A 453,900-nucleotide genomic window follows, 5' to 3' on the forward strand; every position below is an offset into this window, starting at 1 on the left:
TGCTCGGCTACCTCGACGTGCTGCGGGACAGCAAGCCCGTCGGCCGTCGCGTCGCCATCCTGGGCGCGGGCGGCATCGGCTTCGACGTCGCGGAGTACCTGAGCCACGAGGGGATCAGCCCCAGCCTCGCGCCGGCGAAGTTCTACGCCGAATGGGGCATCGACGCGCGCTATGCGAACCGCGGCGGGCTCACCCGCCCCCAGCTCGAAACCGCGCCGCGCGAGATCGTGCTGCTGCAGCGCAAGGCGAGCAAGGTCGGAGAGGGCCTGGGCAAGACCACCGGCTGGATCCACCGCACCGCGCTGAAGAACCGCGGCGTGCGGATGATCGCGGGCGTCACCTACCGCCGCATCGATGACGCCGGCCTGCACGTGAGCATCGGCGGCAAGGACGAGGTGCTGGCGGTCGACAACGTGATCCTGTGCACCGGCCAGGAGCCGCAGCGCGAGCTGCAGGCCGCGCTGGTCGAGGCCGGCATGCGGGTGCATCTGATCGGCGGCGCGGACGTGGCCGCCGAGCTCGACGCCAAGCGCGCGATCAAGCAGGGCATCGAGCTGGCGGCCAGGATCGAGAAGGCGGCATCCGCCCCTGCACTGCTCGCCGGCCAGCTCCCCGCCTCTCCCGGCAGCGCCGGCATCCCCCTGCCGCAGTTCGACACCCTGCGCATCGGCCTCGATGGCCAGGTCGCGCTGGTGACGCTGAACCGCCCCGACAAGGCCAACGCGATGAACCTGCAGATGTGGCAGGACCTGCGCGCCGCGATGCAGTGGGTGGATCGCACGCCCGCGGTGCGCGTGGCGGTGCTGCACGGCGCCGGCGCCAACTTCTGCGCCGGCATCGACCTGCAGATGATGATGGGCATCCTGCCCATGGTGAAGGACGCCTGCGAGGCGCGCACGCGCGAGAACCTGCGCAACCTGATCCTCGACCTGCAGGACACGCTCACCAGCCTGGAGCGCTGCCGCAAGCCGGTGCTCGCCGCCATCCACGGCGCCTGCGTGGGCGGCGGCGTGGACCTGGTGGCCTGCGCCGACATGCGCTACTGCGCGGCGGGGACGTATTTCTCGGTCAAGGAGGTCGACCTCGGCATGGTCGCCGACGTCGGCAGCCTGCAGCGCCTGCCACGCCTGATCGGCGAAGGCATGGTGCGCGAGCTCGCCTACACCGGGCGCCGGGTGGACGGCGCGGAGGCCGGGCGGATCGGCCTGGTGAATCGGGTCTTCGACACGCCCGAGGCCCTGATGGAGGGGGTGATGCAGCTCGCGCAAGCCATCGCCGCCAAGTCGCCGCTGGCGATCCGCGGCACCAAGGACATGCTCAACCACGCCCGCGACCACAGCGTCGCCGACGGTCTCGACCGCGTCGCCACCTGGAACGCCGCGATGCTGCTGTCGGAGGACCTGCAGGCGGCGATCCGCGCCGGCCTGACCAAGCAGCCGCCGAAGTTCCGCGACTGAGCGCGGTCTGAGGGCATGGGCGCATGCGCGTTGTGTCCGTGGCGCGCTGCAGGAGCGACGCAAATCGCGATTGCAGCGTCTCCGCCCTCACCCACGCCTCTCACCCACGCCCATCGCAGCCGCGCCGTGCGATCGCGACTCGCGTCGCTCCTACAAAACCGGCGTGCTTGCCGACCGTGCCCCGGGGTGCGCCGCGGAGCATCTCGAGCGGCTCGGTGATGCGCACCCGGGCAAGCGCAGTAGGAGCGACGCAAGTCGCGATTGCGACGTCTCCGCGCTCGCCCACGCCCCTCACCACCGTGCCGTGCGATCGCGACTTGCGTCGCTCCTACAGAACCGGCGCGGTTGCGGAGCGTTTCCTGACGACCGCTCAATTCTTCTTCACGAACTCCGACTTCAGCTTCATCGCGCCAATGCCGTCGATCTTGCAGTCGATGTCGTGGTCGCCCTCGACCAGGCGGATGTTCTTCACCTTGGTGCCGACCTTGACGACCAGGGACGAGCCCTTGACCTTGAGGTCCTTGATCACGGTGACGCTGTCGCCGTCCTGAAGCACGTTTCCGTTGGCGTCCTTCCACACCTTGTGCGCCTCGGTGGCCTCGGCTGCTGCGAGCTTCGGCCATTCGTGGGCGCATTCGGGGCAGACGAAGTTGTCGCCGTCCTCGTAGGTGTATTCGGAATTGCAGGCGGGGCACCTGGGCAGGCTGCTCATTTCGTTTCCTGATGGATTGGACCGCAGGCGGCGCGACGGCCGCCCGGATGGGGAATCATTCGATCGTGATCTTCATCGCCGGCGGACGGATGCCGCGGCGCTTGCGCTCGGCCTGGATCAGTTCGGCGATGTCGGTGTTGTTGTTCTGCAGCGCCCAGGCGTCGGCCGAAAGGCCGGCGTCGTTGAGCGCGTTGAGATCGGTCTGTGGCAGCGCGAGCAGGCGGCGGACCACGTCGATGTGGCCGTTGCGCGCCGCCAGCATCAGCGGCGTGGCCTTGTTGGGCGCGGGTGCATTGACGTCGGCGCCGGCGGCGAGGATGTCCGCGATCAGCTCGTCGCGGCCCTCGAAGGCGGCGTAGTGCAGCGGCGCCCAGCCGTCGTGCGCAACCACGGCGCCGGCCTTGATGAGCGCGCGTGCGGCGTCCTCGTGGCCGCGCAGCACGGCCAGCATCAGCGCGGAGTCGCCCGCCGGGTTGCGGTAGTCGAGGCGGGCGCGGTTCTTCGCCAGCGCCTCCACGGCCGCGGTGTGGCCCTCGCGCGCGGCGAGGATGAGCAAGGTGTTGCCCTGCGCGTCGACGGTATCGGGGTCGAGGCCGCGCTGGATCAGGCTGACGAGTTCCTTCGCGTCGCCCATGCTGGCGGCGGAGAGCGCGTCGTCGAGGGTGGCGGCGAGCGCGGCATGCGAAGCCAGGCCGCCGGCGACGAAGGCCGCGGCGAGAACGAGGCGGCGCAGCCCATGTACCGGAGTGCGGGAGGGCGTGCGGAGATCAGGCAGGTCTTTGTGCATGGCGGAAGAGACGGAAGAAGTTGTCGGTGGTGGCTTGCTCGACCTGCGCCAGCGGGAGCTCGCGCAGGCGGGCGATCTCCTCGGCGACATGCACGACCCAGCCGGGCTCGTTGGTCTTGCCGCGGTGCGGCACCGGGGCGAGATAGGGGGAATCGGTCTCGATCAGCAGGCGCTCGAGCGGCACGCGGCGGGCGACCTCCTTGAGCTCCTTCGCGTTGCGGAAGCTCACGATGCCGGAAAACGAGATGTAGAAGCCGAGCTCGAGCGCGGCCTCGGCCACCTCCCAGCTCTCGGTGAAGCAGTGCATCACTCCGCCGGCCTCGCCGGCCCCCTCCTCGCGCATCAGGCGCAGGGTGTCCGCGGCGGCGTTGCGGGTGTGGACGACCAGCGGCTTGCCCGTCGCACGCGCCGCGCGGATGTGCACCCGAAAGCGCTCACGCTGCCACTCGGGCGCGTCCTTGTGCCAGTGGTAGTCCAGCCCGGTCTCGCCGATCGCCACCACGCGCGGGTGGTCCGCGAGCGCGACGAGGCGGGCGACGTCCGGCTCCTCGCAATCGGCATTGTCCGGATGCACGCCGACCGAGGCCCACAGGTGGGCGTGGCGCTCGGCGAGCTCACGCACACGCGGGAATTCCTCCAGCCGTACGCCGATGCACAGCGCGGTGCCGACGCCGTTGGCCGCCATGGTGGCGAGGATCTCGTCCTCGCGCTCGGCGAGGCCGGGAAAATCGAGATGACAGTGTGAATCGACGAACATCCGGGTCCTGGAATGGTTTGATGAAGTCGGCGTTGTTGAACTCGGCAGCGCGCGACGCGAAGCGGGCCCTGCCCTTGCCGGCGCGCTCAGAGCGTGTGCGTGGGCCGGCTCGAGCCGAGATGGCCGGCGAGCACCTTCTCGATGCGGTCGCGCAGCACCCGACTGGACTCGTCGGGCGAGAACTGCACGCCGATGCCCTGGGTCTTGCCGCCCTGCGCGCCGTCCGGCGTGATCCACACCACGGTGCCCGCGACCGGATGGCGGGTGGCGTCGTCCATGAGCTGCAGCAGCATGAAGACCTCGTCGCCCAGCTTGTAGCTCTTGGGCGTGGGCACGAAGATCCCGCCGTTGGCCAGGAAGGGCATGTAGGCCGCGTAGAGCGCCGACTTGGAGCTGATGTTGAGCGACAGCACGCTCGGGCGGCTGACCGCTGGTCGAACGGCTTGGGTCATCCTCGGGCTCCGGCGACGGCACGGGCGTAGCGCATCAGCATGTCCTCCAGCACCAGCCGCAGGCTCAGCGGATGGCGCGACACCTTGCGGATCTGGGCGACTTCATTGTAGCAGGCGCTCGCCGCGGCCACGCTCATGCGGCTGGCCAGCGCGGCGAGCACGCCCTCCTGCGCGGGGAAGAAGCGCACCCGGCCACCCAGGCGCAGCGCGGCGAGGTCGCTCACCCAGCGCTGCATCCAGTCGGTGAGCTCGGGCAGGCCGAAGCCGGCGGCGAGCGCATCCTTCGAGCGCAGCCAGGCCTCCCACTGCCCGGCCAGGCGCAGCGCGTCGGCGCCTTGCAGGCCGGCGATATCGCGCACGAAGCGCGCGTGCATCGCCGCGCCGCCACCCTGCGCGAGGCGCTCGGCGGCGAGCGGCATGCCGCCGCCCAGCGCCAGCAGCGCACGCGCATCGGCGGCGGCATGCGCGCCCCAGCGCGCCAGCGCAGCTGCGTCGGGACGGCTGAAATGCCACTGCTGGCAGCGGCTGCGGATGGTGGGCAGCAGGATGCGCGGCGCGGAGGACACGAGCACGAAGATGCAGCCCTCTGGTGGCTCCTCAAGCAGCTTGAGCAGCGCGTTGGCGGTGACGCCGTTCATCGCCTCGGCCGGATCGAGCAGCACGACGCGGCGCGAGCCATGGTGGCCGGTGACGGCGAGCGCGCCCTGCAGCGCGCGGACCTGGTCGATGCGGATCTGCGTGGAGGCCGCCTTGCCGGGCGCCTCGCCGTCGCCCTCGCCCTCCGCCGCGGCGGTCTCGGCCTCGGGCACGACTCTGTGGAGGTCGGGGTGGTTGCCCGAGAGCCGCCACAGGCAGGGCTCGCATTGCCCGCAGGCGTGGCCGTCGGCGCCGGGGGCGTCGCACAGCAGGCGCGCCGCCAGCGCCTCGGCGAGCGCGCGCTTGCCCAGGCCTGCGGGGCCGACGAAGAGCAGCGCGTGCGGCAGGCGTTCGCCCAGCTCGACGAGCCGCGTCCACGTCGATTGCAGCCAGGGGTGGATCATGAGAAGAAGCGCTCGCGCACGACGCGCTCGATGTCGGCGCGGATCGCCTCCGGCGAGCGCGCGGCATCGATCACGCAAATGCGCAGCGGCGCCAGGCGGGCGCGTTCGAGGTAGGCGGCGCGCACGCGCTCGAAGAAGTCGCGCTGCTCGCGCTCGAAGCGGTCGGGGTCGACCCCGGTGGAGGCGACGCGCGCGGCGGCGAGCGCCGGATCGAGGTCGAACACCAGGGTGAGGTCGGGCTGCAGGCCGGGATGCACCCAGGCCTCGAGCGCGTCGAACTTGGCGCGGTCGAGCCCGCGCCCCCCCACCTGATAGGCGAAGGTGGCGTCGGAGAAGCGGTCGCACACCACCCAGCGCCCGGCGGCGAGCGCGGGCTCGATGCGCGCGGCGAGGTGCTCGCGGCGCGCGGCGAACATCAGCATGGCCTCGGTCTCGAGGTGCATCGGCTCATGCAGCAGCAGCTCGCGCAGGCGTTCTCCGAGCGCCGTGCCGCCGGGCTCGCGGGTCTGGTCGACGTCGCGGCCTGCGGCCTGCAGCAACGCCACCACGGCGGCGATCTGGCTGCTCTTGCCGGCACCGTCGATGCCTTCGAAGGTGATGAAGCGGCCGCGGGCGGGCGCGGCTGCGCTCGCGGGCACGGCGGAGGGTGCGTTCTCGATCATGTCGGTTTCGGGCAGGCGCGGCGGCATCCGGCTCATCCCCCACCTCCGTTGCGGATGTATTTATCGACGGCGCGATTGTGCGCCGCGAGGTCGCGCGAAAACTCGCTGCTGCCGTCGCCGCGCGCGACGAAATAAAGGAAGTCGCTCTTCTCGGGTTTGAGCGCAGCGCGCAGCGCGGCCTCGCCCGGCATCGCGATCGGCGTCGGCGGCAGGCCGGCACGGGTGTAGGTGTTCCACGGGTGGTCGGCATCGAGATGCGCCCGGCGCAGGCGGCCGTCGAACTCGGGGCCGAGGCCGTAGATCACCGTGGGGTCGGTCTGCAGACGCATGCCGATGCGCAGCCGGTTGGCGAACACCGAGGCGACCAGGGCGCGGTCCTCGGGGCGGCCGGTCTCCTTCTCGACGATCGAGGCGAGGATCAGCGCCTCGTAGGGCGAGGCCAGCGGCGTGGCCGGGTCGCGCTCGGCCCAGGCCTTGTCGAGGCGGGCCTGCATGGCCTCGTGCGCGCGTCGCAGCACGGCGAGCGCGCCCGAGCGCTTGTCGAACAGATAGGTATCGGGGAAGAAGAGGCCCTCGGCGTTCTGCGCGCTCGCGCCGATGCGCGCGAGGATCTCCGCCTCGCCCAGCCCGGCGGTGTCGGCTTCCAGATCCGGATGGGACTCCAGCGCCTGGCGCACCTGGCGGAAGGTCCAGCCCTCGACCAGCAACAGCTCGCCCTGCGTGACGTCGCCGTCGGAGAGCTTGAGGATGAGCTGCCAGGGCGTGATGCCGGCGTGCACCTCGTAGCTGCCGGCCTTGATGCGGGCGTCGCGCTTCGTCAGACGCGCGAGCAGCGCGAGCAGGCGCGCATCCACGCCCACGCCGGCGCGCTCGATGGCGGCGGCGGCCTGGCGCATGCCCATGCCGCGGGCCACGGTGAAATCCACCCGCTCGGCGGCGAGCGCGAGCGGCCGGTGCGCATACCACCAGCCCGTCGCCGCGATCATCGCGGCAAGGATGGCAAGCACGGCGAGCAGCAGGAGCAGGCGGGGGAGAAAACGCTTCATCGGAGGGGGAAGAGCCGGCTAAATCCCTGTCGGCGCGAGGGGCGACCGCCACGGGGAGGGCGCCTATAATACCGCAGCACGTGCCCTCCCCCTCCTGCGGCGCGCCCCCGAATCCCTTCCGAGACTGCCCGAACCGAGACCATGACTGCCTGGACCGAACACCTCGCCCGCATGGGCGCCACGCTCGACGAAACCGCCCGCTCCATCGCCTTCGCCTCGCCCGCCGACGAAGCGCGCGCGACCGAGACCGCCACCATCGCGGTGCCGCTGCTGCACCTGGGCACGATCCGCTCGCAGGGCCCGGACTCCGCCGCCTTCCTGCACAACCTGGTGTCGAACGACGTCAAGCACATGGAAGCCGACACCGCGGCGTGGAACAGCTTCAATTCGCCCAAGGGGCGGATGATCGCCAGCTTCCTGGTGTGGACCGAGGAGGGCGGCCATGCGCTCGCGCTCTCGGCAGACATCCTGCCCGCGTTCCTGAAGAAGTTCTCGATGTACGTGCTGCGCAGCAAGGTCAAGCTCGCCGACGCCAGCGCCGAGGTCGCGCTGATCGGCCTCGCCGGTCCGCAGGCCGTGGCGATCGCGCAGGCGGCAGGCGCCGCGCTGCCCGCCGAGGACATGCGCCAGGCGGTATCGGCCGCGGGCGTGCGCTGCATCCGCCTCGGCGCGCAGCGCCTGGTGCTCGCCGTCGCCACCGACGCCGCCCCGGCGCTGTTCGACGCGCTCGTCGCCGCCGGCGCGCTGCGTGCCGGCACCGCGGCCTGGCAGCTCGGCATGATCCGCGCCGGCCTGGCGCTGGTCACCGCGCCCACCCAGGAAGAGTTCGTCGCCCAGATGCTCAACTACGAGCTCATCGGCGGGGTGGACTTCCACAAGGGCTGCTATCCGGGCCAGGAGATCGTCGCGCGCACCCAGTACCTCGGCAAGCTCAAGAAGCGCACCTACCGCCTCGCCCTGCCCGCCGGCAGCACGGCCGCGCCCGGCACCGACGTCTATGCGCCCGACTTCGGCGAGCAGTCCGCCGGCAAGCTGGTCAACGTCGCACCGACCGCCGACGGTGGCGTCGAGGCGCTCGCGGTGATCCAGTCGAGCAGCGCGGAAGCCGGCGAGATCCGTGTCGGCGCGCCCGACGGGCCGCGCGCAGACCTGCTCGACCTGCCGTATGCGCTCGCCTGACGGGCACCGCGACCGGGCCCGGGGGCCTGGTCGTACTCGCCGAGGCGCGTAGCCATGTGCCTGATCGTCTTCGCCTGGCAGGCGCATCCCGACTATCCGCTGGTGGTCGCGGCCAACCGCGACGAATATCTTGCGCGCCCCGCCGCGCCCGCGCATTGGTGGGTGGACGCACCCGAGCTGCTCGCCGGCCGCGACCTCGAGGCCGGCGGCACCTGGATGGGCCTTACGCGCGGCGGCCGCTTCGCCGCGTTGACCAACTACCGCGACCCCAGCCGCCACATCGCCGGCGCGCCCTCGCGCGGCGCCCTGGTGCGCGAGGCGCTCGAGGATGTCCGCCCGGCGCCCGCCACGCTGCAGGCCGTGCAGGCGAGCGCGGGCAACTACGCCGCCTTCAACCTGCTGGTGGGCGACGCCGACCGGCTCGGCGTGCTCGAGAGCACCACCGGCGGGCTGCGCATGCTGGAGCCGGGATACTACGGCCTGTCCAACCACTTGCTCGACAGCCCCTGGCCCAAGCTGGTGAAGACGCGCGCAGCACTCGCCGGCAAGCTCGAGGCGCTGCCGACGTCAGGCCCGGCCGCGGCGACGGAGGATGCGCTCGTCGCCGGCCTCCTCGGCCTGCTGCGCGACCCCGCGCCCGCGCCCGACCCGCACCTGCCCGCGACCGGCGTAAGCCTGGAGTGGGAGCGCTGGCTGTCGCCCGCCTTCATCCGCGCACCCGGCTACGGCACGCGCTGCAGCAGCGTGGTGCTGCGCGATCGCAAGGGCCGTACCCGCCTCGTCGAATGGACCTGGGACGCCGATGGGGAACTGCGCAGCCGGGTCGAGCACGCGTTCGGCGCCGGCACGACCTGAACGCCGCGCGCAATGCGCTCGCGTGCGCGGCCGCTACACCGGCCGCCGCATCGCGCGGTGGGGAATGCCCGCTTCCATGAAGACCTCGCCCACCGGCTCGAAGCCGTGGCGCAGGTAGAAGTCGAGCGCGTGGGTCTGCGCATTGAGCGCGACTTCGTTCAGCCCGCGCCGCGCCGCCTCGGCGATCAGCGCCTGCAGCACCGCACCGCCCACCCCGGCGCCGCGCGCCTCACGCAGCACCGCCATGCGGCCGATGTGACCGTCGGGCAGCAGGCGCCCGGTGGCGATCACCCGTCCCTCGGCATCGTGCGCGATCGCGTGCCGGCACACCGCGTCGAAGGCGTCACGCTCGATCTCCTCGGGCACGCCCTGCTCCACCACGAAGACCCCGGTACGCACCGGCATCACCCGCGCCTCGGCCTCGTCCCAGCCCACCACCTCGATCCGCACGCCCTTCATTCGACGATCTCCACCACCGTGCCCGCCGGCACGAGCTCGAACAGCTCGATGATGTCGTGGTTGCGCATGCGCACGCAGCCGTGCGAGCGCGCAACGCCCATGGGCTGGTCGTCGCCGGTGCCGTGCAGGTAGATGTAGCGCCGCATGGTGTCGACCTCGCCACCGCGGTTGCGCCCAGGCTCCTCGCCGCACAGCCACAGGATGCGCGACAGGATCCAGTCGCGCCCCGGGTGGGCGGCCGCGAACTCCGCCGTCCACACCTCGCCGGTCGGCCTGCGCCCGCGGAACACCGCACCCGCCGGTGCACCCGCGCCGATGCGCGCACGGATACGGTGGCGGCCGCGCGGCGTGCACAGGCTGCCGCTGCGCTCGCCCGCACCGCGTTCGCCGGTCGACACCGCGTAGCGGCGGATGCAGGCGCCGTCGGCGCCGAAGAGCTCCAGGCACTGCCGACCGAGGTCCACGCGGAGGTGCATTCAGGCCACCAGCGTGCGCCCGCGGCGGGCGGCGAAGAAGCTCGACAACATGCGCCCGCACTCGTCGGCGAGCAGTCCGCCCTCGATGGTGGCGTGATGGTTGAGGCGCGGCTCGGCGAAGAGATCGAGCACGCTGCCGGCGACACCGGTCTTGGGGTCGCGCGCACCGAACACCACGCGCGCGATGCGGGCGTGCATGATCGCACCCGAGCACATCGCGCAGGGCTCCAGGGTGACGTAGAGCTCGCAGCCGGGCAGGCGGTAGTTGCCGAGGTGCGCCGCGGCGTCGCGCAGCGCCATGATCTCGGCGTGCGCGGTAGGGTCGTGGCGCCCGATCGGTTGGTTGAAGCCGCGGCCGACGATCTCGCCCCCGCACACCACCACCGCGCCCACCGGCACCTCGTCCGCGGCCCCGGCCGCGCGCGCCTGCTCGAGCGCAGCGCGCATGTAGTCTTCGTCGTTCATGGTTTTCGCAGATCGGGAACGGGGGCGATTCTAGCCCGAAAGGCCGCGGGCCGAGCCGCACGCGCCGTCGACCTGGCCCGAGCACGCGTGCCGTGCACCCAAGCCCCTCGCCGCGGGAGCGCGAGCCGGCGACGGGCCGCGAGCGGCCGCCCGGCGCCGCCACCGGATCGAAGCCGCGGTCACGATCGAGCGCGAGGCTTGGAGGTCAAGCACGCTGCCTTCGGCTAGAATCCGCCCGTCCTGCCCCCGGCCCGGGGGCGTTCCCGTTTACGGACCCGCGCATGCTTCCCGATCCCGACCTCATCCGCCCCTACGGCCCGCTCGTGCGCCGTATCGAAGCCGAAGCCACCGTCATCGGCGACCAGATCCTCAAGATCGACCACTTCCTCAACCACCGCATCGAACCCAGCTTCATCACCGAGATGGGCCAGGAGCTCGCGAAGCGCCTGGCACGCTTCGAACCCAGCGTGGTGCTCACCGCCGAGGCCAGCGGCATCGCCCCCGGACTGGTGGTCGCCCAGGCCCTCGACGTGCCGCTGGTGTATGCGAAGAAGTACGCGCCCGAGGTCGAATCCCCCGCGATCGCGCGCGTGATCCCCTCGCCCACCAAGGGCGGCGAGACCAAGCTCGTGCTGTCGCAGCGCTACATCGTGCCCACCGACCGCGTCGTCATCGTCGACGATTTCCTCTCCAACGGCCGCACCGCGGTGGCCCTGGTCGAGATGGCGCGCGAGGCCGGCGCCGAGGTGCTGTGCGCGAGCTTCATCGTCGAGAAGCGCTTCAAGCACGGCCACGCCGCCATCGAGGCCCTCGGCGTGCCGGTGTGCACGCTCGCCCAGGTCGAGGCGCTGGAGAACGGCCACGTCCGCCTCACCCAGCCCTGAAGCGACGGTCGTTCGTGGGATATGCACGCGCACGCCGGCCAGCATGCGCATAGACTGCGACGATCACACGAACGGAACCGGCCCATGAGCTCTTTCGACACCCAATTCGAAGCCTTCGCCGAACAGGTGCAGCAGGAGCTGCGCGAAGGCGTGACGAGCTTTCCCACCGTATTCGACCTGTCGGTGCGCGTCCAGAAGCTGGCTGACGCCCCGGAGACCTCCCTCGCGCAGATCGCGGGCGCGGTGCAGACCGAGCCCCTGCTTGCGGCCAAGGTCATCCGCATGGCGAACACGCTGACGCTGAACCCCTACCGCGGCCAGATCACCAGCCTGAGCGATGCGATCCAGCGCATCGGCCTGTCCACGCTGCGCTGCCTCGCCTTCGCGGTCGCCGCCGAGCAGCTCGCGCGCGACCACCGCTCGCGCCAGATGCGCCTGATCGCCAGCGGCCTGTGGATGCACTCGATCGACGTGGCGGCGTGGTCCTGCGCCTTCGCACACCACCTCAAGCGCCCCGACCCCGATGCCGCGATGCTCGCCGGCCTGATGCTCGACATCGGCCAGTTCTACCTGCTTGCGCGCGCGGCGCGCTACCCGGCGCTGGAAGGGGACATGGGCCGCTTCGCCGAGGTGGTCACCACCTGGGACGAGCCGGTGCGCGACGCCGTGCTCGAAGCCCTGGAGATGCCCGAGCGCATCATCACGGCCTGCGCCGCCGACCCCTTCGCCAACACCGAGTGGCCGCCGGCCGAGCTCGGCGACGTGGTCTTCCTCGCCACCCTCGCGGCCGAATCGCCCAACCCCTTCGACACCCTGCTCGGCAGCCGCCAGCGCGGCGAACTGCTCGAAGCGAGCGTGGCGGACGGACTCGATCGCGACGGCTTCGACACCCTGATGTCCGAAGCCCGCGCCAGCCGTCAGGAGCTGATCTCCGCCGCCTGCGGCTGAACACCGCGGCCGGCCGTTCCCGGCGGACGCCCGCCTGCCGGATCCGCTCAGGACTGCGCGCACTCCGCGAGGTGGGAGCGCAAGGCCGCGGCCGACAGCGCCACGGCCTCGCGCGCCTCCGGGATGAGCTTGCCCAGGGTGTAGAAGCCATGCACCACGCCCTCGAAGACACGCAGCGCCACCTCGCCGCCTTCGCTGCGCACGCGCTCGACGAACGCCAGGCAGTCGTCCACCAGCGGATCGCATTCCGCGCAGATCACCTGCATCGGCGGCAGCCCGGCGAGCGAGGCCGCGCGCATCGGCGACGCCCGCCAGTCCTCGGTATCGACGCCGGGCAGGTAGCGCTCGAAGAACCACTGCAGCGACTCACGATCGAGGAAGAAGCCCTCGGCGTAGCGCTCGCGCGAGGGCCGCGCGCTGCGGATCTCGGTGCTCGGGTAGATCAGCAGCAGGAAGGCCGGCTTCACCTCGGCCGCGCGCAGGGCGAGCGCGGTGACGATCGCCAGGTTGCCCCCGGCGCTGTCGCCGGCGAGGGCGATGCGCGCCGGGTCGATGCCGAGCAGGTCGGCGTTGTCGACCGACCAATCGAAGGCCAGGCGCATGTCCTCGGGCGCGGCGGGGAAAGGATGCTCGGGCGCGAGCCGGTACTCCACCGACAGCACCGCGCAACCCGAGCCGTTGGCGAGTTCGCGGCAGGCCACGTCGTAGCTCGCCACGTCGCCGATGCACCAGCCTCCACCGTGCGCGAAGATCACCAGCGGCAGACGGTCGTCCATATGGCTGCCGAAGGGCCGGTACAGGCGGGCGAGCAGCGCCGAGGTGTCGGGGCGCGGGATCGGCACCTCGGCGGTGGAGGCCACCGCCGGCGCCTCGGGCCGGAAGGCGAAGTGCAGCTTCTGCGCCGAATGACGCGCCTGCGCCACCGCGAGTTCGTGGAAGCGGGGGGCGCCGACACGGTAGGCCATGTCGAGCAGGGAACGGGTTTCTTTGGTCAGCGGCATGATCGAGAACGGATTGCGTTTTGCCGGGCCACGCCCGGCCGCGGGCGGAGTCCGCGATTCTACCCGTCGCACCCCACGACGGGCGTGCCCTGCGGAAGGCACGGGATTAGAATTCGTGCAGACAAGGGAGAAGCGTCATCATGAACAAGACCGAGGAAACCGTCCCCGTAGTGGACACCGCCTCCACCCGCAGCAAGAAGCCGCGCACGGCTCCGCGCGCCAAGGACGCGGGCGCCGCGCGCGCGAAGTCCAAGGCCGCCGGCCCCGCACGTCCGATCGCGGCCGGCGACACCGCGCCCGATTTCAGCAGCACGGGCATCGAGGCCTTCGAGATCGAGCAGGCGATCGACGCCGCGCAGGACTCCAAGCTCGTCGCGGTCAAGGACATCCTGGCCCGAGCGGCTGCGGATCCGCAGGCCAAAAGGGAGGACGCGCTCGAGGCCATCCTCGACGGCGCCTCGCCCGACGACATCCACATGCTGCGCCGCGCGCTGATGCGCGCCGACCTGCCGCAGGCGCCGGGCGCCCATCCGGACGACGAGCTCTCGCCCGACTGGCGCAAGGGCGGCTACCCCTACCGCAACCTGATGTCGCGCAAGGCCTACGAAAAGCAGAAGTACCGCCTGCAGGTCGAGTTGCTCAAGCTGCAGGCCTGGGTCAAGGAGACCGGTCAGCGCGTGGTGATCCTTTTCGAGGGCCGTGACGCAGCCGGCAAGGGCGGCACGATCAAGCGCTTCATGGAGCACCTCAACCCGCGCGGCGCGCGCGTGGTGGCGCTGGAGAAGCCCTCCGAGCTCGAGCGCGGCCAATGGTACTTCCAGCGCTACATCCAGCACCTGCCCACCGCCGGCGAGATCGTGCTGTTCGACCGCTCCTGGTACAACCGCGCCGGCGTCGAGCGCGTCATGGGCTTCTGCACGCCCGACGAGTACAACGAATTCATGCGCCAGGTCCCCGAGTTCGAGCGCAACCTGGTGCGCAGCGGCATCCACCTGATCAAGTTCTGGTTCTCGGTGAGCCGCGAGGAGCAGCGTCGCCGCTTCAAGGAGCGCGAGTCGCACCCGCTCAAGCAGTGGAAGCTGTCGCCGATCGACCTCGCCTCGCTCGACAAGTGGGACGAATACACCAAGGCCAAGGAGGCGATGTTCTTCTACACCGACACCGCCGACGCGCCATGGACCGTAGTCAAGTCCGACTGCAAGAAGCGAGCGCGCCTCAACGCGCTGCGCTACGTGCTGCACAAGCTGCCCTATGCCAACAAGGATGTCTCCCTCATCGGCCCGCTCGATCCCTTGCTGGTAGGCCGTGCCAACGTGGTGTACGAGCGCGGCGAGAAGGACGCCGTGGCGCTGCTGTAAGCGTCTGCGGTCCGACGCAGCGCACATTTGCATCCGGGATCGACGGCTGGTGACAAGAGGTAAGCCGTCGTGCGGGCCGCGTCCGTGGCGATCTATCCTGCAGGCACGGGTCGCCGGCGGGATGTTCCTCGCCGGCTGGCCGCCCCCGCGCGCCCCACGGCACAAACGACAAGGGAGAACAAGATGAACATCGGCAAACTTCGCCACAAGGCCACCGCCGGCCTGATCGTCGCCGCGCTCCTCGCCGGCCCGGCCTTCGCCGACAAGCCGGACGGGGCCGGCGGCGGCAAACCCGATCGCGTCCAGGGCGGCAAACCCGATCACGGCGGTCCCCAGGAACGCGGCGACAAGCGCCCCGACAAACGCAGCGAGCAGGGCAATCGGGACGTGCGTGGCGACGAGACGCGCGGGCGCGGTGGAGACCGCGACGGTGGCCAGGCGCGCGGCCGCGAGCAGGACCGCGACCGCGAACATCGCACCGACCGCGCCGGCTCGTCGCCGCGCGTTTCGGCCTACTTCTCCGACCGTCACCGCGAGGTGGTGCGTCAGTATTACGGCGACCGCTTCCGTGCCGGCGACTGCCCACCCGGACTGGCAAAGAAGGGCAACGGCTGCATGCCGCCGGGACAGGCGAAGAAGTGGCGCATCGGCGCGCCGCTGCCGCGCGACGTGGTGTGGTACGACGCGCCGGGCGACATCGTGCTACGCCTCGGCATGCCGCCCGAAGGTCATCGCTTCGTCCGCGTCGCCGCCGACATCCTGCTGATCAGTGTCGGCACCGGGATGGTGGTCGATGCGATCGAGGATCTCAGCCGCCTCTGAGCCCCGGCGCGGATCCGCCACGAGGCGGGTCCGGTGCCTCGCTGCGCGTGCCACGCCCACAAGGCGAACCGATCGCGCATCGCCCGGTCCACCGCTTGCCGTTCCTGCCAGGAGACCGATCATGTCCTTCGCCCGTCTTGCCCGTGCCCTCGCCCCCGCCGTTCTGCTCGCCACCCTCGCCCCCAACGCCGGCGCTGCCGACGATGCGACGACGCGCCTCTACGACCACAGCCTGCGCCGTCTGCACGCCGACGAGTCGGTGCGGCTCGCAGACCGCTACGCCGGCCAGCCCGTGCTGGTGGTCAACACCGCCAGCCACTGCGGCTTCACGCGGCAGTTCCGCGAGCTCGAGGCGGTGCACCAGCGCTACAAGGCGCGCGGGCTCAAGGTCGCCGGCTTTCCGTCCGACGACTTCCGCCAGGAGGCTGCCGACGAGGCCGAGACCGCCGAGGTCTGCTTCCAGAACTTCGGCGTCACCTTCGACATGTACGCGCCGATCCACGTCACCGGCACCGAAGCGCATCCCTTGTTCCGCGAGATCGCACGCCAGTCGGCGGCGCCGGAGTGGAACTTCCACAAGTACGTGATCGACCGCAACGGCCGCGTGGTGGCGGCCTTCGGCAGCCGCACCAAGCCCGACGCCCCCGAGGTGATCGCGGCAATCGAGAAGGCGCTGTGAGCGCCGCGCCCCACCAAGCGCGACAACGAGGCGGCCGCCAGCCGCCCACGGAAAGGGAGAACCCATGAAGGAATACGACCTGATCGCCATCGGCGGCGGCAGCGGTGGCGTCGCCACCGCCCGCCGCGCCGCGGAATACGGTGCGCGCGTGCTGCTGATCGAGGCCGCCCGCCTCGGCGGCACCTGCGTCAACGTCGGTTGCGTGCCCAAGAAGGTGATGTGGTACGCCTCGGGCATCGCGCAGGCGCTGCGCGATGCCCCCGGATACGGCTTCGCGGAGGTCGCCGGGCGCTTCGACTGGGCCACGCTCAAGCAGCGTCGCGATGCCTACGTCGAGCGCCTCAACGGCATCTACGCCGGCATGCTGGACAAGTCCGGCGTCGAGCTGAAGCGCGGCTTCGCACGCTTCTCCGGCCCGCGGGTGGTCGAGGTCGAAGGCGAGCGCTTCACCGCACCCCACATCGTGATCTCCACCGGCGGCCGCCCCGCCCTGCCCGACCTGCCCGGCGCCGAGCTCGGCATCGATTCGGACGGCTTCTTCGCCCTCGAGGCGCAGCCGCGTCGCGTCGCCGTGGTCGGCGCGGGATACATCGCGGTGGAGCTGGCCGGCGTTTTCCACGGCCTGGGCAGCGAGGTCTCCATGCTCGTGCGCGGCGATCGCCTGCTGCGCCCCTTCGACGCCATGCTGCGCGACGAACTCGCCGCGCAGATGCAGGAGGACGGCATCGCGCTTCGCTTCGGCACCCGGGCGCGCGCGCTGCGGCGCCAGGCCGACGGCAGCCTGCTCGTCGACTGCGGCGAGGCCGGCAGCCTCGAGGTGGACGCGCTGGTGTGGGCCACAGGCCGCCAGCCCAACACCGACCGCCTGCAACTCGCCGCGGCCGGCATCGAGGCCGACGCCAAGGGTACGATCCCCACCGACGCGTTCCAGAACACCAACGTGCCCGGCATCTACGCGATCGGCGACATCACCGGCCGCGCCGAGCTCACCCCGGTGGCGATCGCGGCGGGTCGCCGGCTTGCGCTGCGCCTGTTCCGCGGCGGGTCCGACAGCAAGCTGGACTACGAGAACATCCCCACCGTGGTGTTCAGCCACCCGGCCATCGGCACCGTCGGCCTCACCGAGGAAGAGGCGCGCAAGCGCTTCGCCGACGTGAAGGTCTACAGCACGCGCTTCACCGCCATGTACAACGCGCTCACCGAGCACCGTCCGAAGACCTCGATGAAGCTGGTCTGCGTCGGCGCGGACGAGCGCATCGTCGGCGCCCACGTGATCGGCGACGGCGCCGACGAGATGCTGCAGGGCTTCGCGGTGGCGGTGAAGATGGGCGCGCGCAAGGCGGACTTCGACGACACGGTCGCGATCCACCCGACCAGCGCCGAAGAATTCGTCACCATGCGCTAAGGGAGCGAGCGATGCCGATGACTTACGAGCAACACCTGGACGAGGTCGCCACGCTTTTATACGAGCGCTACGACCAGAGCGAAAAGGCGGCCATCAAGCTGGTGATGGCCGCCCAGGAGGACGGGTTCTTCAGCGGGCACGACGACGATCCGTCGATATGCACCCTGGAACGCGCGCAGGCCGATGCCCGCGCGGTCTTCCGCAAGTACGGAAAGGCTTAGGAGCAGCAGCCGTGGCCGCCACCGCCGCCGCAACCGCCGCCACCGGCGACCGCGGCAGCGGGCGCCCCCACCGCAGCCGGAGCGCCGAGCTGGATGGTGAAGTCGATGACGATGTTGCCCGGCTCGCGGGCGACGTAGTGGATGCCGACCTGGTTGCCGTAGCGTTGCTGGATCTGGTTCAGCAGCGGCAGCGGATCGTGGTCGTTGACGAAGCGCATGACCTCGCCGTCCTCGAGCGACTCGAGCGCACCGAAGATGGCGGCATGGCGGAAGCGCTTGGCAACGCCGCGCGCATCGAAGGGGTGAACAGCGTTATCGGACATCTTGGATCTTCCATTGGGGGTCCGGTCTCGAACCTGCGGCCGGAATCGCAGCTCGCGAATCCTAGTACCGCGCGCAGGCGGAATCCTTGAGCAAGGACAAAAACCCCGTGCGCACTGCTAGAGTGAAGATCTTTCCACCGGCATCTTCCGGAGAAGCGAAATGGATTCCCGCCCCGCTCGTCGGCCTTTCCGTCACCTCGGCCGCCTCGCGCTACCGCTCGTCCTCGCCGCCTCGCTGACCCTGTCCGGCTGCGGTTACAACGACTTCCAGCGCCTCGACGAACAGACCCGCGCCGCGTGGTCGGAGGTGCTCAACCAGTACCAGCGCCGCGCCGATCTCATCCCCAACCTGGTCGAGACGGTCAAGGGCGAAGCCGCCTTCGAGCAGGAGACGCTGACCCGCGTGATCGAGGCGCGCGCCCGCGCCACATCGATCCAGGTCACCCCCGGAATGCTCGACGACCCGCAGGCGCTGGAGCGCTTCCAGCAGGCCCAGGGCCAGCTCGGCAGCGCGCTGTCGCGTCTGCTCGCGGTCGCCGAGAACTACCCCGACCTCAAGGCGAACCAGGGCTTCCAGGACCTGCGCGTACAGCTCGAGGGCACCGAGAACCGCGTCACCGTGGCGCGCAACCGCTACATCGACGCCGTCCAGCAATACAACGTGCTGGCGCGCAGCTTCCCGTCCAACCTCACTGCGATGGTGTTCGGCTACCAGCCCAAACCCGGCTTCACGGTGGCCGACGAGGCCGCGATCTCGGCGCCGCCCCGGGTCGACTTCGGTGGCCAGGGCGGACGCTGAGCGATGGCGCAGCAGCTCTGGCGCGCGCTGCTGACGCTCGCCGCACTGTTCGCGACCGGGCTGGCGCTTGCCCAGCCGCTGCAGCCGGTGCCGGCACTGCAGGCGCGTGTGACCGACCTCACCGCAACGCTGTCGGCGGCGCAGGTGCGCGCGCTCGAGGGCAAGCTCGCCGCCTTCGAGGCCGCGCATGGCAGCCAGATCGCCGTGCTGCTCGTGCGCAGCACCACGCCCGAGGATATCGCCGCCTACGCCTTCCGTGTCGCGGATGCCTGGAAGATCGGCCGTCGCGAGGTGGGCGACGGCGTGCTGCTGCTGGTGGCGAAGGACGACCGCAAGGTGCGCATCGAGGTCGCCCGTGCGCTCGAGGGCGCGATCCCCGACCTCGCCGCCCGGCGCATCATCGACGGCGCGATCACGCCGGCCCTCCGCCGTGGCGACTTCGCCGGCGGCATCGACGCCGGTGTGGGAGGCCTGTCCGCGCTGATCCGCGGCGAGAACCTGCCTGCGCCGGAACCCGCCGCACGCGGCGGCGGAGGCGCCGGCATCGAGGACCTCGGCGCCCTGCTTTTCGTCGGCGTGCCGATTCTCGGCGCGGTGCTGGTGGGCATGCTCGGGCGCAAACCCGGGGCCTTCGCGACGGGCGCCGTCACCGGGCTCATCGTGCATCTGCTTACCGCCAGCCTCTTTCTCGCCCTCGTCGGCGGCGTGCTCGCCGTGGTCTTCGTGCTCGCGCTCGGCATCGGCGGCGGCGGTCGCGGCGGTCCGCCGCATCGCGGCGGAGGGCCGGTCATCCGCGGCGGCAGCCTCGGCGGCCTGGGCGGCGGCAGGCTCGGGGGTGGCGGGTTCCGTTCCGGCGGCGGAGGCAGTTTCGGTGGCGGCGGCGCCTCGGGGAGCTGGTGATGGAGACACTGCGCAGGCTCCTGCGCCACCTCTGGCTCGACGCCGACGACGCCCGTCGCGCACTCGGCGAGGCGGCGCTCGACCGCCTGGAAGCGCGTGTTCGCTCAAGCGAGACCGGCCACACCGGGCAGATCTGCCTGTGCGTCGAGGCCAGCCTGCCGCCGAGCTACCTCTGGCGCCACCTCGCGCGCCGCGAGGCGCTCGCGAGCGTAATCCGCGACCGCGCGATCACGCTGTTCGGCAAGCAGCGCGTGTGGGACACCGAGGACAACAACGGCGTGCTGGTCTATCTGCTGCTCGCCGAGCACCGCATCGAGATCGTCGCGGATCGTGCGCTCGCACGCCAGCTCGAACCCGCCGCCTGGCAGGCACTGGTCGATCGCCTCGCCACGCCCTGCCGCGAAGCGCGCTTCGAGGACGCGCTCGCGGCCGCGGTGGATTGCCTGGACCAGCTGCTGCGCGCGGCTTTCCGCGGGGCGGGCGCCACCGGCCTTGCGAGCGGTGGCGGTCTCTCCGACCGCCCGGTGCTGCGCTGAAGCGACCGAAGCTGTTGCAGCGCAGCATCATACGCACCCGTCACGCCGTCGAAGCACCGGATGCGCCGCGGAGCCGCAAGCGAGCTGTGCTATTGTGGAAGCCGGGATGGTGAAGTCGGTGAGGATGTGCCGGCCCGAGAACAACAAGGGACACCGTCCCGAGGGCGCCAAGCCCGGAAAAAGTCAGACAACCGATACGTGCGAGTGGAGAGGAGCCTATGGCCAGCAAACAGGAACAGTTGAACGAACTTCAGAAGAAGAACCTCGAGGCGGCGATGCGCCTGGCCCAGATGTCGATCGAGAACTCGCAGCGCATCATGGAGATCCAGGTCACCACGGCCAAGCGTCTGTTCGAGGAAGGCGTGCAGAACGCCAAGGCCCTCTCGGCCGCGAAGGACCCGCAGGGCGCGATGGAAATGCGCGCGAGCTACGCGCAGCGCACCACCGAAGAGATGCTCGCGTGCGCACGCCAGATTGCCGAGATCACCGCTGCCACCCAGGCCGAGTTCGGCCGGCTGGTGGGGGAGCAGCTGAGCTCGGGCAGCACCGACATGTTCGAAGCCATGCAGAAGATGTTCACCGGCATGCCGATCGCCGATCAGAACGCGCTGGGCGCGATGCAGACCGCGATGGACACCACCCGTGCGGCCTTCGAACAGATGACGCGCGCCTCCACCCAGGCCTTCCAGGCCTTCACCCAGCAGGGTGGCAAGGGTCGTCGCTGAACGCCTCCGCCTCGTGTGGCGGGCCGTTCCCGCTGCGATTGAAAACGGCGCCTTGCGGCGCCGTTTTGTTTGATCCGCATCCCGCAAGAACCCGCAAAGGGCGGCCTCCCCGGCCGTCCTCGCCCCCTCAGCGCCGCAGCTCGATGTCGTCCCAGTCCTCGCCCTCGCCCGCGGGGACCTGCGCACCGGAGGCGGCCCAGCGCGCAGCGGCCGAGTCGTCACTCTCGCGCGCATCGACCCAACGCGCGCCCTGCGGCGTCTCCTCGCACTTCCAGAACGGGGCCCGCGTCTTCAGGTAGTCCATGATGAACTCGCAGGCGGCGAAGGCCTCGCCACGATGCGCGCTCGTCACGCCGACGAAGACGATGCGGTCGGCGGGCTCCAGGCGGCCGTAGCGGTGGATGACGCGCACGGAGAGCAGCGACCAGCGCGCCTTCGCCTGCTCGACGATCTCCTCGAGCGCGCGCTCGGTCATGCCCGGGTAGTGCTCCAGCGTCATCGCGCGCACGCCGCTGCCGTCGTTGGCGTCGCGCACCAGGCCGACGAAGCTCGCCACCGCGCCGACGTCGCGCCGTCCCTCGCCGAGGCGCGCGATCTCGCCCCCGACGTCGAAGTCCTCGTGCTGGACGCTGACCTCGGCGGCGTCCTGCGCTCTCGCTTCCACCATCGTCAGCCTCCGGTCACCGGCGGAAAGAAGGCGACCTCGTCGCCGGCATCGAGCGACGCATCGGCGCCCGCCATCTTCTGGTTGAGCGCCGCGCGCACGTTGCGCCCGGCCGCCAGCGCCTGCCAGCCCTCGCCGCGCGCGGCCAGGTGGCTGCGCAAGGCCCCCACCGTGCCGACGCCGGCGGGCAGGTCCAGCTCCTCGCCGGCGCACCCCACAGCCTCGCGCAGGCTCGCGAAATACAGAATCTTCACCTTGCTCGTCATGTCCGTCTCGTTCCCTTGATTGCCCGTCCGCGTCCGCTCGTCCCCATCCGCGCCTCAGTGCAGCAGGTCGCCGTAGGGCAGGAAGCGCACCGTCTCGCCGCACGCGATCACCGTGCCGGCCGGGATGTCGACCAGGCCGTTGGCCCACACGGTGGACTCGAGCGCCGCCGAGCCCTGGTTGGCGAAGAGTTCCACCCCGCCCTGCGCGTTCATGCGCGCGCGCAGGAACTCACGCCGGCGGTCGGGCCGCGGCCAGTCGAAGTCGGCGCGCAACTGCATCGACGCCGGAGCGACCTCGCTCACTCCCTGGGTGGCGAGCAGGAAGGGCCGCACCATCAACAGGAAGGTCACGAAGCTCGACACCGGGTTGCCCGGCAGACCGATGAAGGCGGCACCATGCACCCGCCCGTAGGCCAGCGGCTTGCCCGGCTTCATCGCGATCTTCCACATGTCCAGGCTGCCCTCGGCCTCGACCGCCGGCTTGACGTGGTCTTCCTCGCCCACCGACACGCCGCCGCTGGTGAGGATGAGATCGTGTCCCTCGGCCGCGCGGCGCAGCACCTCGCGGGTGGCGTCGAGGCGGTCGGGCACGATGCCGAAGTCCTCGACCTCGCAGCCTAGCCCGGCGAGCAGGCCGCGCAGCAGGTACCGGTTGGAGTTGTAGATGCCGCCGGGCGGCAGGGGCTCGCCCGGCATCACCAGCTCGGAGCCGGTCGAGAAGACGGCGACCTTGACGCGCCGATGCACCGGCAGCCGCGCCAGACCCACCGAGGCGGCGAGCGCGACCGCCTGCGGGCTCAGGCGCAGCCCGGCGGGCAGCACGCGCGCGCCGCGGGCGACATCCTCGCCCATGCGACGCACCGCCTCGCCGGCACGCGGCACCGTGTTGACCACCACCTCGTCGCCGGCGTGCTCGCACAGCTCCTGCATCACCACGGTATCCGCGCCGGGGGGCAGCGGCGCGCCGGTGAAGATGCGCGCGGCGGTGCCGGGGGCGAGCTCGTGGCCGACGCTGCCGGCGGGGATGCGCTGGCTCACCGGCAGGCGGGTTCCGGCTACCGGCACGTCGACGGCGCGCAGGGCGTAGCCGTCCATGCCGGAGTTGTCCATCGGCGGCTGGTCGATGGTGGAATGCTGATCGACCGCGAGCACGCGGCCGGCGGCGAACAGGGTGTCCACCTCCTCCACCTCGCGCACCGGGCGGACGAAGCCGAGCAGCTTCTCGTAGGCCTCGTCGAAGGAAAGCATGTCGGGGTTCATCGGTTCTTGAAGTAGTCCAGGATGAAGTCGGCGACCACGGCGGGCTCGTCGAGCGGCAGACGCGGCAGCGGGCAGTCGATCTCGCCGTTGGTGGCGACCGCGACCACGTGCGGGTTCTCGGGCCACAGCGGCGGCTTGCCGTGCGAGGGGCGGTGGATCTCGATCTTGGGTACCGCCGCCGCCTTGTAGCCTTCGATCAGCACCAGGTCGCAGGGTTCGAGCAGGCGCAGCTGCTCGTCCAGCGTGGGCTCGGGGGCGCCGCGCAGCTCGTGCATCAGCACCCAGCGGTCGTTCGACAGCATCAGCACCTGCATCGCGCCGGCCTCGCGGTGGCGCCACGAGTCCTTGCCCGGCTTGTCGAGGTCGAAGCCGTGGTGGGCGTGCTTGATCACCGACACGCGCAGACCGCGCGCGGTGAATTCGGGGATCAGCTTTTCGACCAGGGTGGTCTTGCCGGAGCCGGACCAGCCGGCGAAACCGAAGACTTTCATCGAGACTCGCCCCACGGCGTGATATGAGCAGGGCCGAAGGATACAACAGAGCGCCGCTGCCCACCCTTGACCCAGCTCAGCCGGCTTGCCTTGGTGGCGGCAGGCTCTCGAGGAAGGCGACCGCGTCGGCTTCGGCGCGCGTGCGGCGCATGGGCGGCAGGCTGCGCCAGACGACCTTGCCGTAGGACTTGTCGATCATGCGCGGGTCGCAGATGCACAGCACGCCGCGGTCGCGCTCGCTGCGGATCAGGCGCCCGGCGCCCTGCTTCATGTTGATCACGGTCTTGGGCAGCTGGTGATGCACGAAGGGGCTCAGGCCCTGCTTCTGCATGTGCTCGACGCGCGCCGCCAGCACCGGGTCGTCGGGCGGCGCGAAGGGCAGCTTGTCGATCACCACCAGCGAGAGCGCGTCGCCCGGCACGTCGACGCCCTCCCAGAAGCTCTGGCTCGCCACCAGCACCGCGTTGCCCAGGCGGCGGAAGCGCTCGAGCAGCTCGGTGCGCGAACCCTCGCCCTGCAGCAGCACCGGCAGCGCGTCACCGCTCTGCGCAAGCCCGTCGAGGATCAGCTCGTGGATGCGGCGCATCGCACGCAGCGAGGTGCACAGCACGAAGGCGCGCCCTCTTGCGGCGCGGATCAGCGGCAGCGCGACCTTCGCGACACGCTCGGTGTAGTCGGGCGAGTTGGGCTCGGGCATGCCGGCCGGCGCGTACAGCAGCGCCTGCTCGGCGTAGTCGAAGGGGCTGCCCCACACCGCGGTGAGCGGCGGCGGGTCCATCCAGGCCAGGCCCAGCTCGCGGCAGTAGTGACCGAAGTCGGCCTTGCCCACCGCCAGCGTCGCCGAGGTGAAGATCCACGCGCGCGGGTGGCCTTCGAGCTGGCGCTTGAACACGTCCGACACGTGCAGGGGGGTGGCATTGAGCGCGAGCGACTGGGTGAAGACCTCGACCCAGCGGATCAGCTCCTTGTCTTCGGGCTTGCGCCAGCTCGCCAGGCGTTCGGACATCTCCTCGGTGCGGCGCAGGCAGTTGCCCAGGCCCTCGGAGCGCTCGGCCTGGGTGGCGAGGACCGCGTGGAAGTCGGCGAGCGCCTTCTCCAGCGCCTCGACCATGACGTCGAAGTTCTCGTGCTCGCCGGCCTGCGCGGCGGAGAGCCGCGCGCTCTCCGGCCCGAACACCAGGCGCAGGTCGCGTGCGGCCTTTTCCAGGTTGCGGGTCTGGTCGATCATCGCCACGCAGTCGCGCGCCGCGGCCACGGTCTCGGAGCGCGTATCGCGCGCCAGCTCCAGCACCTGGGCGGTGGACACGCTGTCGCCGAAGAACAGGCTCGCGGTCTCGGGGAGCTGGTGGGCCTCGTCGAAGATCACCGCGTTGCACGCCGGCAGCAGCTCGCCCATGCCCTCGTCGCGCAACATCACGTCGGCGAAGAAGAGGTGGTGATTGACCACCACCACGTCGGCCTCCATCGCGTTGCGCCGCGCCTGCATCACGAAGCACTCGTCCTTGTGCGGGCAGTCCTGGCCGAGGCAGTTGTCGCGTGTCGAGGTCGCGGCGAGCCAGGCCAGCGAGTCCTCGCGCACGTCGGTGCATTCGGCCTTGTCGCCGGTCTGCGTGAGCCTGGCGAAGCGCGTGATCGCGCGCAGGTCTGCGGCGTCCTGCGCGGTGAGGAAGCGGCCGTCGCGCGCGTTGCGCTCGAGGTGGTAGTGGCAGACGTAGTTGGCGCGCCCCTTCAGCAGCGCGATCGTCACCGGCACCTTCAACGCGGCGCGCACGGTGGGCAGGTCGCGGTTGAAGAGCTGGTCCTGCAGCGTCTTGGTGCCGGTGGAGATGATGGCCTTGCCCCCGGCCAGCAGCGCCGGCACCAGGTAGGCGAAGGTCTTGCCGGTGCCGGTGCCGGCCTCCGCCACCAGCACGCGGTTCTCGCGCAGCGCCTCGGCGATCTTCTGCGCCATCTCGATCTGCTGCGGACGGGCACGAAAACCGGGGATCGCGGCGGCGAGCGGGCCGTCGTCGGCGAAGATCGGGGCGGGGTCGGACATGATGCGTCGTGGGCTTCCGGGGCAAGCTGTACATTATCCCAGTTTCGGTGCAACTAGCCTATTCGCTTGCCGCGCCCACGAGGCTCCACGGCCCGCTCGGGCGATCGCGGCACGCCCCGGGTCCGGTCGACGGCAACACCACTGCAACATCTCCAGCCGATAGTCCACAGCCTTTGCCAGCGACAGAACGGCGATCACCCCGAATGGCCCCATGAGGGGACGGACGCCAGCCCACGCATGCGAACTGGCGCCTGCTTTCCCGAAAACGCGCATTCCGGTGGCGTCCCATGCCCTGCGCCGAACGACAGTCGACCTGTCGCTGCGATCCCGTCGCGCGCGCCGGACATCGCGCCTGCGGTCTTCACCAGTGTCCCCGCTCCTGCCGATGCCGACGTATTCCCGCCGCCACACCGCCGCCCTCCGCTCCCTGCCGAACACCCTGCCCACGCTCGCCTGGCTGCTCGCGCTGACCTCTTGCGCCTGGGTGGCGGCGGAGCTGTTCTGGCAACTTGCGGCGCCCGCGCCGGTGGCTGCGGTTGCGCGCCACGAGACCGACGCCCGCAAGGTGGCCGCACGCATCGGCCTGCATGTGGGTCGTGCCGCACCGGTCGCCGACAAGGCCCCGATGCGCGCGGCAGGCCCGGATGCACGCTACACGGTCACCGGCATCGCCACCGGCTTCGGCGCCCTGCCCGGCTTCGCGATCCTGCAGGCCGAGGACGGCTCCAGCCTCAGCCTGAGCCCCGGCCAGGCCCTGCCCGATGGCCGCAGGCTCGTCCGCCTACTGCCCGAGGCCGCCGAATTCGAGCTCGATGGCCGCCGCAGCACGCTCGCCCTGCCCGCGCGCGCCAGCGAGCGCGGCGAGTCCTCCCGCCCACCCACGCCCGTCGCCGATGGCGGGCCCAGACGCGATCCCCGATGACCCGCCTTTCCACCCTCCGACCGCTTCCTCGTTCCTTCCCCGCGCGGGGCCGAGCCGTGTTGCGCAATGCGCTGCGCGCGCTCGCCATTGCCGCGCTCGGCCTCGGCTCGTGCCTCGTGCACGCCGCGGGCGAGCCGGTGGCGCTCAACTTCCAGAACGCCGAGATCGACGCGGTGATCCAGGCGATCGGACGCATCTCGGGGCGCAACTTTCTCATCGATCCACGCGTCAAGGGCAAGATCAACCTCGTCACCAACACCCCCGTGGCCCCGGAGCTGACCTACCAGATCCTGCTGTCGGCGCTGCGCCTGCAGGGCTACGCGGCGATCGAGGAGTCGGGCGTGACCAAGCTCGTGCCCGAGGCCGACGCCAAGCTGCACGGCGTGCCGGTGGTCAGTGGCCGTCCGGGCGCGGGCGCAGCGCGCGGCGACCGCCTGGTGACCCAGGTGTTCGCGCTGCGCCATGAATCCGCGGTGCATATGGTCAACGTGGTGCGCCCGCTGGTCTCGGCCAACAACGCGGTCACCGCCTTCCCCGGCAACAACACCCTGGTGGTCACCGACTACGCCGAGAACCTGCGCCGGCTGGCAACCGTGATCGACTCGATCGACACGCCGCAGGGCGACGTCGCGGTGCTGCAGCTGCAGCACGCGATGGCCAACGACCTTGCCCCGGTGCTCGTCCGCCTGCTCGCCGAGCAGCAGACCGGTGGCCAGAACGCGGGCGGGCTCGCACCGCCGCAGATCGTCGCCGAACCCAACAGCAACAGCCTGCTGGTGCGTGCCGACACGCCGAGCCGCCTGGCCGCGCTGCGCCAGCTCGTCACCGCGCTCGACCGTCCGGGCGCGGGCGGCGACATTCGCGTGGTGTATCTGCGCAACGCCGACGCCGTCCAGGTCGCCGCGACGCTCAATGCCGCGCTCGCCGGGGAGGGCGGCACGAGCGACGCTGCAAGCACGCAGCCGCTGTCGCGCAACAGCGGCGGCGGCAGTGGCTTCGGCACGGACAGTTCCGCCCCGTCCGGAATGGGCGTCGCCAGCGCCCCCCTGCGCGGCACCGGCTCCACCTCCGGCAGCGCAGCAGGCGGTCTTTCCTCCGCCACGCGCGGCGGCATGGTGCAGCCGGACGCGGTGAACAACGCGCTGATCATCACCGCGCCCGACGCCGTCTACCGCAACCTGCGCGCGGTCATCGACCAGCTCGACCGCCGCCGTGCGCAGGTCTACATCGAGGCGCTGATCGCCGAGATCTCCACCGAGCGCGCCGCCGAGTTCGGCTTCCAGTGGGTCGCCGGCGCCTCGGCGGGCGAGGTCGGCGTACTCGGCGCGCAGCTCTTCAACAGCGGCGGCGGCAACCTCGGCCAGCTCATCGCCGGCAGCGCCGACCGGACCAGGCTGACGCTGCCGAACAATGGCCTCAACCTGGTGGTGGGCGGCGGCAAGGTCAACGTGCCCGGCATCGGCGAAGTGCTTAGCCTGGGCGTGCTGGCCCGTTTCCTCGAGAACGAGGTCAGCGCCAACATCCTGTCCACGCCCAACCTCATCACCCTCGACAACGAGGAGGCGCGCATCGTCGTCGGTCGCAACCTGCCCTTCGTCACCGGCCAGTACGCCAACACCGGCGGCGGCACCACGCCCGCCAACCCCTTCCAGACCATCGAGCGCCGCGATGTCGGCCTCACCCTGCACGTCAAGCCGCAGATCTCCGAGGGCGGCGCGATCCGCCTGCAGATCTACCAGGAGGCCTCGGCCGTGGTGGGCAGCGCCGAGAGCGCCGCCGCCGGCAACTCGGTGACCACGAAGCGCTCGATCGAGTCCATGGTGCTGGTCGACGACGGCGCCATCCTCGCCCTCGGCGGACTGGTCGAGGACAGCTACAGCGGCGGCGAGGAGAAGGTGCCGGTGCTCGGCGACCTCCCCTTCGCCGGCAGCCTGTTCCGCTACGACACGCGCAAGCGCGCCAAGACCAACCTGGTGGTGTTCCTGCGCCCGGTGATCCTGCGCGACCGCGAAAGCTACGCCGCGCTCACCGACAGCCGCTACGACTACGTGATCGGCCGCCGCGACCAGCTGCCCTCGGGCGCCAATCTGCTGCGCGACCCGCCGCCGGGCGAGCCGGCGCCGGTGGTCGACCTCGCCTTCCGCCCCTTGCAGCCCGCCGTGACGCCGGCGGCCCCGCGCTGATGGGTTTCGAGCTGCCCTACGGCTTCGCGCGCGACCACGGCGTGCTGGTCGCGGCCCTCGGCGCCGAACACGCCGAGGTGCTGGTGCGCGAGGACGTTCGCCCGCAAGCGCTCGCCGAAGTGCGCCGCAGCCTCGGCCTGCCCCTGCGCCTGCAGCGCGTGCCGCGCGCGCTCTTCGACGCCCGCCTCGCCGAGGCCTACGGCGGCGCCGGCGACAGTGCGGCGGAGATCGTCGCCGACGTCGGTCAGGAGGTCGACCTCGATCGCCTGATGACCGAGCTGCCCGCGGTCGAGGACCTGCTCGACACCCAGGACGACGCGCCGATCATCCGCCTGATCAACGCCTTGCTCACCCAGGCGGTGCGCGACGGCGCCTCGGACGTGCACATCGAGCCCTACGAGCGCGAGTCGGTGGTGCGCCTGCGCCGCGACGGCGTGCTGCGCGACATCGCCCGACCGCGCCGCGGCCTGCACGCGGCGATGGCCTCGCGCATCAAGATCATGGCGCAGCTCGACATCGCCGAGAAACGCCTGCCCCAGGACGGCCGCATCACCCTGCGCCTGGCCGGGCGGGCGGTCGATGTGCGCGTGTCCACCGTACCGACCACCCACGGCGAACGCCTGGTGCTGCGCCTGCTCGACAAGCAGGCCGGGCAGATCGGCCTCGACGGCCTCGGCATGGCGCCCGACACCAGCGCCGTGTTCGCCGACCTGCTCGCCCGGCCGCACGGCATCCTGCTCGTCACCGGCCCCACCGGCTCGGGCAAGACGACCACGCTGTACGCGGCGCTGCAAAGCCTGGATGCCGGCCGCCTCAACATCGTCACGGTCGAGGATCCGGTGGAATTCGATCTGCCCGGGGTCGGCCAGATCCCGGTCAACCCGCGCATCGAGCTCGACTTCGCGCGCGCGCTGCGCGCCATCCTGCGCCAGGACCCGGACGTGATCATGATCGGCGAGATCCGCGACCTCGAGACCGCGCAGATCGCCATCCAGGCCAGCCTCACCGGCCACCTCGTGCTCGCCACCCTGCACACCAACGACAGCGCGGCCGCGCTCACCCGCCTGGTGGACATGGGCATCGAGCCCTTCCTGCTCGCCTCCACACTGCGCGGCGTGCTCGCCCAGCGCCTGGTGCGCAAGCTCTGTCCCGACTGCCGCCAGCCCGCCGCGCCCGCCAGCACGACGCGGGGCTGGGAAGCCGGCCAGTGCGCGCACTGCGGCCACAGCGGCTACCGCGGGCGTGCCGGCATCTACGAGCTGCTGGTGGTCGACGAGGGCCTGCGCCGCCTGATCCACGACGGCGCCGACGAGGACCGCCTGCGCGCCCACGCGCGCGCCGCCGGCATGCACAGCCTGCACGAGGACGGCCTGCGCCACGTCGCCAGCGGGCTGACCAGCGCCGCCGAGCTGCAGCGCGTGATCCGCGCCTGAGCCATTTGTCATGAGCGCCTTCCGCTATCGCGCCTTCGACCTCCAGGGCACGCCGAGCACCGGCGTGATCGAGGCCGACTCGGGCCGCGCCGCACGCAGCGCGCTGCGCGAGCGCGGCCTGCATCCGGTCGAGGTCATCGACCTCGGCCAGCAGGCCCGCGCTGCCGCCGATCGCCCGGGCTGGCTCGCACGCGTGCAGGCGCGCCGCCGCCTGCCGGTGAACGAGCTCGCGCTGCTGTCGCGCCAGTGGGCGACCCTGCTCGCCGCCGGGCTCACGGTCGAGCACGCGCTGTCGGCGCTGATCGAGCAGGCCGAGAGCGAGCGCGTGCACGACACCCTGGCGGCGATCCGCTCCGACGTCGTCTCCGGCCACAGCCTGCGCATCGCGCTCGACCGCCACAGCGGCGCCTTCCCGCCGATCTACCGCGCGGCGATCGCCGCCGGCGAGCAGTCCGGGGAGCTCGCCGCGGTGATGAACCAGCTCGCCGACCACCTCGAACGCGGCGCCGACCTGCAGAGGAAGACGATGCAGGCACTGATCTACCCGGCCCTCGTGGCGATGGTGGCGCTGCTGGTGGTGACCGGGCTGATGGTCTTCGTGGTGCCGCAGGTGGTGGGCGTGTTCGCGCAGAGCAAGCAGGCCCTGCCGCTGCTCACCCGCATCATGATCGGGGTGTCGAACTTCATCCGCGACTGGGGCTGGCTCGCGCTCGCCGCGGGTGCCGCCGCCCTGCTCGGCGCGCTCGCGCTGCTGCGCGACGAGCGCATCCGCCACGCCTTCGACCGCCGCCTGCTCGCGCTGCCGGTGCTCGGCCGCCACCTGCGCAGCCTGGACGCCACCCGCTTCGCGAGCACGCTCGCCATCCTGGTCGGCAGCGGCGTGCCGCTGCTCGCCGCGCTCGACGCCGCCGGCCGCGTGGTGCAGCGCCTGCCGATCCGCGCCGCGGTGCGCGAAGCCGCCGAGCAGGTGCGCGAAGGGCGGCCGCTGGCGCGCGCGCTCGCCGCCGGGCGCGCGTTTCCGCCGATGCTGATCCACATGGTGGCCAACGGCGAAGCCACCGGCCGCATCGACCAGCTGCTCGAGCGTGCCGCGCGCCTGCAGCAGCAGGAACTCGAAACCCGCACCGCCACCCTCACCAGCCTGCTCGAGCCGCTGCTGCTGCTGGTGATGGGGGCGGTGGTGTTGCTGATCGTGCTCGCGGTCATGCAGCCGATCATCGAAATCAACACCCTGATGAGGTAAGTCCATGCTGCAACGCTTCGCCCGCCCTGCCGGCCCCGCCATCCGCACCCATCCCGGCCGCCGCCGCGCCCGCGGCTTCACGCTGATCGAGGTGATGGTCGTGATCGTGATCCTCGGCGTGCTCGCCGCCCTGGTCGTGCCGCGCATCATGAGCCGGCCCGACGAGGCGCGCGTGGTCGCGGCGCGCCAGGACATCGCCTCGCTGATGCAGGCGCTCAAGCTCTACAAGCTCGACAACCGACGCTACCCGAGCACCGAGCAGGGCCTGGGCGCGCTGGTCGCGCGCCCGACCGCGGCGCCCGCGCCCGAGAACTGGAAGGCCTACGTGGAGCGCCTGCCCGCCGACCCCTGGGGCCAGCCCTACCAGTACCTGGCGCCGGGCGTGCACGGCGAGGTCGATGTGTTCAGCTACGGCGCCGACGGCCGCCCGGGCGGCGAAGGCTTCGACGCCGACGTCGGCTCCTGGCAGCCCTGAGCGCCCCGCCCTTCGGCAACGCGAGCCCATGCAGCGCGGCTTCACCCTCGTCGAACTGCTGGTCGTGCTGGTGATCGTCGGCATCGCCGGCGGTGGCATCGCGCTCGCGCTCGACCGCGCCCAGGCCGACGACGGCGAGCACGAGGTCGAACGCCTGCGCCGCGCACTCGAAGGCGCCGCCTATCGCGCCGAGCTGCGCGGCCGCGCGCTCGCGGTGGATTTCCTCCCCGACGGCTATCGCTTCAGTGAGCGCCAGCCCGACGGCGGCTGGAAGCGACTGGAGGCACCGCCGGAGTTCGCCCCGCGTGCCTTTGCCGGCCGCCTGCGCGTGGCCGCCCTGCGCGTGGGCCAGCGCGCGGGGCGGCAGGCGCTGCTGGCGGATTCGGGCGCAACGTCGCTCCCCGGCGCGGTCGCGACCCCCGCGGGGGAGTCGCTCGCCGCCCCGGTCGCGGAAGGTGGGGGCGGGCGGAGGATCGTCTTCGGCACGCGCGCGCCGGCCTTCGAGCTGGAACTGGCCGAAGAGGGCATGCGCTACCGCATCGCCGGCCGCATCGACGGTCGTGTGGAGCGTCGACCGGGCGTGGAGGCCGCACGATGACTCCGGCGCCGAATCGCGGTCGGGCCCGCCCTCGCCACGCCGGACGCACGCGCGGCTTCACGCTGCTCGAGACCCTGGTCGCGCTCGCGATCGTGGCAATCGCACTGGTGTCGGCATTGCGCGCGATGGGCGCGACCGCGCAGTCCACCGCAGCCCTGCGCGAGCACACCCTGGCGAGCTGGGTCGCGCAGAACCGCCTGGCAATGCTCCGTGCCACTGCGGCCTGGCCGGAGATCGGCGAGTACAGCGGCGAAGCCGAGCAGGCGCGCATGAGGATGCGCTGGGAGGAGAAAGTGAGCGGCACGCCCAACGCACTTTTTCGGCGTATCGACGTGCGCGTGCTCGACGCGAGCGGCCGGCGCACCCTCGCCACCCTGAGCGGCTTCGCCGTGCGTCCGCTGCGCTGAACGAGCCGATGCAGCCGTACCGCACTCCCCCCCCTGCCCTCGCCGCTCGTCGCCGCTCCGCGCGCTGTCGGGGCGCCGGCCTGACCCTGATCGAGCTGATGGTGGCGATGGCCTTGCTCGGCGTGATCGGCGTGCTCACCTGGCGCGCCACCAGCCAACTGGTGGATGGGCGAGAGCGCATCGGCGCCGAGCTCGCGCGCTGGCAGGCGGTGATGCACGCGAGCGCACTGATCGAGCGCGAGCTGATGCAGATCGCCCCGCCGGAGCTCGCCGACGGCACCGGCGCGACCGCAGCCGCCACGGGCGCGGCGCTCCCCGCGCTCGAACTCGAGGCCGAACCCGACGGCCACCGCAGCCGGCTCGCGTGGACGGTGGTCGGCGGCGAGCAGGGCTTCGGTCGGGTCGAACTCCTCCATCGGGATGGTCGCCTCGAAGCCCTCGTCTGGCCCGACCGCGAGGCGCGCGGCGAGGCGGTCCGGCTGCCGCTGCTCGACGGCGTCGATGCCCTGCGCTGGCGCTTGCTCGCGGCCGGCCAGCCGCACACGCAGTGGCCCATCGCCGAGAGCCGAAGCCGCCGGCGCGGCCGCGTCGCGCTCGTCACGCCGCTGCCCGAGGCGGTCGAACTCACCCTGGAGCTCGCCGATGTCGGCCCGCTCACCCGCGTTTTCGCGCTGCGCTAGGCGGGCCGCGCAGCGCGGCGCCGCGGTGGTGCTCGCGCTGCTGACGGTCAGCTTCGCCGCCATGCTCGCCGCAGCCGCACTCGCCGATTTCGGCCACGGCCTGGCCATGCTCGGCGGCCGCCACGACCAGGCCCAGGCCTGGCAGCTCGGGCGCGCCGCGGTGGACTGGTCGCGCAACATCCTCGCCGACGATGCGCGCCGCACGTCCACCGATCATTTTGGGGAGATCTGGACCACCGCGATCCCCGTCACCGCGATCGGCAGCGATACCGCCGACGGCAGCGTGGGCGGGGCGATCCACGACCTCTCCGGGCGCTTCAACCTCAACGACCTCGCGCCCAACGGCCGCCCCGACACGCCGGCGATCGCCCGCTTCACCCGCCTGCTCGGTCTGGTGGGGATGGATGACGCGAGCGCGAACGCGACGGCCCGCGCGCTCGCAGCCCACCTGCAGGGCGGGACCGCCGAGCTCGGCACGGCCCCTGCCGCGGCCCCCGGCACGGCCCCCGACGAGCGCAGCGGCGGCGAGACGAACGCGAACGCGGGTGGCGGACGCGCGCTGGTCGAGACACGCGAGCTCGTCCTGCTCGGGCTGGTTCCCGCCGCGGCCTTCGCCACGCTCGAGCCCCACGTCGTCGCCGCGCCGCCCGGGGCGCCGATCAACATCAACACCGCAAGCGCGGAAGTGCTCGCCGCAGTGCTCGACAGCCTGAGCCTGGACGTCGCGCGCAACCTGGTCGCAGCACGCGAGCGTGCCTGGTTCCGCAACCTCGGCGACCTCGAAGGACGCCTGCCCGAAGGTGCTGCCCTGCCCGCCGGCCGCGTGCTCGACGTACGCAGCCGCTACTTCCTCGTCACCATCAGCGCCGCCTACGGCGACGCCTTACTGAACCTGCAGGCCATGCTCGACCGCGAGTCGAACTGGCCCGCCATCCTCTGGTACCACACGCCATGACCACCACCCTGATGCTGCTCGCCGGCGAGCGCTGGCCACAGGACCCGGTCGCCGACTGGGTGCTGCTCGACGCCGCACGCCGGCCGCTCGACCACGGGCGCAGCGATCCGCGCCACTGGCCCGCAGCCGATCGCCACGAGCTCGTCCTCGCCGGCAGCCTCGTGATCCGGCTCGAGCTCGAGCTGCCGCCGGCACCGAAGCGCGAGCAGCCGCAACTGATCCGCTACGCGCTCGAGAGCCATCTCGCGCGCGACCCCGACCTGCAGCATCTCACCGTCAGCGGCCGCGACCCGGCAAGCGCGCGCGTCGGCGTGCTCGTTGTCGCGCGCAGCGAGCTCGCCACCCTGGTCGCGACCTGCAAGGCCCTCGGGCGACCGCTCGACGCGGTACGCAGCGCGCTGCAGCTCGCCCCGCCCGCCTCCGGCGAGTGGACGCTGGCGCTGCTGCCCGGCGCGACCGCGGTGCTGCGAACCGGCCTGCAGGCGGGCATGGCGCTCGACGCCGACAGCACGGACACGCTCGCAGAATGGCTCGCGCTGCAGCTCGACGCGACGCCCGCCGAGGCGCGCCCCACCCGGCTGGAAGTGCGCTCGACCACCGGCACACCCATCCCCGAGACCCCTGCGCTTGCGGCGCGCATCGGGGTGGAGCTGCGCGAGGGTCCGACGCTGGATTGGTGGCGACTGGCGAACGACGCCGCCAACCTGTTGCACGGCGAGTTCGCGCCGGCGCATGGCGGCGACGGCTGGTGGCGGCAGCTGCGCCGGCCGGCGCTGCTCGCCGCGGGCGCGGCAGGCGCGTGGTTGCTGGTGCAGGCGGCACTGGTCGCAATCGATGGCGGCGAGGAGCGCGCGCTGCGCGAACGCGGCGAGCGCCTGGCCGCCGAGGCCCTGCCCGGCCAGCCCCTGCTCGAACCGCGCATGCAACTGCGCCGCGCGCACGAACGCGCACTGCAGGTGCATGGGCAGCTCGCCGCCGGCGACCTCTTGGCCTTGCTCGACGCCGCGCTCGAAGCCGGCGCGCCGCAACCGCAAGCACTGCGCTACGAGGATGGCCGGCTCACGCTGGAGTTGGCCAGTGCGCCGCCCGCCGACCTCCTCGTCCGCCTCGACGCGCGTGGCCTCGCGGCGCGCGCGGAGGGCAGCCGCCTGCTCCTCGCCGCCCGCCCCTGAACGCCGATGACCGCCTCTTCGACCCCCGCCCTCGCTTCCGGCCGATCGCCGGCCCTCTCGCCGATTGCGCGCCTGCGCGCCTGGTATGCCGCATGCGCCCCGCGCGAGCGCCGGATGCTCGTGCTCGCCGTCGCAGTCGTGCTCAGCGGCGCCCTGATCTCCACGGCCGAGCAGCTCGCCGCCGAACGTGAACGGCTCGCACGCAGCTTGCCGGCGGCGCGCCTGGCCTACCTCGGCATGGAACAGGACAGCCTGGGCCTGGCCGCACTGCGCGAGCGCCCCACGCCGACCGCGCCCCCGCTCGCGGCCCTGCCCGACTCGATCCGCGCCGCCGCCAGCGCACGCGGCATCGAGGCCGCGGCGCGGATCGCCGGCGACCGGGTGGAAGTCGGCGGCCGTACCACCCTGCCTGCGCTCGTGGACTGGCTCGCCACCCTGCACGCCGAGCAGCGCCTGCGTCCGACGCGACTGGAGTTGCAAGCCGCCGGTACCGACGGGCTGGCGCGCTTCGACGCCATGTTCGAGGTGGGCGGACAGTGAAGTTCGCCACCGGCGCAGCCATCTTCGCCGCGAGCGTGGTGGCACTGCTCGTCGCAAGCGCGCCCGCGCGGCTGCTCGACGCAGCGCTCGATCATGCCAGCGCAGGGCGCTTCCGCCTGGTGCTGGCCGAGGGCACGCTGTGGAACGGCCAGGGACGTCTCGCAAGCGCGGACAGCAGCGCATCGCTGAGCCCGATCACCCGCCTGCGCTGGGCGTTCGAGCCCTCCGCGCTGGCGGGTGCGCGGCTACGCTGGCAGCTGACCATCGACGGCGGCGCCCCCGCCACGCTGGAGATCGATCCTGGCGGCGTCGCCCTGCAGCGCCTCGCGGTGCAGCTGCCGCCCGCCACCGCGTTCGCCGCAGTTCCCCATGCGATCGCGCGCGCCGGTTGGCGCGGCGTCCTCGAGCTGAACGTTCCCGCGCTCGCCTGCGGCTGGGGCGGACGCTGCGCGGGCACGCTGCAGGCGGAGTGGCGCGCCGGCGGCGTGGACATCCTGCCCGGCCAGGCGCTCGGCGACCATCGCATCGTCGCCGCGATCGCAGCGCCGGTGACGACGCTGGAGATCAGCGCCCTGCGCGGGCGCGCGCTCGCCGTGAATGGCAAGGTGGAACTCTCGGGCGGGCAGCGCCCGCGCGTCGATCTCGATGTCGGCGGCGATCCCCGGCTGCTTGGCCGCCTGGAAGGCATGCTCGCGGAGCTACGCCCGACACGCGATGGCGAGCGCATGCGGATCCGTTTCTGAATCACCCCCCGCCGCACTCCGCCGCGTGCGCGGGATCGCCCTCGTCGAAGCGTAAGAAACCCTTCACGCCCGCGTAATCCGGCGCAGGAAAACTCGTGGCTTTTCCGACCCTGCATCCGGAGTGATGAAGCAATGAAGAAGCCCGATACGCTCGACGACCTTCCGACCAACCTCTCGTCCAACGAGCACTTCCAGTCCGTCGTGGAGCGTGCGGTCAGCCGCCGCGGCTTCCTGAAGAGCGGCCTGGGCCTCTCGGCCGTCACCTTCCTGTCGGGCTCGCTCGCTGCCTGTACCTCGGACGACGACACGCCCGTGGCCGGCACCCCGACCGCCGGGACGCCCCCTGCGCCTGCACCTGCCGCGGGGCCGCTCCTCGGCTTCGCCGCCGTCGCCACATCGAGCGGCGATGCGATCGTCGTCCCCGCGGGCTATTCGGCGCAGATCTTCACTCCCTGGGGATCGCCGCTGTTCAGCGACTCCCCCGCATGGCGAGCGGACGGCACCAACACCGGTGAAGAGCAGGCTCGCCAGGTCGGCGACAACCACGACGGGATGAGCTACTTCCCGATCGACGGATCGAACGAAGGCCTCCTGGTGATGAACCACGAGTACTGCAACTACGAGTATCTGTTCGGCGCCGAATTCATGACGCCGTGGACGGCGGACAAGGTCTCCAAGGCGCTCAACGCGCATGGGGTCTCGGTCCTCCACGTCAAGAAGAACGGCGCGGGGCGCTGGGAAGTCCACATCGGCTCGCCGTACAACCGCCGGATCACCGGCAAGACGCCGATGACGCTGACCGGCCCCGCCGCCGGCGACGCCCTCCTGCGCACCACGGCGGACCCCAGTGGCCTCAACGTCTTGGGAACGCTGAACAACTGCGCCAACGGCAAGACGCTGTGGAACACCTACCTGACCTGCGAAGAGAACTTCAACGGCTATTTCGCCACCGCAGCGAGCCCGGCACCGACGCGCAGCGCGGCCTTCGTCCGCTACGGCATCAGCGCCGGCGGTTCCGGCTACCGCTGGCACGAGCATGAGGACCGCTTCGACTACGCCAAGGAACCCAACGAGGCCAACCGCTTCGGCTGGGTCGTCGAGATCAATCCCTTCGAGCCCGGCTCCACGCCGAAGAAGCGCACCGCGCTCGGCCGCTTCAAGCATGAAAACGCCGAGATGAGGCTCGCCGCAGACAAGCGCGTGGTCGTCTACATGGGCGACGACCAGGCCAACGATTACATCTACAAGTTCGTGTCCGATGGCGTTTTCGACGCAAGCCGTGGGCTTGCAAACGGCAACCTGCTCGACGCTGGCAAGCTGTATGTGGCCAAATTCGACGCCGGCGCGGCCAGCGGCGACTTCATGGGTGTGGGGGAATGGCTGCTGCTCGACAAGGCGGCCAACCCCACGCTGGCGGCAGACGCCCGCTTCGCCACCCAGGCCGAAGTCCTGATCCACGCCCGCCTCGCCGCCGACGCCGTCGGTGCGACGAAGATGGATCGCCCGGAGTGGATCACCACGCATCCGCAAACCGGCGAGGTCTATTGTGCCCTGACCAACAACTCCGGCAGGACCACGACGGACGAGGCGAACCCGCGCGCACAGAACCGCTACGGACAGATCGTGCGCTGGCGCGAGGCCGGCGACGACGCCGCCGCGATGACTTTCGAGTGGGATCTCTTCGTGCTCGCAGGCAACCCGGTGGCTTACCCCGACCGCCAGGACCTGCGCTCCGGTTCCGCGAACGTATCCGCCGACAACACCTTCAACAGCCCCGACGGCATCGGCTTCGACGGCGCGGGCCGGCTGTGGATCCAGACCGACGGAAACTTCTCGAATAGCGGCGACTACGCGGGCCAGGGCAACAACCAGATGCTGGTTGCCGACCCCGAGAGCAAGGAGATCCGCCGCTTCCTGGTCGGACCTTCGGGCTGCGAGATCACCGGCCTTGCATTCTCCCCCGACTACCGGACCATGTTCATCAACGTGCAACATCCCGGCGAGGCCGGTTCGCATCCGCGCGCACCGGACGCGAGCATGCGCGGGAGCCTGTCGATGGACGAGTATCTTGCGCAGAACCCGCTCGCGTTCAGTCAGTGGCCCGAGGCCGGCGGCGGTCGCCCACGCTCGGCGACCGTCGTGATCACGAAGGATGACGGGGGCGTGGTCGGCTCCTGATCCCACGGCGGGACGAACAGGGCGGCGCGAGCGCTCGGGGGACACGCCCGCGCCGCCCTGGTTGTCCAAGGGCCGGACGCGCGCCCAAGCGACGCCCATCGCGGCGGACGGGCGCCGCGCCCCTACTATTCGGTGCGGTGCGGCTCGGCGAGGTAGTCGCGGGTGCGCATCTCGATCAGGCGGCTCACCGTGCGCACGAACTCGTGGGCGTTGTGGCCCTCGGTGTAGAGGTCGTGCGCCTCGACGGCCGCGCTCATGATGAGCTTGACGCGGTGGTCGTAGAGCACGTCGATCAGCCAGGTGAAGCGGCGTGCCTCGGAGGCGTTGCCGACCAGCATCTTGGGCACGTTCGACAGGATCACCGTGTGGTGCTCGCGCGCGATCTCGAGGTAGTCGTTCTGCGAGCGCGGGCCGCCGCACAGGCTGGCGAAGTCGAACCAGATCACCCCCGGGGCCTGGCGCACCACGTCGATGTTGCGCCCGAGGATCTCGACGCTGCCGCCGCGGCCCTCGCTCGCGGCGAGGCGGCGGAAGTCCTCGGCCATCTTGCGCTTGGCCGCGTCGTCGTGCGGCACGAGGTAGATCTCCATCTTCTCGAGCGTGCGCAGGCGATAGTCGGTGCCGTGATCCACCTCGATGACGTCGAAGCGCTGCTTGATCTTCTCGATCGTGGGCAGGAAGTTGATGCGCATCAGGCCGTTGGGATAGAGGCCGTCGGGTGGATAGTTCGAGGTCATCACGAAGATCACGCCGCGGTCGAAGAGCGCGTCGAGGAGCCGCCCCAGGATCATCGCGTCGGCGATGTCGGAGACATGGAACTCGTCGAAGCACAGCAGCCGGGTGTGCTCGGAGATGCGGTCAGCGACCTTCTGCAGCGGATCGGGTGCGTTGTTGAACTTGCGCAGGTCGTTCTGCACCTCCTGCATGAAGGCGTGGAAGTGCACCCGGCGCTTGCGGCGATACGGCACCGAGTCGTAGAAGCAGTCCATCAGGAAGCTCTTGCCGCGCCCCACGCCACCCCAGAAGTAGACGCTGCGCGGCATCTTGGGCTTGTTCAGGAACTGCTTGATGCGGCTGCCCTGGCGCGCCGCCTTGAAGCCGACGAGCTCGGTGTACAGGCCCTGCAGGCGCTGTGCTGCGGCGCGCTGGGCGGGATCGGACTGGTAGCCGCGCGTCTTCAGCAGGGCTTCGTAGGCGTCGATCATCCCGTGCTGGGGAACGTTCAGGATGCGGTGAGGCATAGGAAATCGGTCAGGAGCGTTGATCGGAGGACTGCAGGTTAACGCAAAAAGGGGTGGGCGCAGGGAAGCCCCCGCACCTCACCCCTCACAGCTCACGCCTCGCTCAGAAGTGCAGCGGACGCTTGTCGCAGGCGAGCGCGGCCTCGTGCACCACCTCCGACAGGGTCGGGTGGGCGTGGCAGATGCGCGCCAGGTCTTCCGAGCAGCCGGCGAACTCCATCGCCACCACGGCTTCGGAGATCAGCTCCGAGGCGTTGGCGCCGATGATGTGCACGCCGAGGATGCGGTCGGTAGTGGCGTCGGCCAGCATCTTGACGAAGCCGGTGGAGTCGCCCATGCCGAGCGCGCGGCCGTTGGCCAGGAAGGGGATCTTGCCGACCTTGTAGGCCACGCCGGCGGCCTTCAACTGCTGCTCGGTCTTGCCGACCCAGGCGATCTCGGGGCTGGTGTACAGCACCCAGGGCACGGTGTCGAAGTTGCAGTGGCCGGCCTGGCCCGCCATCAGCTCGGCGACCATGACCGCCTCTTCCATCGCCTTGTGCGCGAGCATCGGGCCGCGCACCACGTCGCCCACCGCCCACACGCCGGGCAGGTTGGTCTTGCAGTGGTCGTCCACCTCGATCTGGCCGCGCTCGTTGAGCTTGAGCCCGACGGCTTCGGCGTTGAGGCCCTGGGTGTTGGGCACGCGGCCGACGGAGACGATCAGGCGGTCGGCTTCGAGCTTCTGCTCGGCGCCGTCCTTGTCCCTGTAGGCGATGCTGACGCCCTTCTTGCCCACCTTGACCTCACCGATGGTGACGCCGAGGTTGAACTTGAGGCCCTGCTTGGTGAAGACCTTCAGCGCTTCCTTGGCCACGTCCTGGTCGGCGAGCGAGAGGAACTCGGGCATGGCTTCGAGCACCGTGACCTCGGCACCGAGGCGACGCCACACCGAGCCCATCTCGAGGCCGATGACGCCGGCGCCGATGACGGCAAGCTTCTTCGGCACCGCGTCGAGGTCGAGCGCGCCGACGTTGTCGCAGACGATCTTGTTGTCGACCGGCACGCCCGGCAGGTGGCGCGGGGCCGAGCCGGTGGCGACGATGACCTGCTTGGCGGTGACGAGCTCTTCGCCGACCTGGACCTGCCAGCCGGCGTCGGCCTTGCCGACGAAGGCGCCGTGGCCGTTGAGCAGGGTGACCTTGTTCTTCTTGAACAGGCCCTTGATGCCGCCGGTGAGCTGGTCGACGATGCCCGACTTGCGGGCGATCATCTTGGGCACGTCGATCTTGGGCGTGCCGACGCTGATGCCCTGGCCTTCGAAGGCGTGGCCGGCTTCCTCGAACAGGTGCGAGGTGTGCAGCAGCGCCTTGGAGGGAATGCAGCCGACGTTCAGGCAGGTGCCGCCGAGGCGCGGCTCGCCCTTCGGGTCGGCGTAGGGATTGGATTCGCAGCAGGCGGTCTTGAAGCCGAGCTGCGCGGCACGGATCGCGGCGACGTAGCCGCCGGGGCCGCCGCCGATGACGAGGACGTCGAATTCTTTGGACATTGGGTTACCCGTGAGGAGTTGAGAGTCAGGAGTCGGGTGCGAACAGGCGCCCTGCGGGCGCCCAGGCAAGGCGAACCGCGAGGCATGGAGCGCTCACCGCTCCTTGCGCCTCGCGCCTCGCACCTTACGTCCGCTCACACATCCAGGATCAGGCGAGCCGGATCTTCCAGCGCTTCCTTCATCGTCACCAGGCCGAGCACCGCCTCGCGACCGTCGATGATGCGGTGGTCGTAGGACATGGCCAGATAGTTGATCGGACGAACCACGACCTGGCCGTTCTCGACCACGGCACGATCCTTGGTGGCGTGGATGCCGAGGATGGCCGACTGCGGCGGGTTGATGATCGGGGTCGACATCATCGAGCCGAACACGCCGCCGTTGGAGATCGAGAAGGTGCCGCCGGAGAGGTCGTCGAGCGAGAGCTTGCCGTCCTTGGCCTTCTGGCCGAACTCGGCGATCTTCAGTTCGATCTCGGCAATCGACATGGTCTCGGCGTTGCGCAGGATCGGCACCACCAGGCCGCGCGGCGAGCCGACCGCGATGCCGATGTCGATGTAGCCGTGGTAGACGATGTCGTTGCCATCGACCGAGGCGTTCAGGATCGGGAACTTCTTCAGCGCGGCCACGGCCGCCTTGACGAAGAAGCCCATGAAACCGAGACGGACACCGTGCGCCTTCTCGAACTTGTCGCCGTACTGCTTGCGCAGGGCCATGACGGGCGCCATGTTGACCTCGTTGAACGTGGTCAGGATGGCGTTCTCGTTCTTCGACTGGATCAGGCGCTCGGCGATGCGGGCACGCAGGCGGGTCATCGGCACGCGCTCTTCAGGACGGTCGCCGGTGAGCTGCACCGCGGCCGACGCCGCGGCTGCGGCGGCCTTGGGCTGGGCGGCGACGGCATCTTCCTTGGTCACGCGACCGCCACGGCCGGAGCCGGCGACGTCGCCGGCGGCGATGCCCTTCTCGTCGAGGATCTTGCGCGCGGCCGGGCTGGCGGCGCCGGCGGCACCGGACGCCGCCGCAGCGGCGGCGGGTGCGGCCGCAGCCGGGGCTGCGGCCGGAGCCGCGGCGGCGGCGGCGGCCTTGGCTTCGGTGTCGATCTGGGCGATCAGCTCACCCGAGGTCACGGTGTCGCCACCCTGCTTGATGATCTTCACCAGAACACCGTCGGCCGGGGCCGGGGTCTCGAGCACGACCTTGTCGGTCTCGATGTCGATCAGGTTCTCGTCGCGCGCGACCGCGTCGCCTTCCTTCTTGTGCCAGGTGACCAGCGTGGCTTCGGAAACCGACTCGGACAGCTGCGGTACTTTGACTTCGATCAGCATGGATTTCTCTCCCTAGGTATTTTTCAGTGCGGGGACTGCGGCGTGGTGTCCTGGATCGGACCGAAGGCGTTTTCGAGGACCGCCTTTTGTTGCGCGTTGTGCTTGGCGTAGTAGCCGACCGCGGGCGAGGCGGCGGCCGGGCGGCTCACCAGCAGCAGACGGCGCTTGGTGCCGAGCACGTTGACCAGGTGCTGGCGCGAGGCGAGCCAGTACCACGCGCCCTGGTTGCGCGGCTCTTCCTGGGCCCAGACGATCTCCTTGGCGTTCGGGAACTGCTCGATCGCCTTGGCGAAGGCCTCGGTCGGGAACGGATAGAGCTGCTCGATGCGGACCAGCGCGGTGTCGGTGATCTTGTTCTCGCGGCGATGGGCGAGGAGCTCGTAATAGATCTTGCCCTGGCACAGAACCACGCGCTTGACCTTCTTGGCGTCGAGCTTCTCGACCTCGGGGATCACCGTCTGGAAGCTGCCGTTGGCCAGTTCCTCGATCGAGGAAATCGCCTCCTTGTGACGCAGCAGCGACTTCGGCGTGATGATGATCAGCGGCTTGCGCACCTTGCGGATCGCCTGGCGGCGCAGCAGGTGGAAGATCTGCGCCGGGGTGGTCGGCACGCAGATCTGCCAGTTGTGCTCGGCAGCGTTGTTCATGTAGCGCTCGAGACGGGCGGACGAGTGCTCGGGGCCCTGGCCCTCGTAGCCGTGCGGCAGCATCAGCGTGAGACCGCACAGGCGACCCCACTTGGCCTCGCCCGAGCTGATGAACTGGTCGAGCACGACCTGGGCGCCGTTCACGAAGTCGCCGAACTGGGCTTCCCAGATGACGAGCTCGTTGGGCTCGGTGGTGGCGTAGCCGTATTCGAAGGCGAGCACGCCCTCCTCCGACAACACCGAGTCGTAGCTCTGGAAGCGGGCCTGGCCGTCCTGGATGTGGTCGAGCGGCTTGTAGATGCCTTCGTCCCAGCGCTCGCGCTTCTGGTCGTGCAGCACGGCGTGGCGATGGAAGAAGGTGCCGCGGCCGACGTCCTCGCCGGAGAGGCGCACGCCGTAACCCTGCGCCAGCAGGCTGGCGTAGGCCAGGTTCTCGCCCATGCCCCAGTCGAAGGGCGCTTCGCCACGCCCCATCGCGGCGCGGTCGTCGATGATCTTCTTGACGCGCGAGTGCAGCGTGAAGTTCGCCGGGATGGTACTCAGGCGCTCGGACAGGCGCTTGATCTCCTGCACCGGCACCGTGGTGTCGCACTCGTCGGTGTAGGGCTGCTTGATGTAGGGCGTCCAGTCCGCGGCGAACTGGCGGTTGTGGCCGGAGAGCACCGGGTTGTAGAGCAGCTGGCCCTTGTCGAGATGCTCGCGGTACTCGGCGATCATCTGGTCGGGCTCCTCGGCCTTCAGGGTGCCCTCGGCGACCAGGCGCTCGGCGTAGAGCTTGCGGGTGCCGGGGTGCTTCTGGATGGTGCGGTACATCAGCGGCTGCGTCACCATCGGCTCGTCCTGCTCGTTGTGGCCGAGCTTGCGGAAGCAGATGATGTCGACCACGACGTCCTTCTTGAACTCCTGGCGGAATTCGACCGCCAGCGCGGTGACCAGGGCCACGGCCTCGGGATCGTCGCCATTGACGTGGAAGATCGGCGCCTCGACCATCTTGAAGATGTCGGTGCAGTAAAGCGAGGAACGGTAGTCGCGCGGGTCGGAGGTGGTGAAGCCGATCTGGTTGTTGACGACCAGGTGCACCGTGCCGCCCGTGCCGTAGCCGCGAGTCTGCGAGAAGTTGAGCATTTCCTGGTTAACGCCCTGGCCGGCCACGGCGGCGTCGCCGTGGATCAGCACCGGCAGCACCTGCTTCTTGTCGGCGTCGCCGCGACGGACCTGGCGGGCATACACCGAGCCCTCGACCACCGGGTTGATGATCTCGAGGTGCGAGGGGTTGAACGCGAGCGTCAGGTGCATCGGGCCGCCCGGGGTCATCACGTCGCTCGAGAAGCCCATGTGGTACTTCACGTCGCCGGCGGTGAGGTCGGCCGCGGCCTTGCCCTCGAACTCCGAGAACAGCATCGAGGGCGACTTGCCCAGGGTGTTGACGAGCACGTTGAGGCGGCCGCGGTGGGCCATGCCGATCACGCTTTCCTGCACACCCAGGCTGCCGGCGACGCGGATCAGTTCGTCCATCGCGACGATGGCCGACTCGCCGCCTTCGAGCGAGAAGCGCTTCTGGCCGACGTAGCGGGTGTGCAGATAGCGCTCCAGGGTCTCGGCCGCGGTGGTGCGCTCGAGGATGCGCTTCTTCATCTCCGCCGAGAACTTCGGCGTACCGCGCAGGCTCTCGAGGCGGCTTTGGATCCAGCGCTTCTGACCGATGTCGGTCATGTACATGTACTCGGCGCCGATCGAGCCGCAGTAGGTCTGGCGCAGCGCCTCGAGGATCTCGCGCAGGGTGGCGCGCTCGGTGCTGAAGCCGTGGAAGGAGCCGACGTTGAAGCTCTTGGAGAGATCGGCTTCGGTGAAGCCGTAATAGGACGGCTCGAGCTCGGCGATCTGCGGGCGCTCGGTGCGCTTGAGCGGATCGAGGTTGGCCCAGCGGTTGCCGAGGAAGCGGTAGGCGTTGATCAGTTGCAGCACGGAGACCTGCTGCTTGTCCTCGCCGGCGGTGACGATGGTGCGCACCGGGCCGCGCTTGGCCATCTGCTCGAAGGCGGCAATGACCGGACCATGCGGCACGTCGCGCGCGGCAGCGCCGACCTGAACCTGCAGCTTGTCGAAATATTCGCGCCACTCGGCGGACACCGAGGCCGGATCGGCGAGGTAGTTTTCGTACTGCTCTTCGATGAACGGCGCGTTCGAGCCGAACAAGTGCGAAGTCTGTTCGAGTTGCTTCATCATGGGATAAGCACCTGTGGTGTTCTGTTGCCCTGTTTTCGGGTGCGGGAGTGCAGCCGACGCGTCGATGCCGATGGAAAAACGGGATGGCCGCGCACGCGCAACCACCCCGTCACCGTCAGTCGCGGCGGATCCTGCAACCCCTCTTCATCGTCTCTTACGGACGCTGCGCGAGCGCCGGCACGTCACGACGCGCGGTGCCGACGTAGAGCTGGCGCGGACGGCCGATCTTGTACTCCGGATCGGTGATCATCTCTTCCCACTGCGTGATCCAGCCCACGGTGCGGGCGAGCGCGAAGATGCAGGTAAACATCGAGGTCGGGATGCCGAGCGCCTTCTGCACGATGCCCGAGTAGAAGTCGACGTTCGGGTAGAGCTTCTTCTCCACGAAGTACGGGTCTTCCAGCGCGATCCTCTCGAGCTCCATCGCCAGCTTGAAGAGTCGGTCGTTCTCGAGGCCGAGTTCGGTCAGCACTTCGTTGCAGACCTTCTGCATCAGCTTCGCGCGCGGGTCGAAATTCTTGTAGACACGGTGACCGAAGCCCATCAGCTTGAAGCTGTCGTTCTTGTCCTTGGCACGCGCGATGTACTCGCCCACGCGAGACACATCCCCGATCTCTTCCAGCATGTTCAGGCAGGCTTCGTTCGCGCCGCCGTGCGCCGGGCCCCACAGGCAGGCGATGCCCGCCGAGATGCAGGCGAAGGGGTTCGCACCCGAGGAGCCGGCGAGGCGGACGGTCGAGGTCGAGGCGTTCTGCTCGTGGTCCGCGTGCAGCGTGAAGATCACGTCGAGCGCACGCACCAGCACCGGGTTCGGCTCGTACTTCTCGCACGGGGTGCCGAACATCATGTGCATGAAGTTCGCGGTGTAGTCGAGGTCGTTGCGCGGGTACATGAAGGGCTCGCCCTTGTTGTACTTGTAGGCCATCGCGACGATCGTCGGCAGCTTGGCGATCAGGCGGTTGATCGACACGCTGCGGTGCTCGGCGTCGGAGAAGTCCATCGCGTCGTGGTAGAAGGCGGAAAGCGCGCCGACCACACCGACCATGACCGCCATCGGATGCGCATCGCGACGGAAGCCAGAGTAGAACTTCGTCATCTGGTCGTGCAGCATCGTGTGGTTCTTGATGGTGTTCTCGAACGTGGTCTTCTGCGAAGCGTTCGGGAGGTCACCGTTCTTCAGGAGGTAGGCGACCTCCAGGAAGTTGCACTTCTCGGCGAGTTGTTCGATCGGGTAGCCGCGGTACAGCAGCTCACCCTTGTCACCGTCGATGAAGGTGATCTTCGACTTGCAACTCGCAGTCGACAGGAAGCCGGAGTCGTAGGTGAAGAGGCCGGTCTTGCCGCCCAGGGTACGGATGTCGATGACGTCCTGGCCGTGGGTGCCGGTCATGACCGGGAATTCGACGGTCTTGCCATCGACGGTAAGGGTTGCAGTGCGTTCAGTGCTCATAGATCGTCCCTTCTACTTGCCGGTTTAACTGCCTTTGGTCTCTTGTAGGACCGATACTGCTGCGTCAGCCCTGACGCAGCAGTCCGATCATCTCCTTCCAGCGGTCGTTCTCGCATGCCTTGCTGCCATTGACCCACGCCCAGATGTCATAGTCGTCGCAGCGCAGCAGGTCGTCCAGATCCGCCAGCTGATCGTCGGTGAGACGATCGAAATGCCGCTCTAGAAAGCGCGTGAACACCAGGTCGAGCTCGAGCAGCGCCCTCCGGCACTGCCAGCGCACGCGCCCCCTGTTGATGGTCATCGACTGAGCCCGCCCTTAGATCGCACGGCGGACCATCATGTCCTTGATCTTGCCGATCGCGCGGGTCGGGTTGAGACCCTTCGGACAGACATCGACGCAGTTCATGATGGAGTGGCAGCGGAACAGGCGATACGGATCCTCGAGGTTGTCGAGGCGCGCACCGGTGTCCTGGTCGCGGGTGTCGGCGAGGAAGCGGTAGGCCGCAAGCAGGCCGGCGGGGCCGACGAACTTGTCGGGGTTCCACCAGAACGACTGGCAGGACGTGGAGCAGCATGCGCACAGGATGCACTCGTAGAGCCCGTTGAGCTCCTCGCGATCCTCCGGCGACTGCAGGCGCTCGCGCTCGGGAGGAGGATCGTTGTTCACCAGGTAGGGCTTGATCGAGTGGTACTGCTTGAAGAACTGGGTCATGTCCACGATCAGGTCGCGGATGACCGGCAGGCCAGGCAGCGGACGCAGCGTGATCGGCTGCTGCAGGCTGTCAACGTCGGTCAGGCAGGCCAGGCCGTTCTTGCCGTTGATGTTCATCGCGTCGGAACCGCACACGCCCTCGCGGCAGGAACGACGGAAGGACATCGAGTCATCCTTGGCGCGCAGGCGGACCAGCGCGTCGAGCAGCTTCTTGTCGGACGGCTCGAGCTCGACCGAGATGTCCTGCATGTAGGGCTTCTCGTCCTTGTCCGGATCGTAGCGGTAGATCTTGAAATGAACGGTACGCTTGCTCATGAATTTTTTCTCCCGGACGCTCAATAGGTACGCTTGGCGAGCGCGATCGGCTCGACGTCGTCGGACAGCGGCTTCAGGTTCACCGGCTTGTAATCGAGGCGATTGCCTTCCGAATACCAGAGGGTGTGCTTGAGCCAGTTGGCGTCGTCGCGGCCGTTGGGGTTCTCGGCGGTGTCGGGCGCGTCGTCGCGGACGTGGGCGCCACGCGACTCCTTGCGGGCCTCGGCCGAGACCATGGTGGCGCGCGCGACCTCGATCAGGTTATCGAGCTCGAGCGCTTCCATGCGGGCGACGTTCCAGACCTTTGACTTGTCCGCGATCTGGGTGCGCTTGGCACGCTCGGCGACCTCGCCGATCTTCTGCACGCCTTCCTTGAGCAGGTTGTCGAAGCGGAACACGCCGGCGTGCTTCTGCATCGTGCGACGCATCTCGAGGCCGACGTCGAACACGCTCTCGCCGTTGGTCTGGCCGTCGAGGCGGGCCAGGCGGGCGAGCGAGACGTCGGCAGCGTCGGCCGGCAGCGGCTTGAGCTTGAGCTGGCCGGACTGGAAGTCCTCGACCACGGTCTCGCCCGCCGACTTGCCGAACACCAGCAGGTCGAGCAGCGAGTTGGTGCCGAGGCGGTTGGCGCCGTGCACCGAGGCGCAGGCGCACTCGCCCGCGGCGTAGAAGCCGGCCACCGGGCTGTTCGGGTTGCCGTCCTTCGGCACCACGACCTGGCCCTTGTAGTTGGTCGGGATGCCGCCCATCTGGTAGTGGCAGGTCGGCACGACCGGGATCGGCGCCTTGATCGGGTCGACGCCGGCGAACTGGATCGCGATCTCGCGGATGCCGGGCAGGCGCTTCATGATAGTGTCGGGCGCAAGGTGCGTGATGTCGAGCAGCACGTGATCCTTGTCGGGACCGCAGCCACGACCTTCGTTGATCTCGGTGGTCATCGCGCGCGAAACCACGTCGCGCGAGGCGAGATCCTTGAGGTTGGGCGCGTAGCGCTCCATGAAGCGCTCGCCCTGGGCGTTGCGCAGGATGCCGCCCTCGCCGCGCACGCCTTCGGTGATGAGCACGCCCGCGCCGGCAACGCCGGTGGGGTGGAACTGCCAGAACTCCATGTCCTCGAGCGGGATGCCGGCACGCGCCGCCATGCCCACGCCGTCGCCGGTGTTGATGAAGGCGTTGGTCGAGGAATAGTAGATGCGGCCGGCACCGCCGGTGGCGAAGATGGTGGCCTTGGCGTGGAAGATCGAGACCTCGCCGGTCTCCATTTCCATCGCGGTGACGCCGAGCACGTCGCCATCGGCGTCGCGGATCAGGTCGAGCGCCATCCATTCGACGAAGAACTGGGTGTTGGCGCGCACGTTGCGCTGGTAGAGCGCGTGCAGCATGGCGTGGCCGGTACGGTCGGCCGCCGCGCAGGAGCGCATCACCGGCGCCTGGCCGTAGTTCATCGAGTGGCCGCCGAACGGACGCTGGTAGATCTTGCCGTTGTCGGTGCGGTCGAAGGGCATGCCGTAGTGCTCGAGCTCGATGACGACCTCGTTGGCCTTCTTGCACATGAACTCGATGGCATCCTGGTCGCCCAGCCAGTCCGACCCCTTGACGGTGTCGTACATGTGCCAGTGCCAGTTGTCCTCGGTCGAGTTGCCCAGCGAGGCGGCGACGCCGCCCTGCGCCGCCACGGTGTGCGAGCGGGTCGGGAACACCTTGGTCAGCACGGCGGTCTTGAGGCCGGCTTCGGAAAGTTGCAGGGCCGCGCGCAGGCCGGCACCGCCGGCGCCCACGATGACCGCATCAAAGGTACGCTTCGCGACGTTCACGCTTAAAGCCTCCACAGGATCTGGGCTGCCCAGCCGGCATAGCCGACGAGCACGAAAATGGTGACCAGGTGCAGCGCGAGGCGCACACCGTTCGGCTTGATGTAGTCCATCCAGAGGTCGCGGATGCCGATCCAGGCGTGATAGAAGACCGACAGGAAGAACAGGAAGCTGAGGAACTTGAACAAGCCGTGCGAGAACAGGCCGGACCATTCCTGGTAGTTGAGCTCGCGCAGGCTGAACGCACAGAGCGCGAAGATGATGGTGTAGGCCGCCATGTAGACGGCAGTGGCGCGTTGCGCGATCCAGTCCTTCAGACCGTAGTGCGCGCCGACGACGATACGCTGTTTCACCATAGGACCACCCCGATGATCAAGGTGAGCGTAAGGCTCACGATCAGAACGATTTTGGAGGACTTGCGTGCTTCCTCGAGCTCCAGACCCTTGTGCAGGTCGAGCAGCAGGAAGCGGATGCCGGCACAGAAGTGATGCAGGTAGGCCCACAGCAGACCGAACAGGACGAGCTTGATGAACCAGTTGTCGACCACCGCGGCGAAGGTCTCGAAGGTCTCCGGAGAGCCGAGGCTGCGATCGAGCAGGTACAACAGGAAAGGCAACATCAGGAAGATGCCGACGCCGCTGATGCGGTGAAGGATCGAGACGATGCCCGGCAACGGCAGCCGGATCTCGTTGAGGGCCAGGTACTTCGGCCTTGGTTTGCGCGCTGTTACTTCTGACATGAAGACTCCCCTCTGCATGTGCGACGACCCCCGTCGCGGACTCCGAAAAAAGACGGAAAATTATAGCGCCGGTCCCGGCCTGCAGCCCATGCGCGCCCCTCAATTCAGCTCATTCAGATAAAAATGTTCCGCCGTCGAATACAGCCCGCGACGCCACTCCACGGGCCGATCGCCATAGGTGTACGTGACACGCTCGACCGACAGCAGCGGCGTGCCTTCCTGGACGCCGAGCGCCTCGGCGGCGCCACGGTCGGCGGCGACCGCGCGGATGCGCTCCTGGGCGCGGATCATGCGCACGCCGAAGCGGGTCTCGAAGAGACTGTAGAGCGAACCGTTCCAGCCCTGCAGGGTCTCGGCGCTGAGTCCCTGGAACACCTCGCCGGGCAGATAGATCTCGTCGATGACGACGGGTCGGGCGGCAAACTTCAACAAGCGGCGGACGATGATGATCGGGGCGCCGGGCTCGATCGCGAGCATGCGCGAAGCCTCCTGCCCGGCCTTCGCACGCCAGCAATCCAGCGGTATGCTCTGCGGAGGCGAGAGGTCACCATCCACCGGCACGAGGCGGAGGAAACGGAAGAGCGCGCGCGGATCGTTGTGAGAGGCCACGAAGGTGCCCTTCCCCTGCTTGCGCACGAGCAGGTTGTCGGCTGCCATCTCGTCGATAGCCTTGCGCACGGTGCCCTGCGACACGTTGAAGCGCGCGGCGAGTTCCTGCTCGCTCGGAATGGCCTGGCCGGGACGCCATTCCCCAGCCTCAAGTGCCTGAAGGATCAGGGCCTTGATCTGGCGATAGAGCGGACTGAAGGTAGGCGACTCCTGCGACATGCGCGCATTGGAGCATAAATTTTCGCAAACGTCTATCTTTGGTCTTGTGTCTTATATAAGATATAAGATGGCATTTGACAGGCATTCAAGCCCGGTCTAGTATGCCGGCGCCCAGCTTGGTCCTCGCGCACGCGGGGGGGCGCCGCGCCAGCTCCCGCGACGATCCCGCCTGCGGGTGCCGCGACGGTGCCGGGCAGGTTTCCAGCACCTTAATACGACCGTCTCACTCGAGGGAGTAATCACATGAGCAAAGCCCCCATGCGCGTCGCTGTCACCGGCGCCGCCGGCCAGATCGGCTACAGCCTGCTGTTCCGCATCGCCAGCGGCGAAATGCTGGGCAAGGACCAGCCCGTCATCCTGCAGCTGCTCGACCTGCCCCAGGCCCAGAAGGCCGTCAAGGGCGTGATGATGGAGCTGGAAGACTGCGCCTTCCCGCTGCTCGCCGGCATGATCGCCACCGACGATCCCAACGTCGCATTCAAGGACGCCGACGTGTGCCTGCTGGTCGGCGCCCGTCCGCGCGGCCCCGGCATGGAGCGTGCCGACCTGCTGACCGCCAACGGCGCCATCTTCACCGTCCAGGGCAAGGCCATCGCCGAGAACGCCAAGGAAGACGTGCGTGTGCTGGTCGTGGGCAACCCCTGCAACACCAACGCCTACATTGCACGCGCCGCTGCCATCAAGGTCGGTCGCACCAACCCGAACAACTACCACGGCATGCTGCGCCTGGACCACAACCGCGCGCTGTCGCAGCTCGCCGCCAAGTCCGGCCGTGAAGTGTCCTCGCTCAAGAAGATGGTCGTGTGGGGCAACCACTCGCCGTCGATGTACGCCGACTACCGCTTCTGCGAGTCGAACGGCGACAGCGTCAAGGCGCTGATCAACGACCACGCCTGGAACAACGACGTGTTCCTGCCCACCGTCGGCAAGCGCGGCGCCGCCATCATCGAGGCCCGCGGCCTGTCGTCGGCTGCTTCGGCCGCCAACGCCGCCATCGACCACGTGCACGACTGGGTACTCGGCTCGAACGACTGGGTCACCATGGGCGTCCCGTCCGACGGCTCCTACGGCATCCCCGAGGGCGTCGTGTTCGGCTTCCCCTGCGAGTGCAAGGGCGGCCAGTTCAAGATCATCCAGGGTCTGGAGATCGACGAGTACTCCAAGGGGAAGATCGCCATCACCCTGAAGGAACTCGAGGACGAGCGCGCGGCCGTGGCCGACATGCTCAAGTAAGACGCGATTGCGGGCGGCCGCGTGCCGCCCTCGCGACAGGCCACGGGGTAGAATCCGTGGCCTTTTTCATTTCCGCGCCGCGCCGGAGCCCCGCGCACTGCCCGCCCTGCGGCCGCCGAACCGCCCCCCCAACCGAGGAGCCCGAAATGTCGCTTCACCCCGCCCAAGTCCTGTTCGCCGGCGAGAAGCCCTTCCCTGCCCTGCCCGCCGTCGACCATTACGCCGGCGCCGAGAAGCTCATGATGAAGGCGCTCAAGCTGCAGCAGGAGCTCGGCCCGGTGTTCGACCTCACCTGCGACTGCGAGGACGGCGCCCAGGCTGGCGCCGAGGCCGAGCATGCGCAGATGGTGGTCGAGGTGGTCAATGGCGCGGAGAACCACTTCGGCCGCGTGGGTGCCCGCATCCACGACGTCACCCATCCGCACTGGCAGCGTGACCTCGAGATCCTCGTCGGCGGCGCCGGCCGGAGGCTGGCCTTCGTGACGATCCCCAAGGTGCGCTCGGCCGCGGATGCCGCGGAACAGATCCGCGGGCTGCGCCGCGTCGAGGCCGCCTGCGGCCTCGAGCGCGCCCTGCCCGTACACGTGCTCATCGAGACCCACGGCGCGCTGCGCGAGGCCTGGGAGATCGCCGCGCTCGACGGCGTGGAGTCGATCGACTTCGGCCTCATGGACTTCGTCTCCGGCCACCACGGCGCCATTCCCGGCAACGCCATGAAGAGCCCCGGCCAGTTCGAGCACCCGCTGGTGGTGCGCGCCAAGGCCGACATCGCCGCCGCCGCGCTCGCCAACGGCGTGGTGCCCTCGCACAACGTCACCACCGAGTTGCAGGACGTCGCCGTGATCCGCAACGACGCCGAGCGCGCCCGGCGCGAGTTCGGCTTCCTGCGCATGTGGAGCATCCACCCCAACCAGATCCTGCCGATCATCGCGGCGATGCAGCCCGACTTCTCCGAGGTCGAGGAAGCCGCGGCGATCCTGTGCGCCGCGCAGGACAATGCCTGGGGCCCGATCCGCCACCAGGGGCGCCTGCACGACCGCGCGTCCTACCGCTACTACTGGGAGCTGCTGCAGCGCGCGCGCAACACCGGCATGGAGTTGCCCGGCGAGACCCGCCAGCGCTTCTTCACTGGCGCGGGACACTGAGCGCGAGAGGCGGCTCGCCCGCGCGCAGGCTCTCCAGCACCTCCAGGAAGCCGCCAAGCGTGGGCACCGGCTCGCCCTCCCGGATCGCCAGCGCAAGACGGAACTGCGCCTCCGGCTCGGCCAGCGCCAGGTAGCGCACGCGCGCGATCCGCACCGACTCGAGCGGCGCCGGCAACACCGCCACGCCCAGCCCGGCGGCCACCAGGCCGATCTGGGTCGTGGCCTCGCGCGCGGTCTGCACGATGCGCGGTTCGAATCCCGCCTGCCGGCACAGCGCACGCAGCACGCCGGGCAAGTCTGTGCCGACGTCGGCCGGGAAGCTGATGAAGTCCTCTCCGGCGAGTTCGGCAAGGTGCACTTGCGCAGCGCCCGCCAGCCGGTGGGCGGCATTCACGACCAGGCGCAGCGGATTGCGCGCGACCTCGCGCAGCACGATCCCCGCCGGCGGCGTCCCTGCCTGCAGGCGCACGAAGCCGACGTCAAGCTCTCCGCTTACCAGGGCCTGGAACTGCTCCGGCGTGAACATCTCCCGCAACTGCAGGCGCACCTGCGGGAAGCGCCGGCGGTAGGCGTTGAGTGCATCGGGGAGGAGGTCCGTGAAGGGCAGCGAGGAGGTGAAGCCGACGCGCAGCTCGCCCAGCTCCCCGCGCGCGGCACGGCGGGCTTCGGCCACGGCCTCTTCCACCCCGTCGAGGATGCGGCGCGCGTGCAGCAGGAAGCGCTCCCCTGCAGTGCTCAGCGCAACCCTGCGCGGGCCGCGCTCGAACAGGCGCACGCCGATCTCCTCTTCCAGGTCGCGGATCTGCATCGACAGCGGCGGCTGACCGATGTGCAGGCGTGTCGCGGCGCGGGTGAAGTTGAGTTCCTCGGCGACGGCGATGAAATAGCGCAGGTGGCGCAGCTCCATCATTCATTTCCATATATGGATCAAGTGTTCAGAATATATTGGACGATGGGTTCGGCGCCATCCTAAGATCGCTGCAGATCCGCTCGGCCTATCGCCACCGCTACGCCATGCCCGCACACTCCGCCGCTCGTCCCGGCCCCTCGCCCGACCAGCTCGAGGCCGGTACGCCCGGCTACCGCCGCGCCAACCTGGCGATGTTCGTCGGCGGCTTCGCGACCTTCGCCATGGTCTATAGCACCCAGCCCCTGCTGCCCCTGCTCGCTGCCGAATTCGGTGTGGGTGCGGCGAGTGCCAGCCTGACGGTGTCGGCCACCACTGCCGGACTCGCGCTGATGCTGATTCCGGCCAGCGTGCTCGCCGACCGCCTCGGCCGCCAGCAGGTCATGAAGGCGGCGCTTGTGATCGCCGCCCTGTTCGCGCTGGCCACCGCCTTTGCGCCCGACTACGGCTCGCTGCTGGTCTTGCGCACACTCCTCGGCGGGGTCATCGCCGGGCTCCCCGCCGCCGCCATGGCCTACATCGGCGAGGAGATCGCCCCCGGCGCGCAGGCACGCGCGATGGGGCTCTACATTGCCGGCAACGCCCTCGGCGGCATGAGCGGACGCTTCGTCGCCGCGCTGCTGACCGACTGGAGCTCCTGGCGGGTCGCGCTCGGGATGATCGGCGTGCTGGGGGCGGTCTCCGCACTGGTGTTCTGGCGCCGCCTGCCGGCCTCGCGCAACTTCCGCGCACGCGCCGCCACGCCGGCGCGGATCTTCGCGGACACTCTGGCGATCTACCGCGATCCCGGCCTGCCCGCGCTCTTCCTGGTCGCCTTCCTCGCCATGGGCGGCTTCGTCGGGCTGTACAACTTTCTCGGCTTCCGCCTGCTCGAGCCGCCCTACGGGCTGGGCCAGAGCGCGATCGGCGCGATCTTCCTGCTCTACCTGGTCGGCACCTGGGCCTCGGCGGCGAGCGGCCGCCTCGCCGAGCGCCGCGGCCGGCGCAAGGTGCTGTGGCCGATGGTCGCGGTGATGGGCGCCGGGCTCGCGCTCACCCTGGCGCGGCCGCTGTGGCTGATCATCGCCGGCGTCGGCGTGTTCACCTTCGGCTTCTTCGCGGCGCACGCCCTCGCCAGCGGCTGGGTGGGCCGGCGCGCCGGCGAACGGCGCGCACTCGCCTCGGCGCTTTATCTGTCGAGCTACTACCTCGGCGCCAGCGTGCTCGGCAGCCTTGCCGGCACGGCCTGGGCCGATTGGCGATGGGCGGGCGTGGCCGCGCTGGTGGGGCTGTGCGTGCTGTTCACCGGAGCCTGCGCGCTGTGGCTGCGGCGACTGCCGGCGCCCGCGGGCGGTACGGACTGAAGGACGCGCAGGCCGCCTCAGCCCGCCTCCACCGACACGGTCCGTCGTTCCCGCCACAAAGGCAGGATCTGCACCGCCAGCACGCAGGCGAAGATCAGCAGGCCGCCGGCCATCTGCTCGGCAGTGAGCGTCTCACCCAGCACGAAGCGGCCGGCCAGCGCGGCGAACAGGGTCTCGCAGCTCAGCACGATGGCGGCGTCGGCCGCCGGGGTGTGGCGTTGCGCCACCACCTGCAGGGTGAAGCCCACGCCCACCGACAGGATGCCGGCGTAGGCGATCGACGGCAGCGCACGCTCGAGCGCGCCTGACGAGACCTCCTCGGTGCCGAAGCCTACCGCCATGCCGAGCCCCCCGACGACGAGGAACTGCAGCATCGCCACCGTCACCGAGGCCCCCTTGCGCGCCGCCACGCGCCCCACCAGCATCACGTGGGCGGCCCAAAACAGCGCGCTCGCGATCACCCACAAGTCGCCCACCGAAAGCGCGGCCAGGCTGCCGCCGCCAAGCAGGTAGGTGCCCGCGACGCAGCCCAGGCTCGCCGGCCACACCGACCAATGCGAGCGCTCGCGCAGCAGCAGCGCGCCGGCGATCGGCACGAGGGGGACGTAGAGCGCGGTGAGGAAACCGGCATTGCTCACCGTGGTGCTCATGATGCCGATCTGCTGAAGCGCCGCGCCGAGGAACAGCACCGCGCCGAGCAGCGCGCAAGCAAGCAGGTCGCGCGCGTCGAGGAAGGTGCCACGACGACCGAGGCGTCGCAGTTCGAGGACGGCGAGCGGCGCCACCATCACCGCACCGAAGAGGAAGCGCGCGCCGGTGAACGTGAACGGCCCGACGTCGCGCATGCCGGTCTGTTGCGCGACGAAGGCGGTGCCCCAGATGAGCGCCGCGACGAGCAGCAAACCGTTGGCCTGCGCGCGCTTCATCTCGTCGCCTCGACGGCGGGCCGGGTGAAAACACGGGAAAGACGAATTGAAACAGTCGACACGGATACTCCCAAGGGCACGGGCGCCATCGATCGAGAGCCGGGGCACCGTCGCGCGCGCGGCAGATCACCCGGCCCGGCAAAAAAGGCGCAAGTGTTACACGCTCGGGGGCGCCCCCGTCAATCCCGACCGCAGCTGCCATCGCGGCAACACCTGAGGTAATCTCGCGGCCATGGAAAATCTCAAAGTCAGTCTGATCGGGGTGCCCACCGACGTCGGCGCAGGCGTGCGCGGCGCGAGCATGGGACCGGAGGCCTTGCGCGTAGCCGGCCTGGGGCGGGCCATCGCCGCCTTCGGCGCCGAGGTGCGCGACTGCGGCAACCTCGCCGGCCCGTCCAACCCGGAGCTGCCGGCGGTAAACGGCTTCCGCCACCTTGCCGAAGTGGCGCAGTGGAACCTCGCGGTCCATCAGGCCGTTTACGCGGAACTGTCCGAAGGTCGCGTACCGATCATGCTCGGCGGCGATCATTGCCTCGCGATCGGCTCGATCAGCGCGGTGGCCCGCCACTGCCGCGAGACCGGCCGCAAGCTGCGCGTGCTGTGGTTCGACGCCCACGCCGACCTCAACACCGCCACCATGACGCCGTCGGGCAACATCCATGGCATGCCGGTCGCCTGCCTGTGCGGCCATGGCCCCGAGATGCTGACCGGCATTGGCGGCGAGATGCCGGCGATCCGGCCCGAGCAGATCCGCCAGATCGGCATCCGCAGCGTGGACGAGGGCGAGAAGCGCTTTCTGCACGATCTCTGCGTCGAAGTCTTCGACATGCGCTACATCGATGAGATCGGCATGCGCGCGACCATGGAGCAGGCGCTCGCCGGCGTGGACCAAGACACGCACCTGCATGTGAGCCTGGACGTGGACTTCCTCGACCCGACGATCGCCCCGGGCGTCGGCACCACGGTGCGCGGCGGACCGACCTACCGCGAGGCCGAGCTGTGCATGGAGATGATCGCCGACACCGGCCAGCTCGCCTCGCTCGACATCGTGGAGCTCAACCCGGCGCTCGACCACTGCAACATGACCGCCGAGCTGGCGGTCGATCTGGTCGAGAGCCTGTTCGGCAAGAGCACGCTGATGCGCATGCACCGCAACTACCGCTGAACGCAGCGGGACACCCGCCGACTCGGCTTGTCACGGTGCTTGTGCGCGACGGCCTTCAAGGCGTCGGCCGGAGAGCGTGGGCCGCCGTGCCGTAACACGATCGGCGCACCGGTCAGATCACTTCAGATTGCCCGAGAGGAACTGCTGCAGGCGTTCGCTGCGCGGACGCACCAGCACCTCCTTGGGGTCGCCCTCCTCCTCGACGCGCCCCTGGTGCACGAAGATCACGTGGTTGGACACCTCGCGCGCGAAGCCCATCTCGTGCGTCACCACCATCATCGTGCGGCCTTCCTCGGCGAGCGAGCGCATCACCTTGAGCACCTCGCCGACGAGTTCGGGGTCGAGCGCCGAGGTCGGCTCGTCGAACAGCAGCACCGCAGGCTCCATCGCCAGCGCGCGCGCGATCGCCACGCGCTGCTGCTGGCCGCCCGACATGTGCGCAGGATAGGCATCGCGGAACTTCCACACCCCCACCCGCTCCAGGTAGCGCTCGGCGCGCTCGCGGGCCGCGGCCTTCGACAGTCCGAGCACATGCACCGGCGCCTCGACGACGTTCTCGAGCACCGTCATGTGGCTCCACAGATTGAAGTGCTGGAACACCATCGACAAGCGCGTGCGGATCTGCTGCAACTGGTGCGCGTCCTTGACCACCAGCTCGCCCTTGCGGTCACGCACCAGCTCGACCTCCTTGCCGCCCACCAGGATGCGCCCGGCGGTCGGGCACTCGAGGAAGTTGATGCAGCGCAGCCACGTGCTCTTGCCGGAGCCGGAGGACCCGATGATGCTGATCACGTCGCCCGAGTTCGCGGTCAGCGAGACGCCCTTGAGCACCTCATGGTCGCCGTAGGATTTGTGCAAGTCTTCGACGCGGACCTGTTCGACGCTGGCCTTGTGGTTCATGTTGTTCTCTTGCATCGGGGCTTGCGCGGCACCCGGCATGTCGCCACGAGCCGCGGCGAACCGCCGCCAGGAATCGGCAGCGTTCGCCGCTTCGGGCTCGCGGCAGGGTTGATCAGGACTGCCTGCCCGCCTCCGCCTTGCGCGGAGCCAGGTGGGCGAGCCAGCGGTGCTCGGCGAGCTTGAACAGCCCCACCAGGGCGAAGGTGAGCGCGAGGTAGATCAGGCCGACGAAGACGAAGGACTCGAAGGGTGCGAAGTGGCGCGAATACACGTTGCGCGCCGCACCGGTGAGGTCCACCAGGGTTACCGCGCTGGCGATCGCCGACCCCTGCAGCATCAGGATCACCTCGTTGCTGTAGCTCGGGATCATGCGCCGTAGCGCCGACGGGATCACGATGCGCTGCAGGGCCTTCAAGCGCGTCATGCCCATCGCCTTGGCGGCCTCGAGCTCCCCGTGCGGCGTGTTGCGCATGCTGCCGGCGAGGATCTCGACGGTGTAGGCACAGGTGTTGAGGCCGAAGGCGAACAGCGCGCAGAAGTAGGGTTCGCGGAACAGCGACCACAGCGGATGCCCGGCCTCCCACGCCGCGCGCATCCATTCCCACTGCGAGGCGCCGTAGTACACCAGCAGCAGCTGCACGAGCATCGGCGTGCCGCGGAAGAAGTAGGTGTAGGCCGCGACCGGGGCCGACACCAGACGGTTGGGCGACAGCCGCATGACCGCGAGCGGGATCGCCACGAAGAAGCCGAACAGCAACGCCAAGCCGGTGAGCTGGACGGTCATCCACAGCCCGCGCCAGAACTCGGGCAAGCTGCCGGTGATGACCTTGAAGTCGAAGAATTCCATGTCCGCCCTCAGACCCGGGTCTCGCGCACGCCGGCACTGTAGCGCCGCGTGAGCACGCCGAGGCCGTAGCTCGACAGCGCGGTCATCGCCAGGTAGAGGACGCAGACCGCAAGATAGAAGGTGAATGGCTGGTGCGTCGAGCGCCCGGCCTGGTCGGCGATCCGCGTCATGTCGGAGAGGCCGATCATGGACACGATCGCCGTGCTCTTGAGCAGCACCAGCCAGTTGTTGCCGATGCCCGGCAGCGCGAAGCGCAGCATCTGCGGGAACAGGATGCGGCGGAACACCTGCAAGGCGCTCATGCCGTAGGCGCGCCCGGCTTCGAGTTGGCCCGCCGAGACGGCCAGGAAGGCGCCACGGAAGGTCTCGGTGAAATAGGCGCCGAAGATCAGTCCGATCGTCAGCACGCCGGCAACGAAGGGATCGATCTCGATGAAGTCCCAGCCGAAGTAGTCGATCACCGCATTGAGCAGCAACTGCCCGCCGTAGAACACGAGGAGCATCATCACCAGATCGGGCACGCCGCGCATCACCGTCGTGTACAGCATCGTCCACAGCCGCAGCGGCAGGAAACCCGACAGTTTGCAGGCAGCCCCGATCAGGCCGGTCGCCAGCGCGAGCAGCACCGACATCAAGGCCACCTTCAGGGTGACCCAGGCGCCGGCGAGCAGGCTGGGGGAGTATTCGATCAGGGCATCCATGGCGCACCGATTCGCAAAGGTAAACGCGCACGCTCCCGGTCCAGGGAGCGTGCGCGCGGCAGGGTAACCGCAGGGGCCGCGCTGGCTTGACCGCAGCCCGGCATGGTCAGTTGCCGTAGATGTCCATCGGGAAGTACTTCTTCTGGATCGCATCGTACTTGCCGTTGGCGCGGATCGCGCCGAGTGCCTGGTTCAGCTTCTCGGTGAGCTCCTTGTCGCGCTTGCGCACCGCGATGCCGATGCCCTCGCCGATCACCGCCTTCTCGTCGGCGTCCTTGCCGAAGAGGCGTTCGCCGGCGACGTCGTAGCCCGCGCCCTCGGGTTTGGTCAGGAAACCGCCGTAGGCCTCGAGGTAATCGGAGAAGGCCGCATCGAGACGTCCGGCGCGCAGGTCGAGGTAGGCCTCGTCCTGCTTGGCGTAACGGATGATCTGCATGCCTTTGCCGTCCCAATACTTGGTGGCGAAGTTGTCCGATACCGTGCCGCGCTGCACGCCGACCTTCTTCCCGGCCAGGGAGGGGAGATCGGGCCGCAGGGTCGAGCCCTTCTTCGCGATCAGGGCCAGCGGCGACGCATAGTACTTCTCGGTGAAATCCACCTTGGCCTTGCGCTCGTCGGTGATCGACATCGAGGCAATGATCGCATCGAACTTGCGCGAGACCAGCGCCGGGATCATGCCGTCCCACTCCTGCTTCACCCAGGTGCACTTGGCCTTCATCTCCTCGCACAAGGCATTGCCGATGTCGATATCGAAACCTTGCAGGCTTCCGTCGGCGGCGATGAGGTTGAAGGGAGGGTAGGCGCCCTCGGACGCCAGGCGGATCTCGTTCCAGTCCTTGGCAAAACCGGCGCCGGCGTGAAGGGCGAGCACCGCGCACAGAAGGGCGTATTTTTTCATCCAGAACTCCTCGATTGTCTTGTTGTAGGTTCTTCCGCGCCGCTGCGGCGGAGCCTCACGCACAGCGACAGATCGACCGGCAGTGCAGAGGGGGCGAATGGTGTCAAAAAACGCCCTCCACCTCAATTGCCGTATTCCACGATCTGTGCCCGTTCCGGGGTCCTCGGGGCGCCACGATCGACACCGCGAGCAAGTTTCCGGCAAGCGTATCACGCCACGCAATCCGACTGGCGCTCGCCCCCGGGCTGGCACCGGCGGCGGCTCTATGGCGTAATGGCGGACCTCGTTCCAACCGACTTTTCCATGCCCTCCTCCGCCCCACTCTCGGTGCTCGACCTCGCACCGGTCGCCGCCGGCAGCACGCCGGCCGATGCGCTGCGCAACACGCGCGAACTCGCCCAGCTCGCCGACCGCTGCGGCTACACCCGCTACTGGCTGGCGGAACACCACAACATGACCGGTATCGCCAGCGCCGCCACCGCGGTGGTGATCGGCCACATCGCCGGCGCCACCCGGCGCATCCGCGTCGGTGCCGGCGGCATCATGCTGCCCAACCACGCACCGCTGGTTATCGCCGAACAGTTCGGCACCCTGGAGTCGCTCTTTCCGGGCCGCATCGACCTCGGTCTCGGGCGTGCGCCGGGCACCGACCAGACCACGGCGCGCGCGCTGCGCCGCAATCTCGCCGGCAGCGACGACCAGTTCCCGCACGACGTGCTCGAGCTGCAGTCGTACTTCCAGCCCGCCAGCCCCGGACAGGCCGTGCGCGCGGTGCCCGGCGAAGGGCTGCAGGTGCCGATCTGGCTGCTCGGCTCCAGCCTCTACGGTGCCGAGCTCGCCGCCCACCTCGGCCTGCCTTTCGCCTTCGCCTCGCACTTCGCACCGCGCTTCCTGTTCCAGGCGGTCGAGATCTATCGGAGCAATTTCCGTCCGTCCGCCCAGCTCGACAAGCCTTGGTTCGCAGTCGCCGCCAACGCGATCGCCGCCGACACCGACGCCGATGCGGAGCGCCTCTTGCGCTCGCTACGGCTGCGCTTCGCGGCGATGGCGCGCGGCGTGCGCGGGCAGTTGCAGGCGCCGGAAGCCTTCATCGAGGCGGACTGGTCACCGGCCGAGCTCGCCTTCGCCGAGCAGTCGCTCGCGTGCTCGGCGGTGGGTGCGCCCGACACGGTTCGCCAGCAGCTCGAGACGCTGATCGAGCGTACCGGCGCGAACGAACTCATCCTCACCGCACAGATCTTCGATCATGGCGCGAGGCTGCGCTCTATGGAACTCGTGGCACAGGCCTGGGGCTTGGCGGTGGAGGAGGCCGCGGCCTGAGCGCACACCTGCTGGGCGGCCACCGACGGAGGTCGAAGGCCGTGCAGGTGCGACGCAAAGCAATAAAGCCGCGGGCCCTTGCGGGGCGCCACGGCTTATTGGATCCGGCACCGGCCCGAGGGCCGGGACGGCAGGTTTAGTGCGGACGCAGGTTGGCCTGGTCGCCTTCGACACCTTCGGCCGCCGGCGTGGCGGGCGCCGCCGGGGCCGGCTCCTCGGGCAGCGGCTCGGGCTTGCGCTCGAGGGCGAGTTCGAGCACGCGGTCGATCCACTTCACCGGCACGATCTCGATCGCGTTCTTGATGTTGTCGGGGATCTCGGCGAGATCCTTGACGTTCTCCTCCGGAATCAGCGCGGTGCGGATGCCACCACGGACGGCGGCGAGCAGCTTCTCCTTGAGGCCGCCGATTGCCAGCACCTCGCCGCGCAGCGTGATCTCGCCGGTCATCGCCACGTCGCAACGCACCGGGATGCCGGTGAGCACCGACACCAGCGCGGTCGAAATCGCGATACCCGCCGACGGACCGTCCTTGGGGATCGCGCCCTCCGGCAGGTGGATGTGCAGATCGCTCTTCTGGTAGAAGTCCGGGTCGATACCGAGCGAACGCGCACGCCGGCGCACCACCGACAGCGCGGCCTGGATGGACTCCTGCATCACCTCGCCGAGCTTGCCGGTGGTCACGACCTTGCCCTTGCCGGGGAGCTGCACTGCCTCGATGGTCAGCAGTTCGCCACCCACCTCGGTCCATGCGAGACCGGTGACCTGGCCGATCTGGTTCTCCTTCTCCGCCATGCCGAAGCTGTACTTGCGCACGCCGAGGAACTTGTCGAGGTTACGGGCGTTGACCACCACCTTGCTCGTGCGGCTCTTGAGCACCAGCTGCTTGACCACCTTGCGGCAGACCTTGGAGATCTCGCGCTCCAGGCTGCGCACGCCGGCCTCGCGGGTGTAGTAACGCACGATGTCGCGCACCGCCTCCTCGGTGACCGAGAGCTCCTCGCGCTTGAGCCCGTTGTTCTTCATCTGCTTGGGCAGAAGGTAACGCTGGGCGATGTTGATCTTCTCGTCCTCGGTGTAACCCGACAGACGGATCACCTCCATGCGGTCGAGCAGCGCAGCCGGGATGTTGAGGGTGTTGGCGGTGGCCACGAACATCACGTCCGACAGGTCGAAATCGACCTCGACGTAGTGGTCCTGGAAGGTGTGGTTCTGCTCCGGGTCGAGCACCTCGAGCAGCGCGGACGACGGATCGCCACGGAAATCCATGCCGAGCTTGTCGACCTCGTCGAGCAGGAACAGCGGGTTCTTGACCCCGACCTTGCTCATGTTCTGCAGGATCTTGCCCGGCATCGAGCCGATATAGGTGCGGCGGTGGCCGCGGATCTCGGCCTCGTCGCGCACGCCACCCAGTGCCATGCGGATGAACTTCCGATTGGTGGCCTTGGCGATCGACTGGCCGAGCGAGGTCTTGCCCACGCCGGGGGGGCCGACCAGGCACAGGATCGGCGCCTTGACCTTGTCCACACGCTGTTGCACGGCAAGGTACTCGAGGATGCGTTCCTTGACGCGCTCGAGGCCGTAGTGGTCCTTGTCGAGCACCTTCTCGGCCTCGCCGAGGTCCTTGCTGACGCGCGACTTCTTCTTCCACGGCAGGCTGATCAGGGTGTCGATGTAGTTGCGCACCACGGTGGCCTCGGCCGACATCGGCGACATCAGGCGCAGCTTCTTGAACTCGGCCTCGGCCTTGGCGAGCGCCTCCTTGGGCATGCCGGCGGCCTTGATCTTCTTGTCCATCTCCTCGAGATCGGCACCCTCCTCGCCCTCCCCGAGCTCCTTCTGGATGGCCTTGACTTGCTCGTTGAGGTAGTACTCGCGCTGGCTCTTCTCCATCTGGCGCTTGACGCGGCCGCGGATGCGCTTTTCGACCTGCAGGATGTCGAGCTCGCCCTCGAGCTGGCCGAGCAGCTTCTCGAGGCGTGCGCCGGTGTCGAACATCTCGAGGACTTCCTGCTTCTGCTCGAGCTTGAGCGGCAGGTGGGCGGCGATGGTGTCGGCGAGGCGCCCGGCCTCCTCGATGCCCGCGAGCGAGCCGAGGATCTCGGGCGGGATCTTCTTGTTGAGCTTAACGTACTGGTCGAACTGGGCGATGATCGCGCGCCGCATGGCCTCCAGTTCGTGGCTCGGCGCCTCGGCGACCGGCACCGGGCGCACGCTGGCGACGAACAGGCTGCGGATGTCCTCGACACGCTCGATGCGCGCGCGCTGCACGCCCTCGACCAGCACCTTGATCGTACCGTCGGGCAGCTTGAGCATCTGCAGGATGTTCGCGATGCAGCCGATATCGTAGAGATCCTCGACCGCGGGCTCGTCCTTGGCGGCGGACTTCTGCGCCACCAGCAGGATGCTCTTGCCGTCTTCCATGGCGCTCTCGAGCGCCTTGATGCTCTTCGGGCGGCCGACGAAGAGCGGGATCACCATGTGCGGGAAGACCACCACGTCGCGCAGGGGCAACAGCGGCAGTTCCATCGCTTCGTTGGGGAGGGCAGCGGGACCCGACATTTTCTAGGTTTCCTCAAGCAAAAGGTCACACCCATATGAGGGCGTGACCCGGAAATTCAAGCGGCCGGCCGGAGCCGGCCTCGCCGGATCAGGCGACGGTAGCGCGCTCAGTTGGCGCCCGACACCTTCTGCTGCTCGGCGTAGATCAGCAAGGGCTTGCCGCCGTCTTCGATGGTCGATTCGTCCACCACCACCTTGGCCACGTTGTCGAGCGTCGGCAGGTCGTACATGATGTCCAGCAGCGCCACCTCGAGGATGGAGCGCAGGCCGCGCGCCCCGGTCTTGCGCTTGATCGCCTTGCGCGCCACGGCATGCAGCGCGTTGGGACGGATCTCGAGCTCGACCCCCTCCATGGAGAACAGCTTCTGGTATTGCTTGACCAGCGCGTTCTTGGGCTCGATGAGGATCTGGATCAGCGCCGCCTCGTCGAGTTCCTGCAGCGTGGCGACCACCGGAAGGCGGCCGATCAGCTCGGGGATGAGGCCGAACTTGATCAGGTCCTCCGGCTCCACCTGGCGGAAGGTGTCGGTGAGGTTCTTGCCTTCCTTGCTCTTGACCTCGGCGCCGAAGCCGATGCCGACCTTCTCGGTGCGGTTGCGGATCACCTTTTCCAGGCCGTCGAAGGCGCCACCGCAGATGAACAGCACGTTGGTGGTGTCGACCTGGATGAAGTCCTGGTTCGGATGCTTGCGCCCGCCCTGCGGCGGAATCGACGCAACCGTGCCTTCGACCAGCTTGAGCAGCGCCTGCTGCACGCCCTCGCCCGACACGTCGCGGGTGATCGACGGGTTGTCGGCCTTGCGCGAGATCTTGTCGATCTCGTCGATGTAGATGATGCCCTGCTGCGCCTTGTCGACGTCGTAGTCGCACTTCTGCAGCAGCTTCTGGACGATGTTCTCGACGTCCTCGCCGACGTAGCCGGCCTCGGTCAGCGTGGTGGCGTCGGCCATCACGAAAGGCACGTCGAGCAGGCGCGCGAGCGTCTGCGCGAGCAGGGTCTTGCCCGAGCCGGTGGGGCCGATCAGCAGGATGTTGCTCTTGGCGAGCTCGACATCGTCCTGGCGCGCATCGAGGTGGCGCAGGCGCTTGTAGTGGTTATACACCGCGACGGCGAGACTGCGCTTGGCCAGCGACTGCCCGATCACGTACTGGTCGAGGATGGAGCAGATCTCGTGCGGGGTGGGCAGTGTGCCCTTGATCCCCTCGCCATCCTCCGCGCCGACGACCTCGTCGCGAATGATGTCGTTGCAGAGCTCGATGCACTCGTCGCAGATGAAGACCGAAGGGCCGGCGATCAGCTTGCGCACCTCGTGCTGGCTCTTGCCGCAGAAGGAGCAGTACAGCAGCTTGTCGCCGCCAGCCTTCTTGTCCGTCATGTGGGGGTTCTCCAGAAATCAGGTGTCGTCGCGGCTGGTGAGCACCTTGTCGACCAGGCCGTACTCGACGGCAGCCGTCGCCGACATGAAGTTGTCGCGATCGGTGTCCTTCTCGATGCGCTCGAGCGCCTGTCCGGTGTGCTTGGACAGCATGTCGTTGAGGCGCGAGCGCAGGTAGAGGATCTCGCGGGCGTGGATCTCGATGTCCGAGGCCTGGCCCTGGAAGCCGCCGAGCGGCTGATGGATCATCACGCGCGAGTTCGGCAGGATGAAGCGCTTGCCCTTCTCGCCCGCCGCCAGCAGGAAGGCGCCCATGCTCGCCGCCTGGCCGATGCACAGCGTGCTGACGTTCGGCTTGATGAACTGCATGGTGTCGTAGATCGCCATGCCGGCGGTCACCGACCCGCCGGGCGAGTTGATGTAGAAGTAGATGTCCTTGTCCGGGTTCTCGGACTCGAGGAACAGCAACTGGGCGACGATCAGGTTGGCGGTGACGTCGTTGACCGGGCCGACGAGGAACACCACCCGCTCCTTCAGTAGGCGCGAATAGATGTCGTAGGCGCGTTCGCCGCGACCACTCTGTTCGACCACCATCGGAACCAGGCCGAGACCGACCGGGTTCCAGTCGCTGCTGTGCTGGGGTGTTCCTTGCATCATTCGTCAGACCCTCTGCGACCTCAGGCCGCGTTGTTGCCCATCAGTTCGTCGAACGCCACGTCCTTGTCGGAAGTGTCGGCCTTCGCGCACACCCACTCGACGACGTTGTCTTCGATGACCACCGCCTCGGCCTGCGCCAGACGTTCCGGTTGAGCGTAATACCAGCGCACGAGTTCCGAGGGATCCTCGTAACTTTGCGCCATTTCCTCGACCAGGGCGCGGATCTGCTCGGGCTTGGCGTGCAGCTCGCTGGTCTTGACCAGCTCGGCCATGATCAGGCCCAGCTTGACGCGGCGCTCGGCCTGGTCCTTGAACCACGACGGATCGACCGGGATGTCCTTGGTCTTGAGGCCGCGCATCTCGAGGTCGCGACGGGCGTTGTCGGCGAGCTGGTTCGACTCGGCCTGCACCAGCGCCTTGGGCACCTCGATCGGGGCGACCTCGATCAGCGCGTCCATCACCTGCTCCTTGAGGCGGGACTGGATGCGGCGCTTGACCTCGCGCTCGAGGTTGCCCTTGACCTCCTCGCGCAGCTTGGCGACGTCGCCGTCGGCCACGCCCAGCGACTTGGCGAAGTCGGTGTCCACCTCGGGCAGCACCGGCTCCTCGACGGCCTTGACGGTGATCTCGAACTGAACCTGCTTGCCTGCCAGATTGGCGGCGTGATAGTCCTCGGGGAAGGTCATGTCGAAGGTCTTGCCCTCGCCGGCCGCGAGGCCGACGACGGCATCCTCGAAGTCCTTGAGCATGGAGCCGGCGCCGACCACGAAGGGGAAGTCCTGCGCCTGGCCGCCATCGAACACCTCGCCACCCATGCGGCCGGTGAAGTCGATCACCACGCGGTCGCCCTGCGCGGCGGCGCGCTCGACCGCCTTGAAGCTGGTGCGCTGCTTGCGCAGGACCTCGATGGTCTTGTCGACCTCGGCGTCACCCACCTCGAGCACCGGGCGCTCGATCTTGCGTCCGGCGAACTCGCCCAGGACCACGTCGGGGTACACCTCGAACACGGCGGTGAATTCCAGCGTACCCTCGGCGGCGCCGTCCTTCGGCTCGATGCTCGGATAGCCGGCGACGCGCAGGTTGTCGGCACGCACCTTCTCCCCGAAAGCCTTCTCGACCGCCGCACCGACGGCTTCGCCGCGGGCCTGGCCGCCGTGGGTCTGGGCGACGATCTTCATCGGCACCTTGCCCGGGCGGAACCCCGGCATCTTCACCGTGCGCGCCATGCGCTTGAGGCGGGCGTCCACCTCTTTCTCGATGTCCGCGAGCGAAACGGAGATGTCGATACGGCGCTCGAGCGCGCTCGGGGTTACCTGGTTCTGCTCCATTGAGTCGATCCTGAGAAGTCTGAAAAACGCTCCCGCCGGGCGCTTGCGGCACACTCGCGGGGACCGGAGGCGCACTTTGCCAGCGTGAGCACATTGAACTGAGTCGGGCATTCTAGCACAGGCGTCGCGCTTGTCCCGTGCCCGGGAAAGGCCCTGTAGCGGGTCGTGACACAGTCCACGCCCGCTCACGAAAAAAGCGCCGCAAGGGGTGGAACTCCCACCCATCATGGGGTTCTCATGTACAGACCCGGTACCCCGTCACGGCGAGCCGGGCACCGCCGAGCAGGCGGATGACGCGATCCTGCTTCACCTTGCGGCAGCCCCTTTCGCGCCGCATTGCGCCCGACGAGGAGACGACCATGTCCATCTTCAACGCCTACCAGGCACGCTTCGAAGCGGCCCGCGAGGAAGAGATGTCCCTGCAGGACTATCTCGAACTCTGCCGCACCGACCGCATGGCCTACGCCACCGCCGCCGAGCGCATGCTCGCGGCCATCGGCGAACCGGAACTGGTCGACACCCGGCTCGATCCTCGCCTGTCGCGGATCTTCTCCAACAAGATCCTCAAGCTCTATCCGGCCTTCCGCGACTTCTACGGCATGGAAGAGGTCATCGAGAACATCGTGTCCTACTTCCGCCACGCCGCCCAGGGCCTGGAAGAGAAGAAGCAGATCCTCTACCTGCTCGGGCCGGTGGGCGGGGGCAAGTCCTCGCTCGCCGAAAAGCTCAAGAGCCTGATCGAGCGCATCCCCTTCTACGCGATCAAGGGCTCGCCGGTGAACGAATCCCCGCTCGGCCTCTTCAACGCCGCCGAGGATGCGCACATCCTCGAGGACGACTTCGGCATCCCGCGCCGCTACCTCGGCGGCATCATGAGCCCGTGGGCGGTCAAGCGCCTGCACGAGTACGGCGGCGACATCACGCGCTTCCGCGTGGTCAAGCTCGGTCCATCGGTGCTGCGCCAGATCGCGGTCGCCAAGACCGAGCCGGGCGACGAGAACAACCAGGACATCTCCTCCCTGGTCGGCAAGATCGACATCCGCAAGCTCGAGCAGTACTCGCAGGACGACCCCGACGCCTACAGCTACTCCGGCGGCCTGTGCCTGGCCAACCGCGGCCTGCTCGAGTTCGTCGAGATGTTCAAGGCGCCGATCAAGGTGCTGCACCCGCTGCTGACCGCAACCCAGGAGGGCAACTACAAGGGCACCGAGGGCTTCGGCGCGATCCCCTTCGACGGCATCGTGATGGCACACTCCAACGAGTCCGAGTGGGTCGCGTTCAAGAACAACCGCAACAACGAGGCCTTCCTCGACCGCATCTACACCGTCAAGGTGCCCTACTGCCTGCGCGTCTCCGACGAAGTGAGGATCTACGAGAAGCTGCTCGTCCACAGCTCGCTCGCCGAGGCGCCGTGCGCACCCGACACGCTCAAGATGATGGCGCAGTTCGCGGTGCTGTCGCGCCTCAAGGAGCCGGAGAACTCGAGCATCTTCTCCAAGATGCGGGTGTACGACGGCGAGAACCTCAAGGACACCGACCCCAAGGCCAAGAGCTACCAGGAGTACCGCGACTACGCCGGGGTGGACGAAGGCATGACCGGGCTGTCGACCCGCTTCGCCTTCAAGGCCTTGTCGAAGATCTTCAACTTCGACCATCGCGAAGTCGCCGCCAACCCGGTGCACCTGATGTACGTGCTCGAGCAGCAGATCGAGGCCGAGCAGTTCCCGCCCGAGACCGAGGCGCGCTATCTCGGCTACATCAAGGAATACCTCGCCCCGCGCTACGCCGAGTTCATCGGCAAGGAGATCCAGACCGCCTATCTCGAGAGCTACTCCGAGTACGGGCAGAACATCTTCGACCGCTACGTGATCTACGCCGACTTCTGGATCCAGGACCAGGAGTTCCGCGACCCGAACACCGGCGAGATCCTCGACCGCGCAGCGCTCAACGAGGAACTGGAGAAGATCGAGAAGCCTGCCGGAATCAGCAACCCGAAGGACTTCCGCAACGAGGTGGTCAACTTCGTGTTGCGCGCGCGCGCAAAGCACGAAGGCCGCAACCCGAGCTGGACCTCGTACGAGAAGCTGCGCGCGGTGATCGAGAAGAAGATGTTCTCCAACACCGAGGATCTGCTGCCGGTGATCAGCTTCAACGCCAAGGCCAGCGCCGACGAGCTGAAGAAGCACCAGGACTTCGTCGACCGCATGATCGACAAGGGCTACACCGAGAAGCAGGTGCGCCTGCTCTGCGAGTGGTACCTGCGCGTGCGCAAGGCGTCCTGATTCGCGAGCCACGGTCCGGCCCGGCCCGCGCCATCGCTGCGCGGAGCCTGGCCGGACGCGGACACCGGGAGGAGACATGGTCCGCATCATCGATCGGCGCTTCGACAGCAAGAACAAGAGCGCGGTGAACCGCCAGCGCTTCATGCGCCGCTTCAAGCAGCAGATCCGCAAGGCGGTATCCGAGGCGATCCACGGCCGCTCCATCCGCGACCTGGAGAACGGCGAGCAGATCTCCATTCCTGCGCGCGATCTCTCCGAGCCCTCTCTGCACCACGGCAAGGGCGGCATCTGGGAGCAGGTCTTCCCCGGCAACGACCAGTTCAGCACCGGCGACCGCATCAAGCGCCCACTCGGTGGCGCTGGCGACGGTGCCGGCAAGGGCAAGGCGAGCCAGGACGGCGAGCACGAGGACGACTTCGTCTTCCAGCTCTCGCGCGAGGAGTTCCTCGACCTCTTCTTCGAGGACCTCGAGCTCCCCCGCCTGATCCGCACCCAGCTAGCCAAGGTCACCGACTACAAGACGCGGCGCGCCGGCTTCACGTCCGATGGCGTGCCCGCGAACATCAACATCGTGCGCTCGATGCGCGGAGCGCTCGGGCGCAGGCTCGCGCTCGGCTCGCCCTGGGCTGCACGCATCCGCGCGCTGCAGCAGGAACTCGACGAAGCGCTCGCGCGCGCCGGCGAAGACAGCGAGGAAGTGCGCGACCTGCGCGAGGAACTCGCCGCGCTGCGCGCGCGCATCGAACGCATCCCCTTCATCGACCGCTTCGACCTGCGCTACAACAACCGCGTCAAGGAGCCCCGCCCCACCACCCAGGCGGTGATGTTCTGCGTGATGGACGTCTCCGGCTCGATGGACGAGGAGCGCAAGTCCATGGCCAAGCGGTTCTTCATGCTGCTCTACCTGTTCCTCACGCGCAGCTACGAGCACATCGAGGTCGTCTTCATCCGTCACCACACCGTGGCCAAGGAAGTCGACGAGGACGAATTCTTCCACTCGCGCGAATCCGGCGGCACCGTGGTCTCCAGCGCGCTCGAGCTGATGCGCAACATCCTGCGCGAGCGTTACGCCAACGGGCAGTGGAACGTCTACGGCGCCCAGGCGTCCGACGGCGACAACTGGGACAACGACTCGCCGGTGTGCGGACGCCTGCTCGGCAAGGAGATCCTGCCCTGGTGCCAGTACTTCGCCTACGTCGAGATCACCGCCGGCGAGCCGCAGAACCTGTGGCGCGAGTACGCCAAGCTCGAGGCCGCGCACGACAACTTCGCGATGCAGCGCATCGAGTCGCCGGCCGACATCTACCCGGTGTTCCGCGAACTGTTCAAGAAGACGATCGCATGAAGACCCCCCGCCCCCGCACGCGCGGCCGCGCCGCCAAGGCTCCGCTCCCCTCCGGCTCGGAATGGACCGTCGAGGCCATCGACCGCTACAACGAGGAGATCGCCCGGGCCGCCGCGCACTACAAGCTCGACACCTACCCGGTGCAGGTCGAGATCATCACCGCCGAGCAGATGATGGACGCCTACGCCTCGGTGGGCATGCCGGTCAACTACCACCACTGGTCCTTCGGCAAGCACTTCCTCGCCACCGAGAAGGGGTACAAGCGCGGGCAGATGGGCCTGGCCTACGAGATCGTGATCAACTCCAACCCCTGCATCGCCTACCTGATGGAGGAGAACACGCTCACCATGCAGGGCCTGGTGATCGCCCACGCCGCCTACGGCCACAACAGCTTCTTCAAGGGCAACTACCTGTTCCGCACCTGGACCAACGCCGACGCCATCATCGACTACCTGCTGTTCGCGCGGAACTACATCACCCAGTGCGAGGAGCGCCACGGCGAGGAAGCCGTCGAGCTGCTGCTCGACTCCTGCCACGCCTTGATGAACCTCGGCGTGGACCGCTACAAGCGCCCGCCCAGGCTCTCGCTCGCCAAGGAGAAGCTGCGCCAGCAAGAGCGCGAGGAGTACCTGCAGAGCCAGGTCAACGACCTGTGGCGCACACTGCCCGCCCACGAACTGCGCACCGATGCCCGCGCCGAGGCGCGCTTCCCGCCCGAGCCCGAGGAGAACCTGCTCTACTTCGTCGAGAAGAACGCCCCGCTGCTCGAGCCCTGGCAGCGCGAGGTGGTGCGCATCGTGCGCAAGATCGCGCAGTACTTCTTCCCGCAGCGCCAGACCCAGGTCATGAACGAAGGCTGGGCCACCTTCTGGCACTACACCCTGCTCAACCACCTCTACGACGAGGGTCTGCTCGCCGACAGCTTCATGCTGGAATTCCTGCAGTCGCACACCAACGTCGTCGCGCAGCCGCCCTACAACAGCCGCTGGTTCGGCGGGATCAACCCCTACGCGCTGGGCTTCGCGATGTGGCGGGACATCCGCCGCATCTGCGAGGACCCCGACGAGGAAGACCGCCGCTGGTTCCCCGAGATCGCCGGCAGCGACTGGCTGGAAACCTTCGATTTCGCGATGCGCAACTTCAAGGACGAGAGCTTCGTCGCGCAATACCTGTCGCCCAAGGTCATGCGCGACTTCCGCCTGTTCGCGGTGCTCGACGACGACCACGAGGACAAGCTCGAGGTCTCCGCGATCCACGACGACGGGGGCTTCCGCAAGCTGCGCGAGATCCTCTCCGACCAGTACAACCTGGGCGCGCGCGAACCCAACGTGCAGGTGTGGAACGTCGACCTGCGCGGCGACCGCTCGCTCACCCTGCGCCACACCCCCTTCCGCCGCCGCCCGCTCGGCGACGGCACCGACGAAGTCATGCGCCACCTTGCCCGCCTGTGGGGCTTCACCGTGCGCCTCGAGCGTGCGGACGACGACGGCAAGGTCGAACTCCTCCACGAGATCCGCGGCGAGACCACCCGCCCCCGCCCGCCCGGCTGAGCGCCTGTCGCCCGAAGCGACCCGAAGGCCACCGCAGGGGCGACGCGGGTCGCGCTCCGGCCGCCAAGATTGCGCCCGCGCGCATTGGGCGCGCGCAGCCGAGGACGTAGAATCCCGACTCCCCCACCGGAGTCCGTCATGTTCAGCCCCCTGCGTCCGATCTACCCCGTCGCCGGCATCCGCGAGATCGAGGACAAACTCATCCCGAACGCCCGCCCGCCGCTGATGGAGCGCGCCGGGCGCGCCGCCGCGCAGGATGCGGTACGGCTGATCATGGATCGCCCCGGGCCGATCCTGATCGCCTGCGGCCCTGGCAACAATGGCGGCGACGGCTTCGTGATGGCGCGCCAGCTCGCCCAGGCCGGGCGCGAGGTGGTGGTCGCGTTCTGCAGCGCGGCCGAGCGTCTGCCGGCCGAGGCGGCCAAGGCGCACGCCGACTACCTCGCCGCCGGCGGCAGCATCGTCTCCGACCTCCCCGCCGCGCCGGCCAACGGCTGGGCCCTTGTGGTCGACGCGCTCTTCGGGATCGGCCTCGGACGCCCGATCGAAGACCGCTACGCGAGCTGGATCCACACCCTCAACGCCCAACCCTGCCCGCGCATGGCGCTCGACGTCCCGAGCGGACTCGACGCCGACACCGGCAGCCCGCTCGGCGCCACCTTCCGCGCCACCCACACCACCACCTTCATCGCCCTCAAACCCGGCCTGCTCACCAACGACGGCCCCGACCACTGCGGCGAGATCAGCGTGCAGCGCATCGAGATCGACGCCCCTGCCTGGCTGCCGGCGCGCGGTTACGCGATCGCATCCTCGCTGTTCCGCCATCTGCTGCAGCCGCGCCCGCGCAACACCCACAAGGGTCTCTACGGCGACGCCGCCATCCTCGGCGGCAACGCCGGCATGGTCGGCGCCGCGCTACTCGCCGGCCGCGCCGCGCTCTGGCTGGGGACGGGAAGGGTCTATGTCGGCCTGCTCGACCCCGCCGGCCCCGCGGTCGACTTCGCCCACCCCGAGCTCATGCTGCGTCGCGCCGAGACCCTGCCCGAGCGCCTCAGCGCGCTCGCCATCGGCCCCGGCCTGGGCACCCAGGGCGCGTCCGCCAACGTGCTCGCCGACGCCCTCGCGCGCCCGATCCCGCTGCTCCTCGACGCCGACGCGCTCAACCTCCTCTCCGCCGATGCGGCGCTGCGCCGGGTGTTGTGCACGCGCGGCGCAGCCACCGTGCTCACCCCCCACCCCGCAGAGGCCGCCCGCCTGCTCGGCAGCGACACCGCAAGCGTGCAGGCCGACCGGCTGCGTGCCGCGCTCGAACTCGCCCGCCGCTACCGTGCCTTGGTCGTGCTCAAGGGCTGTGGCAGCATCGTCGCCACACCCGACGAGCGCTGGTTCATCAACGGCAGCGGCCACTCCGGGATGGCAAGCGCGGGCATGGGAGACGTGCTGAGCGGCCTCGTCACCGGCCTGCTCGCGCAGGGCTGGCCGCCCGAGTCCGCGCTCATCGCCGGCGTACACCTGCACGGTGCCGCAGCCGACCGACTCGCACGCGAAGGCATCGGTCCGGTCGGGTTGAGCGCGAGCGAGACCATCGACGCCGCCCGTGGCGTCTTCAACGGCTGGCTGATCGAGGCGCAGCGCGAGCCGCGCAACACCGGCCCCCATTCCCCGCGGACCGGGCGCTGAGCGCGCCGGTGCTAGAATCGCAGCATCCCGGCGGCGCCACCGGGCGCAGCCACCCGGCGCCTGGCGCGTCTGTGCCTGGCCGCCGCCTCGCCCGGCCCGCCGCCCTTCCCGCCTAACCTTGCAGGTCCTCCCATGCTCTCCGAACAGCTCCGCGTCGAAATCCAGCGCAACATCGCAGCCTCGCTCGCCGAGGACATCGGCACCGGCGACCTCACCGCGCGCCTGATCGCACCGGACACCGAGGCGCGCGGCCGCGTCATCACCCGCGAGGACGCGGTCATCTGCGGCACCGCCTGGTTCGACGCCGCGTTCGCCGCGCTCAGCCCGGCGGCGGTGGTGCACTGGCACGTCAAGGACGGCGACAGCGTCAAGGCGGGGCAGACCCTGTGCGAGATCGCCGCGCGCGCACGCGTGCTGCTGACCGCCGAGCGCACCGCGCTCAACTTCCTGCAGCTGCTCTCGGGCACCGCCACCGTCACCCGCCGCTTCGTCGATGCGGTGGCCGGCACCCGCGCCAAGATCGTCGACACCCGCAAGACCCTGCCGGGCCTGCGCCTGGCGCAGAAGTACGCGGTCGCGATCGGTGGCGGCACCAACCACCGCGTCGGCCTCTACGACGGCATCCTGGTCAAGGAGAACCACATCATCGCGGCCGGCGGCATCCGCGAGGTGGTCGAGCAGGCAAGTGCCATCGCGCCCTCGAACGTGTTCATCGAGGTCGAGGTGGAGACACTGGGGCAACTGCGCGAGGCGCTCGATGCCGGCGTGAAGATGATCCTGCTCGACAACATGACGCTCGAGCAGATGTGCGAGGCGGTGGCTATCAATGCCGGCCGCGCCGAACTCGAGGCCTCGGGTGGCGTGAATCTCGAGCGCGTGCGCGCGATCGCCGAGACCGGCGTCGACCGCATCTCGATCGGCACCCTGACCAAGGACGTACGAGCGCTCGACCTGTCGCTGCGCCACGTCGAGCGCTGAGGGCGCGGGTCCGCCCATGGCCGCCAGCGCCCCCCTGCCCCCTGCCGCGCCCGCCGCTTCCGACCCGCCCGCCCTGCCCGCCTGGCCCATGGTGCCGGCCTGCTACGGCTGGCTCGCGCTCGACGCCCGCGGCGGCTGGCGGCTGCGCGGCGAGATCATCACCCACCCCGGACTGCTCGCCTTCCTAGACGCCCACTACACCGGCGACGCGCACGGCAACTGGGGGGTCGATAACGGCCCGCAGCGCGTCTACGTGGAACTCGCTGCGGCACCGCTGATCCTGCGCCTGCATCCCGACGGCCGCCTGGTCGCCCACACCGGACGCGAGGCGACCACGACCGGACCGGTGCTGGTCGACGCGGACGGTTGCGCCTTCCTCGCCACCGACCTGGGTCCGGCGATGATCGACGACCGCGACCTCGCGCTTTTCGCCGCCGAGCTGCGCCAGCTCGAGGGCACGCCCGCCGGCGACGAGGACCTGCTCGCACTGATCGACGGGCAGTCCGGCCCGACACTGCGCTGGCGCGAGGTCGACGTGGCCTTCTGCGCGCGTGCGGCAATCCCCGGGCGCCTCGGCTTCCAGCCCCACCCGCAAGCCATCGGCACCTGATCCGCAGCGCCGTCTTCCGTCGCCGCAACGACGCCCGCGCTCGGCGCTCGCATCAGACACGGCAGGTGTTGACCCCCACCCGGCTTCACGGCTATGATCCGCGCCCTTGCTCGATGCGGCCGGCGCCACGGCGCAGAACACCGCAGCAGCGAAGCCTTGGTGGTGAAATTGGTAGACACGCTATCTTGAGGGGGTAGTGGCGAAAGCCGTGCGAGTTCGAGTCTCGCCCAAGGCACCAGATTACGGCCCCGCCGACGACGGCGGCGTCCGACGAAGAAAAGCCCGCGAATCGCTCGCGGGCTTTTCTTCGTTTACGTCCCGGCGTCCCCGCCGGCCCGCTCGCCGACGGGGACCCGGCGATCAGGTGCGCTGGGCGATGAAGCGCTTGATCGCGTCGGCGTCGGGCGCCATCACCTCGACGCGCTGCGGCAGCTTCTCGATGCCTTCGAGGTCTGCGGGACGCTCCGGCTCGCGCCCAAGGGCCTCGACGATGGTCTCGGCGAATTTCACCGGCAGCGCGGTCTCCAGCACCAGCACCGGCACGCCCGCAGGTACGTCGGCGGCGCGCTCCCAGGCCACCTTGACGCCGTCGGCGGTGTGGGTGTCGATCATCACGCCGTAGCGCTCGTACACCTTGCGGATGGTCGCCAGGCGATCGGCATGGCTGCTCGCGCCAGACACGAAGCCGAACGCGCCGATGCGGGCGAATTCGTCCGTGCCGGACAGGTCGAAGGCGCGCCCGGCGTCGACCTCGGCCCACAGCGCGGCCACCTTGCTCGGGTCGCGGCCGACCAGGTCGAAGACGAAGCGCTCGAAGTTCGAGGCCTTGGAGATGTCCATCGACGGGCTGGAGGTCACGTGCGTCTCGGCCGCCTTGCGCGGGCGATACACGCCGCTGCGGAAGAACTCGTCGAGCACGTCGTTCTCGTTGGTGGCGAGGATCAGCTTCGCCACCGGCAGGCCCATCTGGCGGGCGATGTGGCCGGCGCAGATGTTGCCGAAGTTGCCCGAGGGCACGCAGAAGGCGACCTGCTCGTCGTTGCTCGTCGTGGCCGCGAAGTAGCCCTTGAAGTAATACACGATCTGCGCCGCGACCCGCGCCCAGTTGATCGAATTCACTGCACCGATCTTGTGCCTGGCCTTGAAGGCGTGATCGTTGGAGACCGCCTTCACGATGTCCTGGGCATCGTCGAACATGCCGGTGACGGCGATGTTGAAGATGTTGTCGTCCTGCAGCGAATACATCTGCGCGCGCTGGAAGGCGCTCATCTTGCCGTGCGGCGACAGCATGAACACACGCACGCCGTGCTTGCCGCGCATCGCGTACTCGGCCGCCGAGCCGGTATCGCCCGAGGTGGCACCGAGGATGTTGATGGTCTCGCCACGCTTCGCGAGCACGTATTCGAAGAGGTTGCCGAGCAGCTGCATGGCCATGTCCTTGAAGGCCAGCGTCGGGCCATTGGACAGCTCGAGCAGGCCGAGGCGGCCGCGGCCGTCGGCATCCTTCTCCAGCCAGTGCACCGGAGTGATGTCGCGCGCGTCGCCGCCCGCGCGCACGTGGCGATAGACCTCGGCGGTGTAGGTCTTGGCGCAGATCGCCTTCAGGTCGACGGCGGGGATGTCGGTGATGAACTTCGACAGGATCGCGAACGCCAGCTCTGCGTAGGACAGGCCGCGCCAGGCGTCGAGCTCGGCGCGCGTCACCTGCGGATAGGTCTCGGGCAGGTAGAGGCCGCCGTCGGGGGCGAGGCCGCCGAGCAGGATGTCGCAGAACTCCGGGTTGGCGGGCTGGCCGGCGTGGCCGCGGGTGGAGAGATACTTCACGTGGGCAGTCCTTCAGGGTGACGTGGTCGGCGCGCGCCGTCCGGCGCAAAGGCTCGATTCTAACGAATTCGGCGGACGAATTCGGCTTGCCGGCACACCCCAACCCCGGCGAGGAGCCCGGACGCCGAACGCGGGAACGACGTCGCGCGCCGCAGCTCCGCACGCGCCCGCGATGTGCAGGACGCCCGAATATGCCGCACGCCCGCGGCCCGCACACCGATACAATCGGACCTTCACATCATGAACGGGAGTCCGCCATGAACCTCGGAAACATCCTCGGCCAGATCCTTCAGCAAGGCATGGGCCAGCAGGGCCGTTCGCGCCTCGACCACGCCATGGGCGCGGGCGGTATCGGAGACGTGCTCAGAGGCATTCTCGGCGGACAGGCGGCGGGCGGCACAGCTGGCAGCGCGGGCGGCGGCCTGGGCGATCTGCTGGGTGGCGTGCTGGGCGGCGGCCGTGGCGGCTCCGCGGCGGGCGGGATGGGAGGCCTGGGCGAGATCTTCGGCGGCGCGCTCGGTGGCGGCCGCAGCACGAGCGGAGGCGGCTTGGGCGATCTGCTCGGCGGCCTGCTCGGAGGCAGCGCCGGGGGCGGCACGGGCACGCGCAGCGGCGGCGGCAACGCCGGCATGGCCATCCTCGCCACCATCGCGATGGCGGCGCTGAAGAACTGGACCGACGGCCGCCGCGCGCAGGCCGCGATGGCACCCGACACGGCGGGCTTCGCCGCCCCCGAACTCGAAACCATGACCGAGCCCGCGACCGCGGAGCTGATCGTGCGCGCGATGATCTCGGCGGCCAAGGCCGACGGCGAAGTGAGCGAGGACGAGATCCAGCGCATCGTCGGCCGCATCGGCGCCGACGGCCTGAGCGAGGAGGAGAAGCAGTTCATGATCGCCGAACTGCGTCGCCCGCTCGACCTCGCCGCGCTCGTCGCCGAGGTGCCCAACGAGATGGTGGCGGTCGAGGTCTATGCCGCCTCGCTGCTCGCGATCGAACTCGACACCCCGGCCGAGGCGGCCTACCTGCGCCAGCTCGCCCAGGCACTGCGCCTGGACGGTGCGACGCTGTCCCGCCTGCACGAGATCACCGGCGCCACCGCGGTCTGAGCGCGGGTATCGGGCCGCACCGCCGCACGCCAAGCTGGCGCGGCGGCGCGACTCGCCTCACTCGCTCTCGAGCCGGAAGCCCAGCTTCAGCGTGACCTGGAAGTGCGCGACCTTGCCGTCGACCACGTGGCCGCGCGTCTCCATCACCTCGAACCAGTCGATGTGGCGGATTGTGCGCGCAGCGGTCTCGATCGCATTGCGGATGGCGGCATCGGTGCTCTCGTGCGAGGTGCCGACGATTTCGACGAGCTTGTAGACGCGATCGGACATCTTGTCCTCCTCTGCGGTGCCGGCCAGCGCCGGATGGCTGTTCAGTCCGCGTCCGGATCCGCGGACCGATCCTCCCCGCGCAACGCCCGCGCAGCCTCGAAGCCGCGCACCGACGCCACATAGCCACGGACGCCGAGCACGGCGATCGCAACCACGATGGCGGTGAAGACGGCGAGCTTGAAGGCCATGCGAAGGCGTCCTGCAGGCAAGGGTTGGGAATCGCGGCATGCGCCTCGCGCGCGCCGCCGTGCTTCAGTCTAGGCGCAAACGCCTGTGGTGTCGCGCATGCCCGGAGCTCCCGCCACCGCCCACGCGCCCTCCCACCTCGCCGTCCACCTCCTCACCCCCCCTGCGCGCGCAGCCACGCCGCACGCTCGCGCCAGCGCGTCGCCTTGTCGCCGGCGAGCCCGGGCGCGCCGGCGATGCGTGCGAGCAGCCCGGCATCGGGCCGGTGCGCGCTCACCGTGTCCCAGTAGTCGGCAAGCGTGAGCCAGGGATTGGGACGCTCGAGCAGCTCGATCGTGTCGCCCGCGGCGATCCTGCCCGGCTGCAGCACGCGGTAGTACCAGCCGGTGATCCCCGCCGCCTCGACGAAACGCGAGGCGCCCTCGACCTGCAGACGCAGGTCGATCTTCCAGCACGGCGAGCGCGTCTGGCTCACCTGCACGCGCGCCGCGCCGATGCGCAGCACGTCGCCGATGCACAGCACGTGCTCGTCCAGCCCGTGCGTGCTGATGTTCTCGCCGAGGAAACCCGCACCCAGCGCGGCTGCGCACTGTGGCCACTCGGCGGCCAGCACCGCGTAGTGCTCGACCGGATAGTGGTGCAGCGCCTTCTCCAGGCCGCCGTGGTGGCGCAGGTCGGCCTGCTCGTCGCCCTCCAGCCCGGTCGGCGTCAGCATGACCGGGCCCGCGGCCGGCGACTTGACGATGCCGCTGCGCTCGCCCTCGATCGACAGCAGGCGCACCTTGCCGACGAAGACCTCATCCACCTTGCTCTTCATGTCCCCCAATCCTCCCTGCCTTCCAGGTCGCAGCAATGGCGACCCGGGATGACGTGAACGCAAGAGGCCGCACCCGGGGGCACGGCCTCGTCTTCGATCACGACTCGAAACTGCGCTCAGAGAGCTTCCATACGCAGCTTCACGACCTTGCCCTGCACTACGGGCAGCGCCTCGATGCGCACGATGGCGGCATTGGCGTTCTTTTCCGCGGTCTGGTGGGTCAGCATGATGATGTCGGTGTGCGCCTCGCCCTCGGCCGCCTGCTTCTGGATCAGCGCCTCGATCGAGATCCCGCTGTCGGCCAGGATGCGGGTGATGTCGGCGAGCACGCCCGGCTTGTCCTCGACCCGCATGCGCAGGTAGTAGGAGGTCACGACCTCCTCGATCGGCAGCACCGGAACGTCGTGCACCTGGTCGGGCTGGAAGGCCAGGTGGGGCACGCGGTGCTCGGGGTCGGAGGTGTGCAGGCGGGTGACGTCGACCAGGTCGGCGATCACCGCCGAAGCGGTGGGCTCGGCGCCCGCGCCCTTGCCGTAGTAGAGCGTCGCGCCGACGGCGTCGCCCTGCACCAGCACCGCATTCATCGCACCCTCGACGTTGGCGATGAGGCGCTTCGCCGGAATCAGCGTGGGGTGCACGCGCAGCTCGACGCCGTTCTCGCGGCGGCGGGCGATGCCGAGCAGCTTGATGCGATAGCCGAGCTGTTCGGCGTAGCCGATGTCCACCGAGTCGAGCTTGCTGATGCCCTCGATGTAGGCCTTGTCGAACTGCATCGGGATGCCGAAGGCGATCGCGCTCATGATCGTCGCCTTGTGCGCGGCGTCGACCCCCTCGACGTCGAAGGTCGGATCGGCCTCGGCGTAGCCGAGCGCCTGCGCTTCCTTGAGCACCTCGGCGAAGGGCAGGCCCTTGTCGCGCATCTCGGACAGGATGAAGTTGGTGGTGCCGTTGATGATGCCGGCCAGCCACTCGATGCGGTTGGCGGTGAGGCCTTCGCGCAGCGCCTTGATGATCGGGATGCCGCCCGCGACCGCGGCCTCGAAGGCCACCATCACGCCCTTCTTCTGCGCCGCGGCGAAGATCTCGTTGCCATGCACCGCGAGCAGCGCCTTGTTGGCGGTGACCACGTGCTTGCCGTTCTCGATCGCCTTCAGCACCAGCTCCCGGGCCACGCCGTAGCCGCCGATCAGCTCGACGACGATGTCGATGCCCGGATCGGTGACCACCGAGAAGGCGTCGTCGGTGAGCTTGACCTCGCCGCCGGTCACCTTGCGCGCGAGCTCGAGGTTCTTGTCGGCCACGGTGACGATGCGGATCGGACGGCCGGCGCGCCGGGTGATCTCCTCGGCGTTGCGTTTGAGGACGGTGTAGGTGCCGCCACCGACGGTACCGATGCCAAGGAGGCCAACGTTGATAGGTTTCATTTTGTCCGTGAGGTGTGAGGTGTCAGGAGGGAGGAGCAGGCGGCGCAGCCGCCTTCCGGTGGCGGCTCAGGTGCCGTGACGCTTGCGGTAGTTCTCGAGGAAGCGGGCGATGCGGCCGATGGCGTCGCGCAGGTCGTCCTCGTGCGGCAGGAAGACCAGGCGGAAGTGGTCGGGATGCGGCCAGTTGAAGCCGGAGCCCTGCACCAGCAGCACACGCTCCTCTTCGAGCAGTTCGGCGATGAAGGCCTGGTCGTCCTCGATCGGATAGACCTTGGGATCCAGGCGCGGGAACATGTACAGCGTGGCCTGCGGCTTCACGCAGCTCACGCCTGGGATCTGGTTGATCAGTTCCCAGGCGAGGTCGCGCTGGCGACGCATGCGCCCACCCTCGGCGACCAGGTCGTCGATGCTCTGGTAGCCGCCGAGCGCGGTCTGGATCGCGTACTGGCCGGGCACGTTGGCGCACAGGCGCATCGAGGCCAGCATGTTGAGGCCCTCGATGTAGTCGTTGGCGCGGCGCTTGTCGCCGCACACCACCATCCAGCCCGCGCGGTAGCCGCAGGAGCGGTAGTTCTTCGACAGACCGTTGAAGATGATCGTCAGCACGTCCTCGGACAGCGCCGCCATCGAGGTGTGCCTGACGCCCTCGTAGAGCACCTTGTCGTAGACCTCGTCGGCGTAGAGGATCAGGTCATGCTCGCGGGCAAGCGCGACGATCTGCTTCAGGGTCTCGTCCGGATACACCGCGCCGGTCGGATTGTTCGGGTTGATGACCACGATCGCGCGCGTGTTGGCGTTGATCTTCGCGCGCATGTCGTCGATGTCCGGCAGCCAGCCCTTGGACTCGTCGCACAGGTAATGCACCGGCTTGCCGCCCGACAGGCTCACCGCAGCGGTCCACAACGGGTAGTCGGGCGCCGGCACCAGCACCTCGTCGCCGGCGTCGAGCAGCGCGTTCATCGCCATTACGATGAGCTCGGACACACCGTTGCCGATGTAGATATCCTCGATGGTGACACCCTTGATGCCCTTCTGCTGGGTGTAGTGCATCACCGCCTTGCGCGCGGAGAAGATGCCCTTGGAGTCCGAGTAGCCCGCCGCGTTGGGCAGGTTGCGGATCATGTCCATCTGGATCTCTTCGGGCGAATCGAAGCCGAACGCGGCGAGGTTGCCGATGTTCAGCTTGATGATCTTGTGCCCCTCGTCCTCCATCTGCTTGGCGCGCACCAGCACCGGGCCGCGGATGTCGTAGCAGACCTCGGCGAGCTTGGCGGACTTGCGGATCGGACGCGGCGCGGCGGCTGCGCCCGCCTCGGCCTTGATCACCGGTTCGGGGGATGCCGCCGCGAGCTCGAGTGTCTTCACCGCTTTCATGCCATTCCTTCCTGAGAGGTGGAAACGCGCGCCGGAGTTTTCCCGCACGCCAAAAGGTTGATATCTTAGCCGCGCTCCCGCACTGCGGCAATTTGCCCGGGCATCGCGGGCAACCGCCGGCGTGCGCCGCATGCCGCGACCAGGAACGGACGATGAAGCTCTACCAGGACAAGCACGCCAACACCAACGTGATAACCGGCTACGGCGACGACCACGTGATGATCGGGAAGACCCGCCACGAGGGCAACGTGCTCGTCAGCGCCGGGCGGATTGTGGGCGATTGGGCCCCGCAGGCCGGTGGCGACCTCGCAGGACTGACGGCCGAGGATCTCGCGCGCGCAGCCGAACTCGGCGCCGAGATCCTCATCGTCGGCACCGGGCGCCGCCAGCGCTTCCCGCAGCCACCGCTGCTGCGCGGGCTGGTCGAGGCGCGCATCGGCTTCGAGTTCATGGACTTCGCCGCCGCCTGCCGCACCTACAACATCCTCGTGGCCGAAGGCCGCGCGGTCGTGCTCGGACTGCTCCACGAACGCTGAGCGGCGCAACGCGGCGGTAACGCCGCCGCAATACGCTCTTCACCCGGGCAGGCGCTTTCGGCTACCCTGAGGCATACGAAGCACGTGCGCCGGTGCGCTCGCCCCGAGCGCGCAGCCCCGCCGCCCCGACGAACAGGAGACCCGATTGAGCGCCCCCCTCGCCCCCGACTTTTCCCTGCCCGCCACCGCCGGCCACACCGTCACCCTCTCCGCGCTGCGCGGCCGCAAGGTGGTGATCTACTTCTACCCCAAGGACAACACCCCCGGCTGCACCAACGAGACGCGCGACTTCGGCGCGCTGCACGCCGAGTTCGCCGCCACCGACTGCGCCGTCTTCGGCATCAGCCGCGACAGCCTCAAGAGCCACGAGAACTTCAAGGCCAAGCTCGAACTGCCCTTCGAACTCGTCTCCGACCCCGAGGAACAGGCCTGCGAGGCCTTCGGCGTCATGAAGCTGAAGAACATGTACGGCAAGCAGGTGCGTGGCATCGAGCGCAGCACCTTCCTCATCGACGCCGCGGGCGCGATCGCGCGCGAATGGCGTGGCGTGAAGGTGCCCGGCCACGCCGAGGAAGTGCTCGCCGCCGCGCGCGCGCTCTGATCCTTGCGGCGCCGGCCGCGCACCGCGAGCCGTCCCGCACGCTCGGCGCCCCGGCGCCGCCTCGCCTCTTCCTGCGGCCGTCCTGCCGCCCTCCCGGATCCACGTCATGTCCGCCCTCCGCAAATCCGCCACCTCCCCGTCCCTCCCCGCGGACGCGGGCGAGCCTGCCATCAAGCGTGTCCGCCGTACCCGCAAGGCCCCGGCAGCGTGCAAGCTCTTCGTGCTCGACACCAACGTGCTGATGCACGACCCGACCAGCCTGTACCGCTTCGAGGAGCACGACCTCTACGTGCCGATCATGACGCTGGAGGAACTCGACAACAACAAGAAGGGCACCAGCGAGGTGGCACGCAACGCCCGCCAGGCCAGCCGCATGCTCGACGAGATCGTATGCGCCTCGGAAGACGGCATTGCCGCGGGCATCGCGCTCGAGGGCCCCTCGCGCGGCCAGGCCACCGGACGCCTGCACCTGCAGACCGAGGCGATCGACATCAAGCTGCCGCCGGCCTTGCCGACCGCGCGCGGCGACAACCAGATCCTCGCGGTGGTGATGTTCCTGGTGGAGAAGCACCCCGGGCGCGAGGTCATCCTGGTGTCGAAGGACATCAACATGCGCATCAAGGCCCGTGCGCTCGGGCTCGCCGCGCAGGACTACTTCAACGACAAGGTGCTCGAGGACAGCGACCTGCTGTACACCGGCACCTGCGAGCTGCCCGCCGACTTCTGGGACAGCCACGCGCGCGGCATGCAGTCGTGGAAGGAAGAAGGCCGCAGCTACTACCGCGTCAGCGGGCCGCTCGCCGCCGAGATGCTGGTGAACGAGTTCGTCTATCAGGACGGCGACAACCCGCTGCAGGCCTGGGTGAAGGAAAAGGAAGGCCGCAGCGCCCTCATCGAGACCCTCACCGACTACAGCCACCACAAGAACAACGTCTGGGGCATCACCGCGCGCAACCGCGAGCAGAACTTCGCGCTCAACCTGCTGATGAACCCCGAGATCGACTTCGTCACCCTGCTCGGCCAGGCCGGCACCGGCAAGACCCTGCTGACGCTCGCCGCCGGGCTCACCCAGGTGCTGGAGTCGAAGCGCTACAGCGAGATCATCATGACCCGCGTCACCGTTCCGGTGGGCGAGGACATCGGCTTCCTGCCCGGCACCGAGGAAGAAAAGATGGCACCCTGGATGGGCGCGCTCGAGGACAACCTCGACGTGCTCAACGGCACCGCCGGCGAGGGCGGCGACTGGGGTCGCGCGGCCACCCGCGACCTCATCCGCAGCCGCATCAAGATCAAGAGCCTGAACTTCATGCGCGGCCGCACTTTCCTCAACAAGTTCCTCATCATCGACGAGGCGCAGAACCTCACGCCCAAGCAGATGAAGACCCTGATCACGCGCGCCGGCCCCGGCACCAAGGTGGTCTGCATGGGCAACATCGCGCAGATCGACACGCCCTACCTCACCGAGGGTTCTTCGGGCCTCACCTTCGTGGTCGACCGCTTCAAGGGCTGGGCCCACTCCGGCCACATCACCCTGCAGCGCGGCGAACGCTCCCGCCTCGCCGACCACGCCGCCGAGGTGCTCTGACGCAGCCCTCGCGGCTCGCCGTTCCCGCGATGCGCGCGCCTATAATGTGTGATTGCTTCGATCCCGGTCCGCCCATGAGCAACGACGCCGCCGACCTGCTGGTGGGAGCCAGCATGGATTTCCTGCGCAACTTCTCCCCCTTCAACCGCATGGAGCCGGGCGCGCTCGCCTCTCTCGCCGAGCGCGCGGTGCTCGCCTTCCATGCCCGTGGCAGCGAGATCCTGACGCCCGAATCGGGTGTGCCGTCGCACTTCTACATCGTCCAGCGCGGCAAGATCCAGGCCCGGCAGACCGGCCAGACCACGGTCACCGAGTACACCAGCCTAACCCTCGGGCCGGGCGAGTGCTTCCCGATCGGCGCCATCTCCGCGCGCCGCCCCTCGACCAACGCCTACGTGGCGGTCGAGGACAGCTTCTGCTTCCAGATCAGCGCCGACGACTTCCTGCATCTGATGCAGATCAGCCCGGTGTTCCACCTCTTCTGCACGCAGTACATCGCCAGCCTGCTCAGCCAGTCGCGCCAGCAGCTGCAGAGCACGTTCGCCCAGCGCGCCGCCGAGCAGCAGACCATGACCACGGCGCTCGGCAAGTTGATCGAGAAGGAGGCGGTCTTCGTCACCCCCGATACGCCGACGCGCAGCGCGCTCGAGCGCATGTCCGAGCTGCATCTCGGCTGCATGGTGGTGGTGGACGCGGAACGCCGCCCGGTCGGCATCCTGACCCAGAGCGACCTGCTGCCGCGCGTGATCCTCGCCGGCTTCGACCTCGCGCGCCCGATCGGCGAGCTGATGACCGCCAATCCGCACCAGCTGCCGGCGAGCGCCTCGGCCTACGACGCGGCCCTGGAGATGGCCACCCACGGCGTGCGCCACCTGCTCGTGGTCGACTCCGACAGCGTGCTGCTGGGCGTGGTCTCCGAGCGCGATCTGTTCTCGCTGCAGCGCATCAGCCTGCGCCAGATCCGCGCCGGCATCGACAACGCCGCCGACATCGAGGCCCTGCAGCGTGCGAGCAAGGACATCCGTCAGCTGGCGCTGAACCTGATCGCCCAGGGCATCGGCGCCGAGCAGCTCACGCAGTTCATCTCGGCGCTCAACGACGCGCTGACGCGCCGCATCATCATCCTGGCGCGTGAACGCCACGAGCTGGTGGGGATCGACTTCGCCTGGCTCGCCTTCGGCTCCGAGGGCCGCCACGAGCAGACCCTGTCCACCGACCAGGACAACGGGATCATCTTCCGCTGCGCCGAGCCGAAGCAACTCAAGGACACGCGCGCCCGCCTGGTCGAGTTCGCGCGCACGGTCAACGAAGACCTCGCGGCCTGCGGCTTCCCGCTGTGCAAAGGCAACATCATGGCGAGCAACCCCGAGCTCTGCCTGACCCTCGACGAGTGGAAGTCGCGCTTCGGCGACTGGATCCGCGAGCCCGACCCGCAGGCCCTGCTCAACGCCTCGATCTTCTTCGACTTCCGCGTGCTCTACGGCAACGAACGCTTCGGCGACCAGCTGCGCAGCGCGCTCAACAAGGGTGCCAAGGGCAACAGCGCCTTCCTGCGCATGATGGCCGCCAACGCCCTCAAGGTCATGCCCCCGCTCGGGCGCATCCGCGACTTCGTGGTGGATGAAGACGGCACCATCGACATGAAGAAATCCGGCGCCCGCCTGTTCGTCGATGTGGCCCGCATCCTCGCCCTGCGCACCGGCGTGGAGTCGAGCAGCACGGTGCAGCGCCTGCGCCAGGGCAGCACCAAGATCGGCGGCATGAGTCCGGAGGAAGTCTCGGCCATCATCGACGGCTTCAACTTCATTCAGTTGCTGCGCCTGCGTTCGCAGCACCTCGAGACCGAGCACGACTCCGCCGAGGACAACCGCATCGACCCCGAATCGCTCAACGAACTCGACCGCCGCATCCTCAAGGAAGCCTTCCGCCAGGCGCGCAAGCTCCAGCTGCGGCTTAAACTCGATTACCAACTATGAGCTGGCTCTCTCGCCTGAAGAACGCCCGCGGCAACCAGCCGCCGCTGAGCGCCGAGGCCGAGCGCGCGCTCGAGGCTTGGCATGCGCTCGCCGAGTCCGCGCACGAACAGCCTCATTTCGAGTCGCGCTACGTGGTGCTCAACACCGAGGCCACCGGCCTCGACCTCGAACGCGACCGCCTGCTCGCGGTCGGCGCCATCGCCGTCGACGGCGGCCTGCTGCACCCGCAGGACGCCTATCACGCGCAGCTCGAGCCCTTGCCCGGCGATGCGCTCGCCGGGCTGCTCGGCTTCGCCCGCAACAGCCCGCTTGTCGTGTTCAACGCCACCTTCAACCGCACGATGCTCGAGCGCGCGTTCTCGAGAATGCTCGGCTTCACGCCGGAGTTCCTCTGGATCGACCTCTATTTCCTGCTGCCCTCGCTGTTTCCCGAGCGGCTGGAACGCCCCGGTCGGCTCGCCGACTGGATGGCCGCCTTCGAGATCGAGACCTTCCAGCGCCACCACGCGCTCGGCGACGCCTGGGCGATCGCGCAACTCTTCCTCGCGGCGCAGTCGCGCGCACTCTCGCTCGCGGTCACCAGTCCGCGCGCGCTTGCCGAGCACGCCCAGGCCTACCGGCAAAAGATCAAGGTCTGAAAGCAGGCCGACAAGAACCGGGACGAATGCGTCCGACAGGCGCAGATTTCCCTTTACACCGGATAGCTCGATGCGTATATTTCCTCGAATGTTTTTCCGGACATCCCTACCTGCCCTGCTCGCCTCCTTCGCGCTCGCCCTTCCCGCCCAAGGCGCGGAGCCGGCCCCGGCGCAGCGCGAGCACGCCTTCCAGGCGTCTTCGGCGTTCGAGGAGTACACCACGGCCGCCGAACAACTGGTCGACGAGGCGCTCTCCTACCTGGGTATCCGCTATCGCTTCGGAGGCACTTCGCCGGCGACCGGCTTCGATTGCAGCGGACTCGTGCTCAACGTGTTCCGTAATGCCGTCGGGCTCGACCTACCGCGGAGCGCGAGCGAGATGGCGAGCCTGGGCGACAAGATCGGCAAGCAGGACCTCAAGCCGGGCGACCTGGTGTTCTTCAACACCATGCGACGCACCTTCTCGCACGTCGGCATCTATCTCGGCGACGGCAAGTTCGTGCATGCCCCCTCGAGCGGCGGCAAGGTTCGCGTCGAGAACATCTCCGCGACGTACTGGGCCAAACGCTTCAACGGCGCCCGCCGGCTGGTCGATGAGGAATCGCTCGGTCTCAGCGCCCAGGTGATGCGCACGCACTGAGCGCCGGCGAGGAACACGCCGAGGAAGAGGCCCCGCATGCCGGGGCCTCTTGCTTTTTCAGCAGGCAGATGACGCCCGCCGGCGCCCACCGGATGCCTTCTCGCAGCGCCGCGGGCATTCGTCGCAGCGCGAACCCATCTGCCGATCGAGCGCCTGCTGCAGCGCGCAGGTGGAGCGCCGGCAGCACACCACCTGCACGCCCTGCTTGCCTGCGGCCTCACGGAAGCGCTGCATGACGTTGTGGCCGAGAAAATCGGTGAACAGGATCACCAGCCCGATCCCGCTCGGCAAGGGCGTGCTGCGGCGCTGGTGCGTCGTGTCGCGGCCGCTGACGTGGGCGGCGATGCGAATGCCGAAGTTGTGCAGAACATCCGGGATGTTGCCGAGGCGGTCGGCACCGACGAGCAGCGCATTCATGGAATCTCCTTGTTGAGAACATTTCTCAACAATAATGAAGTGAATGCGATCCATTTGCAACTGCGAACCTTTATCGTTAGTATCGTCGCACCGCAAACACACCAAGGTTCGCACACCATGAGCAAGAAAGTCCTCATCGCCTCGATCATCGCCGCCTTCGGTCTCACCGGCACCGTCACCGCCGCCGAGCTGAACGTCTACTCCGCCCGCCACTACCAGACAGACGAAGAGCTCTACGGCAATTTCACCAAGCAGACCGGGATCAAGATCAACCGCATCGAGGCGAAGGAAGACGAACTGCTCGAGCGCATCCGCAACGAGGGCGCCAACAGTCCGGCCGACATCTTCGTCACCGTCGATGCCTCGCGCCTGGCGAAGGCCGACGAACTCGGCATCTTCCGGCCGGTGAAGTCCGCCGCGCTCGAGGCCCGCATCCCCGCCCACCTGCGCGCACCGAACTGGTTTTCCTACTCGACCCGCGCACGCGTGATCGTCTACAACCCGGACATGGTCAAGGCCGAGCAGGTGCAGACCTACGAGCAGCTCGCCGACCCCGCGCTCAAGGGCCAGGTGTGCACCCGCTCGGGCAGCCACCCCTACAACCTCTCGCTCGGCGCCGCCATGATCAAGCACAACGGCGCGGAAGCAACCGAGAACTGGGCCCGGGGCATCGTCGCCAACTTCGCACGCGCGCCCAAGGGCGGCGACACCGACCAGATCCGCGCCGTGGCCGCGGGCGAGTGCGGCGTGGCCATCGCCAACAGCTACTACCTCGCCCGCCTGATGAACTCGGACAAGCGCGAAGACCAGGCCGTGGTCGCGAAGATCAAGGCGGTGTGGCCGAACCAGGCGACCTGGGGCACCCACATCAACGTGTCCGGCGCCGGCATGCTCGAGCACGCGCCGAACAAGGAGGCCGCGGTCAAGTTCCTCGAGTATCTCGCCTCGGACCAGGCGCAGGAATACTTCGCCAACGGCAACAACGAATGGCCTGCGGTGCCGAGCGTGAAGGTGGACAACCCCGCGCTGAAGAAGCTCGGCGAGTTCAAGGCCGACACCCTGCCGATCGGCGAGCTCGCCGACACGGTGGCCGAGGCCCAGCGCATCTTCGACCGCGCCGGCTACCGCTGATCCGCAGCCCCTGCGGCGGCCCCCTCGCTGACGGGCTCGCCGCAGGGCGCACCGGCACTCGCCGGCGCCAGCACGACGCGGTTACGCCCGGCGTGCTTGGCCGCGTACAAGGCCTCGTCGGCGCGCGCATAGGCGGCCTCGTAGCCTTCGTCGGCCGCGTCCAGCATGGTCGCACCGATGCTGACCGAATAGTGCAGCGCCCCCGAGTCGACGCTGGCCGGCGAATCCGCCACCACCCTGCGCAGCCGGTCCGCCGCCCGCACCGCGCCGAGCGCGTCGATGCTGGGAAGCAGGACCGCGAACTCCTCCCCGCCCAGGCGTGCGAACACGTCGGCCTCGCGCAACTGCGCGCTCACCGTCGCGGTGAAATGGCGCAGCACCTCGTCACCCGCGGCATGGCCGTGGGTGTCGTTGATGCGCTTGAAGAAGTCGAGGTCCATCAGCAGCAGCGCTGCCGGCGCCTGGTTGCGGCGCACGCGTCCGAGTTCGCCGCGCACGACCTCGACGAAGTGGCGGCGATTCCATAGCCCGGTGAGCGGATCGCTGGTGGCCAGCTGCAGCAGGCTCTCCTCCATCGCCTTGCGCTGCGAGATGTCCTGGTGGATGCCGACCATGCGCAGCGCCTCCCCGCCCTCGCCGCGATCGAGTACACGGCCCGCCGCGAGCACCCAGACCCAGTGCCCGCTCTTGTGCTTGAGCCGGTATTCCGCGCGATAGGCATCCTTGGTGCCGCGCAGGTGCGGCTCGAGCGAGTCGCGGATGTCGTACCAGTCGTCCGGATGCACCAGGGACTCCCAGCTCGATACATTCGCCGGCAGCTCCTCCGCTGCATAGCCGAGCATCCTGCACCACATCGGGCTGAAATTCGCTCGCCCGCTCGGCACGTCCCAGTCCCACAAACCGAGCTCGGCACCTTCGAGTGCGAGCATCAGGCGGCGTTCGCGCTCGGCGATCTGCTCGCGCACCCGGCGCCGCTCGGTGAAGTCCCGGCTGACGCGGATCTCGCCGAGCTGCACGCCGTCGAGGTCGAAATAGGGGGTGCGCAAGGTGTCGAGCAGACGTAGCGTTCCGTCCGCCGCCTCCAGCCACTCCTCGTGGTTCTCTGCGCAGCTCACGGTGTCCTGGCCGGCCCCGGCGAGCGGCAGCCGCCCCGCGAACAGCTCGCCGTCGCTGCGCCCGACCAGGGCCGCCTCGCGGATCCCGTAGGCCTCGGCGAAGGCCTTGTTGCAGCCCAGGTAACGGCCTTCCCGATCGCGGAAGGCGATCAGGTCGGGCACCGAATCGATCAGCCCGCGCAGCAGCGCCCGCTCGGCCGCCAGCGCCCGCTGTGGCGCACGCACGCCGGACACGAACACCGCGCGATAGATCATCGCGAACGCCGCCACCTTGTAGGCGTGCCCGAGCACGTTGTAAAGGTCGGCGACCGCGGCATAACGCGCGAAATGCAGCTCGGCCAGCGCCATCGTCGCCGCGGCGGCGGCCAGCCAGCCAGCGGCGGATTCGCCGTCCGCCAGCGCGCGGCGCGCGAGCAAGATCGCGGCAGCAAGGTGCAGCAGCACGAGCCCACCCTCCAGCACGCTCTTTAACGGGGTTACGCCCTGCCCCTCGATGAAGGTCGCCGGCAAGACCTGCGGGTGCGCAAGGACGAGCCAGCTCCAGCCGAAGGCGACGCCGATCGCAGCGAGGACGGCCCAGGCCGCGGCGGATCCGCCGCCATCGCGCTCCGGCAGCACGGCATGGGCGAGCAGGCCCAGCACACCGAGCAGACGCGCCATCAGCCAGAAGGCGATCGCCTTGTCCGCGCTGTTGGGCGTGAAGAAGGGCGGCATGCCCGGAAAGGACATCAGGTGGGCGAAATCGAGCAGCCCCACCGCGAGGCAGGCTGCGCCGAGCCAGACCAGCCGTGCCCCGCGCGCGCTGCGGCGCAGGTTCCAGCCAAGCGCGAACACCATCCCGGCGACCACGAGCGAGAAGATCTCCAGCCCTGAATGCAGCGGGAGGTAATCGCGCGCATCGGCGAACAGGCGCACCGGCGGCATGAAGACGCTGAGGACGAAGAGTACCCCGAGCAGGCCGGTGGCCTGCAGCGGACGACGGAAGCGGTGCAGCACCGAGGTCGCCAAGATCAACGCGCCTCGGGCACACCGCAGGAGCGTGGTTTGCCCCCCCAGCCGGAAGGCATGGTATGGACGACCCGGGCAGCTTGCCGAGCGCTGCACGGGGCGAAGATTGAAGGACGCGGGGACATCGCGTAATTATGCATGATCGACCCGCGACCGCCGCCGCGGCAGCGCACCCCGCGTGCATTATTTCGCGTCGGCAGGCACCTCGCTCAGCCCTCCCGGCGGCGCACGCGCAGGATCTGGCGCGAAATCCAGAACATCGGCAGCAAGCCCACCGCCACGATGATCAGCGCCGCGGTCGAGGCTTCGGCCAGGCGCTCGTCGGCCGCAAGCGTGTGCGCCTGGGTGGCGAGGGTGTCGAAGTTGAAGGGTCGGATCACCAGCGTGGCGGGCAGCTCCTTCATGACATCGACGAACACCAGCAGGCCGGCGGTGAGCAGGCTACCGCGCAGCATCGGCATGTGCACCCGCCTCAGCGTCGCCCACTTGCCGAAGCCCAGGCTGCGCGAGGCGTCGTCCATGTTGGGGGTGATCTTGCCCAGGCTGGACTCGACCGTCTGCAGCGCCACTGCGAGGAAGCGCGCCAGGTACGCGTAGATCAGCGCGGCGATGCCGCCGGTGAGCAGCAGCCCGGGGTTCGTCCCCCACAACGCCTCCCAGCCCTGGGCCAGCCAGCGATCCACCCGGGTCAGCGGGATCAGCACGCCCACCGCGATCACCGAGCCGGGCACCGCGTAGCCCAGTCCGACGATGCGGTTGAGCACCTGCGGCAGGCGCGAGCGCGCCAAGCGTGCGGCGTAGGCGAGCAGCACTGCGAGCAGCACCGCCACCACCGCGGTGATCGCCGCGAGCACGAAGCTGTTGTGCGCCAGCTCGACGAAGCGCGCGCCGAACTGGGCATCGCCCTCGAGGAAGGCCATGCGCAGCAGCAGCGCCGCCGGCAGCAGGAAGCCGAGCAGCAGCGGCATGAAGCAGGCGAACGCGGCGAGCACACCGAGCGCCAGCGGCAGGCGCAGCCGCACCGGCATCGCCACCTGGCGCGAGGTGTTGTTGAAGCGCGCCCGCCCGCGCGACATGCGCTCCAGTGTCAGCACCAGGACCACGAAGGCGAGCAGCGCGGCCGACAGCTGCGCGGCGGCGATGCGGTCGCCGAGCGAGAACCAGGCGCGATAGATGCCGGTGGTAAAGGTCTGCACGCCGAAGTAGGACACGGTGCCGAAGTCGGCCAGCGTCTCCATCAGCGCCAGCGCGGTGCCGGCCACCACCGCCGGGCGCGCCAGCGGCAGGGAGACGCGGAAGAACGAGCCCCACGGACCCAGCCCGAGCGTGCGCCCGGCCTCGAGCATCCCGCCCGCACGCTCCAGGAAGGCGGTGCGCGCGATCATGTAGACATACGGGTAGAGCACGAACATGAACATCGCCACCGCGCCGCCGACGGTGCGCACGTCGGGGAACCAGTAGTCGCCGCGCCCCCATCCGAAGGTCTCGCGCAGCCAGCCCTGCACCGGGCCGACGAACTGGAGAAAATCGGTATACACGTAGGCCATCACATAGGCCGGCATCGCCAGCGGCAGCACCAGCGCCCACTCCAGGAAGCGCCGCCCGGGAAAGTCCAGCATCGTCGTCAGCCAGGCCGAGGTCACGCCGATCGACGACACCCCCAGGCCGACGCCGATGCATAGCACCACGGTGTTGAACACGAACTCGCCGAGCACCGTGTCGGCCAGGTGCGACCAGGTCGCCCCGGTGTCGCCGGCGAGCACGTTGGAGAACACCGACAGCACCGGCGCCGCGATCAGCGTGGCCACCACAACCGCCAGCACTGTCAGCGAAGAAAACCGAATGCGCATCGCGCCCTGCCCTGCCGTCGAATCCATGCCGTTCCCATGATTGCGCCCCGGCGCCGGAAATCGGCCCCCGCGAACTGAGCGAATTATAATTGATCGCATTTGGAACACCGGGGTGCAATAATTCCCCACGCCCATAGGCCCTCGACGACCGCGATGTCCCACCTCGACCTTTCCCGCATCGACCTCGCCTTCGGCAGCCACCTCGTGGTCCGCCAGCTCTCACTGCAGCTCGAGAAGGGCCGCATCGGCTGCCTGCTCGGGCCTTCCGGCTGCGGCAAGACCACGGTGCTGCGCTGCATCGCCGGCTTCGAACGGCTGGCGGCCGGCGAGATCCGCCTCGACGGCGAGGTCGTCAGCACGCCGCGCCACATGCTGCCGCCCGAGCGCCGGCGCATCGGCATGGTGTTCCAGGACTATGCGCTCTTCCCGCATCTCTCGGTGGCGGACAATATCGGCTTCGGCCTCCGGCGCGACAGCGCCGCCGTGCGCAACGCGCGGGTGGACGAGCTGCTCGCGCTGGTCGGCCTCGCCGGACAGGGCCGCAAGTATCCGCACGAGATGTCCGGCGGCCAGCAGCAGCGCGTCGCGCTCGCGCGTGCACTCGCTCCCAAGCCCAGCCTGCTGCTGCTCGACGAGCCCTTCTCCAATCTCGACGTCGAATTGCGCGAACGCCTGTCGTACGAGGTGCGCGAGATCATCAAGGCCGCCGACACCACCGCGATCCTGGTCACCCACGACCAGCACGAGGCCTTCGCAGTGGCCGACGAGATCGGCATCATGCACGAGGGTCGCATCCAGCAATGGGATACGCCCTACAACCTCTACCACCGCCCGGCCAACCGCTTCGTCGCCGACTTCATCGGCCAGGGTGCCTTCCTGCGCGGCAAGGTGCTCGACGATCACCGCGTGCAGATCGAGCTCGGCGTGCTCGACAGCACGCAGCCGCTGGTGTGCTGCGCCGACTGCGCCGGTTGCGTGCATGGCAGCCCGGTCGACGTGCTGCTGCGCCCAGACGACCTCGTGCACGACGACGCCAGCGCGCTGCGCGCCGAGGTGGTGCATAAGGCTTTCCGCGGCGCAGACATCCTGTACACCCTGCGCCTGGCGGGCGGCGCGCGCGTGCTCTCGCTGGTGCCCAGCCACCACAACCACGCCATCGGCGAGCGCATCGGCATCCGCCTCGACGTCGACCACGTCGTCACCTTCTCCGACGAGCGCGCCGACGAGTGCGCGCCCGCCCATCCCGCAGCGTCTCTGGCATGATCCCCTGGCTGGGCGCGGAGCCGGGCTTCCCCGCCGACGAGCGCGCTTTGCGCGAACCCAACGGGCTGCTCGCCGCCGGTGGCGCGCTCACCCCACCCTGGCTGCTCGCCGCCTACCGCCGCGGCATCTTCCCCTGGTTCAGCGAGGGCGAACCCATCCTGTGGTGGACACCCGACCCTCGCCTGGTGCTCGTGCCCGACGAATTCCACGTCAGCCATTCGCTGCGCAAGACCCTGCGCCGACGGCGCTTCGAGGTCAGGACGGACACCGCCTTCGCCGAGGTGCTGCTGGCCTGCGCCGCGGCGCGCGCCGGCGGCCCGGGCACCTGGATCACCCCCGCGATGCGCGCCGCCTACCAGCGCATGCACGAACTGGGCTGGGCGCACAGTGTCGAATGCTGGCGAGAGGGCCGGCTGGTGGGCGGACTCTACGGCATGGCGATCGGCCGCGTGTTCTTCGGCGAGTCGATGTTCGCGCGCGAGACCGACGCCTCCAAGGTGGCGCTCGCCCATCTCGCGCGGCTGCTCGCCGAACGCGGCTATGGCATGATCGACTGCCAGATGACCACCGCCCACCTGTGCTCGCTCGGGGCACGCGAGGTGCCGAGGGCGCGTTTCACCGCCGCCCTGCGCCAGTGGGCGCACGACGGCCCGGCGCCGCAGCGCTGGGCCGAGCGAACAATGCAGGACTTCGACTGGAACTGACGCAGGACGGCAAGTTGCACGACGGACGCGATGAAATCGGACTATCCCTACGCCCTCATCCAGTTCTACGCCACGGCGCCCTACGCATGCTCCTACCTGGCCGGGCGGAGCGCGCGCTCGCAGGTCGCCACCCCGGGCCATCTCATCGACCCGCAGGTCTATAGCGAACTCGTGCGCCGCGGCTTTCGCCGCAGCGGGGTGTTCACCTACCGCCCCTATTGCGACCACTGCCAGGCCTGCGTGCCGGTGCGCGTGCCGGTCGAGCGCTTCCAGCCCGACCGCAGCCAGCGCAGGACATGGGCTCGACATGCAGATCTGATCCCGATCGAGCGTCCCCTCGAATTCGTCGAGGAGCACTACCAGCTCTACCAGCGCTACCAGACCGCCCGCCACGCCGGCGGCGGCATGGACCTCGACAACCGCGAGCAGTACGCCCATTTCCTGCTGCAGAGCCATGTCGACACCCGCCTGGTGGAGTTCCGCAGCTATGGCAGCCTGCGCATGGTGAGCGTGATCGATCGCCTCACCGACGGCCTGTCGAGCGTCTACACCTTCTACGATCCCGACCAGCCGCGCAGCGCCTTCGGCACTTGGGGCGTGCTCTGGCAGATCGAGGCGTGCAGGGTGCTCGGACTGCCGCACGTGTACCTGGGCTACTGGATCGGCGAGAGCCCGAAGATGGCCTACAAGGCGCGCTTCCGCCCGCTCGAGGCGCTGATCGACGGCGACTGGCAGCCCTTTCCGGGCGATTTCGCCTGATCACGGCGCCCGGCGGTCGGGTCGACTCGCTACAATCTCGCGATGCTCTACGAACTCGCCCGCCCCCTCCTGTTCGCGCTCGACCCCGAGACCGCCCACAACCTCACCCTGCATGGCCTGCACTATGCCGGCAAGCTGCTGCCCGCCGCCGAGCCGGAGCCGGCGAGCGCGGTCGAGGTCATGGGCCTGCGCTTTCCCAACCGCGTCGGCCTCGCCGCCGGGCTCGACAAGAACGGCGAGGCGATCGACGGCCTCGCCCGCCTCGGTTTCGGCTTCCTCGAGATCGGCACGATCACGCCGCGCCCGCAGCCGGGCAACCCCCGCCCGCGCATGTTCCGCCTGCCCGAGGTGCGGGGCATCATCAATCGCATGGGCTTCAACAACCACGGCGTCGACGTCCTGCTCGCGCACGTGCGTGCGGCGAAGTACCGCGGCATCCTCGGCATAAACATCGGCAAGAACTTCGACACCCCGATCGAGCGTGCCGCCGACGACTACCTCGCCTGCCTGGAAAAAGTGTACGCCCTGGCGAGCTACGTCACGGTGAACATCTCCTCGCCCAACACCAAGAACCTGCGCCAGCTGCAGGGCGAATCCGAACTCGACGACCTCCTCGGCCGCCTCAAGGCGGCGCAGACCCGCCTCACCGAGCAACATGGGCGCTACGTCCCGCTCACCCTCAAGATCGCCCCCGACCTCGACGACGCGCAGGTGAGCAACATCGCCGACGCGCTGCGCCGCCACCGCATCGACGGCGTGATCGCCACCAATACCACGATCGCGCGCGACAAGGTGCAGGGCATCGCCCACGGCAACGAACAGGGCGGCCTGTCGGGCGCGCCGGTGTTCGAGGCTTCCACCGCCGTGGTGCGCAAGCTCGCGCACGCGCTCGCCGGCGAGTTGCCGATCATCGCCGCCGGAGGCGTGCTCGAGGGCGCACAGGCGCGCGCCAAGCTCGAGGCCGGCGCCGCTTTGGTTCAGCTCTACAGCGGACTCATCTACCGCGGCCCGGCACTGGTGCGCGAATGCGTGCGCGCCACCGCGGGGTGAGTCCTTCCCCGACCTCTTCCTTCACCCGGCGAGCAGCACGCCGCGCTCGTCCGCAGCGGCGCCCGTGCCGACCTTCCGACCCTCCGAGGAGCCCAAGATGACTCATCGCCGCCAGTTCGTCCTCTCCGCCGCCGCGCTTGCGGTCGCAGCCACCCTGCCCTTCGCCGCCCACGCCGCGGACGCCGCGAAGGTCGGCTTCGTCTATGTGAGCCCGATCGGCGATGCCGGCTGGACCTACCAGCACGACCTCGGTCGCAAGGAGCTCGAGAAGACGCTCGGCGGCAGGATCGAGACGCGCTACGTCGAGAACGTCGCGGAAGGTGCCGATGCCGAGCGCGTGATCCGCGAGTTCGCCGCCAGCGGCAGCAAGATCGTGTTCGCCACCAGCTTCGGCTACATGAACTACGTCGAGCGCGTCGCCCGCCAGTTCCCCAACGTCACCTTCCTGCACGCCACCGGCTACAAGTCGGCGAAGAACTTCGCGCCCTACAACGCGCGCTTCTACGAGGGCCGCTACCTCAACGGCGTGATCGCCGGCAAGATGACCAAGTCCAACGTCCTCGGCTACGTCGGCGCCTTCCCGATCCCCGAGGTGCTGCAGGGCATCAACGCGTTCACCCTGGGCGCGCGCAGCGTGAACCCGAACGTCGAGGTGCGGGTGATCTGGGCCAACAGCTGGTACGACCCGGGCAAGGAGCGCGAGGCGGCGATGACCCTGATCTCGCAGGGCGCCGACATGCTCACCCACCACACCGACTCCACCGCCACCGTCCAGGCCGCGGAAGAAAAGGGCGTGTACGCCTTCGGCTACCACTCCGACATGTCGAAGTACGCGCCCAAGTCCCAGCTCACCGCCACCACCCACCACTGGGGCGAGTTCTACGCCCGCACCGTCGACGCGGTGCTCGGGGGCACGTGGAAGCCGGAGGGCGTGTGGGGTGGCATGAAGGACGGCATGATCCGCCTCGCCCCGCTCAACCCGGCGATTCCGGCCGACGTGCAGGCCATGGTCAAGGAACTCCAGGGCCGCATCACCGCCGGCAGCCTGCATCCCTTCACCGGCCCGGTGCTCGACCAGGCCGGGAAGGAACGCCTCGCCGCCGGTGCGGTGATGGACGATGCCACCCTGGGCAGGATGGACTACTTCGTCCAGGGCGTCGGTTCGCGCCTGCCCACCGCCAAGTAAGCCTGCTTCCCCACCACGTCGGTTCCATCCGGCGACGAGACCGCCCTCGTGCGGAGCGGGCAGCCCCCCGCTCGCTTCACGGCGTGGGCGGGTCGGCGCGATCCGGGCGGTCCGCCCACGCCTCGTCGTCAGCCGGAAGGCCGTTGCGCAGGCAGGCCGAGATCCCGGTGGCGATCGCGTCGGCCATGCGCGCCTGGCGTTCGGGGTCGCGCAGCAACAGTTCCTCGTCGCGGTTTTTCAGGATGCCGGCTTCGAACAGCACTGCCGGCATGCGCGCGTGGCGCAGCACCGCCAGCCCGTCGTAGTGGTGCACGGCATGCTCGCGGTCGGCGTAGCTGCGCCGGCGGCCGTTCTTGTGCGTGGGCTCGAAACCCATGCGCTGCAGGCGGGCGCCGATCGCACGCGCACACAGGATGCTCATGGCCGTATCGGGGTTGTCGCGCGAGACGAAGAGCGAATGCCCGGCGAACTCGTCGTTGTAGTCGAGCGCACGCCCCTCCCAGGTCCACGGGCGCAACTCGACGGCATTGACCGAGTCGTGATGCAGCGAGAGCAGGAAGGCCGCTCCGGCCTCGCCGGCGGCCTGCGGCCGCGCGCGCAGGCTCGCGATGCGGCCGTCGGCGTTGATGGTGCTCACCGCCCAGCCGCGCGCGTGCAGTGCATCGACCACATGCACGGAAAGATCGCGGTTGAACTCGAACTCGCTGCGGCCGCGCGCGCTCGTCGCCCCGGGCGCGTCCAGGGTGTGGCCGACGTCGACAGCCACCGGCCCTGGCCCCTCCCCGCCAGCCAGCGCCCCCCCCGCGATCGCCGCCAGCACGAGCGCAAGCAGCCCGTGGCGCGGCGCACGCCGCCACGCATCCCCGGTCCGTGCGTGCCCCGAGGCCTGCAAAGACCCGCAAAGCGAGCGCCCATGCGGATGGAAAAGTTCCACTCGGGCTACATCTTGATTCAAATCATGGAGAGCGCGGGTGCCCGCCGTGACAATCCGCCCACCATCGGCATTGCCGTGGACAGTTGTACCCCTGACCCACGCGGGCGAACCGAGACCTTCCTGACAAAACGAGACAAGCGATGAGGAGTACTCCATGAGCGGTATTTTCACAAAATCGATGGCGCGGAACATCTTCTACGGGGGGACGACGTTCTTCTTCCTGTTGTTCCTGGCGCTCACCTTCGACACCGAGCGCGAGCTGCCCAACCGGGACAACCGCGCCGCCATCACCCCCGAGGTTGCCGCCGGCAAGCACATCTGGGAAACCCGCAACTGTCTGGGCTGCCACACGCTGCTCGGCGAGGGCGCCTACTTCGCTCCCGAACTCGGCAACGTCTACAAGCGCCGCGGCGGCGACTTCATCAAGGGCTGGATGCAGGCCATGCCCACCGGAGCCCCCGGCCGTCGCCAGATGCCGCAGTTCAACCTCACCGATGAAGAGCTCGACCAGCTGGTGGCCTTCCTGAAGTACACCTCGGAAATCAACACCGCCAACTGGCCGCCCAACATCGAGGGCTGATCGGAACTCTGGAGACCACAAGGGGATATCCATGCAATACAAATCACAAGCGGTCGCCATGCCCTACTTCATCGCGGCGATCGGTCTGTTCGTGGGGCAAATCATCTTCGGCCTGATTCTGGGCCTGCAGTACGTCGTCGGGGACTTCCTGTTCCCGGAGATCCCGTTCAACGTCGCGCGGATGGTTCACACCAACCTGCTGATCGTGTGGCTGCTGTTCGGCTTCATGGGTGCGGCCTACTACCTGATCCCGGAAGAGACCGAGACCGAACTCTTCAGCCCGAAGCTGGCGCTGGCGATGTTCTGGATCTTCCTGGTGGCCGGTGCGCTGACCATCGTGGGCTACCTGCTCGTGCCTTACAGCACGCTGGCGTCCATGACCGGCAACGACATCCTCGCCACCATGGGCCGGGAGTTCCTCGAGCAGCCGCTGTTGACCAAGATCGGCATCGTGATCGTCGCGCTCGCCTTCCTGTTCAACATCACGATGACCGTGCTCAAGGGCCGCAAGACCGTCATCAGCATCGTGCTGCTGCTCGGCTTGTGGGGTCTGGCGATCTTCTTCCTGTTCTCCTTCTACAACCCGGTCAACCTCGTCCGCGACAAATTCTACTGGTGGTGGGTGGTTCACCTCTGGGTGGAAGGCGTGTGGGAACTGATCATGGCCGCGATGCTCGCCTTCGTGCTCATCAAGGTCACCGGTGTAGACCGTGAAGTGATCGAGAAGTGGCTGTACGTCATCATCACCCTGGCGCTCGTGACCGGCATCATCGGTACCGGCCACCACTACTTCTGGATCGGCACGCCGGAATACTGGCAGTGGTGGGGTTCGATCTTCTCCGCGCTGGAGCCGATCCCCTTCTTCGCCATGACCGTCTTCGCGTTCAACATGGTCAACCGTCGTCGTCGCGAGCACCCGAACAAGGCTGCCGTGCTGTGGGCGCTCGGTACCGGCGTGATGGCCTTCCTCGGCGCTGGCGTGTGGGGCTTCCTGCACACCCTGGCTCCGGTGAACTACTTCACCCACGGCTCGCAGATCACCGCCGCGCACGGTCACATGGCGTTCTACGGCGCCTACGTGATGGTCGTGATCACCATGATCAGCTATGCCATGCCGATCCTGCGCGGCCGCGCCGCCAACTCGACCAAGGCGCAAGTGCTGGAGATGTGGGCGTTCTGGCTGATGACCATCGCGATGGTCTTCATCACCCTGTTCCTGACCGCCGCCGGCATCCTGCAGGTCTGGCTGCAGCGCGTGTCCGACACCCCGATGTCCTTCATGGCCACCCAGGATCAGCTGATGCTGTTCTACTGGATGCGCGAATGGGCGGGCGTGATGTTCTTCATCGGCCTGCTGGCCTATCTCGCCAGCTTCTTCGTGAAGGGCGATGCCAAGGGGGTCGTGCACGGCTGAGCCCTGCCGACCGAAATGCGGTAATAAGCCTGGATCATCCAGGGTAAGGGGTTGGGGCGGCGCGAGCCGCCCCTCTTTTTTTGCGTGCCGCGCTCGCAGCATGGAGCGGCCGCTAGAATGTCGGGCTTCGTCCGCGCCCGAACGGCACTCCGCTGCCGCCGGATCCCCCCGGCGCGCGCGTCCCATCGCCTCCGCTCGCTCCCCTCCGCCCGTGCCCAACGCCTCCCTTCTGCCCTCCCCGCCGTCCCACGACGCACCTCCCGTGCTGCACCCGAGCGGCGCCGAGCGCCCCTTCCGCATCGCGATCAACGGCTACGGCCGCATCGGTCGTTGCTACCTGCGTGCCCTGCACGAAGCCGGCCTCGCCGAGCGCTACCGCATCGTCGCGATCAACGAGCCTGCGGACCTCGCCAGCATCGCCTACCTCACCCGCTTCGACTCGACCCATGGCAGGTTTCCGGGGGTGGTGGAGCGCAGCGAGCGCGAGCTGATCGTGGACGGTCATGCGATCCACGTGAGCCACGCGAGGACCCCGGAAGAGGTCGACTGGACCGCGCTGGGGCTCGATCTCGTCGTCGAGTGCTCCGGGCAGTACGGCGGACGCCGCGACTTGCAGCGCTTCATCGCTGCCGGCTGCCCGCGACTCCTGCTGTCGCACCCCGGCAACGGCGCCGAGGATGTGGATGTCACAGTGGTGTTCGGCATCAACGAGGACGAGCTGCGCGGCCCCGGGCGCCTGGTGTCTAACGCGTCGTGCACCACCAACGCCGTGGTCCCGGTGCTCGACTGCCTGCACCGCGAGATCGGCATCGAGCAGGCCCTGCTCACCACACTGCATTCGGCGATGAACGACCAGCCGCTGATCGACGGCTACCACCACGCCGACCTGCGCCGCACGCGCTCGGCGATGCAGTCGATCATCCCGGTGTCGACCGGTCTGGCGCGCGGCGTCGAACGCCTGCTGCCGGCGCTCGCCGGACGCGTCCAGGCGAAGGCGATCCGCGTGCCCACCCACAACGTCTCGGCGATCGACATGGTGCTGAGCTTCGGCCGCGAGGTCTCGGCCGAGGCCGTCAACCGCCTGCTGCGCGAGACCGCCGCCGGGCCGCAGCGTGGCCTGCTCGCGTGCTCCGACGAGGCGCACGCCTCGATCGACTTCAACCACGACCCGCACTCGGCGATCATCGACTGCAGCCAGACGCGCGCAGTCGGAGCGAAGATGCTCAACCTGGTGGTGTGGTTCGACAACGAATGGGGCTTCGCCAGCCGCATGGTCGACGTCACCCGGCGCTGGCTGGCGGCGGCGGGCTGAACACGAACGAATCCCAATTAACCACGATCAAGTTAAACCCGCGCCCTTCTGCCTAGACTGCGCCGCATGAATACCGTCACCACTCCGCCGAGTTCCCTGCCGGCCGGCGGACCGGCACAGGCGCACGGCCCCCGCCTTGCGGGCGACCTCGCGATCTGGTTCTTCATCCTCGCCGAGCTGCTCGCCTTCGGGGTCTTCTTCGCCGCCTACGCCTTCGCGCGCGCCAAAAACATCGAACTCTTCGCCGCCGAGCAGGCCGCACTCAACCGCAACGCGGGCGCGCTCAACACCGTGCTGCTGCTCACTGCGAGCTACTTCGTGGTGCGCGCCGTGCAGGCCGCCGAGGCCCAGGCCTCGCGACAGTGCGCCAACTGGCTGGGCGGCGCGATCCTCACCGGCCTCGGCTTCATCGTCGTCAAGCTGAGCGAGTACGCCGCAGCGTTCGAGCACAACATCAGCCTCTCGAGCAGCACCTTCCACATGTTCTACCTGTCGCTGACCTTCTTCCACTTCATGCATGTGATCCTGGGTCTGGTAATCCTGATCGCGATGTGGAACGGCGCGCGCCAGGGCCGCTACCGCCCGGGCGAGATGAACGGACTGGAGACCGGCGCCGCCTACTGGCACATGGTCGACCTGGTCTGGCTGATCCTCTTCCCGCTCGTCTACGTCATCCACTGAGGAGCCCGCCATGAGCGCACGCATGCACGGAACGCCCCGCGGCTCCACGATCCTGTTCGCCACCCTGATCCTCGCCACCGTCGCCACCTGGGGCATGGGCTCGCTCGGCGTGACCGGCACCTGGGGCGTCGCCATCCTCGCCGCGATCTCGTTCTGGAAGGGCGCGGTGGTCATCCTCGATTTCATGGCGCTGCGCCATGCACCGCTGCTCTGGCGCGCGATCACGATGGGCTGGATCATCGTCGTCTGGGCGCTGATCGCCATCGCCTACATCAAGGGACTCGCCCAATGAAGCCCGATACGCCCAACCTCGACATTCCCTTCTACCAACCCGCCGGCGACGAGGTGGACATCTTCCAGCACGCCTGGAAGAACCGCCTGCCCCTGCTGATCAAGGGCCCCACCGGCTGCGGCAAGACGCGCTTCGTCTCGCACATGGCCGCCCGCCTCGGCCTGCCCCTGTACACCGTGGCCTGCCACGACGACCTCACCGCCTCCGACCTGGTCGGCCGCCACCTGATCGGCGACGGCAAGACGATGTGGTGCGACGGCCCGCTCACCCGCGCGGTACGCGAAGGCGGCATCTGCTACCTCGACGAGGTGGTCGAGGCACGCAAGGACACCACCGTGGTGCTGCACCCGCTCGCCGACGACCGTCGCGTGCTGCCGATCGACCGCACCGGCGAGCTCCTCGAGGCGCCACCCTCCTTCATGCTGGTGGTGTCCTACAACCCCGGCTACCAGAACCTGCTCAAGGGCATGAAGCCTTCGACCCGCCAGCGCTTCGTCAGCCTGCGCTTCGACTTCCCGCGCCCCGAGCAGGAAGAGGCGGTGCTGATCGGCGAGACCGCCTGCGCACCGGACCTGGCCAAGCGCCTGGTTGCCATCGCCAACGCGCTGCGCGCGCTCAAGGACCGCGACCTGGAAGAGGCCGCGAGCACCCGCCTGCTCGTGTATACCGCCCTGCTCGTCAAGGACGGCATGGACCCGGTCGCCGCCAGCCGGGTCGGCATCGTCGAGAGCCTGACCGACGACGCCGACGTCGCCGAGGGACTGATGGAGGTGGTCGCCGCCACCTTCGGCCGCTGAAGGCCGGGACATCGAGATGGAAATCAAGCGCGCCGATCCGCTCCGCCACGTCATGCCCGGCCCGCGCCTGGCGGTCGTCGCCGAGGCGCTGTTCCTGATCAACCTGATGCTCCTGCCCGGGCTGGCATTCCTCGCGCTGATGGTGCTGTGGTACCTGCATCGCGGGCACCCCGATCCGCTGGTGCGCAATCACCTGCGCCAGACCGGGTGGACCTGCATCTGGGGCGGGCTGCTGCTGGTCGTGATCAGCGTCGCGATCTTCCTGCTCGGCGGCTTCGACAATCCGTGGACCTGGGTGATCGGGGTGCTCTATTTCACCTTCGTCCACTCGAGCCTGATCCTGCTCGGCGTGATGGGCCTGTCGCGCGCGATCAACGGCCGCAGCTGGCGCTTCCCGGTGTTCGGACCGCGCGAGCCCTCCTGAGCCGGCCGGTGACCACGATGAACACCGGAGCCCCTGCGCGCAAACCGCAGCGCGTCATCCCGATCGCGACCGCCCCTGCGGGCGATGCGGCCGCCGCCGCGGCGATGCAGCGCCGCCGGCGTGCGTTCCAGGCCGGCTTCTTCGCGCTCTTCGTGCTCGCGCCGGTATTCGATCTCTTCCGCTACGACCTCGACGCCGACCACGCCTGGCTGCTCGGCATGGAATGGCGGCTCGGCCTCGACCCCTTCCTCGCCGGCCAGGCGAGCGCACTCGAGGCGGCCGGGAGCATCATCCTGAATCTCTTCGTGCCCCTGCTCGCGCTCGCCGCGCTGGTCATCGGCGCGGCGTGGAAGTGGGGACGGCTGTACTGCGGCTGGCTGTGCCCGCACTTCTCGGTGGTGGAGTCGATCAACCGGCTGATGGCGCGCGCTTCGGGCAAGGCCTCGGTATGGGACCGCCACCTGCTGCCGGCGTGGAAGCCCGACGGCCGCCCCGCGCGGGTGGACGCGCGCTGGTGGGGCGTCGTCGTGCCGGCGGCGGTGGGCTTCGCCTTCCTGTGGGCGGTGGTGCTGCTCACCTACCTGCTGCCGCCCGCGCAGGTGTACGGCAACCTCTTCGCCGGCGAGCTCACGCGCAACCAGGCGATCTTCCTCACCGCGGCCACGGTGGTGCTGAGCCTCGAGTTCCTCTTCGCACGTCACCTGTTCTGCCGCTTCGTGTGCGCCGTCGGGCTGTTCCAGAGCCTGGCCTGGATGGGCAACCGCGACGCGCTGGTGGTCGGCTTCGAGCGCGAGCGCGCGAGCGATTGCTCGAACTGCCTGCCCGACCGCCAGTCCGCCTGCGACGCCGCCTGCCCGATGCGGCTGCGCCCGCGCAACATCAAGCGCCACATGTTCACCTGCACCCAGTGCCGCCAATGCGTCGACGCCTGCGCGACCACCCAGCACGCCAACCCGCAGGGGCCGCTGCTGTCCTGGGTGGCCGGCGAGGCGGCGCGCCAGAACGAGGCCGGGTTCCGCGCACTCAAGGATCGCTGACGCCATGGAAGAAACCGTAGGCCTGCTCTGGCACCGCCTCATCACCCGCGCCGCCGGCGGACACTTCCCCAAGGCGGCGGTCCGCCTGCGCGACATCGAGAAGACCGCGGGCGTGTTCTTCCGCGCCCTCGGCGGCGACCCCGGCCTGCGCCTGGCGGCCGCCACCACCGACGAGCATGGCGCGCGGCGCAGCCTGCTGCAGCGCATCGCCGGCGCCGACGAACGCGTCGCGCGCGCGCGCATGGACGTGTCCACGCTGCGCCTGCCGCCCGAGCTCGACGTGCTGCCCGAGCGCGGCCTCAACCGCGACCTCTACCTCTGGCTCGCCGCCGTGGCCGCCGCGCCCCCCGCGGAGGATGGCGACGGCCACCCCGCGCTCGGCCCCGTGCCCGACGAGCCGATCGACGAGGCCGCCACCCGCGAGCTGCGCGAGAACCAGGCCGCCACCCTGCGCGCCCTGGCGCGCTGGCCGGGCATCCAGGCACGCTACCGCCGCCTGGTCGACGCGATGATCGCCCAGCGCCCCAGGCTCGACAAGCTGCCGCCCGCCGAGGCCGAACGCGAGAAGCTGATCCGCCTCGCCCTGCACGCCCCCGGCAGCGTCGCCGCCCTGCCCCGCCTGCCCGCCAAGGCGCGCGCCACCCAGCCCGTGCTGCTGTGGCTGAGCGAGTTCCACGCCAGCGCCGCGGGCGGCAGCGGCGGCGCCGGCGCGGGCGGCGAGCTCGGCGAGGCCGGCGCCAGCCGTCCCGGCAAGGACAGCAGCCGCCAGGCCCACCGTGTCGAGCGCCAGGAGAAAATGCCGGAAAAGCACGGCATGATCATCCCCTTCCGCGCCGAGAGCCTGCTGTCGGTGGCGGAGTTCATCAAGGTCCAGCGCAGCACCGACGACGAGCCCGACGACAACGCCGCCGACGCCGCCGCCAACCTCGACCACCTGTCGATCACCCGCGACGGCGAGCGCGTCGCCTCCAAGGTGCGCTTCGACCTCGACCTGCCCTCGGCTGCCGAGGACGACGTCGTGCTCGGCGACGGCATCCCGCTGCCCGAGTGGGACTACCGCAAGAACCTGCTGCTCGAGGACCACGTCCGCCTCGCCGAGCTCACCCCCTCGATCCACGACCCGCGCGCCGCCCCCTGCGCCCTGCCCGAGCACCTGCGCCGCACTGCGCGCCGGCTGCACCGCCAGTTCGCCGCGCTCACTCCGGGCAGACGCTGGCTCAAGGCGCAGGTCGACGGCACCGAGCTCGACCTCGACGCGGTGGTGCGCGCCGCCACCGACCGCGCCACCGGCCACCATCCGTCCGATCAGCTCTACCTCTCGCTCGAGAAGCGCGAGCGCGACCTCGCCTGCCTGGCGCTGGCCGATCTGTCGCTGTCGACCGATTCCTGGGTCTCCTCCGAGGCGCGTGTGATCGACGTCATCCGCGACTCGCTGCTGCTCTTCGGCGAAGCCCTGCTCGCCACCGGCGACAGCTTCGCGCTATGCGGCTTCTCCTCGGTCAAGCGCAGCAACGTGCGCTTCCACCGCCTCAAGGACTTCGACCAGCGCTTCGACGACCGCGCGCGCGGCCGCATCATGGCGATCAAGCCGGGCTACTACACCCGCCTGGGCGCGGCGATCCGCCACGCCACCACGATCCTCGACCGCCAGCGCGCCGCACGCCGCATCCTGCTGATCCTGTCCGACGGCAAACCCAACGACCTCGATCTCTACGACGGCCGCTACGGCATCGAGGACACCCGCGTCGCCGTCGTCGAGGCACGCAACCGCGGTGTGGTGCCGTTCTGCGTTACCATCGACCGCGAAGGCGCAAGCTACCTGCCGCACCTCTTCGGTCCGGCCGGCTACGCGGTGATCCGCCAACCCGACGAGTTGCCCGCACGCCTGCCCATGTTCTATGCCCAGCTCACCCGCTGAAGCCATGCCTCGTAACGCCACCCCGGTCGGGGAAAGACCTGTCCGGATCGATTCCTCCCCCGCCAGCCCGGTCACGGAGATCGACCGCCTGTGCCGGTTGCTCGCGCGCGCGCCGCTTTTCAACGGCCTCGCCTGCGAGGATATCGTCCGCTTCGCGCGTGGTGTGCGCGAGGTACGGGTCGCGCGCGGCGAGATCCTGTTCCATCGCGGCGACCCCTGCCACGGCTTCCACCTCATCCTCGACGGCCAGATCAAGCTCGCCTTCACCTCGGCCGAGGGCAACGAGAAGGTGGTCGACATCCTCTACGCCGGACGCAGCTTCGGCGAGGCGGTGATGTTCATGGAAAAGCCCTACGTCGTGATGGCGCAGGCACTGACCGACGCCACCCTGCTGCACATCGGCAAGCAGATCTTCTTCGAGGAAATGTCGGGCGATCCCTTGTTCTGCCGCAAGATCATCGCCGGCCTGGCCCAGCGACTGCATCTGCTGATGGCCGACGTCGAGAGCTACTCGCTGCGTTCGGGTCGCGACCGCGTGGTGGGCTATCTGCTGCGCGAAGAGGAGCGTGACGGCGACGGGGTGGCCGAAGGCTCGGTGTCGTTGCGCCTGCCCACCAGCAAGGGCACGATCGCCTCGCGGCTCAACCTCACCCAGGAACACTTCTCCCGCATCCTCAGCGAACTCACCAGCGCAGGCCTCATCCAGGTCGAAGGCCGCACCATCCACATCCCCGACATCGGCCGCCTGCGCCGAAGCCTGGGTTGAGGGTCACGCCTTTCAGCGCGTCAAACCCGCACCCACGCTTCCGGAACGTCGCAATCGCGTCTCGCATCGCTCCTGCAGGGCGATCCTTGAGCCGTCGTGAATGTCCGGGCGATGCAAAAGGGGCCCGCAGGCCCCTTTCCTGTTTGTGGGCGCCCCGCAAGCGCTCAACCCTCCTTGCCGTCCACCCGCGCATACCAGAGGTAAGGGGCGTAGCGCCACAGGTAGAGCAGGAAGGCGATCGACCACAGCGTGGCGGCCGCATGCACGCCGCCGAACTGTGCGGCCGGGAAGAAGCCCACGGTCAGCACCCGCACCAGCGCGGCGATCAGCACCAGGGCGTAGGCCGCGGTCTCGATGCGACCGGCGATCAGCATGCGGCCGGTGTGGCCGAGCGCGGTGCGGGTAATCATGCCGATGATCAGGCCGCCGGTCGCGCCGATGGCCAGGGCATGGACTCCGGCCGAGCGCGGCAGCACGCCGAACTGGGTAAGCGCGAGCAGCGCCAGGCCGAGCGGAATCCACAGATAGGCCAGTTGCAGCACCCACAGGATGGGATGGCCGCGCGTCGCCCAAGGGTTCCAGCCGCCTAGCCGCACCGCCTGCAGAACGGCTGCGATCAACGACACCACACCCGCCCAGCCTCCGGCACCCAGCGCCCACAGCAGCAGCGCGATACCGGTGGCGATCGCCGCCGCCCAGTCGACCTTCACGTTGCGCCACTGCTTGACGCCACGTACCGCGTTGAAGATGAACATCGGGATCACGCGGCCGCCGACGATGGTCTCCAGCACCACCACCAGGCCGAGGGCCAGGTGCATGGCGGTCAGCGGATCGGCCTCGATCACGCCGAGCACGGCGAGGTGGAAGAACAGGTTCGCGAGCGCGAGCATCGCGGGCAGCGCACCGACGAAGTAGTTGCGCTTGCTCTTGGCCTTGATCAGCACCTTCAGCAGCATCCCCGCCGCGACCGGAAGGAAGGCCAGATCGACGATGGCCACCCAGGCTCCGCTGCCGAAGGCCATCGCCAGGCGCCCGGCGAGCCACACCGCGGCGAGCACCATGAGCGGCTTGCCCGTCGGGGTGTCGAGCCCGGTCCAGTTGCGCCCTGCGGTGAACAGGAAGCCGATGATCACCGCCACGGCGAAGCCGAAGATCATCTCATGCGAATGCCACCAGATTCCCGGCATGGGCAGGTCGATCGCGCCCGAGTAGGCCACCGCCCAAACCGGCACCGCGATCGCTGCGAACAGTGCGGCGAGCAGGTAGAAGGGACGAAAGGCGAGCGCCCACAGCGAGAAGGTGTCGGGCGGAATGCGTTTGGTGGTGGGTTCGTCGAGGCGGATCAGCGCCATGTTCGGTTCTCTTTTCTGCTGAACGGGTTGAAGGCGGATGAAGCTGCGCACGGCCGCACACCTGCCCGGCCGGGAGGAATCAGTGGCTGGTGCCTTCCTCGCGCGTGATCTTGTTCCATACGTTGTACTTGCCCACAGGCTTTCTCATCGGCAGGCGCTTGACCTCCTCGAGGGTCCGCGCGTCATAGACGATCACCGCGCCATCGTCCTCCCACAGGCTGGCGAGCGCATGGCGGCCATCGCGGGTGAACTCGACGTGGGCGAGCGTCTTGCCCGGCTCACCGGTGATCTCGCGCACCACCTCCAGCGTCTGCTTGTCGATGACCTGCAGGATGTGCTTGGCCTCCGCGCTCATCATCGAATCGACGAACGCATAGCGGCTGCTGGAGTGGCTGCGCAGGAAGAAGCCCGGGCCGCGGGTGGGGATGCGCTTCACCACCTCCCAGGTCTTCATGTCGATCACGGTGACCTCGCCCGCCTTGAGGTTGGTGCTCGCCATCACCGTGCGCGGCCTGGCGCCCGGACCGGCGGCGGGGTCCTGCCATTCCCAGGTGATGCCAGAGCCCAGGTGCGGCATGCCGTCAAGCGGCAGATTGGCGATCTTCTTGCGCACGTCGAGGTTCACCACCTGTCCGACCCCCTCGCGCGAGGCCCCCATCAGCTCGGAATAGTCCTGGGTGAAGAAGAAGTCGTCGAGCACCTCGGCGAGGATGGTGCGGCGCGGGTTGAGGTAACCGGGAATGAAGCTGCCTTCGCGCTGTGTGTAGTCGTGGATGTAGCTGACCGGGATGTCCTCGACCGCCTTGGTGTAGCTGATCTCCCACACCTCGCCGACGTCCTTGAGCGCGGCGATGAAGGACTGGCGCGGCGTGGCGTCGTACACCGCCGACACCCGCGAGCTCTTCTTGCCGTCGCGGTCCATCGCCGGGATGGTCTTGACCAGGTTCAGCTCGCCGTCGAGCAGCACCAGCGTGTTGGGGAGGTAGTTGGCCACCGCGACGTGGGTGCCGTCGGGCGATGCGGCGACGTTGCGGGTGTTGATGCCGGCACGCACCTCGGCCACGACCTTCAGGTTCCACAGGTCGAACTTGGTGATCCAGCCGTCGCGCGAGGCGAAGAACACGTAGCGCCCGTTGGCGGCGAACTTGGGCCCGCCATGCAGCGCGAAGCGCGACTGGAAGCGGTGGATCGGCTCGAGCCTGTCGCCGTCGAGCACGCTGACGTGGTGGTCGCCCGCCTCCACCACCAGGAAGAGGTTGAGCGGGTCGGCGTCGAACACCGGCTTGTCGGAAAGGGTCGCGGTGTCGACATGGACGACGCGCGAGGCGCGGATGTCCTCGTCGGTCCAGCGCGGCTCGGGCACCACCGGGGTGTAGATCCACTCGGTGAGCGCGGCGATCTCGTCCTTGCCCAGCTGCGCGGCGAAGCCGGCCATCTGGGTCGCGGGCCGGCCCTCGGCGATCACCTTGGCAGCCTCGCTCTTGCGCAGGCGGCCCAGGTTGTCGGGCAGCAACGCGGGCCCCATCGCTCCGAGGCGATTGGGCGCATGGCAGGCCGCGCAATGCTGCGCGTAGAGCGCGGGTACGTCGATGGCAGCCGGCGACGCCGCTGCCCCGGACGCGGCCCGAGCGACGGCCTTGTCCGGCGAAGCGGCGGCAGGCAAGACGACCAGTGCACCGGCGAGTGCGAACAGGCCGGTCAGGGTCGAGGCGCGGATCTTCATGCGGAAACCTTGTCGATGCGGGTCCAGGGCGTCGTGACGACGCGCTCGGCGCCGTAGTCTGCCGGATTCACGCCGATCTCCTCGTCGTAGAGGTAGCAGGCCGGGTCCTCCGCCCACGGGTTGCCGGTGACCTGCTCCGCGCGCACGCGCGAGCTGCCGTTGCAGATCTCCAGGTACTTGCACGCGCCGCAGCGCCCCTCCAGCTTGCGCGGATGCTGCTTGAGGCCGGCGAGCAGCGGGTTCGACAGGTCGTTCCAGATCTCGCCGAAGGCGCGCTGGCGCACGTTGCCAAGCGGCACGTGCCACCACATGGTGTCCGGGTGCACGATGCCCAGGTTGTCGATGTTGGCGACGTTCACCCCGCTGGCGTTGCCGCCCCACTGGCGCAGCCTGGCCTCGATGTGGGCGGCCTTGTCGGGGAAGCGGCGCTGCACCCAGTGCAGCAGGAAGGGGCCGTCGGCATCGTTGTTGCCGGTGACGAAGTCCTTGTCGATGCCACGCCGGTGCAGGTCGAGACAGGTCTCGAAAAGCAGCTCCATGGCCTCGCGGGTGGTGCGGTGGCGGGCGTCGCCGGCGCGGTTCTTGTTGCCGCGCCCGGCGTAGTTCAGGTGCGAGAAGTAGAACTTGTCGATGGCCTCGTCCTCGACCAGCTTCAACAGCGCGGGCAGGTCGTGGGCGTTGCCCTCGGTCATCGTGTAGCGCACGCCGACCTTGATGCCGCGCTCGCGGCACAGGCGGATGCCGTGCATCGAGGCCTCGAAGGCGCCCTGCTTGCGGCGGAAGTGGTCGTGCGTGGCGCCGATGCCGTCGAGGCTGACGCCGACGTAGTCGAAGCCGATCTCGTCGATCGCATCAATGTTGGATTCGTCGATCAGGGTGCCGTTGGACGACAGGCCGACGTAGAAGCCCATACCCTTGGCGCGGCGGGCGATGTCGAAGATGTCGGGGCGCAGCAGCGGCTCGCCACCGGACAGGATCAGCACCGGCACGCGTGCGTCCTTGAGGTCGTCCATGACCTTGAAGACTTCCTGTGTGTTCAGCTCGCCGGGGAAATCCTTGTCCGCCGAGATCGAGTAGCAGTGCTCGCAGGTGAGGTTGCAGCGCCGGATCAGGTTCCAGATCACCACCGGACCTGGCGGGTTGCGGCGGGGGCCGGCAGGCGTGGGGTGGTCGAGCTCGCGGATGAATTGGGAGATGCGGAACATGGGAGCCTCCTGAATGCTGGCCATTTCACCCGAGGCGCCCGCGAATGAAAATGATGCGCGTCAAGGGTGCCCGGGGCGGGCGCTCGTGCCGGCCGGAAGAGTCGCTTGCCGGATCAGGCGCCGATGCGCAGGCCCGTCTTTTTCAGGATGCCAGACGAGAACAGCACGTCGCGGTTGCGGCAGGCACCAGGAAACTCCGCCGCGATCAGCGCGGCGATCTCTTCCACGCGCGCGAGCGCGGCCTCGTGGCTGGCGGCGTGCACCATCGCGAACAGGTTGTAGGGCCAGTCGGGCAGATGGCGCGGGCGGCGGTAGCAGTGGGTGACGAAGTCGAGCGCACCGACGCGCTCGCCGACCGCGTCGATCACCGCGGCGTCGATGTCCCACACGCTCATGCCATTGGCGGTGTAGCCGATGGCGTAGTGGTTGGGCACCGCGCCGATGCGGCGAATGCGGCCGTCGGCGAGCATGGCGGCGAGGCGCTCGCGCACGCGGCCCTCGGCCACGCCGAGCGTCTCGGCCAGCGCGGCGTAGGGGCGTGGAACCAGCGGCAGGCCGCCCTGGGTGGCGAGCACGAGGCGGCGGTCGAACTCCGCAAGGGCAGCTTCATCCATGCCGGCACCCGCGGCATCCTGCGCATCCGCCCGCGCGAGGGCTCCGTTCCCGGACATGCCTTGCACCATCAGGCCTCCAGCCTCATCTCGACGAAGTACTCGCGTTCCTTGGGGAACAGATGCACCACCAAGCCGGTAGCGGCCTCGATGCGGCGCGCGCAGTCGGCGATGCCCTCCGGCGTCTCGGTGGCGAGCACGAACCACATGTTGAGCGCGTGCTCGCGGCGGTAGTTGTGCGCGACCTCGGGGAAGGCATTGACCGCCTCCACCGCGCTCGTCCACTGCGCCTCGGGCACCGCGATCGCGGCCAGGCAGAAGGCGCCGCCCATGCGCTCGATCTGGTACATCGGCCCGAAACGGGTCAGCACGCGGTCGTCGAGCAGCGACTGCAGGCGCGCGATCACCTCGTCCTCCGCCAGGCCGAGCAGGACGCCGACCTCGGCAAAGGGGCGCTCGGAGAGCGGGAACTCGCCCTGGATGGCATTGATCAGGCGACGGTCGGTGTCGTCGGGCGCACGCTTCGCGGCCACGCCACGACGGCCGACCGACGCGGCCGGCTGGGCTTCAGACATGGGCGAGATCCTTGGCGTCGAGATAGCGCGCGCCGGTCTGCTTGAAACGCCGGCAACTGAACAGCACCGCGTGCGGATGGCGGTCGAGGCCGAGGCGCGCGGCGAGATCCGCCCGCGCGGCCAGCACCTCCTCGCGCGCGCTGCCGTGGATCATGCAGAACAGGTTGTACGGCCAGCCGGGCAGCACGCGGCGGCGGCGGTAGCACAGCGTGACCGCCGCCTCCTGCGCGAGCCGGCGACCAAGCCCGGAGACCTCGGCGTCGGGGACGTCCCACACGCACATGGCGTTCGCCTCGAGGCCGAGCTCATGGTGGCGCACGACCACGCCGAAGCGGCGGATCAAGCCCTCGTCCACCCAGCGCGCGATGCAGGCGATCACCTCGCCCTCGGTGAGGCCGACGCGCGCCGCCAGCGTGGCGAAGGGCCGCGCCTCAAGCACCAGGCCGCCCTGCAGCGCGCCGATCAGCTTGCGTTCGAGCGCAGGCAACGCGCAGCCGCCGTCGGCGTCGCCCCGTGCGATCGGCTCGTCGCTGCGCGCGTCGGCATGCGGTCGCCGCCCCTCCCCGCCCGCCTTGAGGTCGAAGCCCAGGTCGATGTGGAACTCTTCTTCCAGCGGCAGCACGATGACCGCACAGCCGGTGTCGCGCTCGATGCCGGCGACCACCTCTTCGAGTTGCGCACGCGAGGCCGCGGTGACCACGAACCAGAGGTTGTAGCGATGCTCGCGCTGGTAGTTGTGGTTGATCGCCGGCTCGCGCGTGACGCGCGCGGCGACCTCCTCCAGGCGCTCCGGCGGCGCGGCCAGGGCCGCGAGTGCGCTCGCACCCAGGCGACGCGGGGCGAACACCGCGCCCACCCGGCTCACCAGGCCTTGCGCGCTCAGGTCGCGGTAGGCCGCGATGACGTCTTCCTCGGCGGCGCCCACCGCCTGCGCGATGCGTGCGAAAGGTCGCGGCTCGAGCGGGAAGTCGCGCTGCCACTCGTTGAGCAGGCGGAAGCCGGTGGCGTCGAGCGCCGCGGGCAAGATGGCCTGGCGCGGCATCAGAAGCCCGTGCGCGCGGCGCGCGTGGTGAAGAAGATGCCGCTCGGGCTCGCCGACTCGAAGCCGCCGATCGGCTGCTTGCTGGCGGTGTCGTAGATCACGACCTTGTTGTCGTCGCGCGCCGACAGCCAGATCTCGTGGCCCTTGGAGAGGAACTCCATGTGCAGGATGCCGCGGCCCGGCTGCAGGGTGTCGGTGACCTTGCCGGAGACGGTGTCGATGACCTGCACCCAGCCGTTGTCGGGGAAGGCGAAGTTCACCCAGATCTCGCGCCCGTCGGGGCGCGCCATGGCGAACACCGGCTGGCTCTTCACCTGGATGCGATCGACCTCCTGCCAGGTGGCGGTGTCGACCACCAGCACCTCGTGGCGACCGATGGCGGGCAGGTAGGCCCGATTGCCGGCGATCGACCAGCCGCGCAGGTGGGGCATCTTGAACACCGGCAGGGGCTGCTCGCCACGACCGTAGCCGGAGAGGATCTTGCGGCTGCCCTTGTCGAGGTTCCACAGGTCGATCAGGGCAAGGCCGTCCTCGCCGAACAGGCCGGCGATGTAGTACCGGCCATCGGGCGTGACCAGTGCATCGTAGGGCTGCTTGCCGCCGGCAAAACGCCGGGTCAGCGGATTCTTCGGGTCGGAGAAGTCGGTGATGCGAATCTCGCCCGCCTCGAACAGCGAATAGATGAAGCGCTTGCCCGAGAGGTCGGCGAGGCCCACCACCTTGGAGCGGGTGCCGTCGTCCGTGGTCGCAGGCACATCGGCGACGAGCTCGAGCGTGTTGGCGTCGAAGGCCTTGATGCCGCCCGGTTCGTAGTTCTGCACCACCACCAGGCTGCCGTCGTGCGAGATCGAGCCGCCGATCGCATTGCCCGCCTGGACCTTGCGGCCGACGATCCGGCGCGCCAGCAGATCGACCTTGGTCAGCCCGCCGTCGCGCCCGAACACGAAGGCGTAGCGGCCATCGCGCGAGAAAACCACCGAGGCGTGGGAGAGATCGCCCAGGCCATCCACGGTGGCCAGCACGCTGCGGCCAGTGGTCTCGATCACCTTGACCTTGCCGTCGGCACGCTCGATCACCACGCCGAGGTCGCCGGTGCCGCGCACGGCGACCGGCGGCACGCTCGAACAGGCCGACAGCAGCACGACCATGGCGGAGAGGACCACGCCCCATAGGGCGGGCGGTGCGAGACGAACTTCACGGCAAGACATGGGAGCTCCGGGAACTTGGGGTGGCGGAGGGCCACCGGGAAGACTGCCGTCCGCACTCGCCAACAGGGGCGTGGCACGGGGGCCGTACGACGGACGGCGATGGTTCAGTTGCGCGCGGGGGCCTGCGGCAGGCCGGCATCGGCGGGAAAACCGCGCATCAGCCAATACACGATCCACTCCGCCTCGGCTTCGGAGAGGATGGACTGGAAAGGCGGCATCGGCGTCCCCGGACGGCCACCGACGATGGTGGCCACAAGGCCCTCGGCCGGCTTGTCGGCAAGCGCCTCGGCGGTCAGTGCGGGGCCGAGCCCGCCCTTGAAGGTCAGGCCATGACAGGAACCGCAATCCTGGCGGACGATGTGGACCAGTTCGCGCGCACGCGCCGGAGCGGGCTCGACCGGGACGTGCCCGGAGGCTGCGGCATAAGCGGAGACGAGCGCTGCGCCGAGGAAGACGACGGCGTGGGCGAGGAGTGGCGGAATCTTCATGCTGGCATCCGACGGTAAGGCATCGGTGAAGAGCATGGGGCCTCGACCGGGTCGAAACCTTGACTCGCATCAACCTCGAAGGGCGAGGGGTCTCCGCCGCACCCGCTGCATCCGCTCACGCACCCTTTCCACCTCGACCGCCAGGGCCCACGAGCGAAATCCGTCGGCGAGCCACGCGCGGATCATTCGGCGACGATCACCACGCCGAGCATTTCCGGATGCGGTCCGCAGCGGTACTCGAAGCGCCCGGCCTCCGGGAAGGCGCGCGACCACTTCTCGCCGGGAAAAAAGCGCTCCGACTCCTCGTTACGGCCGATCAGCAGCACCGAATGACTCACCCGCTTTTCGTTATTTACCCAGGTCACGGTGTCGCCACGCTTGATGCGCAACTCCATCGGCGAAAAGGCGTATTTCTCCACCACGACCTGATGTTCGGCGGCTTGCGCCGGAACGGCCGCGGAAAGCCCGATTGCGACCGCGAACAGACTTGCCGGAACGAGTCTGGCGTTCATGGAAATCTCCCGTTTCATGCCCACGCGACCACGCAGTCGCGATGGATCCACCGCAAAGGACAACGGCGGAAGCCCCGGGTTCGCCGGATGCTTCCGCCGTATCGAACACCGCCCAGGAGCACGGGCGGGGTCGGACCGGATTACTGCTTGGCCGCCTTGATGTGGCCGTCGGTGTCGAGGCCGAGCTTGTAGCCGAGCGAAACGTGGTGGAAACGACCGGCCGCGTTGTCGTCGTGGATCGCGAAGCCGAAGTTGTAGGCCTTGCCCGACTCGAGCTTCACGTCACCGTCACCCGCAGCGAGCTTGCGGGTGAACACCACCGACCAGTTGTCGCCGTCCTTCTTGCCTTCGGCGCTGACCAGGGCGTTGCCGCCCTCCATCACGCGCTTGTCGGCGACGTAGCCGTTGTAGCCCTTGTTCTCGCCGCTGCGCCACTGGTAGAGGTCGTAGAACTTGCCCTCGGCAACCGAGCCGCCCTTGACGTACTTGGTCTTGGCATCGTCCGCACCCGGCATGGTGCGCGAATCGGTATGGCAGGTCGCCCAGCAGCCCGCTTGATCGGCGAGTTCGACCTTGCCGCCCGACTCGAGCATGAACGCGATCTTGACCGGGTTCTTGTCGTCCATCTTGGCGGCGCCCGAGGCGGCCGGCTGCTTCCAGGAGAAGCGGATGTAGAGGTTCTCGCCGTCGTGCGCAGCCTGCACCTTCACCGGAATGAAGGCGGCCTTGCCGGGGATCGGGCTAGGCTCGATCTTCTGGCCGCTGGCCATCTTCTTGCCCATGTCGCCCGCCTCGTCGCTGTGGCAGTCGGCACAGGTCTCGCCCTTCTTGAGCGCACGCGCCCCCCCGTGCTCGGTGCCCTTCTGGATCCACTCCAGCGGCGACACGCCGGGGTAGAAGGCGGTGATGTCCTTGCCCTCGACCTTGCCCCAGTCGGGCGCAGCGGCCATCGCGGTACCGGCACCGAATGCCAGGAACGCGCCCACGGCGCCAGCAATCATGGTTTTCTTCATCGTCATTTCCTCACTGTGCTTGGGTTGGGCTTCGATGCAGGACGAGCCTTACATCTCGTCTTCCTCGGTCATGCCTGCCGGCTTGTTATGGGAGATTCCCTTGTGGCAGTCGATGCACGTCATCTTGTCTTCCTTGGCCATCTCGTGCTGCTTGCGTGCGCGCTGCTTCTGGACCTCGGCGTTCATGCTGTCCAGACTATGGCAGTTACGGCATTCAATCGAGTCAACCGCCTTCATCCGCTTCCACTCGTTGCGCGCCAGCTCCAGGCGCTTGGCTTCGAACTTCTCGCGCGTATCGATGGTGCCGACCAGCTTGCCCCACAGCTCCTTGGACGCCTGAACCTTGCGGATCATCTTGTGCGTCCACTGCTTCGGGACGTGGCAGTCCGGGCAGGTGGCGCGTACGCCCGTGCGGTTGCTGTAGTGAATCGTCTGCTTGTACTCCTGGTACACGTTGTCGTACATCTCGTGGCAGGAAATGCAGAACTTCTCGGTGTTCGTGGCTTCCATCGCGGTGTTGAAGCCGCCCCAGAACAGCACGCCCACCACGAATCCGACAGCCAACAGGCCGCCCAGCGACTTAGCGGAAGGACGGCGCAGGCGTGCCCACAGGCCGCCCGGATTTTCTTGTTTGGAGTTGTCGCTGTTTCGATCAGACATGGAACTCTTCCCCTCGATCCCCCGCGCCGGAGGCGCGGGGGTTTTTCAGAGCTTGACCGGAAGATCGATCAATAAACGTCGTGCATCGTGTTGTACACGTTGAACTTGCCGGTCGGCGTGACGATCGCCGGGTCCGTGATCACCTTCTTGACCTTCAGGGTCTTGTCGTCGTAGATCACGATCGCGGACTGGTCGGTCTTGCCGCCCCACAGCGAGATCCACACTTCGTCGCCAGCCTCGTTGTACTCCGGCTGCACGGCGCGGCGGATGGCCTTGCTCTCGGGCAGGCCCGAGTCCTTGGCGACGTTGAGCGCGACCGGCGCCTTCGACAGATCGTTCATGTCGAACACGTACACCGACTCGGCCACTTCACGCTCCGGGTTCATCGGCGCATCGGCCCAGAAGTGCTTCGACTTCGGGTGCGTCTTGACGAACAGGTTGCCGGCGCCCGGCATCTTCAGCTGTTCGACGACCTTCCAGTTGTGCTCCTTGTACTTGGCGAACTTGGGATCGTCGGAAGCGGTCGAGATCAGCGAGACCACGGCATCGCCGAGGTGACCCGTCGACCACACCGGACCGAACTTCGGATGGACGAAGTTGGCGCCACGCCCCGGGTGCGGGATCTTGGCGGTATCGACCAGCGCAGCCAGCTTGCCTTCCTTGGTGTCGACCGCGGCGACCTTGTTGGACGCGTTGGCGGCGACCATGAAATAGCGCTTCGACATGTCCCAGCCGCCATCGTGCAGGAACTTGGCGGACTCGATCGCGATGCTCTTCAGGTTCTTGATGTCGGAGTAATCGACCAGCAGGATCTGGCCGGTTTCCTTGACGTTGACCACCCACTCCGGCTTCGTCATCGAGGCCACGATGGAGGCCACGCGCGGCTCGGGGTGATAGTCGCCATCGACGGTGTTGCCACGGGTCGACACGATCTTCATCGGCTCGAGCGTCTCGCCGTCCATGATCGAGTACTGGGGCGGCCAGTAGGTGCCACCGATCAGGTACTTGTCCTCGTAGCCCTTGAACTTGGAGGTATCGACCGAACGGGCATCCGAACCCAGGCGCACGGTGGCGACCGTGGTGGGCTCTTCGTAGAACATGTCGATGATGGTGGTCAGGCCGTCACGACCGACGGTGTAGACGTAGCGGCCCGAAGCCGACAGGCGGGAGATGTGCACCGCGTAGCCGGTATCGAGGATCTTCCAGATCTTGTGGGTGTCGCCGTCGACCAGCGCGAGCTTGCCCGCGTCGCGCAGCGTGATCGCGAACACGTTCTTCAGGTTGACCTTGTTCATCTGCTTGGTCGGACGGTCCTTGACGGGGACCAGCAGCTTCCAGCTGTCCTTCATGTCCTTGAGCGAGAACTCGGGCGGGATCGGAGGCGTGTTCTGGATGTAACGCGCCATCAGGTTGATCTCTTCCTTGGTCAGGATGTCATCGTAGTTGACCATGCCGCCTTCGGTGCCGTACGAGATGATCTTCTCGAGGCGCTCGGTGCCGAGCTTGAGGGTGCCGCCCTCCAGCTTGGTGCCGTCCGGAGCGGTCTTGGTCCAGTGCGGCTCGAGGTTCTTGCCGGTGGCGCCCTTGCGCAGCACGCCGTGGCAACCTGCGCAGCGCTCGAAGTAGATCTGCTTGCCTTTTTCCATCTCCTCGGCGGTCAGCTTGGGCGCTTCCTGGGCCCAGGCGCTGCTCATCGCGAGGGACAGCACCCCCATGGCAAACGCCGATCCGATCAAACCTTTCTTTTGCATAGCCCTCTCCTTACACGACACGGGATGTGAAACAACATTGCGACGGCAGTATGGTTTTTCCGGGGCAGGCCCATCCTTGATGTGAATTAATTTTCCACACCAGCGCCGAGGATAAAGTTCGGGGACGCCGGAACGACGTCGCCATGCGCACGCCCGCGGATTTCGCGGTGTCCTGGACAAGCGTTTTCCGGCCCCTGGCGGAACCGATTTTTCGCCGCAACGGATTTCCCGAGACCGTGCTGGAGCCCACATCATGCAGGCAGGAACCTTTCGATCGGATGCTTCGCCGGCCGGCGCGGCCAAGCCGCGCTCCCTTCGCGCCAGTCGCGCCGCCCTGCCGCCCCGCGGCACGCCCGAGGGCATCGGCGAGCGGCCGCGATCCACGCGTGCGCAGGGACATGGCAAGGTCCATCTGGTAGGCGCCGGCCCGGGCGACCCCGACCTTCTCACCGTGAAGGCGCTGCGCCTGATCACCGGCGCCGAAGTGGTCGTCTACGACCATCTCGTCGGCGAGGCGGTGGTGGCGCTGATCCCGCCCGCCGCGCGTCGCCTGTACGCGGGCAAGGAAGCCGGCAACCACGCCCTCGCCCAGCACGAGATCAACCGCCTGCTCGTCGAACTCGCACGCGAAGGGCACGACGTGGTGCGACTCAAGGGCGGCGATCCCTTCATCTTCGGGCGCGGCGGCGAAGAGATGCAGGCCCTGCTCGAGGCCGGCGTCGAGTGCGAGATCGTGCCCGGCATCACCGCCGCGGCGGGCGCGGCCTCGGCCACCGGAATCCCGCTCACCCACCGCGAGCACGCGCAGACCCTGGTGTTCGCCACCGGCCACCTCAAGGACGACACCGTCGACCTCGACTGGGCGGCGCTCGCCCGCCCGCGCCAGACCGTGGTGGTCTACATGGGCCTCGGCGCGCTCGAGATCATCTGTACGCAGATGATCTCCCACGGACTGGCGGCGGACACGCCGGCGGCGGTGATCCACGCCGCCACCACACCGCGGCAGTGCGGCGTGCATGCCACGCTCGCGACCCTGCCCGGGGCAGTGCGCGCGGCCGGCATCCGCGCGCCGGCGCTGATCATGATCGGCGAGGTGGTCGCACTCGACCCCGGCGCGCTGCTCGCAGCCGCGGCGACGGCGGGCTGAAACGGCCGCGCCCGGGTAAAATGGCGAATTCGACGCACCCCGGGGAGCAGCCATGGCAGGAGAAAACGAGTTCTTTCGTCCGATCCGGGAGATCGAGCAGCGCCGCGTGGTGAGCTGCAGCGCCGACGACGCGCTGGTCGATATCGTCGGCCGCATGCGCGAGATGAGCATCTCCTGCGTGGTCGTCGTCGACGGCGCGCACCCGACGGCGATCCTGACCGACCGCGACCTGCGCAACAAGGTGATCGCCGCTGGGCGCGACCCGGCGGGGCTCCGGGTGCGCGACGTGATGAGCGCGCCGGTGATCACCATCGGCGAGGACGACGTGCTCTACGAGGCGCTCTACCGCATGTCGCGCCACGGCATCCACCGCCTCGTCGTGGTCGACCGCAAGGGCGCACTCGCCGGCATCGTCACCGTCACCGACCTGCTGCGCCTGCAGGCGCACTCGCCCCACCAGCTCGTGCTCGACATCGAGAAGGCCGAATCGATCGACGCCCTGCGCGAGCTGCATCAGCGCATCCAGCAGCTGATCGTGCATCTCGCCGGCACCGGCATCGCAATCCGCGACACGGTGAAGCTGATCGCCAACCTCAACGACCAGGTCCTGATCCGCCTGATCGACCTGCTGCGCCGCGATCGCTACCCCGATCTCACCACCGACTTCGCCTTCGTGGTGATGGGCAGCGAAGGGCGCGGCGAACAGACGCTATCGACCGACCAGGACAACGCCATCCTTTACGCCGACTCGGTGCAGGGCGAGGCGCTGGCGCGGCTCGAAGCCTTCTCCAACGAACTCATCGACGCCCTGATCTCGATCGGCGTGCCACCCTGCCCCGGCGGCATCATGGCGCGCAACCCCGCCTGGCGGCGCAGTCTGACGGCCTGGAAGCGCGAGCTCACGCAGTGGCTATCGACGCCGACGCCCGACAACGTGATGACCGGCAGCATGTTCATGGACCTGCGCCCGCTCTACGGTCGGCGGGAGCTCGCCGACACCCTGCGCGAACACGCGCTGCACTACATGAGCCACGAGCAGGGCTTCCTCGTGCGGATGGCGCAGAACATGGTCAACTTCGCCCCGCCGCTGGGCTGGTTCGGCCGCATCAAGGTGGAAAAATCCGGCGAGCGCCGCGGCGAGGTCGACCTCAAGAAGGCCGGCATCTTCGCCATCACCGACGGCATCAAGGCGCTGGCGATGGAGGCGCGCCGGCTCGACGGCAGCACCCACGACCGCATGGAGGCGCTGGTCGAGGCCGGCGTGCTCAAGGCCGAACAGGTCGCCGACCTGCGCGCGGCCTTCGACTTCCTGGTGCGGATGCGCCTGCGCGGCCAGGTCGAGGCCTTGCGCGGCGGGCGCACGCCGGGCAACTACATCGCGCTCGACCAGTTGAACGCGATGCAGCAGGGCGAGCTGCGCCTCGCCCTGGAGGGCGTCGCCAGCTTCCAGGCCTTCATCCAGCAGCACTTCAAGCTGCAGCTGCTGCGCAACTGAGCGCGGCCGAGCCACCCACGGGAAGCGGACTCAATCCTCGATCAGCTGGCGATGCACCAGCACCGCCGTCGCGCGCGGCCGCACCGTCCGGCCGCGCGCCTCCAGATAGGCGCGCGTGAACGCGGCGCCGAAGAGCAGGATCAACGAGGAGTAATTCACCCACAGCAGCAGCAGCACCAGCGAGCCCGCCGCCCCGTAAGTGGACGCGGTCGCGGTGGTCGACAGGTAGATCGCGATCAGCGCGCGCCCGAGCGCGAACAGCAGCGCGGTGACGAAGGCGCCCGGCAGCACGTCACGCCAGCCCAGCACAACCTCGGGCAGCACGCGGAAGATGGTGGCGAAGAGCAGCGTCACCACCAGCAGCGCGATCACCCAGTCCAGCCCGATGATCAGCCCCACCGGCACCGGCAGCCAGTCCTGCGCGAAGGCGACGAGCGCGCGAACGAAGATGCTCAGCGACAGCGACACCAGCAGCACGAAGCCGATGCCGAGCACCACCGCGAGCGACAGGAGGCGCGTCTTGAGATGGATGAACACGCCGCTGCGCGTGGGCCGCGGCGCCACTCCCCAGATCGCGTTGAGCGATTCCTGCATCTGGGTGAATACCGTCGTCGCGCCGAACACGATGGCACCGACGCCGGCGATCGTGGGCAGCAGCCCGCTGTGCTGGATGCGGCTGTTGACCACCGCGGTCTGGATCGCAGCCGCCACCTCCGGCCCGATCGCCACCTCGAGCTGCTCGGCGATGCGGCCCTGAGCCGCACTCTCGCCGAGCACCAGGCCCACCAGGCTGACCGCGATGATCACCACCGGCGCCACCGAGAACACGGTGAAGAACGCCAGCGCAGCGGCATGTACGAAGACCTGGGCTTCCAGCCACAGCTTCACGGTGGTCCGGATCACGGCGGACCAGTATTGCAGGATCGACGGTCGGGCTTCGGTCATGGCCGCATGTTAGCGCCATTGCCCTGGAAGCCGCTTCCAGAACGCGCCCCTCAGCTCACTCCCACTCGATTGTCGCCGGCGGCTTGCCCGAGATGTCGTAGACCACCCGGTTGATGCCGCGCACCTCGTTGATGATGCGGTTGCTGACCTTGCCGAGCAGGCTGTGCGGCAGCTCCGCCCAGTGCGCGGTCATGAAGTCCTGCGTCTGCACCGCGCGCAGTGCCACCACGTACTCGTAGGTACGGCCGTCGCCCATCACGCCCACGCTCTTCACCGGCAGGAAGACCGCGAAGGCCTGGCTCGTCTTGTCGTACCAGTCGGCGGCGCGCAGCTCGTCGATGAAGATCGCGTCGGCACGGCGCAGCAGGTCGGCGAAGTCCTGGCGGACCTCGCCGAGGATGCGCACGCCCAGACCCGGGCCCGGGAAGGGGTGGCGATAGACCATGTCGTGCGGCAGGCCGAGGGCCACGCCGAGCTCGCGCACCTCGTCCTTGAAGAGGTCGCGCAGCGGCTCGAGCAGCTTCAGGCCGAGCGTCTCGGGCAGGCCGCCGACGTTGTGATGGCTCTTGATGGTGTGGGCCTTCTTGCTCTTTGCGCCGCCGGACTCGATCACGTCAGGATAGATGGTGCCCTGGGCCAGCCACCTGGCGTTCGGCAATTTCCTGGCTTCGGCCTGGAAGACCTCGACGAACTCGCGGCCGATGATCTTGCGCTTCTGCTCGGGGTCGGTGACGCCCTTCAGGTGTCCCATGAACTGCTCGGTCGCATCGACATGCACGACCTTGGCGTGGAGCCGCCCGGCGAACATCTCCATGACCAGCTTGCCTTCGTTCAGGCGCAGCAGGCCGTGGTCGACGAACACGCAGGTGAGCTGGTCGCCGATCGCGCGGTGGATCAGCGCCGCCGCCACCGAGGAGTCCACGCCGCCCGACAGGCCGAGGATGACCTCCTCGTCACCCACCTGCTCGCGGATCTTCTGCACCGCTTCCTCGATGTAATCGGGCATGTTCCAGTCGTGGCCGCAGCCGCAGATGTCGTGCACGAAGCGCCCGATCATCTCCTTGCCCTTGATCGTGTGCGTGACCTCGGGGTGGAACTGCACGCCGTAGAAGCCGCGCGCCTCGTCGGCCATCGCCGCGATCGGAGTCGATTCGTTGCTGCCGATGATCTTGAAGCCCGGGGGCAGCGCGGTGACCTTGTCGCCGTGGCTCATCCACACGTCGAGCAGGCCGTGGCCTTCGGCGTTGCTGCGGTCCTCGATGCCGGTGAACAGCTTCGAGTGCCCGCGCGCGCGCATCTCCGCATAGCCGAACTCGCGCTTGGCCGAACTCTCGACCTTGCCGCCGAGCTGGCTGGCCATCGTCTGCATGCCGTAGCAGATGCCCAGCACCGGCACGCCAAGCTCGAACACCGCCTGCGGTGCGCGCCAGTCCTCTGCCTCGTAGACCGAGTTGGGCCCGCCGGAGAGGATCACGCCCTGCGCGCCGAAGTTGCGCACGAACTCGTCCGAGACGTCGAAGGGATGCAGCTCGCAGTACACCTGCTGCTCGCGCACGCGGCGCGCGATGAGCTGGGAGACCTGGGAGCCGAAATCGAGGATGAGGATCTTCTGGTGGGCCATGGGGCGGGAATCTCGAACGTCGAAAAAGGAAGGGCGGCCTCGCAGCCGCCCGGATGTCTCGAAGGAGCGCGCTCAGCTGATCTGGTAGTTGGGCGCTTCCTTGGTGATCTGCACGTCGTGCACATGCGATTCGCGCATGCCGGCCGAGCTGATCTGCACGAACTCCGCGCGCGCATGCATGGTCGGGATGTCGGCGCAGCCGAGGTAGCCCATCGAGGCGCGCAGGCCGCCGACGAGCTGATGGATCACCGCCGTGACCGAGCCCTTGTAGGGCACGCGACCCTCGATGCCCTCGGGCACCAACTTGTCGATGTTGCCGGTGTTCTCTTCCTGGAAGTAGCGGTCGGCCGCGCCCTTCTCCATCGCGCCGAGCGAGCCCATGCCGCGGTACGACTTGTAGGAACGGCCCTGGAACAGCACCGTCTCGCCTGGCGCCTCCTCGGTGCCGGCAAACAGTCCACCGAGCATGACCACGTCGGCGCCCGCGGCGATCGCCTTGGCGATGTCGCCCGAGAAGCGGATGCCGCCGTCGGCGATCATCGGCACGCCCGTGCCCAGCAGCGCGTTGGCGACGTTGTCGATCGCGCTGATCTGCGGCACGCCCACGCCGGCGACGATGCGGGTGGTGCAGATCGAGCCCGGACCGATGCCGACCTTGACACCGTCGGCACCGGCATCGACCAGCGCACGCGCGGCGTCGGCGGTGGCGATATTGCCGCCCACCACCTCGATGTGCGGAAAGTGCTTCTTGACCCAGCCGACGCGGTCGAGCACGCCCTGCGAGTGACCGTGGGCGGTGTCGACCACGATCATGTCCACGCCCGCGTCGGCGAGGCGCTCCGCGCGTTCCTCCGTGCCGGCCCCCACGCCGATCGCAGCGGCCACGCGCAAGCGACCATGCTCGTCCTTGGCAGCGAGCGGGTGCTCGGTGGACTTCATCATGTCCTTGACGGTGATGAGACCGCACAGCTCACCGGCATCGTTGAGCACCAGCACGCGCTCGAGGCGGTGCACACGCAGCAGCTCGCGCGCCTCTTCGAGGCTGGCGCCTTCGCGCACGGTGACAAGGCGGTCCTGCGGGGTCATGATTTCGGAGACGAGCTGGTCGAGCTTGGTCTCGAAGCGGGTATCGCGGTTGGTGACGATGCCGACCACCTTGCCGCCTTCGACCACCGGCACGCCGGAGAAGCGGTTCTGGCGTTGCAGTGCGATGACCTCGCCCACCGTCATCGTGGGCGGGATGGTGATCGGATCCTTGAGTATGCCCGACTCGTGGCGCTTGACCTTGAGCACCTCGGCGGCCTGCTGGGCCGGGGTGAGGTTCTTGTGCACCACGCCGATCCCGCCTTCCTGCGCGAGCGCGATCGCGAGACGGCTCTCGGTCACCGTGTCCATGGCGGCCGAGACAAGCGGGACGTTGAGGCGGATGCGGCGCGTGACCTGGCTCTGCAGGCTCACGTCGCGAGGGAGGACCGTGGAGTGGGCGGGAACGAGAAGGACGTCATCGAAGGTCAGCGCCTTCTGGATCACTCGCATGGCTTTTTTCCTTTCGACCAAATCCGTATTATACAGAGCGCTCCTGCACCACGTAAGCGGCTCGCCGCGGAGAATTGTGCCGATGACCCATCCGTTCGCCCCGGTCGCGATCCTCGCCCTGTTGCTGACCGCCCTTCCCGCGGCCGCGCAGGTCTACAGCTGGAAGGACAAGGACGGGCGCATCCACTACGGCGACATGCCTCCCGCAGGCGTCGAGGCCACGGTGATCCGCGGAGCACGACCGGGTGCCGCCGCGCGCAAGGCTGGAGAGACCGCGCCGTCGGCGGACATGCCGCCTGCTGCCACTCCCACCTCCCCGAGTTCGCTCGCCGAGCGCGAACAGGCTTTCCGGGAACGCCGCGCCGCCGCGGCGGAGGCCGAGGCGAAGGCCGCTCGGGAAGCTGAATCGAGAGGCGAGACGGAACGTTTCTGCACGGACGCGCAGCATGAACTCGCCGCCTTGCGTGGCGGCCAGCGCATGGTCCGCTTCAACGTCAAGGGGGAACGCGAGTTCCTCGACGATCGTGCGCGCGCGGAGCAGGCCGAGGCTCTGGAGCGCAAGATCGCAGATCATTGCAGATAGATCCGACCCGCAGGTCGACGCCAGCAGGCTCGCAAGCCCAACGTCGCGCGAGCGGAAATTCCGCTGCACAGGGTCCGCTGCACAGGGTCGCGCCGATCCATCACTCGGCCGCTTCGGCGGGCCCACCCCCCTTTTTCATGACCTTGCCCTCGTCGGCACGCTTCTTTCGCACCGCCTTCGGGTCGGCGATCAGCGGACGATAGATCTCCACCCGGTCGCGGTCGCGCACCTCGGTGTCGAGCTTGACCAGCCTTGCATAGATCCCCAGCTTGTTCGCACGGTCGGGCTGGATCTCCGGATGCTTCTGCAACAGGCCGGAAGCCTCCAGCGCATCGCGCACCGAGGCTCCTTCCGCCAGCCGCACGTGCACCAGCTCCTGGCGCTGCGGCAGCGCGTACACCACTTCCACGTTGATCATCCCGCTCATGCAGCACTCCCCTGCCCGGCCCGATAGACCTGGCCGGCACGCTTGACGAAGGAATCGACGAAAGTGTTCGCGATATGGTTGAACACCGGCCCGAGCACCTTCTCCAGCAGCTTGCTCGCGAACTGGTAGCGCAGCTGGAACTCGACCTTGCACGCGGTCTCGCCGAGCGCGGTGAAGCGCCAGTGTCCGTCGAGATGGGTGAAGGGGCCGTCGGTCAGGCGCAGCTTCATCTCCTGCGGGTAGCGCTTGGCGTTCTCGGTGCTGAAATGCGCCTTGATGCCATGGTAATTGATGTGCAGCGTAGCCGCGGTGATCGTCTCGGTGCGCCCGATCAGATCGACGCCGCCGCACCAGGGCAGAAACAGCGGGTATTCCTCGCAGCGGTCGACGAGCTCGAACATCTGCGCCGGGGTGAATTCGATCAGGACGAGCTTGTTGACTTCGGCCATGGGCAAGTTGGTCGGCGCCACCACCATGACGGAACGGAGGTGCGGCCGAACTGTTAAAATCCGCGATTCTACCGCATACGGACGCGCCGGCTCAGGGCCGCGCCGCCACGGGACGCCGAACCATGAGCATCATCGAAAACCGCAAGGCCCTTCACGACTACTTCATCGAGGAGAAGCACGAAGCCGGCATCGTCCTCGAAGGCTGGGAGGTCAAGGCGATCCGCGCCGGTCGCTCGAACATCAAGGAATCCTACGTGGTGATCCGCGCCGAGGAGATCTTTGTTTTCGGCATGCACATCACCCCGCTCAGCACCGCCTCCAGCCATGTGCGCCACGACCCGACGCGCACGCGCAAACTGCTGCTGCACAAGAAGGAGATCGCCCGCCTGATCGGCAAGGTCGAGCGCGCCGGCTATACGCTGGTGCCGCTCGACCTGCACTACAAGAATGGGCTCGTGAAGCTCGAGATCGGGCTCGCCAAGGGCAAGAAGCTGCACGACAAGCGCGAGGACGAGAAGAAGAAGGACTGGGAGCGCGAGAAGCAGCGCCTCATGCGGGTCAAGGCCTGAGCGCCCTCACAGCAGCGTCACCGCCCCCCCCGCGACCGCCAGCAGCACCAGCCAGGTCAGCACGCCGAAGCTGGTCACCTGCATGGCCACCTCGCTCGCCTCGACGTCCTCGTCGATGCCGAGCAGGCGGTCGACGCCGTGGCGGATCAGCATGGCCGAGGCGCCGAGCGCGACGAGGCCGACGAGCACCACGAACCACGCGCTGCCGAACACCACCGCGAGCGAGGACAGCCACAGTGGCACCGGCGCGATCGCCGCCACCGTGTAGGCATCCTCGAGCCGGCTGCTGCCGTCCTTGGCCATCGAGGCCTGGCGGATCGAGTTCGCCATGATCGGCACGCTGAAGTGTTCGGCGACGAAGAACAGCACGGCCGCGATCAACCAGTTGCCGAAGCCCGCGTCGGGAAACACCCGGGCGCCCACGCCCCCCGATGCCAGCAGGATCATCAGCGGCGGCAGCAGCGACATCGGCAGGACCAGGCGACGGAACAGCCAGTCCATCGGTGGCCGTTCGCGCGCGACCAAGTCCCAGCCATCGCGGCTCGAAACCACCATGCGGGGAAATTGCATGACGTCCATGATTCGGTCTCCTCTTTCGGGGTGGAAATCCGGCCGCCGCCACGATCCACCTGCGCGCGTGGGCCATCGCTCTTTTTACATCACACTTTGATATTAATCCGCAATCGTCGGATTGCAAGGACGATCTCTCGATCGGACTGCCGAAGCGAGGGCGGAAGAAGCTAAAATCCGCGCACGATGAACACTCCACTCGACAAGTCCGAATTCGAGGCCCTCGCCGACTTCCGCTACCAGCTGCGGCGCTTCCTGCGCTTCTCCGAGTTGCTCACCCGGCGCCACGGCATCACCAACCTCCAATACCTGCTGCTGCTCCAGGTCAAGGGCTATCCCGGACGCGAATGGGCCTGCATCGGCGAGCTCGCCGAGCGCCTGCAGGCCCACCAGCATGGTGTGGTGTCGCTGGTTTCGCGTTGCGAGAAACTCGGACTGGTCGAGCGCCGCCCGGGTCGCGAGGATCGGCGCGCGGTCGAGGTGCACCTGACCGCCGAAGGCGAGCGCCTCGCGGCAACGATCGCACTGCACCACCGCGAGGAGGTCAAGCTGCTCGGCGGTGTGTTCCGCGACCTCGCCTCGCAATTGCGCTGAAGCCTTCGGAAGCCCGCTGCAAACGCGCCGGCGGAGCTCAGCCCTCCGGTCCCTGCCCCAAGCCGTTCTCCACCGCGAATACCGCCGCCTGCACCCGGCTGCTCAGGTTGAGCTTGCGCAACATGTTCTGCACGTGGATCTTCACCGTGCTCTCGGCGAGCTCGAGTGCACGGGCGATCTCCTTGTTGCTCTGTCCGCGCGCGATGAAGCGCAGGATTTCGCGTTCGCGCGGCGACAGCTTCTCGAGTTCGGCCGGCTCCGCACCGGCAGCAGGGGCACTCCTCGCCAGCGCTCCCGGCGCAGGCGCGATCGCACCGCCCATCGCCGCTCGGCTGGCGCTGCTGCGCACGCCGCTCAGCAGCTTGCCCATCATCTGGGGCGAAACCACCGATTCGCCCTGCGCGGCCGTCTTGATCGCCGATACCAGGGTTTCGGCCTGGATGTTCTTCAGCAGGTAGCCGCAGGCCCCGGCGCGCAGCGTCTCGATAAGGTCGTCGGCGTCCTCCGAGACCGTCAACATCAGCACACGCGTCTCGGGCACCTCCTCGAGCAGCAGGCGGGCGGCCTCGCGCCCGGAGAGCCCGGGCATGTTGTTGTCGAGCAACACCACGTCGGGTCGCAGCTGCCCGGCGAGGCGGATGCCCTCGCGCCCGTCGCCGGCCTCGCCCACCACCTCGAAGCAGACGTAGCTCTGCAGCAGCGAACGGATGCCGCTGCGGAACAGCGTGTGGTCGTCGACCAGAAGGACACGGATCTTCTCTTCAGCCATCAAGCCAGCACCTCGTTCGTTCTCGGCAGTTCCAGTCGGATCTCGGTGCCCCGCCCGGGCGACGAGCGCACCGCAAAGCGGCCACCGATCCGCATGGCGCGCTCGCGCATGATCTGCAGGCCGATGTGCGCCTCGCTGTCGGACGCGTCACGGTCTTCCGCAAAGCCCACGCCGTCGTCGCGCACCGTCACCGCGAGCCCGTCGCGACCGCGCCGCACACCCACGGAAACGGTGCTTGCACCGGCGTGCTTGCGCACGTTGGAGAGCGCTTCCTGGATGATGTAGAGCACCTGGGTCTCGGCCTCGGGATCGAGCGGTGCGCCGTCGCCCTGCACGTCGAGGTCGGTGGCGATGCCGGTCTGCTCTGCGAGCCGGCGCAGGGCTGCGGCGATGGCGGCATCGAGATCCTGCTGCTCGACCCGGGTGCGGAAGTGCACCAGCAACTCGCGCACATCCTCATAGCTCTCCTGGATACCGCGACGAAGCATCTCCACGGTCGTACTCACGTCCGCGGCGCGGTTCTCGGCGAGCGCGCGTTCCAGCATCTGCACCTGCAGGTTCAGGAAGGCCAGGCCCTGGGCGATCGAGTCGTGCAGTTCGCGCGCGAGCAGGTTGCGCTCTTCGGAGACGGCGAGTTCGCGCTCGCGCGCGTGCAGGCGCTGGTTCTCGATCGCGATGCCGAGCTGCTGTCCGAGAGCCTCGAGCAGCTGGCGATCGGCGTCGCCGATCGCGTCCGGCTGGTCGAAATACAGGTTGAACACGCCGAGCGCGCGCTTGCTGGCCGTGATCGAGGTGGCCGACACCGTACGGAACCCGGCGCGCCGACAGGCGTCGCGCGTCACCGCGAGCGCGGCATTGCGTACATCCAGGGTCAGCGAGAGCCCGCTGCCCTGTGCCGCCTCGCCGCAGACGCATTCGCCGCAGGCCAGCACTTCCTCGCGATCGAGGAAGTCGTCGCCCAGCCCGTCGTGGACGATCATGCACAGGTTTCGCGATTCGAGATCGAGCAGGCGCGCGGAGCTCGCACTCGCACCCATCGTCTTCTGCACCCGCTCGAGGAAGCCCTTGCACAGCGTGTCGACGTCGTTGGGTTCGCGCAGGAAGGCGACGATCTCGTAGAGGATCTCAAGCTCGCGGTTCTTCTCTTCGAGGCTGCGGGTCTTGGCGACGACACGCTCCTCGAGCGTGTCATAGACGTTCTGCAAGTGGGCTGCCATGCGGTTGAAGCCGGCCGAGAGCTCGCCGAACTCGTCCTGCGACAGCACCGGCACGCGGGCATCGAAATCCTCCTGCCCCATGCGCTTGACGCCCTCGTGGAGCTCGAACACGGGGCGGATCACGGTGAGGAAGAAGAAGCGCAGCAGCAGGATGGTGCCGATCACCGCGAGGGCAACCAGGATCACCTGCGAGGTGCGCAGGATGTTGGTGTTGCGCGCATAGCTCTGCTCCATGCGCAGCACGAAATCGTTGATGTCCTCGACGTAGTCGCGGGCGGCGCGGTCGAACTCCAGGCCCCTGCGATGCAGGTTGGCCGGATCCGGGTCCGCGGCGATCGCGAGCAGGATCGGGCGCAGCTGCACGCTCCATTCTTCGGACATCCCGGAGAGCACCTGCTGGATACCGGCTTCGCGCGGCACGAACAAGGGGCGGGACGGATCTCCCCGGCGCAGCACGCCGAGGATGCGGTCGAAGTCGTCGACCCTCGCCCTCAGGTCGCCAGCGAAACCCTGCCGGTCGCTGGTATGCAGATCCGCACGAGCGAGGTGATGCGCCACGCGGTACAAGCGCATCCGCAGGCTGCCGGCATCGTTGATCGCAGCCGCCGCGCCTTCCAGGCGCCACGAGATGAACAGCGTCAGCGCGATCGCGGCAAGTGCCACGAGGAAAAAGCCGAGCAGCATGCCGGTGATCTTGACCGACAGGCCCGAGCCGCGGATGAACATGAGAATCGGTGCTTTCTGGCGCATCCGCGCAAGCTAGGGGCAAAAGGACCGAAAGGCAAGGCCGGCAGCCTCGATGGCTGCCAGCCCTGCCTCTCGCTTCAGCCTCAGGCCAGGCGGCGCTTGGTCCGGACGATCTGGTAGGCGCGCGTCAGGTAGCTGAACGGCGCGGTCAGGATGTGCACCAGGCGGGTGAAGGGGAACACCAGGAACACCGTCATGCCGAAGAAGATGTGGGCACGGAAGATCGGATCGACCTTCGTCATCAGCTCGGGCTGCGGGTTCAGCAGCAGGATGCTCTTGACCCACTCGGCCAGCGCCAGCATCACGGCCGGATCACCCTTGACGGCGTGACCGATCGAGAACGGCACGGTCAGCAGGCCGAGGATCAGCGTGGCCATCAGCCAGGTGATGATGAACACGTCGCTGCGACGGCTGTTGATGCGCACGCGCGGGTTGTACATGCGGCGATACCACAGCATGGAACCACCGACCAGGCACATGATGCCGAAGATCACGCCGGCGATGATCGCGATCCATTGGTGGGCGAGGTCGGAGATCCCCAGGCCAAGCCACAGGCCGTGCGGCAGCACGAGACCGGCGAAATGGCCGAAGAAGATCATGATGACGCCGACGTGGAACAGGTTGCTCGCCAGCATCATGCCTTGCTTGGACAGCAGCTGCGACGAATCGGTCTTCCAGGTGTACTGCTCGTTGTCGTACCGGATCCAGCTGCCGATCACGAACACGGTCAGCGCAATGTAGGGATAGACCCCGAAAAACAGGTTGGTCAGGGACATCGTCTTCTCCTCAGGCGGCCGCGCGGGCCAGCGAGCTGTGGTTTTCGATCACGCGAACGAGCGCCGCATAGGGGCTCTCCGCCTTTTCCAGGTTGGTCGCGAGCACGTTGAACACCTTCACCGCGTCAGTCAGGAACACGCGCGCCTCGGTCTCCCCGAGTTGCGACACGAACTCCATCATCATCGGCAGGTAGTCCGGGATCTCGTGCTCGTCGTGCTGCAGTCCGTAGGACTTGTAGAACTCCGACAGGTCGATCAGCGCCGGACCGCGGTTCTTGTCGTCGCCGAACACATGGTGGGTCAGGTGCAGGCTGTGCTCCGGGGTGAGGTCGAAGGTCTTGACGAAACGGCCTTCGAGCTCGGTCTGGTCCTGAGCGAGCATCCAGTCGATGAAACCGGCGATGCTCCCGTGCTCAGCCTCGGTGAACACCTGGTCGGTGTCCACCGAGCGCACCAGACCCCGCGCACCGCCCTGCTCCGAGACCGCGGCGCGCAGGTCGCCGACGATCTCGCTGCCCGGGTAGTCGAGCAGCATGGCAAGCAGCTTGTAGGTCTGCATGGTTCAATCTCCTCAGTAGCGTTCGCCGGTGACGTCGTGCAGCTCGTCGGCGTGCGGGACCGGCTTGCGCGGCTCCATCGACTCCTTGCGGCGCTCGGGGAACAGCGAGTTCGGCGAGATGCCGACCGACGACGCGCTGCCGAAGCTGAAGCCCGCCTGACCCTGGAAGCCGTGGTAGTCCTCGAGGCGCATCTCTTCCTTGGAGGTCGGAATCACGAAGCGGTCTTCGTAGTTCGCGATCGCCAGGTAGCGATACATCTCCTTGGCCATGTCCTCGGTCATGCCCACCGCCTCCAGCGCGCGCGTGTCGGGCGTGCCCTCGACGTGCACCGAGCGCTGGTAGGAGCGCATCGCGATCATGCGGTTGAGCGCGTCGATGATCGGCTGCTCCTTGCCCGCGGTCATCAGGTTGGCCAGGTACTTGACCGGCAGGCGCATCGCGGAGGCCTTCGGGATAACGCCGTCGGCCTCGGTCGGCAGCGCCTTCTGGTCGATCTGCGACTGCACCGGCGAGAGCGGCGGCACGTACCAGATCATCGGCAGCGTGCGGTACTCGGGGTGCAGCGGGAAGGCGATCTTCCACTGCACGGCCATCTTGTAGATCGGCGACTTCTGCGCGGCGAGGATCCAGTCGTCGGTGATGCCGTCCTTCTTGGCCTGCTCGATCACGGCCGGGTCGAAGGGATCGACGAACATGTCCAGGTGCTCCTGGTACAGGTCCTGGACGTTGTCGGCGCTGGCCGCGGCCGAGATCTTGTCGGCGTCGTACAGGATGATGCCGTTGTAGCGGATGCGGCCGACGCAGGACTCCGAACAGACGGTCGGCATGCCGTTCTCGACGCGCGGGTAGCAGCCCACGCACTTCTCGGCCTTGGACGACTCCCAGTTGAAGAACACCTTCTTGTACGGGCAGCCCGAGATGCACATCCGCCAGCCGCGGCAGCGGTCCTGGTCGGCGAGCACGATGCCGTCTTCCTCGCGCTTGTAGAGCGCGCCGGACGGGCACGAGGCCACGCAAGCCGGGTTGATGCAGTGGTTGCAGATGCGCGGCAGGTACATGTGGAAGGTGTTTTCGAACTGCTTGTACATTTCCTTCTCCATGTTGGAGAAGTTCTTGTCACGAGCACGGGAGGCGAACTCGCCGGCGAGGTCGTCTTCCCAGTTCGGGCCCCAGGTGATCTTGTCCATCTTCTCGCCGGTGATCTGCGACACTGGACGCGCGGTCGGCGCGGCCTCGGACAGCGGCGCGTTCTGCAGACGGGCGTAGTCGTAGGTGAAGGGCTCGTAGTAGTCGTCGATCTCGGGCAGGTTCGGGTTGGAGAAGATCTGCACGATCTTCTTCAGGCGGCCGCCGGCCTTGAGCTCGAGCTTGCCGTTGAGCTTGGTCCAGCCACCCTTCCACTTGTCCTGGTTCTCCCATTCCTTCGGGTAACCGATGCCCGGCTTGGACTCGACGTTGTTGAACCAGGCGTACTCGACGCCCTTGCGGTTGGTCCACACGTTCTTGCAGGTCACCGAGCAGGTGTGGCAACCGATGCACTTGTCGAGGTTGAACACCATCGCGAATTGCGCGCGGATTTTCATTTGTTTCTCCTGAATCTCTGGTCTCGAGTCGGCGCTTACTTCTTGCCGATGCCCACGGGGTTGCGTTGGGCTTCGCGTTCGGGCGTGAGCGGACGCTCCAGCCAGTCGATGTCCTGGTCCTCGATCTTGTGGATCACCACGACTTCGTCACGCTGGCAACCGACGGTGCCGTAGTAGTTGAAGCTGTAAGCCAGTTGCGCATAGCCGCCGACCATGTTGGTGGGCTTGACGATGACGCGGGTGACCGAGTTCAGGATGCCGCCACGCTTGCCGGTCGTGTTCGAGCCGGGCACGTTCACGTTCTTTTCCTGGGCGTGATACATGATCGCCATGCCACGCGGGATGCGCTGCGACACCACCGCACGGGCCACCGTGGCGCCGTTGGCGTTGATCGCCTCGACCCAGTCGTTGTCGCGGATGCCGATGGTCGCGGCCTCTTCCTCGGACAGCCAGACGTACGGGCCGCCGCGGAACAGGTTGAGCATGCGCAGGTTGTCCTGGTAGCTGGAGTGGATGCCCCACTTCGAGTGCGGGGTGATCCACGACAGGGTCAGGTGCGGCTTGTTGCGCACGCTGTCGGGCACCTTCTCGTGGGCCTTGAGGTCGACCGGCGGCTTGTAGGCGCAGAAGCCTTCACCGAAGTCGAGGAACCACTCGTGGTCCTGGTAGAAGTGCGCACGACCGGTCAGGGTACGGAACGGAATGTGCTCGTGGATGTTGGTGTAGCCCGCGGTGTAGGACACGGTCTCCGACTCGATGCCGGACCAGGTGGGCGCGGTGATGATCTTGCGCGGCTGGGCGACGATGTCGCGGAAGGTGATCTTGTCCTCGTGACGGCCGGCGTACAGGTGGTGGTGATCGATGCCGGTCTTCTTCGACAGCGCGCTCCACGACTTGTGCGCCACTTCGCCGTTGGTCTCGGGCGCCATGCGCATGACCGAGTCGCAGACGTAGATGTCTTCCTCGAGCGACGGCATGCCCTTCGAAACACCTTCGACCTGCACCGGGTAGTTGCACTTCTTGAGCTCTTCGTACTCCTGGGTGGTATCCCAGTCGATGCCCTTGACGTTGTTGCCCAACTTCACCATCAGCGGGCCGAGCGCGATGTACTTATTGTAGATCTGAGCGTAGTCGCGCTCGACGAGCTTGAGCATCGGCATGGTCTTGCCCGGGATCGGATCGCACTCGCCGTGCTTCCAGTCCTTGCCCACGCCCATCGGAGTCGCGAGTTCCATCGGCGAGTCGTGCTGCATCGGCAGCGAGACCACGTCCTTGCGGGTGCCGAGGTGCTTGGCGCCGAGCGCGGTGAAGGTCTTCGCCAGGGTGCGGAAGATCTGCCAGTCGGACTTCGACTCCCAGCCCGGAGTCACCGCCTCACCCAGCGGGTGGATGAAGGGGTGCATGTCGGTGGTGTTGAGGTCGTTCTTCTCGTACCAGGTCGCCGTCGGCAGGATGATGTCGGAGTATGCGCCGGTCGAGTTGAGGCGGAAGTTGATGTCCACCATCAGGTCGAGCTTGCCGGTCGGGCCATGCTCGCGCCACTTCACTTCCTTGCAGTTGTTGCCCGCGCCGCCTTCCTGCATCACGCCGTTCTGCGCGCCCAGCAGGTGCTTGAGGAAGTACTCGTGGCCCTTGGCCGACGAGCCGATCAGGTTGGCGCGCCACACGATCAGGTTGCGCGGCCAGTTTTCCTCGGCATCCGGGTCGGCGAAGGACACGTCGAGCGCGCCCGACTTGAGCTGTTCGACCACGTATTTCGACACGCTCGCCTCGTCGGTCGCACCCGCACGCGCGGCTTCTTCGGCGAGTTCGATCGGGTTGCGGTTGAAGTGCGGGGCGGACGGCAGCCAGCCCATGCGCACCGCCTTGACGTTGTAGTCGGCGAGCGAGGAACCCTTGTTGCGGCAGGGACCGGCGGGCGACAGCAGCGAGTCGGCATCCACCGTCTCGTAGCGCCACTGGTCGGTGTGGAAGTACCAGAACGAGGTCGAGTTCATGTGGCGCGGCGGACGCTGCCAGTCGAGCGCGAACGCGATCGGCGCCCAGCCCGCTTGCGGACGCAGCTTTTCCTGGCCCACGTAGTGCGCCCAGCCACCACCGGTCTGACCCACGCAGCCGCACATGTGCAGCAGGTTCATGATCGAGCGGTAGGCGAGGTCGTTGTGGTACCAGTGGTTGATCGCAGCGCCCATGATCACCATGGACTTGCCCTTCGTCTTCGAGGCGTTCTCGGCGAACTCGCGGCCGGTACGCTCGAGGTCGGCGGCCTTCACGCCGGTCTGCTTGGCAGCCCAGGCCGGGGTGTAGGCGACATTGGCGTCGTCGTAGGACGAGGCCACGTTGGCGCCACCCAGGCCGCGGTCGATGCCGTACTGCGCGACCTGCATGTCGAACACCGAGGTCACGAAGGCTTCTTCGCCGCTGGCGAGCTTGAGGCGACGCGCCGGCACGTTGCGGTACAGCAGCTCGGGTTCACCCGGCACGAAGTGCGGGAAGCCCACCGAGACGACCTCGTCCTGGCTGCCGATGCAGGTGAGCTCCGCTTCGGTCTCGGCCTGGTCGGCGCCGGCCTTCTCGAGCAGGTTCCACTTGCCGTCCTCGCCCCAGCGGAAGCCGATCGAGCCGTTGGGCGCGATGAAGCGGCCGCTCTTCTTGTCGAAGACGATGGTCTTCCACTCGGGGTTGTTGGACTCGCCGAGGTTGTTGTCGAAGTCGGAAGCGCGCAGGTTGCGATCCGAAACATAGCCCTCGCCGTGCTTGCGCAGCACGACCTGCATCGGCAGGTCGGTGTACTTGCGCGCGTACTCGGTGAAGTACGGGTCCTGCTTCTCGACGAGGAATTCCTTCAGCGCGACGTGGCCCATGGCCAGGAAGGCGGCGGCGTCGGTGCCCTGCTTGACGGGCATCCACAGGTCGGCGAACTTGACGTACTCGGCGTAGTCCGGCGCCATCGACACGATCTTGGTGCCCTTGTAGCGCACTTCGGTGGCGAAGTGGGCGTCCGGGGTGCGGGTCATCGGCAGGTTGGCGCCGGTGATGATCAGATAGGTCGAGTTGTACCAGTCGGCGGCCTCGGGCACGTCGGTCTGCTCGCCCCAGGTCTGCGGCGACGCGGCCGGCAGGTCGCAATACCAGTCGTAGAACGAGCCGCAGGCACCACCGATCAGCGACAGGTAACGCGCGCCGGCGGCGTACGAGATCATCGACATCGCGGGAATCGGCGAGAAACCGTAGATGCGGTCCGGGCCCCACTTCTTGATCGTGTAGACGTTGGCTGCGGCGACGATCTCGGTGACCTCGTCCCAGCTGGTGCGCACGAAGCCACCCAGGCCGCGCACGTGCACGTACTTCTCGCGCTTGGCGGGATCCTTCTGGATCGCCTCCCAGGCCTCGACCGGGTCGCGTCCGGCCTTGCGCTCGGCGCGGTACAGGTCGAGCAGGCGGCCGCGGATCATCGGGTACTTGATGCGGTGCGGCGAGTACAGGTACCACGAGAACGAGGCACCACGCTGGCAGCCGCGCGGCTCGTGGTTGGGCAGGTCCTCGCGGGTGCGCGGGTAGTCGGTCTGCTGCATCTCGAACGACACCAGGCCGTTCTTGACGAAGATCTTCCAGGAACAGCCGCCGGTGCAGTTCACACCGTGGGTGGAGCGCACCACCTTGTCGTGGCGCCAGCGGTTGCGGTAGGCATCCTCCCAGTTGCGGTCTTCATTGGTGACGATACCGTGTCCGTTCGAGAAGGTCTCCTTGACCTTGTCGAAAAACCTCAGGCGATCGAGAAAATGACTCATGGTTTGCTCCTCTCAAGTCGTCGCTTCGTTCGTCAAGCGCGATCGGTAAAAGTCTGGTTGAAAAAGGGAATCCGTCGGTCGGGCGGGAATCAGGGGTTCTGGATGTACGCGTCCTTGCGCAGGTAGAACCACCAGTTGAGGACCACGCACAGGGCGTAGAACACTGCAAAGCCGTACATCGCGTACTCGGGCGTGCCGGCCTTGATCTGGCCGCCGATCACCACCGGAGCGATGAAGGAGCCGTAGGCCGCCACCGCAGAGGTCCAGCCCAGCACGGGGCCGCGCTCGTCCTTGTCGAACACGAAGCCCACGGTACGGAAGGTCGAGCCGTTGCCGATGCCGGAGGCCGCGAAGAGCAGCACGAACAGCGCCATGAACATGAAGAAGTACTGTTCCGGCGTCGCCGAGTGGTAGGCGAGGAACATCACGTAGCCGGTCACCGCGGAGGCGATCACGAGCACGATCGAGATCCACTGGGTCACGATCGAGCCGCCCAGCTTGTCCGAGATCCAGCCGCCCACCGGTCGGATCAACGCGCCGACGAAGGGGCCGATCCAGGCGAACATCAGCGCGGAGGGCGCGTTCGGGTTCTTCGCATGCACCCAGGCCTGGGTGGCCGGATCGAGCACGTGGGTGTTGCCGAAGATCACCGTGATCGACAGCGGCAGCGCCATCGAGAAACCGATGAAGGAGCCGAAGGTCACCACGTAGAGCGCGGTCATCGACCAGGTGTGCTTGTTGCGGAAGATCGCGAACTGCTTGTCGAGATTGGTCTTCATCTCGCCGCTGGCGGCGAACTTCATGCCGTACAGCGTGCCGAGGATGACCAGCGGCAGCATGATCCACATCCCGCCGCCCGCGAGCACGCCGAGGCCGCTCGGCAGGTAGAGGTAGAGACCGATCGCCGAAACCACCAGGGCGATGCCGTAGAACAGGATGATCTTGCCGAGCGCCGCGCCCGTGGAGCCGATGTTGGGCGACACGGTGAGGAGGTTGTTCATGCCGAACCAGCCGACCACCGCGAGCGGCACCAACAGCAGCAGCCAGACGAAGCCGGCGTTCTGCACGTAGGTCGGCGTGCCGGCGGCGATCTTGCCGATCAGCGTGGCGGAATCCTTGACCAGCGGGATCGCGTCGCCGCCGAGTGCGCCGAACACCCCCATGGTCATCACTGCCGGAATCAGCAGCTGCGAGGTGGTCACGCCGAAGTTGCCCAGGCCGGCGTTGAGGCCGAGCGCGGTGCCCTGCAGGCGCTTGGGGAAGAAGGTGGAGATATTGGCCATCGAGCAGGCGAAGTTGCCGCCGCCCATGCCCGACAGCAGCGCCATGAGCTGGAACACCCACAGCGGCGTCTCCAGACTCTGCAGCGCGATGCCGGTACCCACGGCGGGGATCATCAGCAGCGCGGTGGTCAGCCACACCGTGTTGCGACCGCCGCAGATGCGGATGAAGAAGGAGGCCGGGATGCGCGTGGTGGCACCCGACAGGCCGGCGATCGCGGCGAGCGAGAAGAGCTGGTCGGGGGCGAAGGGGAAGCCCGCGTTGGCCATCTGCACCGTGATGATCCCCCACATCAGCCACACGGCGAAGCCGCACAGCAGGCTGGGGATGGAGATCCACAGGTTGCGGTTGGCGATCCGCGAGCCATTCTCCTTCCAGAAGGCCTCGTCCTCGGGGCGCCAATCGACGAGGTCGACGCTGCTGGTGATCGCCGGGCTCGGCGCCGCGACATTGCTTGCTTGCATGAAACCCACTCCTCGTTGTCTTGCGAATCAGGCCTTGGACGAGTCGACCGCGGTGTCGTGACCGTCGAACATGTCGACACGACGGACTTCCGTCAGGTACATCCAGATCAGGGAAACCCAGGTCACGCCGTAGAGCAGCATGAAGGCGCTCGAGCGCACGCCGGTGAGGTCGACCAGGGCGCCGAACATGATCGGCAACAGGAAGCCGCCCATGCCGCCCACCAGGCCGACGATGCCGGAGACCGCGCCGATCTCCTTGGGGAACTCGTTGGAGATGTACTTGAACACCGAGGCCTTGCCGAAGGCGAAGGCGATGCCGACGATGAAGAGCAGGATCGTAAACACCCACACGTTGAGGTGGATGCTGAAGGTGCGCGGCCCCTCGACGGTCTGCACGGTGAAGTCGGTGTTCGGATAGGAGAGCAGGAACAGGCAGATCCACGACGCCCACATCACCCACCAGGTGACCTTGTGCGCGCCGTAGCGGTCGGACAGCCAGCCGCCCACCGCGCGCAGCACGCCGCCGGGCAGGGAGAAGCAGGCAGCGAGCAGCGCCGCCGCCTGGATGCCCATGCCGAACTCGTTGACGTAGTACTTGGTGAGCCACAGCGACAGGCCGACGTAGCCGCCGAACACGATCGAGTAGTACTGGCAGTACTTCCACACGCGCGGATCCTTGAGCACGCGCAGCTGGTCGCGGAAGGTCACCGAGGAGTGCACCCGGTGCTCGGGGTCGTCGTAGGTGAAGAACCAGAACGCGACCGCGGTGATCAGCATCGCCGCCGCATAGACCTGCGGCACCATCTGCCAGCCGAACATGACCACCAGCGTGGGCGCGACGAACTTGGTGACCGCGGCGCCCGAGTTGCCGGCACCGAACACCCCCATCGCGAAGCCCTGGTTCTGGCGTTCGAACCAGCGCGCGCAGTAGGCGATGCCGACCGAGAAGGAGCCGCCCGCGAAGCCGACAAAGAGGCCGGCGACGAGGAACTGCCAGTATTCGGTCGCATGGCCGATCAGCCAGATCGGCAGCACGGTGCACAGCATCAGCACGAAGAAGACGATGCGGCCGCCGAACTTGTCGGTGAGCATGCCGAGGGGCAGACGGATCAGCGATCCGGTCAGCACCGGGGTAGCCGCCAGCAGGCCGAACTGGGTCTCGTTGAGGGCGAGAACCTCCTTGATCGGGATACCGATCACCGCGAACAGCATCCACACGGCAAAACAGACGGTGAATGCGGTGGTGCTCATGATGAGCACGGACATCTGCTGAAACTTGCGAGTAGCCATTTCCCACTGCGCTCCGGAAAGGTCCGACGGTCACGAATTTTCCGGGGTGAGGATAGGCTCGGGCGGCGCCCCGCACCATTCGCCAAAAGCACGGGATCGGCACTGCCGGCACGACGGCGGACTAGTCCTTAGTGCCTAGCCCGGACGAGCTCAGAGGGGTAGGACCGCCTCGTCGTGCGTCAGCAGGCGGGCGAGCTGCGCACGGTTGCGCACGCGGATGCGACGGCCGCTCACGGTGAGCACGCCCTCCTCGACCAGGCTGCGCAACACCCGCGAGAGCGTCTCGGGCGTGAGGTTGAGCAAGGAGGCGATGGTCTTCTTGGGCGCGGCCAGGACGATGCAACCATCGCTGCGCGCACCGCGCTCGAGCTGTTCGAGCAGATAGCTCGCCACGCGCACCGCCGCCGGGCCGCCGACGGTGCTGCCGATCGCGTCGATCAGGCGCTGGATGCGCGCGCACACCGCGACCAGCATGCGGTTGGAGAGCGAATTGTCCATCGCCACCGCGGCCAGCACGCGCTCGCGCGGAACATGCACCAGCACGACCGCGCCGACCGCCTGCGTCCACGTTCGATAGCGCTCGCCGGTGAACACGCCGATCTCGCCGAACATGCCGCCCGGCTCGAAGAGCTCGACCACCTTGTCCTTGCCCTCGGGCCCGCTGACCATCAGGCGGACCGCGCCGTTGCAGACGAAGAACAGGCCGCTGGGGTGGGAGCCGCGCTCGAACACCGTGGCCGACGAGGACAGGCGGACGAACTCCGCGCCGCGCGCAAGCTCGTCGAGCACCTCGGGCCCGCTGCCGAGCAGGATCGGCATGCGCGCCAAGGCCTCGCGAGGCGAAGCGGCCTTGCGCGCGAGCGCAGGACGCACGCGCGACTCCTCCGCATGAGTCAGGACGATGGTGGACACAGGTCTGTTTTATCCGCCGGCATGGGTCGCGACGGTTCCTCCTCCAGTTCCATCCTAGACCCTGGCACGGCCGCTGACCATTGGCCGATCGACGGAGCGCTACGCCGAAAGGACTACCCTCGCCTCAAGGGGCCCTCGGGAAGCGGCGAACCCGGATGGCGCAGGCACGCCCGGCGACGACCACGCGCGATGTCGCCTGCACGTTCAGGAACTGCAGGAGAGCATGGAGCAGCCGGGGCGATCGCGCGCCCAGTCCGGCCGGCGCGCCGCGAAGCGCTCGCGCCCGGGCTGCTCGTCGTAGGGTCGGCGCAGCACCTCGAGCAGGGCCTCGAGCTCGCTCATGTCCCCACCCTCCGCGGCGTCGATCGCCTGCTGGGCCAGGTAGTTGCGCGGCACGTAGAGCGGATTGACGCGGTTCATCTCCGCCCGTCGCGCCGCGGCCAGCCGACCGTCGCCGAGCACGCGCGCGCCATGCGCTCGCAACCAGGCGAGCAGCTCCGCCTCCACCGCGGCGCGGCGCGTGGGGTCGTAGAAGGCCTCGGCGAGCGGCTCCAGCGTGGGCGCCGCCGGATCGACGTCGGCGAGGCGGCGGAAGAACAGGCTCATGTCCACCTCGCCTGCCGCGAGCAGGCGGTGCAGGCGCTCGAGCAGGCCGTCGTCGCCCTCCTCGCCACCACGCCATTCGGCGAGGCCGAGCTTGGCGCGCATCATGTCGCGATAGCTCGAATCATGGACGTCCGCGTACGCGGCGAGCGCGCGCTCCAGCGGCTCGACCTCGCGCACCACCGGATAGATCGCGTTGGCGAGCTGCCACAGGTTCCAATGCGCGATGAACGGCTGGTTGCCGAAGCGGTAGCGGCGCCCGCCGGCGTCGGTGGTATTGGGCGTCCAGTCGGGGTCGAAGTCGTCGACCCAGCCGTAGGGGCCGTAATCGATGGTGAGGCCGAGGATGGACATGTTGTCGGTGTTCATGACCCCATGCACGAAGCCCACCCGCATCCAGTGCGCGACCAGCACCGCGGTGCGCCGGCAGACCTCGTCGAACCAACGGATGCGCCGCGCCGCCGCATCGGGCTCGGCGGCGAGTTCGGGAAAATCGCGCGCGATCGTGAAGTCGATCAGGCGCTCGAGCAGCGCCTCCTCGCCGCGCGAGGCGAAGATCTCGAAGTTGCCGAAGCGGATGAAGGACGGCGCCACCCGGCACACCACCGCGCCCGGCTCGGGTCGGGGATTGCCGTCGTAGAGCATGTCGCGCACCACGGTCTCGCCGGTTCCCACCAAGCTCAACGCGCGCGTGGTCGGTACGCCCAGGTGGTGCATCGCCTCGCTGCACAGGAACTCGCGCAGCGAGGAGCGCAACACCGCGCGGCCGTCGGCGAAGCGCGAATACGGCGTCGGCCCGGCGCCCTTGAGCTGCAGCTCCCAGCGTTCGCCGCGCGCATTGATCGACTCGCCGAGCGTGATCGCGCGCCCGTCACCGAGCTGCCCCGCCCAGTTGCCGAACTGGTGGCCGCCATAGCAGGCGGCGTAGGGCTCCATGCCGGGCAGCAGGCCGTTCCCGCCGAAGACGCGGGCGAACTCGGCGCTGCGCACGTCGGCCTCCTCCAGGCCCAGGATGTGCGCCACCTCGCGCGACCACGCCAGCAGGCGCGGCGCCCGCACCGGCGTCGGCATCACCCGCGAGTAGCAGGCGCCATGGACCGGACGGACGTGGTTCTCCGCTTCGGGATCGGCGGGCAGCTCGCGCACGAAGCGGTTGTCGAAGCGAAGCGCTCTCATCGGGAAATCCTCGTCATGGTCGGCCCGGCGGGTGCGGGCCAGGGCGCGCTCAGGCGCGGCGCGGGTCGAAGGCGTCGCGCACCACGTCGGCGAACAGGTTGGCGGCGAGCACGAGCACGAACATGAACACGAAGGCCGCCGCCAACGACCACCAGACCATCGGCTCGCGCGCGAGTTCGGCACGCGCCATGTTGATCATGGTGCCGAAGCTGATCGTCGACGGGTCGACGCCGATGCCGACGTAGGACAGCACCGCCTCGGCCAGCACCAGCCCGGAGAAGTCCATCACCAGCGCGATCAGCACGATATGCATCAGGTTGGGCAGGATGTGGCGGCGCAGGATCGCCGGGGTGCACACCCCGAAGGCGCGCGCCGCCTGCACGTACTCGAGCTCGCGCAGCTTGAGCGTCTCGCCGCGCAACAGGCGCGCCAGCCCCGTCCAGCTGGTGATGCCGAGGATGAAGCACAGTGCCAGCAGGCGCGCATCCGAGCGCTCGGCTGCGGTGTCGAACCAGTGCGGATTCGTGTCGATGACGACCTGCATCATCAGCACCGCGGCGGCGATCAACAGCACTCCGGGGATCGCGTTGAGCACGGTGTATACGTACTGCACGGCATCGTCCACCCAGCCGCCAAGGTAACCCGCGGCGATGCCGAGCGCGACCGCGAAGGGCATCATCACCAGCGTCGTCAGGGTGCCGATCACCAGCGCCGTGCGCACGCTCTTGAGCGCCAGGTAGAGCACGTCCTGCCCGACCTTGTCGGTGCCGAGCACGTGGTAGAGCGGCGCCAGCTCCACGCACACCCCCACCACCGCGAGCAGCACCGCCAGCGTCACCAGCGCCGCGCGCCAGGCCAGCACGGTGTGTCCGGCCAGCAAGGCCGCGGCCACCTCGCCCCAGCGCAGCCCGCTGCCGCGCCATACCAGGCTGGCGAGCACGACGAAGGCGAGCAGCCACGCGAGCGCCGCCTGCGCGAGCGCCTTCGCCAGCCGCAGCGCGAGGTCGCCCGCCCGCGCCGGGCCCGGGTCGGCGCCGAGGTGGGCCGCGCCGTGGGCGAGACGCGGATAGTCGCGCACCTGGCCGCCGTCGGCGGTCTCCATCGTCTCGCGCTGGTACAGCGTCCACGCGAAGGGCGCGGAATAGGTCTTCTCGGTGCGCAGGCGCAGCGGCGCGAGCAGGGCGTCGAGCGCCGACAGCACCTCGGTGGAAACGACCGGAGCCGCCGGTGCCGCTCCGCTTGCCGGCCCGCCCCCATCCGCCCCCGCCACGCGCTCCAGCGCCGGCAGCAGCGGCCGGTAGTGCAGGCTGTCGACCAGGCCCACGACGAGGAAGGCCAGCAACACGGTGGCCGCCGCCATCCCGGTCGGTCGCCTCCCCACCTTGCGCCAGGCCGCGCGCAGCGGCGCCTGCGCACGCGCGCGCATGCCCGCCAGCAGCGCCAGCGCGACGAGCAGGAAGAGCAACGCGTCGGTCCACAGCAGCACCGGCTGGAAGCCCAAGATCACGCTCGATGCGCTCATTGCAGCCTCACCCGCGGATCGGCCAGGGTGTAGGACAGGTCGGTGAGGATCAAGCCGACGATGTACAGCACCGAGCCGATGAACACCATCGCCCGCACCACCGCGAAGTCCTGCGCGTTGATCGCGTCGATCGTGTAGCTGCCCAGGCCGGGAATCGCGAAAAAGGACTCCACCAGCAGGCTGCCCATGAAGAGCAGCGGGATCACCACCACCACCCCGGTCAGGATCGGGATCAGCGCATTGCGCAGCACATGGCGGAACAGCACCGCGAGCTCCGACAGCCCCTTCGCGCGCGCGGTGCGCACGTAGTCCTTCGAGATCTCCTCGAGGAAGATCGTGCGGTACCACCGCGCCGAAGAGCCGATGCCGGCCACCACGCTGATCAGCACCGGCAAGACCAGGAAGCGCGCTGCATCCAGCCCGGGCGCGTAGCCCGAGATCGGCACCAATGCCCACAGCTTGGACACCAGCCACTGGCCGCCGATGATGTAGAACAGGCTGGAGATCGACATCATCGCCACGCACAGCACCACGCCCCAGAAATCCAGCCAGGTGGCGCGGAAGAACACCAGCAGCAGCGCGAAGCTGATCGACACCACGAGGCTGAGCACGAAGGTCGGCAGCGCGATCGCCAGCGAGGGCCCCATGCGCTCGCGGATCTCCTGGCCGATGTCGCGGCCGTCGTCGGCGCGGCCGAACTCGAGCGCGAACATGCGCAGCGACTTGTCGAAGAAGAGGGTCTCGGTGAGGCGCGCGCTGCCGCTCGCGGCGTCGTTGATGAACATCGGCTTGTCGTAGCCGCGCTCGACCTTCCAGCGCTCGATGGCCTCGGGCGTGGCGCGCTTGACGCCGATGTGCATGCGCGCCATGTCGTCGGGCGAGTTCACCACGAAGAAGAGCACGAAGGTGAGCAGGTTCACCCCGATCAGGATCGGCACCGCGTAGAGCAGGCGGCGCAGCAGGTAGGCCGGCATCAGCGCCCTCCTCGCGCGCCGGACCCGGCCGCGCCCGGCGCCGCGGTCGCGGTCTCGCGCCGGCGCCAGTGGATCGCCGCCGGCGCCACCAGCGCGGCGAGCAGCGCCGCCACCAGCAGCAGCGGCCAGGTCACCGGCGCGTTCCACTCCGTGCGCGCAGCGGCACGGCGCTCGAGGTCGATGCGCTGGTACTTCATGGTGTTGCGCACCATGGCCCCGGTCTTGCGGTTGAGCACCCAGCCATGCTGCAGCGAATACGACATCGGGTGGAAGGCGAAGATCCACGGCGCGTCGTGCTGCAGCATCGCCACCATGCGGTCGATGATCTGCTGGCGCGCGGGGCCGTCGGGCATGGCCTTCATGCGCTCGAACAGCGCGTCGTATTCCGGGTTCTCGTAGTTGGCCGCGTTCTGGCCGTTGAACTTCACCTTGCCCTGCGGGCCGTGGAGCAGGAAGAGCAGGTTCTCCGGATCGGGGTAGTCTGCGTTCCAGCCGAAGAAGAAGAGCTGCACGTTACCCTGGCGGATCTTGTCCTGGAAGCGGTTGAAGTCGGTCGGCCGCACGACGAACTGCACGCCCAGCGCGCGGAACTTCTTCGCCAGCCAGTCCGAGCGCGCCTTGTCGCCCAGCCCGCCGGGCGTGGTGTCGAGGTGGATCACCAGCGGCTCGCCGGTCTGCGCATCGCGTCCATTTGGCCAGCCGGCCTCGGCGAGCAGGCGGCGCGCCTCGTCGACGCCACGGCGCACGGGACGGCCGTCCGCCTCGCTGCCCTGCCACTCGTACACCACCGGGTTCATCCCCGCCCGTCCCGCGCGCGCGCCGAAGATGCCCGGCGGCAAGGGGCTCATGCCGGGCAGGCCGCGGCCGTTGAGGAAGATCGACACGAACTCCTCCATGTCGAGCGCGATCGAGATCGCCTGGCGCAGCTTGCGCGCGCGCTCCTTCTCCGCCTTCGAGGCACCGCCGCCCACGAGCGGGTCGAGCATGTTGAAGCCGAGGTAGAAGATCGACGGCGACACCGAGGTGAGCAGGCGGATGCCCTTGTCGCGCATGTCGTCCGAGAGCGTCACCTCGCCCTGGCTGGTGAGACTGACGGCCTGGTCGAAGTTGTCCGAAGACACGCCCGAGGCGTCGTAATAGCCTTGCAGGAACTTGTTCCAGTATGGGATGCCCTCGCGCTCGCGCGAGAACACCACCTTGTCGATGAATGGCATGGGCTTGCCGCAGTCGCCGAGCAACCCAGCCTCGGCATCGCCGGACTCGCCCGCGCAGGGATAGGCGTCGCCGCGGTAGTTCGGATTGCGCGCAAGCACCATGCGCGCGTTGGGGTTGTTCTCGACCAGCATGTACGGCCCGGTGCCCACCGGCCACCAGTCCAGCGTCAGGTTGCGCTCGGCCATGCCGGGCTGGGCGAAGAAGCGGTCCACCTCGCGCGGCACCGGGCTGAAGAAGGGCATCGAAAGCCAATACAGGAACTGCGGATAGGCGCCCTGCAGGGTGATGCGCAAGGTGTGGCGGTCCACCACCTCCACGCCGGGCAGCGCGAAGCGGTCGAGATCCAGCCAGCCGGGCGGGTCGTCCTTCGCCGCGGCACCGCTCGCCCTGCCTTCCTTGGTTGCCGCAACCAGCCCGGCCTGCAGCTCCTGGAGCCCGGGCAGATACTCCGCCATGAGCTCGAAGATCGGCGAGTGCAGGCGCGGATGGGCGAGACGCTTGATCTGATAGACGTAGTCGCGCGCCTCGAGCTCGCGCGTGCCGGTCGCGGCGAAGTCGCCGAGACCCCGCACTGCGCGCAGGTCGGCCTCGCCAAGGCCGAGATAGCGCGGGCTGCCATCCTCATCGAGGGCGAAGGCCGGGTGGGGCTGGTACAGGATGCCCGGGCGGATACGCACCTCGACCACGGTACGCACCACCTTGGCCGGGTCGGCGTTCGCGGGCAGCTCGCGGCCGCCAGCGTCGAGCCGGCGCAGGCTCGGCATGGCCTCGGCGGTGGCGGGCTCGAGCACATAGGGGCGCTTCAGGTAGTGGTACTGCAGCGGCGGCTCGACGATCTGGTACAGGAAGCTCGCCTCGTCCTCGCTGTAGGACTGCACCGGATCGAGATGCTTGGGGCGCTCGGTGAAGGCGGTGTACAGGATGTGTTCCCCGCGCTCGGCCACCGGATAGGGGTCGTTCCACACCGGGCCGCAGGCCGCGAGTGCCAGGCAGGCGATCAACAGCGCAGCCGCGGAACGTAACGACGCACCCGCCCTGCGCGGGTGCGCAGGGCGGATCGGGCCGGGGCGGCCGGGGGTCCGGAGAGGGCAGGAGAACCGGCGCACGGGCACGCGGAAGCTTCGATGAAAGCGCGGATTCTGGCAGGTTTCGCACGCGCTTGCGATCTGCACACGGCCTCGGACCCACAGCCGTGACCCGCCCGCCTCGACGAAACATGGCCTGCCCTACCGGCTCCGTCGCCTCCTTCCATCCCCCCGCGCGGGCGAAAGTCCCGTCCGTCGAAGGGTTTTGACGGTTTTTCGCTATAATCCCCGTCTTGTCATTCGGAGTCATTTCTCATGGGCTTTCTCGCCGGCAAACGAATCCTCATCACCGGTCTGCTCAGCAACCGTTCGATTGCCTACGGCATCGCCAAGGCCATGCACCGTGAAGGCGGTGAGCTCGCCTTCACCTACCAGAACGACCGCTTCAAGGACCGCGTCGCCAAGCTGGCGGCCGACTTCGGCAGCAGCCTGATCTTCCCGCTCGACGTTCAGGACGACGCGCAGATCACCGGCCTGTTCGAGCAGCTCGGGCAACACTGGGACGGCCTCGACGCGCTGGTGCATTCGATCGCGTTCGCCCCCGGCGAGGCACTCGAGGGCGATTTCCTCGACGGCCTCACCCGCGAGGCCTTCCGCATCTCGCAGGAGGTCAGCACCTACAGCTTCCCGGCGCTGGTCAAGGCCGCGCGCCCGATGATGCAGGGCCGCAACGCCAGCGTGCTGACCCTGTCCTACCTGGGTGCCGTGCGCACCATGCCCAACTACAACATCATGGGTCTCGCCAAGGCCAGCCTGGAAGCCTCGGTGCGCTACCTCGCCGTCACCCTCGGCCCGGAAGGCATCCGCGCCAACGCGATCTCCGCCGGCCCGATCAAGACGCTCGCGGCCTCGGGCATCGGCAGCTTCGGCAAGCTGCTCGCCTTCAACGAGCACAACGCCCCGCTGCGCCGCAACGTGACCATCGAGGAAGTGGGTAACGCCGCCGCCTTCATGTGCTCGGACCTGGCCAGCGGCATCACCGGCGAGGTCATGTACGTGGATGGCGGCTTCAACACCACCGCGCTCGGCAACGCGCTGCCGCTGCCGCAGTAAGGATATCGCGGCGGACGGCGCTGCGCGGCAGCCGCCGCATCCGCCTGCCGAGCCTCGGCGGACGGCACAAAAAAGCCCGGTTTCGACACCGGGCTTTTTGTTTCCATGCTGCCCTCGCCGCACGGGCGAGTGGCGGAGCATGCGGGGATCCGCTGGGAATCAGCGCGGCTCGACCTGCAGTGCCGTCGGGTTGATCGTGACCTCGTAGCGCTGGCGCAGCTCGCTCAGGAAGGCGCCGAAGTCGCGCCCGGCCAGGAGCTGCTTGTACTGTCCCGTAACCGCGGCGACGCGCGGGTCCGCGTCGCCGATCTGCGCGCGCTCGACCGCCTCGATGCGGTACAGCACGTAGTCGCCCTCGGTCGACTGCACGCCGACGTGCACCGGGAGCGTCTCGGCCGACGCCGAGAACACCGCCTGCATGGCCGCCGCCGGCAGCCCGGGGGCACCACGCTGCAGCTTGCGCGCCTCGCCCCAGCGGGCTGCGGGCTGCTCGCCCCTGCGCAGCGCGGCCAGCATCTCCTCGCCCGCACGGGTGGCCTTCACCCGGCCCTGCTCGATGCGGACGAGTTCGACGATGCGCTCGCGGACCTCGTCGAGCGGCAGCCGGCGCGCCGGCTCGAAGGCCTTGACCCGCGCCGACACCAGGGTGCCGTTGCCGATCTCGATGGCCTCGGTGTTGCGGCTTTTCTGCACCGCCTCGTCGCCGAACAGGGCCGAGATCACGCGCTCGTCGGCGAGCGGCGCCGGGGCGGAGTCGCGGCTGATCCAGTCGGTGGTGGCGGTCTTGAGGCCGAGCGCCTCGGCCGCGGGCTGCAGGCTGTCGGGCTGCTCGTACACCGTGTTGGAGAACTGCTCGGCCAGCTCCGCGAAACGACGACCGGCCTCCTGGGCGCGCAGCTCGGCGAGGATCTCCGCGCGCACGGCCTCGAAGGGCTTGACCGAGGAAGGCTTGATGTCGGTGACCTCGACGATGTGCACGCCGAAGTCGCTGCGCACCGGCTCGCCGATCACGCCTTTCTGCAGACTGAACACCGCGTCCTCGAAGGCGCCGACCATCACGCCGCGGGCGAAGAAACCGAGATCGCCGCCGTTGCCGGCCGAGCCCGGATCCTGCGACTTCTCCTTCGCGAGGGCGGCGAAGCGCGCGGGATCGGCGCGCAGTTGCTCGACGAGCGCTCGCGCCTCGGCCATCACGCGATCGACCTCGGCCTGCTCGGCGCCTTGGTCGAGGGCGAGCAGGATGTGACGAGCCTGGCGCTCCTCGGGCACGCCGAAGCGCTGCGGATTGCCGTCGTAGAAGGCGCGCACCGCGTCGTCCGCGACCTCGACGCCACGCTCGACCGCCGCGCGGTCGAAGACCAGGTATTCGGCCTGCAGCCGCGCCGGGCGCTCGAAGCGCGTCGGGTTGGCCTCGTAGTAGGCGCTGACCTGCGCGTCGTCCACCTTGACGTCGGCCGCCAGGGCCTTCGCCGAGAGGCGGAACTCGCGCACGCTGCGCGACTCCAGCTGGGCGTCGAGGAAGCGCCGTGCCGATGCCTGTGGAACGATGCCGGCGTCGCCGACCGCCGCGACGATCTGCTGCACCCGCACGTCCTGCGCCAGGCGCGCCTCGAAAGTCGCGGGGGTCATGCCCTGGGCACGCAGCAGGGTCTCGTAGCGCTGCAGCGAGAAGCTGCCGTTTTCCTGGAAGGAGGCCACGCCGGCGATGGTCTCCTGCAGCTGTTGCGGCGTCACCACGAGACGGTTCTCGGCGGCGTAGAGTGCGAGCACGCGCTGGTTGATCAGGTTCTCGAGCACGGCTCGCCGCAGTTCGGCCGACTGCAGCAGCGCACGGTCGACCTGGCCCCCGCCGTCCTGCCGCAGGCGGTCCTGCTGCTCGCGCAGGGCCTGGTCGAACTCCCATGCTCCTATGGTGGTGCCGCCGACACGCGCGGCCTCGTTCGCCGAACCCGAGTCGCTGAAGTAGGCGTCCATGCCGAAGAAGGCGAAGGGGACGATCAGGAGCGCCAGGATCACCTGGGCGACGCGTTTATTGTTGCGAACAGCCTCGAACATCTCGTATTCCGTGGAAAGGACAGAAAAATGCAGCCGTGTGGCAGGATCCCGGCGCGAAAAGTTCCGCAGTTTAGCGCATCGGTCCGGCTTCGGGTCCGCGGCATGCCATCCGTCACAGCGCGCAGGGAACGGCGCTCAATATACTGCGCGGATGCGCGCAAGCCCTCTCCCCGCAGTCGTCCTCGCCCTGGCCTATTGGGCGGTCGGCTATCCCGCCCTCCATCTCGCCATCCCACCGGGCTACACCGCCCCCTTCTTTCCACCGGCCGGTATCGCACTCGCCGCGCTGTTCGTGTTCGGACTGCGCCTGTGGCCTGCGGTGTTCGCAGGGTCGGCCCTGGTCCAGCTCGCCACCGCCTGGCCGCTGCTCGGCAGCGCAGGCTGGAATCCGCTCGGTCCGCTCGCCGTCCCGATAGGCGCCACCCTGCAGGCGGTGGTCGGCGTCCTGCTCGCGCGCCGGCTGCTCGCGCCCGGCGACACGCTCGACACGGCCGGCTCGGTGATGCGCTTCCTCGGCATCTGCATGCCGCTGAGCGGGCTGGTGTGCTCGACGATCGGCGTCTCCGCCCTGGTCTGGGCGGCGGTGATCCCGGCATCCGACGCGCTCTTCAACTGGTGGACCTGGTGGACCGGCGACACCCTGGGCATGCTCGTCGCCGCCCCGCTCACCCTGGTGTTCATTGGCCGCCCGGCGCAGGACTGGCGCCAGCGCAGACTCGGCGTCGCGCTGCCGATGTCGATCGCGCTCGTGCTGCTCGCCCTCGCCTACCGGCAGGTGGTGAGCTGGGAGGATTCGCGCGTGCGGGCGCAGTTCGAGCGCGACAGCGTCCATCTCTCCGCCCTGCTGCAGAAGCGCCTCGAAGAACAGGTCGACATGGTGCGTTCGATCGAGCGCCTGCTGCTCGCGAGCGACCAGGTCTCGCGCGCCGATTTCCACGAGTTCGTCGCGCCCTGGATGCGACTGCACCCGGGCACGCGCAGCTTCACCTGGAACCCTTACGTAAGACACGCTGAGCGCGCGGCATTCGAAGAGGGGATCCGGAGCGACTGCCGGGTCGATTACCGCATCCTCGACCGCGATCCCGCCGGACAAACTTCGCCTGCTACCGAGCGTCGCGAGTATTTCCCGGTCACGCACGTCGAGCCCGAAGAGGGCAACCACGCCGTGCTCGGCATGGATCCACTGTCCTTCCCGGTCGCAGGCGAGGCGATCGAACGCGCGCTGGCCACCGGCCAGCCAGCGGCCAGCGCGCGCATGCGCCTGGTGCAGGAGCACGGGGAGCAGCATGCCGTGGTGCTCTATCAAGCCGTTTTCGCCTCCTCGCCGCCTGCACCGGTCCGCGCCCCGCTCGGAGTCGTGTCCGCGGCACTGGGCATGGACGACCTGCTCGCAGCCGTTTCACGCCAGGCTGCGGCGCAGGGCATCGCGGTGCGACTCTCCGACCGCGACGCCGGGCCCGAGTCGGCGCTGCTTGCCGGCGACGATCGCGGACAGGAGTCGGTCTGGCCGGAAGAGATCCTGGCGCGCACCACGAGCATCGATTTCGCCGGTCGTCGATGGGAGCTGCACACCCGCGCCCTGCCCCGCTACATCGAACAGCTGCGCAGCTGGGCAGCGTGGGGCACGATCGCGGTCGGCGTCCTCACCAGCGCAATGCTCGGCGCGCTCCTGCTCATCACCACCGGCAACCGTCGCCGCATCCAGGCGCTGGTCGAACACCGCACCGCCGAGCTCCAGGCCGCGAGCGTACGCTTGCATGAAAACCGCGCCGCACTGATCGACGCCCAGCGCATCGCCCGCCTCGGCAGCTGGGAGACCCTCTGCGCACGCGACGGGCTGCACGCCTCGGACGAGCTCCACCTGCTGCTCGACAGCACGGCAGGCGACCTGAACTCGCTCGCCGACCTGATCGACGCGATCGCCCCCGCCAGCCGCGCGGCCCTGACCGACGCGCTCGAGCGCGCCGCCACGGAGCCGGGCCGGATCATGCTCGACTGCAACACCGACAGCCTGCCGATGCGCACGCTGCAGTTCCGCATCGAGGGCGAGCATGTGGGCGGCCGCCTCCGGCGTATCCGCGGTACCGCGCAGGACGTCACCGCGCTGCGCGAGGCCGAAGCCCGCATCCGCTACCTGGCCCGCTTCGACCCGCTCACCGGGCTGCTCAACCGCAGCGCCTGGCAGGACCACGCCCAGGACGTGCTGCGGCACGCCGCGCGCCATGACGACCGCTGCGCCGTGCTGTTCCTCGACCTCGACGACTTCAAGACGGTCAATGACTCGCTCGGCCACGCCGCCGGCGATCGCCTGCTCGCCCAGGTGGCCTGCCGCCTCGGCGGCTGCGTACGCGCGGAAGACCTGGTCGCCCGCATCGGCGGCGACGAGTTCGTGATCCTGTTGTCGCGCCTCGCGCACGCCGAAGAGCCGGCGCGCGTTGCCGAGCGCGTGCTCGATGCGCTCGCCCGCCCGCTGCAGATCGACAGCCAGCCGCTGCGCGTCGGCGCGAGCATCGGAATCGCCCTCTACCCCGCCGACGGTGGCGAGATCGATACGCTGCTCAAGCACGCCGACACTGCGATGTACGAGGCCAAGGAGTCCGGCCGCAACGCCTACCGCTTCTTCCTGCCCGAGATGACCCAGCGCGTGACCCGCCGACTGCAGACCGAGGCCGAGCTGCGCAAGGCGATCGAGAGCGGCGATCTGCGCCTGCACTACCAGCCCCAGATCGACGCGGCGAGCGGCCGGGTGTACGGCTGCGAGGCCTTGGTGCGGTGGCAACATCCCGAGCGGGGTCTGCTCCCGCCCGACCGCTTCGTCCCTTTCGCCGAACAGAGCGGCCTGATCGTGCCGCTCGGGGAATGGGTGCTGCGCGAAGCCTGCCTGCAGCAGGTGCGCTGGCGCGACGCCGGCCTGCCGCCGCTCGACGTGGCGGTAAACATCTCGGCGCTGCAGTTCCGCCGGCGCGACTTCGTCGCCACGGTGGCGCGCGTGCTGGGCGAGACGGGCGCCGATCCGGCGCGGATCGAGCTGGAGATCACCGAGAGCGCGCTGATGGACGCGACGCCCGAGCTGGTGGCGAGCTTCGACCAGCTCGTGGCGCTCGGACTGACGCTGGCCCTGGATGATTTCGGCACCGGCTACTCCAGCCTGTCCTACCTCAAGCGCCTGCCGCTGCGCCGCCTGAAGATCGACCGCTCCTTCGTCGACGGCCTGCCGGACAATCCGGAAGACGCCGCGATCACCTCGGCCACCCTGTCGCTCGCCCGCGACCTCGGCATGGAGGTGGTCGCCGAGGGCGTGGAAACCGAGGACCAGCGCGGCTACCTCTGCAAGCGGGGTTGCCGCGCGATGCAGGGTTACCTGTTCTCGCGGCCGCTGGGGGTAGAGGAGTTCGGCACATGGTTCGAGGAACAGGCGGCGGCGATCGCATGACGCCGATCGCGCTTCGCCACGGGCCGGCAGGCACGAGACGAAGCGCGATCGGGGCGCGGCTTTGCGCGCCGCGCCTCAGTCGGCGCGCCGGAACACCAGTTGCCCGCCCTCGGCATCCACCCGGATGCAGTCCTTGGCGGCGAAGCGACCTTCGAGGATCGCCTTCGCGAGCGGGTTCTCGATGCGCTCCTGGATCGCCCGCTTCAAGGGCCGTGCGCCAAACACCGGGTCGAAGCCGGCAGTCGCGAGCTCGGCGAGCGCCGCATCGCTGATCTCCATGCCCATTTCCAGCCGCGCCAGGCGCTTCTCGAGGTACTGCAACTGAATCTTCGCGATGCCGGCGATGTGCTTTTCATCCAGCGCGTGGAACACCACCACCTCGTCGATGCGGTTGATGAACTCCGGACGGAAGTAGGTCTTCACTTCCGCCATCACCGCGAGCTTGATCACCCCGTAGTCGTCTCCCGCCATGGCCTGGATCATCTGGCTGCCGAGGTTGGAGGTCATCACGATCACGGTGTTCTTGAAGTCCACCGTGCGGCCCTGGCCGTCCGTCATGCGACCGTCGTCGAGCACCTGCAGCAGCACGTTGAACACGTCCGGATGCGCCTTCTCGACCTCGTCGAAGAGGATCACGCTATAGGGCTTGCGCCGCACCTGCTCGGTCAGGTAGCCGCCTTCCTCGTAGCCGACGTAGCCCGGGGGCGCACCGATCAGGCGCGCCACCGAGTGCTTCTCCATGAACTCGCTCATGTCGATGCGGATCAGGTGTTCCTCGGAATCGAACAGGAAGTTCGCCAGCGTCTTGCACAGCTCGGTCTTGCCCACCCCGGTGGGGCCGAGGAAGAGGAAGGAGCCGTAGGGACGGTTCTCGTCCGACAGGCCCGCGCGCGAGCGCCGGATGGCGTCGGCCACCAGGCGCACCGCCTCGTCCTGGCCGACCACGCGCTCGTGCAGCTTGTCCTCCATCTTCAGGAGCTTCTCGCGCTCGCCCTGCATCATCTTGCTCACCGGGATGCCGGTGGCGCGCGATACGACCTCGGCGATCTCCTCGGCGCCCACCTCGGTGCGCAGCAGCTTGTTGGGCGCGGCATTCTGGCCCGCCTGCTCGGCCATCCTGAGCTGGCCCTCGAGCTGCGGCAGCTTGCCGTACTGCAGCTCGGCGACCTTGTCGAGCTGGCCCTTCCGTTGGTACTCGGCCATCTGCGCGCGCAGCGCGTCGATCTCCTCCTTGATGTGGGCCGAGCCGGCGACCTTGGCCTTCTCCGCCTTCCACACCTCTTCCAGGTCGTTGTACTCGCGCTGCAGCTTGGCGAGCTCGTCCTCGATCAGTTGCAGGCGCTTGAGCGAAGCCTCGTCCTTCTCCTTCTTCACCGCCTCGCGCTCGATCTTGAGCTGGATCATGCGACGGTCGAGCTTGTCCATGACCTCGGGCTTGGAGTCGATCTCCATCTTGATGCGCGCCGCGGCCTCGTCGATCAGGTCGATCGCCTTGTCGGGCAGGAAGCGGTCGGTGATATAGCGGTGCGACAGTTCGGCCGCGGCGACGATGGCCGGGTCGGTGATGTCGACGCCGTGGTGGATCTCGTACTTCTCCTGCAGGCCGCGCAGGATGGCGATGGTCGCCTCGACCGAAGGCTCCTCGACGAGCACCTTCTGGAAGCGGCGCTCGAGCGCCGCGTCCTTCTCGATGTACTTGCGGTATTCGTCGAGCGTGGTGGCGCCGATGCAGTGCAACTCGCCGCGTGCGAGCGCGGGCTTGAGCATGTTGCCGGCATCGATCGCGCCCTCGGCCTTGCCGGCGCCCACCATGGTGTGGAGCTCGTCGATGAACACGATGATGCGCCCCTCTTCCTGGGCGATCTCCTTGAGCACCGCCTTCAGGCGCTCCTCGAACTCGCCGCGGTATTTGGCGCCGGCGAGCAGCGCCGCCATGTCGAGCGAGAGCACGCGCTTGCCCTTGAGCGTCTCGGGCACCTCGTCATTGACGATGCGCTGCGCCAGGCCCTCGACGATCGCGGTCTTGCCCACGCCCGGCTCGCCGATCAGCACCGGGTTGTTCTTGGTGCGGCGCTGCAGGATCTGGATGGCGCGGCGGATCTCGTCGTCACGACCGATCACCGGGTCGAGCTTGCCGCTTCGTGCGCGCTCGGTGAGGTCGAGACAGTACTTCGACAGCGATTCGCGCTGGCCTTCGGCGTCCTGGCTGCCCACGTTGGCGCCGCCGCGCACCGCCTCGATCGCGGCCTCGAGCGCCTTGCGCGCCAGGCCGTTCTCCTTGAGCAGGCGGCCGGCCTCGCCCTTGTCGTCCGCGAGCGCGAGCAGGAACATCTCGCTGGCGATGAACTGGTCGCCGCGTTTCTGCGCTTCACGGTCGGTGACGTTGAGCAGGTTGTTGAGGTCGCGCCCGATGCTGACCTCGCCGCCGTGCCCTTCCACCTTGGGCAGGCGGCCGACGGCCTTGGCGACCGCATTCTTGAGCGGCGGGACATTGACCCCGGCGCGCTGCAGCAGCGACACACTGCCGCCGTCGTCCTGCTCGAGCAGGGCCTGCAGCACGTGCAGCGGCTCGATGAACTGCTGGTCGTTGCCCACGGCGATGCTCTGCGCATCGGCGAGGGCCTGCTGGAACTTGGTGGTGAGCTTGTCGAAACGCATGGAGGTCATCCTCGGGATTCGTTGAACTGAACCCTATGTGGGGCGCATCCGGCGCGCTTCAAGTGCGCGCTCAAAGATGCGGCCGGCTTTGTCCCGGGATGTCGGGGTAACGTACGTAGTCGACCAGGTCCTGGATCTCCTGCGGCGGTGGCTTGGTCAGCAGGCTGACCGCGACGATGGTCGCAAAGCCGAGCGGCACGCCGAACACGCCGGCCGAGATCGGGTTGATTTCGAACCAGGCGTTCGCCATCGCGCCGCCGAAGAAGGGATGGGTACGCACCACGTAGAACACCGTGACCGCCAGCCCGGCCAGCATGCCGGCGACCGCCCCCGGGCGGTTGGCGCGCTTCCAGAAGATGCCCAGCACGAGCGCCGGGAAGAAGGCCGAGCCACCGATCGAGAAGGCCAGGCCGACCATGAAGAGGATGTTGTCCGGCCGCATCGAGGCCACCCAGGCCGCCACCACCGCCACCACCAGCAGCTGCGACTTGGAGATCACCAGGCGCCGGTGCGCGCTCGCCTTGGGGTTGATGACCTTGTAGTAGAGATCGTGCGACAGCGCGTTCGAGATCGTCAGCAAAAGGCCGTCGGCGGTCGACAGCGCGGCGGCCAGCCCCCCGGCCGCGACCAGGCCCGATACCACGTAGGGCAGGCCGGCGATCTCCGGGGTGGCGAGCACGATCACGTCGGTGTTCAGGCGCAGCTCGGCGAGTTGCAGGATGCCGTCGCCGTTGAGGTCCTCGATGCGCACCAGCCCCACCCTGCCCCACGACGCGACCCAGTCGGGCAGGATCGCGATGTTCGAGCCGACCAGATTGTTATAGACCTCCCACTTGGCGAACACCGCGTAGGCCGGCGCGGTGACGTAGAGCAGGAAGATGAAGAACAGCGACCACAGCACCGAGCGCCGCGCCTCCATGACGCCGGGCGTGGTGTAGTAGCGCATCAGGATGTGCGGCAGCGCCGCGGTGCCGACCATCAGCACGAACATCAGGGCGAGGAAGTTGTTGCGCGCGGTGGCGGACTCGCTCGCGGTGGCGCCCGGATGCGCCTCGGCGTGACGCGGCGGCGGGCGGGCGCGCTCGAGCGCCTCGGCGCGCGCGCGCTGCCAGGCCTCGCGGGCCTCGGCCGGCGTGCGCGGCAGGTCGCGCAACGCGCGCTCGGTCAGTGCGATGTCGCGCGCCGGCGCGCTGTCCAGGCGCATGCGGTTGAGCTCGTCGATCATGCGCCGGCGCTCGTCCTCGAGCGAGGCGGGCAGCGCGGCGATCTTGTCGGCGTAGTCGCGCGCGCGCGCGCTGTAGAGATCGCGCACCGCGCGCTCGGTGGGAGCCTCGAGGAGCTCGTCCTCGCGCGCGCTGATCTGCTGCAGCACGGTGCCGTAAACCGCCTGCGGGATCGGAATCCCGGTGAGCTTGTAGGACAGGATCACGACCGGAACCAGGTAGGCGATGATCAGGATCACGTACTGCGCCACCTGGGTCCAGGTCACGGCGCGCATGCCGCCGAGGAAGGAGCACACCAGGATGCCGGCCAGGCCGATGAAGAGCCCGATCTCGAACTCGACGCTGACGAAGCGGCTGGTCACCAGGCCCACGCCGTAGATCTGCGCGACCAGATAGACGAAGCTCGCCAGCACCGCCGCCGCCAGTCCGACCAGGCGCGCGACGTTGCCCTGGTAGCGCGCGCCGAGGAAGTCGGGGATGGTGTATTGGCCGAACTTGCGCAGGTAGGGCGCGAGCAGCAAGGCCACCAGCACGAAGCCGCCGGTCCAGCCGGTCACGAAGGCCAGGCCCTCGAAGCCGCTGAAGTACAAGGTACCGGCCAGACCGATGAAGGACGCGGCGCTCATCCAGTCGGCCGCGGTCGCCATGCCGTTGAACAGCGCCGGCACGCGGCGTCCGGCGACGTAGTACTCGGTGACGTCGGAGGTGCGCGAGAGCACGCCGATGGTGGCGTAGATCGCAATCGTCACGAACAGGAAGACGTGGCCGATGAGCTGCTGCGACAGGCCCAGGCTCTCGCCGATCGCGAGCAGCACGACGAAAAGCGCGAAGCCGAGGGTGTAGATGCCGTAGTAGCGGCGCAGCTGGCGCGCGAAGCCGGGGTTGCGCCTCAAGGGGAATGCTCTCCGCGCGGCCTGCGGCGGCCGGTCATCAGTACTTGACCCGCGCGTAGTAGGTCTTCTCGGCGGCCTCGCGCGCGTCGCGCAGGGTGCGGATGCCCTTCTCGGCGAGCAGCGGGATCAGCTTGAGAAAGACCTCGGCGGTCACGATCGCGTCGCCGAGCGCGGTGTGACGGCCGACGATGGTCAGGCCCAGGCGCTCGGCGATCGCCTCCAGGCGGTGCGACTCCTGGTTGGGATGCACCACTGCCGACAGCAGCAGGGTGTCGATCACCGGATGGTCGAAGCGCAGGCCGGTCTGCTCTTCCTTGAGCTGCAGGAACCGCATGTCGAAGGCGGCGTTGTGCGCGATCAGCACGGTGTCGGCGGCGAAGGCGTGGAAGGCGGGCAGCACCTTGTCGATGGTGGGCTGGCCGCGCAGCATCTCCGAGGTGATGCCATGGATCTTGGCCGACTCGGGGGCGAGCGGACGCTCCGGGTCCACCAGCTGCTCGAAGGATTCCGCGCGCAGCAGCTTGCCGTTGAGGATGCGGGTGGCGCCGACCTGGATGATCTCGTCACCCTGCGAGGGGTTGAGCCCGGTGGTCTCGGTGTCGAACACCGTGTAGCTGAGCTCGGAGAGCAGGCGGTCGTCGAGTTCGTGCGACTTCTCCGACCACGCGAAGAGATCGAAGTCGTAGTACTCGGGACGGCTCTCGCCGCGCAGGTAGGTCTCGGCCTCGGCCTGCTCCTGCGGCGTCGCCGCCGGCAGCAGGATGCGGAAGAAGGCACGGTGGCGCACCTTCTCGCGCTCGAGCCACATCTCGCCGTCGTGGCGGTCGACCACGTCGCGCACGGTGAGCGGGCTGCTCTCGTCCTCGATCTTCATCGGTTCGAGCTCCCAGCTCATCACCGTCTCGGTGCTCATCGCCTGCCCCGACCAGATCAGGTCGAGGTGCACGAGGCGCCCGGCCGCGCTCAGGCGGAAGCGCACCTCGCGCACCTCGAATTCGTCCGACAGCCGGCTGGCGAGGTAGGTGATGGCCTGGATCAGCGAGAAGCTGTCGACCTTCACCCACAGGGATTCATCGACCTCCTCGAGCTTGGTGGGCAGGCCGATGCGGGCCTCGATGCGGCGCTGCGCCGCGGCGATCAGGTCGGCGCCGAGCATCTCCTCGAGCGGCCAGCGCGCCTTCAGCGAGTCGGCGAACTCGTTCGCCGTGTGGTCGAGGCGCTGGCTCATGGCCTGCACCTCGTCGCGCACCACCTTGCGGAAACGCGTGCGCATCTCGTCGGTGAGGTCCTCGAACTCGAGCATGTCGGCCGCCGCGCGCACGTTGGCGAGCGAGGCGCGGTTGCCCTCGGTGAGGTTGTGCAGCATCTGGTCGCGGCGCGACTCGGTCTCGAAGTTCCGCGTGATGTTGTCGAGCATCAGGATGAAACCGGTGAGCGTGCGCTCGGACGTAACCGCTGCCGCGGCGACCTCGGGCGCTGCGGGGGACGCGCCGCCCCCTGCATTGCCAGCGCCGTCGCCCTCCGCTGCCGCATTCTGCTGCACACCGGTCACGCTCCCTGCGGCGACGGCTGTCGACTCCGCCGCCACAAGCGCCGGCGCGGCCAGCGACAGCACCGGCGCCATCTGCACGCGCAGCAGCTGGCCGGCACGGGTGGTGGTGACGAAGTTGGCCTGTGCCTGGGCGGCACCGCGGCGCAGGCGCTGCTGGATGGTGTCGAGCGCGTGCGCGATCAGGTTGCGCTCGAAGACGCCATAGATGGAGCGCCCCAGCCCGATCAGCTCGCCGCCGCCGGCCACGCCGGGCGCGTCCGAGAGCGCGCGGAACTGGGCGCGCGCACGGTTGTTGTAGAGCAGCACGCGGCCGTCGAGGTTGCACACCACCACGCTTTGGGTGAGCTCGGACATCAGCGCGGCGAGGCGGTCCTTCTCGAGCTCGACCGAAGCCTTGGCGCGCCCGATCTGCGCCTCCACGTCCTGCAGCAGCACGTCGCGCTGGCTCGCGAGCTCGTTGGTGGCGACCGCGAGCTGCTGCACCTCGGGCGGCCCCTCGGGGTGCACGCGGAAACCGCGGTTGGCCCCCAACATCAGGCGCAGGTTCTCCGACATGCGCAGCAGGCCCTGGACGTACTGGCGGAAGAGCACGCGCACCACGCCCACCCCGGCAGCGAAGCCCATCGCGGTGAGCAGGGTACCGAGCGTGAGGTGCGGCGACAGCACCTTCAGAAGCAGGTCGCGCGCCTCGCCCTCGGTCTCCACCCAGACGATCAGCGCCGTGAGCAGGAAGGGCCCGGTCATCAGCAGGAACAGCACGACGACCGCGAGAATGAATCGCGCACGTGCCTGCATGATTCAGTGCTCCAGAAGGCTGCGCACCTTGTCCACCAGCTCGCGGGTGGAGAAGGGCTTGGTCATGTAGGCGTCGGCGCCGAGCGCGAGGCCCTTGGCGACCTCGGTGTCGCGGCCCTTGGCGGTCAGCATCAGGATGCGGATTCCCGCCATCTCGGGGTCGGAACGGATCTCCTGGCAGACCTCGAAGCCGCTCTTCTTCGGCATCATCACGTCGAGCAGCACCAGGTCGGGTCGCGAGGCGCGGATCCTGCGCACCGCCTCCTCGCCGTCGTTGGCCACCTCGACCTGGTAGCCCTCGCGCTTCATGAGGAATTCCAGCGAAATGACGATGTTCTGTTCGTCGTCGGCAATCAGTACTTTCTTGTCCATCAGCGTCTCCTCCCCGCCCGATATTCTATGTCATCCCTCGCCCGCCGCCGACTTCAGCGGCAGCTCGAAGGAGAATGTCGCGCCCTCGCCCGGCACCGACTCCAGCCACAGCCGACCGCCGAAGTGCTCGACGATCTGGCGGCTGATCGGCAGCCCCAGGCCGGTACCCTGCGGTCGCGAGCGTTCGTCGCCGCCCTGGCGGAACTTCTCGAACACCACCGGCTGCTGCGCCGGCTCGATCCCCGGCCCGTTGTCCTTCACCGCGACGCGCAGGCGTTCGCCATCGCAGCTCAACGTCACATCCACGCGACCGCTGCCCGTGGGCACGAACTTCGCCGCGTTCGACAGCAGGTTCAGCATCACCTGCAGCAGTCGGTCGTGGTCGGCACGCAGGGTCGGCACCGACTCCGGCAGGTGCAGGTGCAGTTCGGCGCCGCGGTCGCGGAAGAGCTGCAGGGTGGCGTCGCCCGAGTGGCGCACCAGTTCGCACAGGTCGATGTCGGTGTTGTGCCACTCGGCATGGCCGGACTCGATCTTGGCCATGTCGAGCACCTGGTTCACCAGGCGCGACAGGCGCACCGCCTCGGACACGATGATGCCGAGGAAGCGCTGGCGGTCCTCGACGTCGATGTCGGGGTCGTCGAGCATCATCTCGGAGAGCGCTCGGATCGAGGTCAAGGGCGTGCGCAGCTCGTGCGTCACCGAGGACATGAAGTCGTCCTTGAGGCGGTCGAGCTCCTTCAAGCGCTCGTTGGCGGCGCGCAGCTCGGCGGTCGCGGCCTCGAGCGCACGCGACTTCTCCTCGAGCTTGTGCGAGTAGGCGCGCACCTGCGAGGCCTCGTCGAGGATGTCCATGACCTCGCCGAGCCCGAGCGGCTCCGCCTGCACCACGGTCGACACCATCACCCGCGCGGAGGCGCTGCCGATCGCGCCGGCGAGCAGGGTCTCGGCGAAGTGCACCAGCTCGGGGTCGGCCTTGAGCTCGGAGACCTGCTGCAGGCCGTGCGAGCGCGCGTAGGCGCCGAAGGCCTCCTCGGTGCGGCGCTGCCCGAGGAAGCGCGCCACCAGCGGCACCAGCTCGCCGGCCTCGGCGCCGGTGCGCCAGAAGCTCGCCGGCGCCGCCGCGCCGCTCCGGAACACGTCCACAAAGAGCGCGCCCTGGGTCGCCTCCGGCCCGGTCGGCACGCGCAGCATCGATACCGCGACGTAGCAGCCGATGTTGGCGAGCAGGCTCCAGAACAGCGCGTGGCTGATGTTGTCCAGGCCGGTGAGGCCGAAGAGCTGCTCGGGCTTGAGCCATTCCAGGCCGAGCACGCCGTGCTCGAGGAAGCCCGGATCGAGCCAGCCCGACTTGGCGAACGAGGGCAGCAGCAGCGTATAGACCCACACCGCGAAGCCGGCGAGCAGACCGGCGAGCGCGCCCTCGCGGGTGCCGCCGCGCCAGTACATGCCGCCGATCACCACCGGGGCGAACTGCGCCACCGCGGCGAAGCTGATGAGGCCGATGCTGACCAGCGCGTAGGCCTCGCCGGCGAGGCGGAAGTAGAGGTAGCCGAGCAGCAGCAGCACCACGATCGCACCGCGGCGGATGCCCAGCAGCAGACCGGTGAGGTCGCGCTCGCGCGCGAGGTCGAGCCGCCGGCTGCGCAGCAGCATCGGCATCACCAGGTCGTTGCACACCATGGTGGAGAGCGCGATCGCCTCCACGATCACCATGCCGGTCGCCGCCGACAGGCCGCCGATGAAGACGAGCAGCGCGAGCGCGCTCTGCCCGTGCGCGAGCGGCAGGGTCAGCACGAAGGTGTCCGGATCCACGGTGCCGCGGCCGAAATGCAGCAGCCCGCCGATCGCGATCGGGATCACGAAGATGTTGATCGCCAGCAGGTAGGCGGGAAAGACCCAGGTCGCGCGGCGCAGGTGCTGCTCGTTGACGTTCTCGACCACCGCGATCTGGAACTGCCGCGGCAGGAAGATGATGGACAGCATGGCCAGCAGCACGTGAGCGAACCAGCCGCCGTAGCCGAGCCGGCCGGCACCGTCGAAGGCGAGCAGGCGGTGCAGCTCGGGCACGGCGGCGGCGCGCGCGTAGAGGTCGCCAAAGCCGTCGTAGAGCCAGTAGGTGACGTAGATGCCGACCGCCAGGAAGGCGAAAAGTTTGACCACCGACTCGAAGGCGATCGCCGCGACCATGCCCTCGTGGCGCTCGGTGGTGTCGAGGTGGCGGGTGCCGAACAGCACCGTGAAGGCGGCGAGCGCGAGCGCGATGTAGAGCGTGCCGTCCTGCCACCAGCCCGCCTGGCTCTCGATGCGGAACAGCGGGTCGTGCTCGCCCACCAGCAGCGCGTAGCCGCTGGAGATCGCCTTCAGCTGCAACGCGATGTAGGGCACGATGCCGACCACCGCGATCAGCGTGACCAGCCCGCCGAGCAGGTGGCTCTTGCCGTAGCGCGAGGCGACGAAGTCGGCGATCGAGGTGACCCGGTAGCTGCGCGCGATGCGGATCATCTTGAGCACGACCAGCCAGGCCAGGGTCAGGCCCAGCGTGGGCCCGAGATAGGTGGGCAGGAACCACGGCCCGCCCGAGGCGGCGCGGCCGACGCTGCCGAAATAGGTCCACGCGGTGCAATACACCGCGAGCGAAAGACTGAAAACCCAGGGATTGTCGATGACCGAGCGCCCGGCATCCGCGCGCCGGTCGCCGAAGTAGGCCACCGCGAACAGCAGCAGCAGATAGGCGAACGAAGCGCCGACGATCAGCCAGCCCGGGAGCATCCCGACCTCCGCATCAGCGCGCCCCGCGCTCGACGATCCACGCCACGACCAGGATCAGCGCGACCCACACCGAGAACAGATAGACGTGGAGCAGCGGCAACCCGAGAACGGTCTGCGGCCGGTCGAACAGGGACAGTATGGGATAGTTGAGCAACACCAGGCCGGCGATGAACACGGCCACCAGCCGCTGCCCGGCCAGACCCTTGCGCATCCTGTCGCTCCCATGAAACGAGCCACGGCAAACGAAAAGGCGCAGCGCCGCCCTGCTCTTCGTGGCAGGGTCGGCGCGACGCACGATCAGGGGCACGCCTTGCGCGTACCCGGTCTCCCCCCGGCACCGGCTCGCTGGCCGGCTTCCTCCTGTCGTTCAGGAAGGCCGGACGCGGGGCGCCCGGCCGGCACTGCATCAGCCCTTGAGCTGCTCGAGGATATGCGGGTTCTCGAGCGTCGAGGTGTCCTGGGTGACATCCTCGCCCTTGGCGAGCTGGCGCAGCAGGCGGCGCATGATCTTGCCGGAGCGGGTCTTGGGCAGGTTCTCGCCGAAACGGATGTCCTTCGGCTTGGCGATCGGCCCGATCTCGTGACCCACCCAGTTCTGCAGTTCCTTGATCATCTTCGCGGCATCCTCGCCGGTCGGACGCGCGCCCTTGAGCACCACGAAGGCCACGATCGCCTCGCCGGTCAGGTCGTCCGGACGACCGACCACGGCGGCCTCGGCCACCTTCTCGTGCGCGACCAGGGCCGACTCGATTTCCATCGTGCCCATGCGGTGGCCGGAGACGTTCAGCACGTCGTCGATACGACCGGTGATGGTGAAGTAACCGGTCTCGGCGTCACGGATGGCGCCGTCGCCCGCGAGGTAGAGCTTGCCCTTGAAGTCCTCGGGGTAGTAGGTCTTCTTGAAGCGGTCGGGATCGCCCCAGACGTTGCGGATCATCGACGGCCACGGCTTGGTGACGACGAGGATGCCACCCTGACCCCAGGGCACCTCGGTACCGGTCTCGTCCACCACCGCAGCCATGATGCCCGGGAAGGGCAGCGTGCACGAGCCCGGAACCATCGGCGTGGCGCCCGGCATCGGCGTGATCATGTGCGCACCGGTCTCGGTCTGCCAGAAGGTATCGACGATCGGGCAGCGGCCGCCGCCGACGTTCTCGTAGTACCACTCCCAGGCCGCCGGGTTGATCGGCTCGCCGACCGAACCCAGGATGCGCAGCGAGGACAGGTCGTACTGCTTCGGATGCACTGCCGGGTTGTTGTCGGCGGCCTTGATCAGCGAACGGATCGCGGTCGGCGCGGTATAGAAGATGCTGACCTTGTGGTCCTGGATCATCTTCCAGAAGCGGCCGGCGTCCGGGTAGGTCGGCACGCCCTCGAACACGATCTCGGTCGCGCCGCAGGCGAGCGGGCCGTAGGTGATGTAGGTGTGACCCGTGACCCAACCGATGTCGGCGGTGCACCAATAGACGTCGTTCGGCTTGATGTCGAAGGTGTACTTCATCGACAGCACGGCCTGCAGCAGGTAGCCGCCCGAAGAGTGCTGCACGCCTTTCGGCTTGCCGGTGGAACCCGAGGTGTAGAGCACGAACAGCGGATGCTCGGCCTCGACCCACTCCGGCTCGCAGACCTCGGACTGGGTGGCCACCACGTCGTGGAACCAGCTGTCACGGCCGGCGACCATGGCGATGTCGGCACCGGTGCGCTTGACGACGATGACGTTCTTGACGGTATCGCAGCCGCCGAGCGACAGCGCCTCGTCGGCGATCGGCTTGAGCGGCAGCGCCTTACCGCCGCGGAACTGGCCGTCGGAGGTGATCACGGCCACGGCAGCGGCGTCCTCGATGCGATCGCGCAGCGCCTGGGCGGAGAAGCCGCCGAACACGATCGAGTGGGTGGCGCCGATGCGGGCGCAGGCCTGCATCGCGACCACGCCTTCGATCGACATCGGCAGGTAGATGATGACGCGATCGCCCTTCTTGACGCCCATGCCGCGCAGGGCGTTGGCGAACTTGCTGACGCGGGAGAGCAGGTCCTTGTAGGTGATGCGGGTGACTTCGCCGCCGTCTGCTTCGAAGATCAGCGCGACCTTGTCGCCGAGGCCGTTGGCCACGTTGCGGTCGAGGCAGTTGTAGGAGACGTTGAGCTTGCCGTCTGCGAACCACTTGAAGAAGGGCGCATTCGACTGGTCGAGGACCTGGGTGAAGGGCACTTTCCAGTCCAGCAGCTCCTTGGCGCGACGCCCCCAGTAACCCTCGTAGTCGTCCTCGGCTTCCTTGCACAGCGCGCGATAACCGTCCATGCCGGACACCGCTGCGTTCTTGACCATCTCTTCCGAGGGATTGTAAATGCGGACTTGTTGCTCGTTGGACATGCTCACCTCTCCTCAACTGTTCAAATGGTTGAAGCTACCCGTTGCGGGTGGGCTGGTTGAACCCAGCCTATGATCCGCCCGAACGCCGACGCCCCGTGAGGGCCCTCCCCGTCCGGACACTCGGATGCCGTTCGAAACGCCGGCATTAGAGAACAGCTATCTTACACAGGACTTACACCGCCCGGCCAGCGACGGCCGGCGGGGCCGGTGGTAGAATCCGGCGCCACTCCGGGCCTTCCGGTCCGGCCGCGTCATTCTGCCCCCATGTCATTCCGGAGACCAAGCGCCATGACGATCATTCGCCAGGAAGACCTCATCCAGTCGATCGCGGATGCCTTCCAGTACATCAGCTACTACCACCCGCTCGACTACATCCAGGCGCTCGGCGAAGCCTACGCGCGCGAGGAAAGCCCGGCCGCGAAGGACGCGATCGCGCAGATCCTGACCAACTCGCGCATGGCCGCCGAGGGCCACCGCCCGATCTGCCAGGACACCGGCATCGCGGTCGTCTTCCTCAAGGTGGGCATGAACGTGCAGTGGGATGCGAAGATGAGCGTCCAGGAGATGATCGACGAGGGTGTGCGCCGCGCCTACAACCACCCGGACAACAAGCTGCGCGCCTCCGTGCTGCTCGACCCCGCCGGCAAGCGCCAGAACAGCAAGGACAACACCCCGGCGGTGGTGCACTACGAGGTCGTCGCGGGCGACGAGGTCGAGGTCATCTGCGCGGCCAAGGGCGGCGGCTCCGAGAACAAGACCAAGATGGTCATGCTCAACCCCTCCGACTCGATCGTCGACTGGGTGCTCAAGACCGTGCCGACCATGGGCGCCGGCTGGTGTCCGCCGGGCATCCTCGGCATCGGCATCGGCGGCACGCCCGAGAAGGCCATGCTGCTGGCCAAGGAATCGCTGATGGATCCGGTCAACATCCATGAGTTGCGTGCGAAGGCCGCCTCCGGCGCCACGCTCTCCCGCGTCGAGGAGCTGCGCCTCGAGCTCATGGAGAAGGTCAACGCGCTCGGCATCGGCGCCCAGGGCCTGGGCGGCCTCACCACCGTGCTCGACGTCAAGATCATGGACTATCCGACCCACGCCGCCTCGCTGCCGGTCGCGATGATCCCCAACTGCGCCGCCACCCGCCATGTGCACTTCCACCTCGACGGCTCGGGCCCGGCGCATCTGCCCACGCCGAAGCTCGAAGACTGGCCGCAGGTCACCTGGAAGGCCGACACCAACGTCGCTACCCGCGTGAACCTCGACACCCTCACCAAGGAAGAGGTCGCGTCCTGGAAGCCGGGCCAGATCCTGCTGCTCAACGGCAAGATGCTCACCGGCCGCGACGCCGCGCACAAGCGCATCGCCGACATGCTGGAAAAGGGCGAGAAGCTGCCGGTCGACTTCACCAACCGCGTGATCTACTACGTCGGCCCGGTCGACCCGGTGCGCGACGAGGTCGTCGGCCCGGCAGGCCCCACCACCGCGACCCGCATGGACAAGTTCACCCGCATGATGCTGGAGAAGACCGGCCTCATCTCGATGATCGGCAAGTCCGAGCGCGGCCCGGTCGCGATCGAGGCCATCAAGGACAACCAGTCGGCCTATCTGATGGCGGTCGGCGGCGCGGCCTACCTGGTGTCGAAGGCGATCAAGGAAGCCAAGGTCGTCGGCTTCGCCGACCTCGGCATGGAGGCGATCTACGAATTCACCGTGCAGGACATGCCGGTGACGGTCGCAGTCGACGCCAAGGGCACCAGCGTGCACAACACCGGCCCGCAGGAGTGGCAGGCGAAGATCGGCAAGATCCCGGTCGTCGTCGCCTGAACGCCCTCGACGCGCGCCCTGCCCCCGAGCGCTTCCCGGAGCGCCCGCATCGAGGGGCCGGGGCGCGGGTGGAGGACGCAGGGCGCGGGCTCAGGCCCGCGCCTGCCGCCACGCCGAGGGCGGCGACCAGTTCGCCACCCAGGCCGGAATCTCTTCCGCCGGCATCGGCCGCGCGATCCCGTAGCCCTGCGCCACCTCGCAGCCCAGTTGCAGCAAGAGGCTGCCGTGCTCGACCTCCTCGACCCCCTCGGCGATCACCTCGCGCTTGAAGGCATCGGCCAGCCCCATGATCGCCTTCAGGATGGCGAGGTCCTCGGCGTCCTCCACCATCCCGCGCACGAACAGCTGGTCGATCTTGAGACGCGCCGCGGGTAGCCGCTTGAGATAGGCGAGCGAGGAATACCCCGTCCCAAAGTCGTCGAGCGCGAAGGACACGCCGATGCGTGCGCACGCCTCGACGATGCGCGTGACCTGGGCGATGCTCTCCAGCGCGCTCGTCTCCAGCACCTCCAGTTCCAGCGCGCCCGGCCCCAGATCGGGGTGGCGCGCCAGCGCCGCCTGCAGGCGCGGCATGAAATCCGCCGCCTGCAGGTGACGCGCGCCCACGTTCACGCTCACCGGCAGGAACAATCCCGCGTGCTGCCAGGCGGCAACCTGGGCGAGCGCCTGTTCGATCACCCAGTCGCCGATCTCGACCGCGAGCGGGTGGTCCGCCACCACGGGCAGGAAGCCGCCCGGCTCGAGTTCGCCCTGGCGCGGATGCCGCCAGCGGATCAGCGCCTCGGCACCCACCACCGCACCGCTGCGCATGTTCACCTTGGGCTGGTACAGGAGGCGGAACTCGCCCGTGCGCAGCGCGCCACGGATCGCCGCCAGGGTCTGGTGGCGCCCGCGCTGGGAGCGGTCGTGCGCGGTGTCGAAGAGGTGGTAGCGGTTCTTGCCGGCGAGCTTGGCCTGGTACATGGCGAGGTCGGCCTGGCGCAGCAACTGGTCGGCGTCGACCTCCTCCGCCTGCGGGTACAGGGTCAGGCCGATGCTCGCCGAGACCTTCACCTCCTGCCCCGCAAGCTGGACCGCCTGCGAGACCGCGCCGAGCAGGCGGCGCACGAGCAGTTCGCAAGCCTCTACATCGGGCAGGTCGAGCAGCAGGGCGACGAACTCGTCCCCCCCCAGGCGCGAAATGCTGTCGCCCTCGCGCAGCGCCGCCTTCATGCGCGCCGCCACCACCGCGAGCAACTGGTCGCCGGCCTGGTGGCCGAGGGTATCGTTGATGGCCTTGAAGCCGTCGAGATCGATGTAGGCGAGCGCGAGCTGCTGACCGCGCCGGCGCGCCTGCGCCATCCCGCGCTGCATGCGGTCGCTGAGCAGGACGCGGTTGGGCAGCCCGGTGAGCGCGTCGTAATGCGCGATGTATTCCAGGCGCGACTCGTGCTCCTTCTGCTGAGTGATGTCGGTCAGCGTCCCGGAAAGGCCCGCGGGCCGGCCTTGCGCGTCGAACGCGCGCCGCGCGCTCATCTCCAGCCAGCGGAATCCGCCGCCGGCGCAGCGGTAGCGTGCCGCGTGGGTGCAGGACTCGAGCTCGCCTGCAAGCACCTGCTCGATCATCTCGCCGTGCTGGTCGCGATGGTCCGCGTGCACGTGGGCGAGGAAGTGGCGGCCGAGGCTATCCGCGAGCGCGTAGCCGGTGATGTCGGCCCACGCCTTGTTGAGAAAGGTCCAGCGCCCTCGCCCGTCGAGCTGGAAGATCACCTCGCGCACGCTCTCGACCACCGAGCGGTAGCGCGCCTCGCTCGCCTGCAGGCCGTCGTGGGCGCGCTTGCGCTCGATGACCCCGCTGAAGGCGTTGCCCACCAGGGTCATCAGGGTCTTGTCCTCGTCGGTCCAGGTGCGCTCGCTGCGCACCGCGTCGAGCCCGATGACGCCGCGCACCTGGCCGTCCACGACCATCGGCACGCCAAGCACCGAACGGATCGACTGCGCCCCGAGCAGCACGCGGTCGGCCTCGGCCTCGGACGGCAGCGCGGCGACGCTGGGGTAATCGACGATCCCGAGCTGCTTGATCGTGCGCAGGAAGAGCAGCGAGTCGTCGAAGGGCAAGCCCTGCAGCTTGTGGATCTGCGGCTCGACGCCCTCGGCGCACCACTCGTGGGTGTTGTCGAGCAGGGAACCGTCCTCGGACACCTGGAACACGTAGGCGCGATCCGCCTCGGCGAAGCGCCCGAGCTCGCCGAGCGCCCGATGGAGATGAAGGTCGAGCTCGGCCGGCGAGGCGAGGATCAGATCGGACGAGATCCGCCCGACCAGGCGCTCGAAGGCGATCCGTCCGTTCAGCACGCGCTCCGCGCGCTCGCGCGCCAGCTCGGCCGCGACGCGGTCGTCGAAGATCTCCAGCAGGGTGCGTACCGCCGCCTCGTCGTCGAAGGGGCGGCGACGCAGCGCGACGATCAGGCCGAGCACGCCGCCATCGCGATCGAATAGCGGCATGCCGGCGTAGGCCTCGATGCCCATGCGCACGAGTTCGCGGTCGCGCGGAAAGCGCGCATGCACCCCCCGCGGGTAGATGCAGGCGCCCAGCCCGATCGTGCCATCGCAGGGGGAGTCGGCAAGGGCATAGCGGAACGGCCCGATCGCTGCGCCCTCGCCCCAGCCCGCGCGCACCTCGATGTGCGCGCCGTCCGCGCACAGCTGGCCGACGAAGGCGATGTCCAGATCGAGCGCCTCGACGATGTGCCGGCACACGGCCTCGTAGAAGCCCTCGCCCGACAGCCGCGCGTAGCGCGCCGCGAGCGCATCGAGCGCGAGGTCGCCGCGCTTGCGCTCGGTGATGTCGTAGCAATAGCCGATGTAGCCGACGAAGGCGCCGTCCGCGTCGCGGCGCGGATTGCCCTCGTCCGAAATCCAGCGGTAGCCGCCCGCGGCGTGGCGCAGGCGGTATTCCATGCGGAAGGACTCGCGGCGGGCGAAGGCTCGTTGCCAGGCGTCGAGGCAGCCCTCCAGGTCGTCCGCATGCACGTCGGCCACCCAGCCCGTGCCTTGCGATTGTTCCAGCGTGCGGCCGGTGAACTGCAGCCAGGTGTCGTTGAAATAGTTGCATCCGCCGTCCGCGTCCGAGGTCCAGATCAGCGCCGACTTGCTGTTGGCGAGCTCGCGGAAATGGCGTTCGCTCTCCTCCAGGGCGCGACGTGCGGCCTTGCGGTCCTGCTCGGTGCGCAGCGCGATGATCATGCTCGCGCAGGTGACCAGCATCGGCTCCAGCTCGACGATCAGGGCGTGGTCGTAACCCTGCGCCGCGTTCGCCAGGCCGACCATGCCGATCAGCTGCCCGCCGTGGAACAAGGGCAGGCCGAGAAAGGCGCGCAGCTCGGGGTGGCCGGGCGGCACCCCTGCGCCGCGGGGATCGCCCGCGGGCGCATTGCAGATCACCGGCGTGGCGGTTCTCACCACCGAACCGAACAAGGTGTCGAGGTTGTGGAACTCGAAACCGCCGGTGCGCATGCGTTCGAACAGGGCGCGCGACTCGGGACTCCAGGAGATGTCGCTGAGTCCGTGCATGCGCAGGAAGGACTCGCCGGCCTCGTCGTGCAGCACTTCGCCGATGAAGCCGTACTCGCTGCCGGTCAAGGCCACCAGCTGGTCGAGCATCGCGGAGAAGGTGTCGGCGGACGAACGCCCCACGAGCATGCCGCGCTGCAGCGTGGACAGCACCGACAGCATCTGCGCCTGGCGCGCCACGCGACGCTCGAGGTCGGCGAGCGCGACGGATGCGGGCGGTGGCGCCGGCGGCACATCCCCATGTCCTGCCCGGGCGGGCACCTCCACCGACGACTCGATCCTCAAGCCCGACATCCGATCCCCTCGAATCCGCATGCACGACAAGCGCGCATGTTAGCGGGAAGCTCTTTCCAGCGGCATGACTGCAACGCCCGGATGCATAAAAAAGGGCGCCGACCCTCGCGGTCGACGCCCTCGATACGACAGCGTGCCGAAGCGGCGTTCAGCGCTTGCCGTGTGCGGCGAGCTTGAGCCAGGTGTCGACCACGGTGTCCGGGTTCAGCGAGATGGTCTGGATGCCCTCGTCCATCAGCCACTCGGCCAGGTCGGGGTGGTCCGACGGCCCCTGGCCGCAGATGCCCACGTACTTGCCGAGCTTGTTGGCCGCCTGGATGGACATCGACAGCAGCTGCTTGACCGCCGGATCGCGCTCGTCGAAGGAATGCGCCACCAGCCCCGAGTCGCGGTCCAGGCCCAGGGTGAGCTGGGTGAGGTCGTTCGAGCCGATCGAGTAGCCGTCGAAGTACTGCAGGAACTGCTCGGCCAGGATGGCGTTGGACGGGATCTCGCACATCATGATCAGCTTGAGGTCGTTCGCGCCGCGCTTGAGACCGTGCTCGGCGAGCAGGTCCACCACCCCTGCGGCCTCCTCGAGGTTGCGCACGAAGGGGATCATGATCTGCACGTTGGTGAGGCCGAGCTCGTTGCGCACCTTCTTCATCGCGGCGACTTCCATCTCGAAGCAGTCGCGGAAGCTGTGCGCGATGTAGCGCGAGGCGCCACGGAAGCCGAGCATCGGATTCTCTTCCTCCGGCTCGTAGATCTCGCCGCCGAGCAGCTTGCGATACTCGTTCGACTTGAAGTCGGACATGCGCACGATCACCGGCTTCGGATAGAAGGCCGCGGCGATGGTGGCCACGCCCTCGACCAGCTTCTCGATGAAGAACTGCTTGGGCGTCGCATAGCCGCGCGAGCGGCGGGTGATCTCGTCGCGCAGGCTGGCCGGCACCTGACCGATGTCGAGGATGGCCTTGGGGTGGATGCCGATCATGTTGTTGATGACGAACTCCAGGCGCGCCAGGCCGACGCCGCCGTTGGGGATCTGCGCGAACTCGAAGGCGAGCTCGGGGTTGCCCACGTTCATCATGATCTTCACCGGAATCTCGGGCAGGTTGCCCATGTCGGTGGTGATGACCTCGAACTCCAGCTTGCCGCGATACACGTAGCCGGTGTCGCCTTCGGCGCAGGACACGGTGACGGATTCGCCTTCGTGCAGCACGTCGGTGGCGTTGCCGCAGCCGACGATGGCCGGGATGCCCAGCTCGCGCGCGATGATCGCGGCGTGGCAGGTGCGGCCGCCGCGGTTGGTGACGATCGCGCTGGCGCGCTTCATCACCGGCTCCCAGTTGGGGTCGGTCATGTCGGTGACGAGGATGTCGCCGGCCTGCACGCGGTTCATCTCGGAGGCGTCGCCGACGATGCGGACCGTGCCGGCACCGATCTTCTGGCCGATCGCGCGGCCGTGGGTGAGGGCCTTGCCGTACTGCTTGAGGCGGTACTTCTCCATCACCAGGCCGGAATCCTGGCTCTTCACCGTCTCGGGACGCGCCTGCAGGATGTAGAGCTTGCCATCGACGCCGTCCTTGCCCCACTCGATGTCCATCGGGCGGCCGTAGTGCTTCTCGATGATCACCGCGTAGCGGGCGAGCTCGAGCACGTCCTCGTCGGTCAGCGAGAAGCGGTTGCGATCGGCCTCGGGCACATCGACCGTGCGCACCGACTTGCCGGCGACGGCCTTGTCGGTAAACACCATCTTGATGAGCTTGGAGCCGAGGTTGCGGCGGATGATCGCCGGCTTGTCGAGCGCGAGCGTAGGCTTATGGACGTAGAACTCGTCCGGGTTCACCGCGCCCTGCACCACGGTCTCGCCCAGGCCATAGGAGGCGGTGATGAACACCACCTGATCGAAGCCCGATTCGGTGTCGATCGAGAACATCACGCCCGAGGCGCCCGAATCGGAACGCACCATGCGTTGCACGCCGGCCGACAGCGCGACGTCGGCGTGGGCGAAGTTCTTGTGCACGCGGTAGGCGATCGCGCGGTCGTTGTACAGCGACGCGAACACTTCCTTCATCGCATGCAGGATGTTCTCGTAGCCGTGGATGTTGAGGAAGGTTTCCTGCTGGCCGGCGAAGGAGGCATCCGGCAGGTCCTCGGCGGTCGCCGAAGAGCGCACCGCGAAGCTGCCCTCGCCCTCGGCGGTGATCGCATCGTAGGCGGTCTTGATCTCGGCCTCGAGCTTGGCCGGGAAGGGCAGGTCCACGATCCACTGGCGGATCTGCGCGCCAGTCTTGGCCAGGGCATCGACGTCATCCACGTCGAGCGCGTCAAGCGCGGCGTTGATGCGGTCGGCCAGGCCGTCGTGGGCGAGGAACTCGCGATAGGCTTCGGCGGTGGTGGCGAAGCCGCCCGGGACACGGACGCTGGAAGGCAGCTGGCTGATCATCTCGCCGAGCGAGGCGTTCTTGCCGCCGACCTTCTCGACGTCGGACATGCGCAGTTCGTTGAAAGGGATCACGTAGCGTGTCATGGGTGGCTTCCGCAAATGTTGGGGAAAAAGCAAAATATCGCGAACGGCAGTGTACGATTTTTTGTGCTGTGCCGCATCACAGGGTTTGCCCCAATACACGCCCCGCACCCCTGGTCGGGGCCGCAAGGTCCGAAATCATGAACGACATCGCCCGCCGCACCGTCTTCTTCGTCTCCGACGGCACCGGCATTACCGCCGAAACCCTTGGCCACAGCCTGTTGGCGCAGTTTCCCGAGGCGCGCTTCCGCCAGGTGCGCGCCCCTTTCATCGACGACATCGACAAGGCGATCGACTGCGCGACGCAGATCCGCGAGGCTGCGGCCGAGGACGGCGTGCGCCCGATCGTATTCAGCACGCTGGTCAATCAGGCCACCGTTGACGCACTGCACAAATCCGACGCGCTCTTCCTGGACCTCTTCGAGCGCTTCATCGGCCCGCTCGAAGCCGAGCTCGGCCAGCGCTCCACCCATGCCGTGGGCCGCTTCCATGGCATCGCCGACAGCCTCAACTACAAGTACCGCATCGAGGCGATCAACTTCGCCATGGCACACGACGACGGCATCTCGAGCGAGGGCGAGCTCGCCGAGGCCGACGTGATCCTGGTCGGCGTGTCGCGCTCGGGCAAGACCCCCACCAGCCTCTACCTGGCGATGCAGTTCGGCGTCAAGGCGGCCAACTACCCGCTGATCCCCGAGGACTTCGAGCGCAACAAGCTTCCCGGCGAGCTGCACAAGTACCGCACCAAGCTCTTCGGCCTCACCATCGCCCCCGAGCGCCTGTCGCAGATCCGCCAGGAACGCCGCCCCAACAGCCGCTACGCCGCGCTGGAGAACTGCCGCTACGAGATCGACGCCGCGCACAAGCTGATGCGCCGCGAGAACATCCGCTGCCTCGACTCGACCACCAAGTCGATCGAGGAGATCTCCGCCACCATCCTGCAGACCATCCGGGGTCGACCGCCCCGGTTTCTGAGCGCGCGCCGGGCGCTTCGACCGGCGTTTTCCCGCGGCATTGGTAGAATACGCGGCCATGCGTGCCGCCCAAGCCGGCACCCCGAACAGCGCAACAGGAACCCGACATGAAAAGAACGCGCCTCAAGCGCCGCGGCGGTCTCGGCCGCACTGCCGAACAACTCGTCTGGCTCGCCGGCGGGCTGGCCCAGTCCGGCAGCCGGATCGAGGACCACTACTGGGAGATGCAGCTCGCCAGGCTGATCGACGAGACCCTGACCGAAAACGACGAGGAAGTGCTCAACGCCGCGCTCGACCACCTCTACAGCGCCGACGCGCGCGCCTACGACGAGCTCGCCGACAACATCGAGTCGCGCGCCGAATGCGCCGCCGGCAGCCTCGCCGAGCACGACGTCGTGCTGATCGCCGCGCCGGTGCTGGCCTGGTCGCGCTACCGCATCCCCGCCGCCAACATCCCGCCCGCAGTGCTCGCCAACCTGCGCGTGCACCTGCAGGCCCACGTGCTCGCCAAGGGGGCCAAGCTGTCGGTGGCCGACTTCCTCTTCAGCCCCGACCAGCTGCCCCAGGGCTACTGCGCCACCGCGGAGTTCGCCAAGGTGATCTGCGGTGCGGCGGCCGACAACCTCGATCTGCACATCGACACCGATGGCATGCCGGAGACCGCGCAGTTCCTCTCCGACACCCGCTACCTGCTCGCCGCGGTGGCCGTGCCGCGCGGCGCCGCGCTGTTCCGCTGGCAGGAGCCGGACGGCACCCGCGACGGCGCGCTCGAGCAGTGGCGCGCCCAGGGTGGCGCCTGCCTGACCCCGCTGCTGCCCGGCTGCGCGGTCGACCTCGTGCTGCCCGACTCCTACTTCGCCGCCAGCCGCGCCGCCGACAAGGACAGCCGGCCCTACTCGGTGCGCGCCTCGGTCGCCTTCCTCGCCACCACGCTGGAAACACCTGCCGCCAACCTGCGCGCGGTGGTCGCGCCGTTCTGGGAGCGCACTCTCGAGGAATACCGCATCGGCTTCACCGTGCGCGGCCGCGACGAGGTCGTGCACGGGGTGGTGTGGCCGCTGTTGGGGGCCGAGGACGAGACCACCGACTGCGTCGCGCAGATCGAAACCGTATTGCGCGAATCCGGTCTCACCGACGTCGTGGCGCTCGAGCACCACTTCCCGCTCGAGTACTGCGACGATTGCGGCGCCCCGCTCTACCCCTCGCCCGAGGGCGAGGTCGTGCATGCCGAGATGCCCGAGGAACAGGGCGTGCAGGCGCCGCGCCACCTCCACTGATCCCGCACGAGGTTCCCATGGCCCGCGAAGTCGACAAACCCGACGCCGAATGGCGCCGCCAGCTCTCCGACCTGCAGTACCGCGTCACCCGCGAGAAAGGCACCGAACGTGCCTTCACCGGCGAATACTGGGACGTCTGGGACAAGGGCGCCTACAACTGCGTGTGCTGCGGTGCCCCGCTCTTCCGCTCCGAGCACAAGTTCGACGCCGGCTGCGGCTGGCCGAGCTTCTGGACCGCAGCCGAGCCCGACAACGTCGAGACCGCGGTAGACCGCAGCCACTTCATGGTCCGCACCGAGGTCCTTTGCCACCAGTGCGGCGCACACCTCGGCCACGTCTTCGAGGACGGCCCGCAGCCCACCGGGCTGCGCTACTGCATCAACTCGGCGTCGGTGCGCCTGGAGAAGGAGTCGGACTGAAGATCGCGACTCGCGTCGCTCCCACAAAACCCGCACAGCTCCGCAGCCCCCCGGAGGAGCAACACAAGTCGCGATCGAGGCCCCCCGTGGGAGCGACGCAAGTCGCGATCGAGACCCCCAGACCGCCCCGTAGGAGCGACGCAAGTCGCGATTGCCAGTTCAGCGCGCCCGAAACGAAAAAACCCGCGCCAGCCTCTCGGCCGCGCGGGTTTTTCTTGCGACGAGGACGACGCTTACACGCGTTCCCACACCGTGGTGATGCCCTGGCCGCCGCCGATGCACATGGTGGCGACGCCATAGCGGCCGTTGGTGCGGATCAGCTCGTGCAGCAGCTTGGTGATGATCACCGAGCCGGTCGCGCCGACAGGGTGGCCGAGCGAGATCGCGCCGCCGTTCGGGTTGACCTTGGCGGTGTCGAGGCCGAGACCGCGGTTCACCGTGATCGACTGCGCGGCGAAGGCTTCGTTGGACTCGATCACGTCGATCTGGTCGAGCTTCAGGCCGGCACGCTGCAGCGCGAGCTTGGTGGCGGGGATCGGACCTTCGCCCATCACGTCGTTGGGCACGCCGGCGATCGCGTAGGACACCAGGCGCGCGATCGGCTTGTGGCCGCCCGCAGCCGCCTTGGCGGCATCGGCCAGCACCAGGAAGGCGGCGGCGTCGTTGATGCCCGAGGCGTTGCCGGCGGTGACCGAACCATCCTTCTTGAACGCCGGCTTCATCTTGCCCAGCGCTTCCATGGTGGTCATGCGCGGATGCTCGTCGGTGTCGAACACGACGGTGCCCTTGCGGGTCTCGAAGGTGATCGGCACGATCTGGCCCTTGAAGCGGCCCTCGGCGATCGCCGCGGCGGCGCGCTTCTGCGACTCGAGCGCGAAGGCATCCTGCTCTTCACGGGTGATGCCGTGCTTGGTGCACAGGTTTTCGGCGGTGATGCCCATGTGGCCGACGCCGAACGGGTCGGTCAGCACGGCGACCATCGAGTCGATCGCCTTGGTGTCGCCCATGCGCGCACCGCTGCGCAGGGCGGGCAGCAGGTAGGTACCGCGCGACATCACTTCGACGCCGCCGCCGATGGCGAAGTCGGCATCGCCCAGCATGATGGCTTGGGCCGAGCTGACGATGGCCTGCTGCGCCGAGCCGCACAGACGGCTGACCTGGAAGGCGACCGAATCCATCGACATGCCGGCGTTGATCGTGGCCACGCGCGAAACGTAGGCATAGCGGGAATCGGTCGGGATGCAGTGGCCGACGGATGCGAACGAAACCGCCTTCGGGTCCACACCCGCGCGGGCGATCGCTTCCTTGATCACCACCGCGCCGAGATCGGACGGCTCCATGTCCTTCAGCGAGCCACCGAAACCACCCACGGCGGAACGAACAGCGCTCAGAACGACGACTTCACGATTTGCCATAACCCACTCCCTTGTTGAGATTAGACTTGTCACCGCCCCACCCAGCCCGCAGCCGCGAGCAGGAAGAGCAGGAACAGACACACGAACAGAGCCCGCCATAGCAGGCTCACCGTGTTTTGCATGTGATCGACGCCTGCCTCGCTCCCCAGCCCCAGTTCGGGCCGATCCACGATGCCCCCGGCCACATGGACCGGCATGCCGAGCCGCACGCCCAGCGCGCCACCACCACTAGCGATAAGTATAGCCGACGACCTCTCCGGCCACAGCACCGCCTGCGAGCGCCAGCAGTAGATCGCATCCTCGAAATTGCCCATGATGGAAAAAACGATCGCGGTGATCCGCGCAGGCAGCCACTCGATCGCCTCGCGCGCGCGCAGCGCGAAGCCGCCGAAGCCCGCGTCGCCCCCATCCGGGCGCCCCCACTCCTCGGCCAGCAGTCCGGCGAGCCGGTACATCACCGCGCCGCTCGGGCCGGGTAGCAGCACGAACCAGAACATCACGCCGAACAGCCGGCGGTGCGAGACGACCAGCGCCTCCTCGATCGCGAGGCGGGCGATCTCGCTCGCGGAGGCCCCCTCGTGGCGGGTCCCCCGCCAATCCTCGAGCAGGCTGCGCGCGCCCTCGGGCTCGCCGAGGCGAAGCGCCATGTGGATGGCCGAGAAGAAGCGGGTGTCGTGGCGGAAGCCGATGCAGAGGTAGAGCGCCACCACGTTGAACAGGAAGGCCAGCGCGGGATGCATCTCCCACAGCAGCCAGAAGGCGAGCGCGCTCGCGAACCCGGCGGCGGGAACCAGCAGGAGCCACGCGAGCCGTCCCTGCGCCGCCGAGCCGCCCTCGAAGCGCCCTCGCATTCCGCAGACCACGCCGCGCACCCCGCGCACCGTCCACCCGCGCGCCGGCAGCGGACGCAACTGTTCGAGGACGAGCGCAAGGATCAAGGAAAAGAAGGTCATTCAGGCAGGACGTCGCGGGCCGAAAAGGCCCCGGGCACAGAGCCGAGTCATCGGTGCGGCAAGATATCACAAAGGCAAGCGCGCGCCGCCTGCCGGAAACCCTTGGCCGCGCTCAGCCTTCCTCGTTCAGCAGGCGATACAGCGACATCAGGATCCCCGCGGTCGCACCCCAGATGAAATAGCCGTGCCAGGGCATGGCGTGGAAGCGTCGCATCCGCCCCTCGTGCAGGATGCTGTGCTCCTGATGGTTGCGCGGATCGAGGAAGTGCGCGAGCGGCACCTCGAAGGCCTCCGCGACCTCGAAGGCGTCGAGCGTGAGTTCGAGCGGCGGATGCACCACGCCGACCACCGGGGTCACCCTGAAGCCGGTACCGGTGAAGTAGTCGGGCAGCGCGCCGATCAGCTCGACGTGACGGCGGGCGAGCCCGATCTCCTCTTCCGTCTCGCGCAGCGCGGCATGCACCGGCGAGGGGTCGTCGTCCTCGAGGCGGCCGCCGGGAAAGCTGATCTCGCCCGGATGATGGTGCAGGTGGTCGGTGCGCCGGGTGAGCAGCACCGACGGCACCTCGTCGCGCACCACGAGCGGCACCAGCACCGCCGCCGGCTTGGGCGGGCGCGAGCGCGCGAGGTCGCGGCCGTCGCCGTTGAACCCGCCGTCCCGGTGCGGGCCCGCGGCCAGCCGGCGGCGGATCTGTTCCAGAGGGGGAAGACCATGCGGTCCGCTAGCAGGATTCACGCGACGCCTCAGTAACGTTTCTTGAGCAGCAGGCGGTCGCCCTCGCGCCGCCAGTCCATTCGATTGAGGAAACTCATGCCGAGCAGCACCACGGGCAGGTCTGTCTCGTGCACCGCCGCATCGACCCCGAGCATGCGCACGCCGCCGAGCTCCACCGCGTCCAGCCTCACCTTCCAGATCGTCGCCAGCCCGTTCGCGGTCGCGCTCTGGCCCATCGTGCCGGCGCGGTAGTCGATGCCGAGCCGCAGCGCATCGCTGCGCCCCATCGCCACCAGGGTGGCGCCGGTGTCGACCAGGGCATTGACCGCCACGCCGTTGATGCGCGCGCCGGTAAAGAAGTGCCCGCCCCCGTCGGCCTGCAGACTGATCTCGCTCGCCGCGGTTCCCGCGCTGCTCGCCACCTGCTCGCCCAGGCGCGCGACGAAGACACGGCCGTCGTGCTCTAGCGTGGCCGCCTCGCTCGTCGCCGCCCGCAGCACGATGCCCTCGCGCGTGCGTGCGCCCACCTTCACGGTCTGCGGCGCGCCGCCATCGACCACCAGCACCGCCCGGCCCGCGAACAGCCCGGCCACCGCCACGTCGGCAGCGTACGCCGCCCCCGCGCCCAAGCCCGCCGCGATGGCCAGCACGCCGACCGAAGCCGCCTTCCATCCGTCCATCCCGTCCTTCCTCCGCATCGCGCCGATCTCCCTCCCCGTTGCCGATCCGCCAAGCGGGCCCGCCCGCGCTGCGCACCGCCCGCCGATCATCCTCCGAGCCCCCGCCGTTCGTCCACCCGCGACGGCGGCATTCTGCGTGGCGCCATAGAATCCGTCACGAACACCCCGGCGGCAAAGTCCGACAATGCAATCGAGACTGTGCACCATCCGACACGGAGCCCCCCTTGAAACACGCCTCCCGCACCCGCGGCTTCACGCTGATCGAACTGATGATCGTGGTCGCCATCATCGGCATCCTCGCCTCGATCGCCCTGCCCGCCTACTCCGACTACATCCGCCGCTCGAAGATCGTCGAGGCGACCTCGGTGCTGTCCGACCTGCGCGTGCGCATGGAGCAGTTCTACCAGGACAACCGCAGCTACGTGTCGACCGGCACCACCTGCGGCGTCGCCATGCCCACACAGCAGTTCTTCACGATGAGTTGCACCGGCACCAGCACCACCTACACGCTGACCGCGACCGGCAAGTCCGGCACGGACGTGGCAGGGTTCACGTACACGCTGAACCAGCAAAACGTCCGCGCGACAACCGGCGGCAGCTTCGGCACCAGCACGACCTGCTGGGTCGGCAAGAGGGGAGGCGGCTGTCTATGAGGACGCCGATCCAGCGCGGTTTCGGCCTGGTCGAGGCCATGGTGACGATCGCAGTCTTAGCGATCCTGCTCGCGGTCGCCGTACCCAGCTTCCAGCAGATGATCGTCAACGGCCGCACCCGCACCATCGCCGAATCCTTCCGCGCCGGTGTGGATCTGGCCCGTACCGAGGCGATGCGGCGCAATCTGCCGGTCGGGTTCGCCGTCGTCTCCGCCGTCACCGGCTGCAGCGCCGACACCACCGGCACGAACTGGGTGGTCTTCTTGGGCACGACCTGCAACAACGACGCGACGGTGGTGCAAAGGTTCGTCGCCGGGGGTAGTGAGGCGGGCGTCACGGTCAGCACCTCGAGGGGCACGCTCATCTTCAACGGGATCGGCATGAGTGTGGGCGGAGCCACGGCCACCATCGACTTCGGCAACAATCTCCCCTCCGCACAACGACGTACGCTCCGCCTGGGCGTCAGCGCGGGCGGCCAGACCCGCCTGTGCGAGCCCGGCATCACCGCCAGCGGCGACCCGCGTGCCTGTTGAGGAGGCCAGCCATGAAGCGCACCGTGAGACTCCCCATCCAGCCCGGCCGCTCCAAGGCCTGCGCGGGCAGCCGTCCGCAGCGCGGCGCCAGCCTGCTCGAGGTGCTGATCGCCCTGCTGATCTTCTCCTTCGGCGTGCTCGGCATCGTCGGCCTGCAAGCCAGCATGAACATCCGCAGCACCGAGGCCCGTCAGCGCGCCGAGGCAGCGCTGCTGGCCGACGAGATCATCGGTCGCATGTGGCTGGCGCCTGCGATCAGGCGTGAGGATTTTGTCTATCGGTCCGACGCCGACTGCACTGCGACCGCGACGACACCGCCAGACATCCTGTCGTCCTGGTTGAACAAGCTGCGGGCGACCATCCCCGGCGCCCAGGTGGTCATCGGCCACGACGAGACCACTGGCGAGACCCGGCTCACCATCTGCTGGCCGCGCCCGCAGACCAACGAATGGAGCAACCATGTCGTCCGCGCCCGCATCAATTCGAACAACTGAAGCCGCGCGGCCGGCACCCGGGCGCGCAAGCGCCGGCAGATGGCGCCGCGCTCCGCGGCTACGCACGCGCGGCATTGGCCTGGTCGAGCTGATGGTCGGCATGACCATCGGCCTGATCGCGCTGCTCGTCATGGTGCAAACCTTCTCGGCAAGCAATGCACACAAGGCCAACACGGTCAGCGGCGCCGACGCGACGACGGCCGGCCAGGTGGCCATGACGCTGCTGGAACGCGATCTGCTGAACGCGGGCGCCGGCTTGATCGGCACGGGCTGCAGAACGATCAAGTATCTCAAGCCCGGCACCAGCGGAGCACAGGAGATGAATGGCATGCCGGTCACGATCGTGGCGGATCCGAGCGCGCCGAGCGCCCTGGCCTCGCGCAGCGATCGCATCACGATCCGCTACGCGAGTTCGGGAGAGGCCTCGATCGCCAAGGCCACCCTCACCGAATCCATGCCCAGCCCCTCGTCCACAATGTTCGCGAACATCGGGATGGGGTTTTCCGAGGACGATCTGATCGTGCTCAACGACGCGGAAGGCCACTGCGCGATCCAGCAGCTCACCCAGGACCCCGGCTCGGTCGGGCGCGGAGGCGGTGCATGGCGGTTCCAGATCAACCCGAGCAGTCCGTATAACGATCCGGGCGACTCGGCCGGCCTGTTCCCCTCCGACGGTTACCAGTCGGGGACCGGCACGATCCGCTCGCTCGGCCCGGGCGGCATCGCCGAGACGGTCTATCGCCTGCAGTCGCGCGGCAGCAGCACCGCGCCACCCGACACCGACCTGGCAACCTCGCGCGCCGACATGGCGAGCACCACGGCCGCGCAGACGCTCGTGCGCGACGTCGTCGCCCTGCGGGCCCAGTACGGCTGGTGGAACAGGACGACCAACACCGTGAGCTTCAGTTCGACGATCCCCACCGGAGCCGGGGCGGCGGACCTGGTCGCCGTGCGCGTGGGCATTCTGGTGCGCGCGAGCCAGCGCGACGCCAGCTACACCGCGCCCGAGACCTTCAGCTTCTTCGAATACGACACGCCGGTCCAGATCACCCTGGGCAGCGCGGAGCGCAACTACCGTTATCGGAGCTACGAAACCGTGGTTCCGTTGAGGAATGCCTTATGGAACCGCGAGTGATGCACGGTGAACGCCGCCAGCGCGGCGCCGCGCTTTTCATGGCGCTGATCATGCTCGTGGCGATGAGCATCGCCGCGGTCTCGCTCGTGCGCAGCGTAGACACCACGGTCACGATCGCCGGCAACCTCGCCTTCCAGCAGGCGGCACTGCAGGCCTCCGACTTCGGCGTCGAAGCCGCCGCGCACGACCTCGACACCAAGCCGCGCGAGAGCCAGTGGAAGGTCGGCGGGACCTGTCGGCTGACGAGCGCCGAACCCACGGTCTCGAACTATTTCCCGACCATGTTCGCCACGGCGAGCACGATGGGCAGCCCGACCATCGGTGGGCGCAGCTACACGATTCCGGGGGTCCCCACGCTCGACTGGGACAAGGTCGCCTGCATCGAAGACTCCCGGATCCCCGATGGATACCGGGTGCAGTACGTGATCGACCGCCTGTGCACCGGCACGCTGCCGATCGCCAACCGCGCCGAATCCTGCGTTTCGGACAACCCCGAGGAAGGCGGATCCCGCCGTGCCGGTTCGCCACGCATCACCGGCGCCTCGTCGATCCGTTACCGGCTGACCGTCCGCGTCACCGGCCCGAACAATGCGCAGTCCTTCGTGCAGGTCGTGCTGCGCGACTGATGGACTCCTCGCCCTTAACCGGAGAACGCGTCGTGAACAACGCACACCCCGCCTTCCGGCCGATTGCCCGGCACACCCGCCTCGCGCTGCTCGCAGCCGGCCTGCTCGCCGCCCAGATTGGCTTCGCCGCCCAGACCGAGATTTCCGAGGTCCCTCCCGAATCGAAGATCACGGTGCCGGCGAACGTGATGTTCACGCTCGACGACTCCGGCTCGATGTACTGGGAGAGCATCCCCGATTCACATGGTAATCGGGACGGCATCTATCTCTTTCCGCGCCCGGCGAACGTCTACGATTGGCGCACCGGCGCCACCGACTATCCGGCCAACCCGGTCTCCACGGATCTGGACGACCCCAATGCGCGCTTCTATCGTTCGTACGCCGGAAACCCCCTGTATTACAACCCGGAAAAGACCTACAAGCCCTGGAGCAACAGCGACGGCAGCCTGTGGCCGAACGCGGAGCCGACCCGGGCCTGGCTGAATCCGGGTCATCCGAACAGGGACGACTACACCCTGGACCTCACGCAGAACCTGCTCTGGCGGCCTCCGCCAGCGGACAACTCCACCGTTGCAGAGGCCACGATCTATCCTGCGACCTATTTCGCCTACACGGGCCCGGCCCCTCTCGTGCGCACCGACACGACCACGACGAACACGCCCGGCAACTTCACCCGGGTACAGATCGGCCTCACCACCTTACCCCCCCGCAGTCCCAAGCGTACCGACTGTGCCGGCGACCCCTGCACCTCCGCGGAGGAAATCAAGAACTTCGCCAACTGGTTCTCCTACCATCGCTCGCGCCATCTCGCCGCACGCGCGGCAATCGGCAAGGCCTTCTCCGAACAGAAGGACAATCTGCGCGTCGGCTACGCGACGATCAACCGGACCACCGAGACGAACATCGACGGCGTCACCACCAGGCGGATCGTGCGTGGCCTGCGGCTACTCAAGGACGAGGAGGCCACGGACAAGCGCTGGCGCACCCAGTTCTTCGACTGGCTCTACAAGGACCCGATGCAGCGCTTCTTGACCACGCCGCTGCGCACCGCGATGGACGATGTCGGCAACTACTTCACGAGCGCGCCGCCCTGGCGTGCGAAGGTCGAGGACTCTACCAGCGCGGCCTTGAGCTGCCAGCGCAGCCACCACATCCTGATGACCGACGGCTACTACGACAACACCGGAGACAGCGCACGCACCTCCATCTCGGGATCGAACATCGACAACCTCGAAGGCGACGAACACACCAGCGAGGACGGCACCAGGAGCTATAGCTACCTGCCGGCCGCCCCGTACAAGGACGACTACACCAATACCCTCGCCGACGTGGCGATGTACTACTGGAAGACCGACCTGCGCCCGGGCCTCGCCAACGGCATTCCCGACGACGATCGGAACCCGGCCTTCTGGCAGCATCTCTCCACCTACACCATCGGCTTCGGCATCACCGGCATGCTCTCGGAAAGCGACATCGTCGCGCTGTTCGCGGGCCGCCTGAACTCGGTGTCCTGGCTGAACCCGACCACCGTCGGCAACGACCGGGCAAAGGGCGACGACCTCGTCCACGCGGCACTCAATGGCCGCGGAGAGTTCTTCCGCGCCGACGATCCGGAGCTCTTCGCCCAGCGCCTGAGCAAGGTGCTCGAATCGCTCGCCAACAATCCGAGCGGCGCCGCGGCCGCGGCCGTGACCAAGCCCTACATCGATATCGCGAACAATTTCACCTACGAGACCAGCTACAGGGCTGCGCAGCGGATGGGCGACATCAAGGCCTACAAGTTGCACCTGGAAACCGGGCAGCCCGACCGTAACCAACCGGCCTGGACAAAGCCCTGCCCGACCGATGCGAGCAGGACCTGCGCCAAAGGGGTCGCCGAGATGCTCGAGGCGCGCACCCCGGACTCGCGCCAGATCGCCACCTTCAACGGCAGCAGCGGAGTGGACTTCACCAGCAGCGGCCTCGGCACCACGCTCCTCGGTCAGCTCCAGTCCCCGGCAGGGGCTGGCAATGGCGCACAGGTGCTCGCCTACCTGCGCGGCGACCGCAGCCAGGAGTCGACGAGCTTGCGTCGCCGGCTGCAGCTCCTCGGTCCGATCATCCACAGCGAACCGGTCCTGGTGCGCGAGCCTGACCGCTCCTATACCGACGCCGGCTACGTGAGCTTCCGCTCGAGCACCACGGGACGCACCCGCATGCTTTACGTCGGCGCCAACGACGGCATGATGCATGCATTCGACGCCTCCACGGGCGTGGAGAAGTGGGCCTACGTCCCGAAGGCCGTGTTTCCGCGGCTGCCCGGACTGGCCTCGCCCAGCGGACTGTTCGAGGCCACGGTTGACGGCTATCTCACGGAGGGCGATGTGGATTTCGGCTTCACCGGGGGAACGCGGGGCTCCGCCGACTGGCGCACCTTGCTGGTGGGTGGCCTTGGCCGTGGCGGCAAGGGTTTCTATGCACTCGACATCACCTCCCCCGAAGTGACCGAGTCCAGCCCGCTCACGGCGAAGGTGCTGTGGGAATTCAGCGGCGACGCCGATCTCGGCCTCGCCTTCTCGCGGCCGATCATCGTCAAGCACGAGGTAGTCACGACCGACAACCGGGGTAACGAGACGCGCTCGGGCCAGGGGTGGGTCGTGCTCGTCAGCTCGGGCTACAACAACTCGAGTGGCGACGGCAGAGGCTACCTGTATGTTCTCAACGCCAAGACCGGTGCGCTCATCAAGAAGCTCTCCACGGGCGTCGGCAGCGCCAGCGACCCGAGCGGGCTCGGCCAGCTCAGCGCCTGGGTGCACAACGCCGACGTCAATAATGGCGTGCAGTGGGTCTACGGTGGGGACCTGAAGGGGAACCTGTGGCGCTTCGACCTGAGCGCAACCAACCCCGACGCCTGGTCGACAAGCAAACTTGCGGTCCTCACCGACGCCAGCGGCAACGTCCAGCCCATCACCGCGGCGCCCGAACTCACCCGCGTCAAGGCCGGCAACGATTTCCGCAACCTGGTCGTGGTGGGCACGGGGCGCTACCTTGGAGAGAAGGACGTCCCCGGTACCACGGTCTCCGCGGCCGACGCGGCCCAGGTCCAGACGTTCTACGTCATCGAAGATCGCATCGACCGCGGCGGCAGCACCGTCGTGCGCGCAGACCTGACGCCTCGGACCCTCGCCGCGGAGACCGACGGCACGCGCACCCTGTCCGATGCAGCGGACATCAACTGGTCTGCGAAGCGCGGGTGGAGGGTGGATCTGAACATCAGCGGCGAACGTGCCACGACCGATCCTGCGATCGCCCACACCACGGTCGCATTCACGACCAACGTCCCGAGCGCGTCCGATCCATGCGTGCCGGGCGGGACGAGCTATCTGTTCCAGTTCGACCTCGCAACCGGGATGGCTCCGATCGGTACAAACGCCCTTCCCTACGTGGGCAAGCGCCTGCGGCCCGGTCTGGCGAGCCGCGTCGTACTGATCGTGACGCCGAACGGCCAGGTCATCGGCCTGATCCGCAAGACCGACGACAGCAGCGAAGCCGAGCCGATCGTGACTTCGGTGTCCGGGGGCGACATTCGCCGGATATCCTGGCGCGAACTGAACTATCGCTGAGACCGGACACGATCACTGGAAACAAGAAAGGCGCCGACGGCGCCTTTCTCGTTTCGGGAACCACCTAAGAAGTCATCGCGCGGCACGCCCGCGCACGGCCAGCCCGAAGAGACCGATACCGAGAAGCGCCAGCACGCCCGGCTCGGGCACCGGATTTCCGTTTCCGTTGTCGACGACGTTGGCAAACACCGTCAGCTCCAACTCGTAGCTGCCGCGACTGGAGGCGAACCCGACATCCTCATCCGACAGCAAGAGCGAGAACATCATCTCGTGGCTGCCAAGCTCGTCCGCCCTGAAGCTCGCCTTGACATTCCGGCCTGTGCCCTGCGCGAGCCCCTCGAACAATTCGAGGTCCGTCATCGACAGCCCGGAACCGCTCTTGGGATTGAATCCATCCAGATCCAGTCCCGCTCCGCCGAGCAAACCAAGGTTGAAGATGTTCAGATCGAGCGTAAATAAGTCGCCGAGCTCGACCTCGATGTTCCCTGACACAGGTAGCCGCCAAGTCGTCGTGGTCTGGTCTCCTTCGAAGGAGGCGATCGCATGAGGAACGTAGCTGTAAGCGAGCTTATGGGTGAACGATCCAGCCGCGTCGGCCGTACGGGAGCTGAGGGATGAGGTCAAAGAGTCGGCCGAACCCGGCGCCGTCGAACTCAGGTCGGCAACAAGCCCGTACGAAGCCGCGCTGTTTCCGGGCGGCTGCCCGGCTTTCGCGACGAAGGCGTCTCCGGCCGCATCACCCGAGGCGATGGTTCGAGAAAGAGTATCGAAATTGCTCAGCGACGGCGTCGGCGTGCTCACCGAACCGATGACCTGGCGATCGAACAGGGACTCGCCGAAGGACGTCCAGCTGACGCGCACCGCACTCGTCCCCGTCGCGCCACCCGTGACTTGCTGCGAGAGCAGCAAGTTCGAAGCGGAGACCGATGCGGTAATCGAGGTCAGCACGCCCGTCGATGCATCGAACTGCTGGAACGAATTCGGGCCGATCGAGCCGCTGGTCGTTATTGCCGTGCTAACCGCGCCGTCCATCACGGACGAGTCGGTCACTGCATAACTTCTCTCAGCGATATCGTACGTCCGCACGGAAATCATCGGTGCGGCTTGGACAGCCGACATGCCGATCATGGAAAGCACCAGCGCCATCAGGCGGGGTTGAGGATTCATGTGGTTCTCCCGTTCTATTTGAGCAAGCGGGTATTACATGCTTGCCGACGAGCGTTACCAGCAAAAATCAAGCCAGAAGAAATTTTGCTTAATAATCCGTGACTTAAATTATTACCCCCCCCCGAACCCTGGGTAACTGTAAAAAAAACCGACGCAAAGCGAAATCGAGGCCTCATCGATGCCCCAAAATGGGGTCCAGCCAATGGCTGCGAGACGCATGGGTGGTTTTCGTGGTTCGGGCCCGACGACCTGCTCAAGCCCAGGTGTCGACGATGCCGCCCGCCGTGCTGCCGACCGCCGCAGCGGGGGGCCGGGGAATCGCCTGCAGCAGTTGCATCGCGCTCTCGCCCTGGAGGTCGAGCGCCTTGCGCAGGACTTCGACCGAGGCTTCCTGCTGGACCTGCGCGAGCGCATTGTTCGAGGCCAGCGCGGCGATTGCGGTTGCTTCCATGATTTGTTCTCCTGTCGAGCCGGGGCGAGGGCGGTGATGTCGAAGAGCATATCGGCAGGGAGCGGAGGAGCTTGAGCCGCACCGGCGGCAGCGGGTGACGGACCGCCCGCATCGCGACTTGCGCCGCTCCTGCAGCGCGTGCAGGTGTCGGAAATACGCGAACGCAGCGCGCTCGGCATGCGTGAGGACCGCCCCACCCGCGCGGGAAACAACGGCCGAACCCCAGCCGAACCGCGTCCGAAATCGCGCTGCTTCTCGTGGGAGCGACGCAAGTCGCGATTCCCCGCTGCTTCTCGTGGGAGCGACGCAAGTCGCGATTCCCCGCCCGGAACATCGCCTCGTCGCCGTCAACCCGACTCCCCCACAACCCAACCCCCGAACGCACGACGGGCGCCTCGCGGCGCCCGTCGGATTCCTGCCCCGGCGTTCCGCTCAGTCGCGGAAGTTGCCGTACTGCAGCGGAAAATCGGTGATCTGCTTCTTGACCAGCGCGATCGCCTCCTGCAATACGTCGCGCTTGGCGCCGGAGACGCGCACCGCGTCGCCCTGGATCGCAGCCTGCACCTTCATCTTGCTGTCCTTCAAGAGCTTGACGATCTTCTTGGCCAGTTCCTGCTCCACGCCGACCCGCACCTTGACCTCCTGCTTGACCTTGTTGCCGGAGATCTTCTGCACGTCGCCGTAGTCGAGACATCGGACGTCGACGTTCTTCTTGGTCATCTCGGGCAGCAGGATGGTCTTGATCTGCTCGAGCTGGAAGTCGCTGTCGCCGTAGAGGGTCAGCAGCTTCTCGGCGAGCTCGATCTTGGCGCTCGTGCCCTTGAAGTCGTGACGGCCGTCGACCTTGCGGTTGGCCTGCTCGACCGCGTTGCGCAGCGCGGGCTGGTCGACCTCGGACAGGATGTCGAAAGACGGCATGCTCCCCTCCCCCGCTCAGCCGAAGTGGCAGATGTAGTGGTAGGGCTCGCCCGCCACCTCGATGTCGAAGCTGGAGTCGCCCGGCACGTCGAAGGATTCGCCGGCGCCGTAGGTCTTCCAGTCCGCCTGGCCTTTCAGGCGGACGCGGCAGGAGCCGGCCACGCCCTCCATGATCTCGGGCGCGCCGGTGTTGAAGGTGAGCGAGGCCGGCAGGATGACCCCCACGGATTTCTTCGTGCCGTCCGCGAACTGCACGCTGTGGCTGACGCACTTGCCGTCGAAATAGACGTTGGCCTGGGTGGTGACGGCGACGCCGTCGAGCTTGGCGGTAATGCCCATCGCTTGTGTTTTCCTTATTCGATGCCGAGCAGCTTCTGGATGATGCCCTTGGCGATGAAGCCGACGAAGCCCACGCCCAGGCCGAGGAACAGCCACATCATGCCGTAGCGGCCGGCCTTGGATTCCTTGCCCAGGTTCCAGATGATGAAGACCATGAACAGGATCAGGCCGGTCAAGCCGAGTTTGAGGGCGAGGTCCTCGAACTCGACGAAGCTGAGTCCGAGGATGTAGTCGTCGTTGGCCATCGCAAGGGATCCGTTGCGGGTTTAGCCGCGCTTGGCCTTGGCGTTGGCCGCGATGCGCATGCGCAGCGCGTTCAGGCGGATGAAGCCGTGCGCGTCCTTCTGGTTGTAGGCGCCGGCGTCGTCCTCGAAGGTGGCGATCGTCGGGTCGAACAGCGAGTCGGTCTTCGAGTCGCGACCGGTGACGATGACGTTGCCCTTGTAGAGCTTGAGACGTACCCAGCCGTTGACGGTCTGCTGGGTGTGGTCGATGAGCGCCTGGATGGCGCGGCGCTCGGGGCTCCACCAGTAACCGTTGTAGATCATGCTGGCGTAGCGCGGCATGAGGTCGTCCTTGAGGTGGGCGACTTCGCGGTCGAGCGTGATCGATTCGATGGCGCGGTGGGCGCGCAGCAGGATGGTGCCCCCCGGGGTCTCGTAGCAGCCGCGGCTCTTCATGCCGACGTAGCGGTTCTCCACCAGGTCGAGGCGGCCGATGCCGTGCTTGCCGCCGAGCTCGTTGAGCCTGGCGAGCAGCTCGTGCGCCTTCATGCGCTTGCCGTCGATCGCGACCAGATCGCCCTGTTCGAACTCGAGGTCGATGTACTCGGCGGCGTCGGGCGCGGCCTCCGGCGACACCGTCCAGCGCCACATCGACTCCTCGGCCTCGGCGGCGGGGTTCTCGAGGTGGCGGCCCTCGAAGGAGATGTGCAGCAGGTTGGCGTCCATCGAGTAGGGCGAGCCGCCCTGCTTGTGCTTCATCTCGATGGGGATGCCGTGCTTCTCTGCGTAGGCGAGCAGCTTTTCGCGCGACAGCAGGTCCCACTCGCGCCACGGCGCGATGACCTTCACGCCCGGCATCAGCGCGTAGTAGCCGAGCTCGAAGCGGACCTGGTCGTTGCCCTTGCCGGTGGCGCCGTGCGAGACGGCATCGGCGCCGGTGGCGCGCGCGATCTCGATCTGGCGCTTGGCGATCAGCGGACGCGCGATCGAGGTGCCGAGCAGGTATTCGCCTTCGTAGATGGTGTTGGCGCGGAACATCGGGAAGACGAAGTCGCGCACGAACTCCTCGCGCAGGTCGTCGATGAAGATGTTCTCGGGCTGGATACCGAACTGCAGCGCCTTGGCGCGCGCGGGCTCGAGCTCTTCACCCTGGCCGAGGTCGGCGGTGAAGGTGACCACTTCGCACTGGTAGGTGTCCTGCAGCCACTTCAGGATGACCGAAGTGTCCAGCCCGCCCGAGTAGGCGAGCACTACTTTGTTGACGTCGCTCATGCTGTTTTCCTGTTTCCTGCTGTGTTGCCGGCGCGCACGCCCGTGCGTGCCGTGATTGTTCGTTGGATCAGTTCTCGATGCGGCCGAGGACCAGGTATTCCATCAACGCCTTCTGCGCATGCAGTCGGTTCTCGGCCTCGTCCCACACCACGGACTGCGGGCCGTCGATGACTTCGGCGGTGACTTCCTCGCCGCGGTGCGCGGGCAGGCAGTGCATGAAGACGGCCTCCTTGTGCGCGACCGACATCATCTCGGCATCGACGCACCAGTCGGCGAAGGCCTTCATGCGCTCTTCGTTTTCGGCCTCGAAGCCCATCGAGGTCCACACGTCGGTGGTGACCAGGTCGGCGCCGCGGCAGGCGTCCATCGGGTCGGCGAACTGCTCGAAGTTGGCCGTCCCGTACAGGCCGGCGCGCTCGGGCTCGACTTCATAGCCCGGCGGGGTCGACACGTGAACGTTGAAGTCCAGCACTTCGGCGGCCTGCAGCCAGGTGTTGCACATGTTGTTGCTGTCGCCGATCCAGGCCACGGTCTTGCCCTGGATCGAGCCGCGGTGCTCGATGAAGGTGAGGATGTCGGCGAGGATCTGGCAGGGGTGGTACTCGTTGGTGAGGCCGTTGATGATCGGCACGCGCGAGTTGGCGGCGAAGCGCTCGACGATGTCCTGCTCGAAGGTACGGATCATCACCAGGTCGCTCATGCGCGAGATCACCTGGCCGGCGTCCTCCACCGGCTCGCCGCGGCCGAGCTGCGAGTCGCGGGTGTTGAGGTAGATCGCCGAGCCGCCGAGCTGGTGCATGCCGGCCTCGAACGAGAGGCGCGTGCGCGTGCTCGCCTTCTCGAAGATCATCACCAGCGTGCGGTCGAAGAGCGGGTGGTAGGGCTCGTAGCGCTTGAACTTGTCCTTGATCCACTTCGCGCGCGCGAACACGTATTCGTATTCCTCGCGGGTGAAATCCTTGAACTGGAGGTAGTGCTTGATGGGAGAGCTCATACGCAGTCCTCAGCCGTTCGCGAGGAAGTCGCGAATCATCGGCGCCAGCATGGACACCAGGGTCTGCGCGTCGGCGGTGGTGAAGGTGAGCGCCGGCAGCAAGCGCACCACGCGCTCGGAGGTCACCGACAGCAGCAGGCCGTTCTCGGCGGCGCGCGCCATCAGCACGCCGCAGGGGCGGTCGAGTTCGATGCCGATCATGAGGCCGCGACCGCGGATGTCGACCACGCCCGCCTCGCCGGCGAGCGCCTCAGCCATGCCCTTGCGGATCGCCGCGCCGACGGCGACGGCGTTGTCCATGAGCTCGTCCTCGACGATGGCGTCGAAGGTGGCCAGGCCCGCCGCGCAGGCGAGCGGGTTGCCGCCGAAGGTGGAGCCATGGTTGCCCGGCCCGAACAGGCCCTTGGCCAGGCCGCTGGTCACGCAGGCGCCGATCGGCACGCCCGAGGCCAGACCCTTGGCCAGCGTCATCACGTCGGGCCTCGTGCCCGCATGCTGCCAGCCGAACCACTTGCCGGTGCGGCCCATGCCGCACTGGACCTCGTCGCAGATCATCAGCCAGCCCCTGTCGTCGCACAGGGCGCGCAGATCACGCTGGAAGGCCTCGTCGGCGACGTTGACCCCGCCCTCGCCCTGGATCATCTCGAGCATGACCGCGACCACGGTGTGGTTGTGCTCGGCGATCCTGCGGATGGCCTCGATGTCCTTGTAGGGCACGCGGATGAAGCCCTGCACCAGCGGCTCGAAACCGGCCTGGGCCTTGCGGTTGCCGGTGGCCGACAACGTGGCCATGGTGCGGCCGTGGAAGGCGTTCTCCATGACGATGATGTGCGGCAGCTCGATGCCCTTGTTGTGGCCGCACATGCGCGCGAGCTTGATCGCCGCCTCGTTGGCCTCGCAGCCGGAGTTGCAGAAGAACACCTCGTCCATGCCCGCGGCTTCGGCGATGCGGTCGGAGAGCTGCTCCTGCAGCGGGATGCGATACAGGTTGGAGGTGTGCAGGACGCGCTCGGCCTGGTCGGCGATGGCCTTGACCAGGCGGGGGTGCTTGTACCCGAGCGTGTTGACCGCGATGCCGGAGAGGGCATCGAGATATCGCTTGCCTGTCTCGTCGTACAGCCACACGCCCTCGCCGTGCGTGAAGGCCACGGGCAGGCGGGCGTAGGTATTCATGACATGGGACATGGGGGTACCTCGATCGGTGCGAAGCCGGAAAACGCACACGGCGGCAGACGCCGCCGTGCAGGAAATGTGCCGATGTTAAGCCAAAACGGCCGACCCTGTACATAAGCGGGCCGCGCTCCGCGGGACGCCGGACGCCATCCGCGAGCCTAGTCAGCACGACCGGAGCCCCGGCGCCGACAGGTCGCACGAAGCCCTTCGGCAGGATCGCCCGACGCCCGCGCGGCGGAATGGCCGCGGGGGATTTCTGCTAGAATGCCGCCCGTCCTGATTCCGGCGACAAAGAACCGGAACATGCGCATCCCCGAAGCCGCCAAGGCATCACACATGAATCAGAAGATCGAGAACTTCATCATCGTCGGGGTCACGAGGGAGGGGAAGAAATTCCGTCCGAGCGACTGGTCCGATCGCCTGTGCGGCGTGATGTCCGCCTTCGGCGCCGACCATAGGATGACGTATTCGCCCTACGTGCGCCCAGGGTGCACGCTGAAGGGCGACAAGACCGTCCTCGTCGACGCCCGCCTCTACGACGTCGAACCGCTGGCCTACAAGTTCATGGTGAACTTCGCCAACGACAACAACCTCCAGATCGAGTGGATGGGCGACGCGCCGTTCTGAGACGGCGCACTCGTCCCCTCCGCTCCGGAACCGCAAGAGCGACGAAGTCCCGATCCCGGGACCGGGAGTCCGCGCCGAGGGAGTCCGCGCCGAGGCCTTCTTGGCATACGCCCAACAAAAAAGCGACCCTCGGGTCGCTTTCTCGATCTCGGCGCCGAGGCGCCGGCATGCGGCAAGGATCAGGCGGCCATCGCCTTGACGGCGGCCGACAGGCGGCTCTTGTGGCGAGCAGCCTTGTTCTTGTGGATGATCTTCTTGTCGGCGATGCTGTCGATGGTGCTCATCGAGGTGCGAAAGACCGACTGAGCCGCCGCCTTGTCGCCACCCACGATGGCCTTGCGCACGGCCTTGATCGCGGTACGCAGGCGGGAACGAAGGCTGGCGTTGTGGGCGCGGGCCTTGGTCGCCTGACGGGCGCGCTTGCGAGCTTGTGCCGAGTTGGCCATAGATTTGAAGTCCGTATTGGTGGTTCTGGAAAAGTCCGCGATTATAGGGACCGGCTCCGGTGAATGCAAGCGTCTTTTCCCGCACTCCCGCTTATCGAGACACCGGCGGGCGGCTATGATGCGCCCTCCGCATCTTCCGCGCGCCGCCGGCCGGCGCGCGCCTCGACCGAATGAACCTCCTGCGCGCGCTCGCCACCGTCAGCGGCATGACCCTGCTGTCCCGCATCCTGGGCTTCGTCCGCGACCTCGTGATCGCGCGCGCCTTCGGCGCCGGCATGGCGACCGACGCCTTCTTCGTCGCCTTCCGCCTGCCCAACCTGCTGCGCCGCATGTTCGCCGAGGGCGCGTTCTCGCAGGCCTTCGTACCCATCCTCGCCGAGTACAAGAACCGCCAGGGCGAGGCTGCCACCCACACTCTGGTGAGCCGGGTCGCCACCCTGCTCGGGCTGGTGGTGGCGGTGGTCGCGGCGCTCGGCGCGCTCGCCGCACCGCTGATCATCTACGTGTCGGCCCCGGGCTTCTCCGGCGACGCGGGCAAGTTCGCGCTCACCGTCGAGCTCACCCGCATCACCTTCCCCTACATCTTCTTCATGTCGCTGGTGGCGCTCGCGGGTGGCGTGCTCAACACCTGGAGCCGGTTCGCGATCCCGGCCTTCACGCCGGTGCTGCTCAACCTCGCCTTCATCGGCATGGCGCTGTTCGCGGTGCCGTACTTCGACCCCCCGGTGCTGGCGCTGGCGTGGGCGGTGTTCCTCGGCGGCCTGCTGCAGCTCGCGCTGCAGGTGCGGCCGCTGATGAAGATCGGCATGATGCCGCGCTTCGACCTCGACCTCTCCGACCCCGGCGTGCGCCGCGTCATGACGCTGATGGCGCCGGCGATCCTGGGCGTGTCGGTGAGCCAGATCTCGCTGCTGATCAATACCATCTTCGCCTCCTTCCTGGAGAGCGGCAGCGTGTCCTGGCTGTATTACGCGGACCGCCTGATGGAATTTCCCGCCGGCCTGCTCGGCGTGGCGCTCGGCACCATCCTGCTCCCCAGCCTCTCCAAGCTGCACGCCGACGACAAGGCGGAGGAGTTCTCCTCGCTGCTCGACTGGGGCCTGCGCCTGACCCTGATGCTGACCCTGCCCGCCGCGCTCGGCCTGGCGCTGCTGGCGGTGCCGCTGGTGGCGACGCTGTTCAACTACGGCGCCTTCACCCCCGCCGACGTGATGCAGACGCGCAGCGCGCTGGTCGCCTACAGCGTGGGCCTGACCGGGCTGATCCTGGTGAAGGTGCTCGCACCGGGCTTCTACGCCCGCCAGGACATCCGCACACCGGTGAAGATCGCCATCCTGACCCTGGCCGCGACGCAGCTGATGAACCTCGCCTTCGTAATCCCGCTGCGCCACGCCGGCCTGGCGCTGTCGATCGGCCTGGCGTCCTGCCTCAACGCCGCCCTGCTCTACCGTGGTCTGCGCAAGCGTGCGGTGTACATTCCGCAGCCGGGCTGGGGGGCGTTCGCGCTCAAGCTGCTGGCGGCACTGGGCGTCATGGGTGCCGCGCTCTGGTTCGCGAGCGGGCCGGCAAGCCTGTGGACCGGGATCGGCGGTCTCGAGCGCGGCCTGCGCCTGGCCCTGATCGTGCTCGGCGGCGCGGTGGCCTACTTCGCCACCCTGTTCGCCCTGGGCTTCCGCCTGCGCGACTTCCGCCGCCGCGGCGCGGCCTGAGGCGCTGATATCGCGACTGGCGTCGCTCCTGCAGAACGGGCTGCGGAAGCGCTGCGCACATTGTGGGAGCGACGCCAGTCGCGATATCAGCGCTGCGGATTGTGGGAGCGACGCAAGTCGCGATGACAGCGTCGCACATTGTGGGAGCGACGCAAGTCGCGATCGCAGTGCCGAACGAGACACCGCGACGAATTCAAGCCACCGGCGGCAGCGGGATCTCGTCGCTGCGGCGGGCGCCGGCGGTGAAGGCGCGGCAATCCTCGACGAAGCGGCGCAGCGCGGCACCGTGATATTTTCCGCGATGCCAGACGAAGCTGAAGCGCCGGCGCAGGTCGAGCTCGGGCACCTCCACCGCCACCAGGCTGCCGCGCCGGAACGCATCGCGCAGCGCCAGCCGCGACAGGCAACCCAAGCCCAGGCCGCTCTCCACCGCGCGCTTGATGGCCTCGGTATGCTCGAGCTCCAGCCGCGGCACGACCCCGCCCGGGTGCTGCCGCAACGCGCGATCGAAGGTCTCGCGCGTGCCCGAACCACGCTCGCGCAGGATCCACGGCTGGCCGGCGAGCTCGGCCACGCTCGCGCGACCGCGTGCGGCGAGCGCATGCCCCGGCGCGCAGAACACCACGAGCTCGTCCTCGACCCAGGGCTCGACGTGCAGCTCGGCATCCACCACCTGGCCCTCGACCAGACCCAGGTCGATCTCGTGGTGCAGCAGGCGCTCGGCGATGGTCGCGGTGTTGCGCACCTGCAGATGCACCCGGCTCTCGGGGTGGGCCTGGAGGAAATCCGACACGATCAGCGGCAGCAGGTAGTTGCCGATGGTCAGCGTCGCCCCCACGCGCAGCGGGCCGAGGCCCTGCTCGCCGCGCATGCGGCCCTCAAACTCGGCGGCACGGTCGAGCAGCTCCACCGCATGCGGCAGCAGCAGACTGCCCTGCTCGTTCAGGCGCAGGCGCTTGCCGTGGCGGTCGAAGAGCGGCTGCGCGCACTGACTCTCCAGCTCGGCGAGCGCCGCACTCGCCGCCGACTGCGACAACGCGAGGCCCTCGGCAGCGCGCGAGACGTGCTCGGCGCGCGCCACCGCGACGAAGACCTGGATCTGGCGGAGGGTGAACTTCATATCGATAAAGTCGATTAAGGATATGAATATTATCCACCATACAGGTAAGGAGAAGTGCCTAGAATCCGCTCACTCCTCCATCCCGCAGCCTGCAGAGACCCGAAACCATGAGCAGCCTCGCCACCGAACGCGTCCTCAGCGTCCATCACTGGAACGAATCCCTCTTCAGCTTCCGCACCACCCGCGACCCCGGGCTGCGCTTCGAGAACGGCCAGTTCGTGATGATCGGCCTGGACGTCGGCGGCAAGCCGCTGACGCGCGCCTACAGCATCGCCAGCCCCAACTACGAGGAGCACCTCGAGTTCTTCAGCATCAAGGTGCCGGACGGCCCGCTGACCTCGCGCCTGCAACACCTGCGCCCGGGCGACCCGATCGTGGTGAGCAAGAAGCCCACCGGCACCCTGGTGCTGCACGACCTCAACCCGGGCAAACACCTCTACCTGCTCGCCACCGGCACCGGCCTGGCGCCCTTCCTGAGCGTGGTCCAGGACCCGGAGACCTACGAGCGCTTCGAGAAGGTCGTGCTGGTGCATGGTGTGCGTTTCGTCTCCGAACTCGCCTACACCGACTTCATCACCCGCGAGCTGCCGCAGCATGAATACTTCGGCGAGCAGGTGCGCGAGCAGCTGATCTACTATCCGACGGTGACGCGCGAGCCCTTCCGCAACACCGGACGCATCACTCATGTGATCGACTCCGGTCGGCTCTTCGCCGACATTGGCCTGCCGGAGCTCGATCCCGAGCACGACCGCGTAATGATCTGCGGCAGCCAGGCGATGAACAAGGACTGCTGCGACCTGCTCGACGCGCGCGGCTTCAAGATGTCGCCGCGCATCGGCGTGGCGGGCGACTACGTGATCGAGCGCGCGTTCGTGGAGAAGTGAAGCTGTCGTGGAAGGAGTCATCCCGGCATAGTGGATCGACATGCCCGACCCGGGTGTCCTATCATCCAACCTTTGATACAGATCAATTCCAGGGCAAGACGCGCAGATAGGATCCGCCCGTGCCCGCCTTGCCCACCTCCCTTCTCCCCGGCTCAACCTTGCCCCCCGCTCCCCGGCCCCTCGCTCCGGAGCGGAGGAAGTGACCCGCGCCGCCTTCGCGCTGCTGCTGCACACCTCGAGCAGCATCCGCCTGCTCGTGCTCGCGCTGATCGGCCTCGCCGGGCTGGGGTGGTTCGTGGTCGAGGCCGGCACCAGCTCGGCACGCGAGCACCTGCGCTACGCCCGCGACCTGCGCGAGATCCGCCAGGTCGATGCCGAGCTCGGCGCCGCCGCGCTCGCCCGCCGGCTCGGGCTCGCCGAGGACTGGCACGGGGCCGACGCCCACCTGGCGCGGATGGGTGAACTCCTCGAAGACCTCGGCCGCGTTCCCGACTTCCTCACCGGCAGCGAGATGGCGGCCGTGCGCCGCCAGCTCGATCACTACACCGCCCTGCAGATCGACAAGCGCACCGTGATCAGCGCGCTGCGCGTGCTCCTCGACGCGCCGCCGCAGAACGGCGGCGCGGCCGAAGCCGAGGCCGACCGCCTCCTGCGCCAGCTCCTCGCGCTGCAGACCGCACGCGAGGGCGAGCGCCTGGTGGAGAGCTACACCGACGGCTACGTCGCCTCGCAAACCCGCATGAACCGCCACCGCGTGCTGCTGGTGCTCGCCGCGCTCGCGCTCGGCGCCTACCTGCTGCTCACCGCGCTGCGACTGCGCGCGGTCTCGCTCACTGTCAGCAAGGCGCATGCCGACCTGCAGGAACACGCCGCTGCGCTCGGCCGTGCCGAAGCCGAGCTGCGCCTGTACGCCACGGTGTTCACCAACGCCAGCGAGGGCATGCTGATCACCGATGCGCACAGCCGCATCATCGCCGCCAACCCGGCCTTCTCCCGCATCACCGGCTACAGCCCGGCGGAGGTCGCGGGGCGCTCGCCGGCGCTGCTGAACTCCGGGCGGCAGGACGCCGGCTTCTACCGGCGCATGTGGTCCACGCTCGCCAGCCGCGGCAAGTGGCAGGGCGAACTGTGGAACCGCCGCCGCGACGGCTCGATCTATCCCGAGTGGCTGTCGATCACCGCGGTGCCGGGCGAGGGCGAGGGGGCGGACGGACAGCCGTGCAACTACATCGGCATCTTCTCCGACATCACCGAACGCAAGGAGGCCGAAGCGCGCATCCTGCACCTCGCCCACCACGACCCGCTCACCAACCTGCCCAACCGCGCGCTGCTCAACGACCGCCTGAGCCAGAGCCTGCTGCAGGCACGGCGCGACGGCCGCGGCGCCGCGGTGCTGCTGCTCGACCTCGACCGCTTCAAGACGATCAACGACACCCTCGGCCACGAACGCGGGGACAGTCTGCTGCTGGAGATCTGCGCACGCTGCCGGCGCGTGCTGCGCGACACCGACACGCTTGCCCGCCTGAGCGGGGACGAGTTCGTCATCGTGCTGCCCGACGCCACCACCGCCGACGTCAGCGCAGACACCGCGCGCAGGATCCTCGACGCCATCGCCCTACCCTGCCGGCTGGGCGAGCACGAGATCAGCATCACGGCGAGCATCGGCATCGCCCTCTTCCCGCGCGACGGCGGCGACGAATCGACCCTGTTGCGCAACGCCGACGCCGCCATGCATCGCGCCAAGGAGGCCGGACGCAACGGTTTCGAGTTCTACACCGAGGACATGAACACCAGTTCGCTCGGCCGCCTGTTGCTCGAACACCAGCTGCGCGGCGCCGCCGAGCGCGGCGAGCTGCTGCTGCACTACCAGCCCAAGGTGAGCGCCGCCGACGGCCGCCTCGGCGGCTTCGAGGCGCTGCTGCGCTGGCAGCATCCCGAACTCGGCATGGTCGCGCCCGGCCAGTTCATCCCGCTCGCCGAAGAATCGGGCCTGATCGTGCCGATCGGCCAGTGGGTGCTCGAGGAAACCTGCCGCCAACAGCGCGCCTGGCTGGACGCCGGTTTCGACGTGCCGCCGCTCGCGGTGAACCTCTCGGCGCACCAGCTCGCCCAACCCGACATCGTCGCAACCGTGGCGGCGGCCATCGAGTGCCACCGCCTCGCGCCCGGCCTGATCGAGCTCGAGCTCACCGAGACCATGCTGATGCGCGACGTCGATCGCACCATCCGCACCCTCGTGCGCCTGCGCGAGATGGGCGTGCGCCTGGCGATCGACGACTTCGGCACCGGCTACTCCTCGCTCAACTACCTGCGCCAGTTCCCGGTCAATGCGCTGAAGATCGACCGCAGCTTCGTCAGCGACATCGGCAGCGACGGCGCCGAGGGCAAGATCGCCGCAGCCATCGTCGGCATGGCCCACAGCCTGGGGCTGGACGCGGTCGCCGAAGGCGTGGAGAGCGAGGCCCAACGCGCCTTCCTGCAGATGCACGGCTGCCATCAGTTGCAGGGCTTCCTGATCGCCCGCCCGGCGCCTGCGCGCGAAATCGAGCGCTTCCTGAGCCGGCGCGCCTGAATCGCGCGGCTCGGCGGAAACTTGCGCCGGCCCGCCCGCCTCCAAGCCTGCGAAGTCCGCCATGCGGCGGGCCCGCATCCCACCCGCGCACGGAGACCCTCCCCCATGAGCTCGCCCCTGTACGACCTCGAAGTCGACCGCCTCGCCGGCGGCACCACCACGCTCGGCGAATACGCCGGCAAGCTGCTGCTGATCGTCAACACCGCAAGCCAGTGCGGGCTCACCCCGCATTACGCCGGCCTGGAAAAGCTCTATCAGACCTACAAGGACCGCGGCCTGGTGGTGCTCGGCTTTCCGTGCAACCAGTTCGGAGCGCAGGAGCCGGGTAGCGCGGAGGAGATCGGCGCCTTCTGCACCAGGAACTACGGCGTGAGCTTTCCGATGTTCGCCAAGATCGAGGTCAACGGCGACGGCGCACATCCGCTGTACAAGTATCTGAAACAGCACGCGAAAGGCATCCTCGGCACCGAGGCGATCAAGTGGAACTTCACCAAGTTCCTGGTGAGCCGCGACAGCGAGCGCATCGAGCGCTACGCGCCGACCACCACGCCGGAGGAACTGGTGAAGGAGATCGAGGGGATGCTCTAGGCAAGGGAGACGCATGCGCTGGGCCGGATTCGTGCGCCCCAAGGCGGGGGGCGGACGTGGTCCCGCGACAGGATTCAGGGCGTCACAAGCTCGACCGAGGGAAAGTACTGTCGGTACTTGCGCGGATCTCGCGTAAGGATGTTCCAGCCTTCGACCGCGGCATGCGCGCCGATGAAGAAGTCGGCCAGCACGTTGCGCCGCTGGCCGCCGTTTCGACGATAGGCGACGAAGGCCTTGCCCGCGAGAAAGAGCGCCGGCCTGGGGATCTCGACGACTTCAACGCCGAAATCGGTGACCGCCTCATCCAGCGCCTCGACGGTCGAGAAGGTCAAGGAAAGTTCGGCGTAGATGATGGGATTGATCGCAAGTCGATGCACTTGCGACTGCCGACGCAGCATGTCGATCGACCAATCCGCCCAGCGCGGATCGTCTTCCAGCACATCGATCAGCGCATTGGTGTCGACCAGCAGCATCAGTTGTCGCCACGCAGCAAGGCCATCAGGTCATCCGTCCGCCACTTGACGTCGGCCTTGCCGCGCAAGCGCTCGAAGCGATCATCCTCGTCTCGTAGTTCACTGGGGCGCGTCAGGACGACCTCACCCTCGCGATTGATGCGGAACTCGATCGCGCATCCGGGCTCGAGATGCAGCGCGTCGCGGATGTGCTTGGGGATCGTCACCTGCCCCTTGCTCGTCAGTGTGGTGTGCATCTCGATTCTCTCCTTCCTGTATTTCTTACACGTCTTCGCAGCGTAATACCCCAATCGGCTAGCTGCAAGCTCCATGCGTGCCTGCCGCTGCCCACTCGGGTAGACTTCCGCTTTTTCCGCCCCACCGAACACCGCCAACGAGGTACCCGCAGTGGCCCAATACGTCATGTCGATGCTGCGCGTGAGCAAGATCGTTCCGCCCAAGCGCCAGATCATCAAGGACATCTCCCTCTCCTTCTTCCCCGGCGCCAAGATCGGCCTGCTCGGCCTCAATGGCTCGGGCAAGTCCACCGTGCTGCGCATCATGGCCGGCGTGGACAAGGAATACGACGGCGAGGTGCAGTGGCTCGCCGGCCAGCGCATCGGCTACCTGCCGCAGGAGCCCGAGCTCGACCCCGCCAAGACGGTGAAGGAAGAGGTCGAGGCTGCGCTCGGCGAGATCATGGAGGCGCGCCAGAAGCTGGAAGAGGTCTACGCCGCCTATGCCGAGCCCGACGCCGACTTCGACAAGCTCGCCGAGGAACAGGCGAAGTACGAGAACATCCTGTCGACTGCCGGCAGCGACGTCGAGACCCAGATGGAGATCGCCGCCGACGCGCTGCGCCTGCCGCCCTGGGACGCCGTGATCGGCAAGCTCTCCGGCGGCGAGAAGCGCCGCGTCGCGCTGTGCAAGCTGCTGCTGTCCAAGCCCGACATGCTGCTGCTCGACGAACCCACCAACCACCTCGACGCCGAATCGGTCGAGTGGCTGGAGCAGTTCCTCACCCGCTTCCCCGGCACCGTGGTGGCCGTCACCCACGACCGCTACTTCCTCGACAACGCCGCCGAATGGATCCTCGAGCTCGACCGCGGCCACGGCATCCCCTGGAAGGGCAACTACTCGTCCTGGCTGGAGCAGAAGGGCGACCGCCTCGCGCAGGAGGCCAAGCAGGAGGCCGCCCACCAGAAGGCGATGAAGACCGAACTGGAGTGGGCGCGCTCCAACCCCAAGGCGCGCCAAGCCAAGTCGAAGGCCCGCCTGGCCCGCTACGAGGAGATGGCGAGCGTCGAATACCAGCGCCGCAACGAGACCCAGGAGATCTTCATCCCGCCCGGCGAGCGCCTCGGCGACAAGGTCATCGAGTTCCACGGCGTCAGCAAGGCCTTCGGCGACAAGCTGCTGATGGACAACGTCAGCTTCGCCATCCCGCCCGGCGCCATCGTCGGCATCATCGGCCCCAACGGCGCCGGCAAATCGACGCTGTTCAAGATGATCGAGGGCCGCGACAAGCCCGACTCCGGCACGGTCGAGATCGGCGCCACGGTCAAGATCGCCGCGGTCGACCAGACCCGCGAGGGCCTGGCCAACGACAAGACGGTGTTCGACGCCATTTCCGATGGCGCCGACGTGCTCACGGTCGGCCGCTTCGAGATGCCCAGCCGCGCCTACATCGGCCGCTTCAACTTCAAGGGCGGCGACCAGCAGAAGATCGTCGGCAACCTGTCGGGCGGCGAGCGCGGGCGGCTGCACCTCGCCAAGACCCTGATCCAGGGCGGCAACGTGCTGCTGCTCGACGAGCCGTCCAACGACCTCGACGTCGAGACCCTGCGCGCGCTCGAAGACGCATTGCTGGAGTTCGCCGGCTGCGCGCTGGTGATCTCGCACGACCGCTGGTTCCTCGACCGCATCTGCACCCACATCCTGGCGGCCGAGGGCGACTCGCAGTGGTTCTTCTTCGAGGGCAACTACCAGGAATACGAAGAGGACAAGAAGAAGCGCCTGGGCGAGGAAGGCGCCAAGCCCAAGCGCATCCGCTACAAGCCGATCGCGCGCTGACACATCCACCGGACGCGCTGTCCCCGGAGGCCCGCTGCATGCCCTGCAGCGGGCTTTTGCGTTTACGCCTCCCGAGGACCTCGAACAGAGAATCTTATTTGCATATTGACGACACCATTCCCGTTTGTCATTATCCGCTCATCATCAACCCGGAGGATCGATCATGGCGGCAGGCAGAAGGATCCAGTGGCAGCGCGGTCAGGGCATGACCGAGTACATCATCATCGTGGCCCTGATCGCGGTCGCCGCGATCGCCGTGTATCAGTACTTCGGCCAGACGGTGCGCAACCAGACCGCGGCGATCGCCACGGAGATCGCCGGCAAGGACGGCGGCACCGCCAAGAGCGCCGCACAAACCGCGGCCGGCAAGGCTGCGACGGAGGCCAACACCGCCCGCACGCTCGACACCTACACCGGCAACGCGGGCCGCTGAGCCTGTCCGAACCGCCCGCACCGGTTGCCATGGCCGCCACCCCGCGTCCCGGCGTCGCGCAGCGCCCGCAACGAGCCGACCGCCAGCACGGCCAGGCACTCGTCCTCGGTCTCTTCCTCGTCTTTGCCACCCTCGCGGTCCTGCTGCTGATGTTCAACACCGGCAGGGTGGTCGACGAAAAGATGCGCCTCACCAACGCCGCCGACGCCACCGCCTGGAGCGTGGCCACACTCGAGGCGCGCGCGCTCAACTACGACGCCTACACCAATCGAGCGATCGTCGCCAACGAGGTCGCGATCGCGCAGGCGATCAGCCTGATCTCGTGGATGCACTACTTCGAGACGGCGGTCGAAAACGCTCCGAACCTGAACCAGGTCGCCGCGAGCTGGCTGTACAAGCCCGGCGAGTATCCGCGCCTCCTTCAATTGCTCGCCGGGGTCAATGGCACGTCCTATCTGGATGTCGGGAGCGGCGGTTCGCTGCGGGCGATCGTGGAGGGCCTGGATATCGGGCTGGGTACCATCGCCACCGCCCACGACGCGGTCGCGAACGCACTCTCGCTCTCGCAGCGCGTCATGCACGCGAGCCTGGACACGGGCATCGCCCAGGCCGGTTTCGCGAACGACTTCGTGCGTCGGATCGATCCCGAAATGCGAGCGTCGATCAACCCGATCAGCCACGGGTTCCGCAATCTCACCCGCACGATGGCGAAGGACTCCGCGCAAGGCGATGCGCGCCAACGGATCGCCGACGTGACGCTACGCTCGCGCGACGCATTCACCCGCGAGCGCGTCTGGTCGATCCGCGGCTTGAACCTCCCGCCATTGCAACGCAAGGTCGAACTCAAGCGACGCGGCGGCACCGAGCTGATCGGTTACGACGAATGGCGCGCGCTCGACACGCTCGAACACCAGGGCCAGCGGATGAAACGCTGGCGCTGGCGCTGGCGTCGCACGCCGCTCGCCTGGGGCGGTGCCGGCTTTACGGGCGATGAGGGTGCCGATGCCCGGCGTGGCGATCACGGCGACACCTACACGAGCAATCCGATCACGACGCTGAACCGGGCCGAGCCCGCGATCGTCGATGCGGGGGCCGCGCACTTCGGCGGGCTGCCGGAGACACGCGAGCTGCGCGACCTTTCGCCCGCCGCAGAGCACCGCTCCGGCGTGACCGTCCACGTTGCCAAGGCACGGGAAAGACTGCGCGGTTCGGGGGGCATCGGCAGCGTGCAACCGCAGGGAAACCTGCGTGCATTCGAAGCGACCGCGCCGGGCGGCCACCTCGCCGCGATGGCGCGCGCCGAGGTGTTCTTCGAGCGTCCCGCCGCGCGCAGCGACAACAAGACCGAGCGGGCAAGTCTGTACAGCCCCTACTGGCAGGCCAGGCTCGCCGCCGTCACCCCGACGGACCGCGCCTGGGCCGCCGGACGGCAGGACGGGATGGCGCTGCCATGAAGCCCTGCCACCCCCTCCTCCCGGCTGCGCGCGCAGCGCAAGGCGGCCAGTCGACAACCGAGTTCCTCGTGCTCGCGCTGGTCCTGGTCCCGCTCTTCCTGAGCCTGCCGCTGCTCGGCAAGTACCTCGACCTCGCCCATGCGACCGAGCAGGCGGCACGTTACGTGGCCTTCGAGACCTCGATCGTGGGCCCTGCCCGGCAGCCCCCCACGGCCGCAGCCCTGGCCGCGCAGGTCCGCGAGCGCATCTTCTCCACAAGCGGAGCGCCGATCCTCAGCGGTGCCGGCAACGCGTCCGCGACGGAGCATCCGGCCAACCCCTTGTGGATCGATCATCGCGGGGAACACCTGCTCGCCGACCCGGCCAGCCGGATCGGGGTCGATCTCGCGGCGCACGCCAACGCGGCACCGGCCTCCGCGCTGCTCGCCGGCCCGCACGGCCTCGACCTGCCGGCCGGCTCCGAACACACCGGGACGATCCACGTGTCGCCGCGCGACGTTGCCGGCCTGCCCCCCTTCGACACCCTCGGACTGTCGATCCGCCGCCACCAGGTCCTGCTCGGTCACAACTGGTCGGCGGCCGGATCGACCGACTACGCCCGCCGCATCGAAGACGCCGGCCCGCTCGCCTACCCGATCCGGCCGCTGGCGCTGATCGGGAATACGGTCGGGCGCCTCCTGCCGCCGCTGGTGCTCGACAAGGCGATCGAGGTCGGGCGCGTGCACGCCGAGATCCTGCCTTGCGACCGTCTCGAACAAGGGTGCTGACCATGCCCGCACACCCCGCCCCGCGCCTCCCGACTTCGCGCCACACGACTCCTGCCCTCCATCCCCGGCCTCGTCCGGACGGACGTGGTCGCGGCGCGCGCGCAGGCCTGTCGATCGCCTTCGCGCTGCTGGTCGGTTCCCACGCCGAGGCCGCCCTGCCCGAACCCTTGCCGCCCCTCGCCGGAGCCCGTATCACGCCGGTGCTCGACAACGCCCGCGTCCATGGCGTACCGACCCGGATCCGCCGGTTCGAGGCGCGAACCGCGACAGCCAGCGTGCGCGCCTTCTACGAGGGAGCGGTCGAGGGCACGCCCCTGAGCTCGCGCATCGACGGCTGGGAAGTGCTGTCCTGGAAGCACGGCGCGGCCTTGCGCACCTTGCGCCTGCGTCCATGCCGTACGGCGCCGGCCGCCTGCACCGAAGGCACCCTGTCCGAGTCCGATCTCTCGCGCGATCCGGCGCCATCCTCGCCAGCTCCGGGCCGCCCGGCGGACAGCCTGCTCAGCACCGACCTGGAAACGAACGATGCCGGCCGGCATGCACGCATCCTCGTCTGGCATGACGAATCCTCGCCCTCCTGGGCCGCGGCGCGCCTGGTCCGCGAGCTCTCGGCCCAGGGCCTCGCGCTCGAGCGTCGTGCGCCGGTCTCCCGGCCCGGCCTGGAGGGCGTGGGGCTGTGGTTCGGCGCCCGGGGCCGCGAGGCGGTTGCGACCATCGTCCGCCACGGCAGCGGGACCACGGTGACGCTGCAGATGATCGACCACGGCGCACGGAGCGGGCGATGAAGCGGATCCGGCGCCTCCGCGGCCAGGCGATGCATGAATACCTGGTCATCCTCGCCATCGTGCTCGGCGTCTTCGGCCTTCCGGCCTTCGACGGCAAGCCGCTCCTCGTCTTCTTCGCCGAAGCCGTGGCCACCGGCTTCGCGCGTTTTCTCGCCAGCATTTCACTGCCGTTGTGATCCACCCATGCTCAAGAGAGTCCCCCGCAACCTCATCATCCTGGCCGTCGCCTCCCTCTTCGGCCTTGGCGCCGCGTGGCTCGCCGCACGCTACCTGGAGGAGCGCGCCACCGAGATCGAACTGCGCCAGCAAGGGCAGATGGGCCATGCGGTGGTCGCCAAGACGGACCTCGCGGTCGGGACCCCCCTCACCCGCGACCTCGTCGCCGTGCGCGAAGTGCCGGTCGAGTGGCTGCACTCGAGCGCGATCACCCCGGAGCAGTTCGAGCGCGCGGCAGGTGCGGTGCTCGCCCAGCCGGCTCGCGGTGGCGAGCCTCTGGTGTGGTCGCAGCTCGAAGAGCGGCGACCCGCCACCCTCTCCGCGCAGCTCGCCCCGGGTCGGCGCGCCACCACGATTCCGGTCGACGAGACCAGCTCGCTCTCCGGCCTGCTGCGCCCGGGCGACCGCATCGACCTGCTCGCGACCGTGCAGCGCGACCACCATCACCTGACCCTGCCCCTGCTCCAGGGCGTACGCGTGCTCGCGACCGGGAGCCGCACCCGGCCCGGCGAGGACGATGGCGCGGGCGACCTCCTGGGTGGAAGCTTCGGCACCCTGACCCTGGATCTCTCCGAGGAGGAGGCGACCCGGCTCGTCGCCGCACGCGCACTCGCCCGCCTGACCGCGGTGCTCCGCCATCCTCGGGACACAAGAACGGCTCCGCTGCAGCGGACCGACGCGCTCGCGCTGCTCGGCCTCGCACCGCCAGCCCGCGAAGCGGGCGTACCGGTCATCTACGGCGGCATCGAGAACCCCGCGCTCGTCCCCACCCCGTCCCCCCTTACCCGCCCCACCCCGCGCGCCGAGCCTGCCCATGACCCGGACTGACCCGATCTCCCCGCCGGCGCGCCGGCGGGCGCTCCCTCCCCTCGTGTGCGCAATCCTGATCCTGGGCCTGCCCGGCCCGAGCCGCGCCGCTCCGCCCGCAAGCGCCGCGCCGCCGGAACCTGGGCGCGCAGCGCTCGCGGTCGTCCACGAGATCCAGATGTTCGCCGGCGAAACCCGGGTGCTGCCGCAGCGCGACGCGCAGCGCCTCGCCGTCGGCGACGCCAAGGTGCTCTCCGCGGCCGTGCTCGACGACCGCGAGATCCTGTTGATCGCCAACGGCCCGGGCGACACCATGCTGCAGGTGTGGACCCGCTCGGGCCGCAGCCAGCGCATCAAGATCACCGTCCGCCAGACCGACACCGCCCGCATCGCACGCGACCTGCAGGGCTTCCTGCACGACGTCCCGCGGCTGCGCACGCGCACCATCGGCGACAACGTGGTCATCGAGGGCGAGGGCCTGAGCGACGCCGAACGCGACAAGGTCACCGAGCTCGCCAAGCGTTTCCCGCAGCTCATCGACTTCACCAGCCGCGTCGGGCTCGACCGCATGTTCGCCTTCGACGTGCGCTTCGTGGAGATCAGCCGCAGCGGCCTGCGCGACCTCGGCATCGACTGGACCACGCAGGGCAAGCCGCTGCTCGGGATCGGCGTGATCGGCGACCTGTACCACGACAACCGCACCGGGGCGACCGTGACGCGCACGCTCGGCAGCGGCGAACTGAGCTCCGAGGTCGAGATCGAGGCGAACCGCGTCTCGCCCTTCGCCGCCAACGTGGCCCTGGTCGGCAGCTTCTTCGGCCGCCTCAACCTGCTCGCGCAGAAGGGCGACGCGGTCATCCTCGCCTCGCCGCGACTCTCGGCGCGCAACCGCGGCGAAGCGAGCTTCCTCGCCGGCGGTGAAATCCCCGTCCCGGTCGCCTCCGCCACCGGGACGCCGAGCGTGACGTTCAAGGAATACGGCATCCGCCTCAACATCCTCGAACCGGTCGCCGACGCCGCCGGAACGATCCGCGCGCGCATCCGCACCGAAGTCAGCTCGCTCGACCGCAGCGTCGCCGCCCAGGGCGTTCCCGGCCTGCTCTCGCGCCGAACCGAGACCGAGTTCAACCTGCGCAACGGCGAGACCCTGGTGCTCTCCGGGGTGCTGCAGCGCGAACAGCAGAGCGACGAGAATGCGCTCCCGCATTTGGGTGAGCTCCCGGTAATCGGTCGACTGTTCCGGTCCACCCGGTTCAACAGCCGCGAAAGCGAACTCGTGGTCTTCGTCACCCCCTGGCTGCTCGAGCCCGGCGAAGGCCTTCTGGATCCGCGCGCGCAACTGCTCGAACGCCGTGCCGAGCAGGCCCTCGCCCCCGCGCCCGAACCCTCGCCGGCGCTGCGCGAGCCCGCGGATCCCGCGTGGAACGCCCTCTACGGCGGCAACTGACCGGAGCCCTGCATGTTTTTCCGCACCGCACGCAAACCGCCCGAAGACTCGTCCACCACCCTGGCCGCAGCGGCGGATACGCCGGCCGCAACGCCCGCGCCCGTACCCGAGCCTCCGTTCCGCCCGGGCTTCGAACCACTCCCGGCAGCTGCCGAAGCAAACGCGGATTTCACCTGGCGCAAACGCATCCACGAACGCCTGCTCGACACCATCGACCTGCGCCGGCGCGATCTCAACCGCATGTCGGACGACGAGTTGCGCGCCGAGACCACCGCGCTCGTACGCGAGATCATCGCCGCCGAGGCCGCGCTTCCAGGCGGGCTCGACCGCGAACAGCTGTGCAGCGAGGTGCTCGACGAGGCCATCGGCCTCGGACCGCTCGAGACCCTGCTCACCGACGAGTCGGTGAGCGAGATCATGGTCAATCGCTTCGACCAGATCTTCGTCGAACGTGGCGGCCGCATCGCGCCGCACCCCACCACCTTCACCAGCGACCGCGCGGTGCTCGGCGTCATCGAGCGCATCGTCGCGCCGCTCGGCCGCCGCATCGACGAATCCTCGCCGATGGTCGATGCCCGGCTGCGCGACGGCTCGCGGGTCAATGCGATCATCCCGCCGCTCGCCCTCAAGGGCCCGACGCTCACCATCCGCAAGTTCGCGCGTCGGGCGCTCGAGGTCGCTGACCTCGTCCGCATGGGTTCGCTCTCGCACGAGATGGCCGCATTCCTGCGCACCTGCGTCGAGCAGCGGCGCAACATCGTGGTCTCCGGCGGCACCGGCTCGGGCAAGACCACCTTCCTCAACCTGCTGTCGAACTTCATCCCCGACGGCGAACGCATCATCACCATCGAGGACGCCGCCGAGCTGCGCCTGCGCCACAGCCACCTGGTCAGCCTGGAGGCGCGCCCGTCCAACCTGGAAGGACGCGGCGCGATCAGCATCCGCGACCTCGTGCGCAACGCGTTGCGCATGCGCCCCGACCGCATCGTGGTGGGCGAATGCCGCGGCGGCGAGGCGCTCGACATGCTGCAGGCGATGAACACCGGCCACGAGGGCTCGATGACGACCCTGCACGCGAACAGCCCGCGCGATGCGCTCGCCCGCCTCGAGACGCTCGTCCTGATGGCCGGCATGGATCTCCCGCTGGCCGCAATCCGCGAGCAGATCGCCAGCGCGGTGGACATCATCGTCCAGCAGACCCGCTTCGCCTGCGGCGCGCGCCGGCTCACCAGCATCACCGAGCTCACCGGCATGGAGGGCGGACGCATCCAGCTGCAGGAACTCTTCCGCTTCGAGCGCCGCACCGCCGATTCCCCCACCGCCGACCCGAGCGGCGGCCACTTCACTGGCTGCGATGCCGTGCCGGGCTTCTACGACGAACTGCGTCGCCAAGGGGTCGCGCTCGACCTGCACCTGTTCGACCGGAAGCGCTCATGAGTGCCCTGGCTTCGTCACCCGCCGTGCTGCTGGCCACGCTCGCCTTCGGCCTCGCCTCCGCCCTGCTCGCCTGGTCGGCAATGCGCATCGCGGGCAATGCGCTCGCACGCTACCGCGAACGCTTCACCGCCGAGGCCCACCTGCAGCTCGAAGAACTCTTCCTGTTCATGGACCCGGCGCGACTCTTCGTCCTGAACCTCCTCGCGGTCACCGTCGGCGGCATCGGCAGCTGGCTCGCCAGCGGCGAGGTGCTGATCGCACTCGCCAGCGCGGGTGCGCTCGCCCTGCTACCGCGTCTTGCCTTCGGACTGCTGCGCCAGCGCCGGCTCGACCTCATCGAACAGCAGCTGCCCGACGCGCTGCAGGTGATCGCCGGCGGCCTGCGCGCGGGGGTTTCGATGACGGTGGCGCTGCAGCAACTCGTCCGCGAAGGGCGCCCGCCGATCGCCCAGGAGTTCGACCTCACCCTGCGCGAGCACCGCCTCGGCATTCCGCTCGACGAGGCGCTCGACCATCTCGCCGCACGCGTGCGCATGCCCTCGCTGACCCTCGTGATCGCCGCGATGCGGATCGCCAACGAGACCGGCGGCAGCCTGGCCGAAGCGCTCGAACGCGCGGCGCTGACCGTACGCAGCCAGCTCGCGATGGAAGGCAAGATCGGCGCCCTCACCGCACAGGGCAAGCTTCAGGCGGTGGTGGTCGGCATGCTGCCGCTGGCGCTGCTGCTGGTGCTCGACCGCATGGAACCGGAGGCGATGGGCTTCCTGTGGCACTCGCCGCCCGGCTGGGCGACGCTGGCGGTGATCGCCACGCTCGAGGTGCTCGGCGTGCTGCTGATCCGGCGCATCGTGGCGATCGACGTATGAGCTCCGCGCACTTGCTTGTGCTCGACGAACGCACGGTGATCGCGGCGGTGGCCCTGCTCGCCGGTTTCGGCAGCGCCGGCATCGTCGCCGCGCTGGCCCGCAGCGTCAGCGCCGTCCGGCCCGAGGACCGCACCTGGCTCGACACGCCACCGCGCTTCCTGCGCCTGCTGTGGTGGCCCACGCGCTGGATCGCGCACCTGGTCGCACCGCTGCTGCCGGCGCGGCTGCAGGCACGGCTGGCCGTGCGACTGCGCCTTGCCGGACTCGACTACACGCTCTCTCCGGCGCAGCTGCTCGCACACCGGGTCGCCGTCGGGCTGTGCGGGCTGGCCGCCGGCCTCGGGTGTGCCCACGCATGGGCACTTCCTCCGGCGCTTCCCGCGCTGGCGGGCGCCACCGCCGGCACACTGATCGCGTGGTCCTGGCTGGACGATCGCATCCGCTGCCGACGCCGGCTGATGCTCAAGCAGCTCCCCTTCGTGCTCGACCTCATCACCCTGTGCGTCGAGGCCGGCCTCAACCTCACCGGGGCACTCCAGCAGGCGGCCGCGAAAGGCCCTGCCGGACCGCTCGGCGAAGAACTGCACCGCGTGCTGCGCGACGTGCGTGCGGGCAAGTCGCGCGCCGACGCGCTGCGCGGTTTCGCCGACCGCATCGGCGAACCGGCGATCGCGAACCTGGTCTCCACGGTCATTCAGGCCGAGAACATGGGCATGAGCCTGGGCCCGATGCTGCGCGCGCAGGGCGAGCAACGCCGCGCGGAGCGCTTCGCCCGCGCCGAGAAGGCGGCGATGGAAGCGCCCGTGAAGATGCTGCTCCCACTGATCGCCTGCATCTTCCCCTGCACCTTCATCGTGCTCGGCTTTCCGATCGCGGTGAAGTTCATGACCATGGGGCTGTGAGCATGCGCGTCCTTGTCGCCCGCAGCTTCCTGCAACGCGCCCGCGGCCTGCTCGGACGCACGCACCTCGCCGCCGACGAGGCCTTGCTGCTTCGTCCATGCTCGTCGGTCCACACCTTCGGCATGTGCTTCGCCATCGACGTGGTGTTCATCGACCCGCAAGGCGTCGTTGTCGCGGTGCGCGAGGCGCTCGGCCCGTGGCGTTTCGCGCGTTGCCGCGGCGCCGCCGCCGTGCTCGAGATGGCGGCCGGCGCCGCGAGACGGGCGGGACTCGTCCCCGGCACGCATCTCAGGCTGGCTTCCACCTTGTCGGTGGTAGTGCGCGCATGATGAATCCCGCCCATCCGCTGCCGCCGGCGCGGCGGCCTCTTCCACGGCTTCTTCCACGGCCTTGGCGCCACCGCCAGCGGGGCGCCGGCGCGGCCGAGTTCGTCATCGTCGCCCCGGCCCTGCTCGCGCTCACACTGGCGATGCTGCAGACCGGGCTCGCCTTCCATGCCCGCAGCATCGTCAATTACGCCAGCTTCGAGGCCGCACGCGCCGGAAGCATCGCCAACGCCGGACTGGCGAGCATGCGCCTGGCCTTCGCGCGCGCGATGACCCCCTATTACGGCGGCGGTCGCAACCTCGCCGAGCTCGCCGACGCCTTCGCCGCGGCACAGATCGATCTCGTCGCCGCCCTGCGCATCGAGATCGTCTCCCCCACCCGCGAGAGCTTCGACGACTACCACAGCCTGGCGGCCGCGCGCCGCCTGCAGACCACGGCGCGGGTGATTCCGTCCGCGCAGCCGGGCGTGCTCGGCTGCCCGGCGGACCGCGCGAACTGCAACGCCGATCCGGCAAGCAACCGCTCGGGCCAGACACTCGCCGACGCCAACCTGCTCAAGCTGCGCGTCACCTGGGGGCTGCCGCCGGCCAAGCAGGTTCCCCTCGCCGGACGATTCTTCACCTGGGCCCTGCGCATGCTCGATCCGGGCGACGACGACGCCTTCCGCCGCGGCCTGGTGGAGGCCGGCCGCATCCCGATGGTGAGCCAGGTCACGCTGCGCATGCAGTCCGACGCGATCGAGAACGAGGCGATGCGGCCCCGTTCGGCGGGAAGCGCCACCCCCCCAGCCGCCGATTCGACGCCCCTGCCCGGCTGCCCCCCCACGGCCCCTCTGTGCACGCCCGAACCTGCGACCGCGGACACTGCACCCGAGGCGGCGGACCCGACCGGGGAAGACGGTACGCCGGCTGGCGACGGCAGCGGATCCGACGGTGAGCCGGGGCCGGGAACCGACAGCGGCGACGAAACCGAGGACGCGGAGGACGCCGAGGACGCCGAGGACGCGGAGGAGGAACCCGAGTGCTGAACGCTGCCCCCAGGCTTTCATGCGATGCCCCCGCGGCCTTGTACCGCCGGACCACTCCGGCGCGGCGGCAACCGATGCGCAGCTCGTCCGCATGCCTGCAGCCGCCAGCCGGTCGGCTGCACCATGCGATGCGGGCGGGTGCCGCACTGCTGGCGGCGCTCTGTATCACGGCGCTCCCCGGGGTAGCGGCCGAGACCTCGGCGGCGCAATCCGGCGCCGCGGATCACGGCATCCAGCAGAGCGGGTGCGGAATCACGATGAGCTGTGCACCGGACTCTGCGCAGGACGGCCCCTCGGCGCCAGAGCCCCCCGCAGCGGGGCAATGCGTCTCCAACAACGCGGGCAACCCCTGCGGCAGCGCCAGCGGCCCGGCCAGCCAGGGTTCCACCACCGGCCAGGACGTCGGCGCGGGAAACCCGATCGACGTCCTCTCGGGCAACAAGTACCAGCAGGAGGTCGATCTTCCGGCGCTGCCAGGCATCCTCGGCCTCGAGATCGTCCGCCACTACAACAGCCGACGTGCGCGCCCGGGCGACATCGGGGCGCTCGGCAGCGGCTGGAGACTGTCCTACGAAACGCGCCTGAACATCCGCGACGATCGCCTCGAAATCCTCCAGGCCGACGGCGCGCGGGTGATCTTTGCGCGCCGGCCCGGTGAGCCGCAGCGCTGCGCCAGCCGCGACCCCAGCCGCGGCGACATCCTGCTCCGGCACCGCCCCGGCGGCGGCGACGAATATCTCTGGCGCTGGCCCGACGGCCGCAGCCTGCTGTTCGACAGCGCCGGCCACCTGGTGCAGATCCTCGTTGCGAGCGGCGAGTTCGTCTCACTGCGCCACGACGCCGCCGGCCGGCTGCTGCAGGTCACCGACCCGCAGGGCCGCAGCCTGCAAGTTCACTACCACGCTCCCGGCAGCGGCATCGCCCACATCGACAGTCCGCTCGGACGCTTCTCGTATGCGCAGGAACGCGTCGCGCTTCCCGCGCGGACGGACGCAGGCACGCAGCCTGGGCGCTCCGTCCACGCTCCGCAACGCCCGGGCTCCGCCGGCCCGAGCCGCCCCCTGCAGCGCGGCGCTCCCGCCGGAAAGGCCGCTGCACCCGCGGTCACCGCGGCGCGCCTGCTCCGTGTCGACTACCCCGGCGCACCGGCTGCGCAGACCGGCGGAGCCGCCGCGCGCGAATATCACTACGAGGACCCGCGCCATCCGGTCGCGCTCACCGGCATCAGCGTGCTCGCGCGTCAGCCCGCAGGCCCGCCCGTGCCCGAACGCATCGCCAGCTACGCCTACGACCACGCCGGGCGCGGCATCCGCTCGGTGCGTGGCGCGCTGCCGGCAGGCGGTGAAAGCGGCCCCGAGGACGTGCGCCTCGACTATCCCGAACGCGGCCGCAGCGTGCTCACCAACAGCCTCGGCCAGCGCACCACCTACCTTGGCGCGGTGATCGCCGGCCAGCGCCGCCTGCTCGAAGCGCGCGGCCCGGGCTGCGCGCGCTGCGGCCCCACCGACGTCCGCTACCGCTACACGCCCGACGGCCGATTGAGCGCCATCACGACCCTGGACGCCGAGGGCAGGCCGCGCCTTTCCACCCAGCACCGTTTCGACACCCGCGGGCGCCTCGCCGAGACCCTCGGTGCCGATCTCTCCGGCGCCCGGCCGCGCCTGCTCGACCGCACGCGCTACGAATATCCCGACACGCCGGCAACCGCGCTCGCCGACACGGACCGCGCAGCGCAACGCACCGAGCCCGCCGCGACGACGCCTCCGCGCGCGATCATCCGCCCGAGCGTCGTCCCCGGCCGCGAGCACCGCATCGAGCTGCGCTACAACACGACCGGCCAGCCCATCGAACTGCGCGAGTCCGGTTTCAGCCCGATCGACGCGGAAGGCCGGCCGGATCCCGTGCCGATCGAACGCCGCGTCACCTGGCGCTACGCCACGATCAACGGTCGCAGCGTGCTTGCCGAGCTCGACGGCCCGCTCCCCGACGGAGCGGACGCCAGCCCGCTCGACAGCGACCTCGTCCGCCTGCACTGGGACGAACGCGGCAGCTTCATTCGCGCGCTGGAAGGTCCCGGCGGCCAGCGCAGCGAGATCGAATCCGATCCGGCCACCGGCCTGCCGCGGCGGGTGCGCGATGCCGAAGGTCACGAGACCCACTTGCGCCACGACTCCGCCGGCCAGCTGATCCGGTGGCGCAGCCGCAGCCCGGGTGAGGCGGCAGATCGCATCCACGCTGCCGAATACGATGCCCTCGGCCAACTCGTCGAGCTGCGCTCCGGAGAGGATGAAGAGCGCCTGCATCCGCGCTGGCGGCGCGCCTTCGATGCCGCCGGCCGCCTGAAGTGGCACGCCGACGCGCTCGGCATCCTGCGGACCTGGGCCTACGACCACGAGAGCCGCGTCGTCGAGACCGGGCTGCGCAGCGCCAGCCGGCTGCTGCGGCGCCGCTGGCGTTACGACGAGCACGGACGCCTCGCCGCGATCGACGACGACACCGGCTTCACCCGCAGCCTGCGCCACGACGTCGCAGGCCGGCTCGTCGGCCTCCTGGACAGTCACGGTCGCGAGCTGCTGCCGCCCGCGCGCCACCCCGACGGCGGATCCGCGCCGCCAGCACCCCCTGCCCACCCACGCATCCTGAAGGACGACTTCGGACGCCCCGTCCTCGAACGCAGTCCCGACGCCGGAGCGCGCTGGCGCAGTTTCGATGCCGCGGGGCGCCTTGTCGCCATGGGCGACGCCCTCGGCCACCGCGCGCGCTACACCTGGGACCCGCGCGGCCGCATCCTCGCCCAGGAGGTCACCGACGGGCGCAACGGCAGCACCGAGACCACCCGCTGGCGCTACGACGGCTCCCGCCTGCTCGAAGTCGATCACCCCAAGGGGCGCGAACGCTACGAGTACGACCAGCGCGGCTTGCGCAGCGCGCGCATCGTGAGCCTGAAGCGCGACGGCGGCGAGCTCGTCGTGGTCACGCGCTACGAGTACGACGCCGAGGGGCATCTTGTCGCCACCACCCTGCCCGATGGCAGTCGCCTGCGCTACGAGCGCAACGGCCAGGGCCAGGTCGTCGCGCTGAAGCGCCAGCCGGTGGCCACGCCCTGGCTGCGCGCGCTGGCGCGCGAACAGGTCATCGCCAGCGCGTTCCAGCGCGATCTCTTCGGCCTGCGTGGCTTCCGGGCCGGCAACGGCATGCGTACGTTGCACGAGCGCACGCGCACCGGCACCTTGGTCCGCGTCGTTCATCTGCGCGCCGACGAGCGCGGCGCACCGGTCCGTAATGCACGTGCGCTGCTGCCGATCGCACCTGGCCAGCCCCTGGCCACGCGCATCGAACGCTTGTTCGGCATTTCCGCGGCCCACGCCGCGCAAGCAAACACCGATGCGGACGTCACCCAGCCGGTGGAGGCAGCAGATGGCCAAGCCCTCGAAGGTGCACTACCACGCCTGCAGGAGACTGTCGCGTCCGCCGACACCATCCTGCTCGACTACCAGTACGTCTGGGACCCGGAAGGCAACCTCCTGCACGCGCGCCGGCGCGAGCCCGGAGGCCCGCTGCCCTCGACGCGCCGCAGCCAGGCCTACGACCTTCGCAACCAGCTCGTGGCCAGCGTCGAATGGCGGGACGACGGCGACGTGCTGGCCGAAACCGCCGTGTGGCGTTACGCCTACGATCGCCACCAGCGCCGCGTCCTTGCCCAGGAAGGCGTCGTGTCGCAGCAGGAGCTCGCCGGCCACACCCGCCCGACCCACTTCGCACCGGGCAGCCACCGTGCCTTGTCCTCGAGCCCACGCGCAGCGAACGTGCCGGCGCGGGCCGCCGCGAGCCGACCGCACGAGGCCGCCACGCCCGGTCACCACGACGCCAGCGGCCAGCCCGAACGCTTCGGCACGCGCAGCCTGCGATGGGACGCACTCGGCCGCCTGATCGAGGTGCACGCAGGCGATCGCAGCATCGCCCGCTACGCCTACGACCACCGCGGCCTGCGCATCGAGCGCACGCGCTTCGATCCCGCAATGGTCGCGCCCACAACGACCCACACCGTGTACGACGACGCCCGCCAACCCCTCGCAGAGCTCGACGCCGACGGCAGATTGATCCGCCAGTATCTGTGGCTAGCCGACCTGCCCCTCGCCGTGCTCGACACCCCGGCGCGCCCCGACAGCGCAACCGACTCCGCGCGACGCATCCTCGCAGACCTCGGCCGCATCGCGCAAAGCTGGCTCGCCCCGCAGGCCGGCCTCGCCTGGCTGCACACCAACCACCTCGGCGCCCCCGAACTGGCCACCGACGCCGACGGCGAGCCGCTCTGGCGCGCGCGCCACGCCCCCTTCGGTGCCGCGACGGTCACCACCTCGCCCCGGCATCCCGACTTCACCCTCGACCTGCGCCTGCCCGGCCAGGTCTTCGACGCCGAAACCGGCCTGCACTACAACCGCCGCCGTTACTACGCGCCGACCCTGGGCGAATACCTCACCCCCGACCCGCTCGGTACGCCGGACGGGCCGAACCCGTATGCGTATGCGGCGTTCAATCCGCTGCGGAACGTGGATCCGGATGGGCTGGTGCTGTTCGCGTTCGATGGGACGGGGAACAGCGACGACCTCAACGACCCGGCGATGGCGGGCAGCGGATTCAGCAATGTGGTGTATTTCTTTGACGCTTACACTGCCACCAAGCGCTATGTAAGTGGCGTCGGCACCGTGCATCACGACATCGACTACGGCGACATCCGCCCGGAAGACCACGCGACCGGCCATCTGCTGTGGTGGCTGACACCGGGCGATCCGGTCCATGTGAACGACATGGGCGGCAACTACTCGGGGCCGGCACGGATCGGGCGGATGAGCCAATACCTGGACGACGAGGCCGAGCTCTTCAGTGACGACCGGGTAATGGACATCGACATCGTCGGCTTCAGCCGCGGCGCGGCCCAGGCGCGCGAGTTCGCCAACCGGATCGTCGCGAAGACGGTCCGCCATGAGGGCCAGGACTACTACCGCTACACGAACCGCCGCGGAGACTCTGCCTGTCAGGCGGTCGATTTCCGCTTCATGGGGCTCTTCGACACCGTGCTATCGACCAATTTCAGCGGCGAAGCGTATCGCCTCGGGATCCCGGAGGTCTTCGCCCATGTTGCGCAGGCGGTCGCGCTCAACGAGCACCGCTCGGACTCGATCACGGAGTTCGCCTATCGCAACCCGAAGCCGCATCGCATGCACTGGGGCGGCTTTCCGCTCGAGTCGATCGGCGCCAGCAGCGATGCGCCCGGTCGCATCCGCATCGAGAAGGGCTTCGTCGGCGCCCATGCGGACATCGGCGGGGGCTATCCCGACGCCGAGCAAGGCCTCTCGCTGGTTGCACTCAACTGGATGGTGGCGCAAGCACGCGACGCCGGGGTAGAAATGGAGTCGGTGGCCCCCGTTCCCATCCTTAATGTGGTGATCCACGACCAGAGCAATGTGATCGAGATCGGCAACCCGCAACACAGCGTCGTTCCGCGCCCGACCGGGAACGGCGATCTGCCCCGGATCGATTACGTCTTCCCCGAGGACCGCGCGGTCAACGGCGCGGTGGCCGGAGATCGCCAGCGCCGCATGGCGTTCGACAACGGCAGCCTCACCCACGCCGACACCCTGCGCTACATCACCTGGCTCCCGCGCGACGCCACAAGGCGCGGCGACGGCTCCACGCTCGACCCGCGCCGTCTCGGCGACGTCACCGGCACGGTGGATATGGCGAGCTACCTCGCCTGGCTCGGGCAGCCCGAGAACGGCTACACGACGACAAATGGAGGATTCTGATGCGACGACGCTTCCTGATCCGGCTCGCGGTGGCGACCCTCGGCACCGCCCTTATGACGGCCTGTCGCGGGCCCCTGCCGACAGCCCCGCCCGCCCCGCTCACCGAATCCCAGGCGCGCTACCTGGAGAGCCGGCAGCGCATGCTGCAGCGCTTCGGTCGTCCCGGTTTCGAGTTGGTGGTCGATGCGCTGGCCGGACAGGAGTTCCTCGGCGTGGAGTTTTTCCCGGAGTATGCGAATCAATCTTTTTACCGGGCTGGCGGGCAGACCTTGCGATCGCAGGCCAAGCTGATCCTCTCTCAACCCGTCCCCGAACGCGCCCGGATTCTTTGGCGCGACACCTCCGAGCGACGCTTCATCGAGGGGGTCGGCAGTCGATACGCCGGCAACATCCTCGGCGACGAAACCATCGAAGTCGGCTCCCGCATCCCGCAGGAGCTCATCGACGACCTCGAGCGCGACCCGCGCGGCAATCTGCGGCTCAAGTTCCGCATGAGCAAGGATGGCACGCTGTTCGGCTGGGATATCCAGCGCCGGCCGGGCTACGATCCGAACCTGCGCGACCCGCAAGGCCGGGACATCCACTTTCCCGCCGTCCACTCCTTCGCCGGGGGCGATTTCCGTGAGGCCGAAATCGTCAACGGCAAGGTCGTGCGCAAGGGCTGGCACATCGAGCGCCGCACCGGCCGAAAGGTCGAGACGGACTATTGACGCGCGCGCGGTGAAGGCGCACGGGACCGACTGCACCGTCCCGCGCCGGCTTACGCCGCCTGGCGCCGCGCCGCCGCGCGGGTGCTCACCAGGATGCCGCCGACGATCAGCAGGAAGGCGATGCCATGATAGGGGCGCGGCCATTCGCCGATCACCGCGGCGGAGAACACCGCGGCGAAGAGCGGGGTGAGGTTGTAGAAGATGGCCGCGGTGGCCGGGCCGGCCTCGGCCACCGCCACGCCCCAGGAGCGGTAGGCGATGATCGAGGGGCCGACGGCGATATAGACGATGGCCGCGACCAGGCCCCACGACCACTGCGTGGGCCCGGACGGGAACACGACGTCGCCCGCCGCGGCGGCGGCCACCGCCCACAGCACGCCGAAGACGCACTGGGCGACGAGGAACTCGGCCCAGTTCCACTTCGGCCGCGCCTCGCCCGCCATGTGCGCGGGCGGGCGCGCGAGCAGCCAGCTGTAGCCGGTCCAGCCAAGCATGGCGAGCAGCATGAGCAGGTCGCCCTCGACGAACTCGATGCGCGCGATCGCGGCCGGGTCGCCGCGCGACAGCACCAGCGCCACCCCGACCAGGGAGAGCAGCGCGCCGAAGACCTGCACCGGGCGCGGGATGACGCGGTAGAACACGGCGCCGATCAGCATCATCCATACCGGCGCGCTGGAGGCGATCAGGGTGACGTTGAGCGGCGTGCTGGTGCGCAGCGCCATGTATTGCAGCGCGTTGTACGCGCCCACGCCGATCAGCCCGAGCACCGCGAGGTGGGTCCAGCGCGCGCGGATCTGCGCACGTGCCGCCGGCGTGCCGAGCGCGCGCCAGCCGAGCGGCAGCAGCAGCACGAAAGCGAGCATCCAGCGCACCGCGTTGAGCCAGAGCGGGTCCATGCTGCCGATGGCGAGGCGGCCGACGACCGCATTGCCCGCCCACAGCAGGGGCGGCAGGACGAGGAAGAAGACGAGTCGGGGAGTCAGGTGCATTTGGGGGGGTCGATCTTTATTGTTTTGCGGGCAGCGTGGAGGCTGCCCGCACGCGAGGCCGCAACCTTAGCGGTTTTCCGGCAGGCCTGGCCAGTCCGCCGCGCCGAGCGCGAACTTGTAGGCGAAGCCGCTCCAGGACTCGCCCCGGCGCAGCACGTCGATGAAGCCGGCGCGATCGGTGATCCAGCTCCCGCCCACCACGGTGACACCGCGGGCGAACAGCGGATCGGGCAGGCAGCCGGCGCTCGGGCCGATCAGCACGATGCGCCGCGCATTGCGGCAATGCGCGAGCATGTCGTCCACCGTGTGGTTGAGCAGGATGGTGCTGGTCGACAGCACCTTGTTGCAGTCTTCCAGCGCCGCGGCGTCGAGGGTGACGCGGTAGCCGTCGTAGTGGCCGGCATAGTCGGGGTTCAGCTCGATCACGGTGAGCTGCGCGCCGGCAGCGGTGACCTGCTTCAGCAGCGGGGTGAACAACCCCACCATGCCGACGTGGTCGCCCGCCTGCGGGTCGATGCCGCCGATCGAGTCGGTGGCGCGCGGCGGCGCGAAGCCGATGCGCTCCATCACCGTGCGCGACAGCGCGTTGGCCGCGGCGAAGCCGAGCGTGCGGCGGATCTCCGCGTCGCCCCCCGCGCCGGCGGCGGGCGCGGCGAACTCGCGCGCGAGCTGCAGCGCGTCCATGCCGACGATGGTGTGCGGGTCGTCGGAGGCGGCGAGCCGCGGGAGGATGCCGCCGAGCAGCACATAGGAGAGGCCGAGCGCGCCGTCGTCGAGCTCGAGCGCGCAGAACTCGCCGTTCTTCGATGCGGCCGCCTCCGGCGGCGGCAGGTGCAGGGCCAGGGCTCCCGCAGCTACGCGTTCATCATCAATCGTCGTCATCCTCGTCTGGTGGCTCAAAGCCCAGCAGCGCAGCCCGAAACTCATCGGACGTCGCGGCCAGCAGTCGCTTGGTTTTGATGCTCGTCTTGATGGACTTATCGAGCCGGATGAGATTGAGCGCCATGTGGCGCACCAGCGCCAGGTTGTGGGCAATGTGACCGATGCGTCCGCGTGCGTAGTCGTCACCGAACTGAACATCCAGACACCAGTGCAGCCGATTCTCCACTTCCCAATGACTTCTGATCGCCACCGCAATGCGCTCGGCGTCGGCCGGCAGGCTGCTGATGTAGTAGACGCGCTCGGTGCTGGTGCGCTCGCCCACCGTTCGCACGCGCTCGACGACGGCAAAGCTGGCCACGTCCTTCCAGGCCTCGGCCTTGTGGAGCCGATCGGTCGCATCAAAGGCCGTACAGCGTCGCACCTCGATCCGTCCATGGCCGGTGCTCGTGGTTTCATGGGTCGAACTTGGTGTCAGCGGACCGCGCGGATCGATGTCGGCGAACATGATCGAGTCGAGCAGCTTCGGGTGGTTGTCCTTCACGCACAGCACGTAGTGGGCACCTCGCTCACGGATGGCGCGTGCGATCTTGGTCTGCGTGCCCATCGCATCGATGGTGACGATGCAGCCCTCGATGTCGAGCACCTTGAGCAGTTCGGGGATCGCCGTGATCTCGTTGGACTTCTCCGCCGTCGCCGTCTGGCCCAGCACCACGCCCACGTTGGCCGCAAACGCGCTGACCAGATGCAGCGGCGCAGCGGCCGCCTTGCTCGTGGTACGTCGGCTCGACTTGCCATCGATGGCGATGACCTGGTCTTTGCCCACTGCCGGAATGATGCCGCCGACCCAGGTGCGAAAGGCCTGTTCGAACTGTTTCGGATCGAGCAGCGCGAACACGCGCTCGAAGGTGTCGGGCGAGGCCACGCCGTAGTCGAGCCGCAGAAAGCCCCTCAGCCACGGCACTTTGGCGCGCCCCCACTGCGAGATCTCCTCGAAGTCGTCGGCGCCGCTGAGCACCGCGCACACCGCCACGGTGAGCAGTTCGCTCAAGCGGTGCCGCGTCTGTTGCGCATTGCGCCAGTCCTCGAGGCCCTCGAAAACCTCCACCATGTCGGCCAGCTTCCCTATGTCCATCGGTCGCCCAAAAAGACAGGAAGCTACACAAAAACACCGATTGTGAACAGGGGTATGTCAAGTGACTGATCGTGAACGAGTTTTTGAGGTGGTCAACGACGAATGGGTAGCTGCGGCAGCCCTGGGTGCAGGGCGCGCACGCGCGGGATCGGGCAGCCGGCGGTGGCGCGTTCGAGTTCGGCGATCAGGTCGGTGGCGAAGCTCATGATGGACAGCGGCGCAAGGCCGGGCGGTGGGGTCGGGCGAGCCTACCACGACGGCACGCCCCTGCAGGAGCGCCGCAAGGCGCGAATCCGGCCGCGGGAACGAGACGCGCGGGGATTGCCCGAAGGCCGACGTTCGCGGCGTGCGCCGCTCCTACAACCGGTCGCCGCGGTGGCGGCCGGCACGGATGGCAGCGGCAGCCGCCTCGGGTGTGACGGTGGCGGCACGGTTCTCGGGGGTGCGCAGGGCACCGGGGAAATAGTCCGCGGTGAGGTGGCTGGAATGCACCGGCGAGCCACCGCCGGCAGCAAGGGTCGGGGCGTTCGCGCCGGCGCCATCGCCACGCCGCTTGTCCGCGTCGGCCCCACCCGGCTTGTCCGTACCGCCTCCATAGCGCCGCCAGTCGCGCACCCAGTGGATGTCGTCGGCGAGTTCGAGCAGGCCGATGGTCTCGCGGTCGCCGATCAGGATGCCCTGCACGCGCAGGCCGCGCTCGCGGCGGGCGGCCTCGACGCGGGCGGCGAGCGCCGGGGTGGCGCCGAATTCGCCATCGGACGCGATCAGCAGGTCCGCGAGCTGCCAGCCGGCTTCGTCGAGGCGGGCGAGCGCACGCTCGAGCGGGGCGCAGATGTCGGTGCCGCCGCCGAAGCCCTGGCCGAGGAAGCGGGCGAGCCGGCCGACGCCATCGACATCGACGCCGAGCTCCATCTCGACCACCTCGTCGGGCCCGCCGAAGGCATACACCCGGCAGGCGCGGCGCCGGGCGTGAGCGCAGCGCACCGCCTCCAGCACGACCGCCTTGGCCACCGCCTCGGCGCCCCCCTGCATCGAGCCCGAGGTATCCACGCACACCAGCATCGGCCCCTGCTCCAGGCGCCGTGCCGGCGCAGGGCGCTGACTGGGGCGCAGCACCGGCGCCGGGCGCAGGCAGTCCTCCTGCAGGTGGTCGTCGTCCTCGTAGGCGAGCAGCGTGCGCTCGGCGCGGCGCGCATGCCAGACCAAGCGCAGGCGCGGATGGCCGAGCAGCGTCGCCTCGGCCGGCAGCATGCGCGCGATCCGGCCCGAGCGCTGCACGCCGCGCGTTTCGCCGGGCAGGTCGGGCACCCGCACCCGGTGCGAGACGCTGCGCTGTATCTCGGTGTGCTCGACCACGGCGTGCAATGCCCGGCTGGATTCGGCGTCCTCGTCGGTGGGGCAGGCGCGGCCGAGTGCGCGCAGGATGCGGGCGAGCTCGGGCAGGCCCTCGATCAGCGCGCGGATGCGCAGCACCTCGCGCCAGTCCGTGCTGCGCAGCAGGCCGCGCAGCGCATCCCAGCGGGCGTTGTCGAGCAGATCGCCGAGATCCCCGAAGGCGCCGACCAGCTCGTCGATCTCGCCGCAGCGCTCGGCCCAGTCGGCAGCGAAGGAATCGAGCGCCCTCGCCTGCGCCGCGGCCTCGGTATCGCCGCGGTCGCGGTAGTCGACGATCAGGTCGAGGTGGAAGAGCAGGCCTTGCAGCACGGTATCGACCAGCGCGGGCTGGTCTGCACAGTAGGCGGGCAAGCCCAGGCCCCGGAAGACCTCGCGCACGGCCTCCTGCACCTCCGCCTCGGGCCAGGCCGCGCAAGACCCGGGCAGGCCGCCGGCGAGCAGCGCAGCCCGCCAGGCTTCGAGCGCGGCGAGACGGCCCGCGAGTTCGCCGCCGGAGTGGGTCATGCCACCGAGCCACAGCGGACGCGGCAGGCGATCGAGCGGCGCGAGCACGGCTTCGAGCGCCTCGAAGAGCCGGGGGACGGGTGGAGCCTCGGCGGCCCGGGCGCGGTCCGGCGGCAGCGGCGCGGGCGCGCTGTCGGCCGCCGCGGAGGCCGATTGCTGCGCGACGGCGGGCGCCACGCCGGAACCTGCATCGCCGGTCGCCATCACCCCCGCCTCACTCCGGCAGCGGGTCGTGCTCGACCGGCGCGGGCGCCGCGCCTGCCTGCTCCAGCCGCGGCAACGCCTCGAAGCCGGCACGCGCGCTGCGGGCGCGGACCTCGAGCCCGGCCAGTACCGCATCCACCGCGTCCAGCCCGGAACGCGCGCAGGCGACGAAGGCAGGGTCCGCCCACAGCGCCTGGTCCGCCCATGCCTCGAGCGTCGCAAGCTGCGCGCCGAGTTCGCCGCGATACGCCGCGAGGCGCGCGAGCACGCCGTCGAGCTGGGCCGTGCGCGCACCGATGTGCAGGCTGCCATAGCGCCGCATGCGCGCGGCGCTCATGCGCAGCGCCGCCGCCCCGCCCTTGGCGTCGCCGATCGAGCCGGCGAGCTCGCCGGCCTGCGTCGCCACCGGGTCGATCGCCGAGAAGCGCAAGCGCCCACGCTCGTCGTAGTCGAGATCCCGAGCCTCGCGCTCGGTGGCGAGCTGAGCCTCGAAGGCTTCCACCACCCGCGTGATGCGCGGCGGCGACCAGACCTCGCGGATCCCCAGACGCGCCGCCAGCCAGTCCGCCACCGCCAGCCGCGTGGGCTCGTCGGCAGCGACGCAACACGGCGCCAGGCCCAGATCCCACTCGCTCGCCGCCGCCCTGCCCTCGCTCGCCGCGGCCACGCGCAGCAGGTGGGCGAGCTTGACCCAGCGCCGGTCGGATACATACACCCCACGCCCCGCCAGCCAGGCCCGCAGCTCGCCGAGGCGGTCGAGCACCGCCGCAGGCAGTGCGCAAGCGGCGGCAGCCTGCGCCAGCGCCGCGCGGTCGGCCTCGTCGAGCTGCAGTCCGGAAGGCGGCGCGAGTACTTCGGGCGACCCCGGGCGATCCTCCCCGAGCAGCCACCGAAACCCCTCCGCGCTCACCGGTGCCACGGTCAGGCGCAGCAGGAAGCGGTCGAAGAAGGCCTCCGCCACCTCGTCCTCGGGGACCTGGTTGGTCGCCCCCACCACGCTGATCAGCGGACAGCGCAGGCGGCCCGCGCCGTTGTCGAACTCGCGCTCGTTGAGGAGTGTCAGCAGCGCGTTGAGGATCGCGCTGTTGGCCTTGAAGACCTCGTCGATGAAGGCCACCGCCGCATCGGGCAGGAAGCCCGCCACGTGGCGCTCGTAGCGGTCTTCCTCGAGCGCGCGGATCGACAGCGGGCCGAAGAGCTCCTCCGGCACGGTGAAGCGGGTGAGCAGGCGCTCGAAATAGCGCGCATCGCGAAAGGCCAGGTGGATGCGGCGCGCGAGCGCGCTCTTGGCCGTGCCGGGCGGCCCGATCAGCAGCGAGTGTTCGCCCGCGAGCGCGGCGAGCAGGCTCGCGCGCAGCACCTGCCGGCGTTCGACCAGGCCCGCCTCGAGTACGGCGAGCAAGCCGGCGAGCCGCTCGCGCAGCGGCGCGCGCGCACTCGCCATCAGGCGCTGGGGCCGTGCGCCGCGCCGTAGGCGTGGGCCTTGAGGGTCTCGAGGTCGATCACGCGCAGCGCCGCCTCGTGGGTGGCCTCGAGGATCACCGGCGGCGCCACGCCCGCCTCGAGCGCCTCCTTCCAGCGCAGCGCGCACAGGCACCAGCGGTCGCCCGGCTTCAACCCGGCGAAGCGGTACTCCGGTCGCGGCGTCGACAGGTCGTTGCCCGCCCGTCGCGAGAACTCGAGGAAGGCCGCATCGACCTTCACGCAGACGACGTGGCGCCCGAGGTCGTCCTGCCCGGTCTCGCAGCATCCGGTGCGGTAGAAACCGGTCAGGGGGGAGTAGCTGCAGGCGAGCAAGGCTCCGCCCAGCACGTTCTTCGAGGTGTTCATGGTCGGCGATCCGGAAGTCTTTCGTAGCGGCATCGGCGAACGCCCGCGGCGCCCGCGGCCCACCGCGTCCGGATCATTGTAGCGGCCCGTCCCGTGCGCGGAACACCCCCGCCGGGTCGAGGCCCGCACCCTTGAAATTCCTTTCGCATCGCCACGTCAGACTGCCATAATTCTGGTACTTTTAACTTTTCCCTCGAATCGCAGACGCCCATGGCTGGAAAGTCCGACTCCAATTCCGAGTTCATCAGCACAGCCCAGGCAGCACGCCAGCTCGGCCTGTCGCTCGGTGCGGTGCAGCAAATGGTCGAAAGCGGAACGCTGGCAGGCTGGAAGACCGCCGGCGGCCACCGCCGCATCCGCCAGGACTCTGTCGACGCCCTGCTCGCGCATGCGCGCTCGCCCTCGGCACCGATGCGCAGCAACCGTGAGCGCCTGCGCGTGATGGTGGTCGAGGACGACCGACTGCTGCAGAACATCTACCGCGAGACCTTCCTTACCTGGAGCCTGCCGCTCGACGTGCACCTGATGGAGCACGGCCTCGATGCGCTCGTCGAGGTCGGCCGCGAGCCGCCCGACCTGCTCATCGCCGACCTGCGCATCCCGGGCATCGACGGCTTCGAGATGATCCGCCGCCTGCGCGACAACCCCCTGTCGAGCGACATCGCCATCGTCGTGGTGTCCGCGCTCGGTCCCAAGGAGATCGCCGCGGCGGGTGGACTGCCGGAGGACATCACCGTCTATCGCAAGCCCATTCCCTTCCACGAGCTGCACGGCTACGTCCAGGCGATGATCTCGATGCGCCGCCGCGCTCGCCACCCGGGCTGAGCGCCGCCTGCCCCGCGAGCCTGCTCGATGGAGACCCCTCGCGCGATCCGCGGGATGAGCCTGCGCGCCAAGCTGATCGCGATCTTCATCGCGATCAAGGTGGTGCCGCTGGTGCTGCTCGCGGTGTTCGCCTGGAAGGCGGCGCACGATCTGGGCCGGCTCGTCACCGAGCGCGCGATCACCATGTCCGACGTGATGCGCGACACCCAGATGCGCACCGGCCAGACCGCGATCGACGACGCCATCGACGCACTCGACGACCGCTCGCGCGAGGCCATCGAAACGCTCACCACCGCCACCGCGCGCAGCATCGCGCAGTTCCTCCACGAGCGCGACGGCGACATCCGCGCGGCCGCCAGCCTGCCCGCGGACGCGGCTGCCTACCGCAGCTTCGTCGACACCCGTGTGCGCAACATCGAGGAGCACGGGCCCTACGCGCTCGACGCCGAGGGCGAGCGCTGGGTCGAGCGCGACCCGCAGCCGCGCGAGCTCGCGTTGGTGCGCGCGCCGCTGCCCGACAACTCCAACAGCTTCCATTACCGCGCACCCGACACCCACATGCGCGGCACCCCACGCCCGCTCTTCCTCGAGATCACCTTCATCGACCGCGACGGCCACGAGCGCATCAAGGCGCTGAGCGAGACCGGCCGCCAGGTCCTCGACCCCGGCCTGCGCGACATCACCCGGCGCGAAAACACCTTCGTGCGCGCCGAGACCTACTGGCCGGCACTGAAGGCCCTGCGCCCCGGCGAGATCCACGTCTCGCGCGTGATCGGCGCCCAGGTGCGCACGCACTGGATCGGCGACTACACCCCCACTCGCGCGCAAGCCCTCGGCAAACCCTTCGCCCCCGAGGACTCCGGCTACGCCGGACTGGAGAACCCGGTCGGCAAGCGCTTCCGGGGATTGATCCGGTGGGCGGCCCCGGTGCTGCGCCAGGACAGGATCATCGGCTACGTCACGCTGGCGCTCGACCACGCCCACCTGATGGCCTTCACCGACACCCTGCGGCCCACGCCAGAACGCTTCGCCCCGATCGCCGACCCCGCCTCGGGCAACTACGCCTTCATCTGGGACGACGAAGGCCACAACATCTCGCACGCGCGCGACTACTTCATCCACGGCTACGACCCTGCCACCGGCGAGCGCAGCGTGCCCTGGCTCGACCGCGAGCTCTACGAAGCCTGGCGCAGCAGCGGACGGTCCTGGCCGACCTTCTCCGCCGCCCTGACGCCTTATCAGGACCAGCGCCTCACCCGGGAGCCCCACCCCGAATCCACCGCCTCGGGCCTGGTCGCGCTCGACTGCCGCTACCTCGACTTCTCGCCGCAATGCCAGGGCTGGCACGACATGACCGAGCACGGCGGCTCGGGCTCCTTCACCATCCTGTTCTCGGGGCTGCGCAAGCTCACCACGGTTGCCACCATCCCCTACTACACCGGCCAGTACGGCAGGACGCCGCGCGGCTTCGGCTACGTCACCATCGGCGCCAATGTCGACGACTTCCACCGCGCGGCCACCGAATCGGGCCAGCGCATCGGCAAGATGATCGGCGAGGCCGACGCGCTCACCCAGCACGAGCGCGACACCCTGGTCGGCGACATCGCAGACCAGCTGCGCGGGACCACCACCCGCCTGGCCGCCTCCACGCTCGCGATGGTGCTCGCGGTGATCCTGATCGCGATCTGGATGGCCGGACTGCTCTCGCGCCGGATCACCCACGTGGTCGATGGCATCCACCGCTTCGAGCAGGGCGACCTCGACCAGCGCCTGGCCGCCGCGGGCGGCGACGAGCTCGCCGAACTGGCCCGCGCCTTCAACCGCATGGCCGACACCGTGCAACGCTCGATCCGCAGCCTGGAGGATGCCCGCCACACCGCCGAGCAGGCCAACCGCATGAAGAGCGAGTTCCTCGCCAACATGTCGCACGAGCTGCGCACCCCGCTCAACGGCGTGATCGGCTTCGCCGAGCTGCTCAGCATGGAGCTCGAGGACCCCGAGCAGCGCGAGTGCGCGACCACCATCCACGACAGCGCCCGCCACCTGCTCGCGGTGGTCAACGACGTGCTCGACCTCGCCAAGGTCGAGGCCAACCGGCTCACCCTCGTCGCGCAGACGATCGACCTCGTCCCCCTGGTCGCCTCGGTGGCCGCGCTGCACAAGGTGAACGCCGAAGCCAAGGGCGTGGACCTGCGGCTGGATCTGCCCGCCCATCCGTGCATCGTGGACGCGGACCCGGTGCGCCTGCGCCAGATCATCGAGAACCTGCTGTCGAACGCGGTGAAGTTCACCCGCGAAGGCCATATCCTCGTCGGCCTCGCCGCCGCCGCGGACGAGATCTCGATCCGCATCGCCGACACCGGCTGCGGCATCGCTCGCGACGAGCAGGAGCGCGTCTTCGCACCCTTCTACCAGGCCGCATCCTTCCTCAACCGCGGGCACGGCGGCACCGGCCTCGGACTCACCCTGTCGCGTCGGCTCGCCCACCGGATGGGCGGCACGATCGATCTCGACTCCGTCCCCGGCAAGGGATCCACCTTCACCCTGCGCCTCCCGCGCCACTTCACCGCCCCCGCGGGCGGTCCTCAATCATGAACAAGCTCGCCTTCATCATCGACGACAGCGCGGTCAACGTCGCGGTCGCCCGCCTGCTGCTGCGCCGGCTGGGTTGGGTCGTGGAGGATTTCGACAGCGCCATCCCGATGCTCGCGCGCCTCGCCGAGGTGCAGCCCGTCTTCATGCTGCTCGACATCTCCATGCCCGACCTCGGCGGAGAGGAAGCCTGCAGGAGGATCCGCGCCAATGCCGCCTGGAACGGCGTCCGCGTCATCGCCTACACCGCCCACGCGATGGAGACCGAGCGCCAGCGCTACCTCGCGGGCGGCTTCGACGCCGTCATCACCAAGCCGATCACGATCGGCGGGCTGCACGCCGCGGTGGGCCACGCACCGAACGACTGAGCTGCGAGACCGACATGCCCCCCCACACGCCCGAATCCACCTCCCACTTCGACCTCGCCGCCCTGCGCAGCGACATGTCCGAGAGCCGCGCCGCCGTGCGCGTCGTGCTGGAGACCTTCGCCCCCTGGCTGACCGACACCCGCCAGCAGCTGCGCGCGGCCATCGAGAGCGCTGAAGCCGAGCCATTGGGTCGCGTGGCCCACCGCCTGCGCGGCGCCCTCGCGCAGCTGCGCGCCGCGCCGGCGGTGGCCCTGGTGAAGAAGCTCGAGGCGCACTGCAAGGCAAATCCCGAAGCCTGCCTCTCGCGGGACCATGCCTTGCTCGCCGAACTCGACGCCGAACTCGATGCCCTCGCCGCGGAAGTCGCAGCACAGCTCGAAGCGCTGCGGCGGTGAGGAGTACCGATTCCGGACGGGCAGCACCCGGCGCCCCGCGCACAAAAAGCGCTTTCTAATCCGCGCCCCTGCGGCTATAATGCCGCGCTTCACCGGACAGGTGGATGAGTGGTTTAAGTCGCACGCCTGGAAAGCGTGTTTGGGATAATATCCCAACGCGGGTTCGAATCCCGCCCTGTCCGCCAGAACACCTGCAATCAAGCGCCTTTCGGGGCGCTTTTTTGTTGCGCTACACGATTCAACCGTCGTCCCGAAGACCCTCGAGCGGGCATCGCCTGTTCGCGGCGGTGCAGGTTCGCCCGCATACGGCACCGTCGCCTTGCGCGCACCGGGTTGCCGAACTTTCCCCCCTCCCGCTCAGCGCGCCGGGCTGCTGAGCGAGGCGGCGATGAACCCGTCGATCGACGTCATCGCAAGGGCGAAGACCGGATGGACGAGGGACGGTCCCGGCGAAACTCCGGCGCGAGCTGACGCCCCATGTGATCGGCCCCCGATCGCAAGTTCCGCCATCCATGAACCGCTCAGGCGAGCCCTGCCCCCTGGAGGACCGGCTTCCAGCGTTCCTTGGCGATCTTCCTGAAGCCCTTGCCCTTCGGGTGCAACTCGTTCGCCCAATCCTCTTCCGCGAGCGTACCCCGGCTGTCGACGATCCGCAGATGCGCCGGGTCGCCCATCGCGATGCGCCCGAGCATGGCGTGGAACGCATCGATGAGATAGCGCACGCAGTCACGCTGGAGCGCTTCCGGCACGCCCGCGTCGACCAGCGCCGGCTTGAGCCAGCCGGCCTTGCCCGCGACGCCGCGACCATCGGGAATCGCATAGTCATACGAGTGCATCAGGATCAGGCAGTCGAGCGAGGTATGGGTGTAGATCAGGCCGATCAGGCGCCGGTAATGATCGTCCATGCGCTCCAGGAACTGACCGAGCCCGCCGTCCCCGCTGCGGAAGCAGTCGGCAGCCGACTGCGCGCCGCTGCAGTCCAAGGCGAGCAGGGGCCGCATGTCGTTGAACCCCGCGAAGTCGTTGCCGCCACCGCTGATGAACACCGCCGACAGGCTGCTGCCATATCGACGCAGCGCACCGGTGATCCGGTCCTTGTACTTGCCATCGACGTAGTCGAAGGCCTCCGCCCCGTTCATTCCCTGCGCGAGGATGGTGTGCTCCTTCTTCTCGACGATCGGTCCGAGGTAGCTGATCAGGCTGCCTCCGGGAAAGGGATACCAGAACCAGGAATCTCCAATCGCCAGGATGCTCGGCATCACCAGCGCCCGCTGCATCGCGGCTTCATCCCAGTATGCGGCCATGTCGCGCTCCTCTCGAGAAGATCCATCCGTCCTCGCCGGGAAGCAGCTTCGCATATCCCGACCACCATCGACGCCATCCGCTTTCAATCAAGGTGACAGGTGAGCAGATGTCAAGACACGCGGACGGACGTGTCCGAGGGAACACCGCAGCCTTCGAAGCTCCGCTGGATCGTCGAGGGCGCAGCGTTCGACCGGCGCCAGCTAGGTGTTCGACGCACTCGACTCCGCCGCTCCACCCCCCAGCGCCCGATAGAGCTGCACCACCGCCTGCTGCGCACCACGCGTGGCCTGCGCGAGGCCGAGCTCGCTGTCGAAGAGCTGGCGCTCGGCGTCGATGACCTCGAAGTAGCTGGAGATGCCGGCGAGGTAGCGCGCCTTGCTCACGCGCAGGCGCTCGCGATTGGCGTGCACGAGGCGGCGCGTGGCCGCGCGCTGCTCGGTGAGGCGCTCGAAGGCGACGAGCGCGTCCGCGACCTCGCGGAAGGCTTGACGGATCGTCGCCTTGTACTGCTCGACCAGGATGCGCTGCTGCGCCTCGGCCACCTCCACGCCGGCCTGCAGGCGGCCGCCGTCGAAGAGCGGCAGGCCGAGCGTCGGCTGCAGCGACCAGGCGTAGCGGTCGCTGTCGAAGAGCTGGCCCAGGTCGGTGCTGGCGAAGCCGAGCAGGGTGGTGAGCGTGATGCGCGGCAGGAAGGCCTTGCGGGCCGCCTCCACGCTGGCGCCGGCGGCGCGCAGGTTCTGCTCGGCGGCGCGAATATCCGGGCGGCGCTGCAGCAGCTCCGCAGGCAGGCCGGCTTCGAGCCGGGCGGGCGTACGCAGCTCGTCGAGCCGGGCGCTGCGCGCGATCGGGCCGGGGTTGCGGCCGAGCAGGATGGCGAGCGCGTTCTCCGTCTGCGCGATGCGGCGCGCCTGGTCGGCGAGCGCCTGCTCGGATCCAGCCAGCAGGGATTCGGCCTGGCGCACGTCGAGGATGGACGACACCCCCTCGTCGAAGCGCGCGCGCGTCAGCCGCAGCGCCTTGCGCCGACCGTCGAGCGTGCGGCGGGTGATCTCGTGCTGGGCGTCGAGATCGAGCAGGTCCAGGTAGAGCGAGGAGACCTGCGCGACCAGGCTGGTGCGCACACCGTCGGCGAGCGCGGCGCTGGCGAGCACCTCCCGACGCGCGGCCTCGCTGCGGGCGGCGAGGCGGCCCCACAGGTCGATCTCCCAGGCCGGCATCGACAGCCCGACCACGGCGTTCTCCCCGATGCGGTTCGCGCGTGGATCGAAGCCGGGCATGCGCTCGCGTGCCACGGATGCGGCGGCATCGACGCCCGGAAACAGCGCCGCACGCTCGACGCCGTACTGGGCGCGGGCGAGCTCGATGCGCTCGATCGCGATGCGCAGGTCGGCGTTGGCGGCGAGCGCCTCCTCGATCAGCGCGTGCAGTTCGGGCGCGGGCAGGATCTCCCTCCACGGCTGCACGCCCAGGCTCGCGGCGGCCTCCGCCTGCGCCACCTCGGCCTGCCGCGGCCAGCTTGCGGGCACAGGCACGTCCGGCCGCACGAAGGCGGCTGGCTGGCATGCCGCCAGCAGCAGTGCGAGCGCGGGCAGCAGGGCGGACCGCGGGCACCCGGGCAGCGACGCGCGTCTCATCGCCCCGCCTCCGCCTCGTCGCCGCGGATGCGGAAGAAGCTTGCGTACAGCAGCGGCACCACCACCAGGGTGAGTCCGGTGGCGAAGATGAGGCCGAACATGATGGTCACCGCCATGCTGCGGAAGAAGGGATCGACCAGCAGCGGCGCCACCCCCAGCACCGTCGTGACCGCGCCGAGGAAGACCGGGCGTGCCCGGCTGGCCGACGCGTCGAGCAGCGCGAGCAGGCGCGGCTTGCCCTCCCGGATCTCGACGTCGATCTGGTCCACCAGCACGATCGCGTTCTTGATCAGCATGCCGGTGAGGCTCAGGAAGCCGAGGATGGCCATGAACTCGAAGGGCGCCTGGAACAGCAGCAGCCCGATCGCCACCCCCACCACCGCCAGCGGCACGGTGAGCCAGATCACCGCGGTCTGGCGCAGGCCATTGAACATCACGATCACCGCCACCACCATCGCCGCGAAGCCGAAGGGCGCCGCCGCGGCCAGGCCGGCGTTGGCCTCGACCGAGGCCTTGTGCTCGCCGTGCCACTCCAAAACATAGCCTGGCGGCAGCGTGATGGCCTCGATCTGCGGGCGCAGGCGCTCGAACAGCGGCGCGGACAGCTGCCCTGCGGGCGGGTCGCACTGCGCCTTGATGGTCGGGAAGCGGTTCTCGCGCCGGATCAGCGCGTCCTCCCACACCGTGTCGACGCGCTCGACGAACTGGCTCACCGGCACGCACTTGCCGGCGGTCGCACTGAAGACCTGGGCGTTGCCGAGATCCTCGACGCCGCCGCGCTCGTCCGCCGGCGCGCGCGCCAGGATGGGGATCAGACGCTCCTTGTCGCGATACACGCCGATGTTCTGGCCGACGTAGGTGCGCTCGAGCGCGGCGGCGATGTCCGAGGGCAGGACGCCGGCGCGCTGCGCGGCCTCGACCGAGAAGTGCGGGCGCACCACTGGCACCGCCTGGCGCCAGTCGTCCTGGATCGCCACCGCCCCGGGGTCGGCGGCCATGATCGCCTTGGCCTCTTCCGCCAGCCGGCGCAGCATCGCCGGGTCGGGGCCGCGGAAGGCGGCCTCGATCTTCTTGCCGCCGCCGCGGCCGAGCATGAACTTCCACACCTTGACGCTGGCCTGCGGGAAGGCGGCCTCGAGCTCGGGCTGCAGGCGCTCGATGAGGCCGGCGATGTCCTCGAAGCGCTCGACATCGACCAAGAGCTGGCCATAGGCCGGGTTGGGGTCTTCCGGGCTGTAGGTGAGCATGAAGCGCAGCCCGCCCTGGCCGATGAAGCTCGTCACATGGCTCACGCCCGGCGCCGCGCTCACCTTCGCCTCGGCCTCGGCGACCACGGCGGCAGTGGTTCGGATGTCGGTACCCTGCGGCAGCGCCAGGTCGACGACGAACTGCGGCCGCGCCGAATCGGGCATGAATCCCGGTGGCACGTGACCGAAGGCGAGCACGCCGGCGGCGAGCAACCCCAGCAGCACCACGCCGCTCGCCACGCGCCGGGCCAGCACGCCCTGCAGCAGGCGGCGATAGGCGCGCAGCAGGCCACCCTCCCGCGCACCCGCCTCCACCTTCACCTTCAGGAAGGCGGCGCACAGCAGCGGCGTCAGCGTGATCGCGAACAGCCACGACAGCAGCATCGAGTACAGGATCACCCAGAACAGCGAGCCGGCGTACTCCCCCATGTCGGTGGGCGACAGGCCGATCGCGCTGAAGGCGAGGATGCCGACCACGGTGCCGCCGAGCAGCGGCCACACCGTCCCACGCACCACGGCACCCGCAGCCGGGCCCACCGCCTCGCCCTTCTGCATCCGCACCAGGATGCCGTCGGTGACCACGATCGCGTTGTCCACCAGCATGCCGAGCGCGATGATCAGCGCGCCGAGCGAGATGCGCTGCATGGCGATGCCGTCCATCCACATCGCGATCAGCGTGCCGGCCACAGTCAGCACCAGCACCGCGCCGATGATCAGCCCGCTGCGCAGGCCCATGAAGAGCAGCAGCACCACGACCACGATCGCCACTGCCGCCACCAGGTTGTCCACGAAGCCCGCCACCGCGGCGCGCACAGAATCGGACTGGAAGGAGACCACGTTCAGCTCCATGCCCACCGGACGCTGGCCTTCGAGCTCGGCGAGGCGGCGCTTGACCGCGTCGCCCATCTCCACCACGTTGCCGCCGAGCACGTTGGAGATGCCCAGTCCGATCGCCGCCTGGCCGTCATGGCGCATCAGCACCGCGGGCGGGTCGACGTACTCGCGGCGGATCTCGGCCACGTCGCGCAGACGCAGCAGGCCGCTCGCGGCGTCGCCCGCCACCACCAGCTCGCCGAGCGCCGCCACCGAGACCACGCCGTCCGCCGGCTGGATCTGCAGGCGCAGCGGGCCGGCATCGACCGCACCGGCGGGCGCGATCAGGTTCTGCGTGCGCAGCGAGGCGTAGATGCGCTCGAGCGGCACGCCGAGCTGCGCGGCGCGCGCGCTCGAGACCTCGACGTAGATCGCCTCCCTGCGCTCGCCCAGCAGCGCCACCCGCGCCACGCCCGGCACCAGCACCAGCTCGCGGCGCAGCAGGTCGACGTAGTCATAGAGCTGGCGCGGGCTGTAGCCCTCGCCGGTGACCGCGTAGAAGAGCGCGAAGACGTCGCCGAAGTCGCCCTTCACCACCGGCTCGGCCGCACCCGGCGGCAGGGCGCGCGCGGCCTCGGCGATCTTGCCGCGCAGCTTGTCCCACACCTGGTCGAGCTCGGCCTGGGTATGCGAGAAGGCGAGCCTGGCCTCCACCTTCACCAGCGACTCGCCGGCGCGCGACACCGAGACGACCTCCTCCACCTCCTGCATCTGCTGCACCGCGCCCTCGATGCGGTCGGTGATCTCCTCGGCCACCTGCGCCGGCGAGGCACCGGGGTAGGCGGTGACGACCACCGCCTGGCGGATGACGAACTCCGGATCCTCGAAGCGGCCGAGGCGCTCGTAGGCCAGCCAGCCGCCCGCCAGCACCAGCAGCGTGGCCACCCAGGCGACGACGGACTTGCGGATCGTGTACTCGGCGATGTTCATGCGCGGACCCGGGGCTCAGCGGGACTCGAGCGGGCGGACCGCCATGCCTTCGCGCAGCGCGCCGACGCCCGCAGCGACGACGCGCTCGCCGGGCGCGAGCCCGGACTCCACGACGATGTCGGCGCCGACGATGGCGCCGGTACGCACCGGGCGGCGCGCGACCCGCTCGTCGTCGCCGACGACCCACACGCCCGGCCGGCCCTGCGCGTCGGCGGCCACGGCGGCGAGCGGGACGGTGATGGCGGCGTCCGCCGCGGGCGCCCCGCCGGCGTCCGCCGCCGGTTCCAGGCTCACCGCCATCCCCGGCAGCAGGTTGACGCCGGCAGGCACCGAGCGCACCGCGAGCACCACCGCATAGGTCTGCGTCAGCGCGTCGGCCTCGGCGGCGAAGGACTGCAGCTCGAGCCTCAGCACCTGCCCCGGCGCGGCGCGGTCGCCCTCCACGCTGCGCTCGCCCTCGAGAAATGCGACCGCAGCTTGCTGCGGCCGCATGCGGCGCACCAGACGCTCGGGCACATTCACCACGACCTCGAGCGCGCGCAGGTCCTGCAGCTCGGCGATCGGCTGCTTGGCCTGCACATTGGTGAAGGGCTCGATGCGGCGGCGGGTGATCACGCCCTCGAAAGGCGCCTTGATCGCAGTGTCGGCGAGATCGCGCTCGGCGGCGGCGAGGCTGGTGCGCGCGGCTTCGAGGCGGGCGCGGCGGTCGTCGACCTCGGCGCGGGCGACCGCCTGCTCGCTTTCCCACAGGCGCTGATAGCGCGCGAGATCGTTCCGCGCACGCTCGAACTCCGCACGCGCGGCGTCCAGACGCGAGCGGTAGATGCGGTCGTCAAGGCGCGCGACCACCTCCCCAGCCTTCACCCGCCGCCCCTCCTCCAGGCTGAAGGAGTCGACGAAGCCGGGCACGTCGAACGACAACTCGGCGCGCCTGGCTGCACGCACCCGCCCCGGCAGGCGCAAGGCCTCGTCCGCCGTGCGCCGTCCGACGGTGAGAATCGGCGCCGGACGCGTCGCCTCCACCGCCGCAACGGGCGCGGGCCGCTCGCTGCAGGCGGCCAACGACAGGCAAAGCAGCGCGGTAGTCAGCGCGAAAACTGATTTTTGAATGCGCATGAATTTCTTCTGGTCGGATGCGGGCGGTCGGGGCGCGGGTCGCGTGCGCACTGCCGGCGCGGCGCAGCCACCAGACGTGCTCATCGCGCAAGGCCTGTTTACACGACGCGTGCATGCGGGGCACGCACGACGCGGGACCGATCGTCAGTTGGGTCGGTCCAGTATCCGCTTGCGCAGCAGATCGTAGTCGCCGCGATCGATCGCACCCTCGTCGAGCGCGCGCTGCAGGTCGGCCAGCTCCTGCCCCTTCGAGATCGTCGTGGTGCCCTGCACCTTCACATAGGTGTCCCCGCCGCAGCTCGCCAACAGCAGGCAACCGAGGACGGCCAGCAAGGGATAAGCTTTCGTGCGCATGGTTCACTCCACGCTGTCGATCAGGCGTTCGCGCTGGCGCTCGTACTCGCGGTCCGAGAGGGCGCCCGCCTCGCGCGCACGCTTGAGGTCGATGAGCTGCTGGCCGATGGAGACGTCCACCGTAGGCCGTACGACTTCGTGGCCACCGCAACCCGTCAGCGACAAGCCGATCAGCCCGGCGAAGAGGGCAAGCCTGGTATTCATTGAAAGGATCCCATGAGCGTGGCGACAGGCACGACCGAAACCGGCCATGCGGGACGGGCGAAACCGATTTGCGCAGCTTAATCCGGCCCGCATGCCCCATGTCCGCGTTCGTCCCAAAATGGGCCAGGCCGACGCAACAGGCGCCCGCCTGCAGGCACTCGGCTGCGAACATCGCTTCGGCTGGCCGGCCACTGCCTACTTCGCCAGGGGGATCTGCTGGAGCACACGACTGCCGATCGACGCATCCATCGCCAGTTCAAGCTGATACAGCCGCAGCGTCTGGATGGGCGTGATCACCTCACCCGCCTTCCGGATCATGTGGTGGCGGGCGTCCACCCGGGCCTGCTCCAGCGCGAGCGAGCGTGCCAGCGAGGTGCGCGCCGTGGGGTCGTCGATCCAGCCCGCGTCGAGCTGCCTGGCGTACTCGGCAAGCGTGTCGATCTGACGGTCACGCAAGGCGACGATCTCGGCCAGGTAGGCGCGATAGATCGGCCAGAAGCGCTTCGCACCCTGCTCGTCGAGCTTCATGCTGGCGCTGACCTCGATCACGCGGCGCAGGTCCACATCCTGGAACTGCTCGCGGATCAGACCGAGGGTCGCGTCCTCCTCGGGCGTTCCGGCATGCGCACCCAAGGCCAGCCCGGCGCAAAGGACGACGCCGGCAAGGTAACGGGTTGCAGATCGGATCGTCATCGTGCGTCCCCATCCTGGTGACTGTTCATGATGATGCTCGTGGCGACCGCGCCGACTGCGACCCCGATCAACACGCGGCTGAGATCGTCATCGTCGCGACGGTCGTAGCGCTCGTAACGGTCGCGGTAATAGCGGTCCTCGTAACGGTCCCGGATCCGCTCGCGCCGATGCTGCGCGACCGCGCCGGCGACATAGGCCCGTTTCATCTGCCGATGCCGGATCGCATCCTTGGCCGCCAGCGAACGCTCCACCCGCCGCTCGCGTGCGCGTGGCGATTGCGCCTCGGCCGGTTGCGGCCACAGGCCCGCGAGCAGGACCAGGGCGAGGCCCAGCGCGGCGAGTTGCCGGCGCGCGTCGCCGCGCTTGCCGTGACGAAAGTTGAAGGCCGGTTCGCTCATCAGCGGATCTCCTTCACCGCATCGAGGAACAGACGCGCCTCGTCGTTCCTGCACACCGCGTAGATCTCGCCCACCAGCGCGGTGATGCCGTCCTGGTTCAGCGGCCGGCGGGCGAAGTCGATGCCGTCGCGGCCGCTCAGGTAGCCATGGGCCCACATCAGGAAGACGTAGGCACGATCCTGGGCGGCGGCCAGCGCCTGTTCGTCCTTCTCGAGCGCTGGGTCGGCCGCTACGAAAAGATCGATGATGCCACTGCAGCGGGCACGCTCCATCTCGTCGCCCTGTGCGGGTTCGGCCCCCGCGTTCGGCGCGGAAAGGCCTAGGCACAGCGCCAGGCTGCAGACAAACGGACGAATTTTCATGTCAGGTTTCCTTCTAGGGAGACGGCAATCAGGACGGCGCATGCGCAGCCGAGGGCTCAGGGTCGATCGAGGTCCGTCGCCAGGCGCTCGGCGGCGTTCTCCAGCACCTTCTCGGCGGCCGACCAGCGCCCGAACGCCGAGGCGGCGTCGATGCCCGGCCGGCTGCGGGTGGCGACGAAGGCGACGCTGGGCGTGCTGGCCAGCCCCTCGTAGAGTTCGCCGCCGACGGTGACCGAGCCGATGAAGAGCCCCTTCGGGCTCACCATGTTGATGAGGGCGAAGGGCGGCACCATCATCACCATCTGGGCGCCGCTCGTCGGCTCGAGCCCGATGATGCGGAAGCGCACGCTCAGCACGCCCGGCGCGGGCGCGGTGACGAGTTGCCGGGTTCGCGACAGTTTCTCCTTCAGCACCCGCTCGGCGAACGCCGCCACCGCACGCGCCTCGGCGTCGCCGACATCGTGACGCGCCCCCTCTTCACCGATCTGCACGGCCACCGGGGCGACGAAGACCTTCGTGTAGCGGCTCAGCTCGATGCCCGGCTTGACGAACACGAGGGTGTTGGGCTCGTCGGCCTTGACGTCGAGCCGGGGGTAATCCTCCGGTGCGCGCAGCGCCGGAGTGGTGGAACAGGCGCTCAGGTCCAGCATGAGCGCACACGGCAGGGCAAGGCGTAACGTCTTCATCTATCGGATCCGATCGGGAGCATCACACTCGCGTGCAGGAAGCGGCCGTTGAAATAGATGCCGTCGATGCGGCGCGCGACCGCAACCGCGGCGCCGTGCGGCAGGTCGAGGTCGACGATGAACCATGGGCGCTGCGGATCGCCCTCGCGGACCGGTCGGACGCCACGCACCGGGCCGAAACGGCTCATGCGCTTGGTGAGGTTGGCGAGATCCGTTTCCGGACTCAGGCCCGACGGATCAGCTTCAAGTGCGGCCTCCGGCAGCTGGAACTGGATTGGGTCGAAAAGGCGTTGCAGGATAAATCGGGCGCAGGGAAAATCGGCGGCAAACGGCCCATTTCGGGCCGCCGCTCGTCTGGAGACATCGAGATGGACGATTTCGACCGGCGCTTCGAGAAGACCTTCGCGATGGTGGCCTTTGCGAGTAACCGCCACCTGGTCGATCACATGCGACGCATCATCAACTTGCTCGAGGTCGACGCGGAGAGCGCCATGTTGTGGGGCCTGGTCGCGCACCTCAGCGTCGCGCATGCCATGCATCCCGGCGCGCAGCCGGCGGACCTGCTCGCGCCCGACGGCTTCCTGCTCGGCGAGGCACGCCCGGTTCGCCTCGCCGATCTGGTGCAGGTGTCAGGGCTGCCGAAGGAGACCGTGCGGCGCAAGCTGGAAAAGCTGCGCGAGCGCGGCAAGCTCGGACGCACCGAGGACGGGCGCTGGGTGGTGCTGCGGAGCGGCGTCGACGAGACCACCTACGAGTTCACCCGCGAGTCGGTCAAGCGCCTGCTGCAGACCGCGCGCGTGATCGAGGGCATCCTGCAGCACGCGCGCCTGGACTGAACCGGCGCCGACTGCCGGCGGCAGGGGCGGACAGGGTGGCTCGGTCCGGGGGAACGGGGAATCCGTTCAGGTTGCGGCGACGGTCTCGGAGGCAGGGCCGCGAGGCGTTCCCGATGCGCTTGCGCGAGTAATCGTCGCGGCCGGTCGCTCCACGCCCACCTTCGCCTGGCCGAGGCGCAGGGAGAGGCGGCGCCAGTGGCGTTCGGGCAGATGGGCGTACAGCCACAGCTCGGCGGGTCGCCACATCGCCACCCAGGCGAAGATGTTCAGGCTCTCGCGCACCCCGTTCATCAGCTTCCCCGCGTCCTCGGGGATCGCCTGTGCGCAGGCGAGCAGCAGCACCACGCAAAGCAGACCGACCGCGGTCGACACCCGCGCGAAGCGGAAGATGTCGCGGATCTGCAGCGCGTGACGCTGCGCAGCGCGCGCGAAATGCGTGTGCACCCGCGCCGCGATCGCATCGGCGCACGCCGTGTCGGCGTCGGGCACCACAAACCGGATCACTAGCGCCGCACGCTCGTCGGCCGAACGTGCCTGGGTGAGAAGTTCCTCCGCGATGTCCGCCGGCAACGTCCCCCCAAGGGCACCGGCATCCGGAGGGCCCAAGGACCGGATGCTGTCCAGGGAGACACGCAGCTCATGGCAAGCCTTGACCATCGAAGCCCCCTCCCGCACGCGCCCAAGTGCTCACAGCCGGCATGATCGCGCGCGTCGCCGGCGCCCGGGACCGCCTTGCCCCATTTCGGGCCTCCGTGCCACCCCACCCGCCGCATTCGCGCCTTCCGGCGCTGCTGCTTGAATAGACCGCGCGCAGGCGGTCGAATGAAGGGCCCGTGCCAAGCTCAGCCGCAATGGCCGCCCGAGCAGCACCCCCCCGCCGGAATCGGCTGCGCCAGCCCGGCCCAGCGCGCGAGCTCGCTGCGCGTGGGATGGCGGCCGGCCACGGCCAGCTCGCCGTCGACCAGGGCCAGCGGCAGGGCGTCATATCCGGAGCGCTCGACGAAGTCCTCGACAACCGCATTCCGCGCGAACTCGTCCGGCTGCTCGGCAAAGCTGAAGCGCTCGATGTGTGCGCCCTGCCCCATCGCCCACGCCACGTCGGCGGCGAAATCAGCCATCGACTCGTCCGCGACCGCGCCGCTACCACCCTGCGAAAGCTCGAAAATCTGGATGTTTCTCATTTCTTGTCTCCTGTACCCGCCAGCCCGGCGAAGTCGATGGAAAGATCGATCGATTCGGTCACCCACGGCGCCGAAGCACCCAATTTAATCGCGCCCCGGCATCGGTGCCAAGCGGGCGGGCGCACCGTCGCCGCCTCACGAAGCGGCCTCGACAAGGGCTCCCCGGGAACCGCCATGGTGATGGATCTCGATCGTGGAGTGCACGATCTCCTCGTGCTCCGCCAGGCGGGCGCGTACGGCGTCGGGGGTGAGCGCGGCATCGGATGTCACCACCGCGACGGCGCACGAGTAGGCCGCCTTGCCGACGCGCCAGACGTGCAGGTCGGTGATCCGGGTTTCGCCCGCCTCCGGTGCGGATTCGACCGCTTCACGGATCTCGGCCACGACCGGGTGATCCATCTCGCGATCGAGCAGCACCCGGCCCGTCTCGACCAGCAGGCCCTTGGCCCAGACGGCGACCAGCACCGCGCCGACGATGCCCATCACCGGATCCAGCCAGGACCAGCCGTAGATCCAACCGCCAACGAGCGCGACGATGGCCAGCACCGAGGTCGCCGCGTCGGCGATGACGTGGAGGTAGGCCGACTTGAGGTTGAGGTCGTGATGGGGGTGATCGTGGGCATGACCGCGATGCTCGTGACCATGGCCGTGCGAGTGGCCGTGACCGTGGCCGTGGTGGTGATGGTCGTGACCGTGATGGTGCGCCCTGCCCAGGATCAGCGCGCACACGAGGTTGACCGCCAGCCCCAGGATGGCGACCGCGATCGCCTCGCGGTACTGGATGGCTTGCGGCGACACGATGCGCTCGATCGAGCCGACGACCATCATCGCCGCCACGCCGAGCAGGAAGATGGCGCTGGCGAAGCCGCCCAGGATCTCGATCTTCCACGTGCCGAAGGCGAAGCGCCGGTCCTGCGCGTAGCGCCGCGCGGCGGCATAGGCCAGCGCGGAAACACCGATCGCGAAGGCGTGCGAGCTCATGTGCCAGCCATCGGCCAGCAGCGCCATCGAATTGAACCACCAGCCGGCGGTGATCTCGATCACCATCGCCGCGGCGGTGATCCACATCACCACCCGCGTGCTGCGCTCGGCGAGCGCGTTGCCGGTATCGAAGACGTGGTCGTGGGTCCACGCGGACAGGTTCTCGGTGTGCATGGCGGGGCTCACTTCAGATAGGTGCGCAGGACGCCGATCAGTTCGTCGGCGCCCTTGGTGCGCTCGGCATCATCGGTCATCGCCGGATCGGCGATGCGGGTGCGGATGTGCTCCTCGACGACCTCGGCCGATAGGGGGTACGGTATCCGAAGCCGGGGACCGGGGCCACCCGGGTCGTATTCCAATGAGCATGCAACAGCCCGGACGGGCTTGCAGAAAGGGATGACCATGGAGACGAGCGACTTCAGCTTCAGCCTGCACGCCGGCGCGCGCGACGTGGCCGAGGCGATCAACCGGGGCTGCGACTGCCGCAGCCTCGATCCCGAGCGCCTGCGCCGGCAGCTCGAGGCGGAGCCCAGCCTGCTCGGGCTCGCCGCCGAGATCGGCCGCAGCCGGCCGCAGCTCTTCTCCGCGACCGCCGTGTTCATCGCGCCCGCAACCCTGGCGGCCATGGCGGACCTCATCGGCGCGGTCGAATCGGTCCTGACGCTGCCGGCCTGTCAGGCGATCGCGCTCGATCGCGCACCGCCGATCGCCCGCATCGCGCTCGGACCGAAATCGGTGTTCATGGGTTTCGACTTTCACCTGGGCGAAGCCGGCCCGCAGCTCATCGAGATCAACACCAACGCCGGCGGAGCCCTGCTCAACGGGGCACTGGCACGCGCGCAAAAAGCCTGCTGCGAGCAGATCCAGCCCTTCCTGCGCCCGACCGCAGCGCTCGGGACGCTCGACCAGCGCTGGCTGGACGACTTCCTCGCCGACTGGTCGCTGCAGGGGCGAAGCGGCAAGCCCGCCCGCGTCGCCATCGTCGACGAACATCCCACGGGCCAATACCTGTATCCCGAGTTCCTGCTCTTTCGCCAGCTCTTCCGCGGCGCCGGCATCGATGCCGTGATCTGCGACCCGGCCGAGCTGTCGTTCGAGTCGGGCCGCCTGCTGCATGGCGGCGCGCCGATCGACCTGGTTTACAACCGCCTCACCGATTTCTACCTGCAGGCTCCAGCGCTGGCGCCCCTGCGCGCAGCCTACGAGACCGGCGCGGTCGTGCTGACCCCCCACCCGCGTGCGCACGCGCTCTACGCGGACAAGCGCAACCTCACCGTCCTGAGCGATGCCGCACGGCTTGCCGAACTCGGCGTGCCACAGCCCCTTGTCGACCGCCTGCTCGCAGGGGTCCCGCGCACGGTCGAAGTCACCCCGGAACGCGCAGGAGCGTTGTGGGCAGCACGGCGCGGCCTGTTCTTCAAACCCTTCGCCGGTTTCGGCAGTCGTGCGACCTATCGGGGAGACAAGCTCACGCAGCGCGTCTGGCAGGAGATTCTCGCCGGCGGCTACGTCGCGCAAGACCTCGCCCTTCCCTCCGCACGGCGCGTCGCCGTTGATGGCCAACGCAGCGATCTCAAGCTCGATGTCCGCGCGTATGCGTATGCCGGCGCGATCCGCCTGGTCGCTGCGCGGCTGTACAAGGGACAGACGACCAACTTCCGCACGCCGGGCGGCGGCTTTGCGCCGGTATTCGTGGCCACCGCCGGGCGGCTTTCCGGGTGAAAAGAGGCTTGTGTTAATGCCATTAACACCAGCGCTCCTTTCCATTCACAAATTTCCCCTCGGCGTTAACACCCGATATCTATGATCAGGGTGTGGCTTTAGTACCGGACCATCCCCAGCCCGAGCCGATCCCGCGCCACGCGCGCGTCGCCTCCGGCCTCGTCCGGAGAACGCATCAACGCGGAGATCGAGACGTGAACAATCAAGCAAGCGGGCATTCCGCCCCATCGGGTACCCAGGCGCCCCAGCGCCCGGGCGAGTGGCGCAGGTTCCTGCTGCTCGCCTTCGTCGGCCTGCCCATCACCATGGTGCTGGCGATCGCGGCCTACGGATTCGTGGTCTGGTTCCTGCAGATCCTGTTCTTCGGCCCCCCGTCCTGATCCCTCCACGCTGCAACACAGGCCTCGCGGCAGGGCCGCAGGCCCGGGAACCGGACAACAAGCAGGAGCATTGAAATGAAGAATCTACTCAGGTCCTTGCGGGACCTCTTCCTCAAGCCATCGGTTCGGATCGGCCTCGGCGTGCTGGTCACCGGCGGCTTCATCGCCGGCGTGCTGGCCTGGCAAGGCTTCAACACCGCCATGGAAGCCACCAACAAGGAAGAGTTCTGCCTGAGCTGCCACACCATGCACGACAACCTGCTGCCCGAGCTGCAGAAGACGGTGCACTGGAACAACCGCAGCGGCGTGCGCGCGCGCTGCCCGGACTGCCACGTGCCGCACGACTTCACCGACAAGGTGGCGCGCAAGATGCAGGCCAGCCGCGAGGTGCTCGGCCAGCTCCTCGGCACCATCGACACCCGCGAGAAGTTCAAGGAGCACCGCATCGTGCTGGCGCAGCGCGAGTGGAAGCGCTTCGCGGCCAACGGCTCGAAGGAATGCCGTGCCTGCCACGACTACAAGGACATGAACTTCGACAAGATGCGCCCCGCCTCGCAGGTGGCGATGCGCAAGGCCGCCGAGCGCAACCAGAGCTGCGTCGACTGCCACAAGGGCGTCGCCCACCAGTTGCCCGAGATGAAGGGCGCGCGCAACCCGGCCTTCGACACCCTGGTGTCCTCCGCCTCCGGACAGAGCGTGGCTACGGGCAAGGACTACTTCCTGGTGGTGCCGCAGGAACTCTTCGCCGACGAAGGTCTGAGCAAGCGCATCGGCTCGGTCGAGGTCGCCACCCAGGTCAAGGTGCTCGAGACCAAGGGCGACGCGCAGCGGGTCGAGTTCGCGCTGTGGCGCAAGAACAAGGGCTATGGTCGCGTCTGGTACAGCCACTTCGGCCTCAACATCACCAGCGCCACCTTCGACAAGGACGTCGCGCAGGACACGAGCTTCGTGAAGGTGCTCGACACCCGGGAAGACCCGATGACCGGCCTCGAATGGCAGCAGGTCACCGCCACCGCGTGGATGCGCAAGGGCAGCGTGCTCGACAGCGTCGAACCGGTGTGGTCGATCGCCCGCGCCAGCTACAGCAGCAGCTGCAGCGTGTGCCACCGCCAGCCCGACGAAGCGCACTTCGACGCCAACACCTGGCCGGGCCTGTTCGGCGGCATGGTCGGCTTCACCAGCATGGACGACGACACCGCCCGCGTGGTGCTCAAGTACCTCCAGACCCATTCGTCCGATTTCAGCAAGTCGCATGGCGCCGGTTCGCCCGATGCCGCCCTGCAGACCGCGCGTCCCTGATCAGGAGTTGAACACCATGAACTACTCTCGGCGAGGTTTCCTCAAGGCCATGGCGGCGATGTCGGGCAGCGCGCTGGTCGCGCCCGGTCTGCTCACCGCCGCCCCGGCCCTCGCGGCCGGCGAGGCGGCCGCGGTCGGCGACGACATCACCACCTGGAAGATCTCCGGCTCGCACTTCGGCGCCATCCGCGCCAAGGTGGTCGGCGACCGCGTGGTCGATATCCGCCCCTTCGAGCACGACAAGCATCCGACGGAGATGGTCAAGGGCCTGCTCGGCCTGATCTACAGCCCGTCCCGCGTGCGCTACCCGATGGTGCGCCTGGACTGGTACCGCAAGCGCCACCTCAGCGACACCAGCCAGCGCGGCGACAACCGCTTCGTGCGCGTGAGCTGGGACGAGGCGCTCGACCTGTTCTACGAAGAACTCGAGCGCATCCAGAAAAACTACGGCCCGTGGGCGCTGCACACCGGCGGCGTGGGCTGGCGCTCGGTCGGCCAGGTGCATAGCTGCGGCAACCACATGGTGCGCGGCGTCGGCATGCACGGCCGCAGCGTCGGTACCATCGGCGACTACTCGACCGGCGCCGGGCAGATGATCCTGCCCTACGTGCTCGGCTCGACCGAGGTGTACTCGCAAGGTACCTCGTGGGACGTGATCCTCAAGGAGAGCAAGCTCGTCGTGTTCTGGGCCAACGACCCGATCAAGAACCTGCAGGTGGGCTGGAACACCGAGACCCACGAGTCCTACGCCTACTTCGAGCAGCTCAAGGCCAAGGTTGCCGACAAGTCGATCCAGGTGATCTGCATCGATCCGGTCAAGAGCAAGACGCTGAACTACCTCGGCGCTGCCGAGCACCAGTACATCAACCCGATGACCGACGTGGCGCTGATGCTCGCCATCGCGCACACGCTGGTGAAGGAAAACCTGCACGACCAGAAATTCCTCGACACCTACACCCTCGGCTTCGACCAGTTCCTGCCCTACCTCCAAGGCAAGACCGAGGACAAGGTCGAGAAGACGCCCGAGTGGGCGGAGAAGATTTGCGGCGTGCCTTCTGATCGCATCCGCGAGCTCGCCCGCCTGATGGCCAGGCACCGCACCCAGCTCATCTTCGGCTGGGCGGTGCAGCGCCAGCAGCACGGCGAGCAGCCCTACTGGATGGGCGCGGTGCTCGCCGCCATGCTCGGCCAGATCGGCCTGCCCGGCGGCGGCATCAGCTACGCGCACCACTACAGCTCGGTGGGCGTGTCCTCGTCGGGCGCCGCCATGCCCGGCGCCTTCCCGCTCAACCTCGACCCCGGCCGCAAGCCCAGGCACGACAACACCGACTACAAGGGCTACAGCGCGGTGGTGCCGATCGCTCGCGTCATCGACGCCCTGCTCGAGCCGGGCAAGGAGATCGACTTCAACGGCGGCAAGGTCAAGCTGCCGCCCTACAAGATGGCGATCTTCAGCGGCTGCAACCAGTGGCATCGCCAGCCCCAGCGCAACCGCATGAAGGAAGCCTGGCAGAAGCTCGAGACCGTGGTCGCCATCGACTACAACTGGACCGCCACCTGCCGCTTCGCCGACATCGTGCTGCCGGCGTGCACGCCCTTCGAGCGCAACGACCTCGACGGCTACGGCTCGTACAGCAACCGCGGCATCCTCGCGATGCAAAAGCTCATCGACCCGCTCTTCCACTCGCGCCCCGACTTCGAGATCTTCCGCGGCCTCACCCGGCGCTTCAACCGCGACGCCGAATACACCCGCGGCATGGACGAGATGCAGTGGATCGAGAAGATCTACGAGGACTGCCGCAAGGAGAACGGCCTCAAGGACATCGCCATGCCGCCGTTCGCCGAGTTCTGGCAGAAGGGTTACGTGCTGTTCCCCGAGGGCAAGCCCTGGGTGCGCCACGCCGACTTCCGCGACGACGCCGAGGTCAACGCGCTCGGCACGCCGTCGGGCTTCATCGAGATCTTCAGCCGCAAGATCGAGCGCTACGGCTACGCCGACTGCAAGGGCCACCCGGTGTGGATGGAGAAGACCGAGCGCTCGCACGGCGGCCCCGGCTCCGACCGCTTCCCGCTGTGGCTGCAGTCGGTGCACCCGGACAAGCGCCTGCACTCGCAGCTGTGCGAATCCGAGCCGCTGCGCGAGACCTACGCCATCGCCGGCCGCGAGCCGGTGTTCATCGGCCCCGATGACGCCGCCGCGCGCGGCATCGCCCACGGCGACCTGGTGCGGGTGTTCAACGATCGCGGCCAGTTGCTGGCCGGCGCGCACGTGTCCGACAATTTCCCGCGCGGCGTGGTGCGCATCCAGGAAGGCGCCTGGTACGGCCCGACCGGTCCGGAGATCGGCGCGCTCGACACCTACGGCGACCCCAACACGCTGACGCTCGACATCGGCACCTCCAGCCTGGCGCAGGCCACCAGCGCCAACACCTGCCTGGTGCAGATCGAGAAGTTCGTCGGCACCCCGCCGCGGGTGACGTCCTTCGGCGGCCCGATCGAGGTCGATCCGGAAGGCCGGGAGGTGAAGGCGTGATGGACGCGCGATCGCAGGCAGGAACACCCCCGCCCCTCTCGCCCGCGGAATGGCGGTTCGCGAGCACGCAGCGCGCCGGGCTGTACGGCTGGTTCTCCCGGCTGTACGCGCAGGAGGTCACCGACGAGCTGTTCCGCAGCCACTTCGCGGACGGGGGCTTCGCCCCCTTCGCGGGGCTGGCCGAATTGGGCCTCGCCGCCGAGGTGCAGCGCCTCGACGACGCCGTCGCCGCGCTGCGCGCGGAGCAACTGCCACGCCTGGAGCTGGCCGCGGACTTCGCCCAGCTCTTCCTGCTCGACGGCACGACCAGCGCCCTGCCCTACGCCTCGGCCTACGCGGGCAAGGACGCCGCCTCGCCGCTCTACGGCGCGGCGGAGGCGCGCATGCGCGAGTTCCTCACCGCGCGCAAGCTGGCGATCCAGGCCGACTTCCGCGAACCCGCCGACCACCTCGCCGTGGCGCTGGCGGTGATGGCGGAGGTGGCGGAGAAGGACTCGGGGGCCAGCGACCTCCCCACCGCAGCCGCGACCCAGGCGGATTTCCTGCGCACCGCGCTGCTGGACTGGCTGCCGCACTTCGTCGCCCGCTGCCAGCAGGCGCGGCCGCGCTTCGACGTCTACCCGGCGCTGGCGGCCCTGCTGCTCGGGTTCGTGCGTGCGGACATGGCGTTTCTGGGGGATGTGGGCGGGGGTGCGGGGGCAGCCGCAGACTGACGCGCGCGCCCTGCCCCGTCACACCCGACGGTGCGAGCGCACGTCTCGGTGCGCGCCCGCACTCATGCCACGACGACGGTCGTCCGCACTTCGACCCCGAGCGCCCGCTTGATGGCGGCAAAGATCGCCGAGATGTTGCTCATCGTCGGATTGCCCGACGCCGACAGCATCCGGTGCAGGCTTTTCGCGGGCTTGTGGATCTCCTCGGCGAGGGACTCGAAGCCAAGGGTCGCGTTCACAAGGTCTCGCAAAACCAGCTTTGCGGTGTCGGGCTCACCGTTGATGAACAGGGTGATCGCCTCGTCGAGCAGCGCCTGCGCGAACGCGGGGTCGCGCTGCACCCGTGCAGCGACGGTCTGCTTGAAGTCGCGGGTCAGTGCCATGGTCAGGCTCCTTTCTTCATCCGGGCCTTGCGGCGCTTGTAGTCCTCCCACAAGGCCACCGCTTCGTCGATATCGCCCTGCTGGCGCTTCTTGCTCCCGCCACCGAGCAGCACGACGATCTCGAGCCCATCCTTCTCCAGGTAGATGCGGTATCCAGGGCCCCAATCGATCTTGTACTCACCGATGCCCCGAAACCACTCGACGTTCGAGAGGTTGCCCAGCTCCATTCTTGCCGCTGCTACCGTAACCTTCGCGGCCGCGATGGGGTCGAGCGTTGAAAACCAGTCGGCGTAGGGACTGCTGCCATCAGGTAAAACAAGCTCTCTGAGATGGTAGGGCATTGCTTGCCAATGGTAACAGATAAGTTACTTTTAAGGAGAGCGACTTCAGCGAGCGTTCTCGAAGATTTTGCACAGCAGGGTCGGGCTGCCAACAGAATTGCTTAATGCATATTTCGATCGCATTTTACCTGTGGCAGAGGCCGGCGGGAAAACGCTGTTGGCGGGCCTATTCCCGCTCGCGCTGCTGATCCGCGTGATCCAAATGCTGCTGATGGGCGCCTACGCCCACTCGCCGCTGCGCGCGGTGCTCGTCGGCAGCAAGACCACCGACCTGCTGCGCGCAGCGACGATCCCGACGTTGCTGCTGCGCTGATGCTCAGCGCTCGCCACCCTCGCAGCCCTCGCGCAGGCGCCTGGCGGCGAGGCGCAGCACGTCGAGATGCAGCCCGTAGTTCGAGCAGCCCCTGCACATCGCCGTGTGCACCTTCAGCGCCAGGCGCTCGCGCAGGCTCAGCGTGCGCTCGTAGCGTTCGGACATGAGCCGGGTCGCGTCCTTGCAGTTCATCATCTTCATCGGGACTCTCCCTGGAACCAGCGGTTCTCCAGACACTCCCGCAGCCCGAGCCGCGCACGGTGCAGGATCACGAAGCAGTTGTTGGGGGTGATGCCCAGCTCCGCGCAAATCTCGGCGGTCTCGAGCTCCAGCAGCTCGCGCATCGTGTAGACGCGGGCGATGTGCTCGGGAAGCTTGTTCATGCAGAGGTCGAACACTTGCCAGAACGCGTCCTGCTCGAAGGCGGCTTCCGGATCGGACCAGGTCGCGGGGCGATCGTCGGGGTTCCAGTGCCCCCCTTGCTTGAACAGCACGTCGAACTCTTCCAGCCCGGCGTCCAGATCCGAGGACCCGACGAGATCCGAGCTGCAGATCTCACGCGAGGACGCGCGGATGTGGTCGACGATCTTGTTGCGCAGGATCGCGAACATCCAGGTCTTGAAGGCAGACCGCCCGGCAAAGCTCTTTGCGCTCCGCATCGCCGCCATCAGCGCCTCCTGAACCATGTCCTCCGCCGCCCCGCTGTCGCGCAGCTGCATGCGGGCAAAGCGCAGCATGTCGCGCCGGATGGCGCTGATCGACGCGTCGTCCCACGGCGGGGCCGCAGCCTGTGCGCCTGCCTTGCTCATCGCTCGCTCCTGTCGGGTGCAACCCGATCATCGCGCTTCGTCGCTGGATCGGGCGCCGCACAGATCTCGTCGCGCGACACGAAGCGGAACTCCGCAAACCCTGCGCGTGCCCGCTCGCCGGTGTTGTCCGTATCGGACGCCAGGGCAATCCCGCCGAGCTGCGCCGGCAGATCACCGAAGGCGCGCTTGAAGTCTTCCGCCACATCGCGCCGCTCGACGACCCAGGCCCCGGCATCCCCCGCGCCCGAGCGCAGCACGATCATGCGCGTGCGGTCGGTGTAGGCGTTGGGCATCAGGGTGCCGACCGGCTGGCGGTTGTCCCACACGTAGTTGAGCGCCGCGTCCGGCACCTGGTCGCCGTAGATCGAGCGCGCCAGCGCCAGCTTGGCCCGGGTGGCCAAGCCGAGCGCCTCGGGCGCCACCTTGAAGCTCACATACACCCGCGCCGCGTAGTCGTCGCCAGCCTTGGTCCTCATGTCCGCGGTGACGAGCGGCGCATCGACGCGCCACAGCCAGCACAGGTGCGGCGTGGCCTCGAGGTCGACCTCGAGCGGGCGGCCGAGCAAGGCCATGCTGCGCTCGGCCACCGCCTCGATCGCGACCACGCCATTCCAGGTCTTGAGTGTGTACCGCGTGGGCGCGACGCGCGCGTCGAGCTGCTGCACGCGCCAGGGCTCGGGCAGGCCCGAGGCGCCGGCGGGGAAGCGCCCGACCCAGACCGTGGCAGCCTGCGCCACGGTTGCGGAGCACATCAGTGACAGGGCGAGTGCCCAGCGCATGCAGGTATCTGCAGGCATCTGTGTTGTCTCCATCTCAGGCTGCTTGTCCTAAGCGCGTGGCTTGCAGGCTCCGGATGGTGGTCGGATCAGCACGGCACGCCTTCCCGGGAGGAAGAGAGCACGACACCCAACCTGCGCACCACGCCCCACGAACGCTTACAAGAATTGTGTGCGTGCCATACGCATCACCTACCGCGCAAACGTCTCAAGCCGGCGAGTGCGTCTTCAACCAGTCCTTGAGCGCGGCATCCATCCGCGTCTGCCAGCCATCCCCCGTCGCGCGGAACTGCTCCACCACGTCGCGCGACAAGCGGATCGTGATGCGTTCCTTGGTTACAGCGGCCGGCGGCCTGCCGCAGCGGATCGTCGGTTTGGCCGCCTCCCACTCCGCATCCGTATAGGGGATGGCATCCGGATCCGACAACGCAGCGGCCGTGATGGCAGCAACTTCCTCGGCGCTCGGATGCAGGGTTCCCGTCCTAAGCTTCGGCATAGCGTTTGACCTCTCGTTGGTTTGCCTTGCGAAGGCTGATCACCCGCCGGCTATCGGCACGATCCACGAAGACGACGGAATCTGTCCGACATTTTTGTACATGCACGTCCAATTCACCACACCCCGACCTCACTGCGACCACTTCCCCGCCCTTGCCTTCGCCGCGCGTGCAGTGCAAACCCACAAGTCCTGACACCACCCCGCCCGCTACAATCCCCGCACCCCAACCCGCATGCATGACCACCCCGTGACCTCGTCATCCACCTTGCCCCAGCCCGCCGACAGCGCCAGCCCCGCCGCCCTCGACGCCTTCATCGCGCGCTGGCAGCGCGCCGGTGGCAGCGAGCGCGCCAACTACCAGCTCTTCCTCGCCGAGCTGTGCGAACTGCTCGCGCTGCCGCGCCCCGACCCTGCCGGCGAGGACACCCGCGACAACGCCTACGTGTTCGAGCGCCGGGTGCTGATGCGCCAGCCCGACGGCAGCGCCAGCAACGGCTTCATCGACCTCTACCGCCGCGGCGCCTTCGTGCTCGAGGCCAAGCAGTCGGGCAGGACGCTCGACAGCTCGGGCTGGGACAAGGCCATGCTGCGCGCCCACAACCAGGCCGACCAGTACGCCCGCGCGCTCCCCGCCGACGAGGGCCGGCCGCCCTTCATCCTGGTGGTCGACGTCGGCCGCAACATCGAGCTCTACGCCGAGTTCAGCCGCTCGGGCGCCACCTACACGCCCTACCCCGACCCCCGCAGCCACCGCATCCGCCTCGACGACCTGCATCGCGAAGACATCCGCCAGCGCCTGCGCGAGGTCTGGCTCGACCCGCTCGCGCTCGACCCCGCCCGCCGCTCGGCGCGCGTCACGCGCGAGATCGCCGACCGCCTGGCCTCGCTCGCGCGCTCGCTCGAAGCCGCCGGTCACGACCCGCAGCAGGTCGCCGGCTTCCTGATGCGCGCACTGTTCACCATGTTCGCCGAGGACGTCGGCCTGCTGCCGCCGCGCGCCCTCACCGAACTGCTCGAAAGCCTCAAGGGCCAGCCGCACACCTTCGCGCCGATGCTCGAGCACCTGTGGCAGAACATGAACACCGGCGGCTTCTCGCCGATCCTGCGCAACAAGGTGCTGCGCTTCAACGGCGGCCTGTTTGCCGAGGCCAGCGCCATCCCGCTCGACCGCGACCAGCTCGAGCTGCTGCTGAAGGCATCGAAGGCCGACTGGCGCTACGTCGAACCCGCCATCTTCGGCACCCTGCTCGAGCGCGCGCTCGACCCGCGCGAACGCCACAAGCTCGGCGCCCACTACACCCCGCGCGCCTACGTCGAACGCCTGGTGCTGCCCACCGTCATCGAACCGCTGCGCGCGGAATGGCGCGAGGTGCAGGCGGCCGCGCTCACCTACGAGCAGCAGGGCAAGCACAGGGAGGCGGTCGCCGAGATCCGCACTTTCCACCGCCACCTGTGCACCGTGCGCGTGCTCGACCCCGCCTGCGGCAGCGGAAATTTCCTGTATGTGACGCTGGAACACCTCAAGCGCCTCGAAGGCGAGGTGCTCAACCTGCTGCACGACCTCGGCGAATCCCAGGGCCTGCTCGAACTCGAAGGCGTCACCGTCGATCCGCAGCAGTTCCTCGGCCTCGAGATCAACCCGCGCGCCGCCCGCATCGCCGAGATGGTGCTGTGGATCGGCTACCTGCAATGGCACTTCCGCACCCACGGCTCGGTGAACCCGCCCGAGCCGGTGCTGCGCGACTTCCGCAACATCGAGCACCGCGACGCGCTGATCGAGTACGAGCGCGAGGAACCGGTCACCGACGAGGCGGGACGCCCGGTCACGCGCTGGGACGGCGTGAGCTACCGGAAGAGCCCGATCACCGGCGAGGACATCCCGGACGAGACCGCGCAGGTGGTGCAGATACGCTACGTGAACCCGCGCAAGGCGGCGTGGCCGCAGGCGGATTACATCGTGGGGAATCCGCCGTTCATCGGCGCCGCCACCATGCGCCGCGCGCTCGGCGACGGCTATGTGGACGCGGTACGCCGCACCTGGCCCGAGGTGCCGGAATCGGCCGATTTCGTCATGTACTGGTGGCACATCGCCAGCGAGACCGTGCGCGCGGACAAGGCGCGCCGCTTCGGCTTCATCACCACCAACAGCATCAAGCAGACCTTCAACCGCCGCGTCGTGCAGGCGCAGCTCGAGGCGAAGAACCCGCTGTCGCTGGCGTTCGCGATTCCGGATCACCCGTGGGTGGATGCGGCGGACGGGGCGGCGGTGAGGATTGCGATGACGGTGGGGGCGGGGGGTGAGCAGGACGGGCAATTGTCGGAAGTAAAGGACGAACGTGAGACTGACCAAGACGAAATCGACGTAACGCTACAAACACGTAGTGGACGCTTGCATGCGGATCTCCGCAGCGGCGCAAACGTGACCGGTGCAATCTCGCTTCGGTCAAATGTTGGCATCAGTTCGCCGGGGGTAAAGCTCCACGGTGCCGGCTTCATCGTCACGCCCGACGAGGCAAGGTCACTTGGCCTCGGCACAATTGGTGGCATTGAGCACCACATTCGGGCCTATCGGAATGGACGCGACCTCACCGATAGACCCCGCGGAGTAATGGTCATCGATCTCTTCGGCCTCACCGTCGACGAAGTGCGAACCCGATACCCAGCGATTTATCAGTGGGTACTAGAGCGGGTGAAGCCAGAGCGCGATCAGAACAACCGTGCAATCTACCGAGAAAATTGGTGGATCTTTGGTGAGGCTCGAAGGGACTGGCGCGCGATGTCTGCGGGCTTGAAGGCACATGTCGCGACAGTGGAAACAATGAAGCATCGGGTCTTCCAGTTGCTCGACGCCAACATCCTTCCGGACAACAAGGTGGTGAATGTTGCGACCGATGACGCCCTGCTACTCGGCATCCTGGGTAGCAGGCTCCATGTTGCGTGGGCCCTTGCGGCTGGTAGTCGCCTTGGCGTTGGCAACGACTCCGTCTATGTAAAAACCACCTGCTTCGAAACCTTCCCCTTCCCCGACCCCTCGCCCGCGCAAGCCGCCCGCATCCGCGACCTCGCCGAGCAGCTCGACGCTCACCGCAAGCGCCAGCAGGCGCTGCACCCCGAGCTGACCCTCACCGGCATGTACAACGTGCTCGAAAAGCTGCGCGCCGGCGACACGCTCACGCCCAAGGAACGCACGATCCACGAGCAGGGCCTGGTGTCGGTGCTGCGCGAGCTGCACGACGCGCTCGACAGCGCAGTGTTCGAGGCCTACGGCTGGTGCGACCTCGCCGCGTAACTCGTCGGCAAGCCCGGCGCCACCACGCCGCTGCCCGACAAGCCCGAAGCCCAGGCCGCCGCCGAGGAAGAACTGCTGCGCCGCCTCGTCGAACTCAACGCCGTGCGCGCCGCCGAAGAAGCCCGCGGCCACATCCGCTGGCTGCGCCCCGACTACCAGAACCCCGGCGCCACTTCCGCCACTGCCGTCCCAAGCCAGGTCGAAGCCGACTTCGGCCCCGCCGACGAGGCCGAATCCGCTGCAGCCCCCGCCGCCGCCGGCAAGGCGACCTGGCCCAAGAACATGCGCGAACAGGTCGCCGCCGTGCGCAGCGCGCTCGCGCACCAGCCGCTCCCCGCCGAGGCCATCGCCGCCCGCTTCAAGCGCACCCCCCGCGCCGGCGTGCAGGCCGTGCTCGAAGCGCTGGAAGAGCTGGGCATGGTGGCGCACGAGGGCGGCACGTATCGCTTGCAGGGGTGAGTCAATGAGCCGTCTTGTCCGGGAATCTGACAGCACCTATGCTGTCAATATCGTGCCAGTCGTCATCGATACGAATGTCTTCGTCGCAGCTTTGCGATCCGCGGGAGGTGCATCGCGACAGGTGCTGCGCCGGGCCTTGGAAGGCAATTTTCAGCCATTGTTCGGAAACGCACTCTGGCTGGAATACAACGACCTCCTTGGTCGGCCGGTGTGGGGCGATGCAACAACCTTGACCGAACGACAGCGGGTTCTGGCTGCACTTGCACGGCGCGGTCGATGGGTTTCGGTCTATTTCGGGTGGCGCCCGAACCTGCCCGACGAGGGCGACAATCATCTTTTCGAACTTGCACTTGCCGGGAATGCAGCTGCGATCATCACCCACAACGTTCGGGATGTCGGGCGGGGTGAACTAAAGCTGGGCGCGCTGCGCGTGATGACGCCGGCTGAAGCATTGAAGGAGTGGCCATGAGTACGTTGACGATTCGTTTGCCTGATGACACCGCCGCGAGGCTCAAGGCGCTGGCGCGTAGCCGCGGGCAGAGCATGAACAAGCTGATCGAAGAACTCGGCGCGCAGGCGCTGGCCGCATGGGATACGGAGAATCACTTTCGCGCCGTTGCGGCGACGGGTGACGTCCGCGCGGCGCTCGCGGTTCTGGATCGGCTCGATGCTGCGGATCGCAATTAAGGAATAACGGGGACGTACCCCGGTTACGCGCGAACAGGTCGCCGCCGTGCGCAGCACGCTCGCCCACCAGCCGCTCCCCGCCGAGGCCATCGCCACCCGCCTCAAGCGCACGCCCCGCGCCGGCGTGCAGGCGGTGCTCAAAGCGCTGGAAGAGCTCGGCACGGTGTTGCCTGAGGACGGTGCGTATCGGCTGCAGGGCTAAGGTCGCTTGTCGGCGCCTTTATGGCGGTGTTGACGGTGGTGCATACCGGGCGCAGTGGTGCGACGCGCGTGATCAGCTTTCGCCGGGCAAGTCGTGAACAACGCGAGGTATGCGATGAGTGGCTCGAAAACGAATGCGATGAAACGTAAGGCTGTGCTGGAGGCGGTACGCGCCATCCCGCCAGCGCAGGATTTTGTGTGGGACGGCTCGGATGAGGATGACCGTCCCGCCGCTGCAGTCGAGCTGGCCGCAGGAATCGATGCCGCGCGGCGCAAGCGCGGACGGCCTGTCGGATCAGGCACCAAGGAGCAGGTCGCGATCCGCATCGACCACGACATCCTCGAGGCCTTCCGCGCGGGCGGGCCGGGGTGGCAGACGCGAATGAACGACGCCCTGCGCGAGTGGGTCAAGAAACATCCAACGCCGTGAACGGAAAACGGGGACAGACCCCGATTATCCCTCCGGTTGGGCGGCGTCAACCGGACAACAGGCGATCCACAGCGGCGCGATACGCGGCCATGTCTTCGCGCTTCGCCACTGCAAGAACGAGAACGGTCAGCACACCTTCTTCGACCTGGTAAACGAGCCGGTAGCCTTGCTTGCGCAACTTGATCTTGTAGCAGTCACGCAGATCGCCATGAAGCTCAGCCCCTGGCACCCTGGGATGCTCCAGACGCTTCCTCAGCAGTTTCTTGAGCACTTCCTTGACGCTGCCGTCGAGAGCGTTCCATTCGTCGAGGGCGTCGGGCAGGAACTTCAGTCGATAGCGCGGCGGCGGCGATTCAGAGCTGCTCAAGATCGACCTCGATCGCCTCAGCTTTCTTGGCCAGTCGCTGCCGCGCAAGCTCGACCAGGTCGCGGTCTGCCAACTCCTCGATCAGCGCCTCGAACAGCTTCGGCGTCACCATGTAGAAGGCAGGACGATTGTGGTTGAGAACCGCCACGGGCTTTTCCCCGGCCGTACGCAGGACCTGTGCGGGGTTCTTCTTGAACTCGGACATGCTGACCGAGAAATCGGCATAGATCGCATCCACAGCCACCTCCTTTAAAGAGCTACAAATATAGCTCCGTTTATAGCTCAAATAAAGGCGAGAATCGAGAAAAACGGGGGCAGACCCCGATTATCCCTTTAGCCGTCAGCCTTGCTCGCTATGGCTCAGATCAAGGCGAGCATCGGGGACGCCCCCCGCCGAACGACGACGCGTCACGCCTTGACCGCGCTGTCGTCCCGTCGTTCCAGATACGAGGCCAGCGCCTCGAAGAGCCGGTCGGTGCGTCCGCTCTCGTCTACATGTGGGAAAATCGGGGACAGACCACGATTAACCCATCCCGATCAAGCCTTCCCGCCCCTGTGCTCGTCAGGACCACCGCCGATGGGGTGCCGAAATGTGGAATGCCTTGTTCAACCTGTTCGTCGCGGCGGTCGTCGCGCCCGCGGCAGCGCTGATCGTGATCGCCTGGAGCGGAAAGCTCGGCTGGCCGCCGCTGCTGGGTTTGATCGTCGCCGTGGCGGCAGGCCTGGGCATCATCAGCGATCGAATCCGCAAGCCATGAGCCGCTGACCGCGATGCACCGGGGCGGCGTCCCATCGTCCCGCGTGGCTGCACGCACGCGCCGACCCCGCGCAGCACTTGAGAACTTCGCCGCAAACACGTTCAATACCGGCCTTCCGAGGCCGCCCCTCCACGACACGCCGACGCGACCCGCCTCGGCCACCGCCAAGCCTTCCGCGCCCACAAACCGCCGCGAGCATCCATGAGCATCCAGACCGTCCCCACCCGCCCCTTCCCCGGCCAGCGCCCCGGCACCTCCGGCCTGCGCAAGAAGGTCGCCGTCTTCCAGCAGCCGCACTACCTCGAGAACTTCGTGCAGGCGGTGTTCGACACCCTGCCCGGCCACGAAGGCCAGACCCTGGTGCTGGGGGGTGACGGCCGCTTCCACAACCGCGTCGCGGTCTGCACCATCCTGCGCATGGCGGCGGCCAACGGCTTCGCCCGCGTGCTGGTGGGCCGGGGTGGGCTGCTGTCGACGCCGGCGGTGAGCGCGGTGATCCGCGGTCGTGGCGCCTTCGGCGGGCTGATCCTGTCGGCCAGCCACAACCCGGGCGGACCGGAGGGCGACTTCGGCATCAAGTACAACGCCGCCAACGGCGGCCCCGCGCCGGAGAAGCTCACCGAGGCGATCTACGCGCGCAGCACGGAGATTGCCGAGTACCGCATCGAGGACGCGGGCGCGGACATCGACTTCGACACCCTCGGCACGCGCACCCTGGGCGGCATGACCGTGGAGGTGATCGACCCGGTCGCCGACTACGCCGAGCTGATGCAGCAGCTCTTCGACTTCGACGCCATGCGCGCCTGGTTCGCCGCCGGCCACCGCATGCGCTTCGACGCCATGAGCGCGGTGAGCGGGCCGTACGCGCGCGCGATCCTCGAAGGCCAGCTCGGCGCCCCCGCCGGCACCGTGATCAACGGCGAGCCGCTGGAGGATTTCGGCGGCCACCATCCCGACCCCAATCCGGCGCACGCCGCCGAGCTGATGGCGGCGATGTCCGGCCCCGGCGCGCCCGACTTCGGCGCGGCCTCGGACGGCGACGCCGACCGCAACATGATCCTCGGCCGCGACTTCGTGGTCACCCCGTCCGACAGCCTGGCGGTGCTCGCCGAGCACGCCACCCGGGTGCCCGGCTATCGCACCGGGCTGGCCGGCATCGCGCGCTCGATGCCGACCTCGCGCGCCGCCGACAAGGTCGCCGCGGCGCTCGGCATCCCCTGCCACGAGACGCCCACCGGCTGGAAGTTCTTCGGCAACCTGCTCGACGCCGGCCAGGCCACGCTGTGCGGCGAGGAGAGCTACGGCACCGGCTCGAACCACGTGCGCGAAAAGGACGGCCTGTGGGCGGTGCTGTTCTGGCTCAACCTGCTCGCCACCACCGGGCGCTCGGTGGAAGATCTGGTGCGCGCGCACTGGGCGCGCTTCGGCCGCCACTACTACTCGCGCCACGACTGGGAGGGCATCCCCAGCGAGCGCGCCGACGCGCTGATGGCCGAGCTGCGCGCGAGCCTGCCCGCGCTCGCCGGACGCGACTGCGGCGACGGCCTGCGCATCGCCAGCGCCGACGACTTCGCCTACACCGACCCGGTCGACGGCTCGGTCAGCACCCGCCAGGGCGTGCGCCTGCTTTTCGCCGACGGCAGCCGCATCGTGTTCCGCCTGTCGGGCACCGGCACTGAGGGCGCCACGCTGCGCGTGTACCTGGAGCGGTTCGATGCCGACCCGGCCCGCCACGACCAGCCGGTGCAGCAGGCGCTCGGCGCGCTCATCCGCATCGCCGACGAGGTCGCCGGCATCCGCAGGCACAGCGGCATGGAAGGGCCGACGGTGGTGACCTGACGGCTGGCCGGCGCTGCCTCGCACCAGTCTGTTCACAAGGCGCCGCGCAACTTCCGGCACTGTCTGGACGGTGCGACGCGCGGCGCTTCAGCGCGCGGCACCGTCTCAACGACGCCTGCGCCACATCAACGCCGCTGGTGCCGGGCCGCAGGCGGCGCCGGCGGTGGCGAGAAGCGCGGCCGGAAGACGAACAGTTCGCCGCCGTTCGCGTTGGCGGTCCACAGGCTGCCGTCCGCACCGAGCGCGAGCGCGAGGTTTTCTTCCGGCCCGTCTGCGAAGCGCTGCCCGGCGAACAAGGCCCGCCCGTCGGGCGCGAAGCCGTGGAGCGTACCGCTGCACCAGAAGAAGAGGTTGCCTGCGCCATCCATGACCGGATTCGAGCTTGCGCACAGCCCGTCACCGAAGCGCCGGCCGGCATCGCCCGGCCCGAATCCACGCACGTTCAGCGTCCCATCCTGGACGAAGCACACGCGGCCGTCGGGCGCCAGCACCGGCTGCGTGCTCGTCCCGCCGCTCGCCTGCCAGCGCGGCGCGCGCCCGGCGAAGGCCCACACGGTTCCCGTGCCGTCCTCCGCGTCGTAGCCCGAGAAGATCCACTCGCCCGCGCGCATGCCGGCCACCGGCAGGTGATGCCTCCAGCCGGACACGGCTGCGCCGTCGCCGAAGGCGAGGCGCTCGGCCTCGGCGGGGTCGTGCAGATCGATGAGTACCGCGCCCTCGCCGTTCGGGACCGCCACGTATCGGCCATCGATGCTCAGCGCCGGGCTGCCCGGCGTGATCGTCCCCGCATCCTCGTGCAGTCCGAAGAACAGGAAGGGGCGCAACCGCGCGTCGAGGCCGAGCACGCCATCCACGCCGTCCCCGAGCACGAGGTAGAGGCTGCCGTCCTCGCCCACGGTCGGTTTGGTGAAGGGCGCCAGGCGCACCGGCATCTGCGGGGCGAGCTCCGGTAGCACAAAGCGGTGGCGCAAGGCGCCGCGGGCCTCGAGGTCCCAGGCGCGCACGGCATCCTCGGTGACCAGATAGAGCAAGCCCTGCGGGCCGATGACCGGCGCGCGCTGCACGACCCCGCCGCCGATCTCGCTCGACCACAGCAAGGCCCCCATGCCATCGAGCACGACCAGAAAATTGCGCTTGCCCCGCTTTAGCACCGCGATCACCTGATCGCGCCACAGCAGCGGACGCTCTGCGAGCACGCCGGGGCCGGCGTCCTCGCCGACGGCGGGCAAGGGCAGCGCTTGCAGTTCGAAACCGCTCGGGCCGTGCGCCGGGTTGGAATCGCCACGGCCGCTGTGGCCGGCGTCGTGCTGCGGCTGGTGCCAACCCGTCGCAGCCGCGGCCGCCACCGCGTCGGGCGCGTACTGGATGACCAGGCGCGGCGCACTCGAGGCGTGGCGAATCGTGTCCTCCGCCGGCGCCCGGCCGTGCAGCAGGCTGCTCGCCCTGGCGGTGGCGGTGTAGAGCTCGAGCTCCAGGCGACGGGCCGGCGCCGCGGCCGCCTCGGCGACGGCCTCGCACAGGCGGCCGTTGTCGGGGTTCAGGGACACCGGACGGTCGGGTCGCAGGTCGCGCAGCGCGGCGAGCGGACGCGTCTCGCCCACGCGCCGCACCGCCAGCTCGACCACGGCGGCGACCGCCTCGTGCTCGCGCACATATCGCACCTCGCTCGCCACCACGCGCAGCACGCAGCGCCGCATCTGCGCCGCCGACAAGCCGGCGGGCAGGCTGTCGAGGTCGAACGCCAGTCTCACGCCGTTGCCGGGCCGAAGCCAGTAATGCTCACCCCCTGTTGCCGCCTCGGCCGTCGATGCAGGCGGGGGATCGCGCGCCTCGAGGAGGGTCGTGGAAACCGCCGAGCTGCCCGCAAACGCCACGCTCCCCGGTTCCGCCGCAGCCACCGTGCGCTCGGCCGCCGGCAGCATGGCGGGCACCAGCGCGAGCAGCGCCAGGCAGATGTGCAGTGATCGCAGCTTCATCCCGTCCTCCCCTTGCGCATCCCGGCGGCGTCGCGCCTAGGCCGGGAAGTACAGTCGCAGCGCACGGTCCGCCGCGCATTCGTTCTCCGCGGGGTGCAGGTGGACCACCAATGCGCCGGCGCGTAGCGCCTGCACCTGGAAATCCTCGATCTCCGCCGGAACCAGGCGCTGCAGATCCCCGCAGGGCAGCACTGCCCAGCGCTTCGCGGGCGCATCCACCAGGCGCAGCGCGATGGCCTCGACCCGCTCGGCGTCGCCGCCATCCGGTTCGCCGCAACGGTCCAGCCATGCGAAGACGTGCAGACTGCACCCGTCGCTCGCCAGCGCGGCGGCAAGCACCCGCCCGTCGATCAGGTCACCGAGCAGGAAGCTGCGCTCCCAGCGCTGGCCGTCGAACGACCACAGGTCGAAACACTCGCTGCGTTCCTGGTCGGACTCCCGCCCCGGTTCGCAGCCCTCCTCCGCGGCACGCTTCGATCCTGTCCTGCCGAACAGCCACACCCGCCCACCGTGAACCGCCGGCTGGGCGGCGCCGCGCGGACGCTCGCACGGCCCCCCCGCGGGCTGCTCCTTCCAGTCCAGGGCCGGCCCCGCGGCATTTTCGGCAGGCTTCTCGTCCTCGGCAGGCTTCTGCGTCGCCGCCCAGGCGTCGTCGAGCGGCGCGCCGGCGGAGTCGATGCCGCCGAACACCCACAGGCGATCCTCGAACACCGCCACGCCGTGTGCCCGCCGGGCGCACCAGGAGGCCTCGCCGTGATCCCGCCAGCGCGGTTCACGGGCACCGACGTCGAGGCTCCACACCCGGTTTCCGCAGCGCCCCTCCGTGCCGGACATGCCGCCAAAGAGCCACAGGCGACCGCGGAACAAGGCCCCGGGCAAGCGCTCGCAGCCAGGCGGGAAGGCCACGAACGGGCCTGCCCCCTCAGTTGCCACCGCAGTTGCCCCCTCGGTCACCCCCTGCGCACCCACCGGCTCCCAGGGCCCCAACGCATGGTGCGTGCGACACAGCAGCACGCGCGAGCCGCCCCCCCCGGGCAACGCGACGCTCGCGTACAACTTGCCGCCGGCAATTCCGAACAGGCGCAGCGGCACCGCTTGTGCGCTCGTATCGGCGAGGGCGGGCATGGCCAGCCTGCGGCCCTCCCGCGTCGCCAGCACGCAGGGCCAGCGCTGCCAGCCCGGCCGCAAGGCGCGCACGCGCAATCTCGCCTCGTGACGCTCGCCCGCTCCGTCCCAGCCCCGCAGCACGAACTCGGCATCCGCAACCCCCACCACGACGCGCCGCCCCCCTTCGTCCGGGACACCTTCGGCGATGCACAGGCCGTCACGCAGCAAGCTCAGGCCCGCCAGCCCGCAGGTGCGCCAGCGCAGCTCGACGACGTCGCCGGGCAGGTTCACCGCGGCCTGGTCCGGCACGCAGGCAAAGTCGAGCACGCCCGCGGCCGATGCACGCTTGGCGAGCCGCAGCGCAATCGCCGCCGTGGCGGCCGCATCGCCGCTCGCCTGCAGCCCGAGCGCGAGCGCCGCAAGGCCGGGCTGCGCGTCCGAGACCGCGCCCGACAGGACCACCTCGAGGGCGTCGCCGGGCCGCAGCAGGACTTCGCCGCGGCGCAGCAACCATAGCTCGCAGCGCTCCGGCCGCTGCGGCGGCAGCCGCCACTGCGCCACCCAGCCCGCCGGCGCCTGGCAGGTCCAGCGCCGCAGTTGCGCCGCGCTCCGCACCAGGTCGCCCTCCCCGCCGCCGACCCCGCCACGCAGGACGAGCGCCGGCCAGCGCGTGCGCGCAAGCGCCGCGTCGCCGCGGTAGTCGATCCGCAGCGTCAGCCGATTGGCTGCCGAACGCGCGCCGACGACGAAGTCGCCCAGGCTGTCGAGGCGGGCCAGCAGCCCCATGGCGTCGTCCGTCATGCCCGCCTCCGCAGTCGCAGCGCCACCTCGGCGATGCGGCACGCCGGTGGCGAGTCGCGGTCCGAGGTGGCGAGCCGACGCCATGCGCGCAGGCGGTAGCGGCCGGCCTGCGGATGCGCCAGCACCCAGGTCGAGGGCAGGGGCGCCACCGCGGTGCGCAGCAGCACGCGCCCGTCCGGTGCGCTCAGCTCGATGGCGTCGGCGCCGCTCACCGTCCACACGAGCGTGGCGGGCACGCCCCTGGGAAGCTCGAAGCCCTCCGCCGCATCCTGCGCGGCCCCGCCCGCCGACGCGGCGGTCGCAGCTTCGACCACCCCGAAGCCGTCGATCGCCAGCGCGACCGCTTCGAGCCGCAGCCAGCCCTCGGCCAGCGCGAGCCCGGACGGGAAGGCGACGCTGCCGCTCGCCGCGGTGTCGATGATCTCGCGCTCCTCGCGCACGCCCACGCGCGGGTGATGGTTCCACGACCACTGCCCATAGAGGTCCGACGGCCGCGGCATGCGCAGCTCGTCGCGCGCACCCAGCACCGGGCCGGTGAAGAACATCAGCGAACGCGCACGCACGCGCTCGCACGCGCCGGGCGGCCGGAAGCTCGCGCGCGGGAGGACCGCGCTGGTCACCGTGAAACCGCGCTCCGGGTCCATCAGGAGGATGAGCTCGAGCGGGCGCTCGATGCTGACCACGGGCTGGGCCCGGTCGCGCAGCTCGGGCCTTCCCCCGCCGGTGCGCAGGCCCCAGGCCGGGTGGAAATGCCCCGGCTCGTCGGCCAGGAAGAAGCCCGCGAGCCCGTCCCCCGCGCTACCGTCGAAGTCGCCCAGGCGCAGCGGAAACTCGATCGCCCCGACTCCGCCACAGTGGCCTCCACCCTGAACACTCGCCGGGTCGTGGGCAGGTGCGCCATCGAGCTCGAGCCGCAGGCGCGCGCGCAGCAGCGCCAGCGGCCGTCCGACGAGAAGCCCGACAGCGGGGTCGTCGGCGTCGGGCAGGAGTTCGCCCGCCGCCTGCTGCAAGGTGTCGAGCAGGTCGGCGAGACGCGCCCCGCTCGCCCCCTGCCAGCGCAGCAGCTCGCGCACGACTGCACGGACGACCGGATCGGCGCCGCTTTCGGCCAGAGGATCGGCCGGGTCGAGCATGGCCTCGCCCTGCGCCTCCGCTGCCGTGGCGGCGTGCGGACCGCGCGTCGTGACCCAGCGGAAGCCGTCGATCGGGCGGGCGCGTCCACCGACGCCGTGCGCGTCCGCCTTGCCGCGCATCGCCTGCAGGGCCCCGAGCAGATTGCCCGCGCCGTCGAGCACCACGAGCGTGCCACCGACCCGATCGGGAAGGATCCAGCCGCACGGCTCGCCCTCGCCGGGCTCCTCTGTAGCATCGTCCTGCTCCCGCGCGGTTCCGCCCGGCTTGCTGCCCTCGTCGCACCCGCTTGCAGGCCATTCCACCACCAGGCGGGCGGCCTGCACCAGACGCGGCTCGAACAGCGCAGCCCCGCCGGGCCCGCGCAGGCGTGGCGGCAGCAGCACTGGAAGGGCACCTCCGCCCTCGGGCCGCAGCTCCATGAACTGGCCGAAGGCGTCGATCACCCGCAGGCGCTCGATGCGCAGCAGGCCGGCGCGCAGCGGCAGCAGGCTCGCGTTGCGCAGCGGCGAAAGCCATTCTGCAGCCTCGAGCTGTGCGGCATGCGGCGCGGGACGCAGCGGCCCCGCCGGGCCGTCGGCCTCGAGCGGGGGAAGTTCAGGTCGTGCGCAGCGGGCCAGCAGGCCGTCCATCAGGCCGTCGAGGTTCTGCCCGAGGACGTCGATCGCGGCCACCTCCATTCCGGCCTCGACCAGGCGGCGCCGCAGCGCGTCGGCCACGCCGGGGGTCATCAGCGAGGTGCCGGTGAAGACGTGCTCGCGCCCGGGGACCGCGTCGACGCTGCGCTCGAACCCGTCGCCGCGCGCATCGAGCCGCCACCCCGCGAGCGCCTCGGCCCCCTCCCCGGCCCCGGCGAGCTCGCTCCACGACACCCGCCACTGCAGCAGCAGCGGCAGCCAGGGGTTGCCACACCAGCGCGTGCAGGCGATCGCCGCGGGGGCCAGGTCCGCGCTGCCGGGAGCACCGGTTCCGGACCCGCCGGCGGGTGGCGCGTTCGAGGGGCCGGCGTCGGTTGCATCTGCACGGGGAACGACTGTCCCGTCTGCACGCGCGATGCGCATCGCCTCGCGCAGCAGGCCCGCCGCGGGTGCCGGAATGCCACGGCGCTGCAGATCGAGACCCGCCATCGCGCCGATCACGGCCTCATCCTTGGCGGCGGCAGGGCCGCCCTCGGCGAGGCGGGTACTGGTCCGGCAGTGCAGCCGACCATCGGCGCGATGGCGACCGTCGGTGCCATGTCGCCCGGGGTCGGCAAAGGCCGCTCCGGCGAGCAGCAGGACCGGGTCGCGCGGGCGATGGAAGCGCACACCGTCGACCCGTCGCAACTCGTGGCCGGGCAGCAGGCACTCGACCAACGCGCGCACGCGCTCGAGCGGACGCCCGCGCGGCATGCCCTGCGCATCGACCCGCTCGGCGAGGCGCTCGCGTTGCAAGGCGATCCTCGCGCGCAGCACGGACTCCTCGGCGCGCCAGCGCTCGACCGCCTCGGCGTCGCAGTCGAAGCTGGCCAGGCCGCGCTGGTACCAGGCGAGGTAGAACGCCTGCCCGAGGCTGTCCAGCTCGCGCGCGACGGCGTCGGCCGCGCGCTGCTGTCGCTCCAGGGCGGCGAGCGCACGCCGCACGATGCCGGGGATGGCCTTGCGTGCAGGGCGCCCGGCACGCAGCGGGGCCGGCTCGCGCTCGGCGATCTCCCAGCCGGAGGCGCGCGACAGCGGCTGAAAGCGGCGCACATGCAGTTCGTGGGCCAGGCGCTCGGCCCCGCCCGGATGCTCGAGCAGCGGATCCAGGTCGTGCTGCAATGCCTCGAAGTAGGCGGCGTGCTCGGCCGGCACGCCGGGCTGGGCGCCGAGCAGCGCCGCCATGGCCTCGGCGCCGTCCTCGCCCAGGGCCGCGCGGAAGGGGGCATCGCGCGGCGGGCCGCCGTACACCGCTGCCGGGCCGCGCCAGCGCAGCCCGGCGAGGAGGCCATGGCACAGGATCTGCCCCGGCAGGTGGTGCCAGGCCGTGTCGAGCTCGGCCTTGCGCGCCTGCGCCTGGCGCCGCGCCTCGACATACTCGCTCGCGAGCCAGCGCGCCGCGTCGCGCGGCACGGCACCGCGGCGACGCTGTGCGACGCGGCGGGCGTGCGCGCTGGCCTGCAGCGCCCGATCCTCTGCCTCGAGCCCCTCCTCGTGCTTGACCAGGAGTTCATCGAGCCCCGGATACACCCATGCGCAGCCCTCGAAGAAGGCCTTCCATGCATCCCAGTCGCGCGCCGAGCGCGCCTTGTGCAGGCAGACGGCGAGCGGATCCTCGTCCTTGGCGGCGGAGTACCAGCCGAGCACGAGGTAGTGGAGTTCGCCCTCGTGCAGGGCGCACACCTCCCCGTCGTGGAAGCCGAGCACCCCGCGCCCGTGCGGGAAGCTCGCCGCGAACACCGGATCGCCATAGCCGAGCGCGGTGATGCCGGGCTGGCGCACGGGGTGGTGTTCGGACCAGGCCTCGAGCGGCACGCAGCGCCCCAGGTGCACGAGCAACTCGTCCGGCCCGAGTGGCGCCGACGCGTCGGCGACCCTGCGCGGCCACGCACGCCCCGCGCGCACATCGACCAGCGTGTCGCTCTCGACCACCCAGCCCCGGCACGCGGCATCGGCAGCCCCGAAACGCAGCACGAGCCAGCGGTTGGGAATCGCCGGCATGCGCTGCCCGACGGCCTCGCCCTCGCCCGACTCCGGGGCGTGGGTGAGGCCGTCGGGCAGCGACCAGTGCAGATAGACCCCGGGTGCGAGCGCTTGCGGCGTCTCCTGGAAAGGCTCGCGGGCGAGCAGGCTGCCCAGGCAGGGCCCCCCCTCGGCGAGCGCGGAAAAATCGGCCGCGAGATCGATCGCCGCACTCGCCGCGCCCACCGCGAGCGCCTCGACGTTCATCGGTACGAGCAGGAAGGGACGGGAGGGGTCAGCCGACACGCGCGCCTCCGGCAACGATCTGGAAACGGAAGGCCCCCGCCGCCTCGATCATCTGCATCGCAAAGGCGCCGGGGCCGAAGGGCTGCGCGGCGACGACTCCGTCGGGCACGGCGCCGCCAGCGGCGGCAGGTGCTGAGGCGGACGCGGTCGGCGCGACGCCAGGTGCAGACACCGGACGGAGCACACCGGCGAGCGCATCGATGTCGATCACCCCCGGGGCCCCGAGGACATTCGCGCCTGGCTCCGGCACGCCGCGCATCGGCACATCGATCGGGCGCCCGACGAGCGCCGCGCCGGTCTGCGGGTCGCGCCGCGTGCGCGTGAAGCCACTGCCACCGACCGTCGGGCTGAGCCCGAAGTGCAGGCCCTCGCGCGGCTGGCGGATCTCGACCGTGTCCGGCATGCCGTTGAAGAGCGCGAGCATGACGTCGTCGGCCAGCTGCTCGATGCGCAGCGCAGGCAGCTTGTTGCCCCCCTGCCACGCCTCGACCTCCAGGCCGCGCCAGCCTTCGACCACCGCCGAGCGCAGCAGGAAGCCACCGAGCGGCCAGGCCAGGCCGGCAGGCGACGCTGTCGAGGCCTTTTCCGAGGCTTTTGCCGAGGCCGTTGCGCGCCCCTCGCATTCGGCACGCAGGCGCGCGCGCACGCTCGCCGCGGCGCGTCCGGCCTCCCCCGCGGCGCCCACCTCGATGGGCAGGTCGGTCTCCGCGGCGGGATCGCCCACCGTGGGCGACAGGCAGAAGCGCATCACCCGGTTGACCAGAAGATCGCCGCAATCCGCGTTGCCCACGCTGCATGCCCCCTGCACCAGCGCCTGGATCCAGTTCGGGTCGAGGAAGAAGAAGCGCAGGGTCTCCGGCGGCAGCATGTCCTCGTCGGGCACCAGGTTGTGCAGCGGCACGCCGTAGAGCAGCACCAACCGTCCGAGCCAGGCGCTGGCCTCGGCGAGCATGGCCTCGAGTTCGGTCGCCCGCAGCACCGGCGCTGCCGTGGGCGCCGACGCCGCGGGCGCGATGGGGGTCGGCCCCGGCCCGAGGCCGGCACGTCCGGCCCCGACGCCAGCCTCGATCGCCTCTGCGCAAGCCAGCGCAAGCGCCTCGCGCAGCCGCCCGGGCCGCCCGCCATCGTCGGGCTCGCCGCGCACGCCCGCGCAGGGCACGAGGCTGGCCAGGCGGGCGGCGTGGCGCAGCTCGGCGAGCCGCCGCCGCAGGCCCAGCCGCACACGCTCGAGCGCGAGCACGAAGCCGCGGTTCTGCAGTGCGAGCAGGCGACCGAGCTGCCAGGCACCGGCGTAGGCGGTGTCGAACATGCCGCACTCCGGGTCGTAGCGCAGGAGCTCGTCGCTGCAGCGCACCAGCCGCTGCACCAGGCGCGGCTGCGGGTATTCCAGAGGCACGAGCGGACCGCGATACCAGGACACCGTCCGCTCGCCGTGGCGGAGCCGATGATCGAACGCAGCGTAGCCGCGGGCGAGCGCGCCATGCACCAGCGCGGCCGGCATCGGAGCCTCTCCGGGCAGGCGCGCCGGCGCCGATTCGGCCGCCAGGGCCGGCTCGGGCAGTGGCAGGTGGAGCCAGGCGTCGACCCCGGCTGCCGTCCTTTCGGTCCCCGCTCCTTCGCTCCCGGCGCGCTCGCCCGCGATCCGTGCGCGCTCGAAGGCCCCCGCATCGAGCCCGCGCATCCGTGCCTTGAAGTCGCCCTTGCCGACGCACTCGAAACGCCAGCTCGCGAGCACCGCGAGGCGCACGCTGGTGTAGCCGTCGAGGCGGCTGAAGTCGGCGAGCACATCCGCGAAGCCCTCCAGCGAGACCAGGAAGGCATGATGCGCGCCCCCCGCGGCCGGCATGCGATTGCCGATCGCCACCGCATACCAGCCCTGGTCGTGCCCGCGGAAGATCTCCTTGTCGCCGGTGTCGATCAGCCGGGCATGGGCCAGCCAGGGCAGGTCTGCATCCCGGGGTGCGATCGCGGCGAACAGATTCGCCGGCAGGTCCAGCGCCTGGCAGCGCTCGCCAGCGTGGCGGGCCAGCAGCCGCTCGTGGTCGGCCCCCTCCTGGCCGAGTGCGGGGACCCGGATCCGGGCAGGATTCCGGCCCTGCGGGTCGCGCGCGAAGAGCAGGCTGTCCTCCTTGCCGTCCGCACCGCCGCACACCGGCAGCGGACGAGGCGGGACACAGGCTGCCACCGCCCTGCCCTCGCCCTGTTCCACGCCGGCGAGCAACTCGTCCTCGCCGAGCAGCAGCACGGCGAGCCAGGGTCGTGGCGGATCGCCCTGCGGCCCCCCGTCGAGCGTGCGCTCCCAAGGCAGCGTGCGGCGGGTGAACACCACGTGTGGCAGCGCGTCGGCGAAGGCGCCGGCCGCACCCGGCGGTGGATAGGTGGCGTGGATGTCCGCCGGCTCGAGGCGGAAGCGCGGCCCATCGACGCTGAACAACAGTTCGGACGCATAGGGCACCGAGTGCATCGGCAAGGGAACGAGGGGCGCCGCGCGTACCTCCTGATTCATGCGCAGGCGGTAGTCGCCCGCCGCGAGCGCGGGCAGGCAGGCATCGGCGAAGCGGATCTGCCCGGGCCCGACACTTGACGACGGAACGGCGGCGGTCTCTTCCACGACAGCGGAATCTCCCATATCGAGGCGATCAGATCTCGGCGAACATGCGCGGCACGTCCTGGCCGATCCGCGCCATCAGGGGCTCGACGTCGAGGACGTGCTCGGGCGCCGCGGCGAGGATGGGCAGCTCGGCGTCGGCGCTCAGCTTGCGCACGCCGCGGCCGGCGTTGAGGCAGTCCACGATTGCCCTGCGGCGCTCGACCACGACGCCCGCCATGAGGGTGTCGCCCAGCCTCGCCGCGCTCCCGGGCAGGGCCGTCGCCGGGCGGAGCGCACCGACATCGCTGCAGGGATACTCGACCCGATCGTACGCGAAGGTCTCCAGCTCGAGCGCCGGGCCGACCCTTGTGTCCGGATCGACCCGGCCGCGCAGTTCGATGCCCACCGGCGCGCCGTCGATGAGGGCTTTCCCGGACAGGATATCGATGCCGGGCGGGCGCGGACTCCACAGCGCGCTGGGGACACTGACGGTGAGGGGCGCGAGGTCGAGTTCGGCCTGCGCGTCTCCCCGGACGCTGCCATCCGGGTGGAGCGCCTCGAGCGTGAGCTCGATCCGTGAATGAAAGCGCCCCAGGCCCATCGGTTGCACGCCCAGCTGCGGCCAGGTGCCACCCCCGCGCGGGTGCAGCTCGCGGCCGTCGAAGCGCAGCTCGGTCGCCGGCACGCTGCTCTGGCAGCGCAGGTGCAGGCGATGCGCCTGCAGCACCGGGCGCCGGGGCGCGCTGCCCGGGGGCGCGGCGGGCGTATCGAGCAGGCCATCCACGACCGAGATGCGGGTGACGTCGGGGTTGCCGAGGAAGCTGTGCGCAAACGAGCGCTCGGGGTCGTCCGACTCCCAGACCATCGGCGGCGGCAGGCTCTTGGGCGGCCCGAAGCCGACCGTGAAGCTGACCACGTAGAGCGAGATACGCACGCTGCCGGCGAGCGGCGGACCATAGAGCGCGATCGCCGCGCCGAGCTCGATCGACAGGCGGATGCGCACGAACCAGATCTTGATGTTCAGCTGCACGCCCAGCGAGACCGCAACCGCGGCCTCGTAGTGGAGCGGCTTCCACTGCATCAGGAAATCCGCGCGCGCGACCAGCCAGGCGCGGATGCCGCCCGAAGCGTAGACGATCGACAGGCTGCCGCCGGCCATGATCGCCGCGGGACACAGGGCGAAGTAGCACTGCCCGCTGATCGTGACCTGACCGATCTGGCAGTTGAACTCGACCCGCTCCGGTCGCGGGTAATGCGCCGGAACCTGGAAGGATGGATGGTAGCCACCCACCGAGACGACGAAATCACCCGCATGCGGGCCCGCGTACCAGGCGAAGAAGGCGAAACCGCCGCGCAGGCGGAAATCGCGTCGCAGCACGAAGGAGTTCTCGGTGAGCCGGCCCTCGACCGCGACCAGGCCGTCGTCGGGCGCGATCACCACACGCAGTTCCATCTCCACGCAGGCCATGGCAGCCTCGCCGCCCGCCTTGCGCGGCAGTTGCAGGCGGGACAGGCCGAGCACGCCGATCTCCAGGCGGTTGCCGAAGGCGACCGACAGCATCGCCACCGACTCCACGATGCCGAAGGAGGTGAAGCGCACGCCGCCGGCGATCCACATGCTGTCGCGCTCGGGGGCGAGCCAGGTGTCCACCAGCGCGCCGATGCGACGCGGATCCGCATCCTTGCCGAGGTAATCCGGCTCGGCCGCGGCGCGCAGCAAGGGGAAGCTGTGCACCTGCTCGATCGGCGGCAGGGTGAGCCGGCGGTGGATGCCGATGCCCAGGCACAGCCCGGTGACGAAGAAGAAGGGCGGACCGCCGATCTCCTTGTGCAAGGCGGCGAAGGCGAAGAAGGAGTGCGCGCCCTCGATGCGCTCGTAGGAGCCTATCGCGCTCACGCTGAGCACCGGCGTGCTCACGCGCAGGCTGCCGTCCAGACGCAGCGTCTCTCCCGGCGCGCGCGTCAACCCGCCGCTGATCGCGATCGCCCCGGTCTCGAGCCCGAGCATCGCGCCCTCGAGCCGGACGCCGAGGCCGTCCATCGCCGCGTGGGGCCCCTTCAGCAACGCCGCGATCGGGCAATCGACGCCGAAGCCGACCAGCTCGAAGGACAGGCCGCCGATGCGCAGGCCGGCATCGAGGGCGATGGCGAGCCGCGAGGACTCGTAGACCAGCCCGACGCGGCGGAAGCTCAGCGGACCGATGCGCTTGTCGATGCGCTTCCAGAACGCCCTGCCGCGCGCCGGCAGGGGTGCTTCGGGCGCGGGCGATGCGAGTGCGGGGGCGGCTGCGGGGGAAGGCTCGGCGGCCGGGGCCTGTGCGTCGAGGGTATTGCCGGTGTCGTGCCCGAAACCTTCGAGCAGATCGACGCCACCGATGAGCACTCGCCCCGACAGGTTCAGCCCCGCGTGCAGGCTGCGGCCCTCCCCGGCGCGCTCGACGAGGGGCGCGAAGGCGCCCGGCGCGGTCGCCGGCTCGAGGTGCAGCCCGCTGCAGTCCCGGCTCGCATGGAAGACGCCGAGGCGCTCTACCACGATCCCGCCGATCAGCTCCGAGAGGCCCTTGTCACCGATCGGCCGCGGTTCGAGCTCGAGCTCGAAACCCGCCACCAGGCCGCCTTCATCCTCCGCACGCCCGGGGACGGGAAGGAGCTTTGCGACGACGATCCGGGTGTGGCCGACCCCGACGCCCAGGGTGGTGTTCAGCACGACGCAGGGCGTTGCGGTACTGCGATAGGCGAGCTCGACCGCCTCGAAATGGATCGCCGCCAAGCCCCCCCCGCCCAGGGCATCGAGCGCCGCGCCGGGGCCGGCGAAGGCCTCGCCGAGACCGGCGAGCAGGCCGCCCAGGGTATCGGTCTTCTCGCCGCGCAGTGTCCCCGCAAGGCCCGTCAGCCCGCCACCGGTGAGCGTCCCGCGCAACCCAAGTGGACGGCCGCCTACCCTGAGTTCGAGTTCGAGCTCGACCGTCGTCGGCGTGGCCGGCCCGGCATCCTCCGTCGTGCTCACCCCGCGGCTCCGCGGCAAGGCGGATGGATCGCCCTCATCCGACGGCTGCCGGCGTGTCGGCTGCGCCCGCTCCCTGCTCCCCCCCTTCCTCGGCGGTCGGCGCGGGGGGCGCATTCACGTCCTTGGGGTCCTTCTGTTCGGAAGGAGAGGACGGCAACGCGGACACGGCCTTCCAGTAGGTTTCCAGTTCCTCCTGGCAAGCCTCCGGGCATTTCAACACCCGCAAGGACACGCCCTCGACGTCGAACAGCTTCCCCAATTCAGGACTATTGGTCAGCGCCGCGATGAGGCCCCCCTTCTGCTCATCGGAACACTTCAAGGCAATGCTCAGCAACATCGGTCCGCTATCGCGATAATAGAAGGCTGCGCAGTCGAGTTCAGCCCTCTCCATCACATTGGACAAGGGTGTGGAAACCGTCGCGCCCTGGGTGCCGAGATATTCCTTGAGATGTTCGAACTTGACCTTCAGTGGATGGGTGAGACAGACCGAAGTCCCCCCGCCTTGCACCGTCCCCGTTTCGCCGGGGTTATCGATGAGCAGGCTGGCCGGATGACCATCCGTCGCCAGATCGATGCTGGCACGGAAGTGCGTCTTGCCGTCCGCGCCGGCATTGGGCGAGAACAAGCCTTCGCCGATGCCGATCGGGGCCCCGGCAGGTGCTGCGGCGACGGGAACTTGGGAATCGCTTTGCTTGGGAACGGTCTTGGGCATGACGAAGACTCCTGTCGGAATGCATGCGACGAGAAAGCCGAAACACGCGCGACGCCCTTGCCGCGGAGCGTCGGCGCTTTTATTCAGCATAGACGGCCCGACTCGGAGCATCCAGTCGCACTTCTGCGTGCGCTGGACGACGGTGCTTGCTCACGCCTGAAGACTGTATAAAATATCAGCTTCGGAGAAAGGCAAGCATGAACACCGATCAACTCTCCCTGTTTGCAGCACAGGCGTCGTCGGCGTCTCCATCGCTTCCGCAGCGCCGAACGCGCAAGCCACGGGCGGCTCCGCATACGGACGCGGTCATGCCAATGCCGTCCGACGCGCCATCCCTCACCGTCTCCATCGCGCTCGAGCTCCCGCTCGATGCGCCCCATACCGATACCACGCCCACGGCCCTCATGACGAACCCCAGCCTCCCCGACCCCGCCCGGGACGAAGCCCAGGCCCTCTTCACTCCGCCCCAGCCCGGCGTGCCCGCCCTCCGCAGCGACCGTCTGTGGCAGCTCGACGGCTGGACCGCGCGCGTGATCAAGAACGAGGACGACGACGGCTGGGCGGTCGAGATGCTGCAGGACGGCGAGGCCGAGCCGGCGCTGGTGGGCCCATGGACCATGGGGCGCGACAAGAAGAACCCCAAACCGCTCGACCAGTCCGCCTTCAACACCCTGGTCAAGACCGCCGGCGAGGTCCTGCAGCGTCACCGCCAGCAGGCGCACGCGATGCTGCACAAGCGCCTCACGGTGTTCGCGCTCGACGCGCAGTGGGACGTCCGCCTCGACATCACCCCCGACGAGTACGAGCCCTACGCCACGCTGAGCGCCTTCGACGCGCTCGGCGAAGAGGTCGCGCAGGTGCGCGTTCCGCCGGACTTCCGCCTCGGCGTGGCGAGCGCCACCGCCTGGATCACCGGCGGCTTCGCCCGCCCGACACAGGCCACGCGCGGTTTCGAAGGCTGGAGCGAGTGATCAGGCAAGCGCACCTTGCCCGGCTGTTCCCCCCGACGCGGATTGGCCCCGAACCGCCGATCGCGACTTGCACCGCTCCTGCGGGAATCTCGGCAGGCGTAGTGGTCATGTAGGAGCGACGCAAGTCGCGATCGGCGGTGCGAAAGTCGATGAGCGTAGGCAGGCCCGCAGCGGCTGCGATCGCGACTTGCGTCGCTCCTACGGAAAACCGCTGCGCTTCCGGAGCGGCGACGTGGGCGACACAAGTCGCGATCACGGCGCCCGCGCCCGCCTGGCGCACGCACCAGTGCTGCCCTGGCGCAGCTTCCGACGCCACACCCACGCATACACCGCCAGGTTGACGAGCACGACGAAGCCGGCGAGCGCGAACTGCAGCTCGCGGGTGAGCGCGGCGGGATAGATCAGCGGAAGAACATAGTGCTCGATGAAGCCGCCCGCATAGCCGGACTGGCCGGCCAGCACGCGCAGGCGGTTCTCGAGCGGGGTGAGCGGACACAGGCCGCCGCTCGCTTCGATCCATGCGGCCCAGGCGACCGCGGGCAGATGCAGCCAGGGGGCAAGCCGCCAGCGCAGCGCGAGCAGCCCGCCCAGCACGGCGAAGGCGATGAAGCCCAGGTGAAGCAGCAGCACCGCGTCGGCGGCGAGGCGATAGCCCATGGCGCGGCGAGCTCCAGGCCGGGGGATGGAACGGAACGCGGAGGGGAACGCGGAAAGCGGCGCGGAAACGCGGCTCGACCGAGGTCGATAACGCGGCGCGCACGGGTCGCCCCCTGCGCGCCGGGGCACATCCTCAGTCGATGATGGTCTGCGCCTCGCCTTCGCGGCGGGTGTCGATGACGCCGATGCGATACACGGTCTCGCCCGCGGCGGCGAGCTTCGCCTCGGCGGCCTCGGCGTCGGCTGCCGACACGATCACCACCATGCCGATGCCGCAGTTGAACACGCGATACATCTCGTCCTGGTTCACCCCGCCGGCGAACTGCAGCCAGCGGAACATCTGCGGCAGCGCCCAGGTGTCGCCGTCGATGCGCGCGGTCAGCTCCTCGCGCAGGATGCGCGGCACGTTTTCGGTGATGCCGCCGCCGGTGATGTGGGCCATGCCCTTGACCACGCCGGGCATCGCGCGCATGAGCTCGAGCATGGGCTTGACGTAGATGCGGGTGGGTTCCATGACCACGTCGCGGAAGGGACGGCCGTGGAAGGGCGCCATCATGTCGGTGCCGGCGCGCTCGACGATCTTGCGGATCAGCGAGTAGCCGTTGGAGTGCGCGCCGCTCGAGGCCAGGCCGAGCACCACGTCGCCGGGGACGATCCGGCTGCCGTCGATGATGTCGGCCTTCTCGACCACGCCGACCGCGAAGCCGGCGAGGTCGTATTCGCCCTCGGGGTACATGCCGGGCATCTCGGCGGTTTCGCCGCCGATGAGCGCGCAGCCGGCGAGCTCGCAGCCGCGGGCGATGCCCTGGACCACGTCGGCGGCGGTGTCGACGTCGAGCTTGCCGCAGGCGAAGTAGTCGAGGAAGAACAGCGGCTCGGCGCCCTGCACCAGGATGTCGTTCACGCTCATCGCCACCAGGTCCTGGCCGACGGTGTCGTGCTTGTCGAGCTGGAAGGCGAGCTTGAGCTTGGTGCCGACGCCGTCGGTGCCGGACACCAGCACCGGCTCCTTGTACTTCTTCGACAGCTCGAAGAGTGCGCCGAAGCCGCCGATGCCGCCCAGCACCTCGGGGCGCATGGTGCGCTTGGCGAAGGGCTTGATGCGCTCGACAAGCGCGTCGCCGGCTTCGATGTCCACGCCGGCGTCGCGGTAGGAAAGGGAGGGCTGGGGATCCAGCGGTTCGGGATGATGGTCGGCCAAGATCGTTCCTTCGGGCTCGCAGGCTGCCGGGCGTCGCCGCATGCCCGGAGGGACCGAGCTTGAGGCCGCAACGCCAAGTGGCTACATTTACGTGTTCTGCGGGCGGTTTTCGCCCGCGCCAAGCCCGCGATTTTACTTTAAATGAAGCCTCCCCGCGTCGATCGCCTGCAAACCGTCGCCTGGACCGCGACCGGCGCCGCCCTCGTCGCCCTGCTCTGGCTGCTCGGACCCATCCTCACCCCCTTCGTGGTAGGGGCGGTGTTCGCCTACATCTGCGACCCGGCGGTCAACTGGATGGTCGCGCGCCGCGTGCCGCGGGCACTGGCGGTGCTGCTGGTGATCCTCGCGCTCGGCCTGCTGCTGATCGCGCTCGCGCTGATCCTGGTACCGATGGTCTATCGCGAGGGCGTGCTGCTGGTGCGCCGCCTGCCCGAGCTGGTGCAGATGTTCAACCTCAACGTCGCGCCGCTGCTCGAGGCCCGCCTCGGCGTAGACATCAGGCTCAACGCCGAACAGTTCCAGCAGCTGATCGCCGACAACTGGACGAGCGCGCAGGAACTGGTGCCGGCGGTGCTCGCCCACCTCAAGACCGGCGGCATGGCGGTGCTCGGCTTCCTCGCCAACGTGGTGCTGATTCCGCTGGTGATGTTCTACCTGCTGCAGGAGTGGCCGCGCATCCTCGACGAGCTCGAGCGCATCGTGCCGCGCCCCTGGGTCGACGGCACCAAGCGCGTCCTCGGCGACATCGACTCGGTGATGTCCGAGTTCCTGCGCGGCCAGCTCTCGGTGATGCTGCTGCTGGCGGTGTTCTACAGCGCCGGCCTGTGGCTGGCCGGGCTCAACTTCTGGCTGCCGGTGGGCGTGCTCACCGGCCTGCTGGTCTTCATCCCCTACGTCGGCTTCGGCGGCGGGCTGATCCTCGCCATCGTCGCCGCGCTGCTGCAGGCGCAGGGCTGGCCGCCGCTGGCCGGCGTGGCAATCGTGTATGCGCTTGGTCAGGTCGTCGAGAGCTTCGTGCTCACGCCCTACCTGGTGGGCGAACGCATCGGCCTGCACCCGCTCGCGGTGATCTTCGCGCTGATGGCCTTCGGCCAGCTCTTCGGCTTCGTCGGCGTGCTGGTCGCGCTGCCGGTGAGCGCCGCGCTGCTGGTAGGCCTGCGCGAGGTGCGCGAGGCCTGGCTCGCCAGCCCGGTGTATCTCGGCACGCAGCCGCGGCCGATCATCGCGAGCGAGCGCGAGCGCCCATGAAGCAGCTCGTCCTCGACATCCGCCCCGACGCCCCGCCCACGCTCGAGAACTTCGTCGCCGGCGCCAACGCCGAGCTGGTCGCCACCGTCTCGCTGCTCGCCTCGCCCGCCACCGCCGAACAGCTCCCGGCGCGCCACATCTACCTGTGGGGCGCGCCGGGCAGCGGACGCAGCCACCTGCTGCGCGCCGCGGTCGACGCCGCGCGCGCCGCCGGCCGGCCCGCCCACCTGCTCGCCGCCGCGACCGTCGAGGACCACCTGCCCGAGACGCCGGGCGCACTGCTCGCGATCGACGACGCGGACCAGCTCGGCGCCGCCGCGCAGATCGCGCTCTTCAACGCCTTCAACCGCGCCCGCGCGAACGGCCAGTCGCTGCTGCTGTGCGGCCCGGCCGCCCCGCTCGGCCTGGCGCTGCGCGAGGACCTGCGCACCCGCATCGGCCAGAGCCTGATCTACGAGGTGAAGCCGCTCGACGACGACGCGCGCGCGGAGATCCTCACCACCCTGGCGGCGCGGCGCGGCCTGCGCCTGGCCGACGAGGTGGTGGATTTTCTGCTGCGCCACGGCCGCCGCGAGCTCTCCAGCCTGCGCGAGGTGCTGGACGCGCTCGACCGCGCCTCGCTCGAGCACAAGCGCCCGATCACCCTGCCGCTGCTGCGCGACATGATCCAGCAAGGGCTGGAAATCTGACCCCGCGGGGCCGCCGTCCGACGCGCGTCACGCCCTCTTCGAATCCTCATCCAACCGATCCATCTTGCGGAGCCCGATCGTGAATCTCGTCCTCTTCGACCTCGACAACACCCTGCTCGCCGGCGACTCCGACTTCGCCTGGGCGCAGTTCCTCATCGGCAAGGGCGTGCTCGACCGCGAGGTGCAGGAAGCGAAGAACATCGCGTTCTACGAACAGTACAAGGCCGGCACGCTCGACATCTTCGAATTCCTCGACTTCCAGCTCGCCCCCCTCGCCCGCCACCCGCGCGCGCAACTCGACGCCTGGCACTGCGAGTTCATGGCGCAGTCGATCCGTCCGATGATCACCGCCAAGGCGCGCACGCTGGTGCGCGAGCACCTCGACAGCGGCGCCCTGGTCGCGGTGGTCACCGCCACCAACGCCTTCGTCACCGGTCCGATCGTGCGCGAGTTCGGCATCCCGCACGTGGTGGCCACCATCCCCGCACAGCAGGACGGTGCCTTCACCGGCAAGCCGCGCGGCATGCCGGCGTTCAAGGCGGGCAAGATCGAGCGCGTCGACGCCTGGCTGGAGTCGCTCGGCCTGCACATGGGCAGCTTCGAGCACAGCTGGTTCTACAGCGATTCGCACAACGACCTGCCGCTGATGCAGCGCGTCACCGACCCGGTCGCGGTCGACCCCGACGACACCCTGCGCGCCCATGCCGAGGCCGCCGGCTGGCCGGTGATCTCGCTGCGCTGAACTGGTCGTTGATCTCGCTGCGCTGAAGATTCGCGACTTGCGTCGCTCCTACACCACCCCGCACCCGCCGACGCTCATCGCCTCCCGCACCGCCGATCGCGACTTGCGTCGCTCCCACATCGCGGCTCCGAGTGCGCGACGGTTCGCGTGGGAGCGACGCAAGTCGCGATCGCAGCCGCCCCGAAGACGCACCGGTTTCCCGTGGGGGCGACGCAAGTCGCGATCGCCACCGCCCCGAACACGCACCGGTTTCCCGTAGGAGCGACGCAAGTCGCGATCGCAGCCGCCCCGGAAGCGCGCAGCTTTGCCGCAGGCGGGACGCGAGTCGGGAGTGCCATTTTGCCGAATCCCCACCGCTCCCCTCCGCCTTCGCGCAGCGTACGGACGTTTCGATCGGTTATCATTGCGCGCTTATGCAAGCACGACTCCTTTCCCGATGATCCGCAAGCTGCTGCGCAAGGTTTTCAAGCGCCCGGCCACCCCCGCACGCCACGAACCCGCCCTCATTCCCGTCGAACGCCACGGCATCCGCCGCGAGCAGCTGTCGCCGGCCGCGCGCAAGGTATGCGCGGTGCTGCAGGAGAAGGGCTTCAAGGCCTTCGTCGTCGGCGGCGCGGTGCGCGACCTGCTGATCGGCCACCCGCCCAAGGACTACGACGTCGCCACCAGCGCCACACCCGAGGAGGTGCGCGCCGCCTTCCGCCGTTCGCGCATCATCGGCCGGCGCTTCAAGATCGTGCACGTGATGAGCGGGCCGGAGACCATCGAGGTCTCCACCTTCCGCGCCAGCCAGGACGCCGAGAGCGCCGACACCGACGAGCACGGCCGCGTGCTGCGCGACAACGTCTTCGGCAACCAGCAGGAAGACGCCACCCGGCGCGACTTCACGGTCAACGCGCTGTACTACGATCCCGGCACCGAGACCATCGTCGACTACCACCACGGCGTCGCCGACATCCAGCAGAAGACCCTGCGCATGATCGGCGACCCGCGCACGCGCTACCGCGAGGACCCGGTGCGCATGCTGCGCGCGGTGCGCCTGGCGGCCAAGCTCGGGCTGACCATCGACCCCGCAGCGCGCCAGCCGATCCGCGAGATGGGCCCGCTGCTCGAGAACGTGCCGGCGGCGCGGCTCTTCGACGAGATGCTCAAGCTGCTGTTCTCCGGTCACTCGCTGAAGTGCCTGCAGCAGCTGCGCGCTGAAGGCCTGCACCACGGCCTGCTGCCACTGCTGGACGTGATCCTCGAGCAGCCGATGGGCGAGCGCTTCGTCACCCTGGCACTGGAGAACACCGACGAGCGCGTGCGCGAGGACAAGTCCGTTTCGCCCGGCTTCCTGTTCTCCACCCTGCTCTGGCACGAGGTGCTGAAGACCTGGGACAACAAGAAGGCCGCCGGCGACCATAGCCAGCCCGCACTCTTCGAGGCCATGGACGAGGTGCTCGACGCCCAGGCTGGCAAGCTCGCCATCACCCGCCGCATCGCCGGCGACATCAAGGACATCTGGGCGCTGCAGCCGCGCTTCGACAAGCGTGCCGGCAAGGCGCCCTACCGCGTCATCGAGCAGCCGCGCTACCGCGCCGGCTGGGATTTCCTGCGCCTGCGCGCGCAGGCCGGCGAGATCCCGATGGAGATCGTCGACTGGTGGGACGACTTCGCCCACGCGGGCCCCGACCAGCGCGAGGCCCTGCTGCGCCAGGCGCCGCCCGACGCCGCACCCGCGGCGAAGAAGCGCCGCCGGCGCAAGCGCAAGCCGGCCGGCGAGACCCCCGCGGCGGCGGACGCCGCCGTCGTCGATCCGTCCTGAGCGCTCGAGCTTGGTCCGCGCATACGTCGCCTTCGGCGCCAACCTCGGCGACCCGGCCGCCGCGTTCTTCGAAGCCGTGCAGCGCCTCGATGCGCTGCCCGGCACGCGCGTCGTCGCGCGCTCCTCGCTGTACCGCAGCGCCCCGGTGGGCGTGGCCGGCCAGCCCGACTACCTCAACGCGGTGATCGCGCTCGACACCGCGCTCGCGCCGCGCCCGCTGCTGGAGGCCCTGCTCGCGATCGAGCACGACAGCGGCCGCCGCCGCGACTTCCCGATGGCGCCGCGCACGCTGGACCTCGACCTGCTGCTGTACGGCGACGCGGTGATCGACGAGCCCGGCCTGCAGGTGCCCCACCCGCGCATGCACGAGCGCGCCTTCGCGTTGCTGCCGCTGGCCGAGATCGATCCCGCCGCCAGCATTCCCGGCCGCGGCGCGGTCGCGGCGCTGCTGCCCGCGCTCGCCGGCCAGGCGATCGAACGCGTGCCCACCCCCGCCGACAGCGCCCGCCACCCCTGACCCGCTCGCCACCGACCCGCCCTCCGTCCGCCCATGGCCGCCTGGATCCAGTCCGTCAGCTCGATTCCCGTGTGGATGCAGACCGCGCTGCTGCTCACCGCCTCCAACGTGTTCATGACCTTCGCGTGGTACGGCCACCTGAAGAACATGCAGACGAAGGCCTGGTATGTGGCCGCACTGGTGAGCTGGGGGATCGCGCTCTTCGAATACCTGCTGCAGGTGCCCGCCAACCGCATCGGCGCCACCACGCTCAGCCTCGCCCAGCTCAAGATCATGCAGGAGGTGATCACCCTGCTGGTCTTCGTGCCCTTCGTCGTGCTCTACATGAAGCAGCCGCTCAAGCTTGACTACCTGTGGGCCGCCTTGTGTATGCTCGGCGCGGTGTATTTCATCTTCCGCAACTGACGCACGCTCACCGGAAAGGCAGCCCAGCATGCTCGACAAGGCCCGCTACATCGTCGTCGAAGGCCCGATCGGCGCCGGCAAGACCTCCCTCGCCCGCCGTCTGGCCGACCGCCTCCAGGCCGAGGCGGTGTTCGAGCAGGCCGAGCTCAACCCCTTCCTCGGCCGCTTCTACCAGCAGTCCGAGCGCTGGGGCCTGGCGACCCAGCTCTCCTTCCTGTTCCAGCGCATCGACCAGCTCTCCACGCTCGGCCCCATCGAGGGCGAGCGTCGTGTGGTGGCCGACTTCCTGTTCGACAAGGACCACCTCTTCGCCGAGCAGAACCTGTCGCCCGACGAACTCGCGCTCTATCGCCGCGTGCATGACGGCCTGCAGCCCGCCAACGCGCCCCGTCCCGACCTGGTGATCTACCTGCAGGCGCGCCCCGACACCCTGATGGAGCGCATCCGCAAGCGCGGCCTGGATGCCGAGCGCCGCATCACCGAGCTCTACCTCGAGCAGGTGGCCGAGCGCTACACGCGCTATTTCTACCAGTACGACGCCGCACCGCTCTTCATCGTGGATGCCGGAAAGCTCAACCCGGTCGACCGCGACGAGGACTTCGAACTGCTGCTCGAACGCCTGCGCGAGATGCGCAGCTACCGCGAGTTCTTCGGCTACGCGGATTGAGCGCAGTCGGCGGGCGCGCGCCGACGATGGCTGCCCGTGCCCGGCACGGGCCGCGAGGCTTGTGCAATGCACCAGTTTGGCCGACACTGCCGCCTCCCAACAGGAGCGATGAATGAGCTATCTCCAGGACCAGAAGCCCGTCACCCTCTTCGAACTCGGCAAGATGCGCGCCGAAGGGCGCAAGATCGCGATGCTCACCGCCTATGACGCGAGCTTCGCCGCGCTCCTCGGCCGCGCCGGCGTCGATTCCATCCTGATCGGCGACTCGCTCGGCAACGTCCTGCAGGGACAGAAATCCACCCTGCCGGTCACCCTCGAGCAGATGGCCTACCACACCGAATGCGTGGCCCGTGCCGGGGCGCGCCCCTTCGTCGTCACCGACATGCCCTTCGGCAGCTACCACGAGAGCCGCGAGCAGGCCATGCGCAACGCCGCCCGCCTGATGGCCGCCGGGGCGCAGATGGTCAAGCTCGAAGGCGGCGAGTTCATGGCCGAGACCGTGCGCTTCCTCGTCGAGCGCGGCGTGCCGGTGTGCGCGCACATCGGCCTCACCCCGCAGGCGGTGCATCAGCTCGGCGGCTATCGCGTGCAGGGCCGCAGCGAGGAAGGCGCGGCGCGCCTCAAGGCCGACGCGCTCGTGCTCGAGCAGGCCGGCGCCGCACTGATGGTCATGGAAATGGTGCCCGCCACGCTCGCCGGCGAGATCACCGCCAGCCTCTCCAGCATGGCGACGATCGGCATCGGCGCAGGCGCCGCCTGCGACGGCCAGGTGCTGGTGCTGCACGACCTGCTCGGCGTGTTCCCCGGCAAGACGGCGCGCTTCGTGCGCAACTTCATGGAAGGCGCGGCGAGCATCGAGGAAGCGGTTGCGCGCTACGCGGCCGCGGTCAAGGACGGCAGCTTCCCCGCTCCCGAGCACTGTTACTGAGCCCGCGTCGCGCACGCGAGGAACCGCAAATGCAGATCCACGAAAACATCGACAGCCTGCGCGCCGCACGCGCGGGCGCCGGACGCGTCGCCTTCGTGCCCACCATGGGCAACCTCCACGAGGGCCATATCGCCCTGATGCGCCAGGCGCGCGAACACGCCGACTGCGTGATCGCGAGCATCTTCGTCAACCGCCTGCAGTTCGGCGCCGGCGAGGACTTCGACCGCTATCCGCGCACCTTCGCCGCCGACTGCGAGAAACTCGCCGCCGCGGGAGTCGAGCACCTGTTCGCGCCCGACGAGTCGGTCATGTACCCGCAGCCGCAGCGCTACCACGTCGATCCTCCCGCAGAGCAGGTGTCGATCCTGGAGGGCGAGTTCCGCGCCGGCCATTTCCGCGGTGTCGCCACCGTGGTCATGAAGCTCCTCAACATCGTGCGCCCCGAGGTCGCGCTGTTCGGCAAGAAGGACTACCAGCAACTCATGGTGCTGTCGAACATGGTGCGCGAACTGGCGATGCCGATCGAGGTCGTACCGGGTGAGACGGTGCGTGCCGAGGACGGCCTCGCGCTGTCCTCGCGCAACGGCTACCTGAGCGCGGACGAGCGCGCGCGCGCGCCCCTGCTGCATCACCTGCTCGCAGGCATCCGCGCCGCGGTGCGCACCGGCGAGCGCGACTTCGCGCGGCTGCAGGCAGACGCGATGGCCCGCTTGAGCGCAGCAGGATGGGCGCCCGACTACGTCGCCGTGCGCCGCCGCCTCGACCTGCAGCCGCCGGTGCAGGAAGACGACGTGCTCGTTGTGCTCGCCGCGGCGAAACTTGGCCGCACCCGGCTGATCGACAACCTGGAAATCTGAAGCGGGAGGCTGGATCCGGGTTCGCCCGCGCTTGCATCGGCGGACGGATCTGGTTAAAAACCGTAAAACCCGCAAATAAAGGCCCGGCCGCGACCTGCGGCGCGCATTTCAACGAAGAAGGGGGAGTGGAAAGATGATGACGACGGTAAAACAGATCCTCGAGGCGAAAGGCAGCACCTTCCATGCGGTGCGCCCGACCGACTCGGTCTTCGACGCGCTGTCGCTGATGGCGCAGTTCGACATCGGCTGCGTGCTGGTCACCGACAGCGACAAGCTGGTCGGGATCTTCACCGAACGGGACTATGCCCGCAAGGTCGTGCTCAAGGGGCTGGTGTCGCGCGATGTGAAGGTCGGCGACCTGATGACGCCCAACCCTTACACGGTCGGCCTGACGGGCACGGCCGACGACGTGATGGCGACGATGACCGCCAAGCGCTTCCGCCACATCCCGGTGGTCGAGGAAGGCAAGGTGCTCGGCATCGTGACGATCGGCGACATGGTGAAGTCCATCGTCACCCAGCACGAGAAGACCATCAAGCAGCTCGAGAGCTACATCGCCGGCGACCTCGCCGCGGAGTGAGCCGCGCGGCGACATCGCCGCCGAACAAGCAGACGCCGGAGCCGACGGGAGTCGGGTCCGGCGTCGTCGTCTGCGGGATGCGTCGCGGGGCGCGCGGGAAGGCTGCGCCAGCGCGGCCCGGAAGCGCGCTCATCGCGACTTGCGTCGCTCCCACAGAAACCCCTCGGCTTTCGAGCCGCGCCGTGGGCGCGACGCAAGTCGCGATTGCTGTGGTCGAGTTGCGCCGGCGCGGCCCCCCGGCGCATGGATCGCGACTGGCGTCGCGCCTACGAACCCCCTCGGGTTGTCGAGCCGAGCAGACGCCTCGCGGCTCACTCCCCCACCGCCTTGCCGACGATCTCGGCCACGTCCGCCGACAGCCCCGGCGTGGCTAGCACGCGTTCGAGCTGCGGGCGGATGCTGGCCTGCAGCGCAGGCGTGAAACGACGCCAGTTCTCCAGCGCGCGGGCCATGCGGGCGGCGACCTGCGGGTTGCGGGCGTCGAGCGCGATCACCTGCTCGGCCCAGAAGGCGTGGCCGCTGCCGTCGGCGGCGTGGAACTCGCCCGGGTTGGCGCGGAAGAAGGTGCCCAGCAGGGCGTAGACCTTGTTCGGGTTCGACAGGCTGAAGGCGGGGTCGCTGAGGAGCACGCGCACGCGCGCCAGCGCCGGCTCGGCGGCCTCGTCCCAGCGCCAGGCGCCCGCCTGCAAGGCGAACCACTTGTCGAGCACGAGGGCGTCGTCGCGATGGCGGTCGTGGAAGGCCTGCAGCGCGGCGGTGCGCGCCGGGCTCGTGCTGTGCACCAGCGCGGCGAGCGCGCCGAAGCGCTCGGTCATGTTGGTGGCGGCGGCGAAACGCGCCTCGGCCCGCGCCAGGCCCTCGGCCACGCCGGCGGCGGCGAGGTAGCGCAGGGCGAGATTCACCAGCGCGCGACGGCCGGCGTCGCCCGGGTGGTAGCGATATTCACCCGCTACCTGCAGGCGCTCGACCACCTCCAGCCAGTCGGCGGCGAGGGTGGCGCCGAGCGCGCGCATCATGCGCACCAGCGCGCCGCGCAGCGCGGCGGGATCGGCGGGCGACATGCGCTCGAGCAGATAGGCCTCGCCCGGCAGCGCGAGCGCCTGGGCGCGGAAGGCGGGGTCGAGCGCGGCGTCGTTCAACAGGGCGCGGAAGGCGCGGACGAAGGCCTCCGGCACCGTCGCCGCGGGGTCGGCCGCGAGCGCCAGTGCGACGCGCTCGGCGTAGCGCTGCGCGGCGTCCCAGCGGTTGCAGGGGTCTGCGTCGTGCGCCATGCGGAAGGCCAGGCGCGCATCATCCTCGTCGAGTTCGAGGATCACCGGCGCGGAGAAGCCGCGCAGCAGCGAGGGCACCGGCTCGGCGGCGAGGCCGACGAAGCGGAACACCTGCGCCTCCTCGGTCAGCTTCAGTACGCGCGTGGTCGCCCCGGCCTGGGCCTCGCCCTCGAGCCGCAGCGGCAGGTCGCGCCCGTCCGCACCGATGAGGCCCAGCGCGACCGGAATTACCAGCGGCAACTTGACGTGCTGGCCGGGCGTGGCCGGGGTCGATTGCGCCAGGGTCAGCGTGTAGCTGCCGTCGGCCGCGTTCCACTCCCCGCTCGCCTTCACCCGCGGCGTGCCGGCCTGCTCGTACCAGCGCATGAACTGGTCGAGGTCGAAGCCGTTGTTGGCCTCGGACATGACCTCGACGAAGTCGTCGCAGGTCACCGCCTGGCCGTCGAAGTAGCTGAAGTAGAGGTCCATGCCGTTGCGGAAGCCCTCCTGCCCGAGCAGGGTGTGCAGCATGCGGATGACCTCGGCGCCCTTCTCGTAGACCGTGGCGGTGTAGAAGTTGTTGATCTCCTGGTAGCTGTCGGGGCGGATCGGGTGCGCCATCGGCCCACCGTCCTCGGGGAACTGCGCGGCGCGCAGCACGCGCACGTCGTCGATGCGCTTGACCGCGCGCGCCGAGGCCGCCCCCTCGGGGCCGGCCGCGCGCGCCAGCATGTCGGCGGAGAACTGCTGGTCGCGGAAGACGGTGAGGCCTTCCTTCAAGGTGAGCTGAAACCAGTCGCGGCAGGTGACGCGGTTGCCCGTCCAATTGTGGAAGTACTCGTGCGCGACCACGCTCTCGACGTTCTCGTAGTCGAGGTCGGTGGCGGTGTCGGGCTTGGCGAGGATGAACTTGGTGTTGAAGATGTTCAGCCCCTTGTTCTCCATCGCGCCCATGTTGAAGTCGGCCACGGCGACGATCATGAAGCGGTCGAGGTCGAGCTCCAGGCCGAAGGTCTCCTCGTCCCAGCGCATCGAGTGCACCAGCGAATCCATCGCGTGTTCGACGCGGTCGAGGTTGCCCTCCTCCACCCACACCTGCAGCAGCACCTCGCGGCCCGACATCGTCTCGACCTTGCGTTCGAACGCGACCAGCTTCGCCGCGACCAGCGCGAACAGATACGAGGGCTTGCGGAAGGGATCCTCCCACTTGGCGTAGTGGCGCCCACCCGGCAGCAGGCCCGCGTCGACCAGGTTGCCGTTGGAGAGCAGCACCGGGCAGGCCTCGCGGTCGGCTTCGAGCGTGACGGTGTAGCGCGCCATCACGTCGGGACGGTCGGGGAAACAGGTGATGCGGCGGAAGCCCTCGGCCTCGCACTGGGTGAAGAAGCCGCCGTTCGACAGGTAGAGGCCCGAGAGCGTGGTGTTGGCGCGCGGATTCACCCGGGTGACGACCTCGACCACGACGCGATCGCCCGCAGCGTCGATCTCGATGACGCCGCCGTCCTCGCGCAGCGCTTGCGGGGCCTGGCCGTCTACGCTCAGCGACACGCGCTCGAGCGCCTCGCTCCATAGCCGGATCGGGCCGTCGGCGGCGTCGCGCTTGCGCACGCAGGACATTCGGTTGGTGACCAGGGTGGCCTCGGGGTCGAGGCGGAAGTGCAGGTCGACGGTCTCGACCGTCCACGCCAGCGGCCGGTAGTCGGCGCGCTGGATCGTCGGGGCATGTTCGGTTTTCATTATGTTCTCCATCGGCGCCTCGCGGGCGCGGCAAGGGCGCGAGTGTACGCCCTGGCGGGCGAGCCGCACAGGGCGGGCATGCCTGGCGCAAAGCTGCGGTCAGGACCGGTCAGGACCGGTCAGGACGACGGGACCACGGCGCGAGCGGCGCCAGGCTGCCCGCGGCGCGGCTCAGTCGGGCTTGCGGTCGCAGACCAGCACATCGGCCGTCGAACGCGCGAGAACGTGCTTGGTGACGCTGCCGAGCAGCATTTCGCCGAGCAGGCCGTGGCCGCGCTTGCCGATCACGATCAGGTCGCAATCCTGTTCCTGCTCCTGCTCGAGGATCTGTGTCGTGGCCTCGCCGTGGACCACGATGCGGCGCACGCGGTTCTCGTCCACCCGCGCGCGCGCGACCAGCTCGTTCATCTGCGCACCCGCCTCGCGACGCGCGTTGACGCGCAGCGAGGACAGCGCGCTCTCCTCCACGCCGGCATAGCGCAGCTTGCCCTCGAAGGGCACCTCGAAGGCGTGCAGCAACACGAACTCGGCCTGCGGGGCCACGCGCCGCGCGAACTCCAGCGCCTCGAGCGCGCGTGCCGAGAAGTCCACCGGCACGAGCACGCGGCGATAGGGCTCGTGGGCGATCTGCTTGACCACCAGCATCGGGCGCACGGACTTGCGCAGCACGCGCTCGGTGGTGGAGCCGATCAGCAGCTCGCGCATGAAGCCTGCGCCGCGCGCCCCCATCACCAGCAGGTCGGCGTCGATCGCCTCGGCGTGGGCGACGATCTCGCCGAGCACGCCACCCACCGCCAGGTGCAGCTCGGGCGTCACCCCGTGGCGCTTGTGCATCTCGGCGGCGAGCGCTTCGACCTCGCCGCGCACCTCCTCGAGCAGCTTCTCCTGCAGCCCGACGGAGTCGGTGTCGAGCAGCTGGCGCAAGGTGTCGAGCGCGCCGGAATTGACCACGTGCTGCAGCGACACCCGCGCACCGAGCTCGGCCGCGAGCAGGCAGGCACGGACCACGGCATGACGGGCGAGCGCCGAGAGGTCGGTGGGGGCGACGAGGGTGCGGATCGGGTTCATCGTTCGGTCTCCTGGGGCCGGTCGGGCGCGTGCGCCCGCGGGCTCGCCGCGGGCTGCGCGGCGGCCGGATCCTGCGCCGGCGTTGCGGACTGCGTGCCGGCAGCTGCGGGTGCGTCCGTGCGATGAGCGTCCTCGTAGGCGATCTCCGCCGCGAAAGCGCGCGCCGCGTAGTCGGCCGCATCGTTGAAGGGGTTGAGCACGCGCTCCACCCCGGCAGCGCCGAGCGCGGCGCCATGGATGTCGTCACGCACCACGCCGGCGATGCGGCCCTTGAAGCCGGCCTCGCCGAGCGCATGCAGGAAGGCGCGGTTGGAATCCCACTGCGGGAAGGTGGTCACCACCCAGCGCGCATCGGCGAGCGGCAGGGATTCGAGGAAGCCGGGGTCCTCACCGTCGCCGAAGCGCACCGGCAGGCGCTGACGGCGCAGCTGGCGGACGATCTCGGGGTCGAAATCGACGCCGATCACGGCGATGCCGGCCTGGCGGAGCTGGCGCATCAGGCGCGCGCCATAGCGGCCGAGGCCGAACACCACGATGTCGGGCTGCCCCGCCGCCCTGCCCTGGCGCTCGACCGCGAGCTCGCGGAAGGGGCGCGCGCGCTCGAACACGCCGAGCAGCGGCGCGAGGCGCTCGTAGAGCGGCTGCGAGTACAGGATCATGTAGGTGGACACCATGATCGTGACCAGCCCGACCAGGGTGGTGAGACCGAGCGCCTCTACACCGACGTGACCAAGGGTGATGCCCATCGCCACGAACACGATTGAGAACTCGCTGATCTGCGCCACGGTGAGGCCGGCAAGGAAGCCGGTGCGCTTGCGGTAGCCCATGTAGCCCATGATCGCCATGACGATCAACGGGTTTCCGATCAACACGAAGAGCGACAGGATCACCGCCGGCCAGAGCTCACCGCCGAGCGTGGAGAAATCGAGTTTGGCACCGAGGTCGACGAAGAAGAACAGCAGCATGAAGTCGCGGATGCCGGTCAGGCGCGCGTTCATCGCCTCGCGGTAGCTCGTCGAGGCGAGCGAGAAGCCGGCCAGGAAGGCGCCCGCCTCCTTGCTGAAACCGGCCAGCTCGCCGAGCGCGGCGAGCCCGGTGCCCCAGGCGATGGCGAAGATCAGCAGCAGCTCCTGCGTGCGCGCCATCGCGTGCACCAGCCAGGGCAGCACGTAGCGCATCAGCACGAACATCAGCATGCCGGCGCCCACCAGGCGCAGCGCCAGGTGCCCGGCCACGGCGAGGATGGCGTCGTCGCCGTGGCCGCGCAGCGCGCTCATGGTCATCATCGCCAGCACCACGGCGACGTCCTGCACGATGAGGAAACCCACCGCGATGCGCCCGTGCAGGGAGTCGAGCTCGCGCTTGTCCGAGAGCAGCTTGACCACGATGATCGTGCTGGAGAAGGTCAGCGCCACCGCGACGTAGAGCGCGTCCATCAGGCTTTTGCCCATCAGCACGATGATGAGGAAGCCGAACACGATGGTGAAGCCGAGCTGGCCGAGGCCGGTGGCGAGCGCGACCGGGCCGATGTGGCGGATGTGATGCAGGTCGAGCTTGAGCCCGACCACGAAAAGCAGCACGGTGACACCGATCTCGGCGAGCAGGGCGACCTCGTCGTGCGCGGTGACGATGCCGAACACCGCCGGGCCCACCAGGATGCCGACCACGATGTAGGCGATCAGCACCGGTTGGCGGAGGCGCACCGCGAACGCTCCGGCCAGGGCGGAGACGATCAGCAGCACGGCGAATTCGGCGTAGGGCCCGTGGGCCAGCATCCCGGCCATCGTTCGATCCTCGTGTCACCCGGCGAGACACCCGGATACGGGGGCGCGCGGAGCGGAACCAAAGCCTTCGCACGAATGGTACCCGATCCGCGCCGCCAGGGCCGGCGGACGAAAAGGCGCGCGCGGAAACTCGGGAAAGCGCCGGATCAGGCCTTCGCGGGTGCGGGCAGCAGCACGATGCAGGTGCCGGCCAGGCGGTCGTGGAGGAACTGGCGGTCGCGATCGACCAACGCCCACGCCAGGCCGATGCCGCCCAGCAGCACCGAGGGCCAGGCGAGCGCATAGCGCAGCCAGCAGCGCCCGAGCGAGGCAATGCGCCCGTCCGCACCGGTGACGATCTTCAATCGCCAGGTCTGCATCGCGAGGGTCTGCCCGCCGCGCCGCCAGTACCACACGAAATACCCCCCGAGCACGCCGAACACGTGCAGCCAGAGCAACCAGCCGGGCGGGGCGAACCCGGCGGCGATGCCGAGCATCAGGTAGGGAACGAGGAAGGTGAGCGCGAGCACGCCGAGCATCAGCATCGATTCGTACAGCATCGAAGCGAGGCGCCGGCGCAGTCCGGCAAGCTCGGCGGAGGGGCGGTCGGCTGGGCCTGCACCGGCCGTGTCCTTGAGGGAGGAAGCATCCCGTGCCGGGGGCTGGGCGGCGCGCGCCCCGTCGGGGACGGCCTTGCCGGCCCGGCTCTTGCTGCGCGTCATGAGTCGATCCAGGCCGCCGCATGGCGGCGGCGCAAAAAGGGAAAACGGTAGGGGAACCGGGGAGGAGCGCGTGCGCGAGGACCTGCGCTGCGGCCGCCGGCGGCGGGATCGGGATCGCGGCCCCGCAGGACAACGTCAATCGCGCGCGCGTCGCCGCATGCGCTCCCGGCCACCGCCTGCAGCCTTGACCAAACCGCAAGCGGCCGGTAACGTTCTGCGTTTATCCAAACCCCAATAGAGCGAGTTCGCGATGGTGCTGTCCGGAGCCGAAATTGTAATCAGGTGCCTGCAGGAAGAAAAGGTCGAGTACGTCTTCGGTTACCCGGGCGGCGCGGTCCTCTTCCTCTACGACGCGCTCTTCCAGCAGGAAACGGTCCGCCACGTGCTGGTACGCCACGAGCAGGCCGCCGTGCACGCCGCCGACGGTTTCGCGCGCAGCACCGAGAAGGTCGGCGTCGCGCTGGTGACCTCCGGCCCGGGTGCGACCAACGCCGTCACCGGCATCGCCACCGCCTACTGCGACTCGATCCCGATGGTGATCATCTCCGGCCAGGTGCCGGTCGCCGCGATCGGCCAGGACGCCTTCCAGGAAGTCGACACGGTCGGCATCACCCGCCCGTGCGTCAAGCACAACTTCCTCGTCAGGGACGTGCGCGACATCGCCGCGACGATGAAGAAGGCCTTCCACCTCGCCCGCACCGGCCGCCCCGGCCCGGTCCTGGTCGACATCCCGAAGGACGTGTCGATGCAGCGCTGCGAGTACGAGTACCCGAAAGAGATCTCGATGCGCTCGTACAACCCGGTGACCAAGGGCCACTCGGGCCAGATCAAGAAGGCGGTGCAGCTGCTGCTCGAAGCCAAGCGCCCGATGATCTACACCGGCGGCGGCGTGGTGCTCTCCAACGCGGCCGAGCAGCTCGTCAAGCTCACGCGGCTCCTCGGCTACCCGATCACCAACACCCTCATGGGCCTCGGCGGCTACCCCTCGAGCGACCGCCAGTTCCTCGGCATGCCGGGCATGCACGGCACCTTTGAAGCCAACATGGCGATGCACTACTCCGACGTGCTGCTCGCCGTCGGCGCCCGCTTCGACGACCGCGTGATCGGCAATCCGGCGCACTTCGCCGAAGAGCCGCGCAAGATCATCCATGTGGACATCGATCCCTCGTCGATCTCCAAGCGCGTGCGCGTCGACACTCCGATCGTCGGCGACGTCAAGGAAGTGCTCGACGAGATGATCCGCCAGATCGAATCCGGCGAGGCGCGCCCCAACCCCGAGGCGCTGGCCTCGTGGTGGAAGCAGATCGAGCAGTGGCGCGAGCGCAAGTGCATGGTCTACAAGAACTCGGACGAGATCATCAAGCCGCAGTTCGTGATCCAGAAGCTGTGGGAAGTCACCGGTGGCGACGCCATCGTCACCTCCGACGTCGGCCAGCACCAGATGTGGGCGGCGCAGTACTACGGCTTCGACAAGCCGCGGCGCTGGCTCAACTCGGGCGGCCTGGGCACGATGGGCGTGGGCATGCCCTATGCCATGGGCGCCAAGCTCGCCAACCCCGACATGCAGGTGGCCTGCGTGACCGGCGAGGCTTCGATCCAGATGAACATCCAGGAGCTCTCGACCTGCAAGCAGTTCCGCCTGCCGATCAAGATCTGCAACCTCAACAACCGCTACCTGGGCATGGTGCGCCAGTGGCAGGAGCTGTTCCACGGCGGGCGCTACTCCGAGTCCTACATGGACTCCCTGCCCGACTTCGCCAAGCTGGCCGAGTCCTACGGCCACGTCGGCATCCGTGTCGACCGGCCGGCCGACGTCGAGGGTGCGCTGCGCGAGGCCTTCACCACCCACAAGGACGAGCTCGTGTTCCTCGATTTCCAGATCGACCAGACCGAAAACGTCTATCCGATGGTGCAGGGCGGGAAGGGTCTCACCGAGATGATCCTGTCGGCCGAAGACCTTTGATCGCCTCCTACCGAATCCGGAACACATCACCATGCGTCACGTCATTTCCCTCCTGATCGAAAACGAATCCGGCGCGCTGTCGCGCGTGTCCGGCCTGTTCTCGGCGCGCGGCTACAACATCGAATCGCTGACCGTGGCTCCGACCGAGGACTTCTCGATGTCGCGGATGACCATCGTCACCACCGGTTCCGACGAGATCATCGAGCAGATCACCAAGCAGCTGAACAAACTGGTCGAGGTCGTCAAGGTCGTCGACATCTCCGAGGCCGCCCACATCGAGCGCGAACTCATGCTGGTCAAGGTGCGCGCCACCGGCAAGGACCGCGAGGAGATCAAGCGCACCGCCGACATCTTCCGCGCCCGCATCATCGACGTCACCGACGCCTCCTACGTCGTCGAACTCACCGGCAACCAGGGCAAGCTCGACGCCTTCATCGGCGCGATCGACCCGGCACTGATCCTCGAGACCGTGCGCTCGGGCGTCTGCGGCATCGGCCGCGGCGACCGCGTGCTCAAGGTCTGAGCTCCCCCCTCCCCCGCTCCACATCGAACCAAAGGAAAGACATGAAGGTTTACTACGACAAGGACGCCGACCTCTCGCTGATCAAGGGCAAGCAGGTCACCATCGTCGGCTACGGCTCGCAGGGCCACGCCCATGCCCAGAACCTGCGCGACTCCGGCGTGAATGTCACCGTCGGCCTGCGCAAGGACGGCAGCTCGTGGGCCAAGGCCGAGGCCGCCGGCCTGGCCGTCAAGGAAATCGGCGAAGCCGTCAAGGCCGCCGACCTCGTCATGATCCTGCTGCCGGACGAGACCGCGCCCCAGGTCTATCGCGACGACATCGAGCCGAACATCAAGAAGGGCGCCGTGCTCGCCTTCGCCCACGGCTTCAACGTGCACTACAACCAGATCGTGCCGCGTGCCGATCTCGACGTCATCATGGTCGCCCCCAAGGGCCCCGGCCACACCGTGCGCTCCGAGTACCTGCGCGGGGGCGGCGTGCCGACCCTGATCGCGATCTACCAGGACCGCTCGGGCAAGGCCAAGGACATCGCCCTGTCGTACTCCGCTGCCAACGGCGGCACCAAGGGCGGCGTGATCGAGACCAACTTCCGCGAAGAGACCGAGACCGACCTCTTCGGCGAGCAGGCCGTGCTGTGCGGCGGCGCCGTCGAGCTGGTCAAGATGGGCTTCGAGACCCTGGTGGAAGCCGGCTACGCCCCCGAGATGGCCTACTTCGAGTGCCTGCACGAGCTCAAGCTGATCGTCGACCTGATGTACGAGGGCGGCATCGCCAACATGAACTACTCGATCTCGAACAACGCCGAATACGGCGAGTACGTGACCGGGCCCGAGGTCATCAACGAGCAGTCGCGCGCTGCCATGCGCAACGCGCTCAAGCGCATCCAGACCGGCGAGTACGCCAAGATGTTCATCCTCGAGGGCAAGACCAACTACCCGAGCATGACCGCCTACCGCCGCCTCAACGCCGACCACCAGATCGAGAAGGTCGGTGGCCAGCTGCGCGACATGATGCCGTGGATCAAGGCCAAGGCCCTGGTCGACAAGTCGAAGAACTGATCGCCCCGGCGTTCGGTCCAAGGGCCGGTACCGCACTCGCGGTGCCGGCCTTTTTCATTGCTGCGCCCGATCGCCCGCGCAAGCGCACGCACCGCAGGATCGTCATGCGGCGGCGCGGGCGCTTTTGCAGCCGGCACGGCGCGCGCGTACGCTAAAATGACGATCCTGGAATCCACGGAGGCGACGCCCAAGGTGCCCGATAACGAACACGCCCCGCTGCCCTTGTCCGACAAGCGCCGCCGCGGCATCTACATCCTGCCGAACCTGTTCACCACCGCAGCGCTGTTCGCCGGCTTCTATGCGATCGTGCAGGCGATGAACCAGCGCTTCGAGTACGCCGCGGTGGCGATCTTCGTCGCCATGGTGCTCGACGGCCTCGACGGCCGCATTGCCCGCCTCACCAACACCCAGAGCGAGTTCGGCGCCGAGTACGACTCGCTCTCCGACATGGTCTCCTTCGGCGCCGCACCGGCGCTGGTGATGTACGAGTGGGCGCTGCAGGACCTCGGCAAGCTCGGCTGGGTCGCCGCCTTCATCTACTGCGCCGGGGCCGCGCTGCGCCTGGCACGCTTCAACACCAACATCGACGTGGTCGACAAGCGCTACTTCCAGGGCCTGCCCAGTCCCGCGGCGGCGGCCCTGGTCGCCGGCATGGTGTGGGTGGGCATCGACAACGGCTTCGCCGGCAACGAGCTGCGCTGGTACGCCGCGGTGCTGACCATCTTCGCCGGCGTCTCCATGGTCAGCAACGTGCTGTTCTGGAGCGGCAAGAGCATCAACCTGCGCAAGAGCGTGCCCTTCATCGTGCTGATCGCGCTGGTGCTCGCCTTCGCGCTCATCTCCAGCTACCCGCCCGGCATCCTCTTCGGCCTCTTCCTCGCCTACGCCGGCTCGGGCTACGTGGTCGCCGCGCTGCGCTGGCGCCGGCGCCGCACCCATCGCGCCGAACCCGCCGCACCCCAGGCGGCCGCGTACACCGCACAAGCCGGCGACGCCGCCGCCGCGCCCGTCGAGGGCGCTTCATCCGACCCCGGGAGCAAGCCATGAAAGACAAGCTGATCATCTTCGACACCACCTTGCGCGACGGCGAGCAGAGCCCCGGCGCGTCGATGACGCGCGACGAGAAGCTGCGCATCGCCCGCCAGCTCGAACGCATGCGGGTCGACGTCATCGAGGCCGGCTTCGCCGCCGCCTCCAATGGCGACTTCGAGGCGGTGCGCTCGATCGCCGAGGCGATCAAGGAATCCACCGTGTGCTCGCTGGCGCGCGCCAACGAGCACGACATCCGCCGCGCCGGCGAGGCCATCCGGCCGGCGGCGCGCGGCCGCATCCACACCTTCATCGCCACCAGCCCGATCCACATGGAGAAGAAGCTGCGCATGACGCCCGATCAGGTCGTCGAGCAGGCGGTCAAGGCGATCGGCTGGGCGCGCGAATACACCGACGACGTCGAGTTTTCCGCAGAGGATGCCGGCCGCTCCGAGATCGACTTCCTGGTGCGCATCTTCGAGGCCGTGATCGACGCCGGCGCGAAGACCATCAACGTGCCCGACACGGTCGGCTACAACGTCCCCGAGCAGTTCGCCGCCACCGTGCGCACGCTGATCGAGCGCGTGCCCAACTCGGACAAGGTGGTGTGGTCGGTGCATTGCCACAACGACCTCGGGCTGGCCGTGGCCAACTCGCTCGCCGCGGTGCGCACGGGCGCGCGCCAGGTCGAGTGCACCATCAATGGCCTGGGCGAGCGCGCGGGCAACGCATCGCTCGAAGAGATCGTCATGGCGGTGCGCACCCGCGCCGACATCTTCCCGGTCGAGACCGGCGTCGACACCACGCAGATCGTCCCGGCCTCGAAGCTGGTTTCGCAGGTCACCGGCTACCCGGTGCAACCCAACAAGGCCATCGTCGGCGCCAACGCCTTCGCGCACGAGTCCGGCATCCACCAGGACGGCGTGCTCAAGCACCGCGAGACCTACGAGATCATGCGCGCCGAGGACGTCGGCTGGGGCGCCAACAAGCTCGTGCTCGGCAAGCTCTCCGGTCGCAACGCCTTCCGCGCCCGCCTGCAGGAGCTCGGCATCGAGATCGAGAGCGAGGAGCACCTGAACCAGGCCTTCGCGCGCTTCAAGGAGCTCGCCGACCGCAAGTCGGAGATCTTCGACGAAGATCTCACCGCGCTGATGCGCGACGAGGCGGTGACCCCGGCGCCCGAGCAGTACCGCCTGGTGTCGACCCGCTTCCACTCCGAGACCGGCGAGACGCCGGTGGCCGAGATCACCCTGTCGATCGGCGGCGCCGAGAAGCACGCCCGTGCCAACGGCTCCGGCCCGGTGGACGCCGCCTTCAAGGCGATCGAGACGGTGGCGACGACGGGAAGCGAGCTGCTGCTCTACTCGGTGAACGCGATCACCAGCGGCACCGACGCCCAGGGCGAGGTCACCGTGCGCCTGTCGCGCGACGGCCGCGTGATGGACGGACAGGGCGCCGACACCGACATCATCGTCGCCTCGGCCAAGGCCTACCTGAACGCGCTCAACAAGCTGCACGTGGGAGCCGAACGGCTCAACCCGCAGGTATGAGGGCGTAAGGCGTCAGGAGCGAAGGGCGGGTGCGGAACTTGCCGACCCCGCCCCGCCCGCCTCACTGCGCGCGGGAGGGAGCCGTCGCACGGGCATGCAGCATCGTGCTGGTGAACAACACGACCGCGAGGAAGACCTCGACGAGGGCGAACACGCCGGTGAGCCCGGGGTCGGTGGCGCGCAGCACACCCTCGGTGAAATACAGCAGCGACAGCATCGACAGCCACTGCGAGGTGTAGCGGCGGCCGCGCAGCACGCCGAACACCGCCGGCAGAAGCGGCAGCGCCTTCAGCATCATCCACGAGCCGCCCGGACGCAGCGGGGCGAGCCAGCCCTCCCAGATCACGCACAGCGCGATCAGCGCCAGCAGCGCGACGCTCGACACCACGCTCAGCATGCGCGCGTTCATCGCGACCCCGCCAGGCGCATCGCCACCTCGGCAAGGCGCCGGCCCTGCGCCTGCGCGAGCGCGATCTCCTCTGCGCTCGGCGCAGAATCGCCCTCGCTCCCGGAGACATGACTCGCGCCATAGGGCGTGCCGCCGCTGCGCGTCTCGCCGAGCGCCGGCTCGGAGAACGGCAGGCCGAGCACCAGCATGCCGTGATGGAAGAGCGGCAGCATCATCGACAGCAGCGTGCTCTCCTGCCCGCCATGCAGGCTGGACGAGGACGTGAACACGCAGCCCGGCTTGCCCTCGAGGGCGCCGTTGAGCCAGGCACCGGCAAGTCCGTCGAGGAAGTACTTCATCGGCGCCGCCATGTTGCCGAAGCGCGTCGGGCTGCCGAGCGCCAGGCCGACGCACTCCTCCAGGTCGGCGACCTCGACGTAGGGCGGCCCGGACGCCGGGATGTCGTCCTCCACCGCCTCGCACACGGCGGACACCCGCGGCACCGTGCGCACCCGCGCCACCGCGCCCGGCACCTGATGGATGCCGGCGGCGATGTGCTCGGCGAGCGCGCGCACCGAACCGCGGTGGCTGTAGTAGAGGACGAGGATTTCGTGCATCGGATGCCAGTTCCGGAAGGGGAGCGGATTATATCGCGCGGCGTCGCCGGCCACCCGCAGCCCGAAGGCGCACGCGGGCAATGCGCTCAGATCGGATAGGGATCGATCTCGTACTGGAAAAGTTCGACGCTCGGCGTCTGCAGGTCGAGCCCGAGCGCGCGTGCCTGGGCGACATAGACCGTCTGCGTCCCGCGTACGAAGACGAAGCGGCGCGAGGCGTAGGTGCCGGCGACCGCGAGCATCGCCGGATGGCGGCGCAGCGGCTCCATGATCGGCAGCGCGAGCGCGGGCGAGAGCTGCTGCACCGCACGCCCGCGAAAGCCGACCATGACCGGATGGAAGGACTGCCCGATGATCTGCAACCCGACCTCCACCTGCCCCGGGCAATCGCTGCGCACCCAGCGCACGATGCACACCGACCAGGCCTGCTCGGGCTTGCGCCGCAGGGCCAGCGCGCCGCCCGCCTCGATCTCGCCGCGCACGCCGGCCACACTCATGATCGCAAGGCCGCCCGGGCTTTCGTTGAGGACCATCCACTCCTGCAGCAACGCAGGGTCATCCCTTCCCCCACTGCCCAGATCCCACACCGATTGCAGGCCGATCCCGACCTGAACCACGTATTGATGCTGGCGCCGCGGCTGCCCCCGCACCGGCGCCGCCATCCAGTGGCTGCGAAGGCGGCGCAGCAAGGCCACCGTCTCGAGGGGTGAGAGGCCAGGCGGAAACAGCGCCTCCTCGGCATCCAGCGACTCGACTTCGCCCTGCATGCCCGCGAGTTCTGCCGCGGTCATGCGCGCCGTCACCCACTCTATGCACTCGCCCAGCTTCTGCGCCATCGGGCGCGGATTGAAGCTCCACAGATCGCCGCCGAGCACCGACTCCGAGGGCGCCGGCCGCCGCGCCACGGATTGCGGCCCCAGGTCGGCGCCGAGGTCGATCCACCACGCCGATGCGCTCGTGTCGCCGGTGCCGCGCGCGAGCACCGCGGCGCCGAGAACACGCGCATCGAGAAAGTCGTACAACCAGGCGATCTCGCGGCCGGTAAGCCCCTCGGGCTGTGCGACCGCGACGGCCAGCAGACGCAGGTAGGCACAGCGCAGGGGATCGTCCGCGGCAGCCGCGGCAACCTCATGGTGCGCCGCGAAGTCGTGCGCCAACCGCCAAGTCCCCGCGGGAGGCGCAGCCGCCGCCAGCGCGCTCAGCACGAAGATCTCGGTCACCACGCCGATCGCGTATTCGCAGAGCTCCGCTCCGCCCCCCGGCCGCGCCCTTCCGGCGCGCCCGGCTGCAGCCGAGACGGCCGTGGCGACATCGAGCGCGAGCACGCACAACTGCTCGTTCGCCTCGAACAGCGGCACGTCCACCGGGAGCTGTCTCGCGAGCAGCAAGGGCCGCAGCCGGCCACCGATGTCGCCCATGCGCTCGGCCAGCGCGCACAACAACGCGTCGCTCGTCGCCGGACCGGCAGCGGTGCCGCCAAAAGCGTCGTGCATGCGCGCTCGCAGCGCGGCGAGGTCATCCTCCACGGCGTCTGCAGGCTCGCTGTCGAGCCAGCGCAGCAGCGACTGCTCGGCATCGGACGGTGTCGAAGGCGCTTCCATGGTCCCCGGAGAAACATTGCTCGGGTCACATTCTATCCCCATCCCGCGCACACACGCCGCAACACTGCGGACACCCGGCGCCGGTACGCGGAAGATGTCGAGGAATCGCTCGTCGGCCGCAATAAAACCTTGTCCGCGACGGGCGACTCCCCTATAATCCGCGGTTTTTCGCATCCACCGATCAGGAACATCCAGATGGTCGTCATTCGCCTTGCCCGTGGTGGCGCCAAAAAGCGCCCGTTCTTCAACATGGTCGTTGCCGATTCGCGCAACCGCCGCGACGGTCGCTTCATCGAGCGCGTCGGCTTCTACAACCCGATCGCCTCGGGCGCCGAGAAAGGCCTCGTGATCAACGCCGAGCGCCTCGCCTACTGGCAGCAGAACGGCGCCCAGCTCTCGCCCACCGTCGCTCGCCTGGTCAAGCAGGCCGGCACGGCCGCGGCCTGATCGACTTCGATCAGCGGCCGAGCGGCGCATGATCGTACTGGGGCGCATCGTCGCCCCTTTTGGCGTTCAGGGCTGGATCAAGATCCATCCCTTCGGTGACGACCCCGCCTCGTGGCGGAATATGTCGCACTGGTGGCTGTGCAGCGACGACGACGCGCCCGCCGAGGCGTGGAAGCAATACACGTTGAGCGCCTGCCGGCCGCACGGCAAGGGGCTGGTGGCCGCACTGGCCGAGATATCCGACCGGGGCGCCGCCGAGGCGATCGACGGCTTCTACATCGCCGCGCCGCGCGAGGCGCTGCCCAAGCCTGCCGAGGGCGAGTACTACTGGGGCGACCTCGTCGGCCTGGCGGTCGAGAACGAGGCGGGTGAAGCGATGGGCACGGTCGCAGGGTTGATCTCGACCGGCGCGCACGACGTGTTGCAGGTGCGTGAAGGCGAAGGTGAAGAGGGGGTCGAACGCCTGATCCCCTTCGTCGCCGCCTACGTGCTCGACGTCGACCTGGCCACGCGGCGCATCCGGGTCGCCTGGCAGAAAGACTGGTAACACGGGACTGTGGAAGGCCGGTGAATCCGCAGAGCCCGCAAGGCGAAACACAGCAGGCGAGCCCTTCGGGCGTTGCAGGCGGCCCGCGTCGATACGACGTGATCACCCTCTTCCCCGAGATGTTCGCCGCGCTCACCGGCAGCGGCATCACGCGGAGGGCGATCGATCGCGGGCTGTACGCGCTCGGGTTCCACAACCCGCGCGACTTCACCAGCGATCCGCATCGCACGGTGGACGACCGCCCCTACGGCGGCGGCCCCGGCATGGTGATGCTGGCCGAGCCGCTGATGCAGGCGATCCGCGCCGCACGCACGGCGCAGGAAAGGGCGCTCGGACGTAGCGGGCGGGTCATCTACCTGTCGCCGCAGGGGCGCAGGCTGGAGCAGGAGGTGGTGCTGGAACTCGCCGCCGAGCCCGCGCTGGTGTTGCTGTGCGGGCGCTACGAAGGCGTGGATCAGCGCCTGATCGACCGCGAGGTCGACGAAGAGCTTTCGCTCGGCGACTTCGTGCTGTCGGGCGGCGAGCTGCCGGCGATGGTGCTGCTCGACGCGATCGTGCGCCAGCTGCCCGGCGCACTGAACACCGCCGGCTCGGCGCAGGAGGATTCCTTCGCCGACGGCCTGCTGGACTGTCCGCACTACACGCGGCCGGAGCGGTACGAAGACGAACGCGTGCCCGAGGTGCTGTTGTCGGGCAACCATGCGGCAATCCGCCGCTGGCGCCTGAAGCAGTCGCTCGGCCGCACCTGGCTGCGCCGCCCCGACCTGCTCGCGGCGCGCCAGCTCAGCAAGACCGAATTGAAACTGCTTGAAGAGTTCAGGCAGGAGCAAGCCGGGACGCAGGACGCACTGGAACCCCAGCGCGGCTGAGCGTCCTTTCACAAACGGCGCGCATCAGGTTGCGACCTGCTCTGCGGCCAGGCCGGCGCAAGAGGCGAAGGCCGATAACATCGACGGAGTATCTGCAATGAACCTGCTTCAGCAACTCGAACAGGAAGAAATGGCCCGCGTCTCGCAGGGCAAGACCATCCCCGAGTTCGGTCCCGGCGACACCGTGATCGTCCAGGTGAAGGTCAAGGAAGGCAACCGCGAGCGTCTGCAGGCCTATGAAGGCGTGGTCATCGCCAAGCGCAACCGCGGCCTGAACTCCTCCTTCATCGTCCGCAAGATCTCCTCGGGCGAGGGCGTCGAGCGTACCTTCCAGACCTACTCGCCGCTGGTCGCCGGCGTCGAGGTCAAGCGTCGCGGTGACGTGCGTCGTGCCAAGCTGTACTACCTGCGCCAGCGCTCGGGCAAGTCGGCGCGCATCAAGGAAAAGCTGGACTACAAGGCCGCCGCCGCCAAGCGTGCCGCCCAGCAGCAACAGGAAGCCTGATCGCTCCGGCGTTCGCTTCATCGAAACGGGCCTTCGGGCCCGTTTTTTCGTTCACCGCAGCCGCGCGGCGGGGCTTGGCAGGCGCGGCCACGCCGGCCCGTCGATCGCGACTTGCGTCGCTCCTGCGGCGCGGCTGCGGCGCTGGGAGTCCGTTGCAGGAGCGACGCGAGTCGCGATTGCGACGCCTGGACACGCGCCGGGACGCCTCCTCCGTGGCCCCCTGCTCAGCGCCGTTCGACGCGATGCATGAGCCAGAACGCGGCCGCGAGGAAGATCAGGCTGGGCGTCAGCGCAGCCATGAAGGGCGGCCAGGCGTTGATCATGCCGAGGTTGGAGAACAGGCCGTTGAGGAGGTGGAAGCCCACGCCCAGCATCACCCCCATGAAGATGCGCGCGCTCGCGCCGCCCATGCGGTCGTGGATGAAACCGAAGGGCATCGCCAACGCCATCATCACCAACGCGGTGAAGGGGTAGATCAGCTTCTTCCACAGCGCGATCTCGAAGCGGTCGGCGTTCTGGTTGTTGTCGCGCAGGTGGTTGATGTAGGTCCACAGGCGACCGAAGGGCATGTGCTCGGGCGACACCATGAGCACCCCCAGCACCTCCGGCGTCAGCTCCGAACGCCAGCGGATTTCGGGCAGGCGCTCGATCTCGGTGCGATCGCCGTGGAAGCGCGTACGCTGCACGTCGAGCAGCTTCCACTCCCCGCTGCCGTCGAACACGCCGGTCGCCGCTTCGGCGATCGATTCGAGCGCGTAGTCTTCATCGAAGGCATAGATGCGCGCACCGCGCATGCTGCGGTCGGGCATCAGCGTGCGCACGTTGAGCACGAGCCGGCCGTCCTTCACCCACAGGCCCGAGCGCAGTTGCTGCGAGACGGTCGCCTGCGTGGCGGTGAGCTTCCACTCCTCCGCGGCGGCCTCCGCGGGCGGCGCCACGTATTCGCCGACCAGGAAGATCAGCACGGCGAACACTCCGCCGATCAGGCCGAGCACGCTCGTCAGCAGCGCGTTCGACATCCCCGAGGCTCGCATCACGGTGATCTCGGAGTTCTTCGCCAAGGTCGCCAGCGCATACAGGGTGCCGATCAGCACCGCGATCGGCATCAGCTCATACACCCGCGCCGGCAGGGTGAGTCCGACATACACCAGGGCCTGGTAGAGCGTGTAGCCGCCCTTGCCCACGTCCTCGAGCTCGTTGATGAAGTCGAAGAAGGCGAACAGGCCGAGAAAGGCCACCAGCACCAGCGCACTGGCGGCGAAGATCTCGCGCGCGAGATAGCGCAGCAGAACCGGACTCACCGGACTCCCCTCCTGCCGCCGGGCGACATCCTTCGGGAGGGCGCCGAGCGCCTCCCTTCGGGCGGCCGTGCGGGTGCGCTCATGCACGCCTCCGCCAGAACGGCGAGATCGCCAGGCGCTTGTGGAACATCAGCGCCAGCACCGCCAGCACCACCACGTGGGGCAGCAGCAATCCGGCCACGAAGGGCAGCTTGCCCTGCGCAACCCAGGACTGGAACACGGAAATCGCGTTGCTGTAGAGCAGGTACACGAGCAGCGCCACCAGCAGGTTGTTCGCACGCCCGGCGCGCGGATTGACGAAGGACAGCGGGATCGCCATCAAGGCCAGCAGCAACGCGACCGCCGGCACGCCGAAGCGGCCGACGAGTTCGCCGAGGCCGCGCGGCTCGGGCTGCGCGAGCAGCACCGCGGTCGGAAGCGCGCGGATGCGTGCCTGCTGGCCCGCGACCTGCTTCTGCTCGACCTGCACTTCGTAGCGATCGAACTCCATTACCCGGTACTCGGGCGTACCCGGGGTCCCGTCGTAGCGCCGCCCTTTCTCGAGCACGACAAACCGCCGGCCGTCCGCATCGCCGCGCAGGTAGCCTTCGGCCGAGGCGATCACCACCAACTGGCCGCTGCGGGTCTGCTCGCTGACGAAGACATTGCGCACCCGGCCATCCTCGCCGGCGCCGACCTCGACGAAGAACACCCGCTGCGCGCTCGCGGACTCGCGGAAGACGCCGGGCGCGACGCGATGGGTATCGTCGCGATTCTCCAGGCGCTCGCGGTATTCCGCGCTCTTCTGCTGTGACCACGGCGTCAGGTAGAGCGAGCCGCCACCGGCCACCAGCACGACGGGCAGCGCGAACATCAGGACCGGCCGGATCCAGGCGGTGAGGGGCACACCCGAGGCGAACCACACCACCATCTCGGAATCCCGGTAGCTGCGCGACAGCGACACCAGGATGGCGATGAACAAGGTGAGCGTCAGCACCGTGGGCAGCTGCGCAAGCGCGCCAAACCCGATCAGCGCCACCACGGCATCGGGCGGCACGCGCCCGCCCGCCGCCTGGCCGAGCAGGCGGATGAGCACGGTGGAGATCAGGATCGCGAACAGCGCCACGAAGACCGCGGCGGCCGTCTGCGCGAATTCCCGTTGCAGGGCGCGCCGGAAGATCATCGGGCGGGGGTCGATACCGGGATGAGGCCGGGCGGCAGGCCGCGGCGGATGTGGATGGGAAGCGTTTTTGACGCCCCGGTTGCGAACGCGCCATAATCTTCGGCAATCGAAACCAGGCATCCAAACAAGGAAAAACGCATGGAATTTACCATAAAGACCGGCAGCCCGGCCAAGCTCAAGACTGGCCTGCTGGTACTCGGCGCGTTTGCCGAAGGCCGTCTCCCCGCCCTCTCGGCCGCGGCCGACGGTGCTGCCGAAGGCCGCCTGGCCGCCCTGATCAAGCGTGGCGACCTCGAGGACAAGGCGGGCGCCACGCTGCTGGTGCATGACCTGCCCGGCGTGCACGCCGAGCGCGTGCTGCTGGTGAGCCTGGGCAAGCACGACGAGTTCGGCGACAAGGCGTACCGCGACGCGCTCGCCGCCGCGGCGAAGGCGATCTCCGCCGGGCCGGCGAAGGACGCCGTGGTCGCGCTCGCCGACGCAGAGCTCTCCGGTCGCGACATGGCGTGGCGGCTGCAGCAGGCCGCGCGCATCCTCGCCGACGGCGCCTACCGCTTCGACGCACTCAAGTCCGACAAGAAGACCCGGAAGGAGCGTGGCGCGAAGAAGCTCTGCCTGCTGGTGAGCTGCGAGCTCGGCGCCGAGCTCGACACCGCCGTCCTGCAGGGCCACGCGATCGCCAGCGGCATGGCGCTGGCGAAGGACCTCGGCAACCTGCCCGGCAACCACTGCACTCCCACCCACCTGGCGGAAACGGCCGAGTCCCTGGGCAAGCAGTACAAGTTCGACGTCGAGGTGCTCGAGCGCGACGACATGGAGAAGCTCGGCATGGGCTCCTTCCTGTCCGTGGCGCGCGGCTCGCACCAGCCGCCCAAGTTCATTGTCATGCACTACAAGGGCGGCAAGGCCAAGGCGAAGCCGGTCGTGCTCGTCGGCAAGGGCATCACCTTCGACACCGGCGGCATCTCGCTCAAACCCGCAGCCGAGATGGACGAGATGAAGTTCGACATGTGCGGCGCCGCGAGCGTGCTCGGCACCTTCAAGGCGGTCGCGCAGATGGGCCTGCCGATCAACCTGGTCGGCCTCGTCCCCACGACCGAGAACATGCCCGGCGGCGGCGCCACCAAGCCCGGCGACGTCGTCACTTCGATGTCGGGGCAGACCATCGAGGTGCTCAACACCGACGCCGAGGGCCGCCTGATCCTGTGCGACGCGCTCACCTACGCCGAGCGCTTCAAGCCCGAGTGCGTGATCGACATCGCCACGCTCACCGGCGCCTGCGTGGTCGCGCTCGGCAAGATCCCGAGCGGACTGCTCGCCAACGACGACGAGCTCGCCGCCGAGATCCTGCGCCGTGGCACCGAGTCGGGTGACCGCGCCTGGCAGCTGCCGCTGTGGGACGAATACCAGGAACTGCTCAAGAGCAACTTCGCCGACATGGGCAACATCGGCGGCCGTTACGCCGGCACGATCACCGCGGCCTGCTTCCTGTCGCGCTTCGCCAAGGCCTACAAGTGGGCCCACCTCGACATCGCCGGCACCGCCTGGGTGTCGGGCGATGCCAAGGGCGCGACCGGCCGCCCGGTGCCGCTGCTGAGCAGCTTCCTGATCGGGCGCGCCCGCGCCCATGCGGCCTGAGCGCCGGCCGGCGGCCGCCATGGCCCCGCGCGTGCAGTTCTATCACAACACCCCCGACCGCCTCGCGCTCGCGCACGAGCTGGCCGCCGGGGCGCACGCACGCGGCCGCAAGGTGGCACTGCGTTGCACCGACGCGACCCAGTTGCGCCGACTCGACCAGGCGCTATGGACCGCGGTGCCGCTCGACTTCGTGCCCCACGTCGGCGTCGGGTCGGCGCTGGCCGCGGAGACCCCGGTGGTGCTGGGCGCAGCCGGCGAGCCCTGCCCGTGGCCGCACGCCGACATGCTGTTCAACCTCGCCGACGACGTTCCCGCCGAGGCGGAAGGGTTTCGCATGGTCGTCGAGATCGTCGGCCGCGACGCCGCCGAAGTGCACGCCGCCCGCCTGCGCTGGGCCGCCTACCGGCAGCGCGGTTACGAACTGAAGGCCTTCGACGCCGAACGCAGGGTGGCGCTGTGAGAGGCTGGGAAGACGACTCCGACGACGAACTCGAGCGCGCCGACGACCTGCTCGGCCAGGCCGACGCGCTGCTGCGCCGCCATCGCGGGGACGCCACGCCAGCCTCCCCCCGCACACCATCGCCGGGCGGCGCGGGCCCCGCCGAGCCCGCCGATGCCGCGCCGGCGATCTCGCCCGCGACCATGCAGGCCTTCGACGACGACGACCTGCCGATCCTGACCGAGGTCGTCGACGACCTCGATCTGCCTGCGGAAATCTTCCAGCCGGTCGAGGCGCCGTTCGCGGCGGCCGCGGTGGCGAGCACGGCGGCCATGCCGTCCTTCGTGCGCAGCCTTGCAGCGGCGCAATTCACGCCTGCGGGGGAGCCTGCCGCGTCGACAGTGCGCGATGCAGCGCCGGAGCCCGTCACGCAGCCCGAACCGCCCGCGCCGCAGACACCCCACCCGCAGTCCGCGCCCTCCGCCGCCGAATCCGCGGCGGCATCGCCACCGGCACGGAGCGCCGCGGCGCAAGAGCAGCAGCTCGCCGAACGCCTGGTCGAGCTCGACACCGCGATCGCGCGCGAAATCGACGAATGGGCCGCGCGCGAGCTGCCGCAGATCATCGCCCGCGAACTCGAGCGCCTCGGCGAGCGCATCCAGGACGAAGCCCTCGCCCACCTGCGCGCCACGTTGCTGCCCGGGATCTCTGCACGCGTCAGCAGCCTGTTCGACGACCGTCCCCACGACGTTCCGCCTGCCCGGTAGGAGCGACGCGAGTCGCGAACGGGACCGCTGCCTTGTGCTGCGGCCGGACGGCCACCGCAATCGCGACTCGCGTCGCTCCCACGGCGGACCACCGCGGTTCGGCAGGGGAGAAGGGCGCGACACCGCCCCATGGCGCGCTCGTACCGGGGCGCCGGTGCTCCATCCGCTATAATCCGCGCTTTGCCTTCACGCGCGTAGAACACCATGGAACTGGCCAAGAGCTTCGAGCCCGCCGACATCGAACGTCGCTGGTACCCGGAATGGGAATCCCGCGGCTTTTTCGACGCCGGGCTCGACAAGTCGAACCCCGCCGCCTTCTGCATCCTGCTGCCGCCGCCCAACGTCACCGGCACGCTGCACATGGGGCACGGCTTCAACCAGACGATCATGGACGCGCTCACGCGCTACCACCGCATGCGCGGCGACAACACGCTGTGGCAGCCGGGCACCGACCACGCCGGCATCGCCACCCAGATCGTCGTCGAGCGCCAGCTCGACGCCCAGGGCGTCAGCCGCCACGACCTCGGCCGCGAGCGCTTCCTGGAGAAGGTGTGGGAGTGGAAGGAATACTCCGGCGGCACCATCACCCGCCAGATGCGCCGCCTCGGCACCAGCCCGGACTGGAAGCGCGAGCGCTTCACGATGGACGAGGGCCTGTCGCGCACCGTCACCGAGACCTTCGTGCGCCTCTACAACGAGGGCCTGATCTACCGCGGCAAGCGCCTGGTGAACTGGGACCCCAAGCTCGGCACCGCGGTGTCCGACCTCGAGGTGGTGTCGGAGGAAGAGGACGGCAAGCTCTACCACATCCTGTATCCGTTCTCCGACGGCCCCATCGGTGACCTGCAAGGCCTGACGGTCGCCACCACCCGCCCCGAGACCCTGCTCGGCGACGTCGCGGTGATGGTGCATCCCGAGGACGAGCGCTACGCCCACCTCATCGGCAAGACCGTCGAGCTGCCGCTCACCGGCCGTCATATCCCGATCATCGCCGACGACTACGTCGATCGCGAGTTCGGCACCGGCTGCGTGAAGGTCACGCCGGCGCACGACTTCAACGACTACGCGGTGGGCCAGCGCCACAAGCTCGACACCATCGTCGTGCTCACCCTCGAAGGCGCCGTGCCCGCGGTGGCCGAGCGCTACACCGCCGACGGCGTCACCCTGGAGGGTGTGCCGATGCCGGCGGGCGTCGTCGGGCTCGACCGCGTACCGGCGCGCGAGAAGGTGGTCGAGGCGCTCGAGGCGCTCGGCCTGCTGCTCGAGGTCAAGGCGCACAAGATGCAGGTGCCGCGCGGCGACCGCACCGGGGTCGTCATCGAGCCGATGCTGACCGATCAATGGTTCGTCGCCATGAGCAAGCCGGGCGCGGACGGCAGGTCGATCACCGACAAGGCGCTCGAGGTCGTGGCCTCGGGCGAGATCAAGTTCTACCCCGAGAACTGGGTCAACACCTACAACCAGTGGCTCAACAACATCCAGGACTGGTGCATCTCGCGCCAGCTGTGGTGGGGCCACCGCATCCCGGCCTGGTACGACGAGGAAGGCCGCATCTACGTCGCCACCTGCGAGGAAGAGGCGATCCGCGCCTGGAAGGCCGACCTGCAGCTCGGCATCGACGCCCTCGACGCCGAGGTGCAGACGCGCCAGCGCGAAGGCCAGACCGCCGAGCAATACCCCGAGATCGCCGAGCGCCTCGCCCTGCTCCACGCCCGCCACGACGCCGGCCGCCTGCGCCAGGAAGACGACGTGCTCGACACCTGGTACTCGTCCGCGCTGTGGCCGTTCTCCACGCTCGACTGGACCGCCGAGTGGCCGGAGAAGAGCAACGACGCGCTCGACCTCTACCTGCCCTCCACCGTGCTCGTCACCGGCTTCGACATCATCTTCTTCTGGGTCGCCCGCATGGTGATGATGACGAAGCACATCACCGGCAGGATCCCCTTCAAGCACGTGTATGTGCACGGCCTGATCCGCGATGCGGAAGGCCAGAAGATGAGCAAGTCCAAGGGCAACGTGCTCGACCCGATCGACCTCATCGACGGCATCGCGCTCGACGAACTCATCAAGAAGCGCACCTTCGGCCTGATGAACCCGAAGCAGGCGCAGAGCATCGAGAAGAAGACGCGCAAGGAATTCCCCGAGGGCATCCCCGCCTTCGGCACCGACGCGCTGCGCTTCACCTTCGCCTCGCTCGCCAGCCCTGGCCGCGACATCAAGTTCGACCTCGCGCGCTGCGAGGGCTACCGCAACTTCTGCAACAAGCTGTGGAACGCCACCCGCTTCGTGCTGATGAACTGCGAGGGCCAGGACTGCGGCATCGGCGAGACCGTCGCCTGCTCCACCGAGGTGCTCGACTTCTCCTTCGCCGACCGCTGGATCGTGTCGCGCCTGCAACGCACCGAGGCCGAGGTCGCAGAACACTTCGCGGCCTACCGCTTCGACCTGGTCGCGCGTGCGGTGTATGAGTTCGTCTGGGACGAGTACTGCGACTGGTACCTGGAGCTCGCCAAGGTGCAGATCCAGTCGGGCACCCCGGCGCAGCAGCGCGCCACCCGCCGCACGCTGCTGCGCGTGCTCGAGACCGTGCTGCGCCTGGCACACCCGCTGATCCCCTTCATCACCGAAGAACTCTGGCAGACGGTCGCCCCGCTCGCCGGGCGCAAGGAAGGCGACAGCATCATGCGCGCGCGCTACCCGCAGGCCGAGCCCAAGCGCATCGACGAGGCCTCCGAGGCCAAGGTCGCCGAGCTCAAGGCGATGATCTACGCCTGCCGCAACCTGCGCGGCGAGATGAACATCTCCCCGGCGCAGCGCCTGCCGCTGGTGGCCGCGGGCGACAAGGCGGCACTGGCGCTGTACGCGCCTTACCTCGCCGGCCTCGCCAAGCTCGCCGAGGTGCAGGTCGTGGACGAGATCGGCGCCGACGAGCTCGCCCCGGTCGCGGTCGCAGGCGAGACCCGCCTGATGCTGAAGGTGGAGATCGACGTCGCCGCCGAGCGCGAGCGTCTGGGCAAGGAGATCGCCCGCCTGGAGGGCGAGATCGCCAAGGCCGAAGGCAAGCTCGGCAACGCCAGCTTCGTAGACCGCGCGCCGGCCGCGGTGGTGCAGCAGGAACGCGACCGCCTGGCGGGCTTCAAGGCCACGGTGGGCAAGCTCAAGCCGCAGCTCGCCAAGCTGGGGGGCTGATGGCCGCACGGAGGGCGCGCGTGCATTCCGTTCAAATGCGCGTCGCGCTTCCTCCGACGCCGGAATCGCGACTTGCGTCGCTCCTACCAATGCCGTAGCGCTTCGCTTCCTCCAGCGCCGAAATCGCGACTTGCGTCGCTCCTACCGAAAGCGCCCGTGGGAGCGACGCGAGTCGCGATGCGGCGCCCCAGCCCGCGCGGAACTCCGGCAAGCGCCGAAAACTACTTCCGCTTCAGGAAGAACTCGTAGGCCTTGTCGGACGTTTCACCCTGGCCGAGCAACTCGTTGCCGGTCTGGCGCGCAAACGCCTGGAAATCCTTGATCGACCCGGGATCGGTCGCCAGCACGCGGACGATCTGTCCGCTCTGCATCTCGGACAGCATCTTCTTGGCCCGCAGGATCGGTAGCGGGCAGTTGAGCCCGCGCGCATCCACTTCCTTGTCGTATCTCATCCCCGCTCCCTGGTTGGGTCGTGTTGAAGGCGGCCGATTCTAAAGGATGGCATTGCGCCCCGGAAGGCGCGCCCGTCACGCTGCGCGACATGCGGCGCGAGGTCGTTCAGCGCTCGCGCTTTTCCTCGAGCAGGCGCTGCTTGAGCTCGCGCAGGCGCGCATCCACCGCCGACAGGGTATAGAAGTCGCCATCGCTGGCCCTGCGCGCGATCTCAAGCTGCTCGATCGCGGCCGGCAGGCTGCCGCGCAGGTAGTACACCTCGGCCTGGGTGCGGTGCTGCTCGGTGCGCTGTCCGAGGGCCGCGTAGGCGCGCGACAGCAGCTGCCACAGGCGCGGATCACCGCTGCGGTTGTCGATGCGGCGGCGCAGTTCGGTCGCGGCGACGTCCGCCCGTCCGCCGAGGATGCGCGCATCGGCGAGCGCGTAGCTCACGCTGCGGCTGGACGGAAACTGCTTCTGCGCGGCCTCGAGGATGCGGATCGCGCCCCCGGCGTCGTTGCGCGCGAGACGGATCTCCGCCGCCAGCCCCTCGACCCAGGCCAGGCCCGCCGCCTTCGCGCGCAGCGGCTGCAGGCGGGCCTCGGCCTCGTCGAGGCGACCGGCGCGCATCAGCGCACGGGCGAGACCGTAGGCGAGCGCCTCGTCCTTGGGCTCGCGCGCGAGGCGGTCCTCCAGCTCCTGCACCGCCTCGGCGGGCTGGCCGGCGTTGGCGCGCAGCTTGGCACGCGCGAAGCGGAAATCCGCCGAGTCCGGCACCTGGCGATAGCGCATCGCCGCGACGCGGTTCTCCATGTCGGCGATGCGCTCGGTGGTCAGCGGGTGGGTGCGCAGGTAAGCCGGCGCGTTGTTCTCGTACACACGCGTGTTGCGTTGCAGGCGCTCGAAGAAGCCGGGCATGCCGCGCACGTCGAGCCCGGCCTTGTCCAGGGTCTCGAGGCCGGCGCGGTCGGCCTCGCGCTCGAAGGCGCGGGTGTAGCCGAGTTGGGACTGGATCGCCCCGGCCTGGCCGGCAGCGATCGCCGCGGTGCTGACATCCGAGTTGCTGCGCGCGGCCAGCACCGCGACCAGCATCGAGGCGATCATCAGCATCGCCGACTGGCTCTGCTTGCCGACGATCTGCGCGATGTGGCGCTGGGTGACGTGGGCGATCTCGTGGCCGAGCACCGAGGCGAACTCGGACTCGCCCTCCGCCGCCAGGATCAGCCCGGTGTGCACGCCGATGAAGCCGCCCGGCAGCGCGAAGGCGTTGAGCGTGGCGTCGCGCACGACGAAGAAGTCGAAGTCGAGTCCCGGGTTGTTGCTCACCGCGGCGAGGCGCTGGCCGAGGCGGTTCACGTACTCCTCGACCTCCGCATCGTCGAGATAGGCCGCGTCACGCCAGCGGATCTCGCGGATGATCTGTTCGCCGATCTTGCGTTCGGCCGCGGGAGAGAGTTCGGACGCGGCCACGTCGCCGAGATCGGGCAGATCGGCGGCGAGCACGGGGGCCGGCGCAGGCAGGGCCAGCGCGAGGCTGAGCAGCAGGGCGAGGGGTCGGCGCATCATCGGATGCTATGATACCCGCCGATCCGCGCCCGTTCCCCCGCCGATGTATCGACGTGTAGCGGCGCCTCCCGCCGCGTGGCGATTGCCGCCGCGGCACACCCGCATCTTCTGCCCTGCCCCACCATGAGCACTCCGGAATCCAGTCCGCTGACCCACTTCGACGCCGACGGCCAGGCCCACATGGTCGACGTCGGTGCCAAGGCCGAAACCCGCCGCGTCGCGGTCGCCACCGGCCGCATCCACATGCTGCCCGCCACCTTCGACATGGTGAAGTCGGGCAGCGCGAAGAAGGGCGACGTGCTCGGCATCGCCCGCATCGCCGCGATCCAGGCCTCCAAGCGCACCAGCGAGCTGATCCCGCTCTGCCACCCCATCCCGCTCACCCGCGTCGCGGTCGAGTTCGAGCTCGACGCGGCCGCGCACGCCATCCGCTGCACGGTCACCGCCGAGACCGTCGGCCGCACCGGCGTCGAGATGGAGGCGCTCACCGCGGTCAACGTCGGCCTGCTCACCATCTACGACATGTGCAAGGCGGTGGACCGCGGCATGCGCATGGAGGGCATCCAGCTGATGGAGAAGCTGGGCGGCAAGTCGGGGCACTGGAAGGCGTGAGGCTAAAGCACTGATTTTGCTGGGAGGCTGTTGAACCCTGAAGCTTGATCGGTTGGCCTCCAAACCCGACACCCGAGCGCAGCACCCCAACCAAATCGGCGTTCTGTCCATCGTTTGTCCAACTGGGGGCAACGATGGCATCAATCAGGCAACGCGGGAACAGGTGGCAATGTCGCGTCACACGGCACGGCTTCCCGCCCGAAACCAAGTCCTTCGCAACGAAGGCGGACGCGGAAACATGGGCACGATCCATCGAAGTCGAGATGGACAAGGGCGTCCATCAGAACCGTGCATCAGTCGAGCGAACAACGCTTGCAGACATCCTGCTGCGGTACGCCGAAGAGGTCACGCCCTGCAAGAAGGGGGCGAAGGATGAAGCCATCCGGCTGAACGCCCTGCGGGCAAACAAGCTCGCCAAGCATTCACTGGCAAACCTCAGCGCCGCAGCGGTGGCGAAGTTCCGCGACGAGCGTTTGAAGACCGTATCGGCGGGAACCGTGCTGCGTGACCTCGCCCTGATTTCGTCGGTCCTGAACCATGCGCGCAGGGAATGGGGCTTCCCGGTTGAAAACGCCGTTCAGGCGATCCGTAAGCCCCGCCAGCCTCAAGGGCGGGAACGCGTGCTATCGCACGACGAAGAAGCCCGCCTGCTGGCCGCATCGGCCCCTATCGGGCGTCGTAGTCCCTGGCTCCAGCCGATCATCATCCTTGCACTGGAAACGGCCATGCGGCGCGGCGAACTGCTTGCGCTGCGGTGGGAGCATGTCAGCCTCGACAAGCGCACCGCCCTACTTCCCGACACCAAAAACGGCACACGACGCCTTGTGCCGCTTTCACCCCGCGCAATCGACACCCTCAAGCACATGCCGCGCGCCATTGATGGGCGCGTGTTCCCAATCTCGGAACCAGCCCTGCACCTGCGGTTCAAGCTGGCGTGCGACCGAGCGGGAATCGACGGGCTCCACTTCCACGACTTGCGACACACGGCAACCACCAGACTTGCCGAGAAGCTGACCAACCTTGCGGAGTTGTCCGCCGTGACCGGACACAAATCGCTCCAGATGCTGAAGCGGTACTACCACCCCAACGCCGAAGCACTCGCGGAAAAGCTGGCGCGACACGGTTAAGCACAGGGCGGGGTTCGACGTGATTTTGTAAACTTCTGTTTTTTCGATGATTTCAAAACTTAACGAACCCCGTGCGCTCCAGTATGCTGTGTCGCATACGACATCACCACCATTCAGGGTGCATCGTGACAAACGGGCAGAACGACGAACGCGGCAAGAGCGGCAAGATTAATGTGATGGTGCCCCTGTCGATCCTCAAGCAAGCAGCCGAGGCCGACGCCCTCATCCGTGAGATCGAGCGGGAAACGGCAAAGCGTGGGGGACGACCAAGGACCACTGCACCGAAGCCCATGAAATATGTGGGATTCATCGCTGACACGCAGGAAGAAACCGACGCTCGCATGCAAATTCTGGAGCGCGTAGCCGGAGCGCGCGGACCTGGGAAGAAACGCCGAGGACAGGAACGCATGGCGTTTTGTGCAGACCTGATCACCTGCTTTCTGGAACTAAGGCTCAGGGGCATCAAGCCACCGCGAGGTGGCAGCCTGTCCGTAAAAGCGTTCGTGTTCGGTGTGGCCGACGTGCTGATCAGGCATGGCGAAATGGACGAAAACGACTACGCCGCGACCGTGAAAAACAGCGACAGACGCAGGACACTCGGACGTAAGCACGCTGATCTATTTGGCGACATCATCCGCGAAATCGAAGAAAGATACCCCAGTTAAATAGTGAAACTCTTATAGCGCGGGGCGCCGGGTTCTATCTTCCTCACGTCGATATGACGCTACACCTTGAGGAACTAGGACATGCAAACTGAGACGACCAGCGCAACCCCGCGCCACCACACCCCCGCAAAGAACGGCGCGCAGCAACTGCGCACGCACTTGGGGGTGCCCGAAAATCCGGCCCACCAGCGCCCCGAAAAAAACCACGTGCAACTCCTGCGCGAATGCCTCCGCGTGAAGGGTGTCGCCGCATTCCTGGGGTGCGGAGTCGCCACCGTGTGGCGCCGCACGAAGGACGACCCCACGTTCCCGAAGCCCATCAAGTTGTCGGAGCGGGTCACGGTCTGGAAGCTCTCCGAGATCGAAGCATGGGTCGACTCGCGCCGTATGCAAAGCACGGTTGCCGCTTGACGCTCCCCCAAAAACAAAAACGCCTGCCGGGATCACCCGAGCAGGCGGAAGGACTTCACATGCCCGCCATTATACCCCAGACCGAAGAACGCCCCGCCCCCCGCGTTGCGGTGGCTATTTACGCGAACGAAAAGCAGCCTTCACCGAAGCGTCACGGCTTGGTCGGTTGGGAGCGCTTCGAACCGCGCCTTTTGAACCACGACATCCGGGCCGAGAAATCCGGACTGGCCTTCGGCCCCTACTCGCTCACCCACGGCGGAACCCGCCGAAATTCTGACGTGGAAGCGCTTTCGATGCTGGTCACGGACTCGGATGACGGCGTTTCGTTTGGTGAGCTTGCTGCGCGTTTTGCGGGCCTTCAAGCGGCGATCTACACGACGCACAGCCACAGCCCGGACAAGACGAAAGCGCGGGTCGTAGCGCCTCTGTTGAGGCCGGTACCCGTGAAGGACTGGCGCGCCTTCTTGGAGGGAGCGAAAGCGCATTTCGGCACCGACATCTTCGACCCGGCGACAAAGGACGCCGCGCGCCTGTATTACTTCCCCAGTTGTCCGCCCGAGATGGCCGAGCATCGCCGGTCGATGCGCCTGGAGGGCGCGTTCCTTGACCCGCAGCCCTTCATTGAACGGGGGCGCGAGATCCTTGCACCTTCGACACCGACGGGGGCGCCTGCGCACCTCGCGAGCGTGGCAATCAGTAACGAATGGTCAACAGGACGGTCCGCGCTTCCTGAGCCGGAAACCCGGGAGAACGTTGAACGGCTTCGGTCCGCCGCTGCGGCCATTCCTTCCTCGAAAGCGAAGGGCTGCACACGCGACATTTACTTGACCGTGCTCTGGGGGTTCGCCGCGACAGGCTGGAACTGCGCCGAAGAACTCGCGCGCGAGTGGTGTATGACCAGCCCTGAGGACTTCGACGAGGACGATTTCGGCAAGGACTGGCGATCCTACGACGCCCAGCGGACCGAGCGAATCGGGATGGGGTCGGTATTCAAGCTCGCTGAACAGAACGGTTGGGTAGATCCTCGCCACGTCGTCAATTCGACAAAGCAGCCCACGCCCGACATTGCGCAGACCCTCAACGATACGTCGAACGCGGAACGCTTTGTAAGGGCGTGCGGCGAACGCCTTCGTTACGTCGTCGAGCTGCGTATCTGGCTGGTCTGGCACGAAGGACACTGGCGCTACGACCGCAAGGGACAGATTGTCGAGCTTGCGAAACGGGTCGCAACCCGGATGTTCTCCGACGCTGGCGAACTGGCGACAGCAGCGGACCGGAATGCGCTTTTCAAGTGGGCGAACGCAAGCCTTCAACTTCCACGCCTCGAAGCAATGGTCAAGCTCGCGCAAGCCCCCTTGGCCGTCTCAGTGTCGGAACTTGATGCCGACCCCTGGTTGCTGGGCGTGAAAAACGGTGTCGTCGAATTGCGGACGGGCACGTTTCGCCAAAGCCGCCCGGAAGACCTGATTACGAAGATCGCAAACGTTGAATATGTGGCGGGCGCCACCTGCCCCACTTGGGAAGCGATGCTCGACGGGTGCATGGGAGGTAACAGGCAACTCGCGGACTTCATCCAGCGTGCGGCGGGATACACCTTGACCGGATCGACGAGCGAACAGGTTTTCTTCTTCGCTTACGGCGTAGGTGCGAACGGCAAGAGCACGGTAATCAATGCGCTGCGGGAAATCATGGGCGGTCACGGGCTGCAGTCGCAACCCGAAGTCATCATGGCACAACGCAACACGAACCCGAGTGGCCCGACTCCGGAGCTTGCAAGGCTCGCGGGCGTGCGCATGGTCGCGATGGTCGAAACCGAAGACGGGCAACGCCTTCACGAATCGAGGGTTAAGCAGATGTCCGGGGGTGACGCCATGACCGCGCGTGTTCTGCACGGCGAGCCGTTCGACTTCGTCCCGAAATTCAAACTGTGGCTCGCTGGAAACCATCGACCCGTTATCCGTGGTGACGATCACGGAATCTGGCGCCGGATCGTGCTGATCCCCTTCTTGGTAACGATCCCTCCGGAGAAGCGAGACAGGATGCTGGCCGAAAAGCTCCGCGATGAATATCCGGGGGTGCTGAACTGGCTGATTCGCGGTTGCCTTGAGTGGCAGCGTGTCGGGCTCGACCTCCCATCCGACGTTGTGCGCGAGGTGGATCAGTACAAGTCCGATATGGACCTGATCGCCCAATGGCTCGATGAGCAGTGCAGTGTTGGCCCGGCGATGCGGTGCCGCGCTCGAAGCGCGTATCAGGACTATTCGACGTGGGCCAAGGACGGCGGACACCAAGTCATTACCGAGGTTCGATTCGCGCAGAAGCTCGATGAGCGCGGTTTTACGAAGCGCAAGGAACGGCAGGGAATGATCTATCTCGGTCTCACGCCGCGTCAGGGAAGTTTGGTGTGACCGCTCTGCGCAGGGTTGTGCAGGGTTGCGGTCGTTTTCAATGTTTTTCTCTATAGAAATTTCATTCTGCTCAAACCTTAAAAAACCCTCAAACCCTGCACACCCCTGCACACCACATCTGGAGAACTGTAAATGAGTAAACAGCAACGCGCTTTCGTCACGGCCATGCTCGCAGAGATCCCGCAACCCGAGCAGATCGCCCAACAACACACCGCAGCCCAGCAACGTCAGGCAGTCGAAAAGGAACGTCGATGGCGTGACCGCCTCACCCCCTTGGATGACCGCCTGCGCAAGGTCCTCGACGACATCCCGGACAGCATCAAGGCCGAAGGCATCAGACTGCCGCCGCTGGTTCATCAGCTGATCGGGCGCACACGACAACACCCTTCAGCGGGCGACGTCGGCAAGGCGCTGCGCCGACTCGGATGGCGTCGAAAACGTGACTGGTCAAACGGTGACGAAGGCTACCCCGCCGTCTGGTATCCCCCCAACAACCAAGCATGAGAACGACAACGATGAACTACCCCAACCTCGCCGCTGCGGTCGCCACCCGCTACCCCAACGCCAACGAGCGAACCCGCGACCGCCTGTGCCGCAGCGCACTGCATGAAACCGCGCATCTGTTCGTGGCGCGCCTCGTCGATGCCAACCCCTACACCCTCAGAATCCAGCGCTCCGGCGCTGGATGGATTCATGTTCATTCGTACGACGAGCGCGAAATCCTGATCAGCCTTGCCGGGGTGGCAATGGAGTATCGGATCGAGGGAGACTATTCGCGAGAACTTCCGGCAACATTTGACGACTTCAACGACGCGGAACGCTGGTGCATGGAACTGTGGGACATCGAGCGCCCCGGCATCATTGCCGGAAAAATCCTCCGCGACTTGGTCACGATGTACGGATGGCCCGACGTGTGGCGACTGATCGAAGAGACAGCAGTACGGGCGATCACCAAGGCCCGCAAGACGGACGGCATTCTGAGCGCGGATAAGACAGACGCTGTGTGCAAATGGCTCGATGGTGAGCTGAAACGCTCCGGCCTTGGTGAGGAACTCAGCCCGCTGCGCAACCGGGTAAGGCTGACCGCGACAGATACACAGAAGACTGTGTGAAACTCAAAGCAGCTTCAGCTCGCCGCAGGCGCTAATCACCAAGCCGTCTCAGCCTCAGGGGTTTTCAACCGTTAGAGCGGGGCTCTTCGAGGCAACGCAATCAACCATTCGTCATGACTTAGCATCAAATTCAGAACAGCACTCTAGAAGCGTGACAATGTCGCCATCCCCAGACGCCCTCGCTAAGTCAAGCGCCGACTTCCCGTAATCCGCAGCCTTATCCGGCATAGCACCTGCAATTAGAAGATGTTCAATTAACCAGAGATCTTTACGGCCTACCGCTTTGTGCAGTGCCGTTTCGCCATAATCGAAGGCAACTGCTGCGAGCCACGGATTTCTATCTAGTTCCCGGCTGATGAATACATGATTCCCATCTTTTACGTCACTCCAGAAATTTTTTGCCAAGCTTGAACCTTTCTCTCGGAGCGCACGGATCATATCGTCTTCAGTAAGAAGCTTTCTAGAGGCCCTGACATTCATAAGGGCTATATCAACCCCCTTTCTCACTGAACTGTTTTCCGAATTTTCTTTGTCTCTTTTTTGGCGGACTTGCGTTGATCCAAGCACTTCATTTATCCATTGAGCACCGAACCCGGCAGACAGATCTAACGGAACCTTCCCTTCCAAATTTCTAGCCGTCAGAGAAGCTCCTCTCTGGATCAGAAATTTAATCATATCCGCATAACCTTCTCGTGCGGCTATGTGAAGCGCAGTCATACCCCCGCTATCTTTAACGTCGACTAACGCTGGGTTTTCATCAAGCCAAGACCTTGCCTCGTCAATGCGACTGAACCTAACTGAATTTAGAAACAACGTTGCAGTGTGTGTTGATGAAAGACCCTCGAGGCCAGCATCTGCGCGACCGTCTGACGAAGCACGATCAATATTCTCACGAATATAATCTCGTTTCATTTTCAGTTGGCTTATAGCCCTTAGCTTCTCCTCATGACGCAAGCGGGCAATCCGAATCTCTTCGCCTTTTTCACGAAGCAGCTTTTCTGCACGGGCCTTGATGTACCCAACCTTTACTTTTCTTTCATCGCCATCAAATTCCGCGTACAGCCTAGTCCACAGCCCTTTATCGACCCTTTCCCTCTCTAGTTCCTCAGCCACTTCTTCGTAAATCCTGTCAAGACTCACCTCAGCAGGCACGAGATCAACTTCTAAAAGGGCATCAAGCACAGCCTCATCATTCTTTTGAGATGCTGCCTCGAACTGAACCCCAATCGCAGGTACGACGTACGTCACCCCATCGTGCTGTGAAGCTCCCTTGGCCATTCTTGCGGACGATTCACGTACGGATTCAGGCTGCGGTTGTCGCCTGAGCGCTGGCCATTTCAAGAACGGGAAACGCCACATCAAAACCAAGCTTATTATTGGAATGACCATTAAAATAGACCACCATCCTGAATAGCCTGCCTTTCTAGCGATCAATGCGCAGCACAACAAAGTCCAGCCGATGAAACCCAGCAGCAGAATGTCCATCTTCTTTCCTCAGTCTTCCTCTATCCGGTTTGGCCAACTTGAAAAAGCAAGAATGCCCAGAATGATCAACCAGCCGAGGAAAGGCACCAAGACCCAAAAGGCGTTATGGGGACTCAGACCCGCACGAACGCAAACCTTGCGAATCGGGTAATAGAAGAGGACAAGAGCCACAACCGGCCAAACGAATAATTGGGCGATCAACTGGCCCATCAGGTCGTTCATAAAACCTCCCTAGTCCAAGAATGACCGTAGTTTCTCCAGCGCAGCACGTCGTCTCTCGCGCTGCTCCGGCGTTTCCTTCTCTGACGCCTTGACCGTGCGGCGCACAATGTCCGGGGGCAGTACGCCCCGCTCGATCAAACGTGCCTGATCTGCTTTAAGTTGCGCCGCCATGCGCTGCGCGCGTGTAGGTTCGTTGTCCTGCATGACCTCTCCCTGTGCCATGGCGTCTATTCTCAGGCACGACATACTGCAAGGGGCTTGACGAACGAGTTATGTAAACAGGCGACGCGGGCGGGGGCACCTATCATCATCAGGCGATGACGCTTCGACTATACCGCTTGCGTATGCTGTTAAGAAGTTTACAGGGTCTTTTGGAGCCGGGGATGATGAGTGCGATAGATCGGACGTGGGCGGGGGTGGTCGGGTCGATGTCCCACCCGGCAGGGGGACCCCCCTCCCCCTTGACGCTGCGAGCGCGCGACAGACAGACCGAGCACGCGCGCCCCGACAGGACCGCAGCATACAACGCGATTACACGTAAATCGCTGATCTTTAACGATATTTCTTGACTCTCTGCGAGACATTGCCTATAGTAGAACTGTCCCGAACGGGATGAGCGGCGAATCGGGGAGCGGCAACTCCCCGACCGCCTGACCACTACCGACTGACTTGGAGTCGATCATGGCTGACCTGTATCTTACCCTCTCGAAGTTCCCCGCCGACGCCGCCGAACGTTTCGCCGCCACCCTACTGCGCGCGGATGCTACCGACCTGAACCTAGCTTTCATGGGGAAGGACATGACCGCCCTGGAGTGCGGCATGGTGCGCACGGCGCACGCGATCATGCACGGCGACACTGACGCCGCCGAAGGCTGGATGGATGAGTACCCCGCATTGCTCGAACGCGACCGCCTCACGGTGCGTGAGTCCGCCCTAGCGGACATGGTCGATGTGATCGCAGAAACCGCGTTCGCCTAACAGGCGAGAACCGACACGGGCACGGGGTGAACTCGTGCCCTTTTCGCGAGCGTTTGACGCAGCGCCACCGATGCAGCACAGGGACAGTTCAGGCTGTCCAAATTTTGTCCAACCACCGATGGACAGCGCACGACGAGGAAGGACGAAACCCGCGTATTTGCTGGGTTTCAGGGTGGGTCAACTGCATGTGCAAGGCGGTGGACCGCGGCATGCGCATGGAGGGCATCCAGCTGATGGAGAAGCTGGGCGGCAAGTCGGGGCACTGGAAGGCGTGAGGGGGGCGCGGCGTCGGGCGTGAGGAGCGAGGCCTCAGGCGCCGGGCGGCGGCTGGGGGCCTGCATCACGCCGCGCGAGACGCGCGAAGACCAAGGGGAAGGCGCCGGTGCCGGCGAGCGCGATCGCCGAGACGAGGAAGGCCAGCCCGGCCATCGGGTCGGACAAGGCGGGGTGCAGGAGCGCGCCGAGACCGGCGAAGCACAGCAGCGCGGCCCCGAGCGACACGGCTGCGAGCCCGAACAGGGCAAGCGCGACGAGCGGCAGACGGGCGGCCACCGGACTCATCGCGCCGCCTCCCGCAGCGTCGATCTCATGCTCCCTGAAAACGCATCCGCCATGGCAATTCTCCCTGGATGAAGAGGCGCGCCTCCTCCGAGCGCGGACGGGCGAAGAAGGCGCGCACCGGGGTGTGCTCGCACACCCGGCCGCCCGCCATGAAGACGATGTCGTCGCCCAGGCGAGTCGCCTGACCGAGGTTGTGAGTGACCATGAGGATGCGCGTGCCGTCGGTGCGGATCTCGCGGATGATGCGCTCGACCGCCGCGCTCGCCGAGGGGTCGAGGCTGGCGGTGGGCTCGTCGAGCAGCAGCAGGCGCGGCCTGGTCAGCCAGGCGCGCGCGAGCGCGAGACGCTGCTGCTCGCCGCCGGAGAGCTGGCGCGCACTGTCGCCGGCGCGGTCGGCGAGGCCGACCCGCTCCAGCATCTCCAGGCCGCGCCGGCGCCGCTCCGCCCCCGCCACGCCGAGCGGCTTGAGCCCGAGGACGACGTTGTCGAGCACGGCCATGCGCAGCATCATCGGGCGCTGGAAGACCATCATCACGCCCTGCTGCGGCCGCGTACCGCCGGCCCCGCCCCAGGCCATGCTGCCCGAGCTCGGCTCGATCAGCCCGCAGATCGTGCGCAGCAGCACGCTCTTGCCTGCGCCGTTGGGGCCGAGCACCAGGGTGATGCCCTCCTCGCTCAGTTCCAGATCCACGCCCGCGAGCACCTCCCGCCCGTTGGGCGCGAAGCGCAGGTCGTGGATGGAGAGGGGGAAGATGGGCATCGCGGACCTCACCCGAAGCGACGCATCGCCCACTGCCGCAGCACGTAGGCGAGCGCGTTGAGCGCGAGGATGATCACGATCAGCACCATGCCGAGCGCGATCGCCAGCGCCAGATCGCCCTTGCTGGTCTCGAGCGCGATCGCCGTGGTCATGACCCGGGTGGCGCCGTCGATGTTGCCGCCGACGATCATTACCGCGCCCACCTCGCTCATCGCCCGTCCGAGGCCCGCGAGCACCGCCACCACCAGCGAGTGGCGGCAGTCGTGCAGCAGCGTGGTGACGCTGTCCCACCACGAAAAGCGCATCACCTGCAGCTCCTCGGCGTAGCGCGCCCACACGTCCTCGACCACCTGGCGGGTGATCGCCGCCATCAACGGCACCACCAGCAGGGTCTGCGCCACCACCATCGCCGCCGGCGAATACAGCATGCCGAGCGCGCCGAAGGGCCCCGAGCGCGACAGGATCAGGTACACCACCACGCCCACCACCACCGAGGGCAGGCCCATCATGCCGTTGATCAGCACCGACAGCGTGGTCTTGCCCGGAAAGCGCCCGACCGCGATGCAGGCCCCGAGCGGCAGGCCGATCAGCGTGCCGAGCACCACCGCCGCGCCGCTGACCTGCAGCGACAGCGCGACGATCTCGAGCACCGTGTGGTCGAAATGGGCAAGCAGCGACAGCGCATCGGAGAAGGTGGCGGCGAAGGCGGACATCGGCGGGGAGGATAACCGAAAGCCGACGCCGGCCGGAACGCCGGGAGCGGCTTCAGCCGGGCGCCGCCGCGGCGCGCGCTGGTGTCGGAGGCCGGTGCGAAAGGCGCCCGCGGCTAGCTTTCGTAGGACAGCAGGAGCACGTCCGCCGCCTGCTCCCGGAGCGGGATCAGGGCCTGATAGGCTGGCGACGAGAACCAGTCGTTCACCGCCGCGACGCTGGGAAAGCGGATCACGACGATGTCCGGGTGGGGGCTTTCGCCCGCGAGCGCGGCCACCTGCCGGCCGCGAAACACCAGCTCCGCGCCCCAGGGGGCCAAGGTCTGCGGAACCTTGCTGCGGTATTCGGCCCACATCTCCGCGTTCTTCACCGTGATATGGCCGACGACGTATGCTTCACTCATGGACGGGCTTCCAGAAATCGATTGTGCTGCAGATCAACCGCCGCCCTTCTGCATCGCGCGATCGAGCCGCGCCAGCAAGGCGCGGCGCGCGGCTTCCTCGCCCGGACCGAAGCCGTAGCGCACGATCAGTTGCGGCAGCTCGAACAGACCCAGGCGGCGCACGCCGGCAGGCTCGATGTCGATGACCAGGCGCTGCGCGCCGTCCTGCAGGCGGAAGCGCAGGCTTGCCGCGCCGCCCTCCACCCCCGGCCAGGCCTGGCGCAGGTCGCGCTCGAACTCGCGCGCGGTGGCGGTGACCCGGCGCTCGAAGGACTCGGGCACCGGGCCATTGATGAACGCCACTGCTCAACCGCCCGCGATCGGCGGCCAGATGGCGAGCTCGTCGCCCTCGGCGAGGCGCTTGCGGGCGCGCTCCGAGGGCGGCACGAAGTGTCCGTTCACCAGCACCAGATGCGCGCTGCGCTCGGGCACGTTGTAGCGCCGGATCATCTCCGCCACCGTGGTGCCCTCGTCCACCTCGAGCTCGAGGCGGTTGCCGCGGTGGCCGCTGGGCAGGTAGTCCGACAGCGAGGCGAAGAGCTTGAAGGCGATGCGGATCGTCACACGAGTCTCCAAGTCGGCCCCCTCAGCGCGCCAGCGCCATCGGCTGCTGGCTGCGCGCGACGTAGGCGTCCACGAAGGCGAGCGGGTTGGCGAGCAGGCGCTCCTTCCAGTCGCCCAGCCTGACCTGGCCGTGGATCAGCCCGCGCAGCGCGCCCACGTGCTGGGTGAGCCCGATCGAGGTGGCGCCCACCAGCACGTCGTCCTTGAACTGCAGGCTCAGGTAGCGGTAGCGCGCCTCGTCGACCATTTCCACGCCGCTGCCGCCGGCCTCGGGCTTCTCGCCCCACCACTGGCCGAACGAGGACGAGATCAGCCCGAGCGTGTCGAGCACGTTGATCGCCAGCACGCCGTTGAGGCGCGACTCGTGCACGAGGTCGCGCGCCATGTTGGTGGCCGCGATGCGCGCCTGGTCGGCGGCGTTGGGCTGGATCGCCGACACCAGGTGCGCGCCGGTGAACAGATCGGGCGCCTCGGCCACGTCGCCGGCGGCGAAGATGCCGGGCACGCTGGTCTCCATGTGGTCATTCACCAGCACGCCCTTGGCCACATGCACCGGGGTCTCGTCGAGGAAGCCGACGTTGGGCGCCACGCCCGCGGCGACGATGACCAGGTCGCACTCGAGGCGATCGCCGGTGGACAGGCTCACCGCCAGCGGCGCATCGCTGCCCACGTCGCCGCCGCGGTCGATGCGCTGCACGCCGGCCGAGGTGAGCACGCGGATGCCCTTCTCCTCGACCCAGCGCTTGATCATGCCGCCAGCCTTCGGCGTCATCATGCGTGGCACCATGCGGTCGCCCATCTCCACCACGGTGAGCTGCACGCCGCACTTGGCGAGCGCTTCCATGATGATGCAGCCGATGAAGCCGGCGCCCAGTTGCAGCACGCGCGCGCCGGGTCTGGCATGGGCGGCGATCGCGCGCGCGTCGGCGAGCGTCCAGCAGGTGTGCACCGAGGGCAGGTCCACGCCGGGGATGGGCGGGCGCACCGGATGCGAGCCGGTGGCGATCAGCAGGCGGTCGTAGTGCTCGAAGTGGCCGTCGTCGAACAGCACCTTGCGCTTGTCGGCGTCGAGCGCGACCGCGCGGCCGCGCAGCTGGCGGATGCGCAGGCGCTCGAAGTGGCCGGGGTCCTTGCGCAGCCAGGTGCCCGACTCGTCGATGTTGCCTTCGAGCAGGTAGGGAATCGCCATGCGCGAATACGGCGGCGCGTCCTCGTGGCCGACCATCAGGATGTCGTCGGCCGGCGCCACCTTGCGCAGGGTTTCGGCAGCAACGACGCCCGCGGGGCCGTTGCCGAGAATCAGGTGTTTCATTGCAGCGTCCTCTAGCGAACCGCGGCGTGGAAGGCAGGCCGCGGCAAGGCGATCGCAGGTAATCCGGGTGATCCGGGCCCCGTAGGAGCGGCGCAAGCCGCGCGCCCTTCGGATCGGGCCGAGCGTGCGCGGCGCCAACCGCGCCCGTCCAGACCCTCGCGGCTGACGCCGCTCCTGCAGGGCAATCCAGCGCCATGGGCGCCCGCGGGGGCGTCCATGGGCGTTTGCTGAATCACAGGCCCAGGCGTGCCCGTGTCTCCGCGGTCGGCTCGCCACCCGGCGTCCATCCGCGCACCTGATAGTACTCGGGCAGCATCTTCGCCAGGCCGTTGACCAGGCCCTTGGCCGGGCCGGTCTTGGCCGGTTCCTGGGTGAGGCGCGGCGGCAGGTTGTCATCCTTGGCGGTGAAGCCGGCGGCGTTGTTGAACATGCGCTCCATGTTCCAGATGCGCTCGCCCACCTCGTTGAGCTTCTCCATGCTCCAGTCGCCCTCGCACGCCGCGGCGACCTGCGGCTGCACGTCGGCCAGGGTCCACGCGAAGCTGGTGAACACGCAGATCCCGGCGGAGTCGAACACCGCGGTGGCGTCCTGGAAGGCCTTCACCAGCTCGGGCTTGCCATCGGTGGTGAGCGGGTCGGTCTTGACCGGGATGCCGAGCACCTCCGACGCCACGGTATAGCCACGCAGGTGGCAGGCGCCGCGGTTGGAGGTGGCGTAGGCCAGGCCCATGCCCTGGATGCCGCGCGAGTCGTAGGCGGGGAATTCCTGCCCCTTCACGCTCATCGACAGCTCGGGACGGCCGTACTTCTCGCACAGGCGCTTGCTGCCCAGGCCGAGCTCCTTGCCGAAACCCTCGCCGAGCGCGGTCATCTCGACCATCTTCGCCAGCGCCTCGGCCGAGCCGAAGGGCGCTGCGATGCCGATCTTCGCGTCGTCGAGGAGGCCCAGCTCGTAGAGCTCCATCGCCGCGCCGACAGTGGCGCCGAAGGAGATCGGGTCCATGCCCTGCTCGTTGCAGATCAGGTTGGCGTACTGCAGCGCCTCGAGGTCGCCCACGCCGTTGGCCGCGCCGAGCGCCCACGCCGCTTCGTACTCCAGGCCGCCGGAGGCGCCCCAGTACTTCGGGCTGTTCTTGACCGTGAAGTGGGTCTTGTCGATCTCGGAGATGCGCCCGCAGGCGATCGTGCACCCGAAGCAGGCGGCATTGGTGACGAGGTGGGTCTTGCCGTCGGACGCGCGCTTCTCGTGCATGGCCTCGGCGGAGATCTTCGAGGCGTCCTCGAACTGCACGTCGCGGTGGTTGCGCGTGGGCAGCGCGCCGATCTCGTTGATCACGTTCATCAGCACCTGGGTGCCGTACTTGGGCAGGCCCTGGCCGGTGACCGCGTTGTCGGCGAGCACTTTCTTGGCGTCGTTCGTGGCCTTCAGGAAGGCGCCGAAGTCCTTGATGCCGGAGACGCCCTTGGTGCCGCGGATCGCCACCGCCTTGAGGTTCTTCGAGCCCATCACCGCACCCACGCCGGAGCGCCCGGCGGCACGGTGCAGGTCATTGACGATGCAGGAATAGAGCACCTGGTTCTCGCCCGAGACGCCGATCGAGGAGATGCGCACCAGCGGGTCCTGGAGTTGCTCCTTGATCTTCTCCTCGGTTTCCCAGCAGCTCCTGCCCCACAGGCCGGAAGCGTCACGCAGCTCGGCCTTGTCGTTCTCGATGTAGAGCCATACCGGCTTGGCCGACTTGCCCTCGAAGATCACCATGTCCCAGCCGGCGAACTTCATCTCGGCGCCGAAGAAGCCGCCCGAGTTCGAGCACGCGATGGCGCCGGTCAGCGGCCCCTTGGTGACCACGGTGTAGCGGCCACCGGTCGAGGCCATGGTGCCGGTGAGCGGCCCGGTGGCCATGATCATCTTGTTGTCGGGCGACAGCGGGTCGACCCTGGGGTCGATCTCGGACACCAGGTACTTGGTGGCCAGCCCGCGCGAGCCGAGGTATTCGTCGGCCCACTGCATGTTCAGCGCTTCTTCGGTACAGGTCCCTGCGGTCAGGTTCACGCGCAGGACTTTGCGATTCCATCCCATGACGCATCCTCCTCAGGCAGCGGCCGAAGCCGGGGTGTTGGCCTTCGCGGCCCAGGCGCGCATCTTGTCGATGCCGGTCCAGTCGGCGTCCACATAGGTGATCGCCCCGGTCGGACAGGCGCTGGCGCAGGCGGGGTTGCCCTCGCACAGGTCGCACTTCTGCACCTTGCCGCTGTCCTGGTTGTAGTTGATGGTGCCGAACGGACAGGCGATCGTGCACACCTTGCAGCCGACGCAGGTGTCCTCGAACACCATCTTGGCGCCGGTCGACAGGTCGATGCGGATCGCATCCACCGGACAGGAGTTCAGGCACCAGGCCTCGGTGCACTGCGTGCAGGTGTAGGGCACCTTGCGGCCCTCGTGCTCGAAGTTGAACACCTTGATGCGCGACTTGCTCGGATTGATGACCCCGGTGTGCTCGTAGGAACAGGCCATCTCGCATTGCAGACAGCCGGTGCACTTCGCGGGATCAATGTGCAGTGCTTTCCACATCGATCGTCTCCTTGTCGTTTATCGATTCCTGCGCTCGGTCACAGTGCTGCGGGCAGTACGCCCCACTGCTCACCTATGCAAGTACAAGCATAAGTCATACCTGCCCGCGGGCAAGGCGGGATTACCCCACTCAGGACACCCCGCCGGCGCGGCCGAGCTTGCGATAGAGGCGGTTGCGGCTGACCCCGAGCGTGCGCGCCGCCGCCGACAGGTTGCCGCCGACCTCGCGCATGACGCGCTCGATCAACTCGATCTCGAGCTGGTCCAGGCGTTTCGCGGCGGAAATCGGCGGCGCGTCGGCCGCCAGCGGCAGCGCGGCGCTCGCCGCCGCCACGAGCGGCCCCGCGTGGGCCGCCGGCGGCGTCTTGCCACCGTCGACCGGATCGGCGAGGAAGAGGTCCTCGGGCAGATGCTCGGGCCGGATCTCGCGCTCGCCCTCGTCGAGCAGCGCGACCGCGACGCGGATCACGTTCTGCAGCTGGCGCACGTTCCCCGGCCAGCCGTGGCGCTCGACGAAGCGCATGACCTCGTCGCCGATCCACACGCCCTGCAGCCCGGCCTCGCGGCACTCCGCGGCCAGGATGCGCTCGACGATGCAGCGGATGTCGCTGCGCTCGCGCAGCGCGGGCAGGGTCACGGTGAGGCTGTTGACCCGGTAGTAGAGGTCCTCGCGAAACTCGCCGCGCGCCACCGCATCGCGCAGCACGCGGTGGGTCGCGCACACCAGCGAGATGTCGACCGGGATTGACTTGACCGAGCCCACCGGCGTCACGCAGCGCTCCTGCAGCACGCGCAGCAGGCGCGCCTGCATGCCGAGCGGCATGTCGCCGATCTCGTCGAGGAAGAGCGTGCCACCGTTGGCCTGCTGGATCTTGCCGAGCGCGCCTTCCTTGCGCGCGCCGGTGAAGGCGCCGCCGACGTAGCCGAAGAGCTCCGACTCGATCAGGGTCTCCGGCACCGCGGCGCAGTTGAGCGCGACGAAGGTCTTGTCGGCGCGCGGCCCGCTGTTGTGGAAGGCCTGGGCGAAGAGCTCCTTGCCCACGCCCGACTCGCCCTGGATCAGCAGCGGAATGTCCTTGCCCAGGATGCGCCGCGCACGATCGACCGCCCGCCCGATACCCGCGTCCCCGGTGGCGAGATCGTGGAGCGTGATCGGCCCGTGCGGCGCCGACACAGGCGCCGGCGCCGACACCGGGGGTGCGGAGCCGACCGCCGCCGGGCTGGATTCCGCGGCAAACGTGCGCATGCCCTCCCCGGCCTGGGCCGAGCCGAAGGCGGTGAAGCGCGGGCGCAGCGAGCGCAGCTGAACGTGGATCTCGGAACCATCGCGCAGTCCCAGCCGGATCAGCGCGTCGCTCGAGTTCATCGCCCGGTCGACCACCTTTCCGAGCCCCTGGCGGAACAGCTCCGCGAACGAGGCCCCACCTCCGCACTCGACGCGACGCCCGATCCACTCGCGCGCGATCGAGTTGGCACCGGCCAGGTGGCCCTCAGGCGTCACCGCAACCAGTCCTTCCTGCAGGCTGCCGACGTACTCCGGGCGCTCGTGGAAGGCGACCAGGATGTGGTTGGCGAACTCGGCCTCGAAGAGGCGCTTCTCGATCAGCTGCACGGACAAGCGTACCAGTCCGAGCGAGTGACGCTGGTGCATGCGCTGCTCGCAGGACACGTCGAGCACGCCGGCGAGCGCGCCGCGCGGATCGCGGATCGGCGCGGCCGTGCAGGACAGGAAGCCGTTGCGGTCGAGGTAGTGCTCGCCGCCCAGCACCACGGTGGGGGCTTCGGTCACGATCGCCGTGCCGATGGCGTTGGTGCCGCGCGCCGCCTCGCTCCAGCACGCGCCCGGCTGCAGCGCCACCCGGCTCGCCCGATCGACGAACTCCGCGTCGCCCAGGCTGTGCAGGATCATGCCCTGCGGATCGGACAGGATCACCAGGCTGCCCGAGGCACGGATCTGCTCGAACACGTGTTCCATGACCCCACTGGCGTAATCGAGCAGGCCGCGGTTGCCTTCGCGCGCCTCCGCCAGCTGCAGGCGACCCGCATGCTCGGCTTCGGCGCGGTCGTCGGCTGCCATTCCGCGCTCGCGGCAACGCAGCCACGAGTCGACGATGAGCGGGGACACGCCTGCCTCGGGCGCACGCCCTTCCCCGAAAAACTGGCCTCGTGCCAGCCGGACTGCGTCCTCGCGGACGGCCGGCGCCATCGCGGTCTGTTGCATGACTTTCATGTCTCCTCCGGGCAGCCTTGCCGCGCGACGTGCCGGCGACCGCCTCTTGTGACTCTTCGACTTCGATTCAAAACGAAGCACCTGATGCGGATCGATACAAATCCGCTGCTCCGCCGGCGAAGGAGCAAGCAGGAATCCTGCCAGGCCGACCGCGGCATGGCGGCCGGAACCCGGGGCCGTCCATGCCTGGGCAGCCGGACGCACATGGCACAGGGATTGCAGTAGGACTCCCATCCGGGGTGAACCGGAGCGGATCCAAACACCACCACATCGAAGAGGAAGACAAGGTGAACACTCGTACCATCAAGGAGAACCTGCGCAAGCGCCTGGCCATCACCGCGACCGGGATCGCCCTTGCAGCCGCCAGCGCGCTGGCCCATGCCCACGGCGACGTCACGCCGCAGGCGGTCGACACGTCCTCGCTCAAGCAGCTCGGCGGGACCTGGGTCACGGTGAACCCCTACCGCGGCAACAAGGAGGCGATCCGCATCGGCGACTCCGCCTTCAATCAGAACTGCGCGCGCTGCCACGGCCTCGGCGCGGTCTCCGGCGGCATCGCCCCCGACCTGCGCCTGCTCGACGTCGCCGACGACGGCACCGACGAGTTCTTCATCGGCAAGGTGCGCAACGGTGTCACCCGCAACGGCGCGGTCTATATGCCGCCCTTCGAGGGCATGCTGACCCAGGAGGCCATGTGGGCCATCCGCGCCTGGCTGGAGACCGTCCATGAAAACTGATCGCCGCCGTTTCCTGCTCGCCGCCGGCGCGCTCGCCGTCCTTGCCGCCAGCCCCGCGCGGGCGGCCGCGGCCGAACTCGAGCTGCAGCAGCCGGGCACGCTGCGCGTCGCGGTCTATGCCAACTTCGCGCCCTGGTCGACCGCCGGCAAGGGCATCGATATCGCACTCGGGCGCGCGCTCGCCGAGCGCCTCGGCCTGCAGCCGCAGGTCGTGGAGTTTCCCGCCGACGAGAACATGAACGACGACCTGCGCAACATGGTCTGGCGCGGCCACTACCTCGGCCACAAGCCGGGCGACGTCATGCTGCACGTGCCCGTCGACCCGCGCTTCGCAGCGCTCAACAAGCAGGTGAAGATCTTCGGCCCCTACCACCTCGAGACCATCGCGCTCGCCCGCCTGCCCGAGCGCGTGCCCGCACCGGGGGGCTCGGCCGACGCCAGCTTCGCGGTGTTCGAGCAGGAACGCATCGGCGCCGAGCTCGACTCGCATGCGAGCGACTTCCTGCGCCACATCCTGGGCGGGCGCCTGCAGCCCAACGTCGCGCACTTCCGCAACGTGGGCGAGGCGGTGGCGGCGATGAAGCGCGGCGAGATCGCCGCGGTGATGGGCGCGCGCTCCGAGCTGGAGACGGCGATCGGCGGCGACGCCGCGATCGCGCTCGACACCCTGTCGATGCCCGAGCTGCGCGTCGCCTCCTGGCCGCTCGGCATGGCCGTCAAGGCGGAGCACAGCGGCCTGGAGCAGGCCTTGTCGGGGGCGATCGCCGAGCTGCAGCGCTCCGGCGAGCTGGGCAGGATCTTCGCCGCGCACGGGGTCAGGCAGCGCACCCCCTGATCCTTCGGGGCAGCCGGGCTCGCACGCCCACGCCACCCCAGCCGCGCAGATTCGCTCCGACAATCCACCCGCCAATGAAGAGGGCCCGCATCGCGGGCCCTTTTTTCTGCTCCACATTGCTCCACCACGGAGCATGTGCTCCATGGTGGAGCAACACCCTGCACTTACTCGAGATAGTGCCCCACGCCGACCAGGGACTTGCCCACCTTGCGGACGTAGGATCGCTTGTGTTCCACCGCGTTGGTGACCGGATTGCGCCACACGTAATCGACGGTGGCCTCGTCCGCCTGCTGCAGCCGGGCGATCATCTCGGCGATCAGGGGATTGCCGGCGGCGTCGCGCAGGCCGAGCGCGTCGGTGTCCGAGAGCGCGGGGTTCATGCCCATCGCCTCAAAGCGGCCGCTCTCCATGTTCACCATGAACACGTAGAGGTCGTCCTTGACGAAGTCGCCACGGCGGTCGTTGAAGCGCGCCGCGGCCCGCGCGCCACCCTCGCCGCGCGCCACCGCGACCGCACGCTCGAGCATCGCGCGCGCATCGTCCGCGCTCGCGCGTGGCGCCGAGTAGCCCACCCCGACCACGTACTGCCCGACCTTGCGCACATAGCTGACCTTGGGCTCGACCTTGTTGCTCGCGCGGTTCAGCCACACGTAGCGCACCGTCGCCTCCTGGCTGACGCGGGTGGCGTCGATCATCTCGCGGAACAGCGGATTGCCCGCCGCGTCGGTGGTGTCGAGCACCTTCAGCCCGACCAGCGCCTCGGGCGCCGCGCCGCTGGCTTGATACACACCCTTGTCGTCGATCGCGAAGACATAGAGGTCCTTGCGCACGAACCCGCCCTGGCGATCGTTGAAGGCCGCGAACGCGCGCTCGGGGCCGTTCTCCTCCATGTAGCGCACGGCCTGCTCGAACATCGTGCGCGCCTCGCGCGGTGTCGCGCGCTCAGCCGCATGCGCGGCCGTACCGACGCCGACCGCGAGCACGACCGCGGTGGCGAAGCTGGATAGCTGTAACTTTGTCATCGGAAATGCTCCATGTTGCCGAAAAACCTGCCTCTTTCTCGCGGCGCGACCGCAGCCACGCATGCGGCGTCCCGACACGACACGGCCCGGGCGCCATCGCGTCCGGGCCGCGGGGAGTGCGGTGCCGCGGCCTGCGGCCCCCCGGAGGGCGCCGCAGGCAACGCGATCAGCTCTTGTGCAGCTTGAACACCCACACGGTGCCGCCCTGCTCGAGGAAGTTCACCCGCTTGGCGACGTCGCCGCCCCACAGCGGTACCGCCCCGCCCCAGCCCGACACCACCGCGACGTACTGCTCGCCGTCGGCTTCCCAGGTCACCGGCGGCGCGATCACGCCCGAGCCGGTCTGGAATTTCCACGCCTCCTCGCCGGTCTTCGCGTTGACCGCCTTCAGGTAGCCCTCGGGCGTGCCATAGAACACCAGGTTGCCGGCGGTGCTGAGCACCCCGCCCCACAGCGGCGCGTTGTTCTTGACCTCCCAGACGATCTTGCCGCTCACCGGGTCGATCGCGCGCATCGCGCCGATGTAGTCCTCGTACAGCGGCTTGATGGTGAAGCCCGCGCCCAGGTAGGCCGCGCCGCGCTTGTAGCTCACCGGCTCGTTCCAGATGTCCATGCCCCACTCGTTGGCGGGCACGTAGAACAGGCCGGTGTCCGGGCTGTAGCCCATCGGCATCTGGTTCTTGCCGCCGAGGAAGGACGGCGCGGCGAACACCGGCTTGCCCTTGCCGCCCTCGCCGGCCGCGCCCTCGGCAAACGGATTGGGCGGACGCTTGTCGTCGTTGGTGATCGGACGACCGGTCTCGAGGTCGTAGCCCTTGGCCCAGTCGATGCGGGTCAGGAAGGGGTAGGCGGCGAGCAGCTTGCCGTTGGTCCGGTCATTGACGAAGAAGAAGCCGTTGCGGTCGGCCTTGGCGCCCGCCTTGACGAGCTTGCCGCTCTTCGGGTCCTTGTACTCGAAGGCGATGAATTCGTTCACCCCGTCGAAGTCCCAGCCGTCGTGCGGCGTGTTCTGGTAGTGCCAGACGATCTTGCCGGTGTCCGGGTCGACCGCGACCGTGGACGACGAGTACAGGTTGTCGCCCGGACGCAGCCAGGAGTTCCACGGCGCCGGGTTGCCGGTGCCCATGAAGATCAGGTTCACGTCCGGATCGTAGTAGGCGGTCTGCCAGGTCGCGGCGCCGCCGGTCTTCCACAGGTCGCCCGGCCAGGTGGCGTTGGTCGTGCCCGAGATGCCGTTCTCGATCTCCTTGCCGTCCTTGTCGTACTTGTAGCCCATGTGGCCTTCGACCACCGGGCGCACCCAGACCTTCTTGCCGGTCTTGGCGTCGCGCGCCTCGACGCGGCCGACGACGCCGAACTCGCCGCCCGACACCCCGGTGATCACCATGCCCTTGACGATCTGCGGCGCGGCGGTCATCGAGTAGCCGGCCTTGTAGTCGTCGATCTTCTCGCGCCACACCACCTTGCCGGTGTCGCGGTTGAGCGCGACGAGCTGCGCGTCCAGGGTGCCGAAGATCACCAGGTCGCCGTAGAGCGCGGCGCCGCGGTTGATCACGTCGCAGCACGGCATGATGCCCTCGGGCAGGCGGTGCTCGTACTTCCACAGCTTCTGGCCGGTCTTGGCGTCGAGCGCGTAGATGCGGCTGTAGGACGCGGTCACGAACATCTTGCCGTCGTGGATCAACGGCTGCGACTGCTGGCCGCGCTGCTTCTCGCCGCCGAAGGAGAAGGCCCACACCGGGACGAGGTCCTTCACGGTGTCGACATTGACCTTGGCGAGCGGGCTGTAGCGCTGACCCTTGGTGCCGAGGCCGTTGGTGACGACCTGATGCGTCGTCTCGGCATCCTTCAGGATGTCCTCGTCGCTCACGCTCGCGGCCTGCGCCGTGGCGCCCATGCCCGCCGCGGCCAGCGCGACCGTCAGGGCGGTCAGCATCGCCGGCAGGGTGCGCGCGCGTCTGTCGTTCTTCATCATCGACTCCTCCTTGGATTTCTTTCTAAGCTTTTCCGGGTGGTGTGACTTCCGGCACCAACTCGTGCCGGACCACGACCCCACCGCAAAGCCCGTGCCAGGGCCACGAACCCATGCGCTCGCGCCCGCGCTGCTCCAACGCGGGCGCATTGCGGACGGACACTGTGGCGGCGGAGCACAGGATGTTGCGGATCGGAACACCCGGGATCCGGGCGCAATGCTCCGCGGCTGCGCAGGTCCGCGTCCGTGGCCCGCTCGCGGAATTGGCATGTGGCTTGCATCCACGCTCCGGCACACGCAGGCGCACGCACCGCGCCCGGCCCACAGGAGCACCGATGAGACCGTCCGCCCGCCCCGCCCTCGCCTGGATCGCCGCGGCCCTGACCGCGCTGGCCAGCCCGGCAGCGCTCGCCGCAGCCCCCCGCACGGGCGCCCCCTCCCCCCCCGCCGCGCACACCGACCCGCTCGACTCGCCACGCTGGGAAGACATGCGCAAGAGCTTCTTCGCGGACGTCGCGGTGGTGTTCGACGAGCGCGTCAAGGTGAGCGGCCCGGCGGTCGCGGAGGATTCGCTCAACGTCCCGGTCAATGTCGATGCGAGCGCCCTCCCCGGGGTGGAGGAGCTGATCGTGTTCGCCGACTTCAACCCGATCGTCAAGGCGCTGCGCTTCGAGCCCGGCGCCGCCCAGCCGCGCCTGGGCTTCCGCATCAAGCTGCAGCAGTCCTCGCCGGTGCGCGCCGCCGCGCGCACGGCCGACGGCGTATGGCACGTCGGCGGCGCCTGGATCACGGCCACCGGCGGCGGCTGCACGCTGCCCTCGGTGGGCTCGGGCTCGCCGGAATGGCAGGAGCGCCTCAACGAGGTCAACGGCAAGCTGTGGCCCCGGGTCGACGGTGGCGAGCGCCTGCGCATGCGCATCATCCATCCGATGGACACCGGCCTGGCCGCCGGCATCCCCGCCTTCCACATCGAGGACATCGTGATCGCCGACGCCGAAGGCCGCACGCTGAGCCGCATCCAGCCCCTCGAGCCGGTCTCCGAGAACCCCAGCTTCACGCTCGACCTGCGCGCGGCCGCGCCCGGCGCGCGCCTGCACGTGGCCGGGCGCGACAACAACGGCAACCGCATCGACGCATGGGTGACCCGATGAGCCGACCCGCCTCTTGCGCTCCGGCGCTCCAGCGCCGTCCTGCCGCCCGCGCGCTGCGGACCCTGCTCGCGGGGCTGCTGGTCGCGCTGTGCGCCCTGCTCCTCACCGCCCTGCCGGCGCACGCCGAGGACTTCGCCGGGGACTTCAACTACCGCCTGCAGCCGCGCGAGCTCGCCCCCGGCGCCTGGGTCGTGGTCGGCCTGAAGGAGGATTTCTCCTTCGCCAACGGCGGCAACATCGTCAATACGGGCTTCATCGTCGGCCGCGAGGGGGTGATCGTCATCGACACCGGCTCGTCGAAGCGCTACGGCGAGCAGATGCTCGCCGCCATCCGCCGCGTCACTCCCTTGCCGATCGTGCTGACGGTGAACACCCACCACCACCCCGACCACTTCCTCGGCAACCAGGCCTTCCCGCGCGCGACGCTCGCCGCGCTGCCGGAGACCATCGCCGCGCTCCGCAGCGAGGGCGAAGGCTTCAACGCCAACATGTACCGCCTCAACGGCGACTGGATGCGCGACACCGAGGTCGTCGTCCCCGAGCGCGCACTCGCCGCCGGGCGCCAGCGCATCGGCGGGCGCGACGTGGAGCTGGTCGCGCTCGGCGGCCACACCGTCGCCGACCTGGTGGTGATCGACCACGACAGCGGCACCGTGTACGCCGCCGACCTGCTCTTCAACGGCCGCGCGCCCACCACGCCGCACGCGGACATCGCGCGCTGGCTCGCCGCGCTCGACACGCTGGAAGGCCTGCCCGCGCGGCGCTGGGTGCCCGGCCACGGCGAGCCCGCGACCGACCTCGCCCCGCTGCGCCAGACCCGCGACTATCTCGGCTGGCTGGCGCAGGCCATCCGCACCGGCGCCGAGTCGGGCCAGGACATGACCGAGCTGTTCCAGACGCCGATCCCGCAGCGCTTCGCCGGCCTGGCGCTGGTGGAGGCGGAGTTCCGCCGCTCGGTGGTGCACCTCTTCCCCGCGGCGGAGCAGGCCGTGCTCGAAGCCGCGCGCAACAAGGCGTCGCGCTGAGCGCGGCGCGATCATGCCGAGGGTGCGGCGGGACGGTCGCCGGCGCGGCCACGCGAGCGTCCCGCGCGCGGGTGCGCGCCGGCTTGCGCGCTCAGCGCGCGGCGGGGATCGACGCGGGCAACGTGGCGAGCCGGCGTGCGGCCTCCTCGTCGCCGTTGGCAGCGGCCACCGCCAGCCAGTAGCGCGCCTGCACCGGATCGGCCGGCACCAGGCGGCCCTCGAGATGGAGCAGGCCGAGCCGGTACTGCGCCTTGCTGGAGCCGGCCTCGCCGCCGCGGCGGTAGCGCTCCAGCGCCGCGGCGGCGTCGCGCGGCTCGCCCAGGCCATCCTCGGCGAGGATGCCGAGGTGGAACCAGGCCTCCGCCACGCCGGCCTGCGCGAGCGCGCTCCAGATCTCGCGCGCGCTGCCGTAGCGCGCCATCTTGAATTCGGCGTAGGCCTTGTAGAGGCCGATGCTGGGCCGCGCCACCAGCGCGTCGAGCTCCTCGGGTTCGAGCGCGTGCGCCGCGCCGGGCGCCTGTGCAATGATCCAGGCGGTCAACAATCGTGCAACGAGAGGGCGCATGGCGTTGCGGCTCCGGTCGAGGTGAGGACATGAACGAAGCAACAAGCGGGCCCGTAGCGCGACGCGACGTCGCACGCGGCCGCGCACGGACGGATCCGCGGCCGGCGCGCACAGCTACGCACACCAGCACGCCAGCGGCGTCCCCGGCCCACGCCGTGCCGCGACGACTGCTGCGCGCCCTGCGCCTGGCCGCGATCTGCTGTGCGCTCGCGCTCGCTGCGGCGACCAGCTCCAGCGCGCTGGCCGAGGGCATCGTGGTCGAGCACTTCCCCGGCGTGCCCTTCGCCGACCTGCGCGAGGCCCTCGCCGATGCGATCACCGACGAGGGCCTGAGCGCGCCGGTGGTCAGCCGCTTCGGCGCCATGCTCGAACGCACCGCACCCGATCTCGGCCACGACCCCGCGCTCTACGGCGACGCCGAGGTACTCAGCTTCTGCAGTGCCGGCGTCGCCGCCCGTCTGGTCGCCGAGGCGCGCGAACACATCGCGCTGTGCCCGCTATCGATCGCGGTGTACAGTCTGCCGCACACCCCGCGCGACGCCACCCTCGCCTGGCGCCCGCCGACGCTCGACTCCCCCGGCGGAGACGCCGTGCGCGCGTTGATGGCGCGCATCGTGTCCGGCGCCGCGCGGCTCGTCGGGCGGCGCTGAGCCCGCGCCCGCAGCACCCCGGATCCGATCGCCATGCCTTCTCCCTCCCCCTCCCCCTCCCCCTCCGCCTCCCAAGCCGCAGGCCGGCACACCCGCCCCGGCCTGCGCGGACGCCAGACCGATCCCGCCGCGCTCGCCGAGATCGAGGCCCTGCTCGGCGCTGCCCACCGCGAGCGCGACGAGCTGATCGAGCACCTGCATGCGCTGCAGGACCGCTTCGGCCACCTCTCGCTGCGCCACCTGCGCGCGCTCGCCGACTGGATGCGGATGCCGATGGCCGAGGTGTACGAGACCGCCACCTTCTACGCCCACTTCGACGTCGTGCGCGAGGACGAGCCGGTGCCACCCGCGCTTACCGTGCGCGTGTGCGACTCCCTGCCCTGCCAGCTCGCCGGCGCGCAGGCGCTGCGCGCGGCGCTCGACGCCGCGCTCGATCCGGCGCGCATCCGCGTGCTGCGCGCGCCCTGCATGGGACGCTGCGACCAGGCCCCGGTCGCCCAGCTCGGCCGCCGTCACCTGAGCCGCGCGACCCCGGCCGCGGTCCTGGCCGCACTCGCCCGCGGAGCGCTCGACCCCGAACCGATCGCCTGGCAGCGCCTCGCCGACTATCGCGCCGCAGGCGGCTACACCCTGCTCCAGCGCCTGCGCAGCGGCGAGACCGGCGTTGCCGCGCTCGAGGCCCGGCTCGCCGAAGCCGGCCTGCGCGGCCTCGGCGGTGCCGGCTTCCCGACCGCGCGCAAGTGGCAGGCGGTGCGCGCCGGCGCCGCACCGCGCTACCTGGTCGTCAATGCCGACGAAGGCGAGCCGGGCACCTTCAAGGACCGCCACTACCTGGAAACGGCGCCGCACCGGGTGCTCGAGGGCGCGCTGGCGAGCGCGCTCGCGGTGGGCGCGGCGGCGATCTACGTCTACCTGCGCGACGAATACCCCGGCCTGCACGCGGTGCTGCGCGAGGCGATCGCCGAACTGGAGGCCGCCGGCCTCGTCGCACCCGGCTTCATCGTGTTGCGCCGCGGCGCCGGCGCCTACATCTGCGGCGAGGAGTCGGCGCTGATCGAGTCGCTCGAAGGCAAGCCGGGCAAGCCGCGCCATCGCCCGCCCTTCGTCGCCGAGGCCGGGCTCTTCGGCCGGCCGACGCTGGTGAACAACGTCGAGACCCTGTACTGGATCCCGCTGCTCGCCGCCGGCGCCGCCTTCGCCGGCGAGGGGCGGCGCGGGCGCAGCGGCCTGCGCAGCTTCTCGGTGTCTGGCCGGGTGAACAAGCCGGGCGTGCACCTGGCCCCCGCCGGCATCACCCTGCGCGAGCTGGTGGACGAGCACTGCGGCGGCCTGCAGCCTGGCCACCGCCTGCTCGCCTACCTGCCCGGCGGCGCCTCGGGCGGCATCCTGCCCGCCGCGCTCGCCGATCTGCCGCTCGACTTCGACACCTTGCAGCCCCACGGCAGCTTCATCGGCTCGGCGGCGATCATCGTGCTCTCGGACCAGGACGATCTGCGCGCCGTCGCCGACAACCTGCTCGCCTTCTTCGCCGACGAATCCTGCGGCCAATGCACGCCCTGCCGCCTCGGCACCGAAAAGCTGCTCACGCTGCTGCGCACGGACGACTGGGACGTGGCGCGGCTGCAGGCCCTCGCGCAGACCCTGCGCGACGCCTCGATCTGCGGCCTCGGCCAGGCCGCGCCCAATCCGGTGAGCAGCCTGCTGCGCTTCTTCCCGGCCGAGCTCGCGCGCGCCGGGGTGAGGCTGCATGCCGGGCCTCCTGCCCGCGATGCCGGGGAGCTGCAGCCATGAGCCGGCACGATCGCGAGGACCGCAGCCCCACGCCCCAGCCCCCCGGCCTGGCGACCGCGCCGGATCGTGCGGCAGCACACGACGCGCTCGACCAGCGTGCGGACGCCTTCGAGATCCTCCTCGACGGCGTCGCGGTGCAGGCTTTCCCCGGCGAGACGCTGTGGAAGGTCGCACTGCGCGCCGGTGAACGCATCCCCCACCTGTGTTTCAAGGACGCGCCCGGCTACCGCGCCGACGGCAACTGCCGCGCCTGCATGGTCGAGATCGAGGGCGAGCGCGTGCTCGCCGCCTCCTGCATGCGCGCGGCGCAGCCGGGCATGGTGGTACGCAGCGCCAGCTCGGCGCGGGCACGGCAGGCGCGCGAGGGTGTGCTCGAACTGCTGCTCGAACAGCAGCCGGCACGCACGCACAGCCCCGACCGCTCCAGCCATTTCTGGGAGCTGGTCGAGCACATGCGTTTGCCCGCCGCCGACCGCGGCCCCGCAGCGCAGCAGCCGGACCGCACCCACCCCGCGATCCACGTGAACCTGGACGCCTGCATCACCTGCGGCCTGTGCGTGCGCGCCTGCCGCGAGGTGCAGGTGAACGAGGTCATCGGCCTCGCCCACCGCGGTGCACGCGCGAAGATCGTCTTCGACTTCGACGATGCGCTTGGCGACAGCAGCTGCGTGGCCTGCGGCGAGTGCGTGCAGGCCTGTCCCACCGGCGCGCTGATGCCCGCCACCCTGGTCGATGCGCAGGGCCGCGGCGACTCGGCCTGCGCCGAGCGCAAGGTGGATTCGGTGTGCCCCTACTGCGGCGTGGGCTGCCAGCTCACCTACCACGTCCGGGACGAGCGCATCCTCTTCGTCGAGGGCCGCAACGGCCCGGCCAACGAGAACCGCCTGTGCGTGAAGGGCCGCTTCGGCTTCGATTACCCCAACCACCGCGGCCGCCTCACGACGCCGCTGATCCGCCGCGCGGGCGTGCCCAAGGGCGTGGATCCCGCCTTCGATCCGGCGAATCCGCTCAGCCACTTCCGCCCGGCGAGCTGGGACGAGGCGCTCGACTTCGCCGCCGCCGGCCTGCGCCGCCTGCTCGACACCCACGGCCCCGGCGTGCTCGCCGGCTTCGGCAGCGCCAAGTGCTCGAACGAGGAGGCCTGGCTGTTCCAGAAGCTGGTGCGCACGGGCTTCGGCTCCAACAACGTCGACCACTGCACCCGGCTGTGCCACGCCAGCTCGGTCGCCGCGCTGATGGAGTGCATCGGCTCGGGCGCGGTCACGGCCTCCTTCATGCAGGCCGCGCACGCGGACGTGGTCATCCTCACCGGCTGCAACCCGACGGTGAACCACCCGGTCGCCGCCACGTACTTCAAGCAGGCCGCCAAGCGCGGCACCAGGCTGATCGTGCTCGACCCGCGCGGCCTGGTGCTCGGCCACCACGCCCACCGCATGGTGCGCTTCACGCCGGGCAGCGACGTCGCGCTCTTCAACGCCATGCTCAACGTCATCGTCGGCGAGGGCCTGTGCGACCGCGACTTCATCGCCGCGCGCACCGAGGGCTTCGAGGCGCTCGCCGCCCACGTCGCACCGCTCACGCCCGAGGCCATGGCGCCGCTGTGCGGGGTGGCGCCGGACGAGATTCGCGCCATCGCCCGCCTCTACGCCACCGCCGAGCGCGCGATGATCTTCTGGGGCATGGGCATCTCGCAGCATGTGCACGGCACCGACAACGCGCGCTGCCTGATCGCGCTCGCGCTCGCCACCGGCCATGTCGGCCGCCCCGGCACCGGCCTGCATCCGCTGCGCGGGCAGAACAACGTGCAGGGGGCGTCCGACGCCGGCCTCATCCCCATGGTGCTGCCCGACTACCGCCCGGTGGGCGACGCGCAGTACCGCGCCGCCTTCGAGGAACTGTGGGCGACGCCGCTCCCCGCCGAGCCCGGCCTCACGGTCGTCGAGACCATGGACGCGATTGCCGCCGGCCGGGTGCGCGGCATGTACATCCTCGGCGAGAACCCGGCGATGTCCGACCCCGACCTGCACCACACCCGCGCCGCGCTCGCCAGGCTCGAGCACCTCGTCGTGCAGGACCTCTTCGTCACCGAGACCGCGCAGTTCGCCGACGTGATCCTGCCCGCCTCGGCCTGGCCCGAGAAGGACGGCACCGTCACCAACACCAACCGCCAGATCCAGCTCGGCCGCGCCGCCGTGCCGCTGCCCGGCGAGGCGCGGCCCGACTGGTGGATCCTCCAGCAGCTCGCCCGCTGCCTCGGCCTCGACTGGCAGTACGCGCACCCGCGCGAAGTCTTCGCCGAGATGAAGCGGGCGATGCGCTCGCTCGACCACATCGACTGGGCGCGTCTGGAGCGCGAGGGAGCGGTCACAACCCCTTGCCCGGCCGAGGACGCCCCGGGCAAGGACGTGGTCTTCGACGACCGCTTCCCCACCGCGAGCGGACGCGCGCGCTTCCGCCCCACCGTGCCGCTGCCGCCCGACGAGCCGGTCGACGCCGCCTGGCCCACGGTGCTGATCACCGGCCGCCAGCTCGAACACTGGCACACCGGCGCGATGACGCGGCGCAGCGCGGTGCTCGACGCGCTCGAACCGGCCGCGGTGGCGACGCTGGCCCCGGCCGAACTCACCCGACTCGGCCTCGCCCCCGGCGCCGCGCTGAGCATCGAGACCCGCCGCGGCCGCATCACGCTCGCCGCCCGCGCCGATCCGCTGATGCCCGCGGGCATGGTCTTCGTGCCCTTCTGCTACGTCGAAGCCGCAGCCAACCTGCTCACCAACCCGGCCCTCGATCCGTACGGAAAGATTCCGGAGTTCAAGTACGCTGCGTGCCGGCTCGCGCCCGCATGAACCTGCCGGGCGGCGCACTGTGCGCGCGCCGCCGTCCCGAACGCGGGGCACCGGGTCCGCGCGGCACCGCCGCGGCCGTGCTTGATGCTGTCATGCGCAGAGTTCGGGTGCTATAGAGACACTGTGCGCGCGAAACGGTGTTCGCGGCTTCGCACCAGCGGCGGGGAGGACGGTGCCATGAGCGAGAAGATCGACCAACTGGTGGCCGAACGGCGCGCGGCCCTCGGGCGCAAGGACGGCGTCGCGGACAAATGGGGCCTGGCCCTGTCGGGCGGCGGCATCCGCAGCGCGACCTTCTGTTTCGGCCTGCTCGGCGTGCTCGCCCGCAACCGTCTGCTTGAACGCTTCGACCTGCTCTCGACCGTGTCCGGCGGCGGCTACATCGGCGGCATGCTCGGCCGCCTGCTGCACGGCGCACGCTCCGCGGACGACACCCGCGCCATCTTCGCGGCCTTCGGCTCCCAGGAGCCACGCTGGTTTCGCTGGTGGCTGCGCGCCAACGGCCGCTACCTGGTGCCGCGCGGACCGGCCGACAAGACCTTCGCGCTCGCCGTCTTCCTGCGCAACCTGCTCGCGATCCACCTCGAGCTCGGCGCGCTGGCCCTCGCGCTCGGCGTGGTGCTGGCGGCGGTCGATGTGGGCGTGTGGGCGGCGATCGCGCACTGGGTGACGGACGGGTGGGTGACGGGCGAGCGCATCGAGGCCCTGCGCCGGCTGCCCCCCTGGCTGCCCACGCTGTGGCCGGTCGCGATCCCGGTGCTGGCCGTGCTCGGCGGCCTGGCGACCGCGGCGTACTGGGTCGTGCCCTGGGTGGCGTCGGCCGGGCGGCCGGGATGGCGGCCCGGCTTCGTCGCCGTGCAATGCGTGATCCTGACGATCGTCCTGGGCCTGTTGGTGCATTACGGCGACGCCATCATCGGTCCGCAGTGGCAGCCCGGTCATGCGATCCGGATGGCGCTGGCCTGGGGCGCGATCGGCCTGGCCGTCGCCTGGCTGATCGCGATCCCGTGGTCGCGCTTCCTGTTGCGCCACCTCTTCGACGAGACCGAGCGCGATGCGCTGCGGCTCCGCGAGGAGGCGGTGCGGCGTTGGCTGGCCGACTGGCAATCCCTGTGCATGAAGGCGATCGCGGTCGTGCTGCTGCTCGGACTGGTGGACCGGGTGGCGTGGTTCCTCGCCTTCGAGTTCAAGGCGCAGGCCAATACCGCGCTCGCCCTGGCGGTGGCCGCCGCCGTGCTGCGGGCGGCGATGCCGGCGCTGGGTGGCGGCCCCCAAGGCGGAATCAGCGGCAAGCTGCTGCTGAGCCTGGGCCAGCTCTCCGGCTACGTACTCAGCTTCCTGCTGTGCGCGTGGTGGGTCTCGCTTGTGCACGCGGCGGCGCTGGGGCCGATGTTCGCGACCGAGGGCACGGTGGACTTCGGCGCGCCCTGGCTCCGGCTGCTCGCGATCGGTACTGCGGCCGGCGGCTACGTGCTCGCCACCGGGCGGAATTTCGAGTTCCTCAACCTGTCCTCGCTGCACACCTTCTACCGCGCGCGCCTGGTGCGCAGCTACCTGGGCGCGGCCAATCCGGCCCGCTTCGGCCAGCAGGACACACTCGGGCCGACCGCCGTCGTGTCCGAGCGCGGCGCCGCACACCTCGCCCACAAGAGCGTGTTCGACCCCGACCCCGACGATGACCTCGCGCTGGAAGCCTACGCGCCGCATCGGCAAGGCGGCCCGGTGCATCTGATCGGGGTCTGCATCAATCAGACGCACGACCCGCGCGGCGGACTGTTCAACCGCGACCGCCGCGGCCTGCCGCTGACGGTGGGCCCCGAAGGCTGGGTGCGGGTGGGCCAGGAACCGTGGTTCCAGGTGACCGGTGCAGGCGCCCTCGGCCTGGGTTCGTGGGTGGCGATCTCGGGCGCCGCGGTGTCGCCCGGCCTGGGCAGCCAGACGCGCGGCGGCATCTCGGCGCTGCTGGCCTTCGCCGGCATTCGCCTCGGCTACTGGTGGACGCGCGCTGCACGGGAGAACCTGCAGCGCCCGAAACGCCGCCTCGCGGCCAAGTCACGCGGCCTGCTCAGCGAGGTGTTCTGCAACTTCAAGGGCAGCAGCGGACCCGACTGGTTCCTCAGCGATGGCGGCCACTTCGAGAACACGGCCGCCTACGCCCTGCTCGCCGAACGCTGCCGCATGATCGTGCTCGCCGACTGCGGCGCCGACCCGGACTACCGCTTCGGCGACCTGGAGAACCTGGTGCGCAAGGCGCGCATCGACCTCGGCGCGGAGATCGAGTTCCTGCGCCCGCGCCCCCGCGCAGCGGGCGAGAACGATCGACCGCCCGGGGTCGAGCTGTTCGGCTCGCTCAACGATCTGGCCTCGCGCAAGAGCAACGCCTGCCTCGCGCTCGCCCGTGTGCGCTACGTCGGCGCGACCGAGCCGGGCTGGCTGGTGCTGGTCAAGCCCAACATCAGCGCCGGGCTGCCGGTCGACCTGATCAACTTCGCCGCCAGCAACCCGGCCTTCCCGCAGCAGACCACCGCCGACCAGTTCTTCGACGAAGCGCAGTGGGAGAGCTACTACCAGCTCGGCTTCAATCTCGGCGACGTGCTCGACAGCGACTTGCTGGAGGCACTGCGCAGTCGCCACGCGACGCTGTTCGAGTCCGACACCGGCGCCCTCACCGCCGCGACGCCCCGGGCCTCCGTTACCCCGGCGACGGTGCCGGCGGGCGCGGGCGCGGCCGCCGCGGCCGCCGCCGAGGCCGCGGCCAGCCGGCTGCCCGAGCGCATCCGCAACAGCGCGGTGAGCGCCTCGATCGGCATCGGCGCGGTGGCCACCGTGCTGGTGTCCTCATGGCAGGCGATCGACGGCGCGATCGGCGCCCTGGCCGAGGAACGCAAGACCGAACGCGCCGCGATCCTGAAGATCACCGAGGACTGGGCCGCCCTGCCCGGACGCGACCGCTGCTCGACGACACTCATGAGCGAGGAGCATCCGAAGCTCACCGCGCTGGCAGGCAGCTTCCTGCACCATGCGGACGCGTTGTGCGCCCGACGGGAGGCCGACTGGCTCGCGGAATCCAGCCTGGTGCAGGAGATCTTCGACGAGGTTGCCGAGCGCTGCGGCCTGGTCGAGACGCGCATGCGCAGCCGCGCGTGCGCCGCGCTCCTCGTCGCCAACACCCGCCCGGACGCCGGGGGCGCCGAATGGCCACAGATCTGCTTCGCCGGGCGCCCGGCCGCACCGGCCAAGACCAGGCTGCCGACTTACTGGGCCTACCGCTACGGCTTCGAGGCACAGCGGGGCAAGTCCGCACACCCGGCCGACTCCTTCGCCGAGGCACGCGAGTTCGCCCGGGAGGAACACAACGCCGCGCTGGCCTGCCCCACCGTGGCGCTCGCCGGCGAACAGCCGACCCCACCGACCGCGCAGTCCCCGACGGCGAAGCCGCCCCCTCCACCCACCGCTCCGCCCCCACGACCGGCGCCCGTGCCGCCCGTCGCGCCCGTCGCGCCTGCGCCCGCGCCCGCGCCCACTGCGCCCGCCGCGGTGGAGGCGAACTCGAAGATCTGCGCCGGCACGACCATCTACCTGCAGATCTTCGGCCCTACGCAACGCGACACGGTGCGCGACTACCGGGACGCCTGGCGCAAGCTCGGCGCCTCGGTGCCGCCGATCGAAGACGTCGAGGCCACGGCGCGCGCGGCGCAGCGCACGCCGCCGCGCCAGGTCGCGCTGACCACCGTGCGCCATCACGATCCCGCCTCGAAGCGCTGCGCCGAAGAGCTGGGCAAGGCGGTCGGTTTCGGGAACTGGAAGGTCGAGCCGCTCGCGGCATCGCTCAAGCCGACCCGCGGCGTGATCGAGGTCTGGATCGGCCGCGAGATCCCCGCCAGGCAGGGCGAAGCCAAGTAAGTCGACGCCGTCATGCGCATCGCGGGCGAGTGCGCGCCTCCGCGGCGGTGACGCGATCGAAGCTCAGCCCCGGCGCTTGTCGGCGACCGCGCCGGGCGGCGACAATGCGGGTCCCGCCGGCTCGTGGGCGTTCCCGCCGCGTCCGCCCTGCCTTGCCCCGACCTCCGAGCCCCGTCCGCGGAACCCCGCCGGACCTGCCCGAGCCGGTCGGCGCCGGCCGGGCGGCACGACGCGGCCCTCGTACCCGCAGCAGCAAACCCAGCCCGCGGCATCGACAGCGGAGCCACGATCATCCTGAACACACCCGGCAAGACCCCCGACGATCCTCTCCGCGCCGGCCGCCCCTCCACCCTGCGACGCCTGCTCGGCTCGCGCGCGGGCGTCGGCGCGGGCGTGCTGGCGATCTCCGCGCTCGCCTTCGCCACCTTCCACCACGAGACGGTGAACGTGGCCCTCGTCGAGGAGGGACCGCTGCGCCAGGCGATCGTGGCGAGCGGGCGGGTGCGCACGCCCGAGCGCATCGTGGTATCGGCGCAGATCGCCGGGCGCGTGCAGGCGGTGGAGGTGCGCGAGGGCGACGCGCTGGCGCCGGGCCAGGCGCTGCTGCGCCTGGACGAGCGCGAGTGGGGGGCGGCCGTCGCCCAGGCCGGCGCCGCCGTGGTGCAGGGCGAGGCGCGCCTGCGCCAGCTGCGCGAGCTCGGCCTGCCGGTGGCCGAACAGGCGCTGCGCCAGGCCGAGGCCACGGCGCTGCAGGCGCAGCGGCACCATCGGCGCGTGCAGGAGCTCGTCGCGCGCGGCTTCTACAGCCAGGCACAGCTCGACGAGGCGCGCCGGGCGCTCGACGTGGCCGACAGCCAGGTCCGCAGCGCCCGCCTGCAGCGCGCCAGCCAGCAGCCTGGCGGCAGCGAGATCGAGCTCGCGCGCAGCGCCCTGGAACAGGCGCGCGCGGCGCTGGCCGCGGCGGAGACCCGGCTGAGCTACGCGACCCTGCGCGCCCCGGTCGCGGGGACCGTGCTGACCCGCAACGTCGAGGCCGGCGACACCGTGCAGCCAGGCACGCCGCTGATGACGATCGCCCCGGCCGGCGCCACCGAGCTCACCGTGCAGATCGACGAGAAGAACCTCGCCCTGCTTCACCCCGGCCAGGCCGCGCTGGCCTCGGCCGATGCCTACCCGGGCGAGCGCTTCGCCGCCGTGCTCGCCTACATCGCCCCCTCGGTGGACGCCCAGCGCGGCTCGGTGGAGGTCCGCCTGCGCGTACCCGAGCCGCCGCCCTACCTGCGCCACGAGATGACGGTATCGCTCGACATCGAGGCGGCGCGGCGCGAGCGCACGCTGGCCGTGCCCGCCGCGGCGGTACGCGAGTCCGGCGGGGCGCAGCCCTGGGTGCTGGTGGTGCGCGACGGCCGTACCGCACGCCAGCCGGTGCGGCTGGGCATCCGCGGCGCCGGCAGGGTGGAGGTGCTCGAGGGCCTCGCCGCCGGCGAGGCCGTGGTGCCGGCGCCGGCCGACGTGCCCGCAGGGCGGGCGGTGCGGACGCGCGTGCAGCCATGAAGTCGTGGATGCCCTTCGAATGGATCGCCGCGCTGCGCTTCCTGCAGGAGGGACGCATGCAGTCGCTGCTGATCATCGTCGGCGTCGGCGTCGGCGTGGCGGTGATCGTGTTCATGTCGGCGCTGCTGTCCGGTCTGCAGGCCAACCTGGTGCGCCGCACGCTCAGTTCGCAGGCGCACATCGTGCTGCTGCCGGCCGAGGAGGTGGCGCGCCCGCAGGCCTCGAGCGGGCACGACGCGATCCGCCTGCAGAAGCAGGCGCAGCGGCTGCGCTCGATCGACCAGTGGCAACTGCTGCGCGACCGCCTCGAGGCCTGGCCCGAGATCGCCGCGGTGTCGCCGGCCGCCTCCGGCCCGGCGTTCGCGGTGCGTGGCGACGCCAGCAAGGCGGTGACCCTGCTCGGCATCGAACCCGCGCGCTACCAGCAGGTCATCGACCTCGGCGGACGCATCACCGCCGGCGAGCTGCGCGTCGGCGCCGGCGAGGCGGTGATCGGCATCGAGCTGGCCAAGGACCTCGGCGCCGACGTCGGCGACAAGCTGCGCATCCGCGGCGCGCAGGGCGAGGCCGAGACGCTGACCGTGACCGGGCTGTTCGATCTCGGCAACAAGGGCGTCAATGCACGCAACGTCTATGTCGGCCTGCGCACCGGTCAGACCCTGCTCGACCTGGTCGGCGGCGTCTCCAACATCGACCTCGCCCTCCACGACCTCGACCTCGCGGAGGACGTGGCGCAGCGCATCGCCGCCGAGTCCGGCCTGATCGCCGACAGCTGGATCCGCACCAACGCGCAGTTCGTCACCGCGCTCACCTCGCAGCGGGTGTCGAGCAACGTGATCCGCTTCTTCATCGCGCTCTCGGTGTCCTTCGGCATCGCCAGCGTGCTGGTGGTGTCGGTGGTCCAGCGCAGCAAGGAGATCGGCATCCTGCGGGCGATGGGCGCCACGCAGGCGCAGATGCGGCGCATCTTCCTGCTGCAGGGCGGCATCGTGGGTTTCCTCGGATCCTTCCTGGGCTCGGCGCTGGCGTGGGCCTTCCTGATGCTGTGGCGGATGCTCGCGCGCAACCCGGACGGCACGCCGCTGTTCGACATCGGCGTCGAGCCCGCGCTGGTGGCGATCGCCGCGGGCGGCGCCAGCGTGGTCGGCATCCTCGCGGCGCTGCTGCCGGCACGGCGTGCGGCAGGGCTCGACCCGGTGGTGGCGATCCGTGGCTGACGCGGTCCTGAAACTCGAAGGCCTGCGCAAGGCCTACGCCGGCGCCGACACGGAGTACGAAGTCCTGCACGGCATCGACCTGCGCCTCGGGCGCGGCGAGTTCGCCGCCCTGATCGGCCCCTCCGGCTCGGGCAAGAGCACGCTGCTCAATCTGATCGGCCTGCTCGACCGCCCCAGCAGCGGCCGCCTCGTCATCGATGGCGAGGAGACCGCGACGCTCGACGACACCGCCCTCACCCGCCTGCGCGGCGAACGCATCGGCTTCGTGTTCCAGCACCACCACCTGATCCCCGCCTTCACCGCCGAGGAGAACGTCGCCATGCCGCTGCTGATCGCGCGCGGGCGGCCCGACGCGGCGATGTTCGCGCGCGCCGGCGAGCTGCTCGACCGCGTCGGCCTGGCCCGGCAGCGGCGCCAGCTCGCCAACCGGCTCTCCGGCGGCCAGCAGCAGCGCGTCGCCATCGCCCGTGCGCTGGCGATGTCGCCCGCGCTGGTGCTCGCCGACGAACCCACCGGCAACCTCGACACGCACTCGGCGGACGAGGTCTTCGCGCTGCTGCGCGAGGTCAATCGGCAACTCGGTACGAGCTTCCTGATCGTCACCCACGACCCCCGCCTCGCCCGCCGCTGCGACCGCATCATCGAACTCGTGGACGGAGTCGTCGTCTCCGACCGGCCCAACAACGCCGCGCCGCCGGACTCTGGCCCGGTCGACGGCTCATGAGGCCGCGAGCGCGACGCAGCTCATCCGACCGTGTAGCCGCCATCCACGACGATTTCCTGGCCGTAGATGTTCCTGGCGCTGTCCGACGCGAGGAACACCGAGAGCTCGGCGATATCCTCCGGCTGACCGAATGCGCCAGGCATGAGCCGGGACGTGATCTTCTCCGCGACGGCCCCCAGGATCTCGGGCGGCAGCCCGACCGTGCCCCACAGCGGCGTCCCGATCGGGCCGGGGGCGATCGAGTTGACCCGGATGCCCAGGGGGGCAAGCTCGGCCGCCAGGGTCTGGGACAGGGACTTCAACGCAGCCTTGCTGGCGCTGTAGATGGCCAGCCCGGGAAAGCCGACCTGGGTCAGGAAGGTCGTGATGAACTGGATCGAGCCCCCCTTGCGGATGTGGGGAACGAAGAGACGCGCGGTTTCCGCCGCACCGAAGAGATTGACCGAGAACTGCGTATGGAAGGCTTCGGCGGTGCTGTCCGCGAAAGACACGACGCGCGCGATGCCGGCATTGGGCACGACGACATCCACACCGCCATGGACGCGGACGGCTTCATCGACCAGGTGCTGCAGGTCCTCGGCCCTGGTCACGTCACCCGCCACGGCCCGGACCTGCCCGGGCCACGCGGTCTCGAGTGCCTTCAAGGCGTCGAGATTGCGCGCGAACGCCACCACCCGGGCGCCTTCCTGCGCATAGCTTTCGACGATCGATTTGCCGATCCCGCTGCTTGCGCCCGTGACGACGGCCACCTTGCCTTCAAGCTTTCTCACCATGTCTCGCTCCTGAAATACGATGGGGTCAGGTCTTCCATTTGCTCATCCATCTCCAGACAGCTCATCAGGCCCTCCTTTGCGTCGCGCTCACGCTCTTCGCCCACAAGACGAAAGCAGGCGCGCATTTCGAATGCGCGCCTGCTGATGAACACCCTTGGCCCACCGAATCCTTTCATCTCCTTGCCCGGCGCTCCGTTCTGCTCACGCCGATCAGCGCCACGCCAAGTCCGAGCAGGATGAGCGATGTCGGCTCCGGCACGACGAACGCCGTCGAGGTTCCAGTCTTGCCCAGTCCAATGATATCCGTATTGGCGACATCCCAATTTTCGGCACCGAGCCTCGTGAAGTCGCCCGCCGTTCGCATATCGTTGGCGCGGACGCAAGAGACGCCCGGGTCGCCGCATCGTTGGTTGTTGGGGTTGAGCGTGAAGAAATCCGAATCGAGCGCGGCGCTCCAATAGCCCATCACACCGGTATCGACACTCAGATAACTCGAGAAGTTCTGCGTCCCTGCCGGAGAGATCATCGTATTGACCTGGCTATTGACATCGGCACCAGAGGTGAAGTCGAAACGCGCAAGAAAATAGCAGCCGGCATTATTGTTCGCTGCGCAGCTCACCCCCTGATAGGCGCCCTCGGCGTTGCCGCTCCGACTGCCCCCCTGGCCACGCCTGGCGAGATCGGCGGCACTGAACGGCGAGCTGATGTTCTGATTGTTGTTGTCCCACCAATAGAAGTCGAGCACCCCACCCTGGGTCGTATCCGGCGCAGTCCCGGGGTTATTGATGTGGGGGACATTCGGATCACTGCCGGATTGCAGCAGCTCGATTGGCTGCCTGTGGATGGATCCGTCGATCCTCCGCGCCTTGCCAGCCTGACCCACCCTGCCGGCTTGATCCTTCACTCTAGACGGTGGCAAGTGACAGGCAAGGGAAATGATGCGGCGGCGCGGAACCGAGCCCGCCGTCGTCCTCTTGCAGACGCTGAAACCGGCGTGCCGACGCTACTTGCTCGCCAAGGCCGCAAGCGCCGCGCGCACGCTTTCCAATGCCCCCGGAAAGTCGAACACCTCGATCTGGCGTCGAACCTCTTCAAAGTCCATCAGCAAGGTCTCGCGCAGGGCCTGCCGATTCTCCGCAAGGAAGCTGATCGCCGTCGTGTCGTCCCCGGTCAGCAAGGCCTCGAGTCGCACCAGCACGCTGGTGTCCACCCGTCTTGCAGGCATCTCCTGCACCATTACCCGATTCGCACGCACCAGAGCATCCTGTAGCGCGGCAATCAGCCTGGGCAGACGTTCGGTCAGCGGCACCAGCGCCGCCTGCACCTCCGCACGGTCGCCGCGCTTGAGCGCGTCCTCGAGGTCGCCGGCGAGTCGATGGACGATCGTGGCGCCGACCGTGCCGGCCGCACCCTTCAGCGCGTGAGCCAGGCGCCTCGCGCCGGCAAGATCGTCTTGCTGGATCTGTTCGGCGAGTTTGCGTGCATCGTCGCCATGGTATTCGGCGAAGAGCCCCAGGATAGGCGGGTAGTCCAGCCACGAACCGCCCAAGGTGCGCAGGCCACTTTCCAGATCCAGATCGCCAATCGCCGACAGCCGCGTGCGCAGCTCGGCATCGGCGGCCTCCGCAGGCGCTGCGGCCAGCGGAGCCAGGTCGGCCTGCGGCGCCATCACGCCAGCACCTGCAACGCTGCACGGGTGGTCGCCTTCATCAAGTGCGAAGTCCGACTCGTCGGACGCCGACGGAGGCAACTTCCCGGTTCGCCCCGGCAGCCACTTGTGCAGGGTGGCGTAGAGCCGCTCCGGCTCCACGGGCTTGGCGATGAAATCGTTCATGCCGGCCTCCACGCAGGTGCGGCGATCGTCATCGAAGGCATTGGCGGTCATTGCCAGAATCGGCTTGTCGCGCCAGCCCGGCAGGGCGCGGATGGCGCGGGTCGCGTCCAGGCCATCCATCACCGGCATCTGCATGTCCATCAGGATCAGCGCGTAGTCGGCGGCCTTGACCCGCTCCAGGGCCTCGGCGCCGTCCTCGGCCGTCTCCACCGTCAAACCGACGGCATGCAGCAGCTCCAATGCCACCAGCCGGTTGATGGGGTTGTCTTCCACCAGCAACACCCGCGTGCCCGCCTGCTCATGGCGCAGCGCCCGCTCGGCATCGGCGCGCCGCGCCGTTGGCGCGGGCATGATGCCGTGGCCGCGCTGCAACAGCACCGTAAACCAGAAGGTGCTGCCCTCGCCCGGGATGCTATCCATCCCCGCCTCGCCGCCCATCATCTGCGCCAGGTTGCGCGTCAGCGCCAGACCGAGACCGGTGCCGCCGTATTTGCGCGTGGTGCCGACTTCGGCCTGCTGGAACACGTGGAACAGGCGCTGCCCCTGCGCCGGCGTCACGCCAATCCCCGTGTCCTCGACTTCAAAGCGCACCTGCAAGCCCTCCGCGCCATCCTTCAGCAGCTTGGCACGCAGGACGATGCTGCCCCTTTCGGTAAACTTGACCGCATTGCCAGCCAGGTTGAACAGACATTGGCGCAGGCGCATCGGGTCGCCACGCAACCACGTCGGCACGGCGTCGCCGTCGAGCTCGATGTGCAAGCCCTTGGATTGGGCGGACGGGCGAATCAACGAGGCGACGTGGTCGAGCACCGCCGAGAGGTGAAAATCTTCCAGCGCCAGATCGAGTTTGCCGGCCTCGATCTTGGAGAGGTCGAGGATGTCGTTGATCAGGCCGAGCAGATGCCGGCCCGATGCCTCGATCTGCTCCAGCCGCCCGTCCTGCTGCGGAGTGACACCATCCTTTCGCAGCAGATGAGTCAGTCCGATGATGGCGTTCATCGGCGTGCGGATCTCGTGGCTCATGTTGGCCAGGAAGGCGCTCTTGGCCTGACTGGCGGCCTCGGCCTGCTGTCGCGCTTGCGCCAGTTCGGCGGTGCGCTGCGTCACCAGGTCTTCGAGGTGGTGGCGGTGGCGATCCAGTTCCTCGCCGAGGCGCTTCTTCTCGGTGATGTCCTCCTTCACCGCGACGTAATGGCTGATACGGCCATCCGGCTGCCGTAGCGGTGCGATATGGGCGAACTCGACATAGTCCTCGCCGCTGGCCTTGCGGTTGACCAGTTCGCCCTTCCACGTCTGCTCGGCCGTGAGCGCCGCCCAGATCGCGTCGTAGGTCGCGCGCGGCGTCCTGCCGGATTGCAGAATGCGCGGGTTCCTGCCGATGACCTGCTCGCGCGTGTAGCCTGTGGTGGCCAGAAACGCGGCATTGACGTATTCGATCTCGGCCGAGAGGTTCGTGATGACAATGCTCTCCGGGCTCTGCTCCACCGCCAGCGCCAGCTGGCGCAGCGAAGTTTCCGCGCGGCGCTGGTCCTGCAGCACGCTCAGCAGTGCCTGGCGTCCACGTTCCAGTTCCCGCGCGTGTTGCGCCACGGAGGCCTCGGCCCGCTTGCGCTCGGTGATGTCGGTATGGGTGCCGAGCATCCTGAGGGGCTTTCCGGCATCGTCGAATGCGACGATCTTGCCGAGCGAAAGAATCCACTTCCAGTCCCCGTCGCGCGTTTTCTGACGGAATTCCACCCGATACTGCGCAGTTCTTCCCGCCACGTAGTCCGCGTAGGCGCGTGCCGTGATCTCCCTGTCGTCCGGATGAATGCGCTCGATCCAGGCTGCATTGGTTTCGACAAAGGTTTCGGGGGCATACCCCAGCATCGCGGCGTACTCCGCGTTGACGAGTGCCTCGCCGGACTGGACGTTCAGGTCATACAGGCCGAGGTTCGTGGCCTGCAAGGCGAGCCGCAGTCTTTCTTCGCTTTCGGCGAGTGCCGATTCCGCCCGCTTCTGGCCGGAAACGTCGATGCAGTATTCCACGCACCTGTTCTCGTCGAGCGCGCTGCCGGCAAACACGAACCATTGCCGCGAGCCATCCTTGCGCAAGTATTCCTTCTCGTACGGGCCGACGCGGCCGTTCGCCCGGAACGACTCCATCTCCGCGATGCTCGTCTCGATGTATTCCGGCGGCGTGAACGTTTGCCAGGTCAACTGGTGCGCGTCCACCTCCTGCCGGCTGTAACCCATGATCTTCAGAAAGGTGTCGTTGGCATCGATCAGGGTGCCGGAGGTCACGTCCCAGAACATCACGCCCACGTTCTGGACATCCAGAGCCTTCCTCAACCGGTTTTCGCTTTCGCGCAGCACGGCGGCCGCCTGCTGTGCGCTCACCAGCCGCTGCTGGCGCCACAGCAGAGCGACCCCGAGGCTGGCCAGCAGCATCAGCAGAACGCTCAGCAGCCCGGTGGTCCAGGCCTGCCGACGCACCGGCGCATGGATCTCGTCCTCATCCACCTTGGCGACCATGAACCAGGGCGTGTTCATGACCCTGCGAACGACGGCGAGCACGGGGGTGCCGCGATAGTCCACGCCTTCGACCACGCCCTGCACCCCTTGCACCGCCATCGCCGCCGGAAGGAGCGGGTTTGTCGCGATCGGCAGCCGCAGCCTGAGCGCCGAATCGGCGCGGTGGCGCAGGTCGTTCAGAGAAACCAGCTCGTCGCCTTCGCGCCGGATGAGAATGGTTTCCGCGCTGGCGCTGGGGGTGGGCCAGCGCTGGATCAGGGGGTACAGAAAGCGGCGCGGGTCGATGACGACCAACAGCATGCCGATTGCCGGCTCCCCCGCCTGGGATGACAAGCCGACCTGCGCGGCGAAGATCATCTGGATGGACTGGTCGGGCAGGCGATGCAGGTCGCTGAAGGAGACCTCGCGCGCCAACCGATTGCGCCGAACATGCTCGCGGCCATGCGCAAGGTTCGCGGCATCGCCGCAATACGTTTCCGGAACCGCCAGGCACCGCTCGCCGGCCGCATCGAACAAGGCCACCGCGCGGTAACCGTGACGCTGCTGGATTCCGCTCATCCATGCCTGCACACTCTCGAGGGCCTGGGCGTCGTCCGGCCTCTGCAGGTAGCGGGCCGCCTGCGGCACATCCTGCATGGCCTCGGCATCGGCGTACCGTTCCGTCATCCATTGGGCGATCTGCTCGACCTTCGTGTCTGCGATCTGGATGAGCGTTTCCGCGGCAAAGTGGCGGGCCTCGGCCTGCTGGTTGTGGTAATGCCAGCGGCCGCCGGCGCCGATCAGCGCCACCGACAGCGCCAGCACGAGCAGCAGCCGCGCGCCGAAAGAGCGGCCCATCGGGCTTGCGGGGGGAGTCGGGCTCGAGGTCGGGGTGCTCATTCGGCGATCCCGCCCTCTTGCGGAAGATCTGCCAGGTCCTCGGCATAGCGCCGCGGTTCATCCAGCCGCTGGCGCAGGGCGTCAGCCTCGCGCTTGAGTTCGAGGATGCGCCCCTCGCGGCCCAGCATCACCTCGTACCACTGCTGCAGTTCGGCGAGCTTTTGCCGAAGTTCGGCTTGCTGGCGCTTCTTGCTGACGATGCGCCAGATGGATTCACCGAGCAGACGAACCGTTTCCACGTCGGCGCCCGAATAAGGCTCGGGCTTGTTGCCGACCCCCGTAAGCATGCGTACCCGCCCGTCTTCGATCACCGGCACGCTGATCAGCCTCTCCAGGCCCGCATCGCCTTGCGGCAATCCATGCTTGTCGGGCGCATTGGCGTAGTCGTTGAAAACCACGGGCGCGCGAAGACGCAGGGCATCCGCCCAGACGCCGGCCTGGCTGACCGGGCAATGCTTGTCGCGGGTGGCCCGGCAATCCTGTTCCAGCGTGGCACGCGGCCAGGTGACCCGCTCGATGGTCTCCTGGTCGTCGTCGACGAGATGGATGACGGCGATCCGGCTACCGGTCAGTTCCTCGGCGAGTTCCTGCCCACGCTGCATGAACGCGGCTTCGTCGAGCGCCTCGGCGGCCTCCGGGAGGTTCAGCAGGGCTTGGTCACGGCGGGCTGCGAGCGCAAGCGCAAGCTCGCCCCTCTTGCGCTCGGTGACGTCCGTCAAGGTGCCGCGAACCGTCATGCCGCTCCCGTCCGGACCGCGCTCGACCACCTGACCGACCACACTCAGCCAATGGATGCTCTGGTCGGGGTGGATGACACGAAAATCGAACGCATAGTGGTCGGGGCCGCCGGGCGCTAACGACTGCCGGATCGTCTCGCGCGCGCGTGGGCGGTCGTCGGGGTGGATTACGTCGAGGAAGGTGCCGAACTCCCAGTCGTCCTGCCAGGGCAGTCCGTAGAGGGAGTCGTGGTTCTTCGAGCGCGACATGCGGTCGGTCGGCACGCGATAGTCCCAAACGGCTACCTGGGCCAGCTCGGTGGACAGACGCAGGCGTTCCTCGCTCTCGCGCAAGCGCTCCTCCGCCTGCCGACGCGCCGTGATGTCGTGCGCCAGCACCAGTTCGCACTCCCGTCTGTCGAACTCCAGCACGTGCGAGGTGATCTCGACTTCGATCACACTGCCGTCTTTCTTCAAGTGCCGCCAGACGCCCGCCTGATCGAGGCCCCCTGCGGGCAACTCGCCCAGATTCTCGTAAAGGCGCGGCAGATCCTCGGGCGGGCGAATGTCCTTGATCGTCATGGAGAGGAATTCGTCCCGCGAATAGCCGTAGTGGCTGACTGCCGCATCGTTCACGGCCAGGAAGCGCAGTGTCGCGAGCTCAAAGACCCACATGGGGTTCGGGTTCGCATGAAAGAGATGGCGGTAGAGGGCGTCGCTCTCGCGCAATTCCGCCTCGGCGCGCTTGATCCGGCGAATGGCCAGGACAAGGACCAGGGTCAGCACCGCGGCGACCGACAATCCTGCCAGCAGCGCGATAACGGCACGATGGCGCGCTTCGGCCTCGGCCGTGCGCGCCGCCACCAACTCTTCCAGCCGCTGCTGGTAGTGCCACATCCCCTCTTCGAGACTGCGTCCGGGGGTGATGTCATGAATCATCGACAGCAGCAGGGGACGTCCATCGAATTCGAAAGGATGGGAATACACCTCGACGGTACGGAGCTCGCCACTCGCCAGTCGATGGCGGAAGATGAAGTAGTTGCGGTTTTCCTTTTCGGCAAGGGCGCGCTCGGCCGCCAACAGCTCCGCGCTGAAGGAGTTGATCTGCGCGATGGTCATGGACCGCAGCGCATCGCGTCCGTAACCATAGAAGTCCGCCGCGGCCGGGTTGGCATCGACGATCTGCCCGGAGGCCGGGTCGATCAGCAGCATCACGACGCCGTGATCGTCGAACACCTGGCGGAAATCGGGCACCTGTGCGAACAAGGTGGAGGGAATCAGCGCCAGCCACAGCGCGGCGAGGATGTGACGCAGGGAGATGGGCGGCGCGCTCGCGGCGCGCGGCCACGACGCCGGCCGCCCGGCGCGCCGATATTCCATGGCGGAGGCTGCGGCGATGTCGGCTGTGCTCGGCGTCATCATGGCACTCAAGCGGCGGTGTCGCTGTAGCGCTCGGCGATGCGGACGAATTCGGCGTAGTTCGTCAGGAAGGCATCGACCACGTCCGGGTCGAAATGCCGGCCCCGGCCGGCCAGGATGACTTCCCGCGCCTCCTCGTAGGACATGGCTGGCTTGTACACGCGCACCGAAATCAGTGCGTCGAAGACATCGGCCAGCGCCATGAGGCGAGCCGAGAGCGGAATGGCCTCTGCCGCGAGTCCGTCGGGGTAACCGCTGCCATCCCATTTTTCGTGATGCCAGTGGGCGATCTCCTTGGCCAGGACAAGGAAATCGACCGTCGTCTCGATGTCGGCCTCGGCGCGATCGATGGCTTCGGCGCCGATCTCTGCGTGTGTCTTCATGACCGCCCATTCCTCGGGCGTGAGCGGGCCGGGCTTCTGCAGGATGGCGTCGGGGATCCCCACCTTGCCGATATCGTGCAGCGGCGCCGACTTGGTCAGGAGATCGATGTAGCGCGATGTGAGCACGTCGCTGAAGCGCGGGTGCCGCTGCAGCGCCGTGGCGAGCTGGTGGACATAGCCCTGAGTGCGCAGGATGTGGTTGCCCGTCTCGGGGTCGCGCGTTTCGGCGAGGTGGGCCAAGGCGCGAATGCTGACCAGTTGGGTGAGTTCGTTCTCGCGCATGCGCCGAGCGACCTCCGCATCGAGCAGGGCATTCTGGTCGCGCAAGAAGTCGCGGCCCCGCTTGGCTTCGAGCTGGGTGCGCACACGGGCCAGCAGCACGCCGGGGCGAATCGGCTTGGTGAGATAGTCGGCGGCACCTCGGGCCAGCCCGCTCTCCTCGTTGAGGTCGTCATCGAGTGCAGTGACGAAGAGCACCGGGATGTCGCTCGTCGCGGGATCGGCGCGGAGCCGGGCCAGGACTTCGTAGCCATCCATCTCCGGCATCATCACGTCGAGCAGGATCAGATCCGGCTTCAGCGGCGGCCGCACCGCCGCGAGGCAGCGGCGGCCGGAATTGACCGCACGCACGCGGTAGTAGGGCTGCAACAGGTGCGTCAGCACCGCCAGATTGGCCGGCTCGTCATCCACGATCAGAAGGGTGTTCAAGCACGGGAGCTCCAGCACGAAAACCACGGCTGCAGTTTACGAGTATTTGCGGCGCGCGTTTGCGGGATTTTTCCGCTCCGCAAGCACCGCCCGACAGGCAGATCCTCGAGCAGACCAGCGGCATGAACGATGGCGTCCATCTCGCCCGCACCCGCCGGCTCATGATTTTCGCGAGCCCGTGTTCGCGATTCGCCGCTGGTCTGCGCCGTGTCCGCCGGAGAACAATGCGTCGTGGGGGCAGCACGGTGCCGCCCCGTCTCACAAGGAAAGCGCCATGAACTGGGAAACCCCCGCCTACTGCGAAATCCGTCTCGGCTTCGAAGTCACGGCTTACGTATACGTACGTTGAGCGTATGCAGCGCGCGGCCGCGGCGGAGACGGATCGCCGCCGCCGCGGCCGCCCCGACGACCATGGACGCCCTCCCCCTGCCCGCCGACGCCCGCCCGCGGCTGTCGCCCCACTACGTCTTCCGCTGGGAAGAGAGCCAGTCGGCTTTCATCCTGCTCTACCCGGAAGGTCTGATCAAACTCAACGCCTCGGCCGGCGCGGTCCTCGAGCGCTGCGACGGTGCGCGCACGGTCGCGACGATCGTCGCCGAGCTGCAGGCGGCCTTTCCCGCACAGGGCGCGGAGATCGCCGACGGCGTGCGCGCCTTCGTGGATCTCGCCTGCGACAAGGGCTGGCTGCGCGCCGCCTGATGGACGCCGCCCCGGCGCCCTCGCGCGGCGCGCCGCCGCTGTGGGCCGAGGCGGCGCCGTTCTGCACGCACCGCCTCGCGGTGGGGAGCGGCCACGTGCTGCACGTGGAGGAATGCGGCCGCGCCGACGGCATCCCGGTGGTCTTCCTGCACGGTGGCCCGGGCAGCGGCTGCAGCCCACGCCAGCGCGGGCTGTTCGACCCCGCACGATTTCGCGCCGTGCTCTTCGACCAGCGCGGCGGCGGTCGCAGCACGCCGCTCGGCGGCCTGCGCGCCAATACCACCGCCCACCTCGTCGCCGACATCGAGCGCATCCGCACAGCGCTGGCGATCGAGCGCTGGATCGTGTTCGGCGGCTCCTGGGGCAGCCTGCTCGCGCTCGAATACGCCGGCGCGCACCCGCATCGCGTCGCGGGTCTGGTGCTGCGCGGCATCTTCCTCGGCTCGCCGGCGGAACTGCGTACCTACACCGAGCGCATTCCTCCACGCGCACCCGGGCTGCGCCAGCGCCTCGCGGAGGAAGCGCTCATCCGCTTGCCCCGGGCCCGATCCCGGCACGCGGAAGACGATCTGCTCGCCACCTGGTGCCGCCGCATGCTCGCCGGCCGCCCCGAGACGAGGTGCGCCGCCGCGCGCCACTGGCTGGACCACGAGCGCGCGCTGATGGGCGAGCCGCCGCTCGCCGCCCCGCCCGACGCCCGCGAACTCGCCAAGGCGCGCATCCAGGCGCATTACCTCGCCCACGGCTGCTTCACCGACGCCGCACGCCTGCTCGCCACCTGCGCGGCCTTGCGCCACCTGCCGGCGGCGATCGTGCATGGCGCCGACGATCCGGTGTGCCCGCCCGCCACTGCGCGCGCGCTGCACCGCGCATGGCCGGCGGCGGAATACACCGAGGTCACCGGCGCGGGCCACTCCGGGCTGGATGCGGCGATCGCCGCCGCCTGCGTCGCCGCACTCGACCGTGTCGCAGAGTGCGCCCACCGCGGCGCCCACCCCCGCCGCAGCCGCTAAAGAAAATCGCCAGCCCGCATCGCAGAGCATCAGGACGCCACGCCCCCGGACGACGGGCAACATGGCCGCATCGACACCGGAGGATGCACGCCATGCCCAAGGAAACCCACGGACTCAGCCTCGACGGCCAGGGCAAGCCCTTGTGGCTGTCGCTGGAGCTGACCTATCGCTGCCCGCTCAAGTGCACCTGGTGCAACAACCCGCTCGACTTCGAGGACTACGCCGCGAAGGAGCTGTCGACCGAGGAGTGGAAGCAGGTGCTGCGGGACGCACGCGCGATCGGCGCGCTGCAGCTCGGCTTCACCGGCGGCGAGCCGCTGCAGCGCGCCGACCTGGAAGAGCTGGTCGCGCACGCCGACGGGCTGGGCTTCTACACCAACCTGATCACCTCGGGCATCGGCCTGAGCGAAGAACGCCTGCTCGCCCTCAAGGCCGCCGGCCTCAAGCAGATCCAGCTCTCGCTGCAGTCGACCCGCCCCGGGCTCACCGACGCGCTGGTGGGCGCGCGCGCCCATGCGCACAAGCTCGAGGCCGCGCGCCTGATCAAGGCGCACGGCTTCCCGATGGTGCTCAACATGCCGGTGTTCCGCCACAACATCGAGCTGATCGGCGAGATGATCGAGTGGGCCGCCGGGCTCGGCGTCGAGTACATCGAGTTCGCCAACATCCAGTACTACAACTGGGCGCTGATGAACCGCGACGAACTGATGCCCACCCTCGAGCAGGTGCGCGAGGCCGAACGCGTGGTCAATGAATGGCGCGCGAAGCTCGGCAAGGCGATGACGATCTACTTCGTGATCCCCGACTACTACGAGGGCCGCCCCAAGGCGTGCATGAACGGCTGGGGCGCGATCCACCTCACGATCGCGCCCGACGGCGTCGCCATGCCCTGCCAGGAGGCGCGCGTGATCCCCGGGCTGGCGTTCGAGTCGGTGCGCGACCGACCGCTTGGCTGGATCTGGCACGAGTCGCCGCTGTTCCGCAAGTACCGCGGCCTGGACTGGCTGCCCGAGCCCTGCGGGTCCTGTGCGGAGAAGGAGAAGGACTTCGGCGGCTGCCGCTGCCAGGCCTTCCTGCTCACCGGCGACGCCGCCAACACCGACCCGGCGTGCAGCCGCTCGCCGCACCATCACCTGGTGCAGCAGGCGGTGGCCGGGGTGGCGGCGCCGCTGCGCTTCCGCAAGCCGCTCGTCAAGCGCGCCGCCGGCGCCGTATCCACCGCCTTCATGGAGGACTGAATGCGCCATCCCTACGACACCGCCACCGGCACGATCGCGCTCGGGCTGCTGCTCACCGCGGTGCTCGCCCTCCTGCTGCCACTCGTCGCCGGCTGAAGCGCCATGGACCCGCTGTTCGATCTCGCACTGCGCTGGACGCACTTCATCGCAGGCATCCTCTGGGTCGGCCACAACTACTCCAGCGTGGTGCAGCGTCCGGGCTGGCGGCCGCTCGCCGCCACCGACCTCACCGACGACACCAGCCCGCGCTTCCAGGCCCTGCTCAACCGCGAGCACGGCTTCTTCCGCTGGGCCTCGGTGGTGGCGTGGAGCGCCGGCCTGCTGATGCTGTGGCAGCGCGGCTGGCTGCCTGACGCGCTCATGCTCGACGGCGCGCTGGCGCCGATCGGGCTGGGCACCTGGATCGGCACTTTCATGATGCTCAACGTCTGGTTCGTGCTGTGGCCGCACCAGCAGAAGGTGCTCGGCCTGGTGCCGGCGAGCGTGGACGAGCGCCTGCGCTGCTCGCGCATCACCCACCTGTCCTCGCGCACCAACACCATGCTGTCGATCCCGCTGCTGTTCTTCATGGCGGCGAGCAGCCACGGCGGTCTGGCGGGCTGAACGCGATGAATCCCGCCACCGCCTGGAACTTCGCCGCCGGCCCGGCGCGCCTGCCCGACGCGGTGCTCGAGCGCGCGCGCGACGGCCTGTTCGTGCGCGGCGCGGACGGCGCCTCGGCGCTCGAGCGCCCCTTCACCGGCGACGCCTTCCGCGCGACGCTGCACAGCGCACGCGAGCGCCTGGCGCAGCTCCTCGAGCTGCCCGCCGGCTACCGCGTCCTCTTCCTCGCCGGCGGCGCCATGCAGCAGTTCGCGCTGGTGCCGATGAACCTGCTCGGCGGCGCGCAGCGCGCGGCCTACGCCGACTCCGGCTACTGGGCGCAGCGCGCGATCGCCGAGGCGCGGCGCTACTGCGAGGTGGTTGCCGCGCCCGGTTTTGCGGGAGCCGCGCCGCTCGCCGCGCCACCGGCGGGACCTTGGGACCTGCCCGCCGACTGCGCCTATTGCCACATCACCCCCAACGAGACGGTCGACGGCCTCGCCTACCCGGCCCTGCCCGACACCGGCGAGGTCCCGCTGGTGGCCGACGCCACCTCGTGCCTGCTGACCGCGCCGCTCGACCTCGCCCGCTTCGGCCTGCTCTACGCCAGCGCGCAGAAGAACCTCGGCGTCGCTGGGCTGTGCGTACTGGTGGTGCGCGCGGACCTGCTCGAGCGCGCCGCGCCCGCGGTGCCCGCGGCGCTGAGCTACCGCCGCCAGGTCGAGGCCGACAGCTGCCTCAATACCCCGCCGACACTGGCGATCCACCTCGCCGGCCTGGTCTTCGACTGGATCGCCGAATCCGGCGGGCTGGCCGCGATGGGCGCCGCCAACCGCCGCAAGGCGGCCACGCTGTACGCGGCGATCGACGGCAGCGGCGGCTTCTATCGCGCGCCGGTGGCCGCGGCGCACCGCTCGCCGGTGAATGTCCGCTTCCAGCTCGCCGACGAAGCACTCGTCGAGCCCTTCCTCGCCGCGGCCGCGTCCCGAGGCCTGCACAACCTGCGCGGCCACCGCCAGGTCGGCGGGCTGCGCGCCAGTCTCTACAACGCCATGCCGCAGGCCGGCGCCGACGCGCTGGCCGGCTTCATGGCGGACTTCGCCCGCCGTCGCGGATGAGCCGGGCGACCTTCCCCTGGCACGCCCGCCCGGGTCTGGCCGGCGGCATCGACAAGGACGCCACGCGCGCCGCCGAGCTGCTCGGCCTCGGCTTCGGCAGCGTGGAGTTCGGCACCGTCGCGGTCGGGCCGCGGGCAGGCGCGGAGCTGGCCGCGCTGCGCGCCCGGCTCGCCGCCCTGCCCGCGCGTGCGCCCGGCGCGGCCGCGATCGGCATCGGCCTCGGCCAGCCCGCCGACGCAGCGCCCCGGACGCTCGCCGCGTGCTGGATCGCCGGGCTCTACGGCGCCTGGGACGTGGCGGACTACCTCAGCTTCAACCTGTCCGCGCGCGCCTGCGCGCCGCTGCTGGCGCCTGCAAGGCTGCCGCTCGTCGAGGCCGCGCTGCGCGCGGTGGCGGCGGCGCGCGCCGGGCTGCCGCGCCGGGTTCCGCTCGCGCTCAAGTTCAGGCTCGGCGGGGCGAACTGGGCGAATGAGGCGCCGCCGGCGGTCGCCCTCGCCGCCGCGGCAGCAGGCTTCGACCTGCTGACGGCCGTGCTGCCGGACGACGACCCGAAGCGCCTCTCGCGCCTGCACGTTCTGATCACCGCAGTGTCCGACGGTCCGGCCGTGGTGGCAGTGGGCGGCATCCGCAAGGCAAGCGACGTCGCCGAAGTCCGCGCGAGCGGCGCTGCGGGCGTGCAGGTTCACCGCGCATTCTCCGAATCGGGGGCGACCTGTCTGGCGCAGTTGCTGGGCAGCGCCTAGCAAGCTGGCGGACTACCTCTGCCGCCCTCGTTGCAGGATTGGCTGCCCGAATCGCACCTGGCGCGCGATGTGGTCGATATGGTGGACGTATCGGCTTGACGCACTGGCCTCAAGAACCATTATGGTTCCACTTTGGAAGGAGCCTGCCATGCCCACTACGCTGACCCTGAAGAATATTCCAGATGAGATATACCAACGTCTGAAGGCGTCGGCGGTAACGCACAGGCGCAGCCTGAACAGCGAAGCGATCGTGTGCCTGGAGACCGTGTTGCTGCCGGGCAGGATCGCCCCGAGTGAGCGACTGGCCCGTGCCCGCGCATTGCGAGCTGCACTGCCAGCGTCGAAGTTCAGGGCGCACGACATCGACGCCTTGAAGCGCGAGGACCGCCTGTGATCGTGGTGGATACCAATGTCCTGGCGTACCTGTACCTGCCGACCGAGTTCACTACACATGCCGAGGCGCTGCTGGAGCATGACCCGGAGTGGGTGGCGCCGGTGCTGTGGCGCAGCGAGTTCCGCAGCATTCTCGCGGGTTACCTGCGACGAAAGACCCTGGCTTTCGATGATGCGCGCGCCTTGCAGGCCGAGGCGGAGAGCCTGCTTGCGGGGAACGAGCATAAAGTCGACTCTCAGCGGGTACTGGAGCTCGTGCGCGACACCGATTGTTCTGCGTATGACTGCGAGTTTGCCGCGCTGGCCCTGCGCCTGGACGTGAAACTGGTGACGATGGAAGCCAGGCTGCTCAGGGCATTCCCGAAGTTCGCGGTGCCGCTCACTGCGGCGTGAGCCCTGGATTCAGCGGTTTGGCGCACCTTCTCGCTGAAGCTCCGCCGAAATGGCTTCCCTCGCGTCGCCGGAGCCGGCTGAAAAACCGGTCGAGTGCTCCGGTAGCCGAGGCGTCAGCCGACTGGAATGTCCAGCACCAGGGGCGCGGCCGGATTGCCGCCCACGCGGCGAAAACCGCTGGCGCCGGCCATGTGCAGCACCGCGGGGCTGATGCTGTGGCACAGCACGCGCTGCGCGCGCAGCAGGGGTGCGAGCTCGACGACGTGGGCGAACAGGGTCCGGCCCCAGCCGCGGCGGCGCCAGGCGGGTGCCACGCTGAGACCGAAATCGACCTCGCCATCGCGGACGGCCATGTGCGCGAGCGCCACGACCCTTCCGCCCGCGTCGGTCAGGCCGTGGACGTGGTCGCGCGCGAAGTCGATGCGGGCGACGTAGCGGGCGATCCCCTCGTCACCGATGCCGTAGCCGAAGCGAAGGAAGCGATCGTCGACATCGAGCGCCACGAGGTGGGCGAGGATGCGCTCGGCATCCGCCGGCGCGAACCCGAGCAGCGGGCCGGGAGGGCGGTGCCGCTTGCGATCATCCGCAGCGAGGGAACTGGGCGAGACTGGACTGGCGACGACGGACATGGCGGAGACCCCGGGCAGGCGGGCGGGATCTCCGGCGGACGCGTCCCAGCCTCCCCGGCGCCGCGAAGGGCGCAGGGAACTGCCGGATCATCTGCGAGACGAGCAAGTGAAATGGTATGGACCATGCCTCTTGTCAGGGACACCCCGCCCTAAACGAATGAAGGTGATGTCCATGGCAGGTCTCCTGGCTTGCGGGTCCTCGCCTCGTGCCAGCCTTCCCGGAGAGACTCCAGTGGCCAGATGGGCACGCGACTCGTCGCATACAGTTGCGGGGGCAGCTCCGGCTTGCACGCGCGGGCGTGTTACCGGATTCCCTTTTCATGCCGGCCGGTGAGGGCAGGCAACCATGAAACGCGGCCGAGGTTAGCCGCGCGCCTCCAGCCTGTCAAACCACTCCCGGGATCCGCCCGCGGATGCCGGCCGCACGCTGGCGAGCCACCCTGGGTCGGACCCGAGCACTCGCCGCCGGCTCAGCGACCGCCGACGGCGCGCTCCAGCCTCGCCTCCACCACCCCGCGCAGCGCGTTCGTCAGCACGATGCGCTGCGCGCGCAGCAGGTCCTCCACGCGCAGCTCGGCCTCGCGCGCGGCCCAGGACGGATCCTCCAGCAGCGCGGCGCGCATCGTGCCGGGCAGCACGCCGCGGCCGGCGGGCGGGGTGCGCCACTCGCCGTCGAGGAGCAGGAAGACGTTGCTGCGCGCGCCCTCGGTGAGGCGGCCCGCCGAGTCGAAGAACAGCGTGTCGAAGGCGCCCGCGGCCAGCGCGGCGCGTAGGCCCTCGTCGTAGCGCGCGCGCAGCGTGGTCTTGTGCGCGCCGAGGCCCTGCGGGTCGTCGAGCGGGCGCTCGGCGAGCAGCACCGTGACCGCGCCGGGCGGCAGCGCGTCGAGCGCGGCGGCGGCGAGCTCGAGGCGGCCGTCCTTGTGCAGCGCCAGGCGCAGGCGCGAGGGCGTGGCCGGCGGCAGCGCGGCGAGCTGGGCGCCCAGCGCGACCTCGATGCGTGCGCGCTCGAACACGAAGTCGAGCGCGGCGGCGCTGGCTTCGAGGCGGGCGAGGTGGCGGTCGAGATTGCGCACGCCGGCCTCGCGGGTCGCGTACAGGGTCTCGAAGAGCGCGAAGCCGGGGTCGAGCGCGCTGAGGAAGCGCGCCTTGAGCCGGCACTCCGCGTACTCGTCGGCGGCCGCGCTGTCGATCACGATGCCGGCGCCCACGCCCATGCGGCCGCGATGCCGCGCGCCGGCGAGCGCATCCGCACCCTGCCCGATGCGCTCCAGCGTCAGCGTGCGGATCGCCACCGACAGGCAGAAGTCGCCGCAGGCGTGCCCCGGGCGCGGCGCGTCGATCCAGCCGAGGCTGCCGGTGTAGAGGCCGCGCGGCTCGGTCTCCAGCTCGGCGATGAGCTGCATCGTGCGGTGCTTGGGCGCGCCGGTGATCGAGCCGCAGGGAAACAGCGCGCGCAGCAGCGCGGGAAAGCCGACGTCCGCGGGCAGCTCCGCCGCGACCGTGGAGGTCATCTGCAGCACGGTCGGGTAGCGCTCGACCTCGAACAGCGCCGGCACGCGCACGCTGCCGGTGGTCGCGACGCGGCCGAGGTCGTTGCGCAGCAGGTCGACGATCATGAGGTTTTCGGCGCGGTTCTTGGCGTCGGCCGCGAGCCTGCGCGCGGCGAGCGCATCGGCCGCGTCGTCGCCGCTGCGCGCCGCAGTGCCCTTCATCGGGCGCGCCTGCAGCACGCCGTCGTGGTGGCGCAGGAAGAGCTCCGGCGAGCACGACAGCACCCAGTCCGGGCCGCCCTCGTCGGCGTCGGCGGGCAGGCGGATCAGCGCGCCGAAGGCCACCGGCTGGCGCGCACGCAGGCGGCGGTAGAGCGCGAGCGGCGAGCCGAAGGTGTCGAAATCCAGGCGGTAGCTGTAGTTGACCTGGTAGGTCTCGCCCTCGGCGATGGCGGCGTGGATGCGCGCGATCGCGTCCTCGAAGGCCGCGCGATCGACCGAGGCGCGCAGGCCGAGCACGCCGGCGGGAGCCGGACCGGTGTCGGGATCGGGCGCCGTCGCCGATGTGCCGATCGCAGGCCGGCGCTGGCGCTGCGCCTCACACACCTCGAGCTTGCCCGTCTCGCTCCCGCCGGCCTCGGCCGCCGCCAGCCAGGCCTCGACCGCGACGGCCGAAAGGTGCTGCAGCGTGGCGAACATCAGCACGGCCAAGCGGCCGCAAGCCTCCGGCGCCCTACTCTCCCGCCCGACGTCCTCCTGCCCGACGCCATTCAGCCGCACGCCCCACTCGTAGTCGGCCAGCACCACCGCGTGCAGGCCGGCGCGCAGGTCGGCGTCCACCGCGGCCCACGTCGCCTCCAGCGCGGACGGGTCCGCGCAGCGATGCGCGCGCACCAGGCCACGATAAAGGCGGCTGGACGGCGAAGCGCCGGTGGCATGGCAGTCGTCGAGCAGCGCGAAGCAGGCGGGGTCGAGCGGTGGGACGGCGGGCGGAGCGGACATGGGCGAGACAGGACGAAACGGGCCGCGGATTGTATCCCGCGGCCCGCCCCCTGCCCCGGCGAGCGCTCAGCCCGGCTTGCCGGTGCGCCGCAGCAGGCCGCGCTGCGGGTCGTAGCCCCAGGCGGCGAGCAGGAAGAAGGCCGCGAGGCAGCCGACGACGATCGCCAGCGAGCCCACGGCGAGCTGGCCGTGGAGCGCGAAACGGATCGCCTCGACCGCGTGGGTGAAGGGGTTCCAGGTGGCGAGGAAGTGGATGACGGTGGCGCCCGACTCCTCCAGCTTCCATAGCGGATACAAAGCCGGCGACAGGAAGAACATCGGGAAGATGACGAAGTTCATCGTGCCCGCGAAGTTCTCCAGCTGGCGGATGTTCACCGACAGCAGCAGGCCGAGCGCGCCCAGCATCATGCCGGCCAGCACCAGCACCGGCAGCGCGTACAGCCAGCCCGACCACGGCACGCCGACGTCGAACAGCGCCGCGACGGCGAGGAAGACGTAGGCCTGCAGCACCGACAGCAGCGTGCCGGCGAGCAGCTTGCACAGCAGCAGGTAGCCGCGCGGCAGCGGCGCGGTGAGCAGCAGGCGCATCATGCCCATCTCGCGGTCATAGACCATCGCCAGCGAGGACTGCATGCCGTTGAACAGCAGCACCATGCCGAGCAGGCCGGGCACGATGTAGGTCTGGTAGGGGATGTAGGTGTCGTAGGGCGGGATGATCGACACCCCGAACACGTTCTGGAAGCCGGCGGCGAACACCACCAGCCACAGCAGCGGCCGCACCAGCGCGGAGGCCAGGCGCCCGCCCTGGCGGACGAACTTGGCGAGCTCGCGGCTGGCGACCGCCTGCAGCGCGAGCAGGGCGTGGGCAGGTCTCATCGGAATCCTCGCGAAGCGGATGGGGTGGGCGAAGGCAGGTTCATGATCCGGTCGGGCTCAGGGCTTGCAGCGACTGTCGCGGCGGTCGAAGCCGAGCGTGTCCAGGTTGTTGGTCTGGTGGAGGAAGCCCTGGATGGGGGCGCGCTCGATCACCGCGTTGTGCGTGGCGAGCAGCAGCGGCTGGCGCAGCTGGCGGTCCCAGTCGCGGAAGTACAGGCGGTTGCCCTTGAAGCCGTCGATGGTGATCTCCTCGCCGCCGAGGTAGGCGACCCGCTTGTCGAAGGGCGCGTTGCCGGTGCGCACCACGGCCTCGACCACCGCCTTCACCGCCACCCAGGCGGCCCAGTCGGCACTGCCCATGTGGCGCCCCGCCTGCTTGTCGAAGCGGCTGACGAGCTGCGGCGCGCCGTGGCGCGACCAGGCCCAGTGCCAGGCCTCGGCGACCAGCCCCTCGGCGCCCACCACCGGGCGCGGGCGCACGGTGTCGTAGGGCACGCTGCGCGCGAATTCGCCGTCGCTGTCGGCGACGAAGACGACGTCGTGGTCGTCGCCCGCGGTCAGCAGGCCGACGTTGCCGAGCTCGCGCTGGCGCGGGTCGTTGCCGAGCACGAAGTCCTTCTTGTCGACGATCTTCAAGCCGAGCCGGCGCGCGGAGTTCTCGAAGGCGGAGCCGATCAGCCTGTCGTCGTCGCGCGGCCCCTGCAGCAGCAGCACCTTGCGCCACTTCTTCGCCACCAGGAACTGCGCGAGCGCGTCGGTCTGCATGCTGTGGTTGGGGATCGTGTGGTAGAGGTGGGCCTGGCACTGCGCCTGGCGCAGCGCGTCGTCCGGCGCCGAGACGTTGAAGAGCAGCAGCTCGCGGCCGCGCGTGGCGGCGGCGACTTCGGCCACCACCTTGCCCGGGGCGTCGATCAGGAAGTGACGCACGCCCTCGGCGTGCAGCTTGTCGAGCTCGGCCACCAGCGCGCGCGCGTCGGCACCGCGCGCGCGCACGAGCTCGAAGCTCACCCCGATCGCCTGGCCGACGAAGCGCGACTCGCGCAAGGCCACCTCGGCACCGGCGAAGGGCGCACCGAGCGGGCGCGACAAGGTACGGAAGAAGGCCTTGCGCTCGTCGTAGCGCGGATCGTCGGCGAGCTCGAGATAGCCGAAGCGGATCACCTCCGCCGCCCCGGCGGCGAGCGCGAAGAACAGCAGCGAGGCCGCCAGGGCGAATTGCGTCAGCGCACGGAAAATCATCATCTGGAACACCCCATCGATCGTTCGAGCATCACAACCCCGGATCCGCACCGTTCGTCACAGTCCGCGCTGCGCTTCGTCCACCGCCTTGATCGCGACTTGCGTCGCTCCTACACGGTGCCAACCCTGGCGCCCGGCGTTCTCGTAGGAGCGACGCGAGTCGCGATTGCAGCCCTCCAGCCCGCGCCGCGCTTCCTGCACCGCCTTGATCGCGACTTGCGTCGCTCCTACGCGGTGCCACCCCGGGCGCCCGGGGTTCTTGTAGGAGCGACGCGAGTCGCGATTGCTGCCCTCCAGCCCGCGCCGCGCTTCCTGCACCGCCTTGATCGCGACTTGCGTCGCTCCTACACGGTGCCGCCCCGGGCGCCCGGGGTTCTCGTAGGAGCGACGCGAGTCGCGATTGCAGCCCTCCAGTCCGCGCCGTGCTTCCTGCACCGCCTTGATCGCGACTTGCGTCGCTCCTACAGGGTGCCAGCCCGGGCGCCAAGCGTTCTTGTAGGAGCGACGCGAGTCGCGATTGCGGGGGGCCTGGGGCTCAATCGTCGATCACCGCGGTGTGCGGCACGCGGCCGACCGGGACCGAGCGCAGCACCTTGTTGGTCCTGGTGTCGACCAGCGAGATGTCGTCCGACAGGCCATTGACCACCACCAGCATCGATTCGTCGCGGTTCAGCGTCGCGCCCCAGGCGCGATTGCCCACCAGCACGTAGTCGCGCACCTTGCGGGTGGCGACGTCGACCACCGCGACGTGGTTGGCGCGCCCCAGGGTCACATAGGCGGTCTTGCCGTCGCGCGTCATGGCGATGCCGACCGGGGTCACGTCGTCGCTGCGAAAGCCCTTCGGCGCAAACGTGACCGTCTCCTTCACCACGTTGGTCTTCGCGTCGAGCACGGTCACCGAGGCGCCGAGTTCGTTGGTGACCCACACCTCGCCGCCGTCCGGCGTGTCGGCGAAGCGGCGCGGACGGTTGCCGACCACCACGTTGGCGAGGATCGCGTTGCTGGCGGTGTCGATCACATGGACCATGTTGGCCACCTCCGAGGTGACGTAGAGCCGGCTGCCGTCCTTGCCGACGAGCACGCCCTCGGGCTCCTCGCCCACCTCGATCTTCGCCAGCACCTTGTTGGCGGCCACGTCGATCACCGAGACCTGGGCGTCTTCCTCGTTGGAGACGTAGAGGCGGCTGCCGTCCTTGCCGAAGGCGAACATCTCCGGGTCCTCGCCGACGTCGATGCTGCGCACGACCTCCAGCTTGCCGATGTCGATCACGTCCACGCGCTCGCTGTTGCTGGCGATGACGAACACCTGGCTGCGGTCGGCTGAGAGCTTCATGTCGCGCGGGCGCTCGCCGGTGGCGATGGTCTTGACGACCTGGAAGCTCTTGCCATCGAGCACGGTCACCGCGTTGTCGTTCTCGCTGCTGACGAACAGGTAGCCGGTGTCCTTGGCAAGCGCGGCGCCGGCGCACAGGCCAAGGCTCAGGAGCGCGGCGAGCGTGCGGATCGGGGTCTTCGGTCGGGTCATGGTGGAGGTCTCCTCTTTATGCTTGCCACAGCGGTCTGCGCTGCGACGGTGGGTGGCAAGTTGCCGGGGGTGATTCTTCAGGGCTCGGCCGCCTGCGGCGCGCCAGTGAGGTTCAGGAAGGCGTCCGCCAGATGCGTGCATCCCGCGGCCCGAGTCAGTTCGGCCGGGCGACCGGCCGCAAGGAGTTCGCCGCGGTGGAGCACCAGCACGCGGTCGGCGACCTCGGCCTCGTCGACCAGGTGGGTGGCCCACAGCACGCCGACGCCCGCGGCGCGCAGCGCCAGCACCTCGTCGAGCAGATGGCGGCGCGAGGCCGGGTCGAGGCCGACCGTGGCCTCGTCCATCAGCAGCACCGCCGGCCGGTGCAGCAGCGCACGCGCGAGCTCGACCTTGCGCCGGTTGCCGCCGGATAGCTCGCGCACGCGGTCGGCGCGGCGCTCGGCGAGACCCACGCGCGCGAGCACGTCGGCGATGCGCACGCGCGACTCGGCACCGCCGATGCCGTGCAGGCGCGCATGGAAGACGAGGTTGGCCTCGACGCTGAGGTCGAGGTCCAGCGTCATCTGCTGGAACACCACGCCGATGCGGCCGAGCGCGCGCACCGGCGTGCGCCGCATGTCCTCGCCGCACACCCGCAGCTCGCCGGCGTCGGCGTCGAACAGGCCGGTCAGTAACTGGAACAGCGTGCTCTTGCCGGCGCCGTTGGGCCCGAGCAGGGCGACGAACTCGCCGGCGCGCACCGCCAGGTCCACGCCCTTCAGGGCCGGGCGCGCGCCGTAGGCCTTGCGCACTCCTTGCGCCTCGAGCAGCACTTCGCGCGCCTCAGTCATGGGCCGCCTCCTCGCGCAGCGCCGGCAGGCCGGCGAGCAGCTCGGGATGGCGGGCGAGCAGCTCTGCGTGCAGCTGTTCGAGCTGCGCACCGGATGGATCGCGCGGGCGCGGCAGATCGACCGCGAACTCGAGCACGACCCGCCCCGGCGACGGCGACAGGAAGCAGATGCGGTCCGCGAGCGCGAGCGCCTCGCGCAGGTCGTGGGTGACGAAGAGCACGCTCGCGCCGCAGCGCCGCCACTGCGCCACCAGCATCGCACGCAGGCGGTTCGCGGTCGGGCTGTCGAGCGACACGAAGGGCTCGTCCATCAGCAGCAGCGCGGGTTCATTCACGAAGGCGCGGGCGAGCGCGACGCGGCGCATCATGCCGCCCGAGAGCCGCCCGGGGTAGGCGTCGAGCACGTCGCCGAGCTCCATCGCGCACAGCAGCTCCACCGCCCGCGCGCGCGCCTGCTCGCGCAGGCCGTCGGGCACCACCAGCAGCACATTATCGAGCACGCTCATCCACGGCATCAGGCGCGGCTCCTGGAACATGAAGCCGAGGTCGGCCGGCGCGCGGCCGTCCATGCTCACCTCACCCGCGCAGGCGCGATCGAGCCCGCCGACGATGGCGAGCAGCGTGCTCTTGCCGCAGCCCGAGGGCCCCACCACGCAGACGAACTCGCCGCGCGCGACCTGCATGTGCAGGCCGGACAAGGCCAGGTGCGGCCGGCCGCCGCGGTCGGGGTAGCGCTTGGTGTCGATACGGATGTCCAGCATCGTTCATGCCCTCCAGGCGCCGAGGAGGCGCTCGAGGGGACGCAGCACCCAGCCCTCGGCGGCCAGCACCACGCCGGCGAAGACCAGGGTGTAGGCGAGGATGCCGGTGATGTCGAAGAACTGGAAGAAGACGTTGAGCTGAAAGCCGACGCCCTCGCTACGTCCGAGCAGCTCGACCACCAGCACGATCTTCCAGATCAGCGACAGGCCCGAGCGCGCTGCCGCCATCAGATAGGGCACGAGCTGCGGCAGATACACGCGCAGGAAGGTGGTGCGACGGCCCAGGCGGTAGGCGCGCGCGACCTCGAGCAGCCTGGGGTCGACCGCGCGCGCGCCCTCGCGCACGGTGACGATGACGGTGGGGATCTTGTTGATCGCCACCGCCACGATCGCCGCCCAGTCGTTGAGGCCGAACCACACGTAGCACAGGATGATGGTGACCAGCGCCGGGATGTTGAGCCCGAGCACCAGCCAGGCGTCGAGGAAGGCATCCACCTTGCGCCAGCGCCCCATCGCCATGCCGACCAGCGCGCCCACCAGCATCGCCGCGGCGAAGGCGACCGCGACCCGGCCGAGGGTCACCGCAAGGTGGCCGGGCAGCGCGAGCGAGGCCGTCTCGGCGCCGATGCGCGCCAGCACCGCGAGCGGATCGGGCAGCGTGCGGCTGTCGGCGAGGCTGGCGCCGAGCTGCCACAGGAGGACGAAGACGACCAGCGAGGCGATCCGCAGCCTCCCCTCGTCGCGCCGGGCGAGCGCCCCCTGCGGCACCGCGGCAGCGGGCTCGTGCGGGGAGGTCGACGAGGTCACCTGGGGACGCGCGGGCACGGCGGGCGCAGGCGGGGCGAGGCGCCGCGCACTCACCGCCCTCCGCCTCCATGCCAGAAGGTGCCCGGCGCGATCTCGCGGGCGCGCCCGACCAGGGCCTCGCCCCCTTCCGCAGCGAGGATCGCGAAGGCGCGCGCGGCGGCGCGCTCGCCCTCTTCGCCCGATGCGTGCGGGATGCCCGCGCGGAAACCCTCGCGCAGCGCGACGAAGCTGGCCTCGTCCTCGGCGCGCATCGACGGACGCAGCGCCTCCCAGGCCGCGTCGGACTCGCGCAGCAACGCCTTGGCCGCCGCGGAGGCGCGCAGGAAGCCCGCGATCGCCGCCGGGTTGGCGCGCGCCCAGCGCTCGCCGAACACCCAGCCGACCAGCGGCATCTCGTCGCCGATGCCGAGCGTGGCGAGGATCTCCTTCATGCCCAGCACTTCGGGCATGCCGGCGGCGGCGAGGCGGGCACCGTAATGCCAGAAGTTCATCGCCGCCGGCAGCTCGCCGCGCGTCACCAGCTCGTTGAGCAGCGGCGGCGCGGCGAACTGCGGGCGCAGGAAGCTCGCGGCGTCCTCGCCCACGGTCTTGCGGGCATACGCGCGCAGCAGCAGCCAGCTCTTGTCGAGCGCGCCGCCAGCCACGCCCAGGCGCTTGCCGCGCAGGTCGGCGAGGCTGGCGATGCCGGCGTCCGGACGCGCATGGATGCCGCCGACCGCCTGCGAGAAGGGCACGAAGACGAAATCCGCCCCCTCCGAGCGCATGCGCGTCACCCACAGCCAGTCGTTGACGATCACATCGACCTCGCCGCCCTGGAGGGCGACGTTGGCGGCGTCCTTGAGCGCGAGCGGCACGACGCGGATGTCCACGCCCTCGCGCTCGAGCAGGCCGTGTCGCTGCATGGTCTCGAGCTCCCAGCTCACCGTGCCGAACTGCAGCACGCCGACACGGACCACCGGCCGGTCTGCGGCGAATGCGGCGCCGCCCGCGGCGAGCGCCAGCAGGACGATGCCGATCAGGCGGGCGAACAGCTGCAGCATGGGGTCTCCTCCCTTGTCTTGCATGGCCCGGGCACGGGCGCAGGCCTTTTGTGCCGATTCCTATGCAGGTTCCGTGCCAGCAATCGACATCGCCCCCCGGTGCACATGACTGCCCGCGGCGCAGCAGCACTGGCGCAGCGGCGACTGTTCCGTTTGGGAGCAAGCTTGCTCAGGGACGCAACAACGGCACGCCGGCATCTGCGTGCAAGCAGGTCCCGCAGCGGTCCGCACCCCTTCGTCATCCTCGGCACGAATCCTGCATGGGTGGCCACGGGCGGCCTCGGCCGCAGCGACTCCAGGATCACCACAGCGATGTCCAGCCTACCGACTCCCGCAGCTTCTCCTGCCCCCGCGCCCACCTGGGGCGCGCCGACGACGCGCACGGTCGGGCACCCCATCGACGACGCGGCGCGCGATCGCCGCGGCGCCGACGTGGCCCTCGACCACGAGCGCCTGCTCGCGCTGTCGGCGCCGGCGATGGAGGATCTTCACCGCCAGCTCGACAGCCCCACGATCACCGTACTGCTCGCCGACAGCGCGGGCGGGGTGCTGCGCGCGATCGGTGCGCGCAGCGGCGCGCTGGCCACGCACGCGCGGTCGGCAGCCACGCCGCGAACCAAGGCCCCCGCCGTGCCGCCCGGCCAGCTCGGCATCGCGGTGCCGATCCTGCCCCCGGCCGGCGCCCTGCTCGGCTTCCTCGACGCCGACGCCGCCCCGCTGGAATGGCTGAGCCACGCCAACGCGCTGCTCCACACCGCCGCCTGCCTCATCGAGCACCGCCTGATCGAGACCGAGCCGCAGGGCTTCCTGCTGCTGCGCTTCCACCGCTACGCGAGCGTGCTCGGCACGCCGCTCGAGGCGCTGGTGCTGTTCGACGCCGGAGGCGCGGTCCTGCTCGCCAACCACACCGCGCGCGCCCTGCTCGCCCCCTGCGCCTTCGGTGCGGGCGGCGCCGCGGCCTGCTTCGCCACCCAGTGGTGCGGCATCGTCGGCTACGCCGCGCTCGGCCTGCGTCAGCCCTTCGTGCTGCGCGACCGCCGCGGCGGCGGCTTCTCCGCGCAGGCCAGCCTGCGCCGGCACGCATCATGAACGCCGTGCGCACGCCCAGCCTGCAGGCCCGCCTGAGCCTGGTGCTCACCGTGCTGATCGCGGTGCTGATGAGCGCGGGCGCGGCGGTGTGGATGCGCGAGACGCGCCAGGCCATCCACGAAGAGGTCGAGGCGGCGACCCGGGTCGCACAGCAGTGGCTGGTCGTCGTGCTGGCGGAGCCGCGCGAGGGCGACACGCAGGCGCGCGAGCGGCTGCTGAGCCGACTCGCCGCGGTCGGGCGCATCCGCGCCAACCGCCTGGAGGTCTTCGGCGCGGGCGGGGAGCGGCTCTACGTGTCGCCCGAATCGCCCTACAAGGCCGGTCGCGACGCGCCGGCCTGGTTCGCGCAGCACGTCGCGCCCGAGCTCGGCGCGCGCCGGCTCGACGCCGGCGCGCTGGAGGTGGTGCTGACGCCCGACACCTCGCGCGCGGTGCTCGACGCCTGGGACCATCTCGTCGCCGCGCTCGGCTGGGCGTGCGCGCTGCTGCTCGCGCTCTGGCTCGCCACCCGCATGGCGATCCGGCGCGCGCTCGCGCCGCTGCAGCAGATCCACGTCGCGCTCGAGCACGGCGCCCGCGGCCGCTTCGACCAGCGCCTGCCGGAGTACGCCACCCGCGAGCTCGCGCTCCTCGCGCGCAGCTACAACCGCCTCGCCGACCGCCTGGACGAGTCGCGCGCCACCAACGCCCGCCTCGAGGCCGACCAGAGCCTCGCGCGCACCATCCAGGCCCGCCTGGAGCAGGAGCGCCGCGCGATCGCGCGCGAGCTCCACGACGAGCTCGGCCAGAGCATCACCGCGGTGCGCTCGATCGCCGGCGCCATCCTGCAGCGCAGCGCCGAACAGCCCGGCATCCACGGCAGCGCGCAGGCCATCCTCGCCATGACCGGCCACATGCAGGACGGCGTGCACGCGATCCTGCAGCGCCTGCGCCGCGACGCACCGGCCGCGCACGAGCGCATCGAGGACACGCTGCAGGCCTACTGCGCGCTGTGGGCCAGCCATCACGAAGGCATCGCGCTGCGTTGCCAGATCGAGCCCCTCGGCGAGGCTCGCGACGAGCCGCTCGACGACGGCGTCGGCCTCGCCGTGCTGCGCGTGCTGCAGGAGAGCCTCACCAACGTCGCCCGCCACGCTCGCGCGCGCTCGGTCGAGGTGCGCGTCGGCCTGCGCCGCGAGGGCGGCGGTCGCGACGGACAGGCGGAGATCGAGGTCGAGGTCCGCGACGACGGCCGCGGCCTGGGCCCGCAGCCCACCCCCGGCCGCCACGGCCTCGCCGGCATGCGCGAGCGCCTCGCCGAACTCCACGGCCGGCTCGAACTGCACAGCCCGCCCACCGGCGGCCTGTGCGTGCGCGCCCGTCTCCCGCAGGCTCTGCGGCAACCCCTACCGGTCACGCAATGATGAAGCCCCCTTCCCTCCACGCCCTGCGCATCCTGCTCGCCGACGATCATGCGGTGGTGCGCATGGGCTTCCGCCTGCTGCTCGAAGGCGCCGGTGCCGAGGTCGTCGGCGAGGCCGATTGCGGCGAGGCGGCCGTGCAGGCCTTCGGCCAGCTGCACCCCGATGTGCTGCTGATGGACGTGTCGATGCCGGGCATCGGCGGACTCGGCGCGCTCGAGCGCGTGCTCGCCCACCACCCAGCGGCGCGCGTGCTGATGCTGTCGGCGCACGACGACGCGCAGATCCCCGCGCGCGCGCTGCGTGCCGGCGCGGGCGGCTACCTGTCCAAACGCGCCCATCCGGACGAGCTGCTGCACGCGGTGGCCACGGTCGCGCGCGGCCAGCGCTACATCGACCCGGCGATCGCGCCCGCCCTCGCGCTCGCGCAGTTCGCCGGCGGAGGCGACCCGGTCGCGGCACTCACCGAGAAGGAATTCGCCGTCTTCCTGCAGCTGGCGCGCGGGCGCAGCGTGGCCGAGATCGCCGAGACCCACAGCCTGAGCCCGAGCACGGTGGGCACCCACCTGTATCACATCAAGCAGAAGCTCGAAGTGTCGAACGCCGCCGAGCTCGCGCTCGTCGCGGTGCGCTGCGGCCTCATCGAAGTCTAGCGACAGGCGCGTCGGCGCCCGCGGAGCAGACATCGCGGCGAGCCGTGCGGCGCAAATAATATTGACGCGAACGTCAACTTCCCCTTATACATTCCCGAGACAACGCAGGCACACCGAGGAGAACCGGGAATGAGCAAGGAGAAGGATCCGCAGGACTTTCTGGCACCGAGTTATTACTTCGACCACGAGCATCCGCGCGTGCGCGCCTTCATCGAGGAGAGCGTGGGCGACGCGGTCGATGCGGTCGAGCGCGCGGTGAAGCTGTACTACGCGGTGCGCGACGGCATCCGCTACGACCCCTACCGCTTCTACATGCGCAAGGAGTACTTCACCGCCAGCCGCACGCTGATCGAGGGCGCCGCCTACTGCGTGCCCAAGGCCAACCTGCTCACCGCCGTCGCACGCGGCGCGGGCATCCCGGCGCGGGTGGGCTTCGCCGACGTGCGCAACCACCTCAGCACCGAGCGCCTGCGCCAGCTCGTCGGTGGCGACGTGTATCGCTGGCACGGCTACGTCGCCATGCACCTGGAAGGCCGCTGGGTGAAGGCGACGCCGGCGTTCAACCTGCAGATGTGCGAGCGCTTCGACGTCCATCCGCTCGAATTCGACGGCCGCAACGACTCGCTGATGCACCCCTACAACGCGCGCGACGAACGCCACATGGAGTACGTGAAGGAGCGCGGGACCTTCGACGACTTCCCCTTCGAGGCGCTCGTCGCCGACATGTGGGAGCACCACCCGGGTCTGGTCGAAGCGGCCGAGGCCGACCTGAAGGGCGACTTCGAGCACGAGGCCATGGTCGACCGCTGAGCGGCCACCGCGCGAGCACCGCCGGGCGGCGGCGTGGCGGACACGGCACGGCTTCACGGGTGACTTGCCGCCGCGAAGGCCTCAGCGCACCGCCTGCAGCTCCCACACCCCCGCCGGCGGCGTGTTGCGCCACACCACGGTGCGGCGCTGCCAGCGCAGGTGGCGCGGCACCGCGAACGGCGCGCGCGGCTGGTAGGTGAACTGCACGAGCTTGCGCTCGCCGTCGTGGGCGAGGAATCGGCAGAGGCTGTCGACCGTCGCCGCCGCGACCTCCTTGGGCAGGGAGCGGAAAGGCAGGCTGGAAACCAGCACCAGGCGGCCGGGGCGCTCGATCAGGCCATCGACGACCTCCTTCGCCGCCGCCTGGCGCACATCGACCGTCGGAAAGCGCGCCTGCAGCCGCCGCGCCAGCGCGGGCTGGAGCTCGACCGCGATCAGCGGCACGCCGGGCAGGCGGCGCAGCAAGGCCTCGGTCACCGGGCCGGTGCCGGCGCCGAGCTCGATTACGGTGTCGGCGCCAACCGCCGCGCCCGCCATCGCATTGGCCAGCGTGCGCGAGGAAGGCAGCACCGCGCCGGTCGATGCGGGGTTGCGCAGCATGGCGAACAGCAGATCGACCGGCATCGGCCCCCCTTCTCGAACTCGCAAGGCGCCCATGGTAGCGCCATGCGGACCTGCCCGGCACCCGGCGGATTTCTGTCACCATCACGCCTTTCCTCCCAACAACGGTAGATCATGGCCGGAACCACCCTGCTCGCACTCATCGACGACATCGCCACCCTCCTGGACGACGTCGCCACCATGACCAAAGTCGCCGCCAAGAAGACCGCCGGCGTGCTCGGCGACGACCTCGCCCTCAACGCCCAGCAGGTCACCGGCGTGCAGGCCAGCCGCGAGCTGCCGGTGGTGTGGGCGGTGGCCAAGGGCTCGCTGGTGAACAAGGCCATCCTGGTGCCGGCGGCGCTGCTGATCAGCTGGCTGGCGCCGTGGCTGATCACCCCGCTGCTGATGCTCGGCGGCGCCTTCCTGTGCTTCGAGGGCTTCGAGAAGCTCGCGCACAAGTTCCTGCACTCGAAGGCGGAGGCCGAGGCCGAGCACCGCGAGACCCTGGAGGCGGTGGCCGACCCCAACGTGGACCTGGTCGCCTACGAGAAGGAGAAGATCAAGGGCGCGGTGCGCACCGACTTCATCCTGTCGGCCGAAATCGTGGTGATCACCCTCGGCACCGTGGCCGCCGTCTCGCTCGGCCAGCGCGTGACGGTGCTGGTCGGCATCTCGCTGGTGATGACGGTGGGCGTGTATGGCCTGGTGGCCGGCATCGTCAAGCTCGACGACCTCGGCCTGCACCTGCAGCGCAGCGCCTCGGCCTTCACCCGCCGCATCGGCGGCGCCATCCTGGGCTTCGCACCGTGGCTGATGAAGACGCTGTCGGTGGTCGGCACCGCGGCGATGTTCATGGTCGGCGGCAGCATCCTGCTGCACGGCTGGCCGACGGCGGCGCACGCGGTGGAGCATTTCGCCGCGGGTTTCGGCGGCGTGGGCGGCGCATTGATCAACACCGGCGCGGGCGCGGGGGTCGGCATCGTCGCCGGTGCGATCGTGCTCGCGGCGGTGATGGTGGTGCAGAAGCTGCGCGGCGCGCACTGAGCGGCTGCCGCGGCAAGGTGCCGGGCTCCGTGGGGCGCGATCTCCTGGGGATCGACGAGAACCATGAGAGGGCTCCGGTGGCCCGGTGGTCGTCGGCCTGCGCGGTCGCTCGGGGAGCAACTGCGTCCGCAATCAATGGTTGCTATGCGCAGGCGGTTTCCGATAGCGGATTGCGACCACGGTGAGGCACGGTGGTCGCGAAAGATGGATGAGTGTGAGGGGCGGATAAGCGCTCGGGAACTTGTCGCTCGGCGGTGTTGGGCGTCGGTCAGGTCGTCGGCCGGACCCGACGCTCGCTGACTGCCTCAATCCGCGATGAACGACAGCTATGCGGAGGCTATTTCCAATAGCGGCAGCCGGCCACAAGCCGTCACTGAGGGCTAGCGCCCAGAAGCGGACGGCCGCCATCTGCATGCGGTATGCTAGGCGCGTTTCTTGGTTGCTTGATTTGCCACTCTGTTATGGAGGGCTGAAGAGGCCTACATGCCGATAAATCGATTTTCTAAAGAAAATCTCGAGGCATGGGATCTTCGTTATTTTGAACCGGTTCAGTCGTCCCCCAAGAAAGCTGGGCGTCACGGTCCACCATCCCATTATTCTGCGCATTGTTCAGTACGAATTTCTGGAGATCGCCAAGACATGAATGCACGAACGAAGCTGCGTTTCATCGGTGGAGCAATTTTGCTGTTCAACCTCTGGCTCGTCGGGCGGTATTCGATCGAAGGACTCCCTGTACTACTGCTGACTTTTGGATTCGCGATCGGATACGAGTATGTAGTTGTTCGTCGTGCCAAGGAGGAAATCACTCATGACAATGACTAGACCCTCCAAGGCGCTGCGTTACGCACTCGCTGCTGCGGTGGCCGTAGTTTTCACGTCGAATGCTGCCGCGCTAGACAAGAACGGAAACTTCGAGTCGAAGCAGGAGCAAGACGCATTCATCGCGGTCACTCTCAAAAAGATGGCTTCTGAGATAAATTCGCAAACTCCGGTACAGCTTGATGAAGAAACCCGCGCGATGAGTGCAATTGCTTTACAGAAGACGATTACGTTCAACATGCGCCTTGTCAACTACGCAGCCTTTCAGGTTGATCTAAACCACTTTGTGCAGACGACCAAAGAGAATCTCAATCATACGGTTTGTAGCAGTAACCTGAATCCGTGTTGTCTTCAGCGCGTACCCGCTCCGCGAGCCCCAGCGCATGATTTTTCTGCTGCCTGACTCCCAATCTCAGCTCACCGCAGCCCCGAGCACCGTCCTTTCACGGCCCGGAGGCCCGGCGAGCCGGGCTTACGGGGGGTGCGCTACGTCATTTTCCTGCTCCCACGCGGCCGTCGCCCTTTCGCCGCAGCGAAATGGCCTCGATTCGGAGAATTTGGCCGTCGGATTTGCATCACGGCGAAGCCACCGCGCACAGTCGCGCCTGCACCGTGGTGAACACCTTCACATGCGCGGCGACGCCGCGTCCGAAGTCCAGCACCAGGCGGCGGGCGTGTTCGACGAACTTCGCCGCACGGTACATCACCTCCTGCAGCACTGTCTTGATGCGTCGGCGCTTGGCCGGGTGACGGATCGGCGAGAGCTCGCCGGTCAGCCCGAGTTGGCCGATCAGGCGCAGGCAGTTGTAGGCGAACGCGGCCAGATGCATGACCGCGTCGTTGGTGTCGAACTTGCCCGAGGGCAGGCGCTCGAGGTCCAGGTCGGTCTTGATCTCGGAGTGGAACTGCTCGTGCGTGCCGTGGTGCTTGTAGAGCTCGATCACGTCAGCCATCGCCACTTCGAGGCTGGTCCACCAGCCTTCGATCTCGATCTCGGGGGTCAGCAGGTGCTGGCCCTTCTTGTCGATCGTGCGCTCGGTCACCCGCACCACCAGACGCAGCGTGCGCTTGGCCTTCTTCCAGGCACGGTCGATCTTCAGGTCCAGCAGCCCCACCCGCTTGCCCGCGCGCACTTCCTCGAAGACGCCGGCGGCCTCGGCCCGGTCCACCCAGGCGGTCTTGTCCTGACGGCGCGGATTCCACTTGGTGAGGTAGTCGAACGAACGCCCCAGCGCTGCCCAGCGATCGCGCTCGTCGGCCAGCGCGAACAGCAGCCGGGCGCTGTCGAAGCCGCTGTCGGCCCGCCACAGCAGCTTCGCATCGGCCGCACACACCCGGCGCAGGCGCGGGAACGCGCGCTCGAAGAAATACTCGGTCTCCAGCGCCGAGTGGTGCGACCCCGCGCGCAGCTCCAGGCCGAGGTTCCAGCCCTCGTTGCCCAGGTACAGCGCGATCGGCGTGTAGCCATCGACGCCCTGGTAAGTGCGGCTGACCGCCTCCTTCTTGGTGTCGGAGTTGTCCATCACGAAGGTGTCCAGATCGGCGCAGACGTAGCCCTTGTGCGCCGTGATCGGCGCCTCGGTGCGCTCGAGCAGGCGCAGGCTCAGCTCGTCGGTCAGCTCGCGCAGCTCGGCCGCGCGGGCATCGAGCCGTTGGCGCATCCACACGCTGCCGGGCACCTTGGCGAGCCCGAGCGCTTCCTTGAAGAAGCGGTCGCCGCGAAACGGCTCGATCGCCTCGAAGTCGCTTTTGCCCAGGCTCAGCAGCCCCACCACCGACTTGACCAGGTCCGAGCTCCGCATACCCTGCGACACCGGCAGCCTCGGGTCGATCACCGCCTCGACCTGTGCCGCCTGGCAGCACTGCCCGATCAACGCCAGGCCCGAGTAGGACGTCAGATTGAGCTTGGCGGATTGCTTGACTTCGAAGCGCGGCATGGTCGGTTGGGTGAAAGGCTCGGATGCGTAATTATACAATTACATCAATGCGTTAGGCTGGATTTCCGGCTAAGCGAACACGGATTCAGGAGTAAGGCAACCAGGGATCTCATTGATCTCGGAGTTCAGTACGTCTACCTCTACAGCGGAAATGACGGAAAGTTGATTGCTCGCATTGTCATCGATAGGTACCGTTGCTGATGCTCCATAGTGTTTCCCCCAATCGAGACGTCCAATCGTAGAGTCGAGGGGATGCGCCGCGATAAAACCGGGCTACGCGCCTCATTCCCGTTTTGAACGACAACTTTCCTCTGGGTTCGATGACTGCGCTCGGTTTTTACGGGGCACGGTCAATGTTGCACAGTAGCGCAGTCACCATATTAGAGCCATGCGTCAATTATGTCTGAGACCAGATAGGAGATGCCGTAATGAAATGGGCAGTTGAGGTTCAGAAGACCAGCCTAGCGCAAAGGAACCTAACAGATCTTCTCAAAGGACTAGGCTTCGATCTAATACAGGGCATTGAATATCCAGAAATATCGTCTCCGACTATTGATGCTTGTGACACAGCAGCGGATGCGTATGCGATAGCTAAGGATATAAGATCAGCATTTAATGGGGCCGCGAAGATTGATCCAGAATTTAGGCTTGGATCAGTGATCGACTACGCCGCAACGCCACCGCAACGTCATTCGTTTCTGGAGGCAGCCTCATGTGTCATGAGGATGACCAGCGGAACTGCTACGATGACGATCTCTCCACCACGAGGACTTTCGGCTCTATGCCCTTTCCAGTGGAAATTGACTCAACAACAAACATGACGGTAGCGCCCGTATTCGCGGGGGATCGCCGGCACCATGGGGTTCTTCGGTAGATGCTCGAGCTTGGACATGCGCAGGTAGGCGACGGCGATGAAATTGTCGAGGTTGCGGAAGCCTCGGGCGGCGGTCTTCGTCTGCTGAAGCTGCCCGTTCATCGCCTCGACGTAGGCGTTGCTGCGCCCGTCGAGCATGCCGCGGAGCACGCCGCCCAGATGCGCCTTGACCGTGGCGCCGAGCCGCTTGAAGGGTTCCAGGCGAGAGCGTCGGGCCCAACTGATCCACTTCATCAAGGCCCCGCGGGCGACCTCTTCGCAGTTGCTCGCCGCCGCCTCGCGGTAGACGAGCCGCAGGCCCTGCTTCATCCGCCACGCCCGCGCACTCTTGAGGCCCGAGCGCTGCAGCCAGTTCATCGCGTCGCACTGTGCCGGCGTCCATTGCGGCGGGTTCTTGCGCATCGCCCACAACAGCTGGCGCAGCGTCTTCTTGTTTCCCGTACCGGCCGCCGCGCGGACCGCGGCTGCGGCGCTGCGCATCTCCTCGCGGCGAACCTCGTCCATCGCCGTATTGGCCAGGGCCACGACGTGGAAACGGTCGTAGCTGACCTGCGCCGTGGGCAGCGCCTGGGCAATCCCCTTGGCGTAGGCCGCGCTCATGTCGATGCAGGCGTGCTCGATCCGCTCCGGCTCGCCACCGTGCGCGCGCAGGTCCTGGGCAAAGGCCTGCAGGGTCGCGTGGTCTCGCCCGGGCGTGGCGAACAGCAGGCGCTTGGCCTCCAGGTCATGCACCACGGTGATGTACGCGTGCCCGCGCTTGACGCTGGTCTCGTCGATGCCGACGTAGCGCACGCCCGACATGTCATCCCGAGCGCGTGCACCGTGAACGTAATGGCGGATCCGCCCCCACAGCCGCTTGGGCGCGACGCGCATCTGGGCGGCGGCCTGGCGCACGGGCAACTCGCTGCACAGGGACAGGCCCAGCGCCTCGAACAGCAGCGTGAAACCGCTGCCCTCGCGAGCCCACGGCACCGGCAGCTGCGTGGTCTTGCCGCAGCCCGAGCACTGCACGCGCGGGATGTCGGCATGGAGCCACGCCTCGAACTGAAAGAAGTCCAGGTGACGCCAGCTGCGCCGCACTCGATCGTGGACCGGCTGATGCGCCGCCCCACAGGCCGGACAGGGCACGCGCTTGCCGGCGTGCTCGACTTCGAAGTCGATCCGCCGCTTCGCGGTGTCGAGGTCCACCTTGGCGACGTACCAGGGCGGCTGCAGGCCGAGCGCGGTGGTGAAGAGGGCTTCGATCGGAGAGCTCATGGTCTGTGCGGGTGCGGGTGCGGGTGCGGGTGCGGGTGCGGTCAAGATCGGGGCGTTGTACCACCGATCACACGGTTTGTTGTTGAGTCAATTTCCACTGGAAAGGGCATAGAGCCGGACTTTCTCCCGACGAGTTAGTCAAGTGGCGCGAAGAACACAATGAACGCCAATATCAGGCGGAACTAGAGCGCCAACGGGCTCTTCTCGAGCCGGCTTTTCTCGACCCAAAGGCAACGAAGGCAATTGATTTGCTGTGTATTGAAAATCCATCTGGTGAAACGTTGTATAAGATTTATGAACTTGCCGAAGGACACCCAGGTAACAGGATGGCATTTCAAGCCAAGTTTGAGATTGATAAAGAGCAGTTTAATCGCTTCAAGGATGCCGTTCATAATCCTGCCGTTACTGGCGACTGGGCAAGGCATGCGCACCACCATAAGCTGAATAGCGATAATCCAATGAGTAGGGTGGAGGCCGAGCAGTTTGTGCGCGGAATCGCCAATAGGTGGCTACAGTCAGTTCGGCGAAGCAGATGGGGTGGCGCGGTTGACGCGCAACGTTGAATGGTAGCCTTCCTTGAGCTTCGGTGACTGCTGTGGGTAGACTCAAGACTGTCGCAAACGATTCACCGAGCTGCAGCGACGAGGACTCTTGGGTGGCGGGCTCAGTTCGGCGGATAGCCAGAACGATCCAAAGGAGAAACGATGGAGCTCAACGGGATAAAGGAAGCATTCGAAACGTTCAGTACTGCCATTTCCGCCTTCAGGAGTGCAAAGGACCTGCTTCCCGACAGCAAGGAGAAAAAGGAAGCCGAGGAAGCTGTGGAAAAGGCCGCCTCAACAGCAAAATTAGCGGAAGCTCAAGCTGCACAGGCATTAGGTTATCCCCTGTGCCGATGTCGTTGGCCTCCGACTATTATGGTCGTCAGAATCCAAGGCGGCCGCCAAAGCGTCTACCACTGCGCCACATGCAACGGTGACTTCCTTGTCGGTCAAAGCGGGCAAATCAAAGGCCCTTACAATGAAGCGCAGTGAATCAAGTCCTGAAGCGTCAAGTTAGGCCTCACGTAACTACATGGCGACCGGCCGTAGCACACAACTCACCCGCCAGATCGGCGAGCACCTTGTCGCGTCCGAACTTGGGCGTATGGACATCATTGCCACGCCGTTCTCGGGAAACGTCCCTCAGTTCGATCTGCTTGCTTCCACTCAGACAGGCATCGCATTTCCGGTGCAGGTGAAGGCCATCAATGGCCCGTCTTGGCAGTTCAACGCGGCTTCGTTTCTGCAAATCGAGATCAAGGACGATTATCAGACTGTCCTCGGACCGCGCCTGGGCATCGATCAGTCAATCGTTTGCGTGTTGGTGCTACTCCGTTCTGCGGGAACGGATGCCTTCTACACGCTCACGGTCGCCGATCTTCAGGAGCTTTTGCGGCAGCACTACAAGGGCGGCAGGCGCCCAAAGAATCCACAGTCAACACACTGCGCCCTGTGGCCCAAGCATCTGGTCGGCTTTGAAGGTTGGGCCGCATTACTAGAGCGTGCGCACGGTGAGGCTTAACCCCTCGCGCAAGCGGCCCGCTTAGCTCAAACCGTGAAGGACAGCTTTCCTCGTACTCCAGTGACTGCAACGGGTCGACTACGGAAATTCGCAAGTCCTGTAAGCCGTCATCCTTCTCGGATAAATTCGTCGAGTCTTGGATGACCGGAGTGGCCGAGCACGAGCCTGCCGCCCTTAAGAACCGGCTGAGCCTCGGAAGACCAGATAGCCGCCTTAGCGCTTGCAAACCTCCTCGGGCAGCGCCCGCGCGTCCCCGGTCGCGAACAGATGCACAAATGAAACGCGAGCCGCTCGACCGCGCGGCATGCCTTCCGCGATGCCGGACGGGCGGAGGATGAAGCGCTGCCGAGCGCTTCCCGGTCCCCCGCTGCGCCTCCCGCGATCAGCCTCCGGACGCGAGCCCCGCCCACGACAGCAATTCGGCGACGGCGGCGGCGCCTCCCCACCACAGCAGCAGCACCGAGGCCGCCGCCGCGAGCGTGACCAGGTAGCCGACCAGGAGCATCAGGCCGTCGCGGAGGCGCAACCCCCAGGAGATCAGCACGATGGCCAGCGCGGGCAGCACATTGTCGAAGCTGATGATGGGCACGGGCGTCATCATCGACAGTCCGGCGATGGAGAGCATCGACGCGTTGAGCACGCGCACCCGCCGGTCGCTCAGGCGCAGCAGGCGGGGGCGACCGAGGGAGGCGACGATGCCGACGACGCGGCCGAACATCCGCTGCAGCAGCGCCCTGGCACGACCGTCGATCTCTCGCCTGGCGAGCCAGCGCGGCAAGGGCACGGGCTGGCCGATGCACAGGCCGAACGCGATCAGCAGGCAGAAGGCGCCGACCACCGAGGCCATGCCGGGGAGCGCGACCGGGAAAAGGAGCGGCATCGCCAGCAAGGACAGCCACACCAGCCGCTGCCGGTTGCTGCGGCCGAGGGCATCCGCCATCGTGCCGTCCATGGACGCAAGATGCGCCCCGGCAATCCGTTGCACGGTCGCGCGGCGCTTCTCGCTGGGGTATTCGGCTCGACGACGTGGTGCGCGGGGGTCCTGGTCTTCCATGACGGTCCGGAGATGATCGATCGGAACGGGACACGACGGTGTCTTCGCTTGTGCGGGAACGCGTGCTTCACGTTTTTCCTGTGGGGTCGGACCAGTCCCGGCGTCCGCCGGTTCCCCCGCGTCGCGACCCGCCGCGGAGCCGGCCTGCACTCCCCGTGCGAGCCGCTTGCGGGCCGCGATCACGAGAACGTTTTGGTGGTACGGTTGGGGTCCCCTCGCCCGCAGCCCGCCCGCTGCGGGGCTCTCCTCCACGTTCGCCGACCTGGTGCAGCATGAGCGATGGTTTCCAGCCCGCGTCGATCGACGCCGACGGCGCACGGCGCTCCGCGATGCCGATCCCGCGTCTCGACCCGGAGTCCGCCCTGGTGTTCGTGATCAACGCTTCCGCGGGCGCGCACGACGTCGACGCCAAGCGTGCCGTGATCGAATCGACCCTCGCCGCCCACGGCCGCAGGGGCGAACTGCTGATCTGCGGCCCGGACGATCTGGCACGCGTGGCCACCCAGGCCGCAGCGGCGGCGCTGGCGCGCGGCACGGCGGTGGTCGCCGTGGGCGGCGACGGCAGCCTCGGCACGGTCGCCCAGGCCGCGCACGCGGCGGGCTGCCCGATGGGCGTCATCCCGTACGGGACCTTCAACTACTTCGCGAGGACGCACGGCATCCCCACCGAGCCCGCGGCCGCGGCGCGGCAGTTGCTGGATGCGCGCCCGCGGCCGGTGCAGGTGGGGGCCATCAACGACCGCGTCTTCCTGGTCAATGCCAGCCTGGGCGTCTATCCCGAACTCCTGCAGGATCGCGAGGCGTACAAGGCCCGCTTCGGCCGCAGCCGCTGGGTGGCGTTCGTCGCGGGCTGCGCGACGCTGCTGCGTGCGCAGCGCCGGCTGCGCCTGCACATCGAGACGGGCTCCACCGTTCGCGACGTGCAGACGCTGACCCTCTTCGTCGGCAACAACCGGCTGCAGCTGCAGCAGTTCGGCGCGGAGCCCGCGGACACCCTCGCCGGCACGCCCGGCGATGGCTGCCTGGCCGCGCTGATGCTGCGGCCCATCGGCACCCTGTCGATGCTCGGGCTGATGCTTCATGGGGCGATGGGCCGGCTGGGTGAAGCTGCCGGCGTGGAGAGCTTCGAGTTCACCCACATGGTGGTGAAGCCCAGGCTGGCGCCCGGTCGCAGGGAGGTCGTGGTGGCCTTCGACGGCGAGGTGGCGCGGATGCGCGCGCCCATCGAGATCCGCGTGCTCGACAAGCCCTTGTACCTGCTCCAGGCCCCTGACCCGGCAGGCACGCCCGAGGCCGGGCCATGAGGGCTGCGGCATGAGCGTCCTGCTGCACATCGCCGACACCCACTTCGGCACCGAGCAGCCGCCGGTGGTCGAGGCCCTGGTCGCCCTCGCAGCGCAGCAGCGGCCGGACCTGGTGGTGCTCGCGGGCGACATCACGCAGCGCGCGCGACCCGCCCAGTTCCGCGCGGCGAGGGCCTTCGTCGACCGACTGGGGGCGCCGGTCCTGGCGGTGCCCGGCAACCACGACATCGCCTTGTTCGATCTCTGGGCGCGCCTGACCCGCCCGTACGCGCGCTTCACCGAGGTGTTCGGCGCCGACCTCGAGCCGGTTCACGCGTCGGCGGACCTGCTGGTCGTCGGGGTCAACACCACGCGCGCCTGGCGGCACAAGAACGGGGAAGTGTCGGCCGCGCAGGTCGACCGTGTGGCAGGCCTGCTGGCCTCGGCGAGTCCGCAGCAGTTGCGCGTGGTGGTGGTGCATCAGCCCGCGGCGGTGTCCTGCGCGCGGGACCGGGCCGATCTGGTGCGCGGCCACCAGGCTGCCCTGCGGGCGTGGTCGGTCGCCGGGGCCGATCTCGTCCTCGGCGGACACATCCATCTGCCCTACACGCTGGCACCGCCCGGTCTTGCACGGCGGCTATGGGTGCTCCAGGCCGGAACCGCGGTCTCGTGGCGCACGCGTGCGGAGGTGCCCAATTCGGTGAACATCCTGCGCTGGGGCGAGGCCGCCGGGGCGCACGAGCCCCCGGCGCAGCACGGCGCGGCGGAGGGTGCAAGCTGCCTCGTCGAGCAGTGGGACTTCGTGCGCAAGGATCGACGCTTCGTCCGCAAGGCGGTCACGCGCGTGCGCCCGGAACGCCCCTGATCGCGAGGCCCCTGCGGGCGCCGCGTGGGGCCACGGGCGCAGGACTCATGATTTTCTGTAGGGAGCGCTGGAGCTTGCGTCGAGGCGGGCAGCGTCGACGATCGGTGACAATCCTCCGGAAAGTCACGTCCGCCGAGGAGTCTCACCGTGAAACCCGAGCACCGCGCAGTCCCTGCCGCCCCCATCGCCCCCATCGCCCCCATCGCCGGCCACGTGCCGCCGCGCGCGAAGAAGCTCGCCTCCCTGCTCCACCTCGGCGTTCCGGGTGCACTGGCCGGCTTCGCCTGCCTTGCCGGCGCGCAGCAGGCCGCGCCGGCGGCCGCGGAGGCGGTGACGCTCAATCCGGTGGTGGTCACCGGCGCACCCACCGCCACCGAGAGCTTCGACCTGCCCTACTCGGTCGATTCGGTGGACATGCGCGCCAACCAGGCCGGAAACCTCGGCGTGAATGCTTCCGAGGCGCTCGCCGGCGTGCCCGGCCTGGTGATCCAGAATCGCCAGAACTACGCCCAGGACCTGCAGATCTCGGTGCGCGGCTTCGGCGCGCGCGCGGCCTTCGGCGTGCGCGGCGTCAAGCTCATCGCCGACGGCATCCCCGCCACCAACCCGGACGGCCAGGGCCAGGCCGCCACCTTCAACCTCGACACCGCCGAACGCATCGAGGTCATGCGCGGGCCCTTCTCCACCGTCTATGGCAACCACGCCGGCGGGGTCATCCAGCTCTTCTCGCGCACCGGTGAAGGCGCGCCGCGCGTGCGCGCGAGCGCGCTCGGCGGCAGCTGGGGCACGACCAAGTTCGGCATCGGCGCCGAAGGCGAGAAGGACGGCGTGGGCTTCGTGCTCGACGCCTCGCGCTTCGACACCGACGGCTACCGCGACCACAGCAAGACCCGCCGCGACCAGGGCTTCGCCAAGCTGACGCTGAACCCGGACGAGGACAGCACGCTGACCCTGGTGGCCAACGGGCTGCGCCAGCCGGAGACGCAGGATCCGCTGGGGGTGACCTGGGAGACCTACGAGCGCGATCCGCAGTCGCTCACGATCGATCCGCTCGACCCCGCCACGCCGAAGCGCTCCTACGCGGACCGCTACAACACGCGCAAGAGCATCCACCACCTGCAGGGCGGGGCCACCTACGAGCGCCGCCTCGGCGAGGATCGCATGCAGGTGTCGGCCTACGCGGGCAGCCGCGCGGTCACCCAGTACCAGTCCTTCTCCAGGGGCTTCCAGTCCAGCCCGCGCCATGCGGGCGGCGTGGTCGACTTCGACCGCGACTTCCACGGCATGGGCCTGCGCTGGATTTCGCAACGCGCGCTGGGGAGCGGCGAGCTCACCCTGACCGCCGGCATCGACTACGATCGCTCCGAGGACGATCGGCGCGGCTACGAGAACTTCGTCGGCAGCACGCTCGGGGTGAAGGGAGCGCTGCGCCGCGACGAGCTCGACACCATCACCAGCATCGACCCCTATGTCCAGGCGCTGTGGAAGAGCGGACCGTGGCAGTGGTCGCTCGGAGCCCGCCATTCGCGCGTTTCGTTCAAGGTGGAAGACCGCTACATCAAGACCGACAACCCCGACGACAGCGGCAGCGTGCGCTTCAGCAAGACCACCCCGGCGCTCGGGGTGAGCTATGCGCTGAGCCCCGCGACCAACCTCTACGCCAGCGTGGGTGCAGGCTACGAGACGCCCACGCTCAACGAGCTGTCGTACGCGACCCCGACCACCGGCTTCAATTTCGGGCTGCGTCCGAGCACCAGCCGCCAGGCCGAGATCGGCATCAAGACCTTCGTGAGCGACAACGCGCGGATCAACGCCGCGCTGTTCCGCATCGAGACCGACGACGAGATCGTCGTCCTGGCCTCGGAGGACGGCCGGACCAGCTACCAGAACGCCGGGCGCACGCTGCGCCAGGGGCTCGAGCTGGCCGCTCAGGCCGAGCTGACCCGCACGCTGACGGCGCGGGCCTCGCTGACCTGGATGCAGGCCGAGTACGACGAGGCGTTCAGCAGCCGCGGGACCACCGTGGCGGCCGGAAACCGCATTCCGGGTGTTCCGCGCATCGCGGCCTTCGCCGAGCTGGCCTGGGAAGCCACGCCGGGCGTGACGCTCGCGGGCGAGGTGCTGCATCGCGGAGAGGTCGAGGTCAGCGACCTCAACAACGACCACGTCGCACCGGCCTACACGCTCGTCAATCTGCGCCTGTCCGCCGAGCAACGCCAGGGGCCGTGGACCTTCGGCCAGTTGCTGCGGGTGGACAACGTGCTCGATCGCGAATACGTCGGCTCGGTGATCGTCGGCGACAGCAACAAGCGCTATTACGAGCCCGGTCCCGAGCGCAGCGTGTATGCCGGGGTGAGCGCGAGCTACCGGTTCTGAGCGACGGCCGGCGCGGACTCCTGACGATCCGCCGCCATCGCGGATCGGCGGCGGATCGCGACTTGCGTCGCTCCCACGAAAACCCGCGCGGCTACGGCACTGTAGGAGCGACGCAAGTCGCGATCGGCCGCGATACAAAAATCCGCGCGCTTGCGGTGCCGTAGGAGCGACGCAAGTCGCGATCGACCGCGATACAAAAACCCGCGCTTGCGGTGCCGTGGGAGCGACGCGAGTCGCGATTGCAGCCGCGATACAGGCAGGGCAGCGGCGGAAGCACGACGCGGACCGGAACGCCGCCGATCGCGACTTGCGTCGCTCCCACGAAAACCCGAGCGGCTGCGGCGCTGTAGGAGCGACGCGAGTCGCGATCGGCCGTGATACGAGAACCCGCACTTGCGGTGCCGTAGGAGCGACGCGAGTCGCGATCGGCCGCGCGCCCTGCACCGCGCGCGATACGCCGCTCAGAACGGCCGTCCCATCCGCCGATAAAGCGTGTTGCGCGCGACGCCGAGGTGACGGGCGGCGGCGGAGAGGTTGCCGTCGAAGCGCTCGATCGCGGCGCGGATGGCGTCGTCGTCGAGCGCGCGCGCGCGCCGCAGCGGTAGCGGCAGCGGCAGCGGGTCGGGATCGTCGGCGGGCCGCGCGGAACGCGGCTCGCCGCGTTCGGCCCCTGCCGACGGGGCGAGCGCCGGCGCATCGCCGACCGCCTGCAGCACTTCCTCGGGCAGATGCACCGGCAGGATGCGCGTCTCGCCCTCGTCGAGCAACGCGAGCGCGACCTCGAGCACGTTCTGCAGCTGGCGGATGTTGCCCGGCCAGGGGTAGGCCGCGAGGATCGCCATCGTCTCCGGCGCGACGTCGACGCGCGCGGGCTCGGGGTGGTGGCTGCTGCCGTCAAGCAGGCGGCGCACGATGCCCTGCAGGTCGCTGCGCGCGCGCAGTGGCGGCAACTGCACGCCGAGGCCGTTGACCCGGTAGTAGAGATCCTCGCGGAAGCGCCCGGCCTTGACCTGCTCGCCGAGCTGGCGGTGGGTCGCGCACAGCAGCGCGATATCGACCGGTACCGCGGAGCCCGCGCCCACCGGCTGCACGCAGCGCTCCTGCAGCACGCGCAGCAGCCGCGCCTGCATCGCCAGCGGCATGTCGCCGATCTCGTCGAGGAAGAGCGTGCCGCCATGGGCCTGCTGGATGCGGCCGATCGCACCCTCCTTGCGCGCGCCGGTGAAGGCGCCGCCGACGTAGCCGAAGAGCTCGGACTCGATCAGGTTCTCGGGGATGGCCGCGCAGTTGACCGCGACGAAGGGGCCATCCGCACGCGGACCGCTGTTGTGGCAGGCGCGCGCGAGGAGTTCCTTGCCGGAGCCGGACTCGCCCTGGATCAGGATCGGGATGCTGCGCCCGACGATGCGCGCGCAGCGGTCGAGCACGAACTGCAGCGCGGGGTCGCCGGTGGACAGGGTCTCGAGGGTGGTCCTGTGGCGCGCCGAGCGTGAGGGATCGGGGGCGGCGGCAACGCGGGCCGTGCCGGCCGGGGCCGACTGCGCGCCGGCCTGCCAGGCCGGGCTCAGCCGCAGGCGCGCGTGGATGCGTGCGCCCGAACGCAGCTCGAGTTCGACCAGCGCCGCCGGATCGCGCGCCGCGCGCCCGATCAGCGTGCCGAAGCCGCCCCGGAACAGGTTGGAGAAATTCCCCAGGCCCGCCACCCGGCGCTCTTCGACCCCCAGCAGCGCGCGCGCCTGGCGGTCGGCGGCGACGATCTCGCCATCCGCATCGATCGCCAGCAGACCCTCCTGCAGGCCGCCGACGCCCTCGGGACGCGGATGGAAGGAGAGCAGCGCATGGCGCGCGTGTTCGCTCTCGAACAAGCGGCGTTCGACCAGGCGCACCCCCATGCGCGCGAGTCCGAGCGTGTGGGGCTGGTGGCTGCGGTGGTCGCCCGAGATGTCGAGCGCGCCGAGCAGCTCGCCGCGCCAGTCGAAGATCGGCGCCGCGCTGCAGGTGAGCACGCCGTTGCAGTCGAGGTAGTGCTCGGCGCCGAGCACCTCGACCGGCGCACGCTCGATCAGGGTGGCGCCGATCGCGTTGGTGCCGCGCTCGCATTCGCTCCAGTTCGCGCCCGCCTGCAGGGCGACGCGGTTGGCGCGGTCGACGAAGGCGGGGTCGCCGATGCCGTGCAGGATCATCCCGCTGGCGTCGGCGAGCAGCACCATGCTGCCCGAGGAACGGATCTGTTCGTGAAGGTGCTCCATGACGCCGCTGGCGTGCGCGAGCAGGGCCGCGCTGCGCTCGCGCGCCACCATCAGGTCGCCCCGCGTGGTGCTGGGCGGGCGCACGCGCTCGCCCATGTCCAATCCCAGGCGCTGGCAGCGCGCCCAGGAGCGCAGCACCGGCACCGGCAGGCCCGCGTCGGGCACCTGGCCGGAGGCGGAAAACTGCCTGCGCAGCGACTCGACCACCGCCGCCTGCGCGGCACGCATCGTGTTATCGACCATCGTCTCCTCTCCACCTGCGGCCGCGGTGCATCGGCGTTCGGCACGCCGCGCCCGGGCTCTTCCGTTGTCGTCCCGGCCGCTCCGGGGGTCGGATCGCGGCCGTCTCGTCAAACGACTGAAGCAAGCATCATGCCGCAAGTCCGGCCCAGGAAGCGTGGAGCCGTGGAGGAAAGGTCGACGGCCGCAGGGTCTCAGCGCCCGAGGGCGCGATCCTCCGCCTCGACCGCCGCCATCTCGGCGTCGTCGTAGAGCCGCGAGCGGGTATGGAAGGCCTTGCCCGTGCCGCCTTCCAGCGAGAAGGTGCCGCCATGCCCCTCGACCACGTCGATGATGAGCTGGGTGTGCTTCCAGTATTCGTACTGCGAGGCGCTGATGTAGAAGGGCACGCCGCCGATCTCGCCCAGATGCACGTCGTAGGGCCCGATGGTGAGGTCGGTGGGCAGGTAGCAGTTGGCGGCGCTGTTGTCGCAGCAGCCGCCGGACTGGTGGAAGATCAGGTCCGGGCCATGCTCGGCCTTGAGCTGCTCGATCAGCTCGAGCGTCGCGGCGGTGGCAGTAACGCGTTCGACCATGTCATGCACCTCCAGGATGAAAAACGGGGGCGGTCGCCCGCCCCCGGCAAGGTCGCCCGCAACGCGGGCGAGGGAGGGAGAACGCCTTGATCAGAAGAAGCCGAGCTTGTTCTCGCTGTAGCTCACCAGCAGGTTCTTGGTCTGCTGGTAGTGGTCGAGCATGACCTTGTGCGTCTCGCGGCCGATGCCCGACTCCTTGTAGCCGCCGAAGGCCGCGTGCGCCGGGTAGGCGTGGTAGCAGTTGGTCCACACGCGCCCGGCCTGGATGGCGCGGCCCATGCGGTAGGCGACGTTGCCGTTGCGGCTCCACACGCCGGCGCCCAGACCATACAGGGTGTCATTTGCGATCGCCAGGGCCTCGGCCTCGTCCTTGAAGGTGGTCACCGCGAGCACCGGCCCGAAGATCTCCTCCTGGAAGATGCGCATCTTGTTGTGGCCCTTGAACAGCGTCGGCTGGATATAGAAGCCGTCGGCCAGGTCGCCGCCGAGTTGGGCGCGCGCACCGCCGATCAGCACCTGGGCGCCCTCTTCCTTGCCGAGCTGCAGATACGACTGGATCTTGCTCATCTGCTCGGCGGAGGCCTGCGCGCCCATCATGGTGTCGGTGTCGAGCGGGCTGCCCTGCTTGATCGCGGCGACGCGCTTCAGAGCACGCTCCATGAAGCGGTCGTAGATCGATTCCTGGATCAGCGCGCGGCTCGGGCAGGTGCACACCTCGCCCTGGTTGAAGGCGAACAGCACCAGGCCCTCGATCGCCTTGTCGAGGAAGGCGTCGTCCTTGTCCATGACGTCGGCGAAGAAGATGTTGGGCGACTTGCCGCCCAGTTCGAGCGTGGCCGGGATCAGGTTGTTGGCGGCGGCCTGGGCGATCACGCGGCCGGTGGAGGTGGAGCCGGTGAAGGCGATCTTGGCGATGCGCTTGCTGGTGGCGAGCGGCATGCCGGCCTCGCGGCCGTAGCCGTTGACGATGTTGAGCACGCCCGGCGGCAGCAGGTCGGCGATCAGCTCCATCAGCACCAGGATCGAGATCGGGGTCGACTCGGCGGGCTTGAGCACCACGCAGTTGCCCGCACCCAGCGCCGGCGCCAGCTTCCACGCCGCCATCAGGATGGGGAAGTTCCACGGGATGATCTGGCCGACCACGCCCAGGGGCTCGTGGATGTGATAGGCCATGGTGTTCTCGTCGATCTCCGAGATGCCGCCTTCCTGCGAGCGCAGGCAGCCGGCGAAGTAGCGGAAGTGGTCGACGGCGAGCGGGATGTCGGCGTTGAGCGTCTCGCGGATCGGCTTGCCGTTATCGACGGTCTCGGCGTAGGCGAGCAGCTCGAGGTTGGCCTCGAGGCGGTCGGCGATCTTGAGCAGGATGTTCGAACGGGTGGTGGCGTCGGCCTTGCCCCACTTGGGGAAGGCTGCGTGCGCGGCGTCGAGGGCGAGCTCGATGTCCTCGGCGGTGGAACGCGCGGCCTGGGTGTACTTCTGGCCGGTGATCGGGGTCACCACATCGAAATACTGGCCCTTGACCGGGGCCACCCACTTGCCACCAATGAAGTTGTCGTAGCGGGTCTTGAACTGAACCTTGGCTTCGGCCTGGCCGGGCAGTGCGTACAGCATGGTGTCGTCTCCTCGTGTGGTTTCGGTTGCGGGCGGTTTCGCCACACGTCGATTGAGCATCCTTCGTGCCAGCGCAATCCATCCCTTATTTATCAGATACTTGCCGTATCCATGCGGCAATGGGAGCGCTCCGTGGCGGGTTCTGGAGCAGCGCTCGAAGTGCTCCACTTGCTCCAGCTGCTCCATCTGCTCCATGCCCGTACCGTCATGGAGCACGCGCCGAAATGAAGCGAGGCAGCGCGACCTTCGTCGCCCTGCCCCGCAGGCTGGGAAAGTTGCGCGCGTCAGAACATGATGATGCCGCCCAGCGAGATGGTCCGGGTCTTCAGGTCACCCGCGAACAGGTCGTCGCCATCGCCCCTCTCCTGGTTGTATTCGCCCACCAGGGTGATGTACTTGTTAAGGCTGTGATACACGCCGACGGTGGCGGAGCGGAACTTGTTGGTGTCGGCCAGCGCGCCGCCGCTGTCGCGGTTCTCGCCGAAGTTGATTCCGAACTTGGTCTTGCCCACGGTGTAGGTGCCCTGCACGAAGTAGCCCTTGCCGTCGGTCTTGCCGAAGGGCGACAGGTACAGCGCACCGACCGTCGACAGGCCCAGCCCGCTGGCGTCGAAGCCGTAGGCGACGGCCTCGAAGGCGCCGATGCCGACTTTCGCGCCGAGCTCGAAGCCGTTGGCGTTGAAGCTGCCTGCGCCGCTGGTGCGCTGGTGGACCGCACCCGCCCACACCGAGCCCTTGGCCGTGCCGGCCTTCCAGTCGTAGTTCGCCATCGCCTGGAAGCCGGGGTCCTTGGTCTCGTCACCGGCGAACTTGCTGGGATCGAAGATCCCCGCCGAGGCCGAGAAGCCGCCGAAGGCCGGCGTGGTGTAGGTGATCTGGGGCTGGAAGCCGGTGTACATGTAGCCGTGGCCGATCATGCCGAAGGTGGTGTTGAAGGGCGTCGACGCGTAGCTGTTGCCGCCGAGGCCGAGGAGCGTCATGTCGGACAGGATGATCTTCTGCCCGAAGAGGCCGATGTCGCGGCCGAACTTGACCGTGCCCCACTCGGTGTTGCCGAACTGGAAATACAGGTTGCGGGTGTCGATCTGGGTGAAGGGGCTGTCGCAGCCGGTGGAACCGCCACAGCTGGGGTCGCTGGGCAGGCCCACCACGTCCGACTTGTCGTTGATGCCGGGCGCGAAGCCGACGTGAGCCTTGATGTCCAGGCCCTCCACCTTGGTGGTGAACACGAAGTTGATCCAGCCCGGCAGCAAGCCGTTGGTGAGCGCGGAGTCGGTGGTCTTGACGCCCGCGCGCTCCTCGGTCCGATGAGAATAGAAGCCGTTGACCGTGCCGTTGATGTCGAGCGTGGCGTCGCCCTGCGAAAACCCGATCGCCTGGGCCGGCGTGGCGGCGAGCGCGAGCAGCGCGGCGCCGAGCGCCGACGGCAGCAGGGCGGTGGTGGCGGGTCGGGTGCGGCGGTGGCTGGAAAGCTTGTTTTGCATGGATGTCCCCTCGGATGGTGTGGATGCCTTCGATCCGCCCGCCCGGCGGCCGGATCGAAGGCGGGCTGCGCAAACGCTGTGCCACCCCCCCAAAACGCGGCCTGTTCCGGGCATTTGTGCGCAACGCAGGCGCACAGTCCGCTCCGGATGCTCCACAATCCCTGCCCGCCCTGCTTCGGAATGGCACCTCCGGAGCAGGCGCCGGCCGCAGGCGAGCGACGCCCCTGCGGCCTGCAAGACTCCCTGCCAGGATCTCCGCTGCGATGAAAGAGCCCCCCTCCCTGCCGGTCGCCCCCTCTCCGCTGGTCGCCCCCTCTCCCTCCCAGGCGCACGCCGAAGCGCGATCCGGCGCGGTCGCGCGCCCGGCAACCGGCCGCTTTCCGCTCGCGATCATCGGCCCCGGCGCGCTCGGCCTGCACTTCGCTGCGCGCGTCGACGGCATTGCGCCGGTCGCGCTGATCGCGCGCGACGCCGCCGGAGCCGCGCGCCTGAACGCCGGCGTCGAGGTGGGCGGACACATCTTCCATCCGAACGCCTTCGCCGCCGAGCGGGCCCCGGAGGCGGACTGGGTGATCGTGCTGGTGAAGGCGGGCGACACCGCCGCCGCCGCGTCCACCGCCGCGCGCATGCGTCCGCTGGGTGTGCTCTCGCTGCAGAACGGCCTCACCGGCGAGCTGCTGCGCGCGCACTGCGCGGCGCGCCACGTCGACCAGGGCATCACCACCGAGGGCGCCTACCGCGAGCAGGGCGACCACGGCGAGCGGGTGCACCCCGCGGGTGCGGGCGAAACCCTCGTGCCGCCCGGCTTCGAGGCGGTCGCCGAACTGCTGGGTCGCGCGGGCCTGCGTGCGCGCGTCGAACCCGACATCGCGCATGCCCGCCTCGCCAAGCTGCTGGTCAATGTCGCCATCAACCCGCTCGCGGCGCTCTTCCGCGTACCCAACGGCGCCCTGCTCGATCCGCCGCACCGCGTGCTGCTCGACACCCTGGTGCGCGAAGCCCTGCCGGTACTGCACGCGCACGGCCTCGAGCTCGACGAGGCCGCCGCAATCGCCCGCGTGCACGCGGTCGCCCGCGCCACCGCGGCCAACCGGGCGAGCATGCTGCAGGACCTGCTCGCCGGCCGGCGCACCGAGATCGACGCGATCACCGGCGCACTGCTGCGCATGGCCGCGCGGACGGGAACAGAACTGCCCACGCATCGGGCGGTGGAGGTTCTGGTGCGGGCGCTGGAATCACGGAACGCGGAAAGGACGGATCGGGTGGGGTGCTGACGGGTGGGAAATCATGTGCGCGCGCAAATGAAAGCCTTGCCCCCAACCACTCAACCACTCTTTCTCCGTCATCGCTTGTCGAGAACCGACTGTGGTCGATGCACTTCACCAGAACAGACCGCGCGGACCCCCTCTATTCGGGGCGATCAGTCTCGACTCGGGCGGTATCATGCGACCGGATCCAACACGAAGAACCTCTGATGAAAGCCGTGATCCTCGCGGGTGGCTTGGGCACCCGAATCAGCGAAGAAACCGTCAATCGCCCCAAACCGATGGTGAATATCGGCGGCCGTCCGATCCTCTGGCACATCATGAAGTCCTATTCCAGCCACGGAATCCATGACTTCGTGATCTGCTGCGGCTACATGGGCTATGTCATCAAGGAATACTTCGCCAATTACTTCCTCCACATGTCGGATGTGACCTTCGACATGTCCGACAACAGCATGGAGATTCACGAGCGCCATGCCGAGCCTTGGCGCGTGACGCTCGTGGACACCGGCGAGAACACGCAGACAGGCGGACGACTGGCCCGCGTCGCCAAGTACCTGCGGAACGAGGAGGCGTTCTGCTTCACGTATGGCGACGGCGTGGCAGACATCGACCTCGGCGCGGAGATCGACTTCCACAAGGCCCACGGCAAGCTGGCCACGGTCGCGGCCGTACAGCCACCCGGCCGCTTCGGCGCACTGGAGTTGAAAGGCGACGACGTCGACGCTTTCGTCGAAAAACCTCTGGGCGACGGCGGCTTTATCAATGGCGGGTACTTCGTCCTCTCGCCCGAGGTGCTCGACTACATCACCGAGGGCGACCAGACGATTTTCGAAGGATCCGTGCTCAAGAAGCTGATCGCCGATCAGCAACTTGCAGCCTACCGGCATACCGGTTTCTGGCGACCGATGGACAACCTGCGCGACAAGATCATGCTCGAGGATCTTTGGCAGCGCGGCGAGGCACCATGGAAAACCTGGTGAGCCCTGCTTTCTGGCGGGGGCGCCGCGTCTTCGTCACGGGTCATACCGGCTTCAAGGGCGGTTGGCTCAGCCTGTGGCTGCAGAGCATGGGGGCGGATGTTTGCGGCTTCGCATTGCCGCCCGCCGCCGCGCCGGCCTTGTTCCATGTCGCAGATGTCGAGCGCGGCATGCACTCCGTGCTCGGCGATGTGCGGGACTATGAAAGGTTGAGACAGGCACTCGCGGCAGCAAGGCCGGAGATCGTGCTTCATCTCGCCGCGCAACCGCTCGTGCCCTACTCGTACGCCGAACCTGTCGAGACCTTCTCGACCAACGCCATGGGCACCGTGAATCTGCTCGAGGCCTGTCGGCACCAGCCCGACCTGAAAGCCGTCGTCGTGGTCAGCAGCGACAAGTGCTACGAAAACCGGGAGCAACTCTGGGGCTATCGTGAGACGGATCCGATGGGCGGATACGACCCGTATTCGGCCAGCAAGGGCTGCACTGAACTCGTCGTCGCGTCGTACCGTCGCTCCTTCCTCGCCGCTCGCGGCGTTGCCCTCGCCAGCGCTCGGGCCGGCAACGTGATCGGAGGCGGAGACTGGACCCCCAGTCGTCTGGTGCCCGACGTCCTGGCGGCCTTTGCACGCAACGAAGCCGTTGTTCTGCGCAATCCTGACGCGATCCGGCCCTGGCAACACGTGCTGGAGCCCTTGGCGGGTTATCTGCTCTTGGCCCAGCACCTCGTCGAGCATGGAGAGGCCTTCGCCGAGGGCTGGAACTTTGGGCCCGACGAAACCGACGCGCGTACAGTCGCGTGGATCGTGGAGATGCTTGCCGCCGGCTGGGGCGCCGGTGCCGACTGGCAGCCATCCGGCGAGCCGCGGATCCATGAGGCGCACACCCTCAAGCTGGACTGCACCAAGGCCCGCGTCCGGCTGGGCTGGCGGCCTCGCTGGCAAGCGGAAGACGCAGTCACCCGCAGCCTCGCCTGGTATCAAGCCTGGCGTGCCGGTGCCGATATGCATCGATACACTCTCGACGAAATCTCCGCATTCACAGCCAGCTCATGAGCCTGATCCGCAAGACCCTCACGCCCGATGCTGACGGCAAGCTATTGCTCGACCTGCCCGATCTGGCCGGTCAGCCACTCGAAGTCATCGTCCGCCCAGCCCGCCCGACAAACGCCGCGCAGGCCTGGCGCGCGGGCATCGACCCCGTCCCCGCATCGGGCAAGGTCGTCGGCGACGCCGAGAAGGACGCGATGATCGACGCCGCGCTCGACGCCTGGCTGACCACCGGTCGCTTCAACGACGCCTTCGAGAAACGCCTGGCAAGCTTCGTCGGCACGCGCTTCGCCCTCACCGTAAATTCCGGATCCTCGGCTAACCTGGTGGCATTCTCAGCCCTCACCTCGCCCACGCTCGGCGATCGGGCAATCCGCCCCGGAGACGAGGTGATCACGGTGGCGGCGGGCTTTCCCACTACGGTGAATCCGATCCTGCAGAACGGCGCCGTTCCCGTCTTCGTCGATGTATGCCTGCCAACCTACAACATCGACGTGACGATGCTCGAAGCCGCCCTGTCGCCGCGGACCAAGGCCATCATGATCGCCCACACGCTGGGCAATCCTATCGACCTCGATGCAGTGTGCGCGTTCGCCGAGCAGCATGGGCTATGGCTGATCGAGGACTGCTGCGATGCGCTCGGCTCCACCTGGAAGGGTCGCAAGGTCGGCACCTTCGGCCACCTCGCCACGCTTTCCTTCTACCCGGCGCACCATATCACCATGGGCGAAGGCGGCGCGGTGCTCACCAATGACCCGCAGCTGCGGCAGATCGCCGAATCCTTTCGCGACTGGGGCCGCGACTGCTGGTGCAAGCCCGGTTGCGACAACACCTGCGGCAAGCGCTTCGGCTGGCAACTTGGCAGCCTGCCGGCCGGCTACGACCACAAATACACCTACAGCCACATCGGCTACAACCTCAAGATCACCGACATGCAGGCCGCCTGCGGGCTGGCCCAGCTCGATCGGCTGGAAGGCTTCATCGAAGCACGCAAGCGCAACTTCGCGCATCTGAGCGCGGCGTTGGCGGACGTTGAGGATTTCCTGATCCTGCCGGAGGCTAGCTCCGGGAGCGATCCATCCTGGTTCGGGTTTCCGGTGACCCTGCGAGAGGAAGCCGGCATCAACCGGGTGGATCTGCTCGAATACCTCGATCAGCACAAGATCGGCACGCGATTGCTGTTCGCAGGCAATCTCGTCCGCCAACCCTCAATGAGCGGGCGCGACGTCCGTGTCGTCGGCGACCTGCCGGTGGCCGACCGCATCATGCGGGATACCTTCTGGATTGGGGTGTGGCCTGGCCTCACCGAAACCCAGCTCGACTACGCCGCCAGCCACATCCGCACCTTCCTCGGAGTCGACCTATGACCAAGCCCCTGATGGTCTTCGAAATGGCCAACAACCACATGGGCGACCTACCCCACGGCATCGCCACCATCCGAGCGATCCGCGAGGCCTGCCACGGCTTCGAAGACGACTTCGATTTCGCCTTCAAGCTCCAGTACCGCGACCTGGACACCTTCATCCACGCATCCGCCCGCGGCCATGACGACATCAAATATGTCAAACGCTTCGAGGAAACCCGACTATCCGACGACGCCTTCCGCGCCTTGGTAGCCGAGATGGAGGCCCAAGGCTTCATCACCGTATGCACGCCCTTCGATGAGGCCTCCGTGGCCCGCATCGAGGAGCACGGCATCCACACCATCAAGATCGCCAGCTGTTCCTTCACCGACTGGCCGCTGCTCGAACGCATTGCCCAGGCCGACAAGCCAGTGATCGCCTCCACTGCAGGTGCCACGCTCGACGAGATCGACAACGTGACGAGCTTCTTCCTGCACCGGGGCAAGGACCTCACCTTGATGCACTGCGTCGCCGAATATCCCACACCCGACGAGGCCCTGCAGGTCAACCAGATCGAGCTGCTGCGCACCCGCTATCCCGACGTACGGGTCGGCTATTCCACCCACGAGTCACCAGACAATACCTTCGCCGTGGGCCTCGCCCTCGCCAAGGGCGCCAGCGTTTTCGAGAAGCATGTGGTGCTGCCCACCGACAGGTACGCCGCCAACGCGTACTCGGCCAACCCGGCGCAGATCCGCGCCTGGCTAGAAGCCTGCCGCCGCGCCCAGGCCATCTGCGGCAGCCGCGAACGCTACCAGCCCTCCGCCAGCGAGCGGAGCAGCCTGCATTCCCTTCGCCGTGGCGTGTTCACCACCCGCGACGTGCCCGCCGCCACCGAGCTTTCCGCCGACATGGTCGAGTTCGCCTTCCCGCCGGTGGAGGGCCAAGTCACCGCCAACGAGTGGTCGAAGTACGCCCGCTTCGTCACCCGCGAGGCCATCCCTGCCAGCCAGCCGGTACTCCACTCGCAAGTGGGCGAGACCCAGCTGCGCGGCCAGGTGCTGGAGATCGTCACCGCCGTCAAGGCGCTGCTCAAGGCCGGCAACGTCGTCGTGCCAGGCAAGTCCGATCTGGAAATTTCCCACCACTACGGGCTGGAGCGCTTCGATGAGTTCGGCCTGACGATGGTCACCGTCGTCAATCGCGAATACTGCAAGAAGCTGCTGGTGATGCTCCCCGGCCAGACCCACCCCGAGCAGTACCATCAGAAGAAGGAAGAAACCTTCGTCGTCCTGCACGGCAGCCTCACGATCTGGCTCGACGGCGAAGCCCGCGACGCCAGGGCCGGTGACGTGATCACCGTGGGGCGCGGCGTGAAGCACACCTTCAAGACCACCGAAGGTGTGGTGTTCGAGGAAATCTCCTCCACCCACGACAAGTACGACTCCTACTACACGGACCCGGCGATCGCGGCCAACGTCAGCCGCAAGACCTGGCTCACCTACTGGATGTAAGCAGATGACCATCCGCGTTGCCGACTGGCTGCTCGCCCGCCTTGCCGACGAGGGCATCCACCACATCTTCATGCTGCCCGGCGGCGGTGCCATGTACCTCAACGACGCCCTCGCCTGTGAACCCCGCGTGAACGCCGTGCCCTGCCACCATGAGCAGGCTGCCGCCATCGCCGCCGAAGCCGCCGGCCGGACCGGCAACGCCGGCAACCCGGGTTTCGGCGTGGCGATGGTTACCACCGGCCCCGGCGCCACCAATGCCATCACCCCGGTGGCCGGCGCGTGGATCGACTCGGTGCCGATGCTGGTGCTCTCCGGCCAGGCCAAGCGCCCCGACCGCCTGGGCGGCCGCCCGATCCGCCAGGGCGGCGTGCAGGAGGTGGACATCGTCCCCATCGTCAGTCCGATCACCAAGTACGCCGTGACGCTGGACGACCCACAGTCGGTGCGCGTCCATCTCGAAAAAGCCCTGCACCTCATGAAGACCGGCCGCCCCGGCCCGGTGTGGATCGACGTGCCCCTCGACGTGCAGGCCGCGCCCATCGACCCGGCCACCCTGCCCGGCTGGACGCCGCCGGCCGACGCCACCGCACCGATGCCCGATCTCACCCCGGTGCTGACGATGCTCGCCGAGGCCAAGCGCCCGCTCATTCTCGCCGGCCACGGCGTGCGCCTCGCCGGTGCCGCCGACGCCTTCCGCCAACTCGTGGATCACCTCCAGGTGCCCGCCGTGCTCACCTGGAACGCGCTCGACCTGCTGCCCTACGATCATCCGCTCAACATCGGTCGCCCCGGCGTGGTCGCCGCCCGCGCTGCGAACTTCGCGGTGCAGAACTGCGACCTGCTGATCAGCATCGGCGCCCGCCTCGACATGATCGTCACCGCCTACAACCCCAAAGGCTTCGCCCGCGCCGCGCGCAAGGTGGTGGTGGACGTGGACGCCAACGAGCTGGCCGACAAGACCGCGATGGCCATCGACCAACCCCTGGCGATGGACGCCGGCGACTTCATCCAAACCCTGCTGGCCGCCGCCATACCCGGCGACACCACCGACTGGCGCGCCCGCTGCACCCGCTGGAAGGCCCGCTACACGCAGAACGAGGGCCGCGTCTTCCCGCCTTCCGGCCCCATCGGCCACGCCCACTTCGTCGAGGCCCTGTCAGATGCTGCGCCGGCCGACACTCTTATTGCCACCGGCAGCTCCGGCCTGGCAGTGGAGTTCTTCTACGCTGGTTTTCGCAACAAACGGGGCCAGCGCACCTTCCTCACCTCCGGCCTCGGCGCGATGGGCTACGGTCTGCCGGCAGCGATCGGCGCCTGCCTCGGCAACGACCGCAAGCCCATGCTGGCCGTGGAATCGGATGGCAGTCTGCAGCTCAACCTGCAGGAGCTTGCCACCCTCACCGGTCTGCAGCTGCCGATCTGCCTGTTCATCATGAACAACGGCGGCTACGCCTCCATTCGCAACACCCAGCGCAACTACTTCAATGGGCGCTACGTGGGCAGCGGCCCGGCCTCGGGGCTATTCATGCCCGATCTCGAAAAACTCGCCGCAGTGTATGGTCTGCCGTACCTGCGCATCGACGACTGCGCCGAACTCGCCGCCGCGCTGGCCCGCGCCCAGGCGCTGCCGCGCCCCTGCCTCATCGACGTACGCCTGATTCCGGAAGAGAGCCTGCAGCCCAAGTGCGCCGCCATTCCCCGGGCGGACGGCTCCATCATTTCAATGCCGCTGGAGGACATGAGCCCCCTGCTGCCCCTGGAAACCCTCGAGGCCGAGATGATCGTGCCGCTCCTGCCTGCTTCGCTCGACGCCCCGCGGCCCGCCTGACAATGCCCGCCCTCTGCCGCCTGTGCGGCCAAGCCCTCTTCGCGCAGCCCCTGCTCGTCCAGCACGACATGCCGGCCGCCGCCCAAGGGCTGCCCACCCCCGATCAGCTCGCCACGGACCGGGGCGTGACGCTGGCGCTCCACCAGTGCAGCGGCTGCGGCACGGTCCAGCTCGCCACCGAGCCCGTGCCCTACTGGCGCGACGTGATCCGCGCCGCCGGCATCTCGGCCGAGATGCGCGCCTATCGGCTCGCCCAGTTCGGCCGCTGGCTGCGCCAGCACGACCTCACCGACCGCAAGGTGCTCGAGGTGGGCTGCGGCCGCGGCGAATACCTCAGCCTGCTGCGCGATGCCGGCGCCGACGCCACCGGCATCGAACACCTGCCCGCCTCGGTGTACGCCTGCCGCGCCGCCGGCCTGCGGGTAAATGAAGGCTTCATCGACGGCCCGGACACCCGGCTCGCCGACGGCCCCTTCGACGGTTTCGCGATCCTCAACTTCCTCGAGCACATCCCGACGGCCCACCTCACCCTTCGTGGCATCGTCGCCAATCTCAAGCCGGGCGCCATCGGTCTGGTCGAGGTCCCCGATTTCGAAATGATCCTGCGCATGCGTCTATTCGCAGAGTTCATTCCCGACCACCTTTACTATTTCACCCGGCAGAGCCTGACACACCTGTTGGAAGGTAATGGCCTCGAAGTCCTCGAATGCAGCTCGGAATGGCATGGCTACGTTCTTTCCGCCACGGTGAGAAAGCGCTCTCCGCTCGATCTGTCCGCGCTGCACCATGCCCGGGCCGACCTCCAAGCCTCCTTTGACGCATTCCTGGATCGCTTCGACACGGGGCGCGTCGCGATTTGGGGTGCCGGCCACCAGGCCCTGGCCCTGATCAGCCTGCTGGGCATTGCTCCGCGAATCCGCTACGTGCTGGACTCCGCGCCCTTCAAGCAGGGGCGCTTCACGCCCGCCACTCACCTGCCCATCGTGGCGCCAGAGCGTCTCGACGAAGGCGAGGTCGATGCCGTGATTGTCCTCGCCGCCAGCTACTCGGACGAAGTTGCCAAGCTCATCGCCGAGCGCTTCGGTACCCGCTTCGAAGTGGCGGTATTGCGGGACTCCGGCCTCTGCGCGGTGGCACGAGATCTCACCCCATGAGTCACCCTGCCGTCTCCCCCGAAGCCCTCCAGGTCGCCATCACGACGATCCGCGAGTCCCTCGACTCAGCCAGCCGGGACCTGCCCGAGGACCTGTTCCTGCTGGTCAGCAGCCTTACCCCCATGATCAACGTTGATCTGCTGATCAAGGACTCAGCCGGTCGAAATCTCTTGACCTGGCGACACGATCGTTTCTATGGCCCTGGTTGGCATCTCCCGGGCGGGATCATCCGCTTCAAGGAGAGTATTGGCAGTCGCATTGCCGCCGTTGCATTGGGCGAACTGGGAGTGGAGGTGGACTTCGAGCCCGTGCCGCTTCACATGGCGGAAATCACCCATCCAACCCGGGACATCCGCGGCCATTTCATTTCGCTGCTGTATGCGTGCACCCTACGAATCCCTCTCGACGAGGCAGGGCGATTCAAACCTGAGGCGCCCCGCGCTGGCGACTGGCAGTGGCACATCGGAGCGCCCCACGATCTGATCCTGCAGCACCGGATCTACAGCCGCTTCTTGGAAGCTCCCTGCCCAGCCTGAACCCTGCGTGGATCATCATGGACACGCTCTCTCCCGAACAGACTCCGATAGCTGCGGGCCAACGCTTCCTCCACACTCGTGCGGGACTGCCAGCCCAGAGCCTGCAGCCGACGAGTGTCGGGCAAGCCACGGGACGTCTTGGCAGGCAAGTAGGCCTGGGGATCGGCCTCTCCGAAGGTCAGGGCTAGTGGTGGGTCGATCAGCCGTGACGCCAGGGTGGCGAAATCCCGGATCGACAACTCGTTTGTGGGATTTCCCACGTTGTAGGCGCTCGCTCCGTCTCCCTTCAGCAAGATGTGGAGGAGCCCCGATACGGTGTCGGCAAGATAGCAGAAGGCGCGCAACGCACTGCCGTCGCTGGTCAAAACAATAGGCTGACGATCTCGTGCAGCTTTCAACACATCCGAGAAAATGCGTCCATCTGCCAGATTCAAACCCGGCCCAAACGTATGGAAGATCCGCCCGATCCCAAACTCGAGGCCATATTGGACCCTCCAGCAGGCCAGCAGAGTCTCCGCCAGTCGCTTGCTCTCGATGTAACAGTTGCGGGGATCGAGCGTGGGGACGGCACCGAAGCTCTCCTCGTGCACCGCCCCCTCATTCTCGGTGGAACCGTACACGGCAGAGCCCAGCATCAGGAAGGCAATGGGACGATCTCGCCCGAATCGATCCAGCAAGGCCAGGGTGCCCACCGCATTGGCCCGGATCACGCCCACCGGATCGGTTGCGTAATCGCGTGGTGACGCGGGACTCGCAGCGTGGATTATTACGTCGGGCACGCCGAAGCGCGGCATGGGCAGCGCGTTCAAGTCGCCTTCGAGAATCTCGCAGCGGGCCGGATCGAGAACTGAACCCAGGCGCGCTCGCAGGCGCGCCGCGTCTCTGGCCAGCAGGCTTAGCTTGGGCGGATCGTCGAGCTTCCGATGCAAAGCGGCGAGGCTCAGCGTCAGGTATCCCCCCAACATGCCGCTGGCGCCGGTCACGAACACATGACGCCCTGCCAGGCGCTCCCAGGGCAAGCGCTCGGCAAGGATGGCATGGATGTCTTCGCGAACAACCGGATGGGAAGGGTCGAACATGATGGAGTGACCGCACAATCGGCAACGGACGAGGCACGTCGTGGATCCCGGCCAGGACCCTGCATGCGACGGCTGCGACGATACCACGGCCCTGCCCAGGTCGCCGGCAAACGGGGCGAGATCCTAGCCGAGAGCAGACGGCCTACAATGCGCAAGCCCCGCGGAAAGCCCACTGCGGCTCTTCTCAAGAGAGCGTCTTTTGTGCCGCTATTGCCAATAACTTCAGATCGAATGGCCCATGTTTCGACAACCTCATGAGCACACTCCACACCGCTTCGCGTTCATCTCGCAAACAGGCAGGAATGCCCGCGCATCGATGACGGGAATCGTCAGCAGCACCGGCTTTCCAGGTCACCGGGACGGTGCAGCACACCCCGCCGAACAGCCCCTCGGGAGTCGCCCGCAGTGACCAGCATCATTCAGCTCAGGAATGCCTACCAGGCTGGCACCCTGCCAAAGCCCTATTTCCTCGGTGCCGTGTATGCCCTTACGCAGTCCCTCGTCGAGTTCCAGGACGCCCTGAAGGGTACCCAGATCCGGGAAATCATCGTGGGCACGGACGGGCTGCGCATCCGGACTGTCGACCACGACCTCGAGTTGATGCTTTACCCGGAGGAAGCCAACTCTCTCGGCACCGGGATCCTGGCCTTCGGAGATGCCGAGCGGTTGGAACGCAGGGCTTTGCTCGCCGCCGCCCAGCAATCGCGGGTTATCCTCGACATCGGCGCCAACGTGGGCTGGTACAGCCTGCACTTCGCACGCGTGGCCGGCGAAGCCCGGATCTACGCCTTCGAACCCGCGGCGCGCATCCATGCCCGCCTGTTGGCCAACCTGGCCCTGAACGGTATCACCAGCGTGGTCACTGAGCAGTTGGCCCTGCAGGACCAAGAGGGTACCGACACCCTGTATTTCCACCCCGCCGAAACCGGCGCCAGCTCTGTGCGTGACAACCGGGGCTTCACCGGTGTGCAACCGGAAGAAATCCGGTGCACCACTCTCGATCTGTACTGCAGCCGCCAAGGTATCCGCCCTGATCTCATTAAATGCGATGTGGAAGGCGGAGAGCTCTCGGTGGTCCGGGGTGCCTTGGCCACCCTGCAGGAATGCCAGCCTGTCGTATTCCTCGAATTGCTCCGCAAATGGAGCGCCAACTTCGGTTACCACCCGAACGAGGTGCTCGAGATCATGCAGGAACTCGGCTACCAGGCTTGGGCCATCGAATCATCGGGCCTCCACCCCTGCACGGAAATCACCGGCGACACCGTGGCGACCAACTTCCTGTTCACTTGCGAAGGCAAGCACGACGCGCTGATCCAGCAGTTGGCTCGCCTTTGAACCCTACGAGTCTCATCATGACCATTCCCGAAGCCGAGCCCAGCGGGCTCACGGCCAGCGAGGCCGCCAAGCGTAACGACCTCGCCACTCGAAAGCCCTACATCGCCGAGAAACTGCGCAACATCGCAGCCATGGAGGAGCGGGGAGAGATCAGCCCCATCATCAGGCTCGAGAAGAGCTACCTCTGCAACTTCCAGTGCACACACTGCTCTGCCGAGTACTACATGGACCGGCACATCGAGAAAGTCTTCAAGATCAAGGACGAGCGTCGCAAGATCGATCTGGAAGACATTCGTCGCCTGTCTCGGGAAGCCGACGAACTGGGCTTGGCGCGCTTCGTGATCACCGGCGGGGAACCCCTGGTCATGAAGGATTTCGATGAAGTCGTGGCCGCCATCGATCCGGACCGCCATTACATCATCACCGACACCAACGGGTGGTTCCTCGACCTCGAGCGCGCCCGCCACCTGAAATCCATCGGTGTGGAAAAGGTTCAGTTGTCCCTGGACAGCATGATCGAGGCAGAGCACGACACCTTCCGCAACAAGCCCGGCTCCTACAAGCGAGTCATGCGCGCCATAGATGCCTCGCTCGAGGCGGGCCTGAACCTCATCCTGTCCACCGTTCTGGTCCGTGGGCGCGGCAGGACCGAAGAGTTCCGGTCCATGTGCGAGTTCGCCAAGCGCAAAGGAATCGGCCTCTATGTGTCCTACGCCAAACCCACAGGCTCCTGCACCGAGCATCCCGAATTCGTCATCACCAAGGAAGACGCGGACATCGTGCGGGAACTCGAAAAGGATTACCCGGTTTTCACGCATATGACACCCTCGTATGGCTCATACAAGGGCTGCATCACCGTCAAAGGCATCATCACGGTAACCTCAACAGCGGAGGTCACACCCTGCCCGTATATCGACTTCTCCTTGGGTAATCTACGTGAGACGCCACTCAAGGAAGTATTGGCCCGTGGCATGCGAAATCCCTGGCTTGGCCCACATCGTCCAGACTGCCTGATCGGGGAGGACCCCAAATTCATCCGGATTCACACGGAAAAGACCAAGGGGGTTACCCATCTGCCCCTACCGTGGGGGCAAGGCTTCTCCGATAACGACTCTCTGCTGGACGACTAGATCATGGCCGAAGTATCCGACATGCCCCTCTTCGACGACTTCGGGCGCTGCGTGCCGGGCGCTGCCCGGTCTCCAGCCCATCCGCGCAGCCGCCGCTACTTCACCCTGCTGCAGCCCAAAATCGACTACGTCGCCAGCCACGCCCGGCTGCTTTCGTGTCTCGGAGCCGGAACAACGCTGGACGCCGCCGCCTTCGAGGCTCGTGCGGCGAGCATTCTGAGCCGCCTGGAATCCGATCCACGAACGGCGGCAATTGCCCACGGTGTAGCGGTACCCTTCATCCTGCCGCGCCTCACCATCGACGACATGGGACAAAGCCTGGATCACCGATTCCTTCCCGCGGTCCGTGAAGCCTTTGAAGGCACCTACCCGGACTACCGCTTCGCCAATCACCACCGTGGTGGCCTGGAAGGGCGCACGGGAATCCAGCCGGAATCTCGGCATGCGCGTTTGGTGGCTGCCATGAGCCGGAGCGAGTTGGTCGGGATCTACTTTCCCGCCCTTTCCGAATACTCACTGCCAGCAGCCCTCGAGCAGGTCACAGCCCTGCCCGAGCAGTTCCTGCTGGCGGGTGGCGTGGACACCTGCGCGGCCCTGATCAGTGCCCCCGGGCTACTGCTCCGCACCGACTCCTACCCGCCGCTGCTCTGGCTAGGCGCACTCAGTTCCGAGCAGCCCGCGATGGGTTACCACTTCGAAGCCTACGGCTTCAACCTCACCTTCAATCGGCGCCCTCACCTCGGCCTCGCCGCCGAGTACTGGAGCTGCGGCTTGACCGTGCTCGAGGACGGCTGAACTGGCTTCACAAGACTGCGCATACAGCGAGACATCACTCATGCCCACCGTCAGGCACATTCCGGGGCTATACGCCAAACGGCTCCACCCTTATTACATCGTCTCCCCCAGCTATGACCGCAAATCGTCCGGCATCCGCGTCATGCATCAGCTCTGCGCAAGCCTCAACCAGCTGGGAGCCGAGGCCTATATCCGGACGCCTCTCCGCAGCCATGCGCTACACACCCCGCAGCTAACGCCAGACATCCAGAACGAACACCTCGAGGCCGGCCTCAACCCCATCGCCATTTACCCGGAAATCGTCGGCTCCAATCCCTTGGACTGCAACGTGGTGGTCCGCTACATCCTGAACCGACCTGGGTTGCTGGGTGAAAGGCCGAACTACAGCCCGGACGACCTTTACTGGCTCCATAACGCAGAGGTAGCCGAAGCCGTTCCCCATCATGAGGGCGTACTGCACATGCCGGCAGTGGACACCTCGATTTTCAACAACGTGGACAATCCCCACGACAACAACCGGCAAGGCGCGTGCATCTACTTTGGCCGCTACGTCGAAGGAGCCAAAGCTTTTCCCGAACTGACGGACCGGTGCACCGTAATCACCAAGGATTTTCCAACCAGTCACGAGGAACTCGCTGCACTGTTTCGACGCAGCACCCACGTCTACTGCTTCGAGAACACGTCCATCTCGATGGAGGCTCGTCTTTGCGGATGCCCAGTCGTCCAACTGCCCAGTCCCTATGCCGATCCGGACAAACCCTTCGCCGACAGCCTCGGACTCTCGGACGCACTGGTCACCTCCGACGATGCGGAAACACTCGCCGAAGCCCGTCGCCTATTGCCCTCGCTCACCCAGAAGTACAGACGTCTCGAGGCAGCGTACTGGGAAGAACTGGAACGCCTGCTAGACAAGACCCAAGCCGTCGCCGAAAGCCGCCCCAAGACCCACAAGAGCCCGACCAAGGACAATACCCTCCAGCTACATTATTCGAATTGGCGCGCCCGCACGGCATTCGCCGAAATCGATGCGGAGATACTCGCCGAACGCATGATGCTCAAATGGACGAAACGTCCAGGCATTCACCTGCTCATGACCCTCCATGGCAGCGAGGAGGCTCTGCTCGCCGACACACTCGACAGTCTGGCCACGCAGCTATACCCGGACTGGCTGCTTACGGTCGTGACCGACCTGCCCCAACCCGAAGGCCTGGATGAGTCAGCGAACCTGCAGTGGCTTTCTCTGCAGGACGCCGTTCATATCAACTACGTGATCGACGAAGTTGCAGCGGCCTCGCCCGGCTCATGGCTTGCCCGGATCGATCCGGGCCTGAGCCTGGAGCCCCAGGCTCTGCAAGTATTCGCCGATTACATCAATTCTCGGCCGATGTGGCATCTGATTTATTGTGACGAGGACACACGAGAGGCGGATGGGAGCTTGAGCCAACCGCTGTTCAAGCCGGACTTCGATCTCGACCTTTTCAGGGCACAAAATTATATCGGCGCATTCGCCCTGATCAACAAGGAGGCATTCCTGGTTGCCGGGCGCTATGGGGAACACCGTGGCGCCGAGATATACGACCTGAGTCTTCGCATATCAGACCACGTTGGACCACGGGCTATCGGTCATATAAGCCAGATGCTCGTTCATCTCCCCCGCGAGTCGACTCGGGCAATCGCCCCCGAGGCAGAGAAGGCGGCAGTAATCGATCACCTGGAACGCCAAGGAGTACCGGCGAAGGTGAGCGACGGGATCGTTTACGGCACCCGCCGCATCGACTATCTCTGGCCCGAAAATCCGTTGGTCAGCATCGTCATCCAGACCAGGGATCGCGAAGAATATTTGCGCCCCCTGCTCGAAAGCATGCATGAGCTCACGCAATACACCAACTACGAGCTCGTGATCGTCGACAACGAAACCAGCGACCCCGATGCGCTTGAATGGTTGAAGGCTCTGCCGAGCGATCCGCGCTGGCATGGCCGCATGACGGTAATTGAAAGAAAGGGCAAGTTCAACTGGTCCGCGGGAGCAAACATCGGCGCGGGAGCAGCCAGTGGAAAATATCTGCTGTTCCTGGACAACGATATTCACGTTGTTCAGAAGGAGTGGCTGGGCAGGATGCTAGGCATCGCGCAGCGCCCGGAGGTCGGTATTGTCGGACCACGCCTTGCTTTCGCCGAGACCGCGAAGATTCAGGATGGCGGCTGGATCCTCGGGCTGAATGGCCTCGCGGCGACCCCTTGGAACTGCGAAATGGAATTGACTGAGCCCGGGTACATGGGTCGTGCAGTCTGTGATCAGCACGTGGGGGCGGTGAGCGGCTCCGCATTGCTCGTTCGTGCATCCCTTTTCGACGACTTATGCGGCTTCAACGAAACCGATTTTCCGCAATTCAACGGAGCGCTTGACCTCTGCCTTCGTGTTTCGGAAAGAGGCCTCCAGATCGTGTGGACACCCTACTCGATGCTTGTACACTACGGAGGCGTATCGACCCACGAGCGTCGGAAAGACATAGCCAGTGCGCTAGAAGACGTCATTGCAGGCAAGGTCGAGCGTGAAGGCATTCTGCAAAGATGGCTCCCCGTGCTCGCCAGCGACCCCGGGTACAATAAGAATCTCAGCCTCGTCGAGACATTCAAGCCGGATCACATCGCGCCGATCGTGTGGGACACCAATTTCCACGATCGCTCGCGGATCCTGGGCATCCCATTGAGCGGCGGGGCTGGCGAGTACCGTCTTCGCGCGCCCTTGCGCATCATCGCGCGTGCCGGGTTGGCGCAGACCGCGATCTGCGAGCCTCCCGCTCATCTGAGCGTCCGAGTCCTCTCACCTATCGAGATCGCCCGGACCGCACCGGATTCGATCATTTTCCATCAACCGGTCGACGACCATCAGACGAACACACTACAGAGTCTGGCCAATCTCCTCCCTCGGGTACGTCGGATCATCACAATCGATGACTTGTTCACCGCGGTCCCCAAGAAGAACTCGTTCTACAAGTTTCAATACAAGGATGCCCGCCCCCGCCTGCGGAGAACGCTGGGCTTGGCCGACAAACTGGTCGTCAGCACCCAGCCGCTTGCAGACTTCTGCTCGAGCATGATCGAAGACATCCGTATCATGCCCAACTGCCTCGAGAGAGCGATCTGGGACGGAGCCCGGCCGCCAGCGCTCCCACGACGCAAACCCCGGGTGGGATGGGCGGGTGCCCAGCAGCACCTTGGCGATCTCGAGATCATCTATCCGGTCGTCGAGGCCCTTTCGGAAGAAGTGGATTGGATCTTCATGGGGATGTGCCCCGACCCTCTCCGTCCTTTCGTGCGAGAGTTTCATGACTTCGTTCGAGACTTCGAAGCCTATCCCGCGGCACTCGCCAAGCTCGACCTGGATCTCGCGATCGCGCCACTCGAGCTGAATGCCTTCAACGAGGCGAAGAGCAACCTGCGACTGCTCGAGTATGGCTTCATGGGTTGGCCGGTGATCTGCACCGACATCTTCCCTTATCAGGATGCGCCGGTGACCCGCCTGCCGAACGAGCCCCAGAGGTGGATTTCCGCGATCCGCGAGCACTTGGCCGAACCCGAAGCCATGCGAGCTGCCGGCAAGGCACTACAGGAATGGGTCCTCGCCAACTTCATCCTTGAGGATCACGCGACCGACTGGCTCGAGGCCTACGGTCCCTGAGCCTTTGCGCGCCCCGGACGGCGCGCAGGATCGGCCCACGACCGACCCCGCGCGCCGAAGACATCGGCGGATCCAGCGCACGACAGTCGGAAGATCGAAAAAGCACTCAAGAAGCAGAGCACCGTTGCCGTAACAGCATTCAAGAGCACGACAAACGCTCCGCACCCGACGAGGCAACCGACGCAACCTGCGGGTGAATGACCAACCTGATATCCCAGGAGAAAAATCATGACCCAGACGATCAACACCAACGTCGCCTCGCTCAACGCGCAGCGTAACCTCACCTCCTCCCAGAGCTCGCTGGGCACGACCCTGCAGCGCCTCTCCTCCGGCCTCCGGGTGAATAGCGCCAAGGACGACGCTGCCGGTCTCGCGATCGCCGAACGCATGAACTCCCAGGTGCGCGGCATGAACGTCGCAATCCGCAACTCCAGCGACGCCATCTCGCTCTCTCAGACGGCCGAAGGTGCGCTGGGCAAGATCGGTGATTCCCTGCAACGCATGCGCGACCTCGCTGTCCAGTCGGCAAACGGAACCAACACTTCCGGCGACCGTGACAACCTGCAACTCGAATTCCGGCAGCTTCAGGATGAGATCCTTCGTGTGACCAAGGACACGAAGTTCAACAACCAGGCGGTCCTTGCCGGCACGAACTTCACCTTCCAGGTCGGGGCAAACACGGGTGAAACCATTGGCGTCTCCGCGACTGCGGTCTCGGCGACGAACATCCAGAGCGCAGCGATGACCGGCGCCAGCGCAATCGCAGTGAGTGGCACGGATGCCTCATCGGCAACGGCTGCCATCGCAGCAATCGACCTCGCGATTTCCGAGGTGGTCAAACAACGCGCAACCTTTGGTGCAGCGCAGACTCGCTTCGAGTCCGTGATCTCGAACCTCCAGGTCGCCTCCGAAAACCAGGCTGCCGCCCGCGGCCGCATCATGGACGCCGACTTCGCAACCGAAACCGCGAACCTGTCGCGCACCCAGATCCTTCAGCAGGCCGGTACCGCGATGCTGGCGCAGGCGAACTCGCTGCCGCAGAACGTGCTGTCCCTGCTCCGCTGATTCTCGGCAAGCGTCATGAACCGATCGGCGCGGAGCGTAGAATACGCTTCGCGCCGTTGGCCCATCAGGAGGTCGAATCATGTCAATCCAACCCATCAACAACGCGTCGATGTCGATGCAGGCGATGACCGCCGCGCCGGTTCGCGATGCCCAAGCGGCACGCAACCAGGCCGATGCGCCCGCCGGCGGCTCCCGTGCCGCGGAAGCACGCGGAGAGATCATCCAGCAGAACATCAGTCCACAGGACCAGAATCCGCGCACTCCCGACATCGGCGAGGTGCAAAAGGCCCTCGAGGAGGTCGAGAAGGCGGTCGCGCCCATGGCGCAGAGCCTGCAGTTCTCGCTCGACAAGGATTCCGGCAGGACCGTGGTCAAGGTCATGGACACCGACACCAACGAGGTCATCCGCCAGATTCCGTCCGAAGAAGTGCTCGCCATATCGAAGGCGGTCGATAAGCTGAAGGGTCTGCTCCTCAAGCAGCAGGCCTGAGCGGCAGGAGGGTAGCAACATGGCAATCAGCGCAGCAGGGGTCGGCTCGGGGCTGGACGTCGGCAGCATCCTCAACCAGTTGATGGCGGTCGAACGCCAGCCGCTGAGTCGCCTGCAGGAGCAGCAGAAGAGCTATCAATCCAAGCTCTCGGCCTTCGGGCAACTGCAGAGCGCCATGTCCAAGCTGCAGGACGCCGCAACGGCGCTGACCAAGTCGAGCACCTTCTCGGCCACGACGGCGAGCGCGGGCGACACCAAGGCGTTCACGGTCAGCTCGACCGCCTCGGCGCAGACGGGCAGCTACAACATCGAAGTCAGCCAGCTCGCCCGCGCGCAGCGCACTGCCACGAGCGCCACAACCGCACCCGATCTCAGTGGTGGTGGCTCGATCGACATTACCCTCGGCACAGGCACGCCGAAGACGGTCAATCTCGCGGCTGGGGGTACGCTGCAGGACCTGCGCGATGCGATCAATGCCGCCGATGCCGGGGTCAGTGCTCAAATCGTCAATAACGGCACGGTCAATCAGCTCGTCATCAGCAGCAAGGAAACCGGGGCAGCCAGCGCCTTCAAGCTCGAGGGCTTCGGCGGATTGAGCGAATTCAGCTTCGACCCCGCGGCACCCGCTGGCGACATGGTCTCGGTCCAGCAGGCCAAGGACGCGAAGCTCAGCATCGACGGTCTTGCGATCACTCGTTCCAGCAACACGGTGAGCGATGCGATCGAGGGCGTGACGCTAACACTCGCCAAGCCGACCGAAAGCGAAACCACCATGACCGTGGCCCGCAACGACGAGACGGCCAAGAAGGCGATCGACGATTTCGCCAAGGCGTACAACGAGCTCAATTCGCTGATCCGCAGTCAGACCAGCTACAACGCCGAGACCAAGAAGGCCGGCACCTTGAACGGCGACACCGGCGTACGGTCGATCCAGAGCCAGCTTCGCGGCGTCTTCGCAAATCCGATCTCGGGCCTGAGTGGCGCGACCATGCTGTCCGATGCCGGGATCAGCATCAGGACGGACGGGAGCATGTCGGTCGACAGCACCAAGCTTGCTTCAGCCCTTGCCGACCCATCGAAGAAGATCGCTGAGCTCTTTGCCGGCAACGGCACCGTGGATGGCTTTGCCAAGACCTTGGAAACCCGCATCAAGGACATGCTTGCGACGGATGGCCTGCTGACGTCACGAACCGACGGCATCAATCGCACGATCAAGTCCTTCGATTCCCGCATTGAAGCATTCGAGTTGCGGCTCGAAAAGGTGCAGGCGCGCTACAGCGCGCAGTTCACCGCACTCGATGCCGCCATGTCGAGCATGAGCACAACCAGCGCTTACCTGACCCAGCAACTCGCCAACCTCTAAGCCGCACACTTCGGACGAGCGTTTCCAGGAGAGAAGAAAAAATGTTTGGAGGTTTCGGTAACCGCGCCGCCGCCTACGCAAAGGTCAGCGTCGAAACCGGCGTCAATACCGCCGACCCGCACAAGCTGATCCTGATGCTGTTCGACGGCGCCCTGCTGCAGGTGCGCACCGCCGGCATCGCGATCGGCAACCAGGACATTCCCGGCAAGGGCACGGCGATCTCCAAGGCGATCGAGATCATCATCAACGGCCTCAAGGTCAGCCTCGACATGAATGCCGGCGGCGAGCTCGCGCAGCGCCTCGCCGCGCTCTACGACTACATGAGCGAGCGCCTGCTCTACGCCAACCTGCACAACAGCCAGCCCGCGCTCGACGAAGTGGCGGGTTTGCTGGCGACGCTGCGCGAGGCCTGGGCGGAGATCCGCAGCCAGGTGCAGCCGAGCGCGGCGTGAGGCTGCGGCCGGGCGCATTTCTTGCATCGGCATTTGTTGCTTCTTGCTTTTCGTAGGAGCGACGCAAGTCGCGAAGCAACCGCAATCCCGATCGCCGCTGCCCGTGCGATAGACGAGCCGGGCGAAGGATCGCCGCCGGTGGTGGTGGGCGCGGAGTGCATTTCGTGACGGGGGTGATCGCGACTTGTGTCGCTCCTACAGGTGCGTGCTGCGTTGTTGTCGATGATCGAACCGCTTCCCGATGAGTCCTCTTCCGTCATGCTGACCCTGCCCACCCTCGCCGCCCTGCTCGAGCGCTACGAAGCGATGGCCGAGGCGGCGCGTGCGAACGACTGGGAGCGCCTTTCGGCGCTCGAACGCGAGGCCGCGGCGCTGCGCGAGGCGGCGCGAGGGAATACGTGGGGCGCAATGGACGACGCAGCCGCGCTGGCCAGGCTGCCGCCGGCGGACGCCGCCGAGCTGCGCGAGGGCATCGCGCGCCTGCTGGCGCTCGACGCCGAGATCCGCAGCCACACCGATCCCTTCCTCTCCAGCGTGCGCAAGCTGCTCTCCGCCGGGCGCCAGGAGCGCGCGCTGCGCGACGCCTACGGCGCGTCCTCGCGCTGAGGCCGACGCGCCCTGACCGGCCGGGCCCGATGGAGCGCATGCGATGATCCCCTCCGACCTCGCCGCCCGCCTGCGCACGCTCACCGAAGCGAGCTTCTTCGAGACCGAGCCGCCAGTCCCCGGCCTGCAGCGCGCACGCGAGATCCAGGCCCGCCTGCCCGAGCTCGTGCCCGGCCAGCGCTTCCTCGCCACCTTGCAGCGCACCCTGCCCGACGGCAGCTTCCGCGCCGTGGTGGCCGGACAGCAGATGACGCTGGCGCTCGACGGCTCGGCCAAGGCCGGCGACACGCTCGAGCTCGAGGTCACCCAGCTCACCCCGCGCACGGTGTTCGCGCGCGTGGTGGGCGGCGAGGCGGCCACGACCGCCGGCGCCTCGGCGCAACCGGCGCTGAGCCAGACCGGGCGCCTGATCAGCTTTCTGCTCACCGGCCAGCCGGTGCCCTCGCCGGCAAGCCTTGCCGGCAACCGCCCGCTGCTCGACGCTCCTCCCACCGCCGGCAGCCAGCTCGTGCCGGTGCTGCGCCAGGCGCTCGGGCAGAGCGGGCTGTTCTACGAATCGCACCAGGTGCAGTGGGTGCTCGGCAAGCTCGAAACCGCCGCGCTGCTGCGCGAGCCGCAGGGGCAGGCGGGCGGGGCGAACACGGCGGGAGGCGGAGCGGGTGCGAGCGCGGGAGGCGCGGCGGCGGCTGCAGCAGGCGGGGCTGCTGCGAGCGGACCCGGCGCGACGGCTGCCGCCGCTGCGGGCCCGGCCACCGCGACCGCAGGCCAGGCCGGCGGGACCACGGCCGAAACGGCCTCGCGCGCGACGGAAGCCACCGCAAGCCGCAGCGCCGCCGACACCGAGGCCAACCGCAGCGCCTCCACCACCGCACGTGCCGCCCTCGACGAGACCGCAGCCCCCCGCCCCGGCGCCATTCCCGAGCGCCTGATGCCGGTGGTGCACCAGCAGCTCGACGCGCTCGCCACCCAGCAATATGTCTGGCAGGGCCAGGCATGGCCGGGGCAGAACTTCGAGTGGTGGATCGAGGACCCGCAGCATGAGGGCGAGCACGCCGGCGACGAGCCCGAGAACACCTGGAACACGACGCTGCGCCTCACCCTGCCACGGCTCGGCGGCGTCGAAGCCCGGCTCCACCTCACCCCCGCCGGTGTCGCTCTGCGCCTGGTCGCCGACGACCGCGCCACCCTGCAGACCCTGGACGGCGGCGCCGCCGCGCTCGCCTCGGCCCTCGAAGCCGCCAACCTCAAGCTCACCGGGCTGGTGATCGAGCCGCGCGCAGTGGCGCCGAATAGGGAGGTGGCAAGCGATGCCTGACAAGTACATCCTGCGACGCAACCAGACCGCCGCCTGTACCAGCGGGCACCGAGCCGCCGCCCATGCCTGACACCCGCCCACCGCTGCGCAACGAGGCCGTCGCCCTCGCCTACACCGCCGGCGAGGCCGCGCCGCGCGTGGTCGCAAAGGGCAAGGGCGTGGTGGCGCGCGAGATCCTCGAGCGCGCGCGCGAGGCCGGGGTGTTCGTGCATGAGTCGCCGGAGCTGGTCGCGCTGCTGATGCAGGTCGACCTCGACGCCCGCATCCCGCCCCAGCTCTACGTCGCGGTCGCCGAGCTGCTCGCCTGGCTCTACCGCCTCGAACAAGGCGCCGAAGCCGGTGCCGCGCCGGTCGCCCGCGATCTGCCGGAGTCGCTCCGCCCGCGCCCGTCCTCTGCCGAACCATGAGACTGCCGCGCCGATCGCGACTTGCGTCGCTCCTACATCCCACCCCAGGCACCGCGGGCCTGCCGTAGGAGCGACGCCAGTCGCGATTCTGCCGGCAAGGACAGGCGCCGTTCGACTTCCACGCCCCGATGATCGCGACTTGCATCGCACCTGCGGGGCCTCCCGGACGCCGCGGCCTCGCGGGGCGCGCTACCACGCCCCCGGGGCGTGTCTCGTGATATAAGAAAACGAGTTTGTGCAGCAGCCGTGCGCTGCCTCAAGCGACGAGCCCCAAGGCATGACGATCGACCAAGAAGACACCCGCATCGAACTCATCCACGCCGACGACGAGGCGAAGTACGTGCTGCGCGACGCGCGCGAGATCCTCGCGATCGTGCGCAACCTGCTCGGTGCGCGGGCGCTCGTGAGCGCACGGCTGGCGCCGGGCAACGAATCCGTGCTGTCCACCCTTGTCGCGGTCGCGGAAGACGGCACCAGCCTGCTGCTCGACGGCAGCGCCGACCCGCTGCAGAACCAGCGCATGGAGCGCGCCGACGCGCTCGACTGCGTGACCCAGCTCGACAAGGTGCGTATCCAGTTCCTGCTGCGCGGCCAGCGCCTCGTCGAGGACGGCGGCAGCCCGGGCTTCCGCGCGCCGCTGCCGGAAGCCCTGCTGCGCCTGCAGCGACGCGAGTTCTACCGCCTGCAGACGCCGATCTCGGAGGGGGTGAGCTGCACGCTGGCCCTCCCCCGTGTCGACGGCAGCCGGCGCGAGGCCGAGCTGCGCATCCTCGACATCAGCGGCGGCGGCGTGGCGATCGCGGTGCCGCCGGTGGGCGTGCACTTCGAGCCCGGAACCGAGTTCCCCGACAGCCTGCTGCGCCTGCCCGACACCGCACCGATTTCCGCGCGCCTGGTGGTGCGCAACCTCTTCCGCATCACCCGGCGCGGCGGCGCCGAGGTGCTGCGTGCCGGCTGCGAGTTCGCCGACCTGCCGCGCGGCGCCGAGGACGCGATCCAGCGCTACATCCTGCGCGCCGAGCGCACCCGCAACGCGCGCGAGCGCGGCCGCTTGTGAACCCGCGGCACCCCACCCGCCTCCCGACCCTGCCCAAGACACGATAGCCCCGCATGGCCGAACTCAGCACCCCAAGCCCCGCCAGCCCGGCACCGCTCGACGGCGGACGCGGCGACGAGCTCGAGAAATTCACCCTGCGCGGCGCGCGCCAGATCCTGCAGCTGCTGCAGGATCTCATCACCCACCGCGGCTTGATCACCGCCCACACCGGCGGCGGCCACTCCTTCATGACCGCGGTGCTGAAGGTGGACGAAGAGCGCGGGCGCGTGGTGCTCGACCCCAGCCCCGACCCCCAGGCCAACCGCCGTGCGCTCGCCGCGCCGCGCCTGACCTGCGTGACCCAGCTCGACGGCATCCGCATCCAGTTCCCGCTCGTCGGCCTCGGCGAAGGCCAGGACAAGGGCCGCCCCGCCCTCTTCGCACCCCTGCCCGCCGAGATGCTGCGCCTGCAGCGGCGCGAGTTCTACCGCCTGCAGGTACCGCTCGCGCACGAGCTGAGCTGCCTGTTGAAAGCGGAGGACCTCGCCCGCAAGCCGGTGGAGGTGAGCGCACGCGTGATCGACATCGGTGCCGGAGGGGTGGCGGTGGTGGTGCCCACGGGGGCGGCGGAATTCGTCATCGGCGGCACACTGCCGGCCTGCCGCCTCGCGCTGCCGGACGGCGAGCCGATCGAACTCGACCTCGAGGTGAGAAACCTCAACCGCCAGACGCAGCGCAACGGCACCGAACAACTGCGGGTGGGCCTGCGCTTCGCCGCCCTGCCGCGCGCTGCGGACACCCGCATCCAGCGCTACATCTTCAAGACGGAACGCGCGCTCAACGCCAAGGCACGCGGAGGCCTGTAGGCTTGATGCCAAGCCTTTCCGCAGCGCCCCGGTCGCGACTTGCGTCACCTGCATCCCACCCGAGACGCCGGGGGTCTTCGTAGGAGCGACGCAAGTCGCGATTCCGGCGCTCGAAATGCGCGACAACGCCCCGGTCGCGACTTGCGTCGCTCCTACGGGAGAACCGCGGCGAAGCCGGTCAGACCGGCATGTTCATAATGTCCTGATACGCCGTGACCAAGCGGTTGCGGACCTGGACCATCTGCTGGAAGGACATGCTGGCCTTTTGCAGGTTGACCATGACGTCCTGCAGATTGACGTTGGGGTCGCCGGCGGAGAAGTTTTGCGCCATCGCGCGCGCCTCGCCCTGGGCGGCGCTGACGTCTTTCAAGGCGGTGTTGAGCACGTCGGCGAAGTTGACGCCTCCCGCGGGCGCGTCCGCGGCGGGTGCGGCCTTGCCTTGCGCGGCCTGCGACACCGAGCGCAGTTCGCTCAGCATCTGGTCGATTCCACGGGTGTCCATAGCGTAATCCCCCGGCTTCAGGGTGGTCGGTGACGTCAGTGTAGCAGAGCAAATCGCGTGCCAGAGCCGCCGGGGACGCGCGGTCGTTGCGGTTTTCGTAGGAGCGACGCAAGTCGCGACGACGGCGTCGGCACTGATTCCATGCGCCCGATCGCGACTTGCGTCGCTCCCACAGGCGCCTTCGGAAGAGGGTTGACTTGCCGTAGGAGCGACGCAAGTCGCGAGCGGGCGATCGTGCAATCCGGTGGCCGATGGGCGGCCGGAAAGGGCTGCGGGGCCGGGATCGCGACTCGCGTCGCTCCCACAGGGCGCCCGGTCTCACACGTCGTGGCCCTCCTCGCGGTATTGCTGCAGCTTGTAGCGCAGGGTGCGCTCGGAGATGCCGAGCTTTTCCACGGTCTTCTTGCGCGAGCCGCCGAACTCGCGCAGCGTGGCGAGGATGTGCTCGCGCTCGAGGTCTTTCATGTTGGTCGGGCGCTCGGGAGCCGGACCGGCCGTGCCGGCCCCGGCGGCCTGCCCGCTACCCGACTGCACGGCCGCGACACCCCCCTGCATCCCGGGAGAAGCGGCAAGCCCTGCCGCCCCGCCGGCAGAATTTGCCGGCTCCGGCTTCCATTGTGGCAAGCACAGGCGGATCGTCTCGGCGCTCACCTCGTCGCCCTGGGTCAGGATCAGCACGCGGTGCATGATGTTTTCCAGCTCGCGCACGTTGCCCGGCCAGGCGTACTGCGGCAGCAGCGCCTCGGCGGCGGGCGAGAAGCGCACCTGGCGCTGCTGGCGGGCGGCGTGGCGGGCGAGGAAGTGGCGCGCCAGCGGCACGATGTCGCCCGGGCGCTCGCGCAGCGCGGGGATGGCGATCGGGAACACGTTGAGGCGGTAATACAGATCCTCGCGGAAGTGCCCGGCGGCGACCTCGCCGAGCATGTCGCGGTTGCTGGTGGCGAGCACGCGGATGTCGAGGGCCACCGGCTTCTTGCCGCCGACGCGCTCGACCTCGCGCTCCTGCAGCACGCGCAGCAGCTTGGCCTGCAGGCCGAGCGGCATCTCGGAGATCTCGTCGAGCAGGATGGTGCCGCCCTGGGCCTGCTCGAACTTGCCCGGCTGCGCCGCCTGCGCACCGGTGAAGGCGCCCTTCTCGTAGCCGAAGAGCGTGGCCTCGAGCAGGTTCTCGGGGATGGCCGCACAGTTGATCGCGATGAAGGGGCCCTTGGCGCGCGGCGAATGCTGGTGGATGTAACGCGCGAAGACCTCCTTGCCGGTGCCGGACTCGCCCGAGAGCATCACCGTCGCATCCGACTCGGCCACGCGCGCAGCGAGCGCGAGCAGGCCGCGGGTGTGGGGGTCCTCGGCGATGGTGTCCTCGCCCGCGGGCTGCACCGCGGCGTAGCGGCGCACGCTCTCGAGCAGCACCTCGGGCTCGAAGGGCTTCATCAGGAAGTCGCAGGCGCCGCCGCGCATCGCCGCCACCGCCTTGTCGACGTCGCCATAGGCGGTCATCAGCAGCACCGGCGTCTGCGGCCGGCGCGCGCGCACCTCGTGCAGCACCTGCAGGCCGTCCATGGGCTGCATGCGCAGGTCGGTGACGACCAGGTTGAAGTGCTCGCGCTCGATCGCCGCGAGCGCCGCCGCGCCGCCATCGACGCCGACGACGCGGTGGTGCGCCATCTCCAGCGTGAAACAGACCGCGTCGCGCAGCGCGGCGTCGTCCTCGACGACGAGGATGTTGAGGGTCTCGATCATGGGTTCTCTTGTGCGCCAATGGGCGCCGCCGCCAGCGGCACGACGAGGGTGAATTCCGCGCCCTGCCCGGGCGCGGAGCGCAGGGTGATGTCGCCGCCATGGGCGCGCGCGACGCCGCGGGCGATCGCCAGGCCCAGCCCGGTGCCTTCGGCGCGGGTGGTGAAGAAGGGCTCGAAGAGGCGCTCCTGCAGCTCGGGGGCGATGCCGCGGCCGCTGTCGCGCACCGTGAAGCGCACCGCGGGCGCGCCCACGCCGGCGTCGGCGGCGCCGACCAGCACGGCCTCGCAGCGCAGCGTGCCGCCCGCCTCGCAGGCCTGGATGCCATTCTCCAGCAGGTTGGTGAGCGCGCCGCCGAGCGCCTTGCGGTCGCCGACCAGTTCGGCCGCGCCGCAGGCGCAGTCGGCCGCGAACGCCACCTGGCGCGCGCGCGCCACCGGTTCCAGCGTGTGCGCGAGCTCGGCGAGCAGCTCGCACACCGCGAAGCGCTGACGTCCGGCGCTGTCGCCGCGCGCGAACAGCAGCATGTCGCGGATGAGGCGCTCGAGGTAGCGCAGGCGTTCGAGCGCGCGGTCGGCCACCATGGCGCGCTGCGCCGGGTCGAGCTCGGGCTGGCGCAGGTTGCCGGTGTATAGCAGCGCGGCGGCGAGCGGCGTGCGCAACTGGTGGGCGAGCCCGGCGACCATCTCGCCCATCGCCGCAAGGCGCTCGTTGCGCTCGGCGGTCAGGCGCATGCGATGGGTGTCGGTGACGTCGTGAACGAGCAGGATGCGCTCGGCACCGGAGTCGAGCTCGGACTCGGACAGGGCCAAGCGGCGCGGGTCGCCATCGACCGCGGCGGGGTCGCGGCGCAGCACGAATTCGCCCGGGGTGCCGCTATCTTCGAGGCGGGCGGCGAGCTCCGCCCACGCCACCCCGGCAAGCCCGCCTCCGAACAAGCTCTCGGCAGCGCGGTTGGCCTGCACCACGGTGCCGGCACGATCGACCACCAGCACCCCGGCGGGCAGCGCCCCCATCAGCACCGACAGGCGTTCGCTGAGCTGGCCGACCTGGGCCTGCAGCGCGGCGTAGGCGGTGGAGAGCTCCTCGGAGGCGCGGCTGAAGAGCGCGAAGGCCTCGGCGAGCTGGGCGGCGTCGAGCACCGGCGCCGCGGCGGGCATGCTCCCTGCTTGATCGGAGGCGACGACTGCGGCCCGCATGGGAAGGTCCGAATCCGTTTTCACGGGATGCACTCTAAATGCACAGGCCGCCATGGTAGCCGGCAAACAGGCGGCAAAAAATGCCGCTTTTCACGCCACGAGGCTTGCACGCGCGGACGCACAATGCCGCCATCCGCCAAAGCGTATGCAACAGGACCGCCATCATGGCCGCAGCAGAAAACACCGCCGACCTGCCTCCGGGCGCCGCCCCCGCCGATGCGCAGGCGACGACGCGGATGCAGCAGGCGCTGCAGAACCTCGCCGCGCTCAGCACGCGCCAGAAGATCGCCGGCGCGGTCGCCATCGCGCTGGCGATCGCGCTCGTGGCCGGCTCCCTGCTGTGGAACCGCGCCCCGGAGTACGCGGTGCTGTTCTCCAACCTCGACGAGCGCGACGGCGGACAGATCATCGCCGAGCTGCAGCAGCGCAACATCCCCTACAGGATGTCGCCCACCGGCCACGCCATCCTGGTGCCGCAGGCGCAGGTGCATGAGACGCGGCTGCGTCTGGCGGCCGACGGCCTGCCCAAGGGCAGCCTCGCCGGCTTCGAGCTGATGGACGGCCAGAAGCTCGGCATCTCGCAGTTCAACGAGCAGGTGAACTACCAGCGCGCGCTCGAAGGCGAGCTGACCCGCACCGTGCAGGCGATCGACGCGGTGGCCAGCGCCCGGGTGCACCTGGCGATGCCCAAGCAGACCGCCTTCCTGCGCGACGACCAGCGCCCCACCGCCTCGGTGATGGTGAACCTGCGCGGCGGCCGCATCCTCTCGCCCGACCAGGTCGCCGGCATCGTGCACCTGGTGTCGTCGAGCGTGCCACGCATGCACGCCGAGGGCGTGAAGATCGTGGACCAGAACGGCAAGCTGCTCACCGAGCAGGCCGACCCGCTGCTGCGCGCCGGGCTCGACGCCACCCAGCTCGAATACGTCCGCCTGCTCGAGCAGGGCTTCATCGAGCGCATCGACAAGATCCTCGCGCCCCTGGTGGGCAAGGGCAACTACGGCGCCCAGGTGGCGGCCGACGTGGACTTCAACCAGGTCGAGCAGACCGCCGAGACCTACAAGCCCAACCCCACACCCGACCAGGCGATCCGCAGCCAGCAGACCAGCGAGGCCTTCAACCCGCAGCCGGGCGCGCAGGGCGTGCCCGGCGCGCTCACCAACCAGCCCCCGGTGCCGGCCACCGCGCCGATCACCAACCCGCAGGTGGCCGGCGGCGGCGGCGCGCAGGGCCTGGCGAGCGGCAACCGCAGCGCGGTGCTCAACTACGAGCTCGACCGCAACATCCAGCACGTCAAGCAGGCGGTCGGGCAGATCAAGCGCCTGTCGGTCGCGGTGGTGGTGAATAATCGCACCCTCCCCGGGCCCGACGGCACGCCCACCAACGTGCCGCTGCCCGACGAGGAGATCGCGCGCATCACCAACCTGGTGCGCGAGGCGGTGGGCTACAACGCCGACCGCGGCGACACCATCAACGTCGCCAGCGGCGCCTTCGCCGACGACGGCAGCGGAGCCGCACCGCCGCCGTGGAAGGATCCGGAGATCGTCGCGCTCGGCAAGGAAGGCCTGAACTGGCTGCTGGTTCTGATCGCGATCCTGTTCGCCTACTTTGGCGTGATCCGCCCGCTGCTGCGCACCGTGGTGCCGCCCAAGCCGAAGGAAGAGAAGAAGGGCGCCGCCGCGGGCGAGGAAGGCGGGGAAGGCGAAGAGGGCGAGGAAGGCGTGCGCGTCACCCTGTCCGGCGAGACCGGCGAGGGTGAAGAGACGGAGACCTTCGAGCAGCGCCTCGAGCGTGCCCGCGCCGCGGCGCGCAACGATCCCAAGATGGTCGCCAACCTGATCAAGGACTGGATGGGCATGAACGAGGAGGCGCGCAAGTGACGACGCCCGAGGAAGGCCTGGAGAAGGCAGCGCTGCTGCTGATGACCCTCGGCCCCGACGCCGCCGCCGGGGTGCTGCGCCAGCTCGGCCCGCGCGAGGTGCAGAAGCTGACCATGAAGATGGCCTCGATGACGCCGCAGTCGCGCGAGACCGTGGAGCCGGTGCTGATCGAGGTGAACGAGCACTTCGGCAAGGGCTCGATGATCCAGTCCGACGACGACCAGCTGCGCGAGATGCTCACCAAGGCGCTCGGCGACGACCGCGCCAACCAGCTGCTGTCGCGCATGATGAGCGGCTCGGAGACCGCCGGCATCGAGAGCCTGAAGTGGATGGACGCGGCCACCGCCGCCGACCTGATCAAGGGCGAGCACCCGCAGATCATCGCCACCATCCTGGTGCACCTCGAGTACGACCAGGCCGGCGAGATCCTCAAGCATTTCGACGACCGCCTGCGCAACGACGTGGTGCTGCGCATCGCCACGCTCGACGGCGTGCAGCCGACCGCGCTGAAGGAGCTCAACGACGCCCTCACGCGCATGCTCTCGGGCGCGACCACGGTGAAGAAGGCGGCCATGGGCGGGGTACGCCACGCCGCCGAGATCCTCAACTTCGTCGGCTCGGGCGCCGAGACCGCGGTCATCGACAACGTGCGCGAATACGACCCGGAGCTGGCGCAGAAGATCCTCGACGAGATGTTCGTGTTCGAGAACCTGCTCGACATCGACGACCGCGGCATCCAGTCCATCCTGCGCGAGGTGCAGTCCGACTCGCTGATCATCGCGCTCAAGGGCGCCCCGCCCGAGCTGCGCGAGAAGATCTTCAAGAACATGTCCTCGCGCGCCGCCGAGATGCTGCGCGAGGACCTCGAGGCGCGCGGCCCGGTGCGACTGTCCGAGGTCGAGGCCGAGCAGAAGGAGATCCTCAAGACGGTGCGCCGCCTGGCCGAGGAAGGCCAGGTCATGCTCGGCGGCAAGGGCGGGGACGATGGCTTCGTGTGATCCCCGCGCCGCCCGCATGCGGAGTTCGCCCGCGGCGCACCCGTGCGGCCGCGCGGGAGGAAGCGCGTGGCGCGGCCCAGGGTGGAACCCGCGTGGAGACAGGAGGATCGTGCCGTGAGCATCTCGCGCCACCAGGCGGTCGGCGCCTACCGGCGCTGGGAACCGGAGGACTTCGATGCCCCCGCCGGCAAGGGCTCGGCACCGCCGCCGGAAGCCTTCGCGCCCGCGGATCTCGCAGGCCTCGTGCAAGCGGCGCCCGCGCCCTCCACAGCCTCGCCGCCCATTGCCCCCAGGGCTGCCGCAGCTACCCATTCGTCGTTGACCACCTCAAAAACTCGTTCACGATCAGTCACTTGACATACCCCTGTTCACAATCGGTGTTTTTGTGTAGCTTCCTGTCTTTTTGGGCGACCGATGGACATAGGGAAGCTGGCCGACATGGTGGAGGTTTTCGAGGGCCTCGAGGACTGGCGCAATGCGCAACAGACGCGGCACCGCTTGAGCGAACTGCTCACCGTGGCGGTGTGCGCGGTGCTCAGCGGCGCCGACGACTTCGAGGAGATCTCGCAGTGGGGGCGCGCCAAAGTGCCGTGGCTGAGGGGCTTTCTGCGGCTCGACTACGGCGTGGCCTCGCCCGACACCTTCGAGCGCGTGTTCGCGCTGCTCGATCCGAAACAGTTCGAACAGGCCTTTCGCACCTGGGTCGGCGGCATCATTCCGGCAGTGGGCAAAGACCAGGTCATCGCCATCGATGGCAAGTCGAGCCGACGTACCACGAGCAAGGCGGCCGCTGCGCCGCTGCATCTGGTCAGCGCGTTTGCGGCCAACGTGGGCGTGGTGCTGGGCCAGACGGCGACGGCGGAGAAGTCCAACGAGATCACGGCGATCCCCGAACTGCTCAAGGTGCTCGACATCGAGGGCTGCATCGTCACCATCGATGCGATGGGCACGCAGACCAAGATCGCACGCGCCATCCGTGAGCGAGGTGCCCACTACGTGCTGTGCGTGAAGGACAACCACCCGAAGCTGCTCGACTCGATCATGTTCGCCGACATCGATCCGCGCGGTCCGCTGACACCAAGTTCGACCCATGAAACCACGAGCACCGGCCATGGACGGATCGAGGTGCGACGCTGTACGGCCTTTGATGCGACCGATCGGCTCCACAAGGCCGAGGCCTGGAAGGACGTGGCCAGCTTTGCCGTCGTCGAGCGCGTGCGAACGGTGGGCGAGCGCACCAGCACCGAGCGCGTCTACTACATCAGCAGCCTGCCGGCCGACGCCGAGCGCATTGCGGTGGCGATCAGAAGTCATTGGGAAGTGGAGAATCGGCTGCACTGGTGTCTGGATGTTCAGTTCGGTGACGACTACGCACGCGGACGCATCGGTCACATTGCCCACAACCTGGCGCTGGTGCGCCACATGGCGCTCAATCTCATCCGGCTCGATAAGTCCATCAAGACGAGCATCAAAACCAAGCGACTGCTGGCCGCGACGTCCGATGAGTTTCGGGCTGCGCTGCTGGGCTTTGAGCCACCAGACGAGGATGACGACGATTGATGATGAACGCGTAGCTGCGGGAGCCCTGCCATTGCCCCCCCCGCGCCGGAGCCCGCCCCGTCCCCGCCCGCAGCCGACTCCGTCGCCGCGCTGCCGCCCGATTTCCACCTGCCCACCGCGGAGGAGATCGAGCGCATGCACGACGACATGCGCCGCGCCGGCTTCGAGGAAGGCCGCGCGGCCGGCCACGCCGAGGGGCTGGAAGCCGGGCGTGCCGAAGGCTACACCGAGGGTCGTGCACGGGCCGAGGCCGAGGCTGCGCGCCTGGCCGGGCTCGCCGACAGCCTGGACGAGGCCTTGCGCGAGCTCGACGGCGAGATCGCCGAGCAGCTGATGGCGCTGGCGATCGAGATGGCGCGGCGGATGGTGAAGCTCACCCTTGCCGAGCACCCCGAGGCCATCCTCGAGACGGTGCGCAGCGCGCTGCTCCAGCTGCCTCAGGGCCACGCCCACATCCAGCTCCACCCCGACGACCTCGCCCTGGTGCGCGAGCACCTTGGCGAACAGCTCGCCCACGCCGGCCACCGCCTGCAGGAGGACGCCCGCCTCGAACGCGGCGAGTGCCGCATCGACGGCCAGGGCGCGCAGGTGGATGCGACGCTGGAGACGCGCTGGCGGCGGGTGCTCGAATCCATCGGCCACGAGCGCGCGCGCTGGCACGTTGCGGAGGAAGCGGAGGCGGGCGACGCGACCGGCCCGGTTGCCGACACCGCCCCGCCCGCGCCGGAGCCGCCGGCATGAACCGTCACCAGGCGCTGTGGCGCGACTTCCTCGGCGACGGCCGCCGCCTGGTCGAGGGCTGCAACCCGCTCGAGGTCTCCGGCCGCCTCACCCGCATCAACGGCCTGGTCATGGAAGCGGCCGGCATCAAGCTGCCGCTCGGGTCGGGCTGCCGCATCCTGGTGCCCGGCGGCGGCGCGGTCGAGGCCGAGGTGGTCGGCTTCAACGGCGACAAGCTCTACATGATGCCCACCGACGACGTCTTCGGCCTGGCGCCCGGCGCGCGCGTGCTGCCGATGGAAGTCGGTGTGCCGCGCCTGGTCCCGGGCAAGCGCATCGGCCCGCGCCGGCGCGCCGCCGACCGCGCCAAGCACCTGCCGGTGGGCGACGCCCTGCTCGGCCGCGTGGTCGACGGCGCCGGCCGCCCGCTCGACGGCCAGGGCCCGCTGCACACCCAGGAGACGCGCTCGCTGCAGGGGCGTGCCATCAACCCGCTCGCACGCGCGCCGATCGCACAGCCGCTCGACGTCGGCGTGCGCGCGATCAACGCGCTGCTCACCGTCGGCCGCGGCCAGCGCCTCGGCCTGTTCGCCGGTTCCGGCGTGGGCAAGTCGGTGCTGATCGGCATGATGGCGCGCTACACCGAGGCCGAGGTCATCGTCGTCGGGCTGATCGGCGAGCGCGGCCGCGAGGTCAAGGAGTTCATCGACCACAGCCTGGGCCCCGAGGGCCTGGCGCGCTCGGTGGTGGTGGCGGCGCCCGCCGACACCAGCCCGCTGATGCGCATGCAGGGCGCGGCCTATGCCACCACGGTGGCGGAGTACTTCCGCGACCAGGGCAAGCAGGTGCTGCTGATCATGGACTCGCTGACGCGCTATGCGATGGCGCAGCGCGAGATCGCGCTCGCGATCGGCGAACCGCCGGTCACCCGCGGCTACCCGCCGAGCGTGTTCGCCCGCCTGCCCGCGCTGGTCGAGCGCGCTGGCAACGGCCCCGAGGGCGGTGGCTCGATCACCGCCTTCTACACCGTGCTCGCCGAGGGCGACGACCAGCAGGACCCGATCGCCGACGCGGCGCGCGCCATCCTCGACGGCCACTTCGTGCTCTCGCGCAATCTCGCCGACCAGGGCCACTACCCGGCGATCGACATCGAGCAGTCGATCTCGCGCGCGATGCACAACCTCGTCGGCGACGACCACTTCAACGTGGTGCGCCAGTTCAAGCAGTTCTTCTCGCGCTACCAGCGTTCTCGCGACCTGATCGCCGTCGGCGCCTACCAGCCCGGCGGCGATCCCCTGCTCGACATGGCCGTCAAGCTCTACCCCAGGCTCGAAGCCTTCCTGCAACAAGGCATCCAGGAACACGAAACCTACGAGGGTGCCCTGCAGAAGCTGGCGCAGGTGTTCGGGTGAGAAAGGCACGAGGCGCAAGCGCTCCCGCTCGCCCGTAGGAGCGAAGCCAGCCGCGATCGGGCGGCGAAGCTGCGCCGCCGCGGGGCCGAAGCGCCGCGATCGCGACTGGCGTCGCTCCTGCACCCGCGACATCGATCGCGAGCATTTCGTCACGGTCGAGGACGAGCCGACCGAAATATGCCCACCTCGGGCATCCGGCGAACGGCTAGAATGCTGTTTGCAACGCCCCCGTGACACGACGCCGATGCCCGCCTCCTTCCACCTCCAGCCCCTGCTCGACCTCGCCAGCACCCGCACCGACGAGGCTGCGCGTCGCCTGGGCGAACTCGTCGCCGCCGAACGCGACGTGGAACAGAAGCTGAAGATGCTCGAGGACTATCGCACGGAATATCACGAGCGCTTCGTGCAGGCCGCGCGCGACGGCCTGAGCGCGGACGCATGGCGCAACTATGGCGCCTTCATCGCCAAGCTCGACGACGCGATCGCCGCGCAGCGCAAGGTGGTCGAGCAATCGCGCGCGCGCACCGTCGAGGGCCAGCAGGCCTGGCTCGCCCAGCGCACCAAGCTCAAGGCCTTCGACACCCTCGCCCAGCGCCACCAGCACGCGGTCGCGCGCAGCGAGGCGCGCCAGGAGCAGAAGCAGTCGGACGAGCACGCCGCCCGACGCGGTGGCGAGGACGCCTGACGCGGGAAGCCGCGGCAGCCGCCCGACCCGGTGACACACCCATGGCATGAGGCTTGCTTTTGATGGGCTGTCGGATCGTCCGCGATCCATCGCATCCAGCCCACGAGAGGCCCGCAACCATGTCCGCACCGTTCTCCCCCTCCAGTCTCGGCAACGTCGCGCAGCTTCGCCTCGGCGCGCAGCAGGCCCGCATCGGCATCTCCGCCCTGGACGGCCTGGGCGCGCAGCCCGACAGCTTCTCGCGCACGCTCGAGAACCGCATGAACACGCCCGAGCCGGCGCCGCGCAAGCCCGAGTCGCCCCCCCCGGCCCCGCGACCGCCCGAGCGCACGGCCTCCGCCGAACCCGCACGCGAGCCCGAGCGCCCTGCCGGCAGCGGCCCCGCCGCGGGTGACCGCAGCGCCGGGCCCGCCACACAGGCGGACGCAGGCAAGGCCGCCGCTTCCGGTACGTCCGCACCTGACAAGGGCGCTACGGACGCTCGCACCGGCGGGGCGGGCGCCGCCGCCGACGAGGACGCCGCCACCGCGCAGGCGGACGCCGCCGGCGAAGCAGCCGATGCCGCCGCTTCGCCGCAGGCCGTCGCGAGCCAGGCGGGCCACGCCGCGCGCCTCGCCGCCCTGGCCGCGGGCGCCGTGGTCGATGCCGACGCAACATCTGCCGATACGGTCACCGCGACGGCAAGCTCGCCCACCGACCCGGCAGCCCTTGCCGGCCTGCCGGCAGCGATTGCCGCACTGCTCGCCGGTCGCGCCGAAGCCCCCTCCGGCGCGGATGCGACCGGCTCCGAAGCGGGCACGCTGCAGCTGGTTGCGGACGGCGGGCGCAAGTCGCTTCAGAATTCCGCACTGCTGCCGAAAACCGATCTGTCGGCCACGGCTGGCGGCAACACCGGTCCCGATGGCAACGCCACGCCGGCCTTCCTGCTCCAGGGCCGCGAGTTCGCCGCCGCAACCATGGCGGCTCGCGGCGCGAGCGGCGCCGGTGCAGGCGGCACCGCGGCGGATGGCCTCGAGGTGCCGGGCACGAGCAACGCGAACGGCAACCTGCCGGCCGGCCTGGCGCACACGCATGGCGCGACACATCTGCTGCGCCAGGCGTCCTCCGCGCACGCCGCATCGCCGCAGCTGCCGGTGGCGACCCCGGCCGGCGAGCAGGGCTGGGCGGAAGACGTCGGCAATCAGGTGCGCTGGATGCTCGGCCGTGCCGAGAGCAAGGCCGAACTCGTGCTGACGCCGCCGAACATGGGCAAGCTCGAGGTGTCGATCAACCTCGCCGGCGACCAGACGACGGCGCAGTTCATCGCCTCGAGCCAGGCCGCGCGCGACGCGCTCGAACGCGCGCTGCCGCAGCTGCGCGAGGCGCTGCAGCAGGCCGGCATCCTGCTGGGCGACGCCAACGTGAGCACCTCCGGCCAGGGCCGCGAGGGCGATGGACGCGAAGGCAGCGGCGGTCGTGGCGAGCGCGGCGAGGCGGGCGCGAGTGGCCACGCCGGCACCGGCGGTGCCGGGGTGTGGCTGAAACAGCAACAGGGGATGGTCGACACCTTCGCCTGAAGCGCGCGAATTGGGGCGGGCTTGCCCCACTAATCGGCGCTTTGGCGGGTGCGGACCTCCCGGATAATTCAATCCGTACTACAGGAGATTCGCATGGCCAAGGCGCCGGCAAAGACCGAGGAAGGCGACGAGACCCCCAAGAAGAAGGGCAAGCTCGGCCTGATCCTCATCATCGTGCTCGTGGTGATCGTGCTCGTGCTCGGCGCGCTCGTCGCGCTGCTGCTGCTCAAGGGCGGCAAGGACAAGGAGCACGAGGAGCCGGCGGCCCACGCCGCGCCGGCTGCGCAGCAGCTGCACACCACCGGCACGGTGGACCTCACCAAGCCGCCCACCTTCATCCCGCTCGACGCCTTCACGGTCAACCTGCGCCGCGACGAGGGCGACCACTACCTGCAGGTGGTCGCCGTGATGCGCGTGGCCGACGCGACCATGGACCCGACGCTGAAGGCCTTCATGCCGGAGATCCGCCACCGCATCAACCTGCTGCTGTCGAGCAAGCTGCCGTCCGAGGTGGCCACCGTCGAGGGCCGCGAGGCCTTGTCGCTGGCGATCACCGAGAGCGTGAACGAGGCGCTCGGCTTCAAGCCGGTGCGCGACGCCGCCGGCAGGCCGGTGCCCAACGGCCCGGTGCAGGCCGTGCTGTTCACCTCCTTCATCATCCAGTAAGGGATCGCCGCCATGTCCGCGGACTTTCTCTCCCAGGAAGAGGTCGACGCCCTGCTGCGGGGCGTCACCGGCGAGTCGGACGAGCCGGTCGCGGACGAAGCCGGCGTCGAGGGCGTACGCCCCTACAACCTCGCCACCCAGGAACGCATCGTGCGCGGGCGCATGCCCACGCTCGAGCTCATCAACGAGCGCTTCGCGCGCTACCTGCGCATCGGCCTGTTCAACTACATGCACCGCAACGCCGAGGTGTCGGCGGGGCCGATCAAGGTGCAGAAGTACGCCGAGTTCGTGCGCAACCTGGTGGTGCCGACCAATCTCAACCTGATCACCGCCAAGCCGCTGCGCGGCACCGGGCTGGTCGTGTTCGACCCCAACCTGGTCTTCCTGGTGGTGGACAACATGTTCGGCGGCGACGGGCGCTTCCACACCCGCGTGGAGGGCCGCGATTTCACCCCGACCGAGCAGCGCATCATCCGCGGCATGCTCGACGTCGTGTTTGCCGAATACGTGCGCGCCTGGGCACCGGTGTTCAATCTGCAGCCCGAGTTCATCCGCTCGGAGATGAACTCGCAGTTCGCCAACATCGCGACGCCCTCCGAGGTGGTGGTGTCGACCAGCCTCTCGGTCGAGTTCGGCGGCTCGCAGGCGGAGATGCACATCTGCTTCCCGTACTCGATGCTGGAGCCGATCCGCGACCTGCTCTATTCCTCGATGCAGAGCGACCACCTCACCTCGGACCGGCGCTGGATCAAGCTGCTGACACGTCAGTTGCAGACCGCCGAGGTGGAACTCGCATGCTCGTTCGGCACGGCGCGGGTGAGCCTGCGCGACATCGTCGACATGCGCGTCGGCGATGTGATCCCGCTCGCGGTGCAGCCGGTGCTGCAGGCCGAGGTCGACGGCGTGCCGGTGTTCGAATGCCGCCAGGGCACGCGCAACGGGCGCTATGCGCTGCGCGTGGAGCGCTTCATCACCGCCGAGGACAACGAACCCCCCATGATTCCGGGAGCCCAGAATGGCTGACGAGAACCTGATTACCGACGACGACTGGGCAGCCGCGATGCAGGAACAGGCCGCCGCCGAGGAAGGCGGCGACAGCGAAGCCGATCGGGTCGCCGCCGAGCTTGCGGCCGCGGCGATGGGCGACTCGCCCTACCAGGCCCGCCCCGCCAGCCAGCTCTTCGAGGACTTCGGCGCCCCGGCGGGCAAGCCGGGCGCGCTCAACGACTTCGACATGATCCTCGACATCCCGGTGCAGATCACCGTGGAGCTCGGGCGCACCAAGCTGTCGATCCGTAACCTGCTGCAGCTCGCGCACGGCTCGGTGGTCGAGCTCGACGGCCTGGCCGGCGAGCCCATGGATGTGCTGGTGAACGGCACCCTGATCGCCCAGGGCGAGGTCGTGGTGGTCAACGACAAGTTCGGCATCCGCCTCACCGACATCATCACCCCCGCCGAGCGCATGCGGAAGATCCGCAACTGAGCAGCGCGATGCCCGAACTCGGCGCCAGTCTCGTGCAGATGAGCTTCGGCCTGGCGGTGGTGGTCGGCCTGCTGTTCGCCTGCCTGTGGCTGCTACGCCGCCTGTCCGCCCCGCGCGGCGGCGGCGCGGCGATCAAGGTGCTCGGCGCGGCCGCGGTCGGCCCGCGCGAGCGCGTGGTGCTGGTCGAGATCGGTGAAGACGTGCTGGTGCTGGGCGTGGCGCCCGGCAGCGTCGCGCGCCTGCACGAACTCAAGCGCGCCGACCTGCCGCTGCCCGCCGACCTGCCGGCCCAGCCCCTGCCGGGCGGCAAGACCTTCGCCACCTGGCTGCGCCAGGCTGCGCAACGCAGGGAACGCCGCGATGAAGCCTGAGCGCCGCGCCCCGAGCCACCCCGTGGCACTGCTGCGCCTCGCGCTCGCCTGCGCGCTCGCCGGCCTGCCCCTGCTGGCGACGGCGCAGGCCCTGCCCGCGCTCACCACCAGCCCGGCGGCGGGCGGCGGCACGACCTACAGCCTGACCATCCAGACGCTAATGCTGATGACGCTCCTGAGCTTCATCCCGGCGTTGGTGCTGATGACAACCTGCTTCACCCGCATCGTCATCGTGTTCTCGCTGCTGCGCCAGGCCATGGGCACGCAGACCGCGCCGCCCAACCAGGTGCTGCTGGGCCTCGCCCTCTTCCTCACCTTCTTCGTGATGGCGCCGGTCGGCGAGCGCGTATACACGGAGGCCTATCTGCCCATGTCCGAAGGCCGCATCCAGTTCGACGAGGCGCTCGAGCGCGCCTCGGTGCCGGTGAAGGGCTTCATGCTCAAGCAGGTGCGCGAGCCCGACCTCGCGCTCTTCGCCGGGCTGGCCAAGCTGCCGCCGGTGGACAAGGCCGAGGACCTGCCGATGCGGGTGGTGATCCCCGCCTTCGTCACCTCCGAGCTCAAGACCGCCTTCCAGATCGGCTTCATCGTCTTCATCCCCTTCATCATCATCGACATGGTCGTGGCCTCGGTGCTGATGTCCATGGGCATGATGATGATGTCGCCGGTGATCGTGTCGCTGCCTTTCAAGATCATGCTGTTCGTGCTGGTCGACGGCTGGACGCTGCTGATCGGCTCGCTGGTGCAGAGCTTCGCGGTGTGACCGCGCCTGCCCGAGGACAAACGCCATGACCCCCACCACCGTCATCGAGCTCGGCCGCCAGGCCATCGAGGTCACCCTGATGGTGTCGGCGCCGCTCTTCCTCGCCGCGCTCGTCACCGGCCTGATCATCAGCATCTTTCAGGCCGCCACCCAGATCAACGAGATGACGCTCTCCTTCGTGCCCAAGCTGGTGGCGATCTTCGTGACCCTGGTGCTGGCCGGGCCGTGGATGATCACCCTGCTCACCGACTTCATCCGCCGGCTGTTCGAGTCGATCCCGGCGATGATCGGCTGAGCCTCCTCCCCGCCCCTCGCCCTTCCCCGCCACCATGCTCTCCGTCACCGCAGCCCAGCTCGACGCCTGGCTGGCGGCGCTGATGTTCCCGCTCGGGCGCCTGCTCGGGCTGTTCGCGTCGGCGCCGGTGTTCTCCAACCGTGGCGTGTCGGTGCGCATCCGCCTGGCGATCGGGCTGGGCGTGGCGATGGCGGTGCTGCCGGTCCTGCCGCCGATGCCGCAGGTGCCACCCGGCGGCGGACTGGGCCTGGCGATCTTCGCGCAGCAGATCCTGATCGGCATCGCCATCGGCTTCGTGATGCGCATCGTATTCGCTGCGGTGGACATGGCCGGCGCCCTGATCGGGATGCAGATGGGCCTCTCGTTCGCGGTCTTCTTCGACCCCGACGCGGGCGGGCAGACCGCGGTGCTGTCCGACTTCCTCAACCTGCTCGCGACCCTGATCTTCCTCGCCATCGACGGCCACCTGCTGATGATCGACCTCCTGGTGCGCAGCTTCGAGTGGCTGCCGGTGGCGACCGATGCGGTGGATGCCGGCGGCTGGGCCTTCCTCGCGCGCAGCGGCATCACGGTGTTCTCGGCGGGGCTGCTGCTGTCGCTGCCGGTGATCGCGGTCTTGCTGGTGGCCAACATCGCGCTCGGCGTGCTGACCCGCGCGGCGCCGCAGCTCAACCTCTTCGCGGTGGGCTTTCCGATCACGCTGACCGCGGGCTTCATCGGCGTGCTGCTGATCATGAGCAACTTCGCGCCGGTGCTGCAAAGCCTCTTCGAGCGCAGCTACGACACCATCGGCCTGCTGCTCGACGCGCTCGCGCCACGCCCCACACCCTGAGAGGGCCGCGCTCAGAACTCCGGGAAGGTGCGCGAACGCACCAGGCGGATCTCGCCGCTGGCGACGCGGCGGGCGAAAGGCCGGGTGGACTCGATGCCCTCCTCCCAGCTCAGCTCGTCGAAGCCGGCGAAACCGCCCGCACGCACGATCTCGCGCGCGTTGCGCAGGAAGACCCGGCGTGCCTCGCCGTCGCCGCCGGTGGTCATCCGCTTCATGTGCAGGTCCATGCGCACACGGTCTTCGCCGCTGCGGCTGACCTCGATCGACCACGTCGGCGCGAGCGGATCGTAGATGCCGTAGGCCACCAGCATGCCGGCGAGGTATTCCGGCTCGAGGTAGGAAAGCTCGCTCGCCATCCACACCGCGCCCACCGCACCGGCGATCGGCCCTGGGGCCGCGGCGGCGCGGTCGAGCAGGCCGGTGCCCTCGCGCTCGCTGGCGCAGCCGAGGACGGAACAGGCGGCAAGGACGAGGAGCGCGCGGCGCATGGCGGTCAGCTGAGGTAGTTGAACAGCGACAGCCCGGTCGTCTTGAGGAAGGACTGCTGGGCGGCTTCGAGGAAGGTGCGCTGCTGGGTCAGGCGCGAGATCGCCTCGTTGTAGTCGAGGTCCTGCAGGTTGGACAGCGTGGTCTGGTACTGCAGGTCGAGATCGCTGCCGATGAAGCCGAGTTGCTCGACCTCGACCTGCTGCGAGCCGATCTGCGCGCGCACGGTGAGCGTGCGGTCCAGGCTGTCGTCGAGACCGCCCAGCGCCGTGCTCACC

The 453,900-nt window shown here is 68.7% G+C and carries 415 protein-coding genes, 2 tRNA genes, 1 pseudogene and 1 riboswitch (2 of these 419 only partly in view); of the genes and pseudogenes, 220 read left to right on the top strand and 198 right to left on the bottom strand.

What is annotated here, in order from left to right:
* Positions 1-1,457: the 3' portion of a crotonase/enoyl-CoA hydratase family protein gene (locus TMZ1T_RS11885; protein WP_012585534.1), read on the top strand. 1,447 nt of this gene lie to the left of the window's left edge; 1,457 of the gene's 2,904 nt are visible here — the last part of the coding sequence; the start codon falls outside the window, past its left edge; the stop codon is at positions 1,455-1,457.
* Between the two features lie 370 nt (positions 1,458-1,827).
* On the opposite strand, the gene TMZ1T_RS11890 is transcribed toward TMZ1T_RS11885, so the two are convergent.
* From TMZ1T_RS11890 to mltG, 7 genes are all read right to left on the bottom strand, one after another.
* The gene (locus TMZ1T_RS11890) at positions 1,828-2,169 is read right to left on the bottom strand and encodes a zinc ribbon domain-containing protein YjdM (protein WP_004306142.1); all 342 of its coding nucleotides are present in this window, start codon (positions 2,167-2,169) and stop codon (positions 1,828-1,830) included.
* Between the two features lie 55 nt (positions 2,170-2,224).
* Complete coding sequence (locus TMZ1T_RS11895; RefSeq protein ID WP_004306140.1) at positions 2,225-2,956, bottom strand: ankyrin repeat domain-containing protein; 732 nt, start codon at positions 2,954-2,956, stop codon at positions 2,225-2,227.
* Positions 2,937-3,713, bottom strand: a complete 777-nt coding sequence (locus TMZ1T_RS11900; protein WP_004306138.1) for a TatD family hydrolase — start codon at positions 3,711-3,713, stop codon at positions 2,937-2,939. The genes TMZ1T_RS11895 and TMZ1T_RS11900 overlap by 20 nt, the downstream gene beginning before the upstream one ends.
* A gap of 86 nt (positions 3,714-3,799) precedes the next feature.
* Positions 3,800-4,165: a PilZ domain-containing protein gene (locus TMZ1T_RS11905; RefSeq protein ID WP_004306137.1), complete on the bottom strand. Its 366-nt coding sequence runs from the start codon at positions 4,163-4,165 to the stop codon at positions 3,800-3,802.
* Positions 4,162-5,205, bottom strand: coding sequence for a DNA polymerase III subunit delta' (gene holB / locus TMZ1T_RS11910; protein WP_012585535.1), 1,044 nt, complete (start codon positions 5,203-5,205; stop codon positions 4,162-4,164). Before holB ends, TMZ1T_RS11905 begins: the two co-directional genes overlap by 4 nt.
* Positions 5,202-5,903 (bottom strand): dTMP kinase, encoded by a 702-nt coding sequence (tmk, locus tag TMZ1T_RS11915; protein WP_004327763.1) that lies wholly within the window; start codon positions 5,901-5,903, stop codon positions 5,202-5,204. The genes holB and tmk overlap by 4 nt, the downstream gene beginning before the upstream one ends.
* Positions 5,900-6,913, bottom strand: coding sequence for an endolytic transglycosylase MltG (gene mltG, locus TMZ1T_RS11920; protein WP_004327765.1), 1,014 nt, complete (start codon positions 6,911-6,913; stop codon positions 5,900-5,902). The genes tmk and mltG overlap by 4 nt, the downstream gene beginning before the upstream one ends.
* Positions 6,914-7,054: 141 nt before the next feature.
* Here mltG and ygfZ point away from each other — a divergent pair, with 141 nt between their 5' ends.
* Positions 7,055-8,092, top strand: a complete 1,038-nt coding sequence (gene ygfZ / locus TMZ1T_RS11925) for a CAF17-like 4Fe-4S cluster assembly/insertion protein YgfZ (RefSeq protein ID WP_012585536.1) — start codon at positions 7,055-7,057, stop codon at positions 8,090-8,092.
* Positions 8,093-8,146: 54 nt separating this feature from the next.
* Entirely contained in the window at positions 8,147-8,947 is an 801-nt protein-coding gene (locus tag TMZ1T_RS11930; RefSeq protein WP_004327625.1) for an NRDE family protein, read from the top strand.
* A gap of 33 nt (positions 8,948-8,980) precedes the next feature.
* Here TMZ1T_RS11930 and TMZ1T_RS11935 read toward each other — a convergent pair whose 3' ends face one another.
* The 3 genes from TMZ1T_RS11935 to tadA are packed head-to-tail and all read right to left on the bottom strand — an operon-like array spanning position 8,981 to position 10,347.
* Positions 8,981-9,406, bottom strand: a complete 426-nt coding sequence (locus tag TMZ1T_RS11935) for a GNAT family N-acetyltransferase (RefSeq protein WP_004327623.1) — start codon at positions 9,404-9,406, stop codon at positions 8,981-8,983.
* Entirely contained in the window at positions 9,403-9,882 is a 480-nt protein-coding gene (locus TMZ1T_RS11940) for a L,D-transpeptidase (protein WP_004327621.1), read from the bottom strand. The genes TMZ1T_RS11935 and TMZ1T_RS11940 overlap by 4 nt, the downstream gene beginning before the upstream one ends.
* Positions 9,883-10,347 carry a tRNA adenosine(34) deaminase TadA gene (gene tadA / locus TMZ1T_RS11945; RefSeq protein ID WP_004327619.1) on the bottom strand — a complete coding sequence of 155 codons (465 nt, stop codon included), beginning with the start codon at positions 10,345-10,347 and terminating at the stop codon, positions 9,883-9,885.
* 281 nt (positions 10,348-10,628) lie between these two features.
* On the opposite strand from tadA, the gene xpt reads away from it, so the two are divergent.
* Positions 10,629-11,231 carry a xanthine phosphoribosyltransferase gene (xpt, locus tag TMZ1T_RS11950; RefSeq protein ID WP_004323003.1) on the top strand — a complete coding sequence of 201 codons (603 nt, stop codon included), beginning with the start codon at positions 10,629-10,631 and terminating at the stop codon, positions 11,229-11,231.
* Positions 11,232-11,315: 84 nt separating this feature from the next.
* Positions 11,316-12,179, top strand: coding sequence for an HDOD domain-containing protein (locus TMZ1T_RS11955; protein ID WP_004323005.1), 864 nt, complete (start codon positions 11,316-11,318; stop codon positions 12,177-12,179).
* A 47-nt stretch (positions 12,180-12,226) separates the two neighbouring features.
* Here TMZ1T_RS11955 and TMZ1T_RS11960 read toward each other — a convergent pair whose 3' ends face one another.
* On the bottom strand, positions 12,227-13,180 hold the full coding sequence (locus TMZ1T_RS11960; protein ID WP_012585537.1) for an alpha/beta hydrolase: 954 nt from the start codon (positions 13,178-13,180) through the stop codon (positions 12,227-12,229).
* A gap of 140 nt (positions 13,181-13,320) precedes the next feature.
* Between TMZ1T_RS11960 and ppk2 the strand changes: the two genes are divergently transcribed.
* The 5 genes from ppk2 to TMZ1T_RS11985 all read left to right on the top strand — a co-directional run bounded on the left by ppk2 (position 13,321) and on the right by TMZ1T_RS11985 (position 17,665).
* Positions 13,321-14,538 carry a polyphosphate kinase 2 gene (ppk2, locus tag TMZ1T_RS11965; protein WP_012585538.1) on the top strand — a complete coding sequence of 406 codons (1,218 nt, stop codon included), beginning with the start codon at positions 13,321-13,323 and terminating at the stop codon, positions 14,536-14,538.
* 183 nt (positions 14,539-14,721) lie between these two features.
* Positions 14,722-15,360: a hypothetical protein gene (locus TMZ1T_RS11970; protein ID WP_004323011.1), complete on the top strand. Its 639-nt coding sequence runs from the start codon at positions 14,722-14,724 to the stop codon at positions 15,358-15,360.
* A gap of 121 nt (positions 15,361-15,481) precedes the next feature.
* Complete coding sequence (locus TMZ1T_RS11975; protein WP_004323012.1) at positions 15,482-16,039, top strand: glutathione peroxidase; 558 nt, start codon at positions 15,482-15,484, stop codon at positions 16,037-16,039.
* A 64-nt stretch (positions 16,040-16,103) separates the two neighbouring features.
* Positions 16,104-17,444 carry a glutathione-disulfide reductase gene (gene gorA, locus TMZ1T_RS11980; protein WP_004323013.1) on the top strand — a complete coding sequence of 447 codons (1,341 nt, stop codon included), beginning with the start codon at positions 16,104-16,106 and terminating at the stop codon, positions 17,442-17,444.
* A gap of 11 nt (positions 17,445-17,455) precedes the next feature.
* Entirely contained in the window at positions 17,456-17,665 is a 210-nt protein-coding gene (locus TMZ1T_RS11985) for a hypothetical protein (RefSeq protein WP_004323014.1), read from the top strand.
* Here the strand turns inward: TMZ1T_RS11985 and TMZ1T_RS11990 are convergent.
* Positions 17,662-17,988 carry a DUF2249 domain-containing protein gene (locus TMZ1T_RS11990; protein ID WP_004323015.1) on the bottom strand — a complete coding sequence of 109 codons (327 nt, stop codon included), beginning with the start codon at positions 17,986-17,988 and terminating at the stop codon, positions 17,662-17,664. The genes TMZ1T_RS11985 and TMZ1T_RS11990 overlap by 4 nt on opposite strands.
* A gap of 160 nt (positions 17,989-18,148) precedes the next feature.
* Between TMZ1T_RS11990 and TMZ1T_RS11995 the strand changes: the two genes are divergently transcribed.
* The 4 genes from TMZ1T_RS11995 (at position 18,149) to TMZ1T_RS12010 (ending at position 20,948) form a co-directional block, all read left to right on the top strand.
* On the top strand, positions 18,149-18,787 hold the full coding sequence (locus TMZ1T_RS11995) for a LemA family protein (protein ID WP_004323016.1): 639 nt from the start codon (positions 18,149-18,151) through the stop codon (positions 18,785-18,787).
* 3 nt (positions 18,788-18,790) lie between these two features.
* Complete coding sequence (locus tag TMZ1T_RS12000; protein ID WP_012585539.1) at positions 18,791-19,687, top strand: TPM domain-containing protein; 897 nt, start codon at positions 18,791-18,793, stop codon at positions 19,685-19,687.
* Complete coding sequence (locus TMZ1T_RS12005; RefSeq protein WP_004321069.1) at positions 19,687-20,223, top strand: TPM domain-containing protein; 537 nt, start codon at positions 19,687-19,689, stop codon at positions 20,221-20,223. Before TMZ1T_RS12000 ends, TMZ1T_RS12005 begins: the two co-directional genes overlap by 1 nt.
* Positions 20,224-20,441: 218 nt before the next feature.
* Positions 20,442-20,948 (top strand): phasin family protein, encoded by a 507-nt coding sequence (locus tag TMZ1T_RS12010; RefSeq protein WP_004321068.1) that lies wholly within the window; start codon positions 20,442-20,444, stop codon positions 20,946-20,948.
* A gap of 127 nt (positions 20,949-21,075) precedes the next feature.
* Here TMZ1T_RS12010 and moaE read toward each other — a convergent pair whose 3' ends face one another.
* From moaE to TMZ1T_RS12035, 5 genes are all read right to left on the bottom strand, one after another.
* Positions 21,076-21,615: a molybdopterin synthase catalytic subunit MoaE gene (moaE, locus tag TMZ1T_RS12015; RefSeq protein ID WP_004321067.1), complete on the bottom strand. Its 540-nt coding sequence runs from the start codon at positions 21,613-21,615 to the stop codon at positions 21,076-21,078.
* Positions 21,616-21,617: 2 nt separating this feature from the next.
* A complete protein-coding gene (moaD, locus tag TMZ1T_RS12020; protein ID WP_004321066.1) occupies positions 21,618-21,878 on the bottom strand; it encodes a molybdopterin converting factor subunit 1 in 261 nt (86 codons plus the stop codon).
* Between the two features lie 54 nt (positions 21,879-21,932).
* Positions 21,933-23,138, bottom strand: coding sequence for a molybdopterin molybdotransferase MoeA (locus tag TMZ1T_RS12025; protein ID WP_012585540.1), 1,206 nt, complete (start codon positions 23,136-23,138; stop codon positions 21,933-21,935).
* Positions 23,135-23,629 (bottom strand): molybdopterin-guanine dinucleotide biosynthesis protein B, encoded by a 495-nt coding sequence (gene mobB / locus TMZ1T_RS12030; protein ID WP_004321064.1) that lies wholly within the window; start codon positions 23,627-23,629, stop codon positions 23,135-23,137. The genes TMZ1T_RS12025 and mobB overlap by 4 nt, the downstream gene beginning before the upstream one ends.
* Positions 23,630-23,705: 76 nt before the next feature.
* Complete coding sequence (locus TMZ1T_RS12035) at positions 23,706-25,667, bottom strand: ATP-dependent DNA helicase (protein ID WP_012585541.1); 1,962 nt, start codon at positions 25,665-25,667, stop codon at positions 23,706-23,708.
* 367 nt (positions 25,668-26,034) lie between these two features.
* Here TMZ1T_RS12035 and TMZ1T_RS12040 point away from each other — a divergent pair, with 367 nt between their 5' ends.
* The 13 genes from TMZ1T_RS12040 (at position 26,035) to TMZ1T_RS12100 (ending at position 39,196) form a co-directional block, all read left to right on the top strand.
* Positions 26,035-26,589, top strand: coding sequence for a type II secretion system protein N (locus TMZ1T_RS12040; RefSeq protein ID WP_245537182.1), 555 nt, complete (start codon positions 26,035-26,037; stop codon positions 26,587-26,589).
* Positions 26,586-28,772 carry a type II secretion system secretin GspD gene (gene gspD, locus TMZ1T_RS12045; RefSeq protein WP_012585542.1) on the top strand — a complete coding sequence of 729 codons (2,187 nt, stop codon included), beginning with the start codon at positions 26,586-26,588 and terminating at the stop codon, positions 28,770-28,772. Before TMZ1T_RS12040 ends, gspD begins: the two co-directional genes overlap by 4 nt.
* The gene (gene gspE / locus TMZ1T_RS12050; RefSeq protein ID WP_004321060.1) at positions 28,772-30,205 is read left to right on the top strand and encodes a type II secretion system ATPase GspE; all 1,434 of its coding nucleotides are present in this window, start codon (positions 28,772-28,774) and stop codon (positions 30,203-30,205) included. The genes gspD and gspE overlap by 1 nt, the downstream gene beginning before the upstream one ends.
* A 10-nt stretch (positions 30,206-30,215) precedes the next feature.
* Positions 30,216-31,448 (top strand): type II secretion system inner membrane protein GspF, encoded by a 1,233-nt coding sequence (gspF, locus tag TMZ1T_RS12055; RefSeq protein WP_012585543.1) that lies wholly within the window; start codon positions 30,216-30,218, stop codon positions 31,446-31,448.
* 4 nt (positions 31,449-31,452) lie between these two features.
* Positions 31,453-31,923, top strand: coding sequence for a type II secretion system major pseudopilin GspG (gene gspG, locus TMZ1T_RS12060; RefSeq protein ID WP_012585544.1), 471 nt, complete (start codon positions 31,453-31,455; stop codon positions 31,921-31,923).
* Positions 31,924-31,951: 28 nt separating this feature from the next.
* Entirely contained in the window at positions 31,952-32,521 is a 570-nt protein-coding gene (locus tag TMZ1T_RS20285) for a prepilin-type N-terminal cleavage/methylation domain-containing protein (RefSeq protein ID WP_012585545.1), read from the top strand.
* A complete protein-coding gene (gspI, locus tag TMZ1T_RS12070) occupies positions 32,518-32,928 on the top strand; it encodes a type II secretion system minor pseudopilin GspI (RefSeq protein ID WP_012585546.1) in 411 nt (136 codons plus the stop codon). The genes TMZ1T_RS20285 and gspI overlap by 4 nt, the downstream gene beginning before the upstream one ends.
* 8 nt (positions 32,929-32,936) lie before the next feature.
* Complete coding sequence (locus TMZ1T_RS12075; protein ID WP_012585547.1) at positions 32,937-33,608, top strand: type II secretion system protein GspJ; 672 nt, start codon at positions 32,937-32,939, stop codon at positions 33,606-33,608.
* Positions 33,571-34,563, top strand: a complete 993-nt coding sequence (gene gspK, locus TMZ1T_RS12080) for a type II secretion system minor pseudopilin GspK (RefSeq protein ID WP_012585548.1) — start codon at positions 33,571-33,573, stop codon at positions 34,561-34,563. Before TMZ1T_RS12075 ends, gspK begins: the two co-directional genes overlap by 38 nt.
* Positions 34,560-35,735 carry a type II secretion system protein GspL gene (gene gspL / locus TMZ1T_RS12085; protein ID WP_012585549.1) on the top strand — a complete coding sequence of 392 codons (1,176 nt, stop codon included), beginning with the start codon at positions 34,560-34,562 and terminating at the stop codon, positions 35,733-35,735. The genes gspK and gspL overlap by 4 nt, the downstream gene beginning before the upstream one ends.
* 6 nt (positions 35,736-35,741) lie before the next feature.
* The gene (gene gspM, locus TMZ1T_RS20290; protein WP_049766913.1) at positions 35,742-36,275 is read left to right on the top strand and encodes a type II secretion system protein GspM; all 534 of its coding nucleotides are present in this window, start codon (positions 35,742-35,744) and stop codon (positions 36,273-36,275) included.
* Positions 36,272-37,018 (top strand): type II secretion system protein N, encoded by a 747-nt coding sequence (gspN, locus tag TMZ1T_RS12095; protein ID WP_012585551.1) that lies wholly within the window; start codon positions 36,272-36,274, stop codon positions 37,016-37,018. The genes gspM and gspN overlap by 4 nt, the downstream gene beginning before the upstream one ends.
* A 132-nt stretch (positions 37,019-37,150) precedes the next feature.
* Positions 37,151-39,196, top strand: coding sequence for a PhoX family protein (locus TMZ1T_RS12100; protein ID WP_012585552.1), 2,046 nt, complete (start codon positions 37,151-37,153; stop codon positions 39,194-39,196).
* A 125-nt stretch (positions 39,197-39,321) separates the two neighbouring features.
* Here TMZ1T_RS12100 and zapE read toward each other — a convergent pair whose 3' ends face one another.
* The 11 genes from zapE to TMZ1T_RS12155 all read right to left on the bottom strand — a co-directional run bounded on the left by zapE (position 39,322) and on the right by TMZ1T_RS12155 (position 52,018).
* Positions 39,322-40,437 (bottom strand): cell division protein ZapE, encoded by a 1,116-nt coding sequence (zapE, locus tag TMZ1T_RS12105; protein WP_004324185.1) that lies wholly within the window; start codon positions 40,435-40,437, stop codon positions 39,322-39,324.
* Positions 40,438-40,540: 103 nt separating this feature from the next.
* The gene (gene lpdA / locus TMZ1T_RS12110; RefSeq protein ID WP_012585553.1) at positions 40,541-41,965 is read right to left on the bottom strand and encodes a dihydrolipoyl dehydrogenase; all 1,425 of its coding nucleotides are present in this window, start codon (positions 41,963-41,965) and stop codon (positions 40,541-40,543) included.
* Positions 41,966-42,099: 134 nt separating this feature from the next.
* On the bottom strand, positions 42,100-43,290 hold the full coding sequence (gene odhB / locus TMZ1T_RS12115; RefSeq protein ID WP_012585554.1) for a 2-oxoglutarate dehydrogenase complex dihydrolipoyllysine-residue succinyltransferase: 1,191 nt from the start codon (positions 43,288-43,290) through the stop codon (positions 42,100-42,102).
* Between the two features lie 23 nt (positions 43,291-43,313).
* The gene (locus TMZ1T_RS12120; RefSeq protein ID WP_012585555.1) at positions 43,314-46,163 is read right to left on the bottom strand and encodes a 2-oxoglutarate dehydrogenase E1 component; all 2,850 of its coding nucleotides are present in this window, start codon (positions 46,161-46,163) and stop codon (positions 43,314-43,316) included.
* A 154-nt stretch (positions 46,164-46,317) separates the two neighbouring features.
* On the bottom strand, positions 46,318-47,613 hold the full coding sequence (gene gltA, locus TMZ1T_RS12125; protein ID WP_004303363.1) for a citrate synthase: 1,296 nt from the start codon (positions 47,611-47,613) through the stop codon (positions 46,318-46,320).
* Between the two features lie 64 nt (positions 47,614-47,677).
* A complete protein-coding gene (locus TMZ1T_RS12130) occupies positions 47,678-47,914 on the bottom strand; it encodes an FAD assembly factor SdhE (RefSeq protein WP_004303361.1) in 237 nt (78 codons plus the stop codon).
* Between the two features lie 15 nt (positions 47,915-47,929).
* Entirely contained in the window at positions 47,930-48,640 is a 711-nt protein-coding gene (locus tag TMZ1T_RS12135) for a succinate dehydrogenase iron-sulfur subunit (RefSeq protein ID WP_012585556.1), read from the bottom strand.
* A 20-nt stretch (positions 48,641-48,660) separates the two neighbouring features.
* A complete protein-coding gene (gene sdhA / locus TMZ1T_RS12140; protein WP_012585557.1) occupies positions 48,661-50,454 on the bottom strand; it encodes a succinate dehydrogenase flavoprotein subunit in 1,794 nt (597 codons plus the stop codon).
* A 2-nt stretch (positions 50,455-50,456) separates the two neighbouring features.
* Positions 50,457-50,807 (bottom strand): succinate dehydrogenase, hydrophobic membrane anchor protein, encoded by a 351-nt coding sequence (sdhD, locus tag TMZ1T_RS12145; RefSeq protein ID WP_012585558.1) that lies wholly within the window; start codon positions 50,805-50,807, stop codon positions 50,457-50,459.
* Complete coding sequence (sdhC, locus tag TMZ1T_RS12150; RefSeq protein WP_012585559.1) at positions 50,801-51,190, bottom strand: succinate dehydrogenase, cytochrome b556 subunit; 390 nt, start codon at positions 51,188-51,190, stop codon at positions 50,801-50,803. The genes sdhD and sdhC overlap by 7 nt, the downstream gene beginning before the upstream one ends.
* Before the next feature lie 99 nt (positions 51,191-51,289).
* Positions 51,290-52,018, bottom strand: coding sequence for a GntR family transcriptional regulator (locus tag TMZ1T_RS12155; RefSeq protein ID WP_004303350.1), 729 nt, complete (start codon positions 52,016-52,018; stop codon positions 51,290-51,292).
* A gap of 243 nt (positions 52,019-52,261) precedes the next feature.
* Here TMZ1T_RS12155 and TMZ1T_RS12160 point away from each other — a divergent pair, with 243 nt between their 5' ends.
* The gene (locus TMZ1T_RS12160; RefSeq protein WP_004303349.1) at positions 52,262-53,251 is read left to right on the top strand and encodes a malate dehydrogenase; all 990 of its coding nucleotides are present in this window, start codon (positions 52,262-52,264) and stop codon (positions 53,249-53,251) included.
* 146 nt (positions 53,252-53,397) lie between these two features.
* Positions 53,398-54,396 (top strand): HpcH/HpaI aldolase/citrate lyase family protein, encoded by a 999-nt coding sequence (locus TMZ1T_RS12165; protein ID WP_004303348.1) that lies wholly within the window; start codon positions 53,398-53,400, stop codon positions 54,394-54,396.
* On the opposite strand, the gene TMZ1T_RS12170 is transcribed toward TMZ1T_RS12165, so the two are convergent.
* Positions 54,377-55,303: a LysR substrate-binding domain-containing protein gene (locus TMZ1T_RS12170; RefSeq protein ID WP_004303346.1), complete on the bottom strand. Its 927-nt coding sequence runs from the start codon at positions 55,301-55,303 to the stop codon at positions 54,377-54,379. The genes TMZ1T_RS12165 and TMZ1T_RS12170 overlap by 20 nt on opposite strands.
* A gap of 194 nt (positions 55,304-55,497) precedes the next feature.
* Here TMZ1T_RS12170 and TMZ1T_RS12175 point away from each other — a divergent pair, with 194 nt between their 5' ends.
* Positions 55,498-56,646: an MFS transporter gene (locus TMZ1T_RS12175; RefSeq protein ID WP_040828685.1), complete on the top strand. Its 1,149-nt coding sequence runs from the start codon at positions 55,498-55,500 to the stop codon at positions 56,644-56,646.
* A gap of 17 nt (positions 56,647-56,663) precedes the next feature.
* Here the strand turns inward: TMZ1T_RS12175 and TMZ1T_RS12180 are convergent, their stop codons facing one another.
* Positions 56,664-57,572 carry a DMT family transporter gene (locus TMZ1T_RS12180; RefSeq protein ID WP_004303342.1) on the bottom strand — a complete coding sequence of 303 codons (909 nt, stop codon included), beginning with the start codon at positions 57,570-57,572 and terminating at the stop codon, positions 56,664-56,666.
* A gap of 232 nt (positions 57,573-57,804) precedes the next feature.
* On the opposite strand from TMZ1T_RS12180, the gene rocF reads away from it, so the two are divergent.
* Positions 57,805-58,737: an arginase gene (gene rocF, locus TMZ1T_RS12185; RefSeq protein ID WP_004303339.1), complete on the top strand. Its 933-nt coding sequence runs from the start codon at positions 57,805-57,807 to the stop codon at positions 58,735-58,737.
* A gap of 117 nt (positions 58,738-58,854) precedes the next feature.
* Here the strand turns inward: rocF and TMZ1T_RS12190 are convergent, their stop codons facing one another.
* The 4 genes from TMZ1T_RS12190 to TMZ1T_RS12205 all read right to left on the bottom strand — a co-directional run bounded on the left by TMZ1T_RS12190 (position 58,855) and on the right by TMZ1T_RS12205 (position 62,083).
* Entirely contained in the window at positions 58,855-59,637 is a 783-nt protein-coding gene (locus tag TMZ1T_RS12190; protein ID WP_012585561.1) for an ABC transporter ATP-binding protein, read from the bottom strand.
* Between the two features lie 112 nt (positions 59,638-59,749).
* Positions 59,750-60,484 carry an ABC transporter permease gene (locus TMZ1T_RS12195; RefSeq protein WP_004303336.1) on the bottom strand — a complete coding sequence of 245 codons (735 nt, stop codon included), beginning with the start codon at positions 60,482-60,484 and terminating at the stop codon, positions 59,750-59,752.
* 8 nt (positions 60,485-60,492) lie between these two features.
* Complete coding sequence (locus tag TMZ1T_RS12200) at positions 60,493-61,185, bottom strand: ABC transporter permease (protein ID WP_004303334.1); 693 nt, start codon at positions 61,183-61,185, stop codon at positions 60,493-60,495.
* Between the two features lie 106 nt (positions 61,186-61,291).
* Complete coding sequence (locus tag TMZ1T_RS12205) at positions 61,292-62,083, bottom strand: ABC transporter substrate-binding protein (protein WP_012585562.1); 792 nt, start codon at positions 62,081-62,083, stop codon at positions 61,292-61,294.
* Positions 62,084-62,386: 303 nt separating this feature from the next.
* Between TMZ1T_RS12205 and TMZ1T_RS12210 the strand changes: the two genes are divergently transcribed.
* Entirely contained in the window at positions 62,387-63,403 is a 1,017-nt protein-coding gene (locus TMZ1T_RS12210) for an LLM class flavin-dependent oxidoreductase (RefSeq protein ID WP_231570756.1), read from the top strand.
* A 136-nt stretch (positions 63,404-63,539) separates the two neighbouring features.
* Here TMZ1T_RS12210 and lon read toward each other — a convergent pair whose 3' ends face one another.
* The 5 genes from lon to TMZ1T_RS21585 all read right to left on the bottom strand — a co-directional run bounded on the left by lon (position 63,540) and on the right by TMZ1T_RS21585 (position 69,691).
* A complete protein-coding gene (lon, locus tag TMZ1T_RS12215; protein ID WP_004303330.1) occupies positions 63,540-65,963 on the bottom strand; it encodes an endopeptidase La in 2,424 nt (807 codons plus the stop codon).
* 107 nt (positions 65,964-66,070) lie between these two features.
* Positions 66,071-67,339: an ATP-dependent Clp protease ATP-binding subunit ClpX gene (gene clpX, locus TMZ1T_RS12220; protein ID WP_004303328.1), complete on the bottom strand. Its 1,269-nt coding sequence runs from the start codon at positions 67,337-67,339 to the stop codon at positions 66,071-66,073.
* A gap of 18 nt (positions 67,340-67,357) precedes the next feature.
* The gene (gene clpP / locus TMZ1T_RS12225) at positions 67,358-67,996 is read right to left on the bottom strand and encodes an ATP-dependent Clp endopeptidase proteolytic subunit ClpP (RefSeq protein ID WP_004303326.1); all 639 of its coding nucleotides are present in this window, start codon (positions 67,994-67,996) and stop codon (positions 67,358-67,360) included.
* Positions 67,997-68,016: 20 nt separating this feature from the next.
* Entirely contained in the window at positions 68,017-69,324 is a 1,308-nt protein-coding gene (gene tig / locus TMZ1T_RS12230; RefSeq protein WP_012585563.1) for a trigger factor, read from the bottom strand.
* 235 nt (positions 69,325-69,559) lie between these two features.
* On the bottom strand, positions 69,560-69,691 hold the full coding sequence (locus tag TMZ1T_RS21585) for a hypothetical protein (RefSeq protein ID WP_261788916.1): 132 nt from the start codon (positions 69,689-69,691) through the stop codon (positions 69,560-69,562).
* On the opposite strand from TMZ1T_RS21585, the gene TMZ1T_RS12235 reads away from it, so the two are divergent.
* The 7 genes from TMZ1T_RS12235 to TMZ1T_RS12265 all read left to right on the top strand — a co-directional run bounded on the left by TMZ1T_RS12235 (position 69,684) and on the right by TMZ1T_RS12265 (position 78,007).
* Positions 69,684-71,606: a PrkA family serine protein kinase gene (locus TMZ1T_RS12235; RefSeq protein WP_004303323.1), complete on the top strand. Its 1,923-nt coding sequence runs from the start codon at positions 69,684-69,686 to the stop codon at positions 71,604-71,606. The two genes, TMZ1T_RS21585 and TMZ1T_RS12235, sit on opposite strands and share 8 nt — an antisense overlap.
* A 76-nt stretch (positions 71,607-71,682) precedes the next feature.
* A complete protein-coding gene (locus TMZ1T_RS12240) occupies positions 71,683-72,951 on the top strand; it encodes a YeaH/YhbH family protein (RefSeq protein ID WP_004303321.1) in 1,269 nt (422 codons plus the stop codon).
* Positions 72,948-74,501 (top strand): SpoVR family protein, encoded by a 1,554-nt coding sequence (locus TMZ1T_RS12245; RefSeq protein ID WP_004303319.1) that lies wholly within the window; start codon positions 72,948-72,950, stop codon positions 74,499-74,501. The genes TMZ1T_RS12240 and TMZ1T_RS12245 overlap by 4 nt, the downstream gene beginning before the upstream one ends.
* 138 nt (positions 74,502-74,639) lie before the next feature.
* Positions 74,640-76,181 carry a bifunctional ADP-dependent NAD(P)H-hydrate dehydratase/NAD(P)H-hydrate epimerase gene (locus TMZ1T_RS12250; RefSeq protein ID WP_004303318.1) on the top strand — a complete coding sequence of 514 codons (1,542 nt, stop codon included), beginning with the start codon at positions 74,640-74,642 and terminating at the stop codon, positions 76,179-76,181.
* Between the two features lie 132 nt (positions 76,182-76,313).
* On the top strand, positions 76,314-77,159 hold the full coding sequence (nadC, locus tag TMZ1T_RS12255) for a carboxylating nicotinate-nucleotide diphosphorylase (RefSeq protein WP_004303316.1): 846 nt from the start codon (positions 76,314-76,316) through the stop codon (positions 77,157-77,159).
* A 16-nt stretch (positions 77,160-77,175) separates the two neighbouring features.
* Positions 77,176-77,769 (top strand): DUF2946 family protein, encoded by a 594-nt coding sequence (locus TMZ1T_RS12260; protein ID WP_012585564.1) that lies wholly within the window; start codon positions 77,176-77,178, stop codon positions 77,767-77,769.
* 153 nt (positions 77,770-77,922) lie between these two features.
* Positions 77,923-78,007 (top strand) — tRNA-Leu (locus TMZ1T_RS12265).
* Between the two features lie 122 nt (positions 78,008-78,129).
* On the opposite strand, the gene thrC is transcribed toward TMZ1T_RS12265, so the two are convergent.
* A complete protein-coding gene (gene thrC, locus TMZ1T_RS12270; protein WP_004304059.1) occupies positions 78,130-79,593 on the bottom strand; it encodes a threonine synthase in 1,464 nt (487 codons plus the stop codon).
* Between the two features lie 257 nt (positions 79,594-79,850).
* On the opposite strand from thrC, the gene TMZ1T_RS12275 reads away from it, so the two are divergent.
* Positions 79,851-80,702: a tellurite resistance TerB family protein gene (locus TMZ1T_RS12275; protein ID WP_004304061.1), complete on the top strand. Its 852-nt coding sequence runs from the start codon at positions 79,851-79,853 to the stop codon at positions 80,700-80,702.
* A 57-nt stretch (positions 80,703-80,759) separates the two neighbouring features.
* Here TMZ1T_RS12275 and TMZ1T_RS12280 read toward each other — a convergent pair whose 3' ends face one another.
* The 5 genes from TMZ1T_RS12280 to TMZ1T_RS12295 form a co-directional block, all read right to left on the bottom strand.
* Complete coding sequence (locus TMZ1T_RS12280; RefSeq protein ID WP_004304063.1) at positions 80,760-80,972, bottom strand: dodecin; 213 nt, start codon at positions 80,970-80,972, stop codon at positions 80,760-80,762.
* Between the two features lie 41 nt (positions 80,973-81,013).
* Entirely contained in the window at positions 81,014-81,160 is a 147-nt protein-coding gene (locus tag TMZ1T_RS21340) for a hypothetical protein (protein ID WP_004304065.1), read from the bottom strand.
* Positions 81,161-81,312: 152 nt separating this feature from the next.
* Positions 81,313-81,975: an MOSC domain-containing protein gene (locus TMZ1T_RS12285; RefSeq protein ID WP_004304067.1), complete on the bottom strand. Its 663-nt coding sequence runs from the start codon at positions 81,973-81,975 to the stop codon at positions 81,313-81,315.
* A gap of 116 nt (positions 81,976-82,091) precedes the next feature.
* Positions 82,092-83,399 (bottom strand): homoserine dehydrogenase, encoded by a 1,308-nt coding sequence (locus TMZ1T_RS12290; protein WP_004304068.1) that lies wholly within the window; start codon positions 83,397-83,399, stop codon positions 82,092-82,094.
* 66 nt (positions 83,400-83,465) lie between these two features.
* Entirely contained in the window at positions 83,466-84,773 is a 1,308-nt protein-coding gene (locus TMZ1T_RS12295) for a pyridoxal phosphate-dependent aminotransferase (protein ID WP_004304070.1), read from the bottom strand.
* 152 nt (positions 84,774-84,925) lie between these two features.
* Between TMZ1T_RS12295 and TMZ1T_RS12300 the strand changes: the two genes are divergently transcribed.
* The 6 genes from TMZ1T_RS12300 (at position 84,926) to TMZ1T_RS12325 (ending at position 90,749) form a co-directional block, all read left to right on the top strand.
* A complete protein-coding gene (locus TMZ1T_RS12300; RefSeq protein WP_004304073.1) occupies positions 84,926-85,309 on the top strand; it encodes an Mth938-like domain-containing protein in 384 nt (127 codons plus the stop codon).
* Positions 85,310-85,454: 145 nt separating this feature from the next.
* The gene (locus tag TMZ1T_RS12305) at positions 85,455-85,910 is read left to right on the top strand and encodes a peroxiredoxin (RefSeq protein ID WP_004304075.1); all 456 of its coding nucleotides are present in this window, start codon (positions 85,455-85,457) and stop codon (positions 85,908-85,910) included.
* Between the two features lie 106 nt (positions 85,911-86,016).
* Positions 86,017-87,495, top strand: a complete 1,479-nt coding sequence (locus tag TMZ1T_RS12310; RefSeq protein ID WP_004304078.1) for a PhoH family protein — start codon at positions 86,017-86,019, stop codon at positions 87,493-87,495.
* Positions 87,496-87,569: 74 nt separating this feature from the next.
* Positions 87,570-89,471, top strand: coding sequence for a DUF294 nucleotidyltransferase-like domain-containing protein (locus tag TMZ1T_RS12315; protein WP_041589662.1), 1,902 nt, complete (start codon positions 87,570-87,572; stop codon positions 89,469-89,471).
* Complete coding sequence (locus tag TMZ1T_RS12320; RefSeq protein ID WP_004304083.1) at positions 89,468-90,109, top strand: 3'-5' exonuclease; 642 nt, start codon at positions 89,468-89,470, stop codon at positions 90,107-90,109. The genes TMZ1T_RS12315 and TMZ1T_RS12320 overlap by 4 nt, the downstream gene beginning before the upstream one ends.
* An 88-nt stretch (positions 90,110-90,197) precedes the next feature.
* Positions 90,198-90,749 (top strand): C40 family peptidase, encoded by a 552-nt coding sequence (locus tag TMZ1T_RS12325; protein ID WP_004304086.1) that lies wholly within the window; start codon positions 90,198-90,200, stop codon positions 90,747-90,749.
* A 57-nt stretch (positions 90,750-90,806) separates the two neighbouring features.
* Here the strand turns inward: TMZ1T_RS12325 and TMZ1T_RS12330 are convergent, their stop codons facing one another.
* The gene (locus tag TMZ1T_RS12330) at positions 90,807-91,166 is read right to left on the bottom strand and encodes a DUF2325 domain-containing protein (RefSeq protein ID WP_004304087.1); all 360 of its coding nucleotides are present in this window, start codon (positions 91,164-91,166) and stop codon (positions 90,807-90,809) included.
* A gap of 117 nt (positions 91,167-91,283) precedes the next feature.
* Between TMZ1T_RS12330 and TMZ1T_RS12335 the strand changes: the two genes are divergently transcribed.
* Positions 91,284-92,297 carry a Fe(3+) ABC transporter substrate-binding protein gene (locus TMZ1T_RS12335; RefSeq protein WP_004304089.1) on the top strand — a complete coding sequence of 338 codons (1,014 nt, stop codon included), beginning with the start codon at positions 91,284-91,286 and terminating at the stop codon, positions 92,295-92,297.
* Here the strand turns inward: TMZ1T_RS12335 and TMZ1T_RS12340 are convergent.
* Both TMZ1T_RS12340 and TMZ1T_RS12345 read right to left on the bottom strand, forming a co-directional pair.
* Positions 92,288-94,420 carry a sensor domain-containing diguanylate cyclase gene (locus TMZ1T_RS12340; protein ID WP_012585566.1) on the bottom strand — a complete coding sequence of 711 codons (2,133 nt, stop codon included), beginning with the start codon at positions 94,418-94,420 and terminating at the stop codon, positions 92,288-92,290. The genes TMZ1T_RS12335 and TMZ1T_RS12340 overlap by 10 nt on opposite strands.
* Positions 94,421-94,629: 209 nt before the next feature.
* Positions 94,630-96,270 carry an ABC transporter permease gene (locus TMZ1T_RS12345; RefSeq protein WP_004304093.1) on the bottom strand — a complete coding sequence of 547 codons (1,641 nt, stop codon included), beginning with the start codon at positions 96,268-96,270 and terminating at the stop codon, positions 94,630-94,632.
* A 153-nt stretch (positions 96,271-96,423) separates the two neighbouring features.
* Between TMZ1T_RS12345 and TMZ1T_RS12350 the strand changes: the two genes are divergently transcribed.
* From TMZ1T_RS12350 to TMZ1T_RS12370, 5 genes are all read left to right on the top strand, one after another.
* Positions 96,424-97,533, top strand: coding sequence for an ABC transporter ATP-binding protein (locus tag TMZ1T_RS12350; RefSeq protein ID WP_004304095.1), 1,110 nt, complete (start codon positions 96,424-96,426; stop codon positions 97,531-97,533).
* A complete protein-coding gene (gene aat / locus TMZ1T_RS12355; protein ID WP_004304098.1) occupies positions 97,530-98,237 on the top strand; it encodes a leucyl/phenylalanyl-tRNA--protein transferase in 708 nt (235 codons plus the stop codon). The genes TMZ1T_RS12350 and aat overlap by 4 nt, the downstream gene beginning before the upstream one ends.
* Before the next feature lie 30 nt (positions 98,238-98,267).
* A complete protein-coding gene (locus TMZ1T_RS12360; protein ID WP_004304100.1) occupies positions 98,268-98,996 on the top strand; it encodes an arginyltransferase in 729 nt (242 codons plus the stop codon).
* Between the two features lie 42 nt (positions 98,997-99,038).
* Positions 99,039-100,046 carry a quinone-dependent dihydroorotate dehydrogenase gene (locus TMZ1T_RS12365; protein ID WP_004304102.1) on the top strand — a complete coding sequence of 336 codons (1,008 nt, stop codon included), beginning with the start codon at positions 99,039-99,041 and terminating at the stop codon, positions 100,044-100,046.
* Between the two features lie 97 nt (positions 100,047-100,143).
* A complete protein-coding gene (locus TMZ1T_RS12370) occupies positions 100,144-101,232 on the top strand; it encodes a BMP family ABC transporter substrate-binding protein (protein WP_004304105.1) in 1,089 nt (362 codons plus the stop codon).
* Positions 101,233-101,308: 76 nt separating this feature from the next.
* On the opposite strand, the gene TMZ1T_RS12375 is transcribed toward TMZ1T_RS12370, so the two are convergent.
* Entirely contained in the window at positions 101,309-102,052 is a 744-nt protein-coding gene (locus TMZ1T_RS12375) for an N-acetylmuramoyl-L-alanine amidase family protein (protein WP_012585567.1), read from the bottom strand.
* Between the two features lie 268 nt (positions 102,053-102,320).
* On the opposite strand from TMZ1T_RS12375, the gene TMZ1T_RS12380 reads away from it, so the two are divergent.
* From TMZ1T_RS12380 to TMZ1T_RS12425, 10 genes are all read left to right on the top strand, one after another.
* On the top strand, positions 102,321-102,746 hold the full coding sequence (locus TMZ1T_RS12380; protein ID WP_012585569.1) for a c-type cytochrome: 426 nt from the start codon (positions 102,321-102,323) through the stop codon (positions 102,744-102,746).
* 31 nt (positions 102,747-102,777) lie between these two features.
* The gene (locus tag TMZ1T_RS12385) at positions 102,778-104,160 is read left to right on the top strand and encodes a cbb3-type cytochrome c oxidase subunit I (RefSeq protein WP_012585570.1); all 1,383 of its coding nucleotides are present in this window, start codon (positions 102,778-102,780) and stop codon (positions 104,158-104,160) included.
* Positions 104,161-104,422: 262 nt separating this feature from the next.
* Complete coding sequence (locus TMZ1T_RS12390) at positions 104,423-105,472, top strand: type I glyceraldehyde-3-phosphate dehydrogenase (protein WP_012585571.1); 1,050 nt, start codon at positions 104,423-104,425, stop codon at positions 105,470-105,472.
* A gap of 66 nt (positions 105,473-105,538) precedes the next feature.
* Positions 105,539-106,153: a cytochrome c oxidase subunit 3 gene (locus tag TMZ1T_RS12395; protein WP_004304115.1), complete on the top strand. Its 615-nt coding sequence runs from the start codon at positions 105,539-105,541 to the stop codon at positions 106,151-106,153.
* Between the two features lie 10 nt (positions 106,154-106,163).
* Positions 106,164-106,445, top strand: coding sequence for a cytochrome C oxidase subunit IV family protein (locus TMZ1T_RS12400; protein ID WP_004304117.1), 282 nt, complete (start codon positions 106,164-106,166; stop codon positions 106,443-106,445).
* Positions 106,442-107,242, top strand: a complete 801-nt coding sequence (locus TMZ1T_RS12405) for a CbbQ/NirQ/NorQ/GpvN family protein (protein WP_004304119.1) — start codon at positions 106,442-106,444, stop codon at positions 107,240-107,242. Before TMZ1T_RS12400 ends, TMZ1T_RS12405 begins: the two co-directional genes overlap by 4 nt.
* Positions 107,243-107,258: 16 nt before the next feature.
* Positions 107,259-107,666 (top strand): hypothetical protein, encoded by a 408-nt coding sequence (locus TMZ1T_RS12410; RefSeq protein WP_004304121.1) that lies wholly within the window; start codon positions 107,259-107,261, stop codon positions 107,664-107,666.
* Positions 107,667-107,683: 17 nt separating this feature from the next.
* The gene (locus TMZ1T_RS12415) at positions 107,684-108,703 is read left to right on the top strand and encodes a 4Fe-4S binding protein (protein ID WP_012585572.1); all 1,020 of its coding nucleotides are present in this window, start codon (positions 107,684-107,686) and stop codon (positions 108,701-108,703) included.
* A 4-nt stretch (positions 108,704-108,707) separates the two neighbouring features.
* Positions 108,708-110,621, top strand: coding sequence for a nitric oxide reductase activation protein NorD (locus TMZ1T_RS12420; RefSeq protein WP_012585573.1), 1,914 nt, complete (start codon positions 108,708-108,710; stop codon positions 110,619-110,621).
* A 4-nt stretch (positions 110,622-110,625) separates the two neighbouring features.
* Positions 110,626-111,387 (top strand): Crp/Fnr family transcriptional regulator, encoded by a 762-nt coding sequence (locus TMZ1T_RS12425; RefSeq protein ID WP_012585574.1) that lies wholly within the window; start codon positions 110,626-110,628, stop codon positions 111,385-111,387.
* 164 nt (positions 111,388-111,551) lie between these two features.
* Here the strand turns inward: TMZ1T_RS12425 and TMZ1T_RS12430 are convergent, their stop codons facing one another.
* From TMZ1T_RS12430 to TMZ1T_RS12485, 12 genes are all read right to left on the bottom strand, one after another.
* The gene (locus TMZ1T_RS12430; protein WP_004301758.1) at positions 111,552-112,739 is read right to left on the bottom strand and encodes an NnrS family protein; all 1,188 of its coding nucleotides are present in this window, start codon (positions 112,737-112,739) and stop codon (positions 111,552-111,554) included.
* A gap of 79 nt (positions 112,740-112,818) precedes the next feature.
* The gene (locus tag TMZ1T_RS12435; RefSeq protein ID WP_004301755.1) at positions 112,819-114,462 is read right to left on the bottom strand and encodes a cytochrome D1 domain-containing protein; all 1,644 of its coding nucleotides are present in this window, start codon (positions 114,460-114,462) and stop codon (positions 112,819-112,821) included.
* Positions 114,459-115,667 carry a heme d1 biosynthesis radical SAM protein NirJ gene (gene nirJ, locus TMZ1T_RS12440; protein ID WP_004301753.1) on the bottom strand — a complete coding sequence of 403 codons (1,209 nt, stop codon included), beginning with the start codon at positions 115,665-115,667 and terminating at the stop codon, positions 114,459-114,461. Before nirJ ends, TMZ1T_RS12435 begins: the two co-directional genes overlap by 4 nt.
* A gap of 113 nt (positions 115,668-115,780) precedes the next feature.
* The gene (ahbB, locus tag TMZ1T_RS12445) at positions 115,781-116,281 is read right to left on the bottom strand and encodes a siroheme decarboxylase subunit beta (RefSeq protein ID WP_231570786.1); all 501 of its coding nucleotides are present in this window, start codon (positions 116,279-116,281) and stop codon (positions 115,781-115,783) included.
* 68 nt (positions 116,282-116,349) lie between these two features.
* Positions 116,350-116,853: an Lrp/AsnC family transcriptional regulator gene (locus TMZ1T_RS12450; protein WP_004301749.1), complete on the bottom strand. Its 504-nt coding sequence runs from the start codon at positions 116,851-116,853 to the stop codon at positions 116,350-116,352.
* Complete coding sequence (gene ahbB, locus TMZ1T_RS12455; protein ID WP_004301747.1) at positions 116,846-117,895, bottom strand: siroheme decarboxylase subunit beta; 1,050 nt, start codon at positions 117,893-117,895, stop codon at positions 116,846-116,848. Before ahbB (TMZ1T_RS12455) ends, TMZ1T_RS12450 begins: the two co-directional genes overlap by 8 nt.
* Positions 117,895-119,103 (bottom strand): cytochrome D1 domain-containing protein, encoded by a 1,209-nt coding sequence (locus TMZ1T_RS12460; RefSeq protein WP_012585575.1) that lies wholly within the window; start codon positions 119,101-119,103, stop codon positions 117,895-117,897. Before TMZ1T_RS12460 ends, ahbB (TMZ1T_RS12455) begins: the two co-directional genes overlap by 1 nt.
* Before the next feature lie 104 nt (positions 119,104-119,207).
* Positions 119,208-119,591, bottom strand: a complete 384-nt coding sequence (locus TMZ1T_RS12465; protein WP_040828605.1) for a c-type cytochrome — start codon at positions 119,589-119,591, stop codon at positions 119,208-119,210.
* Between the two features lie 182 nt (positions 119,592-119,773).
* Positions 119,774-120,103 (bottom strand): cupredoxin domain-containing protein, encoded by a 330-nt coding sequence (locus TMZ1T_RS12470; RefSeq protein WP_012585576.1) that lies wholly within the window; start codon positions 120,101-120,103, stop codon positions 119,774-119,776.
* 140 nt (positions 120,104-120,243) lie between these two features.
* Positions 120,244-121,122 (bottom strand): ethylbenzene dehydrogenase-related protein, encoded by an 879-nt coding sequence (locus tag TMZ1T_RS12475; protein WP_041589663.1) that lies wholly within the window; start codon positions 121,120-121,122, stop codon positions 120,244-120,246.
* A gap of 42 nt (positions 121,123-121,164) precedes the next feature.
* Positions 121,165-121,776, bottom strand: coding sequence for a NapC/NirT family cytochrome c (locus tag TMZ1T_RS12480; protein WP_012585578.1), 612 nt, complete (start codon positions 121,774-121,776; stop codon positions 121,165-121,167).
* A 68-nt stretch (positions 121,777-121,844) separates the two neighbouring features.
* Complete coding sequence (locus TMZ1T_RS12485; RefSeq protein WP_012585579.1) at positions 121,845-123,527, bottom strand: cytochrome D1 domain-containing protein; 1,683 nt, start codon at positions 123,525-123,527, stop codon at positions 121,845-121,847.
* A gap of 253 nt (positions 123,528-123,780) precedes the next feature.
* On the opposite strand from TMZ1T_RS12485, the gene cobA reads away from it, so the two are divergent.
* Both cobA and TMZ1T_RS12495 read left to right on the top strand, forming a co-directional pair.
* Complete coding sequence (cobA, locus tag TMZ1T_RS12490; protein ID WP_004301736.1) at positions 123,781-124,674, top strand: uroporphyrinogen-III C-methyltransferase; 894 nt, start codon at positions 123,781-123,783, stop codon at positions 124,672-124,674.
* A gap of 52 nt (positions 124,675-124,726) precedes the next feature.
* Complete coding sequence (locus TMZ1T_RS12495; RefSeq protein WP_012585580.1) at positions 124,727-126,169, top strand: putative nucleotidyltransferase substrate binding domain-containing protein; 1,443 nt, start codon at positions 124,727-124,729, stop codon at positions 126,167-126,169.
* 30 nt (positions 126,170-126,199) lie between these two features.
* Here TMZ1T_RS12495 and TMZ1T_RS12500 read toward each other — a convergent pair whose 3' ends face one another.
* From TMZ1T_RS12500 to guaB, 3 genes are all read right to left on the bottom strand, one after another.
* The gene (locus TMZ1T_RS12500; RefSeq protein ID WP_004301734.1) at positions 126,200-127,114 is read right to left on the bottom strand and encodes a YihY/virulence factor BrkB family protein; all 915 of its coding nucleotides are present in this window, start codon (positions 127,112-127,114) and stop codon (positions 126,200-126,202) included.
* 55 nt (positions 127,115-127,169) lie between these two features.
* Entirely contained in the window at positions 127,170-128,735 is a 1,566-nt protein-coding gene (guaA, locus tag TMZ1T_RS12505; protein WP_004301733.1) for a glutamine-hydrolyzing GMP synthase, read from the bottom strand.
* A gap of 72 nt (positions 128,736-128,807) precedes the next feature.
* The gene (gene guaB, locus TMZ1T_RS12510) at positions 128,808-130,271 is read right to left on the bottom strand and encodes an IMP dehydrogenase (protein ID WP_004301732.1); all 1,464 of its coding nucleotides are present in this window, start codon (positions 130,269-130,271) and stop codon (positions 128,808-128,810) included.
* 82 nt (positions 130,272-130,353) lie between these two features.
* Between guaB and TMZ1T_RS12515 the strand changes: the two genes are divergently transcribed.
* Positions 130,354-130,854 carry a DUF4124 domain-containing protein gene (locus TMZ1T_RS12515; RefSeq protein WP_004301730.1) on the top strand — a complete coding sequence of 167 codons (501 nt, stop codon included), beginning with the start codon at positions 130,354-130,356 and terminating at the stop codon, positions 130,852-130,854.
* A 100-nt stretch (positions 130,855-130,954) separates the two neighbouring features.
* Here TMZ1T_RS12515 and TMZ1T_RS12520 read toward each other — a convergent pair whose 3' ends face one another.
* The gene (locus tag TMZ1T_RS12520) at positions 130,955-131,281 is read right to left on the bottom strand and encodes an RnfH family protein (protein ID WP_012585581.1); all 327 of its coding nucleotides are present in this window, start codon (positions 131,279-131,281) and stop codon (positions 130,955-130,957) included.
* Positions 131,278-131,730 (bottom strand): type II toxin-antitoxin system RatA family toxin, encoded by a 453-nt coding sequence (locus TMZ1T_RS12525; protein ID WP_012585582.1) that lies wholly within the window; start codon positions 131,728-131,730, stop codon positions 131,278-131,280. Before TMZ1T_RS12525 ends, TMZ1T_RS12520 begins: the two co-directional genes overlap by 4 nt.
* 122 nt (positions 131,731-131,852) lie before the next feature.
* Between TMZ1T_RS12525 and smpB the strand changes: the two genes are divergently transcribed.
* Positions 131,853-132,299, top strand: coding sequence for an SsrA-binding protein SmpB (gene smpB / locus TMZ1T_RS12530; protein ID WP_004301724.1), 447 nt, complete (start codon positions 131,853-131,855; stop codon positions 132,297-132,299).
* 6 nt (positions 132,300-132,305) lie between these two features.
* Here smpB and TMZ1T_RS12535 read toward each other — a convergent pair whose 3' ends face one another.
* Positions 132,306-132,878, bottom strand: a complete 573-nt coding sequence (locus TMZ1T_RS12535) for a Yip1 family protein (protein WP_004301722.1) — start codon at positions 132,876-132,878, stop codon at positions 132,306-132,308.
* Between the two features lie 177 nt (positions 132,879-133,055).
* Here TMZ1T_RS12535 and TMZ1T_RS12540 point away from each other — a divergent pair, with 177 nt between their 5' ends.
* Positions 133,056-133,463 carry a MarR family winged helix-turn-helix transcriptional regulator gene (locus TMZ1T_RS12540; protein WP_004301720.1) on the top strand — a complete coding sequence of 136 codons (408 nt, stop codon included), beginning with the start codon at positions 133,056-133,058 and terminating at the stop codon, positions 133,461-133,463.
* Between the two features lie 37 nt (positions 133,464-133,500).
* Here TMZ1T_RS12540 and TMZ1T_RS12545 read toward each other — a convergent pair whose 3' ends face one another.
* The 13 genes from TMZ1T_RS12545 to TMZ1T_RS12605 all read right to left on the bottom strand — a co-directional run bounded on the left by TMZ1T_RS12545 (position 133,501) and on the right by TMZ1T_RS12605 (position 153,341).
* Positions 133,501-134,232 (bottom strand): response regulator, encoded by a 732-nt coding sequence (locus TMZ1T_RS12545; RefSeq protein WP_004301718.1) that lies wholly within the window; start codon positions 134,230-134,232, stop codon positions 133,501-133,503.
* Positions 134,232-136,175, bottom strand: coding sequence for a type IV pili methyl-accepting chemotaxis transducer N-terminal domain-containing protein (locus tag TMZ1T_RS12550; RefSeq protein WP_041589664.1), 1,944 nt, complete (start codon positions 136,173-136,175; stop codon positions 134,232-134,234). The genes TMZ1T_RS12545 and TMZ1T_RS12550 overlap by 1 nt, the downstream gene beginning before the upstream one ends.
* Before the next feature lie 104 nt (positions 136,176-136,279).
* Complete coding sequence (narI, locus tag TMZ1T_RS12555) at positions 136,280-136,972, bottom strand: respiratory nitrate reductase subunit gamma (protein WP_004301714.1); 693 nt, start codon at positions 136,970-136,972, stop codon at positions 136,280-136,282.
* 10 nt (positions 136,973-136,982) lie between these two features.
* Entirely contained in the window at positions 136,983-137,531 is a 549-nt protein-coding gene (gene narJ, locus TMZ1T_RS12560; protein ID WP_004301712.1) for a nitrate reductase molybdenum cofactor assembly chaperone, read from the bottom strand.
* A gap of 12 nt (positions 137,532-137,543) precedes the next feature.
* Positions 137,544-139,115 (bottom strand): nitrate reductase subunit beta, encoded by a 1,572-nt coding sequence (narH, locus tag TMZ1T_RS12565; protein WP_004301710.1) that lies wholly within the window; start codon positions 139,113-139,115, stop codon positions 137,544-137,546.
* Positions 139,116-139,150: 35 nt separating this feature from the next.
* Positions 139,151-142,906 carry a nitrate reductase subunit alpha gene (locus TMZ1T_RS12570; RefSeq protein ID WP_012585584.1) on the bottom strand — a complete coding sequence of 1,252 codons (3,756 nt, stop codon included), beginning with the start codon at positions 142,904-142,906 and terminating at the stop codon, positions 139,151-139,153.
* 89 nt (positions 142,907-142,995) lie between these two features.
* Complete coding sequence (locus tag TMZ1T_RS12575; protein ID WP_004301707.1) at positions 142,996-144,651, bottom strand: MFS transporter; 1,656 nt, start codon at positions 144,649-144,651, stop codon at positions 142,996-142,998.
* 27 nt (positions 144,652-144,678) lie between these two features.
* Positions 144,679-145,941, bottom strand: a complete 1,263-nt coding sequence (locus tag TMZ1T_RS12580) for an MFS transporter (RefSeq protein WP_004301705.1) — start codon at positions 145,939-145,941, stop codon at positions 144,679-144,681.
* A gap of 150 nt (positions 145,942-146,091) precedes the next feature.
* On the bottom strand, positions 146,092-146,853 hold the full coding sequence (locus tag TMZ1T_RS12585) for a Crp/Fnr family transcriptional regulator (protein WP_004301703.1): 762 nt from the start codon (positions 146,851-146,853) through the stop codon (positions 146,092-146,094).
* A gap of 204 nt (positions 146,854-147,057) precedes the next feature.
* Positions 147,058-148,632, bottom strand: a complete 1,575-nt coding sequence (locus TMZ1T_RS12590) for a protein adenylyltransferase SelO (RefSeq protein ID WP_004301702.1) — start codon at positions 148,630-148,632, stop codon at positions 147,058-147,060.
* Positions 148,633-148,681: 49 nt separating this feature from the next.
* Positions 148,682-150,154, bottom strand: a complete 1,473-nt coding sequence (locus TMZ1T_RS12595) for an ABC transporter permease (protein ID WP_012585586.1) — start codon at positions 150,152-150,154, stop codon at positions 148,682-148,684.
* Positions 150,151-151,128: an ABC transporter permease gene (locus TMZ1T_RS12600; protein WP_004329293.1), complete on the bottom strand. Its 978-nt coding sequence runs from the start codon at positions 151,126-151,128 to the stop codon at positions 150,151-150,153. Before TMZ1T_RS12600 ends, TMZ1T_RS12595 begins: the two co-directional genes overlap by 4 nt.
* A complete protein-coding gene (locus TMZ1T_RS12605; RefSeq protein WP_407083907.1) occupies positions 151,128-153,341 on the bottom strand; it encodes an ABC transporter substrate-binding protein in 2,214 nt (737 codons plus the stop codon). The genes TMZ1T_RS12600 and TMZ1T_RS12605 overlap by 1 nt, the downstream gene beginning before the upstream one ends.
* 342 nt (positions 153,342-153,683) lie before the next feature.
* Here TMZ1T_RS12605 and fabI point away from each other — a divergent pair, with 342 nt between their 5' ends.
* On the top strand, positions 153,684-154,481 hold the full coding sequence (fabI, locus tag TMZ1T_RS12610; protein ID WP_012585588.1) for an enoyl-ACP reductase FabI: 798 nt from the start codon (positions 153,684-153,686) through the stop codon (positions 154,479-154,481).
* A 159-nt stretch (positions 154,482-154,640) separates the two neighbouring features.
* Here the strand turns inward: fabI and TMZ1T_RS12615 are convergent, their stop codons facing one another.
* Complete coding sequence (locus TMZ1T_RS12615; RefSeq protein WP_012585589.1) at positions 154,641-156,536, bottom strand: SurA N-terminal domain-containing protein; 1,896 nt, start codon at positions 156,534-156,536, stop codon at positions 154,641-154,643.
* A gap of 151 nt (positions 156,537-156,687) precedes the next feature.
* Here TMZ1T_RS12615 and TMZ1T_RS12620 point away from each other — a divergent pair, with 151 nt between their 5' ends.
* Positions 156,688-159,969 carry an EAL domain-containing protein gene (locus TMZ1T_RS12620; protein WP_012585590.1) on the top strand — a complete coding sequence of 1,094 codons (3,282 nt, stop codon included), beginning with the start codon at positions 156,688-156,690 and terminating at the stop codon, positions 159,967-159,969.
* A 75-nt stretch (positions 159,970-160,044) separates the two neighbouring features.
* Here TMZ1T_RS12620 and clpB read toward each other — a convergent pair whose 3' ends face one another.
* From clpB to acs, 7 genes are all read right to left on the bottom strand, one after another.
* Entirely contained in the window at positions 160,045-162,627 is a 2,583-nt protein-coding gene (clpB, locus tag TMZ1T_RS12625; protein ID WP_004318367.1) for an ATP-dependent chaperone ClpB, read from the bottom strand.
* Positions 162,628-162,697: 70 nt separating this feature from the next.
* Positions 162,698-164,743, bottom strand: coding sequence for a sodium:solute symporter family protein (locus TMZ1T_RS12630; protein ID WP_012585591.1), 2,046 nt, complete (start codon positions 164,741-164,743; stop codon positions 162,698-162,700).
* A gap of 37 nt (positions 164,744-164,780) precedes the next feature.
* A complete protein-coding gene (locus TMZ1T_RS12635; protein WP_012585592.1) occupies positions 164,781-167,090 on the bottom strand; it encodes an exonuclease domain-containing protein in 2,310 nt (769 codons plus the stop codon).
* Between the two features lie 3 nt (positions 167,091-167,093).
* Positions 167,094-167,462 carry a response regulator transcription factor gene (locus TMZ1T_RS12640; protein WP_004298607.1) on the bottom strand — a complete coding sequence of 123 codons (369 nt, stop codon included), beginning with the start codon at positions 167,460-167,462 and terminating at the stop codon, positions 167,094-167,096.
* A gap of 30 nt (positions 167,463-167,492) precedes the next feature.
* On the bottom strand, positions 167,493-170,234 hold the full coding sequence (locus tag TMZ1T_RS12645; protein ID WP_004298609.1) for a sensor histidine kinase: 2,742 nt from the start codon (positions 170,232-170,234) through the stop codon (positions 167,493-167,495).
* Positions 170,235-170,247: 13 nt separating this feature from the next.
* Entirely contained in the window at positions 170,248-170,445 is a 198-nt protein-coding gene (locus tag TMZ1T_RS12650) for a hypothetical protein (protein ID WP_004298611.1), read from the bottom strand.
* A gap of 195 nt (positions 170,446-170,640) precedes the next feature.
* Positions 170,641-172,605: an acetate--CoA ligase gene (gene acs, locus TMZ1T_RS12655; RefSeq protein WP_004298613.1), complete on the bottom strand. Its 1,965-nt coding sequence runs from the start codon at positions 172,603-172,605 to the stop codon at positions 170,641-170,643.
* A 288-nt stretch (positions 172,606-172,893) separates the two neighbouring features.
* Between acs and TMZ1T_RS12660 the strand changes: the two genes are divergently transcribed.
* Positions 172,894-174,426 carry a fumarate hydratase gene (locus TMZ1T_RS12660; RefSeq protein WP_004298615.1) on the top strand — a complete coding sequence of 511 codons (1,533 nt, stop codon included), beginning with the start codon at positions 172,894-172,896 and terminating at the stop codon, positions 174,424-174,426.
* 90 nt (positions 174,427-174,516) lie between these two features.
* On the opposite strand, the gene TMZ1T_RS12665 is transcribed toward TMZ1T_RS12660, so the two are convergent.
* Together TMZ1T_RS12665 and ppsA are read right to left on the bottom strand one after the other, a co-directional pair.
* Positions 174,517-178,272 (bottom strand): bifunctional diguanylate cyclase/phosphodiesterase, encoded by a 3,756-nt coding sequence (locus tag TMZ1T_RS12665; protein WP_012585593.1) that lies wholly within the window; start codon positions 178,270-178,272, stop codon positions 174,517-174,519.
* A 148-nt stretch (positions 178,273-178,420) separates the two neighbouring features.
* Positions 178,421-180,787 (bottom strand): phosphoenolpyruvate synthase, encoded by a 2,367-nt coding sequence (ppsA, locus tag TMZ1T_RS12670; protein ID WP_012585594.1) that lies wholly within the window; start codon positions 180,785-180,787, stop codon positions 178,421-178,423.
* A gap of 137 nt (positions 180,788-180,924) precedes the next feature.
* Between ppsA and ppsR the strand changes: the two genes are divergently transcribed.
* The 3 genes from ppsR to msrB are packed head-to-tail and all read left to right on the top strand — an operon-like array spanning position 180,925 to position 183,454.
* Entirely contained in the window at positions 180,925-181,869 is a 945-nt protein-coding gene (ppsR, locus tag TMZ1T_RS12675; RefSeq protein WP_012585595.1) for a posphoenolpyruvate synthetase regulatory kinase/phosphorylase PpsR, read from the top strand.
* On the top strand, positions 181,866-183,035 hold the full coding sequence (locus tag TMZ1T_RS12680) for a DUF2863 family protein (protein WP_012585596.1): 1,170 nt from the start codon (positions 181,866-181,868) through the stop codon (positions 183,033-183,035). The genes ppsR and TMZ1T_RS12680 overlap by 4 nt, the downstream gene beginning before the upstream one ends.
* Before the next feature lie 17 nt (positions 183,036-183,052).
* Positions 183,053-183,454 carry a peptide-methionine (R)-S-oxide reductase MsrB gene (gene msrB, locus TMZ1T_RS12685; protein ID WP_004298623.1) on the top strand — a complete coding sequence of 134 codons (402 nt, stop codon included), beginning with the start codon at positions 183,053-183,055 and terminating at the stop codon, positions 183,452-183,454.
* A 233-nt stretch (positions 183,455-183,687) separates the two neighbouring features.
* Here msrB and TMZ1T_RS12690 read toward each other — a convergent pair whose 3' ends face one another.
* The 4 genes from TMZ1T_RS12690 to TMZ1T_RS12705 form a co-directional block, all read right to left on the bottom strand.
* Positions 183,688-184,869, bottom strand: coding sequence for an acetyl-CoA C-acyltransferase family protein (locus TMZ1T_RS12690; RefSeq protein WP_004298625.1), 1,182 nt, complete (start codon positions 184,867-184,869; stop codon positions 183,688-183,690).
* A gap of 29 nt (positions 184,870-184,898) precedes the next feature.
* Complete coding sequence (locus TMZ1T_RS12695; protein WP_012585597.1) at positions 184,899-185,822, bottom strand: CobD/CbiB family protein; 924 nt, start codon at positions 185,820-185,822, stop codon at positions 184,899-184,901.
* Positions 185,823-185,934: 112 nt separating this feature from the next.
* Entirely contained in the window at positions 185,935-186,558 is a 624-nt protein-coding gene (locus tag TMZ1T_RS12700) for a CoA pyrophosphatase (RefSeq protein WP_004298629.1), read from the bottom strand.
* An 8-nt stretch (positions 186,559-186,566) separates the two neighbouring features.
* Positions 186,567-187,217 carry a retropepsin-like aspartic protease family protein gene (locus TMZ1T_RS12705; protein ID WP_012585598.1) on the bottom strand — a complete coding sequence of 217 codons (651 nt, stop codon included), beginning with the start codon at positions 187,215-187,217 and terminating at the stop codon, positions 186,567-186,569.
* A gap of 224 nt (positions 187,218-187,441) precedes the next feature.
* Here TMZ1T_RS12705 and TMZ1T_RS12710 point away from each other — a divergent pair, with 224 nt between their 5' ends.
* From TMZ1T_RS12710 to TMZ1T_RS12735, 6 genes are all read left to right on the top strand, one after another.
* A complete protein-coding gene (locus TMZ1T_RS12710; RefSeq protein ID WP_012585599.1) occupies positions 187,442-187,870 on the top strand; it encodes a type IV pilin protein in 429 nt (142 codons plus the stop codon).
* Positions 187,867-188,403, top strand: coding sequence for a GspH/FimT family pseudopilin (locus tag TMZ1T_RS12715; protein ID WP_004298635.1), 537 nt, complete (start codon positions 187,867-187,869; stop codon positions 188,401-188,403). The genes TMZ1T_RS12710 and TMZ1T_RS12715 overlap by 4 nt, the downstream gene beginning before the upstream one ends.
* A gap of 11 nt (positions 188,404-188,414) precedes the next feature.
* On the top strand, positions 188,415-188,897 hold the full coding sequence (locus tag TMZ1T_RS12720) for a type IV pilus modification PilV family protein (protein ID WP_012585600.1): 483 nt from the start codon (positions 188,415-188,417) through the stop codon (positions 188,895-188,897).
* Positions 188,898-188,997: 100 nt separating this feature from the next.
* Positions 188,998-190,032 carry a PilW family protein gene (locus tag TMZ1T_RS12725; protein ID WP_012585601.1) on the top strand — a complete coding sequence of 345 codons (1,035 nt, stop codon included), beginning with the start codon at positions 188,998-189,000 and terminating at the stop codon, positions 190,030-190,032.
* Positions 190,032-190,658, top strand: a complete 627-nt coding sequence (locus TMZ1T_RS12730) for a pilus assembly PilX family protein (protein ID WP_144312166.1) — start codon at positions 190,032-190,034, stop codon at positions 190,656-190,658. The genes TMZ1T_RS12725 and TMZ1T_RS12730 overlap by 1 nt, the downstream gene beginning before the upstream one ends.
* Before the next feature lie 32 nt (positions 190,659-190,690).
* Positions 190,691-194,260: a pilus assembly protein gene (locus TMZ1T_RS12735; protein WP_144312167.1), complete on the top strand. Its 3,570-nt coding sequence runs from the start codon at positions 190,691-190,693 to the stop codon at positions 194,258-194,260.
* Between the two features lie 72 nt (positions 194,261-194,332).
* On the opposite strand, the gene TMZ1T_RS12740 is transcribed toward TMZ1T_RS12735, so the two are convergent.
* From TMZ1T_RS12740 to TMZ1T_RS12775, 8 genes are all read right to left on the bottom strand, one after another.
* A complete protein-coding gene (locus TMZ1T_RS12740) occupies positions 194,333-195,427 on the bottom strand; it encodes a PEP-CTERM sorting domain-containing protein (RefSeq protein WP_012585604.1) in 1,095 nt (364 codons plus the stop codon).
* A 253-nt stretch (positions 195,428-195,680) separates the two neighbouring features.
* Positions 195,681-195,878, bottom strand: coding sequence for a YjfB family protein (locus TMZ1T_RS12745; RefSeq protein WP_004298647.1), 198 nt, complete (start codon positions 195,876-195,878; stop codon positions 195,681-195,683).
* A gap of 432 nt (positions 195,879-196,310) precedes the next feature.
* Entirely contained in the window at positions 196,311-196,796 is a 486-nt protein-coding gene (locus tag TMZ1T_RS12750) for a YajQ family cyclic di-GMP-binding protein (RefSeq protein ID WP_004298649.1), read from the bottom strand.
* A gap of 15 nt (positions 196,797-196,811) precedes the next feature.
* The gene (gene ppnP, locus TMZ1T_RS12755) at positions 196,812-197,135 is read right to left on the bottom strand and encodes a pyrimidine/purine nucleoside phosphorylase (RefSeq protein ID WP_004298651.1); all 324 of its coding nucleotides are present in this window, start codon (positions 197,133-197,135) and stop codon (positions 196,812-196,814) included.
* 14 nt (positions 197,136-197,149) lie between these two features.
* Positions 197,150-197,380, bottom strand: a complete 231-nt coding sequence (locus TMZ1T_RS12760; RefSeq protein ID WP_004298652.1) for a DUF2788 domain-containing protein — start codon at positions 197,378-197,380, stop codon at positions 197,150-197,152.
* Between the two features lie 21 nt (positions 197,381-197,401).
* The gene (locus tag TMZ1T_RS12765) at positions 197,402-198,631 is read right to left on the bottom strand and encodes an argininosuccinate synthase (protein ID WP_004298653.1); all 1,230 of its coding nucleotides are present in this window, start codon (positions 198,629-198,631) and stop codon (positions 197,402-197,404) included.
* 67 nt (positions 198,632-198,698) lie between these two features.
* Positions 198,699-199,625, bottom strand: coding sequence for an ornithine carbamoyltransferase (argF, locus tag TMZ1T_RS12770; RefSeq protein WP_004298656.1), 927 nt, complete (start codon positions 199,623-199,625; stop codon positions 198,699-198,701).
* A gap of 9 nt (positions 199,626-199,634) precedes the next feature.
* Positions 199,635-200,810 (bottom strand): aspartate aminotransferase family protein, encoded by a 1,176-nt coding sequence (locus TMZ1T_RS12775; RefSeq protein ID WP_012585605.1) that lies wholly within the window; start codon positions 200,808-200,810, stop codon positions 199,635-199,637.
* Between the two features lie 324 nt (positions 200,811-201,134).
* Here TMZ1T_RS12775 and TMZ1T_RS12780 point away from each other — a divergent pair, with 324 nt between their 5' ends.
* The gene (locus tag TMZ1T_RS12780) at positions 201,135-201,425 is read left to right on the top strand and encodes a DUF3579 domain-containing protein (RefSeq protein ID WP_040828285.1); all 291 of its coding nucleotides are present in this window, start codon (positions 201,135-201,137) and stop codon (positions 201,423-201,425) included.
* A 179-nt stretch (positions 201,426-201,604) separates the two neighbouring features.
* Here TMZ1T_RS12780 and rpsT read toward each other — a convergent pair whose 3' ends face one another.
* Positions 201,605-201,871 (bottom strand): 30S ribosomal protein S20, encoded by a 267-nt coding sequence (gene rpsT / locus TMZ1T_RS12785; RefSeq protein ID WP_004298664.1) that lies wholly within the window; start codon positions 201,869-201,871, stop codon positions 201,605-201,607.
* Positions 201,872-202,041: 170 nt separating this feature from the next.
* Here rpsT and murJ point away from each other — a divergent pair, with 170 nt between their 5' ends.
* The gene (gene murJ, locus TMZ1T_RS12790; RefSeq protein ID WP_012585607.1) at positions 202,042-203,580 is read left to right on the top strand and encodes a murein biosynthesis integral membrane protein MurJ; all 1,539 of its coding nucleotides are present in this window, start codon (positions 202,042-202,044) and stop codon (positions 203,578-203,580) included.
* Between the two features lie 193 nt (positions 203,581-203,773).
* Here the strand turns inward: murJ and TMZ1T_RS12795 are convergent, their stop codons facing one another.
* Positions 203,774-204,700 (bottom strand): LysR family transcriptional regulator, encoded by a 927-nt coding sequence (locus TMZ1T_RS12795; protein WP_012585608.1) that lies wholly within the window; start codon positions 204,698-204,700, stop codon positions 203,774-203,776.
* A 107-nt stretch (positions 204,701-204,807) separates the two neighbouring features.
* Between TMZ1T_RS12795 and TMZ1T_RS12800 the strand changes: the two genes are divergently transcribed.
* The 3 genes from TMZ1T_RS12800 to TMZ1T_RS12810 all read left to right on the top strand — a co-directional run bounded on the left by TMZ1T_RS12800 (position 204,808) and on the right by TMZ1T_RS12810 (position 208,744).
* Positions 204,808-205,584, top strand: a complete 777-nt coding sequence (locus TMZ1T_RS12800) for a ferredoxin--NADP reductase (RefSeq protein ID WP_012585609.1) — start codon at positions 204,808-204,810, stop codon at positions 205,582-205,584.
* Between the two features lie 199 nt (positions 205,585-205,783).
* Complete coding sequence (locus TMZ1T_RS12805; protein WP_012585610.1) at positions 205,784-208,156, top strand: EAL domain-containing protein; 2,373 nt, start codon at positions 205,784-205,786, stop codon at positions 208,154-208,156.
* Between the two features lie 105 nt (positions 208,157-208,261).
* Positions 208,262-208,744, top strand: a complete 483-nt coding sequence (locus tag TMZ1T_RS12810) for a glutathione peroxidase (protein ID WP_004298672.1) — start codon at positions 208,262-208,264, stop codon at positions 208,742-208,744.
* A gap of 74 nt (positions 208,745-208,818) precedes the next feature.
* Here the strand turns inward: TMZ1T_RS12810 and TMZ1T_RS12815 are convergent, their stop codons facing one another.
* Positions 208,819-209,217 (bottom strand): type II toxin-antitoxin system VapC family toxin, encoded by a 399-nt coding sequence (locus tag TMZ1T_RS12815; protein ID WP_004298674.1) that lies wholly within the window; start codon positions 209,215-209,217, stop codon positions 208,819-208,821.
* Positions 209,217-209,678: an AbrB/MazE/SpoVT family DNA-binding domain-containing protein gene (locus TMZ1T_RS21590; RefSeq protein ID WP_245537121.1), complete on the bottom strand. Its 462-nt coding sequence runs from the start codon at positions 209,676-209,678 to the stop codon at positions 209,217-209,219. Before TMZ1T_RS21590 ends, TMZ1T_RS12815 begins: the two co-directional genes overlap by 1 nt.
* Here TMZ1T_RS21590 and ettA point away from each other — a divergent pair.
* The 15 genes from ettA to TMZ1T_RS12895 all read left to right on the top strand — a co-directional run bounded on the left by ettA (position 209,605) and on the right by TMZ1T_RS12895 (position 228,254).
* Positions 209,605-211,269, top strand: coding sequence for an energy-dependent translational throttle protein EttA (gene ettA / locus TMZ1T_RS12825; RefSeq protein WP_004298677.1), 1,665 nt, complete (start codon positions 209,605-209,607; stop codon positions 211,267-211,269). The two genes, TMZ1T_RS21590 and ettA, sit on opposite strands and share 74 nt — an antisense overlap.
* Before the next feature lie 163 nt (positions 211,270-211,432).
* Complete coding sequence (locus tag TMZ1T_RS12830) at positions 211,433-211,702, top strand: hypothetical protein (RefSeq protein ID WP_004298679.1); 270 nt, start codon at positions 211,433-211,435, stop codon at positions 211,700-211,702.
* A gap of 29 nt (positions 211,703-211,731) precedes the next feature.
* Entirely contained in the window at positions 211,732-213,156 is a 1,425-nt protein-coding gene (locus TMZ1T_RS12835; RefSeq protein WP_004298681.1) for a Tad domain-containing protein, read from the top strand.
* Positions 213,153-213,923 carry a hypothetical protein gene (locus tag TMZ1T_RS12840; RefSeq protein WP_004298684.1) on the top strand — a complete coding sequence of 257 codons (771 nt, stop codon included), beginning with the start codon at positions 213,153-213,155 and terminating at the stop codon, positions 213,921-213,923. Before TMZ1T_RS12835 ends, TMZ1T_RS12840 begins: the two co-directional genes overlap by 4 nt.
* Positions 213,924-213,925: 2 nt before the next feature.
* On the top strand, positions 213,926-214,708 hold the full coding sequence (locus TMZ1T_RS12845; RefSeq protein WP_012585612.1) for a hypothetical protein: 783 nt from the start codon (positions 213,926-213,928) through the stop codon (positions 214,706-214,708).
* Positions 214,705-214,884, top strand: coding sequence for a hypothetical protein (locus TMZ1T_RS12850; protein ID WP_004298692.1), 180 nt, complete (start codon positions 214,705-214,707; stop codon positions 214,882-214,884). The genes TMZ1T_RS12845 and TMZ1T_RS12850 overlap by 4 nt, the downstream gene beginning before the upstream one ends.
* Before the next feature lie 7 nt (positions 214,885-214,891).
* Positions 214,892-215,752 (top strand): Flp pilus assembly protein CpaB, encoded by an 861-nt coding sequence (cpaB, locus tag TMZ1T_RS12855; RefSeq protein ID WP_004298695.1) that lies wholly within the window; start codon positions 214,892-214,894, stop codon positions 215,750-215,752.
* A complete protein-coding gene (locus TMZ1T_RS12860) occupies positions 215,739-217,178 on the top strand; it encodes a type II and III secretion system protein family protein (RefSeq protein WP_012585613.1) in 1,440 nt (479 codons plus the stop codon). The genes cpaB and TMZ1T_RS12860 overlap by 14 nt, the downstream gene beginning before the upstream one ends.
* Positions 217,179-217,190: 12 nt before the next feature.
* Positions 217,191-218,615: a CpaF family protein gene (locus TMZ1T_RS12865; RefSeq protein ID WP_012585614.1), complete on the top strand. Its 1,425-nt coding sequence runs from the start codon at positions 217,191-217,193 to the stop codon at positions 218,613-218,615.
* Positions 218,612-219,481 (top strand): type II secretion system F family protein, encoded by an 870-nt coding sequence (locus TMZ1T_RS12870; RefSeq protein ID WP_012585615.1) that lies wholly within the window; start codon positions 218,612-218,614, stop codon positions 219,479-219,481. Before TMZ1T_RS12865 ends, TMZ1T_RS12870 begins: the two co-directional genes overlap by 4 nt.
* A complete protein-coding gene (locus TMZ1T_RS12875; protein ID WP_012585616.1) occupies positions 219,478-220,383 on the top strand; it encodes a type II secretion system F family protein in 906 nt (301 codons plus the stop codon). Before TMZ1T_RS12870 ends, TMZ1T_RS12875 begins: the two co-directional genes overlap by 4 nt.
* A 2-nt stretch (positions 220,384-220,385) precedes the next feature.
* Entirely contained in the window at positions 220,386-220,712 is a 327-nt protein-coding gene (locus tag TMZ1T_RS12880; RefSeq protein WP_012585617.1) for a DUF192 domain-containing protein, read from the top strand.
* Positions 220,709-221,737 carry a TadE/TadG family type IV pilus assembly protein gene (locus TMZ1T_RS12885; RefSeq protein WP_012585618.1) on the top strand — a complete coding sequence of 343 codons (1,029 nt, stop codon included), beginning with the start codon at positions 220,709-220,711 and terminating at the stop codon, positions 221,735-221,737. Before TMZ1T_RS12880 ends, TMZ1T_RS12885 begins: the two co-directional genes overlap by 4 nt.
* 257 nt (positions 221,738-221,994) lie before the next feature.
* On the top strand, positions 221,995-227,544 hold the full coding sequence (locus TMZ1T_RS12890) for an RHS repeat-associated core domain-containing protein (protein WP_261788933.1): 5,550 nt from the start codon (positions 221,995-221,997) through the stop codon (positions 227,542-227,544).
* Positions 227,544-228,254 (top strand): hypothetical protein, encoded by a 711-nt coding sequence (locus TMZ1T_RS12895; RefSeq protein WP_012585620.1) that lies wholly within the window; start codon positions 227,544-227,546, stop codon positions 228,252-228,254. The genes TMZ1T_RS12890 and TMZ1T_RS12895 overlap by 1 nt, the downstream gene beginning before the upstream one ends.
* 50 nt (positions 228,255-228,304) lie before the next feature.
* Here the strand turns inward: TMZ1T_RS12895 and TMZ1T_RS12900 are convergent, their stop codons facing one another.
* From TMZ1T_RS12900 to TMZ1T_RS12925, 6 genes are all read right to left on the bottom strand, one after another.
* Positions 228,305-229,243, bottom strand: coding sequence for a DMT family transporter (locus TMZ1T_RS12900; RefSeq protein WP_012585621.1), 939 nt, complete (start codon positions 229,241-229,243; stop codon positions 228,305-228,307).
* Between the two features lie 66 nt (positions 229,244-229,309).
* Positions 229,310-230,125 carry a Rossmann-like domain-containing protein gene (locus TMZ1T_RS12905; RefSeq protein WP_012585622.1) on the bottom strand — a complete coding sequence of 272 codons (816 nt, stop codon included), beginning with the start codon at positions 230,123-230,125 and terminating at the stop codon, positions 229,310-229,312.
* A complete protein-coding gene (locus TMZ1T_RS12910; protein ID WP_012584185.1) occupies positions 230,112-231,257 on the bottom strand; it encodes an ISAs1 family transposase in 1,146 nt (381 codons plus the stop codon). Before TMZ1T_RS12910 ends, TMZ1T_RS12905 begins: the two co-directional genes overlap by 14 nt.
* A 357-nt stretch (positions 231,258-231,614) precedes the next feature.
* Positions 231,615-233,360, bottom strand: a complete 1,746-nt coding sequence (locus tag TMZ1T_RS12915; RefSeq protein ID WP_012585624.1) for a VWA domain-containing protein — start codon at positions 233,358-233,360, stop codon at positions 231,615-231,617.
* A gap of 10 nt (positions 233,361-233,370) precedes the next feature.
* Positions 233,371-234,804, bottom strand: coding sequence for an AAA family ATPase (locus TMZ1T_RS12920; protein WP_012585625.1), 1,434 nt, complete (start codon positions 234,802-234,804; stop codon positions 233,371-233,373).
* The gene (locus tag TMZ1T_RS12925) at positions 234,804-235,190 is read right to left on the bottom strand and encodes a DUF2237 family protein (RefSeq protein WP_004315811.1); all 387 of its coding nucleotides are present in this window, start codon (positions 235,188-235,190) and stop codon (positions 234,804-234,806) included. The genes TMZ1T_RS12920 and TMZ1T_RS12925 overlap by 1 nt, the downstream gene beginning before the upstream one ends.
* 210 nt (positions 235,191-235,400) lie before the next feature.
* Between TMZ1T_RS12925 and TMZ1T_RS12930 the strand changes: the two genes are divergently transcribed.
* From TMZ1T_RS12930 to TMZ1T_RS12950, 5 genes are all read left to right on the top strand, one after another.
* Complete coding sequence (locus tag TMZ1T_RS12930; protein WP_004315810.1) at positions 235,401-236,015, top strand: response regulator; 615 nt, start codon at positions 235,401-235,403, stop codon at positions 236,013-236,015.
* Positions 236,016-236,042: 27 nt separating this feature from the next.
* On the top strand, positions 236,043-238,610 hold the full coding sequence (locus TMZ1T_RS12935; protein ID WP_012585626.1) for a sensor histidine kinase: 2,568 nt from the start codon (positions 236,043-236,045) through the stop codon (positions 238,608-238,610).
* Complete coding sequence (locus TMZ1T_RS12940; protein WP_012585627.1) at positions 238,607-238,975, top strand: response regulator; 369 nt, start codon at positions 238,607-238,609, stop codon at positions 238,973-238,975. The genes TMZ1T_RS12935 and TMZ1T_RS12940 overlap by 4 nt, the downstream gene beginning before the upstream one ends.
* 14 nt (positions 238,976-238,989) lie before the next feature.
* A complete protein-coding gene (locus TMZ1T_RS12945; protein WP_012585628.1) occupies positions 238,990-239,370 on the top strand; it encodes an Hpt domain-containing protein in 381 nt (126 codons plus the stop codon).
* Between the two features lie 94 nt (positions 239,371-239,464).
* Positions 239,465-239,555, top strand: a tRNA-Ser gene (locus TMZ1T_RS12950).
* Between the two features lie 336 nt (positions 239,556-239,891).
* Here TMZ1T_RS12950 and TMZ1T_RS12955 read toward each other — a convergent pair.
* The 10 genes from TMZ1T_RS12955 to TMZ1T_RS12995 all read right to left on the bottom strand — a co-directional run bounded on the left by TMZ1T_RS12955 (position 239,892) and on the right by TMZ1T_RS12995 (position 249,172).
* Complete coding sequence (locus tag TMZ1T_RS12955) at positions 239,892-240,674, bottom strand: hypothetical protein (RefSeq protein WP_004315804.1); 783 nt, start codon at positions 240,672-240,674, stop codon at positions 239,892-239,894.
* A 201-nt stretch (positions 240,675-240,875) separates the two neighbouring features.
* Positions 240,876-242,309 carry an efflux transporter outer membrane subunit gene (locus tag TMZ1T_RS12960; protein ID WP_012585629.1) on the bottom strand — a complete coding sequence of 478 codons (1,434 nt, stop codon included), beginning with the start codon at positions 242,307-242,309 and terminating at the stop codon, positions 240,876-240,878.
* Positions 242,306-245,359 carry an efflux RND transporter permease subunit gene (locus tag TMZ1T_RS12965; RefSeq protein WP_012585630.1) on the bottom strand — a complete coding sequence of 1,018 codons (3,054 nt, stop codon included), beginning with the start codon at positions 245,357-245,359 and terminating at the stop codon, positions 242,306-242,308. The genes TMZ1T_RS12960 and TMZ1T_RS12965 overlap by 4 nt, the downstream gene beginning before the upstream one ends.
* A gap of 15 nt (positions 245,360-245,374) precedes the next feature.
* Positions 245,375-246,475, bottom strand: a complete 1,101-nt coding sequence (locus tag TMZ1T_RS12970) for an efflux RND transporter periplasmic adaptor subunit (RefSeq protein WP_012585631.1) — start codon at positions 246,473-246,475, stop codon at positions 245,375-245,377.
* 144 nt (positions 246,476-246,619) lie between these two features.
* Positions 246,620-246,829: a gas vesicle protein GvpG gene (locus TMZ1T_RS12975; protein WP_004304933.1), complete on the bottom strand. Its 210-nt coding sequence runs from the start codon at positions 246,827-246,829 to the stop codon at positions 246,620-246,622.
* 3 nt (positions 246,830-246,832) lie between these two features.
* Complete coding sequence (locus tag TMZ1T_RS21110; RefSeq protein ID WP_012585632.1) at positions 246,833-247,033, bottom strand: hypothetical protein; 201 nt, start codon at positions 247,031-247,033, stop codon at positions 246,833-246,835.
* Positions 247,034-247,228: 195 nt separating this feature from the next.
* Positions 247,229-247,726, bottom strand: a complete 498-nt coding sequence (locus tag TMZ1T_RS12980; protein ID WP_004304937.1) for a hypothetical protein — start codon at positions 247,724-247,726, stop codon at positions 247,229-247,231.
* Positions 247,723-248,124 carry a hypothetical protein gene (locus TMZ1T_RS12985; protein ID WP_004304939.1) on the bottom strand — a complete coding sequence of 134 codons (402 nt, stop codon included), beginning with the start codon at positions 248,122-248,124 and terminating at the stop codon, positions 247,723-247,725. Before TMZ1T_RS12985 ends, TMZ1T_RS12980 begins: the two co-directional genes overlap by 4 nt.
* On the bottom strand, positions 248,124-248,486 hold the full coding sequence (locus TMZ1T_RS12990; RefSeq protein WP_012585633.1) for a hypothetical protein: 363 nt from the start codon (positions 248,484-248,486) through the stop codon (positions 248,124-248,126). Before TMZ1T_RS12990 ends, TMZ1T_RS12985 begins: the two co-directional genes overlap by 1 nt.
* 56 nt (positions 248,487-248,542) lie before the next feature.
* A complete protein-coding gene (locus TMZ1T_RS12995; RefSeq protein ID WP_012585634.1) occupies positions 248,543-249,172 on the bottom strand; it encodes a DUF3313 family protein in 630 nt (209 codons plus the stop codon).
* Positions 249,173-249,204: 32 nt separating this feature from the next.
* Between TMZ1T_RS12995 and TMZ1T_RS21595 the strand changes: the two genes are divergently transcribed.
* Positions 249,205-250,008: a hypothetical protein gene (locus TMZ1T_RS21595; RefSeq protein ID WP_261788935.1), complete on the top strand. Its 804-nt coding sequence runs from the start codon at positions 249,205-249,207 to the stop codon at positions 250,006-250,008.
* A 66-nt stretch (positions 250,009-250,074) separates the two neighbouring features.
* On the opposite strand, the gene TMZ1T_RS13010 is transcribed toward TMZ1T_RS21595, so the two are convergent.
* The 4 genes from TMZ1T_RS13010 to TMZ1T_RS21345 form a co-directional block, all read right to left on the bottom strand.
* On the bottom strand, positions 250,075-250,665 hold the full coding sequence (locus TMZ1T_RS13010; protein WP_012585636.1) for a hypothetical protein: 591 nt from the start codon (positions 250,663-250,665) through the stop codon (positions 250,075-250,077).
* A gap of 185 nt (positions 250,666-250,850) precedes the next feature.
* Positions 250,851-251,189 (bottom strand): arsenic metallochaperone ArsD family protein, encoded by a 339-nt coding sequence (locus tag TMZ1T_RS13015; protein ID WP_012585637.1) that lies wholly within the window; start codon positions 251,187-251,189, stop codon positions 250,851-250,853.
* 135 nt (positions 251,190-251,324) lie between these two features.
* Entirely contained in the window at positions 251,325-252,344 is a 1,020-nt protein-coding gene (dmeF, locus tag TMZ1T_RS13020; protein WP_012585638.1) for a CDF family Co(II)/Ni(II) efflux transporter DmeF, read from the bottom strand.
* A gap of 8 nt (positions 252,345-252,352) precedes the next feature.
* Positions 252,353-252,574 (bottom strand): metal-sensitive transcriptional regulator, encoded by a 222-nt coding sequence (locus TMZ1T_RS21345; RefSeq protein WP_187283003.1) that lies wholly within the window; start codon positions 252,572-252,574, stop codon positions 252,353-252,355.
* Here TMZ1T_RS21345 and TMZ1T_RS13030 point away from each other — a divergent pair.
* From TMZ1T_RS13030 to torD, 5 genes are all read left to right on the top strand, one after another.
* The gene (locus TMZ1T_RS13030) at positions 252,567-253,892 is read left to right on the top strand and encodes a hypothetical protein (protein ID WP_041589668.1); all 1,326 of its coding nucleotides are present in this window, start codon (positions 252,567-252,569) and stop codon (positions 253,890-253,892) included. The two genes, TMZ1T_RS21345 and TMZ1T_RS13030, sit on opposite strands and share 8 nt — an antisense overlap.
* 194 nt (positions 253,893-254,086) lie before the next feature.
* On the top strand, positions 254,087-254,272 hold the full coding sequence (locus TMZ1T_RS13035; RefSeq protein ID WP_004304957.1) for a periplasmic nitrate reductase, NapE protein: 186 nt from the start codon (positions 254,087-254,089) through the stop codon (positions 254,270-254,272).
* Positions 254,273-254,347: 75 nt separating this feature from the next.
* A complete protein-coding gene (torC, locus tag TMZ1T_RS13040; RefSeq protein WP_004304959.1) occupies positions 254,348-255,571 on the top strand; it encodes a pentaheme c-type cytochrome TorC in 1,224 nt (407 codons plus the stop codon).
* A gap of 16 nt (positions 255,572-255,587) precedes the next feature.
* Positions 255,588-258,104, top strand: coding sequence for a trimethylamine-N-oxide reductase TorA (gene torA, locus TMZ1T_RS13045; protein WP_012585641.1), 2,517 nt, complete (start codon positions 255,588-255,590; stop codon positions 258,102-258,104).
* Complete coding sequence (gene torD / locus TMZ1T_RS13050; RefSeq protein ID WP_004304964.1) at positions 258,104-258,817, top strand: molecular chaperone TorD; 714 nt, start codon at positions 258,104-258,106, stop codon at positions 258,815-258,817. The genes torA and torD overlap by 1 nt, the downstream gene beginning before the upstream one ends.
* Before the next feature lie 62 nt (positions 258,818-258,879).
* On the opposite strand, the gene TMZ1T_RS13055 is transcribed toward torD, so the two are convergent.
* Both TMZ1T_RS13055 and TMZ1T_RS13060 read right to left on the bottom strand, forming a co-directional pair.
* The gene (locus TMZ1T_RS13055; RefSeq protein WP_004304966.1) at positions 258,880-259,200 is read right to left on the bottom strand and encodes a helix-turn-helix domain-containing transcriptional regulator; all 321 of its coding nucleotides are present in this window, start codon (positions 259,198-259,200) and stop codon (positions 258,880-258,882) included.
* 2 nt (positions 259,201-259,202) lie between these two features.
* Complete coding sequence (locus TMZ1T_RS13060; protein WP_012585642.1) at positions 259,203-259,541, bottom strand: type II toxin-antitoxin system RelE/ParE family toxin; 339 nt, start codon at positions 259,539-259,541, stop codon at positions 259,203-259,205.
* Between the two features lie 157 nt (positions 259,542-259,698).
* On the opposite strand from TMZ1T_RS13060, the gene TMZ1T_RS20895 reads away from it, so the two are divergent.
* Positions 259,699-259,854, top strand: coding sequence for a universal stress protein (locus TMZ1T_RS20895; RefSeq protein ID WP_004304970.1), 156 nt, complete (start codon positions 259,699-259,701; stop codon positions 259,852-259,854).
* 3 nt (positions 259,855-259,857) lie between these two features.
* Here TMZ1T_RS20895 and TMZ1T_RS13065 read toward each other — a convergent pair whose 3' ends face one another.
* From TMZ1T_RS13065 to TMZ1T_RS13080, 4 genes are all read right to left on the bottom strand, one after another.
* Entirely contained in the window at positions 259,858-260,055 is a 198-nt protein-coding gene (locus tag TMZ1T_RS13065) for a zf-HC2 domain-containing protein (protein ID WP_004304972.1), read from the bottom strand.
* Positions 260,052-260,663: a sigma-70 family RNA polymerase sigma factor gene (locus TMZ1T_RS13070; protein ID WP_004304974.1), complete on the bottom strand. Its 612-nt coding sequence runs from the start codon at positions 260,661-260,663 to the stop codon at positions 260,052-260,054. Before TMZ1T_RS13070 ends, TMZ1T_RS13065 begins: the two co-directional genes overlap by 4 nt.
* Positions 260,660-261,460: a DUF3047 domain-containing protein gene (locus TMZ1T_RS13075; RefSeq protein WP_012585643.1), complete on the bottom strand. Its 801-nt coding sequence runs from the start codon at positions 261,458-261,460 to the stop codon at positions 260,660-260,662. Before TMZ1T_RS13075 ends, TMZ1T_RS13070 begins: the two co-directional genes overlap by 4 nt.
* Before the next feature lie 187 nt (positions 261,461-261,647).
* A complete protein-coding gene (locus tag TMZ1T_RS13080; RefSeq protein ID WP_012585644.1) occupies positions 261,648-261,935 on the bottom strand; it encodes a BrnA antitoxin family protein in 288 nt (95 codons plus the stop codon).
* Positions 261,936-262,167: 232 nt separating this feature from the next.
* Between TMZ1T_RS13080 and TMZ1T_RS13085 the strand changes: the two genes are divergently transcribed.
* From TMZ1T_RS13085 to TMZ1T_RS13095, 6 genes are all read left to right on the top strand, one after another.
* Positions 262,168-265,224, top strand: a complete 3,057-nt coding sequence (locus TMZ1T_RS13085; protein WP_012585645.1) for a class I SAM-dependent DNA methyltransferase — start codon at positions 262,168-262,170, stop codon at positions 265,222-265,224.
* A 102-nt stretch (positions 265,225-265,326) separates the two neighbouring features.
* The gene (locus TMZ1T_RS21600) at positions 265,327-265,683 is read left to right on the top strand and encodes a helix-turn-helix domain-containing protein (RefSeq protein ID WP_012585646.1); all 357 of its coding nucleotides are present in this window, start codon (positions 265,327-265,329) and stop codon (positions 265,681-265,683) included.
* Positions 265,684-265,687: 4 nt separating this feature from the next.
* Positions 265,688-266,152: a putative toxin-antitoxin system toxin component, PIN family gene (locus tag TMZ1T_RS20610; protein ID WP_012585647.1), complete on the top strand. Its 465-nt coding sequence runs from the start codon at positions 265,688-265,690 to the stop codon at positions 266,150-266,152.
* Positions 266,149-266,370: a ribbon-helix-helix protein, CopG family gene (locus tag TMZ1T_RS13090; RefSeq protein ID WP_012585648.1), complete on the top strand. Its 222-nt coding sequence runs from the start codon at positions 266,149-266,151 to the stop codon at positions 266,368-266,370. Before TMZ1T_RS20610 ends, TMZ1T_RS13090 begins: the two co-directional genes overlap by 4 nt.
* A gap of 46 nt (positions 266,371-266,416) precedes the next feature.
* Positions 266,417-266,572: a hypothetical protein gene (locus tag TMZ1T_RS21350; RefSeq protein WP_012585649.1), complete on the top strand. Its 156-nt coding sequence runs from the start codon at positions 266,417-266,419 to the stop codon at positions 266,570-266,572.
* Between the two features lie 114 nt (positions 266,573-266,686).
* A complete protein-coding gene (locus tag TMZ1T_RS13095) occupies positions 266,687-267,001 on the top strand; it encodes a BrnA antitoxin family protein (RefSeq protein WP_012585650.1) in 315 nt (104 codons plus the stop codon).
* A 46-nt stretch (positions 267,002-267,047) separates the two neighbouring features.
* On the opposite strand, the gene TMZ1T_RS13100 is transcribed toward TMZ1T_RS13095, so the two are convergent.
* Positions 267,048-267,368 (bottom strand): type II toxin-antitoxin system RelE family toxin, encoded by a 321-nt coding sequence (locus tag TMZ1T_RS13100; protein ID WP_012585651.1) that lies wholly within the window; start codon positions 267,366-267,368, stop codon positions 267,048-267,050.
* Positions 267,355-267,606: a type II toxin-antitoxin system prevent-host-death family antitoxin gene (locus TMZ1T_RS13105; RefSeq protein WP_012585652.1), complete on the bottom strand. Its 252-nt coding sequence runs from the start codon at positions 267,604-267,606 to the stop codon at positions 267,355-267,357. Before TMZ1T_RS13105 ends, TMZ1T_RS13100 begins: the two co-directional genes overlap by 14 nt.
* A gap of 364 nt (positions 267,607-267,970) precedes the next feature.
* Here TMZ1T_RS13105 and TMZ1T_RS21355 point away from each other — a divergent pair, with 364 nt between their 5' ends.
* Complete coding sequence (locus TMZ1T_RS21355) at positions 267,971-268,126, top strand: hypothetical protein (RefSeq protein WP_187283066.1); 156 nt, start codon at positions 267,971-267,973, stop codon at positions 268,124-268,126.
* A gap of 201 nt (positions 268,127-268,327) precedes the next feature.
* A complete protein-coding gene (locus TMZ1T_RS13110; protein ID WP_012585654.1) occupies positions 268,328-269,965 on the top strand; it encodes an alpha-D-glucose phosphate-specific phosphoglucomutase in 1,638 nt (545 codons plus the stop codon).
* Positions 269,966-270,090: 125 nt separating this feature from the next.
* On the opposite strand, the gene TMZ1T_RS13115 is transcribed toward TMZ1T_RS13110, so the two are convergent.
* From TMZ1T_RS13115 to TMZ1T_RS13140, 6 genes are read right to left on the bottom strand one after another with little or no spacing between them, the layout of a single operon-like run.
* On the bottom strand, positions 270,091-271,941 hold the full coding sequence (locus TMZ1T_RS13115) for a hypothetical protein (protein ID WP_012585655.1): 1,851 nt from the start codon (positions 271,939-271,941) through the stop codon (positions 270,091-270,093).
* A 36-nt stretch (positions 271,942-271,977) separates the two neighbouring features.
* On the bottom strand, positions 271,978-273,849 hold the full coding sequence (locus tag TMZ1T_RS13120) for a hypothetical protein (protein ID WP_012585656.1): 1,872 nt from the start codon (positions 273,847-273,849) through the stop codon (positions 271,978-271,980).
* Entirely contained in the window at positions 273,846-277,925 is a 4,080-nt protein-coding gene (locus TMZ1T_RS13125; protein ID WP_012585657.1) for a hypothetical protein, read from the bottom strand. Before TMZ1T_RS13125 ends, TMZ1T_RS13120 begins: the two co-directional genes overlap by 4 nt.
* A complete protein-coding gene (locus TMZ1T_RS13130) occupies positions 277,915-280,536 on the bottom strand; it encodes a hypothetical protein (protein WP_041589670.1) in 2,622 nt (873 codons plus the stop codon). Before TMZ1T_RS13130 ends, TMZ1T_RS13125 begins: the two co-directional genes overlap by 11 nt.
* Positions 280,537-280,564: 28 nt before the next feature.
* On the bottom strand, positions 280,565-283,522 hold the full coding sequence (locus TMZ1T_RS13135) for a DUF6603 domain-containing protein (protein ID WP_004322823.1): 2,958 nt from the start codon (positions 283,520-283,522) through the stop codon (positions 280,565-280,567).
* A gap of 34 nt (positions 283,523-283,556) precedes the next feature.
* On the bottom strand, positions 283,557-284,234 hold the full coding sequence (locus tag TMZ1T_RS13140; protein WP_004322821.1) for a hypothetical protein: 678 nt from the start codon (positions 284,232-284,234) through the stop codon (positions 283,557-283,559).
* Positions 284,235-284,542: 308 nt separating this feature from the next.
* On the opposite strand from TMZ1T_RS13140, the gene TMZ1T_RS20615 reads away from it, so the two are divergent.
* On the top strand, positions 284,543-285,205 hold the full coding sequence (locus TMZ1T_RS20615) for a hypothetical protein (protein ID WP_012585659.1): 663 nt from the start codon (positions 284,543-284,545) through the stop codon (positions 285,203-285,205).
* Between the two features lie 252 nt (positions 285,206-285,457).
* On the opposite strand, the gene TMZ1T_RS13150 is transcribed toward TMZ1T_RS20615, so the two are convergent.
* On the bottom strand, positions 285,458-285,862 hold the full coding sequence (locus tag TMZ1T_RS13150) for a DUF2784 domain-containing protein (protein WP_004322817.1): 405 nt from the start codon (positions 285,860-285,862) through the stop codon (positions 285,458-285,460).
* A gap of 133 nt (positions 285,863-285,995) precedes the next feature.
* Entirely contained in the window at positions 285,996-287,063 is a 1,068-nt protein-coding gene (purM, locus tag TMZ1T_RS13155; protein WP_004322816.1) for a phosphoribosylformylglycinamidine cyclo-ligase, read from the bottom strand.
* 141 nt (positions 287,064-287,204) lie between these two features.
* Here purM and TMZ1T_RS13160 point away from each other — a divergent pair, with 141 nt between their 5' ends.
* From TMZ1T_RS13160 to TMZ1T_RS13205, 10 genes are all read left to right on the top strand, one after another.
* On the top strand, positions 287,205-288,311 hold the full coding sequence (locus TMZ1T_RS13160) for an AI-2E family transporter (protein WP_004322815.1): 1,107 nt from the start codon (positions 287,205-287,207) through the stop codon (positions 288,309-288,311).
* On the top strand, positions 288,308-289,000 hold the full coding sequence (gene hda / locus TMZ1T_RS13165) for a DnaA regulatory inactivator Hda (protein WP_012585660.1): 693 nt from the start codon (positions 288,308-288,310) through the stop codon (positions 288,998-289,000). Before TMZ1T_RS13160 ends, hda begins: the two co-directional genes overlap by 4 nt.
* 79 nt (positions 289,001-289,079) lie before the next feature.
* On the top strand, positions 289,080-289,742 hold the full coding sequence (locus tag TMZ1T_RS13170; protein ID WP_004300571.1) for a histidinol-phosphatase: 663 nt from the start codon (positions 289,080-289,082) through the stop codon (positions 289,740-289,742).
* Between the two features lie 436 nt (positions 289,743-290,178).
* Positions 290,179-291,549, top strand: coding sequence for a polynucleotide adenylyltransferase PcnB (gene pcnB / locus TMZ1T_RS13175; RefSeq protein ID WP_004300569.1), 1,371 nt, complete (start codon positions 290,179-290,181; stop codon positions 291,547-291,549).
* A 10-nt stretch (positions 291,550-291,559) separates the two neighbouring features.
* On the top strand, positions 291,560-292,066 hold the full coding sequence (folK, locus tag TMZ1T_RS13180) for a 2-amino-4-hydroxy-6-hydroxymethyldihydropteridine diphosphokinase (RefSeq protein ID WP_004300567.1): 507 nt from the start codon (positions 291,560-291,562) through the stop codon (positions 292,064-292,066).
* 33 nt (positions 292,067-292,099) lie between these two features.
* Positions 292,100-292,471, top strand: a complete 372-nt coding sequence (locus tag TMZ1T_RS13185; protein WP_004300565.1) for a DMT family protein — start codon at positions 292,100-292,102, stop codon at positions 292,469-292,471.
* A 28-nt stretch (positions 292,472-292,499) separates the two neighbouring features.
* Positions 292,500-293,138, top strand: a complete 639-nt coding sequence (locus tag TMZ1T_RS13190) for a deoxynucleoside kinase (protein WP_004300563.1) — start codon at positions 292,500-292,502, stop codon at positions 293,136-293,138.
* 112 nt (positions 293,139-293,250) lie between these two features.
* Positions 293,251-294,066: a 3-methyl-2-oxobutanoate hydroxymethyltransferase gene (panB, locus tag TMZ1T_RS13195; RefSeq protein WP_004300561.1), complete on the top strand. Its 816-nt coding sequence runs from the start codon at positions 293,251-293,253 to the stop codon at positions 294,064-294,066.
* Positions 294,067-294,095: 29 nt separating this feature from the next.
* Positions 294,096-294,923 (top strand): pantoate--beta-alanine ligase, encoded by an 828-nt coding sequence (panC, locus tag TMZ1T_RS13200; RefSeq protein WP_004300559.1) that lies wholly within the window; start codon positions 294,096-294,098, stop codon positions 294,921-294,923.
* A gap of 133 nt (positions 294,924-295,056) precedes the next feature.
* Positions 295,057-295,503 (top strand): CBS domain-containing protein, encoded by a 447-nt coding sequence (locus TMZ1T_RS13205; protein ID WP_004300557.1) that lies wholly within the window; start codon positions 295,057-295,059, stop codon positions 295,501-295,503.
* A gap of 311 nt (positions 295,504-295,814) precedes the next feature.
* Here the strand turns inward: TMZ1T_RS13205 and pepN are convergent, their stop codons facing one another.
* The 4 genes from pepN to TMZ1T_RS13225 form a co-directional block, all read right to left on the bottom strand.
* Positions 295,815-298,490 carry an aminopeptidase N gene (pepN, locus tag TMZ1T_RS13210; RefSeq protein WP_004300555.1) on the bottom strand — a complete coding sequence of 892 codons (2,676 nt, stop codon included), beginning with the start codon at positions 298,488-298,490 and terminating at the stop codon, positions 295,815-295,817.
* Positions 298,491-298,661: 171 nt separating this feature from the next.
* On the bottom strand, positions 298,662-299,558 hold the full coding sequence (locus TMZ1T_RS13215; protein ID WP_004300553.1) for a universal stress protein: 897 nt from the start codon (positions 299,556-299,558) through the stop codon (positions 298,662-298,664).
* Positions 299,555-301,342: a cation:proton antiporter gene (locus tag TMZ1T_RS13220; protein WP_004300551.1), complete on the bottom strand. Its 1,788-nt coding sequence runs from the start codon at positions 301,340-301,342 to the stop codon at positions 299,555-299,557. The genes TMZ1T_RS13215 and TMZ1T_RS13220 overlap by 4 nt, the downstream gene beginning before the upstream one ends.
* Positions 301,343-301,488: 146 nt before the next feature.
* On the bottom strand, positions 301,489-302,043 hold the full coding sequence (locus TMZ1T_RS13225; protein ID WP_004300550.1) for an RDD family protein: 555 nt from the start codon (positions 302,041-302,043) through the stop codon (positions 301,489-301,491).
* Positions 302,044-302,293: 250 nt separating this feature from the next.
* Here TMZ1T_RS13225 and TMZ1T_RS13230 point away from each other — a divergent pair, with 250 nt between their 5' ends.
* The 5 genes from TMZ1T_RS13230 to TMZ1T_RS13250 all read left to right on the top strand — a co-directional run bounded on the left by TMZ1T_RS13230 (position 302,294) and on the right by TMZ1T_RS13250 (position 308,166).
* Positions 302,294-304,006 (top strand): acetolactate synthase 3 catalytic subunit, encoded by a 1,713-nt coding sequence (locus TMZ1T_RS13230; RefSeq protein ID WP_004300548.1) that lies wholly within the window; start codon positions 302,294-302,296, stop codon positions 304,004-304,006.
* Positions 304,007-304,037: 31 nt separating this feature from the next.
* Positions 304,038-304,529: an acetolactate synthase small subunit gene (gene ilvN, locus TMZ1T_RS13235; protein ID WP_004300546.1), complete on the top strand. Its 492-nt coding sequence runs from the start codon at positions 304,038-304,040 to the stop codon at positions 304,527-304,529.
* A gap of 41 nt (positions 304,530-304,570) precedes the next feature.
* On the top strand, positions 304,571-305,587 hold the full coding sequence (gene ilvC / locus TMZ1T_RS13240) for a ketol-acid reductoisomerase (RefSeq protein ID WP_004300544.1): 1,017 nt from the start codon (positions 304,571-304,573) through the stop codon (positions 305,585-305,587).
* A gap of 156 nt (positions 305,588-305,743) precedes the next feature.
* Complete coding sequence (gene pssA / locus TMZ1T_RS13245) at positions 305,744-306,634, top strand: CDP-diacylglycerol--serine O-phosphatidyltransferase (protein ID WP_004300542.1); 891 nt, start codon at positions 305,744-305,746, stop codon at positions 306,632-306,634.
* A complete protein-coding gene (locus TMZ1T_RS13250; RefSeq protein WP_004300541.1) occupies positions 306,631-308,166 on the top strand; it encodes a 2-isopropylmalate synthase in 1,536 nt (511 codons plus the stop codon). Before pssA ends, TMZ1T_RS13250 begins: the two co-directional genes overlap by 4 nt.
* A gap of 61 nt (positions 308,167-308,227) precedes the next feature.
* Here the strand turns inward: TMZ1T_RS13250 and TMZ1T_RS13255 are convergent, their stop codons facing one another.
* The 3 genes from TMZ1T_RS13255 to TMZ1T_RS13265 all read right to left on the bottom strand — a co-directional run bounded on the left by TMZ1T_RS13255 (position 308,228) and on the right by TMZ1T_RS13265 (position 310,946).
* Entirely contained in the window at positions 308,228-308,575 is a 348-nt protein-coding gene (locus TMZ1T_RS13255) for a DUF2069 domain-containing protein (RefSeq protein WP_004300539.1), read from the bottom strand.
* Positions 308,572-309,171 carry an NAD(P)H:quinone oxidoreductase gene (gene wrbA, locus TMZ1T_RS13260; RefSeq protein ID WP_004300537.1) on the bottom strand — a complete coding sequence of 200 codons (600 nt, stop codon included), beginning with the start codon at positions 309,169-309,171 and terminating at the stop codon, positions 308,572-308,574. The genes TMZ1T_RS13255 and wrbA overlap by 4 nt, the downstream gene beginning before the upstream one ends.
* Before the next feature lie 86 nt (positions 309,172-309,257).
* On the bottom strand, positions 309,258-310,946 hold the full coding sequence (locus TMZ1T_RS13265; protein ID WP_261788939.1) for a hypothetical protein: 1,689 nt from the start codon (positions 310,944-310,946) through the stop codon (positions 309,258-309,260).
* 21 nt (positions 310,947-310,967) lie between these two features.
* On the opposite strand from TMZ1T_RS13265, the gene rpsP reads away from it, so the two are divergent.
* The 4 genes from rpsP to rplS all read left to right on the top strand — a co-directional run bounded on the left by rpsP (position 310,968) and on the right by rplS (position 313,140).
* On the top strand, positions 310,968-311,219 hold the full coding sequence (gene rpsP / locus TMZ1T_RS13270; RefSeq protein ID WP_004300532.1) for a 30S ribosomal protein S16: 252 nt from the start codon (positions 310,968-310,970) through the stop codon (positions 311,217-311,219).
* 28 nt (positions 311,220-311,247) lie between these two features.
* Entirely contained in the window at positions 311,248-311,766 is a 519-nt protein-coding gene (gene rimM, locus TMZ1T_RS13275) for a ribosome maturation factor RimM (RefSeq protein WP_004300530.1), read from the top strand.
* A 98-nt stretch (positions 311,767-311,864) separates the two neighbouring features.
* The gene (gene trmD, locus TMZ1T_RS13280) at positions 311,865-312,635 is read left to right on the top strand and encodes a tRNA (guanosine(37)-N1)-methyltransferase TrmD (RefSeq protein WP_004300528.1); all 771 of its coding nucleotides are present in this window, start codon (positions 311,865-311,867) and stop codon (positions 312,633-312,635) included.
* A gap of 97 nt (positions 312,636-312,732) precedes the next feature.
* A complete protein-coding gene (rplS, locus tag TMZ1T_RS13285) occupies positions 312,733-313,140 on the top strand; it encodes a 50S ribosomal protein L19 (RefSeq protein ID WP_004300527.1) in 408 nt (135 codons plus the stop codon).
* A 224-nt stretch (positions 313,141-313,364) separates the two neighbouring features.
* On the opposite strand, the gene lptG is transcribed toward rplS, so the two are convergent.
* Together lptG and lptF are read right to left on the bottom strand one after the other, a co-directional pair.
* Positions 313,365-314,441, bottom strand: a complete 1,077-nt coding sequence (gene lptG / locus TMZ1T_RS13290) for an LPS export ABC transporter permease LptG (RefSeq protein ID WP_004300525.1) — start codon at positions 314,439-314,441, stop codon at positions 313,365-313,367.
* Between the two features lie 79 nt (positions 314,442-314,520).
* Positions 314,521-315,603: an LPS export ABC transporter permease LptF gene (gene lptF / locus TMZ1T_RS13295; protein WP_004300523.1), complete on the bottom strand. Its 1,083-nt coding sequence runs from the start codon at positions 315,601-315,603 to the stop codon at positions 314,521-314,523.
* Between the two features lie 138 nt (positions 315,604-315,741).
* On the opposite strand from lptF, the gene TMZ1T_RS13300 reads away from it, so the two are divergent.
* The 4 genes from TMZ1T_RS13300 to TMZ1T_RS13315 all read left to right on the top strand — a co-directional run bounded on the left by TMZ1T_RS13300 (position 315,742) and on the right by TMZ1T_RS13315 (position 321,636).
* The gene (locus TMZ1T_RS13300; protein WP_004300522.1) at positions 315,742-317,241 is read left to right on the top strand and encodes a leucyl aminopeptidase; all 1,500 of its coding nucleotides are present in this window, start codon (positions 315,742-315,744) and stop codon (positions 317,239-317,241) included.
* Positions 317,242-317,260: 19 nt separating this feature from the next.
* On the top strand, positions 317,261-317,701 hold the full coding sequence (locus TMZ1T_RS13305; RefSeq protein ID WP_004300521.1) for a DNA polymerase III subunit chi: 441 nt from the start codon (positions 317,261-317,263) through the stop codon (positions 317,699-317,701).
* Complete coding sequence (locus tag TMZ1T_RS13310) at positions 317,698-318,447, top strand: hypothetical protein (RefSeq protein ID WP_004300520.1); 750 nt, start codon at positions 317,698-317,700, stop codon at positions 318,445-318,447. The genes TMZ1T_RS13305 and TMZ1T_RS13310 overlap by 4 nt, the downstream gene beginning before the upstream one ends.
* 204 nt (positions 318,448-318,651) lie before the next feature.
* Entirely contained in the window at positions 318,652-321,636 is a 2,985-nt protein-coding gene (locus TMZ1T_RS13315; protein ID WP_012585663.1) for a valine--tRNA ligase, read from the top strand.
* A gap of 221 nt (positions 321,637-321,857) precedes the next feature.
* Here the strand turns inward: TMZ1T_RS13315 and TMZ1T_RS13320 are convergent, their stop codons facing one another.
* Both TMZ1T_RS13320 and TMZ1T_RS13325 read right to left on the bottom strand, forming a co-directional pair.
* Complete coding sequence (locus tag TMZ1T_RS13320; protein ID WP_004300518.1) at positions 321,858-322,088, bottom strand: sulfurtransferase TusA family protein; 231 nt, start codon at positions 322,086-322,088, stop codon at positions 321,858-321,860.
* A gap of 106 nt (positions 322,089-322,194) precedes the next feature.
* Complete coding sequence (locus TMZ1T_RS13325) at positions 322,195-323,634, bottom strand: M48 family metalloprotease (RefSeq protein WP_012585664.1); 1,440 nt, start codon at positions 323,632-323,634, stop codon at positions 322,195-322,197.
* Positions 323,635-323,757: 123 nt separating this feature from the next.
* On the opposite strand from TMZ1T_RS13325, the gene moaC (TMZ1T_RS13330) reads away from it, so the two are divergent.
* The 7 genes from moaC (TMZ1T_RS13330) to TMZ1T_RS13355 all read left to right on the top strand — a co-directional run bounded on the left by moaC (TMZ1T_RS13330) (position 323,758) and on the right by TMZ1T_RS13355 (position 329,969).
* A complete protein-coding gene (gene moaC / locus TMZ1T_RS13330) occupies positions 323,758-324,246 on the top strand; it encodes a cyclic pyranopterin monophosphate synthase MoaC (RefSeq protein ID WP_012585665.1) in 489 nt (162 codons plus the stop codon).
* Positions 324,247-324,509: 263 nt separating this feature from the next.
* Positions 324,510-325,373 (top strand): tyrosine-type recombinase/integrase, encoded by an 864-nt coding sequence (locus TMZ1T_RS13335; protein WP_144312168.1) that lies wholly within the window; start codon positions 324,510-324,512, stop codon positions 325,371-325,373.
* 125 nt (positions 325,374-325,498) lie between these two features.
* Positions 325,499-326,038 carry a hypothetical protein gene (locus TMZ1T_RS13340; protein ID WP_144312169.1) on the top strand — a complete coding sequence of 180 codons (540 nt, stop codon included), beginning with the start codon at positions 325,499-325,501 and terminating at the stop codon, positions 326,036-326,038.
* 81 nt (positions 326,039-326,119) lie between these two features.
* On the top strand, positions 326,120-326,449 hold the full coding sequence (locus TMZ1T_RS20620; RefSeq protein ID WP_012585668.1) for a helix-turn-helix transcriptional regulator: 330 nt from the start codon (positions 326,120-326,122) through the stop codon (positions 326,447-326,449).
* Entirely contained in the window at positions 326,446-328,857 is a 2,412-nt protein-coding gene (locus TMZ1T_RS20295) for a DNA primase family protein (protein ID WP_187283004.1), read from the top strand. Before TMZ1T_RS20620 ends, TMZ1T_RS20295 begins: the two co-directional genes overlap by 4 nt.
* Before the next feature lie 132 nt (positions 328,858-328,989).
* The gene (locus TMZ1T_RS21125) at positions 328,990-329,361 is read left to right on the top strand and encodes a hypothetical protein (protein WP_012585670.1); all 372 of its coding nucleotides are present in this window, start codon (positions 328,990-328,992) and stop codon (positions 329,359-329,361) included.
* 11 nt (positions 329,362-329,372) lie between these two features.
* A complete protein-coding gene (locus TMZ1T_RS13355) occupies positions 329,373-329,969 on the top strand; it encodes a hypothetical protein (protein ID WP_012585671.1) in 597 nt (198 codons plus the stop codon).
* A 111-nt stretch (positions 329,970-330,080) separates the two neighbouring features.
* Here the strand turns inward: TMZ1T_RS13355 and TMZ1T_RS20625 are convergent, their stop codons facing one another.
* The 3 genes from TMZ1T_RS20625 to TMZ1T_RS21130 are packed head-to-tail and all read right to left on the bottom strand — an operon-like array spanning position 330,081 to position 331,880.
* Positions 330,081-331,454 carry an ankyrin repeat domain-containing protein gene (locus TMZ1T_RS20625; protein WP_012585672.1) on the bottom strand — a complete coding sequence of 458 codons (1,374 nt, stop codon included), beginning with the start codon at positions 331,452-331,454 and terminating at the stop codon, positions 330,081-330,083.
* Positions 331,455-331,463: 9 nt separating this feature from the next.
* Positions 331,464-331,676: a hypothetical protein gene (locus TMZ1T_RS13360; RefSeq protein WP_012585673.1), complete on the bottom strand. Its 213-nt coding sequence runs from the start codon at positions 331,674-331,676 to the stop codon at positions 331,464-331,466.
* Positions 331,677-331,685: 9 nt separating this feature from the next.
* Positions 331,686-331,880, bottom strand: coding sequence for a hypothetical protein (locus TMZ1T_RS21130; protein WP_144312170.1), 195 nt, complete (start codon positions 331,878-331,880; stop codon positions 331,686-331,688).
* 477 nt (positions 331,881-332,357) lie between these two features.
* Between TMZ1T_RS21130 and TMZ1T_RS13365 the strand changes: the two genes are divergently transcribed.
* Both TMZ1T_RS13365 and moaC (TMZ1T_RS20900) read left to right on the top strand, forming a co-directional pair.
* A complete protein-coding gene (locus tag TMZ1T_RS13365; protein ID WP_004300507.1) occupies positions 332,358-332,654 on the top strand; it encodes a hypothetical protein in 297 nt (98 codons plus the stop codon).
* 185 nt (positions 332,655-332,839) lie between these two features.
* Positions 332,840-332,929, top strand: a pseudogene (gene moaC / locus TMZ1T_RS20900) (cyclic pyranopterin monophosphate synthase MoaC); the annotation flags it as partial.
* Positions 332,930-332,963: 34 nt separating this feature from the next.
* Here moaC (TMZ1T_RS20900) and TMZ1T_RS13370 read toward each other — a convergent pair.
* The 10 genes from TMZ1T_RS13370 to TMZ1T_RS13415 form a co-directional block, all read right to left on the bottom strand.
* The gene (locus TMZ1T_RS13370; protein ID WP_004300505.1) at positions 332,964-333,215 is read right to left on the bottom strand and encodes a hypothetical protein; all 252 of its coding nucleotides are present in this window, start codon (positions 333,213-333,215) and stop codon (positions 332,964-332,966) included.
* A gap of 25 nt (positions 333,216-333,240) precedes the next feature.
* Positions 333,241-333,975, bottom strand: coding sequence for an ABC transporter ATP-binding protein (locus TMZ1T_RS13375; protein ID WP_004300504.1), 735 nt, complete (start codon positions 333,973-333,975; stop codon positions 333,241-333,243).
* Between the two features lie 8 nt (positions 333,976-333,983).
* Positions 333,984-334,688: an ABC transporter permease gene (locus tag TMZ1T_RS13380; protein WP_012585674.1), complete on the bottom strand. Its 705-nt coding sequence runs from the start codon at positions 334,686-334,688 to the stop codon at positions 333,984-333,986.
* A 113-nt stretch (positions 334,689-334,801) separates the two neighbouring features.
* Positions 334,802-335,089 carry a DUF1330 domain-containing protein gene (locus TMZ1T_RS13385; RefSeq protein ID WP_004300502.1) on the bottom strand — a complete coding sequence of 96 codons (288 nt, stop codon included), beginning with the start codon at positions 335,087-335,089 and terminating at the stop codon, positions 334,802-334,804.
* A gap of 33 nt (positions 335,090-335,122) precedes the next feature.
* Positions 335,123-335,431 (bottom strand): hypothetical protein, encoded by a 309-nt coding sequence (locus TMZ1T_RS13390; protein ID WP_004300501.1) that lies wholly within the window; start codon positions 335,429-335,431, stop codon positions 335,123-335,125.
* A gap of 3 nt (positions 335,432-335,434) precedes the next feature.
* Positions 335,435-335,692, bottom strand: coding sequence for a sulfur carrier protein ThiS (gene thiS / locus TMZ1T_RS13395; RefSeq protein ID WP_012585675.1), 258 nt, complete (start codon positions 335,690-335,692; stop codon positions 335,435-335,437).
* Positions 335,693-335,714: 22 nt separating this feature from the next.
* Positions 335,715-337,004: an NAD(P)/FAD-dependent oxidoreductase gene (locus TMZ1T_RS13400; RefSeq protein WP_012585676.1), complete on the bottom strand. Its 1,290-nt coding sequence runs from the start codon at positions 337,002-337,004 to the stop codon at positions 335,715-335,717.
* Between the two features lie 232 nt (positions 337,005-337,236).
* On the bottom strand, positions 337,237-339,084 hold the full coding sequence (locus tag TMZ1T_RS13405; RefSeq protein ID WP_012585677.1) for an aldehyde ferredoxin oxidoreductase family protein: 1,848 nt from the start codon (positions 339,082-339,084) through the stop codon (positions 337,237-337,239).
* A 12-nt stretch (positions 339,085-339,096) separates the two neighbouring features.
* Positions 339,097-339,576, bottom strand: coding sequence for a 4Fe-4S dicluster domain-containing protein (locus TMZ1T_RS13410; RefSeq protein WP_004300497.1), 480 nt, complete (start codon positions 339,574-339,576; stop codon positions 339,097-339,099).
* A gap of 130 nt (positions 339,577-339,706) precedes the next feature.
* Positions 339,707-341,806, bottom strand: coding sequence for a sigma-54-dependent Fis family transcriptional regulator (locus tag TMZ1T_RS13415; RefSeq protein ID WP_012585678.1), 2,100 nt, complete (start codon positions 341,804-341,806; stop codon positions 339,707-339,709).
* A gap of 287 nt (positions 341,807-342,093) precedes the next feature.
* Between TMZ1T_RS13415 and pedF the strand changes: the two genes are divergently transcribed.
* Together pedF and TMZ1T_RS13425 are read left to right on the top strand one after the other, a co-directional pair.
* Entirely contained in the window at positions 342,094-342,543 is a 450-nt protein-coding gene (pedF, locus tag TMZ1T_RS13420; RefSeq protein WP_012585679.1) for a cytochrome c-550 PedF, read from the top strand.
* Entirely contained in the window at positions 342,533-343,378 is an 846-nt protein-coding gene (locus TMZ1T_RS13425) for a substrate-binding periplasmic protein (RefSeq protein WP_004324239.1), read from the top strand. The genes pedF and TMZ1T_RS13425 overlap by 11 nt, the downstream gene beginning before the upstream one ends.
* A 164-nt stretch (positions 343,379-343,542) precedes the next feature.
* Here TMZ1T_RS13425 and TMZ1T_RS13430 read toward each other — a convergent pair whose 3' ends face one another.
* Positions 343,543-344,400 carry a cache domain-containing protein gene (locus TMZ1T_RS13430; RefSeq protein ID WP_004324241.1) on the bottom strand — a complete coding sequence of 286 codons (858 nt, stop codon included), beginning with the start codon at positions 344,398-344,400 and terminating at the stop codon, positions 343,543-343,545.
* Positions 344,401-344,566: 166 nt separating this feature from the next.
* Entirely contained in the window at positions 344,567-346,375 is a 1,809-nt protein-coding gene (locus TMZ1T_RS13435; protein WP_004324243.1) for a methanol/ethanol family PQQ-dependent dehydrogenase, read from the bottom strand.
* 332 nt (positions 346,376-346,707) lie between these two features.
* Here TMZ1T_RS13435 and TMZ1T_RS13440 point away from each other — a divergent pair, with 332 nt between their 5' ends.
* Together TMZ1T_RS13440 and TMZ1T_RS13445 are read left to right on the top strand one after the other, a co-directional pair.
* Positions 346,708-347,523, top strand: coding sequence for a quinoprotein dehydrogenase-associated SoxYZ-like carrier (locus tag TMZ1T_RS13440; RefSeq protein ID WP_012585680.1), 816 nt, complete (start codon positions 346,708-346,710; stop codon positions 347,521-347,523).
* Positions 347,520-348,548, top strand: a complete 1,029-nt coding sequence (locus tag TMZ1T_RS13445) for a quinoprotein relay system zinc metallohydrolase 1 (RefSeq protein WP_012585681.1) — start codon at positions 347,520-347,522, stop codon at positions 348,546-348,548. Before TMZ1T_RS13440 ends, TMZ1T_RS13445 begins: the two co-directional genes overlap by 4 nt.
* A gap of 91 nt (positions 348,549-348,639) precedes the next feature.
* On the opposite strand, the gene TMZ1T_RS13450 is transcribed toward TMZ1T_RS13445, so the two are convergent.
* Entirely contained in the window at positions 348,640-349,113 is a 474-nt protein-coding gene (locus TMZ1T_RS13450; RefSeq protein ID WP_012585682.1) for a tetratricopeptide repeat protein, read from the bottom strand.
* 155 nt (positions 349,114-349,268) lie between these two features.
* Here TMZ1T_RS13450 and TMZ1T_RS13455 point away from each other — a divergent pair, with 155 nt between their 5' ends.
* From TMZ1T_RS13455 to TMZ1T_RS13485, 7 genes are all read left to right on the top strand, one after another.
* Positions 349,269-349,763 (top strand): hypothetical protein, encoded by a 495-nt coding sequence (locus TMZ1T_RS13455; protein WP_012585683.1) that lies wholly within the window; start codon positions 349,269-349,271, stop codon positions 349,761-349,763.
* A gap of 33 nt (positions 349,764-349,796) precedes the next feature.
* On the top strand, positions 349,797-351,554 hold the full coding sequence (locus TMZ1T_RS13460; RefSeq protein ID WP_012585684.1) for an NAD(P)H-dependent oxidoreductase subunit E: 1,758 nt from the start codon (positions 349,797-349,799) through the stop codon (positions 351,552-351,554).
* Complete coding sequence (gene fdhF, locus TMZ1T_RS13465) at positions 351,551-354,400, top strand: formate dehydrogenase subunit alpha (RefSeq protein ID WP_012585685.1); 2,850 nt, start codon at positions 351,551-351,553, stop codon at positions 354,398-354,400. Before TMZ1T_RS13460 ends, fdhF begins: the two co-directional genes overlap by 4 nt.
* 177 nt (positions 354,401-354,577) lie before the next feature.
* Positions 354,578-358,303, top strand: coding sequence for a patatin-like phospholipase family protein (locus TMZ1T_RS21360; protein WP_012585686.1), 3,726 nt, complete (start codon positions 354,578-354,580; stop codon positions 358,301-358,303).
* Positions 358,304-358,696: 393 nt separating this feature from the next.
* Positions 358,697-359,857 (top strand): efflux RND transporter periplasmic adaptor subunit, encoded by a 1,161-nt coding sequence (locus tag TMZ1T_RS13475; protein WP_261788946.1) that lies wholly within the window; start codon positions 358,697-358,699, stop codon positions 359,855-359,857.
* Positions 359,858-359,865: 8 nt separating this feature from the next.
* Entirely contained in the window at positions 359,866-361,074 is a 1,209-nt protein-coding gene (locus TMZ1T_RS13480) for an ABC transporter permease (protein WP_051021759.1), read from the top strand.
* Positions 361,067-361,798 carry an ABC transporter ATP-binding protein gene (locus TMZ1T_RS13485; protein ID WP_012585689.1) on the top strand — a complete coding sequence of 244 codons (732 nt, stop codon included), beginning with the start codon at positions 361,067-361,069 and terminating at the stop codon, positions 361,796-361,798. Before TMZ1T_RS13480 ends, TMZ1T_RS13485 begins: the two co-directional genes overlap by 8 nt.
* 20 nt (positions 361,799-361,818) lie before the next feature.
* Here the strand turns inward: TMZ1T_RS13485 and TMZ1T_RS13490 are convergent, their stop codons facing one another.
* The 5 genes from TMZ1T_RS13490 to TMZ1T_RS13510 all read right to left on the bottom strand — a co-directional run bounded on the left by TMZ1T_RS13490 (position 361,819) and on the right by TMZ1T_RS13510 (position 371,024).
* The gene (locus tag TMZ1T_RS13490) at positions 361,819-362,571 is read right to left on the bottom strand and encodes an SDR family NAD(P)-dependent oxidoreductase (protein ID WP_012585690.1); all 753 of its coding nucleotides are present in this window, start codon (positions 362,569-362,571) and stop codon (positions 361,819-361,821) included.
* Between the two features lie 172 nt (positions 362,572-362,743).
* Entirely contained in the window at positions 362,744-363,475 is a 732-nt protein-coding gene (locus tag TMZ1T_RS13495; protein WP_261788948.1) for a PEP-CTERM sorting domain-containing protein, read from the bottom strand.
* Positions 363,476-363,574: 99 nt separating this feature from the next.
* Positions 363,575-367,798 carry a PAS domain S-box protein gene (locus TMZ1T_RS13500; RefSeq protein WP_012585693.1) on the bottom strand — a complete coding sequence of 1,408 codons (4,224 nt, stop codon included), beginning with the start codon at positions 367,796-367,798 and terminating at the stop codon, positions 363,575-363,577.
* A complete protein-coding gene (locus TMZ1T_RS13505) occupies positions 367,795-369,936 on the bottom strand; it encodes a PAS domain S-box protein (RefSeq protein ID WP_245537181.1) in 2,142 nt (713 codons plus the stop codon). Before TMZ1T_RS13505 ends, TMZ1T_RS13500 begins: the two co-directional genes overlap by 4 nt.
* Positions 369,937-369,941: 5 nt before the next feature.
* The gene (locus TMZ1T_RS13510; protein WP_012585694.1) at positions 369,942-371,024 is read right to left on the bottom strand and encodes a response regulator; all 1,083 of its coding nucleotides are present in this window, start codon (positions 371,022-371,024) and stop codon (positions 369,942-369,944) included.
* A 274-nt stretch (positions 371,025-371,298) separates the two neighbouring features.
* On the opposite strand from TMZ1T_RS13510, the gene pqqA reads away from it, so the two are divergent.
* From pqqA to TMZ1T_RS13550, 9 genes are all read left to right on the top strand, one after another.
* Positions 371,299-371,373 (top strand): pyrroloquinoline quinone precursor peptide PqqA, encoded by a 75-nt coding sequence (pqqA, locus tag TMZ1T_RS21800; protein ID WP_144312226.1) that lies wholly within the window; start codon positions 371,299-371,301, stop codon positions 371,371-371,373.
* Between the two features lie 62 nt (positions 371,374-371,435).
* Positions 371,436-371,723: a pyrroloquinoline quinone biosynthesis peptide chaperone PqqD gene (gene pqqD, locus TMZ1T_RS13515; RefSeq protein ID WP_012585695.1), complete on the top strand. Its 288-nt coding sequence runs from the start codon at positions 371,436-371,438 to the stop codon at positions 371,721-371,723.
* Positions 371,723-372,736: an alpha/beta fold hydrolase gene (locus TMZ1T_RS13520; RefSeq protein WP_012585696.1), complete on the top strand. Its 1,014-nt coding sequence runs from the start codon at positions 371,723-371,725 to the stop codon at positions 372,734-372,736. The genes pqqD and TMZ1T_RS13520 overlap by 1 nt, the downstream gene beginning before the upstream one ends.
* Positions 372,737-372,828: 92 nt before the next feature.
* Complete coding sequence (gene pqqE, locus TMZ1T_RS13525) at positions 372,829-373,974, top strand: pyrroloquinoline quinone biosynthesis protein PqqE (protein WP_004326941.1); 1,146 nt, start codon at positions 372,829-372,831, stop codon at positions 373,972-373,974.
* A gap of 102 nt (positions 373,975-374,076) precedes the next feature.
* Entirely contained in the window at positions 374,077-374,577 is a 501-nt protein-coding gene (locus tag TMZ1T_RS13530; RefSeq protein ID WP_012585697.1) for a urate hydroxylase PuuD, read from the top strand.
* 5 nt (positions 374,578-374,582) lie between these two features.
* Positions 374,583-375,674, top strand: a complete 1,092-nt coding sequence (gene serC, locus TMZ1T_RS13535; protein ID WP_012585698.1) for a 3-phosphoserine/phosphohydroxythreonine transaminase — start codon at positions 374,583-374,585, stop codon at positions 375,672-375,674.
* Positions 375,671-376,417 (top strand): hypothetical protein, encoded by a 747-nt coding sequence (locus TMZ1T_RS21805; protein ID WP_012585699.1) that lies wholly within the window; start codon positions 375,671-375,673, stop codon positions 376,415-376,417. The genes serC and TMZ1T_RS21805 overlap by 4 nt, the downstream gene beginning before the upstream one ends.
* Before the next feature lie 148 nt (positions 376,418-376,565).
* Positions 376,566-376,811 (top strand): FitA-like ribbon-helix-helix domain-containing protein, encoded by a 246-nt coding sequence (locus TMZ1T_RS13545; RefSeq protein ID WP_004327583.1) that lies wholly within the window; start codon positions 376,566-376,568, stop codon positions 376,809-376,811.
* Between the two features lie 2 nt (positions 376,812-376,813).
* Positions 376,814-377,203: a type II toxin-antitoxin system VapC family toxin gene (locus TMZ1T_RS13550; protein WP_245537196.1), complete on the top strand. Its 390-nt coding sequence runs from the start codon at positions 376,814-376,816 to the stop codon at positions 377,201-377,203.
* Between the two features lie 113 nt (positions 377,204-377,316).
* Here the strand turns inward: TMZ1T_RS13550 and TMZ1T_RS13555 are convergent, their stop codons facing one another.
* The 10 genes from TMZ1T_RS13555 to TMZ1T_RS13600 form a co-directional block, all read right to left on the bottom strand.
* Entirely contained in the window at positions 377,317-377,832 is a 516-nt protein-coding gene (locus TMZ1T_RS13555; RefSeq protein WP_004327579.1) for a GNAT family N-acetyltransferase, read from the bottom strand.
* Between the two features lie 157 nt (positions 377,833-377,989).
* Positions 377,990-378,196: riboswitch (cobalamin riboswitch) on the bottom strand.
* 106 nt (positions 378,197-378,302) lie between these two features.
* Positions 378,303-380,324, bottom strand: coding sequence for a chorismate-binding protein (locus tag TMZ1T_RS13560; RefSeq protein WP_012585700.1), 2,022 nt, complete (start codon positions 380,322-380,324; stop codon positions 378,303-378,305).
* Positions 380,325-380,390: 66 nt separating this feature from the next.
* Entirely contained in the window at positions 380,391-381,200 is an 810-nt protein-coding gene (locus TMZ1T_RS13565) for an ABC transporter permease (RefSeq protein WP_004325646.1), read from the bottom strand.
* A 57-nt stretch (positions 381,201-381,257) separates the two neighbouring features.
* Positions 381,258-382,442: a type 1 periplasmic-binding domain-containing protein gene (locus TMZ1T_RS13570; protein ID WP_012585701.1), complete on the bottom strand. Its 1,185-nt coding sequence runs from the start codon at positions 382,440-382,442 to the stop codon at positions 381,258-381,260.
* A 54-nt stretch (positions 382,443-382,496) separates the two neighbouring features.
* Entirely contained in the window at positions 382,497-382,874 is a 378-nt protein-coding gene (locus TMZ1T_RS13575; RefSeq protein WP_012585702.1) for a hypothetical protein, read from the bottom strand.
* Positions 382,875-382,974: 100 nt separating this feature from the next.
* The gene (locus TMZ1T_RS13580) at positions 382,975-383,964 is read right to left on the bottom strand and encodes a PQQ-dependent catabolism-associated beta-propeller protein (protein ID WP_012585703.1); all 990 of its coding nucleotides are present in this window, start codon (positions 383,962-383,964) and stop codon (positions 382,975-382,977) included.
* A gap of 77 nt (positions 383,965-384,041) precedes the next feature.
* On the bottom strand, positions 384,042-384,794 hold the full coding sequence (locus TMZ1T_RS13585) for an ABC transporter ATP-binding protein (protein ID WP_012585704.1): 753 nt from the start codon (positions 384,792-384,794) through the stop codon (positions 384,042-384,044).
* On the bottom strand, positions 384,787-385,554 hold the full coding sequence (locus tag TMZ1T_RS13590; protein WP_012585705.1) for an ABC transporter ATP-binding protein: 768 nt from the start codon (positions 385,552-385,554) through the stop codon (positions 384,787-384,789). Before TMZ1T_RS13590 ends, TMZ1T_RS13585 begins: the two co-directional genes overlap by 8 nt.
* Before the next feature lie 3 nt (positions 385,555-385,557).
* Positions 385,558-386,415 carry an ABC transporter permease gene (locus tag TMZ1T_RS13595; RefSeq protein ID WP_012585706.1) on the bottom strand — a complete coding sequence of 286 codons (858 nt, stop codon included), beginning with the start codon at positions 386,413-386,415 and terminating at the stop codon, positions 385,558-385,560.
* Entirely contained in the window at positions 386,412-387,401 is a 990-nt protein-coding gene (locus TMZ1T_RS13600) for an ABC transporter substrate-binding protein (RefSeq protein WP_012585707.1), read from the bottom strand. The genes TMZ1T_RS13595 and TMZ1T_RS13600 overlap by 4 nt, the downstream gene beginning before the upstream one ends.
* Positions 387,402-387,713: 312 nt before the next feature.
* Between TMZ1T_RS13600 and TMZ1T_RS13605 the strand changes: the two genes are divergently transcribed.
* From TMZ1T_RS13605 to TMZ1T_RS13620, 4 genes are all read left to right on the top strand, one after another.
* A complete protein-coding gene (locus TMZ1T_RS13605; RefSeq protein ID WP_012585708.1) occupies positions 387,714-388,490 on the top strand; it encodes a sigma-54-dependent transcriptional regulator family protein in 777 nt (258 codons plus the stop codon).
* The gene (locus TMZ1T_RS13610) at positions 388,487-389,893 is read left to right on the top strand and encodes an ATP-binding protein (protein ID WP_012585709.1); all 1,407 of its coding nucleotides are present in this window, start codon (positions 388,487-388,489) and stop codon (positions 389,891-389,893) included. The genes TMZ1T_RS13605 and TMZ1T_RS13610 overlap by 4 nt, the downstream gene beginning before the upstream one ends.
* Positions 389,890-390,543: a response regulator gene (locus TMZ1T_RS13615; RefSeq protein ID WP_012585710.1), complete on the top strand. Its 654-nt coding sequence runs from the start codon at positions 389,890-389,892 to the stop codon at positions 390,541-390,543. Before TMZ1T_RS13610 ends, TMZ1T_RS13615 begins: the two co-directional genes overlap by 4 nt.
* A gap of 129 nt (positions 390,544-390,672) precedes the next feature.
* A complete protein-coding gene (locus TMZ1T_RS13620) occupies positions 390,673-391,353 on the top strand; it encodes a transglutaminase-like domain-containing protein (protein WP_012585711.1) in 681 nt (226 codons plus the stop codon).
* Positions 391,354-391,434: 81 nt separating this feature from the next.
* Here TMZ1T_RS13620 and TMZ1T_RS13625 read toward each other — a convergent pair whose 3' ends face one another.
* Positions 391,435-391,977 (bottom strand): class I SAM-dependent methyltransferase, encoded by a 543-nt coding sequence (locus TMZ1T_RS13625; RefSeq protein WP_012585712.1) that lies wholly within the window; start codon positions 391,975-391,977, stop codon positions 391,435-391,437.
* A 111-nt stretch (positions 391,978-392,088) separates the two neighbouring features.
* Here TMZ1T_RS13625 and TMZ1T_RS13630 point away from each other — a divergent pair, with 111 nt between their 5' ends.
* The 3 genes from TMZ1T_RS13630 (at position 392,089) to TMZ1T_RS21150 (ending at position 394,222) form a co-directional block, all read left to right on the top strand.
* Positions 392,089-393,000 carry a DUF808 domain-containing protein gene (locus TMZ1T_RS13630; protein WP_012585713.1) on the top strand — a complete coding sequence of 304 codons (912 nt, stop codon included), beginning with the start codon at positions 392,089-392,091 and terminating at the stop codon, positions 392,998-393,000.
* 639 nt (positions 393,001-393,639) lie between these two features.
* Positions 393,640-393,822 (top strand): hypothetical protein, encoded by a 183-nt coding sequence (locus TMZ1T_RS21145; RefSeq protein ID WP_012585714.1) that lies wholly within the window; start codon positions 393,640-393,642, stop codon positions 393,820-393,822.
* A complete protein-coding gene (locus TMZ1T_RS21150) occupies positions 393,809-394,222 on the top strand; it encodes a hypothetical protein (RefSeq protein WP_012585715.1) in 414 nt (137 codons plus the stop codon). The genes TMZ1T_RS21145 and TMZ1T_RS21150 overlap by 14 nt, the downstream gene beginning before the upstream one ends.
* 172 nt (positions 394,223-394,394) lie before the next feature.
* Here the strand turns inward: TMZ1T_RS21150 and TMZ1T_RS13635 are convergent, their stop codons facing one another.
* Together TMZ1T_RS13635 and TMZ1T_RS13640 are read right to left on the bottom strand one after the other, a co-directional pair.
* Positions 394,395-395,756: an IS1380 family transposase gene (locus tag TMZ1T_RS13635; RefSeq protein WP_004357889.1), complete on the bottom strand. Its 1,362-nt coding sequence runs from the start codon at positions 395,754-395,756 to the stop codon at positions 394,395-394,397.
* A gap of 805 nt (positions 395,757-396,561) precedes the next feature.
* Complete coding sequence (locus tag TMZ1T_RS13640; RefSeq protein ID WP_004265459.1) at positions 396,562-397,887, bottom strand: ISL3 family transposase; 1,326 nt, start codon at positions 397,885-397,887, stop codon at positions 396,562-396,564.
* A gap of 248 nt (positions 397,888-398,135) precedes the next feature.
* Between TMZ1T_RS13640 and TMZ1T_RS21160 the strand changes: the two genes are divergently transcribed.
* The 3 genes from TMZ1T_RS21160 (at position 398,136) to TMZ1T_RS13645 (ending at position 399,450) form a co-directional block, all read left to right on the top strand.
* The gene (locus tag TMZ1T_RS21160; protein ID WP_144312173.1) at positions 398,136-398,450 is read left to right on the top strand and encodes a hypothetical protein; all 315 of its coding nucleotides are present in this window, start codon (positions 398,136-398,138) and stop codon (positions 398,448-398,450) included.
* A 141-nt stretch (positions 398,451-398,591) separates the two neighbouring features.
* Positions 398,592-398,921 (top strand): hypothetical protein, encoded by a 330-nt coding sequence (locus TMZ1T_RS21165; protein ID WP_012585717.1) that lies wholly within the window; start codon positions 398,592-398,594, stop codon positions 398,919-398,921.
* A 40-nt stretch (positions 398,922-398,961) separates the two neighbouring features.
* The gene (locus TMZ1T_RS13645) at positions 398,962-399,450 is read left to right on the top strand and encodes a hypothetical protein (protein ID WP_012585718.1); all 489 of its coding nucleotides are present in this window, start codon (positions 398,962-398,964) and stop codon (positions 399,448-399,450) included.
* Positions 399,451-399,832: 382 nt separating this feature from the next.
* On the opposite strand, the gene TMZ1T_RS13650 is transcribed toward TMZ1T_RS13645, so the two are convergent.
* Positions 399,833-400,504 (bottom strand): exopolysaccharide biosynthesis protein, encoded by a 672-nt coding sequence (locus tag TMZ1T_RS13650; RefSeq protein WP_012585719.1) that lies wholly within the window; start codon positions 400,502-400,504, stop codon positions 399,833-399,835.
* Positions 400,505-400,776: 272 nt separating this feature from the next.
* Between TMZ1T_RS13650 and TMZ1T_RS13655 the strand changes: the two genes are divergently transcribed.
* The 3 genes from TMZ1T_RS13655 to TMZ1T_RS13665 all read left to right on the top strand — a co-directional run bounded on the left by TMZ1T_RS13655 (position 400,777) and on the right by TMZ1T_RS13665 (position 405,028).
* On the top strand, positions 400,777-401,808 hold the full coding sequence (locus TMZ1T_RS13655; RefSeq protein WP_004306492.1) for a diacylglycerol/lipid kinase family protein: 1,032 nt from the start codon (positions 400,777-400,779) through the stop codon (positions 401,806-401,808).
* Positions 401,809-401,818: 10 nt separating this feature from the next.
* Entirely contained in the window at positions 401,819-402,652 is an 834-nt protein-coding gene (locus TMZ1T_RS13660; RefSeq protein ID WP_012585720.1) for a metallophosphoesterase family protein, read from the top strand.
* 147 nt (positions 402,653-402,799) lie between these two features.
* A complete protein-coding gene (locus tag TMZ1T_RS13665) occupies positions 402,800-405,028 on the top strand; it encodes a TonB-dependent receptor family protein (protein ID WP_012585721.1) in 2,229 nt (742 codons plus the stop codon).
* Positions 405,029-405,489: 461 nt separating this feature from the next.
* Here the strand turns inward: TMZ1T_RS13665 and TMZ1T_RS13670 are convergent, their stop codons facing one another.
* From TMZ1T_RS13670 to TMZ1T_RS13685, 4 genes are all read right to left on the bottom strand, one after another.
* Entirely contained in the window at positions 405,490-407,520 is a 2,031-nt protein-coding gene (locus TMZ1T_RS13670; protein WP_012585722.1) for a sigma-54-dependent Fis family transcriptional regulator, read from the bottom strand.
* Between the two features lie 191 nt (positions 407,521-407,711).
* Positions 407,712-408,092 carry a DUF779 domain-containing protein gene (locus tag TMZ1T_RS13675; protein ID WP_012585723.1) on the bottom strand — a complete coding sequence of 127 codons (381 nt, stop codon included), beginning with the start codon at positions 408,090-408,092 and terminating at the stop codon, positions 407,712-407,714.
* Between the two features lie 90 nt (positions 408,093-408,182).
* Positions 408,183-409,703 (bottom strand): aldehyde dehydrogenase, encoded by a 1,521-nt coding sequence (gene adh / locus TMZ1T_RS13680; protein WP_012585724.1) that lies wholly within the window; start codon positions 409,701-409,703, stop codon positions 408,183-408,185.
* A gap of 284 nt (positions 409,704-409,987) precedes the next feature.
* Positions 409,988-411,187 carry a porin gene (locus TMZ1T_RS13685; protein ID WP_012585725.1) on the bottom strand — a complete coding sequence of 400 codons (1,200 nt, stop codon included), beginning with the start codon at positions 411,185-411,187 and terminating at the stop codon, positions 409,988-409,990.
* A 263-nt stretch (positions 411,188-411,450) separates the two neighbouring features.
* Here TMZ1T_RS13685 and TMZ1T_RS13690 point away from each other — a divergent pair, with 263 nt between their 5' ends.
* The 8 genes from TMZ1T_RS13690 to TMZ1T_RS13725 all read left to right on the top strand — a co-directional run bounded on the left by TMZ1T_RS13690 (position 411,451) and on the right by TMZ1T_RS13725 (position 420,856).
* Complete coding sequence (locus tag TMZ1T_RS13690) at positions 411,451-412,461, top strand: ketopantoate reductase family protein (RefSeq protein ID WP_012585726.1); 1,011 nt, start codon at positions 411,451-411,453, stop codon at positions 412,459-412,461.
* A 200-nt stretch (positions 412,462-412,661) separates the two neighbouring features.
* Positions 412,662-413,435: a glucose-1-phosphate cytidylyltransferase gene (gene rfbF, locus TMZ1T_RS13695; RefSeq protein ID WP_012585727.1), complete on the top strand. Its 774-nt coding sequence runs from the start codon at positions 412,662-412,664 to the stop codon at positions 413,433-413,435.
* Positions 413,420-414,487, top strand: a complete 1,068-nt coding sequence (gene rfbG / locus TMZ1T_RS13700) for a CDP-glucose 4,6-dehydratase (RefSeq protein WP_012585728.1) — start codon at positions 413,420-413,422, stop codon at positions 414,485-414,487. The genes rfbF and rfbG overlap by 16 nt, the downstream gene beginning before the upstream one ends.
* Positions 414,484-415,848: a lipopolysaccharide biosynthesis protein RfbH gene (rfbH, locus tag TMZ1T_RS13705; protein WP_012585729.1), complete on the top strand. Its 1,365-nt coding sequence runs from the start codon at positions 414,484-414,486 to the stop codon at positions 415,846-415,848. Before rfbG ends, rfbH begins: the two co-directional genes overlap by 4 nt.
* A complete protein-coding gene (locus TMZ1T_RS13710) occupies positions 415,845-417,338 on the top strand; it encodes an N-acetylneuraminate synthase family protein (RefSeq protein WP_012585730.1) in 1,494 nt (497 codons plus the stop codon). Before rfbH ends, TMZ1T_RS13710 begins: the two co-directional genes overlap by 4 nt.
* 4 nt (positions 417,339-417,342) lie before the next feature.
* Entirely contained in the window at positions 417,343-419,166 is a 1,824-nt protein-coding gene (locus TMZ1T_RS13715; RefSeq protein ID WP_012585731.1) for a thiamine pyrophosphate-binding protein, read from the top strand.
* 68 nt (positions 419,167-419,234) lie between these two features.
* The gene (locus TMZ1T_RS13720) at positions 419,235-420,320 is read left to right on the top strand and encodes a class I SAM-dependent methyltransferase (protein ID WP_261788954.1); all 1,086 of its coding nucleotides are present in this window, start codon (positions 419,235-419,237) and stop codon (positions 420,318-420,320) included.
* Positions 420,317-420,856 carry an NUDIX hydrolase gene (locus TMZ1T_RS13725; protein ID WP_004305657.1) on the top strand — a complete coding sequence of 180 codons (540 nt, stop codon included), beginning with the start codon at positions 420,317-420,319 and terminating at the stop codon, positions 420,854-420,856. The genes TMZ1T_RS13720 and TMZ1T_RS13725 overlap by 4 nt, the downstream gene beginning before the upstream one ends.
* Here the strand turns inward: TMZ1T_RS13725 and TMZ1T_RS13730 are convergent.
* Positions 420,820-421,935, bottom strand: a complete 1,116-nt coding sequence (locus TMZ1T_RS13730; RefSeq protein ID WP_012585733.1) for an NAD-dependent epimerase/dehydratase family protein — start codon at positions 421,933-421,935, stop codon at positions 420,820-420,822. The genes TMZ1T_RS13725 and TMZ1T_RS13730 overlap by 37 nt on opposite strands.
* A 405-nt stretch (positions 421,936-422,340) precedes the next feature.
* Between TMZ1T_RS13730 and TMZ1T_RS13735 the strand changes: the two genes are divergently transcribed.
* The 13 genes from TMZ1T_RS13735 to TMZ1T_RS13795 all read left to right on the top strand — a co-directional run bounded on the left by TMZ1T_RS13735 (position 422,341) and on the right by TMZ1T_RS13795 (position 436,477).
* Positions 422,341-423,270, top strand: coding sequence for an FkbM family methyltransferase (locus tag TMZ1T_RS13735; protein ID WP_004305653.1), 930 nt, complete (start codon positions 422,341-422,343; stop codon positions 423,268-423,270).
* 17 nt (positions 423,271-423,287) lie between these two features.
* Positions 423,288-424,400: a radical SAM/SPASM domain-containing protein gene (locus TMZ1T_RS13740; protein WP_004305652.1), complete on the top strand. Its 1,113-nt coding sequence runs from the start codon at positions 423,288-423,290 to the stop codon at positions 424,398-424,400.
* 3 nt (positions 424,401-424,403) lie between these two features.
* Positions 424,404-425,195, top strand: a complete 792-nt coding sequence (locus TMZ1T_RS13745; protein WP_004305651.1) for a hypothetical protein — start codon at positions 424,404-424,406, stop codon at positions 425,193-425,195.
* Between the two features lie 40 nt (positions 425,196-425,235).
* Positions 425,236-428,877, top strand: a complete 3,642-nt coding sequence (locus tag TMZ1T_RS13750) for a glycosyltransferase (protein ID WP_012585734.1) — start codon at positions 425,236-425,238, stop codon at positions 428,875-428,877.
* Positions 428,878-429,105: 228 nt separating this feature from the next.
* Positions 429,106-429,942: a flagellin N-terminal helical domain-containing protein gene (locus TMZ1T_RS13755; protein ID WP_012585735.1), complete on the top strand. Its 837-nt coding sequence runs from the start codon at positions 429,106-429,108 to the stop codon at positions 429,940-429,942.
* Positions 429,943-430,021: 79 nt separating this feature from the next.
* Entirely contained in the window at positions 430,022-430,432 is a 411-nt protein-coding gene (locus TMZ1T_RS13760) for a flagellar protein FlaG (RefSeq protein ID WP_004305648.1), read from the top strand.
* Between the two features lie 19 nt (positions 430,433-430,451).
* Positions 430,452-431,795, top strand: coding sequence for a flagellar filament capping protein FliD (gene fliD, locus TMZ1T_RS13765; RefSeq protein ID WP_012585736.1), 1,344 nt, complete (start codon positions 430,452-430,454; stop codon positions 431,793-431,795).
* 41 nt (positions 431,796-431,836) lie between these two features.
* The gene (gene fliS, locus TMZ1T_RS13770; protein ID WP_004305645.1) at positions 431,837-432,247 is read left to right on the top strand and encodes a flagellar export chaperone FliS; all 411 of its coding nucleotides are present in this window, start codon (positions 431,837-431,839) and stop codon (positions 432,245-432,247) included.
* Positions 432,248-432,469: 222 nt separating this feature from the next.
* On the top strand, positions 432,470-432,853 hold the full coding sequence (locus tag TMZ1T_RS13775; protein ID WP_004305642.1) for a flagellar protein FliT: 384 nt from the start codon (positions 432,470-432,472) through the stop codon (positions 432,851-432,853).
* A gap of 43 nt (positions 432,854-432,896) precedes the next feature.
* Positions 432,897-434,168 carry a flagellar hook-length control protein FliK gene (fliK, locus tag TMZ1T_RS13780; RefSeq protein ID WP_012585738.1) on the top strand — a complete coding sequence of 424 codons (1,272 nt, stop codon included), beginning with the start codon at positions 432,897-432,899 and terminating at the stop codon, positions 434,166-434,168.
* Positions 434,169-434,230: 62 nt separating this feature from the next.
* Positions 434,231-434,575: an EscU/YscU/HrcU family type III secretion system export apparatus switch protein gene (locus tag TMZ1T_RS13785; RefSeq protein ID WP_004321904.1), complete on the top strand. Its 345-nt coding sequence runs from the start codon at positions 434,231-434,233 to the stop codon at positions 434,573-434,575.
* Between the two features lie 277 nt (positions 434,576-434,852).
* A complete protein-coding gene (locus tag TMZ1T_RS13790; RefSeq protein ID WP_004321903.1) occupies positions 434,853-435,632 on the top strand; it encodes a flagellar brake protein in 780 nt (259 codons plus the stop codon).
* Positions 435,633-435,685: 53 nt separating this feature from the next.
* Entirely contained in the window at positions 435,686-436,477 is a 792-nt protein-coding gene (locus tag TMZ1T_RS13795; protein WP_004321902.1) for a flagellar brake protein, read from the top strand.
* A gap of 178 nt (positions 436,478-436,655) precedes the next feature.
* Here the strand turns inward: TMZ1T_RS13795 and fliE are convergent, their stop codons facing one another.
* The 3 genes from fliE to TMZ1T_RS13810 form a co-directional block, all read right to left on the bottom strand.
* Positions 436,656-436,979 carry a flagellar hook-basal body complex protein FliE gene (gene fliE, locus TMZ1T_RS13800; protein WP_004321899.1) on the bottom strand — a complete coding sequence of 108 codons (324 nt, stop codon included), beginning with the start codon at positions 436,977-436,979 and terminating at the stop codon, positions 436,656-436,658.
* A gap of 318 nt (positions 436,980-437,297) precedes the next feature.
* Positions 437,298-438,719, bottom strand: a complete 1,422-nt coding sequence (locus TMZ1T_RS13805) for a sigma-54-dependent transcriptional regulator (RefSeq protein ID WP_004321897.1) — start codon at positions 438,717-438,719, stop codon at positions 437,298-437,300.
* On the bottom strand, positions 438,716-439,876 hold the full coding sequence (locus tag TMZ1T_RS13810) for a sensor histidine kinase (protein ID WP_004321896.1): 1,161 nt from the start codon (positions 439,874-439,876) through the stop codon (positions 438,716-438,718). Before TMZ1T_RS13810 ends, TMZ1T_RS13805 begins: the two co-directional genes overlap by 4 nt.
* Before the next feature lie 203 nt (positions 439,877-440,079).
* Between TMZ1T_RS13810 and fliF the strand changes: the two genes are divergently transcribed.
* The 14 genes from fliF (at position 440,080) to fliR (ending at position 453,136) form a co-directional block, all read left to right on the top strand.
* Positions 440,080-441,795, top strand: coding sequence for a flagellar basal-body MS-ring/collar protein FliF (gene fliF / locus TMZ1T_RS13815; protein WP_004321894.1), 1,716 nt, complete (start codon positions 440,080-440,082; stop codon positions 441,793-441,795).
* Positions 441,792-442,793: a flagellar motor switch protein FliG gene (gene fliG, locus TMZ1T_RS13820; RefSeq protein ID WP_004321893.1), complete on the top strand. Its 1,002-nt coding sequence runs from the start codon at positions 441,792-441,794 to the stop codon at positions 442,791-442,793. The genes fliF and fliG overlap by 4 nt, the downstream gene beginning before the upstream one ends.
* Before the next feature lie 414 nt (positions 442,794-443,207).
* Entirely contained in the window at positions 443,208-444,353 is a 1,146-nt protein-coding gene (locus TMZ1T_RS13825; RefSeq protein ID WP_012584185.1) for an ISAs1 family transposase, read from the top strand.
* Positions 444,354-444,488: 135 nt separating this feature from the next.
* Positions 444,489-445,094, top strand: a complete 606-nt coding sequence (locus tag TMZ1T_RS13830; protein ID WP_012585739.1) for a FliH/SctL family protein — start codon at positions 444,489-444,491, stop codon at positions 445,092-445,094.
* Positions 445,091-446,485 (top strand): flagellar protein export ATPase FliI, encoded by a 1,395-nt coding sequence (gene fliI, locus TMZ1T_RS13835; protein ID WP_012585740.1) that lies wholly within the window; start codon positions 445,091-445,093, stop codon positions 446,483-446,485. The genes TMZ1T_RS13830 and fliI overlap by 4 nt, the downstream gene beginning before the upstream one ends.
* Before the next feature lie 244 nt (positions 446,486-446,729).
* A complete protein-coding gene (gene fliJ / locus TMZ1T_RS13840; protein WP_004328705.1) occupies positions 446,730-447,170 on the top strand; it encodes a flagellar export protein FliJ in 441 nt (146 codons plus the stop codon).
* Positions 447,171-447,289: 119 nt separating this feature from the next.
* The gene (locus TMZ1T_RS13845) at positions 447,290-448,726 is read left to right on the top strand and encodes a flagellar hook-length control protein FliK (protein ID WP_012585741.1); all 1,437 of its coding nucleotides are present in this window, start codon (positions 447,290-447,292) and stop codon (positions 448,724-448,726) included.
* A gap of 93 nt (positions 448,727-448,819) precedes the next feature.
* Positions 448,820-449,392 (top strand): flagellar basal body-associated FliL family protein, encoded by a 573-nt coding sequence (locus TMZ1T_RS13850; protein WP_004305560.1) that lies wholly within the window; start codon positions 448,820-448,822, stop codon positions 449,390-449,392.
* Positions 449,393-449,404: 12 nt separating this feature from the next.
* Positions 449,405-450,415 (top strand): flagellar motor switch protein FliM, encoded by a 1,011-nt coding sequence (gene fliM, locus TMZ1T_RS13855; protein ID WP_004305559.1) that lies wholly within the window; start codon positions 449,405-449,407, stop codon positions 450,413-450,415.
* A complete protein-coding gene (gene fliN, locus TMZ1T_RS13860; protein ID WP_004305558.1) occupies positions 450,408-450,875 on the top strand; it encodes a flagellar motor switch protein FliN in 468 nt (155 codons plus the stop codon). Before fliM ends, fliN begins: the two co-directional genes overlap by 8 nt.
* An 8-nt stretch (positions 450,876-450,883) precedes the next feature.
* A complete protein-coding gene (gene fliO, locus TMZ1T_RS13865; protein ID WP_004305555.1) occupies positions 450,884-451,246 on the top strand; it encodes a flagellar biosynthetic protein FliO in 363 nt (120 codons plus the stop codon).
* Positions 451,236-452,009: a flagellar type III secretion system pore protein FliP gene (gene fliP, locus TMZ1T_RS13870; protein WP_004305553.1), complete on the top strand. Its 774-nt coding sequence runs from the start codon at positions 451,236-451,238 to the stop codon at positions 452,007-452,009. The genes fliO and fliP overlap by 11 nt, the downstream gene beginning before the upstream one ends.
* 25 nt (positions 452,010-452,034) lie before the next feature.
* Complete coding sequence (gene fliQ, locus TMZ1T_RS13875) at positions 452,035-452,304, top strand: flagellar biosynthesis protein FliQ (protein WP_004305551.1); 270 nt, start codon at positions 452,035-452,037, stop codon at positions 452,302-452,304.
* Positions 452,305-452,338: 34 nt separating this feature from the next.
* On the top strand, positions 452,339-453,136 hold the full coding sequence (gene fliR, locus TMZ1T_RS13880; protein ID WP_004305547.1) for a flagellar biosynthetic protein FliR: 798 nt from the start codon (positions 452,339-452,341) through the stop codon (positions 453,134-453,136).
* A gap of 11 nt (positions 453,137-453,147) precedes the next feature.
* Here fliR and TMZ1T_RS13885 read toward each other — a convergent pair whose 3' ends face one another.
* Both TMZ1T_RS13885 and flgL read right to left on the bottom strand, forming a co-directional pair.
* A complete protein-coding gene (locus TMZ1T_RS13885; RefSeq protein ID WP_012585742.1) occupies positions 453,148-453,624 on the bottom strand; it encodes a hypothetical protein in 477 nt (158 codons plus the stop codon).
* Positions 453,625-453,629: 5 nt separating this feature from the next.
* A protein-coding gene (flgL, locus tag TMZ1T_RS13890; RefSeq protein WP_004305545.1) for a flagellar hook-associated protein FlgL crosses the window boundary here: on the bottom strand, positions 453,630-453,900 show its 3' end. It continues 638 nt past the right edge of the window; only the last 271 of its 909 coding nucleotides appear in the window; its start codon lies beyond the right edge, outside the window; it ends in the stop codon at positions 453,630-453,632.

This window comes from Thauera aminoaromatica (genome assembly GCF_000021765.1).
Classification (GTDB): domain Bacteria; phylum Pseudomonadota; class Gammaproteobacteria; order Burkholderiales; family Rhodocyclaceae; genus Thauera; species Thauera aminoaromatica.

Coding starts and splice junctions, on each gene's coding strand:
- serC (WP_012585698.1), top strand. CDS start 374,583: ATGAATCCCGCCACCGCCTGGAACTTCGCCGCCGGCCCGGCGCGCCTG.
- TMZ1T_RS12930 (WP_004315810.1), top strand. CDS start 235,401: ATGGCTGGAAAGTCCGACTCCAATTCCGAGTTCATCAGCACAGCCCAG.
- clpP (WP_004303326.1), bottom strand. CDS start 67,996: ATGATGCAAGGAACACCCCAGCACAGCAGCGACTGGAACCCGGTCGGT.
- TMZ1T_RS12595 (WP_012585586.1), bottom strand. CDS start 150,154: ATGAGCGCATCGAGCGTGATCTTGGGCTTCCAGCCGGTGCTGCTGTGG.
- TMZ1T_RS12200 (WP_004303334.1), bottom strand. CDS start 61,185: ATGGATGCCCTGATCGAATACTCCCCCAGCCTGCTCGCCGGCGCCTGG.
- TMZ1T_RS12100 (WP_012585552.1), top strand. CDS start 37,151: ATGAAGAAGCCCGATACGCTCGACGACCTTCCGACCAACCTCTCGTCC.
- TMZ1T_RS13230 (WP_004300548.1), top strand. CDS start 302,294: ATGGTGCTGTCCGGAGCCGAAATTGTAATCAGGTGCCTGCAGGAAGAA.
- aat (WP_004304098.1), top strand. CDS start 97,530: ATGATCCCCTGGCTGGGCGCGGAGCCGGGCTTCCCCGCCGACGAGCGC.
- TMZ1T_RS13370 (WP_004300505.1), bottom strand. CDS start 333,215: ATGAGTCCGGTGGCCGCCCGTCTGCCGCTCGTCGCGCTTGCCCTGTTC.
- fliJ (WP_004328705.1), top strand. CDS start 446,730: ATGCCCGCCTCCTTCCACCTCCAGCCCCTGCTCGACCTCGCCAGCACC.
- TMZ1T_RS12720 (WP_012585600.1), top strand. CDS start 188,415: ATGAAGCGCACCGTGAGACTCCCCATCCAGCCCGGCCGCTCCAAGGCC.
- TMZ1T_RS12130 (WP_004303361.1), bottom strand. CDS start 47,914: ATGACCATCAACAGGGGGCGCGTGCGCTGGCAGTGCCGGAGGGCGCTG.
- ilvN (WP_004300546.1), top strand. CDS start 304,038: ATGCGTCACGTCATTTCCCTCCTGATCGAAAACGAATCCGGCGCGCTG.
- TMZ1T_RS13690 (WP_012585726.1), top strand. CDS start 411,451: ATGAAAGAGCCCCCCTCCCTGCCGGTCGCCCCCTCTCCGCTGGTCGCC.
- TMZ1T_RS12690 (WP_004298625.1), bottom strand. CDS start 184,869: ATGGCAAATCGTGAAGTCGTCGTTCTGAGCGCTGTTCGTTCCGCCGTG.
- TMZ1T_RS13095 (WP_012585650.1), top strand. CDS start 266,687: ATGAGTGGCTCGAAAACGAATGCGATGAAACGTAAGGCTGTGCTGGAG.
- TMZ1T_RS21345 (WP_187283003.1), bottom strand. CDS start 252,574: ATGGTCATCCCTTTCTGCAAGCCCGTCCGGGCTGTTGCATGCTCATTG.
- TMZ1T_RS20620 (WP_012585668.1), top strand. CDS start 326,120: ATGCAAACTGAGACGACCAGCGCAACCCCGCGCCACCACACCCCCGCA.
- TMZ1T_RS12395 (WP_004304115.1), top strand. CDS start 105,539: ATGAATACCGTCACCACTCCGCCGAGTTCCCTGCCGGCCGGCGGACCG.
- TMZ1T_RS13405 (WP_012585677.1), bottom strand. CDS start 339,084: ATGGGATGGAATCGCAAAGTCCTGCGCGTGAACCTGACCGCAGGGACC.
- TMZ1T_RS12430 (WP_004301758.1), bottom strand. CDS start 112,739: ATGGCGCTGATCCGCCTCGACGAACCCACCACCAAACGCATTCCGCCC.
- TMZ1T_RS12205 (WP_012585562.1), bottom strand. CDS start 62,083: ATGAAAAAATACGCCCTTCTGTGCGCGGTGCTCGCCCTTCACGCCGGC.
- TMZ1T_RS13320 (WP_004300518.1), bottom strand. CDS start 322,088: ATGAGATACGACAAGGAAGTGGATGCGCGCGGGCTCAACTGCCCGCTA.
- TMZ1T_RS12970 (WP_012585631.1), bottom strand. CDS start 246,475: ATGCGCATTCAAAAATCAGTTTTCGCGCTGACTACCGCGCTGCTTTGC.
- TMZ1T_RS13255 (WP_004300539.1), bottom strand. CDS start 308,575: ATGAACGCGCGCATGCTGAGCGTGGTGTCGAGCGTCGCGCTGCTGGCG.
- TMZ1T_RS13635 (WP_004357889.1), bottom strand. CDS start 395,756: ATGCCGCGCTTCGAAGTCAAGCAATCCGCCAAGCTCAATCTGACGTCC.
- moaC (WP_012585665.1), top strand. CDS start 323,758: ATGAGCACTCCGGAATCCAGTCCGCTGACCCACTTCGACGCCGACGGC.
- TMZ1T_RS12250 (WP_004303318.1), top strand. CDS start 74,640: ATGTTCAGCCCCCTGCGTCCGATCTACCCCGTCGCCGGCATCCGCGAG.
- TMZ1T_RS12965 (WP_012585630.1), bottom strand. CDS start 245,359: ATGAACATCGCCGAGTACACGATCCGCAAGTCCGTCGTCGCCTGGGTG.
- TMZ1T_RS13565 (WP_004325646.1), bottom strand. CDS start 381,200: ATGAGACCTGCCCACGCCCTGCTCGCGCTGCAGGCGGTCGCCAGCCGC.
- fliM (WP_004305559.1), top strand. CDS start 449,405: ATGTCCGCGGACTTTCTCTCCCAGGAAGAGGTCGACGCCCTGCTGCGG.
- TMZ1T_RS21590 (WP_245537121.1), bottom strand. CDS start 209,678: ATGTCCTTGATGATCTGGCGCTTGGGCGGAACGATCTTGCTCACGCGC.
- rpsP (WP_004300532.1), top strand. CDS start 310,968: ATGGTCGTCATTCGCCTTGCCCGTGGTGGCGCCAAAAAGCGCCCGTTC.
- TMZ1T_RS13190 (WP_004300563.1), top strand. CDS start 292,500: ATGCTCGACAAGGCCCGCTACATCGTCGTCGAAGGCCCGATCGGCGCC.
- TMZ1T_RS12240 (WP_004303321.1), top strand. CDS start 71,683: ATGGTCCGCATCATCGATCGGCGCTTCGACAGCAAGAACAAGAGCGCG.
- TMZ1T_RS13730 (WP_012585733.1), bottom strand. CDS start 421,935: ATGTTCGACCCTTCCCATCCGGTTGTTCGCGAAGACATCCATGCCATC.
- pqqE (WP_004326941.1), top strand. CDS start 372,829: ATGCCCAAGGAAACCCACGGACTCAGCCTCGACGGCCAGGGCAAGCCC.
- pqqD (WP_012585695.1), top strand. CDS start 371,436: ATGGACGCCCTCCCCCTGCCCGCCGACGCCCGCCCGCGGCTGTCGCCC.
- TMZ1T_RS12245 (WP_004303319.1), top strand. CDS start 72,948: ATGAAGACCCCCCGCCCCCGCACGCGCGGCCGCGCCGCCAAGGCTCCG.
- cobA (WP_004301736.1), top strand. CDS start 123,781: ATGCAGGCAGGAACCTTTCGATCGGATGCTTCGCCGGCCGGCGCGGCC.
- TMZ1T_RS13740 (WP_004305652.1), top strand. CDS start 423,288: ATGACCATTCCCGAAGCCGAGCCCAGCGGGCTCACGGCCAGCGAGGCC.
- TMZ1T_RS12830 (WP_004298679.1), top strand. CDS start 211,433: ATGGCGGCAGGCAGAAGGATCCAGTGGCAGCGCGGTCAGGGCATGACC.
- TMZ1T_RS20625 (WP_012585672.1), bottom strand. CDS start 331,454: ATGGACATTCTGCTGCTGGGTTTCATCGGCTGGACTTTGTTGTGCTGC.
- TMZ1T_RS12425 (WP_012585574.1), top strand. CDS start 110,626: ATGCCTCGTAACGCCACCCCGGTCGGGGAAAGACCTGTCCGGATCGAT.
- TMZ1T_RS12915 (WP_012585624.1), bottom strand. CDS start 233,360: ATGGCGACCGGCGATGCAGGTTCCGGCGTGGCGCCCGCCGTCGCGCAG.
- pssA (WP_004300542.1), top strand. CDS start 305,744: ATGACGATCCTGGAATCCACGGAGGCGACGCCCAAGGTGCCCGATAAC.
- TMZ1T_RS13530 (WP_012585697.1), top strand. CDS start 374,077: ATGGACCCGCTGTTCGATCTCGCACTGCGCTGGACGCACTTCATCGCA.
- TMZ1T_RS12900 (WP_012585621.1), bottom strand. CDS start 229,243: ATGCACCTGACTCCCCGACTCGTCTTCTTCCTCGTCCTGCCGCCCCTG.
- TMZ1T_RS11900 (WP_004306138.1), bottom strand. CDS start 3,713: ATGTTCGTCGATTCACACTGTCATCTCGATTTTCCCGGCCTCGCCGAG.
- TMZ1T_RS13325 (WP_012585664.1), bottom strand. CDS start 323,634: ATGATGCGCCGACCCCTCGCCCTGCTGCTCAGCCTCGCGCTGGCCCTG.
- TMZ1T_RS12460 (WP_012585575.1), bottom strand. CDS start 119,103: ATGTCTTGCCGTGAAGTTCGTCTCGCACCGCCCGCCCTATGGGGCGTG.
- TMZ1T_RS13580 (WP_012585703.1), bottom strand. CDS start 383,964: ATGACCCGACCGAAGACCCCGATCCGCACGCTCGCCGCGCTCCTGAGC.
- TMZ1T_RS12815 (WP_004298674.1), bottom strand. CDS start 209,217: ATGCTGCTGGTCGACACCAATGCGCTGATCGATGTGCTGGAAGACGAT.
- TMZ1T_RS12990 (WP_012585633.1), bottom strand. CDS start 248,486: ATGAAAATTCGTCCGTTTGTCTGCAGCCTGGCGCTGTGCCTAGGCCTT.
- TMZ1T_RS12705 (WP_012585598.1), bottom strand. CDS start 187,217: ATGGACGGATGGAAGGCGGCTTCGGTCGGCGTGCTGGCCATCGCGGCG.
- TMZ1T_RS11990 (WP_004323015.1), bottom strand. CDS start 17,988: ATGTCCGATAACGCTGTTCACCCCTTCGATGCGCGCGGCGTTGCCAAG.
- TMZ1T_RS13625 (WP_012585712.1), bottom strand. CDS start 391,977: ATGCCGGTCGATCTGCTGTTCGCCATGCTGCGCAACCCCGCATCGACC.
- TMZ1T_RS12210 (WP_231570756.1), top strand. CDS start 62,387: ATGCCCTCCTCCGCCCCACTCTCGGTGCTCGACCTCGCACCGGTCGCC.
- TMZ1T_RS12380 (WP_012585569.1), top strand. CDS start 102,321: ATGAGCGGTATTTTCACAAAATCGATGGCGCGGAACATCTTCTACGGG.
- TMZ1T_RS12600 (WP_004329293.1), bottom strand. CDS start 151,128: ATGCCGGCCTACCTGCTGCGCCGCCTGCTCTACGCGGTGCCGATCCTG.
- TMZ1T_RS13120 (WP_012585656.1), bottom strand. CDS start 273,849: ATGACGGACGACGCCATGGGGCTGCTGGCCCGCCTCGACAGCCTGGGC.
- TMZ1T_RS11905 (WP_004306137.1), bottom strand. CDS start 4,165: ATGACCCAAGCCGTTCGACCAGCGGTCAGCCGCCCGAGCGTGCTGTCG.
- gspI (WP_012585546.1), top strand. CDS start 32,518: ATGACTCCGGCGCCGAATCGCGGTCGGGCCCGCCCTCGCCACGCCGGA.
- murJ (WP_012585607.1), top strand. CDS start 202,042: ATGAACCTCCTGCGCGCGCTCGCCACCGTCAGCGGCATGACCCTGCTG.
- TMZ1T_RS12775 (WP_012585605.1), bottom strand. CDS start 200,810: ATGTCCCATGTCATGAATACCTACGCCCGCCTGCCCGTGGCCTTCACG.
- TMZ1T_RS13425 (WP_004324239.1), top strand. CDS start 342,533: ATGAAAACTGATCGCCGCCGTTTCCTGCTCGCCGCCGGCGCGCTCGCC.
- TMZ1T_RS12025 (WP_012585540.1), bottom strand. CDS start 23,138: ATGAACCCCGACATGCTTTCCTTCGACGAGGCCTACGAGAAGCTGCTC.
- TMZ1T_RS12400 (WP_004304117.1), top strand. CDS start 106,164: ATGAGCGCACGCATGCACGGAACGCCCCGCGGCTCCACGATCCTGTTC.
- TMZ1T_RS12660 (WP_004298615.1), top strand. CDS start 172,894: ATGACGATCATTCGCCAGGAAGACCTCATCCAGTCGATCGCGGATGCC.
- TMZ1T_RS13450 (WP_012585682.1), bottom strand. CDS start 349,113: ATGCGCCCTCTCGTTGCACGATTGTTGACCGCCTGGATCATTGCACAG.
- TMZ1T_RS13400 (WP_012585676.1), bottom strand. CDS start 337,004: ATGAAACACCTGATTCTCGGCAACGGCCCCGCGGGCGTCGTTGCTGCC.
- TMZ1T_RS12415 (WP_012585572.1), top strand. CDS start 107,684: ATGAACACCGGAGCCCCTGCGCGCAAACCGCAGCGCGTCATCCCGATC.
- narI (WP_004301714.1), bottom strand. CDS start 136,972: ATGTCCCTGACCAACCTGTTTTTCGGGGTCTATCCCTACATTGCGCTG.
- TMZ1T_RS13015 (WP_012585637.1), bottom strand. CDS start 251,189: ATGAGAAACATCCAGATTTTCGAGCTTTCGCAGGGTGGTAGCGGCGCG.
- TMZ1T_RS13205 (WP_004300557.1), top strand. CDS start 295,057: ATGATGACGACGGTAAAACAGATCCTCGAGGCGAAAGGCAGCACCTTC.
- TMZ1T_RS11995 (WP_004323016.1), top strand. CDS start 18,149: ATGGATTCCCGCCCCGCTCGTCGGCCTTTCCGTCACCTCGGCCGCCTC.
- narJ (WP_004301712.1), bottom strand. CDS start 137,531: ATGCAGACCTACAAGCTGCTTGCCATGCTGCTCGACTACCCGGGCAGC.
- TMZ1T_RS13090 (WP_012585648.1), top strand. CDS start 266,149: ATGAGTACGTTGACGATTCGTTTGCCTGATGACACCGCCGCGAGGCTC.
- TMZ1T_RS12860 (WP_012585613.1), top strand. CDS start 215,739: ATGACCCGGACTGACCCGATCTCCCCGCCGGCGCGCCGGCGGGCGCTC.
- TMZ1T_RS12435 (WP_004301755.1), bottom strand. CDS start 114,462: ATGAAGATCCGCGCCTCGACCCTGACCGGCCTGTTCGCACTCGCCGGT.
- mltG (WP_004327765.1), bottom strand. CDS start 6,913: ATGAAGCGTTTTCTCCCCCGCCTGCTCCTGCTGCTCGCCGTGCTTGCC.
- TMZ1T_RS13775 (WP_004305642.1), top strand. CDS start 432,470: ATGATCGAACCGCTTCCCGATGAGTCCTCTTCCGTCATGCTGACCCTG.
- TMZ1T_RS12385 (WP_012585570.1), top strand. CDS start 102,778: ATGCAATACAAATCACAAGCGGTCGCCATGCCCTACTTCATCGCGGCG.
- nirJ (WP_004301753.1), bottom strand. CDS start 115,667: ATGTTCCGCATCTCCCAATTCATCCGCGAGCTCGACCACCCCACGCCT.
- TMZ1T_RS12350 (WP_004304095.1), top strand. CDS start 96,424: ATGTCCCACCTCGACCTTTCCCGCATCGACCTCGCCTTCGGCAGCCAC.
- guaB (WP_004301732.1), bottom strand. CDS start 130,271: ATGCGAGTGATCCAGAAGGCGCTGACCTTCGATGACGTCCTTCTCGTT.
- TMZ1T_RS12695 (WP_012585597.1), bottom strand. CDS start 185,822: ATGACCTTCTTTTCCTTGATCCTTGCGCTCGTCCTCGAACAGTTGCGT.
- TMZ1T_RS12890 (WP_261788933.1), top strand. CDS start 221,995: ATGAGCTGTGCACCGGACTCTGCGCAGGACGGCCCCTCGGCGCCAGAG.
- TMZ1T_RS13265 (WP_261788939.1), bottom strand. CDS start 310,946: ATGCGAAAAACCGCGGATTATAGGGGAGTCGCCCGTCGCGGACAAGGT.
- gspL (WP_012585549.1), top strand. CDS start 34,560: ATGACCACCACCCTGATGCTGCTCGCCGGCGAGCGCTGGCCACAGGAC.
- fliS (WP_004305645.1), top strand. CDS start 431,837: ATGTTTGGAGGTTTCGGTAACCGCGCCGCCGCCTACGCAAAGGTCAGC.
- fliD (WP_012585736.1), top strand. CDS start 430,452: ATGGCAATCAGCGCAGCAGGGGTCGGCTCGGGGCTGGACGTCGGCAGC.
- TMZ1T_RS13610 (WP_012585709.1), top strand. CDS start 388,487: ATGAACGCCGTGCGCACGCCCAGCCTGCAGGCCCGCCTGAGCCTGGTG.
- TMZ1T_RS12975 (WP_004304933.1), bottom strand. CDS start 246,829: ATGCGCACGAAAGCTTATCCCTTGCTGGCCGTCCTCGGTTGCCTGCTG.
- TMZ1T_RS12715 (WP_004298635.1), top strand. CDS start 187,867: ATGAGGACGCCGATCCAGCGCGGTTTCGGCCTGGTCGAGGCCATGGTG.
- TMZ1T_RS13805 (WP_004321897.1), bottom strand. CDS start 438,719: ATGATCGAGACCCTCAACATCCTCGTCGTCGAGGACGACGCCGCGCTG.
- TMZ1T_RS13140 (WP_004322821.1), bottom strand. CDS start 284,234: ATGCCCAAGACCGTTCCCAAGCAAAGCGATTCCCAAGTTCCCGTCGCC.
- fliF (WP_004321894.1), top strand. CDS start 440,080: ATGGCCGCAGCAGAAAACACCGCCGACCTGCCTCCGGGCGCCGCCCCC.
- TMZ1T_RS12905 (WP_012585622.1), bottom strand. CDS start 230,125: ATGACGACGATTGATGATGAACGCGTAGCTGCGGGAGCCCTGGCCCTG.
- gltA (WP_004303363.1), bottom strand. CDS start 47,613: ATGAGCACTGAACGCACTGCAACCCTTACCGTCGATGGCAAGACCGTC.
- TMZ1T_RS12495 (WP_012585580.1), top strand. CDS start 124,727: ATGGCAGGAGAAAACGAGTTCTTTCGTCCGATCCGGGAGATCGAGCAG.
- gspE (WP_004321060.1), top strand. CDS start 28,772: ATGGGTTTCGAGCTGCCCTACGGCTTCGCGCGCGACCACGGCGTGCTG.
- rfbH (WP_012585729.1), top strand. CDS start 414,484: ATGAGCCTGATCCGCAAGACCCTCACGCCCGATGCTGACGGCAAGCTA.
- TMZ1T_RS13220 (WP_004300551.1), bottom strand. CDS start 301,342: ATGGCCGGGATGCTGGCCCACGGGCCCTACGCCGAATTCGCCGTGCTG.
- TMZ1T_RS12795 (WP_012585608.1), bottom strand. CDS start 204,700: ATGAAGTTCACCCTCCGCCAGATCCAGGTCTTCGTCGCGGTGGCGCGC.
- TMZ1T_RS12345 (WP_004304093.1), bottom strand. CDS start 96,270: ATGCGCATTCGGTTTTCTTCGCTGACAGTGCTGGCGGTTGTGGTGGCC.
- TMZ1T_RS12005 (WP_004321069.1), top strand. CDS start 19,687: ATGGAGACACTGCGCAGGCTCCTGCGCCACCTCTGGCTCGACGCCGAC.
- rimM (WP_004300530.1), top strand. CDS start 311,248: ATGATCGTACTGGGGCGCATCGTCGCCCCTTTTGGCGTTCAGGGCTGG.
- TMZ1T_RS13430 (WP_004324241.1), bottom strand. CDS start 344,400: ATGACAAAGTTACAGCTATCCAGCTTCGCCACCGCGGTCGTGCTCGCG.
- TMZ1T_RS12320 (WP_004304083.1), top strand. CDS start 89,468: ATGAGCTGGCTCTCTCGCCTGAAGAACGCCCGCGGCAACCAGCCGCCG.
- pcnB (WP_004300569.1), top strand. CDS start 290,179: ATGATCCGCAAGCTGCTGCGCAAGGTTTTCAAGCGCCCGGCCACCCCC.
- TMZ1T_RS13355 (WP_012585671.1), top strand. CDS start 329,373: ATGAACTACCCCAACCTCGCCGCTGCGGTCGCCACCCGCTACCCCAAC.
- lon (WP_004303330.1), bottom strand. CDS start 65,963: ATGTCGGGTCCCGCTGCCCTCCCCAACGAAGCGATGGAACTGCCGCTG.
- TMZ1T_RS12465 (WP_040828605.1), bottom strand. CDS start 119,591: ATGAAGATTCCGCCACTCCTCGCCCACGCCGTCGTCTTCCTCGGCGCA.
- TMZ1T_RS12745 (WP_004298647.1), bottom strand. CDS start 195,878: ATGGAAGCAACCGCAATCGCCGCGCTGGCCTCGAACAATGCGCTCGCG.
- TMZ1T_RS12160 (WP_004303349.1), top strand. CDS start 52,262: ATGAGCAAAGCCCCCATGCGCGTCGCTGTCACCGGCGCCGCCGGCCAG.
- fliK (WP_012585738.1), top strand. CDS start 432,897: ATGATCCCCTCCGACCTCGCCGCCCGCCTGCGCACGCTCACCGAAGCG.
- TMZ1T_RS13675 (WP_012585723.1), bottom strand. CDS start 408,092: ATGGTCGAACGCGTTACTGCCACCGCCGCGACGCTCGAGCTGATCGAG.
- TMZ1T_RS12635 (WP_012585592.1), bottom strand. CDS start 167,090: ATGCAGGCACGTGCGCGATTCATTCTCGCGGTCGTCGTGCTGTTCCTG.
- ppk2 (WP_012585538.1), top strand. CDS start 13,321: ATGAACAAGACCGAGGAAACCGTCCCCGTAGTGGACACCGCCTCCACC.
- TMZ1T_RS12645 (WP_004298609.1), bottom strand. CDS start 170,234: ATGCTCCCGGGCTGGCTGATCGTCGGCGCTTCGTTCGCCTATCTGCTG.
- torC (WP_004304959.1), top strand. CDS start 254,348: ATGAAGAATCTACTCAGGTCCTTGCGGGACCTCTTCCTCAAGCCATCG.
- TMZ1T_RS13505 (WP_245537181.1), bottom strand. CDS start 369,936: ATGATGACGCCGAGCACAGCCGACATCGCCGCAGCCTCCGCCATGGAA.
- torD (WP_004304964.1), top strand. CDS start 258,104: ATGGACGCGCGATCGCAGGCAGGAACACCCCCGCCCCTCTCGCCCGCG.
- TMZ1T_RS12450 (WP_004301749.1), bottom strand. CDS start 116,853: ATGTCTGAAGCCCAGCCGGCCGCGTCGGTCGGCCGTCGTGGCGTGGCC.
- TMZ1T_RS12285 (WP_004304067.1), bottom strand. CDS start 81,975: ATGAAGAGCAAGGTGGATGAGGTCTTCGTCGGCAAGGTGCGCCTGCTG.
- TMZ1T_RS13720 (WP_261788954.1), top strand. CDS start 419,235: ATGCCGGCCGCCGCCCAAGGGCTGCCCACCCCCGATCAGCTCGCCACG.
- TMZ1T_RS13315 (WP_012585663.1), top strand. CDS start 318,652: ATGGAACTGGCCAAGAGCTTCGAGCCCGCCGACATCGAACGTCGCTGG.
- TMZ1T_RS12865 (WP_012585614.1), top strand. CDS start 217,191: ATGTTTTTCCGCACCGCACGCAAACCGCCCGAAGACTCGTCCACCACC.
- TMZ1T_RS12940 (WP_012585627.1), top strand. CDS start 238,607: ATGAACAAGCTCGCCTTCATCATCGACGACAGCGCGGTCAACGTCGCG.
- sdhC (WP_012585559.1), bottom strand. CDS start 51,190: ATGTCAGAAGTAACAGCGCGCAAACCAAGGCCGAAGTACCTGGCCCTC.
- odhB (WP_012585554.1), bottom strand. CDS start 43,290: ATGCTGATCGAAGTCAAAGTACCGCAGCTGTCCGAGTCGGTTTCCGAA.
- TMZ1T_RS13715 (WP_012585731.1), top strand. CDS start 417,343: ATGACCATCCGCGTTGCCGACTGGCTGCTCGCCCGCCTTGCCGACGAG.
- TMZ1T_RS13415 (WP_012585678.1), bottom strand. CDS start 341,806: ATGAAAGTCATGCAACAGACCGCGATGGCGCCGGCCGTCCGCGAGGAC.
- TMZ1T_RS13225 (WP_004300550.1), bottom strand. CDS start 302,043: ATGACGCGCAGCAAGAGCCGGGCCGGCAAGGCCGTCCCCGACGGGGCG.
- TMZ1T_RS13185 (WP_004300565.1), top strand. CDS start 292,100: ATGGCCGCCTGGATCCAGTCCGTCAGCTCGATTCCCGTGTGGATGCAG.
- TMZ1T_RS13305 (WP_004300521.1), top strand. CDS start 317,261: ATGGCCCCGCGCGTGCAGTTCTATCACAACACCCCCGACCGCCTCGCG.
- gspD (WP_012585542.1), top strand. CDS start 26,586: ATGACCCGCCTTTCCACCCTCCGACCGCTTCCTCGTTCCTTCCCCGCG.
- TMZ1T_RS12075 (WP_012585547.1), top strand. CDS start 32,937: ATGCAGCCGTACCGCACTCCCCCCCCTGCCCTCGCCGCTCGTCGCCGC.
- sdhD (WP_012585558.1), bottom strand. CDS start 50,807: ATGGTGAAACAGCGTATCGTCGTCGGCGCGCACTACGGTCTGAAGGAC.
- TMZ1T_RS13600 (WP_012585707.1), bottom strand. CDS start 387,401: ATGCTGCAGCTGTTCGCCCGCCTGATCGGCATCGTCCTGCTGGCGCTC.
- TMZ1T_RS13150 (WP_004322817.1), bottom strand. CDS start 285,862: ATGGGCTATCGCCTCGCCGCCGACGCGGTGCTGCTGCTTCACCTGGGC.
- TMZ1T_RS12880 (WP_012585617.1), top strand. CDS start 220,386: ATGCGCGTCCTTGTCGCCCGCAGCTTCCTGCAACGCGCCCGCGGCCTG.
- TMZ1T_RS12155 (WP_004303350.1), bottom strand. CDS start 52,018: ATGTCGCAGGAGTCGCCTACCTTCAGTCCGCTCTATCGCCAGATCAAG.
- TMZ1T_RS12620 (WP_012585590.1), top strand. CDS start 156,688: ATGCGCGCAAGCCCTCTCCCCGCAGTCGTCCTCGCCCTGGCCTATTGG.
- TMZ1T_RS13645 (WP_012585718.1), top strand. CDS start 398,962: ATGGCGACCGGCCGTAGCACACAACTCACCCGCCAGATCGGCGAGCAC.
- TMZ1T_RS13810 (WP_004321896.1), bottom strand. CDS start 439,876: ATGCCCGCCGCGGCGCCGGTGCTCGACGCCGCCCAGCTCGCCGAGGCC.
- TMZ1T_RS12615 (WP_012585589.1), bottom strand. CDS start 156,536: ATGTTCGAGGCTGTTCGCAACAATAAACGCGTCGCCCAGGTGATCCTG.
- TMZ1T_RS12485 (WP_012585579.1), bottom strand. CDS start 123,527: ATGCAAAAGAAAGGTTTGATCGGATCGGCGTTTGCCATGGGGGTGCTG.
- TMZ1T_RS11930 (WP_004327625.1), top strand. CDS start 8,147: ATGTGCCTGATCGTCTTCGCCTGGCAGGCGCATCCCGACTATCCGCTG.
- TMZ1T_RS13250 (WP_004300541.1), top strand. CDS start 306,631: ATGAAAGACAAGCTGATCATCTTCGACACCACCTTGCGCGACGGCGAG.
- TMZ1T_RS13630 (WP_012585713.1), top strand. CDS start 392,089: ATGGCCGGAACCACCCTGCTCGCACTCATCGACGACATCGCCACCCTC.
- TMZ1T_RS13215 (WP_004300553.1), bottom strand. CDS start 299,558: ATGAACCCGATCCGCACCCTCGTCGCCCCCACCGACCTCTCGGCGCTC.
- TMZ1T_RS11960 (WP_012585537.1), bottom strand. CDS start 13,180: ATGCCGCTGACCAAAGAAACCCGTTCCCTGCTCGACATGGCCTACCGT.
- TMZ1T_RS12280 (WP_004304063.1), bottom strand. CDS start 80,972: ATGTCCGATCGCGTCTACAAGCTCGTCGAAATCGTCGGCACCTCGCAC.
- TMZ1T_RS12290 (WP_004304068.1), bottom strand. CDS start 83,399: ATGAAACCTATCAACGTTGGCCTCCTTGGCATCGGTACCGTCGGTGGC.
- TMZ1T_RS13480 (WP_051021759.1), top strand. CDS start 359,866: ATGCCCTTCGAATGGATCGCCGCGCTGCGCTTCCTGCAGGAGGGACGC.
- moaD (WP_004321066.1), bottom strand. CDS start 21,878: ATGACGAGCAAGGTGAAGATTCTGTATTTCGCGAGCCTGCGCGAGGCT.
- TMZ1T_RS13010 (WP_012585636.1), bottom strand. CDS start 250,665: ATGGTCAAGGCTTGCCATGAGCTGCGTGTCTCCCTGGACAGCATCCGG.
- ygfZ (WP_012585536.1), top strand. CDS start 7,055: ATGACTGCCTGGACCGAACACCTCGCCCGCATGGGCGCCACGCTCGAC.
- TMZ1T_RS13435 (WP_004324243.1), bottom strand. CDS start 346,375: ATGATGAAGAACGACAGACGCGCGCGCACCCTGCCGGCGATGCTGACC.
- TMZ1T_RS12475 (WP_041589663.1), bottom strand. CDS start 121,122: ATGACGATGAAGAAAACCATGATTGCTGGCGCCGTGGGCGCGTTCCTG.
- TMZ1T_RS13335 (WP_144312168.1), top strand. CDS start 324,510: ATGGACAAGGGCGTCCATCAGAACCGTGCATCAGTCGAGCGAACAACG.
- fliO (WP_004305555.1), top strand. CDS start 450,884: ATGCCCGAACTCGGCGCCAGTCTCGTGCAGATGAGCTTCGGCCTGGCG.
- rocF (WP_004303339.1), top strand. CDS start 57,805: ATGGAAAATCTCAAAGTCAGTCTGATCGGGGTGCCCACCGACGTCGGC.
- wrbA (WP_004300537.1), bottom strand. CDS start 309,171: ATGCACGAAATCCTCGTCCTCTACTACAGCCACCGCGGTTCGGTGCGC.
- TMZ1T_RS13685 (WP_012585725.1), bottom strand. CDS start 411,187: ATGCAAAACAAGCTTTCCAGCCACCGCCGCACCCGACCCGCCACCACC.
- gorA (WP_004323013.1), top strand. CDS start 16,104: ATGAAGGAATACGACCTGATCGCCATCGGCGGCGGCAGCGGTGGCGTC.
- TMZ1T_RS13605 (WP_012585708.1), top strand. CDS start 387,714: ATGTCCAGCCTACCGACTCCCGCAGCTTCTCCTGCCCCCGCGCCCACC.
- TMZ1T_RS12525 (WP_012585582.1), bottom strand. CDS start 131,730: ATGGCCGAAGTCAACAAGCTCGTCCTGATCGAATTCACCCCGGCGCAG.
- TMZ1T_RS12120 (WP_012585555.1), bottom strand. CDS start 46,163: ATGATGAAGCAACTCGAACAGACTTCGCACTTGTTCGGCTCGAACGCG.
- TMZ1T_RS12330 (WP_004304087.1), bottom strand. CDS start 91,166: ATGAATGCGCTGCTCGTCGGTGCCGACCGCCTCGGCAACATCCCGGAT.
- pepN (WP_004300555.1), bottom strand. CDS start 298,490: ATGAAAACCGAACATGCCCCGACGATCCAGCGCGCCGACTACCGGCCG.
- TMZ1T_RS13385 (WP_004300502.1), bottom strand. CDS start 335,089: ATGAGTGAAGCATACGTCGTCGGCCATATCACGGTGAAGAACGCGGAG.
- TMZ1T_RS12750 (WP_004298649.1), bottom strand. CDS start 196,796: ATGCCGTCTTTCGACATCCTGTCCGAGGTCGACCAGCCCGCGCTGCGC.
- fliQ (WP_004305551.1), top strand. CDS start 452,035: ATGACCCCCACCACCGTCATCGAGCTCGGCCGCCAGGCCATCGAGGTC.
- TMZ1T_RS12995 (WP_012585634.1), bottom strand. CDS start 249,172: ATGAAGACGTTACGCCTTGCCCTGCCGTGTGCGCTCATGCTGGACCTG.
- TMZ1T_RS12175 (WP_040828685.1), top strand. CDS start 55,498: ATGTTCGTCGGCGGCTTCGCGACCTTCGCCATGGTCTATAGCACCCAG.
- TMZ1T_RS12470 (WP_012585576.1), bottom strand. CDS start 120,103: ATGAACGCCAGACTCGTTCCGGCAAGTCTGTTCGCGGTCGCAATCGGG.
- TMZ1T_RS12845 (WP_012585612.1), top strand. CDS start 213,926: ATGCCCGCACACCCCGCCCCGCGCCTCCCGACTTCGCGCCACACGACT.
- TMZ1T_RS12535 (WP_004301722.1), bottom strand. CDS start 132,878: ATGGACGTCATGCAATTTCCCCGCATGGTGGTTTCGAGCCGCGATGGC.
- TMZ1T_RS12760 (WP_004298652.1), bottom strand. CDS start 197,380: ATGGCCAACGACGACTACATCCTCGGACTCAGCTTCGTCGAGTTCGAG.
- TMZ1T_RS12910 (WP_012584185.1), bottom strand. CDS start 231,257: ATGGACATAGGGAAGCTGGCCGACATGGTGGAGGTTTTCGAGGGCCTC.
- TMZ1T_RS21585 (WP_261788916.1), bottom strand. CDS start 69,691: ATGGACATGGTCGTCTCCTCGTCGGGCGCAATGCGGCGCGAAAGGGGC.
- clpX (WP_004303328.1), bottom strand. CDS start 67,339: ATGACGGACAAGAAGGCTGGCGGCGACAAGCTGCTGTACTGCTCCTTC.
- acs (WP_004298613.1), bottom strand. CDS start 172,605: ATGTCCAACGAGCAACAAGTCCGCATTTACAATCCCTCGGAAGAGATG.
- mobB (WP_004321064.1), bottom strand. CDS start 23,629: ATGAAAGTCTTCGGTTTCGCCGGCTGGTCCGGCTCCGGCAAGACCACC.
- TMZ1T_RS21110 (WP_012585632.1), bottom strand. CDS start 247,033: ATGAATACCAGGCTTGCCCTCTTCGCCGGGCTGATCGGCTTGTCGCTG.
- TMZ1T_RS12765 (WP_004298653.1), bottom strand. CDS start 198,631: ATGAGCGACGTCAACAAAGTAGTGCTCGCCTACTCGGGCGGGCTGGAC.
- TMZ1T_RS20610 (WP_012585647.1), top strand. CDS start 265,688: ATGAGCCGTCTTGTCCGGGAATCTGACAGCACCTATGCTGTCAATATC.
- guaA (WP_004301733.1), bottom strand. CDS start 128,735: ATGGCCCACCAGAAGATCCTCATCCTCGATTTCGGCTCCCAGGTCTCC.
- fliE (WP_004321899.1), bottom strand. CDS start 436,979: ATGGACACCCGTGGAATCGACCAGATGCTGAGCGAACTGCGCTCGGTG.
- dmeF (WP_012585638.1), bottom strand. CDS start 252,344: ATGCACACCGAGAACCTGTCCGCGTGGACCCACGACCACGTCTTCGAT.
- adh (WP_012585724.1), bottom strand. CDS start 409,703: ATGCTGTACGCACTGCCCGGCCAGGCCGAAGCCAAGGTTCAGTTCAAG.
- TMZ1T_RS12035 (WP_012585541.1), bottom strand. CDS start 25,667: ATGTCCGACCCCGCCCCGATCTTCGCCGACGACGGCCCGCTCGCCGCC.
- rpsT (WP_004298664.1), bottom strand. CDS start 201,871: ATGGCCAACTCGGCACAAGCTCGCAAGCGCGCCCGTCAGGCGACCAAG.
- clpB (WP_004318367.1), bottom strand. CDS start 162,627: ATGCGTTTCGACAAGCTCACCACCAAGTTCCAGCAGGCCCTCGCCGAT.
- TMZ1T_RS21340 (WP_004304065.1), bottom strand. CDS start 81,160: ATGGCCTTCAAGCTCGCCGTCTTCACCGCCATCGTGGTTGCGATCGCC.
- TMZ1T_RS13585 (WP_012585704.1), bottom strand. CDS start 384,794: ATGACTGAGGCGCGCGAAGTGCTGCTCGAGGCGCAAGGAGTGCGCAAG.
- lptF (WP_004300523.1), bottom strand. CDS start 315,603: ATGATCTTCCGGCGCGCCCTGCAACGGGAATTCGCGCAGACGGCCGCC.
- TMZ1T_RS13845 (WP_012585741.1), top strand. CDS start 447,290: ATGTCCGCACCGTTCTCCCCCTCCAGTCTCGGCAACGTCGCGCAGCTT.
- TMZ1T_RS13360 (WP_012585673.1), bottom strand. CDS start 331,676: ATGAACGACCTGATGGGCCAGTTGATCGCCCAATTATTCGTTTGGCCG.
- fdhF (WP_012585685.1), top strand. CDS start 351,551: ATGAGCCGGCACGATCGCGAGGACCGCAGCCCCACGCCCCAGCCCCCC.
- TMZ1T_RS11935 (WP_004327623.1), bottom strand. CDS start 9,406: ATGAAGGGCGTGCGGATCGAGGTGGTGGGCTGGGACGAGGCCGAGGCG.
- ahbB (WP_231570786.1), bottom strand. CDS start 116,281: ATGGATGAAGCTGCCCTTGCGGAGTTCGACCGCCGCCTCGTGCTCGCC.
- TMZ1T_RS12190 (WP_012585561.1), bottom strand. CDS start 59,637: ATGAACCACAAGGCCAGCGTCGAACAGGTCCGCGTCGAAGACTTGCAC.
- TMZ1T_RS12920 (WP_012585625.1), bottom strand. CDS start 234,804: ATGGCGAGTGCGCGCGCGCCGCTGCGCGAGCGGCTCGCCGGCTTGCTC.
- gspM (WP_049766913.1), top strand. CDS start 35,742: ATGACCGCCTCTTCGACCCCCGCCCTCGCTTCCGGCCGATCGCCGGCC.
- TMZ1T_RS12195 (WP_004303336.1), bottom strand. CDS start 60,484: ATGGAATTCTTCGACTTCAAGGTCATCACCGGCAGCTTGCCCGAGTTC.
- gspF (WP_012585543.1), top strand. CDS start 30,216: ATGAGCGCCTTCCGCTATCGCGCCTTCGACCTCCAGGGCACGCCGAGC.
- TMZ1T_RS13030 (WP_041589668.1), top strand. CDS start 252,567: ATGACCATGGAGACGAGCGACTTCAGCTTCAGCCTGCACGCCGGCGCG.
- TMZ1T_RS12780 (WP_040828285.1), top strand. CDS start 201,135: ATGAATCAGAAGATCGAGAACTTCATCATCGTCGGGGTCACGAGGGAG.
- TMZ1T_RS21145 (WP_012585714.1), top strand. CDS start 393,640: ATGAATGCACGAACGAAGCTGCGTTTCATCGGTGGAGCAATTTTGCTG.
- TMZ1T_RS13080 (WP_012585644.1), bottom strand. CDS start 261,935: ATGCCGAAGCTTAGGACGGGAACCCTGCATCCGAGCGCCGAGGAAGTT.
- TMZ1T_RS12570 (WP_012585584.1), bottom strand. CDS start 142,906: ATGAGTCATTTTCTCGATCGCCTGAGGTTTTTCGACAAGGTCAAGGAG.
- torA (WP_012585641.1), top strand. CDS start 255,588: ATGAACTACTCTCGGCGAGGTTTCCTCAAGGCCATGGCGGCGATGTCG.
- TMZ1T_RS11985 (WP_004323014.1), top strand. CDS start 17,456: ATGCCGATGACTTACGAGCAACACCTGGACGAGGTCGCCACGCTTTTA.
- TMZ1T_RS12405 (WP_004304119.1), top strand. CDS start 106,442: ATGAAGCCCGATACGCCCAACCTCGACATTCCCTTCTACCAACCCGCC.
- panC (WP_004300559.1), top strand. CDS start 294,096: ATGCAGATCCACGAAAACATCGACAGCCTGCGCGCCGCACGCGCGGGC.
- TMZ1T_RS12575 (WP_004301707.1), bottom strand. CDS start 144,651: ATGCAAGCAAGCAATGTCGCGGCGCCGAGCCCGGCGATCACCAGCAGC.
- TMZ1T_RS21165 (WP_012585717.1), top strand. CDS start 398,592: ATGGAGCTCAACGGGATAAAGGAAGCATTCGAAACGTTCAGTACTGCC.
- TMZ1T_RS13460 (WP_012585684.1), top strand. CDS start 349,797: ATGCCTTCTCCCTCCCCCTCCCCCTCCCCCTCCGCCTCCCAAGCCGCA.
- TMZ1T_RS12640 (WP_004298607.1), bottom strand. CDS start 167,462: ATGGACAAGAAAGTACTGATTGCCGACGACGAACAGAACATCGTCATT.
- moaE (WP_004321067.1), bottom strand. CDS start 21,615: ATGGTGGAAGCGAGAGCGCAGGACGCCGCCGAGGTCAGCGTCCAGCAC.
- TMZ1T_RS12580 (WP_004301705.1), bottom strand. CDS start 145,941: ATGGCTACTCGCAAGTTTCAGCAGATGTCCGTGCTCATCATGAGCACC.
- TMZ1T_RS13790 (WP_004321903.1), top strand. CDS start 434,853: ATGACGATCGACCAAGAAGACACCCGCATCGAACTCATCCACGCCGAC.
- argF (WP_004298656.1), bottom strand. CDS start 199,625: ATGAGCTCTCCCATCAAGCACTACCTCCAGTTCAAGGATTTCACCCGC.
- TMZ1T_RS13500 (WP_012585693.1), bottom strand. CDS start 367,798: ATGAGCACCCCGACCTCGAGCCCGACTCCCCCCGCAAGCCCGATGGGC.
- msrB (WP_004298623.1), top strand. CDS start 183,053: ATGGCCCGCGAAGTCGACAAACCCGACGCCGAATGGCGCCGCCAGCTC.
- tadA (WP_004327619.1), bottom strand. CDS start 10,347: ATGAACGACGAAGACTACATGCGCGCTGCGCTCGAGCAGGCGCGCGCG.
- cpaB (WP_004298695.1), top strand. CDS start 214,892: ATGCTCAAGAGAGTCCCCCGCAACCTCATCATCCTGGCCGTCGCCTCC.
- rfbG (WP_012585728.1), top strand. CDS start 413,420: ATGGAAAACCTGGTGAGCCCTGCTTTCTGGCGGGGGCGCCGCGTCTTC.
- TMZ1T_RS12545 (WP_004301718.1), bottom strand. CDS start 134,232: ATGGCTGAAGAGAAGATCCGTGTCCTTCTGGTCGACGACCACACGCTG.
- TMZ1T_RS12680 (WP_012585596.1), top strand. CDS start 181,866: ATGAAAAGAACGCGCCTCAAGCGCCGCGGCGGTCTCGGCCGCACTGCC.
- TMZ1T_RS13520 (WP_012585696.1), top strand. CDS start 371,723: ATGGACGCCGCCCCGGCGCCCTCGCGCGGCGCGCCGCCGCTGTGGGCC.
- TMZ1T_RS12010 (WP_004321068.1), top strand. CDS start 20,442: ATGGCCAGCAAACAGGAACAGTTGAACGAACTTCAGAAGAAGAACCTC.
- TMZ1T_RS13070 (WP_004304974.1), bottom strand. CDS start 260,663: ATGAGCAAGGCAGGCGCACAGGCTGCGGCCCCGCCGTGGGACGACGCG.
- gspG (WP_012585544.1), top strand. CDS start 31,453: ATGCTGCAACGCTTCGCCCGCCCTGCCGGCCCCGCCATCCGCACCCAT.
- TMZ1T_RS12310 (WP_004304078.1), top strand. CDS start 86,017: ATGTCCGCCCTCCGCAAATCCGCCACCTCCCCGTCCCTCCCCGCGGAC.
- TMZ1T_RS12935 (WP_012585626.1), top strand. CDS start 236,043: ATGGAGACCCCTCGCGCGATCCGCGGGATGAGCCTGCGCGCCAAGCTG.
- TMZ1T_RS12515 (WP_004301730.1), top strand. CDS start 130,354: ATGACCCATCCGTTCGCCCCGGTCGCGATCCTCGCCCTGTTGCTGACC.
- TMZ1T_RS11895 (WP_004306140.1), bottom strand. CDS start 2,956: ATGCACAAAGACCTGCCTGATCTCCGCACGCCCTCCCGCACTCCGGTA.
- ppnP (WP_004298651.1), bottom strand. CDS start 197,135: ATGGGCATTACCGCCAAGCTCGACGGCGTCGCCGTCACCACCCAGGCC.
- lpdA (WP_012585553.1), bottom strand. CDS start 41,965: ATGTCCAAAGAATTCGACGTCCTCGTCATCGGCGGCGGCCCCGGCGGC.
- TMZ1T_RS13785 (WP_004321904.1), top strand. CDS start 434,231: ATGCCTGACACCCGCCCACCGCTGCGCAACGAGGCCGTCGCCCTCGCC.
- TMZ1T_RS13660 (WP_012585720.1), top strand. CDS start 401,819: ATGAGCGTCCTGCTGCACATCGCCGACACCCACTTCGGCACCGAGCAG.
- zapE (WP_004324185.1), bottom strand. CDS start 40,437: ATGCCTCACCGCATCCTGAACGTTCCCCAGCACGGGATGATCGACGCC.
- fabI (WP_012585588.1), top strand. CDS start 153,684: ATGGGCTTTCTCGCCGGCAAACGAATCCTCATCACCGGTCTGCTCAGC.
- rplS (WP_004300527.1), top strand. CDS start 312,733: ATGAACCTGCTTCAGCAACTCGAACAGGAAGAAATGGCCCGCGTCTCG.
- gspK (WP_012585548.1), top strand. CDS start 33,571: ATGTCGGCCCGCTCACCCGCGTTTTCGCGCTGCGCTAGGCGGGCCGCG.
- TMZ1T_RS13755 (WP_012585735.1), top strand. CDS start 429,106: ATGACCCAGACGATCAACACCAACGTCGCCTCGCTCAACGCGCAGCGT.
- TMZ1T_RS11955 (WP_004323005.1), top strand. CDS start 11,316: ATGAGCTCTTTCGACACCCAATTCGAAGCCTTCGCCGAACAGGTGCAG.
- xpt (WP_004323003.1), top strand. CDS start 10,629: ATGCTTCCCGATCCCGACCTCATCCGCCCCTACGGCCCGCTCGTGCGC.
- hda (WP_012585660.1), top strand. CDS start 288,308: ATGAAGCAGCTCGTCCTCGACATCCGCCCCGACGCCCCGCCCACGCTC.
- TMZ1T_RS13760 (WP_004305648.1), top strand. CDS start 430,022: ATGTCAATCCAACCCATCAACAACGCGTCGATGTCGATGCAGGCGATG.
- ppsA (WP_012585594.1), bottom strand. CDS start 180,787: ATGACACGCTACGTGATCCCTTTCAACGAACTGCGCATGTCCGACGTC.
- TMZ1T_RS13830 (WP_012585739.1), top strand. CDS start 444,489: ATGCACGACGACATGCGCCGCGCCGGCTTCGAGGAAGGCCGCGCGGCC.
- TMZ1T_RS13490 (WP_012585690.1), bottom strand. CDS start 362,571: ATGGTGAGAAAGCTTGAAGGCAAGGTGGCCGTCGTCACGGGCGCAAGC.
- TMZ1T_RS12180 (WP_004303342.1), bottom strand. CDS start 57,572: ATGAAGCGCGCGCAGGCCAACGGTTTGCTGCTCGTCGCGGCGCTCATC.
- TMZ1T_RS20285 (WP_012585545.1), top strand. CDS start 31,952: ATGCAGCGCGGCTTCACCCTCGTCGAACTGCTGGTCGTGCTGGTGATC.
- TMZ1T_RS12725 (WP_012585601.1), top strand. CDS start 188,998: ATGACCATCGGCCTGATCGCGCTGCTCGTCATGGTGCAAACCTTCTCG.
- panB (WP_004300561.1), top strand. CDS start 293,251: ATGAGCTATCTCCAGGACCAGAAGCCCGTCACCCTCTTCGAACTCGGC.
- TMZ1T_RS13300 (WP_004300522.1), top strand. CDS start 315,742: ATGGAATTTACCATAAAGACCGGCAGCCCGGCCAAGCTCAAGACTGGC.
- TMZ1T_RS12295 (WP_004304070.1), bottom strand. CDS start 84,773: ATGAAAGCGGTGAAGACACTCGAGCTCGCGGCGGCATCCCCCGAACCG.
- TMZ1T_RS21805 (WP_012585699.1), top strand. CDS start 375,671: ATGAGCCGGGCGACCTTCCCCTGGCACGCCCGCCCGGGTCTGGCCGGC.
- fliN (WP_004305558.1), top strand. CDS start 450,408: ATGGCTGACGAGAACCTGATTACCGACGACGACTGGGCAGCCGCGATG.
- TMZ1T_RS13655 (WP_004306492.1), top strand. CDS start 400,777: ATGAGCGATGGTTTCCAGCCCGCGTCGATCGACGCCGACGGCGCACGG.
- TMZ1T_RS12870 (WP_012585615.1), top strand. CDS start 218,612: ATGAGTGCCCTGGCTTCGTCACCCGCCGTGCTGCTGGCCACGCTCGCC.
- TMZ1T_RS12955 (WP_004315804.1), bottom strand. CDS start 240,674: ATGGCCGCATACTGGGATGAAGCCGCGATGCAGCGGGCGCTGGTGATG.
- fliR (WP_004305547.1), top strand. CDS start 452,339: ATGCTCTCCGTCACCGCAGCCCAGCTCGACGCCTGGCTGGCGGCGCTG.
- TMZ1T_RS12370 (WP_004304105.1), top strand. CDS start 100,144: ATGACTCATCGCCGCCAGTTCGTCCTCTCCGCCGCCGCGCTTGCGGTC.
- ahbB (WP_004301747.1), bottom strand. CDS start 117,895: ATGCCGCGCCAGGCCATCTTGCCCGCGGCGCTCGACGCCACCGGCTTC.
- TMZ1T_RS13075 (WP_012585643.1), bottom strand. CDS start 261,460: ATGCCTGCAGATACCTGCATGCGCTGGGCACTCGCCCTGTCACTGATG.
- TMZ1T_RS12730 (WP_144312166.1), top strand. CDS start 190,032: ATGCACGGTGAACGCCGCCAGCGCGGCGCCGCGCTTTTCATGGCGCTG.
- TMZ1T_RS12925 (WP_004315811.1), bottom strand. CDS start 235,190: ATGAACACCTCGAAGAACGTGCTGGGCGGAGCCTTGCTCGCCTGCAGC.
- TMZ1T_RS12650 (WP_004298611.1), bottom strand. CDS start 170,445: ATGCGCAAGGGTCTGGCCGGGCAGCGGCTGGTGGCCGTGTTCATCGCC.
- TMZ1T_RS13640 (WP_004265459.1), bottom strand. CDS start 397,887: ATGAGCTCTCCGATCGAAGCCCTCTTCACCACCGCGCTCGGCCTGCAG.
- TMZ1T_RS12275 (WP_004304061.1), top strand. CDS start 79,851: ATGAACCTCGGAAACATCCTCGGCCAGATCCTTCAGCAAGGCATGGGC.
- TMZ1T_RS13725 (WP_004305657.1), top strand. CDS start 420,317: ATGAGTCACCCTGCCGTCTCCCCCGAAGCCCTCCAGGTCGCCATCACG.
- TMZ1T_RS12480 (WP_012585578.1), bottom strand. CDS start 121,776: ATGTCTGATCGAAACAGCGACAACTCCAAACAAGAAAATCCGGGCGGC.
- TMZ1T_RS12135 (WP_012585556.1), bottom strand. CDS start 48,640: ATGAGCAAGCGTACCGTTCATTTCAAGATCTACCGCTACGATCCGGAC.
- TMZ1T_RS12170 (WP_004303346.1), bottom strand. CDS start 55,303: ATGGAGCTGCGCCACCTGCGCTATTTCATCGCCGTCGCCGAGGAACTC.
- TMZ1T_RS13825 (WP_012584185.1), top strand. CDS start 443,208: ATGGACATAGGGAAGCTGGCCGACATGGTGGAGGTTTTCGAGGGCCTC.
- TMZ1T_RS12500 (WP_004301734.1), bottom strand. CDS start 127,114: ATGACCGAAGCCCGACCGTCGATCCTGCAATACTGGTCCGCCGTGATC.
- TMZ1T_RS13160 (WP_004322815.1), top strand. CDS start 287,205: ATGAAGCCTCCCCGCGTCGATCGCCTGCAAACCGTCGCCTGGACCGCG.
- TMZ1T_RS13745 (WP_004305651.1), top strand. CDS start 424,404: ATGGCCGAAGTATCCGACATGCCCCTCTTCGACGACTTCGGGCGCTGC.
- TMZ1T_RS12590 (WP_004301702.1), bottom strand. CDS start 148,632: ATGAGAGCGCTTCGCTTCGACAACCGCTTCGTGCGCGAGCTGCCCGCC.
- TMZ1T_RS12325 (WP_004304086.1), top strand. CDS start 90,198: ATGTTTTTCCGGACATCCCTACCTGCCCTGCTCGCCTCCTTCGCGCTC.
- holB (WP_012585535.1), bottom strand. CDS start 5,205: ATGATCCACCCCTGGCTGCAATCGACGTGGACGCGGCTCGTCGAGCTG.
- TMZ1T_RS13885 (WP_012585742.1), bottom strand. CDS start 453,624: ATGCGCCGCGCGCTCCTCGTCCTTGCCGCCTGTTCCGTCCTCGGCTGC.
- TMZ1T_RS12980 (WP_004304937.1), bottom strand. CDS start 247,726: ATGACGATCCGATCTGCAACCCGTTACCTTGCCGGCGTCGTCCTTTGC.
- TMZ1T_RS12740 (WP_012585604.1), bottom strand. CDS start 195,427: ATGAATCCTCAACCCCGCCTGATGGCGCTGGTGCTTTCCATGATCGGC.
- TMZ1T_RS13065 (WP_004304972.1), bottom strand. CDS start 260,055: ATGAAGATGATGAACTGCAAGGACGCGACCCGGCTCATGTCCGAACGC.
- TMZ1T_RS13115 (WP_012585655.1), bottom strand. CDS start 271,941: ATGAAGCTGCGATCACTGCACATCTGCCTGGCGCTGCTCGCGCTGGTG.
- TMZ1T_RS13380 (WP_012585674.1), bottom strand. CDS start 334,688: ATGTCCGCCTTCGCCGCCACCTTCTCCGATGCGCTGTCGCTGCTTGCC.
- TMZ1T_RS21130 (WP_144312170.1), bottom strand. CDS start 331,880: ATGCAGGACAACGAACCTACACGCGCGCAGCGCATGGCGGCGCAACTT.
- TMZ1T_RS12260 (WP_012585564.1), top strand. CDS start 77,176: ATGGCCGCCAGCGCCCCCCTGCCCCCTGCCGCGCCCGCCGCTTCCGAC.
- TMZ1T_RS21150 (WP_012585715.1), top strand. CDS start 393,809: ATGACAATGACTAGACCCTCCAAGGCGCTGCGTTACGCACTCGCTGCT.
- TMZ1T_RS13545 (WP_004327583.1), top strand. CDS start 376,566: ATGCCCACTACGCTGACCCTGAAGAATATTCCAGATGAGATATACCAA.
- TMZ1T_RS12800 (WP_012585609.1), top strand. CDS start 204,808: ATGAGCAGCCTCGCCACCGAACGCGTCCTCAGCGTCCATCACTGGAAC.
- nadC (WP_004303316.1), top strand. CDS start 76,314: ATGCTCTCCGAACAGCTCCGCGTCGAAATCCAGCGCAACATCGCAGCC.
- TMZ1T_RS12335 (WP_004304089.1), top strand. CDS start 91,284: ATGAGCAAGAAAGTCCTCATCGCCTCGATCATCGCCGCCTTCGGTCTC.
- TMZ1T_RS12945 (WP_012585628.1), top strand. CDS start 238,990: ATGCCCCCCCACACGCCCGAATCCACCTCCCACTTCGACCTCGCCGCC.
- TMZ1T_RS12540 (WP_004301720.1), top strand. CDS start 133,056: ATGAACACTCCACTCGACAAGTCCGAATTCGAGGCCCTCGCCGACTTC.
- TMZ1T_RS20615 (WP_012585659.1), top strand. CDS start 284,543: ATGCCAATGCCGTCCGACGCGCCATCCCTCACCGTCTCCATCGCGCTC.
- TMZ1T_RS12410 (WP_004304121.1), top strand. CDS start 107,259: ATGGAAATCAAGCGCGCCGATCCGCTCCGCCACGTCATGCCCGGCCCG.
- TMZ1T_RS13375 (WP_004300504.1), bottom strand. CDS start 333,975: ATGCCCATCTTCCCCCTCTCCATCCACGACCTGCGCTTCGCGCCCAAC.
- TMZ1T_RS12235 (WP_004303323.1), top strand. CDS start 69,684: ATGTCCATCTTCAACGCCTACCAGGCACGCTTCGAAGCGGCCCGCGAG.
- TMZ1T_RS13620 (WP_012585711.1), top strand. CDS start 390,673: ATGAGCAAGGAGAAGGATCCGCAGGACTTTCTGGCACCGAGTTATTAC.
- TMZ1T_RS21125 (WP_012585670.1), top strand. CDS start 328,990: ATGAGTAAACAGCAACGCGCTTTCGTCACGGCCATGCTCGCAGAGATC.
- TMZ1T_RS11975 (WP_004323012.1), top strand. CDS start 15,482: ATGTCCTTCGCCCGTCTTGCCCGTGCCCTCGCCCCCGCCGTTCTGCTC.
- TMZ1T_RS13085 (WP_012585645.1), top strand. CDS start 262,168: ATGCATGACCACCCCGTGACCTCGTCATCCACCTTGCCCCAGCCCGCC.
- TMZ1T_RS12960 (WP_012585629.1), bottom strand. CDS start 242,309: ATGAGACGCGCGTCGCTGCCCGGGTGCCCGCGGTCCGCCCTGCTGCCC.
- TMZ1T_RS12840 (WP_004298684.1), top strand. CDS start 213,153: ATGAAGCCCTGCCACCCCCTCCTCCCGGCTGCGCGCGCAGCGCAAGGC.
- TMZ1T_RS13060 (WP_012585642.1), bottom strand. CDS start 259,541: ATGCCCTACCATCTCAGAGAGCTTGTTTTACCTGATGGCAGCAGTCCC.
- ilvC (WP_004300544.1), top strand. CDS start 304,571: ATGAAGGTTTACTACGACAAGGACGCCGACCTCTCGCTGATCAAGGGC.
- TMZ1T_RS12315 (WP_041589662.1), top strand. CDS start 87,570: ATGAGCAACGACGCCGCCGACCTGCTGGTGGGAGCCAGCATGGATTTC.
- TMZ1T_RS12835 (WP_004298681.1), top strand. CDS start 211,732: ATGGCCGCCACCCCGCGTCCCGGCGTCGCGCAGCGCCCGCAACGAGCC.
- fliI (WP_012585740.1), top strand. CDS start 445,091: ATGAACCGTCACCAGGCGCTGTGGCGCGACTTCCTCGGCGACGGCCGC.
- TMZ1T_RS11940 (WP_004327621.1), bottom strand. CDS start 9,882: ATGCACCTCCGCGTGGACCTCGGTCGGCAGTGCCTGGAGCTCTTCGGC.
- TMZ1T_RS12885 (WP_012585618.1), top strand. CDS start 220,709: ATGATGAATCCCGCCCATCCGCTGCCGCCGGCGCGGCGGCCTCTTCCA.
- ppsR (WP_012585595.1), top strand. CDS start 180,925: ATGAACGACATCGCCCGCCGCACCGTCTTCTTCGTCTCCGACGGCACC.
- TMZ1T_RS13440 (WP_012585680.1), top strand. CDS start 346,708: ATGAGACCGTCCGCCCGCCCCGCCCTCGCCTGGATCGCCGCGGCCCTG.
- TMZ1T_RS12520 (WP_012585581.1), bottom strand. CDS start 131,281: ATGAGCGGGATGATCAACGTGGAAGTGGTGTACGCGCTGCCGCAGCGC.
- TMZ1T_RS13650 (WP_012585719.1), bottom strand. CDS start 400,504: ATGGAAGACCAGGACCCCCGCGCACCACGTCGTCGAGCCGAATACCCC.
- TMZ1T_RS13555 (WP_004327579.1), bottom strand. CDS start 377,832: ATGTCCGTCGTCGCCAGTCCAGTCTCGCCCAGTTCCCTCGCTGCGGAT.
- TMZ1T_RS12420 (WP_012585573.1), top strand. CDS start 108,708: ATGGAAGAAACCGTAGGCCTGCTCTGGCACCGCCTCATCACCCGCGCC.
- TMZ1T_RS13795 (WP_004321902.1), top strand. CDS start 435,686: ATGGCCGAACTCAGCACCCCAAGCCCCGCCAGCCCGGCACCGCTCGAC.
- TMZ1T_RS12665 (WP_012585593.1), bottom strand. CDS start 178,272: ATGTCGGGCTTGAGGATCGAGTCGTCGGTGGAGGTGCCCGCCCGGGCA.
- TMZ1T_RS13710 (WP_012585730.1), top strand. CDS start 415,845: ATGACCAAGCCCCTGATGGTCTTCGAAATGGCCAACAACCACATGGGC.
- TMZ1T_RS13590 (WP_012585705.1), bottom strand. CDS start 385,554: ATGCTGGACATCCGTATCGACACCAAGCGCTACCCCGACCGCGGCGGC.
- TMZ1T_RS13750 (WP_012585734.1), top strand. CDS start 425,236: ATGCCCACCGTCAGGCACATTCCGGGGCTATACGCCAAACGGCTCCAC.
- TMZ1T_RS13670 (WP_012585722.1), bottom strand. CDS start 407,520: ATGGTCGATAACACGATGCGTGCCGCGCAGGCGGCGGTGGTCGAGTCG.
- TMZ1T_RS12550 (WP_041589664.1), bottom strand. CDS start 136,175: ATGTTCATCCGCGGCTCGGGCCTGTCGGTCAAGATCACCGGCATGCTG.
- rfbF (WP_012585727.1), top strand. CDS start 412,662: ATGAAAGCCGTGATCCTCGCGGGTGGCTTGGGCACCCGAATCAGCGAA.
- tmk (WP_004327763.1), bottom strand. CDS start 5,903: ATGAGCCGGATGCCGCCGCGCCTGCCCGAAACCGACATGATCGAGAAC.
- TMZ1T_RS13850 (WP_004305560.1), top strand. CDS start 448,820: ATGGCCAAGGCGCCGGCAAAGACCGAGGAAGGCGACGAGACCCCCAAG.
- TMZ1T_RS12165 (WP_004303348.1), top strand. CDS start 53,398: ATGTCGCTTCACCCCGCCCAAGTCCTGTTCGCCGGCGAGAAGCCCTTC.
- smpB (WP_004301724.1), top strand. CDS start 131,853: ATGAGCATCATCGAAAACCGCAAGGCCCTTCACGACTACTTCATCGAG.
- TMZ1T_RS12810 (WP_004298672.1), top strand. CDS start 208,262: ATGAGCTCGCCCCTGTACGACCTCGAAGTCGACCGCCTCGCCGGCGGC.
- TMZ1T_RS13110 (WP_012585654.1), top strand. CDS start 268,328: ATGAGCATCCAGACCGTCCCCACCCGCCCCTTCCCCGGCCAGCGCCCC.
- TMZ1T_RS13055 (WP_004304966.1), bottom strand. CDS start 259,200: ATGGCACTGACCCGCGACTTCAAGCAGACCGTCGCTGCACGGGTGCAG.
- TMZ1T_RS21360 (WP_012585686.1), top strand. CDS start 354,578: ATGAGCGAGAAGATCGACCAACTGGTGGCCGAACGGCGCGCGGCCCTC.
- TMZ1T_RS12985 (WP_004304939.1), bottom strand. CDS start 248,124: ATGAGCGAACCGGCCTTCAACTTTCGTCACGGCAAGCGCGGCGACGCG.
- TMZ1T_RS13410 (WP_004300497.1), bottom strand. CDS start 339,576: ATGTGGAAAGCACTGCACATTGATCCCGCGAAGTGCACCGGCTGTCTG.
- TMZ1T_RS13445 (WP_012585681.1), top strand. CDS start 347,520: ATGAGCCGACCCGCCTCTTGCGCTCCGGCGCTCCAGCGCCGTCCTGCC.
- TMZ1T_RS12850 (WP_004298692.1), top strand. CDS start 214,705: ATGAAGCGGATCCGGCGCCTCCGCGGCCAGGCGATGCATGAATACCTG.
- fliP (WP_004305553.1), top strand. CDS start 451,236: ATGAAGCCTGAGCGCCGCGCCCCGAGCCACCCCGTGGCACTGCTGCGC.
- TMZ1T_RS13560 (WP_012585700.1), bottom strand. CDS start 380,324: ATGTCCGCTCCGCCCGCCGTCCCACCGCTCGACCCCGCCTGCTTCGCG.
- TMZ1T_RS11890 (WP_004306142.1), bottom strand. CDS start 2,169: ATGAGCAGCCTGCCCAGGTGCCCCGCCTGCAATTCCGAATACACCTAC.
- TMZ1T_RS12875 (WP_012585616.1), top strand. CDS start 219,478: ATGAGCTCCGCGCACTTGCTTGTGCTCGACGAACGCACGGTGATCGCG.
- TMZ1T_RS13570 (WP_012585701.1), bottom strand. CDS start 382,442: ATGATGATTTTCCGTGCGCTGACGCAATTCGCCCTGGCGGCCTCGCTG.
- tig (WP_012585563.1), bottom strand. CDS start 69,324: ATGGAGCAGAACCAGGTAACCCCGAGCGCGCTCGAGCGCCGTATCGAC.
- narH (WP_004301710.1), bottom strand. CDS start 139,115: ATGAAAATCCGCGCGCAATTCGCGATGGTGTTCAACCTCGACAAGTGC.
- TMZ1T_RS12360 (WP_004304100.1), top strand. CDS start 98,268: ATGAAATCGGACTATCCCTACGCCCTCATCCAGTTCTACGCCACGGCG.
- TMZ1T_RS12000 (WP_012585539.1), top strand. CDS start 18,791: ATGGCGCAGCAGCTCTGGCGCGCGCTGCTGACGCTCGCCGCACTGTTC.
- TMZ1T_RS12895 (WP_012585620.1), top strand. CDS start 227,544: ATGCGACGACGCTTCCTGATCCGGCTCGCGGTGGCGACCCTCGGCACC.
- TMZ1T_RS13365 (WP_004300507.1), top strand. CDS start 332,358: ATGGCTGACCTGTATCTTACCCTCTCGAAGTTCCCCGCCGACGCCGCC.
- TMZ1T_RS11970 (WP_004323011.1), top strand. CDS start 14,722: ATGAACATCGGCAAACTTCGCCACAAGGCCACCGCCGGCCTGATCGTC.
- TMZ1T_RS12300 (WP_004304073.1), top strand. CDS start 84,926: ATGAAGCTCTACCAGGACAAGCACGCCAACACCAACGTGATAACCGGC.
- TMZ1T_RS12365 (WP_004304102.1), top strand. CDS start 99,039: ATGCTCTACGAACTCGCCCGCCCCCTCCTGTTCGCGCTCGACCCCGAG.
- TMZ1T_RS13615 (WP_012585710.1), top strand. CDS start 389,890: ATGATGAAGCCCCCTTCCCTCCACGCCCTGCGCATCCTGCTCGCCGAC.